Source organism: Bradyrhizobium sp. 604_D8_N2_3 (genome assembly GCF_051810765.1).
Classification (GTDB): Bacteria; Pseudomonadota; Alphaproteobacteria; order Rhizobiales; family Xanthobacteraceae; genus Bradyrhizobium; species Bradyrhizobium barranii.
The window spans coordinates 1-454268 of the sequence record NZ_JBPWPM010000001.1 but is presented as its reverse complement, the minus strand read 5'-3'; the positions used below and the strand labels follow the sequence as shown (position 1 = coordinate 454268).

Genomic DNA, 454268 nt, shown 5'->3' with positions numbered 1-454268 from the left:
CGCGCGGATCGCCGTTGGACAGGCCCAGATCCGCGTCGACCACGCCGACGAGATTGAGCCGTGGAAAGTTGTGGCCCTTGGCGACGAGCTGCGTGCCGATGATGATGTCGACGCGGCCCTCCGCGATCTCGGTAAGCTCGGAGCGCATTGTCTCGATCGAGGTGATGAGATCGCTCGACAGCACCATGGTGCGCGCGTCGGGGAACAGCGCGGCCGCCTCTTCCTGCAAGCGTTCGACGCCCGGTCCGACCGCGACCAGCGATTCCTCCGCCGCGCAATGCGGGCAGGTCTGCGGGCGCGGCATCGAGAAGCCGCAATGGTGGCAGACCAGCCGCTGGCGAAAGCGGTGATCGACCAGCCAGGCATCGCAGATGGTGCAGGCGAAGCGATGGCCGCAGGCACGGCACAAGGTCAGCGGCGCATAGCCGCGGCGATTGAGGAACAGCAGCGCCTGCTCGCGCTTTTCGACCGCTTTTCTGATCTCGGAAGCCAGCCGCGGCGAGATATAGCGGCCGCGCGCGGGCGGCTCGCGGCGCATGTCGATCGCCTCGATATGCGGCATGTGCTGGCCGCCGAAGCGCGAGGGCAGCGCGATGCGCTGATAGCGGCTCTTGCGCGCATTGACCTCGGATTCGACCGACGGCGTGGCGGAGGCCAGCACGATCGGGATCTTGGCGATATGCGCGCGGACCACCGCCATGTCGCGGGCGTGATAATGCACGCCCTCGTCCTGCTTGTAGGCCTGGTCGTGCTCTTCATCGACCACGATGAGGCCGAGATTGGCGTACGGCAGAAACAGCGCCGAGCGCGCGCCGACCACGACCGGCGCACTGCCATCGGAGATCGCGGCCCAGTTGCGTGCGCGGGTGCGCGGCGTCAGCTCGGAGTGCCATTCGATCGGACGCACGCCAAAGCGCTGCGCGAAGCGGTCGAGGAACTGGCCGGTCAGCGCGATCTCCGGCATCAGGATCAGAGTCTGCTTGCCGCGGCGGATGGTCTCTGCAATCGCCTCGAAATAGACCTCGGTTTTGCCGGAGCCGGTGACGCCGTCGAGCAGCGCAACGTGAAAGGTGCCGTTGGCGGCGAGCGCGCGCATTGCATCCACCCCGGCGCGCTGGAGCGGTGAAAAATCCGGCTGGCCAAAATCCGGATCGGGTGCCGGCGGCGGCGGAGGCGGCGGCATCGGCTCGACCGTGAGCGTGCCTTCGTCGACGAGGCCGTCGATCACGCCGGCCGAGACCCCTGCTTCCTTGGCGGCCTCGGACTTGCCGTGCAGCAGGCGATCCGACAGCAGCTCGATCACGCGCTGCCGCGCCGGCGTCAGCCGTCGCGGCGGATCGCCGACCAGGCGCACACCGGCGCGCACCCGCTCCGGGCCGAGATTCTCGCCCATGCGCAGGCACATCCGCAGCACCATGCCGCGCGGGCTCAGCGTGTAATTGGCGACCCAGTCGACGACCGAGCGCAGCTCAGGCTTCAGCGGAGGAAGATCGAGCTTTTCGCTGACCTCCTTGAGCCGGTTGTGCAGGCGCGGGTCGGGATTGGCGTTCTCCGCCCAGACCACGGCCAGCACCTCGCGCGGGCCGAGCGGCACGCCGACGAGATCGCCCGCCTTCAGCTCCATCCCCCGCGGCACCTTGTAGGAATAGGTCTGGTCGAGCGCGACCGGCACCAGCACGTCGACCATGCGGGTCGCGTTGGCGGGGGTGGTCGTGCTGCGCGACGAATGATCCATCAAAGATCTTTGGAGGGAGAATCGGAACCTTGGGCCTTGAGGCTAGCGCCCAGGGGCGGCCTTAGCGAACAGTAAACGGGTGTGATGCGATATACTGAGTGGAATCATTACGTCCAGAGCGCATGAGCAAAGCGGCCGCCCCCCCAATCGAGCTCGCCAGCGCCGATCCCTCGATCGCGCAGGAGATGACGCGCTGGCTGTCGCATCTTGGCGCCGAGCGGCGGCTGTCGCCGAAGACGCTGGAGGCCTATGGCCGCGACCTGCGGCAATGCCTGGATTTCCTTTGCACCCATTGGGGCGAGCGCGTGACGCTGGCGCGCTTTGCCGCGCTGGAAGCCACCGACATCCGCGCCTTCATGGCGATGCGCCGCGCCGACGACATTGCCGGCCGCTCGCTGATGCGCGCGCTGGCGGGCTTGCGCTCGTTCGGCCGTTTCCTCGAACGCGAAGGCAAGGGCAAGGTCGGCGCACTCTCGGCTATCCGCGCGCCCAAGGTGGCCAAGACTTTGCCGAAGCCGCTGCCGATGGCATCCGCAAAACGTCTCGCCGATGCCGACGAGCGCGCCGGCGAGGAACGCGAGACGTGGGTTCTGGCCCGCGACGCCGCGGTGATGGCGCTCTTGTATGGCTCGGGCCTGCGCATCTCCGAAGCGCTGGGGTTGAAGCGCCGCGAGGTGCCGCGTCCCGGCGAAGGCGACGTGCTGATCGTGACAGGCAAAGGCAACAAGACCCGCATGGTGCCGGTGCTGCAGAACGTGCTCGCGCTCGTGCAGGAATACGTTGCGATGTGCCCCTATCCGCTGCCGGCGGAAGGCCCGATCTTCCTCGGCGCGCGCGGCGGGCCCTTGAGCCCGCGCATCATCCAGCTCGCGATGGAGCGGCTGCGCGGCGCGCTCGGCCTGCCCGACAGCGCGACGCCTCACGCGCTCCGGCATTCCTTCGCGACGCATCTGCTGTCGCGTGGCGGCGACCTGCGCGCGATCCAGGAGCTGTTGGGTCACTCCTCGCTCTCGACCACGCAGATCTACACCGGCATCGATTCGGAGCGGCTGCTCGAAGTCTATGCGAGCGCCCATCCGCGGCGATGAACCTGACATGAAGCTGTCATAGCGCGCGTGCCTCTTGCGCGGCGCCCGCGGTTCGGTCAATCGTGGGGAACCGCGACTGGAGGGAATCATGAGCGCACACGAAAGCATGGAGCATGCCGAACACGCCGAGCACGCGTCCGGATCGAACAAGAAGATCGCTCTTCTGATCGCCGTGCTGGCGCTGTTCCTGGCGATCTCCGAGACGCTCGGCAAGGGCGCCCAGACTGAATCGATCAGCAAGAACGTCGAGTCCGCCAATCTCTGGGCGTTCTTCCAGGCCAAGACCATCCGCCGCACCGTGGTGCTGACCGCATCCGAGCAGGGCAAGCTCACGCTCGCCGCCGCCGACGAGGCTCAGAAGCCGGCGGTGCAGAAGCAGGTCGACGACTGGACCAAGACCGCGCAGCGCTATCGCTCAGAGCCCGAGACCGGCGAAGGCACCGAGCAGCTCGCCGAGAAGGCCAAGCATGCCGAGCACGAGCGCGACGAGGCGACCGCGAAATATCATCACTTCGAGCTGGCCTCCGCCGCCTTCCAGATCGGCATCGTTCTGGCCTCGGCCACCATCATCACCGGCATGATCGCGCTCGCTTATGTCGCCGGCGTCCTGACCCTGGCCGGCCTCCTCATGACCGCGCTCGGCCTGTGGTGGCCGCATCTGGTGCATTTGCATTAGCGGCGTTGAGGCGCGCGCAGCCGTCACATCTTGGGTGTCATGCCCCGCGAAAGCGGGGCATCCAGTACGCCGCAGCTTCTCGGTTCTAGCCTTACCGTCGCTGGAATACTGGATTGCCCGCCTTCGCGGGCTATGACACCGAGTATGTGACGATGACAGTGTGTATGTCGCGAGCAGCTAGCGCGCCTGGTGCACGCTCTTGCGAAAGCGCTGGATCAGGCGGAGCGTACGGGCGGACCAGCCTTCGCCGTTGCCGGCGATCAGCTCGCGGATGCGCTGCTTGATCGGGTCGACCAGCTCGGCGGCCTTGGCGCGCAGCTTCATCACGAGATCGTAGAGCCGCTCGAACCAGTGCATCTCCATCAGCTTGTCGCGCGTCACGTCGAACACGAAGGCGGTGACGCCGACGCCGAGCAGCTTTGCGAACAGAAACGTGGATACGCCGCTCAGCCAGTATTCATGCGTGAGCAGATACAGGCCCATCAGCTTGAGCGGAAACAGCGGGATGATCGGCACCGCGAACACGATCAGTGTCATGGCCGGCGGCAGCGCATCGACGCGCTCCGTCAGCCATTGCTTGAAGCGTGCGAGCGGGATGGCTGCGACAACCCGCGCGACGATCGGCTCGAGATGGTCCCACAGCCAGGCTTCGATCAGGAAGATGATCGCCAGCAGGACCCAGACCGGTTGAAGTAGGCGGCGCAGCATGTGTTTCCCGCCCGATTCGACGCTAGGCGCGTCGCCTACATATGGATGGCCCGCTTGCCCACCGCAAGCGCGGCTTCCTTGATGGCCTCTGAACGGGTCGGATGCGCGTGGCAGGTGCGCGCAAGATCTTCCGCGCTGCCGCCAAACTCCATGAGAACGCAGGCCTCATGGATCATTTCGCCGGCTTCACGGCCGATAATGTGCACGCCGAGCACGCGATCGGTCTTCGCATCTGCGAGAATCTTCACGAAGCCGTCGGTGGTCTGGTTGACCTTGGAGCGGCCGTTGGCGGTAAAGGGAAACTTCCCAACGGTATACGCTTGACCCGCCTGCTTCAGCTCCTCCTCGGTCTTGCCGACGGAGGACACTTCTGGCGTGGTATACACGACGCCTGGGATAACGTCGTAGTTCACGTGGCCGGCCTGCCCTGCGATGATCTCCGCAACGGCTACGCCTTCATCCTCGGCCTTGTGCGCGAGCATCGGGCCCGCGACGACGTCGCCGATGGCATAGACGCCCTTCACGCTGGTCGCGAAATGCGGATCGATCTGCACGCGGCCGCGATTGTCCAGCGCCACGCCGGCTTCCTTCAGGCCGAGCCCATCCGTGTACGGCACGCGACCGATGCAGACGAGAACGACGTCGGCTTCCAGCGTCTCGGCAGCGCCGCCGGCCGCAGGCTCGATGGTCGCCTTCAGCGACTTGCCGGAGGTGTCGACGGCGGTGACCTTGGCGCCGAGCTTGAATGCAAAGCCCTGCTTCTCCAGGATGCGCTGGAATTGCTTGGCGATCTCGCCATCCATGCCGGGCAGGATGCGATCGAGGAATTCGACGACGACGACTTCAGCGCCGAGCCGCTTCCACACCGAGCCGAGTTCGAGGCCGATCACGCCGGCGCCGACGATCAAGAGCTTGCCGGGGACCTTGTCCAGCGACAGCGCGCCGGTGGACGACACGATGCGCTTCTCGTCGATCTCGATGCCCTTGAGGCGCGCGATGTCGGAGCCGGTCGCGATGACGATGTTCTTGGTCTCGACCACTTGCGACTTGCCGTCGGCGGACACTTCCACCTTGCCGGTGCCCAGGATCTTGCCGGTGCCCTTGAGCACGTCGATCTTGTTCTTCTTCATCAGGAACTCGACACCCTTGACGTTGCCGTCGATGCCCTGCTGCTTGAAGTTCATCATCGCCGGAAGCTCGAGCTTCGGCGCGGAAACGGAAACGCCCATCTTGGCGAAGGAGTGCGCGGCTTCCTCGAACATTTCGGACGCGTGCAGCAGCGCCTTCGACGGCATGCAGCCGACGTTCAGGCAGGTGCCGCCGAGCGTGGCGTCCTTTTCGACCACGGCGACTTTCATGCCGAGCTGGGCCGCGCGCACCGCGCAGACATAACCGCCAGGTCCGGTGCCGATGACGACGAGATCGTAGGTAGCCATGAGAGAAAGTCCCGTAAGTTTAGCGTGATGAGGATGTGTCAGCGTCCGCCGGACACATCGAGAATGGCCGAGGTGACGTAGGAGGCTTCGTCCGACATCAGCCAGACGATGGCGTTGGCGATTTCGTCGGCGGTACCGACGCGCTTCATCGGCACCATATGGGCCAGACGATGGGCGCGATCGGGCTCGCCGCCGGCGGCGTGGATTTCGGTGTCGATCAGGCCGGGGCGGATGCCCGCGACACGAATGCCTTCGCCTGCGACCTCATAGCCGAGACCGACGGTGAAGGAATCGATCGCGCCCTTGGACGCGGCATAGTCGACATAGGTATTCGGCGCACCAAGTCTGGCAGCGACCGATGACAGATTGACGATGACGCCGCCCTGGCCGCCGTGCTTGGTCGACATCCGCTTCACCGCTTCGCGCGCGCAGAGGATGGAGCCGGTGACGTTGACGGCCATCACGCGCCGGATGCGCTCCGCCGACATCTCGTCGACGCGCACGCCGCTCTGGCCGACGATGCCGCCATTGTTGACGAGTGCACCGAGCGTGCCGAACTTGTCGGCAGCCTTGAACAGCTCGATGATGTCGCTTTCCTCGGCGACATCGCATTTCACCGCGATGGCCTTGCCGTTGCTGGCCGCGATCTGGGCGACCACCTCGTCAGCAGCCGTTTTGTTGCTGGCGTAGCCGACGACGACACGGAAGCCGCGCGCGGCCGCCGCAATCGCGGTCGCCCGCCCGATGCCGCGGCTGCCGCCGGTGATGACAACGACTTTATCCGTCACGCGCGCCTCCATGGTTCGACCCGCGCCGTCGCACGATTAAGGCGACGGCGCTCGCAGAGCTTCAGGGATCAGAGATCGAGCACCAGGCGCGCCGGATCTTCCAGGCTCTCCTTGACGCGGACCAGGAAGGTGACGGCTTCCTTACCGTCGATGACGCGGTGATCGTAGGACAGTGCCAGGTACATCATCGGGCGGACCTCGATCTTGCCGGCGACGACCATCGGCCGCTCCTGGATCTTGTGCATGCCGAGGATGCCGGACTGCGGCGCGTTCAGGATCGGGGTCGACATCAACGAGCCGTAGATGCCGCCATTGGTGATGGTGAAGGTGCCGCCCTGCATCTCGTCGATCTTGAGCTGGCCGTCACGGGCGCGGCGACCGAAATCGGCGATGCCCTTCTCGATGTCGGCGATCGACTTGTTGTCGCAGTCGCGCACGACCGGCACGACCAGACCCTTGTCGGTGCCGACGGCGACGCCGATGTGGTAGTAGTTCTTGTAGATCAGATCGGTGCCGTCGATCTCGGCGTTGACCGCCGGGATGTCCTTCAGCGCCTGCACGACGGCCTTGGTGAAGAAGCCCATGAAGCCGAGCTTCGAGCCGTGCTTCTTCTCGAACGCATCCTTGTAGTGGGCGCGTAGCGCCATCACGTTGGTCATGTCGACCTCGTTGAAGGTCGTCAGCATGGCCGCGGTGTTCTGCACGTCCTTGAGGCGGCGCGCGATGGTCTGGCGCAGACGGGTCATCTTGACGCGCTCTTCGCGGGCGGCGTCATCGGCGGGCGACGGCGCGCGGACCTGGACGGCGGCGGCGGGCTGGTTGACCGGGGTCGGCGCGGAGGCCGCACGCTCGATCGCGGCGAGCATGTCGCCCTTGGTGACGCGGCCGTCCTTGCCGGAGCCCGGAACGGTCGAAGCGTCGATGCCGGTCTCGGCCGAGAGCTTTCGCACGGACGGGGCGAGCGGGGCGTCGGCCGGCGGCGCTTTCGCGGCCGGAGCCGGCGCAGGAGCAGCAGCCACGGCGGCCGGAGCAGCAGCGGCGGCGGGCTTCGCGGGAGCAGCGGCGGGCTTCGCAGCGCCGGCACCGTCGGTGATCTGGCCGAGCAGCGCACCGACCGCAACGGTTGCGCCATCGGCAGCGACGATCTCGCTCAGCGTGCCGGCGGAGGGCGCCGGGACTTCGATGGTGACCTTGTCGGTCTCGAGCTCCACCAAGGGCTCGTCGACGGCGACGGGATCGCCGGCCTTCTTGAACCAGCGGCCGATGGTGGCCTCGGTGACGGATTCGCCGAGCGTCGGCACACGAATTTCAGTCATGGTCTTTTCCTTAAGGGATCGCCGGTGCGGTCAAAAATTCGGTCGTCATCGGCCCGCGAAAGGCAAGCCATCCAGCAAGCCGGACGTTCGTATTCTGCACGGACGCCGCGGCGTACTGGTGCCCCGCTCCAGTGCGCGATTGCGCACGAGGCGGGGCATGACGCAGTTCAGAAAGATCAGCTCAGTGCTTCGTCCAGGAACGCCTTCAACTGCGCCTGATGCTTGGACATCAGACCAGTGGCGGTCGCGGCGGAAGCGGCGCGGCCGACATAACGCGGACGCCGGCTCACACCGTGCACCTGGTTCAGCACCCATTCCAGATAGGGCTCGATGAAGTGCCAGGCGCCCATGTTGCGGGGCTCTTCCTGGCACCACACCACTTCAGCCTTCTTGAAGCGCGACAGCTCGGCCACCAGCGCCTTCAGCGGCACCGGATAAAGCTGCTCGACGCGCATCAGGTAGATGTCGTCGATGCCGCGCTTCTCGCGCTCCTCGTAGAGGTCGTAATAGACCTTGCCGGAGCAGAGCACGATGCGGCGGACCTTCTCGTCGGGGACGAGCTTGATCGCCTCGTTCGGCAGCATCTGGGCGTCATCATAGAGGATGCGGTGGAAGGTCGTTCCCTTCGCGAGCTCCTCGAGGCGCGACACCGCCCGCTTGTGGCGCAGCAGCGACTTCGGCGTCATCAGGATCAGCGGCTTGCGGATCTCGCGATGAAGCTGGCGACGCAGCACGTGGAAGTAGTTCGCCGGCGTGGTCGGGTAGACCACCTGCATGTTGTCTTCGGCGCACATCTGCAGATAACGCTCCAGACGCGCCGAGGAGTGCTCCGGTCCCTGGCCCTCATAGCCGTGCGGCAAGAGGCAGACGAGGCCGGACATGCGCAGCCATTTGCGTTCGCCCGAGGAGATGAACTGGTCGAACACGACCTGCGCACCGTTGGCGAAGTCGCCGAACTGGGCTTCCCACAGGGTCAGCGTGTTCGGCTCGGCGAGCGAGTAGCCGTATTCGAAGCCGAGCACGGCTTCTTCCGACAGCAGCGAGTTGATGACCTCGTAATGGCCCTGCTCGTGGCCGAGATGGTTGAACGGCGTGTAGCGGCTCTCGTCTTCCTGGTCGATCAGGACCGAATGGCGCTGCGAGAAGGTGCCACGCTCGGAATCCTGGCCCGACAGGCGGACATGGTGGTTCTCGTTGAGCAGCGTGCAGAACGCCAGTGCTTCACCGGTCGCCCAATCGATGCCGGCGCCGGTGTCGATTGCCTTGGCGCGATTGTCGAGGAAGCGCTGGATGGTGCGGTGGACGCGGAAGCCATCCGGCACCTTGGTGATCTTGCGGCCGATTTCCTTCAGCTCGGCGGTGTCGACGCCGGTGACGCCGCGGCGCGCATCCTCTTCCTGGTCGGCGATCTTGAAGCCGGACCACTTGCCATCGAGCCAGTCGGCCTTGTTCGGCTTGTAGGAGGTGCCGGCCTCGAACTCGGCGTCGAGCCGCGCGCGCCAATCGGCCTTGGCCTTGTCGACCTCGCCCTCGGTCATCACGCCTTCGCTGATCAGGCGGCGGGCGTAGAGCTCGAGCGTCGACGGATGGGCCGCGATCCTCTTGTACATCACCGGTTGGGTGAAAGCCGGCTCGTCGCCTTCGTTATGGCCATGCCTGCGGTAGCAGAACATGTCGATGACGACGGGCTTGTGGAATTTCTGCCGGAATTCGGTCGCGACCTTGGCCGCGAAAACCACTGCTTCCGGATCGTCGCCGTTCACGTGGAAGATCGGCGCGTCGATCATCTTCGCCACATCCGACGGATAGGGCGACGAGCGCGAGTAGCGCGGATAGGTGGTGAAGCCGATCTGGTTGTTGACGATGAAGTGCACGGAGCCGCCGGTGCGGTAGCCCTTCAGGTCAGACAGGCCGAAGCATTCCGCGACCACGCCCTGGCCGGCGAACGCCGCGTCGCCATGCATCAGGAGCGGCATCACCGAGATGCGCTGGTCCGGCGGATCGCCGTGCTGGTCCTGCTTGGCGCGGACCTTGCCGAGCACCACGGGATCGACGATCTCGAGATGCGAGGGGTTGGCGGTCAGCGACAGATGGATGCGGTTGCCGTCGAACTCGCGGTCCGAGGAGGCGCCGAGGTGATATTTGACGTCGCCGGAGCCTTCGACAGCATCAGGGTTGGCCGAGCCGCCCTTGAATTCATGGAACAGGGCGCGGTGCGCCTTGCCCATCACCTGGGTCAGCACGTTGAGGCGGCCGCGATGCGGCATGCCGAGCACGACTTCCTTCACGCCGAGATTGCCGCCGCGCTTGATGATCTGCTCGAGCGCGGGAATCAGCGATTCACCGCCGTCGAGGCCGAAGCGCTTGGTGCCGGTGAACTTGGTGTCGCAGAACTTCTCGAAGCCTTCGGCTTCGACCAGCTTCGTCAGGATGGCGCGCCGGCCTTCGCGGGTGAACGAGATTTCCTTGTCCGGCCCCTCGATGCGCTCCTGGATCCACGCCTTCTGCGCGGCGTTGCTGATGTGCATGAACTCGACGCCGAGCGTCTGGCAGTAGGTGCGCTCGCAGATCGCGGTGATCTCGCGCAGCGTGGCGTATTCGAGACCGAGCACGTGATCGAGGAAGATCTTGCGGTCGAAATCGGCTTCGCTGAAGCCGTAGGTGCGCGGATCGAGCTCTTCGCGGTTGCGCGGGGCTTCGATGCCGAGCGGATCGAGCTTGGCGTGGAAGTGGCCGCGCATGCGGTAGGAGCGGATCAGCATCAGCGCGCGGACCGAGTCGCGCGTGGCCTGGAGCAGGTCGGCGGACGAGAAATCAGCGCCCTTGTTGCCCGCCTGGGCCTGCGCCTTGGCGGCGATCTTGGCACCGACCGCCTTCTCGACCTGGGCCCAGTTGCCGTCGAGGGCGGAGGTGAGGTCGTCCTGCGGGGTCAGCGGCCAGTTGGCGCGCTCCCAGGACGGGCCTTCGGCATTCTTGCTGATATCGCCGGGCTGGTCGTTGAGGCTCTTGAAGAACTCCTGCCACTCGGCGTCGACCGAGGACGGGTCCTTCTCGTAGCGGGCGTAGATTTCGTCGATGTAGGTGGCGTTGGTGCCCTGCAAAAAGGAAGAGAGGGCAAAGGCTGCGTTCGCGTCCTGGCGAGACATGCTTAAGTTCCTGGCGATTTCGGTTCGCGCATAACAAACGGCGCTGGCGCTGAGCTCCCCGGCAGAGGCCCAGCGCGACAGGCACCATTTATCCTATTTGCTACGAAACTTCGCCCGGAAAAGTACGAAGAAGTGAATTAGCCTTTCAACTTTTCGGCAAGCGTGTGGCCGAGGCGGGCGGGAGACGGAGACACTGTAATCCCAGCCGATTTCATCGCATCGGTCTTGGAACCGGCGTCGCCCTTGCCGCCGGAGATGATCGCGCCGGCATGGCCCATGCGGCGGCCGGGAGGCGCGGTGACACCGGCAATGAAACCGACCATCGGCTTCTTGCGGCCGCGCTTGGCCTCGTCCTTGAGGAACTGGGCGGCGTCTTCCTCGGCGGAACCGCCGATCTCGCCGATCATGATGATCGATTCGGTCTTGGGGTCGGCGAGCAGCATTTCCAGCACGTCGATGAACTCGGTGCCCTTGACCGGGTCGCCGCCGATGCCGACCGCGGTGGTCTGGCCGAGGCCTTCCTGCGAGGTCTGGAACACGGCTTCATAGGTCAGCGTGCCGGAGCGGGAGACGATGCCGACGCTGCCGGTCTTGAAGATGTTGGCGGGCATAATGCCGATCTTGCACTCGCCGGCGGTCATGACGCCCGGGCAGTTCGGCCCGATCAGGCGCGACTTGGAACCGGCCAGCGAGCGCTTCACGCGCACCATGTCGATAACAGGAATGCCTTCGGTGATGCAGACGATCAGCGGGATCTCCGCGTCGATGGCTTCGCAGATCGCATCGGCCGCGCCCGGCGGCGGCACGTAGATCACCGACGCATCGGCACCGGTCTTCTCACGCGCCTCGCGCACCGTGTCGAACACCGGCAGGCCCAGATGCGTGGCGCCGCCTTTGCCCGGCGAGGTGCCGCCGACCATCTTGGTGCCGTAGGCGAGCGCGGCCTCCGAGTGGAAGGTGCCGTTCTTGCCGGTGAAGCCCTGGCAGATGACCTTGGTGTTCTTGTCGATCAGGATGGACATGAGGTCTGCTTTCGCGAACTAACGAGTGAGAGGTCAGTGGATGCGGCGGTAGATGCCGGTGAGCACGTCGGCCCAGCCTTCCGCGTCCGGCGAGAACTGGATCTTCAACGAGTAGGAATTGTCGTCGATGATTTCGTAGACGTGGCGCGCATTGCCGCGGAGCGAGCCGCGCACCAGCGTCAGGGTCTTGCCGACCCAGCCGCCGGAGGCGGGCGAGGGCGGCGTATAGCCGAGCGAGTCGTACCAGAACAATTTGTAGGTCCGGTCCTCACGATCGTAGGTGAAGAGGCCGTGGGTGGCGAAGACCTGCTTGCCGTCGCGGATCTGGACAGCATCTTGGATCAGGTAGAATCCGTTCAGGTCCATGCGCGCGACGACATGCGAAGTTGCCGGCCCACCCTCCGTCCAGCGTGACGGGAAGACCACCTCTTCGCCATTCCATTCGCCGGCGAACGCGGCGAGGCGCGTGTGCTCTGCAAGCGGAGATGATGCGGCGAGATGGTCCTGGGTCATGGCCTCAGCCTCCCTTGACGGCCTTCACGATCTTCTGCGCGGCGTCGTCGAGATTGTCGGCCGGCACCACGTTCAGGCCGGATTCACGGATGATCTTCTTGCCGAGCTCGACATTGGTGCCTTCGAGGCGAACCACCAGCGGCACGCTGAGGCCGACCTCGCGCACGGCGGCCGTGACGCCCTCGGCGATCACGTCGCACTTCATGATCCCACCGAAGATGTTGACCAGGATGCCCTTCACGTTGGGATCGGCGGTGATGATCTTGAAGGCGGCCGCAACCTTCTCCTTGCTGGCGCTGCCGCCGACGTCGAGGAAGTTCGCCGGCGCCATGCCGTAGAGCTTGATGATGTCCATCGTCGCCATGGCGAGGCCGGCGCCGTTGACCATGCAGCCGATGTTACCGTCGAGGGTGACGTAGTTGAGATCGTATTTCGACGCCTCGATTTCCTTGGCGTCTTCCTCGGTCTCGTCGCGTAGCGCGAGCACCTCGGGATGACGGAACAGCGCGTTGTCGTCGAACGACACCTTGGCGTCGAGCACGCGGAGCTGGCCCTGCTTGGTCACGACCAGCGGGTTGATCTCCAGCATCGACATGTCCTTGGCGACGAAGGCGGTGTAGAGCTGCGCGGTGAGCTTTTCGGCCTGCTTGGCGAGATCGCCGGACAGCTTCAGCGCGTTCGCAACGGTGCGGCCGTGATGGCCCATGATGCCGGTCGCGGGATCGATCGAGAAGGTGACGATCTTCTCGGGCGTGTTGTGCGCGACGTCCTCGATGTTGACGCCGCCTTCGGTCGACACCACGAAGGAGACGCGGGAGGTCTCGCGGTCGACCAGGAGCGAGAGATAGAATTCCTTGTCGATGTCGGAGCCGTCCTCGATATAGAGGCGGTTGACCTGCTTGCCGGCGGGGCCGGTCTGGATCGTCACGAGGGTCGCGCCCAGCATCTGCTTGGCGAATTCGGTGACCTCAGCGGCCGACTTGGCGATGCGGACGCCGCCCTTGTCGCCGGCCGAGGCTTCCTTGAACTTGCCCTTGCCGCGGCCACCAGCGTGGATCTGGCTCTTCACCACCCAGACCGGGCCCGGGAGGGCCTTGGCGGCAGCTTCCGCGTCCGCGGGCTTCAGGACGGGGACGCCCTTTGAGATCGCGACGCCGAACTCGTTCAGCAGCGCCTTAGCCTGATATTCATGGATATTCATATGGTCGCTCCCTGAACCCGCGGGCGGTGACCTCTAGGGCCCACCTCAGTCTTGTGGCTGGCATACCATATACCACAGGAACTGCAACCCGGATTCTTTGACATCGAGATCTCTGGACTGCCGAACCGGGCGCCGCCCGACGCGGGGCCCGGAAATGAAACCGCCGAAGACCGGTTTTTCGATCTTCGGCGGGGATTGCTCTCGCTTAGCGGCCGAGAAGATCGGGTGCGATCTTCTTGCAGGCATCGACCAGGCCCTGTACGGCGCCGACCGACTTGTCGAACGCCTCGCGGTCCTTGCCGGTGAGCTCGATCTCGACGACGCGCTCGACACCCTTGGCGCCGATCACGACGGGCACACCGACATACATGTCCTTCACGCCGTATTCGCCGTTGAGGTAGGCGGCGCTGGCCAGCACGCGCTTCTTGTCCCGCAGATAGCTCTCGGCCATCGCGATCGCGGAAGCAGCAGGCGCGTAGAAGGCCGAGCCGGTCTTGAGCAGATTGACGATCTCGGCGCCGCCGTTGCGGGTGCGGTCGACGATCTCGTCGAGGCGCGCCTGCGAGGTCCAGCCCATCTTGACGAGGTCGGGCAGCGGAATGCCGGCGACGGTGGAGTACTTCACCAGCGGCACCATGGTGTCGCCGTGTCCGCCGAGCACGAAGGCGGTGACGTCCTCGACCGAGACGTTGAACTCGTCGGCCAGGAAGTAGCGGAAGCGCGAGGAATCCAGCACGCCGGCCATGCCGACGACCTTCTTGTGCGGCAGGCCCGAAGCCTTCTGCAGCGCCCACACCATCGCGTCGAGCGGGTTGGTGATGCAGATGACGAAGGCGTCGGGGGCGTATTTCTTGATGCCGGCGCCGACCTGCTCCATGACCTTCAGGTTGATGGAGAGGAGATCGTCGCGGCTCATGCCGGGCTTGCGCGGCACGCCGGCGGTGACGATGCAGACTTTGGCGTTGTCGAGGGCTTCGTACGAATTGGCGCCGGTGTAGTGCGCGTCAAAACCGTCGACCGGCGAGGACTGGGCGATGTCGAGCGCCTTGCCCTGCGGCACGCCCTCGGCGATGTCGAACATCACCACGTCGCCCAGTTCTTTCAGGCCGATGAGATGAGCCAGCGTTCCGCCGATCTGACCGGAGCCAATCAAAGCAATCTTGTCGCGCGCCATGTGAACCTGTCCTTTAGACACGTTAAGGAGGGGAAAACTGAGACGGGTGGTTATCCCTTTCGCTCCCCCCGTTCAAGTCGGTGGATGCCCAATTGTCGGGCTTGGCGAACATTGAAGCGCATCCCTGTCATTCCGGGGCGCGACGAAAGTCGCGAGCTACGATGCGCAATTGCGCATCTGAGAATCCATAACCACCAGCGGGAGTATGGATTCCGGGCTCGTCGCTTTGCGACGCCCCGGAATGACAGCGCTGGCAAATAGGACTTAAGTCTCCACCAGACCCTTGGTGGAGCCGCTGGCGGTGGAATCCTTGCGGCCGTGAGGCAGCGCCAGATAGGATTCCGAGCTCATCTCGATCAGGCGCGAGGCCGTCCGCTTGAACTCCATGGCCTCGTTGCCCTCGTGGGCGAGGTAGAGCGAGATCGGATTGGCATCGGCCGAGGCCATCAGCTTCACGGCATTGTCATAGAGCGTATCGATCAGCGTGATGAAACGCTTGGCGGCGTTGCGCTGGGAAAAATCCATCACTGGAATATGGTCGACCAGGATGGTGTGATAGTCGTGCGCGAGGCGGAGGTAGTCGGACGCGCCGAGCGGTTTTTCGCAGAGATCCGCAAATCCGAACCGCGCCACGCCATGGGCCGAGCACGGCACGTGCAGGATGCGGCCCTTGAACGAAATATCGCGCGACTTGCATTTGGCGCCGCCGGTCATCTTCGACCAGGCGCGGTCGAGGGCTGCGTCCGCGTCGCCGTCGGCCGGCGTCAGCCACATCGGCACGCCCTGAAGCTTTTCCAGGCGGAAATCCGTGCGCGCATCGAGCCGCAACACGTCCATGTGGTCGGTGATCTGCTTGATGAAGGGCAGGAACAGCGAACGGTTCAGGCCGCCCTTGTAGAGATCGTCGGGTGCGACGTTGGAGGTCGCGACCACCACGGTGCCGAGCTCGAACAGCTTTGCGAACAGGCGGCCGAGGATCATCGCGTCCGCGATGTCGGTGACGTGGAATTCGTCGAAGCAAAGCAGCCAGCTTTCCTCAAAGATCGCGTTCGCGGTCAGCGTGATGACGTCGCCATCGGCGATCTCGCCGCGCGAGATGCCCTGGCGATAATCGTAGATGCGCTCATGCGCTTCCGCCATGAACTCGTGGAAATGCGCGCGGCGCTTGTGCTCGACGGTACTGTGCTGGAAGAACAGGTCCATCAGCATGGTCTTGCCGCGGCCGACTTCGCCATGGACGTAGAGCCCGCGCGGCGCCTCGTCCTTGTCGCCGCTGAACAAACGGCTGAGCAGGCCCTGCTTGCGCTGCGGCTTGTAGTTCGCGAGCCGTTGGTCGAGCGCCGCATAGGCTTCGGCGATGTCGGCCTGCGCAGCATCGGGCTCGATCGCGCCGGACGCGATCTGGGCCTGGTATGCCTCGCGGAATGAGGAACTGGGGGTGGAGAGCATGGCTCTTTACCGCCAGAGATGCGCGGAAATTGCAAGCCGTGAATTGGTGGGCGGGGTATGCGTTCCGCGTCCCGGACGCGCTACGGGAAGCAGTGACGGTGCGCAGAGCGGGGACCCACTATTTCGTACATCCATCGTGGAGCGATGGGCCCCGGCCCAGCAGCGCACCGCCGTAGCGTGTCGAAGACGCGCGTAAACGCGCTGATGGCGCTGCGCCGCGTCCGGGGCACGAGAGCGGTGCTACTCACACAGCTCGTAGGCGTCCTCGACCACATAGGGGCCGCCGCCGGTCGATGCGCGGGACGAGAACAAGACAAACCGTTCGGCCATGAACGCCTTGCTCGGGAAGTAACCGCGCAGCGAGAGATAGTCGGCGACGTCGCGGTCGGACGCGTCGTGCAGCCGGGCCAGCGTGACATGCGGGGTGAACTTGCGCCCCTCAGGGTCGAGGCCGATCCGCTGCATCATGCGTTCGAGCTCGGCCTGCAATTCCATCAGCGGCTTGCTCGGCGCGATGGTCGCGACCACCGCGCGCGGCTTGCGGCCGCCGAAGCTCATGAGCCCCTGCACCTTCACCTCGAAGGGCTTGCGATCAACGCGAAACAGCATCGATGCGATCTCGTTGGCGGACATGCCGTCGATATCGCCGATGAAGCGCAGGGTAACGTGATAATTTTCGGGATCGATCCAGCGGGCGCCGGGAAGGCCGCCCCGCAAATTGGAAAGCGTCTGGCCGATCTCGGCCGGAATTTCCAGACCTGTGAACAAACGCGGCATCGTTTCGCACTCCCGATGCTTGGGCATGATCCCTGGGAAGGATCATATCCAAATTGTAGAGCCGGCGACGAATCACCGGTACCCTGATTCCTATCGCAGTTGTGTGACTCTGCGAAGCATCGCGCGCCTCACCCCGGTAAAACCCTGGGAATTACGGTTAGCGCTGCCCGCTTTTCAGCGGCGCTGCTCGCTTATGTTGCGCAAAAATGCCTCCACGGTGGGCATGATGTTGTTAACGATAATGTCGACGCCGGCCGCGGTCGGATGAATGCCGTCGGCCTGGTTGAGCTTGGCGTCGGCCGCGACACCGTCGAGGAAGAACGGATAGAGCGGCACGTCGAATTTTTTCGCAAGATCCGGATAAATCGAATTGAAGCGCGCGGCGTATTCCGCGCCGTAATTCGGCGGCGCCAGCATGCCGCACAGCATCACCGCGATCTTGCGTGCCTTCAATCGCTGGACGATGTCGGTCAGCGCAGTACGCGTCAAATCGGGGTCGATGCCGCGCAGCGCGTCGTTGGCGCCGAGCTCGATGATCACGCCGTCGGTTCCGTCCGGGACCGACCAGTCGAGCCGGTCACGGCCGCCGGACGAGGTATCTCCGGACACGCCCGCATTGGTCATCTCGACCGCTATGCCTTTGGCCTGCAAGGCTTTTTGAAGTTTTGTGGGGAATGCGTCCTGGGCCGGGAGGCCGAGGCCAGCGCTCAGGGAATCGCCGAGAACGACCAGCTTGACCGGCTTTGCCGCTTCGGCCCATGCCGGATCCGCCACCGTCATCAAAGCGATCATCAACACGGCTATGTGCATGAAGAATCCGTAACGCCTCTCGACCGCGTATGCGGAGTTGCCATATGACCGGACCATGGACAGTCGCATCGAAACCTCTTCGCTCGCCGGCACCGCGCCGGACACCATCGCCATCTCCAACGTCAATCTTTCATTGGGTACGGGCGCGGCACGCGTTCACATCCTCAAGGATATCAGCCTGCGGGTCGCCTCGGGCGAGACGATCGGCCTGATCGGCCCGTCAGGCTCGGGCAAATCCACGCTGCTGATGGTGATGGCGGGGCTGGAGCGTCCTGATAGCGGAGAGGTGGTGGTGTCAGGCACGCCTTTCAATGCCCTCGACGAGGACGCGCTGGCCCGCTTCCGCGGCCGCCAGGTCGGCATCGTCTTCCAGTCCTTCCATCTGATCCCGACCATGACGGCGCTCGAGAACGTCGCCGTGCCGCTCGAACTCGCCGGCAACCCTGACGCTGCAAGACGCGCGGCGCAGGAGCTGCAATCGGTCGGGCTTGGCGATCGCCTGCATCACTATCCGACGCAGCTGTCCGGCGGCGAGCAGCAGCGCGTCGCGCTCGCCCGCGCGCTGGCGCCCGATCCCGCCATCCTCGTCGCGGACGAGCCGACCGGCAATCTCGACGAGGCCACCGGAAAACAAATCGTCGATCTTCTGTTCACCAAACATGCCGAGCGCGGCATGACGCTGGTGCTGGTCACGCACGATTCCTCGCTCGCGCAGCGCTGCGATCGCGTGATCCGCCTGCGCTCCGGCCGCATCGACACCCAGTCTGCACCGGCATGAGCATCGCGGCCGAACCGTTCGCGAAGCCCAACGGCGTCGCGCTGTCGCTGCGCTACGCGCTGCGTGAATTGCGCGGAGGCCTGCGCGGCTTCTATGTCTTCATCGCCTGCATCGCGCTCGGCGTGATGGCCATCGCCGGCGTCGGCTCGGTCTCGGCGAGCCTGAGCGACGGTCTCGCGCGCGAGGGCCGTACGTTGCTCGGCGGCGACGTCTCCTTCGTGCTGTTCCAGCGCGAGGCGAAGCCCGAGGAGGTCTCCTTCCTGCGCTCGCGCGGCACCGTCTCCACCGCCGCGACCTTGCGCGGCATGGCGCGCGCCGCCGACGGCCAGCTCGCGCTGGTCGAGATGAAGGCGGTCGACGACACCTATCCGATGCTGGGTCAGCTGACGCTGGCGCCGCCGCTGCCGATGTCCGACCTGCTCGCGGAGCGCGACGGCGCGTTCGGTGCCGCCGCCGATCCGACGCTGCTGGCGCGGCTGTCGCTGAAGACCGGCGACCGCGTCACCATCGGAAGCGCAACGTTCCAGATCCGCAGCACCGTCGAAGCCGAGCCCGACAAGCTCGCCGGCGGCATCGGTTTCGGGCCGCGCTTCCTGATCAGCGAGGCGGGTCTGCGCGCCACCGGCCTGATCCAGCCCGGCAGCCTGGTGCGCTGGGTGTACCGGGTGAAGCTGCCTGATACCGGCAACAGCGAGCGCGCCACCGACGCCTTCATCGCGGACGCGCGCAACGCCGCGCCGCAGGCCGGCTGGGAGATCCGCAGCCGCTCCAATGCCTCGCCGCAGCTCGAGCGCAACATCAACCGCTTCACGCAATTCTTGACGCTGGTCGGCCTCGCCGCGCTCCTGGTCGGCGGCGTCGGCGTCGCCAATGCCGTCAAGAGCCATATCGACCGCCGGCTCGAGGTCATCGCGGCCTTCAAGGCGGTCGGCGCCACCGGCCGCGACGTGTTCGGCATCTATCTGGCGCAGGTCCTCCTGCTGGCGGGAATTGGCTCGGTGATCGGCCTTGCGCTCGGCGCCGCCATGCCGTTCGCCATCGTCGGCCTGTTCGGAAAACTGCTGCCGCTGCCGGTGGTGCCGGCCGTGCATGCCGACGAGCTCGCGCTGTCCTTCGTCTATGGCCTGCTCACGGCGCTCGCCTTCGGCCTGTGGCCGCTCGGGCGCGTGCACGACGTGCCAGTCGCCGCGCTGTTCCGCGACACCATCAGCTCCGAATGGCACCGGCCGCGCTGGAGCTATGTCGTGTTCATGGCCGTCGTGATCGCGCTGCTGATCGCGGTCGTGATTGGATTGTCCTTCGACAAGCGCATCGCCGCGGTGTTCGTGGCCTCCTCCGTCGTCGTATTCGCCCTGCTCCGCGGCATCGCCGCCCTGCTGATGACGATCGCGCGCCGGCTGCCGCGCACGCGCCTGCCGATGCTGCGGCTGGCGATCGCCAACATCCACCGGCCCGGCGCGCTGACGCCCTCCGTCGTGCTGTCGCTCGGGCTCGGGCTCGCCGTGCTCGTCACCATCACCCAGATCGACGGCAATCTGCGCCGGCAGTTCCTTGCGGCCCTCCCCGAGCACGCGCCGTCGTTCTTCTTCATCGACATCCCGAGCACGCAGGCCGAGCAGTTCGACGGCTATCTGCGCCGGATCGCGCCGGGCGCAAAGGTCGAGGACGTGCCGATGCTGCGCGGCCGCATCGTCGCCGCGCGCGGCGTGCGTGCCGAGGACCTCAAGCCCACCACCGATTCCGAATGGGTGCTGCAAAGCGACCGCGGCCTGACCTATACCGCCGAATTGCCGAAGGGTTCCAAGGTGGTCGAGGGCGAATGGTGGAGCGCCGACTATTCCGGCCCGCTGCTGGTCTCGATGGAGAAGAAGATCGCCGACGGGCTCGGTCTCAAGCTCGGCGACGAGATCGTGGTCAACGTGCTCGGCCGCGACATCCCGGCCAAAATCGGCAATCTGCGCACCATCGACTGGCAGGGCATGGGCATCAATTTCGTGCTGGTGTTCTCGCCCAATGCCTTCAAGGGCGCGCCCCACACCCATATCGCGACGCTGACTGAGGCCGGCGGCACTGCGGCCGGCGACGGCAAGATCATCAGGCAAGTCGCCGACACCTATCCGATGGTGACGAGCGTGCGCGTGCGCGAGGTGATGGAGACGGTCGGCTCGGTCGTGACCAATCTGGCGCTGGCGATCCGCGGCGCCAGCGCGGTGACCCTGATCTCGGCGATCCTGGTGCTGGGCGGCGCGCTCGCCGCCGGCCACCGCCACCGGGTCTACGATGCGGTGATCCTCAAGACCCTCGGCGCGACCCGGCTGCGGCTGCTCGGCGCCTACGCCCTCGAATACCTGCTGATCGGACTTGCCACCGCGGTGTTCGGCGTGATCGCCGGCAGCGTCGCGGCCTGGATGATCGTGACGCGGCTGATGACGCTGAGTTTCGTCTGGCAGGCCGGCAGCGCGGCCGGCGTGGTCGCGGCGGCCCTGGTCGTCACGGTCGGACTTGGGCTCGCTGGGACGCTGCTGGCATTGAACAAAAAGCCCGCCACGGTGTTGCGGAATTTGTGACAAATGGTAGCGGGCGACCCCGCGATGTCGGAATCGCACGATTCCAGCGATTAACCACGTCTGCTCGCCAGGATTGCGGGCGAGGGCGACATTCAGCCGCGCGTGGACGGTTGCAGCGAATGTGTTAGTTTCCCACATATCCAATGGGTTCGGACCCCCGATTATGAGCCAGAATTTAGTCGGCACAGATCGGTATCCGAGATAGAATTTGACGAACCGGCGGCATGGCGACCCTCATGCCGGACCGGGCTAACCAACGGGAATTCGACCATGTCGGACCTAGACCGTAACTACGCTTCTCCTTTCGGCAGGGCCGCCGGGCGTGTTGACGCCGCGACGGTCGATGCCGGCCTGCGCGCCTATATGCTGCGCATCTACAATTACATGAGCATCGGCCTCGCCATCACCGGCCTGGCCGCGCTCGGCGTCTATATGGCCGCCGTGACCGACGTTCCGACCCCGGAGGCCGTCCGCGTCGGCAAGCTGTTCCTGACGCCGTTCGGCTACGCGATGTTCGTCAGCCCCCTGAAGTGGCTGTTCATGCTCGCGCCACTCGCGATGGTGTTCGTGATCTCGGCGGGCATCAACCGTCTCGCCCCCTCGACCGCGCAGATCCTGTTCTGGGTGTTCGCGGCGCTGATGGGCATCTCGCTGTCCTCGATCTTCCTGGTGTTCACGCACACCTCGATCGTGCGGGTGTTCTTCATCACCGCGGCCACGTTTGGCGCACTGAGCCTCTACGGCTACACCACCAAGCGTGATCTGACCGGGATGGGCTCGTTCCTGTTCATGGGCCTGATCGGCATCATCATCGCGAGCCTGGTCAACCTGTTCCTGGCGAGCACGATGCTGCAGTTCATCGTCTCGGTGGTGGGCGTGCTGGTGTTCGCGGGCCTCACCGCCTGGGATACCCAGCGGCTGAAGAACGACTACATCTACGGCTACGCCTCGGCCGGCGGTGACATCGCAGAGCGTGCGGCCATCACCGGCGCACTGTCGCTGTACCTGAACTTCATCAACCTGTTCACGCTGCTCCTGCAGCTCCTTGGCCAGCGCGACTAAGCGCTTCGACGAGAGAACGGATACGAACCCCGGCCGAGAGGCCGGGGTTTTTGTTTGGGCCGGGATGCGCGACGCCCCCCCGCTTGTCATCGCCCGCCTTGTGCGCAATTGCGCACTGGGGCGGGCGATCCAGTACGCCGCAGCGGCTCGGTTCTAGCCGCGCTGTCTCGGAGTACTGGATGCCCCCCTGCGCGGGGCATGACAGCGGAGAAGATTGGAGGGCTGCTGCGCTGGCAATGACGGAGCATGGGGAAGCGGCGTTGCCCCTTCCAGTGACCGCGGGAAGGCTCTAATCTCGCCGCCATGTCCGCACCTGAGATCAGGCCCGCCATTGAGGCCGACCTTCCCGCCATCACCGCCATCTACAAGCAGGCCGTCCGCGAGGGCACCGCGACATTCGAGCTGGCGCCGCCGGATCTGGCCGAGATGACGCGCCGCTACCGCGCGCTGATCGACGGCGGCTATCCCTATTTCGTCGCCATCCTCGATCGTAGCGTCGCCGGCTATGCCTATGCCGGCGCCTACCGACCGCGGCCGGCCTACCGCTTCACGGTCGAGAACTCGATCTATCTCGATCCCGCGTTCCACCGCCGCGGCATCGGCTCATTGCTGCTGGACCGGCTGATCGCTGAATGCGAGGCGCGCGGCTTCCGCCAGATGATCGCGGTGATCGGCGATTCCGCCAATGCCGGCTCGATCGGCGTGCACACGCGCGGCGGTTTCAAGATGATCGGCACGCATCCCAATGTTGGCCTGAAATTCGGCCGCTGGCTCGACACGGTGATGATGCAGCGGGATCTGGGCGAGGGCGCGAGTACGGTGCCGAAATAACCTCGGTCTCGTAGGGTGGGCAAAGCGACTTGTCCGCCGTAGCTCGGAGAGCGAAGGCGGAAGCGTGCCCAGCATGCCCGGTGATTGAGGAAAGATGGTGGGCACGGCGCGGTGCGCCTTTGCCCACACTACGGCACCGTCCGTAAGGCTAAACCACCGCCAATTTTCGATCGATCACCAGCAGCACGCGCTCGAGCTCGTGGCCGCGGCGCAGGATCAGGCCGGTCGCCGAGATCACGCTGTACATGCCCTGCTTGCGCGCCAGCCGCGGGTCCTTCTCGATGCGATAGATCGGCACCTCCGAGGCGCGGCGGAAGACCGAGAACACCGCGCGGTCCTTCAGGAAGTCGATGGCATAGTCGCGCCACTCGCCGTCGGCGACCATGCGGCCGTACAGGTTGAGGATGCGGTTCAGTTCCAGCCGGTTGAATGTCACCCGGTTGGGTTGGGCATTCGCAGCGGTGGGGCGCGCCACGGCGCGCTGCTCGCTCGGATCGGCATCCTCCGGCGTCAGACTCATCGAGCGCCTCCTCATCTCGCGGCATGATCGCATCCGCGAAGGACCGTCCCCGGAACCGCGGATCATGACAATTGCATGATCGCGCCAACTGTTCCCCGCCGCAAGGGGCTCTTCACTCAACTGATTGAATCGGGTGCGAATCGGAGCACACGCAGGAGTGGAATTCTGTCGCGGCAAACCGTCACGGGATCGTTAGAAGGAATCTTGATATCGCCGCTTTTCCGCCAAGCGCCTGCCGCCCTGCATTGCGAAAAGACCTGTGTGCGTTGACCCGGTCCTTTCGGTTCCGGATTCCTCAGCCCCCAGCCCCCCGGGGCCGTCAGGATCGGGTCTGTACGCGCGACAAGGAGGGCCAACGCAAGTTGGTCCTTTTTGGTTTGTGCCGAGATGTTTCCGGCACGACCAACTTCTCTCTGATTAACGCGAAGACAACTCTCACCCCTCATCGTGGGGAGCCGCGAAGCGGTGACTCGCAGGATGAAGGCCGCGCTGCATCAGCCGCGCCTGCATGGTTCTCGCGGCGATGCGTAGCATCGTCCGCCTCGCGCGCGAGGGCGCGCTCCTCACCATGAGGCGTGAGAGCGAGTGCGACGTTGGCGAGAGAGATCGGATCTAGTGCAGCGACGTGTACGCCGCGCCAAGCATCGCACCCGGCTTCTCACGGCTGCCGTCCTGGACATAGACCACAGCGCCGTCGACGCCGTCGCGCGTGAGATTTTCCAACGGCACCGTCCAGCTTTCCGGACGCCCGTTCCAGTCGCCGACCTTGAGCAGGTTGCGCACGACGTTGTGATAGGTGATCTGCTGTCCGCGATTTTCGCCGCGGCTGATTGCGATCGGCACCGATTTCGTGATCGAGCAGATCCAGACCTCACCGTGCGAGACCGCCGACTCCTTGCTCGCCGCCACCGACACGTTGATCTGCTTGCCTGCAAGCGACATCGTCACCGGCACGCTCATTACGCCTGTGCCGTTGTCGGTCTTGCCGATCGCGCTCTCGATGCCGGCGCGATCGCTGCCGATGACATGCGTCGAACCGTTGACCACGACTTGCGGCGTATAGACCTCGCGGTCGCCGCGCATGCGCGAATAGGCGCGCTGCCGCGCCGAGAAGCGCGAATCCGCAAGCGTGTCCTTCCAGCCGAGATAATCCCAATAGTCGATCGGCATGCTCAGCGCGATGATCGACGGGTCGTTGGAGAGATCGCCGATGACCTGGTCGGCGGGCGGGCAGGAGGAGCAGCCCTGCGATGTGAAGAGCTCGACTACGGCGCGAGGATCAGCCTCGGCGGGACGGATGACGGCGACGATGGCGCAGATACCAAGTGCTCCCGACCAGAGTGCACCGGACCAGCGCGAAACCAGATTAGAAGCCATCATTGCAGTCATGTTGAACGTCACACCTCGCACGCGTGGGGGAAGATCCTATCGCCTGATGGTCACCGTAGTCTTACGGGCATCGTACACTCAACCGTCCGGGGCGAGGTTTTCCGCCGGGCGGGACCATCGGACGCGTGTTCTAACGCACGAAGGCGGCCTTGTGATAGGCCGCCCTCGTTTAACCTTCTACTCACGTCGCGGTGAGCCACCGTTCACAAATTCGCGCTTAGGCCGCGAGCTTGCGCAGCACGTAGTGCAGAATGCCGCCGTTCCGGTAGTAATCGAGCTCATCCAGCGTATCGATGCGGCAAAGCAGCGAAACCCGCTGCAACGAACCGTCGCCGGAGACGATCTCCGCGGTCAGCTTCTGACGCGGCTTCAGGTCGCCGACCAGGCCGCGCAGCGTGACCTTCTCGTCGCCCTTCAGGCCGAGCGACGACCAGGAGGTGCCTTCCTCGAAGGTCAGCGGCAGCACGCCCATGCCGACCAGGTTGGAGCGGTGGATACGCTCGAAGCTCTGGCAGATCACGGCGCGGACGCCGAGCAGGCGCGTGCCCTTCGCAGCCCAGTCGCGCGAGGAACCGTTGCCGTATTCGGCACCGGCGAACACCACCAGCGGCACCTGCTCCTGCTGGTACTTCATCGCGGCGTCGTAGATCGACATCTGCTCGCCGTCGGGCCAGTGCTTGGTGAGACCGCCTTCCGGGATATTTCCGTCAGCGCCCTTCAGCATGAAGTTCTTGATGCGGATGTTGGCGAAGGTGCCGCGCATCATCACTTCATGGTTGCCGCGACGCGTGCCGTACTGGTTGAAGTCGGCCGGACGCACCTGGTGTTCGCTGAGATATTTGCCGGCGGGCGAGGTGAGCTTGATCGAACCGGCCGGCGAGATGTGGTCGGTGGTGATCTTGTCGCCGAACATGGCGAGGATGCGCGCCTCGATGATGTCGGTGACCGGCTCCGGCTCCTTCTTCATGCCGTCGAAATAGGGCGGGTTCTGCACATAGGTCGAGCTCATGTTCCAGCGGTAGGTCTCGCTCTCGACCGTCTTGATCTTGCGCCAGTTGGTGTCGCCCTTGAACACGTCGGCATACTTCTTCTTGAAGATCGACGCGGTCACGAACTTCTTCATGAAGGCGTTGATCTCCTTCGTCGTCGGCCAGATGTCCTTGAGGTACACCGGCTTGCCGTCCTTGCCTTCACCGAGCGGCTCGACGGCGAGGTTCTTGGTGACGCTGCCCGCAAGCGCGTGGGCGACGACCAGCGGCGGCGAAGCGAGATAGTTCGCCTGCACGTCCGGCGAGACGCGGCCTTCGAAGTTGCGGTTGCCGGAGAGCACGGCGGCCGCGACGATGCCGTTGTCGTTGATCGACTTCGAGATCTCCTCGGGCAGCGGACCGGAATTGCCGATGCAGGTGGTGCAGCCGAAGCCGACCAGGTTGAAGCCGACCTTGTCGAGATCGGCCTGCAGACCGGAATCGGCGAGATAGGCCGCGACCACCTGGCTGCCCGGGGCGAGCGACGTCTTCACCCACGGTTTTGCCTTGAGGCCCTTGGCGGCAGCGTTGCGCGCAAGCAGGCCGGCGCCGATCAAGACGCTCGGATTCGAGGTGTTGGTGCAGGAGGTGATGGCGGCGATCACGACGTCGCCATGACCGATCTCGAAGTTCTTGCCGTCGACGGCAAAGCGCTTCCCGGGCTCGTCGGTCTTCTTGTACTCGGTGCCGAGCGCGAGCGAAAAGCCTTCGGCGACCGACGGCAGCGCGATGCGGCCTTCGGGACGCTTCGGACCGGCCATCGAGGGAACGACGTCGCCGAGGTCGAGGGTCAGCGTTTCCGTGAACACCGGATCGGCCGACTTGGCGGTGCGGAACAGGCCCTGCGCCTTGGCATAGGCCTGCACCAGCGCGACGCGCGCCGGAGCGCGGCCGGAGGTCTTGAGGTAATCGAGCGCAGCAGCGTCGACCGGGAAGAAGCCGCAGGTCGCGCCATATTCCGGCGCCATGTTGGCGATGGTCGCCTTGTCGGCGACGGACAGGTGATCAAGGCCGGGACCGAAGAACTCGACGAACTTGCCGACCACGCCGAGCTTGCGCAGCATCTGCGTCACGGTCAGCACGAGGTCGGTGGCGGTGACGCCTTCCTTCATCGCGCCCTTCAGCTTGAAGCCGACGACGGTGGGCAGCAGCATCGACAGCGGCTGGCCGAGCATGCAGGCTTCCGCCTCGATGCCGCCGACGCCCCAGCCGAGCACGGCGAGACCGTTGACCATGGTGGTGTGGGAGTCGGTGCCGACCAGCGAGTCGGGATAGGCGACCTCGAAGGTGCCGGTCTTCTTGCCGACCGTCATCTTCTCCTTCTTGGTCCAGACCGTCTGGGAGAGATATTCGAGATTGACCTGATGGCAGATGCCGGTGCCGGGCGGCACGACCGAGAAGTTCGAGAACGCCTTCTGGCCCCACTTCAGGAACTCGTAGCGCTCCTGGTTCTGCTTGTATTCCTCGGTGACGTTCTTGCCGAAGGCCTTGTTGTCGCCGAAGAAATTCACGATCACGGAGTGGTCGATGACGAGGTCGACCGGCACCAGCGGGTTGATCTTCTCGGCATCGCCGCCGAGCTTCTGCATCGCGTTGCGCATCGCGGCGAGATCGACCACGGCCGGCACGCCGGTGAAATCCTGCATCAGCACGCGGGCCGGGCGGAATGCGATCTCATGCTCCAGCGACTTCTTGCGCAGCCACTTCGACACCGCCACGATGTCTTCCTTCTTGACCGTGCGGCCGTCCTCGTTGCGCAGGAGGTTCTCGAGCAGAACCTTCATCGAATAGGGGAGTTTCGAAATTCCCTTCAGACCATTCTTCTCGGCCGTGGGCAGGCTGTAATAGACATAGGTCTTGGCGCCGACCTTGAGGGTCTTTTTGCATTTGAAGCTGTCGAGCGAGGTCATGTAGGAAATCCCAATTGTTAGTTATACCCGGCAAGGGGTATTTTAACACCGTCAGCGAGTCCGGCTGGGTCGCTTGCAGGGGCAGGTTAAGTTGCTGCATCAAGTAGTTCCGGGCTTATAGAAGCTTTCTAACCGCGCCGCCACAGCCACAAACGTGCCGCAGCAATCCGCGAGCCAAAAATTCCCATGCGCTACCCCAAGATTTCCTGAGGCCAGGCTTTGAGCGGATTGAACCAAGGCAAGATGCAGCTGTCCGGACGCGGGGTCGTCTGCGTGCGCGGCGGCCGCGAGGTGTTCTCCGGGCTCGATTTCGAGGCGGTCTCGGGCGAGGCCGTGGCGGTCGTGGGCCGCAACGGCTCGGGCAAGACCTCGCTGCTGCGGCTGATCGCGGGTCTGCTGATTCCGGCCGGCGGGACAATCGCGCTCGCCGGCGGCGATGCCGAGCTGACGCTGCCGGAGCAGTGCCACTATCTCGGCCATCGCGACGCCCTGAAGCCAGCACTGAGCGTGGCGGAAAACCTGTCATTCTGGGCTGATTTTCTGGGCGGCGAGCGCAGTGATGCGGCCAAGAGCCTCGCCATCGTCGGGCTCGATCACGCCACTCATTTGCCGGCCGCCTTCCTGTCCGCCGGCCAGCGCCGCCGTCTGTCGCTGGCCCGGCTGCTGACGGTGCGCCGCCCGGTCTGGCTGCTGGACGAGCCGACTACGGCGCTGGACGTGGCCGGCCAGGAGATGTTCGAGGGCCTGATGCGGGAGCATCTGGCCCGGGGCGGCATGATCATCGCTGCGACCCATGCGCCGCTCGGCATCGATTCGCGGGAGCTGAGGATTGGGGGTTCAGCATGATTCCGATGGACCCTCAGTTTTCCAAGCGGCCGGGCCCGGCTCTCTCCGTTCCCTCCCCCCTTACGGGGGAGGGTCGGGGAGAGGGGTGCGGCACGGTAGGGCGATTCGGTTCTAGCGCTGGGGAGGCGAGCGCTCTGTCGCTCGCCGTCAGCCCTTCAAAAGCATCTCTCTCGGGGCTACCCCTCTCCCCCGCCCTCCCCCGCAAGGGGGGAGGGAGCGCAGTTTGCCTGGGGCACGAATCAGGCTCCCATGGCGGCCTCGACGTCGGATACACCCCATGACCGCCCTGTCCGCCCTCATCCGCCGGGACATCCGGATCGCGCTCCGCGTCGGCGGTGGGGCATTGATCGGCGTGCTGTTCTTCCTGACCGTCGTCGTCCTGATGCCGTTCGCGGTGGGGCCGGATCTGGCGCTGCTGTCGCGGCTCGGGCCGGCGATCCTGTGGCTCGGCGCGCTGCTGGCAAGCCTGCTCACCCTGGACCGGCTGTTCATGGCCGACCACGAGGACGGCTCGCTCGACCTGATCACGATGAGCCGAACGCCGCTGGAACTCGCCTGCGCCGCCAAGGCGCTGGCGCATTGGCTGGCCGCCGGCCTGCCACTGATTGTCGCAACCCCGGTGCTCGGCCTGCTGCTCAACCTCGACATGGTCGCGACCGGGGCGGTGGCGCTGACGCTCCTGGCCGGTACGCCGGCGCTGACCTTCACCGGCATGATCGGCGCGGCGCTCGCGGTGACGCTGCACCGGGGTGGACTGTTGATGGCCGTGCTGGTGCTGCCGCTGTCGATCCCGGTGCTGATTTTCGGGGTCGCGGCCTCGCAGGCCGTGATCGTCGGTCCCATGACGTTCGGCGCGCCGTTCTCGATCCTGTGCGCGCTGTCGCTGGTCAGCCTCGTCATCGGCCCTTTCGCGGCGGCGGCGAGCCTGCGCCATGGTCTCGATTGAAATGGGCCGGATGCCCTTGACCCCGATCAACTTTCGCTGCGCGCTTTTATGCTGATTGCGTGAGTGCTGACCTGTGATTATCAGAATACCATGACGCTGATCGATCTCGCCAATCCGACACGGTTCCTCGCGCTGACGGCGCGGCTGCTGCCGTGGCTTGTGGCCGCGACCGTCATCCTGCTCACCATCGGCCTCTACCAGTCCGCTCTCGCGCCCGACGACTACCAGCAGGGCGCGACGGTGAAGATCATGTTCATCCACGTGCCCAACGCCTGGCTGTCGATGTTCGTCTGGGGCGTGATGAGCATCGCCTCATTGGGCACGCTGGTGTGGCGGCATCCGCTCGCCGACGTCGCCGCCAAAGCCGCCGCGCCGATCGGCGCCGCCTTCACCTTCCTCGCGCTGCTCACGGGATCGCTGTGGGGCCGGCCGATGTGGGGCACCTATTGGGAATGGGACGCGCGGCTGACCTCGGTGCTGATCCTCTTCCTGATGTATCTCGGCCTGATGGCGCTGTGGCGCGCGGTCGAGGATCCCTCGCGCGCGGCGCGCGCCGCCGCGGTGCTGACGCTGGTCGGCGCGATCAACCTGCCGATCATCAAGTTCTCGGTCGACTGGTGGAACACGCTGCACCAGCCGGCGTCGGTGATGCGCATGGGCGGCTCGACGCTCGACAAATCGTTCCTGATTCCGCTGCTGCTGATGGCCATCGCGTTCACGCTGCTGTTCGTCACGTTGCATATCGCGGCGATGCGCAACGAGATTTTGCGCCGCCGTGTCCGCTCCTTGCAGATGATGCAGGCGAGCCAGAAGGCCGCATGACGATGTCACTTGGTCCCTACGCGTCCTTCATCGTGACGTCCTATGCCGCGGCCGCGCTCGTCGTCGTGATCCTGATCGGCTGGATCGTGCTCGACTATCGCAGCCAGACCGAGCGCCTGCGCGAGCTCGACCGCAGCGGCGTCACGCGCCGCTCCGGACGCAGCGCAACGGACACGCCGTGAGCGATCAATCATGAGCGATCAACCGACTTCCGCTCCGCCGCAGCGCCGCACCTTCCTGATGGTGCTGCCGCTGATCGCCTTCATCGCCCTGGCGCTGCTGTTCTGGTTCCGGCTCGGCAGCGGCGATCCCTCGCGGATTCCGTCCGCGCTGATCGGCCGGCCGGCGCCGCAGACCGCGCTGCCGCCGCTCGAGGGATTGCAGGCCGACAGCGCGCAGGTACCGGGCCTCGATCCCGCCGCGTTCAAAGGCAAGGTCAGCCTGGTCAATGTCTGGGCGTCCTGGTGCGTACCCTGTCATGACGAAGCACCGCTCCTGACCGAACTGGCAAAAGACAAGCGCTTCCAGCTCGTCGGCATCAACTACAAGGACGCGGCCGACAACGCGCGCCGTTTCCTCGGCCGCTACGGCAACCCGTTCGGCCGCGTCGGTGTGGACGCCAACGGCCGCGCCTCGATCGAATGGGGCGTCTATGGCGTGCCGGAGACGTTCGTCGTCGGGCGCGAAGGCACCATCGTCTACAAGCTGGTCGGACCGATCACGCCGGACAATCTGCGCACGGTGTTGTTGCCGCAGATGGAGAAGGCGTTGAAGGCAGGGAGCTGAGCTCCGCTCTCGCGCGAGCGCAGGGGCCAGCACCACGCACCGCTGTCATGCCCCGGCTTGACCGGGGTATCCAGTACGCCGCGGCCTCACCGTATCTCACGACTGTCTCTGGAATACTGGATCGCCCGGTCAAGCCGGGCGATGACAGTTGAGTGTATGGCCGCATTTCAGCTCGCAATGACGAGCTGAGAGACCGTCAGCCCTTCCGCACATCCCCCGCGTCGGCCTCGCTCGCCTCCAGCGACGCCGGCTCGATCCCGTAGCGCTTGGTCAGCGGCATCTGGGCGATGGCGAAGACCATCGTGATCGGCGTGACGCCGAACACCTTGAAGTTCACCCAGAAATCCGTGCTCTGGGTGCGCCAAACGATCTCGTTCAGGATGGCCATGCCGGCGAAGAACAGCGCCCAGCGCAGCGTGAGGATGCGCCAGCCCTGCGGGGTCAGGTTGAACATCTGGTCGAACATGACGGCGATGAAGGAGCGGCCGAACAACAGGCCGCCGCCGAGGATCGCCGCGAACAGGCCGTAGATGATGGTCGGCTTGACCTTGATGAAGGTCTCGTCGTGCAGCACCAGCGTCAGCGTGCCGAACACCAGCACGATCACGCCTGTCACGATCGCCATGATCGGGATATGGCGCGTCACCACATAGGACGCGATCATCGCCGCCACGATCGCGACCATGAAGGCGCCGGTCGCGGCGAACAGATTGAACTTCGCATTCACGAAGAAGAACACGAGCAGCGGACCGAGCTCGGTCGCGAGCTTGAACAGCGGATGCGGCTGGGTCTTGTCCATTCTCAGCTTTCGATTCCGGCGATCGCACGGGCGAAATCGCGCGCGGTGAACGGCGCGAGATCGTCGACGCCTTCGCCGACGCCGATGAAATGCACCGGCAGTTTGAATTTCTCCGCGAGCGCCACCAGAATGCCGCCGCGCGCGGTGCCGTCGAGCTTCGTCATCACGAGGCCGGTGACCCCCGCCGTGCGATGGAAGGCCTCGACCTGCGACAGCGCGTTCTGGCCGACCGTAGCATCAAGCACCAGCAAGACGGCATGCGGCGCAGTGTCGTCCACCTTGCGGATCACGCGCACGACCTTTTCGAGCTCGTTCATCAGCTCGGCCTTGTTCTGCAGGCGGCCGGCGGTGTCGATCAGGAGCACGTCGATGGCCTGCTCCTTCGCTGCCGTCAGCGCGTTGAAGGCGAGGCTTGCCGAATCCGAGCCCTGGGTGCCAGCGATGACCGGCGTCCTGGTGCGCTCGCCCCAGACCTTGAGCTGCTCGATCGCGGCCGCGCGAAACGTGTCGCCGGCGGCCAGCATCACCTTGCGGCCCTCGGATGCGAATTTTTGCGAGAGCTTGCCGATGGTCGTGGTCTTGCCGGAACCGTTGACGCCGACCACGAGGATGACGAACGGCTTCTTGGCCGTATCGATCTCGAGCGGCTTTGCCACCGGCGCCAGCACCTTCTCGACCTCGGTGGCGACGACGTCCTTGACCTCGTCCGCCGAGATCGCCTTGTCGTAGCGGCCCGTGCCGACGGCGTCCGCGATCCGCACCGCGACCGACGTGCCGAGGTCGGCGCGCAGCAGCACGTCCTCGATGTCGTCGAGCATGGCGCGGTCGAGCTTGCGCTTGGTGACGAGGTCGGCGACCGCGGTCCCGAGCGAGGACGAGGTGCGCTTCAGCCCGTTGGACAGGCGGCGCCACCAGCTCAGCTTGGGGGGATCTGACGTGGTATCGTTCATGGTGGCGGTGTGTTAGCCGTTCCGGCTCCCAAACGAAAGTGTTGACCGAAAGTCTTGCAATTGCTCGATGTTCCCGAATTGACCGCCGACGAGATCCTGGCGCGCGTGCTCCATCGCGACGGGCTGATGCTGGTCATCGACAAGCCCGCCGGCCTGCCGGTGCACCGCGGCCCCAAGGGCGGGGCCAATCTGGAAACGTCGTTCGATGCGCTTCGTTTCGGCCTGCCGCGGCCGCCGGTGCTGGCCCACCGGCTGGACAAGGACACCTCCGGTTGCCTCGTGCTCGGCCGCCATCGCAAGGCGACGGCCTCACTCGGCCTCCTCTTCAAGCACGGCAAGATCGGCAAGACCTACTGGACCGTGGTCGAGGGCGGCCCTGCCGAGGACGAAGGCACCATCGACATGCCGCTCGGCCGGCTCAATGCCGAGCGCGGCTGGTGGCAGAAGCCGGACCCGGAAGGGCAGAAAGCCGTCACAAATTGGAAGGTGATGGGCCGGGGCGACGGGCTGACCTGGCTCGCCATGGAACCGGTGACCGGCCGAACCCATCAATTGCGGGTGCATTCGGCGTCGACCGGCTGGCCGATCTTCGGTGATAACATTTACGGCAACGGCCCGCGCTTCGGCGAGCCGCGGCTGCACCTGCATTCCCGCGAGATCGTGGTACCGATCTCCCGGAACAAGGAGCCGATCCGCGTGGTCGCGCCGGCCCCGCCCCACATGCACGACAAGCTCCGCGCCTGCGGGTGGAATGGGGAATAGTTTTAGCCCCTCATGGTGAGGAGGCGCATCAGCGCCGTCTCGAACCATGAAGGCCCGACTGTCGCCCGCGGCCATCCTTCGAGACGCCCGCTTCGCGGGCTCCTCAGGATGAGGAGCAGTGGCCGGTCGGGGAGCAAAGCAGTGCTCGCCTTCCGCCCCGTGGTTTACGAAACGTTCAGTGCTCGTCTCTATTGATAGCGATTGCTTAGAACAAGCTTCCGTCATTCGCTCAGGACGAGCAACGCGTCATGTCCACGGCCGAGTTTTCGATCATCGATGAAGTCGAATCAGCGATTCGGCTCGGCTCGGCGGAAAAGGGCCTGGAAACGGCCCGCCGCGTCACCGACCTGTTCCTCTCCTCCGCCGGAAGTTTTGGCAACGAGCAGATCGCGCTGTTCGACGACGTGCTCGAGCGCCTGATCGGCACCATCGAGCTGCGCGCCATCGCCGACATGGGCGCACGCGTTGCGCTGGCCGAGATCAGCGCGCAGCTTGCGCCGATCGCGCAGGCGCCGCCCTCCGTGATCCGCCGCCTCGCCAATAATGACGAAATTCGCATCGCCGGCCCCGTGCTCCAGGAATCCGCGCGCCTCGACGATGGCGAGCTGGTGAAGATCGCCTCCAGCAAGGGCGAATCGCATCTGCTCGCGGTCGCCGGTCGCTGGTGGCTCAAGGAGATCGTCACCGACGCGCTGCTGGCGCGGCGCTATCCCAGCGTCAGCCGGCGGCTTGCCGCCAATCCCGGCGCGCGCGTTTCCGGAAACGGATTTGCCGTCATCGTCGGGCAGGCGGAGGCCGATCCCGAGCTCGCCGTGAGCGTCGGCGTCCGCGTCGACCTGCCGTCCGATTTGCGCCGCCGGTTGCTGCGTTCTGCGACGGATGCCGTGCGCACCCGGCTGCTGTCGCGCGCACCGCCGCATCTGTTCGAGGAGATCCAGGGCGCGATCGCCGCCGTGACCGTCGGTGTCGAGCGCGAGATGTCGGCCGTCCGCGATTTCGAAGGCGCCAAGCGGGCCATCGCAAATCTCAAGGCGACGGGCCAGCTGACCGAGGCGACGCTGCTCGGCTTCGCCACGCAGCGGCGCTACGAGGAAACCGTGGCTGCATTAGCGGCCCTGTCCGGATCGACCGTCGAAGTGATTCGCCCGCTGATGCAGAGCCTGCGCGAGGACGGCTTGCTGGTGCCGTGCAAGGCGGCCCAGCTCAGCTGGGAAACCACAGCCGCCGTGCTCGAGAGTCGCTTTGCCACCGGCGCGATGAAACCCGCCGATATCGCGAGGGCGAAAAGCAATTACGCGCGAATGACGTCGGAGAACGCGCGGCGGACGCTGCGATTCTGGCAGGTGCGGGCGTTGTAGGCCTGCTGCTCATCACACACTCCGCTGTCATTGCCCGCGAAAGCGGGCAATCCAGTATTCCAGAGACGGCAGCGATAGAACCGAGGAGCCGCGGCGTACTGGGTCGCCCGGTCAAGCCGGGCGACGACACTGATTACGTGGTTAGCCGCTCGCCATCGCTGCCGGCGATCATCAGCGGCACCACACGGCCAATACGTTCACCCGCGATCGCCACCGGCAGATAATGCTCCGTGCGGCCCTGGCTGTCGCTCTCGATCAGCACATCGCGCGTCGTACCCACTTCCTCTTGCAGCCGCCGTCGTAATGCCACTTCGCCCGCCGCACGCAGCCGCTTCGCACGCTCCTTGATCGCACCGCCCGCGACCTGCGGCATCCGCGCGGCCGGCGTGCCGGGGCGTGGCGAATACGGGAAGACGTGCAGGAACGTCAGACCGCACTCCTCCACGAGATCCAGCGAGCGCGAAAACATCTCCTCGGTCTCGGTCGGAAAGCCCGCGATGATGTCGGCTCCGAACGCGATGTCCGGGCGCAGGCGGCGGACCTGGTCGCAGAACGCGATCGCGTCGTTGCGCGAATGCCGCCGTTTCATGCGCTTCAAAATCATGTCGTCGCCGGATTGCAGCGACAGGTGCAGATGCGGCATCAGGCGCGCATCGTCGCCGATGGCATCCAGCAGATCGGCATCGGCCTCGATCGAATCGATCGAGGAGATGCGCAGGCGCTTGAGCTCCGGCACGTGCCGCAAGATCTGCTTCGTCAGCATGCCGAGTCTTGGTGCACCCGGCAGGTCGGCGCCATAGCTGGTGAGGTCCACACCGGTCAGCACGATCTCGGCATGGCCGCGCGCAACAAGCGCCCGCACCTGATCGACCACCGCGCCCATCGGCACCGAGCGTGAATTGCCGCGGCCATAGGGGATGATGCAGAACGTGCAGCGATGGTCGCAGCCGTTCTGCACCTGCACGAACACGCGCGGCAGGCCGCTCGCAAAGCCGTCGATCAGATGCGGCGCCATCTCCTTCACCGCCATGATGTCGCTGACGGCGATCTTTTCGCTCGCACCGAGATCGAACGCGGCACGCGCATCGCGCCAGGCTTCGCTGCGCATCTTGTCGTCATTGCCGAGGACGCGATCGACCTCGGCCATGTCTGCGAACATCCGGCTCTGCGTCTGCGCCGCACAGCCGGTGACGACGATGCGCGCGCCCGGTCGTTCGCGCTTCAATTTACGGATCGACTGGCGCGCCTGCGCCACCGCCTCGTTGGTGACGGCGCAGCTGTTGATGACGATGGTATCGGAAAGGCCAGCGCCTTCAGCCTCGCGGCGGATCAATTCGGCCTCGAAGGCATTGAGGCGGCAGCCGAAGGTGACGACGTCGACGGCCATCAGCCGACCGGCGCGAACAGCGCCGGATCGAAGGAGCCCTCATATTCGAAGGTCGCGGGGCCCGTCATCAGCACGTGGTCATCGCTTTCACGCCATTCGATCCCGAGCTTGCCGCCGGGCAGCGCGATCTCGACATTGCGCTCGGTGCGCTTCAGCCGCGCGGCCGCGACCGCGGTCGCGCAGGCCGCCGAACCACAAGCTCTGGTCAGGCCCGCGCCACGCTCCCAGGTGCGGATCGTGACGTGGTCGCGATCGACGATGTGGGCGAGCGTGATGTTGGCGCGTTCGGGGAAGATCGGGTGATTTTCCAGCAGCGGACCGAAACGCTCGAGATCATAGGCGTTGACGTCCTCGACCCAGAAGATCGCATGCGGATTGCCCATGCTCACCACTGAAGGCGAATGCAGGATCGGATTGTCGATCGGCCCGATCTGCAATTCGATGTAGCGGGTGTCGCGAAACTCTTCCGCCAGCGGAATCTCCTGCCAGCCGAACTTCGGCGCGCCCATATCGACGGTGTAGAGATCGGGCGCCGGGCCCTGCCAGCAATTGAGCAGGCCCGCGGCGGTCTCGAACGTTGCCGTGGTCTGCCCGGTCTTCTCGAAGATGCGCCGCACCACGCAGCGCATGCCGTTGCCGCAGGCGCCGGCCTCGGAGCCGTCATTGTTGTAGATGCTGATGAAGGCCTCGGTCCCGTCGAACCGCGGCTTCCGGAGCACCATGAGCTGGTCGTAGGGCACGCCGCCCGGCGCGGACGCGACCGCGCGGGCGTCGTCCGGCGTCACCGGCGCGGCGGAATCACGCATGTCGACAACGACGATCTCGTTGCCGATGCCGTTCATCTTGGCAAATGCGTGGTTGGCCAGAGCGCTCATGAAATGTCCCGAATTTCGCCTGCCTTATATGGCGATCCTTGGCGGCTTGGCCAGTGATTTGCCGCCATAGCCATGACGCATCTGTCATGGGACGAATTCGGCACTCGCGTGTTAGAACGGCAGGGTTCGCGCAATCCGGGACGCGCGGCCGGCTCAAGGCCTTGGGGATGTAAGGCCTTGGCGCATAAGCCCTTGGGGAGAATAGAATGAATCGTTTTTGTCGCCTCGCACTGCTCGCGCTGATCCCGGCAGCGACCATGTCGTTTGGCGTGCCCGGCGCTCTGGCGCAGACCCCGAGCCCGGCGCCCGCCGCGTCGGCCAGCCCTTCGCCGGCTCCGTCGGCCTCGCCCTCCCCGGCCGCAAGTGCGGCACCTGCGCCCGCGGCGGCGCCCTCTCCGGCGCCATCGCCTGCGGCCAGCGCTTCGCCCTCACCCGCTCCGGCGGCCCCGCCGCCCGCTGCGGCCGCGACGCCCGCCCCGGTGCAGACCGCCGATCCCTTTGGCCTGGAGACCACGCTCGAGCCGAAGAAGGTCGTGATGGTCAAGGGCACTGCCAATTGGGATTCGGCCTTCGACACGCTGATCGACGCTTTCAAGGCGCTGAACACGCTGCTGGACAAGCAGGGCATCAAGCCCGCCGGCAATTCGATGATCGTCTACACCTCGACCGACGACACCGGCTTCACCTTCCTGGCCGAGATCCCGGTCGAGCAGGACCCGAAGAACCTGCCCAAGGACATGAGCATCGGCAAATCGCCCGAAGGCAAGGCGCTGAAATTCGTTCATCGCGGCTCCTACGACAACATGGACAACACCTATGAGGCGATCACCAATCACCTCGACGACAAGAAGCTGGAAGCCAAGGACACCTTTATCGAGGAGTACCTCACCGATCCCCTGAAGACGGCGGAGGACAAGCTCGTGATCAACGTGTTCGTGCCATTGAAGTGAGAGAGATGAAGAAGCCTGCCGTCCTTTTTACGTCCCTTGCCGCCGCTTTCGCCGCCACGCTGCTGGCGACGCCCGCACGCGCGGACGATTTTCCCTCCGCGATCTCGGTGAGCGGCGAAGCCACGATCTCCGCGGCGCCCGATCTCGCGCAGATCGACGCCGGCGTCGCCAACGACGCCAAGTCGGCGAAGGAAGCCTCCGACGCCAACAACGCCGCGATGGGCAAGGTACTGCTGGCGCTGAAGGGCGCTGGCATCGCCGAGAAGGACTATCAGACCTCGCGCCTGTCCTTGCAGCCGCAATACGGCCAGAACAAATCCACCGGCGCTTCGCCCGTGGTCGGGTTCCGCGCCTCTAACCGCGTTACCGTGAAGATCCGCGACGTGACCAAGGTCGCTGGCATCATCGACACGCTGGTCGGCGCCGGCGCCAACGACATCGGCAACATCTCCTTCGAGGTGACGCAGGCCTCAAAGCTGCTCGACGACGCCCGCGAACAGGCGGTCGTGGACGCCCGCCGCAAGGCCGAGATCTATGCCAAGGCCACCGGCGTCACGCTCGGCTCGCCGCTCAGCGTATCCGAGGGCGGCGCTCCGGTGCCGCTGTTCAAGGCAAGAATGGCGACCGCGCCGATGGCGGCGCCCGCGGCAGTCGCCCCGGGCGAGGAAACGCTGTCGGTGACGGTGAATGTCAGCTGGGCGATTATTCGCCCTGAAGGCAAATAAGTCTCTTGTCCCGGACGCGCTGCAGCGTGAAACGCCGCTGCGCAGGGCCGGGACCCAGAAAGCCAACGGCACGTGCTGCTGCATGGGCCCCGGCTCTGCAGCGCACCGTCGAAGAGACGCTGCGCTGCGTCCGGGGCAAGTTGTGTACGTGGATGGATTTAGATCTCCACCACCTGTCCCGGCTGCATCGCCACGAACCGTTCCTGCGGAAGCTTCGCGGCATCCAACGCTTCGACCAGCGCCTTGGCCGGCGCGTCGATCGCTTCATCGGTCAGCTGGAACGTGCCGTGATGATGCCCGAGCGCGGCTTGCGCGCCGCAATCGGCCAGCGCTTTCACGGCGTCTTCCGGATTCATGTGCTGGTCGCGCATGAACCAGCGCGGTTCGTAGGCGCCGATCGGGAGGATCGCCAGACGCAGCGGCCCGTGCTTCTCTGCGACGCGGCGAAAGTGCCCGCCGTCGCCATAGCCGGAATCGCAGACCACGTAGATTTTCCCCGCCGGTGTCTCCAGCACGAAACTCGCCCACAGTGCCTTGTTGCGATCGAACATGCCGCGCGCCGACCAGTGCCGGGTCGGCACCAGCGTCACGGCGATGCCGCCGCCGAGCTCGACGCGATCGTGCCAGTCGAAGGCCTCCACCTTGATGGAGGAGTCGGCGCTGCGCATCGTTACGTCGTTGCCGAGTGGCGTCACCACGCGCGGCGCAAAGTTCTTGGCAAGCCGCGACAGCGTCGCGATGTCCAGATGATCGTAATGACCGTGCGAGACCAGCACGACGTCGATCTTCGGCAGCTTCTCGAACGCGATACCGGGGTCGTTGTGCCGCTTCGGTCCGGCAAAGCTGACGGGCGAGACCCGCGAGGACCAGACGGGATCGACGAGGATGTTGAGGCCGCCGGCCTGGACCAGCCAGCTGACGTGGCCGACGAAGGAGAGCCGCACCTTGTCGCCCTCGACGCGCTGCGGCGGCGTGTCGGCATGGGGGTTGGGCACCCAGTCGGGCCAGTCCGCGCGCTGCCCCCGGCCACCTAATTGCCACCGCAGCACCTCGCCGAGCGATCTCGGCGGCGCCCCGTCGGGATCGAAGAAGGTCAGGCCGTCAAAATGGTCGGAGACCGGGCCGTCATAGGTTTTCATGCGGGACATCCAGAGGGGCGGAACACCAACCAGCGCGGCGCCACCGGCGAGCGATCCAAAGAGGCGGCGGCGGGTGATCGGCACAAGCGGGCTTCAGGGATGGTAACGGAGGTAAGTCATCGTCTTCTATATGGGCGGAGCCCAGGCAAAAGGAACCGGCCGCGAAAAGTTCCGTATTCTCAGGGCCTTGCCCTGGCAAAGGCACCCCGGCACCCTAACTTTCCTTGACTTTTGGGCGGGAGCGGCGTTTAACCCCGCCACTTTCTCGGAAAGGCTTTCTTTTCGACCCGCCTACTGGCCCTGGAGGCCAGAGGCCAACGCCCGACAGCGCTGTGCGCCCTCGGGCGCAAAGGTGTTTGGAAGATCGCTTGCTTTGGAAGTGGTCATCGCCCGACTTGATCGGGCGATCCAGTATCCCAGAGGCAGCTCGGCTGAACCGAGGTGCCGCGGCGTACTGGATGCCCCGGTTAAGCCGGGGCATGACGATGGTGAACGCGGCAACCCTGCGCGAGCAGGACAAGGGACAACGGCATTGTTCGACAATCTGTCGGAACGGCTTGGTGGCATTCTCGATCGTCTGACGGGGCGCGGTGCGCTGACCGAAAAGGACGTCGACGCCGCGATGCGCGAGGTGCGCCGCGCGCTGCTGGAGGCTGACGTCGCGCTCGAAGTGGTGCGCAGCTTCACCGAGCGCGTCCGCGAGCAGGCGATCGGCGCCACCGTCGTCAAATCGGTCACGCCCGGCCAGATGGTGGTCAAGATCGTCCATGACGAGCTGATCAACACGCTCGGTGCCGAAAGCCAGACCATCGACGTCAATTCCGTGCCGCCGGTGCCGATCATGATGGTCGGTCTGCAAGGCTCCGGTAAAACGACCACCACCGCAAAGCTCGCCCGCCGCATGGTCCAGCGCGACAAGCGCAAGGTGCTGATGGCTTCGCTCGACATCTATCGCCCGGCGGCGATGGAGCAGCTGGCCGTGCTCGGCCGCGATCTCGACATTCCGACCCTGCCGATCGTCGCCGGCCAGCAGCCGGCTCAGATTGCGAAGCGCGCGCTGGAAGCCGGCAAGCTCGGCGGCTACGACGTCGTGCTGCTCGACACCGCCGGCCGCACCACGCTCGACGAAGACATGATGGCGGAAGCGGCTGCGATCAAAGCCGCTGCCAATCCGCATGAAGTGCTGCTGGTCGCCGACAGCCTCACCGGCCAGGACGCCGTGAATCTCGCGCGCGCCTTCGATCAGCGCGTCGGCCTCACCGGCATCGTGCTGACACGCGTCGACGGCGACGGCCGCGGCGGCGCCGCGCTGTCGATGCGCGCCGTCACCGGCAAGCCGATCAAGCTGATCGGCACCGGTGAAAAGACCGACGCGCTGGAAGATTTCCATCCCGATCGTATCGCCGGCCGCATCCTCGGCATGGGCGACGTGGTGTCGCTGGTCGAACGTGCCGCCGCCAACATCGACGCCGAAAAGGCCGCGCGCACCGCCGAGCGCATGCGCAAGGGTCAGTTCGACCTCAACGACATGCGCGAGCAGCTGTTGCAGATGGCGAACATGGGCGGCATCAGCGGGCTGATGGGCATGATGCCCGGCATCGCCAAGATGAAGAACCAGATCGCGGCCGCCGGCATCGACGACAAGATCCTGAAGCGCCAGGTCGCGGTGATCGATTCCATGACGCGCGACGAGCGCCGTCATCCCGACCTGCTCAAGGCCAGCCGCAAGAAGCGCATCGCCGCAGGAAGCGGCCAGAGCGTCGAGCAGGTCAACAAGCTGCTCAAGATGCACCGGAACATGGCCGACGTGATGAAGGCCATGGGCTCGGGCAAGCGTGGCCCGCTCGCCGGCATTGCGCAGGCGATGGGCTTTGGCGGCGGCATGAAGCCGCCCTCGCCCGAAGAGATGAAGGCGTTGCAGGAGAAGATGCAAGGCGGCGGACAAGGTCTGCCCAGCCTGCCGAAGGATTTGCCCGCTGGTCTGCGCACCGGCCTGCCCAACGTTCCCGGACTGACCGGGCTGAGCGGCAAGCCGACGCTGCCGGGCCTCGGCGGATTTCCGGGCAAGAAGAAATGAGGAATTCGTCGCGAGGGATCCTAAGCATCTCGCGCGACGCGGAATACCAATCAACCGAACAAACTGTACTTTGAAGGAGAACCAGATGTCCGTCGTTATCCGCCTCGCTCGCGCAGGCACCAAGAAGCGCCCCGTCTATCACGTCGTCGTCGCCGATTCGCGCTTTCCCCGCGATGGCCGCTTCATCGAGCGTCTCGGTTATTTCAACCCGCTGCTGCCGAAGGACAACGAGGCCCGCCTCAAGCTCGACATGGACAAGGTGAAGGCCTGGGTCGCCAAGGGTGCGCAGCCGTCGGACCGCGTGGCGCGTTTCCTCGACGCCGCCGGCGTCAAGAAGCGCGAAGCGCGCAACAACCCTGAGAAGGCCGTGCCGCGCAAGGAGCGCAAGGCGCAGGCCGAAGCCGCCGCGAAGGGTTAAGGTCAGATCATGTCGGCGCTGGTCTGCGTCGCGCGGATCGGCGCCGCGCATGGTGTGCGCGGTGCGGTCAAGCTGTGGACCTTCACCGAAGATCCCTTTGCGGTCAGGCGCTACGGGCCGCTTCTGTCCAAGGATGGCAAGCGCCAGTTCGAGGTCGCGCAGGCGCGCGAAGCCAAGGATCATCTGGTCGCGACGTTCAAGGGCGTCACGACCCGCGATGAGGCCGAGCGCCTCAACGGCATCGAGCTCTACGTCGCGCGCGAAAAGCTGCCCGCGACCGACGAGGACGAATATTACCACACCGACCTGATCGGGCTCGCCGCCGTCACCACCGACGGCGACGCGCTCGGCCGCGTGCTCGCGATCCACAATTTCGGCGCCGGCGACATCATCGAGATCGCTCCGCCCAAAGGATCTGCAAAGGGCACGACGATGCTGCTGCCGTTCACAAACGCGGTGGTGCCGGAAGTCGATCTCACAGGCGGCCGCGTCGTGATCGCGCTGCCGCAGGAGATCGAGGGTGATGATGACAGCGAGGCTCCGTCATCATGACGGTGCGGTAACGGCTCGCTAACAAATCTCGCGAAATCTTCACTTGCATCGGGCATCCGGCTCGTTCACGCTTTGGTTGCATCGCCCTCCCGCGCCTCTCCCCAACACCGGAGCTCCAAATGCTGCGCCGCTGTCTTATGGCAACGATCGGCCTGCTCGCATCCGCGGGCCTTGTCAGTGCGCAGACGCCACCGAGCCCCCCGCCGGCTGCAGCCGAGCAAGCCACCTCGCTCGCCCCGATGGAGGAGCCGCAGGTCGGTGACCACTGGACCTACGAGATGCGCGACGAGATCACGGGCGACCTCAAATCGACCATGACGCACACCATCACCGACGTGTCGGCCACCGAGATCAGCGTCCGGTTCGAGATCCTCGGCAAGCCCGGTTTCGGCTACCAGACCTATGACCGGTCGTGGGACATCATCAACAATGGTGCATGGCGGTTCACGCCGAATGACGGCACGGGCATCCGCATGCCGCTCGCGATCGGCAAGACCTGGACGTTCAAGTCCAGCGACTCGAACAGCACGGCGGGTGTCAACCTGAAGCGCACGGGTACCTCGAAGGTCACTGCCAGGGAGACCATCACCACCCGCGCCGGCACATTCGAGGCCTACAAGATCGAAACCTCGATCGAGATGCGAAACGCCAACGATCCCACCAAGAAATCCCAGGCCGAGCAGCAGGCCTGGTACGTGCCCGAGATCAACCATTGGGTGAAGCGCACTTATGTCAGCAGAGCGGACGGCAGGGTTCGCGAGCGGGGCGCGCTCGAAATGATCGAATACGGCCGCCGCTAGCGGCCGGCGCGAAAGCGACCGTCGATGACCGAAGCCTTCCGGGGAGCATGAAGATGTCTCGTTACGCGGCCACGATGATGGCTTGTCTGCTTGCCGGCACCACCCTGGCATCGGCGGCGAGCGATCCGCCCGCCGCCGCAAAGCCGGTCATCGCGATGGAGGCACCCCTGCAAGGCGACTTCTGGACCTACGAGGTGCGGGACGAAATCAGCGGCAAGGTCAGCGCGGTCCGCAGGAACATCGTCACCGAGGTCACGCCTGCCGAGATCAGCGTTCGGGTCACGACCGACGGCAAGGAGGCCGAGGGCCTGAACATCTACGATCGGTCGTGGAATCTGAAGAACGCGGGTGAGTGGAAATATCAGCCCGGCGACGGCAGCGGCATCCATGCGCCACTGAAAATCGGCGATAGCTGGAGCTTCTCCGCCGATGACGTCAACAGCAGCAAGGGCTTCATCTGGAAACGCTCGGGCCATTCGAAGGTCGTCGGCCAGGAGACCATCACCACCAAGGCCGGCACGTTCGAGACGTACAAGATCGAAACGACGCTCCTGAGGCGTCCAACCAACGATCCGAGCCGCAAGCACGAGATCTCGGCCATGACCTGGTACGCGCCGGCCATCGACCACTGGGCGAAACGGACCTACGTGGCGCGCGGCAACGGCCATCTGCTGACCAATAACGTCATCGAGCTCGTCGAGTACGGCCGCAAGCAATAACCAACTCGGCCGGCCGGGCCTCGACCTGTCGGCCGCAATGCCCTAACCAGCGGCCATGACGACCTCCTCACCCTGGCGCGCGACGGTGCTGACACTGTTTCCGGAGATGTTTCCGGGGCCGCTCGGCGTGAGCCTGGCCGGCCGGGCGCTGGCTGGCGGGCTCTGGGAGCTCGAGGCGCGGGACATCCGGGCCTCAGCCACCGACCGGCATCGGAGCGTCGACGACACCCCCGCGGGCGGCGGACCGGGCATGGTGCTGCGGGCCGATGTTCTGGCGGCGGCGATCGATGCCGCCGGGATCAGCGCGGACCGGCCGAAACTGCTGATGAGCCCGAGGGGTCGGCCATTGACCCAGGCCCGGGTGGTGGAGCTGGCCGAGGGTCCGGGTCCCCTGATCGTTTGCGGACGGTTCGAGGGCGTGGACCAGCGGGTGATCGACGGACGGGGCCTGGAGGAGGTCTCGATCGGCGACTACGTGCTGTCCGGGGGCGAAATCGCCGCGCTGGCCCTGATCGACGCCTGCGTCCGGCTGCTGCCCGGCGTGATGGGCAAGGAGGCCTCGGGAACCGAGGAAAGCTTTTCGGAGGGCCTGCTCGAATACCCCCAATACACCCGCCCGCAGCTGTTCGAGGGGGCTCCGATCCCGGAGACCCTGACCTCCGGCGACCACGCCAAGGTTGCAGCCTGGCGGCGGGCACAATCCGAGGCCCTGACGGCGGCCCGGCGGCCTGATTTGTGGGCCAAAATCCCGGCCAAAGCCCCGAATCGAGCCAGACGCCAAAAAACGCCAAAAAACAAGACAGACGGGTGACAAACGCTCCGGCTTGCCTTATAGGAGCGGCCACATCCGCAATAGCTGGATCAACGAATTTCGCGCAGCCCCCGTCCTGCGGCTGGGCGCGCCGATGGAGATTTACCCATGAACCTGATCCAACAGCTCGAAAAAGAGCAATTCGACAAGCTCTCCGCCAGCAAGGAGATTCCGGAATTCGGTCCCGGTGACACCGTGATCGTCAACGTGAAGGTCGTCGAAGGCGACCGCACCCGCGTGCAGGCCTATGAAGGCGTCTGCATCGGCCGTTCCGGCGGCGGCCTCAACGAGAGCTTCACCGTCCGCAAGATCTCCTATGGCGAGGGTGTCGAGCGCGTGTTCCCGCTACTCTCCCCGATGATCGACTCGATCAAGGTGGTGCGCCGCGGCAAGGTGCGTCGTGCCAAGCTCTATTACCTCCGCAACCTTCGCGGCAAGTCGGCCCGCATCGTCGAGAAGACTGAGCACGCCAAGGCCGTCAACGAGTAAGCTCCGTTTACAGACGAGTTCTAGAGAGCGCGGGGCAAAACCCCGCGCTTTTTTGTTGCGTCAGCCGTGCGCGTCAAAGCACTCGCGCTTCCAAATCGGCCTGCTATATATTCTTGGAATGTTTCCAGATCAGACCAGCCTCGCCCCCGTCACGCGCATCGTCATCGACGATCGCTCGCGGCTGCCTGGCCGGTTCTTCGGACGCTTCGCGACCTCGGCAACGTCAGAGCTTACGCGCGCAGCCTAAAAGCTGCGCTGACGATTTTGTTGCCCGCGCGTGACCGCGCATATCCGCACCACAACATTCCTGGAGCTGAAGCTCATGTCCAAGCCGACCACATTGTACGACAAGATCTGGAACGACCATCTGGTGCACGAAGCCGACGACGGCACCTGCCTGCTCTATATCGACCGCCATCTGGTGCACGAAGTGACCTCGCCGCAGGCGTTCGAGGGTCTGCGCGCCACCGGCCGCAAGGTGCACTCGCCGGAAAAGACGCTCGCCGTCGTCGACCACAACGTGCCGACCACCGATCGCACCAAGCCGAATCCCGATCCGGAGAGCATCGAGCAGATCAAGGCGCTGGCCGAGAACGCCAAGCAATTCGGCATCGAATATTACGACGAGTTCGACAAGCGCCAGGGCGTCGTCCACGTCATCGGCCCCGAGCAGGGCTTTACCCTGCCCGGCACCACCATCGTCTGCGGTGACAGCCACACCTCGACGCATGGCGCGTTCGGCGCGCTCGCACACGGCATCGGCACCTCCGAGGTCGAGCACGTGCTGGCGACGCAGACGCTGATCCAGAAGAAGGCGAAGAACATGCGCGTGACCGTCGACGGCAAATTGCCTGAAGGCGTGACGGGCAAGGACATCATCCTCGCCATCATCGGCGAGATCGGCACTGCCGGCGGCACCGGCTACGTGCTGGAATACGCCGGCGATGCGATCCGCGCGTTGTCGATGGAAGGCCGCATGACGGTCTGCAACATGTCGATCGAAGGCGGCGCCCGCGCCGGCCTGGTTGCGCCCGACCAGAAGGCGTTCGACTTCCTGCGCGGCCGCCCGAAGGCGCCGAAGGGCGCGGACTGGGACGCGGCGATGCGCTACTGGGAGAAGCTGCGCTCCGACGACGGCGCGCATTTCGACCACGAGCTGCGCCTCGACGCTGCCAAGCTGCCGCCGATCGTGACCTGGGGCACCTCGCCTGAGGACGTCATCTCGGTGACCGGCATCGTGCCCGATCCGGATCAGATCGCGGACGAGGCCAAGCGTCTCTCCAAGCACCGCGCGCTGAAATACATGGGCCTGACGGCGGGCACGAAGATCACCGACATCAAGCTCGACCGCATCTTCATCGGCTCCTGCACCAACGGCCGGATCGAAGATCTGCGCGCGGCGGCGAAGATTGCCGAAGGCAAGACCGTTTCAGCGCATGTCAACGCCATGGTCGTGCCGGGCTCGGGCCTCGTGAAGGAGCAGGCCGAGGCTGAGGGTCTGGACAAGATCTTCATCAAGGCCGGCTTCGAATGGCGCGAGCCCGGTTGCTCGATGTGCCTCGCGATGAACCCGGACAAGCTGGCCCCGGAAGAGCGCTGCGCCTCGACCTCGAACCGCAACTTCGAGGGACGCCAGGGCTTCAAGGGCCGCACGCATCTGGTGTCGCCGGCGATGGCTGCGGCGGCTGCGATCGCGGGTCACTTCGTCGACGTCAGGGAGTGGCGGTAAGCCGCTCCCTGCAATTTGAGCTAAAGCGGCAAACGGCCGTTAATCGGCATCGCCGACACTGCGTCCTCGCGACGGTTTCGCGAGGACACAGCTCATGGCCAACAAGCCTGAATATGTCGATCTGATCGGCGAGGCGACGCGCCAGCACCGGCGGCGCGCAACGCCCTTGCCCATCGTCGCCAAGCCCGAGGTCGAGGAGACCTCGAAGCTCAGCCGCTGGCCGCCGGCGATGATCAAGCAGTGGAAGCTCGAGAACCTGACACGGTGGAAGCCGGCGTCGTGGAAGCTGAAGGATTGGCTCTAGGCCACACGAACAAAGGGCGCCGTCGCGGCGCCCTTTTCATTTCGATCGCGATTACCAATAGCGGTACGGATAGTGCCAGCGATGCCACCGGCAGACGCGGCGCGGACCGTAATAGGTCCAGATCACCCGGCAGCGGCGCGGATAGTTGTAGTAGGGATAGTAGCCGCCGTAATAATAGCGCCGGTGGAAGTGGCGATAGCCGTAATGCGGGCGATAGACCCCGTAGCGATGAAAACCGCCATAGTGGCGAAATCCGCCGTAGCGATAGCCGCTACCGTGAAAGGCGGGTGCGGCGCGGAAGCCGCCGATATGGCCGCCACGAAAGCCACCGCCGCGGAAACCGCCGATATGTCCTCCGCCGCCGTGGAAACCACCGCCACGAAAACCGCCACCACCATGGAAGCCGCCACCATGTCCACCACCGCCGCCACCGTGGCGAACCTGCGTGATCATGTCGTCGCTTGCAGCCTTCGCCGCCGGCAATGGCGTCGGATTGATCGGAGTCATCGCTTCGGCACGTTGTGCAGTTCCGGCCGACAGCATCAGCGTGGCAACGGCCGCGAGCCCGAGCAAGCGTATCGGGCTTGTCCGAGCATCCAAGATCCGCAGCATGGAATTCTCCCTGAATCTGAACGGCAGCATTGCGGCGCAGCCGTCGCTCGCATCGCTGTTCAATTGCAGTCGCTCCCAAGATTAAATTAGGGACAGCGACGTGAACCCCTCGTGAATGAACAACCTGCCGAGGCGCCGTGCCACGACAAAAGGAATTCGAAAGATGACCGTCTACGCGATCGCGCAATTGAAGATGACGGACCGCGCGGCCTATGACCGCTATCAGGCGCGGTTCTTCGACGTGTTCAGAAAGTACAATGGACGGCTGCTCGCCGCCGACGAGCAGCCGCGCGTGCTCGAGGGCCCGTGGCCGTTCGACAAGCTCGTCATGATGTCGTTTCCCGACGAGGCCGCGTTCCTCGCCTTCTCGAATTCGCCGGACTACGAAGACATCTCGCGCGATCGCAAGGCGGGCGCGCAGGCAACCGTGCTGCTGGTCAGGGGATTTGCGCCGGCGGGCTAACGCGGCGCGTCACCACCACGGCCCGTAGCCGAACACGAAGGGTGCCGGCACGCCGTAGGGATAGGGACGATAGTAGATGGGCCGCGCGTAATAATGCGGATCATGGGGCGCTGAGCGCCGCGCAACGTCATGGTGTCTTGCGTGCCGTCTCGCATCGAAAATCGCTGTCCCGGCCGAGGCATCCGACTTCGTCACACTCTGCGCGGTTGAAGCGCGAGGCAAACCCGCTGCGAGCCCGGCGACAACGGCCAATGCAATCCATCTCGTCATGACGAACTCCGCCCTCAAGATGCGGGCATCACGCGGCCGTTGAGGCGCGTCAGCCCCGCCGCCAGTAGCAGCTCATATGCGGCACGATCACCGTGCCGCTCGGCCGATATTCCTGCACATAGGTGGCGTTGCACTCGCGCACCGCATCGGGACCCGGATAGTAGCGCGGATAGACGCCGTCCGGAGCGTAGTAGGGCGTGACGCGCAGCCGGGCGGGCGGGCGCCTGCGCGGCGGCGGAACGTCGTCTGGCGAGGCCGCCTGGGCCAGCCTGACACCGGCGCCGGCCGTCTGAGCTTCCGCACCGACGCAAAATTGCGAAAACAACCCCATGCAAAGTAGAACCAGTATTGCTGTTCCCGCCCGCATCGCACCACCACCCACCTGAGCTATCCCCTTGAGGCGCCGTACGCTCCCCGTTTTCGTGCGCGGCGTCAACTCTTCGTAGCCCTCTATAAAGCCGGATGCATCGCCACGGAACCCGCGCTAAGAAAAGCCCATGTGGACGGAATTGAAAGCACCCTCGCTGGCTGAGATGGAAGCGACGGCGCACGACATCTTCGAGCGCCTGCCGGCGGAATTTCGCGGCCTCTGTGAGGGCGTGATCCTCCGTGTCGACGACTTCCCGACCGAGGAAGTGATGGACGAGATGGAATGCGATAGCGAGTTCGACCTGCTCGGCCTGTTCCAGGGCGTCGGCCTGCCCCAGCAGAGCCTGGGCGATGTGGCGCGGCTGCCCAACATGGTCTGGCTCTACCGCCGGCCGATCCTGGATTACTGGGCCGAGCACGACGAGAGGCTCGGCCACATCGTCCGCCACGTCCTGATCCACGAGATCGGCCACCATTTCGGCCTCTCGGACGACGATATGGCGGCGATTGAGGCTCAGGCGGAGTAGGACGTCATCGGTTGCGTATGGTTGGCGCAGCGAGAAGCATCGTCAGTCGATAGTCGGACCAGCCCGCGAGAGACAGCGACACCTGCTGATAGTGCAGCAGTCCCATGGTCGGATGATCGAACGCACGCTCGCCGCCTTCGCGTGCCAGAACCCCCTGCGTCTCCCAGCAGCGTTCGAAATCGGGGCTTCCAACTCTCAGTTCCTCGACGAGCCGGCGAATGTCCGGATCGTCGGAATAGGCTGTAACAGCGGCGCGGAATTCTGCGACGACGCGTTGCGCGCGTGAGGTCCAGTCGAGGATCAGTGTTCGCGCCTCGGGCCTGAGGAAGATGTAGCGCAGAAGATTTTTTTCGCCGTCAGCATCGAGCCATCCGGCAAACAACCGGGACGCTTTCGCATTCCAACGACGCGCACCCCATGTGCGATCGAGAATGTAGGCCGGCCCTTCGATCGCATCGACGCAGGCCAGCACCTCCTCAGGCGGATCATCCCTGTGGCCGGGACGCTCGGGATCGCGCTTGCCCCCAACTTCGAACAGATAGCTGCGCTCCGCTCGTGACAGGCGCAATCCGCGTGCGAGGCGCGCAAGTGTCGAAGCCGAGACGGAGACATCGCGACCCTGCTCGATCCACGTGTACCAGGTGACGCTCAATCCGCAGAGCTGAGCGACCTCCTCGCGCCGGAGGCCGGGCGTGCGCCGCCGTGCTCCGGCGGCGAGGCCGAATTCTGCCGGAGACTGGCGCTCCCGGAGCGCGCGCAGGAACGCGCTGAGCGAGAGAGCTGGAGCGATCGGGTCTGGTCCCTTCATGGTGGTTTTTATACCAGCATAAATAACATTCTTAAACGGGTATAATCGGCATGCTAACTCTTTGCCGCTGCGGCGTCGCTGCGGAAAGGACGAACGGGTATGGGCAGGCAATTCGCAAGGATCGAACCTGAGCACAGGGCTTTCATCGAACGGCAGAAGATCTTCTTCGTCGCGAGCGCCCCGCCGAAGGGACGCATCAACGTGTCTCCCAAGGGCCTGTCGGCATTCCGGGTGCTGGGAGAGAGCGACGTCGCCTACCTCGATTGCACCGGCAGCGGCAGCGAGACCCGTGCGCATCTGACCGCCTCCGACGACAAGCGGCTGACCATCATGTTTTGCGCCTTCGACGGCGCCCCGATGATCCTGCGGCTCTATGGCCAGGCTCGATCGCTCATGCGCGGCACGCCGGAATATTCCGATCTCGTTCCTGACTTCGAGGACATGGCAGGCGCCCGCCAAATCGTGCGCCTCTCGGTCGACCTCGTGCAGACGTCATGCGGTATGGGCGTGCCGCTGTTCGACTACAGACAAGAACGCGGCAGCCTCGTGCGCTACTGGACGGCGCAGGGTGTCAACAATTTGCGAAAATACTGGGGTCTGAAGAACATGAAGAGCATCGACGGCCTGCCGACCGGCTTTGCCCCTGACAGCATGGCTCCGCCAGGCTGAAGACGAACCTCGATTTACGCCCCTAGGCCTGCCGAATCCGGCCTAGGATTTGTGTGCCAACCGGGCTAAATAGCCCTCCCCTGACTTCAAACCGGGAAGCCTGAAATGGACAAGTTCACCACGCTGGAAGGCGTCGCGGCGCCGCTGAAGATCATCAATGTCGACACCGACATGATCATTCCGAAGCAGTACCTCAAGACCATCAAGCGCACCGGCCTTGGCAAGGGGCTCTTCTCCGAGCAGCGCTACAAGGACGATGGCAGCGAGAATCCGGATTTCGTGCTCAACCAGCCTGCCTATCGCAATTCGAAGGTGCTGGTCGCCGGCGACAATTTCGGCTGCGGCTCGAGCCGCGAGCACGCGCCCTGGGCGCTGCTCGACTTCGGCATCCGCTGCGTGATCTCGACCTCGTTCGGCGACATCTTCTACAACAACTGCTTCAAGAACGGCATTCTGCCGATCCGCGTCTCGCAGGAAGATCTCGACAAGCTGTTCGACGACGCCGAGCGCGGCGCCAATGCGACGCTGACGATCGACCTGCCGAACCAGGAGATCCGCGGCCCCGACGGCGGCAAGGTCAAGTTCGAGATCGACCCGTTCCGCAAGCACTGCCTGATCAACGGCCTCGACGACATCGGCCTGACGATGGAGAAGAAGGCCTCGATCGACACCTACGAGGAAAAGCTCAAGCGCGAACGCGCCTGGGCCTGAGATCGAGCTCCAGTTCGAGCCCCGGTGCGACGAGCGCCGGGGCTTTTTCTTTGCCCTGATTAACCCCTAGATTGACGCGCATGCTGCCCGACATCGTCACCTTCTGGCACGGCCCGATGGACGCACTGCGCCAGACCTGTCTGCGCTCGCAGCTCGCGGCCGGCCACAAGGTCACGGTCTACAGTTTCGACACCATTCCCGGCCTGCCCGCGGGCATCGGGAATGCGGATGCCGAGGCGATCCTGCCGCACGCGTTCTCCGAACGATTGCGACCGCCGCAGCCGGACGGAAGCTGGCGCGACTGGACCACGCTGCAGTTCAGCGACTTCTTCCGCATGAAGCTGATGGCGAAGAACCTCGGCCTCTGGCTCGATGCCGACGTGCTGCTGCTGAAACCCGTCGAGATCGATCCAGCAAAGCCCTACTTCGCCTGGGAGCGGCCGCGCCAGCTCGGCAATTCCGTGATCTATCTGCCGGCGAAGCACGGCATCGTTGCCGCCTTCGAGGAGCTGATGGAGCAGGAGGAGCTGACGCCGAACTGGCTGTCGGTGCGCCATCGCATCACCTTCATGATGCGTCGCCTGCGCGGGGGCTCGAACCGTCTCTCGGATATTCGCGTCGCGATCTTCGGACCGGCGGCGCTCACTGCGCTCGCGCGCCGCACCGGTGAATTACAAAACGCACTGCCGAAGCAATCGTTCTACGCCGTGCATGCCGAGCCAAAACTGTTCTTCGATCCCTCGAGCTATCTCGGCCTCGTCACTAACCCCGAAATCATCGGCCTGCACATCTCGCCCAAGGGCCGTGGCGGCGAAAAGCCGATCCCGGGCAGCCTGTATGCATGGGCGACGGAGCGGTTTAGCTGAGCTCTCTCCGCTGCGCGGCACGCTCGTGCCCCGACGCAGCGCAGCACGTCAGTGATGCGCTGCTGAGCCGGGGCCCAGCATGTGGCAAGATGGGTCCCGGCTCTGCGGAGCGGCACTTCGCGCCGCACCGCGTCCGGGACACGCGACCTGCCTTCTTGACCCATTCTCAATTTGATCCAGCGCAACGCGCTCCTGCACCATTGTGCCTAGTCTGGCTCCAATTCCACGACCCGAACGGAGCCTCGCATGAGCACCGCAAGTAGGCCTTATCCCATCGTACAGGATCTCATCGAATCCTTCGCGAACTGGCTGAAGCATCGCCGCGAGATGAACGAGATGCGGCAGCTCGATCGCGCCGATTTCGACCGGATCGCGCAAGATCTCAGGATCGCGCCTGACGATCTGGAGGAGCTGGTCCGTCACGGCAAGCACGCTGCCGACGAGCTGCTGAAGATGCTCGAGCAGCTCGGCATCAGCGCAGACAGGCTCGGTCGTGCGCAGCCGCTGCTGCTCCGCGACATGGAGCGCGTCTGCTCGCTCTGCAATCACAAGGGACAATGCGACCGCGATCTCGCCGATGGCACCGCCGCGGAGAACTACCACGGCTATTGTGCCAATGCGTCGACGCTGGAGTCGCTCGATCGGGCCGACGTCGCCCCGCGCTGACGCGTCGTCTGGATCGAAAGATCAGATCGTGCCGTTTCGCGCGCAAGCGTCGCGCTGGGCAAATCCCTTCACGAGCTTTCTGCATGCTCGATAGCGCTCTTCCATACTCGCTCCGCCGGCATGACCCGGAGGGCCAGGTTCGGCCGCGCTCTCTTTCTTGACTGCATGAGCTCGCGACGTCTTATCGCGTTTGGTCGGAGGTTCGGCATCCTCGGGCACCGGCACAAGCTGCCAGACTGGACGAAGCTCGATAGTCGCGGTCTCCGACGGATTCTCCTTATTGATGGAAGTCAGGGCAAGGACGTTCTTGTCCAGCTTGACCGTGACAGGCGTTCCATTGATGGAGAATTTATCGTTCGAAATGAACTCGGCGAACGATTTGTATCCCGCCACATCCTTCGCCCATGATTGTTTCGTGGGCGGCCCCCAGAGGTAGTATCCTTTGGCCAAGCCCGTCGCGGAGACCTCCGTGATGATCAGCATGGCGTAGCGTCCCTTGCCATTGGTCCACCCGCGCTTGTTGGACCACACGCCGACAAACCTGGAATTGGCGTTGAGTGGATCGTTCTGATCGGACGAGATGGCGAAGCTCGGCAATTCGAGGTGCTGAGCTGCCGCGATGACAGAGATTTTTTTGTTGTCGTCGGGCGTAAATGGATTTCGCACGACGCGCTTGGCATCAGGCTCCTGGCGCCCGCCCGCATCCGATTTCGGGGCAGCAGCCGGAGATGATAGCGCCGCAACTTCGCTGGCCTTGAGATCCTTGATTCGTTGGCGGGCTTCGACGGCGTGGTCGCTGCGGGGGTATCTGGCGAGAAATTCCTCAAAGAGAGCTGCCACCGACGACGTCCGGACAGCCTGCCAGAACTTCTCGTCTTCCGCGGGAGCTGCGGGCGCCGGAGTTGATGCAGCTGGCGCCTGAGCGGCGACGGCGGGGGCCTTGAGGTAAATCTCTTCCTTCGACAACGAGCCATACACGAAAGGCTGCTGTTCGCGCCTGGTTGCCGCCATCACGTCGTCACGAACCCGGCGAAACAGAAACGATATCTCCAGGCCGGGCGTTTCGATGTGGCGAAGCAGCGACGTCGTGAAGGGGCTATTCCGGCCTTCGCCGTCGCTTGCCGTGGTGCCGTCCCGGGCGGCATACGCGATCAGGACATTGTCGGACGGCTCCGTCGGCGCGAGCCCGCGAGCCACGGCCCGGGTGCTCAACGAGCGCTTCATCTTCGCAGCAAAAGGGTTGTTGCGGCACGCGTCAAGTATCACGAGGCCCAACTTCCGTGCCTTCGAAACCTGAAGGCTCACCGAACGCAGGCTGATCGCCTCGCTTTCGGCGTCGGTATCGCTGCGCAGCTCGGCGCTGATCGGGATCAGCCAATTCTCGCCGCCGACTTCCATGCCGTGCCCGGCGTAGAACACGACGGCGATGTCGGACATTTCGGCGGATCGGCCGAACTCAACGACGGCCTTCCTCATCTCTTGCGCGGTGGCGTTCTTGACTTGAGTGACCTTGAAATCCAGCCGCTCCAGCGCGCGGCCGATGTCGGCCGCGTCGCGAGTCGGGTTCGGCAACTCGGGCACCTTCTCGTAGGCGCCATTGCCGATGACAAGCGCAACCCGCGCCTGCGCAAGGGCGGGCTGAGCGGACAAAAGCGACATGACGAGAAAGACAGCTGCCCCAAAAAAACGCATCAATAGATTGCCCGAACCCACCAATGGCTTCGAGGGTAGCACCCCTGTTCACCACCGCAACGGGAAAAGCCGAGATCGTGGACTTCGGCGAAACGGCCGTCGTCGGGACGAGCCGACGACAAGCAGCTGACGATGCCGGTGCAGCTCGGCATCGGCGCGGAAGCGCCCGGGCCAGGGCAAACTCACGCGCCGCCGCAACAATCACTGGTCGATCACCACGTGTGGCACCTCGCCCAGTAGCAAAGGGCGTCAATAGTATGATGTATGCAAGGCCCTGTTTGCGCGGCGAGGATGCCGGCAAGGTCTCCGCAATTGTCCGTGCTTGATCTCGACGAATGGCTCTGTTTGGATGGTTGCCCTTCGGCAATTCGAATTCCGGACAATCATGGCAAACGAAATAGATGGTTACCGTCGTTCGTTGGGTGCTCGTTCACCGGAAAGCGCCGTGACCGTCCACCGCACGGGCATCGGGAATCGACTATTGGCGGCGTTGCCGCCGGCGGATCTCGGTTTGCTCACGCCCTACTTCCAGAAGGTCTCGTTCGAACCCGATGCCATCCTGGTGCGGTCGGGCGATGAGCTCGACCCGGTTTATTTTCCCCATAGCGGCGCCATCGCCTTCATGATCGATATGCCGGACGGGCAAACGGTCGCAACCACCTTGATGGGACGGGAAGGCGCTTTGGCCTCGTTCTCCGTGCTCGGCCCGTCGCTGTCATCCGTGACCGCGATTGCTCGGATCGCCGGCACAGCATCGCTGATTTCCGCCGCCAAGTTTCGCGCGGCCTTTGCGCAAAGCGCCGCCATCAGGAACGTCGTGCAAGTCCACGCCCGCGCGGTGTTGTTGCAGCTCCAGCACGTCGCCGCCTGCAACGCGCTGCACCGGGTCGATGGCCGCATGGCGCGGTGGCTCCTGCAGCTGCACGACCGCGTTCCCGATGACCGGCTTCCGGTGACGCACGAGGCGCTTGCGCAATTGCTTGGGGTGCGACGGACGACAGTGACCCTGACGATGAGCAAGCTACGCGATGCCGGCGCCGTCCCGTCCGACCGGCGCGGGTTTGTCGAGATCCATCGGGCGCGGCTCGAGAAGGTCGCATGCGATTGCTATGCGCTCATGCAGCGCAAGATCGATCAGATGTATTGCCAGGAATTGGCGGCGCCGCAGCCTGTCGATGCGCCGTCCCGCGAAAGCGCCATCGTCGCGGGTGACGAATCCAGAGCCGCTTCGCGGGCGGGAAAATAGGCGATTGGGACTGACCGCCGCGATGACCGCATGGGTCACAAGCGGCAGTCCTCTTGACGTCGAGAAGATGTCCGTCTGGCGGGGAAAAGCGGATATCGCTTCTTCGAGTTGACGCCTCAGCCCTTGCTCATCGCTGCGATCGCGTCCGCGATCTCGATCGTGCGCCGCGCCATGTCGGCGTGCAGGCGCTCCACCATTGCGCCATCGAGCCGGATCGCGCCGCGCGAGACGTTCTCAGGCAGCTCGAACGCCGCGATGATCTTTCGCGCGCGCGCGACTTCCTCTTCGGGCGGCGTGAAGATCGCGTTGCAGGCCTCGATCTGCGACGGATGGATCAGCGTCTTGCCGTCGAAGCCGAGGTCGCGGCCCTGTGCGCATTCGGTGGCAAAACCGTCTGAATTCGCGATGTCGCTGTAGGGGCCGTCAAGGATCTCGAGGCCATGGGCGCGCGTCGCCAGAATGCAATGGGTGATCATCGGGATCATCGCCGCGCGGCCCGGCAGCATCTTGATGCGCGTCTCGCGCGATATGTCGTTCGGGCCGAACACGAAACCGGAGAGGCGCGTCTTGGGATCGCGGCCCGCGGCGGCCAGCTCCTCGGCATGAAGCACGGCGCGCGCGGTCTCGATCATCGCCCAGACTTTCACCGTCGGCGCGGCGCCGAGCTCGGCAAGGCGAGCGCCGATCGCCTGGAGATCCTCGATGCTTGAAACTTTTGGAACCAGAATGCCGTCAGGCGAGGCCTTGGCGGCCATTGCGACGTCATCGGCCCACCAGGGCGTGTCGAGGCCGTTGGTCCGGATCAAAATCTCGCGCTTGCCGAACCCCTTGTCCGCGATCGCAGCGGCGATGCCGTCACGCGCCACCCCCTTGAGGTCGGGGGCGACGGAATCTTCCAGATCGAGGATCAAGCCGTCAGCGGCGAGATTTCGCGCCTTTTCCAGCGCGCGGGGGTTGGAGCCGGGCATGAACAGATGGCTGCGGCGCGGGCGGGTCATGCGAGCATTCCTTCCAGTTTCCTCAGGTCTATTCTGAAGCATGATCCCGGAAAAGTGTGCGGCGGTTTTCCGAAAGGATCATGCTCAAACAACAAGCCAAGCCGATAGCATCTGGCCTGCCTATTCGAAAGGCTTGTTCGCCCCTCTGGTCTATGGTTAGGCATAGGCCATGATCACATTCCCGAAGCATTTGCTGGAAGGCTACAAGGCCTTCGCCACCCAGCGGCTGCCGACCGAGCAGAGCCGCTATCGCGAGCTGTCGGTGAAGGGGCAGTTCCCGGAAGTGATGGTGATCGGCTGCTGCGACAGCCGCGTCTCGCCCGAGGTGATCTTCGACGTCGGCCCGGGTGAACTGTTCGTCGTCCGCAACATCGCCAACCTGGTGCCGGTGTATCAGCCCGACGGCAATGCGCACGGCGTCTCCGCGGCGCTGGAATATGCCGTGACGGTGCTGGAGGTGAAGCACATCGTCGTGCTCGGGCACGCGCAATGCGGCGGCATCCGCGCCTTCGTCGACAAGATCGAGCCGCTCACGCCGGGCGACTTCATCGGCAAATGGATGCAGATGTTCATCAAGCCGGGCGAAGTGGTCGAGCAGCGCGACCACGAAACCATGGCACAGTTCGTCGAGCGCATCGAGAAGGCCGCGGTGTTCCGCAGCCTGGAAAACCTGATGACGTTTCCGTTCGTGCAGAAGGCGGTGGACTCAGGCCAGATGCAGACCCATGGCGCCTATTTCGGCGTGGCAGAGGGGTCGCTGTTCGTGCTGGACAAGGTCGCGAAGGAATTCAAGAGCGTGCGCAACGCGGCTTGAATTCGTAGGGTGGGCAAAGGCGCAACGCGCCGTGCCCACCACTTCTATCGCAATCGGGGAGAGATGGTGGGCACGGCGCTTCGCGCCTTTGCCCACCCTACGGTAGCGTGCGTTACGCCGCCTTCTTCTTCGCGCTGATCAGCTTGCGGTTGATCAGGACTTCCGCGATCTGGATGGCGTTGAGCGCCGCGCCCTTGCGAAGATTGTCGGACACGCACCACAGCACGAGGCCGTTCTCCACCGTCGCGTCCTCGCGGATGCGGCTGATATAGGTGGCGTCCTCGCCGGCGGCTTCATACGGCGTGGCGTAGCCACCGGGCTCCTGCTTGTCGATGACGAGGCAGCCCGGCGCCTTGCGGAGGATGTCGCGTGCCTCGTCCGCCGTGATCGGATTCTCGAACTCGATGTTGACGGCCTCGGAGTGGCCGACGAACACCGGCACGCGCACGCAGGTCGCGGAGAGCTTGATCTTGGGATCAAGGATCTTCTTGGTCTCCGCCATCATCTTCCACTCTTCCTTGGTGTAGCCGTCCTCCATGAAGACGTCGATCTGGGGGATGACGTTGAAGGCGATGCGCTTGGGGAATTTCTTCGCGATCAGCTCGCTGTTGGTGTAGACGGCCTTGGTCTGCGAGAACAATTCGTCCATCGCATCCTTGCCGGCGCCCGAGACCGATTGATAGGTCGAGACCACGACGCGCTTGATCGTCGCCTTGTCGTGCAGCGGCTTCAGCGCGACCACGAGCTGCGCGGTCGAGCAGTTCGGGTTGGCGATGATGTTCTTCTTCTTGAAGCCGGCCGTCGCGTCCGCGTTCACTTCCGGCACGATCAGCGGCACGTCCGGATCCATGCGCCAGGCGGACGAGTTGTCGATCACGACCGTGCCGGCGGCGCCGATCTTCGGCGACCATTCCTTCGACACCGAGCCGCCCGCCGACATCAGGCAGATATCGACATCGGAGAAGTCGTAGTGCTCGAGCGCTTTGACCTTCAGGGTGCGGTCGCCATAGGAGACCTCGACGCCGACGCTGCGGCGTGATGCCAGGGCCACGACCTCGTCCGCGGGGAATTTGCGCTCATCGAGGATGTTGAGCATTTCCCGTCCGACATTGCCGGTCGCGCCGACGACTGCGACTTTGTAACCCATCGTTCACTCTCCGATGAAAAAGCCCGTTCCTGAAGCTGACGCTTAAACAGGAAGAGCAGCGCTTCTATGCGAGAACCGGCCTCAAGACAACGTTGGACCATGCCTGAAGGCCGTGGATGCAGTCGCCAGAGGCCAGCACGGCCGCAACCCCTACCCAGATCCATCTGGCGCTCGCAGCCCTCGCCGACGAAATCGTCGGCACGCTGGCGCGCCTGTTCGCCTATGTGGGGGCGCTGGTCCTGTTTGCCATCCTCGCCCTCGCCGCGCTCGACCAGCTGCCCAGCCTGCGTGACGATGAGCCCGCCGAGAAGCTGGGGTGGAGCGTGGCCGACCGCTCGCAACCGGCCTTCGCCCTCAGTCGGCTCGATTCATCAGAAAAAACAGCCTCTTACGTCATTCTCAGGCATCCCGAAGGCGGTCGCCGGGACGTGATGCGCTGGACCGGCGAGGCGGACAAGCCCGTGGCGGAGCTCGAGATCTACCGCGAAGGCGGCGAATTCGACGTGACCCGCCCGGCGACAGCGGACCTGGCGGTCCAAATGGGCCTGGGTGACGCAACGCCGCTCGAGCAGGCCGGCCTGATCGACACGAAATTCGGTCCCGTCGCCCTGTTCCGGCCCACCGGCACGGCGGAGGCCGCGCGGGCGTGCCTCGGCTACCTCAAGCGCAGCGAAGAGCCGGCGCTCCAGATCTCCGGCTTCTCCTGCCAGGGCGACACCCTGCCCGCCCGGCGCGCGGCGATCGCCTGCACGCTGAACCGGCTGACGCTCCTGACCTCGGGCAACGAGCCGAAGCTGGCGGAATTGTTCGCCCATGCGGAGCTGAAGCGCCGCTCCTGCGCTCCCCAGGGTTCGTCGGACTGGCTGCTGGGCGCGGCGAACGCGCAATTGCGCGGCGCGCTCTAACCGGCATCAAGCTCAAGTGGCTGGTATTGATGCAACTTTTGCCAGCGCGCACGATTATTCCGAGCTGGTGTGACCCAATAGACCTAGTTGCGGCCACCCTTGCCGGGCTAGTATGGGGATGAAATCGATTGGCGGCTTGCCGCCTGAAGGGGACGTGATGAGCTCGAATTTCTCCGCCGCGAACAAACTGGCGATGTGGCTTGCGGCCGGCGCCGTGGTTGCCATGTCCTCAGCCCTCGCGACACCCGCCTCGGCAGACACCAAGAAACAACGTTACGACAACAGCCGGCCCTATTACGGTCCGAGCGGCCCCAACGCGGTCTATCAGCAGGGTCGCACCCGCCTCTATGTGAGCAAGCGCTCCTGGCTCGACGGCGGCACCGAGGTCAATCCGGGCGACCGCAAGTTCTCCGACTACGCTTTCCCGCCGGCGATCGGCTATCCGACCTTCGCCCGCGAGAACAACAACCGCCCGATCGATCGCCAGCCGCTGAGCACGCCGGCCGACGTCGGCGGCTATCCGCGGAATTTCCCGCTGTACTGAGCGGAATGATCGACCGAATCAAAATGGCCGGGCTCGCGCCCGGCCATTTTTGTTTGTGAGAGATGCGTCCGCTTCAGGCGTTGGCTGCCGGGTCGTAGCGCCTGCAAAATTCTTCAATCGCCTCGGAGCGGAAATCGCCCAGGCGCTCGAAGATCAGTTCGTCCGGCCAATCCCACCAGGCTATGCGGCGCAGGCTTTCGGCGACCGAATCGTCAAATCGCTTGCGGATGGGGCGCGCGGGAACGCCACCGACGATCGTGTAGGGCTCGACATCGCGGCTGACGACCGCGCCCGCGGCAATCACCGCGCCGTCGCCGACCGTGACGCCCGGTAGCAGGATGGCGGCGTGCCCGATCCAGACATCATTGCCGACGATGACGCGGTCACTGCGGCGATCCGCGAAGAAGTCGCGGTCACGACTCGCAGTCGCGTCGTAATATTCAGGGCAATAGGTGAAGCGATGCTGGGACGGCCGGCCCATCGGATGATTGGGCGCGCCGATCCGCACCGAGTTAGCGATGGCGGTGAATTTTCCGATCACCGCGTCGGCGACCTCGCAGTTCTCGCCGAGATAGGAGTAGTCGCCGAGCGCGGCATATTCGATGCGGGTGTTGGCGAGGATTTCGCAGCGCCGCCCGATCTGGGCTTCGCGCTGGCGGACCGTTTCATGGATGATGGTTTCCGCGATCTTGGGGCGGGGCGAGGCATCCATGAGGTGGCTTCCCTGAGGTCGTCGGCAGAGCCGTAGGGTGGGCAAAGGCGCGAAGCGCCGTGCCCACCATCTCGCGGCAATCGCGATCGAAATGGTGGGCGCGCTATCGCTTAGCCCACCCTACGATTGCAGTGTTTGTGGCTACGCGTGCAGCTTCTGCAATTCCTTCAGGATCGCTTCGCCCATCTGCGTGGTCGAGGCGGCCGTGGTGCCTTCCGACTTGATGTCGGCGGTGCGCAGGCCACTCGCCAGCACCGCGGCGATCGCGGCATCGACCTTGTCGGCGAGATCGCCCATGTCGAAGGAATAGCGCAACGCCATGCCGAAGGACGAGATCATCGCGATGGGATTCGCGAGGCCTTGGCCTGCGATGTCAGGCGCCGAACCGTGCACGGGCTCGTACAGCGCCTTGCGCTTCTTGCTCTTCACATCAACCTCGCCGAGCGAGGCCGAGGGCAGCATGCCGAGCGAACCGGTCAGCATCGCCGCGATGTCGGACAGCATGTCGCCGAACAGGTTGTCGGTGACGATGACGTCGAACTGCTTCGGCGCCTTCACCAGCATCATGCCGCCGGAATCGGCGAGCTGGTGCTCGAGCGTGACGTCGGGATATTCGCGCTTGTGGACCGCCGTCATGACCTCATTCCAGAGCACGCCCGACTTCATGACGTTGCGCTTCTCCATCGACGTCACCTTGTTCTTGCGCTTCCTCGCAAGCTCGAAGGCGACGCGGCCGATGCGCTCGATCTCATAGGTGTCGTAGACCTGGGTATCGACGGCACGCTTCTGGCCGTTGCCGAGATCGGTGATGGTCTTGGGCTCGCCGAAATAGACGCCGCCGGTGAGCTCGCGCACGATGACGATGTCGAGACCCTCGACCGCCTCACGCTTCAGACTGGAGGCATCGGCCAGCGCCGGATAACAGACGGCGGGACGGAGGTTGGCGAACAGGGCGAGATCCTTGCGCAGGCGGAGCAGGCCGGCTTCGGGGCGCACCTCGTAAGGAACGGCATCCCACTTCGGGCCGCCGACCGCGCCGAAGATGATGGCGTCGGCGGCCAGCGCCTTGGCCATGTCGCCCTCGGAGATCGACACCTTGTGGGCGTCATAGGCGGAGCCGCCGACCAGGCCGGTATCGGTCTCGAATTTGGCGATCCCTGCCGAATTGAGCCAGTCGATCAGCCGCTTCACCTCGCCCATCACCTCGGGGCCGATACCGTCGCCGGGGAGCAGCAGCAATTTGTGGGTCGCCATGGTCGTTTCCTCTGAGATCGAATTCGGCCGGAGTGCTAGAGCGGCGTTGCGCGCTTGGCAAGACACCATTGCCGCCTCGCGGCTGTGCAAGACCCGCAGGGCCTGCCACACTGCGCACGCCGGAGTATCCCTTGCGCGCCCCTGATCGTCCCCCGCCCGACGCACACCCCGCGCGGCTGATCCTGACCCTGTCGCTGGCGGCGACGGTCGGGCTCGGCATCGGCCGCTTTGCCTATGCGCTGGTGCTGCCCGATATGCGGGAGGACCTCGGCTGGTCCTACTCGGCCGCCGGTTTCATGAACACCATCAATGCCGTCGGCTACCTCGTGGGCGCGCTTGTCGCGTCCCGGCTGATCCAGCGCGTCGGCTGGTCGGCGGCGATCCGCGGCGGAACCCTCGCCTGCGTCGCCGCGCTCGCCACCTGCGCACTGACCGGCAATTTCGTTGCGCTGAGCCTCGCACGTCTCGTGCTGGGCTTAGGGGCCGCGGCCGGCTTCGTCGCCGGCGGCGCGCTGGCCGCTGCTATCGCGCAGTCGCGCCCGGAACGGGCCAATTTCCTGCTGAGCCTGTTCTACGCCGGGCCCGGCATCGGGATTCTCGCCTCGGGGCTGATCGCCCCGTTCACGCTGCAATATTTCGGGCCGGGCTCGTGGTGGCTGGTGTGGTGGGCGCTGACGCTGCTGTCCGTCGTGATGACCGTGCCGCTGTTCCTGATCCGCATCGAGAGCGGGGTGCGTTTCTCGGAAGGCAGCCACGCCACCTTCGCGATTCTGCCCGTGCTGATCTATCTCGCCGGCTACTTCCTGTTTGGCGCCGGCTACATCGCCTACATGACCTTCATGATCGCCTATGTGCGCGACGGCGGCGGCGGGGCCGCGGCGCAGGCCGCGTTCTGGAGCCTGATCGGCCTCAGCGCCTTCGTCACACCCTGGGTCTGGCGCGGCGTGCTGGCGCTCGACCGCGGCGGACTTGCCACCGCCATCATCCTCGGCACCAACGCGCTCGGCGCGGCGTTGCCTATGCTGGGGCATTCGCCGGCGTGGCTCGCGGTCTCGGCGGTCGTGTTCGGCGTTGCCTTCTTCGCCGTGGTCGGCTCGACCACGGCCTTCGTGCGCTTCAACTATCCGCCCGAGATGTGGCCGACCGCGATCGCGGCCATGACGATCTCGTTCGGCGTCGGCCAGACGCTCGGCCCGATCGTGGTCGGTGCGATCACCGATGCACTGGGCAGCTTGAGTTACGCGCTGAATGTGTCGGCGGCGCTGCTGGCGTTGGGGGCGGTGGCCGCGTTGTGTCAACGCAAGGTGGGGCCGGCCAAGCAATCGGTGCCGTAGGGTGGGTTAGCCGAAGGCGTAACCCACCACTTCTGCCACTGCGGAAACGAAAGAGGTGGATTACGCCGTGCGACCGCGCTTCGCGCAGCCGCAGGGCTAATCCACCCTACAGCAGCGTGCCTAACTCCCGCTGAACGAATTGTACCCCTGGTCTTCCCAATAGCCGCCCTTGTAGTCGTTGGTGACTTCCATCGAGACCACGTATTTCGGGTTCTTGAATCCGAGTTTCGTCGGCACGCGGATCTTCATCGGGAAGCCGTAGGCGCGCGGTAATATCTCGTTGGCGTATTTGAACGTCATCTGGGTTTGCGGATGCAGCGCGCTGCGCATGTCCAGGGGCGAGTTGTAGCCGTCCTTGTCGGCGCACTGGAACCAGACATACTTTGCGCGCGTGTCGGCGCCGATCAGCTTGAGGAAATCGCGCAAGGGCGTGCCGGTCCAGCTTCCGATCGCGCTCCAGCCCTCGACGCAGATGTGTCGGGTGATCTGCGTGACCTGCGGCAGCTTGTAGAGCTCGTCCAGCGTCCAGGACTTCTTGTTGTCGACGAGACCGCGCACCTCGAGCTTCCAGTCGGCGCCGTCGACATCGGGCGCGTCGTCGAGATCGTAATAGGCGTTGAACGGAAACGGTTTCGTGATCGCGCTTTCCGGGAAGGTCGGCGCCAGCGCGTCGGGATTGAACATCCAGGCCTGCACGGCGTCGTTGAACTTCGAGACCTTCGCGAGCAGGGTATCGGCCGACGAGGAATCGACGACGTCGCAGCCGGTGAGCAGCGTCAGCGCGCCGAGGCTGGAGCCGCCGGCGATGAAGCGGCGGCGGGTGAAGTCCGGCATGGACTTGATGGAGTCCTTGATCAGCAGCCGCTTGTCGACGCCGGGGATGAGGAATGAGCGCTTGGCCATAACGGGTCTCCTAATCAGCGGCCAATGATCATCGCACGCAGGCTCTTGGGCACCAGCAGCGCGAGCAAGACGTGAATGACGAGGAAGGCGCAGATCGCGGCCATGCAGAAGAAATGGACGTAGCGCGCGGTCGGATAGTCGCCGAACAGCATCACGAGATAATAGAGCTGCACCGGCTTCCACATCGACAGGCCCGACAGCACGATCAGCACGCCGACCACGATGATGCCGGCATAGAGCAGGCGCTGCACGTAATTGTAGACGGTGAGATCGTCGTGGCCGAGCTTGAAGGTCAGGGCAGCCCTGACGTCGTGGAGCACACCGGACGGCGTGATCGGCAGCAATTTTTTGCGGAAGCGGCCGGTGGCGAAGCCGGTGACGAGATAGGCGAGGCCGTTGACCATCAGCAGCCACATCGCCGCAAAGTGCCAGAGCAGGCCACCGCCGAGCCAGCCGCCAAGCGTATACTCGCGCGGAAAACTGAAGCCGAACAGCGGCGAGGCGTTGTAGATCTGCCAGCCCGACAGGATCATCAGGATCATGGCGACCGCGTTGGTCCAGTGCATGACACGGACCCAGGCCGGCTGGATCACTTTGGCGGGGGTGGCGCTGACCTGCTCGTCGCTGACTGTGAGGCTCGACATGATGGTTCCGTCCTGAAGGTCGTCTGACACCGAATATACGCCGATACTTCCGCTTTCGTTACGCCCCCGCACGACGGCGAATCGAGTCTGCGGGCGACCTTGGTCACAATAAAGCGAGCCGGGTGCCCCCGGCTCGCCGTTTCGTCGCATCCTGCTTGCGGGATGAAACAGGGACGCGCGGTGTTACGTCGCCGGCATCAGCACGGTATCGACCACATGGATCACGCCGTTCAACTGGTTGACGTTGGAGATCGTCACCATCGAGGTGCCGCCCTTGGCATCGACGATCCAGACCTTGCCGTCCTGCTTCTTCACGGTCAGTTCCTCGCCTTCGGCGGTCTTCATCTTCTTGCCGTCGGTGAGGTCGGAGGCCTCGAGCTTGCCGGGCACGACATGGTAGGTGAGGATCTTGGTCAAGGTCGCCTTGTTCTCGGGCTTGACCAGATTGTCGACGGTTCCGGCCGGCAGCTTGCCGAAGGCGGCATTGGTGGGCGCGAACACCGTGAACGGGCCCTTGCTTTCCAGCGTCGGCACCAGGCCGGCCGCCTTCACCGCCGCGACCAGCGTGGTGTGATCCTTGGAGTTGACGGCGTTCTGGACGATGTTCTTGGACGGGAACATCGCGGCGCCACCGACCATGACGGTCTTCTCCTCGGCGCGGACAGGCGCGACGACGGTCGCGGTGATGGCCAGGGCGCTGAAAGCGGCGGCAGCGAGATAGGCAATACGCTTCGACATGGAGAGTCTCCCGATTGGATTGTGACCGGCAATGGCCGGCGTTTGCGTTGGGGCAACAACGGCGCCTGCGACCTTTTGGCGTGAAGCAGCAGTGCCGTCGTTGGACCGAACTACGGGAGGGTTCGCGATGGGGTTTCGGGAAATAATTTATCGTGATGCGTGAAACTATGTAGCGGCGCATCCGTGTATGAGCGCGGGCTCAGCACCCGGTGCCGTAGGGTGGGCAAAGCGAAGCGTGCCCACCAACTTCATTCGCGATCGAGGGTAGATGGTGGGCACGGCGCGTCGCGCCTTTGCCCACCCTACGGCAGTGTGCTCGTCTCAATCCCTGTTGTTCGGCGTCTGAATGAATCCGCGATTATGCGTCGGGCTGATCAGCAGCTCGTTGATGCAGACGCGCGGCGGCATCGATGCGATGAACGCGATGGTGCGGCCCAGATCTTCCGATTGCAGCATCTTGGCCTGCTCCTCCTCGCTCGGCACCACCGGGCGCAGTTTCAGGATGGGAGTAGCCACCTCGCCCGGCATCAGGCAGCAGGCGCGCAGGCCGTTGACGCATTCGTCCATGTTGAAGGAATGAGTCAGCGCCAGCACCGCATGCTTGGTGGTGGTGTAGGCCGGGCCCGGCATCTTCGAGACGTGGCGGCCGGCCCAGGACGAGACGTTGATGATCGAGCCATCCTGCTGCTTGCGCATCGTGGGCAACACTGCGCGCATGCAATACAGCACGCCGTTGAGGTTGACCTGGACGAGCTCGTCCCAGCCCTCCAGTTCCATGTCCTTCCAGCTCCGCTTGGGGACATTGATACCGGCATTGTTCACGAGCAGGTCGATGCGGCCGTGTTTCGCGACGATTTGATCGGCCGCCTTCTGGGCTTCGGCGGCGTTGGACACATCGAGCGCAATGGCCTCGGCCGCCCCGCCTGCCTTGGCAATCCTGGCAACCACGGTATCCAGGGCGTCCTTGCGGCGGCCCGAGACCACGACTATCCAGCCGTCGGCCGCGAGCGCCTCGGCGCCGGCCTCCCCGATGCCGCTGCCACCGCCCGTCACCCAGGCCACGCGTTTCCCGTTTTTGGTCATGCAAACTGTCTCCGTTGCTTCATTGGGGCGGTTTTTGCTAATCCAGCCCTCGGTTTTGACCGGCCTTGTTTGCCTTGCGGTCGAGGAAATCTTGCATGAACCAAGCTGCCAACGCCAACCTGTTTTCCCGCCTGTTCGACGGTCTGGACGATCCCAAACGCCTCGCGGTCGAGACGCAGGACGGCGCCCATATCAGCTATGGCGACCTGATCGCGCGGGCCGGGCAGATGGCGAACGTGCTGGTCGCGCGCGGCGTGAAGCCCGGCGACCGCGTCGCGGTGCAGGTGGAGAAATCGGTCGCCAATATCGTGCTGTATCTCGCCACCGTGCGGGCCGGCGCGGTCTATTTGCCGCTGAACACGGCCTATACGCTGAACGAGCTCGATTACTTCATCGGCGATGCCGAGCCGTCGCTGGTGGTCTGCGATCCCTCCAAGGCCGAGGGCCTCGCCCCGATCGCCGCCAAGGTGAAGGCCAAGGTCGAGACGCTCGGGCCCGACGGCAAGGGCTCGCTGACGGAAGCCGCCGACAAGGCCAGCAGCGAATTCGCGACCGTCTCACGGGCAAACGACGATCTCGCCGCGATCCTCTACACGTCAGGCACCACCGGCCGCTCCAAGGGCGCGATGCTGACGCACGACAATCTCGCGTCGAACTCGCTGAGCCTGGTCGGCTATTGGCGCTTCACCGACAAGGACGTGCTGATCCACGCGCTGCCGATCTACCATACGCACGGCCTGTTCGTGGCGACCAACGTCACGCTGTTTTCGCGGGCGTCGATGATCTTCCTGCCGAAGCTCGACCCCGATCTCATAATCAAGCTGATGGCGCGCGCCACGGTGCTGATGGGCGTGCCGACCTTCTACACGCGGCTGCTCCAGAACTCCGCGCTGTCGCGCGAGACCACAAAGCACATGCGGCTGTTCATCTCGGGCTCCGCACCGCTGCTCGCCGAAACCCATCGCGAATGGTCGGCGCGCACGGGCCATGCGGTGCTCGAGCGCTACGGCATGACCGAGACCAACATGAACACGTCGAACCCGTATGACGGCGAGCGCGTGCCCGGCGCGGTCGGCTTTCCCCTCCCCGGCGTCTCCGTGCGCGTGACCGAGCCCGAGACCGGCAAGGAGCTGCCGCGCGACGAGATCGGCATGATCGAGGTGAAGGGCCCGAACGTCTTCAAGGGCTATTGGCGCATGCCGGAGAAGACCAAGTCCGAATTCCGGCCCGACGGCTTCTTCATCACTGGCGACCTCGGCAAGATCGACGACAAGGGCTACGTCCACATTCTCGGCCGCGGCAAGGATCTCGTGATCTCCGGCGGCTTCAACGTCTACCCCAAGGAAATCGAGAGTGAGCTCGACGCCATGCCCGGCGTGGTCGAATCCGCCGTGATCGGCGTGCCGCATGCCGATTTCGGCGAAGGCGTCACGGCGGTTCTGGTCTGCAACAAGGGCGCCGACGTCACCGAGGCCGCGGTGCTGAAGGCGCTCGACGGAAGGCTGGCAAAGTTCAAGATGCCCAAGCGCGTGTTCGTCGTCGACGAATTGCCGCGGAATACGATGGGCAAGGTGCAGAAGAACGTGCTGCGGGATACGTACAAGGATATTTACGCGAAGAAATGAGTGGGGGAGCTCTGCTCTCTCGCCGTCATTGCGAGGAGCCTCTACCCGGTACGCTGTCATGCCCCGCGAAGGCGGGGCATCCAGTACGCCGCGGCCTCTCGGATCAATCACCGGCGCTGGTGGAATACTGGATCGCCCGCCTTCGCGGGCGATGACAGCGGAGGATGTGGCGCGGAGTTCAGCCGAAGCCGTTCACTGTCCGCCCACCAAGCTCATCACAAACCGGCTTCCGACGATGAACAGATAGCAGCCGAACGCCACCTCCAGCGTTCGCTTCGACATCGCATGCGCGGCTCTCACGCCGAGCGGCGCTGTCACGAGGCTCATCGGCATCACCAGCACGGCGCCGATCAGCGAGACGTAGCCAAGCGCGAACGGGACTTGCAGCGCTGCGACGGCCGGATAGGTCGCCGCCGCCGGCCAGCCGGCATAAATGTAGCCGAGCGCGCCGGGGATCGAGATCAGGACCGCGAGTGCCGACGAGGTCGCCACTGCCTGGTGGATGGGCCGGCCGTAGAACGTCATCAGCAGGTTCGAGAACAAGCCGCCGCCGATGCCCATCAGCGTCGAGAGGATACCGACGCAGAAGCCGTAGACGCGCATCAGCGGGCCTTTGGGCAGATCATCGCCGAACTTCCAGCCCTCGCGCGCGAAGATGAGACGCGCCGACGCGGAATAGGCGACGCAGACGAACACGATCTTGAACAGCTTCTCCGGCGCGTAACGCGCGATGACGCTGCCGGCGACGACGCCGATCACGATCGGCAGCCACCACACGCGCAGGATCGTCATATCGACGGCGCCGCGCTTGTAGTGCGCCTGGAACGAACGGATCGAGGTCGGAATGATCACCGCGAGCGAGGTGCCGATGCAGAGCGGCATGCGCACTTCGAGCGGCACGCCGGCGATCCGGAAGCATTCGTAAAACACCGGCACTAGAATCGCGCCCCCGCCAATGCCGAACACGCCGGCCAGGAATCCCGAGAGCGCGCCGGTTGCGATCAGCAACAGCGCGAGCTCGACGATCTCCTTGATATCAAGACCTGCAATCACCCCTGACCTGCCCCGGCGACTGGTCGCAACTTCTCCGAAACATGCCTTCGGAAAGCTGCGTGCGGAGCTTTAGGCGATCTGATTCTCGCGGTCGACACGCCACATCTTGCGGCTGGGGTGGAATGCAAGGTGCGCATATCCGGACAGGGGCCAAAACGGGCCGGGGCGGGAGCTGTTTGGTGCCGTCCGAAAGGCGTTAGCGGCTCAAAAGACCGGCCCCGGGCGGGTTTGGACGGCATGGTCCGTTTAGAGGCGTTCCAATAGCAATTTCAACGCGCATCGGTCCCTTCAGAACAAATGAATCTATATTCTGTTTTTCGTTGGCGGACAGAAGTGCTGGTATACCAAGCCACTGATTGGCCTTGCATCATCAACGCTCTAGAGCTGAACCGCGGTTCGATTTATGGCGATTTGGTGATTGCGCAGGCGAAATCGACTCCGTAAATAGAGCCGACCTTTCGCGATCCCCGCGTGCCCCCTGCTGGGCCGCAATAAACATCAAAAGCCCATGACCGCACGGATCGAACGACCGCTTTCCCCCCACATGCAAGTCTACCGCTGGACGCTGACGATGGCGCTGTCCATCGTCCATCGCGCCACCGGTATCGCGCTCTACGTCGGAACCCTGCTGCTGGCCTGGTGGCTGATCGCGGCGGCTTCCGGCCCCGCCGCCTATTCCCACGTCCAGGCCTTCACCGGCAGCATCATCGGCCGGCTGATCGTGTTCGGCTACACTTGGGCGCTGATGCACCATATGCTGAGCGGTATCCGGCACTTCGTGTGGGACCTCGGCTACGGCTTCAAGCCCAATGAGCGCGAGGCCCTGACCTGGGGCGCGCTGATCGGCGGCATCGTGCTCACGGTCCTGATCTGGATCATCGCCTATGCGATCGGAGGCGGACGATGAGCGCGACCGATACGCCCAAGCGCAGCATGCGCACCCCGCTCGGCCGCGTCCGCAATCTCGGTGCGGCGCATTCGGGTACGTCCGATTTCTGGCGCCAGCGCATCACCGCCGTCGCCATGACGCTGCTGATGATTCCGGTGCTCGTGATCATCATGATGCTGCTCGGCCGCAACCAGGCCGGTGCCGCACAGATCCTCGGCTCGCTGCCGATCGCGGTGATCCTGCTGCTCTTCATCGCCGCCAGCGCCTGGCACATGAAGATCGGCATGCAGGTGGTGATCGAGGACTACATCCATAACGAGAAGCTGAAGCTCATCTCGATCATGCTCAACAATTTCTTCTCGATCGCTGTGGCGCTCGCCTCGACCTACGCGATCCTCAAGCTTTCATCCGGAGTGTAACCCATGGCCACAGCGACGAATGGCAAGGGCAACGGCGCTCCCGCCACCAACGGCAAAGCCTATCCGATCGAAGACCACACCTATGACGTCGTCGTGGTCGGCGCCGGCGGCGCGGGCCTGCGCGCCGTGGTCGGCTGCAGCGAAGCCGGTCTGCGCACCGCCTGCATCACCAAGGTGTTTCCGACCCGCTCGCATACGGTCGCGGCCCAGGGCGGCATCTCGGCTTCCCTCGGCAACATGCACAAGGACGACTGGCGCTGGCACATGTACGACACCGTGAAGGGGTCGGACTGGCTCGGTGACCAGGACGCGATCGAATACATGGTGCGCAACGCGCCCGAGGCGGTCTACGAGCTCGAACATTGGGGCGTGCCGTTCTCGCGCACCGAGGACGGCAAGATCTACCAGCGCCCGTTCGGCGGCATGACCATGGACTACGGCAAGGGCCAGGCGCAGCGCACCTGCGCCGCCGCCGACCGCACCGGCCACGCCATGCTGCACACGATGTACGGCCAGTCGCTGCGTCACGCGGCCGAGTTCTTCATCGAGTTCTTCGCCATCGATTTGATCATGGACGACCAGGGCACCTGCCGCGGCGTCATCGCGCTCAAGCTGGACGACGGCACGCTGCACCGCTTCCGCGCCCAGACCGTGATCCTGGCAACGGGCGGCTACGGCCGCGCCTACGCCTCCTGCACCTCGGCACACACCTGCACCGGCGACGGCGGCGGCATGGTGCTGCGCGCCGGCCTGCCGATGCAGGACATGGAGTTCGTGCAGTTCCACCCGACCGGCATTTACGGCTCGGGCTGTCTCGTCACCGAAGGCGCGCGCGGCGAAGGCGGCTATCTCGTCAATTCCGAGGGCGAGCGCTTCATGGAGCGCTATGCGCCGTCCGCGAAGGACCTCGCCTCGCGCGACGTCGTCTCGCGCGCGATGACCATCGAGATCCGCGAAGGCCGCGGCGTCGGCAAGAAGAAGGACCACATCTTCCTGCATCTCGACCATCTCGATCCCGCGGTGCTGGCCGAGCGCCTGCCGGGCATCTCCGAATCCGCAAAAATCTTCGCCAATGTCGACGTGACGCGCGAGCCGATCCCGATCGTGCCGACCGTGCACTACAACATGGGCGGCATCCCCACGAACTATCATGGCGAAGTGCTGACCAAGCGGGACGGCGACGACAACGCCGTCATCCCAGGCCTGATGGCGATCGGCGAAGCGGCTTGCGTCTCCGTGCACGGCGCCAACCGCCTTGGCTCCAACTCGCTGATCGACCTCGTGGTGTTCGGCCGCGCCGCCGCTTTGCGTCTTGCCGAAAAGCTCACGCCCAACGCCAAGCAGCCGGAGCTGCCGGCGAACTCGTCCGAGCTCGCGCTCGGCCGCCTCGACCATTACCGCTACGCCTCCGGCGGCACGCCGACCGCGAAGCTGCGCGAAGGCATGCAGCACGTGATGCAGAACAATTGCGCGGTGTTCCGCACCGGCGACATCCTGAGCGAAGGCCAGAACCTGATCGAGAAGGTCCACAGCGGCATCACCGACATCGCCGTGTCCGACCGCTCGCTGGTGTGGAATTCCGACCTGATCGAGACGCTCGAGTTCGACAATCTGATCTCGCAGGCAGTGGTGACGATGGACTCCGCCGCCAACCGCACCGAGAGCCGTGGCGCCCACGCCCGCGAGGACTTCTCCGCGCGCGACGACAAGAACTGGATGAAGCACACGCTGGCCTGGCTGGACGATGCCGGCAAGGTCAAGATCGAGTACCGCCCCGTTCACGACTACACCATGACCAACGACGTGCAGTACATCCCGCCCAAGGCGCGCGTGTACTGAGCGAACAGCGAAGGCCTTAATCGAAATGGTTGAATTCGCACTTCCGAAGAACTCCAAGATCACCGGCGGCAAGACCTGGCCGAAGCCGGCGGGCGCGACAGACGTTCGCGAATTCCGCGTTTATCGCTGGAATCCGGACGACGGCAAGAATCCGAGCGTCGACACTTATTACGTCGACACCCATGATTGCGGTCCGATGGTGTTGGACGGCCTGATCTGGATCAAGAACAACATCGACCCGTCGCTGACCTTCCGCCGCTCCTGCCGTGAAGGCGTCTGCGGCTCCTGCGCGATGAACATCGACGGCCAGAACACGCTCGCCTGTACGCGCTCGATGCATGACGTCAAGGACGGCGCGGTCAAGATCAACCCGCTGCCGCACCAGCCGGTCGTGAAGGACCTCGTTCCTGACCTCACCAATTTCTACGCGCAGTACGCCTCGGTCGAACCGTGGCTGAAGACGACCTCGCCGACGCCGCAGAAGGAATGGCGCCAGAGCCATGAGGACCGCGAGAAGCTCGACGGCCTCTACGAGTGCATCCTCTGCGCCTGCTGCTCGACCTCGTGCCCGAGCTATTGGTGGAACAGCGATCGCTATCTCGGCCCGGCCGCCCTGCTCCAGGCCAACCGCTGGGTCTCCGACTCCCGCGACGAGGCGACCGGCGAGCGGCTCGACAATCTCGAGGACCCGTTCCGCCTCTACCGCTGCCATACCATCATGAACTGCGCCAAGGCCTGCCCGAAGGGCCTGAATCCGGCGGAAGCCATCGCCGAGCTCAAGCTCAAGATGGTCGAGCGCCAGATCTAGGCCTCATTCATGCTACGGCTCCCCGGCCGCGACGGCCGGGGCATTCTACGCCATAGCCCGCACCACGCGCGAACGTCCGGATTACAACCTCCGGTTCCATCGACAGGCCACTTCCTTCCCAGCGGGAATTTCAAGTAAGCTCTCCGGTCAGGGACCGGAGCGACTGTGCAGGGTGCGCAACGCAACTCGCTGAGACTGTTGCAGTGGATGATGGCGGCATCCCTGGCGCTGCCGATTGCACTGTTCGTCTTCACCTCCACGATCTCCTACACATCGACGAAGGACATCGCCGACCGCGAGATCGAGCGCACGCTCGATGTCGCCCATGAGCACGCGCTCAAGGTGTTCGAGACCATCGACCGCAGCTTGGCCGAACTCAACGAAGTCGTGCGCGGCCTTCCCGACGAGGTCATCCGCTCGCGCGAACCGGCGCTGCATCGCCGCCTGAAACGGCTGACCGATGCGCTGCCGCAGCTCAAATCGGCCTGGATCTTCGACTCGAACGGGAAATCGCTGGTCAACAGCCTCGCCTCGCCACCGCAGGATCTGAGTTTTGCGGACCGCGATTACTTCTACGCCCATGTCGACCAGAACATTGGCACGTTCGTCGGCGCAGCCCTGACGCCGCGTCCGCCCTATCAGGGGGCACGCTTCTTCGGCATGAGCCGGCGCCGCGAAACCGACGATGGCAGCTTCATCGGCGTCATCCAGGCCTCCGTCCTGCCGGAATATTTCGAGAGCTTTTATGCCAGGATCGGCTCCGATCCCGGCAGCTTCTTCGCCATGGGACGCACGGACGGCGTGGTGCTCACTCATTTTCCCCGGCTCGACCGCGACTTCCGGCTCGATCCGACCGGACCGGTCGGGCAGCAGATCGCCGCTCACCCCGAGCACGGCCTCATCACCATCGCCTGGCCCTCGGACGGAATCGAGCGGCGCGTCGGCTACAGGCGCGTCGCCGAATATCCGATCTATGTCAGCGCCGGGCTCGAGACCTCGGCGATCCGCGCGCGCTGGCTCGCCACCATGGGCCAGCATCTGGTGTTCGGCATTCCCGCCACGGCGCTGCTGTTTCTGCTGCTTGCGCTCGCGTTCCGGCGCACCCAGCATCTCCACGCCGAGGCCACGGCGCGACGCGAGGCCGAGGAGGCGCTCAAGCACAGCCAGCGGCTGGAAGCGCTCGGCCAGCTCACCGGTGGTGTCGCGCACGACTTCAACAATCTCCTCACCGTGATTCGTGCCTCGGTCGACTTGTTGAACCGGCCGCAGCTGAGCGAGGAGCGGCGGCAGCGCTACATCAATGCCATTGCGGACGCGGTCGCGCGCGCCGCCAAGCTGACCTCGCAGCTGCTGGCGTTCGCGCGGCGCCAGACCCTGAAACCGGAAGTGTTCGACGTCGGGGAGCGGATGCAGTCGCTGCACGACATGCTCGCCACGCTGCTCGGGCCGGCGATCGAGATCGGAATCCGGCTGCCGACCGAGTCCTGCCTCGTCAAGGCCGATGCCGGCCAGTTCGAGACGGCTCTGATCAACATGGCGACCAATGCGCGCGACGCCATGCAGGGCAAAGGCAGGATCACCTTCGCCGTGCAGGCGGCGGCGACCGTACCCGATACATTGGTGCACGTCTCGGGCAGCCATGATCTTGCAGGCAACGATGGCTTCGTCAGTGTCGCCGTCAGCGACACCGGCATCGGCATTCCCGCCGCACGATTGGGCCGCATCTTCGAGCCGTTCTTCACCACCAAGCAGGTCGGCCAGGGCACCGGTCTCGGCCTGTCGCAGGTGTTCGGCTTCGCCCGCCAATCCGGCGGCGAGGTGACCGTCGAGAGCGAGGTCGGCCAGGGCAGCACCTTCTCACTCTATCTGCCGCGCGTGCCGGCGGACCTGCTGCCGCAGCGGCAGGCGCCCAACACCGCGCCGGCGGTGGCCGGCAGCGGCATGTCGGTGCTGTTGGTCGAGGACAATATCGAGCTCGCCAATTTCGCTGCCGACGGTCTCACCGAGCTCGGTTACAGCATCACTTTGGTGGACAACGCCACCGACGCACTTGCCGAGCTCACCGTGGACACAGATCGCTTCGACGTCGTGTTCTCCGACGTGGTGATGCCCGGGATGACCGGGCTCGATCTGGCGCAAGCGATCCGCGAGCGCGGCATCCGCGTGCCGATCGTGCTGACCACGGGCTACAGTCAGGCCCTGTCACAAGATGGCGCCGCCGGCTTCGATCTCGTGCAAAAGCCCTATTCGATCGAGGAATTGTCGCGGGTTCTCCATCGGGCCGCGAGGCTCCGGCCGGTCCGCGACGGCGCCGCCGAGTGAGGGCGGCACGGAACCAACGGGAACCGATTGATTTGGTTCGCGTTATCCGCTCATGCACAAGCCGGCCGCAAAGCGCGAACAGGGCAGGAAGCCCCCCATTGTCGAGATCAAGGGCGAGAACGGCGACGAGGTCACGCCGCCGCCGCCGGAGGTTATTGAGCCCGATCCCGCACTCTCGCCCGAGGAGGCCGAGCAGGTTCGCAAGGACTATCTGCTGACGCGCTTCTGGATCAGCGCACGCGGCTTCTGGGGCCGCAACGGCGACCGGCTGGCGTGGCTCTATTCGATCGGCCTCGTCGTGCTGATCGTCCTCACCGTCGGCTTTCAATACGGCATCAATGTCTGGAATCGCGCGATCTTCGACGCCATCGAGAAGCGCGAGGCGACCACCGTCTTCCATCTCACCGCGGTGTTCTTCCCGCTCGCGATCGGCAGCATCGTGCTCGGCGTCGCGCAGGTGTTCGCGCGCATGGGCATTCAGCGCCGCTGGCGCGCCTGGCTCACGGCAAGCGTGCTGACGCGTTGGCTGGCCAACGGGCGCTATTATCAGCTCAACCTGGTCGGCGGCGACCACAAGAATCCAGAATACCGGATCGCCGAGGATCTGCGCGTGGCGACCGATTCCCCGGTCGATTTCCTCGCCGGCGTCACGTCGGCGCTGTTGTCGGCTGCGACCTTCATCATCGTGCTCTGGACCATCGGCGGCGCGCTCACGGTCACGCTCGGCGGCTCCGCCATCACCATCCCCGGCTTCCTCGTCATCGCCGCGATCCTTTACGCCGCGATCGCCTCCGGTTCGATCCTGGTGATCGGCCGGCGCTTCGTGCAGGTCTCCGAGGACAAGAACCAGGCCGAGGCGGATTTCCGCTACACGCTGACGCGCGTGCGCGAGAACGGCGAGAGCATCGCGCTGCTCGGCGGCGAGGAGGAGGAGCGCGGCGGCATCGACCGCAATTTCACCAACGTGCTGCGGCAGTGGGCGCGTTTGGCCGGCCAGCACATGCGCACAACGCTGGTCTCGCAAGGCTCGAGCCTTGTCGCTCCCGTGGTCCCTCTCCTGCTCTGCGCGCCAAAATTCCTCGACGGCAGCATGACGCTCGGACAGGTGATGCAGGCGGCCTCCGCCTTCACCATCGTGCAGAGCGCGTTCGGCTGGCTGGTCGACAATTATCCCAGGCTCGCCGACTGGAACGCCTGCGCCCGGCGCATCGCCTCGCTGATGATGTCGCTCGACGGCCTCGAGCGCGCCGAGCAGGGCGACGGCCTCGGCCGCATCAAGCGCGGCGAGACCAGCAACGACGCCATGCTGGAGATGAAGGATCTCTCCGTCACGCTCGACGACGGCACGGCCGTGGTCGGCGAGACCGAGGTGGTGATCGAGCCGGGCGAGCGGCTGCTGGTCGCGGGCGAATCCGGCACCGGCAAGAGCACGCTGGTGCGCGCCATCGCGGGGCTCTGGCCATGGGGCGGCGGCAGCGTCAATTTCCATCCCGACCGGCGCCTGTTCATGCTGCCGCAGCGGCCTTACGTGCCGTCCGGCAGCCTGCGCCGCGCCGTCGCCTATCCCGGCGCCGAGGACGACTGGACCGTGGAGGAGATCGGCGAAGCCCTGCACAAGGTCGGCCTCGACCACCTCAAGGAGAAGATCGAGGAAGAGGGACCGTGGGATCAGACGTTGTCAGGCGGCGAGAAGCAGCGCCTCGCCTTCGCGCGGCTGCTGCTGCACAATCCCGACATCGTCGTGCTCGATGAAGCGACCTCCGCGCTCGACGAGAAGAGCCAGGACAAGATGATGCAGATGGTCACCGACGAGCTGCCGAAGGCGACCATCGTCAGCGTCGCCCATCGCGTCGAACTGGAAGCCTTCCACAGCCGCAAGATCGTGCTGGAACGCCGCAAGGGCGGCGCCAAGCTCGTCAGCGATATCGACCTGATCCCGCGCAAGGGCAAGCGCAAGCTGCTCGGGCGATTCCTGAGGCAGCGCAAGGCCGCGCCAAAAAAGGCGGCGTGAGGTCCGTAGCCCGGATGGAGCGAAGCGCAATCCGGGACGGTCCATCAGAGCGGCGAGAACCCCGGATTTCGCTGCGCTCCATCCGGGCTACATTCTTTTCCCGCAACATTGGAGTCCTCATCAAAACCGGCTATGCATGCGCCGCCTGCAACGAGGACCACCTGCTTGACGCCCGACAACGCCCCTTCGTCCGCGCCGTTTGGCGCGTTTGCGCCGAACGCGGCACAGGCTGCGATCATCCGCCTTGCGCAACAGTCGGGGCTGAAGCGCGGTGCGTTCCGCCCGTGGATGTCGCGGCTGGTCAACCTGATACGCGGCGGGCCGATCGATGTGCAGTACCAGGGCGCCTCGTTCCGCTTCTATCACCAGGGCAGCGCGACCGAGCGCGGCGCGCTGTTCAATCCCGACTACAATCTCGACGAGCTCGACTTCCTGCGCCGACACACCCCGGCAGGCGGCGTGTTCGTCGACGTCGGCGCCAATGTCGGCACCTTTGCCCTGGTGATGGCGCAGCAGGTCGGCACCAATGGCAAGGTGGTCGCGATCGAACCGCATCCGATGACGTTTGGACGGCTCTCGTTCAACCACGCCGCGTCGAAGACGACGCAGGTGCGCCTGGTGCAGGCTGCCGCCGGTGACAGCGACGGCGAGCTCATGATCGAGAGCGGCGGCGGCAATCTCGGCGCCACGCACGTCGTCACCGGCACGGCCAGCGCGGAGGCCATCAAGGTGCCGTCGCTGCGGCTGACACGCATTCTGGACGAGGCCGGCGTCGGCCAAGTCGATTCGCTCAAGATCGACGTCGAGGGGTTCGAGGACCGCGTGCTGATCGGCTTCTTCCGCGACGCGCCGCAATCGCTGTGGCCGCGCGCGGTGGTGATCGAGCATCTGTCACAAAACGAATGGCAGCAGGATTGTATCGCTGACATGGTCGCGCGCGGCTTTGCGATCGCGCGCAAGACACGGAGCAATACGTTCCTGTCGCGCTAGCCGTGAGCAAGGGAGATTTGCGATGATCGACCATCTGGGTTTTTCGGTCTCCGACTATGAGCGCGCGAAAGCGTTCTACGCCAAGGCGCTGGCACCACTCGATTACAGCCTGATCATGGAGGTAACGGCGGAGCAGACTGGCCACGCTGCGGCGGCAGGCTTCGGCGCCAACGGCAAGCCGGACCTCTGGTTCGGTGCGGAAGGCGCGATGAACAAGCCGGTGCATATCGCGATTCTCGCCAAGGATCGCGCCACGGTCGACGCCTTCTACAAGGCGGCGATTGCCGCCGGCGGCCGCGACAACGGCGCACCCGGCATCCGCCCGCATTATCATGCGAACTATTACGGCGCGTTCGTGCTCGACCCTGACGGACACAACATCGAGGCCGTCTGCCACGCGCCGGAATAGCGCGCGTTCAGGCACGACACGACAAGGAACATCGGCGCGGCATCATCGTTGTCATTCTCCAGACAACTGACCTCGATGATGTGATGCCGATCGAACCGCCCGAGATTCCACCGTCGACGCCCGGCACGCCCACCGAGCCGCCGCCTGGAATTCCGCCGGGCAATCCGCAGCCTGAAATCGCGCCGCCCGTGCGCGAGCCCGGCGAATCACCGCGGCCCGACGAATTGCCGGGCCACGTGCCGGAAGAGATTCCATCGCGCGGACAGAACGGACCGCTCACGCCGAATCCCGCGACGGATGCAAGTTCGCTGCGCGATCACATGTGAGGCGAAGCATCACATGTGAGGCAATTGCAACCTGCGTCTGAATGCGCAATGAACGTCACCATAGTGAGGTGATTTGCGTGCAGAAATAAATCGGCCCGCGACCTCTTCGCCCGCCACATTCCGGCCTAACGCGTAGCTGTTCATCCCGACACTTCGTCAAAGAACCTTCCGGGGAAGTTCACCATCATGACCAACCTTCGTTTCGTGCTGCTTGCAACGACGGCTCTGACCGCGATGCAATTCGCAAGCTCCGCATCGCATGCGCAAAGCGCGCCGCCGCTCGTGGTCGCGCAAGCGCAGACACAACCACCAGAGACCGACAAATCGAAGCAGCCTCCGAAGGAAGCGCCGAAGGGACCGCCGCCTGGCGCACGTCCTGCCGCACCACCTCCTCCTGCCGCGGCACCGCCTGCAGCTCCTGCGCGCCCCACGGCGCCGCCGCCCGCAGCTGCACCTCCGCATCCTCCCGCTCCGCCGCCGCCGGCTGCCGCGCCATCGCGCCCGACCCCACCACCGCCTCCTCCGCCTGCGGCACGTCCGACACCTCCGCCTCCGCCGCCACCCCCACCGCCGGCAGCTCCCAAGCAGCCGTCGCCGCCTCCGGCTGCGGCACCCCAGCAGCATGCGCCTGCGCCAACTCCGCCGCCCCCGGCCGCGCAGCAGCACACGCCGACGCCGCCTCCCGCCGCAGCTCCGCCTGCCGCGCGTCCCGCTCCGACTCCGCCGGCAGCAGCAACGCCGCCCGCAGCAGCACCCGCACGTCCGGCGCCGGCACCTGCGGCTACGCCGTCGCCTTCACCGGCCGCGCCTGCGGCCCGCCCTGGCGCGGCTGCACCGACCGCCACGCCTGCTCCGACGGCAACACCTGCTCCGACGGCAACGCCGGCACCGGGCGCCACGCCCGGCGCACCGCCGACTGGACGCCCGGGCACCCCGCCGCCCGGCGGACGTCCCGGCACGCCTCCGGCTGCAGGATCACCGACACCGGCCCCCGGTGCCGCGCCCGCTCCAACGGCCACGCCGGCCCCCGGTGGCGCTCCGACGCCGCTGCCGGGCCGTCCCGGTGCAGGACCGACGCCCGCCCCCGGCACAGCTCCAGCGGCGACGCCGACCCCTGGTCAACAGGGCGGAACGCCTCCCGCGGGCGCGCCCGCAGCCGGAACTCCGGCTGCGCCGCCCCAGGCCGGCGGCCTCCCGCCGCGGCCCGCGGCGCCCGCCGGTGCCGCTGCGCCGAGCACAGTCCCAGGCTCGGCGGCCGCAACGCCGCCGCCCAACCGGGCGCAATTCGCTCCGCCGACGGTTACGCCTGCCTTCCAGGCCAGGCCGACAGTCGTCGCACCGCTGCCACCTCCGCCGCGCCCGCCGCAGCGTGACCTGACACCGCTCGCGATCGGTGCGGGCGTGGTGGCCGGCGCCGTGATCGGAGCCACCATTGCCGACCTGCACAACCAGCGACGCGAGGCCATCGAAGGCGGCCGCACCGTCTACACCGAACCGGATCGCATCATCATCCGCGATCCGGGCGGACAGGCCTACGTCCGCGGCAACGACCTCTATCGCTTCCGCTATGGCGCCCGCGACATCCGCACCGACACCGTCGGCGGCGAGACCCGCACGGTCGTGATCCGTCCTGATGGCAGCGAGGTCATCACCGTGGTCGGTCCCGACGGTTCGTTGCTGCGGCGAATCCGCAGGGACCCCGGCGGGCGCGAGATCATCATCATCGACAACAGCTACCGCGATCCGCGGTCGGTCGGCGGCTTCTATGTCGATGCGCCGCCGCCGGTCGTGAACATTCCCTACGATCGCTACATCGTCGACGCCGAGGAAGCATCGCCGGACGTGATCTACCAGACCATGGAGGCACCGCCGGTACAGCGGATCGATCGGCGTTACACGCTCGACGAGATCCGCTACAGCCCCAATGTTCGCATGCAGATGCCGAGCATCGACGTCAACACGATCACCTTCGAGACGGGCTCGTGGACCATCCCGCCGGACCAGGCGGCCCGGCTGCAGGGGATCGCCGACGGTCTCAACCGTGCGATCCAGCGCAACCCGCGTGCGGTGTTCCTGATCGAGGGACACACCGACGCGGTCGGCAACGAGGTCGACAATCTGTCATTGTCGGATCGCCGTGCGCAGTCCGCGGCCGAATTGCTGACCCAGCAGTTCGGGGTGCCCGCCGAGAACCTGACCTCGCAGGGCTATGGCGAGCAGTATCTGAAGGAGCAGACGCAAGGACCGAGCCTGATCAACCGGCGCGTCACCGTCCGCAACATCACGCCGCTGCTCAACGGTGGCCAGGCCTCGCTGCCGCCGCCCCCGCCCGGCACCGCGCCGCCGCGCTGAGGCGAAGCACAAATGCAAAATGGCCGGGAGCAATCCCGGCCATTTTTGTTTGGATCAGGCGCCCGCTGCCTGAAGCGGCACGCAGGCAGCGCAGATGGCTGCGGCATGCCTGTGATCGGTACCGCAGCAGCCGCCGAGCAGTTGCATGCGCGGGAATGCCCGCCTGAGCGCCACATAACGGCGGCCGAGATCGGCGGGATCGCCGCTGTCGAGCACCTCGGACTCATCGAGCTCGGCATGGCTCTTGGCCGACGCATTGGCCCTGACGCCATGAATGCGTTCGACCCATGGCTCGCCGGCTTGGAGGGCACTCTCGAAGTGGGTCGGATGAGCGCAGTTGATCAGGAAATATTCGCAGGCGCTTTCCGTTGCACGATCGACGACTTCGATCGCCTCCCGCAGGGTCTCTCCCCTGACCAGGCAACCGTCAGTTTCGACCGTGAAGGAGATGGCAACCGGGATCGCGTGCATCTTTGCAGCACGCACCACGCCGATGGCTTCATTGACGCTGTTCAGCGTGAACGCGGTCACCATGTCGGCGCCGGCCTCGGCGAAGGAGGCGATCTGGGACGAATGATAGTCCATCGCCTCCGTCGCATCCATGTTGCCGGCCTTGTAGCCGTCGCCCCGCGGACCGATCGCACCGTTGATCACACAGGGCAGGCCGGAGGTCTCCCATGTGCCGCGCAATTCCTCGAGAAAAAGAATTGCCCGCACGTTGATCGCCGTGAGCGCGTCCATATCGTAGCCGAGCTTGACACCCCAATCAGGATTGGCGCGCCAGGTCGGACTGTCGAGCACGAAGCCGAGCCCATGCTGACGCGCGATCGCAAGATAGGCCTCGTAATACTGCCTCAGATGCGAGCGGCCGGCCTCGCTCTCGAGCAACACGAAGGCAGCAAAGTGAGGAAGCTCCAGACCTTTGTGAAAGATCAGGGTCGTCTCCATGCCGCCGTCGGTCAGGAAGATACCGCCGCGGCGCTGAGGCAGATTGTCTCTGTACTTCGCCATTGGTCGCTCCGTCGCTGCGAGGCCCCACTCATTCGGTCGTTTCAACCTCCTTCCGGTCTCATGCGAGATGGTGCCGCATAATGTCGCGCGGTACGCGACTGCTCCTACTGCCCTGCGGCGAGCCCAAGCGCATCGACCATCACGCGAAACACCTCGGTGTTGTCCATCGAGCCGTGCACGCGCTCGCTGCCCGGCCCGGTCGCCGTCAGGATGACGTCCTCGCCCGAATGCACGCTGGCGCCGATCATCGCCGACAGATTGCCCGGGCGCAGCACCGCGCCGGGGACGTCCTTGTATTTGTCGTTGGCCTTGAAGGTCCCGTCGTCACCGGCCTTGACGGTCGGCTCGTTGGGATTGTCGAGCTTCGGGCGGAACGTCTCGTAGTGATCCGGCAGGCTGGCCGAGAAGATGGCGAGCCGGCGGCTCACATCGACGCGTGACGGATAGCCCTCGGCATCCGGCGCCGGATAATTGGGAAATCCAGCCTGCTCGTAGACGCCGACACGCTCGCGCAGCGGCACGTTGGGCGTGGTGCCCATGTCGTCATTCACTGTGCCGACAAGGCTGTTGGGATGATTGTGGTCCGCCAGCACCAGGATGAGGGTGTCGTCGCCGCGCGCCCGTGCCCATTCGCGCGTCTGGCGCACTGCGTTGTCGAGCATGATCGTATCGTAGACGGCGCGCTCCATGTCGAGGACATGCGCATATTTGTCGATCAGTCCGGATTCGACCATCAGGAAGAAGCCGGTCTCGTTCTTCGAGAGCATGTTCAGCGCCGCCCGCACCTGCTCGGTCAAATCAGGTTGCTCGGGAAATTTCTTCACGCCGCCGCCCTTGAGGAATTTGCGGTCGAGCACGCCATCCATGTTGCCGGTCGCGAACAGGCCGAGCAGCTTGCTTGTCTCCGGCTTTGCGGCAGAAGCGCCGAGCTCGCTCGCGGTCGTCGCGACCTGATAGCCTGCTTCGCGAAATTTCGCGATGTAGTCGGCTTCGTCCTTGCGTTTGGAGCCGGCCGCGGATTTCGGCAGAAAATTCGCGCTGCCGCCGCCCATCAGCACATCCGGCTTCGCCGCGAAGAACTGCTCGACGATCTCGTCATAGGCGGCGCGCCGGCGGGTGTGCGCGACCATCGCGGCCGGTGTTGCGTCTTCGATCTCGGTGTTGGTGACGACACCGATCGCCATGCCGTGCCTCCGCCTGGCAAGACTCGTGATGGTTTCGACGCGGGGATCGTCGAACGGACTTGCGGTGCGGTCCGCATAGACGCCCAGGGCGTTGACGGCGCTCTTGTGGCCGGTCGCATAGGCGCTGGCCGAGTTCGCGGAGTCCGTGATGATCGAGTCCGAGCCCGCGGTCGCCACCAGCGCCATATGGGGCATGTCGTCGATTGCGAGCTTGCCGCGGCTCTTGCCTTCCGCAATCCCCTTGGACAGGATTCGCGCTGCGACCCGATGCGCTGGCGACATGCCGTCGCCGATAAACAGGATGACGTTCTTCGCCTTGCGCGGACCGGTGTCGTAAACCGTCCATGCGATGCTGCGCTGCTGCGTGCCATCGCTGACATCCACCGTGACGGTGCCGGGCTTGGCCAGCGTGACGTCGCGCAAAATCAGCGCCGACTGGTCCTTGCCGTCCTCGCGATCGATGAAGGTCCCGCTACGTCCGAACGCGGCAGCATAGTCCGCGCCGTTCACGGTCACCTTCAGCCTGGCCGGATCGACCGGCCCGGGAAACTCGACCTTGAAGTCGAACCGGGCGCCAGCCAGGATCTCGGCACGATCGATCGGATAGATCGTCTGCGCCGACAGCGACGTTGTCCAACAGAGGACGATGAGTGAGGCGAGTGCCGATCCCTTGACCATGCTCGATGCTCCGCAATCCCGTTCACAACAGGAGCGGAACCCTAGCGGTCGCGCATGACATCGTCATTAAGCGCGTAGCCCGGATGGAGCGAAGCGCAATCCGGGAATCTAGCGGCTGGACGAGAGGCCCCGGATTTCGCTTCGCTCCATCCGGGCTACAAGATCAACCCTTGTCGCTCTCGAGCTTGAAGATCTGCGAGCCTTCGCTGCCCGACAGCAGGCCGGTATCCGTGTAGAGCTTCAGCTTGGTGCGCGTGTCAGCGATGTCGAGGTTGCGCATGGTGAGCTGGCCGATGCGATCGGCCGGCGTGAATGCGGCGTCTTCGACCTTCTCCATGCTGAGCCGTTCCGGCGCATAAGTGAGGTTCGGGCTCTCGGTGTTGAGGATCGAATAGTCGTTGCCGCGGCGCAGCTCCAGCGTCACCTCGCCGGTGACGGCGCGTGCGACCCAGCGCTGCGCGGTCTCGCGCAGCATCAGGGCCTGCGAATCGAACCAGCGACCCTGATACAGCAGGCGTCCCAAGCGCATGCCGCTGATGCGGTACTGCTCGATGGTGTCCTCGTTGTGGATGCCGGTGACGAGGCGCTCATAGGCGATGTGCAGCAGCGCCATGCCGGGCGCCTCGTAGATGCCGCGGCTCTTCGCCTCGATGATGCGGTTCTCGATCTGGTCGCTCATGCCGAGTCCGTGGCGGCCGCCGATCGCATTGGCTTCGAGGAACAACGCGACGGGGTCGCTGAAGGTCTGGCCGTTCAGCGCCGTGGGCTGGCCTTCCTCGAAACGCACCACGACCTTCTCGGCCTTGACGTTGCAGTCGTCACGCCAGAACGGCACGCCCATGATGGGGTTGACGATCTTGATGCCGCTGTCGAGGCTTTCGAGATCCTTCGCTTCGTGCGTGGCGCCGAGCAGGTTGCTGTCGGTCGAGTACGCCTTCTCCGCGCTCATCTTGTAGGCAAAGCCCTGCGCGGTCATGAACGCCGACATTTCGGCGCGGCCGCCGAGCTCGTCGATGAACTGCTGGTCGAGCCAGGGCTTGTAGATGCGCAAGGATGGATTGGTCAGCAGGCCGTAGCGATAGAAACGCTCGATGTCGTTGCCCTTGAAGGTCGAGCCGTCGCCCCAGATGTTGACGCCGTCTTCCTTCATCGCCGCGACCAGCATCGTGCCGGTGACGGCGCGCCCGAGCGGCGTAGTGTTGAAATAGGTGATGCCGCCGGTCGAGATGTGGAAGGCGCCCGACTGGATCGCGGCGATGCCCTCGTGGACGAGCTGCGTGCGGCAATCGACGAGCACCGCCTTCTCGGCGCCGAACGCCTCGGCCTTGCGCGGGATCTCGTTGTAGTCGGCTTCATCGGGCTGGCCGAGATTGGCCGTGTAGGCGTAGCAGCGCGCGCCCTTCTGCTTCATCCAGAGCAGCGCCGCGCTGGTATCGAGACCGCCCGAAAAAGCGATGCCGACTTTCTCACCCTTGGGCAGGCTTTTCAGGATCGTGGTCATGGGGCTTCCAATCGGGTCTCAAGGGGCGGATGGCGTTCGTGGGTTGACCGCGCGAATATCAAATTTCGCGCGCCTCGGCACGCATTTAATGGCTCAAATCGACGGCTCGGGGCCTGTCTTGCGGCCGAACAGGCGCTGGCGGAGCCGGTAGGCGGGCATGTTCAGCCGGGTCAGGGCGGCATCGACCGCCTCGTCCGAGAACCGGGTCCGCGGCCAGCGGTAAATCAGCGCGTAGGCGAACCAGATCACGACGAAGGTGACGAGGCCGGCGATCGAGACGTCCGTGAAGAAGTGGCCGCCGAAGGCCATCCGCAGCCCGCTGGTGACCATGCCGAACATAACCGCACCGGCATAGGCGAGCGGCCGCCATGCCGGCGGCGCCAGCGCAGCCGGCGCCAGCGTCCAGAACGCGGTCGCGCCCTCGCCCGAGAAGAACGAGCAGTTGCGCGCGCAATCGCCGCGCGGATCCCACCACGGCACGAATTGCTGGTCGCCGGCAAACTCAGTCACCACCACCGGACGCGGCCGTCCCCAATAGGTCTTGAAGGTGAGATTGGTGAGGATGCCTGCCGACATGATGATGGTGACCAGCAGGAATACGATCGCGCGCCCCGATACCATCAGCGGCCGGTCGGGTCGGATCATCTTGACCACAAGCGCGACCAGCGGCGGCAGCACGAATGCCCAGGCGACCCACATGGCGGCGTCGCGCGCGACGCCCGCCCACTCATTCAGCTTGAGCGGAAACGTCTTCGTCTCGGGGTCGAAGAACAGCGCGGCGAGCTTGAGATCGAGCTCGGGATAGAGGCCGAAAACGACGCCGATCACAAGCCACAGCGCCAGGGCGATGAAGAGTCCAGTCCGGTTCATGGCGCGCGGTTTAGCGGAGTGGGGAGGAGATGAAAACCCCGGAAGCGGCGCGACTCATCGCGCATCCGGCCGCGAATTCGACGGCAGCGGCGGAGGCGGCTTGTGCGGGGGCGGCGGATTGCGCCAGGCGCCGGCATTGCGGCCGGCAATCAGCCAGTAGACCACGCCGGAGACGATGCCCGCGCCTGTCATGATCTCCAGATGCCGCCGCACGATGCCTTCGAACTGGAGTGTATCGGAGTGGAAGGGGATGAGGCCGAGATAGCAGGCTAGGCCAACTACGCCGCCACCCACGGCATAAGCGAGCGCGCTGCGGATATAGAGCGCTTCGGTGATCGCGACGATCACCGCCGCCGGAACCAGCGCAAAGCCCGAGACGAAGATGAAGCCGAAGCCGAGCAGAATGTCGATCGCGCCCTGGTCGACCGGACCGGCGCCGAGATCGGCAAACTCCGGAAACAACAGCGCGACGACGACGATCATGCCGCCGACGAAGCAGGCGGCGAGGAAGCCGATGAAGATGACGATGAGGCGGCCGATCAGGGACATGACAGAAATGCCAATTCCGCCGTCATTGCGAGGAGCCACCCGGTCCCGCCTTCGGCGGGCCGGATGACAGGCTCCACGACGAAGCAATCCAGACTGTCTCAACGGAAAGATTCTGGATTGCTTCGCTGCGCTCGCAATGACGAGGATGCGAGAGCGAAGGCATGAACTATCAATCCGTCATCGCCATGGCGCGGAGCGCCTGACGTTCGCGGGCCGAGAGCTTCTCGGTCTCCGACTTGAGCTGGCCGCAGGCGGCGAGGATGTCGCGGCCGCGCGGGGTGCGCACCGGCGAAGAATAGCCGGCATTAAAAATGTATTCGGAGAATTTCTCGATCTGGTCCCAGTCCGAGCATTCATAGGCCGTGCCGGGCCAGGGATTGAAAGGGATCAGGTTGATCTTGGCGTGAATGCCCTTGAGCAGCTTCACCAGCAGCTTCGCATCGTCGAGCGAATCGTTGACGCCCTTGAGCATCACATATTCGAAGGTGATGCGGCGTGCGTTCGAGGCGCCGGGATAGTCGCGGCAGGCCTGCAGTAGCTCCTTGATCGGATATTTGCGGTTGAGCGGCACCAGCTCGTTGCGCAGCTCGTCGCGCACCGCATGCAGCGAGATCGCGAGCATGACGCCGATCTCGTCGCCCGCGCGCACGATGTTCGGCACCACGCCCGAGGTCGACAGCGTGATGCGGCGACGGGAGATGCCGATGCCTTCATTGTCGCCGACGATCAGCAACGCATCGCGCACCGCGTCGAAATTGTAGAGCGGCTCGCCCATGCCCATCATCACGATGTTGGTGACGCGGCGCGTGCCGTCTTCGCGATCGGCCCAGTCATTGAGGCGGTCGCGTGCGACCATCACCTGTCCGACGATCTCGCCGGCGGTGAGATTGCGCACCAGCCGCTGCGTGCCGGTGTGACAGAAGGAGCAGTTCAGCGTGCAGCCGACCTGGGAGGAGACGCAAAGCGTGCCGCGATCGGTCTCGGGAATGTAGACGCACTCGACTTCATGCGCGCGCTCGACGTTGTCGCCGCTCGGCAGCCGCAGCAGCCATTTGCGGGTGCCGTCGTTCGAGATCTGCTCGGCCACGACTTCGGGACGGTCGACGGTGAAGTGCTGCGCGAGCTCGCCGCGAATGCCCTTCGAGATCGACGTCATATCGTCGAAGCTTTGGGCGCCGCGGAAATAGAGCCAGTGCCACAGCTGCTGGACGCGCATCTTGCGCTGCGCGGGCGCGACGCCGATCTCGCCGAGGCGGTCGGCAAGCTCGCTGCGCGACAGGCCGATCAGCGAGGGCCTGGCCGGCGGCACATAGGTTTCGAGCGGAGTCTTCTCCACCAGTATTGCGTTGTGCGGCTCGGTCGTCGGTTGCATTGGTTGCCTGATATCTCTCGTCATGCCCGGGCTTGTCCCGGGCATCCACGTTCTATTCCGCCCGTTGCTAGCGCGTGGATGGCCGGGACATCTGGTGCGAAGACGCGCTTCGCGCTTTAGCCCGGCCATGTCGGCTGCACCTTTGGGATACCCCAATATAGCAACCGGAACCGCCGATTGCGACCGTGATACCGACCGCAGCCTTAACGCGGCTGGTTTACCGCCTGCAATCCTGGGAAATCCGGTCCAGCGCCTGGGCGAGGCCCTTCAACGAGAAGGTATCGGTTGTCTCCGTTCCCTTGGCCGAGACGCCCTTGACCACAAGATCGGCGGATTTGCGCATGGCCTCGACCATCCGCTCTTCCTCGGCCGCGTTCTTGATCCAGAGGCCGTCGCCCTGCGTGTACATCGCGAAAGCGGCGCCGCCGACCTCGACCGAGGATTCCGAGCCCGGCTTCAGCGCATAGCCGATCATGACCGAGACTTCGTTGTTCACCTTTTCCGCCGGCCGGGTCGAAACGAAGGCATAGGCGGGATCGCGCGGGCGGTTCGGCGGGTTGGTCTTCGACGACGACGGCTTGGCCAGCGCGAAGCAGACCTTCTTGCCGTTCGGTGTGGCCGAATAGGCGCCCCAGGTGCCGAACTGGCCGATCAGGGTCGGCTCCGCGCCGCCCGCAACTGCGGTGGCTGGAGCCACCGGCTTGCTCTCGGGCTTTGCTACTGTCTTTGCAGCCGGATTGGCCGCCGGTGCAGCCGCCTTTGGCGCGGCTTTGGGCGCCGGTTGCGCCGTCTGCGCCCGCGCGGAATCGGTGATTCCCACGGCCATAACGCCCGTCATCAAGGCTAAAATCAGCACCCGCCACATGCTGGAGTGGTTCCCTCAATATTGTGACTGGAAGATGGCCCGGCCGCGCTTTGTCCCCCGGCAGGGATAACCGGGAAAGTCCAATTTGGGAAGGCAGTTAGCGGCTTAGCCTTTGGATCGCGCAGCCCGCTGCTCGGCCCATTGCGCGTCGGTCCAGCGCAACAAATCCTCGGCGCCCGAGCTGCGCAAATGCGCGCCACCGTCGATCACGACCATCTCGCCATTGATGTAACCGGCACGGTCCGAGACCAGGAAGCTGGCGAGGTCGGCGAGCTCACTGTGCTCGCCGGTACGCCCCATCGGGTTCCGGGCGGTCCAGCCTTCGTCGCGGCCCTCAGGACGGAGCTGCCCCGAGGCGCCAGCGGTCGGGAACGGGCCCGGGGCGATCGCGACGGTACGGATGCCCTTCGGGCCCCACTCGACCGCGAGACTCCTGGTCATCGCCAGCACCGCCGACTTCGCCATCGCCGAGGGAACCGTGAAGGCGCGGCCGGTGATGGTCGAGGTCGAGAGGATCGAGAGCACGACACCGCCATGCTTGCCGTCGATCCAGCGCTTGCCGGCGGCGAGCGTGCAATACATCGCGCCATGCAGCGTCGGCGCGAGGATCGCGTCCGCGGCGCGAAACGACAGATGCTCGCTCTGCGCGATGAAGGTTGCGGCAGCGTTGTTGACGAGAATATCGAGTGGCGCCTCGCGCCAGATCGCGTCCATCATGCTCTCGACGGCGCCACCGTCACGGACATCGCAGGCGATCGTGGTGACCTTGCCGCCGGTCTGCGCGCGCATCTCGCTCGCCGTCGCTTCCAGCCGGTCGAGCTTGCGGCCGCAGATCACGAGCTCGGCGCCAAGCGCGAGAAAGCGACGTCCCATCGCGGCGCCAAGGCCGGAGCCGCCGCCGGTGACGAGGATGCGCTTATCCCTGAGCAGACCCGTTTCAAACATCGTTTGAATCCTTCTTTTTCTTCTTACTTCGTCATTGCGAGCGCAGCGAAGCAATCCAGACTATTTCCGCAGGACGGATTCTGGATTGCGTCGCTGCGCTCGCAATGACGCGAGGATAGGCCTTCACGCTGCGCTAGACAAAGAAACCGGATTGTCGGACCGCACTAAATCCGGCAGAAACGGACCAACTATAATTCCGCCTCGAAACGCCCAGTATTCTCAAGAAGGTGCCGCCATGAAAGCCATCCTCTGCTCGCAATATTGCCAGCCCGATGATCTCGTGCTTGCCGACGTGCCGGATCCGGTGGCAGGTCCCGGCGAAGCGGTGATCGCGATCAAGGCGGCGGCGCTGAACTTCTTCGACATCCTGATGATTCAGGGCAAGTACCAGATCAAGCCGCCGTTCCCGTTCTCGCCCGCCGCCGAAGTCGCCGGCGTGATCGAGAGCATCGGTCCCGGCGTGACTGATCTGAAGGTCGGCGATCGCGTCGTTGCGTCCTGCGGCCACAACGGCGCGCGCGAAAAGATCGCGCTGCCGGCGGCATCGATCGTGAAGATTCCCGACAATCTCGACTATGACCGCGCGGCCGGCATCATCATCATCTACGGCACCGCGCTGCATGCGCTGGAAGACCGCGCGAGCCCGAAGCCGGGCGAGACGCTCGCGGTGCTGGGAGCAGCCGGCGGCACCGGCTTGGCTGCCTGCGAGCTCGGCAAGCTGATGGGCCTGAAGGTGATCGCCTGTGCCTCGTCGGACGAGAAGCTCGAATTCGCGAAAGCGCATGGCGCCGAGCTGACGCTCAACTACGGCAAGGAAGATTTGAAAGAGGGCCTGCGCAAGCTCACCGGCGGCAAGGGCGTCGACATCATCTTCGATCCGGTTGGTGGCGCCTATGCCGAGCAGGCACTGCGCTCGATCGCCTGGGAAGGCCGCTTCCTGGTGATCGGTTTTGCCGCCGGCGACATTCCGAAGATGCCGCTGAACCTCGCGCTACTGAAGGGCTGCGACATCCGCGGCGTGTTCTGGGGTGCATGGACCCGGCTCAACCCGGCCAAGAACCGCGCCAATCTCGAGAAGCTCGTGAAGTGGACCGCGGAAGGAAAGATTTCCTCGCATGTCGACCGCACCTTCCCGCTGGCACAAACCGCCGACGCACTGAAGGTTCTGGCGGGACGCCAGGCCATGGGCAAGGTGATCCTGCATCCGTGATGGTGTGAGCCGCAGCGCTTGCCTGCCAAACGCACTCGCCACATATGCGACCGTCGTCGCCCGCCTTCTGCGCAATTGCGTACTGAGGCGGGCGGTCCAGATTTCAGAGACGCCAGAGATTTCAGCCGAGACGCCGCGGCCCACTGGATGCCCCGGGGTCAAAGTCAGCGGAGTCTAGGAAAACCTTCCTCAACCATCACCGCCAAAATCGTGGTGCATTCCTCCGCTCCGCCTCAATCAAACCCAAATATTTCCTAATTCGCGCAAACCGTCGTCGTTTTTTGGGCTGATTCCAACTGCGTTTTACCGGTTCCATTTGCGGGACACTTTGGACAAAAGCAAGAAGACTTAAGCCGAATTGCCCCTGCGTTGCGTTGGTAATGGGGAGCATGACCATGGAGACGACGGCACATCGCCCGTCGAAGGAGTCGAAGGCGTTCGACTCCGATCGAGCCACATCACATCCGCCGACCGCGTCCTTTATCCGTGCGCGCGCCGCGCGGGCCGATCTTTCGCAGGACGATCCAATTCCACTCTTCCTGTCCGATCCGCTCGGTGCGCCGGACCCAGGCGAATATGCGCCCATTGAGGTGCGCTCCAGAATTGTCCCGCGCGTTCTCGCGGCCGTTCTGACGGCATCCACCCTGGCAATTCTGGTCACACTGTATCAGTCCGACTTTCGCGGCCTCTTCCCCGCCAATGCCGTTAGCTGGATGGGCATCGCGCCGGAGCAAGCCATGGCGTCGGCCAACACGCCGGCCAGGACGCAGAGCTCGCTGAAGGATTCGGACCGCGCGACCAACACGACGCTGGCGAGCGCCGACACGCAGGTTCCCCCTGCACCGTCAACGCCGAGCCGCGAAGCGATCGCGACCGCCTATCAGACGGCGCTGCAAGCCCAGGCACCCATACCTGCGCCCGCACCCGTCGCGGCGCCGCCGGCGCCCACTCCGCCCGCCAAGACGCTAGCCAAGACGCTCGATGCCGACACGCTGGCCGGGCTGATGACACGCGCGAAGAGCCTGTTGAGGATCGGCGATATTGTTGCAGCCCGCCTGCTGCTCGAGCGCGCGGCCAATGCACAGGATGCAACGGCCGCGTTTCTGCTGGCGCAGACCTATGACCCGGCCGTGCTGGGCACCAGCGACGCGCGGAGCATCGCCGGCGACGCGACCGTCGCGCGTGACTGGTACCAGAAGGCCGCGGCACTCGGATCGGCGGAGGCGCGGCAGCGCCTCGCTCAGCTTCAGAACTAGAACTTTTCAGAGGGTATTATGCGTAACGCTTTGGGAATGGCGGTTGCCGCCATCATGACGATTTGCGCCTTCGCGGCACGCGCCGAGCAGACCGAGTACGATCCGGCCAAGGTCTCGGACGGCCTGAAGGCCATCTTCCAGTTCGGCTCGACCTCGACCAAGCAGTCGCTGAACGCCAATACGGTCACGCTGATCACCGGCACGATCGGCGGCACCTACGTGCAGTTCGGCGCCGACCTCGCCTCCGTGCTCGACGACGGCAACAAGATCCGCGTGCTACCGATCGTCGGCCGCGGCTCGGTGCAGAGCGTCGCCGACATTCTGTTCCTGCAAGGCGTCGATCTCGGCATCGTGCGGGCGGACACGCTCGACTATCTCGAGCGCAAGGGCTTTGCCAAGGACATCAAGAAGCAGTTCACCTATGTGACCAAGCTCTACAATGAAGAGATGCAGGTGATCGCGCCGAAATCGGTCGCGACGCTGAAGGATCTCGAGGGCAAGAAGGTCAGCGTCGATCTGCCCAATGGCGGGACCTTCGTCACCGCGCTGACGGTGTTCGAACGGCTCGGGATCAAGGCGAACTTCGTCTATGTCGAGCAGCGCATCGCGATGGAGAAGCTGAAAGCCGGCGAGATCGACGCCGTCATCGTGGTCGGCGGCAAGCCGTACAAGTCAGTGTCGACCTTCAGCAATGACGGCCGCTTCCACCTCGCGGGGGTCGACTATGCAAAGCCGCTCCAGAGCGACTATCTGCCGGCGACGCTGACCGCCAAAGACTATCCGAACCTGATCAAGGAAGGCGAGAACGTGGACACCATCGCGGTGCCGGCGGTGCTCGCGGCCTACAACTGGGCGCCCAACACCGACCGTTACCGTAAGCTTGCGCTGTTCGTGGATGCGTTCTTCACGAAATTCCCGACCCTGCAGAACCCGCCTTTCCATCCCAAGTGGAAGGAAGTCTCGCTCCCGGCACCTCTGACGGGCTGGAACAGATTGCCGGTGGCGCAGCAATGGCTCGACAAGCACGGCGTCGAACCGGTGACCCGGGAGCGCTTCGAGGCGTTCCTCAAGCAGAACCCCGCGGCCCAGAAGGTGTCCGACGCAGACAGGGAAGCGCTGTTCAAGCAATTCCAGGCGTGGGACGCGGGGAACGCGCGGGCGGAGAAGAAGTAACGAGCGGCATTGCGGCCGATGGTGTCGCAAGCGGCACCCACACACTCGCTGTCATCGCCCGGCTTGACCGGGCGATCCAGTACTCCGTGACGTCAGTGATTGAATCGAGAGGCCGCGGCCTACCGGATTCCCCGCCTGCCACCTACGCTAAAGCTTCGGCTGCCCTGGACCGCAACCCCGGCGAAGCCTTGGCGTGGCCGGGTCGCGGGGAATGACAGCGGTGGGCGTGGCTACGGCGTGTAGCCAACAACGCCTACTGCGCCGCCTCCGCACCATCCACCCCACGCTTCAGCACGGCGCGGGCGGCTTCGCGGTGCTCCGTCGTGATGTGGCTGGCGACCATGCGGATGGCGGTGGCGAGCACGGCGGCGTCATCGGTGAAGCCGAGGATCGGCATCACGTCGGGGACGAAATCGAACGGCAGGATGAAATAGGCGATCGCTCCGAGCAGCGACGCCTGGACATGGCGCGGCGTCTGCCGGTCGAACGCACAGTAATAGGCCGCGAGCAGGTCTTCCGCGAACGGCAATTGCGCGGCGACACGCTTCAGCTTGCGCCAGAAACCGCGGCGCACGCTCTCATGATCCTCCGCGAGCCGATCGGCCGGCTCGAAGCCGACGCTGTGTTCGGCAGCCATGTTCGACAAACTCCCCATTCAGCCAGGGGCGGCAGATGGCCGCATCTCCTGCTGATCACAACATGGGGATGCAGCCGATCCTCGCAAGGTGTCAGGTAGCTGTCAGCTTGGCGATCGTGTTCATCGTCCTGGCCAGCTCGATGTCGAGCTTGGTGACGCCGCCGGCGTCATGGGTCGACAGCACCACCTCCACCGTCTTGTAGACGTTGCGCCATTCGGGGTGGTGATCCATTTTCTCGGCAACCAGCGCCGCGCGGGTCATGAACCCGAACGCCTCGTTGAAATCCTTGAAGACAAAGGTCTTCCCGATGGCGTCGCGGCCCTGAACCTCGGTCCAGCCCGGTATGGCGCCCAGTGCCTGCTTGCGTGCTTCCGGCGTCAGCCGCTCTGCCATGATCGCCTCCATTTTCAGGGGAACTTTACCCTAACACCGTGCGTATGGCCCTGGTTCGGACCGGATTTCGTCCATCCGCTAACCATGACGGAGATGTAACCCCGCGGGACAAGAAATTTGCTATGATTGCAGGTGTAAATCGCCGGCCAAGATGAAACTGAGCCTCAAGCGCCTGTTTGGGAGATCGATGACCGGGGGATTGGACCTGGCCGAAGCGCCCACCCCGCCTTCGCCGCGATCAGCGGCGCGGAAGACGGCGCTTGTGTCTCTGGCGCTGGTGCTTGCGATCATCGGCGCGCTCGTCGGCGGATACTATTTCGCGATGCGGCCGGTGACGTTGAAGATCGCGGTCGGTCCGGCCAATAGCGACGACCTCAAGGTGGTGCAGGCGCTGACGCAGGCTTTCGCGCAGCACAAGAGCTTTGTGCGGCTACGCCCGATCCAGACCGACGGTGCCACCGCCAGCGCCGATGCGCTCGCGGAAAACAAGGTCGATCTCGCCATCGTGCGCGGCGACGTCGACGTGCCGAAGAACGCGCAAGCCGTCGCGACCCTGCGCAAGAACGTCGTGGTGCTGTGGACCGTGCCCGGCAAGGGCAAGAAGAAGGGCGCGAAGATCACCAAGATCGCGCAGCTCGCCGGCCATCGCGTCGGGGTGATCGGCAGAACCCAGGCCAACGTCAATTTGCTCAAGGTGATCCTCCAGCAATACGGCGTCGATCCCGCCAAGGTCGAGGTCATACAGTTCCCGGCCAATGAAGCCGCCGAGGCGATCAAGGCCCAGAAGGCCGATGCCTATCTCGCAGCCGGCCCCGTCAACAGCAAGATCACGTCGGATGCGATCGCGGCTTCCGCCAAGGACAGCGGCACGCCGACCTTCCTCGCGATCGATTCCGCGGACGCGATCGCGCAAAACCATCCCGTCTACGAAGCATCGGAGATTCCCGCCGGCACCTATGGCGGCTCGCCCGATCGCCCCGATGACGAGGTCAAGACCATCAGCTTCTCGCACCACATCGTGGCGCGCAAAGGGGTGTCCGATACCACCATCGCGGCATTCACGCGCCAGCTCTTCGCCGTGCGCCAGCAACTGGTGGCGGAATTCCCGATGGCGGCGAAGATCGAGACGCCCGACACCGACAAGGATGCGGTGATCCCCGTGCATCCGGGCGCCGCCGCCTTCGTCGACGGCGAGGAAAAGACCTTCCTCGACAAATACAGCGATTACATCTGGTGGACCCTGATGGCGCTCTCGGCGATGGGCTCGATCGGCGCCTGGTTCGCGGGCTACCTGAAGAAGGACGAGCGCGACAACAACAGCCATTTGCGCGACCGCCTGTTCGACCTGATCGCGGCGGCGCGCAAGAGCGAGACGACCGACGAGCTCGACCAGATGCAAACCGAGGCTGACGAAATCCTGCGCGACACGCTGCGCTGCTTCGATCACGGCGCGATCGAAGAGGGCGGGCTCACCGCCATCAACATCGTGCTCGACCAGTTCCACGCCGCCGTCGCCGACCGCAAGGCCGTGCTGTTTGCCATGCCGCAAAGCCTGCAGCGCGCAGGCGCGCAATTCAGGGCCGCCGGCAACGCGTAAACGCTTGCCGCGTTATTGCTGCGTCATACTGTCTCAGTATAGCTTTCGCTGTCATTCCGGAGCGCGCGCAGCGCGAGTCCGGAATCTCGAGATTCCGGGTCCGGTCGTTCGGACCGTCCCGGAATGACGACGCGAGATGCGCACGAGACAAAAAGCGAAGCCGCCATGAACATCAAATTCTCCCGCCGCCGCTTCCTCACCACCAGCGCCGGCGCACTCGGCGCGATCGCGATGCCCCATCTCTCGCGCGCGGCCGACCGGCCGGCGGTTACGCATGGCGTGCAGTCCGGCGACGTCACGGTCGACGGTGGCGTGGTCTGGGCGCGCACTGACCGGCCATCGCAGATGCTGGTCGAGGTGGCCACGACCGAGTCCTTCAAGGATGTCCGCGCACTGCCGCCGATCGCGGCACTGCCGGAGAGCGACTTCACCGCGAAGATGCTGATCGAGAACCTGCCGGGCGGACAGGACATCTTCTATCGCGTCCGCTTTCGCGATCTCTCGCATACCGCGATCGAGGGCGAGCCGGTGGTCGGCCGCTTCCGCACCGCTCCGGCCGACCGTCGCGACGTCAGCTTCGTCTGGGGCGGCGACGTCGCAGGGCAAGGCTGGGGCATCAATCCCGATGATGGCGGCATGTTCACTTTCTCCGCGATGCGCAAGCATCGCCCGGATTTCTTCCTGCATTCCGGCGACACGATCTATGCCGACGGTCCGATCGAATCCGAGGTGAAGCTCACCGACGGCAAGACCTGGAAGAACGTCACCATCCCCGAAAAGGCCAAGGTCGCGGAGACGCTGGACGAGTACCGCGCCGCACACAAATACAATCTCACCGACGACAACGTCCGCGCCTTCAATGCCGAAGTGCCGATCTTCGTGCAGTGGGACGACCATGAAGTGACCAACAACTGGTCGCTGTCGAAGGAGTTGCCGGCGTCCTACAAGGTGCGCGACATCTCCCTGCTGGCAGCCCGCGCCGGCCGCGCCTTTCACGAGATGTATCCGATGCGGGAGAGCATCGTTGAGCCGGGCCGCGTCTATCGCCAGATCTCCTACGGCCCGCATCTCGACGTGTTCGTGCTCGACGAGCGCAGCTATCGCGGCCCGAACGGCGCCAATCTCGAAACCGCTTACGGGCCCGCGAGCTATTTTCTCGGCCCGGACCAGGTCGCCTGGCTCAAGCGCGGCCTTCTGAATTCGCGTGCGACCTGGAAAGTGATCGCCTCCGACATGCCTATCAGTCTCGTCGTGTCGGACACGCCGAAGGGCGGATCGGAAGCCATTGCGCAGGGCGACGGCCCGGTGCGCGGCCGCGAGTTCGAGATCGCCGACATCCTGCGCTTCATCAAGATGGCGCCGATCAACAACACGGTGTGGCTGACCGCGGACGTGCACTACGCCGCCGCGCATTATTACGATCCGAACAAGGCGCAATTCCAGGAGTTCGAGCCGTTCTGGGAATTCGTCTCGGGCCCGCTGCATGCGGGCACCTTCGGTCCGAACGCGCTCGACAACACCTTTGGGCCAGAGGTGCGCTTCGTCAAAGCGCCGGGCAAGGACAACCAGAACCTGCCGCCGTCCGCAGGCATGCAGTTCTTCGGTCACGTCAAGATCGACGGCGCATCCGGCCAGATGACGGTGACCTTGCGCGACCGCGCCGACGTCGCGCTGTGGTCGACCACGCTCGATCCGAAATTGGCCTGAAGCCGGGAGAACGCCGACGGGCGATCAGGAGCCGCCCGAGCGCAGCGCGGCCTCCAGCGCTTCGCTCGAACACGGCTTTTGCAGCCGCGGCCGCGTCTTGAATTCGGGAGCGATCCGATCCTCGGCGCCGTAGCCCGTCACGAAGACGAAGGGAATTTGCGCAGCCGCCAGCCGGTCGGCGACGGCAAAGCTTTTCTCGCGGCCGAGCTCGACGTCGAGCAGCGCGAAATCCGGCGCGCGCGCTGCGATCGCCGCCAGCGCCTGCGCCACCGACCCCACGGTGCGCACGCTCCTCACGCCAAATCCGAGCAGGCGATCCTCGAAATCGATCGCAATGATCGGATCGTCCTCAACGATCAGAACATCGGCGGGCATGCCGGTCGAGCCGTCCGGGGGAGCAGGTATCATGATGGTGGATATCGAGGGCTGCATGTTCTTACCGATCGAGGACAGCCTCATCCCGACGCCTGCGCCCAGCGATCGGAGGGTTCCCGGAACGAAACTCACCACAGAACAGTTTTCACGTCTGTCCACTTGTGCACATAGCCCATGATCGGACCTCGCTAGTGTTGAAAGGAGAGCAGGGGATTTACGATGGACGCGCGTATCAGCAAGACAACCGAAGTCGGCAGCCGGCCGGCCAACAATCTGCTGCGGCGCTTGAGTCCGGCTGACTACGCGCTGCTGGCACCGCACGTCACCCTGGACACCGCCGGGGCCAACGAGCTGCTCTACAGTCCCGGCGACGATGTCCAGGTCGTGCACTTCCCCTGTGGGCCGTCGCTCGCGACATTTCTCGTTCCCAATGAGGACGGCCGCGACGTCGAGACCATCCTGGTCGGCCGCGAAGGCGCAGTGGGCGGCATCGTCAGCGAGGGATTTTTGCCGGCCTATACCCGCATCTGCGTGAAATTCGGCGGACCATTCGCGCGCATTCACGTCGCCAAGCTGGACGCTGCCAAGATGCGCTCGGCCTCGCTGCGCAACATCTTCGCCCGCTATGCCGACTGCATGCTGGCGCAGATGTTCCAGTCCACCGCCTGTAACGCCATCCACTCCATCGAGCAGCGTACGGCCAAGTGGATCATTGCGGCGATGGAGCGGACCGGCGACGAGAGCAGCGTGCCGCTGACGCATGAGCAACTCGCGACGCTGCTCGGGGTCGGCCGCAGCTATGCGAGCCGCGTGCTCCAGTCGTTCAAGGCCGAGGGCGTGCTCGATACAAGACGCGGCGCGATCCTGGTCCGCAATCTCGACGGCTTGCGCCTGCGCGCCTGCCTGTGCAACGACGCGGTGAAGATGCACTTCGAGGAAGTGCTGCGCGGGGTCTATCCGACCGAGGAGACCAGCCCCGGCTCGGCGCAGGGCTGATCGAGGCCCCGTCCCCGAGCAAAGGCCGGTTTGGTGCTGAATTTACCCTAACCCCCGGAGATTCCCTGACAAAATTCAGTCAACCAACTAGCAAAGAACACATTGTTTTTTGGCGGTTTTTGCATATATTGCGCCGCAACGCGTAGGGTGCCTGGTCGAGATGACCGGGCGGCCCTTTTTGGGCGGAAAGCGCCCGTTTCCAGTCTTCCAGCGTTGTTTCGAGAAGAGGTCCCGGTCCGACCGGCGAGATCGCGCTTAACCCATTGTCCGACCGCAAAGAAGCTCACTCATGAACCTTCGTAACGTCGCCATCATCGCCCACGTCGACCACGGCAAGACGACCCTGGTCGACAAACTCCTCCAGCAATCCGGTACGTTCCGCGAGAACCAGAAGGTGACGGATCGCGCCATGGACTCCAACGATCTGGAGCGTGAGCGCGGCATCACCATCCTGGCCAAGGCGGCCTCGGTGCAGTGGAAGGACACCCGCGTCAACATCGTCGACACCCCCGGCCACGCCGATTTCGGTGGTGAGGTCGAGCGCATCCTAAACATGGTGGACGGCGCCCTGGTGCTGGTCGACGCCGCCGAAGGCCCGCTGCCGCAGACCAAATTCGTGGTCTCCAAGGCGCTCAAGGTCGGCCTGAAGCCGATCGTCGTCATCAACAAGGTCGACCGCCCCGACGCGCGCCCGACCGAAGTCATCAACGAGGTGTTCGACCTATTCGCGGCGCTCGACGCCAGCGAGGAGCAGCTCGACTTCCCGATCCTGTACGGGTCGGCCAAGCAGGGCTGGATGGCTGAAAGCCCCGAGGGTCCGCAGGACAAGGGTATGGAGCCGCTGTTCGACCTGATCCTGCGCCACGTCGCGCCGCCGACGGTCGAGGAAGGTCCGTTCAGGATGATCGGCACCATCCTGGAAGCCAACCCCTATCTCGGCCGCATCATCACCGGCCGCATCTCGTCCGGCGTGCTCAAGCCGAACCAGCAGGTCAAGGTGCTGCATGCCGACGGCAAGCTGGTCGAGTCCGGGCGCATCACCAAGATCCTGGCATTCCGCGGTCTCGAGCGCACGCCGCTCGATGAAGCCGAAGCCGGCGACATCGTCGCCATTGCCGGCCTGACCAAGGGCACCGTCGCCGACACCTTCTGCGATCCGACCGTCGAGGTGCCGCTGCCGGCGCAGCCGATCGATCCGCCGACCGTGTCGATGTCGTTCATCGTCAACAACTCCCCGCTCGCCGGCACTGAAGGCGACAAGGTGACGAGCCGCATGATCCGCGACCGTCTGCTGCGTGAAGCCGAAGGCAACGTCGCGCTGCGCGTCGTCGAAGCCTCCGACAAGGACGCGATGGAAGTCTCGGGCCGCGGCGAATTGCAGCTCGCGATCCTGATCGAGACCATGCGCCGCGAAGGTTTTGAGCTCTCGGTGTCGCGCCCGCGCGTCGTGTACCAGAAGGACGAAGCGACCGGCGCCACCATGGAGCCGATCGAGGAAGTCGTGATCGACGTCGACGAGGAGCATTCCGGCGTCGTCGTGCAGAAGATGAGCGAGCGCAAGTCCGAGTTGGTCGAGATGAAGCCGTCCGGCGGCAACCGCCTGCGCCTGGTGTTCTACGCGCCGACCCGCGGCCTGATCGGTTATCAGGGCGAACTGCTCACCGACACCCGCGGCACGGCGATCATGAACCGCCTGTTCCACGGCTACGCCCCGTACAAGGGCGAGATCCAGGGCCGCCGCAACGGCGTCTTGATCTCCAACGACCAGGGCGAAGCGGTGGCCTACGCCATGTTCAAGCTGGAAGACCGCGGCCCGATGATGATCGAGCCGGGCTGGAAGGTCTACAAGGGCATGATCGTCGGCGAGCACACCCGCGACAACGATCTCGAGATCAACGTGCTCAAGGGCAAGCAGCTCACCAACATCCGCACCACGTCCAAGGACGAAGCGGTGCGCCTGACCCCGCCGATCCGCATGACGCTGGAAAAGGCGCTCGCCTATATCGAGGACGACGAGCTCGTCGAGGTCACGCCGAAGTCGATCCGCCTGCGCAAGAAGCACCTCGACCCGAACGAGCGCAAGCGCGCGGAAAAGTCCAAGGAAGCGGTGGCGTAAGCCGCTCCATACCGTAGTGCCGTAGGGTGGGCCAAGCGTAGCGGGCCCACCACTTGAAATCCCGGTCGACAATGGTGGGCACGGCGCAAGAGCGCCTTTGCCCACCCTACGAAGATGGATCACTCGCCCCAGTGCACAACGTGCGCACAAGGCGGGTGATGACACCTCACTTTGTGGTGGCTTCAGCGCTCTTCGCGAACGTGCTAGAGCCCGCTGATGACCTCCCTGCCCTCCTCCGTCAACGTCGCGATCATCGGCGCCGGCGCAGCCGGCCTCGGCGCGGCGCATGCGCTGCATGGCTCCGGCCTCTCCATGATCGTGCTGGAGGCGCGCGACCGGATTGGCGGACGTGCCTGGACCGTGCAGGCCTCGCCTGAGGTGACCTTCGACGTCGGCTGCGGCTGGCTGCACTCGGCCGACAAGAATTCCTTCGTCGACATCGCCAAGCAGCTCGGCTTCGAGGTCAACAAGGACCTGCCGCCCTGGCGCGAGCGCGCCTTCGGCAACGCGTTTCCGCAGACCGAGCGCGACGATTTCATGCGCGCGATGGACGCATTCTACGAGCGGCTGTGGCAGGCCGCGCAAAAGGGCAAGGACGAGCCCGCAAGCCTGAGCCTCGATCCGGGCAATCGCTGGAATCCCATGATCGACGCCGTCTCGACCTACATCAACGGCTGCGAACTGAAGGACATGTCGACACTGGATTGGGACGCCTACGAGGACAGCGATCTCAACTGGCGCGTCCGCCGTGGCTATGGCGCACTGATCGCGGCCTATGGCGCCCCCTGCCCGGTGGCCCTGGGCTGCAATGTCACGCTGATCGATCATTCCGGCCAGCGCCTCCGCATCGAGACATCGCAGGGTACGCTGACCGCCGACAAGGTGATCGTCACCGTTCCGACCAATCTGATCGCCGATGAGGCGATCCGCTTCTCACCGCCGCTGCCCGCCAAGGTCGATGCGGCAGCCGGCCTGCCGCTCGGCGTCGACGACAAGGTGACGCTGGCGCTCGACGATGCAGAAGCCTTTCCGAAAGAGGGCAATCTGCGCGGCGCCACCATGCGCACCGAGATGGGCACCTATCACATCCGCCCGTTCGGACAGCCCTGCATCGAAGGCTTTTTCGGCGGCAGCTTTGCCCGCGGGCTGGAAGACGCCGGCGACGGCGCCATTGCCGCGCACAGCATCGACGAGATCGCAGGCTTCCTCGGCAACGACATCAGGCGAAAGCTCAAGCCGCTCTACGAGTCGCGCTGGGCCCACGACCCCTTCGCGAGAGGATCGTATTCACACGCACTGCCAGGGCACGCTGGAGACCGCGCGGTGCTGGCCGCGCCGGTGGATGGGCGGCTGTTCTTCGCGGGAGAAGCGACGTCGCCAAGCTTCTTCACGACGGCGCATGGCGCCAGGGACAGCGGGGAGCGCGCGGCGAAGGAAGTGCTGGCGGCTTCAGGCAAGCCGTAAGCGCCGGCTACGTCACTCAATCACCCGCGCCCGCAAATCCGCATCGGGAACGAAGCAGGCGTCGTACTTGCCGAAGATGCGGTAGCGATTGCGCGCGATGAGGCTGTACACGGGGTCTCGCAGCAGTTTTGGCACGGCGAACAACGCGCGCACCCAACGCCATCCCGGCAGATGCGACAGCACGATCAGCGCGGCGTCGGACTTCATAAAGACCTCTCCGTCATGAACCACGGCATTGGTGTCGGGATCGTCAGGATCGATGCCAAACGTACGGGCAAGCCGCGCCCCATAATCCGACTGGATCGGCGTGAAGCGAAACCGCTTCGACGTGTCGCGCTTGGCGACGAAGCGGACCCAGCGCGAGCAGAAGATGCAGACGCCGTCGAACAGAATTACGTCATCATCGGGCCATTTGCTCATCAGTCTCTCTATCTTACGCGTTTTCTGGGCGCGAACCGGGATCCACTTCGCGTGAAAACGCTATCGATTATCCAGCATCATAAGCGCGGCCAGCATCAGCACGATCGCGGGGCCTGTCTTCACCAGCGCGCCGAGCGGCTCGATCCAGAGGTCGGGCGTGAGGATTGCCGCGCCGAACATATAGCCGAGCGAGGCGACGATGCCTGCGAGCAGGCCGATCGCCGCGGTGCGGCGGAAGGCGATCAGCGCGCCGATGCTCATGTCCATCAGGCTGGTGCCGATGGTGATGGGATCGACCAGCGCGGGCGAAAAATTGTGCGCGGTCAGGATGCCGGCGGCGGCGCGGTAGGAGACGAACAGCGCGATGAAGCCGGAGACAAGCCAGAACGCAACGAGGCTGGCGAAGATCAGCGCCTTGATCAGGAACAGCCGCGCGAACCATTTGTCCTGGATGGTGGCGGGATGGCGCCCGATCGCATCAGTCAACGTCTTCGGCGCGATGCCCGTGGCGGCGATCCAGGCGGAGGGATCGCCAGTCACGCCGCGGCGCAGCTCGGCGATGGCGGTGGAGCGCATCGGCGGCACCCAGCCGAGATAATTGGCTAGATCGCCGATCTTCGCGCCGAGATCGAGCATGAAGGATGGCATCACGAGGCGCGGCCAGCCGGCTGTGCCGAAGGCGTGGCGGAACTGTTTGATGACGCCCACCATGGTGACCGGCTCGGCCTGCATCAGGTCCCACGTCACGGCTTTGACTGAGGCGTCGTCGATATCGCGCGCGGCGAGCCAGGCGATGGTGGCCGAAATGTCCTCGACTGCGACGGACTGGAATGGCGTCGACATCTCCTTCTGCGGCAGGTCGAGCGGGAAGGCGGCGAGCGCACGCAGCATGGCGCTGCCGCCATAGGCTGACGGTGCGACGACGAAGCCGGGCCGCAGGACAGCGTGGGGAATGCCGGAGGTTGCAATCAGGCGTTCGGCCTCGCGCTTGGTCGTCGCGAAGGCGGTGCGATCCGCCTCCGCGGTCCCGGGGATCGAGATGTGCACCAGCCGGATCGCGCGGCCGCTGTCGGCGATCGCCTCAAGCAGGCGCGCGACGAAATCGCGATGCACCGCGCCGGTGTCGCTGCCGGGACCATCCTGGAGCACGCCAAGACAGTTCACGACGACGTCGACGGCATGCTCGCGGAAGAGGCGCATCAGCGCGGCTGCGTCGAGCGACAAGATCGGCTGCTCGATGTCCCGTGCGCTCATCTTCTGCGCGGGCGACAGGCTGCGTGCGACGCCGACCACGCGAAATCCCCGCACGCGCAGATCGTCGGTGACGAAGCGCCCGATCAGGCCGGAGGCGCCGAGCACCAAAACGGTTGGCTGGGTCATCGCATCTCTCAAAACGGTTTCGCGATCATCAGCCACAGGATCAACATCGTCGCGCCGAAGCCGGGGAAACCGAACGCGAACCAGCGGCGGTAGAGCACGAAGTAGCGTTCAGGCAGAGCGCCGCGCTGCTCGGCCGCCTTGCGCGCGAGATCGCGCATCTCGATCTGCATGAAGACGACGGGGACCCAGAACAGGCCCGCAAAGACGTAGAGCCCAAGCGAGGCCAGCAGCCAGCGTTCCGTGATCGGCATGGCCGAAAGCATCATCAGCAGGCCGCCCGTCACCGGCTGGAGGATCACGGCCGACAGCGTGAAGATCGCGTCCGCAATCACCACCACCGAAGCGGTACGCGCGATGAATTCGGCGTCGCTCGTGCGGTGCGCCATCAGCATGAAGAAGGCGATGCCGGTGCCAGTGCCGAGAATGACGATGGCGCCCAGCACATGGAGGTATTTGACCAGGAGATACAGCGTCATGGCTTCTTGGCCGCCGCAGGTTTGGACTGGTTCAGCGCAAGCCCGAGCTCGCGGCTGGCGGCTTTGACGCCGGCTTCGCTCTCGATCATCCAATGCCCCTCGCTGCCGACGGCCGGCAATGTGCGGAAGTCCACCTTGCCGCCTCCACCGCGAAACGCATCGGCCAATTGGCGCGAGAACGCCGGCGCAAAATAGCTGTCATTGGTCGCCACGAGCCATGTGACCGGAATGCGCGCCGCCTTGCCGAACTCGGCCACCGCGGCGAGAAGCGTCTGCGGCGCGCAGATCCGGTTCGGTTCGTCGTTGGCGTGGCCACCGCGCCCCGGCGCAAGCGCGATGATCGCGGAGATCGCGTTCGGATCGGCGTTCGCGAGCGCCAACGCCCCCCAACCGCCGGCGGAATGGCCGAGCACGACGGCCGAGTCTTGACGAACGAAATCCTGCTTTCGCAAAAAATCCAGCGCGAGCGAAATTTCGGTGGCCGTCGCGCGACCCGAGCGCGCGTAATCCGCCTCGTCGCAGCCGCCCTGGTCCTCGACATAGCGGCCGCCGGTCGCACCATGGCCGAGCCGCTCCGGCACCAGCACGGCGAAGCCGTGCGCGACGAGAAACGCGACCAGCGCGCGGTATTCAGGCTGCGGCATTTGCGCCCGACGCAGCACATTCTGCGTCGAGGCATGCGCGATCACCGCAAGCCGGAACGGACCGGCGCCAACGGGACGAAACAGCAGCGCATGCGCGGCAACGTCGGTATCCGGCGATGGCACGCGCCATTGTTGCCGGCGAAGCGGCTCGCCCTCCTCACCCGATGACCCAAACGTGACCTGCGCGCACAGAGGGGACGCCATCAACAAGGCCAGCACAGGCAGGAGGGCGAAGATGTTGAAGAGGCGCATGAATCGCCGCAGGCGAACACGGACAGCGACGGATCTGCAGGAACGAATCATTTTCGGCGGACTTTTTGCGTTGCCATCGCGGTTCATTGGTTGCCGCAGGGCAGTTTTGCACCGGCAATGGCAGGCCGGTGCCGTTCGAAATGGCGTCTTGTCTTCTTTCGGTACAACATGGTTAAAATACTGATGCACAAAATCCACACGTTAACCGATAATTAACGATAGGTCTTGCCGCCGGCGCGGCGACTTGGTTTGATCGTATCCATGAGCACAACCCTGATCGAGGTCCGGCCGGCCAAAGCTGCAGATGCAACTGCGGTGGCGTCCACCCATGACGAAGCCTGGCGCTCCGCCTATCAGGGCATCATTCCCGGCGGCGAACTGGAAAAGCTGATCAACCGCCGCGGTCCGCAGTGGTGGGACAGTGCGATTCGCAAAGGCAGCCGCGTCAGCGTGCTCGTGTTCGGCGACAAGATCGCCGGCTATGCCAATTACGGCCGCAACCGCGCCCGCAGCCTGCACTTCGACGGCGAGATCTACGAGCTCTATCTGCGTCCGGAATTCCAGGGTCTCGGCTTCGGCCGCCGCCTGTTCACCGCAGCCCGCCGCGACCTGATGCAGAGCGGCCTGAAGAGCATGGTGGTGTGGGCGCTCTCGGACAACGATCCAGCGACCGAGTTCTACCGCGCCTTGGGCGGCCGCATGGTGGCGCGCTCCTCCGAGCGTTTCGGGCCGAAGTCGCTCGACAAGGTTGCCTTCGCTTGGACCAATTGAGCTGCTGAAAGTCTAGCCGGCAGCGCTTCCCATCCGTCGATACCGTTGCCTTTTGAGCCGGTAGTCGCTGGATTCATTATTTCACAAAAACACGATGGATTGGCGCGCCAAGCCCGCGTATGACAGCGCCAAAATCGCTGCCGGGCGCGATTTAACCTCGGCAACAACGGAGCCTTGAATGCGTATCGATGCGGTCTCGATCGGAAAAAACGTACCCCACGACGTCAACGTCATCATCGAAGTCCCCGTGGGCGGCGAACCGATCAAATACGAGATGGACAAGGAAGCCGGCACGCTCGTTGTCGACCGCTTCCTCTACACGCCGATGCGTTACCCCGGTAACTACGGCTTCATCCCGCACACGCTGTCCGATGATGGCGATCCCTGCGACGTGCTGATCATCAACACCCGCGCCATCATCCCCGGCGCCGTCATGAGCGTGCGCCCGGTCGGCGTGCTGTTCATGGAAGACGAAGCCGGCGGCGACGAGAAGATTCTCGCGGTGCCGTCGTCGAAGCTGACGCAGCGCTACGACAAGGTGAAGTCGTACTCCGACCTGCCCGACATCACGCTGCAGCAGATCCAGCACTTCTTCGAGCACTACAAGGATCTCGAGAAGGGCAAGTGGGTGAAGATTCTGCGCTGGGGCGGCCCGGAAGACGCGCAGAAGCTGATCCTCGAAGGCATCGAGCGCGAGAAGAAAAAGAAGGCGTGAGCTCTGCTCCCTCGCCCCGCTTGCGGGGCCGCGACGAGCTTCGCTCGCGCTGAGAGGGTCGGGGTGAGGGGGGAGTCTCCGCAAGGACGGTGAGACTTAGATTCGCGGACAGTCCCCCTCACCCGGAATTCAGGCTACGCTTGAATTCCGACCTCTCCCCGCAAGCGGGGAGAGGTGAAGAAAACCTAACCCGCCGGCTTCGGCAGCCCTGCGATCGCGCACGCCGCGCGCAGCGTATTCACCAGCAGGCAGGCGACCGTCATCTGGCCAACGCCACCCGGCACCGGCGTGATCGCGCCGGCAACGGCGAGTGCTTCCTGATACGCGACATCGCCGACGAGACGGGTCTTGCCGTCGTCCTTGGGGATACGGTTGATGCCGATATCGATCACGGTCGCGCCCGGCTTCAACCAGTCGCCGCGCACCATCTCCGGCTTGCCGACCGCGGCATAAACAAGGTCGGCGCGCTTCACGAGCCCGGGCAGATCGCGCGAGCGCGAATGCGCGATGGTCACCGTGGCATTCTCGTTGAGCAGCAATTGCACCAGCGGACGGCCGACCAGATTGGAGCGGCCGATCACGATGGCATTCATGCCTTCAAGCGAGGCGTGGACGCTCTTGGTCAGGATGATCGAGCCGAGCGGCGTGCAAGGCGACAGCGCTTCAAAGCCGCCGGCGAGCCGGCCGGCATTGTTCGGATGCAGGCCGTCGACATCCTTGGCGGGATCGATGGCGTTGATGACGGCCTCGGTGTTCAGGCCCTTCGGCAGCGGCAGTTGCACCAGAATGCCGTGCACGGCGGGATCGCGGTTGAGTTTTGCGACGACGGCCAGCAGATCGGCCTGCGACACGTCGGCCGGCAGCTTGTGCTCGAACGAGGCCATGCCGGCCGCCTGCGTCTGGGTGTGCTTGGAGCGGACATAGACCTCGCTGGCGGGGTCGTTGCCGACCAGAACCACCGCGAGGCCCGGCACCAGATTGTGTTCGCGCTTGACGCGGGCAACCTCGTCAGCGACGCGCGCGCGGAGTTCCGCAGCGATGACTTTTCCATCGATGATCTTGGCCGTCATGTCAGTTCCCTTGGTCTGTCGGTTTGGCGTCTGCCGATCTGGCTTGGGCGAGCTTGCGCAGGGCTTCGCCGAGTCGCGCCGGATCGCCGTCGACCGCGATCTGCTTCAGCCGCGAGGTGGCACCGGATAGCAGCTTTACACTGGCCTTGGGGACGCCGAGCGATTTCGCCAATAGCACCAGAACGGCCTTGTTGGCCTCGCCGCCATCGGCGATCGCGCGCACCCGCACCTTGAGCACGCTGCGGCCGTCGGCCAATTGCTCGATCCCGTCGATGTCGTCGCGGCCGCCGCGCGGCGTCACCCGCAGCGCGATGCTGATTCCTGCGACCGAATAGCGCCAGGGTTCCTTGAAGGCCTCTTTCGCAACCAAGGCGCTCCCGCCTGCTTAGATCACGTTCGGGTAGATGTAATACAGGATCACCCGCTCGATGAACATGATGAGCAGGATCAGGATGATCGGCGAGATATCGAGGCCGCCGAGGCTGGGCAGGAAATTGCGAATCGGCGCCAGCACCGGCTCGGTGATCCGGTACAGGAACTCCGCCACCGCCGAAACGAACTGGTTGCGGGTGTTCACGACGTTGAAAGCGATCAGCCAGGACAGGATCGCGGAGGCGATCAGCAGCCAGACGTAGAGGTCGAGCACGATGATGACGATGTCGAGAACGGCACGCATTGAAGACTCTGGCTTTCGGTCGGGATTGACGCTTTTTGCTAGATATCGGTTCCCCCCGGCCCAAACAAGGGAAGTCAGTGCCGGGGATGGTTAAAACCGGGTCACACCCGTCCTTGACTTGACCTTGGCGGGGACTTAAATGGCGCCCGGTTGTCGGCCGCATTCACCAGAGCGGCCGCCAAACGGGGCCATAGCTCAGCTGGGAGAGCGCGTCGTTCGCAATGACGAGGTCGGCGGTTCGATCCCGCCTGGCTCCACCAGCCTTCGCTCGCTTCGCGAGCTACGGCTAGGCAAGCCAGCCGAGCTCCCTCGTAGCGAAGCGAGCGAAGGCTGTCCCGCCATAGCCCGAAGGGCGACGGCGGACCCCATCCACCATCACTGACATTCGCGAGCTACCGCTAGGCAAGCCAGCCAAGCTCCCTCGTAGCGAAGTGAGCGAAGGCTGTCCCGCCATAGCCCGAAGGGCGACGGCGGACCTTTTCCCCGAGTTCAGCCAGCCCCCCTACTTCCCCGTGAACCTCGGCGGCCGCTTCTCCATGAAGCTCGCGACCCCCTCCCGGAAATCGCTGCCGTTCAACGCGACCATCATCTCGCGGTTGGCCTCGATCGTGGCCTCCGCCAGGGTCTGGAACGGCACCTCGTAGAGCTGGCGCTTGATCACGGCCATCGCGCTCGGGGAAACCATGTCGGCGAGGTCGCGCGCATAGGCGTAGGTCTCCTCGCGCAGCTTCTCCGGCGAGCAGAGCCGGTTCACCAGGCCGATCCGCAGCGCCTCCTCGCTCGACACGCGGCGGGCCGAGAGCAGCAGATCCATCGCATTGGCGTGGCCGACGATGCGCGGCAGCATCCAGGACATGCCATGCTCGGCGATCAGTCCGCGCCGCGCGAAGGCTGTCGTGAAGACGGTATTGTCGGCGGCAAAGCGCAGGTCGCAATAAAGCGCGTGCACGAGGCCGATGCCGGCGGTCGCGCCGTTGAGCATGGCGATGACGGGTTTTCCGATCGATGGATAGAAGCCGTAACGCGTCTGCCAGTCCGGCCGGCGATTCATGTCGAAGGGCGGCAGGTTCGAGGCACGCCTGACGTCGTTGGGGTCGAGCCCCTTCAGCGCATCCATGTCGGCGCCGGCGCAGAAGGCGCGGCCCGCGCCGGTGAGCACGATGACGCGGACATCGTCATCGGCGCTCGATGCTTCCATCGCATGGCGCACGTCGCGCTCCATCGTCGGCGTCCACGCATTCATGCGATCAGGGCGATTGAGCGTGATGGTCGCGACCTTGTCGCTCACCTCATACAAAATGTGTTCATAGGCCATGACGCTCTCCCTGTGTCTGCCGGCACGCGTTCGCGCGCGCTCGTTAGGAACGAGCCTAGCATATCCAGGGATCAGGCAAGGCCTTGCGCGAAGGCCTTGCGCAGAGGCGCGATCACTCGGCGGCTTGCGCCAGCACCTGCCGGCGCGCCAGCCAGCCATCGATGAAATGATCGAGCCAGGCCCGCTCCGCAACGTCGTACACGGCACGGTCCGCGAAATGATGATGCCGCTCGCGCGCGCCGGGCGCGCTGAGGCCGTCATAGCCGCGCGTGGTCCAGCAATGCATCATCGCGCAGGTCACGTCAGGATGAAACTGCACCCCGAAAGCATTGCCGGTGCGGAACGCCTGGATCGGAAAATCATCGCCTTCCGCAAGCAGCTCAGCGCCGACGGGCAGTTCAAATCCTTCGCGATGCCAGTGATAGACCTGCGCCGGCCAATTCGGGCAGAGCGCGTGGCCCGCCGCGGTCGGGCGGATCGGATAGTAGCCGATCTGGGTCAGCGCCTGCGCATGCGGTGCGACGCGGGCCCCCAACTGCATCGCCAGCATCTGCGCGCCGAGGCAGATACCAAGGAACGGCCGCTGTTCGCGGAGCGGAATTTCGATCCAGTCGATCTCGCGGCGGATGTAGTCGTCGGGATCGTTGGCGCTCATCGGACCGCCGAAAAAAACAGCGCCGGCATGCTGGTCGAGCGTGTCGGGCAGGGGATCGCCGAAGCGCGGCCGGCGAATGTCGAGGCGATGGCCGAGCGCGCGCAGCCCATTGCCGACGCGGCCGGGCGTCGAGGATTCCTGATGCAGGATGATCAGAACCGGCAACCGGGCTTCGGAGGCGGCGGCGCTCGGCGTCCTTCTTGGGAAGGGCACCAATTCTGCGCCACCAAACCTGTCCGTCCGGAACGACATGGCCTCTGCGAGTGCTATCGGTTCAGACCGCCAGCATAACTAAGCGGTAGTTAACATCGTGTGAGTTCGCGCACACGCGTCCCGATATTGAAGCAAGCTCCGGGCCACTACGGAGCTCTGAGCTTTCTTTAAAGCGTTTTCGAGCGAAGTGGGTACCGGTTCGCGTAAAGAAAACGCGTCAAAACAAGGAATCAGTGCCTCTGCCTCTGGAACCGGCTGGTGGCGGACAGGATGAAGCCGCGCGGGAAGAAACGCAGCGCGAACGGCACGATCTTGATGCCGAGACCAGGCAACACTGCCCGTTTGTTGGCCATCAGGCCGCGATAAGCTTGTTGCGCAACTTCGGCGGCAGACACGTTGAGAAGAGCCGTATCATGACCGGACCCGACGCCGGCGCGCGCCTGGAATTCGGTGGGCACCGGACCCGGGCAAAGTACGGTGACGCGAACGCCGCGCGGCGCGAGCTCCGCCCGCAAGGCCTCGGTGAGGGAAATCACATAGGCCTTGGACGCGTAGTACACGGCCATGCCGGGGCCGGGCAGAAAGCCCGCGACCGATCCGACATTGAGAAGACCGCCCTTGTTCCTGATCAGCTGATCGGCAAAGCGCAGCGACAGATCCGTCAGAGCCCGGACGTTGACATCGACGATGCCGACCTGTTCGACGCGGTCGCGCTCGATCGCATCGCCGAACACGCCGAAGCCGGCATTGTTGACGAGATGGTCGAGCTCGACGTCTTCGGCGGCAAGCGCGGCGGCGATCTTCTCGCCCGCATCCGCCTCCTGCAGGTCGCAGGCGATCACGATCGGCTTCTTGCCACCCTTGGCGGCGAGCTCGTTCGCAAGCGCCTCCAGCCGGTCTGCGCGTCGCGCCGTCAGCGCGAGGCGATGCCCGTTGGCGGCGAACACACGCGCCAGCTCCGTGCCGATGCCCGCCGACGCACCGGTGATCAACGTTACCCGCTCAGTCACGATCGAAGTCTCTTGAATTGAAGTTTTTTGGCCCCGCAATGGCGGAACGAGAGCATAGGCCGAGCGCGACAGGCAAGCGTCACCGGCAGCATGGCTGCTTGAGCGGGCAACAGGGAAGCAGGAAAACCACGGATTTTACGGGGAAATCCGGGGCCGGGCTGGCCGACGGGGGTATATTAAAGTTTCGTCATGTGGTCAGCACAACCGCCGATAATACCGCGTCGAGACGGCTCAACCCCCGACGGCGCCGTCCTTGACCTGACCACCGGCGCGATTTGCGACCGCATGCTTGAGGTCGATCCGGTCGCGCTGGGCGATCCCGAGCAGGTCGGACGCGCGCCAGACGACGTTATCCTCGAACTCGGACACCTGGCCATCGGCATAGACCAGCTCCCACATCATCTGGACGATGCGCTTGCGGCCCTCTTCGTCGAGCGAGCGCATGATGACGCTGGTGAAGTGATAGAGGTCGACGGCCTCGCCCTCGACCTGGGTAGCGTCCGCAATCAGGCGATCGGCGGTACCGCGATCCAGCCCGAAATGGCTTTCGATCAGGCTGTGCAGCTTGCGCTGCTCGGTCGCCGTCGGCTGACCGTCCAGCGAGACCACGTGAACCAGCAGCGCGGTGGCCGCAAGCCGGTAATCGCCATCGCCGAAAGCACGATCCGCGGCATGAGGAGCCACAATGTCAGCGATGAATTGGCGCAGGCCGTCGAGCATAGGATCCTACCGAAAACGATGAAGCCGCGGGGGTGCGGCCGCCACCAGCGTTATATGAGTGGGAAACTCAACCGCCGCAACGTGCGTCAGCTCCGCGCGGGCATTACCTTTCGGCAATCTGTCACGGTATCTCGTACACCACCATCTTGTCGGCGATGCCGCGCAGGGCCGCCTGCTTCTGGATCGGCTTGATCGCGCGCTGCTCGAGCACCTCGGCGACTGCGGGCGCATCGAGCACGGGGCCCGTGATGTGGATCTCCTGCGCCGTCGACAGGCTCTGGACGCGAGCGGCGATGTTGACGGTCTGGCCGAAATAATCCTGGCGTTCGTTGAGCATCACCGCAAGGCACGGGCCTTCATGGATGCCGATCTTGACGATGAGATCGTCGGTGCCGCGCTGCCTGTTGAGCTCGTCCATCGCGGACCGCATGCGCAGGCCCGCGACGATGGCGTGCTCGGGGCGGACGAAGGTCGCCATCACGGCGTCGCCGATCGTCTTCACCACCGCGCCCTTCTCGGAGGAGATGATCTCGAGCAGCGCATGGAAATGCGCGCGCACGAGATCGAAGGCGGCGAGATCGCCGACGCGCTCGTAGAGCGCGGTCGAGCCCTTCAAATCGGTGAACAGGAATGTCAGCGACGTGATCTGGAGCCGCTGGTCGAGGCTGAGATTGTCCGCCTTGAAGACATCGCGAAACGTCTGGTTCGACAGCATGCGCTTGGCGGTGAGGAACGGCTTGCGCTTGCCGATGAGATGATGGAGCGCCTCGGCCGCGATGAACACCGACGGCAACACGCGCACGCCGGCCTGGTTCTCCAGCGACAGCCGCAGCGGCCCCGGCCGCATGGTCGTCGTCCCTGTCGGAGCCTGCACCTTGTTGTACATGATCGCGAACTGCTGGCGCTCCTTGGTCGGCTCGCCCTGGACGTCGATGAAATGGGCTGCGTGCGTCACCGGCTCGAAGATGATGATGAAGTCGCCCGGCAGTTGCAGCGACATGGTCGCTTTCTCGCCCGCCGGAAGCTCGAGTGTATCGAGCGTCACCTCGTTGGCGAGCGTCGCGAAGGATTCCTTGTTGAAGTCGACGCCGGAACTCCAGAATACCTGCTTGAAATATTCCCACACCGGAAGCGTATCGGGATCGTGCGCTGCGATGCGCCGCACGCGCGGATTGACGGTGAAGGAGACCTCGACCTGATCGTCGACCGACGCCTTGTAGCCGCAGGCGCAGAGCGCGCAGTGATAATCGTCCGGCTTGAGCGCCTTCAGCGTCGAATGGGCACCCAGCACGCCGCCGCAGCCCGGACAGAGCACATTCCAGCCGAGATCGAACAGTCCGAGCCGCGCCGCATGCAGGAAGGTGGAGATCGTGTGCTCTTCGTCGAGGCCATGCTGCCTGGAGAAATCGAGGACATTGACGCGGTTGAGCTCGTGATCCTCGCCGTTCTCGATGAGGTGTGCAATCGCGTCGACCACCTTGGCGTCGGCGGTCTGCTTCAGAACGGAAAACTGGGCCTGGATGTCGCTCATGGCGGAGGCTCTATCTGGGGTGGATCGCGCCATCGGGCAGACGAATGTCTGTCACCGACGCGTGATGCGGAACAAGGGTGAGTGGTCCGGCTGGGTCGTCACGACGCCGAGCGGGATCACCGGAACCCTGTCGGCAAGCTCGATACGGAAGGCGCCGATCAACCGGGCCAGCGCCAGCACGGATTCGGCTTGCGCGAACGGCGCGCCGATGCAGACGCGCGGACCCGCGCCGAACGGCAGGTAAGCGAAACGGTCGGGCGCCTCGTTCGACATGAAGCGTTTGGGAATGAAGGCGTTCGGCTGATCCCACAGCTTCTCATGCCGGTGCAGCAGCCAGGGCGCGATCATGATGATGTCGCCCTTGCCGATCTCGACGCCGGCCGCATTGTCCTTCTCGCGCGCGGCGCGCGCGACCAGGAAGGCCGGCGGATAGAGCCGCATGGTCTCCTCGATCACCGCACGGGTGAACTTCTGGCGATCGATGTCGGCCATGCTGTCGAGGTGCTCGCCGTGGGTCTCGGAGGCAACTTCCTCCTGCGTCTCCGGATCGAGCGCGAGCAGATAGAGCGCCCAGAACAGCGCCGTCGCCGTGGTCTCGTGACCCGCCAGGATCATGGTCGCGACCTCGTCGACGAGTTGCGCGTCCGAAAAGCCCTTGCCGGTTTCGGGATCGCGCGCCGCGTCCATGAGATCGAACAGGTCGCGCGGCGGCGCGCCGTCCTTCTTGCCCATCGTGCGGCGCTCGGCGATCAGCATCGCGACGAATTCGGTCCAACGCTTGCGGAAGCGCGCGCGGGCAAAATCCATCGGGGTCGGCCAGGACACCGGCAGCAGCATGTCGAGGAAATAGGGCCGTCCGAGCCGCGCGCCGTATTCCATGACGAAGTTGCGCAAGGTCGGGCCGTGACGGTCCATGCCGAACGAGAACATCGTGCGTCCGGCGATCTCCAGCGTCATACGCTGCATCGTCTCGCGCAGATCGACCGGCTCGCTTGTTCGCGCATCGAGCTTTGTGATGGTCTCGTCGAGCACCGCGGTCATATGCGGGACGAGATTTGCGGTCGCACGCGGCGTGAAGGCCGGCGCGAGCGTACGGCGCTGATGCGCCCAGGCGTGGCCTTCCGCGATCAGAACTCCTTCGCCGAGCACCGGACGCAGCATGCGGATCCCCGCCGGCGTGCGCGTGTAGTTTTCATAATTGCTGAGCAGGACATGCCGAATTGCATTCGGCTGATTCAGAATGAAGCTGTTGTGGAGGAAAAAGCGGCCCTTGATGACCTCTTCTTCGTAGGCACGCTGGCCCCAGGTCGCGATCATGTTCTGCTTGAGGACCGCGACCCGGCCGAGAAACGACATGTCGTCGGGCGCACGCGGCGGGGTCGGAGGGATGATGGGCCGACGCACACTGGCGATGTTCATGGCTCTCTCCCGCAGATATGACCCAAGCCAATAGCTAGTAAGTCAGCTCGGCAATCGCAATCCTGTTCTCGGAGGCGGGCCAGGCACGCGCCACAATTCGTTCTTCGCCGAACTGGGCCACGACGTTACGCCCGGCCTCCGCGGCCGGGAGCCGCAAGGTTGCTGCCGAATCCGTGGGCACACCCGGCTTGACGTCGGCCGGCTCCTTGCCGTCGAGCAGCACCACGTCCCGCGGCAGGCCGAAATAGCCGCGCGGGCGTGACATGATCACGACGGCGCCGGCATCCTTGTCCGCCGGCCCGAGCGGGCGCGCGGCACGCAGATGCACGACATCGGACGAGCGCGGGAAGGGCGTGCGGTAGATATGCGTCGTCGGCGCGTCCGGCGATGTCAGGACGAATTCGAGGAACCAGGAAGGCTCGACCTGCGCCGGACCCCAGCGGCCGTCGGCGCCGGTCTTCGCGCTGTGCACCGCGCTGCCTTTGCGCTCCCCGGTATCAGGATCAACGCGGAAGACATCGACGGTTGCACCTGCCACCGGGCGATTGGTCGACACGCCGCCTGGCGTACCGGTCACAAGGCCGCTCAAACTGACGCTCTGCTCCGGCACAATCGCGATGCGCGCGGGCTCGCGGCCGGCAATGAATTTGTAGATCTCGCGGAAGGCGCGCGGGTGAAACGCCACTTCGCGATGGTCGAGCGCGCCGAGCACGAGATTGGTGGCGCCCTTCAACTCCGGCCCTTCGACGGTAACACCGGTCGGCGTGCCGGGCTTGCCGATGAAGCGGCCATCCGCCTGGGCGTATTTGTCCATGCCGTCGCTGCGCAGCGTAAGGAAGGCAACACCCGGCGTCACCTCGCTCTCGCCCTCGTTGAGACCGCGCAGAAATGTGCGGCCGTTGAACTCGTTGTTCGGCTGGTCATCGGTCGCGAACACGCCGTGATTGGGTGTGCCGCACAGCACGGCATGGCTGACATCGCCGGCACCGCCGTTCCTGATGACGTTGCGAATCGCATAGCCACCGCGCGAGCTGCCGACCAGCGCCACGCGGGCCGCGCCGGCGCGGCGCTTCAATTCCGCGATGGCCGCCGCGAGTTCGCGGCGCTGGTCCTCGGTCGAGGAGCGCCCCGCTTGCTCGACCTTGTCGTCGCTCCGCGCATTGGGATCAGTGAAGTTGATCGCCATCATGCGATCGCGCGCGACGCCGTTGGATTCCATTCGCCACAAGGTCGTCATCCAGAGCGCGTCGTACTCGCCATTGCCGTGGACGAACAGGACCGGCGGCACCTCGGCAGTCTGAGCCGCGGGCACGGTCTGGGCCAGCGCGCCTGTCCGCAAGCTCGCAACCGCGAAAGGCAAGCTGCCTACTCCCAGCAGGATCGACCGTCGCGACAGCTTCATATGTTTCTCCGGAAAAACCATGTCTTTGTGCCGCTTATAGCGGCCTAACCACTGGACAGCGAAGGACTTTCGCAGGCATCACTGGACTTGCCGGAATCACCCAAAGACCATTCCAAGACCACTTCTGCCAGCCCATATGGAAGGGGATATGACCGAGCAGCCGAACCGTCAGAAATTCGCCGGCGACGGCATCGCCGCACCCCTGCGGTACACCGTGTTCCGGCGCATCTGGCTCGCCAGCCTGCTCTCCAATCTTGGCCTCTTGATCCAGGGCGTGGGCGCGGCCTGGGCGATGACGCAGATGGCGGCCTCGGCCGACAAGGTGGCGCTGGTGCAGACCGCGCTGATGCTGCCGATCATGCTGATCTCGATGCCGGCCGGCGCCATCGCCGACATGTATGACCGGCGCATCGTGACCTTGATTTCGCTCGCGATCGCGCTGATCGGCGCGACTGCGCTGACGGTGCTGGCCTGGCTCAAGCTGATCACCCCGGAAACGCTGCTCGTGTTCTGCTTCGTGGTGGGCAGCGGCAATGCGCTGTTCGGGCCGGCGTGGCAATCCTCGGTCAGCGAGCAGGTGCCGCCCGAATCACTGCCGTCAGCCGTCGCACTGAACGGCATCAGCTACAATATTGCACGCAGCTTCGGTCCCGCGGTCGGCGGCGTCATCGTCGCCTCGCTCGGCGCGGTGGCCGCGTTTGCCTGCAACGCGATCCTCTATCTGCCGCTGCTGGTGGTGCTGCTGCTCTGGCGGCGCAACACCGAGCCCTCGCGCCTGCCGCGGGAGAAGCTCAACCGCGCGATGGTCTCGGGCTTCCGCTACATCACCAATTCGCCGCCGATCAAGATCGTGCTGTTGCGCACGCTGGTGATGGGCCTGATCGGCGGCGCCATCATGGCCCTGATGCCGCTGATCGCGCGCGATTTGCTGCATGGCGGCGCGCAGACCTACGGCATCATGCTGGGTGCCTTCGGCATGGGCGCCGTCGTCGGTGCGCTCAACATCCATGAATTGCGCAAGCGCATGAGCGGTGAAGCGGCGATCCGCGCCTGCACCATCTCGATGGCATTTGCGATGGCCGCGCTCGCCGTGAGCACGGAGCCGGTGTTGACGGCGGCGGCGCTTGTGCTCGCCGGTGCGGTCTGGATGGCGGCGGTCGCGCTGTTCAACATCGGCGTGCAGCTCTCGGCGCCGCGCTGGGTCGCGGGCCGTTCGCTCGCGGCGTTCCAGGCCTCGATATCCGGCGGCATTGCGATCGGCGCCTGGGGCTGGGGCCATCTCACCGATTATGCCGGCGTCGAGGTCGCGCTGCTGACGGCCGCCAGCCTGATGCTGATCTCGCCGGTGCTGGGCATTTGGCTGGCGATGCCGCGCGTCGGCGCCCGCAACGAGGACGCGGACGTGCTCGCCGATCCGGAAGTCAAACTGTCGCTCACGGCGCGCAGCGGGCCGCTGGTGGTCGAGATCGAATATAGGGTGAGCCAAGAGAATGCACGCGCCTTCCACAATGTGATGCAGGACGTGCAGCTCTCCCGGCAGCGCAACGGCGCCTATGGCTGGTCGATCGCGCGCGACATCGCCGACCCCGAATTGTGGACCGAGCGCTACCACTGTCCGACCTGGCTCGATTACTTGCGCCAGCGCAACCGCTCGACGCAGTCCGAACGCGCGTTGCATCAACAGGCGATCGATTTCCACATCGGCCCCGATCCGGTGCGGATCCGCCGCATGCTGGAGCGTCCGTTCGGCTCGGTGCGCTGGAAGGAAGAGACGCCGGATCGTGCCGGCGCCGAGGTGCTGCCGGTGGTCGCGAGCGCGGCGGGAAGCAGCACGTAGGTTTTGGCCTGTAGCCCGGATGGCGCGAAGCGCAATCCGGGACGATCTCACCGCGCGGGCAGACCCCGGATTTCGCTCAGCCGGGCTGCGACGGCACGTCTTACTGCCCGTGATCCGTCAACACCTTGTCGCAGGCTTTGCTGAGGCGGGTACGGTTCTGCTTGAGGCAAGCGAGCACGGCGCCATCGCCATTGTTCATCACGGCACGGCAGAAGCGCGTCACATCGCGCGCGCAGGCATCGTGGCCGGGCTGCTGTTGCGCTGAGGCGCTCGATGCGCACAGAATCAAAGAAACAATGAAAAGAAATCTGGTCATCGCGTAATGCCTCTTACCCCAAGGATGTGCGGGCGAAGCTAGTGCGACGATCCTGGAGCCGCAACGGCTTTATTGCCGAGCGGGACTGGCGCGCGTGGCCCCGGCTTGACGCCGGGAGCACATCGCGAGGGGAGCCAACAACGATCGCCGTTGCGCGTTGTCCTACTGCTTGTCCTGGGCGTCAGCGACCTTGCGTGAGGCGCCCTTTGCGAGGTCCTTGTCCATCACCGCGCGGCAGCCGGCGCTCAGATCAGAGCGATGCTTCATCATGCACGCCGTGATCTTCGGGACGTTGGGGATTTCCGAGGAGCACAGGCGGAAGGCATCGCCGGTGCACTGCTGCTGCGCCTCGGCCGAGAAGGCGAAGCTCGCGGTCGTCGCGACGATCGAGACGATCGCGGCAAAGCCCAGAGCCAGGCTGGTGTCGCGGATCCTACTCGTCAGCAATTTCGCAGAGAAAGACTTGGCCGAAGAAGATTTGGTCATTTGAAGCTCCCATTGGCGCCGCTGGAAGCGGGGCCCGTTGTTGGTGGGAACTACGATGCTCCGGCAAAACAGTTTCCACTGTGATGACGGTCACGGGTGGCCATCCATCTGTGACCTCCGTCACATGGCGCACCTCGCTGAAAATCCGGCGCAAACGCCGTCGTGTTGGTGTCACGTTAACTGTTCCTTCGCATTAATGGCTCGTCGCGCGGGAGATTCCGCAGGGTTGGTTGCGTAATTGGAAAGAATAGCGATGCGTAATGCGTTGGGCCTGATGCTGGCCAGTGTAGTTGCGGCGGTCGTGATCGCCGTCGGCGGTTGGTTTTATTATTCCGCGCGCGCCGATCAGGGCGCCCCCAAAACAACGGCCGCCCGTGCCGCCGATCAATTGCCGGCACAGGCGAAGCTCGCCGCCAAGGATGACGTCGAGACCACCGCGGCGATCGCGGCCAGGCCGACGGCAGTTGCTCAGGCAGCGGCGCCTGCGCCCGCTCCGGCCATGCCGGTGCAGCAGCGGTCGACCTGTGCCAATCCGAACGCGCTGGGCGTTGCCCGCGTGGTCGAGATCGACACCACCGGCGGACCCGGCTTCGGCTTCGAGCATTTCAAGCAGTTCGACTTCCTCACCGACAAGGAGGTCGTGCTGACCTTCGACGACGGTCCGTGGCCGGTCAACACGCCCGCGGTGCTGAAGGCGCTCGGGGATGAATGCACCAAGGGTCTTTTCTTCTCGGTCGGCAAGCACGCGACCTATCATCCCGAAATCCTGCGCCAGGTGCTGGCCCAGGGCCACACGGTCGGCACGCACACGTGGTCGCATGTCAACCTGAACAGCAAGAAGATGACGGAGCAACAGGTCAAGGACGAGGTCGAGAAGGGCTTCAGCGCGGTGAGGTTCGCGCTCGGCACCAATCCGGCACCGTTCTTCCGCTTCCCTCAGCTTCAGCACAATCCGGCGATGGTGAGCTATTTCGGCACCCGCAATGTCGCGATGTTCTCGACCGACATCGACTCCTTCGACTTCAGGAAAGGTGCCACGCCGGAGAAGATCGTCGACAACGTGATGACCAAGCTCGACAAGCTCGGCAAGGGCATCATCCTGATGCACGACTTCCAGAAGCACACCGGCGAAGCGATGCCGGCGCTGCTCGCGCGGCTGAAGGCTGGCGGATACAAGGTCGTGCAGATGAAGGCCAAGGCGACGCTCCAGACGCTGCCGGAATATGACGAGGCGCTGCTGAAGGACCTGAAGGTACCGACCTCGAGCGCGCGTCCGATAACGAGCGTGGTGCAGACGGTGTCGCAGTAAGCCCGAACCGCTTCCTCAATACGCGCATGGCCGGGCTCTTGCCCGGCCATTTGCTTTTGCAGCGGGTCGCGGCCTTACCAGTAGATGCCGTGGCGGTGCAGCTCGCTGATGATGCGGCCTTCGGTCCACGTGCGCTTGTGCTTCGGCTTGCCCGCCTTTGCGGTCTTCGTGGCAGTCGCCGCCGGCGCTGAGGTCGTCGTTGTCGCGGTCACGGCAGGAGCCGTCGCCGCGGCGGGAGCAGGGGCCGAGACTGCCGGCGGACGATCGACGTATTTCGGAGCTTCCGTGGCTGGCGCGACTTCGCTGATTTGTGTCATCGGGGCGATGGTCGTGGTGGCCTGCGGAGCGGCCGTCGCCGTGGCCAGCGACAGGCTGCGGTCGGCGGCATGGGCAGATGCAGAAGCCAGGACCATGGCGGCAACCAGAATGATCTTGCGCATGTGAAATCTCCCCGTGTTTGCGTGACCGGGAAATTAGGGGAGATCTGATCTGCGTTATGTGACTGTCATCACGTAGACTGCGCTCGGTCTTGAACCCGCGATCAGCATCCGCGGCGATCAACCCGCAACGTCATGTCGCGTTTGACGATTGTTTCCAAATATTTCTGATTGTGGCAGACGCTCGACACGTATCAAAAGGCGTGCCGAGTCCGCCCGTTGTGACCTTCATCAAGCGAGTGAAGCGTAAGCTGCTGCCGCCGCGAGAGGTTATTCAGGGGTACGAGAACCCGGAACTGGTTGAAACGATTTTCCTGAAGACAATCAACTACAACCCGGACAGCGACTGGCCGCTGGTCGCGGGCATAAACACGGTTCTGGATTTCGGCGGAGGCGCCGGCCTGCATTACAAGGTGGCGCGCCGGCAATGCCCGGACATTCGATGGGCGGTGGTTGAGACGCCAGCAATGGTGCAGCGCGCCAAGGAGCTTGGCACCGATAGGCTGATGTTTTTCGAGCGCATCGACCAGGCCGCCGACTGGCTCGGCACTGTCGATCTCATCCACTCGAATGGGACCATACAGTACGTCCCGGATGCATTGGAAACCGTCAGAACGCTGTGCTCGGTTCGGCCGGCAATGTTGGCATGGTACCGCGTTCCGATCAGCGAAGAGACCCGGCGAGAGGTTCAGACCTCGTACCTGAGCGACAACGGTCCAGGATCGTCGCTCGCCTCCAAGGAGAAGCTCGTCAGATACGAGCGCAACTGGATCTCCGAGCAAGCATTCATCCAGGCTCATGAGGGATTTCGCATCACTGAGCGGAGCCCGGATCCCACCGAGCGCGGCACGCAACAATTCAGGTTCGCGCGGGTCTAGCTTGCGACAATACGGGGGCGATGTGTTTGACAAGTTTGCAGACTGGTTACGTCAGACGGCCTTTTTCTCGACGGCTATCGACATCGCGCGCCAGACGTTACCGGAGCCCGCGCTGATCTGGTTGCGCACGCAGATGGTGCGCAATCTCCGTGGAACGCCTGGCGAGGTGTTCGGCGAGATCTATCGTCGCAACGTCTGGGGCTAAAAGGAAACCGCTTCCGGCGGCGGATCCACGCTGCACAATACCCAGAGGGTGCGAGAAAGCCTTCCTGGTCTGGTTGGCGACCTCGGGATCCGTACCCTGCTCGATTTGCCTTGTGGTGATTTTCATTGGTTGTCGAAGATCGAACTTCCAATTTCTCGCTACATTGGAGGAGACATCGTTCCGGAACTGATTGCGCGAACGGCTGACCAATACAGTCGCCCAGATCGCACGTTCCTCCGGATCGATCTCTGCAACGATCCGCTCCCGGAAGCTGACCTGCTGCTCTGCCGCGATTGCTTCATTCATCTGTCCGAAGAGATGATTTTTCAAGCAATCGACAACATTCGTCGATCCAACATCAAGTATCTCCTGACGACCACTTACCCGGCGGGCCGAAATCGTGCGATCCGCACGGGTGACTTCTTCTCCATCGATCTGAGCGCTCCGCCCTACAACTTCCCGCCGCCGATCAAGGTGCTGGACGACTACGCCCCACCGTTCGACCGGCGGCAACTGGCGCTGTGGGAAATCGAAAGCCTGCGCAAAGTCTGAGGCGATGGCACGCCGTCTCGCGGCGAGGCTGCTTCGGAGGATGAAACAACGGCGCGGAAAACAACGGAAAATCAGAGTGATAAATGGTGCCGCAAGAGGGATTCGAACCCCCGACCCCGTCATTACGAATGACGTGCTCTACCAACTGAGCTATTGCGGCGAACCCTACCGGGACCCGCGCAATGCAGGTCCCGATACGCGCGCTCCTGATATCGGGCATGGCCCGAATTGGCAAGGTGGAGCGGGCTTCGAAATGTGCCTCACGCGCCCCAGCGGGACCAGAATCCGCGCCAGCCGCCGGCCTGGGCCTTTGCATGGGTTCTGGGCGTGCCGATTTGTTCCGCAAATTCATCGCTCGGACCCTCGTCATCAATCCCGGGATCATCGGGGGCGCGGACTATCGGGATGACGGCCTGGATCGGGGCCGGCGCAGGCTTGCCGAGGTCGGCGCGGGTCCGGAACACCGGCGTTGCCGCCTCCGGCGATGATTCGGCCGCCTCAGGGGCGGGATTGACCGGCTCGGCAGCCGGCGTGACCGCAGGCTCTTCTTTGGCAGCCTCCCCGGTCGTTTCCTTGGCCTCAGGGGGCGAATTGTCCTGTGCGGCGGGGACCGGATCCGGTGCAGCCGCGGGCGGTTCCACCGGGGCTTCGCTCGGGGCTGCCGTCACCCGCTTCGGCGGCGGGGCGGCCAGCATGGCTTCCTCGAAGGCCGAGGATTCGATGGTGGCGCCCTTGTCGGAGGGCAGGCTCGCGACCGGCGTTTGCCACTGGAAGGCATCGAGACGGCCGGTGACCGGCGAGACCGGACGCCAGCGGTCGCTGACATAGCCGTCCGCGGTCCAGGCCGGATCGTGACGGGCGCGCACCGCGCGCAAGGTCCAGGCGCGGGCACGGCCGCCGTCGCCGTGCTCGGTGCGCTCGAGCTCGGCCATCAGCAGCGCGACGCGCTGGGTCGGATCATTGACGTAGGGTGCCAGCACCGCGCGCGCACGCGCGAACTCGGAGGCGTCGATCGCGGCGCGCGCGATCGCGAGCTGGCCCTCGACATGGCCCGCCTTGTCGGCGGGCGTCTTGGCCGCCAGCGTCTCGACCCGCTGCAAGCGCTGCCGCGCAGAATCGCCGAGCTTCACATGCGCGTAGGCGTCAGCGAGATCCGGATGCGGATTGGCGAGCCACGCGGCCTCGACCAGCTTCATGGAGCGGCGCACCTGATGCGCTTCGCTCTCGAACTTCGCCGCAAGTACCGCGGCCGGCACCAGCGTCGGCGCGAGCTTGATGGCCTCCATCACGCTCTCGCGCGCCACGTCGCGGTCCATGGTTTCCAATTCCAGCGCGCGGGCCGTGAGCAGCACGCCGCGCTGGCGACGATAGGCCGCCTTGTCGATCAGGCCCGCGGACAGATTCGAATCGAGGATCGCGAGTGCGCCGCTCCAATCGCCGCGCGCGCAGCGGAAGCCGAGCACCGCGTGCGAGGCCCAGGTCGAGGACGGCGACAGCTTGATCGCCTCCTCCGCGATCATCACGGCGCCGACCGCATCGTCGGCACGCTGCGCCTCGATGAACAGGCCGCGCAGGCCGAGCAGCCGGGTATCCTCGCGCTCAGCCATGACGCGGAAGACGCGCTGGGCCTCGTCGCGATTGCCTTCGAGCTGGGCCGACTGCGCGTGCAGCAGCAGTGCGAGCGGATCGTTCGCGGCCAGCCGCCGCGCGGTATCGGCGTGGCGGCGGGCGAGGGCGGTATCGCCATGACCGATCGCGAGCAGGCCGTGGGTGATGGCATGGCGGCCGCGCGCATGGCGTTTCTCGTGACGGCGGCGGCGCAGGCGTCCCGGCGCGCGCCAGATCATCGTCACGATGCTCCAGACCAGCACGACCGCCGCCGCAAAGACGCCGAGCAGAAACACGAACCTCGGAAGCGTCGTTGACGCGCGGAAACCGCCCGCGGTCAGGACGAGATCACCGGGCTGATCGGCAACCCAGGCCGCGCCGGCCGCCGCCAGCGCGATCAGGACGAGGAAGAGGACGATGCGAAGCATGGCGATCCCTATTACGCGCTGATTATTGCGCGAACCTTTACTGAGCAGGCTTGACCAGATCGGGCTTGGCGAGATCCGCCATGGCATCGTCGGCGAATTTGCGGGAGGCGCCGAGCGCGGCGTCGCGCGCATCGGCCTTGTCGAGCCAGGCCTGTGCCGGTGCACGATCGGCCTCGGGCAGCGTCTTCAGCTCGCGCCGCGCTTCCGCGAAATCGTTGCGAAGCGCCGCCGCCGTCACCCGTGCGACGATGGCGCCGCGATCATTGCCGACGCCGTCGGTGCGCTCGATACGAACGAGTTTCGAGGCCCCCGCCTGGAGGCGCTCGACGATGCCGGCACCGGCGGCCGGGGCTTCCGCCGGCGGCGAGAGCTTGGGCACGATGTTGAGCAATTCGCGGCTCAGCGCGACCGGCGTCGGAATGCCTGACGACGCAAAGGTGTCGAGCGGCTTCAGCATATCGGGCTTGGCCGCGAGCGACCGCGCCGTGGCCAATTGCGATTCGTAGGGATCGCCATGCCGAACCGCGACGTCGAGCAGAGCCGCCGCCACGACATGGCGCAGGGGCTTGTCATTCGTCGCCTTGTTGTCGGCAATCTTCTCGCCCTGCTGTGCGAGCTCGGCGCGCTCCGTCTTGCTGGCGCGCTCCAGCTGCGCAATGCGGTCGCTGAGCGCGGCAAGATCGGGCGCTGCAGCGCGCGGTGCCGATTTCACGTCGTTGGCGGTCTTGTCGGACTGTGCGCGCAGATTGGCGATGTCACTGCGCAAGGCATTTGCGGATTTCTCCAGTGCATCGATCCGCGCCACCGTGGCCGGATCGGCGGCGGGCTTGCCCGCCTTGGCTTCGACCGCGGCGACACGTCCGCTGAGCGCGTCGACCGTCGCGCTCGTGACTTGCGGCGCGGCCGGCGGCGCCTCCACGGCGGGCCAGCCCAGCATCCAGCCGACGGCAATCACGATTGCGGCTGCGACCGCGCCGGAGAACGGCGCAATGACCCAGGGCGAAACCGGCGCCGACGCGGGAGCGGAAGCAACCGCGGCCTCCGCATGCGCGGGCTCCGGGTCGGGCCTGGCCTCTTCGGATTTGGACTCTTCGACCGTGGCCTGCTCTGGCGTGGCCTGCTCCGGCGTTGGCTGAACCTCCGGTTCGGCGGCCGCCGTTGGCTGCGGCTGGGTCGAGATTTCGGTTGCCTCAAGGTCGATGGTGGGCGGGGTGCGCTTGGCACGGCCTGACTCGGGAGCCAATCCTGCGTCTTCAGGCTTGTCGTCGGCCATCGTGACGGTTCCTCACACTCAAATGCCCTGAACGGACCCGATCGCGTCGGATTCGGCCCGACCTCTTACGCCAAACGGGTCCGCAAAGCACGCTCCAAGGTATCAAATAGGGCATTTTCGTCCGGCGTCGCAGCCCCCAGAACCTGCGACGCGCCGGCATCGCGCAGCACGCTGGCGACCGTCTCGGACAGGCAGCATTGCGGGATCGCCAGCGCCGAGATTTCGACGCCTTCGTCCCGTGCCGCATCCAGGAAGGCCCGCGCGCTGCGGCGGGAGTAGTGCAGCACCGCCTCGATCCCATGTGCGGCAAAGCCATCGCAGACATCGCGCGGCAGGATCTTGACCGGAGTCATGCGATAGGTGGTCTGCGTCACCACGCTGAAGCCCTCCGCGCCAAGCTCGCCGCCGAGATCGCGCGACAGATCCGCGCCCGCGAGATAGAGCAGCGTGCTTTTCTTCTTCAGCAGCTTCTCGCGCGCGCTCTGCATCACCTTGTCGCGCAAGGCCGCGGCATCGCCGCCGGCGACGATCACCTCGGCGAAGCCGGCGTCGCGCGCCGCAGCAGCCGTGTGCTCGCCGACCGCAAACAGCGGCAGCTCCAAAAGGCCAAGGTTCTTTAAGCCAAGATCCTGCAATTGCGGCGCGACGGCGCGGATCGCGTTGGCCGACGTGACGATGATGGCGCCGTAGTCGGCCTCACTCTCGTCATGGAAGGCGACCGGCTCGAACTTGAGCATCGGGGCGAGCAGCACCACATGACCCCGCGCCCTCAAATTTTCCGCCGTTGCCTCATTGTCGGGATGCGGCCGTGTGACAAGAATGGACATCGCTTGTGTTCCCGAACCGCGTGGCGGTGACGCATTCACGAAGGCGGCTGCGCGTGACGATTGCGCAAGTGGACCCCGGAATGCTACCGGACGTACCAGAACTCTGCTTTACGGATGAGCGCAAGGGCGCAAATTGGATAACAATTCGCCAATGCTGGTACTGGGCATCGAAACCACCTGCGACGAGACCGCCGCGGCCGTGATCGAGCGCGCGCCCGACGGCAGCGGCAAGATCCTGTCCAACATCGTGCGGTCCCAGATCGAGGAGCATGCCCGCTTCGGCGGCGTGGTGCCGGAGATTGCCGCACGCGCGCATGTCGACGTCCTCGACGGCATCATCGACCGGGCCATGCACGAGGCCGGCATCGACTATGCGCAGCTCAACGGTGTCGCCGCCGCGGCGGGGCCGGGGCTGATCGGCGGCGTCATCGTCGGCCTCACCACCGCCAAGGCGATCGCGATGGTGCACGACACGCCGCTGGTCGCGGTCAACCACCTCGAGGCGCATGCACTGACGCCGCGCCTCACCGACGGAATTGAATTTCCCTACTGCCTGTTCCTCGCCTCGGGCGGGCATACCCAGATCGTCGCCGTCACCGGGGTCGGCCAATATGTACGGCTCGGCACCACCGTCGACGACGCGATGGGCGAAGCTTTCGACAAGGTCGCGAAGATGCTGGGCCTGCCCTATCCGGGCGGGCCACAGGTCGAACGCGCGGCGGCAACCGGCGATACCACGCGCTTCGCCTTCCCGCGCCCGATGCAGGGACGGCCCGATGCCAATTTCTCGCTGTCGGGATTGAAGACGGCGGTGCGCAACGAGGCGAGCCGGTTAACCGAGATCGCGCCGCAGGATATCAGCGATCTCTGCGCGAGTTTTCAAGCCGCAGTGCTCGACTCGACCGCCGACCGGCTGAGCGTCGGCCTGAGGCTTTTCCGCGAGCAGTTCGGCGCTCCGCATGCCCTCGTCGCCGCCGGCGGCGTCGCGGCCAATCAGGCGATCCGCGGCGCCCTGCATGACGTCGCGCGGCAGGCCGGGACGCAACTGATCATGCCGCCGCCCGCGCTCTGCACCGATAACGGCGCGATGATCGCCTGGGCCGGCGCCGAGCGCCTGGCGCTCGGCATGATCGACACGATGGAAGCCCAACCCCGCGCACGCTGGCTGCTCGATGCCAACGCCACGGCGCCGGCCGGTTACGGCAACACGCGGGCGGGATTCTAGCTATGACGGCGTTCCGGTCCGTCGCGGTGATTGGTGCGGGCGCATGGGGCACGGCACTGGCGACGGTCGCGGCGCGCGCCGGGCGGAACGTGACGCTCTGGGCGCGCAACAGCGAACATGCCGCGCGAATCGCCTCGACCCGCGACAATCCGCGGCTGCCCGGCGTGCGGCTGGCGCCGGAGATCGTCGTGACGCACGAGCTTGCGGAGGCCGCGCGCGCGGACATGGTGCTGATCGCGACGCCCGCACAGCATTTGCGCGGCGCAGTCAACATGCTCGCCTCGCATCTGACAAAGCCGGTGCCGATCGTCGCCTGCGCCAAAGGCATCGAGCACGGCACCCATAAATTCATGACCGACGTCATCGCGGAAGCCGCACCTCACGCGCCGCCGGCGATCCTGTCGGGCCCGAGCTTTGCCGACGACGTCGCGCGCGGCTTGCCGACCGCGGTGACGCTGGCGGCGAAGGATGAAGCGCTGGCGAGCGCGCTGGTGCAGGCGCTGGGCTCGGCGACCTTCCGGCCCTATCACACGACAGATGTCCGCGGCGTCGAGATCGGCGGTGCGGCCAAGAACGTGTTGGCGATCGCGGTTGGCATCGCGGTCGGGCGCAAGCTCGGCGCCTCCGCCCAGGCTGCGCTGACGACCCGCGGCTTTGCCGAACTCACGCGCCTCGGCCGTGCCCTCGGCGCGCGCGGCGAGACGCTCACGGGCCTGTCCGGCCTCGGCGATCTGATCCTGACCTGCTCGAGCCCGCAATCGCGCAATCTCGCGCACGGCCTTGCGCTGGGCCGCGGCGAGCAGCCTCCCGCGGGCAAGCTTGCCGAGGGCGAGTTCACCGCACCTGTGTTGATCGAACTCGCAGCTTCGCACAACATCGAGATGCCGGTATCAGAAGCGGTCGCTTCGATCCTGAGCGGCCGGAGCACGATCGACGCCGCGATCTCGGGGCTGTTGACGCGCCCCTTCAAGGCAGAGGAATGACGTCTTTCTCGTCATGCCCGCGCTTGTCGCGGGCATCCACGTCTTGATATTGAATTGGTGGCAGAGACGTGGATGGCCGGGACAAGCCCGGCCATGACGAACGGATAGGACGCGCGATGAACTACTGGCTGGTGAAATCCGAACCGTCGGTATGGTCCTGGGACCAGCAGGTGGCGAAAGGCGCCAAGGGCGAGGCCTGGACCGGCGTGCGCAATTACACCGCGCGCATAAACCTCGTGAACATGAAGAAGGGCGACAAGGCGTTCTTCTATCATTCCAACGAGGGCAAGGAGATCGTCGGCATCGCCGAGATCATCAAGGAGGCCTACCCCGACCCGACCGACAAGACCGAGAAATTCGTTTGCGTCGATATCAAAGCCGACAAGCCCTTGAAGACGCCGGTGACGATGGCCGCGATCAAGGCGGACAAGAAGCTCGCTGATATGGCGCTGGTGAAATATTCGCGCCTGTCGGTGCAGCCGGTGACGGCGGAAGAGTGGAAGCTCGTCTGCAAGATGGGCGGGATGTAATCGACTTCAACGGTAGGGTGGGCAAAGCGTAGCGTGCCCACCAATCGAAACCGGAGCTTGCCGTGAGATGGTGGGCACGGCGCGCAAGAGCGCACTGCGCTTCGCTCCGTCGGGGCTACGATATCCGGGCTTGCGTCGCCGGTAGCGTAAACACCTCGCATGGCGAAGCGATGCCGCGCAGCGGATGCGATCCGAGCGCGACGAGAGGCGTGTCCGTCTCCGCGGCAAGCGCCCCCGATACCAGGACGGTCCGTTCCAAGGGCTTGCACAATCCCTCGAGCCGGCTGGCGAGATTGACGGCGGGACCGATCGCCGTGAAATCGAGCCTGTTGGCGGCGCCGATATTGCCCCAGAGTATTTCGCCGAGATGAAGGGCCGCTCCGAACGCAAGCGGCGGCAGTCCTTGAGCGCCGCGCTCCCCGTTGAGATACGCCATGCCGGCTTCGGCTGCGCCTGCGGCACGCAGGGCGGCGTCGCAGGCGCGGCGCGGTGAGGCCTCGACCACCGGGAATATTGCGAGCACGCCGTCGCCGATGAATTTCAGCACCTCGCCGCCGAAGGCATGAACGGCACCGGCGATGCGATCGAACCAGGCGTCGAGCGCTGCGATGACGTCGGCCGGCGGTGTGGTTTCCGACAAGGTCGTGAAGTTGCGCAGATCCGCATAGAGCAGCGCGGCTTGAATGGTCTCGCCGAGATCGCGCCGCAGCGGCGCCGCCAGCACCCGCTCCGCGCTGCGCTTGCCGAGATAGGCATCGAGCGTCGCGCGCAACGTGGCGCGCGCGGCGAGTACGGCAAGCGGCGTCGCGGCGAAACGCGCAGCCTGGCGCAATTGCTCGATCTCGTCTGCGGTGAACGGACGCGGCCCGATCCAGCCGAGCTGCGGCCCATCCTGTCGCCCGACCACCTCTTCGTGCACCTCGCCGCCCGCGATGTCGCGCAGCCAGCGGCGGCCGGCATCATCGGGCGGGTCGGGCGCCAGCCCACTTGGTGCGAAGCCGAGCGCCTCGATGACCCGGCCGTTCTCCGCGCGCCACAGCCAGGTCCGCTTCGCGATCAGCGGATGCGGCACCTCCAACGTCAGGCTGCCTGCCGCAAGCGGCACACCGTCGGCGACCAGATGAGCGCCGAGTTCCGCGAGCAGACGGTCGGCCCCGGGGCAGTCCGAGGCGGCATCGACGAGCCAGGCGAGGGTCCGGGAGAGTTGCATGGCCCGATGATGGCGAAGGTGGCCCGTCTTTGTCACGGGCAATCCTTGACGCACCGCTCCACCGCCGCCATGTGGCCAGTGTCAGCCCAGGGATGATCGCCGATGACCGAGCCGTTCGTAGTGCGACGCGAAACCCAGATCGCAGCCCCCCGCGCCACCGTCTTCGCCTATTTGACCGACCCCGAGAAAATCCTGAGCTGGATGGGCTCCGACGCGACCACGGAGCCGCACCCTGGCGGGCTCTATCTCCTCAAGGGCATCGGCCCGCGTGGCGGCGTCGGCCGCGGCACCTTCCGCGAGGTCGTGCCGGTGCATCGTCTGGCCTACACGTTCGGCTGGGAGGGCGGTCAGGAAGTGCCGCCCGGCTCGAGCCTGATCGAGATCGACCTGATCGAGCGCGACGGCGGCACGCTGCTGCGCATGACCCATAGCGGGCTCCCGACCGAGGAACAGGCCGCCGCGCACGCGAAAGGATGGGCGCATTATCTGGGCCGGCTCACGAGCGCAGCCGCGGGCCGCGATCCCGGTCCGGACAAGGGTATCTCAGACAAGATGTAGCTCTCGTAGGGTGGGCAAAGCGAAGCGTGCCCACGCGGCCTATCAACAATGTCGTGAGAATGGTGGGCACGGCGCTTCGCGCCTTTGCCCACCCTACGGCACTCCCGCTTAAACCGCCGCGGTCGCCACCACCTGCTGCAAAAGTTGCTCGCGCCTGGCCTGTGAACGCTGGCCCTTCATGGTCGCGGCGAAGCGTTCGAGGATGCCGTCCTCGAAGGCGGTGACGATGGTGTCGTGGACGTAGCTCTTGCGGCAGATGGCCGGCGTGTTGGAGAGCTTGTCGGCAGCGGCGCGGATCGCGTCCAGCACCTGCTTCTTGCGGCCGCGCTGGCTGGTCGCCGGCGTGATCCGCGACAGCGATTCCACCACGACTGCGGACGCCATCAGCGTGCGAAAATCCTTCAGCGAAATCTTGATGCCGGCGATCTCGCGCAGAAACGCGTTCACCTGCGTGGTGCTGACCGCGCGCACGATGCCGTAGGCGTCGCGATACTGGAACATGCGCTTGCCGGGAACGCCGTTCAGAATGCCGATGGCGCGCACCAGCTTCGCAGCGTCGCACTCTTTCCGCACCGCCTTGCCGCCCTTGGCCTTGAACGTCAGCACGAAGGAGTCGTCCTCGAGCGTAACGTTCGACTTCAGCATCGTGGTGGCACCGCGGGTGCCGTTGAGGCGGGCATAGGATTCGTTGCCGGGACGGATCGCGGTGCGCGCGATCAGCTCAATCACGGCCGAGAGTGCGAATTCACGCGTCGGCTCGTCGCCCGACAGGAACGCGGAGACCTTGCGCCGGATCTTTGGCAGCGCGCCAACAAGCTTTTCCAGCCGGTGCGCCTTGCGGTGCTCGCGGACCTTTTCCCAATCGGCGTGGTAGCGGTATTGCAGCCGGCCCGCGGCATCGCGTCCCACCGCCTGGAGATGCGAGCTCGGATCGGCGGAGTAGCGCACCTGGCGATAGGCCGGCGGCACCGCCATGGCGTGCAGCCGGCGGATAGTGCGGGCGTCGCGGATATGCGCGCCGTTGGGACGGACGAAGGAATAGCCCTTGCCGCGCTTGATGCGCCGGATGGTCAGCTCGTTCTGGTCGCCGAGCCGCAGGCCCAGCTCCTTGGCGATCGCCTCAACCGAGGTCGCAGGCGCGGTGTCGAAGACCTTTTTCGGGCTGAGACGGGCGGAACCGGCCGGTTTCGGCCATTGTCCGAGGGCTTTCGCCAGCGCGACAGCAGCAGGATCGGCCGAAGCGAGCCGCATCGTCCCGAGATTCTGCTGATCCATCATAGTCTTAAGCCTTAGCCCTGTCTGTTATCGGTCAATGCCGCTGTTCTGATTTTTGTTCCAAGGGTCTCTTGGACGGTCTCGTTGGACCCGGGTTGGCCATTTAGGGTGTTCCGAACCGCATTGCGAGTCCCGAATCAGTGACAGACGGTTTCTAAATACCTCCTGCGGCGCATGGGCGCCCTGCACGGGCCTCTTCCGGCGATTTGGTAAAGACCTGGAAAGCCGCGCCGGCCTGTTTCAGATCTGCGACAGTCGCGCCAGGCGGCGTTGATCTTCCGCATGGCTGGCCGCTCGCCGAAGGTCCAGCTTGTGCTCCTTGTCGGGTCCGGTTAGGCGGACGCATAATCGGTTCAACGATGACGTCGGCTCGCCAGTCGCCTGGGCTCGGCTTGCCGTATCTGGAGGGAAGCATGTCCGAGAAGACCTACGACGTCCCCGCGGAATGGGCCAAGCGCGCCTGGATCGACCAAGCCAAGTACAAGGACATGTACGCCCGCTCGATCGCGGACCCGAACGCCTTCTGGGCCGAGCAGGCCAAGCGTATCGACTGGATGCACGCGCCGACGAAGATCGAGAACGTCTCCTTTGCCCCCGGCAACATCTCGATCAAATGGTTCGAGGACGGCATCCTCAACGTCGCCCATAATTGCATCGACCGGCACCTGCACAAGCGCGCCAACCAGACCGCGATCATCTGGGAGGGCGACGATCCCTCGCAATCCCGGCACATCACCTACAAGGAGCTGCACGACGAGGTCTGCCGGATGGCCAACATCCTGCGCACCCGCAACGTCAAGAAGGGCGACCGCATCACCATCTACCTGCCGATGATTCCCGAAGCGGCCTACGCGATGCTGGCCTGCGCGCGGATCGGCGCAATCCACTCCGTGGTGTTCGCGGGCTTCTCGCCCGACAGCCTCGCCCAGCGCATCAACGACTGCCAGTCCAAGGTGATCATCACTGCCGACGAAGGTCTGCGCGGCGGCAAGAAGGTGCCGCTGAAGGCCAATGTCGATGCAGCGCTCGCCAAGGCCGATGGCGTCGACTGGGTCGTCGTTGTCAAGCGCACCGGCGGCACGGTCGAGATGAATCCGTCGCGCGATCTCTGGTATCACGACGCCGCCAAGATGGTGACGACGGAATGCCGGGCCGAGCACATGCACGCCGAGGATCCGCTGTTCATCCTCTATACGTCGGGCTCGACCGGCCAGCCCAAGGGCGTGCTGCACACCTCGGGCGGCTATCTCGTATTCGCCGCGATGACGCATCAATACGTCTTCGACTATCACGACGGCGACATCTACTGGTGCACCGCCGACGTCGGCTGGGTCACCGGACACAGCTATATCCTCTATGGGCCGCTGGCGAACGGTGCGACCACGCTGATGTTCGAAGGCGTGCCGAATTATCCGGACAATTCCCGTTTCTGGAACGTGATCGACAAGCACAAGGTCAACATCTTCTACACCGCACCGACCGCGATCCGCGCGCTGATGCAGAGCGGCGACGAGCCCGTGAAGAAGACGTCGCGCGCAAGCCTCCGGCTGCTTGGCTCGGTCGGCGAGCCGATCAATCCCGAAGCCTGGGAGTGGTATCACCGCGTCGTCGGCGACGACCGCTGCCCGATCGTCGACACCTGGTGGCAGACCGAGACCGGCGGCATCTTGATCACGCCGCTGCCGGGCGCGACCAAGCTGAAGCCGGGCTCGGCGACGCAGCCGTTCTTCGGCGTCGTGCCTGAGATCGTCGATGCCGACGGCAAGGTGCTGGACGGCGAGACATCAGGCAATCTCTGCCTGACGCGATCATGGCCGGGCCAGATGCGCACGGTCTATGGCGATCACGCCCGCTTCGAGCAGACCTATTTCTCGACCTACAAGGGCAAGTATTTCACCGGCGACGGCTGCCGGCGCGACGCCGACGGCTATTACTGGATCACCGGCCGCGTCGACGACGTCATCAACGTCTCCGGCCACCGCATGGGCACCGCGGAAGTCGAGAGCGCGCTGGTCGCGCATGAGAAGGTGTCGGAAGCCGCCGTGGTCGGTTACCCGCACGACATCAAGGGCCAGGGCATCTACGCCTATGTCACCCTGATGGCCGGCGTCGAGCCGACCGACGAATTGCGCAAGGAGCTCGTCACCTGGGTGCGCAAGGAGATCGGCCCGATCGCCGCGCCCGACCAGATCCAGTTCTCGCCCGGCCTGCCCAAGACCCGCTCCGGCAAGATCATGCGCCGCATCCTGCGCAAGATCGCCGAGGACGAGCCGGGCAGCCTCGGCGATACCTCGACGCTCGCCGATCCGGCCGTCGTCGACGATCTCGTCAAGAACCGGCAGAACAAGAAGTCGGCGTAAGCCACGCTCTCGTGCCCCGGAGTCAGCGCAGCGCTTCTTCAACGGTGCGCTGCAGAGCCGGGGGCCGATCCAACGGCAGAGCGCGTGGCCTCCTGGGTCCCGGCTCTGCGCAGCAGCGCCAAGGCGCTGTGGCGCGTCCGGGACACAGAGCCCCCCTCGAAACAACAGCCATTCACACCCTCACGCACTTGTCAGGGCGCGCGGCGCCGCGCCCGCGTCTTTCCAGCCAAGTGTTGTTTTCTTGTCATTTACTTTATTTCGAACATTTTCTTTGTTCCGCGTGCTGGCGGGCCCTTGGCGGCCGCGCGTGGAAACCATCCGGTTAACAGGCGCGATTAAGAATATCCGGGTAAGCGGGCAATTGCCGGTGCTGCGTAGTTTTGGACGATCCGTTCGGGGCAGAGGAAAAATTGATGTCGGTAAGGATTGCTGTGGCGCTCGCCGCCACCATCGGGGCAGGGGTCTTGATGTCGACGGCCGCAGAGGCGCGGCCGGAAATGGTTGGGACGCACGTCGCCAACTATTCACCCGGTACCATCGTGGTCAAAACCAACGAGCGGCGGCTCTATCTCATCCTCGATGACGGCCACGCCGTGCGCTACCCGGTCGGCGTCGGCAAGTCCGGCAAGCAGTGGGCCGGCACCACCCGCATCGACGGCAAGTATCGCAATCCGGCCTGGTCGCCGCCCGCCGAAGTGAAGCGCGACAAGCCGCAGCTTCCCGACGTGATCCCGGGCGGCTCACCGCATAACCCGATGGGCGTCGCCGCGATGACGCTGGCCGGCGGCGAGTATGCCATCCACGGCACCAATGTGCCGGGCTCGGTCGGCGGCTTCGTCTCCTATGGCTGCATCCGCATGCTCAACGACGACATCACCGATCTCTACAGCCGCGTCTCGGTTGGCACGACGGTGGTCGTGACGCGCTGATCTCCAAACTCGTAACAGAATTGAAAGAGCCGCGTCCATCGACGCGGCCTTTTGTTACCAGAAGCGCCAGCCGCGCGCGCACCAGCCGTCGCGATGGCCGCCATTGTAGCTCCGCGCGTAACCGCCCGCGAGCAACGCGGCAGATACGTCCGCAGTTCGCCTTGTCGCGACATTGGCGAGAACACGGCCGTATTTGTCGGGGCCGAGATTGGTGATCGTCACGCCGCCCTGGCCGAGCAAATCGCGCAGGGCGCCGGTCGCCGCTTGAGCCTTGTCCAATTCATCCTGGCAGGATGCCTTCATCTCCGGCGCATCGATACCGCGCAGGCGAACGCGCGCAACGAGAACGCGTCCGTCGCGCTGGTGCACGCGAGCGAGAAAGGTATCGCCGTCGATCGTGCGAATGACGTCGACCGGCTGACGGATGTCCGGATTGGCCTGCTGCAAAATGATCTGGGCATCTCGCGATTGACCGTCGATCGCATGCGGGAAGGGCCAGTTCATCCCGTGCCGGAACGTAAGCACGACGGCCACCACGATTCCGACCACGAACATCCACGGCAACAGCCCCGAGAAGTGACGGCCGAACGGCGAACCACTGTATGAGGGCCGGTATGGATGGCTAGGATCGAAGCGCGGCATCCGCGCACGCTAGGGCTGAGTCGGGCGATCCGGCAAGATAGCCTCAAAAGACAGCCTCAAAAGTCCGAGGCGATACCTTTGCGCTCCCAATCGCCGTAGCGGGTGGGCTCAGGTCCCTTCGGTCCCTGCAATTCCTTCGGCGCCGCCGCGGCGTGGGCAGCAGCAGCCTGCCGGCGCGCTTCCGCCTCGGCCAGCGCGCGCTGGGCGGCCGGCGGGAGCGGCTTGCGATCGGAAACGGGGGGCTGGTCACTCATCTCGGCGGTTCCTAGCGCAGGATCACGGGGTGTGCGACGTCCAATAACGCATTGCTGAGATGGTCATGGTGGGCTGTAAACGCGAGAGGCCATTCTTACATTTGGCATATTCGCATGCCAAAGATAGGTCTCTCGAGGCATGCGCCCATTGCGGCGGAACTGCCGCTCGCCAAGAACCTTAAGCCGCATGCCATCTCAACGTTTCGCTCCTCCGTCCGAAGTGCCCGGTCTCGCGGCGCGGCGGATCGCCGCTGACATCGTCGACGGCGTGCTGCACAAGCACCGCACGCTTGACGATCAGCTCGACGGCAGCGGTGCCCATCCCGGATTGAAGACGCTCGCCGACCGCGACCGCGCGCTGATGCGCCGCCTGGTCGCGACCGTACTGCGTCGGCTCGGCACGCTCGGCCATGTGCTGTCCCGCTTGCTCGACAAGGGCATTCCGTCCGAAGCGCCGCGCGCGCAGAGCGCGCTCCTGATCGGCGCCGCCCAGATCCTCTGGATGGACGTGCCCGATCACGCCGCGGTCGATCTTTCCGTCCGCCTCGTCCAGTCCGACCGGCGTGCCGCGCGTTATGCCGGCCTCGTCAATGCCGTGCTGCGCCGCTGCGCGCGCGAGGGCAAGGCGCTGGTGGATGAAGTTGCCACGCAATCGCTGGACCTGCCGCCCTGGCTGCTCGCGCGCTGGAGCGCGCATTACGGCGAGGCGACCGCAAGAGACATGGCGTTGGCGCTCGGCCACGAGCCCTCGCTCGACCTCACCGTGAAATCAGACGCCGCGCAATGGGCGAGCCGGCTGCACGGTGAAGTGCTGCCGACCGGATCGGTGCGCACGGTGCTGCACGGCGCCGTGACCATGCTGCCCGGCTTCACCGAGGGGCAATGGTGGGTGCAGGATGCCGCCGCCGCGTTGCCGGCTCGGCTATTTGGCGACATCAAAGGCAAGTCCATTGCCGATCTCTGCGCCGCCCCGGGCGGCAAGACCGCGCAACTGGCACAGGCCGGCGCGCATGTCACGGCGATCGACCGCTCACCCGCCCGGGTGGCGCGTCTGCGCGAGAATCTGACGCGGCTGTCGCTCCAGGCCGAGACTGTCGTCGCCGACGCCGTGGAATGGGCCGGCCCTGCCGAGGGTTTTGACGGCATCCTGATCGATGCGCCCTGCACATCGACCGGCACGATCCGCCGCCATCCCGACGTCGCCTGGCTCCGGCAGGAATCCGACGTCGCCGCCCTGACCGCGCTCCAGCAGCGGCTGCTGAAGAAATCCGTCTCGCTGCTCAAGCCGGGCGGGACGCTGGTCTACTGCACCTGTTCGCTGGAACCCGAAGAGGGCGAGCAGGCGATCGCGGCGCTGCTGGCCACGGAGGGCGGCCTGCGCCGCGTGCCGATCGAAGCTTCCGAGGTCTCGGGGCTCAGCGAGATCATCACCACGGAAGGCGACCTGCGCACGCTGCCCAGCCACCTGCCGAACGCCGATCCCAAGCTCGGCGGGCTCGACGGTTTCTACGCAGCCCGGCTCGTTAAATCCTGATTTTGCACCGGTTTTTGCGCCAGCGCTGATTCGCGACGCTTCAAGGTGGTGTCAGACGTCCGATTTTGGGATTAAGAAGGATTCGTCGTTCATCCTCTCCCCCTTCAAGGCAAGGCGTGTCGGTCGCTCAACGCAGACGTATCTCGACGCTGGTGATGAACCGCTTCGCGCGGAACATGCTCGCGCGCGCGAGCGGCGGTTCCGTTGCGCTATCGCGGGTCTGGCCCGGCCGTACCGACCGGCTGATCATCGCGCCGCATGACCTGCGCACCGCGGATGCGACCCGCGCCGCTGAGATCTATGCCGGCCGCTTCGTCTTCGCCGGCAAGATCGTCAATTGCCACGGCCGCTCGATCTTCGATCTCGAACCGCCGTCGGAAGACTGGGAGGTCGCGCTGCTCGGCTTCGGCTGGCTGCGCCATCTGCGCGCCGCCGACACCGCGCTGACGCGCGCCAATGCGCGCGCGCTGGTCGAGGACTGGATCGCCAACCCCGCCAACAAGCGCCGCGCCGTCGCGCGGCGTGCCGACGTGCTGGCGCGGCGTGTGATCTCGCTGCTGTCGCAGGCGCCGCTGGTGCTCAACGACACCGACAACAAATTCTACCGCCGCTATCTGCGGGCGCTGGCGCGGGAGATCCGCCTCCTGCGCTACACCATGGTCAACATGCCCGACGGGGTGCCGAAGCTCCAGGTGCTGATCGCACTGTGCTACGCGGCGCTGTGCCTTGCCAACCAGGCGGGACAGATCCGCAGTGCCTCGAAAAAGCTCTCGGACGAGTTGCAGCGGCAGATCCTGCCCGACGGCGGCCACATCTCCCGCAATCCGGGCGCGCTGATCGAGCTCCTGATCGACCTGTTGCCGCTGCGGCAGACCTTTGCCGCGCGCAACATCGCGCCGCCGCCGGCGCTGCTCAACGCGATCGACCGCATGATGCCGATGCTGCGCTTCTTCCGGCACGGCGACGGCAATTTCGCGCTGTTCAACGGCATGAGCGCGACGCCCTCGGACCTGCTCGCCACGCTGCTCGCCTATGACGACACCCACGGCGCGCCGATGGCGAACATGCCGCATACCGGCTTCCAGCGCCTCGACGCCGGCCAGACCACGCTGATCATCGACACCGGTCCGCCGCCGCCGGCCGGCGTCAGCCACGACGCCCATGCCGGCTGCCTGTCGTTCGAATTGTCTTCCGGCATCAGCCGCATCGTCACCAATTGCGGCATGCCGACCACGGGCCGCGACAATTGGCGGCCGTTCGCACGCGGCACCGCGGCGCATTCGACGCTGACCTATCACGAGACGTCCTCATGCCAGTTCGTCGAGATGTCGGCGATGAAGCGCCTCCTGCACGGTTCACCCGTCACCAGCGGCCCCGTCGAGGTCGAGAGCTATCGCGAGACCGTTCAGAACGGCACGCTGCTCACGACCTCGCATGACGGCTATCTCGCGAAGTTCGGCGCGATCCATCGCCGTGTGCTGATGATCGCCAATGACGGCGCACGCATCGACGGCGAGGACACGCTGTCGCCGCCGCAGGGCGGACGCTTCAAGGGCGCGGATGCCGATTTCGCGCTGCGCTTCCATCTGCATCCGGCGGTGAAGGCGAGCCGGCTGTCGGATGCCCGTGGCGTCATGCTGGTGCTGCCGAACCGCGACGTCTGGACCTTCGAGGCGCTCGACGACAAGGTCGACCTCGAGGACAGCGTGTTCCTGGCCGGCAATGACGGCCCGCGCCGCACCGCGCAGATCGTGATCCGGCAGGATGCGCGGCAGGCGCCGTCGATCCGCTGGAGCTTCGTCCGCTCCACTGCATCGCCTGCGGTCACCAATGCCCGCCGCAACGCCCGGCGCGAGCCGGAACTTCCGCTGTAAACGCGCACGATTCGGCCCCATCTCATCGTTGTGAAAACGGCCGAAAGCTGCTATCGAGCCCTCGCTCGCGCGACTGGCGACCTTGGATGGAGCACCATCGGGAAGCGCGAGATATAGAAGCCGCGCGCCTGGGCATAGACACTCCTTAAGACAGAGGATCTTGCTCATGACTGACCATCCCCGCCGCGTCACCCGTGCTCTTCTCTCCGTCTCCGACAAGACCGGCCTGATCGAGTTCGCAAAGGCGCTTGCCGCGCACGATGTCGAGCTGGTCTCGACCGGCGGCACCGCCAAGGCGATCGCCGCGGCCGGCCTCAAGGTGAAGGACGTTTCCGACCTCACCGGCTTCCCCGAGATGATGGACGGCCGCGTCAAGACGCTGCATCCGAAGGTGCATGGCGGCCTGCTCGCGATCCGCGACAACAAGGAACATGCGGAGGCGATGAAGGCGCACGGCATCGCGCCGATCGATCTCCTGGTCGTCAACCTGTATCCGTTCGAAGCGACCGTCGACAAAGGCGCGGGCTTCGAGGATTGCATCGAGAACATCGACATCGGCGGCCCCGCGATGATCCGCGCCGCGGCGAAGAACCATGACGACGTCGCCGTCGTGGTCGAGGCCGAGGACTACAAGGCCGTGCTCGACGAGCTCGCCGCCAACAACGGATCGACGACGTTGAAACTGCGCCGGCGGCTTGCCGCAAAGGCCTATGCGCGCACCGGAGCTTATGACGCCGCGATCTCGAACTGGTTCAACCGCCAGCTCGAGATCGACGCGCCCGATTTCCGCGCCTTCGGCGGCAGACTGATCCAGTCGCTGCGCTATGGCGAGAACCCGCACCAGACCGCGGCGTTCTATGCGACGCCCGACAAGCGGCCGGGCGTCTCGACCGCGCGCCAGCTCCAGGGCAAGGAGCTCTCCTACAACAACATCAACGACACCGATGCGGCCTACGAGTGCATCGGCGAGTTCGACGCCAAGCGCACCGCGGCCTGCGTCATCGTCAAGCACGCCAATCCGTGCGGCGTGGCCGAAGGCTCCGATCTCGTCAGCGCCTATCGCAAGGCGCTCGCATGCGATTCCACTTCGGCGTTCGGCGGCATCATCGCGATGAACCGCGCGCTCGACGCCGAGACCGCGCGCGAGATCACAAAGATCTTCACCGAGGTGATCATCGCGCCCGACGCCAGCGAGGAGGCGATCGCGATCATCGGCGCGCGCAAGAATCTGCGCCTGCTGCTCGCCGGCAGCCTGCCCGATCCGCGCGCGCCTGGCCTCACCGCCAAGACGGTGGCCGGCGGCCTCCTCGTGCAAAGCCGCGACAACGCGGTGGTCGACGACATGACCTTCAAGGTCGTGACCAAACGTGCGCCCACCGACGCCGAGATGCGCGATCTGAAATTCGCGTTCCGGGTCGCAAAGCACGTCAAGTCCAACACCATCATCTACGCCAAGGATCTCGCCACCGTCGGCATCGGCGCGGGCCAGATGAGCCGGGTGGATTCGGCGCGGATCGCGGCGCGCAAGGCGCAGGACGCGGCGAATGAGCTCAAGCTCGCAGAGCCGCTCACCAAGGGCTCGGTGGTGGCGTCGGATGCGTTCTTCCCGTTCGCCGACGGCATGCTCGCCTGCATCGAGGCCGGCGCCACCGCCGTGGTGCAGCCCGGCGGCTCCATGCGCGACGACGAGGTGATCAAGGCCGCCGACGAGCACGGCATCGCCATGGTGTTCACGGGCACGCGGCACTTCCGGCACTAACGCGATTTGCGTAGCCCGGATGGAGCGTAGCGAAATCCGGGTCTCACGTCTCAGCAACAGCGGCCCCGGATTGCGCTTCGCTCCATCCGGGCTACGCCACTAATCTCGCACCCGCATCAACAACCCCAGCCCCGCGACGAAAAACACCACCAGCACGGCCATGCCGGCCTTCTGGCTCGCCGTCACCGCGGTGATCATGCCGATCAGCAGCGGGCCGATGAAGGACGTTACCTTCCCCGTCAGCGCGAACAGGCCGAAATACTGCGCGATGCGATCCTTCGGCGCGAGACGGATCAGCAGCGTGCGCGAGGCGGCTTGAAGCGGGCCGCCGGCAGCGCCGATGAGACAACCCAAAACGAGATAAGCGCGCTCGGCCGCGCTCGAGAACAGGGGCGCGCCCGGAAGAGGCGGCGCAACCTTGACGAACAGGACGCTGTCCTTGTCGACCAGAAGAATCGCCGCCACCGCCAGCAACAGAACAAGCAGGCTGCCTGCGATGACGCGCTTCGGCCCGAGACCATCGTCGAGCTTGCCACCAAGCCATGCGCCAAGGGCGCCGGCAATCGCGAGCATGATGCCGAAGGTGCCGATCTGGATCGTGTGCCAGCCGAAGGTGCCGGCGGCATAGATGCCGCCGAACGCGAACAGCGACACCAGGCCGTCGGTGTAGATCATGTTGGCGAGCAGGAATGCCGCGAGCGATTTCCGCTGCGGCAGGCCCTTAATCGATTGCTTGAGATCCGACAATCCCTCGCGCAGCGCCTCGCGCACCGGATGCTTCGCCGGATAATCCGGCGTGAACAGGAACAATGGCGTCACGAAGATGATGAACCACAGCCCGGTCAGCGGTCCCACGATGCGGTCGCCCTGATGGCTGACCGGATCGAGCCCGAACAGCGGCTTGAAGCCGAGCAACGTGCGGCCGGTCTCGGGATTGGCGGCGAGGAAGCCGAGCACGATGACGAGGCTGACGATGCCGCCGATGTAACCCGTGGCCCAGCCGGTGCCGGAGAGCCGGCCGATCCGCTCAGGCGGCACCAGGGTCGGCATCATCGCGTTGTTGAAGACGGTGGCGAATTCCGCGCCGACGCTAGCGAGCGCGACCGCGGTGAGCAGCGGCGCAATGATGGTGGGATCGCCGGGCTTGCCGATCCACAGCGTGCAGGCCGCCAGCACCAGCAGTGTACCGAATCCCGCGATCCACGGCTTCCTGCGGCCCGAGGCATCGGCAATGGCGCCGAGCACCGGCGACATCAGCGCGATCGCGAGGCCTGCGGCCGCCATCGCAAAGCCCCACAACGACTGGCCGGTGGCGGCATCTGGCGCAATGCTGGTGGCGAAATAGGGTGCGAAAACAAAGGTCGTGATCAGCGTGAAATAAGGCTGCGCGGCCCAATCGAAGAAGATCCAGCTGATAACAGCGGCGCGCGGCGGATAGGTCCGCTGCGCGCCGGCCAAGCGCGCATCCGAGGCGATCGTCGTCATATTCCAGTCCCCATCACGAACAGTTTTGCCTCTGTTGGGGCAAAGCGTATAGCATTGAAGCGACGCGTGGGAACTGGCCTGAGGCCGCGACGGAAGCTTGATGATGTCGTCATATCCGACACGGCGGACATTTTTCGCCTTCATTGCCACTCTGGCGTTTGGTTTTTCGTCTGCCACCGCACAGGATGCGCGGCGAGCCTATGTCCCACCCGCGCTCGACACGGTGCACGCCGTTCCGTCCGAGCACGGCATGGTGGTGGCGCAGGAAAAGATATCGGCGCAAGTCGGCGCCGACATCCTGCGCCGCGGCGGCAACGCGGTCGATGCCGCGGTCGCCACCGGCTTTGCGATGGCCGTAACGTATCCGCGCGCCGGCAATATCGGCGGCGGCGGATTCATGGTGATCCATTCGGCCGAGCGCAACGAGGACATCACGATCGACTATCGCGAGACCGCGCCGGCTGCGACCACCCCGCAGATATTCCTCGGCGCTGACGGCAAGCCCGATGCCGCGAAGTCGCGGGATTCCGCGCTCGGCGTCGGCGTGCCCGGCACCGTCGCAGGTCTTGTGCTGGCCTTGGAAAAATACGGCTCGGGCCGGTTCACGCTGGCACAGCTGCTCGAGCCCGCGATTGGGCTCGCCCGCGACGGTTTTGTCGTCACCGACGACCTTGCCGACACGCTGCCGGGTTGGCACCGGCGGCTGGCGCGCTGGCCGTCGTCGGCCAGGATCTTCTCGCGCCCCGACGGCACACCGCTCGGCGAAGGCGACAGGCTGGTGCAGAGCGATCTCGCCGAAACGCTGTCGGCCGTCGCCGCACAGGGGCCGCGCGGCTTCTATGAGGGACCGGTCGCGGACAAGCTCGCCAAGGCCGTGACTGACGCCGGCGGCATCATGACGCCGGCCGATCTGAAATCCTATCAGGCGATGATCCGTGCCCCGGCGCACGGCACCTATCGCGGCTACGACATTGTCTCGATGCCGCTGCCTTCCTCCGGCGGCGTGGTGCTGGTGGAGACGCTCAACATCCTCGAGGGCTTTCAGCTGGCCGATCTGAAACAGGGGTCGCCGGCCTCGCTGCATCTGCTGATCGAAGCCATGAAGCGCGCCTATGCGGATCGTGCGCGCTATCTCGGCGATCCCGCCTTCGTCAATGCGCCGATCGACACGCTCACTGCAAAGGACTACGCCGCCAAGCTGCGCGCCGGCATCTCCACGGAGCGCGCCACGCCGTCGAAGCAGCTCGTCTCCGCCCCTCCCGCGCCGCGCGAGGGCACCAACACCACGCACTTTTCCGTCGTCGACGCCGGCGGCAATGCCGTCAGCAACACCACCACGCTGAATTTCAGCTATGGCGTCGGCCTGGTTGCCGACGGAACCGGCGTGCTGCTCAACAACGAGCTCGACGATTTCACCGCCGCGGTCGGCGCTTCCAACGCCTACGGCCTCGTCGGTTTCGAGCCCAATCTGCCCGGACCCGGCAAGCGGCCGTTGTCCTCGATGTCCCCGACCATCGTGCTCAAGGACGGCAAGCCGGTGCTGGTGACGGGCTCGCCCGGCGGCAGCCGCATCATCTCGACCGTGCTCCAGGTCATCGTCAACGTGCTCGACTACAAGATGGATGTGGCCGCCGCCGTCGCTGCGCCGCGGCTGCATCACCAATGGCTGCCGGACGAGGTGCGTATCGAGAGCGGCTTTCCCGGCGATGTGCTGTTCGAGCTGAAGGCGATGGATCACCTCATCGTCGAGCCGATGGGACAGACCTCGGCCAATTCGATTCTGGTGACGCCGAACGGTCCACTCGGCGCGCCGGATCCGCGTACCCGCGGCGCGGAAGCCGCGGGACAGTAGTCTCGCCGTTGCATGGCACGGCAGCGCGCGCCTGCTTGCGCGGGCTGCCCTGCGTGCTACCACCGCGCAGCTTTAAGGAACCGCCGGGGAAACGCACATGAGCACAGCCGATCCGACCCAGCGCATTGAGCGCGCGGAGATCGAAGACACCAGCCTTCTCGCCTTCTATCGCGACATGAACGCGCCGGAGCGGCGGACGTTCTGGGCCTGCGCCGCGGGCTGGGCGCTCGACGGCATGGACTTCATGATCTATCCGCTGGTGATCGGCACCATCATCGCGCTGTGGAAGGTCGATGCGGCCTCGGCCGGACTCGCCGGCACCGTGACACTGCTGGCCTCCGCAATCGGCGGCTGGCTCGGCGGCTATCTCTCCGATCATATCGGACGTGTCAGGACGCTCCAGATCACCATCATCTGGTTCTCGTTCTTCTCGCTGGTCTGCGCGGTCGTGCAGAATTTCGACCAGCTCCTGATCGCACGCGCCGTGCTCGGCCTCGGCTTCGGCGGCGAGTGGGCGGCGGGCGCCGTGCTGATGGGCGAGGCGATCCGGCCGCAATATCGCGGACGCGCAGTCGGTTCGGTGCAGTCGGGCTGGGCGGTCGGCTGGGGTCTCGCCGTGCTGTCGCAGGCAATCCTGTTCTCGGCTTTGCCGCCGGAGACGGCGTGGCGCTGGATGTTCGTGATCGGCGCACTGCCGGCGCTGCTGGTGTTCTACATCCGCCGCTCCGTCACCGAGCCGGAGATCGCGGCCGAGGCCCGCGCAAAACAGGCCGCGAGCGGCGATCGTCCGGCGCTCTGGGAAATCTTCTCCGGCCCGATCCTGAAGACCACGATCCTGGCCTCGCTGATGGCGACGGGCTGCCAGGGCGGCTACTACGCCGTCACCTTCTGGGTGCCGCAGTTCCTGACCAAGGAGCGGCATCTGTCGATCGTCGGTTCGACCGGCTATCTCTCGACGCTGATCATCGGCTCTTTCATCGGCTATCTCGTCGGGGCCTGGCTCGCGGATCGCATCGGCAGGCGCAATCTGTTCCTGATCTTCTCGATCGGCGCCATGGCCGTGGTGCTGCTCTACACGCAGCTGCCGCTCACCAACGAGATCCTGTGGGTGCTCGGCTTCCCGCTGGGCTTCTTCGCCTCGGGCTATTTCTCAGGGATCGGCGCGTTCCTGACCGAGCTCTATCCGACGCGGCTGCGCGGCTCCGGCCAGGGCTTCTGCTACAATTTCGGCCGCGGCATCGGCGCGCTGTTTCCGTTCCTGGTCGGCGCGCTCTCGGCGACGACGTCGCTCGCAAATGCGATCGCGATGTTCGCGGTGGTGGCTTACGTGCTGTTCTTCATTGCCGCCTTCGCGCTGCCGGAGACGCGCGGGCGCGTGCTGCACGCGGACTAGTCCGGCGTTATCACCCCGGGGCGGTGAGGAACCTTACCGTCCCACCTGGTACGGCCCGCCCTTTTCCAGCGCTCTGGCGTAGGCCGACCGCGCGTGGATGCGCTCCAGGAATGCCATCGCCTTTGGATGGCCGAGCTCGAGCCCGCCACGCGCTTGCGCGGCTTCGAGCGGGAAGCTCATCTGGATATCGGCGGCGGTGAACTCGCTGCCGGCGAACCACTCGCTCTTGCCGAGCTCGCCTTCCCAATAATCCATGTGCTGCTTGAGCTGCGGATTGACCAGCGCGGTGAGCGCCTGGTTCGAGACCTTGCGCACCAGTGGGCGAAGCAGCGCGGGTGCGCGCTTCGGCATCAGCGTGAACAGCAGCTTGAGCAGCAGCGGCTGCATCGCCGAGCCCTCCGCATAGTGCAGCCAATAAGTGAAGCGCAGCCGCTCCGGCGTGTTCGGCGGCGGAATCAGCCGGCCGTTGCCGTAGGTCGCAATGAGATATTCGATGATCGCGCCTGACTCGGCGATGGTGTTGCCGTTGTCGGTGATGACGGGCGACTTGCCGAGCGGATGGATGGCGCGCAGCTCCTTCGGCGCGCGCATATCCGGCTGGCGCTGATAGCGCACGATCTCGTAGGGCACGCCCAACTCCTCGAGCAGCCACAGCACCCGCTGCGAGCGGGAATTGTTGAGGTGGTGAACGGTCAGCATCGTTGAGGTCCCCAGGCTAGGCGTGGTCGGTCGGCCGCGCCGTTCGTGCCAGCCCGGGAACACAATGTCGAGCCATCCAGACGGATAATTTCACCCGGGTATATTGACGTCAGCAATTTACCCGGATATTAAAAGGCCAACGTCATCAATATGGCAATGATTTCAATGCAACGGACTTTCACTGCGTTCCAGGGCCATCGCCGCCTGGCGTCCGGGCCAGCGGGAGAGATCGCGCTGGTCGTCAAGCGGATCACGCCACCGCCGGACGAGCCCATCATCATCTTCGAGGACAGCACGGGCCGACCGATCGACTTCGATCTGCGCGGCGGGGATCGCGAGGTGCTGGCGCGGGTGGCAAAGCTTGTCCCGCCACCGGTCGAGGAGTCCGCGCCACCGAGCGAGCCGCGCGGGCGCGGCCGGCCGAAGCTCGGCGTGGTCGCGCGCGAGGTGACGCTGCTGCCGCGGCACTGGGAGTGGCTCGGAGCCCAGCCGGGCGGCGCCTCGGTCGCGCTGCGAAAGCTCGTCGACGAGGCAAGACGCGTAAGCGGCGACAAGGACCGCGAGCGGCAGGCGCGCGATGCGGCCTATCACTTCATGTTGACCATGGCGGGTAATCTGCCGCAGTTCGAAGAAGCGTCGCGCGCCCTGTTCGCGGACGACCGGCGGCGCTTCACCGGACTGATCGCCGACTGGCCGGTCGACGTCCGCGACCACATCGTCAAGCTCGCCTACAGCGACCGCGCTTAGGCGCAGCACTTTCTCTCACCCCATCGACGGCCGAGCCGCGCGCGCATCGCGCGGCAACGGCTTCGCACGCCCCGATGAAAGGCCTATCCATGTCCGCGCCAAAGCCGCTCTGGACGACATTCCTCCGCTTCCTCGCGCCGCTGGTGCTGAGCAACGCGCTGCAATCGCTGTTCGGGACCGTCAGCAACGTCTATCTCGGCCAGATGATCGGCGTCGACGCGCTCGCAGCGGTGTCGGCGTTCTTCCCGGTGATGTTCTTCCTGTTCGCCTTCGTCATGGGCCTGAGCACCGGCGCCACTGTGCTGATCGGCCAGGCCTTTGGCGCTGGCGAGCATGGCAGGATCAGGATCGTCGTCGGCACGACGCTCGCGATCGGCCTGCTGCTCTCGCTTTCGGTTGCATTGGTCGGCGGCTTCTTCAGCCGGCAATTAATGACGATGCTCGCGACGCCTCCGGACATCCTCGACCAGGCGAGTGCCTATGCGCGCATCATGCTGCTCACCATGCCGCTCGGCTTCGTCTTCCTGCTGATGACGGCGATGATCCGCGGCGTCGGTGATGCCGTGACGCCGCTGCTGGCGTTGGCCTTGTCGACCACCATCGGACTGATCCTGACGCCGATGCTGATCCGCGGCGCGTTCGGGATACCTGCCGCCGGAATCACCAGTCCGGCCTGGGCGGCAGCGATTTCCAACGCACTGACACTCATCGCACTGGCCGTCTATCTGCTGCGGACGAAGCATGCACTGGCACCGGATGCCGCGCTGCTGCGTCATCTGCGGCTCAATCGTGCCGTGCTCGGAAAGATCCTCGGCATCGGACTGCCGAGCGCGGTCGGCATGGTGGTGATGGCAGTCGCCGAGCTGGTGCTGCTCGGGCTCGTCAATGGCTTTGGATCGGATGCCACCGCCGCGTATGGCGCAGTCAACCAGGTGATGGGCTACACGCAGTTCACGGCAATGTCGATTTCGATCGCGGTCTCGATCCTCGGCGCGCAGGCCATCGGCGGCGGCAACAGGGCGCTGCTCGATGGCATCGTGCGCACCAGCCTCCTGTTCAACATTGTCCTGACCGGCGGGCTGGTGGGGCTGATCTATCTGGCGCCGCGGGCCGTGCTCGGCCTCTTCATCACCGACAGTGCCGTACTCGACCTCGCCGGGGGACTGCTTCACATCGCACTGTGGAGCTCGGTGCCGTTCGGCTTGGCCACCGTGTTTTCCGGAGCCATGCGCGCGGCCGGCGTCGCCTTGACGCCAATGCTGCTCTCGATCTTCGCCATTGTCGCAATCGAGCTGCCGGCCGCTGTGATCCTGAGCCGCACGATCGGCCTGAAAGGTGTGTGGGCCGCCTATCCGATCGTGTTCTGCGCCATGTTCGTTTTGCAGATGGGCTATTACCTCACGGTGTGGCGCAGGCGCGCGATCCAGCGTCTGATCTGACCGGATCATCAAGATATTATGGCCATCATTAAACGGTGGACCCGTGGCGCGCCCTGCGCCACAATGGATGAAAAGCCAGATCAAAAGCCAGGTCAGGGAGAACGATTTTGACCCGCACAGCCCCGCAATTCCTGTTCGATTTCGGCAGCCCGAACGCCTATCTCAGTCATCTCGCGATCCCGGCGATCGAGCAGCGCATCGGCGTCAAATTCGAGTACGTGCCGATCCTGCTCGGCGGCATCTTCAAGTCGACCAACAACAAGTCGCCGGCCGAGACGCTCGCCGGCATCAAGAACAAGCGCGAATTCCAGGCGGTCGAGACCGAGCGCTTCGTCAAGCGCTTCAAGGTCCAGCCCTATGTCATGAATCCGTTCTTCCCGGTCAACACGCTGAACCTGATGCGCACGGCGATCGCGGCACAGGCGGAGGGCGTGTTCGAAAAGTATGTCGAGGCCGCCTTCCACCACATGTGGCGCGAGCCGAAGAAGATGGACGACCCGGAAGTCGCGGCGAAGGCGCTGGCGTCCTCCGGCCTCGATGCCCAAAAACTGTTCGCGCGTGCCCAGGAGCCAGAGGTCAAGGGCAAGCTGATCAAGAACACCGAGGACGCCGTTGCCCGCGGTGCGTTCGGCTCGCCGACCTTCTTCGTCGGTAACGAGATGTTCTTCGGCAAGGAGCAGCTGCGCGAGGTCGAGGAGATGGTGTCGGGAAAGTGAAGCGCGCGAATGGCGCCTAGCGAATAGCGAGTGGAAATCGCGCCTGCTATTCGCTACTTCCTGTTCGCCATCCGCCAAAAATAAAGCCAAGTATAAAGCCAGGAATAAAACGGAGTTCTCCCATGCGTATCCTCGTGGTCGGCGCCGGCGCCATCGGCGGCTATTTTGGTGGCAGGCTGTTACAGGCCGGCCGCGACGTCACCTTCCTGGTCCGGCCGCGGCGCGCCAGCGAGCTCGCGAGCGCCGGCCTCGTCATCAAGAGCCCGAACGGCGACGTGACGCTGAAGAATCCGCCGACCGTTCAGGCCGACGCGCTCAAGGAAAAGTTCGACGTCGTGCTCTTGAGCTGCAAGGCGTTCGACCTCGACGACGCCATCAACTCGTTCGCGGCCGCGGTCGGGCCTGATACGGCGATCATCCCCATGCTCAACGGCATGAAGCATCTCGACACGCTCGACGAAAAATTCGGCAAGGAGCGCGTGCTCGGCGGCCTCTGCGCCATCGCGGCGACCCTGAACGAGAAGCGCGAAGTGGTGCAGCTCCAGCCGATGCAGTCGCTCAGTTACGGCGAGCGCGACGGCAAGCTCTCGGACCGGGTCAAGGCGATCGACGAGGCCTTCAAGAGCGGCATCAATGGCGCCGCCGCCAGCCAGAACATCATGCAGGACATGTGGGAGAAGTGGGTGTTCCTGTCTTCGCTCGCCGCAAGCACCAGCCTGATGCGCACCTCCGTCGGCAACATCCTCGCGGCCCCCGGCGGCAGGGACTTTTTGCTCGGCATGCTGGACGAGACCAGCGCGATCGCCACCGCGTCGGGCTACACGCCGGGCGGCCCGTTCTTCGAGCGCGTGAAGGGCAACCTCACCACCGAGGGATCGCCGATGACGGCATCCATGTTCCGCGACATCAAGGCGGGCCTGCCGGTCGAGGCCGATCACGTCGTCGGCGATCTCATCGCGCGCGCCGACGCCGCCAAGGTGCCGGTGCCGAAGCTGCGCATCGCGTATACGCATCTGAAGGCGTATGAGAGGCAGCGGGCGGGGTAGCTCCAAGCTCCGCTGTCGTCCCGGGGCGCGCAGAGCGCGAGCCCCGGGACGACAGCGGCGCTTGCCGCAACGACTCCGCGTTACTTGAAATACGCGAGATAGTGCGAGACGGCGGTGATTTCCTCATCGCTCATGTGATAGGCGACATCGGCCATCGCAGCACCACCGCCGCCGACGCGCTGGCTGCTCTTGTAGTCGTGCAGCGCCTTGACGAGGTATTCCTCGCGCTGGCCGGCGAGCCGCGCAACCGCCTTGGTGCCGGCGAAGCTATCCGTATGGCACGAGGCGCAGCGGCGGCCGACGGCGACTTGCGCGCCTTTTTTCGACAGGTCCGGATCCCCGTCTTCCGCGGCCTTCGGCGGCGTCATCTGCGCGAAATAGGCGCCGAAATTGCGGATGTCCTCGTTGGTGATCTCCTCGGCGATCGGCTGCATCTGGTCGTTCTTGCGCGAGCCGGCGCGGAAGAACACGAGCTGCCACTGGATGAATTGATCGGGCTGGCCGGCCAGCGAGGGGATGTTCTCCGTCTGCGAAATGCCGTTCTCGCCGTGACAGCCGGAGCAGACGGCGGCCTTCTCCTGGATCGCGGCATTATCGGCCGCCTCGGCTCGGACGAATGCAAGTGCTGCTAGCGAAAGCGTCACAGACAGAATTCCAAACCGAACGGCTCGCATGGTTGATTTCTCCGACTGTCATTGCCGGGCTTGACCCGCCTGCTTGGCGTAGGCCCGGCAATCCATCCTGTTTGCAAAGAGGTTTCTCGTTTGATGGATGCCCGGATCAAGTCCGGGCATGACGAACGCGTTCCGCTGCAAGCCTGTCACAAACAAACGAGGCTGCGACCGTCATCCGGTCGCAGCCTCGTGTCGTCCTACGCTACTTCTTGCTGTAGCTGATGCGATAGATCGCGCCGGCCCAGTCGTCGGCGACGAGGATCGAGCCATCCTTGGCGAGGATGATGTCGTTGGGACGGCCGAGATAGCCCTGGTCGCCCTCGATCCAGCCGGAGGCGAACACCTCCTTCTTGGCGTTCTTGCCGTCGGGGCCGACGATCACGCGCGTGATATTGCCGCCCTGGTACTTGTGACGATTCCAGGAGCCATGCTCGGCGATCAGGATGTTATTCTTGTACTCGGCGGGGAATTGATCGCCGGTATAGAACTTCATACCGAGCGGAGCGACATGCGCGCCGAGGTTCAGCACGGGCGGCGTGAACTCGGAGCACTTGTGACCCATCGCGAACTTCGTATCCAGCAGGTCGCCCTGGTGGCAGTAGGGATAGCCGAAATGCTCGCCGATCTTCGAGATCATGTTCAGCTTGTCTGAGGGCAGATCGTCGCTGATCCAGTCGCGCGCGTTCTCGGTGAACCAGTATTTGCCGGTGCGCGGATCGACGTCCCCGCCGACCGAGTTGCGAACGCCGAGCGCGTAGATCTCGGCGTTGCCGGTCTTGGGATCGACGCGGCGGATCTGCGAGACACTAGTCGGGGGCACGCCGACGTTGAAGGGCGGTCCGAACGGCAGGTAGAACCAGCCTTCCTTGTCGACCGCGATGTACTTCCAGCCATGCGCGGCATAGGAGGGCATGTCGTCATAGACGACCTTGCCGTCGCCGAGCTTGTCGAGATTGGCTTCGGCGTTGTCGTAACGGATCAGCTTGTCGACCGCGATGACGTAGAGCGCGCCATCCCTAAAGGCGAGACCGGTGGGCATGTTCAGCCCCTTCAGGATGGTCTTGACCTCTTTCTTTCCGTTGTTGTCCTTGATGGCATAGACGTTGCCGAGGCCGAACGAGCCAACGAACAGCGTGCCCTTGTCACCCCAGGCCATCTGCCGCGCGGCGAGAACGCCGGGCGCATAGACTTCGATCTTGAAGCCGGCCGGCAGCTTGATCTTCTTCATCATCGCGGCGAGCTCGGCCTCCGACGCGCCGGTCGGCGGGCCTGATGGCGGCGCGAGGCCCTTCTGCGCCTCGGTCTCGTCGCCGAGGAACCAGTCGTCCGGCGGATGGGTCCAGAACTCCTTGGTGCCGGATTCGTATTTCTTCAGCTGGCGGTTCTTGTCCTGCTGTTGCGCGCTGACTGCGCTTGTCCCCGCGAGAAGGGCAACCGCTGCAAGCGCCAGGACGGATTGAAAGACGGATTGATGGAATTTCATCACGTCACTCCCCTAAGGCAGCCGTCAGGGCTGCACGTTATTTTGTTTTGCTAGTCGAGAGGCGAAGTTCGGAGTCTGTCAGGACGACAGACGCAAAAAGGTTAGCACATCTGCGGACGGTGAGAAGCGCGTCGGGAGCACTGCAGTCAGACTCAATAGAAATTGAGACTGAACGCCACGAAGATTTGCACGGCGACGATCACGGTCTCGCTGCAACGCGGAATCAAAAAATGGTGCGTGACTGATTTGCAGGCAGCAGGAAGAGCGGTCGCACAAAATTGCGAAAACAACCCCATGCACAGTAGAACGGCTCACCCCGGTCTGCTCCCGGTGACGCCGGGCAGACATTTGATGCGTCGAGCAAAACGGCAAAGACGGCGATTACGAGGCGACGGGATAGGGTCCGTCGTCGAATACCGTGTCGTGATAGCCTTTCGACCCGATCTCGCGTGCCAGCGTGCTGCGAAAATCCGTCCCATCGCGCAGGCTGTTCAGGACATGCGCGAAGTCGAATTCGGGCCGCCAGCCCAGCTCGTGCCGCGCACGGTCGTTGACATAGACGCGGTCGATCTCGGGGAATAGCCGCCATCCGCGCGCCGCATAGAGCTGCGCGCAATCCGGGTAGAGCTCGCGCACGACACCGGCCGCGTCGCGCGCGAGCGCCGCGAGATGACGGGGCTCGAACGGGCTCGTCGCGGAGATGATGTAACGGGCAAAACCGATCTTCGGCGCGCGCTCGACGCCGAGGAGATGGGCGCTCACCGCGTCCGCTATATCCAGCCGTCTATAGAGCAGCTCGTTGGCCTGTGCGTTGTCCAGCGGGTAAGCCGAGCGCATCGCGGGATCGTCATCGTCCTCAGGGAAGAAGCGCGAGGTCCTCAAGATCACGACGGGCAGGCCGCGCTCGCGAAAGAACAGCTCGCACAGAGTCTCGGCCATCAGCTTGGTCGTGCCGTAGATGTTCTTCGGCACCGGCGCCAGATCCTCGGTGACCCACACCGCAGCCTGTCCGGCTCCGGGTCGAAGCTGCGAGCCGAATGCGCTGGTGGTGCTGGTGAAGACGAAGCTGCGCACGCCAGCGGCTAGGGCCGCCTCGAGCAGATTGAGCGTGCCGGTGACGTTGGTGTCGACAAAATCCTGCTTGCCGTGGGTCGCCACATGCGGCTTGTGCAGCGTCGCGGTGTGGATCACGGCGGTGACGCCCTCCATCTGGCGCCGCACGAAATCGGGATCGACGATCGAGCCGACGGCATCGGTGAAGGGCGATGGCTTCAGATCGATTCCACGCGCGGGGAAACTGCGTCCCCGGAGCATACGGAGAACGGCCTCCCCAAGGTGGCCCGCGCTGCCCGTGACCAGAATTGTCATTTGAGACCCAATACAGCCGCCAGCGGCGTGGAAAACCACGGCCCGACCCGGTTTGGCTGGATGCGTTGGGAAAAATTGGAGCGGGCGAAGGGGCTCGAACCCTCGACCCCGACCTTGGCAAGGTCGTGCTCTACCACTGAGCTACACCCGCATCCTGTGTCGGTCGCATGACGCGCCGGCAACGGCTGTCGTATGCCAAAAGCGGACGGCGAATGCAACAGCTACCGGCAGCATAGATTCGCAATTGAAGGGCCATATGGACCCCGAACGCGGCCAAATCGCCCGAAAACGTCCCGGAACCGGCGAATCGGCCCTGATGGATTGAAATTCGGCCCATTCGGCCCAATCTAGGAGCCGACAACGAAGCATATGATTTGGCGACGTGCTAAAGAGCCGCCATTCCAGACATCAGACGAGGGGATCCCGTGACGATCATCGACCAGGGTAACGGAGCGGCGGGCGCGGCCGCGGCCGATTTGATCAAGGACACCACCACCCAGACCTTCGTGAAGGACGTCATCGAGGAATCGAAGCGCCAGCCGGTGCTGATCGACTTCTGGGCGGAGTGGTGCGGCCCCTGCAAGCAGCTCACGCCCGTATTGGAAAAGGCGGTCAAGGCGGCCAAGGGCAAGGTCAAGCTGGTCAAGATGAACATCGACCAGCATCCGGCGATCCCGGGCCAGATGGGCATCCAGTCGATCCCGGCCGTGATCGCCTTCGTCAACGGCCAGCCGGCCGACGGCTTCATGGGCGCAGTGCCGGAGAGCCAGGTCAACGCCTTCATCGAAAAGGTGACCAAGGGCGTGACGGCGCCGGGCGAGCCCAATATCGCCGAGATCCTGCAAGAGGCCGAGGCGGTGCTCGCCGAGGGGGACGCCGCCGCCGCGGCGCAGATCTATGCCGAGGTGCTGCAGCACGATTCGACCAACATCGCGGCCCTTGCCGGACTCGCGAAATGCTACGCCGTCTCCGGCGCGATGGAGCAGGCCAAGCAGACGCTGGCGATGGTGCCGGAATCCAAGCGCAACGACCCCGCCGTGAAGGCCGTGCAGACCGCGATCGATCTCGCCGAGCAGGCGGAGCAGCTGGGGCCGGTGGCCGAGCTGGAACAGAAAGTCGCCGCAAACCCGCTCGATCATCAGGCACGCTTCGACCTTGCGACCGCGCTGAATGCGCAAGGCAACCGGGCGGCGGCCACCGAGCAGTTGCTGGCGATCATCAAGCGCGACCGCAAGTGGAACGACGACGGCGCCCGCAAGCAGCTCGTGCAATTCTTCGAGGCGTGGGGTGGCACGGATGATGCTACCGTCGAGGGACGAAAGCGCTTGTCGACGATCCTGTTTTCGTAAGGGTTATTGTTGGAGCATGATCTTGTCGGAAAGCCGCTTCACACTTTGCGCTAACGCGGCCCTCCGGGTCCGGATCATGCTCTAGCGGTCTAGCGGGGTCCAGATGCCGATCAACATCGAATATCGCGGCCCCGCCGACCTGCCGGAGATCATTCCGGTATTTCCGCTGCCGGGCGCGCTCTTGCTCCCGCGCGGCCAGATGCCGCTCAACATCTTCGAGCCGCGTTACCTTTCGATGGTCGACGATTCCTTGCGCGACGGCCATCGCCTGATCGGCATGATCCAGCCCGACATCGCGCACTCGCCGAAGAATTCCGACAGGCCGGCGCTGTTCCGCGTCGGCTGCGTCGGCCGCATCACCCAGCTCGCCGAATCCGGCGACGGCCGCTACCTCCTCGAGCTCACCGGCGTCTCGCGCTTCAAGGTGGTCAAGGAGCTCGAAGTGCTGACCGCCTACCGCCAGTGCAAGGTGGACTTCTTCACCTTCGTCGACGACTTCACCGCGCGCATGGGCGAGGACGAGGTCGATCGCGAGGCGCTGCTGACCGTGCTGGCGGATTTCCTGAAGGCCAACAATCTCAAGGTCGACTGGGAAGGCGTCGAGAGCGCGCCTAACGAAGCGCTCGTCAACGCGCTGGCGATGATGTCGCCCTATGGCCCCGCGGAAAAGCAGGCCATGCTGGAGGCGCCGGATTTGAAGACCCGCGCCGAAATCCTGATCGCGGTGACCGAGATGGATCTCGCCAAGAAGCGCACCAGCGGCGATCCGCCATTGCAGTGAGGGGCGCGCTGCCGCGTCACGCTCCGTCATGCCCGGGCATAGCCGTCCGAAGGACGGCGTCGCTTCGCTCGCCGATGACCCGGGCATCCACGTCTGAGAGGCACAAAAGAACGTGGATGGCCGGGACAAGCCCGGCCATGACAAGGAGAGAGCGCCGCCTCAAAAACCCTATTGATGATGGCGGATGCGCTTGCGTCCGGTGAACATCGCGCGGATCAGGTTCTCGCGCTGGAGAAGCCCCATCAGCACGACGCCCAGCACGTGTACCACGGCCAGCACGATGACGGCGTCGGATGCAATCGCGTGGGTATCCTCGACCCACCACAGGCCGAAGAAGGTGACGGTCACCGACATCGCCCCCGTGATGGCCGAGATGGCGATCGCCAGCAGCAGCGCTACCAGCATCAAGGTGCCGGCTGGATTGAGGCCGATATAGCGGCCGGTCATGCCGCGGCGTAGATTCCAGAGATAGTGTGGCGCGACCCGAAGCCGGACGCCGACCATGCGGAAGCGCGAATAGCGGCTTCCCCAAAAACCCCAGACCAGGCGGAAGGCGAGAAGCCCGAGCACCGTATAGCCGACGATGCGGTGAAGGGTATCGTAGACGGAGGGCGTGAACCACGCGGCCAAGATGCTGACCGCGAGGGCCCAGTGCCAGAGGCGTAGCGGGAGGTCCCAGACTGCGACCGTCCGCGAAGCCGTTCGATCCGCGGGGGTCCCGTCGGACGCCCCGCGCGTTTCTGGCACCGCTTCGTCGATCAAGCCGTGACTATCCTCAAGCCTTGCTCAAGCCCTTGCTTGAAACCTTACTTGGCAACCGTCTTCTTCAGGCTAAGATCTTCCGGGCTGTAGAACAGCTCGTAGAGCTTGCCTTCCTTGACGCCGTAGACCTCATAGCACGAGCCTTCGATCTTGGAGCGCCGCACTTCGTAACCCAGCGCCTTGGCCTTGGCTTCGGCTTCGGCGGCCGGCTTCCACGACGCCTTGTCGAGCTTGGTGCAATCCTTGAACCCGTCGGCCATGGCCGCCGAGCTCATACCCATGCCGACCGTCAGTGCAATTGCAACAACACGAATGACCTTCACGAACGTCTCCTCCTCTGTCGTGTGCGCGCGTGGCGCGAAGCGGGAGCGAGGGAAGCAAAGGCGATGATGAAGTCAATCCGGTTTGGACGCGGATGGCTTTAGAGTTATTCTAACGATCCGGAAAAGATCAGTTGGCTCCGTAGGCAGCAGGCATTTGAGCGGCCGCTGCGGCCTTACGCCTCACGGTTTGACGGCCGGCATTCTGGGCGCGGCACCTCAATAGCCGGCAACCGCCATCGCAACGACGGCACTGAGCGCCATCCAGCCGAAATGCCGGCCGCGCGTGGCCCACGCGTTGGCGACAGCCGAGAAACCGAACACACAGACCATGGTGATGACGATCCAGCGGCGCGCCAGCTCCGAGTCCATCCAGGGCGCCGCGATCAGGAGCACACCACCACCGATCCAGGCGACGGTCGAGGCCTGCCAGACCAGGCGAATTAGGGTGCGGAGCCGTTCCGGCTCGATGCGGGCGCGGGCAAAGACCTTGGTCTCGCCGAGAACACCATGGATGAGGGCCACGGCAATGGCCACGACGCCGGAGCACTGGAGCAAGAGATCACGCATCGGCACAGCTCCCTGAAGCTTCGTCCATACAGTTGTGTATAGTGAGATAGGCGCTGGCCCGCCGCCTGTCAATACACTAGTGTATGGCCAATTTCCGGAACCGGTCATGACCGAACAACTCTCCGCCGACGACTGGATCAAACAGGGCCTGAAGGCGCTGGCCAAGAACGGCTTCACGGCCCTGAAAGCCGATCGGCTCGCAAAGGCGATGGGCGTCTCGCGCGGCAGCTTCTATTGGCATTTCGCCGATCTCGGCGCGTTCCACGCCGAAGTCCTGAAGCGCTGGCGCGAGATCGCGGCCGAACAGATCATCGCCGACGTCGAGGCCGCCGGCGACGAGCCGCTGAAGGCGCTGCTGCGGAGATCCTTTGGCGCGCGGCTCGACCTGGAGCGCGCCGTGCGCAGCTGGGCGGCGTTCGATACGGCCGCGCAAGGCGCGGTCCGCGCGATCGACCGCCGCAGGATCGACTATATCGAGACGCTGCTTGCGATGCGGGGCCTTGAGCCGGCGAAGGCGCAGGCCCGCGCGCAGATCCTGTACTGGACATTCCTGGGCTTTGCCTTGTCGGGCACGCCGGTACCGGCGGCACGGCTCCAGGGCCTGCTCGACGAGATCATGCGGATGGTCTCTGCCTAGATTCTTGTTTTGACGCGTTTTCTTTATGCGAGCCGGTACCCACTTCGCTCGAAAACGCTCTGGTGGCGCAATGGGCGGCCGCGATTTTCTGTGCTAGAGGCAAGCGATCTTCGGAGACCCCAATGAACGCGCCCACCGAACGCCCCGAAACCAGCGTCGATCCCAAATTGCTGGAGATCCTGGTCTGCCCGCTGACCAAGGGTCCGCTGGAGTTCGATTCCGCAAAGCAGGAGCTGATCTCGCGCAGCGCCAAGCTGGCCTACCCGATCCGCGACGGCATCCCGATCATGCTGCCGGAAGAGGCGCGCAAGATCGATTGATCAGGCGGCCCTCATGGTGAGGAGGCGCGATAGCGCCGTCTCGAACCATGAAAGCCCGGCTCTCTCACCTCGGCCTTCATCCTTCGAGACGCGCGCAAGCGCGCTCCTCAGGATGAGGAGTTAGAGCTTGCGCGATTGCTACAACGCCTCACCTTTCAGCAACCGCGGGATCTCACCGGTCAAACCAGCGGCCTGGCGGATGAAGAGGTTCTTCAGCGGCGGGGCGCGGTCGACGAGGCCGAGGCCGATGTCGCGCACCGTGCGCAGCAGCGTCGACTGGTTGGAGAACAGGAAGTTCAGCGAGTTGGTGGCAACGCCCATCGCCATGGTGTCGAAGCGGCGCCAGCGCTGATAACGTTCGAGCACGTCGACGCCGCCGAGATCCATGCCGAGCCGCGCGGCATCGACCACGACTTCGGCCAGTGCTGCGACATCCTTCAGCCCCATGTTGAGGCCCTGGCCCGCGATCGGATGGATGACATGCGCGGAATCGCCGACCAGCGCGAGACGCTCGGCGATGAAGGAGCGCGCCACGAAATAGGACAGCGGGAACGCACGCGGCTTGTCGAGCGCCTTGACCTCGCCGAGATGCAGGCCGAACCGGCGCTCGAGCTCGCCGTGGAACTCCTCGTCGCTCAACGCGATGATGCGCGCGGCCTCGCTGCGGCGCTCGGTCCACACCAGCGAGGATCGTTTTCCGGAGAGCGGCAGAATCGCGAAGGGACCCGCGGGCAGGAAGTGCTCCTCGGCGCGGCCGTCGTGATCGCGCTCATGGCCGACGGTGACGACGATGCCGGATTGATCGTACTCCCAGCCATGGGTGACGATACCGGCGCGCTCGCGCAGTTTCGACCGCGCGCCATCGGCGGCGACCAGCAGGCTTGCCGCAATCACGCTGCCGTCGCCAAGCGTCACGTCGACGCCTTCCGGGCGCGCGTCATAAGACGCGACCGTCGTGGCGCGGAGATCGATGCCCTCGGCTTCGGCCCGCACCACCAGCGCGTCGATCAAACGGCGGTTCTCGACCATATGCGCAAACGGTTCGCCCGGCGCGACATCGCCGGCAAAGTTCAGAAAAACCGGACGGGTGGCGTCTTCCAGCTTTGAATCGGTGACGACCATGTCGAGGATCGGCTGCGCCTCGCCCCTGACGGCGTCCCAGGCGCCGATGGCCTCGAACAGGCGGCGGCAGGCGGCCACGATCGCGGTCGCGCGCGGGTCGCGGCTCGGACGGGTCGCGAGCGCGGGGTCGGCGACGATGACGGGAATCTCGGGCCCGAGCCCCTGGCGCAGCGCCAGGGCCAGCGCGAGGCCGGCAAACGCGCCGCCACCAATGACAATGCTACCCTGTACCGGCATACCAAATTCCTGGTTCACACTTCGGCTTTTCCAGGCCTTGCTAGCAGACTTGAGGTGGGCGAAACAGTGCGGTGAAACAAGGGCGGAACTGCCTCATTCCGTCATTCCGGGGCGCGCAAAAGCGCGAACCCGGAATCCAGAGGTTATCGGCTCGGGATTCCGGGGTCATCGCTGTCGCGATGCCCGGGAATGACGAGATGCTTCGAAAGCACCATCATGTCCAAAGGCCTGATCGACCTGATCTCGATTCTCGACCTCGAACAGCTCGAGGTGAATCTGTTCCGCGGCAACAGCCCGAAGACGGGCTGGCAGCGGGTGTTCGGCGGCCAGGTGATCGGGCAGGCGATGGTTGCGGCCTGCCGCACGGTCGAGGGCCGGCTGCCGCATTCGCTGCATTGCTATTTCATCCTGCCGGGCGATCCGCAGATCCCGATCATCTACCAGGTCGAGCGCCTGCGCGACGGCAAGAGCTATTCGACCCGCCGCGTCACCGCGATCCAGCACGGCAACGCGATCTTCTCGATCATGGTGTCGTTCCACACCGACGAGGAGAGCGCGTTCGATCATCAGGACAAGATGCCCGACGTGCCGCCGCCGGAAAAGCTGACGGCGGAGGAGGTGGCGAAGCAGCCGATGTTCAAGGAGATGCCGGAGTTCATCCGCCGCTACTACGAGTCCGATCGTCCGATCGAGCTGCGCCCGGTCGAGCTCGGCCGTTATTTCGGCCAGAAGATCGAGGACGGCCGCATTCACGTCTGGATCAGGACCGCGGCAAAGCTGCCGGACGATCCGGCGCTGCACATGTGCGCGCTGGCCTATGCCTCGGATTTTTCGCTGCTCGACGCGATCATGGCGCGCTACGGCCGCACGCTGTTCGACAAGCGCATGATGCCCGCGAGCCTCGACCACGCGATGTGGTTTCATCGCCCGTTTCGCGCCGACGAATGGCTGCTCTACGCGCAGGATTCGCCGAACGCACGCGGCGGCCGCGGCTTGACCCGCGGCTCGATCTTCAAGCCCGACGGCACGCTGGTCGCCTCCGTCGCGCAGGAAGGTTCTGTGCGCGAGCGGAAGTCCTAGCGCCCAGGCGCGAGTTCGTCGCGCCTGGGATTTGCGATCAAGCTCCGAGCGACCCGCGCGGAGCGAGCTCGGTCTGCGACGCGAACCAGTTCATGATCCAGCGATACACCCACGGGATCGGGATGATGAGGCTGGACAGGATCGCGGCGACGATGCCGCGCCAGAGAATGCCGAGACCGCTGCCCTTGAACACGATCTCACGGCGCGTGCCTTCGATGCTGCGGCAGAACCAGCGCATCTGCGCCGCGGCGACCCAGGCCCAGCCGATGATCGTGATGATCGAGATCGCGAACAACAGATTCCAGCCGATATAGGCCCAAGCTGAGCCGGAGAAGCTGAGCCCGAGCGGCTGCTCGTTGGAGGCGAGGTTCGCGACCATCCATTTGATCAGCAGCCAGTAGAGCACGATCTGCGCGATGAACAGCAGATTGCTGAGCAGCGCACTGCCGATGACGCCGATCGCGATCGCCAGGACGATGAAGCCGAAGAACCAGGGCACCAGCGTCATCGCATTGCCGGTGAAGCTGAGATTGGGCCGGCCGGGCACCTTCACGCAGGACACGATCCATTTCGTGTACCAGACGAACACCCACGGCACCGGAATGATGAGGCACATGCCGATCAGCATCACGATGCTGCGCCAGGTGAACTCGAGGATGCCGAAATCGACCGACAGCGCTCCTCCGCTGCCACCGCCACCACCAGCGTAGCCGGCGCCAGCGTAACCACCGGAGCCCATCATCGGCGGACCGCCGGCCGGCATCATCGGGGGCGCACCGCCACCGCCGATCAGGCCGGGAATTTCGGCGGCCTTCTGCCAGCCGGCCATGCCCTCGGACCACACCAGCGTATCCGGGCGCACAACTCCCTGCGCGACCAGGTCGCGGAATTGCCCTTCCGGATAGGGTCCCTGTTGCTTGCCCTCGGATGCGTAGAACCAACTCGCCATGAAGCGTCCCCCTCAAACATACTTTTGTACCGGCCGGGACGCTTCGGTTCACCGCATCCATGCCAAAAACGCATTGTGAAGGATGAACGGATGCCCTGTACAGAGGCGGCGGTTCACATGGCCAAACGTTTTTCCGCTTCAGTCTGCAAGTTTTTTATGCCATTTGCCCGGAAAGATGCCAGATTGACGCTGCGCCGGGGACATACGGCGTGGCGCATCCCCGGGGAATAGGCCTGACCATGAAACTCGTCGTCGCGATCATCAAACCCTTCAAGCTCGATGAAGTCCGCCAGGCGCTGACCGCGATCGGCGTCCACGGCATGACCGTGACCGAGGTGAAAGGCTACGGCCGCCAGAAGGGTCATACCGAGATCTATCGCGGCGCGGAATATGTCGTGAACTTCCTGCCGAAGCTGCGGATCGAGATCGCGGTCGCCTCCGACGTCGCCGACAAGGCGGTCGCCGTGATCACCGCGACGGCGCGCACCGGGCAGATCGGCGACGGCAAGATCTTCGTCACGCCGATCGACCACGCGCTGCGCATCCGCACCGGCGAAACCGACAGCGACGCGCTTTAAGGCTTTTTGTTTTGACGCGTTTTCTTCACGCGAACCGGTATCCACTTCGCTCGAAAACGCTTTGATCCTTCTTCGATCGCACCGGGCAACGACGCCACAGCGTGCGACGCCAATTGATGCCGGGGGGAATGACATGGCGGGATTGTTGCGCCGCGCAGCTGCTATGGCTGCGCCGCTCGGATTTGTGACGTTCGTTGCGGCGCCCGCATACGCCGCGGGCTCTGAGATCAACACCGCCGACACCGCCTGGATGATCGTCGCCACCGCGCTGGTGCTGATGATGACGATCCCCGGCTTGGCGCTGTTCTATTCCGGCATGGTGCGCAAGAAGAACGTGCTCGCCACCATGGCGCAGAGCCTCGCCGCGGTGACGATGATCTCGATCCTCTGGGTGGCGTTCGGCTATTCGCTCTGCTTCGTCGGCGACGGGCCTTGGATCGGAACGCTCGACCGCTGGTTCCTCGCGGGCATGACGATGGACAGCGTCAACCCGGCGGCGAAGACGATCCCGGAAGCGCTGTTCATGCTGTACCAGATGACCTTTGCCATCATCACGGTGGCGCTGGTCGCGGGCTCGGTCGCCGACCGGATGCGATTCTCCGCCTATCTGGTGTTCTCGGTCGCCTGGTTCATTTTCGTCTACATTCCGCTGGCGCATTGGGTGTGGGGCGGCGGCTTCCTCGCCAGCATGGGCGTGCTGGATTTCGCCGGCGGCCTCGTCGTGCATCTGTCGGCCGGCACCGCCGGCCTCGTCGCCGCCAAGGTGATGGGCCGCCGCCACGGCTACGGCACCGAAAATCTGTCGCCGTTCGATCTGTCGCTCGCGGTGATGGGCACCGGCCTGTTGTGGGTCGGCTGGTTCGGCTTCAACGGCGGCTCGGCGGGCGCAGCCAATTCGCGCGCGGTGCTGGCGATCATCGCGACGCATCTTGCGGCCTGCTCCGGCGCGCTGACCTGGGGCGCGATCGAATGGTCGACCCGGCGCAAGCCGTCGGTGCTCGGCATGATCTCCGGCGCGGTCGCCGGGCTCGGCACGATCACGCCGGCTTCGGGCTTCGTCGCGCCCTGGCATGGCATCGTCATCGGTATTGTCGCCGGCGCCGTCTGCTACTGGGCCTGCACCTGGCTCAAGCACCGCTTCAACTATGACGATTCCCTCGACGTGTTCGGCGTCCACGGCATCGGCGGCCTGACCGGCACGCTGCTGGCCGGCGTGTTCGCGACTTCCGCGATCGGCGGCACCGCCGGCCTGATCGAGGGCCATCCGCAGCAATTGCTGATCCAGCTCTACGGGGTCGCCGTCACCTTCGTCTGGGCGGCCGGCGTGAGTTTCGTCCTGCTCAAGCTGGTCTCCCTGTTCGTGCCCTTGCGCGTATCCCGTGAGCACGAGCTGGAGGGACTGGATATTTCGCAGCACGGAGAAGCGCTTCAGTAATCGGGGGCTTGCGCGACACATAAGCACATGCTTATGTATTGGCATGATCGAAGCCGACATCTTCAAGGCACTGGCCGACCCGACGCGCCGAAAGGTCTTTGAGAAGCTCGCCGGCGGAAGCCTGAATGCCAGCGCTTTGCGCGACGGTTTGGAGATCAGCCAGCCGGCGATGTCGCAGCATCTTTCGGTGCTGCGCGCGGCAGGCCTCGTACGCGAACAGCGGCAGGGCCGCTTCGTGAACTACGAAGTCGACCCGGACGGAATCGTGGCCATCGGCACATGGCTTGCGCGCTACCGTGCCTACTGGCCGAAGCGCATGGAAGCACTCGCCGATCTCCTCAAGGACATGGATCAATGAGCGACGCAGCGAAACCTGATCCCTCCGACGCAAAACTGGTGCTCGAATATGAATTCGACGCGCCGCCAGCAAAGGTCTGGCGCGCCGTCACCATTCCGGCCTTGCGCGAGCGCTGGTTGCCGGATTGCGACCTTGCAGGCGCCGAGCCTGAATCAACGATCGCAGGCGAAGAGGTGCGCTACCGGCTTCGCGATTCAGAGCCGCCGTTTCGCGAGAGCCACGTCATCTTCCGGATCGAGCCGAACGAGGACGGCGGCACGCGCTTCCGCATCATCCAGCAAGCCTGCGAAGAGCGAACAAAGCTGCCGCAGCCGGCCAACAGCAATTGCTGCCTGATGCGCGCGGCGGCTTAAACACCAACAAGACTTCGTCACCTGCAAACATGGAGGTCGCCAATGCGCGACATGCTTCAGCTCGTCCCTATGGTTGTCGAGCAATCCGCCCGCGGCGAGCGATCCTTCGACATCTATTCGCGGCTCCTGCGCGAGCGCATCATCTTCCTCAACGGCGAGGTCAATGATGCGATGTCCGGACTGGTGTGCGCGCAATTGTTGTTCCTGGAGGCGGAGAATCCGAACAGGCCGATCAATCTCTACATCAACTCCTATGGCGGCGTGGTCACCTCTGGTCTCGCCATGTACGACACCATGCAGTTCATCAAGGCGCCGGTTCATACGCTGTGCATGGGCACCGCGCGCTCGATGGGCTCGTTCCTGCTGATGGCCGGCGAGCCAGGTCACCGCGCCGCGCTGCCCAATGCGAGCCTTCACGTGCATCAGCCGCTCGGCGGCTTCCAGGGCCAGGCGTCCGACATCCTGATCCATGCCAACGAAATGCAGGAGACCAAGCGGCGCATCACCCGGCTCTACGCGCAGCATTGCGGGCGCACCGAGGCGGAGGTGGAACGGACCCTGGACCGCGACCACTTCATGACCGCGCAGCAGGGGGTCGAGTGGGGATTGATCGACCGGGTCTTTGCGGAGCGCGAGGCCGCCTGACGATTCAGGCCGGTTGCGCGCATCCCGTGAGCACGCCGAGGGCCGGTTCGATATTTCGCAGGGCGGCGGGGCCCTTTGTCGGGCCCCTTCTGTAATAAAATACCTTCTTGCTGCCCGACACGTGAGCAGCAATTGTGTCGACAGCCTGTCGTGCCCGCTTTTTGATCAGGCGTGACCACGTTTTGAGCGCGACGTATTAGCGCACTGCACCGCAGCACGCGTCAAACGCGAAAACACCCGTTTTCATAGTCCGTTAGGCAACGCGCCCGATCTGGCACGGCATTTGATTCTAAGGGTGCTGGCTGTGCCCGCGTAGTGAACTTCTCCCTCGTGGCGAACCAGTCGAGAAACGCCCGGCCACGTCCGGACCGGGCCAAGCGGGGATAGGACCCATGAAAATTGTTATGGCGATTATCAAGCCATTCAAGCTGGAAGAAGTCCGTGACGCCCTGACCGCCATCGGCGTTCACGGTCTCACGGTGACGGAAGTCAAGGGATATGGCCGCCAGAAAGGCCATACGGAAATCTATCGCGGTGCCGAATACGCCGTGAGCTTCCTGCCCAAGATCAAGATCGAGGTCGCTGTCGCCTCCGACCAGGTCGACAAGACCATCGACGCCATCACGTCCGCCGCGAAAACCGGGCAGATCGGCGACGGCAAGATCTTCGTCATCAACCTCGACCATGCGGTTCGCATCCGCACCGGCGAGGCCGATGCCGCGGCCCTTTGATTTCGCGCTCAACCTTTACCAATCAGGAGTGAATAAAATGACGTTTAAGCGTCCCTATGGCGCGGGATTGGCGGCTCTCGCAGTCGGCATGTTCGCTGCGACCGCGGCCTATGCCGAGCCAACGGTCAACAAGGGAGACAACGCCTGGATGCTGACATCGACAGTGCTCGTGCTGTTGATGACGATCCCCGGCCTCGCGCTGTTCTACGGCGGTCTTGTCCGTTCCAAGAACATGCTCTCCGTGCTGATGCAGGTGTTCTACACCGTCTGCGTCGTCACGGTAATCTGGGCCGTGTACGGCTACAGCCTCACCTTCACCGGCGGCTCCGACTTCATCGGCGGCTTCTCCAAGGCCTTCATGATGGGCGTCACCACCGACTCGAAGGCCGCGACCTTCTCGGTCGACGCCAACATCTCGGAGCTCATCTATATGTGCTTCCAGATGACCTTCGCGGCGATCACGCCGGCCCTCATCGTCGGCGCCTTCGCCGAGCGCATGAAGTTCGCGGCAATCGCGCTCTTCATCCCGCTCTGGGTCACGCTGATCTACTTCCCGATCGCGCACATGGTCTGGTACTGGCCCGGCCCGGACATGATCCAGGACGCTGCCAAGGCACTCGCTGCTGCCACTGATGCGGCTGCGAAGACCGCGGCGCAGGCCAAGCTCGACGAGATCAACGCCGACGCCGGCTGGATCTTCAAGAAGGGCGCGATCGACTTCGCTGGCGGCACCGTGGTGCACATCAACGCCGGCATCGCAGGTCTCGTCGGCGCTCTGCTGATCGGCAAGCGCGTCGGCTACGGCAAGGAGCTGATGGCTCCGCACTCGCTGACCATGTCGATGATCGGCGCCTCGCTGCTCTGGGTCGGCTGGTTCGGCTTCAACGCCGGCTCCAACCTCGAAGCCAACGGCGGCGCAGCCCTCGCCATGACCAACTCCTTCGTCGCCACCGCGGCCGCCGCGCTGTCGTGGATGTTCGCGGAGTGGATCGTGAAGGGTCACCCGTCGGTGCTCGGCGTCATCTCCGGCGCTGTCGCGGGCCTCGTGGCCGTCACGCCTGCCGCCGGCTTCGCCGGCGTGATGGGTGCGATCGTCCTCGGCCTCGTGGTCGGCGTGGTCTGCCTGTTCTTCTGCACCGTCGTGAAGAACGCGCTCGGCTACGACGACAGCCTCGATGTGTTCGGCGTGCACTGCGTCGGCGGCATCGTCGGCGCCCTCGGCACCGGCATCCTCGTCAATCCGGCGCTGGGTGGTGCGGGCATCATCGACTACACCGCGATCCCGCCGAAGGTTGCCGATTACGACTTCGCGGCGCAGATGGTCTCCCAGCTCTGGGGCGTCTGCACCACGCTGGTGTGGTCGGGCATCGGTTCGGCGATCCTCTACAAGGTCGTCGATGTGATCGTTGGCCTCCGCGCCAATGTCGAGACCGAGCGTGAAGGCCTCGATATCACCGAGCACACCGAGCGCGCCTACAACATGTAACTCTCCTCCCGGGCGCGGCCTCCGCGGGGGCCGTGCCCACAACTACGGTTTGGGGCACATACCCGGCAATGTCCCGACCGTTGAGGGGCTCCAGCGCAAGCTGGAGCCCCTTTCTTTTTGCCTTCTTTTGTCCTGCGCGACAAAGAAAGCGATTGCCATTTCAGATTGCCGGCGCAGAAATATCGACCACAACGAAAAACAAACCGGGAGGTCGTCATGCGTTTGGAAGGCGGATGCTATTGCGGCGAAGTGCGCTACGTGGCCGAAGGTGATCCGATGATGCAGGCCCAGTGTCATTGCCGCGAGTGCCAGTACATCTCGGGCGGCGCGCCCAACACCTTCATCGCGATGCCGGCGGCCGGCTTCAGCTACATCACCGGGCAGCCCAAGCAATTCACGCGCAAGGACCTCGAACGCGCCGTCACGCGCGAATTCTGCGCCGAATGCGGCACCCATCTGGTGACCAAGGTTCCGGGCCTGCCGGCGGCGATCCTGAAGGTCGGCACCTTAGACGAGCCCGCGCAGTTCCATCCGCAGATGGCGATCTACACCTGCGACATGCAGGAGTTCCACGCGATCCCGGTGGGCATGAAGACATTCGAGAAGCTGCCGGGGCACTAGGCGCGCCCATATCCGGAAACTCGCCATGCCCGGGCTTGCCCCGCCTGCGCGGCCGAAGCCCGCTTCGGCGAGGCGAAGGCCCGGGCATGAACGTTCTTGGGTACGGTAGAATGGGCCGGGGGATGGCCGGGACAGGCCCGGCCATGACGGGACCCGGGCCCGCCATGCGTCCGCTCTATCCGGCCTCATTATTCCCGCTCCGGACGGACCGGACCTCAAATCCAGGTCACGGAAATGACTCTTGATGGCGCGGAAAGCCGATGGTTAATCGCGTCTTAACCTCGCCCTATCTATGGTGAAGTGAACCGCTTCCCGCCGGCGCCTTGGTGCGACCGGCTGTTCCAAGAGTGCTGGCGTCCAGAATGGCTATAACCGCTTCATCCCGTGCGCCGCAGGACAGTGGAAGCTCCGATAGCGAACGCTCGCCCTTCGTCCGGCTGAACGAGCTGCTGGCACCCCATCAGCCGGGTAAGCCATTGATTACGCTTGCAGTCGGCGAGCCCCAGCATCCCGTGCCTGACTTCGTCGGCCCGGTGCTGGCCAAGCACATCGCCGATTTCGGCCGTTACCCCGCGAACAAGGGCACCGACCCGTTCCGCACGGCAGCGGGCGCCTGGCTGTCGTCGCGCTTCAAGCTGCCGCGGCCGCTCGACCCCGAGAACGAGATTCTCGTCCTCAATGGCAGCCGCGAGGGGCTGTTCCTCGCCGCGATCGCGGCCGCGCGCTATGTCGGCCCGCGCCCCGGCAAGCCCGCCATCCTGATGCCGAACCCGTTCTATCCGGTCTATGGCGCCGGCGCCCGCGCCGCGGCCTGCGAGCCGGTCTACCTGCCGACCACCGTCGAAAACGGCTTTCTGCCCGATCTCGATGCCATCGACGAAGCGACGCTGGCGCGCACGGTGGCGTTCTATCTGGCCTCGCCCGCCAATCCGCAGGGCTCGGTCGCCAAACCCGACTATTTCAGGCGGTTGAAGCAGCTCGCCGACCGCTACGGCTTCGTGATCCTCAGCGACGAGTGCTATTCCGAGATCTACACCCGCGAGGCCCCGGGCAGCGCGCTCGAATGCGCCGGCCCTGATTTCACCCGCGTGGTTGCGTTCCAGTCGCTGTCGAAGCGCTCCAACCTGCCGGGCCTGCGCGTCGGTTTCGCCGCCGGCGACAAGCGATTCATCGGCATGTTCCTCGAGCTGCGCAACATCGCGGCGCCGCAGGTGCCGGTGCCGCTCCAGCATGTCGCGACCGTTGCCTATGGCGACGAGGCGCATGTCGAGGAGAACCGCAGGCTCTACCGGATCAAGTTCGATCTCGCCGACCAGATCATCGGCGATCGTTACGGCTATCGCCGACCTGACGCAGGCTTCTGCGTCTGGCTCAACACGTCCGCGCTCGGCGACGACGTGTCGATCACGCTCAGGCTCTTCAAGGAAGCAGGCGTACGCGTGGTGCCCGGCAGCTATCTGGCGCGGCTCCAGCCCGACGGCTTCAATCCGGGCGCAGGTTTCATTCGCCTTGCGCTGGTGCAGGATGGCGAGACCACGGCGCAGGCGCTGCACCGCCTGGTCGAGACTCTGGGTTAGGCGGGGCCCATGAGCATGTCGGCAATCGAACGTGTCATTCCACTGGTCGGCCATCTGCCACCGTCGATCCGCGAGGGGCTGGCGCGGCGTATGCGCGAGCTCACCGGTTTCGGCCTGATTGCATTGTCCGGCGTCGCCTCGGCCGCGCTGATGACCTGGTCGGTGCAGGATCCAAGCCTCAGCCACGCGACCTCACGGCCGATCCGCAACATTCTCGGCTATGCCGGCGCGATCGGCGCCGACCTTGCGATGCAGATCCTCGGGCTCGGCGCGATTATGCTGGTCCTGACGGTCGCGGTCTGGGGCTGGCGCATGATGACCCATCGCCCGTTCGACCGCGAGGCGCTGCGGCTCGGTTCCTGGACTCTCTGCACCGTGATCGCTGCGGGCTTTGCCAGCTGCTGGCCGCATGGCGGCGCCTGGCCGCTGCCGACCGGCCTCGGCGGCGTGGTCGGCGATGCGCTGGTGCGCGCGCCCGCGGTGATTTTCGGACCGGCGGGCACGATCTATCGCATGGTGCTGGGCACGATCCTGTTCGCCGCGATCGGCGCGACCTTCCTGATCGCCTGCGGCCTCGGCGCGCGCGCGCATGACGACGAGTTCGCGGAGATCGAGGACGACGACAAGCCGCTCGACGAAGACGAGGAGAGCGATCGCGGCTCGGTGTCGCTGGGGTGGCTGTTCCACGCATTGATGAGCACGAAGGCGCGGCTGATCTGGCTGCTCGGCACCGCTTACCGCTCGCTGGTCTCGAGCGGACCGAAGACCAAAGCCGTTGCGTTCAGCCGCCAGGAGCCGAATCTCGGCGGCGGCCGCGCCGCGCCGTCGATCTCGCCGCAGTCCGAAGACGAAATTGACGAGGACGAGCACGAAGAAGAGGAAGACGAGGAGGAGGAAGAGGAGGAGCCGGCCGCGCGCGCGCCGCGCAAGAAGGCTGCACCAAAGGCCGCCTCCAAGAAATCCTCCGACAAGTTCGAGCTTCCGTCCGTGTCCGTGCTGGCCGCGCCCAAGGCGGGCGATCGCCAGCCGCTCAGCAAGGCTGAGCTGGAAGCCAATTCGCGTTCGCTCGAAGGCGTGCTGCAGGATTTCGGCGTGCGCGGCGAGATCGTGAAAGCCAATCCGGGTCCCGTGGTCACACTGTACGAGCTGGAGCCGGCGCCCGGCATCAAGTCATCGCGCGTGATCGGTCTCGCCGACGATATCGCCCGTTCGATGAGCGCGCTGTCGGCACGCGTCGCCGTCGTGCCCGGCCGTAACGCCATCGGCATCGAGCTACCGAATGCGCATCGCGAAAAGGTCTATCTGCGCGAGCTGCTGGTCGCCAAGGAGACTGTCGATTCGGTTGCGAAGCTGCCGCTCTGCCTCGGCAAGACCATCGGCGGCGACCCCGTGATCATCGACCTCGCGCGCACGCCGCACATGCTGATCGCCGGCACCACCGGCTCCGGCAAGTCGGTCGCCATCAACACCATGATCCTCAGCCTGGTCTACCGGCTGCGCCCGGACCAGTGCCGCCTGATCATGGTCGATCCGAAAATGCTCGAACTCTCCGTCTATGACGGCATTCCCCATCTGCTCACGCCTGTTGTGACCGACCCGAAGAAGGCGGTGGTCGCGCTGAAATGGGCCGTGCGCGAGATGGAAGAGCGCTACAAGAACATGGCCAAGCTCGGTGTGCGCAACATCGACGGCTACAATACGCGCCTGCTCGAATTGAAGGCCAAGGGCGAGGAACCGACGCGCACGGTGCACACCGGCTTCGACAAGGAAACCGGCAAGGCGATCTACGAGGAAGAGAAGCTCTCGCTCGACCCGCTGCCCTACATCGTCATCATCGTCGACGAAATGGCCGACCTGATGATGGTCGCCGGCAAGGACATCGAAGGGGCGGTGCAGCGCCTCGCGCAGATGGCGCGCGCCGCCGGCCTGCACGTGATCCTCGCGACGCAGCGTCCGTCGGTCGACGTCATCACCGGCACCATCAAAGCGAACTTCCCGACCCGCATCGCCTTCCAGGTGACGTCCAAGATCGACAGCCGCACCATTTTGGGCGAGATGGGCGCCGAGCAGCTGCTCGGGCAGGGCGACATGCTCTACATGGCGGGCGGCGGCCGCATCAGCCGCGTGCACGGACCTTTCGCGTCGGACGAGGAAGTCGAGAAGGTGGTGCGTCACCTCAAGACGCAGGGCCAGCCCGAATACCTCGAGGCCGTCACGGCCGAAGAGCCGACCGAGGACGAGGACGGTGGCGCCGTGTTCGACGCCAGCGGCATGGGAGCGGATGGCGGCGGCGATCTCTTCCAACAGGCCGTGGCCATCGTCAAACGCGACCGCAAGGCCTCGACCAGCTACATCCAGCGCCGGCTCCAGATCGGCTATAACCGCGCCGCTTCGCTGATGGAGCGCATGGAACTCGAGGGCATCGTCGGACCCGCCAACCACGCCGGAAAGCGCGAGATTCTGGTCGAGGAAGAAGATAGCCATATGTGAGGCGAGCCGCCTCTGAACATAATTTCACGCAAAATCGATATCTGCAGTAGCGAAATCACGCTAAAAGGGCGCCCAGCCACACAGGACGACGCGTTGATCAGACATCCGGACATTCGATTCGCTGCCACCATCGCTGCGCGAAGCGCGCGCATGGCCGGTGTGCTTCTCGTCACCGCCGCGATGGTGACCGCGGCGTCGTTCGCGCAGACCGTGCCTGTGCCGAAGCCCGCGCCGAAGGGCCGCGATGGCGGTTCGGCCGGTGGGCCCGCCGTCACCGGCGCGACCCAGACGCCGCCGAACCCGGTCATCCCGGATCCGCGCCGCAACGTGCCGACCAGCATCTTCCAGACGTTTGACGCCAACCAGAAGGCGCAGGCGGCCAAGGTCAGCGCCTATCTGTCCTCGTTGTCGACGCTGGTTGGAAATTTCGTCCAGGTCGGCCCCGACGGCAGCAAGACGCAGGGCGACTTCTACATCCAGAAGCCCGGCAAGGTGCGCTTCGAATATGACGCGCCGAGCCCGATCGACATCGTCGCCGACGGATCCTCGCTGGTGGTGCGCGACCGCAAGCTCGCGACCCAGGACGTCTATCCGCTGTCGCAGACGCCGCTGCGCTTCCTGCTGTCCGATCGCATCGACCTGATGAAGGACACCAACGTCGTCAACGTCTCGGCCGACGACGTCTTCGTCAGCGTCACGATCGAGGAGAAGCAGGCGCTGGTCGGCACCAGCCGCCTCCTGCTGATGTTCGGCGCCAAGGACGGCCAGTTGAAGCAGTGGACCGTCACCGACCCGCAGGGCTACGACACCACGATCGCGGTCTACAATCTCGATGCGGGCAAGAAGCTTGATCCTGCCATGTTCAAGATCGATTTCACCAATTACGGCCCATCGCCGGGTTGAAAGCTCTACTGCCGTAGGGTGGGCAAAGGCGCATTAGCGCCGTGCCCACCATCTCTCCTTGCGGCAGGCATTGGTGGGCACGCTTCGCTTTGCCCACCCTACGAGGGCTCGCAACGAACCTTGCACCCACCCCCGAAAAGACGTGGGCACGGCGCTTTGCGCCTTTGCCCACCCTACGAGAGCTTGCTAAGACGCAGGCCTCATGCGTCTTTCCCTGACAACCTGGAACATCAACTCGGTGCGGCTGCGCATCGACTTGGTCGCGAAGTTTCTCAAGAGCGCGCGGCCGGACGTGCTGTGCCTCCAGGAGACCAAGTGCATCGACGATGCCTTTCCCCTGAAGCGTTTCAAGCGGCTCGGCTATGAGCATGTCGCGCTGAACGGGCAGAAGGGTTATCACGGCGTCGCCATCGTCTCGAAGATCCCGTTCGAATCGAAAGACATCCGCACCTTCTGCGACAAGGTGGATTCGCGCCACATCTCGGTCTCGTTCGGCGAGAAGGCCAGCATCGCAAAGCCGCTGGTGCTGCATAATTTCTACGTGCCCGCCGGCGGCGACATTCCCGATCCCGCGCTGAACGAGAAATTCGACCACAAGCTTCGCTTCCTCGACGAGATGAAGGCCTGCGAGCCGCTGCATCCGCGCGGGGAGGATCGCCACATCCTGGTCGGCGATCTCAACGTCGCGCCGCACGAGAACGACGTCTGGTCGCACAAGCAGCTTCTGAAAGTGGTTTCGCATACACCTGTGGAGACAGAGAAGTTGCAAGCCGCGCTGGCAGCCGGTGAGTGGGTCGACGTCGCGCGCGAGCGTTTTCCGATGTCGGAGAAGGTCTATACGTGGTGGAGCTATCGTTCCGCGGACTGGACCGTCGGTGATCGCGGCCGCAGGCTCGACCACATCTGGGTCTCGCGCGCATTGAAGGACGCGGTCAGCGATTTCAAGATCCTGCGCGACGCGCGGAGCTGGGAGCGCCCGTCGGACCACGTGCCGGTGACGGTGACGCTGGAGGTGTAGCGGCGCCGTCCGGGCTACGACGACGTCAGCTTCGCGCCCGCCATCAGGATATCGCTCGCGATCTGGCTGGAGCGCACCGCGAATTCGTCACGCAGGCGCACCGCAGCCGCGGGGTCACTCTCGAGCACACGTTGAAACAGGCTGCGCGCGACGCGGATGACGGAGGCGTGCTCCAGCGCGACCGCGCTCGATGGCCGCTTCATCGGCACCACCAGCGCGAGCTCGCCGATCAGCGCACCGGGACCTGCGATCATCTCCGCGCCGGCGCCGTCGTCGACCCGAAAGGCGCCGCGTTGAACCACGTATCCGGCATCGGCGTCGTCGCCGAGATTGAAGAGGACGTCGCCGCGAACGAAATTACGCTGCTCGGAGCCGATCGCCAGCATGCGCAACGACGCGTCTCCCAACAAGCGCAGTGTCGGGACACGCTCGAGAAGCGCTACGTCGTCGTCGATTGACATTCAGGTCCGGGGCTCAAAGGGCATGCGATCTAAAACGATTCGCACGCCCCTAAAGCGTATCACGGCACCAGCTTGTAGCCACCGGCTTCCGTGACCAGGATCTCCGGATTGGCGGCGTCCTTCTCGATCTTCTGGCGGAGGCGGTAGATGTGCGTTTCCAGCGTGTGGGTGGTGACGCCGGAATTATAGCCCCAGACCTCCTGGAGCAGGGTCTCGCGCGAGACCGGCATCTGGCCGGCCCGGTAGAGGAAGCGGAGGATGGCGGTTTCCTTCTCGGTGAGCCGGACCTTGCGGGCATTGGCCGCGGTCAGCATCTTCGAGCCCGGGCGGAAGGAGTAGGGGCCGACCGAGAACACCGCGTCCTCGCTCGCCTCGTGCTGGCGGAGCTGGGCGCGGATGCGGGCCAGCAGCACGGCGAAACGGAAGGGTTTTGCGACGTAGTCGTTGGCGCCGGATTCCAGCCCCAAAATCGTGTCGGAATCGGTGTCATGCCCGGTGAGCATGATGATCGGGGCCTTGAAGCCGCCCTTGCGCAAGGAACGAACCACCTCGCGGCCATCGGTGTCGGGCAGGCCGACATCCATCAGGACGAGATCGGGGGCATTGGCCTTCGCGGCGCTCGCGCCCTTGGCCCCGGTATCGACGGCGGAGGCCTCAAATTCTTCGTGCAGCGATAATTGCTCCACCAACGTATCGCGCAGATCGGTATCGTCATCCACGATGAGGATCTTGCGGGCATTGGCCATAGGGGGTCATCCTTTTGGAGTCCGGCTCGGCGCGCATGCATGCTGCACCCAGCCGCGAGGGAAAGTTAGGGGGGTCGCCGTTATTATTGTTGTTCGTGTTGAAGTAGTGGGCTGTTACCGATTCACAAGCCAGAAGCACTCTAACTCAAAATCTCAGGCCGTTTTGATGAATGTCCTGTAATGAATTCGACATCGCACGTTCACATGAAAAGCAAAGCGGATTCAGCTAGTTACCCAAAGAATCGAAGCTCCGGACCGCTTCAAGCGATCCGCGTTAAACCTGCTGCCGGGAATCCGCGCCGTGGCTGGCTGACGGCCGGCGCGCTGACGATCCCGGTGGCGCTGGGGCGGGGCGGAATCCTGGCAAACAAGCGCGAGGGCGATGGCGGCACCCCGCGGGGCAGCTTCCGTCCCAGGCAATTGTGGTGGCGGGGCGACCGTCACAGCCGTCCGCGGACCTTTCTTCCGGCCCGGACCATCGGCGACACGGACGCCTGGTGCGAGGACGCCGGAGATCGCCACTACAATCAGGCGATCCGGCTCGGACCGGAGCAGGGCGGTGACCGTCTCAAGCGGACCGACCATCTCTATGACTTCATCATCGAAATCGACCACAACACCAGACCGCGCGTCGCCGGCCGCGGCAGTGCGGTGTTTTTGCATCTGGCGCGCGACAATTTCGGGCCGACCGCAGGCTGCGTCTCGATGACCAAAGCGGCGATGCTGCAATTGCTGCGGCGCCTGGGACCAAGAACCAGAATCATCATCGGGTGAGGGCACATGCTCGACAAGGATCAGATCGCCGCCGCATCGCAGGTCCTGGTCAAACATTGGCGCGACGGCACCAAGTTTGACGCGCTGGAGCCGCGGTTGCGGCCGCAGAGCCGCGCTGATGGCTATGCCATCCAGGCCGCCCTCGAAAACCAATCACTTGGAACACTGTTCGGTTGGAAGATCGCGGCGACAAGCGAGGCCGGACAAAAGCACATCAACGTCGCGGGACCGCTGGCCGGCCGCATCATGAGCGACACCGTGATCGCCGACGGCGGCACGGCGTCGATGAAGGGCAACGAGACGCGCGTCGGCGAGCCGGAGTTCGCCTTCCGCATGGGCCGCGATCTGCCGCCGCGCGCGACGCCGTACAGTGTCGACGACGTGCTCGCCGCCGTCGACACCTTGCATCCCGCGATCGAGATTCCCGACTCGCGCTTTGGCGATTTCGCCGGCGCCGGCGAGGCACAGCTCATCGCCGACAATGCCTGCGCGCATCTGTTCGTGCTGGGCGCCGCGACGACTGCGAACTGGCGCGCCATGGATCTCGTCGAGGAGCGGCCGCAGATCACGCTGCGCGGCCAGCGCTATCTCGGCCACGGCAAGAACGTGCTCGGCGATCCCCGTGTTGCCTTGGCCTGGCTTGCCAACGAGCTGCGCGGGCTCGGCATCACCTTGCGGGCAGGGGAGGTGGTGACGACAGGCACGTGCCATCCGCCGCTGCCGATCCAGGCCGGCGATCATTTCGCGGTGGATTTTGGTGTGCTGGGGCAGGTGTCGGTGGGGTTTGCGTAACCACCGCACACACCGCCGTCGTCCCTGCGGACGCAGGGACCCATAACCCCAGGGAGAAGTTTGGCGAAGACTGGCAGTTACCTCACTTTCGCCGGTACGAAGACCACCCACCAATCAGAGATCACGCGGTATGGGTCCCTGCGCCCCGTGCGCAATTGCGCACTAGGCAGGGACGACAGCAACTACCGGTGCCCGAAGATCGCGCTCCCAACGCGCACATGGGTGGCGCCGAGCATGATCGCGGTGGCGAAGTCCGCGCTCATGCCCATCGAGAGATTCTTCAAGCCATTGCGCGCCGCGATCTTGGCGGTCAGCGCGAAATGCGCCGCCGGCGGCTCGTCGACCGGCGGGATGCACATCAGGCCGGAGATCGTCAGCCCATAGCTGTCGCGGCAGCTCGCGATGAAGGCATCGGCCTCGCCGGGAGCGATGCCGGCCTTCTGCGGCTCCTCGCCGATGTTGATCTGGACGAACAGCTCCGGGTGCCTGTTCTGGGATTCGATTTCCTTGGCTAACGCCTGGCAAATGCTCGGGCGGTCAACCGAATGGATGGCATCGAACAGCGCCACCGCCTCCTTCGCCTTGTTGGACTGCAGCGGCCCGATCAGATGCAGCGCGATGCCGGAATAAGCGGACGTTAACGCCGGCCACTTGCCTTTGGCCTCCTGCACCCGATTTTCGCCGAATACGCGCTGTCCGCCGTCGATGACCGGGATAATTGCATCCGCGGCGAACGTCTTGGACACCGCGATCAGCGTCACGGAGGCGCGACTGCGCCGCGCTTCCTTGCAGGCGCGGGCAATTTCGGCTTCGACCGCGGCGAGCGCGTTTGGTGAATGGCCGGTTACCGGCGCGGCGTTGGTTTCGGTCATGACGTCGGTTCGGACTGGATTGTTGCGGAGCTAGTTCTAATTTTACCGAGTTCAAGAAAGAGTTTTTGAACCCTTCGCTTTACCTTGGCCGATGGGGTGGGCAGCGAAGATGGCAAACGTCAGTTTCAACCGCAAACGAGTGAAACTCAAGCAGGTTCTCGGAATCCGGGCACGGCTTGCGTTGCTCGCGGTGATTCTGGTGACGCCTTTGATGTTCGAGCGCATCCGTTCGCTCGAGGACACGCGCGCGCGGCAGATCGCGCAGGCCGCGACCGAATTCACCACCGTTGCAAGACACAGCGCCGATGCGCAGCGCGAAGTGATCTCGTCGGTCGAAACCATCCTGAAATCTGAAGCCTTCATCCGCGCCTCCGCCGGCGGCATCAGCAAGAGCTGCGACGTGCTGCGCGCGAGCCTGCCGTCGAACCTTCCCTGGATCCGCACGCTGTTGATCGCCGGCCAGGACGGACGCATCCAGTGCGCCACCAACAACATGTATGTCGGCCTCGACCTCAGCGACCGGCCATACTTCCAGCAGGCGCAGGAAACCGGCCGCTTCGTGCTGAGCGACTTCATCCTGTCGCGGCCTGTGCCGTCGCCGACCGTCATGGCGGTTTATCCGGTGTCGGCCTTCAGCGGCGTGGCGGATGCCGTCGTGCTCGCCACCGTCAACCTCGACTGGATGTCGAAGGTCATGAGCAATCTCGGCGGCCGCGCCGGCATCACCGCCGTGCTGGTCGACAGCGCCGGCACCGTGCTCGCCGCGCCGGCTGATCAGCACAGCGCAATCGGCCGTCCGCTCGACAACATGCCGCTGATGTCGGCGATCGCCGACAGGGCGCTGCGTTCGGACCAGGACGAGGGCTCACTCTCTTTCCTCGCCGCTGACGGCTCCCGCCGCGCGGTGAGCTATATCCGCATCGCCGGCACCAACGCCCGCCTGATTGCCAGCATCGACGAGGACAAGGTGTCCGCGGCGGTCAGCCGCGACATCCGCACCGCCTATCTCCAGCTCGCGTTCGTCGTCCTGTTCGTCCTACTCGGCGCGCTGATCGCCGCCGAGAAGCTCGTGATCAAGCCGATCGAGATGCTGGCCGACATGGCCAAGCGCCTCGGCGAAGGCGACCTCTCGGCCCGCGCCGCGCGCAACCGTCTGCCGGCCGAGTTCGTGCCGCTGGCCCGCGCCTTCAACGCGATGGCCGCGCAGCTCAGCCAGCGCGAGCGCGAGCTGATCGCGAGCAACGACCGCCTGACCGTGATGGCCTCGATCGACATGCTGTCGGGGCTGGCCAATCGCCGCGGCTTCCAGAGCCGGCTCGACTTCGAATGGATGCGCGCGCAGCAGTATGACAGCGAGCTTGCGCTCCTGATGATCGACGTCGACCACTTCAAGCTGTTCAACGACACCTACGGCCATCTCGAAGGCGATTCCTGCCTGACCCGGCTCGGCGAATCCTTGTCCGGCATCGCCGCCGACACGATGGGCTTTGCGGCCCGCTATGGCGGCGAGGAGTTCTGCCTGCTGCTGCCGAACACCGATGTGAACCGCGCCGTCGAGATCGGCGAGCAGGTGCGCGCGGCCGTGCTGAAGCTGTGCCTGCCGCACATCACCTCCGCCCACATGATCGTCACCGTCTCGATCGGCGTTGCCGCAACGAAGCCGAACGAGACGCTGCGCCCCGGCGATCTCATCGAAGCCGCCGACGCCGCGCTCTACGCCGCAAAACACCGCGGCCGCAACAATGTCATGGAGCACGGCATCCAGGTGATCGAGAACAGCGCGGCCGCCATGATGCTGGCGGCGAGCGCCTAGCCCGCAGCCGCGGCGCGATCGAGCTCGACCTCCGTCACTACGCGATTGCGGCCGCCGCCCTTGGCGAGATAGAGCGCGCGGTCGCAACGCTCGATCAGATCGGTGATCGCCTCGCCCGCACGATACTGCGCTACGCCGATCGACACGCTGATGCCGGGCAGGGTCTCGCCGGTCGAGCGGCGCGTGATCGTGCATTCGGCGATCGCGCGCCTGATACGCTCGGCGATCTCGGCGCAAGTGGCGAGATCGGCATCCGGCAGCACGGCAATCAGCTCCTCGCCGCCATAGCGGGCCGACAGATCCTGCTCGCGAACTTTTTCGCGCAGCACTTTCGCAATCAGGCGCAGCACCTGGTCGCCGACGCCATGGCCGAAATTGTCGTTGAAGGTCTTGAAGTGGTCGATGTCGAGCATCAGCACGCCGAGCGGCTCGCCCCAATCCGCGGTCGTCTGTGCCTTGCGCAGGAATTCATCGAGCGCCCGCCGGTTTGCCAGCCCCGTCAGCGTATCGGTCCGGGCGCGCTCTTCGGACTTGGAGAGCGAGTCGCGGATCACGTCGAGCTCGCGGGTCTTTTCCGCAAAGCCGGCCTCGAGCCGGGTCGCCCTCGTGGCGGCCCGGGCCAACTCATTCATGAGCTGGGCGACCAGCGCCTTCGGATCGACGCCGGCCCTGCCCTGATCAGCGACTTCGCTGATCGCCTGCATCTGGGAACGATTGTCGGCCATGGCCGTCGCCAGAAACTCCTTCGCCGCCCCCATGAGGGCATGCAGCCGATCGGACGTCTCGGAGGCGACGGCGCCCGCCCGGGGCGCGACATAGGTCTCGAACAGATCCTGGTTGGTCCTGGCGTCGAAGGGACGGTTGTGGTCGATCAGGAGATCGATGGCATTGCGCAGGTCGTCATGGCTGCCTGCGAAATAGTGGAACCAGACGGCAAAATTGGTCGGCGTCGGCGGAATCCGCTGCTCGGCCATGCTCCGCACCGCCCGTCCGGCGACGGACGCGGCATAGTCGTAATCGAGATCGTCGAAGCCTGATTCCATCGCCTGGCGGGGTGCTGTCGGCGGCCAACCTCGCACCGACCCCTTAATCCGATCCCAATGGGCCGTCCGTACTTTAGCGGAGCAGCCTTGCGGGGGGCCGCCGCCAGCGGCAACCCATTGACCCCCTAAGGACTTCTATGGCCTAGTCCGCCGTCTTTAGACGGCCGAATCCACGAAAACCCAACGATTCCATGACCTCCGAACGCTACAACGCCCGCGACGCCGAACCGCGCTGGCAAGCCGCCTGGGACCAGCAGGCGATCTTCGTCTCCAAGAACGACGATTCGCGGCCCAAATACTACGTGCTGGAGATGTTCCCCTACCCGTCCGGGCGCATCCATATCGGCCATGTCCGCAATTACACGCTCGGCGACGTGCTGGCCCGCTTCATGCGCGCCAAGGGGTTCAACGTGCTGCACCCGATGGGCTGGGACGCCTTCGGCCTTCCGGCCGAGAACGCCGCCATCGAGCGCAAGGTCGCGCCGAAGGCCTGGACCTACGACAACATCGCCGCGATGAAGAAGCAGCTCCGCTCGATCGGGCTGTCGCTGGACTGGTCGCGCGAATTCGCGACCTGCGACCCCAGCTACTACAAGCATCAGCAGAAGATGTTTTTGGACATGCTCGCCGCCGGCCTGGCCGAGCGTGAGAAGCGCAAGCTCAACTGGGATCCGGTCGACATGACCGTGCTCGCCAACGAGCAGGTGATCGACGGCCGCGGCTGGCGCTCGGGTGCCGTTGTCGAACAACGGGAAATGAGCCAGTGGGTCTTCAAGATCACGAAGTACTCGCAGGAACTGCTGTCCGCGCTGGATGGGCTCGACCGCTGGCCCGACAAGGTGCGGCTGATGCAGCGCAACTGGATCGGCCGCTCCGAGGGCCTGCTGGTCCGCTTCGCGCTGGATCAGGCGACGACGCCCGCCGGCGAGAGCGAGCTGAAGATCTTTACGACGCGCCCGGACACCCTGTTCGGCGCCAAATTCATGGCGATCTCGTCGGATCATCCGCTGGCTCAAGCAGCAGCCGCGAAGAACCCGAAGCTTGCCCAGTTCATCGCCGACATCAAGAAGATCGGCACCGCGCAAGAGATCATCGACACCGCGGAAAAGCAGGGTTTTGACACCGGCATCCGCGCGGTGCACCCGTTCGACCCGAGCTGGAAGCTGCCGGTCTATGTCGCGAACTTCGTGCTGATGGAATACGGCACCGGCGCGATCTTCGGCTGCCCCGCGCACGACCAGCGCGACCTCGACTTCGTCAACAAGTACAATCTCGGCAACATTCCGGTGGTGTGCCCCGAGGGTCAGGACCCGAAGACGTTCGTCATCACCGACACCGCCTATGACGGTGACGGCCGCATGATCAATTCGCGCTTCCTCGACGGCATGACCATCGAGCAGGCCAAGGACGAGGTCGCAAAGCGGCTGGAAGGCGAACTGCGCGGCAATGCGCCGGTCGGCGAGCGTCAGGTCAATTTCCGCCTGCGCGACTGGGGCATTTCGCGCCAGCGCTATTGGGGCTGCCCGATTCCGGTCATCCACTGTCCGAAGTGCGATGTGGTGCCGGTGCCGGACGCCGACCTGCCGGTGACGCTGCCTGATGACGCGACCTTCGACAGACCGGGCAACGCGCTCGATCATCACCCGACCTGGAAGCACGTCACCTGCCCCAAATGCGGCGGCAAGGCCCAGCGTGAAACCGACACCATGGACACCTTCGTGGATTCGTCCTGGTATTTTGCGCGGTTCACCGATCCCTGGAACGAGAACGCGCCGACGACGCCAGCCGTCGCCAACCGGATGCTGCCGGTCGACCAGTATATCGGCGGCGTCGAGCACGCGATCCTGCATCTGCTCTACAGCCGCTTCTTCACCCGCGCGATGAAGGCGACCGGGCACATTGCGCTGGACGAGCCGTTCGCCGGCATGTTCACCCAGGGCATGGTGGTGCACGAGACCTACCAGAAGGCCGACGGCACCTATGTGCAGCCGGCCGAGGTGAAGATCGAGGTCGGCGGCAACGGCCGGCGCGCGACGCTGCTGACGTCAGGCGAAGACATCCAGATCGGTCCGATCGAGAAGATGTCGAAGTCGAAGAAGAACACGGTCGACCCCGACGACATCATCGAGACCTACGGCGCCGATGTCGCCCGCTGGTTCATGCTGTCGGACTCCCCGCCCGACCGCGACGTGATCTGGAGCGACGAGCGCGTCCAGGGTGCCTCGCGCTTCGTGCAGCGGCTGTGGCGGCTGGTGAACGATGCAGTGGAGCTCGGCCAGGCCGCGCCGGCAGATCGTCCGGGCTCGTTCGGCCCGGATGCGACCGCCTTGCGCAAGGCCGCCCATGGCGCGCTGGACAAGGTCACCACCGGCATCGAGCGGCTGCACTTCAATGTCTGCCTTGCCCATATCCGCGAATTCGCCAATGCGTTTTCGGAGGTGCTCCAGCGCCCCGGCCAGCCCACAGCTGACCTCGCCTGGGCGGTCCGGGAGGCCAGCCAGATCCTGGTCCAGCTGTTCTCCCCGATGATGCCGCATCTGGCCGAGGAGTGTTGGCAGGTTCTGGGCAATAGCGGGCTGGTTTCCGAGGCCGATTGGCCCCAAATCGAACGCGATTTGCTGGTTGAAGACGCCGTGACCCTGGTGGTCCAGGTCAATGGCAAGAAGCGGGGTGAGGTCACAGTTGCAACAGCGGCCCAGAATCCGGAAATCGAGGCTGCCGTTTTGGCACTCGATGCGGTAAAACTGGCCCTGGACGGCAAGCCCGTCCGCAAGGTGATCATCGTCCCCAAGAGGATCGTGAATGTTGTCGGCTAGGATCCGCATCGCAGCCCGCTTGCTGGCGGTCGCCGCATTGGCGGCCCTGACGGCTGGCTGCTTCCAGCCGATGTACGCCGAGCGTGGCGACGGGACACCCGGCCTGCGCGAAAAGCTGATGGGGGTCGACCTTCCGCCGATCAACAAGGCCAATGCCTCCCGCGAGGCCCGTGTCGGCGTCGAGGTCCGCAACGCCTTGGCCTTCAAGCTCTACGGCACGGCCACCGGCATGCCGCCGACCCATCGCCTGGAAATTCGCTTCGCGAGCAGCAAAACGTCGCTGATCGTCGATCCCAATACCGGCCTGCCGAACAGTGAAAACTACGGCATCGACGCCCAGTACAATTTGATCGAGGTCGTCAGCGGCAAGTCGGTCATGACCGGCACGACGTTCGCGCGCGTGTCCTATGACATGCCCGGCTCCTACCAGCGCTTTGCCCGCAACCGGGCCCTTCGCGATGCCGAGGATCGTGCCGCCAACGAGATCGCCGAGAACATCAACACGCGCCTCGCCTCGTTCTTCATCGCCGGCACTTAAGTCATCCCCGTCATTCCGGAGCGCCCGCAGGGCGGATCCGGAATCCAGAGATTATTGATCGAGATTCTCAGGCGCGCAATTGCGCGCCGTAGTTCGCGCTTCGTGCGCCCTGGAATGACAGTCAGGTCCGATGGTCGCGCTGCGCGGAAAAGAGATCGACGCCTTCCTCGCCCGTCCCGACGGGGGCCGACCGATCATCCTGCTCTACGGTCCCGATGCCGGCCTCGTGCGCGAGCGCGCCGATGCACTGATAGCCTCGGCCGTCGACGACCCCAACGATCCCTTCTCCCTCGTCAAGCTCGACGGCGACGAACTCTCCGCCGAGCCGTCGCGGCTCGTCGATGAGGCCATGACGGTGCCGTTGTTCGGCGGCCGCCGCGCCATCCGCGTCCGCGCCGGCTCGCGCAGCTTTGCCAGCGGCATCGATACGCTGGCGGAGATGGGCGTGAAGGATTGCCGCATCGTGATCGAGGCCGGCGAGCTGCGCCCGGAATCGCCGCTGCGCAAAGCCTGCGAGCGCGCCAAGACGGCCGTGGCGATCGGCTGCTATCCCGACACCGAGCGCGACCTTGCCAAGCTGATGGACGACGAGCTCCGCATCGCCAATCTGCGCATCGCGCAGGATGCCCGCGCGGCGCTGATGTCATTCCTCGGCGGCGACCGCCAGGCCTCGCGCAATGAGCTGCGCAAGCTGACGCTCTATGCGCATGGCAAAGGCGAGATCACGCTGGATGATGTGATGTCCGTCGTTGCCGATGCGTCCGAGCTGAAACTCGATCCCATCGTCGACGGCGCCTTCGCCGGCCGGCCCGACATCGTCGAGACCGAATTTGCAAAGGCCATGATCGCCGGCACCTATCCCGGCGTGATCATCTCCGCCGCGCAGCGCCAGGCCGCGTGGCTGCACAAATCTGCGCTCGCGATCGCCGACGGCCAGCCTGCCTCCGCGGTGCTCGAGGGCGGCTATCCGCGCCTGCATTTTTCGCGAAAGCCGGCGGTGGAAACGGCGCTGCGCAATTTCAGCGTGGCGCGGCTCGCCGCAATCATCGAGCAGCTCGCGACCGCCGCGCTCGACACCCGCAAGCAATCGACGCTAGCCGCCGCCATCGCCCAGCGCACGTTGATGGCCATCGCCGTGAATGCGAAGCGGCGCAGCTGAGGCACCGCTCTCTCCACGTCATTGCGAGGAGCGCAAGCGACGAAGCAATCCAGAGTCCCTCCGCGGAAAGAATCTGGATTGCTTCGCTTCGCTCGCAATGACGATGTGGAAACAGATGCGCCCGCAAAGACGGAACGAAGCGCCTACTCCTCATCCTGAGGAGCGCGCCTTGCGCGCGTCTCGAAGGATGAAGGCCCGGGCCCTCGCCCTTCGAGACGCGGCTTTGCGGCTCCTCAGGGTGAGGGAGACAGACTGTGAATGACGTCTACAGCGCGCCCTTCGCCAGCCGCCTCATCACCTCGTCGAGCTGATCGAGGTTGCGGTAGTTGATCTGGACGGAGCCGCCGGGGTCGCGGTGATTGACCGTGACCTTGAGGCCGAGCGCATCGCTGACGCGCCTTTCGAGATCGACCGTATCAGGGTCCTTTTCCTTACCGCCGGTGCTGCGCGCCTTCTGCGGCTTGCGCTCCGGCACACCCTCTTCATGCGCGAGCGCCTCGGCCTGGCGGACGTTAAGGCCTTCCGCGACGATGCGCCTGGCTGATGCGAGCGGATCGGGCACGCCGATCAGCGCGCGGGCGTGGCCGGCGGTCAGCTCGCCGCTCGTGATCAAGGCCTGCACTTCGGCCGGCAGTTTCGTCAGCCGCATCATGTTGGCGATGTGGCTGCGGCTCTTGCCAACGACCTTTGCGATGTCGTCCTGGCTGCGTTTGAACTCGTTGGCGAGCGCGTGATAGCCGAGCGCCTCTTCCATCGGGTTGAGGTCTTCGCGCTGCACGTTCTCGACGATCGCGAACTCCAGCGCATCGCTGTCGCTGATGTCGACCGGCACGATCGGCACCTCGTGCAGGCCGGCCATCTGCGACGCGCGCCAGCGCCGTTCGCCGGCGATGATCTCGAAGCGATCCTGCGCGCCCTTCACCGGACGCACGACGATCGGCTGGATCACGCCGTGCTGTCTGATCGAATCAGAGAGCTCCTTGAGCTCTGTTTCCGAAAAGGCGCGGCGCGGGTTGCGCGGATTGGGCTTGATGAATTCGATCGGCACCTTGCGCTGCGCGCGCGGACGATCGACATGCTGAGCCTCGCCGCCGACATCACCGATCAGACTCGCAAGACCCCGGCCCAGTCGCGAACGCGCTTCGTCGGCCATCGCCAGCTCCCTTGGATTCACGGTGCAACACTCCAGAACTGAATTATCGTAGGGTGGGCAAAGCGAAGCGTGCCCACCAGTTGTGTGCAGAAGATGGTGGGCACGGCGAAGACGCCTTTGCCCACCCTACGGCAGCGTCAATGCGTGGTGCGCAGCTCGCGCTCGCGCTGGATCACTTCCGTGGCGAGCCGCAGATACGCTTCGCTGCCGACGCATTTGAGATCGTAGACCAGGACCGGCTTTCCGTAGGACGGCGCCTCCGAGATGCGCACATTGCGCGGGATCATGGTCTTGTAGACCTTCTCGCCCATGAACTGACGGACGTCGGCGACGACTTGGTTCGAGAGGTTGTTGCGCGAGTCGAACATGGTCAGCACGATGCCGTGGATCGACAGGTTCGGATTGAGCGTCGAGCGCACCTGCTCCACCGTCTGCAGCAATTGCGACAGACCCTCGAGCGCGAAGAACTCGCACTGGAGCGGCACCAGGATCGCATCGGAGGCCGCCATCGCATTCACCGTGAGCAGGTTGAGCGAGGGCGGGCAGTCGATCAGCACATAGGTGTAATCGGCGTCCGGCGAGACGTTGTTGTTGAGCGCGCCGATGGCGTCGCGCAGCTTGAACGCGCGGCCGGGCGTGGTGCCGAGCTCGAGCTCGAGGCCGGAGAGATCCATGGTCGAGGGTGCGATGTGCAGCCGCGGCACCGCGGTCGAGACCACCGCCTCGCGCAAGCTCGATTCGCCGATCAACACGTCATAGGTCGAGCAGGAGCGGTTGCGGCGATCGATGCCGAGGCCGGTCGAGGCGTTGCCCTGCGGATCGAGATCGACGATCAGGACGCGCTCGCCGATCGCAGCGAGTGCCGTGCCAAGATTGATCGCCGTGGTTGTTTTTCCCACGCCGCCCTTCTGATTCGCCAGCGCCAGGATGCGCGGGTGGCCCTGCGGGACTTCGCCGGTCTGTTGCTGCTGCGGTTCGTCAATCACGCTCATCGCAAATTCCCCACTCGACCCCTGAACGCCTCAGCCGCGCTGCTCGACGGACGTCAGCTCGACGATCCAACCGTCGCCGGTACGGCTTTGGTGAAGCTGCGGTTGAATATTCCAATATTTAGCGGCTTCGGTCAATTCAGCCTCTACATCTTGCCCCTTCGGAAACAGCGCTTTTGCACCCTGGCGCATCAGCGGCTCCGCAAAGCCGATGAGTTGATGTAGCGGAGCCAGCGCACGCGCGGTGACGCAATCCACGGGGCCGGTGATTCTATCCACATTATCCCCGATCTCCGCGAGATGTACGAGCCCCGGAGATGCGGTGACGCGAACTGCTTCGCGCAGAAAGGCCGCCTTCTTGGCGATTCGCTCGACGAGGTGGACGCTGGCGCCAGGCGTCCCGGCCATGGCACAGGCGAGGACGATTCCGGGGAAGCCGCCGCCGCTACCGAGGTCGGCCCAGCGTTTGGCCAAAGGGGCGAGATCGACGAGCTGGAGCGAGTCGGCGATGTGCCGGGTCCAGAGCTGCGGCAGGGTCGAGGGCGCGACCAGATTGGTCTTGGCCTGCCACTCCCGGAGCAGCGCGATGTAGCGATCGAGTCGTTCCTCGGTTTCACGTGAAACGGGGGCGAGCCTGAGGGCCGCGAGCTTGTCCGCGGCGATGATCGCGTCCAGCGACCGATCGTTGGCGCTGGCCTTGTCGATCTTCGGCTTGATCGGCGTCGACTCGGATCGGCGACTCGCGCCCTCGCCCGCCGATGGTTTCCCTGATGACGATCTGCCGCCCGGCCCGCGCTGTTTCACGTGAAACGCCTATGCGATCGCCTTTGAGGTCTTCCGTGCCTCGCGCCGGAGGTAGGCCGCGAGGATACCGAGAGCCGCCGGCGTCATGCCGTCGATCCGGCCAGCCTGGCCAACGGTGAACGGCCGCGCCTTCTCAAGCTTGGCCCGCACTTCATTGGAAAGACCAGGGACCTGCTGGTAATCGACGTCCGACAGCACCATCCCCTCGTCTCGCCTGAAAGCTTCGACGTCGGCGCTCTGGCGCTCGAGATAGACGTCGTACTTCGCGTCGATCTCCAGATGGGTGGCGATGACCGGGTCGATCGCCGACAGCTCCGGCCAGATGGTCCGGACCTGGCTCCAGCCGATGTCGGGATAGGCCATCAACTCGAACGCCGAACGGCGCTGGCCGTCCCGGTTCAGGGACAGGCCGTGCTTGATCGCCTCGTTCGGCGTGATGGTCAGGGACTTCGACAGCGCCCTGGCCGCATTCAGAGCGTCCATCTTGGCGCGGTGATGCTGCGTCCGGGCGCTCCCGACGCATCCGAGCTCAATCCCCTTCTCGGTGAGACGCTGATCGGCGTTGTCGGCGCGCAGGGTCAGCCGGTACTCGGCCCTGGAGGTGAACATCCGATAGGGTTCGCTGATCCCGCGGGTGACGAGGTCATCGATCATCACACCGAGATAGCCATCGGCACGGTCGAACACTGTCAGGGCGGCGCCGCTCGCGGCCAAAGCTGCGTTCAGGCCGGCCACGATGCCCTGCCCGGCAGCTTCCTCATATCCGGTGGTGCCGTTGATCTGACCCGCCAGGAAGAGGCCACGCAGACGCTTGGTCTGGAGGGTCGGATCGAGCTCGCGGGGATCGATGTGGTCGTATTCGATGGCGTAGCCCGGGCGAACCATCTTCACCTGCTCCAGGCCAGGAATGCTGGCGAGGATCGCGAGCTGGACCTCCTCCGGCAGCGAGGTCGAGATGCCGTTGGGATAGACAGTGCTATCGTCGAGCCCTTCCGGCTCCAGGAAGATCTGATGCCCGTCGCGGTCGCCAAAGCGGACGATCTTGTCCTCGATCGAGGGACAGTAGCGCGGTCCGGAACTCTTAATCTGGCCGGAGTACATCGGAGAGCGATGGACGTTCGCGCGAATCACCTCATGGGTCGCGGAGGTCGTTCGGGTGATCCCGCACTGGATCTGCGGGGTCGTGATCCGCTCGGTCATCACCGAGAACGGCTCCGGCGGCTCATCTCCGGGCTGCATCTCGACCGCTGACCAGTCGATCGTGGTGCCGTCCAGACGCGGCGGAGTTCCGGTCTTAAGCCGTCCAAGGGTGAAGCCTGCCCGCTCAAAGGAGGCGGAGAGACCCATCGCCGGGGCCTCTCCGACCCGCCCAGCCGGCCAGTTCTTCTCGCCGAGATGGATCAGACCGCGGAGGAAGGTGCCGGTGGTGACGACGACGGCCCCTGCCCGAAGCTCGCGGCCGTCTGCCAGGCGTAGGCCGGTCACCCGGCCCTCGGCCACGATCAGCTCGTCTGCCTCGCCCTCGATGACGGAAAGACCTTCGGTGTCCCGGATCGCAGCCTGCATGGCTGCGGCATAGAGCTTCCGGTCGGCCTGAGCCCGGGGGCCTCGGACAGCCGGTCCCTTGCGGCGATTGAGGACGCGGAACTGGATGCCGCCGGCATCGCCGACCCGGCCCATCAGACCATCCAGCGCGTCGACCTCGCGGACCAGATGGCCCTTGCCGAGGCCGCCGATGGCGGGGTTGCAGGACATCGCGCCGACCGTGGAGAAACGGTGCGTCACCAGAGCGGTCGTCGCACCCATCCGGGCGGAAGCAGCCGCGGCTTCACAGCCGGCATGGCCGCCGCCAATCACGATGACGTCGAAACTCTCTCGCTCTGTTCGCATGGGCGGACTTCTATCTCAGAGGTGGAGAAGCCGGAAGTAGAAACTGGGTGAGGCGGTTGTTTCACGTGAAACGGTGCGGCCAAGTAGGCGATGCGCATTTTCGCGAAAACAACCCCATGCACAGTAGAAGGGACATTGAGAGGACTGCTGTTTCACGTGAAACAGGATGGGTCTGACCGGGAGAGAACTCCTGGCGAGATCTCGCACGGTTCTGGACGGGGGTAGAGAGGGCACAAGCGATGGGTCTGCTCCGTCATTGCGAGCGGAGCGAAGCAATCCAGAATCCCTCCTTGGAGGCAGTCTGGATTGCTTCGTCGCAAGGGCTCCCCGCAATGACGGGCTTCGGGGACGACCGGCGGCCAAGACCCTCACTGCCCGTCAGGCGATCAGACCGTGCGTACGAACACTGCGACCAGGGCGGTCCAATCGTCCCGCGGTTTCACGTGAAACAGGCCGGAGCCTGCAAGGCACGTGGTCCACGTGAAACGGACCGGAACCGACCCCGCCGCTGTTTCACGTGAAACGCAAGGAGCGTGACAAGCTTGTAGCCTGGATGGAGCGCAGCGAAATCCGGGAAAGGTGTTCCGGCTGCGGAGCCGTCCCCGGATTGCGCTTCGCTTCATCCGGGCTACGAAACGAGCCCCCGTTTCACGGGAAACGCAAGGACTGGAACAAGCTCTAGTTCTACAATGAAGAACTAGTCCTATTTTCCGATGCAGAATTTCTGGAAGATGGCCCCGAGGACGTCCTCGACGTCGACCCGGCCCAACAGCCGACCCAAGGCATAGGCCGCAGCGCGCAGCTCTTCGGCGGCAAGCTCTTCGCCGTCTTCTACAAGCTCCAGGCTCCGGCGCAAGCTGTCTGAGGCCCGGCGCAACAGATCTCGCTGGCGGGCCCGGGTCACCAATGCGCCCTCGGTGGTCCCGAAAAACTCGGCGGCGAATTTCACGAGAGCGTCGATCAGGTCGGGAACGCCGTCCCCCCGGCTCGCCGAGATCCCGAACTCGCCGCGCGGCCCGACCTCCCCCGCCTCGCCCAGATCGATCTTGTTGCGGACGATCCAGACCGCGCCGCTCGATTGATCACGCCCGGGGCCGGACTTCACCAGCGATTGCATCGCGCCCGGATCGACGGCGTGGCCACCCTCGACTAGCCACAGCACGAGGTCGGCGTCTTCGGCTCGGGCTCGCGCTCGGCGCACGCCTTCCTGCTCCACGGGATCGTCGGTCTCCCGGATGCCAGCCGTGTCGATCACCGTGACCGGGTAGCCGTCGAGATCGAGCTGCACCTCGATCACGTCGCGCGTGGTGCCGGCGTAGGGCGAGACGATCGCGACCTCGCGGCGCGCGAGCTGATTGATCAGCGTCGACTTGCCGACATTCGGCTCGCCGGCGATCGCGACCACCAGGCCGTCGCGCAGGCGTTCAGAATGTCCCTGTGCCGCAAGGACTTCTGTGATTTCGTCATACAGCGCTTTGATCGCTTTCACCGCTGGCGCCCTCAACTCGGCTGGCACATCGCCCTCGTCGGAAAAATCGATGCCGGCCTCGATCAGCGCCGACGCCTCGATGATGCGCTCGCGCCAGTCGCGCGCGCGATCGCCGAGCAGGCCCTGCAACTGGCGCAGCGCCTGGCGGCGCTGACGATCGGTATCGGCATGGATGAGATCGTCGAGACCCTCGGCCTCCGTGAGATCGAGCTTGCCGTTCTCGAAGGCGCGCCGCGTGAATTCGCCGGGCTCGGCCGCGCGCGTATTCGGAATAAGGGAAACCGCGGAGAGGAGCGCCGCGAGCACCGCGCGGCCGCCATGGACGTGAAATTCGGCGACGTCCTCGCCGGTCGCGCTGGCCGGCCCCGGAAACCAGAGCACGACCGCGTCGTCGATCGCCTGGCCCGCGCCATCGCGGAGCAGCCGGCGGCTGGCCTGTCTCGGCGCCGGCTGCTTCCCCGCCAGCGTCGTGAGTGCGAGGCCGGCCTGCGGGCCCGAGACGCGCACCACGGCGATCGCGCTGGGCGCACGGCCGGACGACAGCGCAAAGATGGTCTGGTCTCGCGGATGCATGGCCTATTTGTCCGGCTGGCGGGGAAAAGGCAAACGGCCCGTTCTCGCGATGCCGACGCCCCCCCTTTTGCTGCGCTCTGGCCCGCAGCAACGGCTCTATTGCGATGCAACATAAAGCGCAGCATTTTGCTGCAGAGGCAGCCTCGCCCAAGCACCAAATGGTCAGGCAGCGTCAAGTATTATGTAAATATATCAATAACTTACGGAAGATCCGATTTTCCTTTCGTCCCATCGCCATGCTGCATTTCTTCCGCAGCAAAGCCGCACAAACGAAAAAGGGCGCCCGGAGGCGCCCTCTGATCTCATGCTGCATCGCACTCAGGTGTTCATCGAGTCGAAGAACTCTGAATTGCTCTTGGTCGAGCGCAGCTTGTCGAGCAGGAAGTCGATCCCATCCATGGTGCCCATCGGGTTCAGGATGCGGCGGAGCACGTACATTTTCTTGAGCACCTGCGGATCGGTGATGAGCTCCTCCTTGCGGGTGCCGGAGCGCGAGATGTCGATCGCCGGGAAGGTGCGCTTGTCCGAGACCTTGCGGTCCAGGATCAGTTCGGAGTTACCGGTGCCCTTGAACTCTTCGAAGATGACTTCGTCCATGCGGCTGCCAGTATCGACCAGCGCGGTTGCAATGATCGTCAGCGAACCACCCTCCTCGATATTGCGGGCGGCACCAAAGAAGCGCTTCGGGCGCTGGAGCGCGTTGGCGTCGACACCACCGGTCAAGACCTTGCCGGATGACGGCACCACGGTGTTGTAGGCGCGGCCCAGGCGCGTGATCGAATCGAGCAGGATGACGACGTCGCGGCCATGCTCGACCAGACGTTTTGCTTTTTCGATCACCATCTCGGCGACCTGGACGTGACGAACCGCCGGCTCGTCGAAGGTCGACGAAACGACCTCGCCCTTCACCGAGCGCTGCATGTCCGTGACTTCTTCCGGACGTTCGTCGATCAGCAGCACGATCAGATAGCATTCGGGGTGATTGTGCGCGATCGAATGCGCGATGTTCTGCATCAGCACGGTTTTACCCGTGCGCGGCGGCGCGACGATCAGCGCGCGCTGGCCCTTGCCGATCGGCGCGACGATGTCGATCACCCTTGCAGAAAGGTCTTTCCGCGTCGGATCGTCGATTTCCATGCGGAAGCGCTGATTCGGAAACAGCGGCGTGAGGTTGTCGAAATTGACCTTGTGCTTGGCCTTTTCCGGGTCCTCGAAATTGAGTGTGTTGACCTTCAGCAGCGCGAAATAGCGCTCGCCCTCTTTCGGGCTGCGAATGTGGCCTTCGATGGTGTCGCCGGTGCGCAGACCGAAGCGGCGGATCTGCGAGGGCGAAACGTAGATGTCGTCCGGTCCCGGCAGATAATTGGCGTCCGGCGAGCGGAGGAATCCGAAGCCGTCGGAGAGCACCTCGACGACGCCCTCGCCAACGATGTCGGTTTCAGCAATCGCGAGCTGCTTGAGGATGGCGAACAGCAGCTCCTGCTTGCGCATGGTGCTGGCATTCTCGACCCCATTCTCTTCCGCGAACGAGACAAGCTCGGCCGGCGTCTTCGACTTGAGGTCCTGGAGTTTAATTTCCCGCATTGGGGTGGTCCTGTGGGGTAACCTTGGGAGGGGGTGCGAGGAGGCTCTGAAATGCGGACGCGAGAAGGTAAGGTCCGCAGGTCTGGCAAGGAGAGCGCCGGTGAGGCTTCAAACCTGATGCGGTGTCCGGCCTCTGGAAAGCTCAGACAAAACCACATCCGCCTGCGTTGGGTGGGATGTCGCCAATATAGAAAATCGCTTTCCACTCCGCAAGCCGAAGCGCTGAGCGATTCATCGCAAGCCTTGCCTAGAACGGCTTCACGATCACCATGATGACGATCAAAATCATCAGAGCAGTCGGCACCTCATTGATAATTCGATAGAATTTCTGGCTACGCGGACGCCGGTCGGCGGCGAAATCCTTGCACCAGCGTGAAAAAAAGCCGTGGACCCCAGACATCGCCAGGACCAGTGCCAGTTTTACGTGCAGCCAGCCGAAAGAGAACCAGTGGCCGGACCAGGCGAGATAGAGCCCGGCAAGCCATGTGACGATCATGGCGGGGTTGATGATCGCCTTGAGCAGCCGGCGTTCCATCACTTTGAACGTTTCCGACTGCTTCGAGCCGATCTCGGCCTCGGAGTGATAAACGAACAGCCGCGGCAGATACAGCATGCCCGCCATCCAGGAGATGACGGCGATCACGTGCAGCGCCTTGATCCAGAGATAGACGTCTTCGAACATTTTCTGCGCCCGGCTTTCTGTCCAGCGCAGGGAACGCTGGGGATAGTAAGAACTCGTTAAGGTCTCACCCTACACACTTATCCGTCCGTAGCGCCTTCCTCTAATCTAGAATCTTAGATTCTTAAGGTTTGAGTCTATGTGACCGTGAATAGGACTCACACAATTCCGTCCGCACGTTCACGTGCGCTTGTTCACATCCATCAACATATCCCTGATGCTTCCTGCGGCCTTCGATAAGTCGGCCAGCTTCAAAGGCTTGCGCGTTTCTGTCGGCAGCTTATCAAGGGGGTTGTCCGCGCAATCCCGTTTTCCTCTCAACAGGTCGCCGGACTTGTTCCGATGGGCAGTGGTGTGAAGAAAATTGGCACTTGTCCCGCCCCTGGTGTCGCGCAACCCTTTCCGAGGGGTTAAGGTCCACAGAAATCCACAAACCACACCGCCTCCATACAAAGGGCTTTTGTGCCGACCTCGAACAATTATTTCCATCTCCACCTGGTCTCCGACTCCACCGGAGAGACGCTGATCACCGTCGCGCGCGCCGTCGCGGCGCAGTACGCCAACGTCACCCCGGTCGAGCATGTCTATCCCCTGGTGCGCAGCCAGAAGCAGCTCGATCGCGTGCTCGACGAGATCGAGGAGGCGCCGGGGATCGTGCTGTTCACGCTGCTGGAGAAGGATCTGGTCTCTCGGCTCGAGGACAAGTGCAAGCAGATCAACGTTCCGAGCCTGTCGATCATCGGGCCGGTGATGCAGTTGTTCGAAGCCTATCTCGGCGCCGCGACCACGGGCCGCGTCGGCGCCCAGCACGTCCTCAATGCGGAATATTTCAAGCGCATCGACGCGCTGAACTACACGATGATCCACGACGACGGCCAGCATGTCGAAGGCCTCGACGATGCCGACGTGGTGCTCGTCGGCGTCTCACGCACCTCCAAGACACCGACGTCGATCTATCTAGCCAATCGCGGCATCCGCACCGCCAACGTGCCATTGGTTCCGGGCATTCCGGTGCCGGCACAATTGGAGACCCTGACGCGGCCGCTGGTGGTGAGCCTGCATGCGACGCCGGAACGCCTGATCCAGGTGCGCCAGAACCGCCTGCTCTCGATGGGTGCCGATACCAGCGGCGACACCTATACCGACAGGCAGGCGGTCGCCGACGAGGTCGCGTTCGCGCGCAAGCTGAGCGCCAAGCACGACTGGCCGCTGCTCGACGTCACGCGGCGATCGATCGAGGAAACCGCCGCGGCGATCATGAAGCTCTACAGTGACCGCCAGCGCAACCGGCCTACGGGATAGTTTCGGCGATGTCTCTCTGGCGCGGCGAAACTCCGTTGATACTGGCCTCGCAGAGCAGCGCGCGAAAGATGCTGCTGGCTAGTGCCGGACTGGAGTTCAAGGCGATTGCGGCCGATATCGACGAGCGCGGCATTCAGGCCGCCTCGAAACTTTCAGGCCCGCATGACATCGCCCTGCTGCTGGCGCGTGAGAAGGCCAAGGCGGTCTCGGCCGGTCATCCGGGGAGCTATGTGATCGGTGCCGACCAGACCCTGGCTCTCGGCGAGCGTCTCTTCAACAAGCCTGCAGGCCGCGCAGAGGCGATGGCGCAATTGCTCGACCTCGCCGGCAAAAGCCACGCGCTGAATTCCGCGGTGGCCGTGGCGCGAGATGGCAAGATCGTTTTCGAGGATGTTTCGGTGGCCCGCATGACCATGCGGCCGATGACCGAGACGGAGCTTTCCGCCTATCTCGACGCCGCCGGCGATGCGGTGACGACCAGTGTCGGCGCCTATCAGCTCGAAGGTCTCGGCAGCCATCTGTTCGAGCGCATCGAGGGTGACCATTTCACCATTCTCGGGCTGCCGCTGCTGCCGTTGCTTGCGTTCCTGCGGCGCGAACGGCTAGTTGCAGTGTGAACGACAGGAACGGCTGCCTGCTGATGCGGATCCTTGGACTGACCGGCTCGATCGGGATGGGAAAATCCACCACCGCGAAATTGTTCGCGGAGGCCGGCGTTCCCGTCTATGACGCCGATGCCGCTGTCCATCAGCTCTACGAGGGCGAGGCCGCGCCCGCGATCGAGGCCGCCTTTCCCGGCACCACCTCGAACGGCAAGGTTGATCGCCCAAAACTGTCCGCGCGCGTCGTGCATGATCCGGCCGCGATCAAGCAGCTCGAACAGATCGTTCATCCGATGCTCGGCGCCTCCCGGCAAAAATTCTTCGCCGATGCGGAAGCAGCCAAGGCGCCCGTCGTGGTCCTGGATATCCCGCTGCTGTTCGAAACCGGCGGCGAGAAGCGGGTCGACGCCGTCGTCGTGGTGTCGACCTCGCCGGAACTCCAGCGCAAGCGTGTGCTGGAGCGCGGCACGATGGACGAGGCCAAGCTCGACGCGATCATCGCCAAGCAGACGCCGGATGCCGAGAAGCGCAAGCGGGCCGATTTCGTAGTGGATACGTCACACGGACTTGAACCCGTGCGCGCCCAAATCACGCACATTCTGGCCGAGGTCGTTAAGATGCCGCAGCGGCGAGCCTGATTCGCTGCCTCACACGGCCTCTTGATCATGCGTGAAATCGTTCTCGACACCGAAACCACTGGCCTCGATCCGCTCCGCGGCGATCGGTTGGTCGAAATCGGCTGCGTCGAGATTTTCAACCGTATGCCGACGGGCCAGACGTATCACGTCTATATCAATCCCGAACGGGACATGCCGGCGGAAGCCTTTGCGGTACACGGGCTGTCGGCCGAGTTCCTGTCGACCAAGCCGCTGTTCCACGAGGTCGTCGACCCGTTTCTGGAGTTCATCGGCGATGCGCCGCTGGTGATCCACAACGCTTCGTTCGACATCGGCTTCATCAACGCCGAGCTCGACAAGGTCAAGCGCGTCGCGATCCCGCGCGAGCGGCTGGTCGATACGCTGCTGTTGGCGCGGCGCAAGCATCCGGGCGTGTCGAACCGGCTCGACGATCTCTGCTCGCGCTATTCGATCGACAATTCACACCGCACCAAGCACGGCGCGCTGCTCGACGCCGAACTCTTGGCCGAAGTTTATGTCGATCTGGTCGGGGCGCGGCAATCGCAATTGCTCCTCGCTTCGGAAGGCGAGGACATTCGCGCCAATGCGGCTGGCGATGTGCCGCGGCGGCAGCGGACCGTGCCGCTCGCGCCGCGGATTTCCGATGCCGAGCGCGAGGCCCATCGGGCCTTTATCGCAACGCTCGGCGACAAGGCGATCTGGAACGAGTTCCTGCCCGCTCCAGCCGCCCCTCCGGCTGTTTAGGCCTGACCGCTCGTCTGCTGAGCGGCCATTTGCCGCTCCATGTTCTGACGATAGAGACCGACGAAGTCGACCGGATCCAGCATCAGGGGCGGGAACCCGCCGTCGCGCACGGCGGTCGCGATGATCTCGCGGGCGAACGGGAACAGCAGACGCGGGCACTCGATCATGACCAGCGGATGCAAATTCTCCTTCGGCACGTTGGTGATGCGGAACACGCCGGCATAGGCGAGCTCGAACGAGAACATGATCTTACCGGCGGTCTCGGCCTTGCCCTCGACCGACAGCGTCACCTCGAACTCGGTTTCGCTGAGATTGATGGCGCTGACATTGATCTGGATGTTGATCTGGGGCGGCTGGCCCTGCTGCTGGAGCGAGGTCGGCGCGTTCGGATTCTCGAACGAAAGGTCCTTGATATACTGCGCCAGAACGTTGAGCTGGGCAGCCTGGGCCGCCTCGGGAGGGGTGCCGTTGCCGTTGGTCATGAGAGTCTCTCCTTACCCGATTTGGGCTGAATTTCGCGGCGGTTGGCTAACATAGGGCCGCCTCACTCCACAAGGACGAACGACCCCGGATCGGGTATCCGCGCCGCCCCCGCAATTGTGACGTTCACCCGGCCCTCCTGACGAAATCGCGCGTTAAACGATTGAAGATGCGCGATTTCCGGGCAGGATCGGGTTTCCCCTTAAGCATAAAACGCGCTACACTCGGCGCTGTGCCAAAAGGCGCCATTGGCCGGGCAAGATTTCGTGCCTACATCCCGAGGACCAGACGCGCGGACCTAAAATGGTGATGTAGACTTGCCGTTCCCGTATGGAACGGTCTACTGGCCGGATTGATTTTCCCGGCGACGACCCGAGACGGCCCCTTTCAGCGAAGACCAGAAAGCGAATACGACGTGGACATCTACACCATCATCTTCCTGGCGCTGGCGGTCTTCATCTTTCTGAGGCTGCGCAGCGTGCTGGGACAGCGGACGGGTAACGAGCGGCCGCCGTTCGACCGCACCGCCGCCCGCAATGCGCTGGGGGGTGCCCAGGACAAGAACGTCGTGACCATGCCGGGCAAGGTGATCGACCAGGCCCCGCTGGCGCCGACCGCCGAGCCGGCTCCGCCCTCCGACCGCTGGAAGGGCCTGACCGAGCCGGGCACCGCGCTCGCCCAGGGTCTCGATGCCATCGTCGACAAGGATTCCACCTTCGACCCGCGCCATTTCATCTCGGGCGCCCGCGGCGCTTATGAGATGATCGTGCTGGCCTTTGCCAATGGCGACCGCCGCGCGTTGCGCGACCTGCTGTCGTCGGAGGTCTATGATAGCTTCGACGCCGCCATCAAGGAACGCGAGAAGTATGAGCAGAAGACCGAGACGCGTTTCGTCTCGATCGACAAGGCCGAGCTCGTCGGCGCCGAGCTGCGCGACCGCACGGCTCAGCTCACCATACGATTCGTCTCGCAGATGATCTCGGCCACCCGCGACAAGAGCGGCAATATCGTCGACGGTAGTGCGGACACGGTCGCCGACATCACCGACATCTGGACCTTCGCCCGCGATATCACCTCTCGCGATCCAAACTGGAAGCTGGTTGGCACCGGAAGCGCGAATTAAGAATTTCCTGAAGAACAGCGCGACGGCGCTTTGCGCAGGTGCCGTCGTGCTGTCGTCGTTTTCGCTCGGCGCCGAGGCGGCGCGGCGTCACTATCGCAGCCATCACCATCATCTCCCGGCACTTGCCGCCGCCCCGCCGCGCGCCTTGCCCTATCCGCAGCTCCCTTTGCCGTTCGAAATCCCCGGTGCGCAATATCTGCCGCTGACCTGGACGGACGTGAAAGGCTGGAGCGACGACGACCATCTCGCCGCCTACAAGACGTTCCGCGCGAGCTGCCGGACGATCAACGCGCAGACCGGTGCGGCCGAACCGAAGGCGCTTGGCGGCTCGCTGAGCGAGCCCTGCAGGGCCGCCAAGTCGCTCGAGCTCACCGACGACGGCAAAGCCAGGACCTTCTTCGAGGAGAATTTTGCACCGCTGCGGATCTCGCGCCTCGGCGAGCCCGACGGTTTCGTCACCGGCTATTACGAACCGGTGCTGGAGGGATCGCGGACGCAGACCGACGTCTTCAACGTGCCGGTCTATCGTCGCCCGTCGAACCTGTTCGTGCGCGGCTACAAGCAGGACTCGGTCAGCTTGCCCAACAAGGGCCCGGTCTACCGCAAGATCGGCCGCCGCAAGCTGGTGCCCTATTACGATCGCGGCGAGATCGAGGACGGCAAGATCGCCGGCCGCGGGCTGGAGATCGCCTGGCTGAAGGACCCGACCGATCTGCTGTTCGCCCAGATCCAGGGCTCGGCGCGGATCAAGTTCGACGACGGCGGCACGGTCCGGCTGAATTACGACGCCTATAACGGCTATCCCTACACGGCCGTCGGCCGTGTCCTGATCGAGCGCGGCATCATTCCGAAGGAGGAGATGTCGATGCAGAAGATCAGGGAGTGGATGGCGCAGAACCCCGATGGCGCCAAGGATCTGCGCCGCCAGAACCGATCCTACATCTTCTTCCGCGAGGTCAATCTGTCCGACAAGGAAGAAGCGGTGGGTGCGCAGGGCATTCCGCTGACCGCCGGCCGTTCGATCGCGGTCGACAAGGCACTGCACGTCTACGGCACGCCGTTCTTCATCGAGGGCGAGCTGCCGATCGATTCCGAACGCTCCAAGACGCCGTTCCACCGGCTGATGATCGCGCAGGACACCGGCTCGGCCATCATCGGCCCCGCGCGCGCCGATCTCTATTTCGGCGCCGGCGCGGATGCCGGCCGTGTCTCGGGACGGCTGCGCCATCCCATGCACTTCGTCATGTTGGTACCGAAGGGCCTCGATCCCGCAGTACGCGCCGCGAAGTTGCCGGTGCCGGACCCGCGTCCCTCGGAGAAGATCGCAAGGCTGTTTCCGCAGACCGATCCTGCCAAGGATTCGCCCAAGGATCAGACCAAGCCCGCGGCTCCGGCCGCAGCCGTGGCGCAAGGTAAGGGTGAGACCGTCGCCGTTGCCAATCCGGTCCCGTTGCCGGTGCCGCGTCCCGTGATAGAGCCCGTTCAGGAGCCGCGGCGGCCAGTCAAGAATCGTCCCCATCGGCAGCAATGAAGCGATCGTCCCGTCCGCCCGTGCTGGAGCCTCGTACCTCGCCGCGCCGCCGTGCGCTGAGCGAGGAGGAGCGCGCGCTGTGGGATGCGGTCGCAAAACAGGTCAAGCCGCTGCGGAAGCATCGCGTGGCAAAGACACACGCCCCGCCGCGCACTGAGCCTTCACCGGCAGCGCCGGCTACGCGATCTGCGCCATCGCCACGGCCGATCGCTGCCGCGCCGGCGGTGCGCATGGCAAAGCCGGCCATGCCGCCGCTGGCACCGCTGGGCAAGCGCGAGCGCACAAAATTGTCGCGCGGCCGCAGCGAGATCGAGGCGCGGCTCGATCTGCACGGCATGACCCAGATACGCGCCCACCGGGCCTTGACCGGCTTCCTGCACCGCGCCCATGATGACGGCCTGACCTTCGTGCTCGTCATCACTGGCAAGGGACGGAGCGGCGGCGAAAGCGGCGTGCTCCGCCGCCAGGTGCCGGAATGGCTGAGCCTGCCGGAATTCCGCGCCTTCGTCGTCGGCTTCGAGGAGGCGCATATCGGCCATGGCGGCGAGGGCGCGCTCTATGTGCGGATACGCCGGGCGAGGTATTAGAACGGCCGGACGATTCCGACGCGCGGGATCAGCGTGAGGATCAGGCCGAAGATATTTGTCTTCCGATCCTCCGACGCGATCAGCGGTGCATTGTACTTGGCCGGCAGCATCTTCACCGCGTGCAGGATCAGGAACAGGCAGACCGCCCAGTTCGAGATCCAGCGCGAATAGTCGAACACCATCGCGAACATCACGAGATAGGCGAGACTGATGCCGATCAGCGCCGCGATGACGAGGCGCCGGTGCAGGTCGTTCGCGAGCGCGCCGATCACGCCGGCAAAATAGCGCCAGAGTGGCGTGTGCAGCCAGATCAGCAGGGCAAACACCGGCACGCCGAGGATGTTGTGCGGCAGGCGGCCCCAGGTATCCGAAACCTCCTTCGCCAGCGGCTGGTACCAGATGTAGGCGAATTGCAGCAGGTCGGTCCGCGCCGGATCAGCCATCCGGGTCTTCAGGTAGGCAACGAAATCCGCTTCCGGGATCGGCATCGTTCCCAGGAATTGCGCCGCGAAGAACAGCGCGCTCACGCCAAGCAATGCCACCAAACCAAACGCGACATTCGTCTTGGTGACGCTGTAGGCGAGGTAGTGCCTGATCACGACGATGGCGATGATCGTCGGCACATACATCAGCAGATGAATGTGGTGGATCAGCACGAGGACGATCGAGAACAGCGCGGCCATTGCGACGAACAGCAGCGAGCCCGCCGGCATCAGCAGCAGGATGATCGCCAGCGCGCAGCCATAGATGTCGAAATGGCCGAGCGTGTGCATGAAGTTCTTGAGAAAGAACGGCGAGCCCGCGATGAAGACGAACAGCGGCAGCGTTCTCGCGGTGAAGCCGAACGTTTTCTGGAATAGCCTTGCGTACAGCCCCAGCGTCACCAGCCACGTCGCTCCGCCGAGCGCGAACACCAGCCAAACCGGCACCTTGTCCGTGAACAGCGCGACGATGGCCCCGATCAGCGCGCGCTTGATGAAGCCGAAATGATAGTCGACGAGGAGGTGGATGTAGGGGACGTAAGGCGGCAGCTGGATCTTGTGGACGAACACGCCGACGATGACCGCGGCGTTGATCGCGAGCAGGAGACGCCAGGGATTTTTCTGAATCTGGGCGATCACGCCGCACCCGAACTGACGCGATCTACCTCCGCCGTCGTCCCCGACAAGCGAGCACAGCGAGCGCAGATCCGGGACCCATAACCACAGGAAGTCGTTCGAGCCGGGATCGTGGTCGCCATCTGTTTCAACAAGAGCCGCTGGTGGTTATGGGTCCCTGCTTTCGCAGGGACGACAGCGGCATCCATAGCGTGGCCGCAGCCGAATTACAAAATGAACCGGCTCAGATCGGCGTTCTTGGCGAGGTCGCCGACGTGCTTCTGCACGAAATCCGCATCGACCTTGACGGTCTCGCCGCTGCGGTCGGGGGCGGTGAAGGAGATTTCGTCCAGCACCCGTTCCATCACCGTCTGGAGCCGCCGCGCGCCGATGTTCTCGACGGTGGAATTGACGGCGACCGCGACGTCGGCCAGGGCGTCGATGGCGTCGGCGGTGATGTCGAGCGTCACGCCCTCGGTCTGCAGCAACGCGATATATTGCTTGATCAGCGAGGCCTCGGGCTCGGTCAGGATGCGCCGCATGTCGTCGCGGGTCAGTGCCTGCAGTTCGACGCGGATCGGCAGGCGGCCCTGCAATTCCGGCAACAGGTCGGACGGTTTCGCGACGTGGAAGGCGCCGGACGCGATGAACAGGATGTGATCGGTCTTCACCGCGCCGTGCTTGGTCGAGACCGTGGTGCCTTCGATCAGCGGCAACAGGTCACGCTGCACGCCCTCGCGCGAGACGTCGCCGCCGACCCGGCCGTCGCGTGCGCAGATCTTGTCGATCTCGTCCAGGAACACGATGCCGTTGTTCTCGACCGCGCTGATCGCCTCCAGCGTGAGCTGGTCGGTATCCAGCAGCTTGTCGGATTCCTCATTGACGAGGATCTCGTGCGAGTTCTCCACCGTCAGTCGCCGCGTCTTGCTGCGCCCGCCCAGCTTGCCGAAGATGTCGCCGAGCGACACCGCGCCCATCTGCGCGCCGGGCATGCCCGGGATCTCGAACATCGGCATGCCGCCGCCCGAGGACTGCGTCTCGATCTCGATTTCCTTGTCGTTGAGCTCGCCAGCGCGCAGCTTCTTGCGGAACGATTCGCGCGTTGCCTGGCTGGAATTGGCGCCGACCAGCGCGTCGAGCACGCGCTCCTCGGCGGCGAGCTGCGCGCGTGCCTGCACGTCCTTGCGCTTGCGCTCACGCACCTGGGCGATCGCGACCTCGACGAGATCGCGCACGATCTGCTCGACGTCGCGGCCGACATAGCCGACCTCGGTGAATTTCGTCGCTTCCACCTTCAGGAACGGCGCGTTCGCGAGCTTGGCGAGCCGTCGCGCGATCTCCGTCTTGCCGACGCCGGTGGGGCCGATCATCAAGATGTTCTTCGGGAGTACCTCTTCGCGCAAGGAGCCGGAGAGCTGCTGCCGGCGCCAGCGGTTGCGCAGCGCGATCGAGACCGCGCGCTTGGCATCGGCCTGGCCGACGATGAAACGGTCGAGTTCGGAGACGATTTCGCGGGGAGAGAAGTCTGTCATGGGACCTTAGCTAGGATCAGATGCGGGTCGGGACAAGCCGCATTTTACGTCAGATGATGGGCGGGCCCGATTGCCACTGTTTCACGGCGTCGATCGGATGGATCAGCATCAGGATATTGAGCGTCAGATTGTCGCGAATGTGAAGCGCGAGCATGATCTCGAAGGCGAGCCCGAGCAGGACGGTCACCGAGACTGGCAGCACGCGCGCGGCGAGGAACCCCATCATCATGGCCAGATTGTCAGAAATCGAATTGACGATGCTGTCGCCGAAATAATCCAGCGAGATCGTGCCGGCACGGTAGCGTTCGATGATGAAGGGCGAGTTCTCGACGATCTCCCAGGCGCCTTCGATCAGCATGGCGACGATCAGCCGTGCCGGCCAGGACAGTTGTAGGAAGGGCAGGCGCGCGAACAGCAGCCAGGTCAAGCCGTAGAACAGGAAGCCATGCAGGATGTGAGAGAAGGTGTACCAGTCGGCGATGTGCTGCGAATTCTCGGAGCTGTTCACCACGCCATGCCAGAGCTTTACATAGCCGCAGGTGCAGATCGGCACCCGCCCCATCGCGAACAAGATCGAGGCCTGCAGCGCCAGCAGCAGCAGTGCGATGCCGACCCAGGCCAATGGCGGTACGGCGACCTTGCTCTCGTGCGTGCTCGTCAGCGTCACGGCTCGCGCACCATCAGCAGCGCCGTCCCGTCCGGCGTCTCGACCATGCGGTCGCGGACGAAGCCGGCCTTCTCATAAGCGCGCACGGCGCGTGCGTTGAGCGGATCGGGATCGGTGACAATGCGTGGCAGGCCCTGCCGCAACTGGCCGTCGACGAACTGGCGGATGAACGCGGAGCCGTGGCCGCGCGCGATCATGTCGCTTTCGCCGATGAACTGGTCGATCCCACGGGTGCCCTCCGGTTGCGGCCCGAAGCCGGTATTCCAGGCTGTCAGGCGATAGCATTGAAGATAGCCGAACGGGTGGGTGCCAGCCAACACGATGAACTGGTCCATCGCCGGCTCATCGAGATCGCCGCTCACCAGCAAGAACTGCTCGTCCGGATCGCCCCACCACTCCCGCACATGCACCTCGCCCAGCCACCGCCGGATCAGCGGCAAATCGGCCGGGCTCATCGGGCGGAAGGTGTAGGCGGGCGCCATGTCCTGTTCGGTCTGGCCTAGCCGGTCGCCAGGCTTTCGATGGTCAGATTGCGGTTGGTGTAGACGCAGATGTCGGCGGCGATATCGAGGGAGCGGCGGACGATGGTCTCGGCATCCTTGTCGGTGTCGATCAAGGCCCGCGCAGCGGCCAGGGCGTAATTGCCGCCAGAGCCGATCGCCATGACCCCGGCCTCGGGCTCCAGCACGTCGCCGGTGCCCGTCAGGACCAGGGAGACGTCCTTGTCGGCCACGATCATCATAGCCTCCAGGCGGCGCAGATAGCGGTCTGTCCGCCAGTCCTTGGCGAGCTCCACCGCAGCCCGGGTCAGCTGCCCCGGATACTGCTCGAGCTTGGATTCGAGCCGCTCGAAGAGCGTGAAGGCGTCAGCCGTGGCGCCGGCAAAGCCGCCGATGACGTCGCCCTTGCCGAGTTTTCGCACCTTCTTGGCGTTGGACTTGATCACGGTCTGGCCGATCGAGACCTGGCCGTCGCCGCCGATCACCACCTTGCCGCCCTTGCGGACCGTCAAAATCGTGGTGCCGTGCCAGCCCGGTGCGCTGTTCTGGGAATCCTGCATCAAATACCTCGTTGTCGGACCTGATTTAGGCGGTCGGGACCGACCGTACAACGGGCCGCTCCGGGCCCATTTCGCTCACCATAGGCAGAAGTAGAGGCCCGGCCAGCCGTTCCCGCAGTAGCGAAGGCGTCATTTGACTGTTAAAAGACCGCCGTTTTCGGTCCAAAACCAGAATGGAAACCGCTTTTCAATGCGCACCGCGACGATCAAGCGCAAGACCAAGGAAACCGACATCGAGGTCACCGTGAACCTCGATGGCACCGGCGTGTCCAATATCGCGACCGGCATCGGCTTTTTCGACCATATGCTCGATCTCCTCGCCCGCCATTCCCGCATCGACCTCACGGTCAAGGCGGTTGGCGATTTGCACATTGATCATCACCATACCACCGAGGACACCGGCATCGCGCTGGGCCAGGCGGTCAAGCAGGCGCTCGGCAACATGGCGGGCATCACCCGCTATGCCGGCGTGCACATGCCCATGGACGAGACGCTGTCGCGCGTGGTCATCGACATCTCGGGCCGTCCGTTCCTGGTGTTCAAGGCCGACTTCCCCCGCGACAAGATCGGCGAGTTCGATACCGAGCTGGTGCGCGAGTGGTTCCAGGCCTTCGCCATGAACGCCGGCGTGACTCTCCACGTCGAGACCCTATATGGCGATAACAGCCACCATATCGCCGAGTCCTGCTTCAAGGGCCTGGCGCGGGCGCTGCGCACTGCCGTCGCGATCGATCCGAAGGCCGTGGGCGAAATCCCGTCCACCAAGGGTTCGCTCGGCGGCTGACGTCTTTCGGCCCGCGGCACGCGCCGCTTGCGGTATCACTGAATTCCTAGGAACGGGGCATCACCATGCCTGTCTACACAGTTCATGCTCCCTCCCCTGCCGGAGCCGATCTGCGCGCGACCGACAAGTTCGTCTTCGTGCGCGACGGTTTTCATTTCTGGGCGATGGTTTTGGGTCCGTTCTGGCTGCTCTGGAACAGGCTCTGGCTGGCGCTGATCGGCTGGGTGATTTTCCTGGCTGCATTCGATGCAGGGCTGCATAGCCTCGGCGTTGGCCGCAGCTCGATCTTCCTGGCCAATATGATCATCGCGGTGCTGATGGGTTTCGAGGCCTCGAGCCTGCGCCGCTGGACACTGTCGCGCGGCAAGTGGCGCCAGCTTGACGTCGTCATCTCCGACGACGAGGACACCGCCGAGCGGCGTTTCTTCGAGCGCTGGAGCCTGAAGCAGCGCGGCATCGTCAACGATCAATGGGCCGTCGATCGCGGCGGCCCGCCGCCAACCCGCAACGTGCCGGGTCAGCAATTCTCAAATCCGCCACCGCTGCCGTCGGGCGGCATCATTGGATTGTTTCCGGAACCGGGAGGGTCAAGATGAGCGTCGCGATCATCGATTACGGTTCAGGCAATCTGCATTCCGCCGCCAAGGCGTTCGAGCGCGCCGCGCGCAGCCTGGAGATTCCGCAAAAGGTCTTCGTCACCAGCGATCCGGATCAGGCCTACGGCGCCGACCGTCTGGTGCTGCCGGGCGTCGGCGCCTTCGCCGATTGCCGGCGCGGGCTCGATGCCGTCAACGGCATGGTCGAGGCGATCACCGAAGCGGTCCGCGTCAAGGCGCGGCCCTTCTTTGGTATTTGCGTCGGCATGCAGCTGATGGCGAGCCGCGGCAAGGAACACGTCATCACCGAGGGCCTGAACTGGGTCGGCGGCGACGTCGAGAAGATCATGCCGCGCGACGAGAGCCTGAAGATCCCGCACATGGGCTGGAACACGCTCGACCTGCTGCAGGAGCATCCGGTGCTGGACAGGCTGCCGCTCGGCCCCAAGGGCCAGCACGCCTATTTCGTGCACTCCTACCACCTCAACGCCGCCAACGAGGCGGACGTGCTCGCGCGCGCCGATTACGGTGGACCGGTCACCGCGATCGTCGCGAAGGACACCGCCATCGGCACCCAATTCCACCCCGAGAAGAGCCAGCGTTTCGGCCTGGCCCTGATCTCGAACTTTTTGCGATGGAAACCGTGATTCTCTTTCCCGCGATCGACCTCAAGAACGGCCAGTGCGTGCGCCTCGAGCAAGGCGACATGGCGCGCGCGACCGTGTTCAACCTCAATCCCGCGGCCCAGGCGCAGAGCTTTGTCGAACAGGGCTTCGAGTATCTCCACGTCGTCGATCTCGACGGCGCCTTTGCCGGCAAGCCGGTGAATGCGCAGGCGGTAGAGGCGATGCTCAAGACGATCAAGATCCCGGTGCAGCTCGGCGGCGGCATTCGCGATCTCGCGACCGTCGAAGCCTGGCTCGACAAGGGCATCACCCGCGTCATCATCGGCACCGCCGCGGTGCGCGACCCTGAACTGGTGAAGGCGGCTGCAAGGAAATTCCCCGGCCGCGTTGCGGTCGGGCTCGATGCCCGTGACGGCAAGGTCGCCGTCGAAGGCTGGGCCGAGACCTCGCAGGTGACGGTGCTGGAAATCGCGCAGCGTTTCGAGGATGCCGGCGTCGCCGCCATCATCTTCACCGACATCGCGCGCGATGGCCTGCTCAAGGGCCTCAACCACGATGCGACCATTGCGCTGGCAGATGCGATCTCGATTCCCGTGATCGCCTCCGGCGGCCTCGCCTCGATCGAGGACGTCAAGGCGATGCTGACGCCGCGCGCCAGGAAGCTCGCCGGCGCGATCGCCGGCCGTGCGCTTTACGACGGCCGGCTCGATCCCGCCGCCGCCCTCACCTTGATCCGCAACGCGCGCACCGCCTAGGAGCCGACACATGTTCAAGGTGCGCGTGATCCCCTGCCTCGACGTCAAGGACGGCCGGGTCGTCAAGGGCGTCAACTTCGTCGACCTGCGCGATGCCGGCGATCCCGTCGAAGCCGCGATCGCCTATGACGCCGCCGGTGCCGACGAGCTCACCTTCCTCGACATCACCGCGACCCACGAGAACCGCGGCATCATGCTGGACGTGGTCCGGCGTACGGCGGAGGCCTGCTTCATGCCCGTGACCGTCGGTGGCGGCGTGCGCAAGGTTGACGACATCAAGACGCTTCTGCGCGCCGGCGCCGACAAGGTCTCGATCAACAGCGCCGCGGTGTCGCGGCGCGAGTTCGTCAAGGAAGCTGCCGAGAAATTCGGCGAACAATGCGTGGTGGTCGCGATCGACGCCAAGCGGGTCAAGCGTCCGGGCGGCGACCGCTGGGAGATCTTCACCCATGGTGGCCGCAACTCGACCGGCATCGATGCCATCGAATATGCCCAGGAAGTGGTCTCGCTCGGTGCTGGTGAAATCCTGCTCACCTCCATGGACCGCGACGGCACCCGGCAGGGCTTCGACATCCCGCTGACCCGGGCGATCGCCGACAGCGTTCCCGTTCCCGTGATAGCCTCGGGCGGCGTCGGCAATCTCGATCATCTCGTCGACGGTATCCGCAACGGCCACGCCACAGCTGTGCTGGCCGCCTCGATCTTCCATTTCGGGGAATTCACCATTCGCGAAGCCAAGGAGCACATGGCCCGGCGCGGACTGGCCATGCGCCTCGATGCCTGACGACTCCCGATCATAAAAATGCTACATAGGCCTACGGGGAATGGCCTCCGTGGCCTTGTGTGTTGTTCGAGTAATTCCGATGTCGCGTTTCACGATCCACGATCTGGCCGACACCATCGACGCCCGCGCGGCGGCCGGCGGCGAGGCGTCCTATACCCGTAAGCTCCTGGACAAGGGCGCCGAGCATTGCGCCAAGAAGTTCGGCGAGGAGGCAGTCGAAACCGTAATCGCAGCAGTCGAAAACGATCGCGCGCATCTGATCGCTGAAAGTGCCGACCTGCTCTATCACTTCCTTGTGCTGCTCAAGGCCCGCGGCGTAAAGCTGGAGGAGGTCGAGGCCGCGCTGGACAAGCGGACGAATATGTCCGGATTGGAAGAAAAGGCGTCCCGCAAGGGTTAGTAGATCCCAACGGAAAGGTCGCGTCATGGATATCCGCGCACCCGAGCAGCAGTATAATCCGTACCGCGTCTATACGCGCGAGCAGTGGTCGCGACTGCGCGACGACACGCCGATGACGCTGGAGCCCGGCGAGTTCGACCGGCTGCGCTCGCTGCACGATCGCCTGGACTTGCAGGAGGTCGAGGACATCTACCTGCCGCTGTCGCGCCTCTTGTCGATCTATGTCGATGCGATGCAGCGCCTGTACTACGCAGAGCGCCAGTTTCTCAACATCCGCGACCGCAAGATGCCCTACATCATCGGCGTCGCTGGTTCGGTCGCGGTCGGAAAATCCACCACGGCCCGCGTGCTTCAGGCACTGCTGGCGCGCTGGTCGCCGCGTCCGAAGGTCGAACTGATCACCACCGACGGATTTCTGTATCCCAACGCCGTGCTGGAGCGGCAGGGCATCATGCAGAAGAAGGGTTTTCCGGAGAGCTACGACCTGCCGCTGCTGCTCAGCTTCCTCTCCGACATCAAGGCAGGCCGCCGCCACGTGCGCGCGCCGGTCTATTCGCATCTGACCTACGACATCGTGCCGAACCAGTGGGCCGAGATCGACCAGCCGGACATCCTGATCGTCGAGGGCGTCAACGTGCTGCAAACCGGCAAGCTGCCGCGCGACGGCAAGGCGGTGCCCGTCGTCTCCGACTTCTTCGACTTTTCGGTCTATATCGACGCCGACGAGGCGGCGCTGCGGCAATGGTACATCAAGCGCTTCCTGGCGCTGCGTGACACCGCGTTCACCAATCCGAAATCCTACTTCAATCGCTACGCGCTGTTGTCGGACGAGGAAGCCACCGCCACCGCGATCGCGATCTGGGAACGCACCAACCTCGCCAATCTCGAGGATAACATCCTGCCGACCCGCCCCCGCGCGACGCTGATCCTGAAGAAGGGCGCCGACCACACCGTGGCAAGCGTGGCGCTGCGACGGCTATAGGCCGCGGTATCGTAGGGTGGGCAAAGGCGCGAAGCGCCGTGCCCACCGTCTATCTGCATTGTCGAATGTGAATAGTGGGCACGCGGAGCCTGTCATTGGGCGCGCATTCGCGCGACCCGTTGGCTTTGCCCACCCTACGGCATCGGTGATTGGCGCACGCCTGCAGCCACATCGTCATTGCTTCGTCGCAAGGGCTCCTCGCAATGACGGAGGAGAGACCTTCCTACACCGCCAGATGCCGCGCCGCCGCCAGCCCGGCCAGCGCCTCGTCCAGCTTGTCGCGGTCGAGCGGCTTGATCAGAAATCCGTTCATGCCCGCCTCGAAACAGGCATAGCGATCCTCCACCAGCGTATTGGCGGTGAGCGCGAGGATCGGCGTGTGGTGGCCGCCTTTGGCCGCCTCATGCGTGCGGATGCGTTTCGTCGCCTCGATGCCGTCGAGCTGCGGCATCTGGATGTCCATCAGCACGAGATCGTAGGGCGTGCCGGCGGATGACGCGGCGAGCCAGGATTCCAGCGCCGCCTCGCCATGAACCGCGATGACGACGCGGTGGCCGAGCTTGGTCAGCAGCGAGCGCATCAGCAGCGCGTTGATCTCGTTGTCCTCGGCGACGAGGATCGACAGACCCTTTGCCGTTACGACGCCGGCGGGGGAGGCGGCCGGCGGCTCCGGCGCCAGTTCGGGCGAGGCGACCTCCGGCGTCAGCGCGAGACGTGCCGCGAGCGAAGCTGCGCGCAGCGGCTTGATCAGAAAGCCGGTGAAGGAAGCTGAAAATTTCTCGTGACGCGAGCTCGACGTCAGCAGCACCAGCCGCTGCGTCGCATGCTTGCGCGCGACCTCGCCGAGATGGTCGGCGATGGCGGCGCCGATCGCACGATCGACCAGCACCGCATGCCATGAGCGCTCCGGCAGCAGCGCCTCTGCGACGGCTCCATCCGAGACGAGGCAGATCTGTCCGCCCCAGCGCTCCAGCCGCCGCGCGATCAGCGAGGCCTCGATGCCGTCGGCGATCAGGAGGATCGACTTGCCGGTGAGATCAGGGCTCGGGAACGCCGTCTGCCCCGCGCCGGATTGCGATGGCGCAAGCGGGATCGCGACGTCGAAGGTCGAGCCCTTGCCCGGCTCGCTCTCCAGGGTGATGCGGCCGCCCATGCGCTTGACGATGCGTTCGCTGATGGCAAGGCCGAGCCCGGTGCCGCCATAGGTGCGGGCGACGCGCTCGTCGGCCTGCTCGAACTCGCGGAAGATGCGCGTTCGCGCCTCGGGCGCGATGCCGATGCCGGTGTCGCGCACCAGAAAGCTGATCTCGTTCGGCCAGATGCCGGGTTCGACGATCAGCGCGACGCCGCCGGTCGCGGTGAACTTGATGGCGTTGCCGGCGAGGTTGAGCAGCACCTGGCGCAACCGCGCGGCATCGCCGACGACCTCGAGCGGCAGGCGCTCGTCGACATAGGCGGCGATCTCGAGCGTCTTTGCCTGCGCGCGCGGCGCGAGCAGCTCGGTGATCTCCTCGATCATGGTCGAGAGCGCGAACGGGCGTTGGTCGAGATCGAGCTTGCCGGCCTCGATCTTGGAATAGTCGAGCAGCTCCTCGATCAGCGCCATCAGCGCTTCGCCGGAGGTTTTCACCGCCCTGGCATAGGTCGTCTGCTCCGGCGTCAGCGTGGTGTCGAGCAACAGGCCGCCCATGCCGATCATGCCGTTGAGCGGCGTGCGGATCTCATGCGAGGCCATCGCCAGGAAGCGCGACTTGGCGCGGTTGGCGGCATCGGCCTGGTCGCGCGCGTCCGACAGCGCGCGCTCGGTCTCGGTGCGGTCGGTGACGTCGCGTCCGACGCTCTGCAATTCGGCGGGCTGGCCGGCATCGAGACGGACATAGCCCTCGCGCCAGGCGATCCAGCGCGCGCCGTGCGGGGTGGTGATCCTCTGGTCGTGAATGCGCGTGCCGTTGCTTTCGCGGGCGCTGTCGCCCTGCTCGAGGACGTCGAAATCGAAACGCGTGCCGACCAGCGCGTTGCGCCCCTGTCCTGCGAGTGCGCAATAGGCGTCGTTGGCGAAGGAGATGCGGCCCTGGTGGTCGCGCAGCACGATCAGATCGCCCTGCTGTTCGAACAGGCTGCGCGCGCGCTCCTCCGCTTCCTTCAGTTCCCAATTGCGGTCGATCAGCGTCTCGTTGTGGGCGGCGAGCTTACGCATCCGCTTGTTGACGAAGCGCAGCCGCATGCTGAGCGTGGCGAGGCCGAGGCAGGCGAGCGCGAACAGGAAGCTCGCGCCGACCGCAAACGTATTGGGATCGTAGCCGGAGTTCTCGGAGCGGCTGCCGGAGACGAAGCCATAGGCGCCGCCGAACGTCGCCGAGAAAATCATGAAGGAGCGGATCGCGAACGCGATGCGGGGATGCTGTCGCCTGAAGCGGCGCATGCGCACCTTGATCCGGAACGTCCGATCCATCGCCATCGACCCCGACTCTTGCTCCGAAACCCCGCGTCGCCAATTGCGACGATGTCTCGCCGACCTTGCGAACAGCTTGAGGCTTTGGTTCGGCCTCCAAACAGGGTTGACGAGGTGTTAACGCTTCAGAGCGAGGCGGCCTGGAGCGGGAGCGGGCGGTGGCCGCCATTGGCACCGACGATCAGCGCCGCGGCCTCGCGCTGCGAAAAGGTCTTCGAGCGCACATAGATGCGGTAATCGGCCGGCCCGTCGGTGGACAGGTAAATCACCGGACCGCCGTCGACCGGCTCCGCGGCAATCGTGATGAGGCGCGTCGCCGGATTGGCCTGACAGGAATCCGTTTCGGAGCCGAGACCGTCGTCCACGACCGCGAAGTCCGCCGCGTCCGGATCGTCGGTGATCTGAACCCGCACCGTGGCCCGCGACAGATCGTCGGTGAAGGCGACATGGACGCCGGCCGTCCAGAACAGGGATGTCAGCTCGACTGAAGTCTCGCCCAGCGCGATGCAGGGATGCGAGACCGATCCGATCTCGCCGCGGGCGAACACCGCGGCCGCCAGCAGGGGAACAACCGAGGCCAGGATCTTGAAACGCAACATGACACTCTACTCGCCCGGGCCCTGTGTGGAACTCATAGGGGAACGCTTGGGCCTTATGGTTTGCAGAGCGTAAAGGAAACTCGTTACCGCCGGGTTGATGCGCGGAAGGATCAGGCCATCTGCCGCACATCCTCCGCGAGTGCGCGGTAGGACAGCGCCTCGGCGAGATGCAGCCGGCCGATCTTGTCGGCGCCGTCGAGATCGGCGAGCGTGCGCGCCACCCGCAGGACGCGGTGATAGCCGCGAGCCGACAGCCGCATGGTCTCGGCGGCGTCGCGCAGTAATTTGGCGCCTTGCGCATCCGGCTTGGCGACGTCCTCCAACACCGAGGCCGGCGCCTCGGCATTGGTGCGAACATGCGGCAGGCCCGCATCCGCGTAACGCGCGAGCTGGATGTCGCGCGCGGCTGCCACGCGCGCGGCGACTTCCGCCGAGCCCTCCGCCGCCGGCGGCAGGATCAGATCGGCTGCGGTCACCGCGGGAACCTCGATGCGCAAATCGATGCGGTCCATCAGCGGACCGGAGATGCGCGCCTGGTAGTCGCCGGTGCAGCGATCGATGCGGCCGCGCTTGCAGGCATAGCCGGGCTCGAACGCATGGCCGCAGCGGCACGGATTCATCGCCGCGACCAGCATGAAGCGCGCAGGATAAGTCACGCGATGATTGGCGCGGGAGACGGAGACCTCGCCGTTCTCCAGCGGCTGGCGCAGCGAATCCAGCACCCGAGGATCGAACTCGGGCAGCTCGTCGAGGAACAGCACGCCCTGATGCGCAAGCGAGATCTCGCCGGGTTTTGCGCGGATGCCGCCGCCGGTGAGTGCGGCCATGCTGGCGGAATGATGCGGCGAACGGAACGGCCGCCGCGCGGTCAACGCGCCGCCCTCGATCTCGCCGGCGACGGAGGCGATCATGGAGACTTCGAGCAATTCGCCCGGCGACAGCGGTGGCAGGATCGAGGGCAGGCGCGCCGCCAGCATCGACTTGCCGGCGCCGGGCGCGCCGATCATGAGCAGGTGATTACGTCAATGACAATTTATGGATCAGGCGGTGGGCCTTGCGGTTTCAGCTCATCGGTTTTGCTGTCAGGCTCCAAATGGTCGTCGTCGACTGTGTCATCTCGCTCCGTCCAAGCCTCTAACTGTTCGGACGTCATGGGAACCTGTACGCAGCCGCAGGAAATGGCTTGGCCGCCACAGGCCGGGCATTCTTCCATGTCGCATCCGCTCACGTGAAGTTGCCCTTGGAGAGCACCGCAGTCATGGCATGTGCGAGGCAGCTTAATTTTCTTCTTTTTCTGGTCGTAGACGGGTTCCTCGTCCCCATACCTGATGCGCTCTCGGGGTGTCGTTACAAGCGAGACTGTCTGATACTGCGCGTCCTCCAGCATCTGCGGCCAATGCGCTGCCATCGAATGCGCGTTGTATACCGCACGGCCCTGTAGTCACAGCCCTCCGCCCGCATGTTCGCTCGCGAGCACACGAGGTAGACGTAGTCACCTTTGGCCACCCTCGTGACCGCATGGCCGCACGTGGCGCAGAAGATGATGCCCGATACGATGGATTTCGACAGTTGTCTGGCGTTCCGGCCTCGGGCTGCCTTGGTGATCAGCTTGCGGTTCACCCGCCAATAGATGTCTGCGTCAACAGCAGCAGGGAACAGGTTCTCCACGGGTGCCATAGGCTCATCTCGGCGTGCCCTCGTGGTTTCATCATGGGTCGTGGTGTGCGGTGTGAACCCGCTGAACCATGCCCGAACCAGCCTGCCCTCTCGTACAATTAGGGGTAGCAGAGCCCGATCTTTCTTGCAAGAACAATACGAGAACAGCCCGAGGGCCCGGAAAACCCTAACCGGTCGTAAACATCACGCAGACACTACGCCTCGAATGCGAGCGGCTCTCATCAGCACATCCCAACGAATGTTCGCTACTCCTAGAGCTGCGGGATGGGCCGTGATCTAACGGGTGAACAATTCAAATGCTTGCAAATCGCCGCAGAAGCGAACGACGGGTGTGCACTCGGCTCGCCAAGATTCACTTTGGCGCGGGCTCGCTGCCGAGGGATTGCACGATCACGGATATCTCGGATGGGGGCGTGAAAGTGGTGGCGGAGTTTCTGGAAGTGCCGCCGCAATTCACCATCATCTTCGCGCCCGATTATTCCCGCCAATGCCGCCTGCGCTGGCGCATCGGCTGCGAATTCGGCGCCGAGTTCACCGATTGAGCCGGACGGGCCAGGTTCCTTAACTGGACTTTAGGGTTAATCGGTAAGCATCGCTGATCAGTCGCCGAGTGATCAGAGTATGCCCAAGCGTTCGTCCCTTGCCTCTCCGCCGGCGAGATTCCTGCTTTCCGCGCTCGTGATGCTTGCCCTCGGCGGCTGCCAGACCACGAGTCTGGAGGACATCACCGGCGCGCTCGGTGGCAAGTCGGAAACCGCTGGCAGGGCCGACCCGAAGCCGGACATGGACGCGCTTCGCGAGCGCTATCGCGCCAAGCCTTCCGATCCCAACGTCGCGCTCGAATATGGCATGGCGCTGCGCGAGACCGGCCAGCGCGCCCAGGCCGTTGCGGTGATGGAGCAGGCCGTGCTCGCCCATCCCAGCAACAAGGCGCTGCTCGCCGGCTACGGCCGCGCGCTCGCCGACAGCGGCAATTTCCAGCAGGCTTTCGATGTGCTCAGCCGCGCGCATACGCCTGAGGATCCCGACTGGCGCATCCTGTCGGCGCAAGGCGCGGCGCTCGATCAGCTCGGCCGCAACGAAGAGGCGCAGCAATATTATTCGGCAGCGCTGAAGATCGTGCCCGAGGAGCCGCAGGTTCTGTCCAATCTCGGCCTGTCCTACATGCTCCAGAACAATCTGCCGCGGGCCGAGGAAACGCTGCGCCGCGCCTATGAGCACAATCGCGCCGATTCCCGCGTGCGCGCCAATCTGGCGCTCGTCGTGGGACTGCAGGGAAAGCAGGCCGAGGCCGAGACCATCGTGAAGGCCGACCTGCCGCCGGATCAGGCCGCGGCAAAGGTCACGGCGCTACGGCAGTTGCTGGCGAAGAAGCAGCAGCGGGCGGACAAGTAGCCCGCCCTCGTTTCTCGTTCGCGTTGGTGCTTACGACACCTTGCGATGCGGGGCTGACCCGCGACCCGCCCTGCCCTTGAGCCTCTTCAGGAGCGGCCCGAGCAGCGAGCGCTTCGGCTTCTTCACCTCGCCACGCCCGGCGAGGCGGTTCGCCATGTTCTGGAACAGAAGGGTGGTGCGGTGGTTCTTGGAGACTTCCGCGATCATCTGGCCGTTATTGGCCGCGGTCGAGAACAGTTTCGAGTCGAACGGGATCGCCGCGATCGGCTGGCTCTCCATGGTCTTGGCGAACGCCTTGACGTCGATCTCCGCGCGCTTGTGCATGCCGACCTGGTTGATGCAGTACAGCGGCGGACGGTCGTTGGGCCGTGCCGCCTTGAGCACGCTCAGCATGTTCCTGGTGTTGCGCAAATTGGCCAGATCGGGTTCGGCCACGATCACGATATCGTCGGCATTGACGAGCGCGCGGCGCGTCCAGCCCGACCATTGGTGGGGAACGTCGAGCACGATGCAGGGTGTGGTCATGCGCAGCGTGTCGAAGATCGCATCAAAAGCTTCGGCGCCGAAATCGTAGACGCGGTCGAGCGTTGCGGGCGCCGCGAGGAGACTGAGGCGCTCGGTGCATTTGGCGAGCAGGCGCTCCATCAGCGCCGTGTCCGGCCGGTCCTGCGAGAGCACCGCGTTGGCGATGCCCTGCGCCGGGTCCTGGTTGTAGTCGAGGCCGGCGGTGCCGAAGGCGAGGTCGAGATCGATCACGACGGAATCAAGTGCGAGGTCGCGCGCGATGGTCCAGGCCACGTTGTGCGCGACCGTGGACGCACCGACGCCGCCCTTGGCGCCGACCACCGCGATGACGCGGCCGGTGATGATGGCTTCCGACGCCGAGAACAGGCTGCAGATGGAGCGGACGACGTCGAGGGTTTCGACCGGTCCCACCACGTAGTCGTTGACGCCGCGGCGGACCAGCTCGCGATAGGGCGCGGTGTCGTTGGGGTTGCCGATCACGACCACGCGTGTGCCGGGATCGCAGACGCCGGCGAGATCGTCGAGGCCCTCGAGGATATCGCGTGTGCCGTCGGATTCGATCACGATGACGTTCGGCGTCGGCATCGTGTCATAGACTTCGATGGCCGCGGCAAGGCCGCCGCCCTTGGCGGTGAGATGCGCCTTGGCGAGACGGCGATCCTGCCCGGCCGCGGTGATCGCGGCGAGCGTCTGCTCGGTCTCGCAAAAGGCCTGCACCGAGATGCGAGGAACCGGCGCAATGTGGTCCTCGGGGTGCCGCGGGTCGTCCGCTTCCTCGTCGTCGTGAAAACTTGTCATTTGCCGGTGTCGCTGAGTTTGGCCTTTTCGGCCTCGGGATACATGGTCGTGGTCGCCATGCCTTTGCGGTAGCGCTCGAAGGCGATCTCGCGCCGTGCGGTGTAGGCAGGCGTCTCCGCCCTCGGCTGCTCGAGGTCGGCGGGGTTGTCGATCATGGCCGCGAGGTTGCGCTGGCTGGCGCAGCCCAGATTGAAGTACGGCCGGTTCTCGTTGTAGCCGGGGTCGAGGATGTTCGGACCGACGTCTTCCGGCCACAGCCCGCAGGGGCCGGCGACCGCGGCGATCTTCGAATAGCTCAGGCGGATGGTCGGCAGCAGTCCGGGATCCTCGGGGCGATAGGGATGCTGGACGATGGCGCGCGACGGCACGCCGCCGGATGCGAGCACCGACCGGATTTCGTGATAGGTCGCCGCCGCGGCGCGTGAATTCGCAGCGTCGCTCGGCACGTCGACGACGACGGAACCGGTGCCTTCGCGCACCCAGTCCCTGGCAATGCCCGCGACGTCCGCGTGCTGCGCGGTGGAGAGGCCGCCGCGCGCCTTGCCGACGAAGATCACGATCGACTTCTTGGCTTCCTGCACCGCGATCGGGTGGCGCTGGCGATAGTCGGTCGGCACCGTCTGGGTGACGATGTCACCGGTGGTGTTGCAGGCGCCGAGCATGACGGAAAGCCCCGTCAGCGCCAGCGCGATCCGCAGGTTGCGACGTCGATCGGCGATCGTCTTCGTCATCGCTTTGTCCCCTCTTGCCCCATTTCTTGCCCCGGTCCCCAAACCGTCCGTCTCAGTCGATGATGAAGCCGAAATCGCCGCGGGTGCCTTCGATCGGATCGACGCTGCGCGCGATGCCATAGAGCCGGTTCATGCGGCCGAGCAGCGCCGTCTGCGCGTCCGAGGCCGGCGCAAAGCCGTCGTCGGGCCGCGACAATTCCTTCTGGGCGACCGCCCGCACCACATAGGGCGTCACGATCACCATCAGCTCGGTCTCGTTGTTGACGAAGTCCTGGCTGCGGAAGAGCGCGCCGATGATCGGCACCTGGTCGACGCCGGGCAGGCCGTTGATCGCCTGCTTGGTCTTCTGCTGGATCAGGCCGGCCATCGCCATCGAGCCACCGGAAGGAATCTCCAGCGTGGTCTCGGCGCGGCGGGTCTGGACCGAGGGGATGGTGATCGAGTTGCTCGAGGTCGAGGACACCGCCTGCGTCAGCGTGATCGCGTTCGTGTTCGACAGCTCCGAGACCTCGGTCATCACGCGCAGGCTGATACGGCCTTCGCTGAGCACGAGCGGGGTGAAGTTCAGGGAGATGCCGAACTTCTTGTAGGTGACCTGGGTGGTACAGACGTGGGTGACCGGATCGCAGGAATAGCCTGCAGGGATCGGGAATTCACCGCCGGCGATGAAGGTGGCGGATTCGCCCGAGATCGCGGTCAGGCTCGGTTCGGCGAGCGTGCGCATGACGCCGGCGCTTTCCATCGCGCGCATCGTGGCGCTGACGGTGGCGACACCCTTGGCGAGGCCGGCCACGCCGAGCCCGTTGCTGCCGACGATCGGTCCGCCAGAGACCGAGAACGGGTTGGAATTGTTGAAGTTCACGACCGCCGTGCCGGCATTCAGGCTGGCGCTGAGGTCGACGCCCAGCTGCTTGACGATGTCGCGGCGGACTTCGCCGACGACGACCTTGAGCATCACCTGGTCGCGGCCGCGCACGACGATGTTGTTGACGACCTTGTCAGCGCCGCCAACGAGTTTTGCGGCGACGTCGCCGGCCTGCTGGGCCTCGATCGGGCTCGACACCGAGCCGGTCAGCATCACGCTGTCGCCTACGCCTTCGATCTGCACGCCCGGCAGCGACTGGCGCAGCGCCGTGCGCATGCCGTTGAGATCGCGCTTTACCGCGATGTCGTAAGAGGCAACCTGCTGGCCGTCGGCGGTGAAGAACACGACGTTGGTCTGGCCGACCTGGCCGCCGATGATATAGGCGCGCTGCGACGAGCGGATCACTGCATTGGCGATCTTGGGATCGGCCACCAGCACGTCCTTGACCTCGCGCGGCAGATCGATGACGACGGACTTGCCGACGCCGAGCGACAGCGAGCGCGTGCGTGTAGGCGCGATGGTCGAAACCGGCGACACGCCGAGATCCGGCGCCTGCATCGGCGCCTGGTCGCCGACCGGCGCATCCGCCGCGCTGACGAAGTCGGGGGCTGCGATCAGCCCCAGCATCAGCACCGCCCCCGTCCAGAACGAGCGTGCGCGCTTCCCCCGAATGCGCAGGCCCGTCCGATCATCCCCGTAGTTCATGGTGTCCCCATCATCACTTCTGTGACGTCAGTTGCCGTGCCTGCACCCCGTAGCGGATCACGTTCACGCCGCCGGGCCGCTTGGCCGTCAGGTCTTCGATCGAAATCTCCGACGCGTTGGCATCGGCGATGCTTCGCAACGCGAGCGTCAGCGTGCCGCCCTGGCGCGAGGCCGACAGCGTCGCGACCTGGTCCGGCTTGAGCTCGAGCGTGACGGTCTTGCCGAGTACGGCGTTCTGGCCGTCTTTTTCTTTCGGCGCCTGGTCGATCGCGAGCACGCGGATGTTGCTCAGGATGACCTCCGACAGGATCAGGTCGTTGCCGCCGGTCGCGCCGTTGGCGCCATCGGGGTTCTTCAGGCGCCGCGTTAGAACGATGTCGACGCGGTCGTTCGGCAGGATGAAGCCGCCGGCGCCGGTCTCGGCTGAAATCTCGGTAGAGACGGCCCGCATGCCGGAGGGCAGGATCGCGGCCATGAAGCCCGAGCCCTCGGCCCGCACCAGCTTCTGCTCGCGGATCGGCTCGCCCTGCATCAACGGCACGCGCGCGATCGAGCCTGCGATCTGGGTCTGGGCGTCGGGCCTGCTGTCGCGGCGGATGAAGGCGCTGCTCGCGGTCGCCGCCGGCCAGGACTGCCATTGCAGATCCTCGGGCTTCACGGCCTGGCCGAGCTGGATGTCGTTCTTCGCGATCAGCACCTCGACCGTCGGCAGCTTCTCGGCGACGGGAAGGGCGGGTGCTGGCTTGTTGTCAAAGCCGCTCGCCAGATACGCAGCGACGCCGCCGGCGCCCAGCGCGATGACGAGAACGACAATGCGTGCGGTGTTCATGCGCTTCTACTCTTACGCGGGGCACTCGAACCGCACGTGGCGGGTTCCCCTGCGTCGATGAGTAGGGAGTAAAGGTATAAGGGGTGTTGCGAGGCCGAGTGTGATGGCCCGTGACGATGCGCGTTCTGGGCAGATGGTGAACGTCGCGTTATCCGCTCGGCCAATGGCCCCGTAGATTCACGCAGGGCGGGACGTTCGTTCGAACGATGCGCGCGGCGTCATGGTGAATGGGTGGTTTAGCCATGGGCGCTTCGCGCAGCGTGCGCGGTCGTCGCTCCTCTGGGTGAGGAGCGTACTTCCTCGTGTTTCAATTGATGTCCGTAGCCCGGATGGAGCGAAGCGCAATCCGGGCTCGTGCAGCGCGTTGTGAGATCCCGGATTTCGCTGCGCTCCATCCGGGCTACGAGTGAGCGCCCTACTTCGCCCGCTTCTGCTCGATCGTGTCCCAGACCTTCGCCGCGACGTCCGGGCCGCCGAGCCGCGCGATGGCGCGGATGCCCGTCGGCGATGTCACGTTGATCTCGGTGAGGTTGCCGTTGATGACGTCGATGCCGACGAACAGCAGGCCGCGCTCGCGCAGCGCCGGGCCGACGGTGGCGCAGATCTCGCGCTCGCGTGGCGTGAGCTCGGTCTCCTGCGCGGCGCCGCCACGCACCATGTTGGAGCGGAGGTCGTCGGCGGCCGGCACGCGGTTGACCGCGCCGGCGAACTCGCCGTTGACCAGGATGATGCGCTTGTCGCCGTGCTTCACCTCGGGGATGAACTGCTGGATCACCCACGGCTCCTTGAAGGTCACCGAGAACATGTCGAACAGCGAGCCGAAATTCATGTCCTGCGGCATCACGCGGAACACCGCCGCGCCGCCATGGCCGTGCAGCGGCTTCATGACGACGGCGCCGTGCTTATCCCGGAACGCGTTGATCTCGTCGAGGTCGCGCGAGATCAGCGTCGGCGGCATCAGCTGCGGAAAGTTCATCACGAACAGTTTTTCCGGCGCGTTGCGCACTGAGGCGGGGTTGTTGACGACCAGCGTCTTCGGATGGATGCGCTCCAGGAAATGCGTCGAGGTGATGTAGGCGAGATCGAACGGCGGATCCTGGCGCAGCAGCACGACGTCGAAGCCGTTGAGCGCTTCGCGCCTGGGCTCGCCCAGCGTGAAGTGATTGCCGGGCTCGTCGCGCACGGTCAGGAGCTGGATGGGCGCGACGATCTCCTCGCCGACCATCGAGAGCTTGTCGGGCGTGTAATAGGACAGGCCGTGGCCGCGCTTCTGCGCCTCCAGGAGCAGTGCAAAGGTGGAATCGCCCTTGATGTTGATACGGGCGATGGGGTCCATCTGGACGGCGACGTTCAGTTTCATGGTCTGCCTTTCAGGTCGAGGCGTCGAATGCCGCCAACACATGGCGCGGAAGTGAGCGCGGCGCAATCAGCATGGCGTCGAATCGCAGTTCGAATTCGGCATGCTCGGGATGCGCCACGAGCCAGCCTTGCGCGGCGTCGATGATGCGCTGCTGTTGGCGCGGGGTCACGGCGAAGGCGGCGTCATCTAGCGTCGCGCGGGCCTTGACCTCGACGAAGGCGATCAGGTTGCGGCGGCGCGCCACGATGTCGATCTCGCCATGTGGGGTGCGGTAGCGCCTGGCGAGGATGCGGTAGCCCTTGGCCATGAGATAGGCGGCGGCGCGGCTCTCCGCGGAGATGCCGGTGCGGAACGCGGCGACGCGCTCGGGCGAGGCGACCTTCGGTTCCGCGCCCTTAGTCTTCGCCATCGCCGTCCCTCAGGTCCTTTGCGAGCTCGAGCGCGCGGGCATAGACCTCGCGGCGCGGTCGGCCCGAGAGCGCGACCGCATGCGCGACGGCATCCTTGACGCTGTGCGCGGCGAGCTGCTCGCGCAGCAGGCCGTCGAGCGCATCCGAGGTCAGCAGCTCCGCGTCCGCCGCAGGCGGCGCGATCACCAGCACGAATTCGCCGCGCGTCTCCAGCGTGTCCGCTCCGCGTGCCAGCTCCTGCAGCGGGGCGCGCGAAATTTCCTCGTGCAGTTTCGTCAATTCGCGGCAGATCGCGGCTTCGCGCGTCCCCATGATCTCGGCAAGCTCGGCGAGCGTGTCCTGGACGCGGTTGCCGGAGTCGAACATCACGAGCGTCGCATCGATGCGGGCGAGCTCTGCAAGGCGCGACTTTCGCGCGGCGGATTTCGCCGGCAGAAAGCCCTCGAAGAAGAAGCGGTCGGTCGGCAATGCGGCGACCGACAGCGCGGCCAGCACCGAGGACGGGCCGGGCAGCGCGTAGACCGCATGGCCGGCTGCGCAGACCTCGCGCACCAGCTTGAAACCGGGGTCGGAGATCAGCGGCGTGCCGGCATCCGACACCAGCGCGATCGAGCCGCCCTGCCCCAGCGCCTCCAGGATCCTCGGACGCGCCGCTTCCGCGTTGTGCTCGTGATATTGCTTGAGCTGCGCCGTGATCGCGTAGCGCTCGGTCAGGCGCCGCGTGATGCGGGTGTCCTCGCAGGCGATGACGTCGACGCCGGCGAGCGTCTGAAGCGCGCGCAGCGTGATGTCGCCGAGATTGCCGATGGGGGTGGCGACCAGATGGAGGCCCGGCGCCGCCTTCGGCGCCGTCAGCCGATGGGCGTCGATGGAGAAACCGCGCGAGGCGGGATCCGTCGCTTCAGGTGTATTTATCGGGCTCGGCTTTACGCGCATAATGAATCGAACTTAGGCATGATCCCGGGGGCTGGGAACCGGTCCTCGGAAAAAGATCGCGCCAGGTCAGGGGTGAGGAAGGACTGGAATGTGATCCATCCGGCATCACATTGCAGAGGGAATGAAGCGTCGGCGCCACATTCGCGGCGGAAACGCCGCCTTGATGCGGGTGACGGATGGTGGACAGCTAGCCAGGGCTTGAGGTGTGGCCGCGTTAAGTGGTCATTATCCTTTTGTTTTAGTTAACTATTTGCCGACAATATGCCTGAATCCGCGGCTTGTGTCGTGGAAAGAATGTTGTGACCGGCCGGCCGACGGTCGGTCAGAAGAGAAGTTGTGATGCTGGGCCCGCGCGATCCTAAATCTCCCGTTCAGGGCTCCCGATTATCGGGGGCGACCCGGCGGAGCGCACTCGGCCTGTTACTCGGCGCCCCCTTGCTGTCGGCCTGCGCCGGCGTGCAGCAGAGTCTCAGCCAGTTCTCCAACCCGTTCAGCAGCTCCTCCCCGGCCCCGGCTCAGCCGGCCGGACCGCCGCAACAGGCCACCACCGCCGGCAGCGGCGGGGTGAAGGTTGCCGTGATCCTGCCGCTCTCGGCCGCCGGCAATGCCGGCCTTGCCGCGCAGTCGATGCGCAACGCCGCCGAGATGGCGCTGGCCGAGTTCCAGAATCCCAACATCCAGCTCCTGATCAAGGACGACAACGGCAGCCCGCAAGGCGCCCAGGCGGGCGCGCAGCAGGCGGTCGACGAGGGCGCCGAGATCATCCTGGGCCCGCTGTTCGCGCAGTCGGTGCCGGCGGTGGCGCAGGTCGCGCGTACGCGCGGCATCTCGGTGATCGCGTTCTCGACCGATTCCAGCATCGCCGGCCGCGGCGTCTTTCTGCTGAGCTTCCTGCCGGAGTCCGACGTCAACCGCATAGTCGAATATTCCGCCAGCATCGGAAAACGTTCCGTCGCCGTGCTCGTGCCCGACAATGCCTATGGCAATGTCGTCGAGGCCGCGGTGAAGGCGGCGGTGCCGCGGCGCGGCGGCCGCATTGTCGCCTTCGAGAAATACGGCGCCGATCGCGCGACGCCGGCACGCACCGTGGCGCAGCAGCTCGGCAGCGCGGATGCGCTGTTCATCGCCGATGACGGCGATGCCGTCGTCGCGGTGGCCGATGCGATGACGGCCGCAGGCGCGAATTTGCGCAACATCCAGCTGCTCGGCACCGGCCTGTGGGACAATCCGCGCGTCTATGCCAATGCAAACTTGCAAGGCGGTCTCTACGCCGCGCCGGACCCGGCCGGCTTCCGCGCCTTCTCCGGCCGCTATCGCACCAAATACGGTGCCGAGCCGATCCGCACCGCGACGCTCGCCTATGACGCGGTCGCCCTCGTCGCCGCGCTCGCGCGCACGCAGGGCCCGACGCGCTTCTCGCCGGATGTGCTCACCAACCCTTCCGGCTTCGCCGGCATCGACGGCCTGTTCCGCTTCCGCGCCGATGGCACGAATGAGCGTGGGTTAGCGGTGATGAAGGTGACGACAGGTGGTGGCGTGGCGGTCGCGGGCTCGCCGAAGAGTTTTGGGGCTTGATGGCTTCGTAGTCCGGATGGAGCGCAGCGCAATCCGGGTTCTATCCGAGTGGCGAAAGCGTCCCGGATTACGCTGCGCTCCATCCGGGCTACGGCAGCTCGCTATGCCGCCAGATCCGCGACCACTGCATCAAGCACCGGAAATCCGCTGCTCGTGACCCGCAAGCGCCCCGTCGCATCCACGATGATCGCGCCCTCCTCGCGCAACAGCGCGATGCGCTTGGGATCAAGCGGGCGGCCCGACAGCGCGCTGTAGCGCTCGGGGTCGATGCCCTCGGCGAGGCGGAGCCCCATCAGCAGAAATTCGTCGGCGCGCTCCTCGCTGTTGAGGAGATCGTCGGTGACGTTGCCGTGGCCGTTGGTTTCGACCCGCATCAGCCAGGCTTCGGGGCGCTTCTCGGTGGCGGTGGCGTGCCTGATCCCGTCGATGTCGAGGCGGCCATGGGCACCGGGGCCGATGCCGGCATATTCATCGCCGCGCCAATACACCAGATTGTGCCGGCACTCGGCGCCGCGCCGCGCGTGATTTGAAATCTCGTAAGCGGGCAGGCCGAGCTTGTCGCAGGTCTCCTGCGTGACGTCATAGAGCGCGCGCGCGACGGCTTCGTCCGGCGTCTTCAATTTGCCGGCCTGGTGCAGGCCGAAGAACGGCGTGCCTTCCTCGATCGTCAATTGATAGAGCGACAGATGCTCCGCGGCTTCATCGATCGCGAGACGCAGCTCGTCGGCCCACATCGCCGGTGTCTGGTCGGGGCGTGCGTAGATCAGGTCGAAGGAGTAGCGGTCGAACGAGCGGCGCGCGATGGCGACAGCGTCGAGCGCTTCGCGGGCGCTGTGCATCCGGCCCAGCGCTTTCAGCGAGGCATCGTCGAGTGCCTGCACGCCGAGCGAGACGCGGTTGACGCCGGCGGCGCGATAGCCGGCAAAACGCGTGGCTTCGACGCTGGTCGGGTTTGCCTCGAGCGTGACCTCGACATCGCTGGCGACGTGCCAGTGCTTGCCGATGGCATCGAGCACCGCGCCGACGGTCGCGGGCTGCATCAGTGAAGGCGTGCCGCCGCCGAGGAAGATCGAGGTGACTTCACGCCCGGGCGCACGCTGTGCGGTCGTTTCGATTTCGCGCGCGAAAGCTGAAGCGAAGCGCGTCTCGTCGATCGCGGCGTGGCGGACGTGGCTGTTGAAGTCGCAATAGGGGCACTTCGACAGGCAGAACGGCCAGTGTACATAGACGCCGAAAGCTTGCTTAGCGCGGCTCAAGGCAGATCTCCGCCAGTTTCACGAAGGCGCGGGCGCGATGCGACAGGCCGAGGCCAAGCGGCGGCAGGCCGTGCTTCTCGATACTGGTCATCTCGCCGAACGTGCGATCGTGGCCATTGGGCAGGAACATCGGATCATAGCCGAAGCCGGCGGTGCCGCGCGGCGGCCAGGCCAAGGTGCCGTCGACGCGCGCCTCGACCTCTTCGAGATGATCGTCGGGCCAGGCGACGCAGAGCGCGGATACGAAATGCGCGGTGCGCTTGTCGGGCGTGGTGGCGCCGCGCTCCTGCAACAGGCGCTCGATCTGCGCCATCGCGGCGGTAAAATCCTTTGCTGGACCGGCCCAGCGCGCGCTGTAGATGCCGGGCGCGCCATCGAGCGCGTCGACCACTATGCCGGAATCGTCGGCGAAGGAGGGAAGCTTGGTCGCCTGCGCCGCCGCGATCGCCTTGATCGCGGCATTGCTGCGGAAATCGTTGCCGGTCTCGTCGGGCTCGGGCAGGCCGAGCTCACCGGCCGACACCGCCTCGATGCCGTGAGGCGCGAGCAGCTCCTTCATCTCGGCGAGCTTGCCGGGATTGTGGGTCGCGATGACGAGCTTTTCGGTGATTCGGCGGTGCATGGGCCTATTGACTACGCGACGGCCAGTTTCTGCAAGTCCACGAGACGGGCAATGCCCTTCTGGGCCAGCGCCATCAGCGCGAGGAATTCGTCTTGTGTGAACGGTTCGCGTTCCGCGGTGCCCTGCACCTCGATGATGCGGCCATCGCCGGTCAGGACGAAATTGGCGTCGGTCTGGGCTTCCGAATCCTCGGCATAGTCGAGGTCGAGCACGGGCGTGCCGTTGTAGATGCCGCAGGAGATCGCGGCGACGTTGTCGCGCAGCACCTTGGCCTTGATCATGTTGCGCGCCTTCATCCAGTTGATGCAATCGGCGAGCGCGACCCAGGCACCGGTGATCGAGGCCGTGCGCGTGCCGCCGTCGGCCTGGAGCACGTCGCAATCGACCGTGATCTGGCGCTCACCGAGCGCTTCGAGATCGACGATGGTACGAAGCGAGCGGCCGATCAGGCGCTGAATCTCGACGGTACGGCCGCTTTGTTTACCCGCGGAGGCCTCGCGGCGGGTGCGTTCGGAGGTCGCGCGTGGTAGCATGCCGTATTCGGCGGTGACCCAGCCGCGGCCTTGGCCCTTCAGCCACGGCGGCAGGCGGTCTTCCAGCGTGGCGGTGACCAGCACATGGGTGTCGCCGAATTTCACCAGGCAGGAGCCTTCCGCATATTTGACCACGCCGCGCTCCAGCGTCACGGGGCGCAATTCGTCGGGCGCACGGCGGCTTGGCCGCATGGGAAATCCTCCAAAACTCTCGGAAAAGGGCTATTCGCGGTGCTTGTAGGTGGGGTGAGGGTGGGCGGCAAGGCTTTTTCACCCCCAGTTTTCCACCCCGCAAACGCCACGCTTGTCAGAACCCTCCGGGATGGACAAATTATAAGCGTCTGAGAGGAGTTACCGTCCGTGGCCCATCACGATCCGATCCATCTGATCGCGCCGCGCGCAGGCCTCGCCCAGCTCAACGAGCGTTCCCGCGACATCTTTCGTCAAATTGTCGAAAGCTATCTCGCGACCGGCGAGCCGGTCGGGTCGCGCAATATTTCGCGGCTGATCGCGATGCCGCTGTCGCCGGCCTCGGTCCGCAACGTCATGGCCGACCTGGAACAGCTCGGCCTGATCTATGCGCCCCACACCTCCGCCGGCCGATTGCCGACGGAACTGGGCTTACGCTTCTTCGTCGACGCCCTGATGCAGGTCGGCGACCTCAATGACGCCGAGCGGCAGTCGATCCAGAGCCAGTTGACGTCGGTGGGTCACGCCCAATCGGTCGAGGCGGCGCTGTCGGAGGCGCTGACGCGGCTGTCCGGTCTCACCCGCGCCGCAGCGGTCGTGTTGACCCCGAAATCCAATGCGCGGCTGAAACACATCGAATTCGTCCGGCTGGAACCCGAAAAGGCGCTGGTGATCCTGGTCGGCGAGGACGGTCAGGTCGAAAACCGCGTGTTGTCGCTGCCGCCGGGAGTTCCCTCCTCGGCGCTCACGGAAGCCGGTAATTTCCTCAATGCGCGGATTCGCGGCCGCACGCTGGCCGAGGCGCGGCTCGAGCTCGAAACCGCGCTCGGCGAAGCCCGCGCCGAACTCGACCAACTGACGCAGAAGGTGATTTCGGCCGGTATTGCGAGCTGGTCCGGCGGCGAGAACGAGGACCGCCAGCTGATCGTTCGCGGCCACGCCAACCTGCTCGAGGATCTGCACGCGCTGGAGGATCTGGAGCGCGTTCGCCTGCTGTTCGACGATCTCGAGACCAAGCGCGGCGTGATCGACCTTCTGGGACGCGCCGAGACCGCCGAGGGCGTGCGGATCTTCATCGGCTCGGAGAACAAACTGTTTTCCTTGTCAGGCTCCTCCACCATCATCTCACCCTATCGGGATGCCGCCGGCCACATCGTCGGCGTTTTGGGCGTGATCGGGCCGACGCGGCTGAATTATGCCCGCGTAATCCCGACCGTGGACTACGCCGCGCGCATCGTCAGCCGCCTCCTGGGGGGCTGACCGGCGTTTCCTCCGATCACGGGCGCTTGATTTTCGTGAGCTTAGGCACGATATCCGGGCCAACAATCCCTTGAGACGAGTTCGAGAAGAGAGCCGATGACCGATCGAGACCGGCAGCCCGACGACACTACCCCACCGACCGACGAGCCCGTGGTGTCAAAACCCTACATCATGCCCGACGATCCGGAGCCCGGCTCGGTCGAGCTGTTGCAGAAGGAAGCCGCCGAGGCGCGTGACCGCATGCTGCGGACGCTGGCCGAGATGGAAAATCTGCGCAAGCGCACCACCAAGGAGGTCGCCGACGCCCGCCTCTACGGCATCACCGGCTTTGCCCGCGACGTGCTCGACATCGCCGACAATCTCCAGCGTGCGCTCGATGCCGTTCCGGCCGAGGCCCGTGCCGCGGCCGATCCCGGCCTGACCTCGCTGATCGAGGGCGTCGAGCTCACCGAGCGCTCGCTGCTCAATGCGCTGGAAAAGCACGGCGTCAAGAAGTTCGATCCGCAGGGCCAGAAGTTCGACCCGAACTTCCAGCAGGCGATGTACGAGGTGCCGGATGCGTCGGTGCCTGCGGGCACCGTCGTGCAGGTCATGCAGGCCGGCTACACCATCGGCGAGCGCGTGCTGCGCCCGGCGCTGGTCGGTGTCGCCAAGGGCGGCACGAAGGCTGCACCGGCTGCGAACAGCAACGAAGTGAACTGAGCGGCGCACTGGTTGATCCTCATGGTGAGGAGGCGCGTCAGCGCCGTCTCGAACCATGCAGGCCCGGCTGTTGCAGCTCGGCCTTCATCCTTCGAGACGCGTGCTAAGGAGCACGCTCCTCAGGATGAGGGTTTGGCAGCTTTTCGCGCCGCTTACGCGCTCACCGCGATATCCGCGGACTGAATCCGCTTCACGCCGGCCTTGGCCATGTCGGCCCAGGCTTTTGCGAGCGAACCCTGCGTGTCGATGCCGCGGCAGGCGTCCTCCACCACATAGACCTCGAAGCCCGCCTTGCGCGCATCGAGTGCGGTCCAGGCGACGCAGAAGTCTGTCGCGAGGCCGGCGACGAAGACGCGCTTGATCTTGCGGCCCTTCAGGTAACCGGCGAGGCCCGTCGAGGTCTTGCCGTCGGCTTCGAGGAAGGCCGAATAGCTGTCGACGTCCTTGTGAAAACCCTTGCGGATGATGAGCTCGGCATGCGGAATCGCAAGATCCTTCGACAGCGCGGCGCCGTCGGTGCCCTGCACGCAATGGTCGGGCCACAGCACCTGCTTGCCGTAGGGGAGATCGACGGTCTCGAACGGCTTCTTGCCGGAGTGCACCGACGCAAATGAAATGTGGCCTGGCGTGTGCCAGTCCTGGGTCATCACCACGTTCGCAAAGGCTTTCGCCATCTTGTTGATGACGGGAACGACCTGCTCGCCTTCCTTCACGGCGAGGCTGCCGCCGGGCAGGAAGCAGTTTTGCACGTCGATCACGAGCAGCGCGGAGGCATCGTCCGGCTTGATCGATGCGGCCGCAAGGAGCGCGGTTGGAGCAAGGGCTACGAGAGCGCTTGTCCCAAGCGCCGCGAGGATTTGTCGTCGATCAAGCATCGTTCGCCTCCCTCCAGGATGATCCAATGGAAGGAAGCCTAGTTCCGTTCGTATACGAACAGAAGCCCGAAAATGCAGCCGGCTCTGTCCAGCGCTTGGGCTAACCCTTGGACTAACCCTTGAGACTAACCCTTGAGACTAACCCTTGAGACTAACCCTTGGGCTGGATGCCGTCGCGCACAGCGCGGAAGCGGGTGAAGGCGGCCGACCACTGGTCGCGCGGGGCGCTGGCGATGATGCGCAGCGAGGCGCCGCCGCTCGAGAAGCGGATCCACTGCACCACGGTCACGGGCGTCTTGTCCTTGCCGCTGACGCCGTCGATCCGGGTCTCGAAACCCTGCTGGCCGTTGATGCGGATCGGCTCCGACATGGTGACGCGGGATTCGCGCACGCCGGGGATCTGGAGCGCGGCCTCCTGGGCAAAGCGGGCGCGGTCGTCGGCCTGCTGCGGGGTGGCGCCGATCAGGCCGAGGATCATGAACGGCTTGGATTCATAGCCCGAACTCTCATTGCCGTCGGCCAGGATGATGCTGGAGCCCGGCGCCAGGGTGCGGATGTCCTTGAAATCGGCGAGATCGGTGATCTTGAACGGCATCAGCCCGATCTGCTCTTCGGCCGAGACCTGCTTGCGGGTGACGGCGCTCGCAAACATCTGCCGCACCGCCTCGTCGGTGTAGATCTTGGTTGCGTTCTCCGGGATCTGCACCGCGACATAGCCGGAGAAACCGGCGCCCGGCACGATCATCGAGTAGCGCTTCACCGGCGTCTCGCCGGCCTTGCCGCTTTCCATGGTGAAATAGGCAAGACCCGCGGGGGTCTCGATCTTGTCCTGCTTGACGCCGGCGGTGCCGCCGGGATTGGAATTGAAGGCGCTCACGACCTCCCCATAGGCCGCCGGCGGCAGCTCGGTGATCAGCACCTTGACGCTGCCGTCCTCGCTCTCGAAGCCCGGAAACGTCTTGGCCGTGCTCAGGCCGACCAGCGGCACCATGCCGAGGCGCAGGCCGGGCGGGAAAACGGCATCGGCCGCAAAGGCCGGAAGCGCTGTGGCGACGAGGACGGCGAGCGCGGCGAGGGGGCGAATGAGCTTCATGGGCACTCTGATTGGTTCACATTGAGGCCGTTCGATGGTCGGCCATTGGGCCGCTTTGTCGCGCAAAGCCGCCTTGATGGCGGCGGTCCGGCCGCCCGCCTTTTAACGGGTTTGGCCCGCCGGTAACAGGGCGGGCAGATCACGGTGGCGGGGGCCGGCTGACGCCTGAACCTGTTAATAATTCATCACCCGCAAGGGCGGTTGAGCCCGGATATGATCTTCCAAAACCCAATGTTTTCATGGCCGAAACTTGCGTTCGGTCCTTGCGGGCCCCTCCCCCCCTCCTATATGAGCGTCAACCATCGCAATATCGCGGATGTTTGATCTTAGGGGGTTTGGAGCGGGTGCCTCTTGGGCCCAGCCAACCTGCCGCAAAAACAAGGATATCAGGACCATGGGAAAGGTCATTGGGATCGACCTCGGCACCACGAATTCGTGCGTCGCCGTGATGGATGGCAAGAACGCCAAAGTCATCGAGAATTCCGAAGGCATGCGCACGACGCCTTCGATCGTCGCCGTGACGGACGACGGTGAGCGCCTCGTCGGCCAGCCTGCCAAGCGCCAGGCCGTTACCAATCCCGAGCGTACGTTCTTCGCAGTGAAGCGCCTCATCGGCCGCCGCTACGACGACCCGATGGTCGAGAAGGACAAGAAGCTCGTTCCGTACAAGATCGTGAAGGCTTCCAACGGCGACGCCTGGGTCGAGGCCGACGGCCAGACCTACTCGCCCTCGCAGGTGTCTGCGTTCATCCTGCAGAAGATGAAGGAGACCGCGGAAGCCCATCTCGGCCAGAAGGTCGACCAGGCCGTCATCACCGTTCCCGCTTACTTCAACGACGCCCAGCGCCAGGCGACCAAGGACGCCGGCAAGATCGCGGGCCTTGAAGTGCTGCGCATCATCAACGAGCCGACCGCGGCCGCGCTCGCCTATGGTCTGGACAAGACCAAGACCGGCACGATCGCCGTGTACGATCTCGGCGGCGGCACGTTCGATATCTCCATTCTCGAAATCGGCGACGGCGTGTTCGAGGTGAAGTCGACCAACGGCGACACCTTCCTCGGCGGCGAAGACTTCGACATGCGCCTCGTGGGTTATCTGGCCGACGAGTTCCAGAAGGAGCAGGGCATCAACCTGCGCAACGACAAGCTCGCGTTGCAGCGCCTGAAGGAAGCCGCTGAAAAGGCCAAGATCGAGCTGTCGTCGACGACGCAGACCGAGATCAACCTGCCCTTCATCACCGCGGACCAGACCGGCCCCAAGCATCTGACGATGAAGCTCACCCGCGCCAAGTTCGAGGCGCTGGTCGACGACCTCGTCCAGAAGACGGTCGAGCCCTGCCGCAAGGCGCTGAAGGATGCCGGCGTCACCGCCGGTGAGATCGGCGAAGTCGTTCTGGTCGGCGGCATGTCGCGCATGCCGAAGGTCCAGGAAGTCGTGAAGCAGCTGTTCGGCAAGGAGCCGCACAAGGGCGTCAACCCGGACGAAGTCGTGGCGATCGGTGCCGCGATCCAGGCCGGCGTGCTCCAGGGCGACGTCAAGGACGTGCTGCTGCTCGACGTGACCCCGCTGTCGCTGGGCATCGAGACGCTGGGCGGCGTGTTCACCCGCATCATCGACCGCAACACCACGATCCCGACCAAGAAGAGCCAGGTGTTCTCGACTGCCGAGGACAACCAGAACGCGGTCACCATCCGCGTCTTCCAGGGCGAGCGTGAAATGGCGGCCGACAACAAGATGCTCGGCCAGTTCGACCTGATGGGCATTCCGCCGGCTCCGCGCGGCATGCCGCAGATCGAGGTGACCTTCGACATCGACGCCAACGGCATCGTCAACGTCTCGGCCAAGGACAAGGCCACGGCCAAGGAGCAGCAGATCCGCATCCAGGCCTCCGGCGGCCTGTCGGAAGCCGACATCGAGAAGATGGTCAAGGACGCCGAGGCCAACGCCGAGGCGGACAAGAAGCGCCGCGAGGCCGTCACCGCCAAGAACGAGGCGGATGGCCTGGTGCACTCGACCGAAAAGGCTCTCGCCGAGCACGGTTCGAAGGTCGCCGAGCCCGAGCGCCGCGCCATCGAGGATGCCGTCAGCGACCTCAAGGAAGCGCTGAAGGGCGACGATGCCGAGGCGATCAAGGCCAAGACCCAGACGCTGGCCCAGGCTTCGATGAAGCTCGGCGAGGCCATGTACAAGCAGCAGGCCGAGGCCGACGCCAAGAAGGATGCGGCCAAGGACGACGTCGTCGACGCGGAATTCACCGAAGTCGACGACGACAAGAACAACAAGAAGTCCGCCTGATCCCCAAGAGGGTGATGATGCGGACGGCTTGGACCCCACACGCGCTACCGGCCTCCCCCCTCACGGGGGAGGCCGTCGTGTCGGGCTCGGCGGGGTGTGTCCCCGTTACGATCGATCAATTCCCAGCCGTTATGATGAACGTCGCCGTGCCGCCCTCTGCCGCGAAGCAAAGGGCTGCCTATATCGTCTCCTGGCGACGTTGTTCCGCTCCGACTTGAATCGCGATTGGATAGACCGAGTTCAACATGTCCACGTCCACCAAGCGCTGCTATTACGAAACGCTCGAAGTCGAACGCACTGCCGACGATTCCGTCCTGAAATCGTCCTTCCGCAAGCTTGCGATGAAATTCCACCCGGACCGCAACCCCGGGGACGACACCAGCGAAGTCAAGTTCAAGGAAATCAACGAGGCCTACGAGGTCCTCAAGGACAAGGACAAGCGCGCGGCCTATGATCGCTTCGGCCATGCGGCCTTCGAGCAGGGCGGCGGCGGCGCCGGTTTCGGTGCGGGCTTCGCCTCCTCCTTCTCCGACATCTTCGAAGACCTGTTCGGCATGGCCGGGCAGCGCGGCCGCGGCGGCCGCGAGCGTGGCGCCGACCTGCGCTACAACATGGAAATCACGCTCGAGGAAGCCTTTGGCGGCAAGACCGCGCAGATCGAGATTCCGGTCTCGGTCACCTGCGAGGCCTGCTCGGGCATCGGCGCCAAGGCCGGCACCAAGCCGAAGACCTGCTCGAGCTGCGGCGGCGCCGGCCGTGTGCGGCAGTCGCAGGGCTTCTTCACGCTGGAGCGCACCTGTCCGAGCTGCCAGGGCCGCGGCCAGATGATCGAGGATGCCTGCCCGTCCTGTTCCGGCCAGGGCCGGGTCACCCGCGAGCGGACGCTGTCGGTCAACATTCCCCCGGGGGTCGAGGACGGCACCCGGATCAGGCTCGCCGGCGAAGGCGAGGCCGGGGTTCGCGGCGGCCCGCCCGGCGACCTCTACATCTTCCTGTCGCTGGCCCAGCACCAGCTCTTCCAGCGCGACGGCGCCGATTTGCACTGCCGGGTGCCGATCTCGATGGTGACGGCCGCCCTCGGCGGCGAATTCGAGGTGCCGACCATCGACAGCGGCAAAACCAAGGTGAAGGTGCCGGCCGGAACCCAGTCGGGCCGCCGATTCCGCATTGCATCAAAAGGCATGCCGGTGCTGCGCTCGCGCCAGATGGGCGACATGTACGTTCAGGTTGCCGTCGAGACCCCGCAGAATCTCACCAAGAAGCAGCAGGAATTGCTGGCGGAATTCGAAAAGCTCTCCTCTGGCAATACCCAGCCTGAATCCGTCGGCTTCTTCGCCAAGGTCAAGGATCTATTCAGTAATCGGGCGACCTGACTCGTCTTGACCGTATCGCCTTCGGCCTATACCTGTTTATGACCATTTTCTGACACGCCGCGGTCCCGCGGTCCCGTCCGGTCCCGACATGCCATTGCCATCGTCCGCGCGTGCGTTGAAGAAGCCCCGTCTCGACGACGAGGTGCGCTTTCTAAGGTCGTGGATCGAAAAGCCGCTGCACATGGGTGCAGTGATGCCTTCGGGCAAGCTGCTCGCCCGGACCATGGCGCATTACGTCGACGTCAACTCAGACGCACCCGTGGTCGAGCTCGGGCCCGGCACCGGCGCCATCACCTCGGCCCTGGTCGAGCGCGGCGTCGACCAGAAGCGCCTCGTCCTCGTCGAATACAATCCCGGCTTCTGCGCCTTGCTGCGCGACCGCTATCCGCAAGCCAAGGTGGTGCAGGGCGATGCCTATCGCCTGCGCGACACGCTCTGGAACGTGCTCAGCGCGCCGGCCTCCGCCGTCGTCTCCGGCCTGCCGCTCGTGACAAAACCGATGCTGACGCGGCTCCGGCTGGTCCGCGACGCCTTCGCGGCGCTGACCCCGGGCGCGCCCTTCGTGCAGTTCACCTATGCGGTGGTGCCGCCGATCCCGAAATCGCTGCCCGGCGTGTCCACAGAGGCCTCGGAACGGATCTGGATGAACCTTCCGCCGGCCCGCGTCTGGGTGTATCGCAAGGACTAATTCCGTCGGCATTCCCTTTTGCGCGGCGGACTCGTTTCGCCGAACGCATGGAAGTGGATGTCCGCACCCAAAATCCTGGTCATTCCCGGCTCGCTGCGCACCGGCTCGCACAATGCGAAGCTGGCGGCGGTCGCCGCCTATGAATTCGCCCAGGCCGGCGTCGACGTCACCCGTATCTCGCTCGCCGATTTTCCGCTGCCGATCTACGACGGCGATCTCCAGGCCAAGTCCGGCGTGCCCAAGCACGCGATCAATCTCAAGCGCATGATCGGCGCGCATCATGGCGTGCTGATCGTTTCGCCCGAATACAACGCCTCGGTGCCGCCGCTGCTGAAGAACGCGATCGACTGGGTCAGCCGCGTACATGAGCTGCACGAGACGCGCGGCGACGTGTTTCGCAACCGCGCCTTCGCGCTCGCCGGCGCCTCGCAGAGCCGGCTCGGTGCGGCCCGTGCGCTCCAGGCGTTGCGGCTGATCCTGACCTCCTGCCACGCCAACGTGATTGCCAGCCAGCTCACGCTCGCCTTTGCCGACCAGGCCTATGACGATATGGACAGGCTCAAGAACGAGGGCGACATCGCCGCGTTGAAGGAGCTGGCGCGGCAATTGATCGACATTTCCCAACGCATGATGTGAGGTGACATGACGCCAGCCGAGATCGCCCCGAAGGACCGCCTGATCGTTGCGCTCGACCTTCCCAGCGTTGACGCCGCGGAGGCGATGATCGCAAGGCTCGGCGACAGCGTCACCTTCTACAAGATCGGCTATCAGCTCGCTTATGCCGGCGGCCTGCCGCTGATCGGCAAGCTCGCCGACAAGGGCAAGAAGGTGTTCGCCGACCTCAAGATGCACGACATCGGCAACACCGTCACGCGTGGTGTGGAGAGCGTGGCCAAGCTGGGTGCTACCTTCGTCACCGTGCACGCCTATCCGCAGACCATGAAGGGCGCGGTCGAAGGCCGCGGTAGCGCGAGCCTGAAGATTCTCGCCGTCACGGTGCTGACGTCCTACAACGACGACGATCTGCATGCGGCCGGCTATCGGCTCAGCGTCTCCGAGCTGGTCGAAGCGCGCGCGCAGCAGGCGCAGGTGCTCGGCGTCGACGGGCTGGTGTCCTCGCCCGAGGAGGTCGGCGCCTTGCGCAAGATCGTCGGCCACCAGATGAGCCTCGTCACCCCCGGCATCCGGCCGGCGGGTTCTGCGAGCGGCGACCAGAAACGCATCATGACGCCCGGCCGCGCAATTGCCGCGGGCGCCGATTATCTCGTCGTCGGACGGCCGGTGGTGGAAGCCGCCGACCCCAAGGCGATCGCTGAAGCCATCCAGGCCGAGATCGCGCAGGCGCTCGGCGCATGATTCGGAAAAACCGCGCAGCGGTTTTCCGGTCGGATCATGCTTAGATAGAGACCGACAAACAGGGAGAAGAACAATGGCAAAGGGCTACTGGATCGGGCGCGTGGATGTGAGCAGCGACGAGGGCTACAAGCCCTATGCCGTCGCCAACGGTCCGATCTTCAAGAAATGGGGTGGCCGCTTCGTCGTTCGGGCCGGCAAGTTCACCACCGTCGAAGGCGCCAGCCGCTCGCGCAACGTCGTGATTGAATTTCCCGACTACGAGACCGCGATCGCCTGCTACAACTCGCCGGAATACCAGGCCAACATCAAGGTGCGCCAGCCGCACTCCATCGCCGACCTCATCATCATCGAGGGCTATGACGGCCCGCAGCCCTGAAGACGGATCGTCGCGAGAACCTATCCTGGATTGACGCGAGCATCATCCGGCTCTCGCGGACAGCACGCGCGTGCGATCATCGCACGCGATCAGGAGAGCGTCGCGGACATCTCCGCTCGCACTCACGTCGACATCATCTTGCATCACCTTGACGGACTCATTCGCTTGAACGCCTGAGGGTCGTTCGCGCCTGAGACGAAGACCGTGGCCGTCATTGGGTCCACCAGCTTGCCGTATTCTTTTGTCCCCAAATGGGGATTGCTGGATCGCTCTCGTTTCATCCAAGGTTGCTTGATCGGAGCCCACATCGATCGGTGATGGGCATCAAGCCAACCCGAAATCTGCGACGTCCGTGACGGGCCGCAAGGCGACCCGCATCGCGCATTTCCATGCAAAGGGAGTGAAGATCATGGCACTGATCATCGGAACAGCAGGCGACGATGTGTTGCCTGGCACGAATGTAGACGATCAGATCTTTGGCCTTCAAGGCAACGACACCATTACTGGCCTGGACGGCAATGATGACGTAAGCGGCGGCGCGGGCAATGATTCCATCGATGGTGGTGCCGGCAACGACATCCTTGATGGAAATGCCGGTATCGATACGATCACCGGTGGCGCCGGCGACGACACGATCAACGGCGGCGCGGGCGACGACACGCTGAACGGAAATGCCGGCGCCGACATCATCCACGGCGACCAGGGCAACGACACCATCGATGGCGGAACCGGCGCTGATCAGCTCTTTGGTGACGCCGGCGACGACGGCATCCACGGCGGCGACGGCAATGATGACATTCATGGCGGCGCGGGTGCCGACACCCTGTGGGGCGACGCCGGCGACGATACGTTGAGCGGCGACGCCGGCAATGACGTCTTGAATGGCGGCGACGGTAACGACCTACTCAACGGTGGATTCGGAGATGACACTCTGAATGGCGATGCCGGCAACGACACGCTGAACGGCGGACTTGGCAATGACCTGCTGAACGGCGGTACCGGTGACGACATCCTGAACGGCGGTTTGGGCGCCGATACGCTCAACGGTGGCGATGGCAACGACACCATGCACGGCGACGCGGGCGACGACATCATGGACGGCGGCGCCGGTAACGATACGATGTTCGGCGATGCCGGAGACGACGAGATGGCCGGCGGCGCGGGCAACGATGCCATGAGCGGCGGCGCCGGTGATGACGAAATGAGCGGCGGAACCGGCAACGACACGCTCGACGGCGACGCCGGAGATGACACGCTCGATGGCGGCGACGGCACCGATGTCCTGAACGGCGGGGCTGGGGCTGACATCCTGTCGGGCGGCGCCGGCAATGACACCCTGAACGGCGGTAACGGCGATGACGAGTTGTCCGGCGGCAATGGCGCCGACGTCCTCAACGGTGGACTCGGCGATGATGTGCTGACGGGCGGTGCTGGTACCGATACGCACAATTTCGGCGACAACACAGCTACGAACTTCGGCAACGATGAAGTCACCGATCTCAGCTTTGCCGATGGCGATGCCGTTGTTGTCGACGCTCCGCCAGGCTTTGACCCGGCTACAGTGGTAGTGGACGACGACGGCACCAACACCGTGCTGGATTTCGGCTTCGGCGCCATCCAGCTCGATGGCATCACGGGCGGCGCGACACCGTTCGAGTCGATCGCCGAAATCAACACTGCCGCCGGTTATACGGCCGTTGACGTTGTCTAGCGCCGACTAGTAGCGGGGCGGCTGTCAGGCCGCCCCGCCCTCATTTCAGTCAGTGATAGTGCCGGCAAGTTATGTATTCGCGTAACCGTGGTGTGATCCCAGCATCTGGTCAGAGATTGCTGGTGGCCTTGATTCCGGGACGATTCGCATTGGTGTGGATCGTTTGTTTCAGCGTGTCCGTAAACCTGCTGCTGCTGGTCGTACCTTTCTATTCAATCGAAGTGTTCGACCGCGTGCTCAGCAGCGGAAGCGTCGAGACGCTTGTCGGCCTCACCGTCATCGCCGTCGGCGCTCTCGCCTTCAGCGCCGCCTTCGACACGTTTCGTAACCGCCTGTTGAGCCGGTTCGCGGTCGGGTTCGAGCACTGCCTCGCTCCGATCATCCTTGAAGGCAGCATCACCGGCGCGGCGCCGGGCGACGGCCGGCAGCACGATCTGGTCAAGCTTCGCGAGTTGAGAACTTTCCTGTCGAGCGGAACGGTCACATCGCTGATAGATGCTCCGTTCCTCCCGGTGTTTATTCTCATCCTGTTCTTCCTGCACCCCTGGTATGGCGTCATAGCCCTGATCGGGGTGGGGGTCCTGCTGGCGATGGGTGTTGCAAGCCACTGGATCGCGCGCGGGGAAATTGCGCAGGCTTCGCAAGCGGCGTTGAAGACGCAGGCGTTGCTCGATGGAATCGTCCGGCACTCCAGCGTGGTGCGGGCGATGGGCTGGACCCGGGGCGCCATCCGCGCGTTCATGAGCCTCAATGACGAAGCCCTGTCTCCGGTGGTGCGGGCCAGCGAACGCATCTACACGATTAGCGCCGCCGCGCGAATGGTCAGGACCATCCTGCAGATTGCCGCGATCGGCTGCGGTGCCTGGCTCGTGCTCCAGAACGAGGTGCTGTCCGGCAGTCTGATCGCGAGCTCGATCCTGATAGCGCGCACGTTGCAGCCCATGGAAGGGTTGGTCTCGGCCTGGCGCGCGTTGGCATCTGCGCAGGACGCGTGGACGCAAGTCTGCAACGCCGCGATGCCGGTGCTTGCGCGTCCGCGGAAGACGTTGCTTCCGCCGCCAGCCGGCATGCTCAAGGTAGAGCGGGTGACATTCCGGATTGGCGGGACGCAGCGTCCCATTCTCGCGGGCATATCCTTTCAATGCCGGCCGTCCGAGCTTGTCGTCGTGATCGGGCCGACCGGCGCCGGAAAATCCACATTGCTGCGCTTGATGGCAGGCCTCGATCGGCCGACCAGCGGTACGATCCGGTTGGACCACGCAGCACTCCATACCTGGGATCCCGACCAGCTTGGGCAATTCGTCGGCTATCTCCCCCAGGACGTGCAGCTCCTGGAAGGAACGGTGGCCGAAGCCATTGCCGGGTTTGATGAATACGCACGGGACGAGGCCATCGTCGCCGCGGCCATGCTCGCGCAGGCGCATGAGATGATCCTGTCCCTTCCGGCCGGCTACCAGACCGAGATCGGCCGCGACGGCTGCAGGCTATCCGGTGGCCAGCGTCAGCGCATTGGTCTTGCCCGCGCCTTCTTCGGCGATCGCAAATTGATCCTGCTGGATGAGCCCAATGCCAATCTCGACCCGGACGGCGAAGAAGCGTTGTGCTCCGCCATTCAATCGGCCAAAGCGCGCGGCGCGGCGTCGGTGATCGTCACCCACCGGCCGCGGCTGTTGACCATCGCCGATGCCGTGCTGCTGTTGAGGGACGGCAACCAGGTCGCCTTCGGACCGCCATATGACGTACTTCGCGCCCAGCGGCCGGCACCGGTACCGGGTTCGGCAGGGCTCCCGCGCAATGTCGAACCTCAGAGGTTGCCAGGCAGGAGGGTCATTCCATGACGCAGACCGGTCATGCCTCCGCGATGTCCGCGCCTGTTGCAGGTCCGTCGAAGACCTGGCCGACGGAGCAACCGCGATCCGACATGCGACGGATCATCGCATGGGGCTGTGTATTGCTCGTCCTGCAATTTTGCGGCTTCGGCTTGTGGGCAACCACGGTTCCGCTCCGCGGCGCCGTCGTGGCACCAGGATTCATCAAGGTCCATTCGAAGCGCAAGGCGGTGCAACATCTGGAAGGCGGAATCATCAAATCGATCTATGTCCGGGAGAACGATCACGTCGAAGCCGGTCAACTCATTGCACGGCTCGACACCGCGCAGATCGAAGGGAGCCTTGGTTCCCTCGAAACCAAGTTCTTTGCTGATCTGGCGATGGAGGCCCGGCTGGCGGCGGAGCAAGACGGTGCGAAGTCAATCCGGTTTCCGGACGAATTGCGGGAAAGTGCAACGCGTCTCTCCGCACGTATCGCCATTCAAACCCAGGAGGCCGAATTTGCCGCGCGACTGGCCGCGATTGAGAATGAGCGCAAGGTGATCGATCAGCAGATGCTGCAAAACGCGGACACCATCCGCGGCCTGCAGAGCAACACCCAAGGACTTGAACAGCAACTCAAGCTGTTGCGGGAAGAGATCGCCGACACGAGTTATCTCCTCGCAAAGGGCCTCGCCCGGAAACCACGTTTGCTGGCCTTGCAACGGGCCGAAGCCGAGGCCACCGGACAGGTCGATCGCAATGCCGCGTCAATCTCGGAGATGCAGGGCAAGATCGCGGAGTTGCAGGACAGACGCAGGCAACTGGGGTTCAACCAAAATCAGGATATCGCCAAGCAGCGGCATGCGACGAGCGAGGAGATCGGCGACCTCAGACATCGAATTGCCGCGTTGCGTGCCCAGCTTGTCCGGTCTGAATTGCGTGCCCCGGAAAGTGGAAGGATCGTCGGCCTCAACAGCAGGGACCTCAATGCCGTGCTTGGACCTCGGGAAACCCTTTTGGAAATCGTTCCGATGCAAGATCGGCTTGTCATCGAGGCGACATTGAAGCCTGCCGATCGGGAAGAGGTCTATGTCGGACAGATGGCGCGTGTGCGAGTTCACGCGCTGAACATTCGCCGCCGGCCGATGCTCGAGGGAAGGGTCGTCGGCGTTGCGGCAGACGCACTGACCGACACCCATTCCGGCGACAGCTCCTATTTGGCCGAGGTTGAGCTGGACCCCAACGCGCCGACGGCCTCCTACATCTCCACATTGATGCCTGGAATGCCTGTCGAGATATTTGTCGAGACGGGGGAACGAACCTTTGCGGAATATCTTTTGCAGCCGATGACGTTACGGATCAACCGTGCGTTCAGGGAGAATTAAGCGCTGGTAAGGGGTGGGCCGGCCTATGAGGGAGGCGACCGTGCATGAGTGCAGTAAGGCACTACCTTCCGCACAGGATGATTTTCGTTCCGATTGCGTCGAGCGCGCCTCGAAGCAAGGCAATGACGGATGCGGTCCGTCTGGGTCTTGTCCGGAGCCACGCCCGCAACAGGCCGCAATGGAATATTTCGCAAAGGCCATGGCGGAATTGCTCGGCTGCCGGAGCTGCTACGTAGCCATGCTATCCGCCTCCGGGCTGGAAGAAGCCAGGATCGGAGATGCTCCTGCCGATCCGTCATGCGCGGCGATGGTTGAGCGATTTGCGCGCAAGGGTACAGCCGAGGACGTCGCCTCGCTCGAGCCGATCAATTCCCGGACCTCCTTCGTCCGCAAGTTGATCGGCGCGGAACCCCCGGTAAAGAGTCATTCAGTCATTGGCAGGTTTGCTTCCGATGAGCGAACCACGGTCGTGTTCGTGGCCGGATGGCGACCGGCCGCGCTTGCGGCATCGGAGATTCCGGGCTTGGCGCATACCGTGCGCCCGTTATGGAAGGCTGCTCATTCACTTGCCCGGCAAGCGCCGGGGCAGGTCGATGCGCAACTCTGGCTCGAAGAGCTGACCTTTCCCGCCATCGTCGTGGACCAGGGCCTGCACATTTACGCAGTCAATCGTGGTGGACGCGTGCTGCTTGCCAAGCGCGAGTTGCTCAGGATGGAAGGAGGCAGGCTTGCTGGCTCATGCGCTTCCGTGACCGAGAGCTTGCGGGGGGCAATCGGGAAAGTGCTCATCGAGAGCGGGACTCATGGATGGTTCAACACTACGGTACCGCTTTCGACGGATCGTCAGCAGTTCGCCTTCGCCAAGATCGGCGCTGTTCCAACGCATGACAAGCTGGGACAGGCCCTCATCGTCGTGCCGCAATTCGATGACGTGCAGGGCGCGCACTGCATCGCATCTGCCTTTGGCTTGAACTGGGCTGAGGAAAGAATCGTCGCCCGGATTCTTCAATTCCAGTGCCCTCGCGATATTGGAGCCGAGCTTGGGCTGACCGAGGCAACGGTGCGAACCTACACCAAGAGGATCATGCTCAAACTGGGGATCAACCGACAGTCGGAGTTCTTTCTTCTGTATCATCTCACCCAATCGCCTTTTGGCGCTGGCAGGCGCGAGAACTGGGTGAGCCGGTCGGCCTCCGATTGTCGATTGGACGAAGAGGGTCCGATGAGATTGCGGACGGCCGGCAAGCATTCGCCTGAATGAGTACGGGGTTCTCCGCGATGTCGAGGCGCATGGGCAGCGCAGGTTTCCTCTACCGGATGTTCGCTGCCCTGGCATTGGCCGGGGCCGGCTTCCCTGCCCATGCCCAGAGCATTCAATTGGCGCTGCCGATTGCCTGCGAGCCTGGCCGCACCTGCTACATCCAGAATTACACGGATCTCGATCCGTCGCGGTCGGCGCGAGATTACAAATGCGGCACGCTGACTTATGACGACCACAACGGCACCGATTTTCGTTTGCCCTCACTGCCGGTGCAAAGGGCCGGCGTGGACGTGCGCGCGGCGGCAGGCGGCCGTATTCTTCGTACACGCAATGACGCGCCGGACGGCGCTTTCACAAAATCGGGACGCGAAGCGGTGCGCGAGGCCGAATGTGGCAATGGCGTCGTCATCGAACATCCGGAGCAGTGGGAAACCCAGTACTGCCACCTCGCCGCCGGCAGTGTGTCGGTCAAGCCTGGAGACAAGGTCGACCTAGGACAGCCGCTCGGCCGTGTCGGTCTCTCCGGCCTCACGGAGTATCCTCACCTGCATTTCACCGTGAGGCACAATGGCGCGGTGGTCGATCCCTTTGCGTACGGCGTTCGCCCCGAGTCTTGCGAGGGCGGTCAATCGCTCTGGCTTGCTGCCCTCCGCCCGAAACTCGAGTACCAGGAACGAGCCATCCTCAATGCGGGCTTTACGACGGGGCCGGTCACGATGGAACTCATCGAGGACGGCAGTGCCGAGAGCCAAAAGCCGTCCGCCGGTTCGATGGCGATCGTCGCGTTCGTGCGGGCTATCGGGCTGAAGGCGGGCGACGCGCAATGGCTGCTCATCAAGGATCCCCTCGACAACGTCATCGCGGAAAATCGGTCTGCACCACTTCAGGCCAACAAGGCGCAATTCATGCTCTTTGCGGGGAAGAAGCGACCTCCCGGGGGGTGGGAACGCGGCTCCTACAAGGCCACTTATGTTGTAGAGCGCGATGGCCAGGTCGTGCTCAGGAAAGACCTGGAGCTCATGCTCTAGCGTTGCATCTGTGCTTGGGGAGACCCGCGCCACGGGCCTTTTGAAGGCCTGATCGGTTGCCGGAACGGCCCGCTCCCGCTATAGGGCGTGGAGAGGGTGAACTATGTCCGATATGCGTTTGATTGTTGCCGGGGCAGGCGGCCGGATGGGCCGGGCGCTGGCACGAGCCATTGCCGACACTGAAGGCGCGGTGCTGGCGGGAGCCCTGGAGGCGCCCGGCTCGGAGCTGCTCGGCAAGGATGCCGGCGTACTCGCGGGCCTGCCTGCCAACGGCGTCAAACTCTCGGCCGACCTCTGGGCGATGTCGAAAGATGCCGACGGCATCCTGGATTTCACCGTGCCGGCCGCGACCATCGCCAATGTCGCGATCGCTGCCGAGCGCGGCATCGTGCACGTCATCGGCACCACCGGACTGTCGGCCTCCGACAACGCCGTGATCAAGAGCGTCACCAACCGTGCGGTCGTGGTGCAGTCGGGCAATATGAGCCTGGGCGTCAATCTGCTCGCCGCGGTGGTCAAGCGCGTCGCCAAGGCACTCGACGAGAGCTTCGACATCGAGGTCGTGGAAACCCACCACCGCATGAAGATCGATGCGCCCTCGGGCACTGCGCTGATGCTGGGCCAGGCCGCCGCCGCCGGCCGCGGCATCTCGCTCGATGAGCATTCGGATCGCGGCCGCGACGGCATCACCGGCGCGCGCAAGCCGGGCGACATCGGCTTTGCCTCCTTGCGCGGCGGCACCGTTGCCGGCGAGCACAGCGTGACCTTTCTTGGTCCGTTCGAACGCCTGACGCTGTCGCATCTCGCCGAAGACCGCATGCTGTTCGCACACGGCGCGCTCAAGGCGGCGCTGTGGGCGCATGGCAAGAAGCCGGGGCACTACTCCATGGCCGACGTGCTCGGTCTCGCAGACATCTGAGCGAGCCGGAGCATGAACCGGACCCGAAGGGCCGCGTTAGCGCAAGACGTGAAGCGGCTTTCCGCCAAGATCATTCCTCAACAATAACCTGAATGGAAAGCAGTCAATGAGCGAACGTCTCCTCGTGCTCGTGCGCCACGGTCAGAGCGAGTGGAATCTGAAGAACCTGTTCACGGGCTGGAAGGATCCTGATCTCACCGAGCTCGGCGTGAAGGAAGCCACGGAAGCCGGCCGCAAGCTGAAGGCGCAGGGCCTCGTGTTCGACGTCGCCTACACCTCGGTCTTGACGCGCGCGCAGCACACGCTCGATCTCATTCTCGGCGAGCTCGACCAGAAGGGCCTGCCGACCTCCAAAGACCTCGCGCTGAACGAGCGCGACTATGGCGATCTCTCCGGCCTCAACAAGGACGACGCCCGCAAGAAATGGGGCGAGGACCAGGTGCTGATCTGGCGCCGCTCATACGATGTGCCGCCGCCCGGCGGCGAAAGCCTGAAGGATACGCTGGCGCGCGCGCTGCCCTACTACGTGCAGGAGATCCTGCCCGGCGTGCTCAACGGCAAGCGCACGCTGGTCGCCGCCCACGGCAACTCGCTGCGCGCGCTGATCATGGTGCTGGAAAAGCTCTCGCCCGAAGGCATTTTGAAGCGCGAGCTCGCGACCGGTGTGCCGATCATCTACCGGCTCAACGCGGATTCGACGGTGGCCTCGAAGCTGGATCTGGCGGGCTGAGCTTCGCCACAAGCGCGGAGTCGTAGGGTGGGCAAAGCGTAGCGTGCCCACCATGTGTCAGCGATCGCGGAAGAATGGTGGGCACGGCGCTATGCGCCTTTGCCCATACGGAAGCGGGGCCTACTGCATCCCCAGCTGCCCGGCCTCCCAGCCCAGCATCGCCTGCTTGCGGGTGATGCCCCAGTGATAGCCGGTGAGCGTGCCGCTCTTGCCGAGCGCGCGGTGGCAGGGCACAACGAACGAGACCGGGTTCTTGCCGACCGCAGCGCCGACGGCGCGTGAGGCCTTCGGGCTGTTGATGTTGCAGGCGATGTCGGAATAGGACACCGCGCGACCCATCGGGATCTTCAGCAGCGTCTCCCACACCCGTACCTCGAAATCGGTGCCGATCATCACCACGCGCAACGGCTGGTCCGGCCGCCACAGCCTGGTGTCGAAGATGCGCTGTGCGAGCGGTGCGGTGCCTTCGTGATCCTCGACGTAAGTTGCGTTGCGCCATCGCCGCGTCATGTCGGCGAGCGCGACCTTCTCCTCACCGGGATCGGCGAACGCAAGGCCTGACAGGCCGCGGTCGGTGGCGATCACGATCGCCGTGCCGAACGGCGAGGGATGGAAGCCGTAGCGCAGCGTCAGGCCCGCGCCGCCGTTCTTCCATTCGCCGGGCGACATCGCTTCATGGGTGACGAAGAGATCGTGCAGCCGGCCCGGTCCTGAAAGACCTGAATCGAGCGCGGCATCGAGGATGCTCGCGGAGTCCCGCAACAGTCCCTTGGCGTGATCGAGCGTCAGCGCCTGCATGAACGCCTTCGGCGTGATCGAGGCCCAGCGGCGGAACAGATGGTGCAGCTCATCCGGCGTGACGCCCGCCGCATCGGCCATCGCTTCGATGGCCGGCTGGGTGCGCCAGTTCTCCGAGATGAACGCGATCGCCCGGCGCACGGAGTCGTAATCGCGCAACGCGGCGTTCTGGGAGCCCGGCTTGGCCAGGCGCTGGTCATTTATGGCGAGTGTCATCATGACTGGAAATGTAGGCGTGGCGCCGGGCCGAAACCACCCGATTTCCGATTCGGAGTCAGGAGACCGGGTTGTAGGTCGGGCCGCGCTTGGCGGCGTTCAGGGCCTCAACCAAGCCTTTGTAAAAACTTGCCTTTTCGTCCGGGCCGAGGAAGCGGGCGATCTGGATCTGATGGCCGCGCGAGATCAAATAGAGATGCTCGATGCCAAAATCCTCGTCGACCTCCATATCGAGGCGGACCCAGAGCGGATTGAACGTCCATTCGGCGACCTGGCCGCGATGACTGACGCGCCGCACCCGCAGTTCGGACGCCGTGACCGAAATCTCCTCGCGCGCCCGCGCGCTGCGGAAATTGGCCTTGAAGGCCCACCAGATCACCAGCACGTCGAGGCCGAAGAAGCCGAACACCGGCCACGCACCCATCATCAGGAAGGCGAGGCCGGTGGCAAAGCTCACCACGCTCAGGAACAGCATCACGGCGAGGAAGCCGGTGCGGTTCAGCGAGCGGTGCGGCGTCAGGAGCGCGGAGAAGATCTGAGGGTCCGTCTCGCTTTCAGATCGCCCGCGCTCAATTTCGTTGCCTGTGCTCATCGTCCCTCAGTATATCCGGATCATGGCGAAAATCACCCGCAAGCCGGCCCCGCGCAAAGCGTCCGTGCCGAAGAAAAAGGCAAAGGCGATAGTTGCGAAGCCGAGGGCTCCCGCCAGGAAATCGCTCAAGGCCGCAAGACCCAATTCTACCAAACCTTGGACGCCGGCCGAGATCCACGAGGTCTTCAGCCGTTTCCGCAAGGCCAATTCGGAGCCGAAAGGCGAGCTCGAGCACGTCAATCCCTTCACGCTGCTGGTCGCCGTGGTGCTGTCGGCGCAGGCCACCGATGCCGGGGTCAACAAGGCGACGCGCGCCTTGTTCGAGATCGCCGACACGCCGCAGAAGATGCTCGACGTCGGCGAGGAACGCTTGCGCGAATACATCAAGACCATCGGCCTCTATCGCACCAAGGCCAGGAACGTGATTGCGCTATCGGCAAAGGTGCTCAGCGAATTCGGCGGCGAGGTGCCGCGCACGCGCGCCGGGATCGAATCCCTGCCAGGCGCCGGGCGCAAGACCGCCAACGTGGTGCTCAACATGGCCTTCGGCGAGCACACCATGGCGGTGGACACGCATGTGTTTCGCGTCGGCAACCGCACCGGGATGGCGCCCGGCAAGACGCCGCTCGAAGTCGAGCTTGGTCTCGAAAAGGTGATCCCGGCCGAGTTCATGTTGCACGCCCATCATTGGCTGATCCTGCATGGCCGCTATACTTGCCTCGCCCGCAAGCCGCGCTGTGAGGTGTGTCTGATCAACGATCTCTGCCGATGGCCGGAGAAGACGGTCTGAGGTGGCGCCGTCGTTTCGGGGGGGCGATGTGAAGCAAGCCGGTTTTGGGGGCATGTCGTGAGTCAGCAAGAACAAATCTCATCGCCATTGCCATCGCCATCGCCACCGCCACCGCCGGCCGCGGCACCGGCTCCGCCGCCGAAGCCGACGCAGCGGCCGGCGAGCTCGCTCTGGGGCCGGCTCGCGATCCCCCTGTTCGCCGTGATCGTCGCGCTCGCCTTCGTGGCACTGGCGACGCTGCGCTTCGACGAATGGGTCGGCAACGCCGTGGTCCAGACCACCAACGACGCCTATGTGCGCGCCGATCTGACGCGGCTTGCAAGCCGCGTCTCCGGCGAAGTGCTGACCGTCGGGGTCTCCGACTTCCAGCGCGTCAAGGCCGGCGATCTCCTGATCCAGATCGATCCCGCCGACTACCAGGCCCAGGTCGCGCAGTCCGAGGCCGCTGTCGCCGCCGCGCAGGCCGTGCTCGACAATCTGAGCAACCAGGTCGAGCTGCAATATGCGACCATCGCGCAGGCGCAGGCCGCGCAGCTGTCAGCGGAAGCGTTGGAGGTCGAGGCCCGGCAGGAGCAGGATCGCCAGAAATCCCTGACGCAGACGGAAGCCGGCACGCGGCAGCGGCTGGAACAGGCCGTCGCGGGCTACGCGAAGGCGCAGGCCGACGTGCGTGCCAGTCGCGCCGTCATCGCCGCGCAGCAGCATCAACTCGAAGTTCTGCAGGGCACCAAGAAGCAGCGCGCCGCCGATGTCGCGGCGGCCAAGGCGACGCTGGCGAGCGCGAAGCTGAAGCTCGGCTATACCAGGATCACCGCGCCGTTCGACGGCGTCGTCGGCGAGCGCCAGGTGCAGCCCGGCGACTACGTCAACATCGGCACCAACCTCATCAATGTGGTGCCGCTGCCGAAGGTCTACGTGATCGCGAATTACAAGGAGACCCAGCTCACGCATGTCGCGCCGGGCCAGCCGGTCGAGATCACCGTCGATGGCTTCCCGCGCGAGAAGCTGCGCGGCAAGGTCGAGCGCATTGCCCCCGCGACCGGCGCGCAGGTGGCCCTGCTGCCGCCGGACAATGCGACCGGCAATTTCACCAAAGTCGTGCAGCGCATTCCCGTGCGCATCCAGTTCGACGACAACCAGCCGCTGCTGGCGCGGCTGGTGCCGGGCATGTCGGTCGTCACCAGCATCGACACGAAGGCCGCGAATGGCGGAAAATGACGATGCCGGCCGCGGGCCTCTCTCGCGCGGCGGCATCGCGCCACAGCCGTTGTTTGCCGTGGCGGCGGTGCTGCTCGGCTCGTTCCTCGCCAATTTCGACAGCCGGCTGACCACGGTCGGTCTGCCGGACCTGCGCGGTGCGTTCTCGCTCTCGTTTGACGAGGGCGCCTGGCTTTCGACCGCCGGCATCGGCTCGCAGATCCTGATTGCGCCGGCGGTGGCGTGGCTCGCGACGGTGTTCGGCCTGCGCCGCGTGCTCGGCATCCCGAGCCTCGTCTACGCCGCGGTGTCGCTGATCATTCCCTTCGTGCACGATTATCCGACGCTGCTCGCGCTCAGCGTCGTTCATGGCCTGCTGCTCGGCACCTTCGTGCCTGCGACGCTCATGATCGTGTTACGAAACCTGCCGATCCGATGGTGGGTGCCGGCGATCTCGCTCTATTCGATCCGGGTCGGCTTTGCGCTGGATACGTCGAGCTCCCTGGTCGGCTTCTATGTCGACCATCTCGGCTGGCAATGGATGTACTGGCAGAGCGTCGTGATCGCGCCCTTGATGGGCCTGATGGTTTATCTGGGCACGCCGAGCGAGCCGGTGAACCGCACGCTGCTGCGCGAGGCCGATTGGGGCGGCATGCTGCTGCTCGGCGCCGCGGTCTCGATGATCTATGCCGGCCTCGACCAGGGCAATCGCCTGGACTGGCTCGGCTCGGGGACGGTGATGGCGCTGCTCGTCAGCGGTGTGGTGCTGTTCGCAGGCTTCCTCGTCAACGAGTCGCTGGTGCGACAGCCCTGGGCGCATGTCAACGTGCTGTTCTCGCGCAATGTCGGGTTGGGGCTGATCTTGATCCTGCTCTACACGCTGACCAGCCTCTCCAACTCGTCGCTGGTGCCGAACTTCCTCGGCAATGTCGTTCTGCTCAGGCCGGAGCAGAGCGGGATGTTGCTGCTCACCTATGGCGCGCTGCCGATGTTCGTGCTGGTGCCGATCTCGATCTGGCTGCTGCGGCATTTCGATACGCGGCTTGTCGTGGTGCTGGGCTTTGCCTGCTTTGCCGCGGCCAATCTCTGGGGCACGCAGCTCAGCCATGTCTGGGCGCGCGAGGATTTTGTCGGCATCGTGCTGCTCCAGGCGATCGGGCAGTCGCTGCTCCTGCTGCCGATCATCATCACGCTGCTGTCGAACGCCGATCCGAGCCGCGCCACCTCCTTTGCCGCCTACATCCAGATCATGCGGCTCGGCGGCGCGGAGATCGGCATCGCGCTGATGGGAACGTGGCTGCGCGTGCGCGAGCAGGTCCATTCCTTCTATCTCGGCCAGGACCTTGTGGTCGGCAATGCCGACGTGGTGGGTAGGCTCAAGCAGCTCGCCGATTACTTCGCGGCCCATGGCACCGGAATGGCGCAGGCGCGCGCGGTCGGCACGCTCGCGGGCCTGGTGCAGCGCGAGGCCAATGTGCTCGCCTATATCGACGGCTTCTGGCTGTGCTTCTGGCTAGCGATGGTCGCGCTCGGCGTCGTCGCGCTGATCACCCGGGCGCCACCGGGCCCGTTCACGCCGGCGCCGTTCGGTTTCGCCAAGATGCTGCTGCGCAAATGCGGGGTGCAAGTGAACTGAGAGGCCTCACCGCATCTGCCGCGCCGGCTCGATCAGCTCGGGCCGCGGCCCCGACAGGCGCTTGTGCATGTGGACCATGAACGCCATGCCGAAGATCGGCGTCGCCAGATTGACGATCGGGATCGAGACGAAGGCCGCAATGAAAAGGCCGGCGGTGAAGATGGTCGCGGCGTTGTCGCGCCGCATCGCCCTGGCCTCCTCCGGCGAACGGAAGCGCATCGCGGCGAGCTCGAAATATTCGCGCCCGAGCAGCCAGGCGGCGGCGACGAAGAAGATCAGGAATCCGGCACCAGCGAACAGGACCAGCGGCAACGCCACCAGATAGACCACGATCGTCAGCAGCGCGGTCTTGACGCCCTCGTAGATCGCCTGGCTGAACGGCAGCGCAGCGCCCGGCCGCTCGGCGGGATAGTGCTCGCGCTCGACGATGTCGGCGACGTCGTCGACGAACAGGCTCGCCACCAGCGAGGTGATCGCAGGCATCAGGAACACACCGCCGAACACGACGCCGAGGCCCGCCGTGATCGAGACGATCCAGGCGAGGACCTCGAGCGAGGAATGCCAGCTCGGCCCGAGCAGGCCTTCCAGCCAGACCTCACCATAGGTCGCAAACCAGCTCAGCAGCCGCTGCAAGCCGATCGCCAGCACGATGATCAGGACCAGTGCAAGCCCGATCGATCGCCACAGGATCGAGCGCATCGGCGGCGAGATCAATTGCGACAGCGCCTTTACGGCGGCATCCAGCATCGGAGTACCTCTCAGCAAAACCACCCGCGAGAGGTAGACATGCGCGGAAGGTTCGACAAGAGGTCGAGCTTTCCGGGACAGATTGCCGCGCCTGGAGCTTGGGTTCTGAGTGAATCAGAACGGAAGCTCAAGGCGCTTGTTTTGACGCGTTTTCTTCGCGCGAACCGGCAGCCACTTCGCTTGAAGACGCTCTAGCTCACCCTGATGACGAGGGCATAGTTCTGCGGCGCGACGGCGATGGAATGAGCGATGACCGATATCACCGCTTCGCCGGCCGGCAGATTTTCGAAGATGACCTGCTCCACATTGTTCCGGCGGTCGAAGTCCTTCGAGCCGGCCGGCATGTTGCCATGGCGTTCCTGCTTGTTGGCCACCACGACGAGATCGAGGTCGCTTTGCAGGCCTTCGCCGGGCGGATCGGTCCAGACCAGCGTGACCTTCAGGCGGCTGCTTCCCGCCGGTATCGTGACCGTGCGGTCTTCGCGGTCGCCGGCGTCCAGCTTCTTCTTCTCGTCGAAGAACTGCAGCTCTTCGCTCGTGGCATGGGGGCCGACCACCGCTTGAACGTCGACCCGGCCGAAGCCCTGGCTGTTGCTCGCGACGGACCCCGCCTCCGACGGATGGTATTGTCCGGCGAGACTGCGCGCTCCGTTGATGATGAGCGCCTTGAGCAGTGCGGCGCTCGGCGACTTCAGTCCCTGGCTTTTCCTCAGGAACGCCCGGATCACCGCGACGGACCCGGCCACCAGCGGCGTCGCCATGCTGGTGCCGCCTTCGAACATGTAGAGCGGATCTTGCGAGAGCTTCCATCCCTTCGATTTCGTGGCGCGGGATCGGGTTGACAGAATGAAGGATCCCGGCGCCACGACGTCGGGCTTGATGCGTTCGTCGTTGGTGGGTCCGCGGCTGCTGAACGCCACCATCCCTTCGGGATTGTTGGCCACACGATCGGAGCTGATCGGCGTGGCCGGAAAATCGTCTGGCCATGCCCTGCCGTAGGTCATGGCCTCGCTGGGACGATTGTTCTCGCAGGCGCCGATGGTGAGGCAGTTCTTGGCCGTACCCGGCGGCGTCACGGAGTTGGGGTCGACCTGGCCATTGCCATCCTTGTCGCTACCCTCATTTCCGGCGGCGAAGCAGATCAGCATGTCGCGGTGCGCGTAGACGAACGTGTCGAGCTCGTTGGCCTGGGAGTCATACACGCCGAAATTTCCGACGCTGCCCCAGGAGTTGGAATGGATTCGCGCCTTGTCCGTCTTGTAGGGCGGGCCGAACAGCGCATCGAGGCTGTCGGGCAGGCCGCCGAGATTGCCGTCGCTGTCGAGCACGGATTGCAGAACCAGCTTGGCACCGGGAGCCGTGCCGCGGATCGGGCCGTCGCTTTTCGATACGCCGTCGCCGAGAGCGGAACCCGCGACATGGGTGCCGTGACCATCAGGATCGTCTTTGCGCCCGGGCCGGCCGAGCGCGTAGAGCTTCTTGACGCGCCCCTTGAAAGCCGGGTGCGTGTTCGTGGTCGATCCCTTGTCGAAACCGGTATCGGCGATCGCGATGATCTCGCCCGCGCCTTCGCCGCCATTGCTCGGCGTCGCCGCGGGAACGCGAAGAATGCCCCGCGCGATGTTGTTGAGCAGCTTGCGGGGAAAGACCTTCTCGACGCTGCGCACCTCGTCGAGCGCCGCGACGTCGGCAAGACGGCGCATCTTCAGCGTCACACGCACCTTGGCCGTGCCCGGGACGACGTCGTCGAGCTGCACATGCGCCGCTTCCGCAATCTTCTTTGCGGCGGCCTTCACGCCGACATTGCGGTGGAGCATGACGTCGACGGTCACGCTGGTGCGGTCGAGCGCCGCCGGCTTTGCCGCAAGCGCGCGCGCCGCGGCGACGCCTCCGGGTTGGGTGTCCAGGTTGCGCAGCGCCGGCGCGATCTTCACGATGCCCGGGTAGAGGTCTGCCCATGTCACGAACGGAAGTTTCCGCACCTTGTCGAGCCCGGCCGCCGGAAAGTGACAGATGACGGCGCTGCCCGGGACGGCTTCCAGGATCTCGGCGCCGGCCTTGGCGAGCTGCCCTCTGCGCTCGGCGTTGAGCGGCTGGTTGGTCTGCACGATGATGTAGTCGGATTCCTTCGCATTCGCATGATCCAGCGACAGCGCGGCGCGTTCCGCGTGCGGAGCCGAAGGATCGATCGTGATGCCGTTGATCGTGATCTGCGCCATGGCCGTTCCACTTTCCCTGATTGATCGCCCGTCCTTTGTCGTCTGTGCTGGCCGGATCGCTCGCTACGGCTCCGCCGCGATGCTGGCCCAGCAGGTGATGGCGCTACAGACCGTGCTCCAGCGGCCGAACCCCTTGTAGATCTGGGCCGCGATCTGCTCCTGCTGCTGCAGGGTGCCTTCGGCCTTGATCTGCGGATCGGAGACGTTGCGGATCGCGAGCCAGCGCGGTGCCTTCTCGCCCATCTCCTGCGCGACTAGGCCAAGGATGGCATCGCCCATCTCGGAGACGTCGCCGAGCCCCTGGAGATGGAAGTGGTCGTCCGAGGTGTCGAAGCCGAAGAAGTCGGTGGTGACCACGGAGGAGGACAGGCCGCTCGGCTTCACGACGAAGATCTTCGGCGCCCTTGTATTGTCCTTCGGCAATTGCCCGGCATTGGCCTTGAACAGCGTCTTGGCCTGCGCGAACTTCTTCGTCACGGCGGATCGGCTGGAAAAATGCTCCTGCGCGAATGGCTGCTTCTTGAACTTCGATAGGCAGTCGAAGCGAACGATCGGACTGACGACGACGTCGCCGACCTCGAATTCCTTGCCGATGCCGCCCGCCGTACCGGTGGTGATCACGAGACTCGGCTGCACCTCGGTGATGATCTGGCGCCAGACGTCGATGTTCGGCAGCTGCGGGCCGTCCTGCGACATGTGCGAATCGGATTTGAAGATGACGACCTTCTTCTTGCCGATCGTGGTGGTCCAGTAGGTGCCGAGCCGTTTCAGCTCCTTGGCCGGACAGCCGTTGCGCATCTTCTTGGAGATGGCCGCGTAATTATGCGTATAGGGTACGTAATCGTTGCGGGAGTCCTTGCCCGGCGTCAGCACGCGGCTGAGGGCGTGGCCCTCGTCGACGGTCCAGGTCACGACCAGCACGTCGGCGCGCGGTAGCGGTCCCTTGCCGTTGCCCTTCGGCTTCGGCCCGGTTTGCGGCGCCAGCCCCTTCGGCCAGGCAATGTCGGTGAAGCGCGACAGCCCGGTCGAGGTCGAGAAGGCCATGAACTCGCGGCCCTCGCTCGACTCGGAATCGAAATCGATGATCTCGCGCCGAAAGTCTTCGGTCGTGACCTTCGCGGATTTCTTCACCGCGCCCTTGGCCACGCGTTTCACCGCGAAGGTGTCGGGCGGGGGCGGCGTCGTGATCGGATCGAAACCGAGATTTCTCTCAACCCATTTGCGGTCAGCACGCATCGCATTGTCTCCGCCAAATTGATTTCCAGACGTCTGATTTCGACAAACGTCTTCCGTTGGTCGGCCAGACAAGCCAACGGTTGCAATTTTAAATCGAAATCCTTGTCGTCGAATGGTCGTGAATATTGACCGATTCCGTGCCGATCTGAGCCAGTCGGATGTTGCCCCTGCCAAACAAGAGGTTTTCTGAAAAAATATCGTTCAAATGCCTGAACCAATTTGGGTTTGAGATTACACCTATAGTTGAGGTGCGACAATCTGCCTTCCAATCACAAACGGAGGAAGTCATGGCAAGCTCGACCACGCGCGTGACGCTGGCGAACAGCGCACGGAAATTGCCGAAGGGGGCCAAGCTCGTCGGCGCGGCCGATCCCAAGCAGGAAATCGAGATCAGCGTTCGCCTGCGCGCGAAGCGTGCCGACGATGAGCAGGTGATGACGCTCGGCGCGCAACCGCCGCGCGAGCGGCAGTATCTCTCGCGTGCCGAGTTCGGCGCAGAGATGGGCGCGGATACCGCCGACGTCGCCAAGATCGACGATTTCGCGCATCACCACGATCTCAACGTCAAGAGCGTGCATCTGGCGTCCCGCACCGTGAAGCTGACCGGGACGGTGAAGGCCATGAGCGCAGCCTTCGGCGTCAAGCTCAACAAGGTCAGATACGAGGGCGCGACCCATCGCATGCGTAAAGGCAGCGTGCAGATCCCGGCCGAGCTCGCAGGTATCGTGGTCGGCGTGCACGGCCTGGACAACCGGCCGGTGGCGCAACCCCACTTCCGCCGCAAGCTGCCGCAGAAGGGCGCAGCCGCACGCGCCGCGCAGGGCGGCAGCTTCTCGGTCGATCAGATCGCCCAGCTCTACAATTTCCCCGGCGGCGAGACCGGCGCCGGCCAGTGCATCGCCATCATCGAGCTCAACGACATCGACCAGAAGGGCCATCCCACGGGCGCCGGCTACAAAACGTCAGACCTGCGCACCTTCTTCAAGAAGGCGGGCATCCCGATGCCGAAGATCGCACCCGCGAGCGTCGACGGCGGCGCCAACAAGCCCGGCCATTCGGACGCCGACGGCGAGGTCGTGCTCGACATCGAGGTGGCCGGTGCGATCGCGCCCGGCGCCAGGATCGTGGTCTATTTCGCGCCCAACACCACCAACGGCTTCATCGATGCGGTCAAGGCCGCCGTCCACGACACCGCGCGAAAACCTTCGGTGATCTCGATCAGCTGGGGCGGGCCGGAAGACCAGGAAGGCTCGCAGCAATTCGTCGACGGCCTGAACGAGGCGATCCGCGACGCCGCCGCGATGGGCGTCACCGTCTGCGTTGCCTCCGGCGACAATGGTTCGGCTGACATGGGCGCGGACTGGGACGGCAAGCCACATGCAGATTTCCCGGCCTCGAGCCCGTTTGCACTCGCCTGCGGCGGCACCAATCTGAAGGCGCCGAACGGCGATATCAACGAAGTGGTCTGGAACGGCGGGCCGCAGGGCGGCGCAGGCGGCGGCGGTGTCAGCGTCGTGTTCCCGCGGCCGCAATACCAGGCCCAGGCCCATGTGCCGAAATCACCGACGCATCACAACGGCCGCGGGGTGCCCGATGTTGCCGGCGATGCCGATCCCGCGACCGGCTACCAGATCTTCCTCAACGGCGTCGGCACCACCATCGGCGGCACAAGTGCCGTGGCGCCGCTGATGGCGGGGTTGATCGCCCGCATCAACGAGGCGACGACGAAGAAATTCGGCAAGACCGTCGGCTTCATCAACCCGCTGATCTACGCCGCGCACACGCAAGGCGTGTTCCGCGACATCACGGTCGGCAACAATGACATCACCGGCGATTTGCACGGCATGTACAAGGCCGGCCCCGGCTGGGACGCCTGCTCAGGCCTCGGCGTCCCCAACGGCGAAGCGCTGCAGAATTTACTCTCGGCGTGAGGTTTGTCGTCGCCTCTCCCCGCGTGCGGGGAGAGGCCGGATCGATGCGATCCGGGTGAGGGGGAGTCTCCGCGAGTCCAACTGGTACCGCCCCCGCGGAGGCTCCCCCCCACCCCGACCCTCTCCCCGCAAGCGGGGCGAGGGAGAAGAACTACTCGTGCCGGTGCCCGTGCTTGCGCGCCTTCGCCTGCTTCCCTTCACCCGTCGGGATCATCACCACGCGGCCGTAGCGGACGCCGCGCTCGGCGATGATGTGGTCGGCGAAATGCTTGACCTCGGAGGCGTCGCCGCGCAGCGCCGTCATCTCCATGCAATTGTTATCGTCGAGATGGACATGCAGGGTGGCCAGCGCGAGGTCGTGGTGGCCGTGGAATTCCTGCACCAGGCGTTTCGAGAGATCGCGCGCGGCGTGGTCGTAGACGTAGACGAGGCCGGCGACGCAGGGGCCGGTCTGCGCGGTGTCCTCGGCGCTCTGTTGCAGGCCGGCACGCGCGAGATCGCGGATGATCTCGGAGCGGTTCTGGTAGCCGCGCGCTTCCGCTGCCGCGTCGATCTCCGCCAACAAATCGTCCTCGATCGTGATCGTAATCCGCTGCATCAGGTCCTCTCCGCGCGTACCGCTCTTGTTACCTCGCCCCGCTTGCGGGGAGAGGTCGGAGTTCAAGCGTAGCTTGAATTCCGGGTGAGGGGGACTCTCCACGAGTCCAATTGTCACCGTGGTCGCGGAAGCGGCCCCTCACCCCGTAAGAACGGGGCGAGGGAGCGCACCGTCATCCTCACAGCCGGGTCCCGCGCAGCCGCAGCGCATTCCCGACCACGCTCACCGAGGACAGCGCCATCGCCGCCGCGGCGATGATCGGGGACAGCAGGATGCCGAACGCGGGATAGAGGATGCCGGCCGCGATCGGAATGCCGGCGGCGTTGTAGATGAAGGCGAAGAACAGGTTTTGCCGGATGTTGCTCATGGTTGCCTGCGACAGTCTTCGCGCACGCACGATGCCGGTGAGATCACCGCCCAGCAGGGTGACGCCGGCGCTCTCCATCGCCACGTCCGTGCCGGTGCCCATGGCGATGCCGACCTCGGCGGCGGCCAGTGCGGGCGCGTCGTTGACGCCGTCGCCCGCCATCGCGACGCTGCGCCCGGCCTTTTGCAGCTTCGTCACCACCGCGCTCTTCTGGTCGGGCAGAACCTCGGCCTCGACCTCGGCGATACCGAGCCGGCGCGCCACCGCTTCCGCCGTCGTGCGATTGTCGCCGGTCAGCATGATGACCTTGATGCCTTCATCGGCCAGCGCTTTCAGCGCTTCCGGGGTCGAGGCCTTGACCGGATCGGCGATCGCGAACAGGCCGGCCAGCTTGCCGTCGACGGCCATGTTGATCACGGTGGCGCCGTCCTGGCGCATGCGTTCGGCCTCGGCATCGAGCGCCCTGGTGTCGATGCCGATCGACACCAGATATCTTGCGTTGCCGAGCACGATGCTCCTGCCGTCGATTATTCCGGTCGCGCCCTTGCCCGTCGGCGAGTCGAACTGTTCGACCTGAGCGAGGGTGAGTTGCTTCTCTTTCGCGGCGCGCATGATGGCGTCGGCCAAAGGATGCTCGCTGGCGCGCTCGACGCTGGCCGCAATGCGGAGGATGTCGTCCTCCGCAAAGCCGGCAGCCGGGACGATCGCGACCACCTTGGGCTTGCCCTCGGTCAGCGTGCCGGTCTTGTCGACCACCAGCGTGTCGATCTTCTCCATCCGCTCCAGCGCCTCGGCGTTCTTGATCAGCACGCCCGCCTGCGCGCCGCGGCCGACGCCGACCATGATCGACATCGGGGTCGCCAGGCCGAGCGCACAGGGGCAGGCGATGATCAGCACGCTGACGGCGGCAACGAGGCCGAACGCCAGCCGCGGCTCCGGTCCGAACCAGGCCCAGGCGGCAAAGGCGGCGATGGCGACGGCGATCACGGTCGGCACGAACCAGCCAGCGACCTGGTCGGCCAGCCGCTGGATCGGCGCGCGCGAGCGCTGCGCGTCGGCGACCATCTGCACGATCTGCGACAGCAGCGTCTCGCGCCCGACCTTGTCGGCGCGCATGATGAAGCCGCCCGATTGGTTGAGCGTCCCGGCGATCACTTTTGCACCTGGCTCCTTGGTGACCGGCATGGATTCGCCGGTGACGAGGGATTCGTCGAGCGCGGAGCGTCCCTCGAGGATAATTCCGTCGACCGGCACCTTCTCGCCTGGGCGGACGCGCAAATGGTCGCCGGCGTGGAGCGCATCGATCTCGACCTCGTGCTCGCCGCCATCGGCATCGACGCGGCGCGCGGTTTTTGGCGCAAGCTGCAACAGCGCCTTGATCGCACCCGACGTCGCGTCACGGGCGCGCAGCTCCAGCACCTGGCCGAGCAGCACCAGCACGGTGATCACAGCGGCGGGCTCGAAATAGACGGCAACGGCACCATCATGACTGCGGAAGGCCGCCGGGAAGATCTGCGGCACGACAGTCGCGACGATGCTGTAGAGATAGGCGACGCCCGTGCCCATCGCGATCAGCGTGAACATGTTGAGGTTGCGGGTGACCAGAGACTGCCAGCCGCGGACGAAGAACGGCCAGCCGGCCCACAGCACGGCGGGCGTGGTGACGACGAGCTGGATCCAGTTCGACAGCGCCGGATCGATCCAGTCGTGTGGTCCGGCGAGATGGCCGCCCATCTCCAGCACCACCGCCGGCAGCGCCAGCGCGCCACCGATCCAGAACCGCCGCGTCATGTCGGCAAGCTCGGGATTGGGTCCCGTCTCCAGGCTCGCGACCTCCGGCTCCAGCGCCATGCCGCAGATCGGGCAGCTGCCGGGTCCGATCTGGCGGATCTCCGGATGCATCGGGCAGGTGTAGATCGTGCCCGCGGGCATCTCGGGTTCGGGCGCCTTCTCTCTGACGAGATACTTTGCGGGATCGGCGGCGAATTTGGTGCGGCAGCCGGCCGAGCAGAAATGGAAGGTCTCGCCGTGATGTGTGTGGTGATGCTTCGAGGTGGCGGGATCGACCGTCATGCCGCAGACGGGGTCGAGGACTGTGGTCGCGGCGGCGCCATGGTCATGCGCGTGGTGCTGGGCATGATCGCCGTGCCCGCCGCAGCAGGAGGACGCCGCGGGCTTGTCGGCTGGCGGAGCACCCGTGGGGGCGGCCTCGGGAGCAGCCTTGGCGGAACAGCCGCATCCGGACGATGTTTCCGACGTGTGATGGTGCCCGTTTTCGGCGTCGTTCATTGCCATGCTCCGGCCTTGCAACATATACCCTAGGGGGGTATATAGAGCGCATGCGCAAGGACATCAAGGCATCCGTCGGAAAACGTCTTGGCCGGATCGAGGGTCAGGTTCGCGGCCTCTCGAAGATGGTCGAGGAGGACCGCTATTGCATCGACATCGTGACGCAGATTTCGGCCGTGCGTGCCGCGCTGCGCCGGGTCGAGGAAGAGGTTCTGAAGGATCACGTCGCCCATTGCGTCGAGCACGCGATCGCGAGCGGCGACAAGGCCGATCAGCGCGAGAAGATCGCGGAGCTGATGGCGGTGATCGGGCGGGCGGAACGGTAGGCTCTCACCATCGTCATTGCGAGGAGCGCAGCGACGAAGCAATCCAGATTGCCTCCGCCGAGGGACTCTGGATTGCTTCGCTACGCTCGCAATGACGGTGGAAAGAGCGGTGCAACGTCTCTCCTGGCCTTTGCCGGAACGACGGCAGGCGCGATGCTTACGCCGCCATCTCCTGCGCGCGTCCCCGCGCGCGGTACATCGCCAGTTCGTTCAGCAGCACAAAATGCTCGGAGCAGATGGCGCCCATCTCCGCGGGCTGCGCGCTCACTTCTTCAGCCGGAACTTCAGTCGGCGCTTCTTCGTCAACCGTCTCAGGAACGAGCGGCGGCGCACTGAGCGTTTCTGGAAACACACTGAATGTGCCCGCTACCTCCTCGAGCGGCTTCTGCTTGTCGGCCCAGTGCAGCGCGGTGTAGTCGAAGCCGTGCACGATGGTGGGTTTGACGACTTCGAAATAGGGCGAGATGTCGAAGTCGCGGGGCATGTAGAGCGAGGAATCGCGGATGTGCAGGATCTCGCGGCGGGCGGCGCGGCTGCCGGCCTTGGTGATCTTCGGCAGGATCGGATAGCGCACGGCATCGAAGGCCTGCGCGATCAGCGCCGAGCAGATGATTTTTGTCGGATCGCCCGAGCCGATCGAGATCATGCGCCGCCGCCAGCGTTGCGGGATCGGCAGCGGGAACAGGAAGCGCATCAGGTCGACGATGTTCTTGGTGTCGTAGCCGAAGCCGATGCGGTTGATCGCATAGCGGCAGACCGTGGTGCGGTCCTCATAGGACAGCCCGACCGGGCGGCAGACACGGGTGTGATACGGGAAATATTTCGACAGCGGCGCCGAGGTGACGCCCTCGCCGATATTGGCCTCGATCAGCACATGCGGCTCGCCATTGGGCTCCGTGGCGCCCTCGACCGGACCAACATAGAGCGCGGCATGGGACCAGGTCGATTGCGTCAGATATTTGATGATGCCGGAGATGCGGTTGTTGCCCTCGACTAGCAGCACGTCGCCGGGCTCGATGACGCCGCGCAGGTGCTCCGGGTCGCTCGGCGTGAACGGCTCGTAGCCCGGCACCTCCTTCGAGAGGTACGCGGCAATCAGCTTGCCGACTGAGTCCAGAACCGTCCCCATTTCAAACTCCCCCCACGGCCTTTTCCGGCCGTCTTTTTCCCTTCTCTATCATGGTCGAAACGTGTTGCAATTCGGTTCATCACTCTGTGAGATCAAGCACGATTGATTCACCATGATGGTTGCCGTGCGACACCAGATGCAGCAAGGTTCGCGGGCTGTTCCCGTTCGCCGCAAGTTCCCGGAAACCATGACATGACAATCACGCGCCGCAGCTTCCTATCGGCGTCGGCGGCTCTTGCCGCGATGCCGGTCCTGCGCGCGACTGCCGCACCCCTGCCGCGCGAGGCCGACATCGTCGTGATCGGTGCGGGAGCGGCCGGAATTGCCGCGGCGCGGCGCATCATGGCGGCCAACCGCAAGGTCGTGGTCGTGGAAGCGGCATCCCAGATCGGCGGCCGCTGCGTCACGGACAGCACGACCTTCGACGTGCCGTTCGATCGCGGCGCGCGCTGGATGCACAATCCCGAGACCAATCCGATGATCCGGCTGGCGCGCAGTGCCGGGCTCGACGTCCTGCCGGCACCGACTGGCCAGAAGATGCGTATCGGCCGCCGCAATGCGCGCGCGGGCGAGACCGAACAGTTCCTGGCGGCGCTGGTGCGCGCCAACCGCGCCATCGACGAGGCCGGACGCGGCAAGCTCGATACGGCCTGCGCCTCGGTGCTGCCGAAGGATCTCGGTGACTGGGCCGGTGCGGCCGAATTCGTGCTCGGTGCGAGCTTTGCGGGCAAAGACCTCAAGGAGCTGTCGGCGATCGACAAGGCGCGTGCGCAGGACCGCAACACCGCGATCGCCTGCCGCCAGGGCCTGGGGACCCTGATCACCAGGCTCGGCGAACAGGCGCCGGTGGCGCTGGCGACGCCGGTGAGCAGGATTGTCTGGAGCAATCGCGATGTCAGCGTGGAGACGCCATCCGGCAGGATCGCCGCACGCGCCGCCATCGTCACGGTCTCGACCAACGTGCTGACGTCGGGCGCGATCAAGTTCGGGCCTGATATTCCCAAGCGCACGCTCGATGCGGCGTCGAAGCTCACGCTCGGCAGCTACGATCGCATTGTGCTGCAACTGCCGGGTAATCCGCTGGGGCTCTCGCGCGACGACATCCTCATCGAGCAGAGCAATTCGACGCGCACGGCGCTGATGCTCGCCAATATCGGCGGCTCTTCACTGTGTTCGATCGATGTCGGCGGCTCGTTCGGCCGCGATCTCTCCGAGCAGGGCGAGAAGGCGATGGTCGCCTTCGCCAGGGAATGGATCACGAAGCTGTTCGGCAGCGAGGCGGCGGCCGCCGTGCAGAAGACCACCGCGACGCGCTGGAACGCCTCGCCCTTCGTGATGGGCGCGATGTCGGCGGCCTCGCCCGGCGGGCAGCTCTCGCGAAAAATCCTGACCGAGCCGATCGGCAACATGTTTCTCGCCGGCGAAGCCACGCACGAGACGCTGTGGGGCACCGTCGACGGCGCCTGGGAAAGCGGTGAGCGCGCAGCCGATGTGGCCTTGCGCAAGATCGGCGCGCTCAAGGACGAGTCGGCCGACGTGCCGACGCAGTCGACGAAGAAGCGCCGCGCGCCTCGACAGTAGGACAATTAAGTCGCCAAACACTCCGCTGTCGTCCCTGCGAACGCAGGGGACCCATAACCACAGGGAGTGGTTTGGCGAAAGCTAGCAGTTAGGGGTCCTTGGTCGGTACTGCCACCTGCGCTTATCGACAAATCACACGGTATGGGTCCCTGCTTTCGCAGGGACGACCGCGGAGATTGTTACCGCAAAATCCCGTCCAGCACCGGCAGCCCCGCGATCACCGCCATCGCGATCAGACCGTAGCAAATCGCGCGAAACACTTTTTCGCTGGCGCGGCCGAACAGCGACGCACCGAACGCGACGCCGATCGCATAGACCGGGCCGACGATCAGCGACAGCACCAGCGATTCGCGTGAGATCAGGCCGGTCGTCGCGTAGCTGACCATCGAGAAGAAATCCGACGCGCCGAAGAACAGCACGATATTGGCGCGCGCGACGATCGGCGCGATGGGGCGGCCGAGCCAGTAGCCGACGATCGGCGGGCCGCCGGTCTGCGCCAGACCGCTACAGAAGCCCGAGAGGCCGCCGATGCCGACCGAGAGCCAGGCGTGGTCCTTGCCGCGATAGCGCCAGCCGGACAGCAGCAGCAGCAACAGCGCAGCGACGAAGCAGGAGATGATCCAGCGCGTGGTGACGGGCTCGAGCACGCTGAGGAAATAGGTGCCCACCGGCACGCCGACCAGCGCGCCCAGCACGATTACCGCGGTGGCCTTGCGGTCCGCCTTCCGCCACGCGTCGGGCAGCAGCGGCAGGGCCGCGACGAAATCGATCACCAGGAGCAGCGCGGCAACGAGACGCGGCGCCGCGATGCTGCTCGCCAGCGGCATGAAGATCAGCGCCGAGCCGAAGCCGGAGAAGCCGCGCGCGGTGCCCGAAACGAAAGCGACGGCGCAGAGCGCCATCGCAACGGTGAGGCTGACGTCCTTCGGAAGAACATCCGCAAGGGTCATCCGCGCAAGACGCCGCCGGTCTTCTTCGTGACTTCCGCCACGATCTTCCCGGCGACGGCCTCGATCTCCTGATCGGTCAGCGTCTTCTCGCGCGGCTGGATCGTCACGGCGATCGCGATCGACTTCTTGCCGTCATCGATGCCCTTGCCCTCGTAGACGTCGAAGACATTCACGCCGGTGATCAGCTTCTTGTCGACGCCTTGCGCGGCGCGAACGATGTCGCCGGCCTTGATGGTGCGGTCGACGATGAAGGCGAAATCGCGCGACACCGGCTGGAAGGCCGACAGCTCGATCACGGGCTTGGCGCGGGTCGGCTTCTTCTTCGCCTCGGGGATGCGGTCGAGGATCACCTCGAACACCATCAGCGGGCCGTCGGCGCCGAGCGCCTCGAGCGCGCTCGGATGCATCTCGCCGAAATAGCCGAGCACGTTCTGCGGGCCGATCTGGATCGTGCCGGAACGCCCCGGATGCAACCAGGCTGGTCCGCCCGCGACGATCTGCAGCGCCTGCATCGGTGCACCGGCAACGGCAAGCACCGCGAGCGCGTCGGCCTTGGCGTCGAACAATTCGGCCTGCGCCGAACCCGACCAGTGCCGTCCCAGACCTTCGGACGAAGCAAAGCCGCGCCGAACGCCGCTGGCCGCCATGAACTGATCCTGCGGGCGGTCGCCCTTGAACAGCTGGCCGACCTCGAACAGCGCGACATCGCCGAAGCCGCGATCGGCGTTGGCCTGCGCCGCCGCGATCAGGCCCGCCAACAGGGTCGGCCGCATGTCGGAGAGATCCGAGGCGATCGGGTTGGCCACTTCGAGCTCGCGCTGGCCGCCGCCGAACAGGGTTGCCGCAGACTTCGTGATGAAGGACCAGGTCACCGCTTCGATGATGCCGCGGCTCGCGAGTGCGCGCCTGGCGCGACGGGTGCGGAGCTGCAGCGGCGTCAGCACCGGCTTGCGCGCGTCCTCGCCGCGCTCGAACGGCGTCATCGGCACCTTGTCGACGCCGTAGATGCGCACGATCTCTTCGACGATGTCGGCCTTGCCATGCACATCGGTGCGCCACGAGGGCACCGCGATCTTCACCACCGGACCCGGGCCGGCCATCATGAAGCCGAGATGGGTCAGGATGCGCTTCATCTCCGGCTGCGGCACCTCGATGCCGGAGAGCCGCTTGACCTCGGTAACAGGAAAATCGATCACCCGGTCGTCGCCGAAGGCCTTTCCGACCACGACGTTCTCGGACGGCGCGCCGCCGCATATTTCCATCACGAGCTTGGTGGCGAGCTCCAGTCCCGGCACCATGAAGGCCGGATCGACGCCGCGCTCGAAGCGGTAGCGCGCGTCCGAATTGATGCCGAGCTTGCGCCCGGTCTGGGCGATGTTGATCTCGTTCCACAGCGCCGATTCGATCAGCACGTCGGTGGTGTTCTCGTCGCAGCCCGAGGCTTCGCCGCCCATGATGCCGGCGAGCGATTCGACGCCGTGCTCGTCCGCGATCACGCAGATGGCGGGATCGAGATTGTAGGTGCGGCCGTCGAGCGCCAGCAGCGTCTCGCCGTCGCGGGCGCGGCGCACCACGAGATTGCCCTTCACCTTCTTGGCGTCGAACACGTGCAGCGGGCGCGCGCGGTCGTAGGTCATGAAGTTGGTGATGTCGACCAGCGCATTGATCGGACGCAGCCCGATCGCGGTCAGCCGCTTCTGCAGCCATTCCGGCGACGGCCCGTTCTTCACCCCGCGCACCAGGCGCAACGCGAAGCCCGGACACAGCGTGGCGTCCTCGACCGCGACCTTCACGGGGCACGGGAATTCACCCTTGATCGGCTTGATCGTGGGGTCCTTGAACTTGCCCATGTCGGCCGCGGCAAGATCGCGGGCGATGCCGTGCACGCCGGTGCAGTCCTGTCGGTTCGGCGTCAGATTGATCTCGACCACGGGATCGCCGAGGCCCGCCCATGCGGCGTATGCCGCGCCGATCGGCGCATCCGCCGGCAGCTCCATGATGCCGTCATGGTCGTTGGAGATCTGGAGTTCGGCCGCCGAGCACAGCATGCCGCGGCTCTCGACGCCGCGGATGGTGCCGACACCGAGCGTGATGTCCTTGCCGGGAATGTAGGTGCCCGGAGGCGAGAACACGCTGACCAGGCCCGTGCGCGCATTCGGCGCGCCGCACACGACCTGCACCGGTGCGCCACCATCGCCGGTGTCGACCATGCAGACGCGCAGGCGATCTGCATTCGGATGCTGCTCGGCCGAGATCACCTTCGCGATGGTGAACGGCTTCAGCGCCTTCGCCTTGTCCTCGATGTTCTCGACCTCGAGCCCGATCATAGTGAGCTTGTCGGCGAGCTTTTCCAGGGGCTCGTCGGTGTCGAGATGATCCTTCAGCCAGGAGAGGGTGAATTTCACGAGCTCAGTCCTCCCGCAAGCGTCGGCAGTTCGAGCGGCTTGAAGCCGTAATGGGACAGCCAGCGGACGTCGCTGTCGAACAGCTGGCGCAAATCGGCGATGCCGTATTTCAGCATGGCGATGCGGTCGATACCCATGCCCCAGGCAAAGCCCTGGTACTCGTCGGGATCGATGCCGCAGGCGCGTAGCACGTTCGGATGCACCATGCCGCAGCCGAGAATCTCGAGCCAGTCCTCGCCCTCGCCGAAGCGGATCTCGCCCTTGTCGCGGCGGCACTGGATGTCGACTTCCAGCGACGGCTCGGTGAACGGGAAGAACGACGGCCGGAAGCGCATGTTGATGTGATCGACCTCGAAGAACGCCTTGCAGAACTCGTGCAGGATCCATTTGAGGTGGCCGAGATGCGAGTGCTTGTCGATGACGAGGCCTTCGACCTGGTGGAATTGCGGCGTGTGGGTCGCGTCCGAATCGATGCGGTAGGTGCGGCCCGGGCAGATCACGCGGATCGGCGGCTTCTGGCTCAGCATGGTGCGCACCTGCACCGGCGAGGTGTGGGTTCGCAGCAGCATGCGCGAGCCGTCCTCCTTCGGATGGAAGAAGAAGGTGTCGTGCATCTCGCGGGCGGGATGGCCTTCCGGGAAATTCAGCTTGGTGAAGTTGTAGTCGTCGGTCTCGATGTCGGGGCCTTCCGCGACCGAGAATCCCATGTCGGCGAAGATCGTCGTCAACTCGTCCCAGACCTGGCTCAGCGGATGGATGCGGCCGGCTTCAGTCGGCGCATCGCGCAGCGGCAGGGTGACGTCGATGGTCTCGGATGCGAGCCGCGCATCGAGCGCCGCCGACTTCAGCACGTCGCGCCGCGCGGCGAGGGCCTGGGTGACCTCGTCCTTGGCCTGGTTGATCGCGGCGCCTTGCGTCTTGCGCTCGTCCGGCGACATCTTGCCGAGCGTCGCAAGCAAGGCGGAGATCGAGCCCTTCTTGCCGAGGGACGCGACGCGGACGGCTTCGAGGGCGGCTTCGTCCCCGGCAGCACTGATCTGCGCGAGGATGGATTGGACGAGACTGGCGAGGTCGGACACGGTCGGATCCTTTCAAAACGCTGCCGGTTGTGGCCGCAGCCGGGCCGGAACGTCAAGCCGTATAGCCGTCGTAAATGCAGGGCATTTGAACCCTATAGGCATGGCTGGCACCAACCTGAAGTCGAGGGAGAAGACGATGCGTTTACGATCCTGGGTGGTCGGCTTGAGCTTGGTTCTTTTGGGGAGCGCGGCTCACGCCGCGGAGGAATGCCCGGCCAAATCGACGTCGATGGATGACATCATCGCGGTCCTGAACGCGGCGCCGAGCTGCGACCGTGCCATGACGCTGTTCGATGCTTGCGCATACGGCGCCAGCGGCGACGTGCAATTCGGCGAAGCGGTCGAGAAGAAGTGCGAGGCCGATTTTGTCGGCCGGCTGAGAACGCCGCAGAAGCTCAGCTATCAGCGCGAGTTGCGGGTCTGCGACCGGAAGTACCGGAACAAGTCCGGCACCATGTATATCTCGGCCACGGCCTTCTGCCGGGCGGAGGTCGCCCAGCGTTACTCGCGACGTGCGCTGAAGGCCGGCGGAGCCGGCCATTAGTGCTGGGCTTGCTCTGAAGCAGCCGCTTAGGCGGCCAGCGCAGCCTTGGCCTTCTCGGCGATCGCCTGGAACGACGCAGGCTCGTGGATCGCGAGATCCGACAGCACCTTGCGGTCCACGGTGATGCCCGACTTGGCGAGACCGTCGATAAATCGGCTGTAGGTCAGGCCGAACGGACGCACAGCGGCGTTGAGACGCTGGATCCAGAGCGCGCGGAAAGTCCGCTTCTTGCGCTTGCGATCACGGAACGCGTACTGCTGGGCCTTTTCTACGGCCGGCTTGGCGGCGCGGATGGTGTTCTTGCGGCGGCCATAGAAACCCTTGGCGGCCTTGTAGACTTTCTTGTGCTTGGCGTGGGCGGTCACACCGCGTTTGACGCGAGACATGACAAAATCCTTCAGAGATGACTTGGTTTTCGGATCGCCGCGCGAGCGCGGCGGAGGTGGCAATGATCTTCGACGATCTTGGACGCGATCAGGCGTTCGGCAAGAAGTACTTCTTGACGTTGTCGCCGTCGGTCTTGAACAGCACGCGAGTGCCGCGCAGCTGACGGATCTGCTTCTTCGTCCGCTTGATCATGCCGTGACGCTTGCCGCGCTGGGCGTGCATCACTTTGCCGGTGGCAGTCACCTTGAAGCGCTTTTTAGCGCCCGATTTGGTCTTCAGCTTGGGCATTTGGCTCTCCTAATGGCCACAGAAACCCGCCCGCGAAGGCGGCTGGCCGTCAAAAATGCTCGTTAGAGCGTTGATTGTGCTCAGGTTTTACGAACAAGCGCGAAACCCGCACGGACACCGCCACGGCAGCCCTTAATCAGCCGGGCGATGAAGGCTGGGCTTATGACAGAGGACAAGCCAAATGGCAACGCTGAACCGCCGAAACCTGCCCGGCGACTATTCGAAGTTACCACCCATATGTCCAAGCCATGTCGCCTGGAGCAAGACCAAAATGGCCCATTTTCCCCGATCGCTTTCGTCCTTGACGGACCTCGCCCGCCCGCGCCGCCTGGCGCTGCTTGCCGTGCTGGCCACGGCCGTGCTGCCCTCGACCGCCGACGCCCGTATCGGCAGCTATGACGGCATCTGGAATGTCACTTTCGCCACCACGCGGGGCAATTGCAGTTCCGGTTACAGCGTCCCCTTCACCGTCACCGGCGGCCGGGTGTCATCCGCCGGCGGCGGCCGGGTCTCCGGCACGGTTCGTCGCGGCGGCGCCGTCGCGGTCCAGGTCTCGGTCGGCGCGTCCCACGCCAGTGGAGGCGGCCGGCTCGGCGGGGTGGCCGGTGCAGGCTCCTGGAACGGCATCATTTCCGGCGACCGGTGCAGCGGCATCTGGCATGCGACCCGGTCCTGATACACAAACGGCCCGCCGGAAATCCGGACGGGCCGTTGAACTCTCAGTCCTGAAAAACGGACGTCAGCGCGGCGCCAGCACCATGACGACCTGACGGCCCTCGAACCTGGCATCCTGCTCGACCTTGGCGAGCTCGGCGACGTCGTTCTTGATCTTGTCCAGAAGCTTGGTGCCGATCTCCTGGTGCGCCATTTCGCGGCCGCGATAGCGCAGCGTGATCTTGACCTTGTCGCCTTCTTCGAAGAACCGCTGCATCGCGCGCATCTTCACGTCGTAATCGTGGTCGTCGATCATCGGGCGGAGCTTGATCTCCTTGATCTCGACGATCTTCTGCCGCTTGCGGGCTTCGGCGGCCTTTTTCTGGGCGGAATACTTGTACTTCCCGTAGTCCATGATCTTGCAGACGGGAGGGCTGACATTCGGCGAAATCTCGACCAGATCCATGCCAGCTTCCTGGGCCATACGGATGGCCATGACGGTTTCGACCGTGCCCTTGTTGTCACCGGTCTGATCGATCAGCTGGATTTGCGCATTGCGAATATCATCATTGATGCGCGGCCCGTCTTTGCTGGCAACGGGCGGGGCTTTATTGGGACGGCGAATGGGTGGTTCTCCAAAATTGTGAAAGAGGCGGCTAGTCTGAAGGAAGATGCGTTTGCCGGCAAGCAAGTCGCGTGCGGGAGGCGAAAAAGCCTCAAATGCGAGGCATTTTGGTCACGCCCATGGGCACGCTGCAGGACATAGACACCTTGCTTCTGTTCCGCAAGCGTCCCAAAGGGCAATAGCGATGCTGGGCTGGGCCTCGGAACGCATCCAGACAGCTCAAACCGAACAACCAGAGTAAACGTTCCATGAGCAATGCAATTCCCGAAGCCGTGCTCGGCTTCATCGATGTGGGCGAGGGACCGTCCGCACGCAGGATCGCGGTGCGCAGCCGCGCCGGTCGCGGACCCGGACTGGTCTGGCTCGGCGGGTTCAAGTCGGACATGCAGGGCAGCAAGGCCGTGGCGCTGGATGCCTGGGCCGCGGACCACGGCCGCGCCGCGGTCCGGTTCGACTACTCCGGCCATGGCGAATCCGGCGGCGAGTTCGCCGATGGAACCATCGGAAGCTGGCTCGAGGACAGCGTGGCGGTGTTCGAGCGGTTCTGCGACGGCCCGCAGGTTCTGATCGGTTCCTCCATGGGCGGCTGGATGGCGCTGCTGCTCGCGCGCGAGATCAGGAAGCGGGCCAGTAAAGCGTCGCTTGCGGGCCTGGTGCTGATCGCGCCGGCGCCCGACTTCACCGAGGAGCTGATGTGGAAGAATTTTTCGCCTGCGGTGAAGAAAGAAATCGAGACCAAGGGCTTCTGGCTGCGGCCGTCGGACTATGGCGATGGCTCGCCCTATCCGATCACGCGGAATCTGATCGAGGAGGGCCGCAATCATTTGCTGCTCGGCAGCGCCATCGATCTCGGCTGTCCCGTCCGCATCCTCCAGGGCGCGCAGGATCCGGATGTGCCCTGGCAGCACGCATTCGCGCTGACGCATCGCCTGCCGGCCGACGACGTCGTGCTTACCATGATCCAGGACGGCGATCACCGCCTCTCCCGTCCGCAAGATATCGCCCGCATTCTTGCCGCGGTGGCCGAGATCGGGTGAGACTGCCGCCCAACATTCGGTGTCATCGCCCGACTTGATCGGGCGATCCAGTATTCCAGAGGCCATCGTGCTTTAGCCGAGAAGCCGCGGCGTACTGGATGCCCCGGTCAAGCCGGGGCATGACGAAGAGCGAGAATGGGAGAAATGCCAATGACCGCCACTGCCATGCTGCGCACCTTTTGCGACGCCGTCGAACAGCGTAACGGAAAAGCCTTCGCGGATCTCTTCACCGAGGACGGCGTCTATCACGACGTCTTCTACGGCGCCTTCGAAGGCCGCGAAAAGATCGCAGCGATGGTCGACGACTGGTTCTATCGCACGGCGACCGATTTCCGCTGGGACATGCATGATCCCGTCACCGACGGCACCACGCTCTATGCGCGCTACACCTTCAGCTATCGCTCGACCTTGGCCGAAGCGAACGGCGCGCGGGCGATGTTCGAGGGCGTCGCGATCATGACGCTGCGCGACGGCAGGATCGTGAGCTATCACGAGGTCGCCAACACCGCGCCGGCGTTCGTCGATCTGAAGTTTGCGCCGGAACGGATTGCGAAGATCGTCGGCAAGCAGGGTGCTGAGCTGAAAGCGCGGCCGGAGATGAAGCGGCATCTGGCGTAGCCGCGCGGCCCCTCTCCTCTTGTCATTCCGGGGCGTGCCACTTGGCGCGCGCCCCGGAATGACAGTAACGACTACCGCTTCGACGGATTCGCCATCGGCTTGCGCTGCGCCAGTGCTGCGACCGTGGCGGTGCCGATCGGGCCTTGCTCGTCGTAGAGCCAGCATTCGCCGATCGCGACACCATCGGTCGCCTGGTGATTGACCACGTCGAAGCCGATCCAGTTCGTCACTGGCAGCCGATGCAGATAGATCGTGACGTCGCTGTTGATGTAGCCGAGCCCCTTGTCGCCGGCGTTGGCAAAGGGGCTGGCGAAATCGGCGCCGACAGCGACATGGACGAACGGCGTCATCGGCACGCCGGCCACGAGCTCGCGCACCTCGCTCATCCAGAGCCGGCGCGGACCGAGCGAGCCCATATGGCCGACGATCGGCCGCGTCGTCCATTTGCCGTTCATGCCGAGCCTGGGATCGGTGGGCTTGGGAATGTCGTCCGGCTTCGGCACGTCCCAGTTCGGCGGCGACCAGACGTTGCCGTCCGGATTCTGCGTTTTGCGCAGCAGCTGGCACGAGGCACGCGCCATGCTGACGCCGCCGGAGACAAATTCGGCCTCGACCACGCGAATGCGTAGTCCGTCGCGCACCAGCCGCGTCGTCACCTCGATCGGCTTGTCGATGGTCGGCAGCCGAAACATGTCGACCGTGAGCCGCGCCGGGACGAATTCCGGGCCGGAATGGCGCTCCTCGATGGCGAAGCCGAGCAGGCCGACGATGACGCGTCCGTGCAGCGATTTCGGATCCCAGGGACCGTTGGCCACTTCCGTCGGATGGAATGTATCGCCGTCGCGGGTGAAGAAAGGCATGTTTGTCATGACGCGCGACTTTGAGGAAACGCGTGAGGAAATCAAGGTCCCCCAATCCTCAGGGTGAGGAGGCGCGAAGCGCTCTCATCACAACAACGGTGTCATCGCCCGGCTTGACCGGGCGATCCAGTACTCCGAGACGATTGTGGTTCAATCGAGAGGCCGCGGCGTACTGGATGCCCCGGTCAAGCCGGGGCATGACACCGAGAATTAGGAAGCGGCCTGCCACTCTTCACGCACGCTGTCGTCGTGCTCGTTGCTCGCCGTGGCAAACCTCATCGCCTCAAACTCTCCGCGCGACACCAGCTGCTCCAGCGCCCACACCGCAGCGCCACGCACCAAAGCGCTCTCATCGCCGAGCAATCGCCGCGCCTCCTCCGCCAGCATCGCCTCACCGGAGTTACCAATCGCGATCAGCACGTTCCGCAAAAACCGGTCGCGGCCGATGCGCTTCACCGGCGACTTCGTGAACAGCGCGCGAAACGATGCATCGTCGAGCCGTGCGAGTTCGGCGAGCGACGGCGCGCGCAATTCGTCGCGCGCGGCGAGCTTTGCCTCGCGTCCCTCCTGCGCGAACTTGTTCCAGGGACACGCTGCAAGGCAATCGTCGCAGCCATAGATGCGGTTGCCGATGGCCTTGCGAAACTCGCGCGGGATCGGTCCCTTGTTCTCGATGGTCAGATACGAGATGCAGCGCCGCGCATCGAGCTTGTAGGGCGCCGGAAACGCCGACGTCGGGCAGATGTCGAGGCACGCCTGGCATGAGCCGCAATGATCGATCTCGGCGTCGTCGCGCGGCAGCTCGAGCGTCGTGTAGATCGCGCCGAGGAATAGCCAGGAGCCGAACTCGCGCGAGACGAGATTGGTGTGCTTGCCCTGCCAGCCCAGATGCGCGGCTTGCGCCAACGGCTTCTCCATCACCGCCGCGGTGTCGACGAACACCTTTACGTCCGATGGCGCGGTCGCGACCAGCCAGCGCGCCAGCGCCTTCAGGCGCTTCTTGATGAGATCGTGGTAGTCGTCGCCCTGCGCATAGACCGAGATCGCCGCGCGCGTGCGCTGCTGCAGGATCGCGAGCGGATCCTGGTCGGGCCCGTAATTGACGCCGAGCATGATGACGCTGCGCACGTCCTGCCATAGCCCGCGTGGATCGACGCGGCGCTCGGGGTGTGCTGCAAGCCAGTCCATGTCGCCATGGCCGCCCGAGGCGATGAATTCGAGAAAATGCTTTCCGGCGTTTTCGATCGTGCCGGATGCGGTGATGCCGATGCAGTCGAAGCCGAGCGCGCGTGCCTCGTTTGCAAGCGCCGCCTTCAATTCGGTCGGATCCGAGTTCAGAAGTCGAGGTCCACGTAGGTCCGCGATGCCGGCACGCCCGCCAGCCATTCGCTCAGCAGCGGACGGAACGACGGGCGGGATTTCACCCGCGCGTACCACGCCTTTGCTGCGTCGTCCTCGCTCCATGGCACGTCGCCCAGATAGTCGATCGCCGAGAGATGCGCCGCGGCGGCGAGGTCCGCGTAGGTGAGCCGGTCGCCGGCGAGGAAGTTCCGCGTCTGCGCCAGCCAGCCGATATAGGCCAGATGATAGCGCACGTTGGCCTTGGCGGCTCGCATCACGTCGGCCGAGGGTGCGCCGCCGCCGTTCTCCTCGCTCATGAAGCGCTTGTAGATGCGCTCGGTGACCAGAGGATGCGAGACCTCCTCGAAGAATTTTTCGTTGAACCAGGCCATCAGCCGGCGCACCTCGACGCGCTCGGCGACCGTTTCCGGCATCAGGCGCTTCGGTCCCATGTCGGCGCCGTAGGCCTCATCGACATATTCGGCGATGATCGCGGCGCCCGGTATGGGCGATTGTTCCTTGTCCACCAGGACGGGCGTGGTGCCGGCCGCATTGAGCAGCAGAAATGCCTCGCGCCGCTCCCAGCTGCGTTCTTCGACCAGCCGCAATTCGAGCCCGTATTCTCCCGCGATCAGGCGGATGAAACGCGAATGCGGGCAGAACGGATGATGAAACAGCGTAAACATGAAGCCTTTGACTATTTGATGGTGATTAAGAATCCATCAATGTTTGTGCGGCGCCACACTAGTCCTTCAAAACCGCGAGGCAAGGGCGTGACGTCGCATTTTGCGATTGCGAGAGCAGGACGAATAGGCGAGAAGAGCCCCGCTTTTCCAGCGGAAATGGACCGTAAATATGTCAGACGCAATACGGGCAGTGATCCTCGGCATCATCGAGGGTGTGACCGAGTTCCTTCCCGTGTCCTCGACCGGCCACCTTCTGCTCGCGGAGCGCTTCTTCCATCTCGGCGAAGGCGCCTTCTGGGATTCGTTTACCGTTCTGATCCAGCTTGGTGCGATCCTCGCGATCGTCGTGCTGTACTTCAAGAAATTGTGGGACGTCGCGATCGGTATGTTCACCGGCGACGCCTATGCGCGCCGCTTCGTGATCGGCGTGCTGGTGGCGTTCCTGCCCGCGGTCATCGTCGGTCTCGTCGCCGGCAAATACATCAAGAGCCTGCTGTTCAATCCGTGGGTCGTGTGCTTCTCGCTGATCGTCGGCGGCGCCATCCTGCTGTGGGTCGATCGGCTCGATCTCAAGGCGCGCGAGCATGACGCCACCCGCTTTCCGCTGCTGATGTATCTCTATATCGGCATCGCGCAGTGCATCGCGATGATCCCGGGCGTGTCGCGCTCCGGCGCCAGCATCGTCGCCGCGATGTTTCTGGGCGCCGACAAGCGCGCGGCGGCGGAGTTCTCGTTCTTCCTCGCCATCCCCACCATGATCGGCGCGTTCGCCTACGATTTCTACAAGAACCGCTCCGAGATGACGATGGACCACATGGGCATCGTCGCGATCGGTTTCGTGGTGTCGTTCATCACCGCGATCATCGTCGTGAAGACTTTCTTGAGCTACGTCACCCGCCACGGCTTCGCGGTGTTTGCCTGGTGGCGCGTGATCGTCGGCACGCTCGGCCTGATCGCGCTGGCGCTCGGCCGTTAACCTCTCGAAAACTCACTGACGCGCCTCAACGCAATATAAGCTTTTGATCGGTAGGCAGTTTCCAGAGCAGGGCGGCGCGCCCGGCACAGGAGCTGAACTATGACCCTCGTCAGCGGCTGGGGGCGTTTCCCGGTCGTCGATAGCGAGCTGCTGCGGCCGCGGTCGTTCGAGGCCGTGGGCGAAGCCGTGGTGACGGGCTCCGTGGCCAGGGGCAACGGCCGCGCCTATGGCGATGCCGCGATCGGCGCCGCAAGGACCATCGCGATGACGGGGTTCGACCGGGTCCGGTCGTTCGATCCCGTGACCGGACGCATCCGGCTCGAAGCCGGCGTGCTGCTGTCGGACCTGATCGACACTTTTGGCCCGCGCGGCTTCCTGCCCTTCGTCGTGCCGGGTACGCGCTTCGTCTCGGTTGGCGGCGCCATTGCCGCCGATGTCCACGGCAAGAACCATCATTGTGAGGGTGGTTTCGGCCGCTATGTCGACAGCATCCTGCTGCGCACCGGGCAGGGCGAGACCATCGAGGCCTCGCGCGAACAGAATTCCGATGCCTTCTTCGCGACCGTCGGCGGAATGGGCCTCACCGGGGTGATCCTCGAGGCGACGATGCGGCTACGACCGGTCGAAACGGGGTGGATCCGCGAGCGGGTGATCTCCGCATCCGATCTCGATGCCGCGATGCGCGCGCTCGATGCGGGCGATTCCGCGACCTATTCGGTGGCCTGGATCGATTGTGCCGCACGCGGCAGCGATCTCGGCCGCTCGCTGATCTATCTCGGCGAGCACGCAAGGACGGGCGAGATTGCCGACGGCGCCGGTGCATTTCCCGCCGGCAAAAATCCCGGCCTCGCGGTGCCCGTCGACCTGCCGTCGATGACGCTGAACCGCTACAGCATCCGCGCCTTCAACGAGCTCTACTACCGCATGGGCGCGCGGCGCGCCGGCGCCAGCCATGTGGTCTCGCTCTATCCGTATTTCTTCCCGCTCGACAGCATCAGTGACTGGAACCGCATCTACGGCCGGCGCGGTTTTCTCCAGCATCAATGCGTGATCCCGGAGCTGGGCGCCCGCGCCGTGCTCGGCGAGATCCTCGATCGCGTCGCCCGGCGCGGCGATGCCTCCTTCCTCGCGGTGCTCAAGAAACTCGGCCAGGGCGACGGCATCCTGTCGTTCCCACTGCCCGGCTACACGCTGGCGCTGGATTTCCCGGTGAAGGGCGACATCCTGAATTTCCTCGACGAGATCGACCGCCTGGTCGTCGCCGCCGGCGGCCGGCTTTATCTGGCCAAGGATGCACGCCAGTCGCGCGCCACGTTCGAAGCTGGCTATCCGGCCTTGCGGCGCTTCAACGCAATCCGCAAATCGCTCGATCCCGCCGGGACCATCCGCTCAAAACTTTCACAACGCCTGTTCGATGAGGTTTAAGCCGTGACGTCACGCAAGTCCGCAATTGTGCTCGGTGGCTCCTCCGATATCGGCCGCGCCGCCGCGCGCGCCTTTGCCAAGGCCGGATACGATGTCGCCCTCGCGGGCCGTGACGTCGCCGCACTCGAGCCTGACGCCGCCGATCTGCGCGCGCGCTACAATGTCGAGGTTGGCCTCCACACATTCGATGTGCTCGATACCGCTTCGTTCGAGGGTTTTGTGAGCGGCCTTCCTGCGTTGCCTGATGTCGTTGTCTCGATCGTCGGCCTACTGGGCGTGCAGCAAAATGCCGAGAGCGATCTCGCGCACGCCACCACGATCATGCGCTCGAACTACGAGGGCCCGTCGCTGATCCTCGGCCTGTTCGCAGAGAAATTTTTGGCGCGCGGCAGTGGTACGCTCGTCGGCGTCTCGTCCGTCGCCGGCGATCGCGGCCGTGCCTCCAATTATGTCTACGGATCGGCCAAGGCAGGCTTCTCCGCCTTCCTGTCGGGCCTGCGCGCCCGCGCCAGCCGCGACGGCGTCCATGTCGTCACCGTAAAACCCGGCTTCGTCCGCACGAAAATGACGGAAGGCATGAAGCTGATCGGCCCGCTCACCGTCGAGGCGCCGGTCGTCGGCGATGCGATCCTCAACGCCGTCGAGAAGAAGACCGACGTCGTCTATGTCAGCGGCAAATGGCGTCTCGTGATGCTGATCATCAAGACGCTGCCGGAAGCGGTGTTCAAGAAGCTGAAGTTTTGAGGCGGTTGCGACCCACACCACAGTCTCGTCACGCCCGGCCTTGTGCCGGGCATCCACGTTCTTGGTGGCCGCGGTGAGAAAGACGTGGATGGCCGGGTCAAGCCCGGCCATGACGCTGCGGAAACCTCAAACGCTCATTCGCTGGAACTGCCCGGCCGCGCGAAAACGCCAGAGATATTGCGGGGCGATGGCCTCCAGCGAATCCGCGGCAATGCCGAGGCCTTCCAGCGTCAGCCCCGCCGCCTTGGCCGCCTCCGACACGACATTGTCGTGCTCGAGCAGCGTAACCTGGTCCGGCGTAAGCTTCAGCGCACCCGGCGCGAATTGCAGGAAGTTGGCCTGGAAGCGAGCAAGGCCGAACGACAGCGGGACCAGCGCCCGCTTGCGGTCGGTGATGGCCAAAATGGCCTCGATGATCTCGCGCATGGTCAGCACTTCCGGCCCGCCGAGCTCGTAGGTCGCGCCCGCCTTGGCCTTGCCGTCGACGGCATCCGCGATCGCGGTGGCGACGTCGCCGACATAGACCGGCTGCATCCTGGTCTCGGCGCCGATCAGCGGCAGCACCGGCGACATCCGCGCCAGCGCGGCAAAACGGTTGGTGAACTGGTCCTCGGGGCCGAACATCACGGAGGGACGGAAGATGGTGGCCGAGGGCACCGCGGCCAGCACAGCCGCTTCGCCGGCCGCCTTGGCCTTGGCATAGCGCGAGGGCGATTCCGCATCGGCGCCGATCGCGGAGACATGCACCAGGCGTGCCCCGGCGGCGGCCGCCGCCTTGGCGACGGTCTCGGCGCCCCTGGCCTGGACGGCGTCGAAGCTCTGCGCGCCGCCCTCGGTGAGGATGCCGACCAGATTGATCACGACATGCGAATCACGCAGCGCCGCCTCGACCGAGGCCGGATAGCGCAGATTCGCCTGCACGGTGTGGACCTGCCCGACCTTGCCGGACGGCTGGAGGTACCCGGCCAGTTCCGGCCGCCGCACCGCGACGCGGACCCGGTAGTCCCGCCGGCACAGCGCGCGGACGACATTCCGGCCCAAAAACCCCGATCCGCCGAAAACCGTGACGAGAGTTTCCAGATTCGATGCCATGGGATCCATTCCTGGGGTCCATTCCTGCGGAAAGAGTGCGTGTTATCAGGCTTGTATCGGGCCGGTTTGCGATGCGCAATCCGCATCCCCGCGCAGGTGCCAAGCAGCATTTGACAACCGCGTCACCGAACCGTAGTAACCGCCTCCGTGCCCCAAACGGCATGCCCAGGTGGTGGAATTGGTAGACGCGCTGGCTTCAGGTGCCAGTGGCTTAACGGCCGTGAAGGTTCGAGTCCTTTCCTGGGCACCATACAATTCTGGAAAATGAGCAATTCCAGTTAGTTGAGCCCCATCTGCGTGCTTGGACGGCTCCCTTGGCCACGGGTGGTTTGGCTCCTTGGCTTGCAAGAATGCGCTCGCCGTGTCGGCACCGGCGCTTCCTATTTCGCAGAGCGTTTGCGCTGGATGCGACCGCCCGGTTTGCTGGCCCACAAATACAAACCGCTCACCAGCACCATGATCGTCACGATGTCGAAAAACGCCCAGACGAGCTTGGGCGCCAGGCCGGGAAACGTCGTCGGAAAATGCAACGGCTCGGCGATCAGCAGCGCCTTCGTGACACCCGTCGGCTCGAATACATCAGACACGCCACCGGTATGGGCGTCGATGAGCACCGCGTAGAAGAGCTCCTGTGTCATCATTTGTCCGTCCTTCATCAGAACCACGTAGTGGTTGGACGGACTGATCTCAGCGTTCGGGAACAACAACGACATCACTCGCGCTGCTGGCACCTTGCCGCGGGCAGCAGCGATCGCAGCTTCGATTGACCCAGGCCGATCGACTTCTTCCATACGCCCTGCCTGTGTCATGACGACCCGCCGCCGAATCTCGTCGGACATGGCTGTCCTTACCGAAGTGGAAACGGGGCCATGCAGGGTGTTGATTGCTCCGGTCGTGGCAACGAGGAGCAGCCATGCCATCGTAATGATGCCCGTCAGATTGTGCAGGTCGAGCCACAATAGTTTTCGGCTCTTGTTCGTGCGAACCGTGCCAAATCCAAATCGGCGGACGAATGGCGGATAGAGTATCAAGCCCGAGACGACAGAGGCGATGACGACGAGTGCCGTGCCGGCAAGGAACAAGCCGCCGGGCAGCCCCAGATACAAATCCGCGTGCAGCGTGTGCAGGAATTGCATCACGGGACTACGCCGTTGCGGCATCGTTGTGAGCTGACCGGTGCGAAGGTTGATCGCCTCGCGGTGTATCCGAGTGGGTCCGGCATCCGGGGTTGGCGCCGAGCGCGTCTCCACGATCGGCCACCGCTTTGCAAATTCGAGTGAGATCATCGTATCGCCGGGGTGTCGCGCCAGCGCTGCCGAGACGATGGAATCAAGCGTTGGCGCGCCCTTGCTTTCCGGGACTTCGGCCAACATTCCCGATGAACCAAACGCCTCGTCGATCTCCTTTTGGAATATCAGCGGCAAGCCCGTCAGGGAGAGGATCAGCAGGAACAGCGTCGAGATGATGCTCGTCCAGCGGTGGATGCCGGCCCACGTCCGCAGCGATCGCATGTTGGGTCGCTTCCGCGCGGCGGTACGCGACGCATTTACCAGTAGCGATGTCATGTCGGGTCTTGAGTCCCCAGCAATTGCGCGTCTGTGACAATTGACCGCGGTGGTTTCGCGCGGTCTGCCTCATGGCTCGTCGCGATCACATCCGGCGCGTTGCGGTCTTACGAATTTTTTCGAATCGTGCGTTCGGGCGGCAGCAAAAGGCTTTCGCGCTTACCAACAATCGATGCGATGTGAAATCGAAACGTAGAGCGGCGCGCCAGGATCACCTGGAAGCTTAGACGCCTTCTAGTTGGCATGGATTTTCCCGAATGCTTAGTCGCTCTCGTCCCAAGCGATTCGTGTCTGGGACGGGGCATCAAGAAGAAAAGACTCCGGGGACTGCATGCTTAACGACGTGACCTTCTCGCGCGCATTCGGGCTTGCGTGCGTGTCAGTGTTTTTGACCACGACCTCATCCGTCGCACAGCAATCGGGCCGCCAACAATCGGCGACGTCCGGACAGTCACTCCCTCCCGTGACCGTCGTCGCGCCTGAGCAGCGAGCCTCTCCCGCGCGGCGACAGCGGTCATCCAATACATCGCGCGCTGCGACGACGCGGCGGGCAGAGCGACGTGAGAACGCGCCAGTGATGAGCGCGCCTGCCACGCTTGGAGCAAAACAGGCAGCGTTGCCGGTGCCGTATGTTGGAGGGCAAGTCGCAAGGGGCGGACAGGTCGGCCTCCTCGGCAACAGGGATTATATGGAAACGCCATATAGCCTCACGAGCTACACTGAAAAGACCATCCGCGATCAGCAGGCGACCAGTGTCGCCGAGGTCCTGACCAATTCCGATTCGTCGGTACGGGCGGCGATCGGTAGCAGCAATCGCTATGACGCGCTGACCATTCGCGGCTTCCGGGTCGAGAACAGCGAGATCGCGCTGAATGGGCTGTACGGCCTCGTGCCGGCTTACCGGATCAACCCTGCGCCGATCGAGCGCATCGAGCTGCTCAAGGGACCCGGGGCGTTCCTCAATGGCATGGCTCCGTCCGGCAGCATCGGCGGCAGCGTCAATGTCGTGACCAAACGGGCAAACGAGGACCTGACGCGTCTGACTGCCGGCTACATCTCGAATGCGCGGTTTGGCACGGAGATCGACGTGGCGCGCCGTTACGGCGAGCAGCGGGAATGGGGCGTTCGTTTCAACGGCGGGATCGATGGCGGCAATACGACGATCGACCGTCAGTCGGTACGCGACGGAGTCGGTTCGCTTGGCGTTGACTATCGGGGCGAGCGCTTCAGGTGGTCCGCCGATGTCATCTATCAGGACGACTGGATGAAAGCGGCAGCTCGCGGCTACACGCCCGTCACTGGCATCGCGGTGCCGAACGCTCCGGACCCCCGCATCAACCTCGCCCAGCCGTTCGACTATGCCCGCGCGAAGAGCCTCACCGGGCTTACGCGCGCCGAATATGATGTGTCGAATAATGTCACCGTGTTCGGCGCAATCGGCGCCAACCAATTCACCTTCGACAAGCAGGAAGCCCCCGGCGCCACCATTCTAAACACGGCAGGCGATGCCCTCTCGACCTCTCGCTTCCAGACCGGCAAAAACGACGGCGTATCGGGCGAAGCCGGCGTGCGGGCGCGTTTCGACACAGGTCCGGTCGGTCATGAGGTCGTTGTCAGCGGCAGTGCCTTGAACCGCACTGACTGGCTCGGTCAGACCAATTACGGAAACTATCTTACCAACATCTACACGCCGAACCTGCTGGCGAGTCCGGGCACCCCGCTGTCTTCATTCCCTGAGGGGAAGTCGGCCTTCCTTGGTCTGAGAAGTGTCGGCGTCGCCGATACGCTCTCGATGATGAACGGGATGCTTCAGGTGATCGTCGGAGCGCGACAGCAGCAGGTTATCGCGAACAGCTATGCCCCCGTGAGCGGCCTGGAAGCGACCCACTACGATCAGAGCGCCACGTCGCCTTCCGTGGCGCTGGTGGTTCGGCCGATCAAGGAGCTGTCCTTCTACGCCAACTACATCGAAGGCCTCACGCCTGGACCAACGCCGCCGTCCGGCGCCGCCAACACCAATGCGGTGTTCGCGCCCTTCAAGACAAAGCAGTATGAAGTCGGAACCAAGCTTGATCTCGGAGGCTTCGGCGCGAGCCTCGCGGCATTCCAGATCAGCCTGCCGAGCGGCGCGACCGATCCGGTTACCAGGATCTTCAGTCTCGATGGTGAGCAAAGGAACCGGGGCATCGAGTTCAATACGTTCGGTGAAGTCGGGCCCGGGATCCGCGTCCTGGGAGGGGTGACTTACCTCGACGCGCGGCTGACAAAGACTGAAGGGCACCTCCATGATGGCAACCGTGCCATCGGCGCTCCGGAATGGCAGAGCAATCTCGGTGTCGAGTGGGACACTCCGTTCCTGCCCGGGCTGACTACGACGGCGCGTACCATCTACACCAGCCAGGCCTATGTCAGTGCTGACAACATCCAAAGTGTTCCGGCCTGGATGACGTTCGACATTGGTGCACGTTACGCAACCCAACTGGCGGGACGACCCACCACGTTCCGTGCTTCTCTCACCAACCTCTTCGACAAACGCTATTGGATCGGCAATCCGACCGGTTATGTGATCAGCGGCATGCCGCGTACGTTGTGGTTATCAATGACGGTTGACTTCTGACGCTGCCAGAGAGGCGCATCGTCCTGCGCCAAGCGCGTCACCGAACCATGGTAACCGCCTCCGTGCCCCAAACGGCGCGCAGGTGGGTGGAATTGGTAGACGCTCTGGCTTCAGGTGCCTTCGCGGCCGTGAAGGTTCGAGTCCTTTCCGGGGCGCCAGCTTTTTCTGGATACCCAGCATTTCCAGATAGATAAATCGCATCCTTGTGTTGCGTGATCTCAAACGCGCAACGAAGGGGCGCGGCCCCGCCGACCCGACGCGGATTTCCGCGATCGCTCACGATGTCGACGTATCATTCGTATCGATCGCGAGTCCGTCACTCGCGACGCGTGTGACGTCACCCGTCCGGCAATCATCTGCTCGATGTTTCGGCGTTTCCAATTCGCACGACAATCTGCGGAGCCGAACGGCTGATAACAATGATGTTGACGGCGATTGACCGCTTGTTGCGGTAACACGAGCAGCAAAGCTGCGTGCACGGCTGCTCCTGCAGATTATGCAACGCAGGTCTGTGATTGATGTCCGGCGCAAAACTCGGATAGCCTTCGGGAAGGCCTGACCCCGACAGGGAGTGTGCTTCGTTGAAGAATGATCAAGCGCCAAAGCTTCTTCGACGTGACTTGCTTCGGCTGACGATTGTCGGTGCCGGTGCGTTGGGTGCCGGCCAATTGTTGCCGGCAGCGGCTTCCGCAAAGCCCGTTGATCTCGATCAGAAGCGGAAGGCTCGCTATCGACCTGACTCCCGGGAAGTCAGGAATTTCTACCGCGTCAACAGCTATCCCGCTCGATAGGAGACTTCCGTGCTGATCAGGAAGTCCGAACGTCGTCCGGAGCGTGCCAGGCTTTTCGATGCGGCGGCCGACGAAGCATCGGCGAAACTGGACCGGCGGACGTTCCTGAAGCGCTCGGGAGTCACGGCTGGCGCGTTGGCCGCGGTGGGTGAGATCGCGCTGCACAGCGTGCGCAAGGCCGAAGCCGGTCCGCCGCCACCCGTCGGCGCAACGGTCACGACCCGCAAGAACGTCTGCACGCACTGCTCGGTCGGTTGCTCGGTGATCGCCAAGGTCGCCAACGGCGTATGGATCGGGCAGGAGCCCGACTACGACAGTCCGATTAATCGCGGCTCGCATTGCTGCAAGGGTGCGGCAGTTCGCGACGACGTGTTGAACGAACGACGCCTGCGTTACCCCGTAAAGCTCGTCAACGGACAGTGGACGCGCATCTCCTGGGAGACGGCGATCGACGAGATCGGCGACAAGCTGCTGGATATCCGCCAGAAGGCGGGGCCCGACTCGGTCTATTGGCTTGGCTCCGCCAAGTTCACCAACGAGGCCGCTTATCTCAATCGCAAGCTTGCGGCGTTTTGGGGCACCAATAATTCCGATCATCAGGCGCGGATCTGCCACTCCACGACGGTCACCGGTGTAGCCAATACCTGGGGCTACGGCGCGATGACCAACAGCTACAACGACATCCGCAACGCCAAGACCATCCTGCTGATGGGTGGCAATCCGGCCGAGGCCCATCCGGTTTCGCTGCAGCACATTCTTGAAGGCAAGGAGCTCAACCGCGCCAACATGATCGTGGTCGATCCCCGGATGACGCGGACCGCTGCGCACGCGACCGAATATGTCCGGGTTCGCCCCGGCACGCATATCGCCACGATCTACGGCATGCTGTGGCACATTTTCGAGAATGGCTGGGAGGACAAGGAATTCCTCGCTCAGCGCGTCTATGGCCTGGATGAGGTCCGGAAGCAGGTTGCGAAGTGGCCGCCCAAGGAGGTCGAGCGCGTGACCGGCCTGCCGGAGGCGCAGGTCAAGCACGTCGCCGAACTGTTCGCCAAACAGAAGCCGTCCACCCTGATCTGGGCGATGGGGCAGACCCAGTTCACCACCGGCACCGCCAATGTCCGCGCCAGCTGCCTGTTGCTGCTCGCCACCGGCAACATGGGGCTGCCCGGCGCAGGCGCCAACATTTTCCGCGGCCACACCAACGTGCAGGGTGCAACCGATCTCGGTCTCGATGTCACCTCGCTGCCGCTGTACTACGGTCTTGCCGAGGAGGCCTGGCGGCATTGGTGCCGGGTATGGGAGGTCGACTACGACTGGATGAAGTCGCGCTTCCCCGACAAGAAGCTGATGGAAACGCCTGGCATTCCCAGCACGCGCTGGTTCGACGCAACCCTGCTCCCGAAGAATCAGATCAGCCAGCCCAATCCGGTGCAGGCCATGTTCATCATGGGCCATGGCGTCAACACCATCACGCGGATGCCGGAAGCGGTGAAGGGCATCGAGAAGCTGGAGTTGCTGGTGGTCTGCGATCCCTATCCGACCGCATGGTCGGTGCTGTCGGAGCGCAAGAACGGCACTTACCTCCTGCCGGCCTGTACGAGCTTCGAGATGGAAGGTTCGCGCACCAACTCCAACCGCTCCCTGCAATGGGGCGAAAAGATCGTCGATCCGGTCTTCGAATCGAAGAACGACTACGACACCATGTACCTGTTCGCCCGCAAATTCGGATTTGCCGACCTGATGTTCAAGAACATCAAGGTCGAGAACGGCGCGGTCTCGGCGGAGGACATCCTGCGCGAGATCAACCGCGGCGGCTGGTCGACGGGCTATTGCGGCCAGTCGCCGGAGCGGCTCAAGGCCCACATGAGAAACCAGCATAAGTTCGACCTGGTGACGCTGCGGGCGCCGAAGGATGATCCGGAGGTTGGTGGAGATTATTACGGCCTGCCATGGCCGTGCTGGGGCACGCCCGAGTACAGGCATCCGGGCACGCCGATCCTCTACAATACCAACCTTCCGGTGAAGGAGGGCGGCGGTACCTTCCGCGCGCGGTTCGGAGTCGAGCGCGTCGTGAAGCGCAAGGTGATGGAGAACGGGCAGGAGGTGGAGCGGGAAGATCACGATAATCTTCTTGCCGAAGGCTCGTACTCCGTTGGTTCGGAGATCAAGGACGGTTATCCCGAGTTCACCCTTGGCGTGCTGAACAAACTCGGCTGGGACAAGGACCTCACGACGCAAGAACGCGAGGTGATCGAGCGCATCAATCCGGCCGATCCCGACAAGGTGTCATGGTCGACCGATCTTTCCGGCGGCATCCAGCGGGTCGCGATCGAACACGGGTGTTCGCCTTACGGAAACGCCAAGGCACGCATGATTGCGTGGAATCTTCCCGATCCGGTTCCGGTGCATCGCGAGCCGATCTACACGCCGCGTCCCGACCTCGTCGCCGACTATCCGACCTTGCCGGACGCGAAGCAATTCCGCGTGCCCAATATCGGCTTCTCCGTGCAGAAGGCGGCCGTCGATCGCGCGATCTCGAAGCAGTTCCCGCTGATCCTGAGCTCGGGCCGTCTGGTTGAATACGAAGGCGGTGGCGAGGAAACGCGGTCCAACAGATGGCTCGCCGAACTGAAGCAGCACATGTACGTCGAGATCAACCCGGCGGACGCAGCCGAGCGCGGCATCGTCGATGGCGGCTGGGTTTGGGTGACCGGTGCAGAGAACAGCTCGCGGGCCCGGATGAAGGCGCAGGTGACTGAACGCGTCGGCAAGGGCGTTGCCTGGATGCCGTTCCATTTCGCCGGCTGGTACGAGGGAACCGACCTTCGGGCGAAATATCCAACGGGGGCCGATCCCATCGTGCTCGGCGAGAGCAACAACACGCTGACGACCTATGGCTATGATCCTGCCACCGGCATGCAGGAGCCGAAAGCCACGCTGTGTCAGATCAGGGCCGCATGAGAGGTTAGACCAATGGCACGCATGAAATTCCTGTGCGATGCGGACCGTTGCATCGACTGCAATGCCTGTGTGACCGCCTGCAAGAACGAGAACGAAGTGCCTTGGGGCATCAATCGGCGGCGCGTCGTCACGATCAATGACGGCAAGCCCGGCGAGCGGTCGGTGTCGATGGCCTGCATGCACTGTACCGATGCGCCTTGCGCGTCGGTGTGTCCGGTCAAGTGCATCTATCCGACCGAAGACGGTATCGTCCTGCACGACAAGGATCTGTGCATCGGCTGCGGCTATTGCTTCTACGCCTGCCCGTTCGGAGCGCCGCAATATCCCCAGGTCGGGAATTTCGGCTCGCGCGGCAAGATGGACAAGTGCACCTATTGCGCGGGCGGCGGCGGTCCGGAGGCACCGGGCAGCGCTGAAGAATATGCGAAATACGGCTCGAACCGGTTCGGCGAAGGCAAGCTGCCGTTGTGCGCCGAGATGTGCTCGACCAAATCACTGCTCGCAGGCGATGGCGACATCATCGCCCAGATCTACGAGGAGCGCGTCGAGAAGCGCGGCTATGGTTCCGGAGCCTGGGGCTGGACAACCGCCTATCACGAGGACGTCAAGTCGTAAGGGGACCTGCGTTTACCGCGACGATTAGGGACGAAGATTGGGTATCCGTCATGACGGCTTTCGCACGCATTCGCTTCGTAGCGCTGTTGTTGATGCTGTTCGGTCTCACGACAGCCCCGGTGCTCGCCCAGAAGCTCGGTCCCGACGGGGCGCCCAATCCGACCGCCAGTGTGGCCAATCAGAAGACGCTTCTCGAGCAGGCGCCGCGCATCCAGGGCCGGATCGACATTCCAGATGTCAAAGCCAGCGTGCTGATGCAGCCGGCGGGACGGACCTGGGATTATTTCCACGAGGTCCTGCTGCACTGGGGTGGGGCGGTGGTGATCGTCGGCATGCTTGCCGTGCTCGCGCTTGCCTATCTGATCATGGGCCGGCTTCGCATCGAAGCGGGGCGCTCCGGCCAGAAGATTGTCCGCTTCAAGGCTTTCGAGCGGTTCGCGCATTGGCTGACAGCGGTTTCGTTCGTGCTGCTCGGATTGACCGGCCTGAACATCACCTTCGGCAAGGTCCTGCTGCGGCCGCTGGTCGGCCCGGATCTGTTCTCCGACATCTCCCAGGTCGCCAAGTACGTGCACAATTTCACGAGCTTCGCCTTCGTGGCGGGCCTCGTTCTGATCACGGTGCTTTTCTTCAGGGACAATCTGTTCAAGCGAGTCGATATTGACTGGGTCAAGCAGGGTGGCGGCTTCATCAAGTCGAAGCATGCGCCTGCAGGCCGCTTCAATCTCGGTGAGAAAATGGTCTATTGGCTGTCGGTCGCGGCCGGCCTCCTGGTCTCCGCATCGGGATTCGTGCTGCTGTTTCCCTTCTACGGCACTAACATTGCCGACATGCAGATCGCCCAGGTCGCCCACGCCGTCATCGCGATCCTTTTCATCGCGCTGATCCTGGGACACATCTATATCGGCACGCTCGGCATGGAAGGCGCATTCGAAGCCATGGGTACCGGCGAGGTCGATATCAATTGGGCGAGAGAGCATCACGACCGCTGGCTCGCCGAAAAGCTCGAAGCGGAAGGCCGGCAACCCTCGGCCACGCCGGCTGAATAGCGCGATGGCGCTCGGACCAACCTGAACCGGGCAATTCAGTTGGAGCGGCCGTCCGGGTCTCGCTTCCCGTCCCGGTCACGCAGGTAATCGTCGGTGGTGCGGACGGTCGGGCTCTGCGCGCCATAAGATTCAAAACCTTGTTCGGCGACGAAGCCGACGCGGCAGTCGCCGCACATCTTGACGGCGTCGAGCCGCTGCGCCGAGCCCGAATACATCCAGTGCTGGCCTTCGAGCTTCGCGACCACACGCTCGATGCTGCTCTTGACGCCGAACGGCTTGCCGCAGCGGATACAGCAAAACGGCTCCTCTTCCTTGAGAACCCGGGTTGGCGCGCGGCTGGCGCGGAAGTCGATCTGCGGAACCAGGGTGATGACGTTTTCCGGGCACGTCGTCCGGCACAGGCCGCACTGGACGCAGGAGTCTTCGACAAAACGCAATGCCGGGCGCTCGGGGTCGTCGCGCAGGGCACTCGTCGGACAGACCGACACGCAGGACAGGCAAAGCGTGCAGCCGGCAGCATCGATCTCGACGGCCCCGAACGGCGCGCCTTCGGGCAACGGAACGACATCGACGGGTGCAGGCGCCGCGCGGTGCAGTTCGGCCAGCGCAAAACGCAGCACGTCGCGCTTGCCGCCCACGGCGCGGAAGCTCGCAGGGCGCGGAGTGGGGGCGTCGGCCGGCGCGGTACGGAGCGCTTCGATCAGACCGTCCGGATCGTCGGTCGCGATGACGGAAAGCCGGGCCGGGCCGAAGCCGAGTCCGGCAAGGATCGGATCGGCGAGCGCGATCGTCCGCGTCAATCCGGAGACGTCGTGGCGCGGCTTGGCCCGTAGCAGGAAATGCACCGCCGACACGCCATAGGCAAAAGCCGCGATGATGCTCTCCAACCCGATTTGCGTGACCTCGTTGACCGCGAACGGCAGCACGTTCGCGGGCAAGCCGTCGCCGAACCGCGACAGCGCGTCGATCAGCGGCGCGCCGTTGCTTTCGTCATGGACGAGGACAACGGCCCGCTCGCCGCCCGCCTGACGGTATGCGAGCAGCATGGCACGCAGCTTTCTGACCAGCGCGTCTTCCGCCGGCAGCGCATAGGACGCGGCGCCGGTGGGACAGGCCGTCGCGCATTGGCCGCAGCCCGCGCAGATGTTGGCGTCGATCGCCACATGGTTGCCGGCAGGTATGATCGCGCCGGCCGGACAGGAATCGAGACAGCGGGTGCAGCCGGTCCGCTTCGAGCGCGAATGTGCGCAAAGCCCGGCGTCGAAGGTGATGTAGCGCGGCTTCTCGAAGGTCCCGACGAGGTCGCGCGCTTTCAGCACGGCCTGGAGGATTGCTGCGGGACTGCCGGGATCCGCGCGCAGATAGCCGTCGCGCAAGTCGGCAGGAACCAGCGCAGGCCCGCCGGTCAAGTCGAGGACGATGTCGCAGCTCGAACGGGCGTTGTTGCGTGACGAGCCGAACGTCAGGGCGCGACGTGAGGACGGTGCGGCTTCGGCGAAATCGTCGACCACCACATCGAACGCGCCCAGATGTCCTTTGACACTCGTTATCCGGCCTTTGGCAATCGGATAGTCGGCGCTACGTGGCGGTGCGATCGCGGCTGGTGGCGCAATCAGCACGGTGACGTCGAGATGTTCCTTCAGCAAGTCGCCAGCCTCGATCGCGGCCTCGTCGCGGCCGTAGATCAGGATGACCCCGCTGCTTTCCAACTGGACCATCGGCGCGGGTGCGGCGACTTCGGCCGCGGCGGCCAGCAGCGCGGCCATCTTCGGTCCCGCGCGGTCGGCATCGCCGGACCATCCGGCGGTCTCGCGGATGTTGGCAAACTGTATCGAATTCGCACGATTATTTTCGGAAGCAACCTGCGAAAACAACGCCGCCTGCTGCGTGCAGGCCACCGTGAGCGGACCATCTTCGGCGGCGACAGCCTTGAATCGGCCGAGTTCGGCGCCGCAGAGCTGCGTCGCTGCCGTCACTTCACCGCGGCAGCCGCGGCGAATTGCGTCTGCATCGAGCGGCATCGTCCCTTCGCACGAGCAGATCAGGTGGCGCCTGCCGGTATCAGATATGACGGTCACAATATCTCGCGGCTCCCAAAATAGAGCGGCCACCTACTGGCCCGTTCACCCCCGAAGTATATACTCCGCGTATCGGAAAAGACGACGCCCGTATCATGAGCGCACGATTATCGCTCTCGCCGGGCGCGAGCGCAGCTTCGCAGGATTGGCTTCGGAAGCGGGAACCACATCTCGATCTCGAGAGGGCACATTGATATCGACAAGTCTTGCACGCATTGCTGTCGGTGTCGCAATCGAGCGGCGCAAGGCGAAGAGTGCGTGGGCCGATTTTCTGTGGCGGCCCGTCTCGGTATTCGCGGGAGAGCCGACTGCGAAGCCGTGGACTCCGATTGGTGGCGAAGGCGAGGTCACGTTGTTCTACGCCGGTGATGCCGTGATCGAGCTGCACCGGACCGAAACCACCAACTATCGCGAAAATCTCACGTCAGGCTCGCCCACGCTGTGGGTCAATTTGCGTCCGACCGGCTCCGAGCCGCCCTACGAGCTGCTCGCGGTCACGGCCGATCCGGCGGAGGGCGAGGCGTTTACCGATGCAGGCAGCAATCTGGTCGAAGCCGTGCCGATGCCACCAGGCATCTCCGAGATCGTCGGCCGGTTCATCGCCGAGCATCATGTCGAACGACCATTCGTCAAACGGCAGCGCAATCGTTAGCAGCGGCATGAGAGAGATCGATGTCAGAGACTAACGTCTTCGTTCGCTGGGCGCGGCTCAAGCAAGCCTCGAAAAGCCAAAACGCTGAACTTGCCCCGGCCGACAAAGAGCAGGCTGCCGAGCCGTCCGTAGCGAATGACGAGACAGACCGGCCTTTCGATCTCGCCAGTTTGCCGTCGATCGAATCGATCACCGCTCACACCGACATTGCGGCGTTCCTGCAGACGGGCGTTCCGGCCGAACTGACGCGCCTGGCATTGCGCCGTGCCTGGGCGGCCGACCCTGCGATCCGCGACTTCATCGGGATTGCGGAGAACCAGTGGGATTTCAACGATCCCAACGCAATTCCAGGATTTGGCCCGCTCGATCCGGCGGACAACGTCGCCGATCTCGTTGCGCAGATGTCGAAGGGGCTGGAGCAGGTGGGTGACGCGCTTGCGGACGTGCCGCCGCCAACCGAGCTCATTCCGCAAGGGCGGCCCGATGCCGAACAGCCCATTCTCGAACCGACGATAGTGGCAGCTCAATCGCTGCCCGATGATGCCACGGCACGACCGGACCAGGACCGGAATGAGAGCATGCAGTCCGTCAGTCCTGCTGCCGGAGAGCCGCCCTCCCAGCGAGCACGACGTCATGGCAGCGCATTGCCCCGCTAGCAACCGGCAGGATCATATGTCTTGCGCGATCGAACAATGATGGATCCAACTTCAACAATCGCTTCAGTGCGTATCGTCGATGAATTCGACCTCGCCCGGGCGCAGGAATATGCCCTGTTGGCGACGTTGCTGACGCGCAGCCCGGACGCGCAGCTGCTGCGCCGGATCTCTGCATTGCACAGCGATGCGAGTGCGATGGGCAAGGCGCACATGGCGCTGGCGGATGCAGCGCGCCGGACCAATGAGCAGGCCGCATCGAGCGAGTTCTTCGCCCTCTTTGCAGGGTTGGGCAAGGGGGCGCTGCTGCCTTATGCGTCACACTACCTGTCCGATACCCTGTATGGCCGTCCACTCGCGCGGTTGCGGGAAACTCTCGAGGGTCTCGGCCTCGAAGCGGCTCCGGAACGTACGGAGCCCGAAGATCACGCGGGATTTCTCTGTGAGATCATGGCAGGCTTCGCCGGCGGGAGCATTCCAGCGCCAGCGGATGCCGAGCGCATTTTCTTTGATCAGCATGTTTCACGCTGGATGAGGCGCTTTTTCGTTGATCTCGAGCGGGCCAGTTCGGCGGACTTCTATGCGGCGGTCGGCGCGCTCGGACGGACGTTCATCGATATCGAGGCGGAGGCCTTCGCACTTCCAGGTTGAACACAGCGTTTTGTACGGCCGCTGCACAAATCCGTTTGGAAGCGTGCTAGGTTGCAGGGGTAGGGATCAACAGAATGCGCGTTTTCATAATTGCCTGTCTGTTCGCCGCCGTCGTCGCACTTGGTGCCGCCGGCATCCTTGATCATTTCGTGCAGGAGTCCGCCACAACGGCGTTCGCTGAGTCGAGCGCCCGCGTTTAGCGGTCATTATTGTTTGTTAAGCTTTCTGTTCTCCACATAGACGTGGGAGACGCCATATGCGCCGGTCGCTGATCGCTTGTTTCGTCGTTGCAGCTCTGATCGCCGCTTCTGCCCTGATCTTCAGGACGCAACCTCGCTCGATAGAGCTATCCGCAGCGGCCATGCCGCCCTTGGTCGAGCTGCACGCCATGGCGGGCGTCCATCAGCTCCCGGATCAGGAGATCGATGATCAGTCGCTCATTTTCCCGGCCAGCGTAAAGCAATAACCTGGCTCCAGACGATCTTGCTCCCGGCCCGCTTAGATCGGCATCTCGAAAGAGAAGGTCGTTTCGCGTCCGGTCGATATCGCACTCAATTTGCCGCCATGGGCCTGGGCGATTTGCGAAGCGATGTAAAGACCAAGTCCCAGACCCTGCTGACTGGGCCGGTCGCCTCGCGTGTATGGCTTGAAGAGGTTTGCCAGCGCCTTTTCGGAGATTGGCGGGCCTTCGTTGGACACCGTCAGATCGAACGTTCCGTCCAAGGTTCTGGCTACGACGTGGATCGGCCTACTCTGGTCACCGTACGTAATTGCATTCCCGAGCAGGTTCGAGAAAAGTTGGCCCATCTTGCTCCGATCGCAGCTGATGGGCTCTTCGATTTGGACCGATGAACTGATCGTCACGGTCGGCCAAGCCGTCCTGAACTCCGCGATGATTTGCTCCAGCACCGGCGCCAAAGGCAGCGTCGCATCTCGCTTGATCGTAAGGCCTCCGCCAAGTCGGCCTCGCGCGAAGTCCATGACGTTTTCGACGATGCCGGCCATGCGATAGACGGCTTTTTGAACGCCGAGCGCGATTTCGGGCGCCCGCCCGGTGTCGAGGTTCTTCAGCAGCACGCGCATGCCTGCATCGACGGCTGCGAGGGGATTACGAAGATCGTGCCCCAATACGCCGATGAACTGCTCGCGAAGCTCTGCCGTTTTTCGCTCGTCGATGAGATCGGCCTGACTCCGCTCCAGACGTTGATTGAGTTCGAGCTGTGCAGCGATCAGTTCGGCCAACAGCTGAAACGTGTCGAGGATTTCAGGCGTACGAAGTTGTCGAGGCGTGGGGTCGATGGCGCACAATGTTCCCCAGACGGCTCCGTCGATCAGGACGATGGGAGCTGAGATGTAGCTGCGAAATCCATACATGGCCGGTGTCGGATGATTGCAGAAGTCGCTGTCCGTCTGCACATCGTTGATGACGACCGTGTTGCCGTGCTGCCGGATCTCGTTGCAGATGGTCGTCTCGACACGCAGTTCTCCGCCCGGCTCAAGGCCAAAGGCGATGCTGTCCCGAACGGCGCAGCAAATCCATTGATCTGAAGTTACGCGCGCTATGGCGACGAAGCCCATGCCCGTTATGCGTGCGGCCAAATCCAGAACTTTGGGAACTGCCCCAATCTGCTGGACGGCATCCACGTCCGCCTTGATGTCAATTGCCATGGTGAACCCTAACGCCCTGCTCTAACAAACGCGATCCTTTGCAAGACGTTCTGTGGAACAAAGAAGCCGTTCAAACCTTATGCTCGGTTATGCCGGAGCATAAGTGTCCAATCTCAGCCAGCATAGGGACGTGATCCTCATCGTGGAAGATGACTTCCTCATCCGCGTGAACGCGGCTGACATGGTGCGGGATATGGGCTTCGATGTCTTCGAGGCGGCCGACGCGGACGAGGCTGTCAATCTGCTGGAGACGGAACCGGCGATCACCGTCGTCTTTACCGACATCCAGATGCCGGGCTCGATGGATGGCCTTCGGCTGGCGGCGGTGATCAGAGACCGATGGCCGCCCGTGCGGCTCCTCATTACGTCCGGCCAACTCAGCCCGGCAGCGGATGACATCCCACTCGGGGCGAGGTTCATCCCCAAGCCGTATCTTCCTGCGCAGCTTCACGACCAGCTTGAAAGGCTGGCCGGCGGGCGGGCATAGCGGGCTTTTTCAAGTCGAGCCCTCAGACCACCCGTCTCCCGGTCCGCTCTGCCACAGCCTTCTGCACAAAGTACATCGCGACCAGCGAGACGATTGCCGACGCGACCACGACGTAGCCGATCCGGTCGAAATGGAGCAGCGAACCATCCGGTTGTTGCGCGATGATGGCGGCGGCGAGGACCGAACCGAGCCCACCGGAGAGTTGCTGAAGCGACGCGCTGACCGCACTGAACGAGCCGCGCTGGCTGGGGTCGGGGATCGCCGACATCAGCGCCTGCGACGGGATCATGCGCGAGAAGATGCCGACGAACATCAGCACGTTGACGAGGATCGCGGTCGCGAGCGAGACGTGGCCGAGATGGGTGTAGATCAGCACCATGATGACAGACACCACGCTGCCGAAGACGAAGGTCGGGTACTTGCCGAACGCGTCGCTCGCCCTGCCGACCAGCGGTCCCGTGACGATGCTGAACAGGCCGGAGACGAGATAGATCGTCGGCAGATGCAGGATGTCGATGCCGAGATTATGCACGGTGAAGGCGCTGGAGAACGGCATCAGCATGTACCCGCCCGTCGCCAGCAACGTCGTGACGGCGAAGGCCAGCGTATAGCGCGGCTGTCCGATGGTCGCGATCAGATGGCGGAACGGGTTTCTGTCCTGCTTCAGTTTCAGATGCGCGTCGACCGGCTCCATCGCGAAGGCGATGACGGCGATCGCGACGATCGACAAGCCGACGATCGCAACGAAGCAGACATGCCAGTTCCAGTGATTGGCGAGAAACAGCCCCGCGGGAATGCCGAGCACCTGGCTCGCGGCGAACGCCGTCTGGACGAAGCCCATCACGCGGCCGCGCAGGTGCAGCGCGAACAAATCGGTGATGATGGCCAGCACGACCGAGCCGATCACGCCGCCGAACAATCCGGTCACGATCCTGCCGAGCAGCAGCACGTGGTAGGTCTGCGCGGCGGCACAGAGCAGGGTCCCGAGCGTGAAGCCGACATAGAAGAACAGCAGCAGGCGCTTGCGGTCGAAGCGATCGGCAAAGCCCGCGGCCAGGATCCCCGACAGTCCCGCGCTGAACGCGTAGGCCGACACCGCGACGCCGAATTGCCCGGCCGTGATGTCGAGCGCCGGCATCAGGATGGCGCCGAGCGGCGACATGATGATGAAATCGAGAATGATCGTGAACTGCGTGAACGCGAGCAGTGCGATCAGGAGCGCCTGGTAGCGCGTAAAGCCGCGCTGGCGTTCCTGTTGGTCGTCGATAGGCGCAGCGAGCGTCTGTTCGGTCATGACACCTGATTTCATTGTGGGCGGCGGGCGAGCGCGCGAAAACTCGCAGATGGGGTCGGCCGGGAGGATTTTCACGGGGCGCGCGGCAAAAGCCCCGCCGGAACATGAAGCTGGCGCCGGGTTGTGGGATCCATGCAACAGCAGGGTGCATGGCCTGGACCCGGCATCCCCCAGGGGCGCCGGCCCTTCTCCCCCCGGTTAAGTCGCCCTTAGCGAATGCCCCCTAGGCTCTCGGCCGTCCATTTCCCTGCTCCCCGGCCTCAGGGCCGGTCATGTTGCGGCAAGTCAGAGCGTTTTCGGATGGAGCAGCCTGCCTGGCACTACGATTCGGGCGTCCCCACACCGTCGGCGGTTCCCGCCGCGGCGCGGACGCTTGTCATCGATCTCGAAGGCGCCCTGCTCCGTTCCGAGCTGCTGCTGGAAGCGCTGTTCTCCAGCCCCGGCCGGATGCTGGCCCGCTTCGGCGCGGGTGGACGCCCGGGCATGGCGGCGCTCACGGATATCCTGGCGCAGGCCGAGCTCGACTACGCCCATCTGCCCTATGATGCCGACGTGCTGAACCAGGCCCTGGCGGCGCGGGCGCGGGGCGACAAGATTTATCTGGTGGCCGGCCGGTTTGCGCATCACGCGGCGGGCATTGCCGCGCATCTCGGGTTCGATGGCGTCGTTGCGCCGGCCGATCTCGCGGCGCCTGACCGGCTGCCGTTCGACCGCGCCTCCATGGAGCGCATCGAGACGCGCGGCAGCAGCCGTGCCAGCCTCAAAACCTGGGCGCAGGCGCTGCGCGTCTATCAATACGCCAAGAACACGCTGGTGTTCGTGCCGGCGATCACGGCGCATCAGATGAATCTTGCGACGCTCGGCTACGCGTTGCTGGCGTTCCTCGCGTTCTCGGCCTGCGCGTCGGGTGCCTACCTGATGAACGATCTGCTCGATCTCTCAGCCGACCGGCAGCATCCGACCAAGCGCCATCGCGCGCTGGCGGCAGGTCGACTGCCGATGTCCTCGGCGCTGCTTGCGATTCCCGCGCTGTGGCTGCTCGCGGTTGCCGCCAGCCTCTGCATCTCGCCTCTGTTCCTCGGCGTGCTCGGTGGCTATCTCGCCACGACGATCGCCTATTCGCTCGTGCTCAAGCGCAAGATGCTGGTCGACGTCGTGACACTCGCCGGCCTCTACACGCTACGCATCATCGCCGGCGCGGTCGGCGTCGGCGTGGTGCTGTCGGAATGGCTCTTGATCTTCTCGCTGTTCGTGTTCACCTCGCTGGCGCTGATCAAGCGCTTCAGCGAGCTCAGCATGCGCGAGAGCGCCGGCCTCGCCGATCCCTCCAACCGCGATTACAGGATCACCGACCTGCACATCATCGGCGCGATGGCGGCGGCGAGCGCCATGAACGCGGTGACCGTGTTCTCGCTCTACGTCTCCTCCTCCGCGGTGACGCCGCTCTACAGCCGTCCCTGGATGTTATGGCTGCTCAATCCGCTGCTGCTCTACTGGTTCGGCCGCGCCCTGATGATGGCGCATCGCCGCGAGATGCCCGACGACCCGATTCTCTACACTTTTCGCGATGGTGCCAGCCGCACGACGGTGGCGGCGATGATCTGCATCATGCTGGCGGCGATCTGACCGCGCCCCGGCGGGCACAGCTGCCGCTTGCGCGGCCCGCCGCCAGTGGCTAGATCGCGGGCAACCCGATTAGCTTATGATGCCGACCGACCAATTCGATTGAGGTTTTGAAACGCCATGACCGTACGCCTGCATCGCGGCGACCTGCCCGACCTGTCCCGCTACACCGGAGCGGTGGCGATCGACACCGAGACCATGGGGCTGAACCCGCACCGCGACCGGCTCTGCGTGGTGCAGCTCTCGCCCGGCGACGGCAGCGCCGACGTGGTGCAGATCCCCAAGGGCCACACCGACGCGCCGAACCTGAAGGCCCTGCTGGCCAATCCTGCGATCACGAAGATCTTCCACTTCGCGCGGTTCGACGTCGCGGTGCTGTACCAGACGTTTGGCGTCATGACCGGCCCGATTTATTGCACCAAGATTGCCTCCCGCCTGACCCGCACCTACACCGACCGGCATGGCCTCAAGGACCTCGTGCGCGAGGTGCTCAATGTCGACCTCTCCAAGCAGCAGCAATCCAGCGACTGGGGTTCCGACAGCCTGACCGAGCCGCAGCTCGCCTACGCCGCCTCCGACGTGCTGCACCTTCATGCCCTGCGCGAGCGGCTCGACGCCATGCTGGTGCGGGAAGGCCGCACCGCGCTGGCAAAAGCCTGTTTCGACTTCCTGCCGACCCGCGCTCTGCTCGATCTCCAGGGCTGGGCGGAAGAGGACATTTTCGCGCATTCCTGAGGCCTCGGGCCGCTGTTAGCTTAGGGCTGCCGCCCCGTTTCGGACACTTTCGTGCGGCCTGTCGCAGGCTGCATATTCAGGCGGCGCCGGATACAATGGCGTGCGCCCGTCAACCGGACGAGACGAGCGACACCTCGGGAGCTCAGGTGAATTCGGCCCAGAATCCAACCTACGACGCCGCGCTTGCGGCGAAGTTTGCCAGCGCGGCGCGCCACAGCCGCCTGGTGCGGATTCTGCGCATCGCGGTGCCGGTGACGGTGGCTGCGTCCATGGCCGCGATCGTCGCCGTCTCGACTTTCCTCAATCCCTTCCAGATCCCCGTGAAGCTCGACTCCGGAAATCTCGTGGTGACGGGCACCAAGATCACGATGGAAACGCCGCATATGTCCGGCTTCACCCCGGACCAGCGGCCCTACGAGCTCTGGGCCAAGACCGCGACGCAGGACATCACCGACCCCGATCATGTCGATCTCAATGATTTGCGCGCAAAGGTGCTGATGGAAGACAAATCCACTTTGCTGCTCGATGCGCGCACCGGCCGCTTCGACAACAAGCAGCAGCAGCTCGACCTGCACAAGGATATCTTCCTGCGCACCTCGTCCGGCTATGAGGCGCGGCTGAACTCGGCCTTCGTCGACATGGGCAAGGGAACGGTCTCCTCGGATGAGCATGTCGACGTCAAGCTGACCAACGGAACGCTGACCGCCGACCGGCTGCGGATCACGGAAGGCGGCGACGTCATCCGCTTCGAGGGCAATGTGGTGATGCATCTGGACAAGCTGGACGATCCCGCTGCCGCCCAGCCTGCGCCGGCCGAGCAGCCCGCGCCGCCGGTGAAGACACGCACGCCTCAGAACAAGTCGGCCAATTCAAAGTGATTTTCATGATGAGATTCTTTTCGCGCAACGAAGACAAGCGGTGCGCCATTCTCGGTGTGGCCGCGCTCACCGTCGCGCTGGTCGCAACCGGTGCGGCCGTCGCGCAGAGCACGATGCAAGGCGTGCCCAACGCAATGCAGGGCTTTTCGCAAAACCGCGACCAGCCGATCCAGATCGAAGCCGCCTCGCTCGAGATGCGCGACAAGAAGAAGGAGGCGACCTTCTCCGGCAATGTGAAGGTCATCCAGGGCGACACCACCATGACCTCGAAGACGCTCGTGGTGTTTTACGACTCCGGCGGCGGCGACAAGCCGGCCGCGCCGCAGCCCGCGGCGAAGGGGACCAAGGGTGCGCCGATGCAGTCGGCGCAGCCGGGGCCGGGCGGCAGTTCCTCGATCAAGCGGCTGGAAGCGCGCGGCAACGTCGTCGTCACCCAGAAGGACCAGGTGGTAACAGGCGAGACCGCCGTGTTCGACACCAAAACCAACCTCATCACCATGCTCGGCGGCGTCGTTCTCACGCAGTGCAGGAACGTGCTGCGCGGCGACCGTCTGGCGGTCGACATGACCACGGGCGTCTCGCGGGTGGAATCCGACAGCGGCAGGGTGCAGGCATTGCTGCCGCAGGGCGGCAGCAATGATTGCGGATCGGGGAGCCCGGGCAAGCCCGCTCCGGCGCCGCCTCTGCAATTGCCCGGCGCAGGCAAACAAAAGTAAATTCCTGAAGTAACTTCAATCGCTTGGGCCAGATTCTCCCGATCCGAGGTTGAAGCTTGCCCGGCGAGGCTGTATCTAGCGCGAAGGGCTTTCCAAGCGGGGTTCGCCGCTTTTCGGGCGTGTTTCACTGGGCATGAGACATCCCTTCACTCATGCTGTGCCGGCGAATCGCAAGGCCGGTGCGGCAGATCGCGGGATCACGCGCGGATCATCGCGCAGGATTGTCGTGAAAGGCTAGAAGGCGGGATGGTCGATCTCTTCAGCATGTTCCGTCGGCGCCCCGCCAAGCGCGGCCGGCCAGGATTTGCGCGCCAGGACATCACTGCCCTCGGTGACAGCGTCGGCGGTCTCGTGCCCAGCCCGGTGCGGGATGCATCGCCGATCGCGCGCGACCAGATGCGCGCGCCCGACCATTTCCAGGCCGACTACCAAGCCGACTACCAGACCGAACCGCCGCGTGCCCAGGCGGTGCATCCCGTGAGGGCCGCCAGCAGGCCCAACGGCGCCGGCGGACCGCAGCTTCTGAAGCGGCCGGGTTTCCTGGCTGTGCATAGCGTGGAAAAGAGTTTCGGCAGCCGCCAGGTGGTGCGCGGCGTCAGCATCTATGTGCGCCGCGGCGAAGCGGTCGGCCTGCTCGGCCCGAACGGCGCCGGCAAGACCACCGTGTTCTACATGATCACCGGCCTGATCAAGCCCGATCGCGGCGCGATCGAGCTCGACGGCCACGACGTCACTAAGCTGCCGATGTATCAGCGCGCGCGGCTCGGCATCGGCTATCTGCCGCAGGAAGCCTCGATCTTTCGCGGCCTCACCGTCGAGCAGAATATCCGCGCCGTGCTCGAAGTGGTCGAGCCCTCGCGCAAGAAGCGCGAGCAGCAGCTCGACTCGCTGCTCGACGAATTCAACATCACGCGCTTGCGGAAATCGCCGTCGATCGCGCTGTCAGGCGGCGAGCGCCGCCGCGTCGAGATTGCGCGCGCGCTGGCGACGCGTCCGAACTACATGCTGCTCGACGAGCCCTTCGCTGGCATCGATCCGATCGCGGTCGGCGACATTCAGGACCTCGTCCGCCATCTCACCAACCGCGGCATCGGCGTGCTGATCACCGACCACAATGTGCGCGAGACGCTCGGCCTGACCGATCGTGCCTATATCGTCTATGCCGGTGAAATCTTGACCGAGGGTAGCCCGGATGAGATCGTCGCCGATCCCGACGTTCGCCGGCTTTACCTTGGCGAGGAATTCCGCCTCTAGCCCTTTTTTCCCGTTCGTCAAGCCGTGTACATCGCGCCAAGACTAGGATAAGCAAAAATCGGACCAACTTTTGGGATCGGTTCTTGCTTCATGGCGCTCACGCAGAGATTAGAGTTCCGGCAATCGCAGTCGCTGGTCATGACGCCGCAGCTGATGCAGGCGATCAAGCTGCTGCAATTGTCCAACCTCGATCTCACGACCTTCGTGGAAGAGGAACTCGAGCGGAACCCCCTGCTGGAGCGGGCCAACGACGAGCCGCCCGCGGGTGAAGCCCCGGCCGAGACCGGCCAGTTCAGCGACTCCGACGGTGGCCACAACGACGAGCCGGGTGGCGGTCCGGGCGAGGCGTTCGAGCCGGGCCAGGAAGAATGGATGAGCAAGGATCTCGGCACCCGCGCCGAGATCGAGCAGACCCTGGATACGGGCCTGGACAACGTCTTCTCCGAGGAACCGGCCGAGGCCGCCGCGCGCAACGCCCAGGATGCGGCGCCGACCACCTATACCGAATGGGGCGGCGGGGCCTCCGGCGACGAGGACTACAATCTCGAAGCCTTCGTCGCCGCGGAGATCACGCTCGGCGACCATCTTGCCGAGCAGCTCTCGGTCGCCTTCACCGGCCCGGCGCAGCGCATGATCGGCCAGTACCTGATCGACCTCGTCGACGAGGCCGGCTATCTGCCGCCGGATCTCGGCCAGGCCGCCGAGCGCCTTGGCGCATCGCAAGCCGACGTCGAGGACGTCCTTGCCGTGCTGCAAAAATTCGATCCGCCCGGCGTCTGCGCGCGCAATTTGAGCGAATGCCTGGCGATCCAGCTCCGCGAGCTCGACCGCTACGACCCGGCGATGCAGGCCCTCGTCGAGCACCTCGATCTGCTCGCGAAGCGCGACATCGCTTCGCTGCGCAAGCTCTGCGGCGTCGACGACGAGGACATCGCCGACATGATCGGCGAGATCCGCCGCCTCAATCCCAAGCCCGGCATGAAGTTCGGCTCGGCGCGGCTCCAGACCATGGTGCCCGACGTCTATGTCCGCCCGGGCCCGGATGGCGGCTGGCATGTCGAGCTCAACAGCGACACCTTGCCGCGCGTGCTGGTCAACCAGACCTACTATTCGCAACTCTCGAAGAAGGTCGGCAAGGACGGCGACAAGTCCTATTTCACCGACGCGCTCCAGAACGCGACCTGGCTGGTGCGCGCGCTCGATCAGCGCGCCCGCACCATCCTGAAAGTTGCGACGGAGATCGTGCGCCAGCAGGACGGCTTCTTCACCCATGGCGTGGCGCACCTGCGGCCGCTGAATCTGAAGGCCGTTGCCGACGCCATCCAGATGCATGAATCGACCGTGTCGCGCGTCACCGCCAACAAGTACATGGCGACAAATCGCGGCACATTCGAATTGAAATATTTCTTCACGGCCTCGATCGCCTCCGCCGACGGCGGCGAGGCGCATTCCGCCGAGGCCGTGCGCCACCACATCAAGCAGCTGATCGATTCGGAAGCTCCGTCGGCGATCCTGTCGGACGACACCATCGTGGAACGCTTACGCGCCTCGGGAATTGATATTGCCCGCCGCACGGTCGCGAAGTACCGCGAAGCCATGCGCATTCCCTCTTCGGTGCAACGCCGCCGTGACAAGCAGAGCGCTCTTGGTAACGTCCTCTCCACCGCAATGCCCGATCGCTCCCGCAACACCGAGCCGGCCTGATTGCGCTGGCGCGAAATCGCGCTACTCTCGATCCCCCATCGAGACCGATCCAAGCTGGGCACTTAAAACCAAGCGAGGCATCACATGACCCTCAGAATCTCGGGAAAGAGCGTCAGCGTCGGCGACGCCCTGCGCGGCCGCGTGACCGATCGGACCGACGAGGTCCTGCGTAAATATTTCGACGGGAACTATTCCGGCCACATCACCCTGAGCAAGGATGGCTTCGGCTTCCGCACCGACTGTGCCCTGCATCTTGATACGGGAATTACGCTGGAGGCCGATTCGAACGCGCCGGATGCCTATGCCAGCGCCGACCAGGCGCTCCTGATGATCGAGAAGCGGCTCAAGCGCTACAAGAGCCGGCTCAAGGACCGCTCGGCCCGCAAGGCCCATGTCGCCTCCGCGGCGCTGGCCGCCATGGACGCCACGAGCTACGTGCTGGAGGCGCCGGGCGAGGGTGAGGACGAGGACGAGGTCACCGGCTACAGTCCCGTCATCATCGCCGAGGCCACCACCTCGCTGAAACAGCTATCGGTGAGCGAGGCGGTGATGGAGCTCGACCTCAGCGGAGCGCCCTGCCTGGTATTCCAGCACGGCTCCAGCGGCCGGGTGAACATCATTTACCGCCGGGCCGACGGCAATGTCGGCTGGATCGACCCGCCGGGGCCCAAACCGGACGGTTAAGGGCTGGAACCGGCCCCCGTACCAACCGCAGCCCTTAACAATGAGCGGGGCAAAGCCGCACGCAGCAGTTGGCACCGGGATTGCGTTGGAGTAGAAGCGCCCCACATCAGGATCGGGGCTAAGTCCCCCTCCTGCTTCACCTTCTTGATGCCGGCCAGGCATGGTTTGACCAAGCTGGCCAATTCGGAACCTGACGGTTTAATTCACCTCGGAAACCTTCCATGCCGATTACCGATCTGGTCGCACCCGAGGCGATTCTCCCGGCATTGAAGGTCAACAGCAAGAAGCAGGCGCTTCAGGAGCTCGCGGCCAAGGCCGCCGAGTTGACCGGGCAGAACGAACGCTCCGTGTTCGAGGTGCTGCTGCAGCGTGAGAAGCTCGGCACCACCGCGGTCGGCTACGGCGTCGCCATTCCGCACGGCAAGCTGCCCAAGCTGGAAAAGATCTTCGGCCTATTCGCGCGCCTCGATCGTCCGATCGATTTCGAGGCGATGGATGGCCAGCCGGTCGATCTCGTCTTCCTGCTGCTCGCCCCCGAAGGCGCCGGCGCCGATCACCTCAAGGCGCTCGCCCGCATCGCCCGCCTTCTGCGCGACCAGGACATCGCCAAGAAGCTCCGCGCCTCGCGCGACGCCCAGGCGATCTATTCGGTGCTGGCGCTGCCGCCGGCGACCGCGGCGTAACGTCGCCTGTCCTCGTCGTCCGCTGAGAAGCGGAATCGATCCACGCAATTGCCAATGCACGCCGGCCATCCTCGTGGCATGCGCGCGCGGGATGTGGTGATCCTGCAAGAACCGACAACGCGAAAACTTTTCCGCTTGAGACGCCCGGCACATTGTACCGCGCCCGAGTCCCTTAAGGTCGCCCCAGGACGCAAGGGGCACGCGGGTGGACGTGATGGGGAAGAAAAAGGTGCCGTTGCGCTTCGGCGCAACCGCGGGACGGCGGCAAGACGATCGGGCGCGATTCGCCCGACTTGCCGAATCGGATCTTACCAACGACCGCGCTCCTGCCGGCGAAGGGGCGAGCACGGTCCAGGCGCTGAGCGCGAGCCGTGGCTGGCGCGTGGCGCTGCTTGGGACAGCGGCCAGCGGCGCGCTGTGGCTGATGGAACCGCGGCCGGCGCAAGCCGGACCAAATGGCTGCACGACGGCCGGGACGACCGCGAGCTGCACCGGCGATCAATCGGCCGGGATCGGTGCCGCTGATTTCAACCAGGCCCTCGTCGACACGCTCAACGCCAATTCGCTGACGACCAATATCGCGCCGGCCGCCGGCACGTCCGGTATAGAATTCGTGCGCTCGAGCGGCGCGGTCACCATCAACAACGACATGGCGCCCCATTCCATCATCGTGACCGGAGCCGCCGATGGCATTCGTGCCTCGTCCGCCGCGACGGGGTCGTGGGAAACCGGGGTGGTGACGATCAACCACACCGGCGACATCAGCTCGGCTGGCGGTTTCGGCATCCACGCATCCACAGTTGGCCTTTTCGGCATCGTCGACATCAACATCACCAGCCGCGGCACAATCACTGCATATCTTGATGGCATTTACGCTAACGCCCATTCCGGCTATGGCGACGCCATCACCATCACGAACAGCGGCGACATCACCTCCAGCAATGGTAGCGGCATTTATGCCAAGACGTACACCTACGGCATCTCTGTCACCAATGTCGGAAATATCAACGCGGCCAGTCTCGGTATTTACGCGTTCGCTGACTTTGGTGCCACGATCGACAGCATCGGAAACATTGCCGCGACCGCCGGCATCCTCGCCTCCGCAGATCTTGGCGATGCAGTGATCCGGCACAGCGGAAACATCTCTGCCCTTTTCGGCATTCAAGGGAACTCGGGGCGAGGATCCGTAAGGATCACGCATGATGGAGGTAACATCACGTCCGACCGCATGGCTATCTATGCGGATGCTCTGAACGACGTCTACATTACCAACCGCGGCAATCTCGTCGGCAACGACTACGGCATCCTCGCGGGCGCCCAGATCGGCACCAACGTGGACAGCATCGGCGACATTACCTCGCGCAACGGCACCGGCATGTATCTCGTGGGGACGAATGCCGTCGTGGTGACGAGCCGGGGAAACATCGGCGCGCGCGATTACGGCATTTACGCGTTTGCGGGTGGGATGCTCGGGTACTACGTCACGGTGGACAGTACCGGCGACATCACCTCGTCCGGCGCTGAAGGAATTCATGCCGTTGGCTATGCCGGCTACACGTCGGTCATCAGCCGGGGAAATGTCAGTGCGTATGGCGACGGCATCCACGCCGAGAGCGTGGGCACCACCACGCTGAACAGCACCGGCAACGTCACCTCGACAACCGGCAACGCGATCTATGCGAGTGCGGGCGGCAATATCGGCGTCACGGTCAATGGCGGTGTCTTATCCGGCGCTGCTGCGGGCGTTAATATGGCCGGCGGCGTAACCAATACCTTGACCATCGGTGCGACAGCGACGGTCGCGGGAGGCCTTTACGCCATCGTTGCCAGCACCGGCAACGACACGGTGAACAATGCCGGCACGGTCACCGGCAATGTCGGTCTCGGCAGCGGCACGAACGCCTTCAACAATCTTTCGGGCAGCGTGCTCAACAGCGGCGCGACGGTCGATCTCGGCGCCGGCAACATGCTGGGCAATAGCGGCATCCTGGCTCCATCAGGTCTCGGCACTGTCGGCACCACGACGCTCACCGGCAATTTCGTTCAGAGCGGGGGCGGCAAATTCATCGTGGACGTTGACCCCCACAGTGCCGACCGGCTCAACGTCAGCGGTACGGCTGGCCTCGCCGGCAAGGTGATGGTGGATCCGCTGGCGCGCGTCGCGGCGACCACGACCTATACGATCGCGACGGCGGGCACGGTGAACGGCACCTTCTCCGGTGTCGACTTCCTCACCGCCACCAGCTTCGCCCGCAACGCGCGGCTGAGCTATGTCGGCAACGACGTGCTGCTGACGCTCGATGCCGGCCTGCTGTCGCCGTCGCTGCCGGGCAACGCCAACGTCAATCAGAGGAACGTCGCGGCGGGCATCGATAGTGCGCTGATCGGCGGCGCTCCCCTGCCGGCCGGCTTCAACCCGCTGTTCGCGCTCTCGGGCAATGCTCTGCTCAATCCGCTGACGCAGGTTTCGGGCGAGACGGCGGCCGGCACGCAGCAGACCACGTTCAACGCGATGAACCAGTTCATGGGCGTGCTGACCGATCCGTTCGCCGCCGGGCGCGGCGATCCGCGTTCGTCGTCCGGTGCGACGGGCTACGCAACTGACGACAGCGATGCGCTCGCCTATGCCGGCGGCCGCAAGCGCACGAGCGCCGAGCGCGACGCCTATGCCGCGATGTCGCGCAAGGCGCCGGCGCAGACCTTCGCGCAGCGTTGGAATGTCTGGGCCGCTGGCTTCGGCGGCTCGCAGACCACGGACGGCGATGCGACGCTCGGTTCGAACAGCACCACCAGCCGCATCGCAGGCACTGCGGCGGGAGCCGACTACTGGTTCTCGCCCAACACCGTCGCGGGCTTTGCCCTTGCCGGCGGCGGCACCAGCTTCTCGGTGGCGAATGGCGGCACTGGCCGCTCCGACCTGTTCCAGGCCGGCGCGTTCGTGCGGCACAATGCCGGGGCGGCCTATGTCACGGGCGCGCTGGCCTATGGCTGGCAGGACGTCACCACCGATCGCACTGTGACCATCGCCGGGGCCGATCACCTCCAGGCCCGCTTCAATGCCAACGCCTGGTCCGGCCGGCTCGAAGGCGGCTATCGCTTCGTGGCGCCCGTGATCGGCGGCGTTGGCCTCACGCCCTATGCCGCAGTCCAGTTCACCACGTTCGACCTGCCGTCCTATACGGAGCAGGCAATCACGGGGACCAGCACCTTTGCCCTGAGCTACGCTGCGAAGAGCGTCACCGACACCCGCAGCGAATTCGGCCTGCGTGCCGACAAATCCTTTGCCGCGGCGGACGGCGTCACCACGCTGCGCGGCCGCCTCGCCTGGGTCCATGACTTCAACCCCGATCGCGCGATCGGAGCGACCTTCCAGACGCTGCCCGGCGCGAGTTTCGTCGTCAACGGCGCAGCGCAAGCCACTGAGGCCGCGCTCGTCACGGCCTCAGTGGAAAGGCAATGGCTGAACGGCTGGTCTACGGCAGCGACGTTTGAAGGTGAGTTCTCGAACCTCACGCGCAGCTACGCCGGCAAGGGCGTCCTGCGCTACGCCTGGTGAGACCGCAGAGGCGGCACTTACTCGTTCGAACCGAAGCCCCGCCGTCTGCGACTTATTTTCGCAGCCGGGCGCTGCGATGTTTCTCCGCCGGATACGACCGTCACCCGCTTGCGCGACCCGGCGCGGGTTCGATGCAGGGTTTTTTGAGCCATGAATTGCGGTTCGATCGGCCGGATTTTCGGTCTGTTTTGCGCGGTCACCATTGCCGTGACGGTTGCCGTTCATGCCGATGATACGTCCAACGACCGCGTCATCGCCGAAAAGACCGAGATCATTGCGGCTGATCCGACAAACGCGGTTGCTTACGAGCTGCGTGGCGAAGCCTGGTACCTCAAGCGGGACAGGGATCGCGCCTTCGAGGATTGCAGCGCCGCGATACGGATCGATCCGAATTTCGGGCGGGCTTATAACTGCCGCGGCCGCGCCTATTCGGCGAAGGGCGAACGGGATCGCGCTTTGGCCGATTACAACGAGGCCATTCGCCTCGATCCCGGCTACGGTCCGTCCTACACCTCCCGTGCCCTCGAATATTTCAACCAGCGCGACTTCGATCTGGCGATCGGCGCGTTTACCGAGGCCATCGAACGCAATCCCAAGCAAGCCTACTTTGCTCTTATCAAGAGAGGGGAAGCGTATGCGGCGAAGCGCGACTCCGATCATGCCGTCGCCGATTACAACGAGGCGATGCGGCGCAATCCCGCCGCCGCATGGCCCTACGAGCTGCGAAGCACCGTCCATTTCAACAAGGGCGAGATCGACGAGGCTCTCGACGACTGCAACACCGCCGTCCGTCTGGAGCCCGGGAGCGCTGGCGGCCATTATTGCCGGGCCATCGTTCTCCTGAAAAAGGACGACACCGACAATGCCATCCGCGAGCTTGATGACGTCACCAGGATCATGCCTTCCTTCGAGAAGGCCTACTTCGTTCGTGCAACCGCCTGGCGCAAGAAGGGTGATGATCGTCGCGCCATTGCCGATTTCGACGAGGGCATCCGGCTGCAGCCGGGAAATTCGATGGCCTACAGCAATCGCGCCAGTGCGTTTCGCGACATGGGCGAGAACGACCGCGCGCTCGCCGACTACAACGAGGCGATCCGGCTCGATCCCGGCAATCAGATCGCGCTCGTCAATCGCGGCATCCTCTACATGAAGCTGTCCGACTCCGCCAAGGCGCGCGCGGATTTCAAAAGCGTGCTCGCGCTGCCGCCGGGCGACCAATGGGCCGTGGACACGGCGCGCGAAGGACTTGGCTTTTTGAAGTGATGCGTCTCGAAAGAGCGTGCATCTCCGCTCTAGTCCCCCGGACGCAGCGCAGCGCTTCCCTCGCGATGCGAAGCATCGTCGAGAGCGGTGCGCTGCAGAGCCTTCGCCGGCGCCGCTCGTGCGCTTCAGCAGACCGTCGGCAACAGGCGCCGGACTTCGTCGAGCAGTTCGGGAATCGCCGTCTTGTCACCCGCGAGGTGCTTAAGCAGCGCACTTTGGAATAGACCGTCGAACAGCGCATAGAGCGCGGCGGACGACGACGCCGGCCGCTTGCCGCCGAGCTCGGCATAGCGGGAGGCGATGCGCCAGATCATCGCTTCCAGGCTCTTGTCGATCTCGAGTACATCCTTGCGAAACGCCGCCTCGAACATCGCCTGCGAGCGCAGGTCGTACCAAAGGCGGTGCATACGGGCTTCGTTCTGCAGCGTTGCTGCGAGCTTGGCGAGGAAACCCTCCGTCAATTCGTCGCGGCTCGTTGCTGTCGCGACGACATCGTCATATCGCGTCACGCACTTCGCCTTGTAGTGGCGGACGCAGCAGCAGATCAGGTCGAGCTTGTCGCTGAAATAATAGTGGAACACGCCGTGCGTGAACGCCGAGTTCTGCGCGATTTCGCGCAGGCTGGTGCGTGCGAAGCCGAGCTCTCCAAGCGTTTCGAGCGCGGCCTCGGCAAGCTCGACGCGCCGCGCGTTGAACTTCTCGTCGCGCAGCACCTCGGCCGCATCAGCCACACGCCGGGCCGCTCCCGTCACCTGCCGCGCCATCTCGTTCCTTCCTCAGTCCCGTTCTTTCAAGGACTTATACCGCGTCGACCGCGGAATGCTCCATCCCTCACAACCACTTCCTTTGACAACTGTCAAATTCGTTCTTGACAAGTGTCAAGATTTTGGCGGAGGTTCGCACCAAGAATTTGGACAGTCGTCAAGACGTCCGACCATGGAGGAACGCTTCGCTGGGTGCCGCCGAAAGGCCTGCGCCCATCGACCTGGTGCGCGCCGATTGGCGCAGCACGAATCGATCACCAGCAACGGAGGAGTGCGTCATGAGTGGGAAGAGCCTTGCAGGCAGGAACGCCCTGGTCACCGGCGGTGCTAGAGGAATCGGCGCGGCCATCGCGCAAGCGTTGGCGCGAGCCGGCGCCTCGATCATGATCGCCGACATCCTGGAAGAGACCGGCCGCGCCAGCGCAGCCGCTATCGCGAAGGAAGACGTCGCCACGGGCTTCGTCCAGCTCGACGTCACCGACGACGCTCAATGGGAGCAGGCGGTTGCCAAGACCGTCGCAACCCTCGGCGGCTACGACATTCTGATCAACAATGCCGGCATCGAGATCACGTCGCTGATCTCCGAGATCAAGGCCGAGGACGCGCGGCGGATGTGCGACGTCAATATCGTTGGCACCGTGCTCGGCATGAAGCACGCCTTCCGTGCCATGCGCCCGGGCGGGCCGGCCGGCAAGGGCGGCGCCGTCGTCAACATCGCCTCGGTTGCGGCAACGATCGCCTTCCCGAGCATCGCGGTCTATTCGGGCACCAAATCCGCGGTTGACCGCATGACGCGGGTCGGAGCGATGGAAGCCGGCAAGCTCGGTTTCGGCGTGCGCGTAAACTGCATCTATCCGGGCCTGATCCCGACCGACATGGGCATGCAGCTCGCCAACGACATCGTCAAGGTCGGGCTCGCGGCCGACGTCAACGCCGCAGTCGGCTCGGTGGTGGAGCAAACCCCGCTCGGCCGTCTCGCCGAGGTCACGGACATCGGCGATGCCGCGGTGTTCCTGTGCTCGAACGAGGCGCGCTTCATCACCGGCATCGGACTGCCGGTCGATGGCGGCATGGGCATGTAACGACAAAGCCGACAACAAGCATTTCGGAGGAACGCAATGAGCGAGAAGAAGCCCGTCATCGTCTATGGCGCTTCCGGCTATACCGGCCGGCTGGTCTGTGAATACTTACGCGAATACAACATCCCCTTCATCGCCGCCGGCCGCAGCAATGAGAAGCTCAACGCCGCGATGAAGTCGAATGTAGCGGGCATCGAGACCGCCGACTACGAGGTGGTCAAGGTGCCGCACACCGTGGCTGCGCTGACTGAATTGTTCAAGGGCGCCTCGGTGGTGCTCAACACCGTGGGTCCCTTCGCCAAGTTCGGCGGCGAAGTGGTGCAGGCTTGCCTCGCTTCCAAGTGTCATTACACCGACACCACCGGTGAGCAGGACTGGCTGATCACGCTCGAGCAGGAGTGGGGCACGAAGTTCGCCAATGCCGGGCTGCTGTTGGCGCCAGGCATCGCGCAGATGTACACCACCGGCGAGATCGCCGCGCAGCTGTGCCTGGAGACGCCCGGCCTCGACACGCTGGACATTGCCGTGTTCTGGGGTGGCAGCCCGACCATCGCATCGACGCAGACCATCCTGGTCAACGCCGCGATGGCCAAGGCCTACTACCTGGAGCAGAACAAGTACGTCGAGCATCAGCCCGATGCCGGCCTCTACAACCTCGCCATCCCTGGTCAGCACGAGCTGGCGCTGGCGTTGCCCTGGGGAGGCACCTCGCACCCGGTGTGGTTCAAGCGCGATCCGCGCGTGGCCAACGTGAAGGTGCTGGGCGGCGTGTTCAATCGCGCGCTGATGCTGGGCGTGCCGCAGATCGTCGCGGCCGCGCTGGAGGCGACCAAGGATATGAATCCCGACGACCGCTACGCCGCATTGGCGCAGACCGCCGCCGGTGTGATGAACACCATGCCGCCGCGCGAGAACCCGCGCGTCAACAAGTCGATGGATTCGGTACATGCCTCCGGCCCGTTGGGGCGCGCGCACTGCGTCATCAACGGCAACAGCAACTACAAGCAGACCGGCATGTTGCAGGCCTATGCTGCGGCCCATCTGTTGCAGCAGCCGCCCAAGCGCGTAGGCTTCGCCTCCGGCTGCCAGGCGTTCGGCCATCACGAGCTGCTCGGGCAATTGCGCAGCTTCGGGCTCGTCAGCAAGCCTGTTCTGACCGTGCACGATTAAGTCAATCGCGGGTGGCGCGGACCTCCGCGTCACCCGCTACCGCTTCGGGTGTTGATCATGCGCTTCATCGATTACCTGGACAAAGGTGCCTCGCTCGGCGCCGACGCGCCGTGCCTCACCATGGATGGACGCGACCTCAGCTATGGCGAGGTGCAGGGGCTGAGCTACCGCGTCGCGCGCGGGCTCGCGCGATCGGGCATTGCTGCCGGCGAGAAGGTCGCAATCCTCTCCGGCAACGATCCGGTCGCGTTTGCCTGCGTGTTCGGCATTTCCCGCGCAGGCGCGGTCTGGTGCCCGATCAATCCGCGCAACGAGGCGGTCGAAAATCGGCTCATCCTCGAGCAATTCGACTGCAGCCTGCTGTTGTTTCATTCAAGCTTCGCGCCGATGGTCGAGGCGGTGCGTGCAGAGCTGCCAAAGCTGCGCGCCGTCGTCTGCCTCGATGCTGAGTTGCCCTTCGCGCCTTCGTTCGACAGCTGGCTCGCCGGCCTCGCCGACGACCATTATCAACGCGAGGCGGTCGACGATCTCGCGATGATCCCGGGCACCGGCGGCACCACAGGCAAGCCGAAGGGGGTCATGCTGTCGGGCCGCAACATCGAGGCGATGACGGCCCTGACGCTGATGGGCTATCCCTTCAAGGGCCGCCCGATCTACCTCGCGCTTGCGCCGCTGACCCACGCGGCCGGCGTGCTGTGTTTCCCGATCATGGCGCTCGGCGGCCGCATCGTGATCATGCATCACCCCGACATCGCAGAATTTCTCGATCTGATCGAGCGCTACCGTATCACGCACACCTTCCTGCCGCCGACCGTGATCTACATGCTGCTCGATCATCCGAAGCTCGACTCCGCGAGGCTCGGGTCTCTGCAATGTTTCTGGTACGGCGCGGCGCCGATCTCGGCCGCGCGGCTTGCGGAAGCGCTCCAGCGTATCGGGCCGATGGCGCAGTTGTTCGGTCAGACCGAAGCGCCGATGATGATCTCGATGATGGCACCTAGCGAGCATTACAATGCCGACGGCACGATCGCGATGGAGCGTCTCGCCTCGGCCGGGCGGATCAGCCCGCTGGTGCAGGCCGGCATCATGGATAGCGACGGCAATTTGCTGCCGACCGGCGCCCGCGGCGAGATCGTGGTCCGCGGTTCGCTGGTGATGGAGGGCTATTACAAAAATCCCGAGGCTACGGCGGAGGCCTCCGCGCATGGCTGGCACCACACCGGCGACATCGGCTACATCGACGACGACGGCTACCTCTATATCGTCGATCGCGCCAAGGACATGATCATCACCGGCGGGTTCAACGTCTACTCGATCGAGGTCGAGAACGCGCTGCGGGCGCATGAGGCGGTGCAGGATTGCGCCGTGATCGGGCTGGCGGACGAGAAATGGGGTGAGCGGATCGTCGCCGTGGTGCAGCCCCGCGCCGGCCAAAGCGTCGATGCGACGGCGCTGGCTGCCTTAGTCAAGGCGCGGATCGGCAGCGTCAAGACACCGAAGCAGATCGAAGTCTGGGACGACCTGCCGCGTTCCAAGGTCGGCAAGGTCTTGAAGCCGGACATCCGCGCGCGGCTGGCGGAGCGTTCAGGCGGCTGAGGCGCATCTTATTGCAGCGCCCATCGCTTCGAAGATATCCGCGAGACGCGCTGACGCGGACATTCGCGCGGGCCTGGAACTCTCATCCGTGTCCGGGCAGGCAAAGGCATGTTTCCGCTTTTCGATGCGCGTTTTGGGTGTCACCATGCTTTTGAACGGACGGGAGGGCCGCCATGCGCTGGTGTGTCTCGGTCGGGGCGGTGCTTGTTGCGGGGGCGATCGTCGGAGGTGACGTTGCCAGCATTGCCGCGCCGAGCCCGAAATCAGGGATAGCCGACGCCAGGCACAGCGCACTGTCCGTCAATGTCGAGCTCGTTATCGCCGTCGACGTCTCCTATTCGATGGATCTGGACGAACTCGCCATTCAGCGCGAGGGCTATGCACAGGCCATCGTCTCGAAAGACTTTCTTCAGGCGCTAAGGGCCCGTCCGGCCAGCAAGGTGGCTCTGACCTATTTCGAGTGGTCGATGTCGGGCGACGACAGGATCATCATTCCGTGGCGCGTGATCGACGGCCCGGAATCGGCGGACGCCGTGGCCGCCGAGATCATGAAAACGCCGATTCGCCGAGGTTCGAGCACCTCGATTTCCGGCGCGATCAATTTCGCAGTGCAGCTGTTCGAAGAAAATCCCTATCGCGGGTCGCGGCGCGTCATCGACATTTCCGGCGATGGGCCGAACAACGACGGAGCCCCCGTCACCGGCGCGCGCGACGCTGCCGTTGAGAAAGGCATCATCATCAACGGCCTGCCGATCATGGTGAAGGAGCCGTCCTATTTGACGACCGATATCGAGAATCTCGATCTGTATTACGAGGACTGCGTGATCGGAGGGCCGGGTGCCTTCATCATGACAATCAAGGATCGCGAAAAATTCCAGGAAGCGATCCGGACCAAGCTTGTTCTCGAAGTTGCGGGCCTCGCGCCGGAGGGGAGGATCGTCCCAACTGCCGAGAATGAGCCCCGGGTGTCCTGTCTGGTCGGCGAAGAAAAATGGCGGGAGCGCGGGCGACGGATCATGCGCTAGTTGCCCGTCAGCAAAGCGAACCGACGTCGGTCGATCGCCTCACGCGCCACCAGCCCTGCCGCCTTGCAAAGATCTGGCGCATAGAGTTGGCAGCGCCGTTCCTGCTTCTCGATAGCCTTGTCGATCAACTCCAGCAGTCGTGCGGGGGCCATTCCCGCGGGAGCGGCAATTCGCCCCGTGACGACGTGCTTTTCTATTGCCTCGTGACGGTCGTGATCGAGATCGGGGTCGCGCCAGCAATTCGCGCATATCATCACGAAGCTCTCGGAATGCGAATAGACGACGGCGTCCTCATCCAGCTCTGCGGTCAAGTCCGCCAGTTGCCGTGCCGAATCCTGTGTGCCGGCGAAGTCGAATAGCTGATAGTTCCGCCGCTCCAGCGTCGCCAAATGTGGAAAAACCGGGACCTGCACCTCACCATACGTGTGATGTGTAATCGGCGCGCCGTCGATCAGGATGACGTCGCCATAGTCCACGCCGAGCTTCTGGTAGAGCACACTGCGGACGATGCCGTGGCACGGGCTCAACCGTTCGATCCAGATGGTTTCCTCCGCGCCCGGATCGTCCTGATCGGCCGTGCGCTCCGCCAGGGGCCGCTCCGCCAGCTTGACCTTGCATTGAGACAATGAGCATTCCGGCAAGCCAAAGCGCCCGATCTCGATCGCAAGCCCCATGCGCCTCCAGACATCCAGTGCCAGAGAGGCATTCTTTGCGCCGGTGGCGCAGATACCAAGATTCCACTCGTAACTCTCGGTGACTTCGTCCGCGAGGCTGGCTGCGATCTGGTTTGCGGTCGCGCCATCTGCGAATCTGCCGCGTGTCTTGTAGAAAAGACCCAGATTGTAATGGTGGGTGCTGTTTTGCGGATTGAGTTCGGTGAGTTTCCGATAGCTGCTCTCGGCAATCGCATCTTGCTGGCGCGACAGCATTCGCGCCGCAGTGGCCAGACCTTCGAGAATCGGTTCCTGTTCGGGTTGCCCCTCGTGGACCTTGGCCAACCCGCTCAGTTTTTCGACGACCAAACGGAACAATGCAATATCGGGCGGCGGTGCATTGAGATCGTCAATGTCGCGCGCTGCTTCAAGGCAGAGCCCTACAGTCGAGAGAATCCAGAAGTCCTGATCGTGAGATTGTGCGACCTCTGACAGAACGTCTATCGCGGCTTCTCTTTGCAAGCATCGATCATGGACGACCCGCAGCAATGCCATGGCGGCTTCGGGCTGCCGGGGCTGCGCTTTTCGCAGCGGCATCAGCTTGTGCAACGCGGCCTGTGTTCTTCCCGCCTGAGCTTCCGCAATGGCATCGCGCGCAATCGCCTCGATCTCTTCGGATGAGAGCACCGCACTTGGACCGTCCGACGTCATTCTCGATTCTCTTCTCAGAGCACCCCGCTTCGGCGTTGAGCCCGATGCTAGGCCGGAACGTCGACGCTTCGCCAGATGGCCCATAAAAAATGCGCGGGCCGCCTTGAGGCATGCCCGCGCATTTGAATTCGCAGATGTCGCGCTAAGCGTGCGTCAGTGCACGCTCACGGCTTGCAGCTCGTTGCTCCAGGCGTTGGCGACCGCGGCTTCGCGGCTGTCGGTCAGCATGATCGGCGTGCCGTCGGCGGCGTGGAGCGCGAAGAGCTTGAGGCCCGGCGCGATTTTCGGCGCCTCGGGAAACAGGCCCGGCACATCCTCGGAGCGGATCTGCTTCACATAGGCGATATGACCTTCGCCGAGGGTTGCCAGCGTCTCGGGCGAGACGTTCTTGGCTTCGTATTCGAACGCAACGTGACCTTCACTCATGGTCTCGACTCCTTCACAGAAACTAAGCGGTCGAGTCCGCTACTCGTTCCATTATTCGTGCTCATTGATAGCGATTGTCTTAACGATCCTCTCCGGTTCAGGCCGGGCAAGATCGACCGACAGCAGCCCGTTCTTCAGATCCGCACCCAGCACCAGCATCCCCTCCGCCAGCACGAAGGTGCGCTGGAAGTGGCGCGCGGCGATGCCGCGATGGATGTATTGCCGGGACTTGTCGTCCTGCTGACGCCCGCGAATCACGAGCTGGTTTTCCTCAATGGTTACATCGAGTTGGTCGCGGGTGAATCCGGCGACCGCCAGCGTGATCCGCAGCCGCTCGGGCTGGCCGTCCGATCGGTCGCACCTCTCGATATTGTAGGGAGGGTAGCCGTCGGCGCCTTTGACGACGCGGTCGAGCACGCGCTCGATCTCGTCGAAGCCCAGAAGGAACGGACTGGAAAGCGTGGGAACACGAGACATAGTTTACAAAGTCCTCTCGAAGCGACTTTGGCATTTCGGGGCCCGGAAGCGGCGCCCCTTGGTCAGCAATATGGTCATAACCCCGTGTCGGTTCAAGGACGTAGCGGGAGCCTGTGGATTGCCCATTTTCGCGCCTGACCCCGCCCGCGGTCGCGCGGAAGCGCCCAATTCGTCACCGGGAACGCAAATGCTCGGACAAGCCCGGGCATGACGAGTCGGCCGCCGATTTATCTCAATGAAATCAAACCCCCGGCTACTGTGCATGGGGTTGTTTTTCGCGTTTTTGATCGGCCGGCCCTCGGAACCGGTCAGGCCTCGATCCGCGTCCGCCCGTCGCCGCTGAAAAGGTGCAGCTTCGGCCGTACCGCGGCGACGCGGATCCTCTCACCGATGGCTGGGGCCTCGGTTCCGGGAATGCGGACGATGACCTCGCCGGGCGGCAGCTCGCCGGGGGTGGCGGCGACGCGCTGCTCGTCCTGGGCCCGCGTGCCGTAGACGAAAGTTTCGGCGCCGACGCGCTCGATCGCTTCCACGGTCAGCGGCAGTGCGACACCGCCGGCCGGGGTCTGGTCGGTGATGACGAAATCTTCCGGGCGGATGCCGAGGATGCCGGCCTCGGTCGCGCTGCCGTCGAGCTGCGATTTGATCTCATCGGCGCGCGTCGACATCAGGTTCATCGGCGGTGCCCCGATGAAGGAGGCGACGAAGGTCGTCGCCGGCTTCTCGTAGATCGCCAGCGGATTGCCGACCTGCTCGACCTGGCCGCCATTCATGACCACGAGAATATCGGCGAGCGTCATCGCCTCGAGCTGGTCGTGGGTGACGTAGATCGAGGTCGTGTTGAGCCGGCGCTGCAATTTGCGGATCTCGACCCGCATCGCGATGCGCAGCTTTGCATCGAGGTTCGACAGCGGCTCGTCGAACAGAAAGACTTTCGGCTGGCGCACGATGGCGCGGCCCATGGCGACGCGCTGGCGCTGGCCGCCGGAGAGCTGGCGCGGCTTGCGCTCCAGCATCGGCGTGAGCTCGAGCACGCGTGCGGCCTCGTCGACGCGGGTCTTGACCTCGGCCTCCTTCATGCCGCGGTTGCGCAGGCCGTAGGCCATGTTGTTGAAGACGCTCATATGCGGATAGAGCGCGTAGTTCTGGAACACCATCGCGATGTCGCGATCGGCGGGCTCGATCTGGTTAACGATTCGGCCGCCGATGTCGATCTCGCCGCCGGTGACGGTCTCGAGACCTGCGACCATGCGCAGCAGCGTGGACTTGCCGCAGCCGGAGGGACCGACCAGCACGCAGAACTGGCCGTCGCCGACATCGACGTTGACGCCCTTGATGGCCTCGAAGCCGCCGGGATAGGTCTTGCGGACGTTGCGCAGGGTGACGTTAGCCATGAAAACTCATTCCCAAAAACCTACTTCTCGGTCTCGACCAGGCCGCGCACGAACAATTTCTGCATGGCGACGACGACGAACACCGGCGGCAGCATGGCGAGCACGGCGGTGGCCATCACGATCGGCCATTCGGTCAGCGCATCGGTAGTGGTGATCATCTTGCGGATGCCGACCTGGATGGTCTGCATGTCGTCGCGCGTTGTGATCAGCAGCGGCCAGAGATATTGATTCCAGCCGAGGATGAAGAGGATCACGAACAGCGCCGCCATGTTGGTGCGCGACAGCGGCAGCAGCGTATCCCAGAAGAAACGCAAGGGGCCGGCACCGTCGATGCGCGAGGCCTCCAGCAACTCGTCCGGCACGGTCATGAAGAACTGGCGGAACAGCAGCGTCGCGGTGGCCGACGCGATCAGCGGCAGCGCGAGGCCAGCATAGCTGTCGAGCATGTGCAGATCGGCGACGATCTTGTAGGTCGGATAGATGCGCACCTCGACCGGCAGCATCAACGTGATGAAGATGATCCAGAAGATCGCCATCCGGAACGGAAAGCGGAAATACACGATCGCATAGGCCGAGATGATCGAGATCGCGATCTTGCCGATCGCGATTGCCAGCGCCATCACCAGCGAGTTCAGCATCATGTTGCCGACGGGCTCGCGGGTCGAGCCGCTCGTGCCGACGAAGATGGTCTTGTAGTAGACCTCGAAGAAATGGCCGCCCGGCAGCAGCGACATCTGCCCGTTCGCGATCAGGGCGTTGTCCTGGGTCGAGGCGACGATCGCGATGTAGACCGGGAATGCGACGATCGCGATCCCGATCCAGAGAATCGCGTGGGCGACGTAGCGCCGAAAGCCCTCTTCTTCGACCATCAGTAGGTCACCTTGCGTTCGACGAAGCGGAACTGGATTCCCGTCAGCACGATGACCATGACCATCAGGATCACCGACTGCGCCGCCGAGCTGCCGAGATTGCCGCCGAGCAGGCCGTCAGAATAGACCTTGTAGACCAGCGTGACCGTCGATGTGCCGGGACCGCCGCGGGTCATGGTGTCGATGATGCCGAAGGTGTCGAAGAAGGCGTAAACGATGTTGACGACCAGCAGGAAGAAGATCGTGGGCGACAGCAGCGGGAAGGTCACTGTCCAGAACCGCCGCATCGGACGGGCGCCGTCGATCGCGGCGGCCTCGAACACGCTTCGGGGGATGGCTTGCAGGCCGGCGAGGAAGAACAGGAAATTATAGGAGATCTGCTTCCACGCCGCGGCGAGGATGATCAGCCCAGCCGCCTGGTTGCCGTCAAGCAGCGGATTCCAGTCGACGCCCAGGTTGCGCAGATAGCGCGACAGCACGCCGAGCGAAGGATGCAGCATGAAGATCCAGAGCACGCCGACGACGGGCGGCGCCACCGCATAGGGCCAGATCAGCAGCGTGCGGTAGAGCATTGAGCCGCGCAGCGGCTTGTCCGCCATCACGGCGAGCAAGAGCGCGAAGGACAGCGACGAGACGGCGATGGCGAACGAAAAGACGAACGTACGGACAACCGCCTCGAAATAGGCCGGGTCCTTGAACAGGTCCTGATAATTCTCGAACCAGACGAAGCTTGTCGACAGACCGAAGGCGTCCTGGAGCAGGAAGGATTGGATCACCGCCTGCGCGGCCGGCCAGTAGAAAAAAATCAGGACGATCGCGAGCTGCGGCGCAACCAGCGCGTAGGGCAATAGTTTTGCTTGGAAAATGGCTTGCTTTTGCATGATGTCAGGTGAGCGGCAGGCCGGCTTGCGGCCTGCCGCTCATCGCCTCACTTGACGGCAGTCTTTTCGAACTGGCGCAGCATCGTGTTGCCGCGCTCGACGGCAGCATCCAGCGCCTGCTTGGCGGTCTTCTTGCCGGCCAGCGCCTGCTCGATCTCTTCCGACCAGACGTCACGGAGCTGAACCATGTTGCCGAGGCGCAGACCGCGCGAATTGTCGGTCGGCTCCTTGTTGGTCAGCTCGATCAGCGGGGTCTCGAGATAGGGCTGATCCTTGTAGAAGCCTTCTTCCTTCGCCTTGGCGTAGGCCGCCTTGGTGATCGGCAGATAGCCCGAGGCCTTGTGGATGTAGACTTGGCGGTCGGTGTCCGAGAGGAAGGTCAGGAACTTCGCGACACCCTTGTATTCGTCGGCCGACTTGCCGCCCATCACCCAGAGCGAAGCGCCGCCGATGATCGAGTTCTGCGGCGCGCCCTTGACGTCCGGATAGTATGGCATCGGCACGGCGGTGAAGTTGAACTTGGCCTGCGCCTTGACGTTGCCGAAGAACGCCGACGAGGTCAGGTAGATCGGGCATTCGCCGGAGGTGAAGCGGCCTTCGCCGGTGTTGGTGCGGCCGGCATAGTCGTAGGTCTTGGTCTTCTGCAGCTCGACCAGGGTTTCGAGATGCTTGACCTGGAGCGGGCCGTTGAACTCCAGCACGGTGTCGAAGCCGTCGAGGCCGTTGGCCTTGCTGGCGAGCGGCACGTTGTGCCAGGCGGAGAGCTGCTCGAGATTGACCCAGGTGACCCAGGAGCCGGAGAAGCCGCAGGTGTCATGACCCGCAGCCTTCAGCTTCTTGGCGGCCTCGAACGTTTCGGGCCAGGTCTTGGGGATCTCGACGTTCGCCTTCTTGAGCTCGTCGAGGTTGACCCACATGACGGTCGACGACGAGTTGAACGGGAAGGACAGCATCTCGCCCTTCGAGGTCGAATAGTAGCCGGTGATGGCGGGCAGGTAGATCTTGGGGTCGAACTTCTCGCCGGCCTCGGCCATCAGCTTGTAGACGGGTTTTACGGCGCCGGTCGCGGCCATCATGGTCGCGGTGCCGACTTCGAACACCTGCATGATGTGCGGGGCGTTGCCGGCGCGGAACGCCGCGATGCCGGCGTTCATCGTATCGGGATAGTTGCCCTTGTAGGTCGGGATCACCTTGTAGTCGGTCTGAGAGGCGTTGAAGTCGGTGGCGAGCTTGACGATGACGTCGTTGTTGGCGCCGGTCATCGCGTGCCACCACTGGATTTCGGTCACTGCCCACGCCGGCGAAGCGCCAAAACCAACGGTGACTGCAAGCGCGGCAGCCGCGCCAAAGTGTCGAAGAGCCATCAAGAAACCTCCCTTGGGCCGTCAAAAAGAAGCGCTTGCGCTAGCAGCGCCATATGACGTTCACATGACTGTGTAAGCGGGAGAAACGAAAGCAGCAAGCGCGGCCAAATGGGAAGCCGTCAAATAGGCGAATGCCGAGCGCGCAGCCTCCTCCGTTCGCGGCGCACATGCGTGCCCGCGCCGCAGTGCGGCATTTGCTCGGGTGAGGCGGCGAGGGCGTTTAGCGCTTGCGCTCGGGGCCGCAGACGGTGCCCTTTTCGACCATCGCGTCGATCTCCGATTTGGAGTAGCCGAACTCGCCCAGCACCTCCTGGGAGTGCTGGCTGAATTTCGGCGGCAGGCGGCGCAGGCTCGGCTTGCTGCGATCGAGCCGGATCGGCGAGGCCACGCCCTTGTACCAGTCCTTCTCGATGACATCGCCGCGGGCGATCGTGTGCGGGTTGGTCAAGGCCTGGTCGATCTTCTGCACGGGACCTGCGGGCAGGCCGGCGGCGAGCAGACGATTGCACAGCGGCTCGGCCTCGTGCTGGCTGAACACGGCGGCAAGCTCGGCCCGCAGCGCCTCGCGATTGGCGATGCGGTCCTTGTTGCGGGCAAAGCGCGGATCGGTGCCGAGCTCGGGCTTGCCGATCTCCTTGGCGAGCTTGCGGAAGGTGCCGTCATTGCCGACGCCGATGAAGATGTTGTCGGTCCTGGTCGGGAAGATCGCGTAGGGCACGAGGTTGGGATGCTCGTTGCCGGTGAGCGACGGCGGCTTGCCGTGCATGAAATAATTCGCGGTGTGCGGATGCATGATGGCGAGGCCGGTCTCGTACAGCGTCGTCTCCAGGAACTGGCCCTGGCCCGAGCGCTGCCGTTCCGACAGCGCCATCAGGATGCCGATCGCCGCATAGAGGCCGGTGGTGATGTCGACCAGCGGCACGCCGATCCGCATCGGTCCGCTCTCCGGCGAGCCGGTCGCCGCGATCATGCCGGTCATGGCCTGGATGATGGCGTCATAGCCGGGATTGCCGCCGCGCGGACCGTCGGCGCCGAAGCCGCAGATCCGGCAATGCACCAGGCGCGGGAATTTCTTGCTGAGCACATCGTTGCCGATGCCCCATTTCTCCAGCGTGCCCGGCTTGAAATTCTCGATCAGGACGTCGGCGGTCTCGAGCATCTTGAGCAGCACGAGGCGGCCGCCTTCGGAGGCGAGGTCGAGGCCGATCGAGCGCTTGTTGCGGTTGATGCCGATGAAATAGGCCGCGTCTTCCTCGTGGAAAGGAGGGCCCCAGTCGCGCACCTCGTCGCCGGCGGGCGGCTCGACCTTGATCACGTCGGCGCCGTGGTCGGCGAGGATCTGGGTGCAGTAGGGACCGCCAAGCACGCGCGTGAGATCGATGACGCGCAGTCCGCTCATTGCGCCCAAAACGGCTTCAGTCATGCCTTCGCTTCCCCTGTGTCGATCATTGATCACAGGCCTAGCGAGGTTTTTTTGCGCCAGCAATGGCTTGCTGCGTAGGGCCGCATGCGCCGCCGCTGCGCTATCCCGCAACGTGGCAAATCAAGCGGAAGCGGCCGGCCCGAGGGGGATCTCGGGCCAGCCAATCCGCCGTTTGATCAGACGACCGTCAGGCGAACGTCGACATTGCCGCGCGTGGCATTGGAGTAGGGGCACACCTGGTGGGCCTTCTCGACCAGCGCCTCGGCTTCCGCGCGGGCAAGGCCCGGCAGCGAGACGGCCAGATCGATGTCGAGACCGAAGCCGCCGGCCGCGCGCGGGCCGATGCCGACGGTGGAGGTGACCGAGGCGTCAGCCGGAACCTTCGGGCCGCCCTGCGAGGCCACGAACTTCATCGCGCCGATGAAGCAGGCGGCATAGCCGGCCGCAAACAGCTGCTCGGGATTGTTGCCGGCGCCGCCTCCGCCGCCGAGTTCCTTCGGCGTGGTGAGCTTGACGTCGAGCGCGCCGTCGAGGGTCGCCGCATGGCCGTCACGGCCGCCGGTGGCTTTGGCGCTGGTCTTATACAGGACGTTTACTGACATTTTCGTCTCCTTAGGTCTTCGGGTTGGGGTGGAACCTACATCGCAAACAATTAGATTGCGCGCAATTGAAATTTGCATGCCTCACATTTAATTGTTCGCAATTGAATGTACGGCCGCCCGGTCCCAGAATGGAGGAAACCGCGTGAGATTCTCGATGCCCCGGAAATTATCGGCGCTGGACCCGCAGCGCCTCGACAATCAGATCTGCTTCGCGGTCTATTCGGCCGCGCATGCCTTCAACCGGGTCTACAAGCCGCTGCTGGACCGGCTCGGCCTGACCTACCCGCAATATCTGGTGATGCTTGTGCTGTGGGAGCGCGACGACGTGCCGGTCAAGGACATCGGCGAAAAGCTGTTCCTGGATTCGGGCACGCTGACGCCGCTGCTCAAGCGCCTCGAGGCCGCCCACCTCGTCAGGCGCACGCGCTCGCGCGAGGACGAACGTCAGGTGCTGATCGCGCTGACCCCGCAGGGCCATGCCTTGAAGGAAAAAGCGCGCGCCGTGCCGCAATCGATCCTGGCGGCGTCGGATTGCTCGGTCTCGGAACTGGTCGCGATGAAGGACGAGATCGTGGCGCTGCGGGATCGGTTGAATGCGGTGATCGGGGAGTAGGGGGGGCGGCGAGCTCAATCCTCTCGTACCTCGCCGCGAGTTTCTCTCCTCAAAGCCGCTTCTTTGCAAATGCGCGGCCCGAAGCCGATTTCAGATATTTCTCGAACGCAACAGCCTTAGCCTCATCGCTGAAAGCGATGCAGGTCTTGATGCGCCATGGGCCATACTTTGATGTATGTGGCACTTCGCCGGCGTTGTGCTTTGCGAGCCGGGCTCGCAGATCATCAGTGATGCCGATGTAGAAATGGCCGGAATCGAGGCTTTCGAGAATGTAGACGTACTTCATCCTATCCCCCGCCTTGCGCAGTGGATGGACAGTATCTCTCAGGATCAGCTTTTGCCGAGGCCCGGCTTCGCCCTTCGGGCTACGCCGCGGCAGCCTTCGCTACGATAGGGCTTGCCGAGCCGAAGCTGGCGAAGCCAGCGAAGGCTGGTGGAGCCAGGCGGGATCGAACCGCCGACCTCTTGCATGCCATGCAAGCGCTCTCCCAGCTGAGCTATGGCCCCTTAGTCTTCCAGTTGGGAGGATCCTGGTGGATCACTCCCGACCGCCGAGCCTGGTGACTCGCGCGGTGCACCCTTTTTCACAGATCAGGGCTGATCTCAAGTCTCTTCATCACCTCCGACATCACCAATGATGTCCGTGACGTCCTCATCGCCCTCTTCGTCGTCGGCGATAAAGGTCGAATCATCGTCGTCATCGTCCTCGATGGTCTCGTCGACCTCGATGTCGTCCTCGGATTCGGGCACCGCGGCCTTGACCTTGCCGGTGTTTTCCTCGGCGTCGGCCTCCTCGAGCGAGACCTCTTCGACTTCTGCCGGCTCCGGCGTGGTGTCGGCAGCCGGCGTGTGGCGAGGTTCGGCGCCGCGAGTCGCGCGGGCCGGCGCCACAGGCGCGATCGGGACGACTTCGCCGGTATAGGGCGAGATCACCGGATTCTTGTTGAGGTCATAGAACTTCTTGCCCGTGGTCGGGCAAATACGTTTGGTTCCGAGTTCGGACTTGGCCACGGCAGGAATCCTGGGAATGTCTGAAAAGCGGTGTTTCACTTGGCTAGTTGGCGGCCCGCTGTCAATAGCGCATTACGGGAGAAAGACATGCCCGTGACGGCGGGCAGACCTTGTGGTACCTGCCCCGCGAGCCCCGCAGGGACGTTTCGGGCCTATCCAAGGACACAAACTTGACTGATTCCGACAAGCCGACGCCGCTTCAGTCGCGCGCAAGCGGTCCCCTGACCGGGAAAGTACGGGTCCCCGGGGACAAGTCGATCTCCCACCGCGCCCTCATCCTGGGCGCGCTCGCGGTCGGCGAGACCCGGATTTCGGGCTTGCTCGAGGGCGAGGACGTCCTCAACACCGCCAAATCCATGCAGGCGCTGGGCGCCAGGGTCGAGCGCACCGGCGATTTCGCCTGGAGGGTGAACGGCGTGGGCGTCGCCGGCTTCGCCGAGCCCAGGGCGCCGCTTGATTTCGGCAACTCCGGCACCGGCTGCCGGCTCGTCATGGGCGCCGTCGCCGGCTGCCCGATTTCGGCGGTTTTCGACGGTGATGCCTCGCTGCGCAGCCGGCCCATGCGCCGGATCCTCGACCCGCTCGAGAAGATGGGCGCCAAAGTGGTGTCCGGCGGCGAGGGCGGCCGTCTGCCGCTGACCGTCCAGGGCGCGCGCGATCCGCTGCCGATCACCTACAAGACCCCGGTCGCCTCGGCCCAGATCAAATCCGCCGTGCTGCTGGCGGGCCTGGCCGCGCCCGGCACCACGACGGTGATCGAGACCGAGGCCAGCCGCGACCATACCGAGCTGATGCTGAAGCACTTTGGCGCCGACATCACCTCCGCGCAGGAGGGTCAGCACGGCCGCCGCATCACGCTCGTTGGCCAGCCCGAGCTGCACGGCGCCACCGTCGTTGTGCCCGCCGATCCCTCTTCGGCGGCCTTCCCGGTCGTCGCGGCGCTGATTGTCGAAGGCTCGGATGTCGTCCTGTCCGACGTGATGACCAATCCGCTGCGCACGGGCCTGTTCACCACGCTGCGTGAAATGGGTGCCTCGATCGAGGAAAGCGAAGTCCGGGGCGATGCCGGCGAGCCCATGGCGCAGCTGCGCGTGCGCGCGTCGAAACTGCGCGGCGTCGAGGTGCCGCCGGAGCGCGCGCCCTCGATGATCGACGAGTATCTCGTGCTGGCGGTGGCGGCTTCCTTCGCCGAGGGCACGACCATCATGCGCGGCCTCCAGGAGCTGCGCGTCAAGGAATCCGATCGGCTTGAGGCCACCGCCGACATGCTCCGCGTCAACGGCGTCAAGGTCGAGGTCTCCGGCGACGACCTGATCGTCGAAGGCCGCGGCCATGTCCCCGGCGGCGGCACAGTCGCCACGCACATGGATCATCGCATCGCGATGTCCGCGCTGGTGATGGGCTGCGCCTCCGACCAGCCCGTGACCGTCGACGACACCGCCTTCATCGCCACCAGTTTCCCGGACTTCATCCCGATGATGCGTTCGCTTGGGGCCGAGTTTTCATGATCATCGCCATCGACGGGCCCGCGGCCTCGGGCAAGGGGACGCTCGGCAAGCGCCTCGCCCACCATTACGGCTATCGTCATCTCGATACCGGCGTCATTTATCGCGCGGTGGCCTACGCCGTGGTGGAATCCGGTCATGATCTCCGGGACGAGGCGGCTGCGGTGCAGGCTGCGCTGGAGCTTGATCCCGAAAAGTTCGGCAATCCCGCCCTGAAGACCCAGGAGGCCGGCGAGGGCGCCTCGATCGTCTCGGCGATCCCCAGGGTTCGCGAGGTCCTGCTCAATTTCCAGCGGCAATTCGCCGCCGATCCGCCCGGCGCCGTGCTCGACGGCCGGGACATTGGAACCGTGATCTGCCCCCATGCCGACGTGAAGATCTTCGTCGTGGCCGACCCCAGGGTCCGCGCCCACCGCAGGACCATGGAGGCCAAGGCGAGGGGCGAGGAGGCGGACGAGGCGGCGGTGCTCGCTGACATCATCCGGCGCGACGAGCGCGACAAGAACCGGCCGATTGCGCCCTTGAAACCGGCCCCGGATGCTTACTTGCTAGATAACTCCCAACTGGATATAGAAGGCGGCGTCCGGGCCGCCATCGACATTATCGAGGCCGTCCGAGCGGGCCGGTCGCGGGGTTAAGCCGCCGCCGTCATTGGAGGAAGCGCCCGCTCCCGCTCTTTGAGGTCGATAACCCCGGTCCCCTGTTTGGGCCCGGCGCGATCCAGGCTCCGGACCAAGATTTCCACGTATCGAACGCGCGGGCCTCAGCCGGCCCGCCTCCGCTGTTCCGCCTCCATGCCGGAGCAACGAGCGGTCGCTCGAAGGTCTTGCGGACCTTCCGACACTGCGTGTGCGATGCGCCCATGAACCCAACGGCCGGCACGACATCCGCAACTGGAGAACAAATGGCTTCGATTTCTGCTGATACCTATAGCCCGTCGCGCGACGATTTCGCCGCGATGCTCGACGAGTCCTTCGCAGGTGGCAACCTGCAGGAGAGCTCCGTCGTCAAGGGCAAGGTGGTTGCAATTGAAAAAGACATGGCCGTCATCGACGTCGGCCTGAAGACCGAGGGCCGCGTTGCCCTGCGCGAATTTTCCGGCCCCGGCCGTGAGAGCGAGATCAAGGTCGGCGACGAGGTCGAAGTGTTCCTCGATCGCATCGAGAACGCCCTCGGCGAAGCCGTGCTGTCGCGCGACAAGGCGCGCCGCGAAGAGAGCTGGGGCAAGCTCGAGAAGGCCTTCCAGAACAACGAGAAGGTCAACGGCGTCATCTTCAACCAGGTCAAGGGCGGCTTCACCGTCGACCTCGACGGTGCCGTGGCCTTCCTGCCGCGCTCGCAGGTCGACATCCGTCCGATCCGCGACGTTGCGCCGCTGATGAACAACTCGCAGCCGTTCCAGATCCTCAAGATGGATCGCCGCCGCGGCAACATCGTCGTCTCCCGCCGCACGGTGCTGGAAGAGACCCGCGCCGAGCAGCGTCAGGAGCTGGTGCAGAACCTCGAAGAGGGGCAGGTCATCGACGGCGTGGTCAAGAACATCACCGATTACGGTGCGTTCGTTGATCTCGGCGGTATCGACGGTCTGCTGCACGTCACCGACATCGCGTGGCGCCGCGTCAACCACCCGACCGAGGTGCTCTCGATCGGCCAGACCGTGAAGGTCAAGATCATCAAGATCAACCACGAGACGCACCGCATCTCGCTGGGCATGAAGCAGCTGCTGGACGATCCGTGGCAGGGCATCGAAGCCAAGTACCCGCTGGGTGCCCGCTTCACCGGCCGCGTCACCAACATCACCGACTACGGTGCGTTCGTCGAGCTCGAGCCGGGCATCGAAGGCCTGATCCACGTCTCCGAGATGTCGTGGACCAAGAAGAACATGCACCCCGGCAAGATCGTTTCGACCTCGCAGGAAGTCGAAGTGCAGGTGCTGGAAGTCGATTCCGTCAAGCGCCGCATCTCGCTCGGCCTCAAGCAGACCATGCGCAACCCGTGGGAGGTCTTCGTCGAAGGTCACCCGACCGGTTCGGTGGTCGAAGGCGAGGTCAAGAACAAGACCGAGTTCGGTCTGTTCCTGGGCCTCGAGGGCGACGTCGACGGCATGGTCCATCTCTCCGACCTCGACTGGAAGCTTCCGGGCGAGCAGGTGATCGACAACTACAAGAAGGGCGACGTGGTGAAAGCCGTGGTGCTCGATGTGGACGTCGAGAAGGAGCGTATCTCGCTCGGCATCAAGCAGCTCGAAGGCGACCCCTTCGCCGAGCCGGGCGATGTCAAGAAGGGCGCGGTCGTGACCTGCGAAGTGCTCGAAGTGAAGGAAAGCGGCATCGAGGTGAAGATCACCGGTACCGACTTCTCGACCTTCATCAAGCGTTCGGAGCTCGCCCGTGACCGCAACGACCAGCGCGCCGAGCGCTTCGCCGTCGGCGAGAAGGTCGATGCCCGCGTGATCCAGTTCGACAAGAAGGCCCGCAAGGTCCAGGTGTCGATCAAGGCGCTCGAAGTCGCCGAAGAGAAGGAAGCCATCGCGCAGTACGGCTCCTCCGATTCGGGGGCGACGCTCGGTGACATTCTCGGCACCGCGCTCAAGAACCGCGACAAGTAAGCGAAACGCCTGTTTCGCAACCATCAAAGCCCCGGCGCGAGCCGGGGCTTTTTTGTTGCGGCGGCATACCATTGTCGTCCCGGACAAGCGCAGCGAAGCGGAGCGCCGATCCGGGGACGCATACCCACGGGGAGTGGTTTGACGAAGACTCGGAGTGGGCGCCTCGCGTCACACTCCTTCTTGTGGTTATGGGTCCCCGCGCCCCGTGCGCAATTGCGCACTAGGCGGGGATGACATCTGAGTGCTTGGCTACCATCCGGGCTACGCCAGCCTTGTTTTCTTCAAATTACGCCGCAATTGATGTATCCAGATAAGCCAATGGTCACGCTGTGACGGCACAACGCGCCCAGCCTTTCATTTGGAGATATTCCGATGTCGCTCGATTCGGACATCATCGTCGATCGTCGCAGGATACGTCGCAAGCTGACGTTCTGGCGCGTGATGGCTGCGCTGATCGCGATCGCGGCGATTGCGGGCTTTGCGCTGATCGCAACACCCGGTGCGCGCGGCACGTTCGCATCCGCCGGCTCGATCGCGCGGGTCCAGATCGATGGCCTGATCCGCAGCGACTCCGATCGCACCCAGGCGCTGGAGCGACTGGAGAACTCGCAGGCCGCCGCCGTCATCATTCACATCAACTCGCCGGGTGGCACCACCGCCGGTTCCGAGCAGCTTTACGATTCGCTTGTGAGGCTAAAGGCGAAGAAGCCGCTCGTCGTCGTGGTCGAAGGCCTCGCCGCGTCCGGCGGTTACATCACCGCGATCGCGAGCGACCACATCATTGCCCAGCAGAGCTCGCTGGTCGGTTCGATCGGCGTGCTGTTCCAGTTTCCCAACGTCACGGAGCTGCTGAAGACCGTCGGTGTGAAGGTCGAGGAGGTCAAATCCTCGCCGCTGAAGGCCGCGCCGAACGGTTTTGAGCCGACCAGCCCCGAGGCACGCGCCGCGCTCGATGCGCTGGTGAAGGATTCCTATGCCTGGTTCAAGGGATTGGTGAAGGAGCGGCGTGGCATGGATGACACGCAGCTCGAAAAAGTCGCCGATGGCCGCGTCTTCACCGGACGCCAGGCGATCGATCTCAAGCTGATCGATCAGCTCGGCGACGAGAAGACCGCCGTGACCTGGCTGGTCGAGCAGAAGGGCGTCAAGAAGGGCCTCACCGTCCGCGATTACAAGCTCCAGCCCCGCTTTGGCGATCTGCCGTTCCTCAAAACGGCTGCTGTCGTTACGCTGGAAGCGCTTGGTTTGGGCTCGATTGCGCATCAGATCGGGCAAACCGGCGTCACGCAGGCCGTCGATCGGCTCGGAATGGATGGAATGCTGGCCCTGTGGCAGCCGGCCGCGTCAAATTGATGGAACCGGGCGAGCTTCAGAGGCTTTTCCCGTCTGGCGGGTAGCGGGGCAGCCCGCTTTTTCGGCATTTGTCACGCATTTTCCCGACGCTCAACCTTCATTTAGCGTCTTGACAGATCACAGTATTTTCACGGAAATGGTCATCCGCACGCTTCCGGGTCCTATCTCTCGATGATCAAATCCGAACTTGTTCAGCGTATCGCCGAGCACAACCCGCATCTGTACCAGCGGGATGTCGAGAACATTGTGAATGCGATTCTCGAAGAGATCGTAGCGGCTCTCGCGCGCGGTGATCGCGTCGAGTTGCGCGGCTTCGGTGCCTTCTCGGTCAAGCATCGCCCTGCGCGCGCAGGGCGCAATCCGCGTACCGGCGCCCATGTGCCCGTCGATCAGAAGAGCGTTCCGTTCTTCAAGACCGGCAAGGAAATGCGCGAACGGCTGAACCGCGACCATCCGGATCCAGGCGCGCCAGACTGAGACCGGCGTCAGGGTTTTCCGCGGTCGCGAGCGATGCGGCCGGAAGCTTGATTCAAGGCGAGCGAAGCGAGATGCGAAAGTTCCTGACCGCGCTGATCGTGATTCCGCTGGGCCTGATCCTGGTGACCTTCGCCGTCGCCAACCGGCATTTCGTCACGGTCTCATTCGATCCCTTCATTACGAACGACCCGTCATTCTCGGTGACGCTGCCGCTGTTCCTTCTCCTCATCCTGGTGGCTGCCCTCGGGGTCCTCGCGGGCGGCTGCGCGGTCTGGTTCGGCCAGCGGCGCTGGCGGCGCGCGGCGCGCCGGAATGATGCGGATGCACGGGCTGCCAGGACCGAATTGGCCGATCTGCGGGCCCAGGCGGCCGCAGCGAAGCCCCAGCCCCAGCGCCTCCCCGTTCCCTCCGGGGTGGGCCTTTACGGGCCCATCGGACGAGACAAGCAGCGCGCGACGTTGTAGAAGCGGCCGCAACCGAAAACCCGGTTTTCCGGCCGCAGACCCGCGGCCTTCACCTGCTTCGAGACCATGTCCCTGCTCGTCAAAATCTGCGGCCTGTCCACGGGCGAGACGCTCGAAACAGCGCTCGACGCCGGCGCCGACATGGTGGGGTTCGTGTTCTTTCCGCCGTCGCCGCGGCACGTCTCTCTCGAGCTTGGCCGCGACCTCGGCCGCCAGGTGAAGCGGCGCGCGCTCAAGGTCGCGCTCACGGTCGATGCCGATGACGCCACGCTCGACAACATCATGGACGCGCTGTCGCCGGATATCCTTCAACTTCACGGCAAGGAGAGCGTCGCACGGCTGCGCGACATCAAGCAGCGGTTCGGCCGCCCGGTGATGAAAGCGGTGCCGGTCGCAACCGCCGCCGATCTCGCCGTGCTGCCTGGCTACGCAGAGGTTGCCGATCGCATCCTGTTCGACGCGCGGGCGCCAAAGGACGCGACACGTCCCGGCGGCCTCGGCGCGGCCTTCGATTGGCGCCTGCTCGAAAACCTGGAACTCAAGCTGCCGTATATGGTCTCGGGCGGACTTGACGCCCACAACGTCGCCGAGGCCCTTCGGGTCACGCGCGCCGGCGGCGTCGACGTTTCCTCCGGTGTCGAGAGCGCCTCCGGCGTCAAGGATCCCGAGATGATCAAGGCCTTCATTCGCGCCGCGCGCGCCACCCAAGATGCAAGTCAAGAGTTGAGCGTTCGATGAACATCGCCAAACCAAACTCCTACCGCAGCGGCCCCGACGACCGCGGGCACTTCGGCATTTTCGGCGGCCGCTTCGTCGCCGAAACCCTGATGCCGCTGATCCTCGATCTGGAGAAGGCCTACACGGCGGCCAAGGCCGATCCGGCCTTCCAGGCCGAGATGAACGGCTATCTCAAGAACTATGTCGGCCGGCCTTCGCCGCTCTATTTCGCCGAGCGCCTCACCGAGCATCTCGGCGGCGCCAAGATTTACCTCAAGCGCGAAGAGCTCAACCACACCGGCTCGCACAAGGTGAACAACGTGCTCGGCCAGATCATGCTGGCACGGCGCATGGGCAAGAAGCGCATCATCGCCGAGACCGGCGCCGGCCAGCACGGCGTTGCTACCGCGACGCTGTGCGCGCGCTTCGGCCTCGAATGCGTGGTCTATATGGGCGCCGTCGACGTCGAACGGCAGCAGCCCAACGTCATCCGCATGGAGATGCTGGGCGCAACCGTGGTCCCGGTGCAGTCGGGCACGCGCACGCTGAAGGACGCCATGAACGAGGCGCTGCGCGACTGGGTCACCAACGTGCACAACACGTTCTATTGCATCGGCACGGTGGCGGGCCCGCATCCCTATCCGACGCTGGTGCGCGACTTCCAGTCGATCATCGGCAACGAGACCAAGACGCAGATGCAGGAGGTCGAGGGACGCCTGCCGGACTCGCTGGTCGCCTGCATCGGCGGCGGCTCGAACGCGATGGGCCTGTTTCATCCGTTCCTCGACGATCCCTCCGTCGAAATCTTTGGCGTCGAAGCCGCCGGCCATGGGCTCACGCAACTGCATGCGGCCTCGATCGCAGGCGGCCGTCCCGGCGTGCTGCACGGCAACCGCACTTATCTCTTGATGGATGCGGACGGCCAGATCCAGGACGCGCATTCGATCTCCGCCGGCCTCGACTATCCCGGCATCGGCCCCGAGCATTCCTGGCTGCACGAGATCGGCCGCGTCAACTATCTCTCCGCGACCGATGACGAGGCGCTCGCAGCATTCCAGTTGCTGTCGCGGCTGGAAGGCATCATCCCCGCGCTCGAGCCCGCGCATGCCATCGCCAAGGTGATGGAGCTCGCGCCGAAGCGGCCGAGAGATCACCTGATGGTCGTCAATCTCTCCGGCCGCGGCGACAAGGACGTCCCGCAGGTCGGCGACATCCTGAGGGGCAAGAGCAAGTGACCACGCGTATCGACACCCGTTTCGCCGAGCTGAAGAAAGCGGGCCGCTCGGCCTTCGTCACCTATGTGATGGCCGGCGATCCCGATCTCTCGACGTCGCTCGATATCGTCAAGGCGCTGCCCAAGGCAGGCGCCGACGTCATCGAACTCGGCATTCCCTTCACCGATCCGATGGCGGATGGTCCCTCGATTCAGGCTGCAGGTCTGCGCGCGCTCAAGAACGGCATGACCTTGAAGAAGACGCTGGAACTGGTGGGCGACTTCCGCAAGGACGACAACGTCACGCCGCTGGTGCTGATGGGCTATTACAATCCGATCTACATTTACGGCGTCGACAAGTTTTTGGCCGATGCCAAGACGGCCGGCGTTGACGGCCTGATCATCGTCGATTTACCGCCGGAGGAAGACGACGAGCTCTGCATTCCCGCGCTGAAGGCGGGCCTGAACTTCATTCGCCTCGCGACCCCGACCACCGACGACAAGCGCCTGCCCGCGGTGCTCGCGAATACATCAGGCTTTGTCTACTACGTCTCTATCGCCGGCATCACCGGAGCCGCGGCGGCGGACGCGAATGCCGTCGGTGAAGCTGTCGCGCGCATCAAGCGGCATACCAAGCTGCCGATCTGCGTTGGTTTTGGCATCCGCACGCCAGAGGCGGCGCGCGCCATTGCCGAGAAGGCCGATGGTTCGGTGGTTGGCACCGCGCTGGTCGACGCGCTCAAGAACAGCCTCGACGCCGAGGGCCGGGCGACCGCCAAAACCGTTAACGCCGTAGCCGAGCTGACGGCGGCCCTGGCCCAGGGTGTCAAGGGCGCGAAAGCTGCGGCCGAATAGGCCATAATTCCGCTTCTGGGGCGGGCGAACACGGCGGCTTGCCGGGCAGAGGCCCGGCCGCCATATATCCTTCAGGCGGTCCCTCCGCGGGGCTCGCACATCGGAGCAAACCATGAACTGGCTTACCAATGTGGTCCGGCCGAAGATCCGCAACATGCTGCGGCGGGAGACGCCGGAGAATCTGTGGATCAAGTGCCCGGATTCCGGACAGCTCGTGTTCTACAAGGACGTCGAGGCCAACCAGTTCGTCATCCCCGGCTCGAACTACCACATGCGCATGGGCGCGGTGGCGCGTCTGAAGTCGATCTTCGACAACGAGACCTGGTACGACGTCGCGTTGCCCGACGTCACGCCCGATCCACTCAAGTTCCGTGACGAGAAAAAGTACGTCGACCGTATCAAGGATGCCCGTGCGCGCACCAATCTGAACGATGCGATCAAGGTCGGCTATGGCAAGCTCGAAGGCGCCGCCGTCGTCGTCGCCGTGCAGGATTTCGATTTCATGGGCGGCTCGCTCGGCATGGCCGCAGGCGAAGCGATCGTGCGCGGGCTGGAGCTCGCCGTCGAGAAGAAGTCGCCGTTCATCGTGTTCGCCGCATCGGGCGGCGCGCGCATGCAGGAAGGCATCCTGTCGCTGATGCAGATGCCGCGCACCACGGTCGCGGTGCAGATGCTGCGCGAAGCAAAACAGCCCTACATCGTCGTGCTGACCAACCCGACCACCGGCGGCGTCACAGCGTCCTACGCGATGCTGGGCGACGTCCAGATCGCCGAGCCCGGTGCGCTGATCGGCTTCGCCGGCGCGCGCGTGATCGAGCAGACCATCCGCGAGAAATTGCCGGAAGGCTTCCAGCGCGCCGAATATCTGAAGGATCACGGCATGGTCGACATGGTCGTGCACCGTCACGAACTGCGCCCGACCCTGGCGCGGCTCTGCCGCCTGCTGACCAGGGCGCCGGCGCAGGAAGGCGCATCGAAATCGGTGCAGCCGGTCGTCAGTCCGGCGCAGATCGTCTCGGCCGCCGAGACGGCGCCGGCCGCGCCGCACGCGTGAACGCGTCCTCTGACAGCGCAAAGCCGCCGCTCGGTGAATTGATCGGGCGGCTGTCGGCCCTGCATCAGAAGCGCATCGATCTCGGGCTGGAGCGGATGCACCGCCTGCTCGAGCGGCTCGACCACCCTGAACGCAAGCTACCGCCGGTGATCCACATCGCCGGCACCAACGGCAAGGGCTCGACGCTCGCTTATCTGCGCGCGACGCTGGAGGCCGCGGGCCTGCGGGTCCATGCCTACACCTCGCCCTATCTCGTCCGCATCAACGAATGTTTTCGTCTGGGCCGTGTCGGCGGCGGGGTGCTGGTCGGCGACGATGAATTGCGCGCGGTTCTGGAAGAGGTCGAGCGGGTCAATGCCGGCGAAGCCGCGACCGTGTTCGAGCTGAAGACCGCGGCTGCCTTCCATCTGTTCGCGCAGAACCCTGCCGATGTCGTGCTGCTTGAGGTCGGCCTCGGCGGTCGGCTCGATTCGACCAATGTGGTCGACACACCGGCAGCCTGCGTGATTACGCCCATCAGCATGGACCACATGGATTTCCTCGGCGATACGCTGACCTCCATCGCCGGCGAGAAGGCGGCGATCATCAAGCGCGGCGTGCCCGTGATTTGCGCCGAGCAGACGGGCGAGGCGATGGCCGTGATCGAGGCGCAGGCGAGGCACATGCGCGCGCCGCTGTTTGCCGCGGGCGAGAGCTGGCACGTCAATGTCGAGCACGGGCGTCTGGTCTATTCCGACGATCGCGGCCTGATGGATCTGGCGGCGCCGCGCCTGTTCGGCCGCCACCAGTTCGACAATGCCGGTCTTGCGATCGCGACGCTGCGCGCGATTCCGGCTTTCAAAGTCAACCAGGCGGCCTTCGAGGCGGGCATCGTCGGCGCCGAATGGCCGGCGCGGATGCAGCGCATCACCTCGGGCGAGCTGCTCGCGCTCGGACCGCAGGGCTCGGAGATCTGGCTCGACGGCGGCCACAATGCCGAAGGCGGGCGCGTCGCGGCGGCCGCGCTCGGCGATCTCGAAGAGCGGGTGTCGCGTCCGCTGGTCGTGATCGCGGGCATGATGGCCAACAAGGACGCGCAAGGTTTTCTCGCCAATTTCGCCGGCCTGACCCGTCACATCATCGCGGTGCCGATCCCCGACACCGAGAATGCGATGGCGGTCGACCGCCTCGCGGATGCCGCGCGCAGCCTCGGCATGCGCGTCGAGACCGCGCCCGGCATCGAAGCCGCGCTACGCGGCTTGGCGAAGCTCGCCTACGAGGTGCCACCGCGCATCCTGATCACCGGCTCGCTTTATCTTGCCGGCCACGTGCTGGGCATCAACGGCACGCCTCCTGCATAGAGGGGCGTAGCCCGGATGGAGCGAAGCGCAATCCGGGATCACGCCGCAAGCGATCAAGGCCCCGGATTACGCTTCGCTCCATCCGGGCTACAGGAATCTCAATGCGTTTCGCCGCGATCGCCGACGTTCACGGGAACCATCTCGCGCTGGAGGCGGTGCTTGCCGACATCCGCGCGCAGGGCATCGCCGACATCGTCAATCTCGGCGACATGCTGAGCGGCCCGCTCGATGCGCGCCGGACCATCGAGATCCTGATGCAGCTCGACGCCGTGCACGTGCTCGGCAATCACGACCGCTACCTGCTCGATCGCCCGCCGGAACAGATGGGATCGTGGGACCGTCCAGCCTACGAAGCGCTCAATGCCGCGCAACTCGACTGGCTGCGCGCGCAGCCGATGACGCGGGTGTTTCGCGAGCAGGTTTTCCTCTGTCATGCGACGCCCGATGACGATGAGGTCTATTGGCTCGATACCGTGCATCCCGACGGCACGGTGGCGCTCTCGCCGCTCGACCGCATCGAGCAGTTCGCGCAGGGCGTCACGCAAACGCTGATCCTTTGCGCGCACACCCATCTTGCCCGCGCGGTGCGGTTGCGCGACGGCCGGTTGATCGTCAATCCCGGCAGCGTCGGCAGCCCCGGCTATCGCGACGTGCATCCATTCCCGCATGTCGTCGAAGCCGGCACGCCGCACGCGCGCTATGCGATCCTTGAGCTCGTTGACGGTGTTTGGCAGGTGACGTTCCGGCACGTCGCATATGACCACGAGGCGATGGCCGTACTCGCGCGCCGCAATGGCCAGCCGGAGCTGGCGAATGCATTGGCGACGGGGTGGGTTGGATAGAGGCGCTTCGTCCCGGTTGCCTCGACTCCTCAATAAGCGCGCTTATGATGAGCGTACATATTAAGGAGGGCAGCGTGCGATGAACGACGACAATGTCTGGCGGGGCGAATACGCGGTCGAGACATCGGCAGCCCCGGAGACGGTCTGGAGCATCTTCCGCGATGTGCCGGGTTGGAAAACCTGGAACGCAGGTATCGAGCAGATCGACATTGACGGGCCATTTGCGGCAGGGACCTGGTTCACGATGAAGCCTCCCGGCGAGGAGGCGCTGCGCTCGCAGTTGATCGAGGTCCGCGAGAACGCGTGCTTCATCGACGAAACGCGAGTCGGCGATCTCGTCATTAAGGTCGCCCATCGCATCGAATCCCTTGGGGCAGGGCGCACACGGATCGTTTACGCCGTCGACGCGCGAGGGCCGCAAGCGTCCGAGATCGGTCCGGCTGTCGCGTCGGACTTTCCCGATGTTCTCGCCAGTCTCGCCAAACCGCCGAAACGAATCGGCATGATTGACGTCGAGCAAAAATAAAACGGCCGGCGTGTTGCCGGCCGTTGAAGAATTCTCAGTTACACGTGCCGCGGATCAAACCGCGGACGTGATCCACTGCTGAAGCTTCGCCTTCGGCGCGGCGCCGACCTGACGGGAGGCCATCTCGCCGCCCTTGAAGATCATCAGCGTCGGGATCGACATCACGCCATACTTGGACGCGGTCTTCGGGCTCTCGTCGACGTTGAGCTTGACGATCTTGACCTTGTCGCCCATCGCGCCGGCGATCTCGTCGAGGGCGGGTGCGATCATGCGGCAGGGGCCGCACCATTCGGCCCAGAAATCGACGACCACAGGGCCGTTCGCCTTGAGCACTTCGGCTTCGAAATCGGTATCGGAAACCTTGCCAACGGCCATTGGAGCACCTCGTACGGTTGAAAGAGAATCGGCGCGACGTGGAATCGCGCCCGGGATCATGGCGTCAACCTATGAACGGCTCCTTGCCGGGTCAAGGACGCTCACGCCGACATGAAGGGATGCCAGCGCCGCGTCCAGCGCGGGGGCTGAAATCTCCATATATTCAAGGGACTCGGTCCAGAGCAGGACGGCCCGGATCGGCTTTTGGGGATAAAGCCGGGCCAGCACCGCCCGGTACAGCGCGAGCTGCCGGACATAGGCGGCGGGCGCCTCCGCGGCGCTTTTGGGCGCCGCCTGGTTGGTCTTGAAATCGACGATCAGAACCTCGTCCGGACGGACGACCAGCCGGTCAATCTGCCCCGACACCAGCGCTGGCGGCCGCCCCGGCCGGTCCACTCGGCCGACGATCGAGACCTCGGCACGGCTGCCGGCGGTAAACACCGGGGCAAAGCGCGGTTCGGCGATCAGGGCGAGAACCTTGTCGGCCAGCGCGGTCCGGTCGGCCTCCGTCCAGTCGGGCGCGTTGCGCGCCATGAAGCCAAGCGCGGCCTCGCGCCGGCGCTCGGGGGCGATGTCGGGGAGGGATTGCAGCAGCCGGTGCACCAGCGTGCCGCGCTGCAGCGCCACCGCGCGCGACTGCACCGATTCGCCTGGCCGCACGCTTCGGCCGTCCTCGGCCGACTGGCCGGAGGGGCGCACTGGATCGTCATCGACGCTCTCGTGCGGTAACGGCGTCCGCAGCCAGTCCGGCAATGCGATCGATTGGTCCACCGACATCGCAGGCGTGCCGAGCGCCCCGACATCCTCCGGCCGGGCGAATCGGGTCACCTTACCGAGCGGCGTCTCGATCGTCTGCTTGTCCAGGCCCGAGCCGGTGAGCCCGGTGTCGATGAGGTCATACCAGCTCAGCTTGCGGACCGTCTTCATGTTACCGGGCATGCAGCCGCCGACGATCAGCCGATCGGCCGCGCGCGTCATCGCGACATAGAGCAGGCGGCGATACTCGTCCTCGGTCTCCTCGATCATGGCCTTGCGTGCGTCGGCGACGGGCTTGGGATCGTCGGCCTTGCGCCCGGCCCAGACCACGACCTCGCCGCCATTGCCGCGCGGCACGTGGATCAGCCGGACCCGCTGCGAATCCGCGGGCGATGATGTCGTGTCGACCATGAACACGACGGAGGCTTCGAGGCCCTTGGCGCCGTGCACCGTCATCACCCGCACCTCGTCGCGCGAGATCTCCATGTCGCGCTTCACCTCGGTGTCGGCCGAGCGCAGCCAGGCCATGAAACCCTGCAGGGAGGCCGGTGCCTTGCGCTCGTAATTCAGCGCCAGCTCCAGGAACTCGTCGAGCGCGTCGTTGGCCTCATGGCCGAGCCGGCGCAGGATCCGCGCACGTCCGCCGTCGCCGCCGAGCAGCCAAGCGTAGAAGGCGAACGGAGTCTCGTCGCGCGACCGCGCCTCGCAGGCTTCAAGCCGCCGCAGTGCCGTGGCGAACGTCTCGCTTGTGGCGGCATGTTCGGCAAGCGCGCGGCGCAGCGACCCCTTGCGGCCCCAGGCGAGCTGAAACAGGTCCTCGTCATCGAGCCCGAACAGAGGGCTCTTCAGCGCAACCGCGAGCGCGAGATCGTCCTGCGGCAGCAGCAGCGCGTCCGCGAGATTCATCAGGTCGATGATCGCGATGTGCTCGGTCAGCTTCAGCCGGTCGGCGCCGGCGACCGGAACATTGGCGTGCTTCAGCGCCTGGATCACGGCGTCGAACGCATTGCCGCGCCGGCGCACCAGGATCAGCATGTCGCCGTAACGTAAGGGGCGGCGCTCGCCTTCGTGTCCCGTCAGCGTGCCGCTCTCGACCAGTTGCTTGATCTCGGTCTGGATGCGGCGGGCGAGCTTCACCTCGGGGCTGGTGGCGGCGACGCCATCGAACGGCGCGCGCCAGCCCTCGATCTCCTGCCTGTCATCGGGCTCGGCGAGATCCCACAGCTCGATCACGCTCGGGCCCGCATCGGCGAGCGCATTGTGCAGGGGATGGCCGATCTCTGCCGAATGGATGCTCTTGTAGATCTGGGGCTCGCGGAAGACGTGGTCGACCGAGTGCAGGATCGCCGCGCCCGAACGGAACGAATAGGTGAAGGCGACCGGATCGAACTTCAGCCCGGCGGCGGTGAACTTGCTGCGCAGCTCGCGCCGGCGCGCGTCGAATTCTCGGGGTTGGGCGCCCTGAAAGGAGAAGATCGACTGCTTCTCGTCGCCGACGGCAAAGACGGTGCGGTTCAACCCTTCGCGCGCGCCTTCGCCCGCGGTGAACTCGGAAATGATGTGCGCGACGATGTCCCACTGCCGCGGGCTCGTGTCCTGGGCTTCGTCGATCAGGACGTGATCGACGCCGCGGTCGAGCTTGTAATGCACCCAGCCTGAAGAGACGCGGTTCAGCATCGCCAGCGTCTTGTCGATGAGGTCGTCGTAGTCGAGCAGCCCGCGCTCCTGCTTCTCACGGCGGTAGTTTGCGGCGGCCGCGGTCGCGATGTGCAGCAGGGCCGCGGTGCGGTCACGCATGGTCACCGCGCGGCGCTTCTCGATCAATCCGCCGAGGCGCTGCCCCTCGTTCTCGAACAGGCGGGCGACGGATGGGTTGTGATCGCCAAACTTCTTCGTCAGCACCGCCTTGCGCGGCAGCTTTTCGTCGGTGAGGAAGACGCCGAGATAGGCATCGACCTGTGCGGCACCGGAGAAGACCTTCGCCTCGCGGAGGCGACTCGCCTGGTCGTTGTCGGACTTGCTGCCGTCTTCCAGCGCGAAGGCAATGTCGTCCCAACGCGACCGCGGCAGGAAGGGACCGTCGAGAATTTCCGTCTCGACGTCCTCGATCCGATCGCTCGCCTCCACGCCCAGCACCGCCGCCATCTGCTCAGCAGCTGCCCCGGCGTTGCCGGCCTCGTCGGTCCAGGCCATGAAATGATCGCGGCTGAGACAGGCTTCGCGCACGACCTCCTTGAAAGTGACGTCGGCCGCACTCGCCATCGCGGTGAGCAGCGCGCGGCCGGTGACGGTCTCCGGATCGCGCGCGGCTTCCAGCAGCACCTTCAGATTGGCGCGCTCCATCATGTCGGTCTGGTCGCGCTCGTCGATCACGGCGAAGCGCGCGGGAACATTGGCCTCGAACGGAAACTGCTGGAGCAGCCGGGTGCACAACGCGTGGATGGTCTGCACCTTCAATCCGCCCGGCGTCTCCAGCGCGCAGGCGAACAGCTTTCGTGCTTCGCGGCGCAGTTTTCGGTCCGGATGGGGAATGCCGACGTCGCGGATCGCTGCATCAAGCTCCGCATCGTCCAGCGTCACCCAATGGCCAAGCGTGGTGAAAACGCGTTCAGCCATGTTGGCGGCCGCCGCCTTGGTGAAGGTGATGCAGAGGATCTTTTCCGGCGGCACACCTGACAACAGCAGCCGGATCACGCGCTGCACCAGCACATGCGTTTTGCCTGAGCCAGCGTTGGCCGACACGAAGGCCGACGCGGTCGGGTCCGACGCGCGCCTCTGTGTGTCGCGCACAGCATTCGGGATGGGGCGTAGCGCTTTTACCATTCTTCGATCCCCAGGCCGCCGGCCGCCGACCATTCCTTGATGCGGGCGAGGTCGTCATAGGTGCCGTAGCGGTTGGTCCACATCGGCAGGTTCAGCGAGGTGTACGCCTGGTTCTCGTCCTCGAAGGCACGGATCAGCGCCTCCAGCTTGGCCCGTGCTTCGGCGGCGGCCGTGTCCGGCGGCTGCGGCTCGTCGCCTTGCCTATATTTGAGCTCGAGGATGCGCTCTTCACCGGGGGGATTGTTGCCGCTCAGGCGCACATAGACGAGCTGGCTGACGGACGAACCCGCGTCGATGTCAGGGAAGCCGCCCTCGCGCAGGATCGCCGCTTCCAGCGTGAGCTGCGGTGACAGGCCCATGCGGACCTGCTTGCCGGTCGGCGGCTGCCCGGTCTTGTAGTCGAGGATAGCATAGCTGCCGCCCTGGCGCCGCTCGATGCGGTCGGCGCGGGCGGAGAGCTGGAAGCTGCGCTCGTGGTCGAGCCGGATCGAAATCTCGCCACGCGTCTCCGCCGTGATGACCTCGATCACGTCGCGACGCGCCGTCTCCCATTCGCCAAACCAGCGCGCGATGCGCTGGAAACGCGGCCACCACAGCGCGCGCGCTTCGGGGCGCTCCATCAGCGGCTCAAAATACTTCTTACCGATCGCGTGCAGCACGCGGGCGGGATCGTCGGGCAGGCGCGCGGCGTAGCTTTCCGTGAACTCGCCGAGCGCATCGTGAATCGCCGAGCCGCGGTCGGCGGCCGACAGAGGCATGTCGACGGGGTCGAGCGCGTCGAGCCGCAAAATGTGCTTTGCGTAGATCGTGTAGGGATCACGCAGCCAGTCCTCGATCGCGGTGACCGACATCTTGAGCGGCCGCGTCGCGCGCGGCGGCCGCGGCTCGGGCTGCTTGACCGGCCTGACCTCGTCGGGCTGGTCCAGCGCGCCCGCAAACTGCACGTATTTTTCGCCCGCGCGGATGGCCGTCTTCCAGAACTCGCCGCCCGCGACCGCCTCTAACCGGTGCAGGAAGCGCGAGGCGACCGCTGGTGCGCCGCCGGCCTTCGCGGAATGGGTCAGGATCACCTCGCCGCCGCCGAGCAGTTGCGCGAAATCGTGTGCGGAGAGGCCGATACGGCGCTCCGGCAGATCGAGGCCAAGCTCGTGCCGCATCGGCCGGCTGAGCCAGGGATCGATGCGCGGCGCCGGCGGCCAGACGCCTTCGATCAAGCCGCCGATGATGATCCGGTCGGCCTGCATCAGGCGCGATTCCAGCGGGCCGTAGATCTGCAGCCGCGCGCCGGGTCTGTCCCGCCGCCGCACGGCCCGGTCGCTGAACGCGGTCTGGAAAACGTCGGCATAGTCAGACAGCGTCACCATCAACCCGCTGGTGGTGCCGCCGCGCAGGAGGTCGTCGAAGGCGGCTGCGAGCGCCAGGCCCTCGCGCTCCTCGAAAGCGAGCGGGATGCCCTGCTCGTCGCGCGACAGTTCGATCATGATCTCGCGATGCCGGTGCGCGAGCTCGGCGAAGTCGTACGGTTTCGATGACGCGAGACTCTCGATCGGCGCCAACGCTTGTCGCAGGGCATCGATCAGCGCCTGGATGCGATCGAGGTCCTCTGCCTTCAGACGCGCACGTGGCTCCGCGTGGTGGAGCGCAGAGACCTCCTTGCGCCACAGCTTTGCCAGCTCCTCGCGGAAACGATTGAATTCGCGCAGCAGGCCTGCGGTGCCCGCAGGCGGCCGCGTGCCGCGCAGGACTGCAAGCTCGAGGCCCTCGATTGCCGCCTTCCATGCGCCAGGCAGCCGGCCAAGCCGGCACAGCGGATGCTTCAGCATCGCCAATAGCGTCGGCGGCTCCAATCCCTTGGTCGCAGCCTCGGCCGCGAGGCGCGCAAAAACGCCGGCGGACGTTTCCATCAGCACGTCGCCGCCGGAATCGTCGAAGGCGAGATCCCATCGCGTCAGCGCGGCCATCACCCGCCGCGCCAGCGCGCGGTCCGGCGTCACCAGCGCCGCTGATTTGTCGAGATGGCGCGCCTCGCGCATCGCAATGGCGATCGCGAGGGCCTCCATTTCGGGATTGGGCGCCTCGACCACCGCGAGGTTTGACATGCCGCCGGCGATCTTCGCTGCGACATCCGGTTGCTTCAGCCGGTCGTGCCAGACTTCCGTCTTGGCAGATGGCCGCATCGATTCGGAGGCGAGCAGATCGCGGCCGCCGTCCGCTGCCGGTTGAAGCAGCTCGACATCGCCGCGCTTGATGCCGAAGCGATCCAGCAGCGCGTGCATAGCATATTGCGGATGGTTCGACGCCGGATGCTCGGCGAACTTGCCGAGCGAATCGCGCACGCCGCCGATGCTGCGCCAGGCGTCGTCGTCGAGGTCGGTGTCGAGGCCGGGCAGCACCACGGCACCATGCGGCAGCGATGCGACCGCATGCAGGAATTTTGCGGTGGCCGGCATCGAGCCGGTCGAGCCCGCCGCGATCACGGGGCCATGGGGATGCGCGGTCAACCGCCTGGCTTCCGCCGCGATCAGGAGGTCGCGCCGCGCCGCGGGCTCGATCCGGTTGATCTCGGCGAGATGGCCGGGCCACGCGATGCGCGCGATCCGCAAAAATTCGAGCGAGTGCTGCCAGTAGCGGTCGAGCATGTCGGGCACGAGGCCGTCGAGCGCGCTCCAGTCGACGCCGCGCGTCACCATGTCGTCGATCAGGCGCGCGAGGTCGCCGGCCAGCGCCAGCGTCGAGGCGGGGCCGCCGACCACCAGCGGGGACAGCACCGGGCCCTTGGCCCAGGCGGCGACGAGCTGCGCCAGCGTCAGCCGCCGTTCCAGCTCGCCAAGCCGCGGCGGAATGTCGAGCGGCGCTGCGCCGGAGAACTGCTCGCCCTCGTCGGCGAAAGCGAGCTCGTCCTCGTCGATGTCGCCGAGCGCGACGATGCGGGGCAGGACCACCGCATCGGCGGCCATCTCGTCGAGAAAGATCTCGCGCACGACGCGCATGGCGCGCCTTGTCGGCAGGTACAGCGTGGCATCCGCAAGCCGCGCCGGTTCCTTGCGCGCCTCGAATCCGTCGACCAGCCGGCCGTCGAGCAGGCTCGAGACGACCGTGCGCAGGAACGGAACTGAGATGGGAACGCTGAAAACGCGCATGGGCTGCCTGATTCGGGAATCAGGCGCCAATATAGGGAGGCGGATTCAAATGGATATGGGTGGAGGGGAGATAGTCCCCGCTGTTCGCCTGACTAGGATCAGGTGTCGTAGGGTGGGCAAAGGCGCACTCGCGCCGTGCCCACCATGTATCCCCGATCTCTAAGCAGAGAGATGGTGGGCACGCTTCGCTTTGCCCACCCTACGGTACTCGCGTCCGGGACACGAGAGCAGCTTACGCCACGCTCTCCAGAAACGCCTCTTCCGCCGCATGCACGGCATCGGGCGTGCCGACATGCATCCAGACGCCGTCGAGGCGGAGGCCGAACAGCCGTTCCTGCTCGTTGGCGCGGTCGAACATCTTGGTCAGCGAGAACTCGCCCGTCGGCGCGTCGGCGAAGATCGAGGGCGACAGGATCGCCGCGCCGGCATAGACGAACGGAACGACCTCTTTTTCCTTGCGCTTGCGCAGGGCGCCGTCGGGCAGCATGCCGTAATCGCCACGGCCGCTATAGCCGATGCTGGTCGCGGTCGGCGCCATCAAGAGCAGGATGTCCATGCGCTCAGGGTCGAAGTTTTCCGCAAGCCGCGCCAGGTTCGAGCGCACGCCGTCGATCCACAGCGTGTCGGAATTGACATGGAAGAACGGCGCGTCGCCGAGCAGCGGCAGCGCCTTGACCACGCCACCGCCGGTGCCGAGCACCTGGTCGCGCTCGTCCGAGATGGTCACGCGCGGATGCTGGCGGGATGCGGTGTGGTTGATGATCTGGTCCGGCAGATAGTGCACATTGACGATCGCCTCGGTCACGCCGGCGTCGCCGAGCTTGTCGAGCACATGGTCCAGCAGCGGCTGGCCGGCCACCGGCACGAGCGGCTTCGGCATCTTCTCCGTCAACGGACGCATGCGCAGCCCGAACCCCGCAGCGAGCACCATGGCTTTGGTCGGTTTGACGGACATCGTGCGCTTTCTCAGACTCGTCTTTCCCGGAATCGAGAACTTTTGAAGTTCGCGTACGCAGCAATCCTAACACGGACCGCAATTGGCCGCACCGCGTCTTAACCGCCTTAACCACCTGCCGTGACGGTTGTACGACGGGTGTGGCCGTCACGCCCCAACGGATGTGGAACGCGCCTTCTTCTTCTTGTCGCCGAGCTTGAGAAAATTGACGCCGATCTGGTCGCCATTGACCCACGCCAGCTCACAGCGCCGGTACGCAAGTCCGGTAGACGACAGCAGGAGAAAAAATTCCTTCAGATGCAGGCCCTCGACCGAGCCGTCGATGGTCAGCTTGGCGCCGCTCTCGGAGACGTCCTCCATGGTGCACTCGCGCCGCCAGGTGCCGTCGATCCCCATCATCTGGGCCGGTATCCCGCGCTCGAAAACAACCCGGCTGTTGCCACGATGGTCCGTCTTGACCGCCATCTGCCCTTGCTCCAGCCCCGTCTTTGTCCGGCTGCCTGCGGGCGATGATACCGATGCGATGGCTAACAGGCGGTAAATCGGGCCGCGAATCAGGCTTGGGGCTGCTCTTGAGGCTGCTCTTCGGACGGCTCTTGGGACGCCCCCCGGGGCGGCGGGACGTTGGCGAGATACCAGTCGCGCAGGCGAGCCAGCGCGGGATGTGCCAGCGAGCGCTGGAGGTAGGTCCAGATCCGCGGCTGGTGGCGAAGATAATGCGGCTTACCGTCGCGGCGGTTGAGGCGGGCGAAGGTGCCGAGCAGGCGCGTGTTCCGCTGCGCCGACATGATGGCGTAGAGTTCGGCGAAGCCGGCCGGATCGAAGCTCGCATCGGCCGTGCGCCGCGCCTTGATGTAGCGCGACAGCAGTGTCAGCTCGAGGGTCTCAGGGACGTCGATACGCGCGTCCTGCAGCAGCGACACTACGTCATAGGAGTGCGGCCCGAGCACGGTGTCTTGGAAGTCGATCACGCCGACGCGCGCCATGCCAGTACGATCGGCGAGCCAGATCAGATTGGGCGAGTGGTAGTCGCGGATGATCCAGGTTCTTGGCGCGGCCAGCGGCTTCTTCAGCAGCTCGCGCCACATCGCGAAGAATTCCGCGCGCTTCTCGTCGCTCAGTGGCGCGTTGCGATCGGGCAGATACCATTCCGGCATCAACCCGATCTCGATCAGCAGCGCCTCGGTGTCGAAGGCAGGAATGGTGTAGGTCTGATCCGCCAGCCGCAGCGTCTCCGGCAATGTCTTGCCGTGCAGCACGGCCAGCACGTCGGTCGCAGCTTCGTAACGTTCGGCGATCGGGCGCGGCGGATCGCCTTCGATCACGCCGTCGCTGCCGAAATCCTCGGAGATCAGGAAGCCGTGGTCGAGATCGTAATGGTGGATCGCGGGCGCTGAGACTCCCGCCACGCGCAGGCCTTCGTCGACGGCAACGAACGGCTTGATGTTCTCGGCAAGATGCACTGCCGCGCTGTAGGATTTTCCGTTGTACATCGCAGCGCCGTCGGGCCGCTGCGGAAAGTTCATGAGGATGACGATCTCGTCGTTACGCTGCAGCCGCGCATAGGAGCGGGTCGAGGCATCGCCGGCCATGTGCTTGCGCGTTGCATCCATGTAGCCGGATGCCTCGAGGAATTCCCGTAGCGCCTTCAGCCGCGCGACTTGCGCGGCGGCCTTGCCGTAACCGGTGATGTCGGCGGCGCGCGCATTCGAGCCCAGCGCCGGCCGGTGCGTCAGCGCGATGTCGATGCGGTCTTGCGGCATCGCCGACGGTGCGCGCTCCGGCCATTCGATCAGGACGAGCGTGGCATCGGGAAGCGGCGACAGGCCGATCTCCTCGAGCTCGCTCTCGTCCTCGACGCGGTAGAGATCGGCATGCATCACCGGAAACGGCGGCAGCTCGTAACCCTGCACCAGCGTGAAGGTTGGGCTCGGAACTTCCAGCGTCTCGTCGCCGGCGAGATAGCGGATCATGGCTCGCGCAGCCGCAGTCTTGCCGGCGCCGAGATCGCCGGTGAGGGTGATGACGTCGCCGGGGCCGACCAGCAGCGCAAGGTCGGCCATCAATTGCGCAGTGGCCGTCTCGTTGACAAGCGCGACGGAGAATGTGGTCGGTTCAGTCATTCGGCGGCGTCGCGATGCGCCGCCTGGTCGGTCGGGAAGTCGCAGATCACGACCGTGCCCCTGCCCACGATCGAATCCACCCGCACCTTGCCGCCATGCAGCTCGACGAAGGAGCGCACCAGCGACAGGCCGAGCCCGGCGCCGCGGTGACGCGACCCCTGCGAGCGGCTTTCGAACCAGTTGAACACCTTGTCCTTCATGTCGGCAGGTATTCCAGGCCCGGAATCTGTCACAGTGAAGACCACGCTGCGTTCGGTGCGGCGTGCGCTGATGCCGACGGTGGAATCCTGTGGAGAAAACCCGACGGCGTTGGCGAGGAGGTTATAGAGCACCTGCACCACGCGCTTCTCGTCGCCGACGAAGCTGCCGATATCGGGCGCGATCTCGACCTTGAGACGGATGCGGTCGGTGGCGAGGCGGTCCTGGATGCCCTCGGCGGCGAGCTCGATGGCCTTGCTGACGTCGACCGGGCCGAGTTCCAGCTTCATGGCGCCGGCGTCGATCGTGGCGAGATCCAGGATGTTGTTGGTCAGCGCCAGCAGGGCGTTGGTCGATTTGGTGACGTAGTCGAGATATTCGGCCTGTTTCGGCGTCAGCGGCCCGGTCGAGGGATCGCTGAGGAAATGCGCGAAGCCGATGATGGTGGTGAGCGGCGAGCGCAGCTCGTAGGAGACGTGGTGGACGAAATCCACCTTCATCTGGTCGGCGGCCTCCAGCGCCTCGTTGCGCTCGCGCAGCGCACGCTCGACATTCTCGGTGTCGGTGATGTCCTGGAACGTCAGCATGGTCGCGCCGTCATGCAGCGGACGGATCATGCCGTCGAGCACGCTGCCGTCCTTGCGCTCCAGCTTCAGCGGCACGTCGGCGCGGCTCTCGATCGAGGTGACGGCCTCGCGGATCTGGCGCCAGACTTGCGGGTCGTCGAACAGCTGATGGCACCAGCCTTCGACCGTCTGGATGTGCGGCTCGTCGCGCATGGCGTCGCTCGACAGCTTCCACATCCGGACGAAGGCCGGGTTGAACAGCTGCGCCCTGCCGTTGCTGCCGAACACCGCGACGCCCTCGGCGAGGCTGTCCAGCGTCTCGCGCTGGACGCGAATCATGCCGTCGAAGCGGCGGGCGAGCTCGAGGCTTTCGGTGACGTCGTCGAACAGATAGGTGACGCCGCCTTCCGGATTCGGGGTGGTGACGACGGAGAGCGCGCGGCCATCGGGCAGGTACCAGGTGTCCTTGGCGGCCTCGACCGCGCGATAGGCCTCGTGCAGCTTGGCCTTCCAGGCGCGGAAGTCCGGCTGCTCCGGCAGCTTGCGCGCTGCGCGGAGCTGGTCGAGCACGCTGGAATCGTCGGGATTGGCGTCGAGGAAGATGCGGTCGAGGTCCCACAGCCGGCGGTAGGAATCGTTGTAGAAGGCGAGCCGGCGCTGGCCGTCGAACACGGCAACGCCCGAGGAGAGCTGGTCGAGCGTGCGCCGATGCGCCTCCGCCATCCGCACCAGCGCCGAGCTCAGCGCATCCGCCTCGCTGGCATCGATGGCGACGCCGACATTGCCGCTGCCGACATTGACCGCGCGGACGTCGTAGATGCGCCGCTCACCGCCGATCACGATCGGCAGCCGCGAGGTGAAACTGGCCGCGTCCTTCAGGCCCCGCTCCATCGCGGTCCGGTCGGCACTGTCGAGCAGCTCGAGCTTGCGCTGCTGGGCGTCGGTGACGCTGCTTGCCTCGGTCGCGCGCACATAGGCCGGATTGGCGTAGCTCAGCGCGCCGTTCTCGGCCTTGGCCCAGATCGGCCAGGGCGCGGCGGCGGCAAAGCCGCGCAGCATCTCGGTCTCGTCGGCGAGGGCCTTGTAACGCAAATTGGTCTCGGCCAGATCGCGCCGGAGTCCGGAGAGTTCGCGAATCCTGACAATGGCCTGGCCGCCGATGGCACGGCCGATGGCCTCCAGCGTGTGGCCGTGCGCGGTGGTCAGCGTCAGCTGGAACCCGTCGCCGCGATCACGCAGCGCATCGACCGCGTGATCCATTTGGAGCGCGGGCTCCGGCGGCAGCCATGTTCCGAACGCGAGGACGCGCTGGGGGGAGGAATCGCGCGGCAGCACCATGGAGATGTCGCCGGAAATCTGCGCGCGATTGTCGCCGGCCGGCCAGGAGATCAGGATCTGCGGCTCGGCGAACAGCAACGCGCCGAAGCGATCGGACTGGAGTTGCAGTTCCCCGATCCGCGCGCGCAGCCGCGCCTCGTTGTTCGCCGTGCGCACGCGCGTGCGCATCAACAGGATCGCGGCCACGACCGAGAAGCCGAGCAGCGCGAGCGCGGTGGCCAGCACCGCGAGTTCCTGCCGGTTGAAGTCCAGCATTATGGAAAGTGTGTCGACGAGGTCGGCAGCCTCAGCCGGCGCAGCCGGCAGCAGCGCCGCGAGAGCGCCTCCCAACAAGCCGTTGCGCGCCAACGATGTGCACGACAGCAGCGTCCGACGCATCGACACGATCACGCCTGACATAGTTGCCCCAGATCGCACGAATTTGCGCGCGGCGACCCCCGTCGCGCGCGAATCAAACGACAATACCCCCACCGTGACTCCAGCGGTAAGAGTCCAGATCGTGAACGCAAAGGCGGTCCCACAAAAATGCCGGGCGCGCGGTTCCAATCCACGTCGTTCTTCGGGATGATTCGGCTGGAGTTGCCGTGTGTTAGCGGCCGGTCGAGCCGAAGCCGCCGGCGCCGCGATTGGTCGCGGACAATGTCGCCACGGGAACCAGCGCTGCCTGCACCACCGGCGCGATCACCATCTGCGCGATGCGCTCGCCGCGCTTGACCACGAAGGGCGCCGCGCCGTGGTTGATCAGGATCACCTTGATCTCGCCGCGATAGTCCGCATCGATCGTGCCGGGCGAGTTCAACACGGTGACGCCGTGCTTGGCCGCAAGGCCCGAGCGCGGCCGCACCTGCGCCTCGTGGCCGGGCGGCAGCGCGATCGCGAGGCCCGTCGGCACCAGCGCATATTGGCCGGGGGCGAGCGTCATCGGCTCGCTGTCGGGAACTGCGGCCATCAGGTCGAGGCCGGCGGCTTCGGAGGTCTGATAGGCCGGCAGCGGAAGGCCTTCGGCGTGGGCCAGTTGCTGCAGTTCGACCGTGACTTTCGTGCTCAAGATGCCGGCTCCCGGGATTTGTCGGTCACGCTCTTGACGACATGCGCGACCAGCTCGATGGCGACCTGTTCCTTGGTCATCACCGGCCAGGAATCAACTGCGATCTCGCCGTCCTCCTCACCATTCTTGCGACTGATCAGATGCACGGTGTTGCGGTCGCCGCCCATCACGCCGGTGGCCGGCGAGACGTCGTTGGCGACGATCCAGTCGCAGCCCTTGCGGGCCAGCTTGGACTTGGCGTTGTCGATGAGGTGCTCGGTCTCGGCGGCAAAGCCGATCACCAGCGGCGGGCGCCGGTCGGTCAGCTTCGAGATCGTGGCGAGGATGTCGGGATTCTCGACCAGCTGAAGCGGCGGCATGCCGGCCGAGGTCTTCTTCAGCTTCTGCTCGCCCTCACTGGCAACCCGCCAGTCCGCGACCGCGGCCGCGAAGATCGCGATGTCGGCGGGAAGCGCCGCCTGCACCTGCTCCAGCATCTGCCGCGCCGATTCCACGCGCTTCACCGTCACGCCCGGGGGATCGCCGAGATCGACCGGGCCGCTGACCAAAATCACCTCGGCACCCGCAGCTTGCGCGGCGGCGGCGATGGCAAAGCCCTGCTTGCCGGAGGAGCGGTTGGCGATGTAGCGCACCGGGTCGATCGGCTCGTGGGTGGGACCTGCGGTGATCAGCACGCGCTTGCCGGCGAGCGGGCGCGGCACCGGCGGCCGCAGCAGGCGCTCGGCGGCGGTGGCGATCTCGATCGCCTCGGACATGCGGCCGATTCCGGCTTCGCCCGCCTCGGCCATCTCGCCTGAATTCGGGCCGATCAGCACCATGCCGTCACGCTGAAGCTGCGTGACGTTGCGGCGGGTCGCGGCATTGTTCCACATCAGCGGATTCATCGCCGGCGCCAGCAGCACCTTGCGGTTGGTTGCGAGCAGGATGGCGCTGGCGAGATCATCGGCGTGGCCATTGGCCATCTTCGCCAGGAGATCGGCGGTCGCGGGCGCGACGACGATCAGGTCGCACTCGCGCGCCAGGCGAATGTGCCCGGCGTCGAACTCGCTCTGCGGGTCGAACAGGTCGGTGTAGACGCGTTCATGCGACAGCGCGCTCACGGCCAGCGGCGTGACGAATTGCTGAGCCGCCTTGGTCAGGACGCAACGGACCTCGATCCGGCGCTCCTTGAGCCGGCGGATCAGGTCGAGCGACTTATAGGCCGCGATGCCACCGCCGATGATCAGGGTGACGCTGGCCTCGGGAAGGGCGCCGGTCCGTTGCGGCGTGGGGGCGGTAGATTGGGCCGGCGGCAGCGCAAACGGCGTCAGCGGCTCCTCGCGGCCCTCGATCAGCTCCCCGAGGATGACCCGGACCTCTTCCTCGACCGACCTGCGGTTCCTGGCCGAGCGCAGGCGCAAATAGGTTTTGACGCCCTCGTCGAGCTTGCGGATGGTCAGGCTTGCCATGACGCCCCTCCAGCACGGAATGATAGCGATGCTATCGTTTTCGTGATTGCAGTGCAATCACAGATTCCGAACGGCGATCAGGATTCCGATGAAGGTGGCGGCGATGATCCAGAGCGCCACGGTGCGCCAGCGATTCTTGCGGCCTTCGCTGCGGCCCATCGCGGCGATGCTCTCCGGCGACAGCCGGATGCCTTCCCGCGTCATGGTCTCGAGCTGCTCGAGCACCGCGACCGAGCGCTGCGCGATGTCGGGCAGGCGCATCAGCACGCGGGCGAGGTCGCTGCCGCCGGAGAGCGCGCCCTGCACGCGGCCGATCGGGCCGAGATTGCGCTCGATCCATTCGCGCACCACGGGGTCGGCGACCTTCCAGATGTCGAGCTTGGGATCGAAGGCGCGCGCCACGCCCTCGACCACCACCATGGTCTTCTGCAGCAGGATCAGCTCGGGCCGCGTCGTCATGTCGAACAGGCCGGTTACCTCGAGCAGCAGCGTCAGCAGCCGCGCCATCGAGATCTCTTCCGCCGTGCGGTTGTGAATGGGCTCACCGATGGCGCGGATCGCTTGCGCGAAATTCTCGACCGAGTGATGCGCCGGCACATAGCCCGCCTCGAAATGCACCTCGGCGACGCGGCGATAATCGCGCGTGATGAAGCCGAGCAGGATCTCGGCGAGGAAGCGCCGCTCCTTCATCCCGAGCCGGCCCATGATGCCGAAATCGACCGCGACCAGACGGCCGGCGTCATCGAGGAACAGATTGCCCGGATGCATGTCGGCGTGGAAGAAGCCGTCGCGGAGCGCGTGGCGCAGAAAACTCTGGATCACCTTGCGGCCGAGATCGGGCAGGTCGACCTGCGCCTCTGCAAGGCGCTTGTGATCGTTCAGCGCGATGCCGTCGATCCACTCCATCGTCAGCACGTTGTGCGTGGTGCGGTCCCAATCGACGGTTGGCACGCGAAAATCAGGATCGTCGCCCGTGTTCTCCGCCATCTCCGACATTGCAGCCGCTTCCAGCCGCAGGTCCATCTCCATCGCGACCGAGCGCGACATGGTGTTGATGACTTCGATCAGGCGCAAACGCCGCGCCTCGCTCGAATAGGTCTCGGCCTTGTGCGCGACGTAGAAGAAATCGGAGAGGTCGCGGCGGAATCGCGAGGCCACGTTCGGCCGCAGCACCTTCACCGCGACAGGCTTGCGGACACCGTCGCGCGACACCTCGCCGCGATGCACCTGCGCGATCGAGGCGGCGGCGACCGGCGGGCCGAGGCTCGTGAACACGTCCTTGAGCGCACGCTCCAGCGAGCTCGCGATCGCGGCTTCCGCTTCGGCTTGCGAAAACGGCGGCAAGCGATCCTGGAGGCTTTCCAGATCACGCGCCATGACGACGCCGACGACGTCGGGACGCGTGGCCAGAAACTGCCCGAGCTTGAGATAGGCTGGGCCCATCCGGGTCAGCGCGCGCGTCAGCCGTGGTCCGTGCTTTGGACCGCGCCGTTCGACGAGGCGCGCAAGCTTCAGCGCGAGTTGCCCTGGCGGCGGCACCAGGGTCGGATCGACGGAACCGAACACGCCCTCGCGCGCAAACACGAACGCGGCGCGGATCAGGCGCGAAATGTGGGTAATGGAAGAAATCACAAACGCCAGCCCGAATGCAGTGCGACGATGCCGCCGGACAATGTCTGCCAGCCGACGCGGGCGAAGCCGGCGTCGCGGATCATGTCGGCGAAGGCGTTGGGTTTCGGAAACTTGCGGATCGATTCGACGAGATACTGGTAGGACTCGGCGTCGCCCGTGACCATGCGGCCGAGCGGCGGGATCACCTTGAACGAGAACAGGTCATAGATCCGGTCGAGCCCGGGCATCTCGACGGTGGAGAATTCCAGGCACAGGAAGCGGCTGCCGGGCTTCAGCACGCGATAGGCCTCGCGCAGCGCCAGGTCGATCCGCGGCACATTGCGAATGCCGAAAGCGATCGTATATGCGTCAAAGCTGCGGTCGGCGAAGGCGAGCGCTTCGGCATTGCCCTCGACGAAATCGACCTGGGTCTCGAGATGCCGCTTCGCGGCGCGCTCGCGGCCCACGGCCAGCATCTCGGCGTTGATGTCGCAGACCGTGGCATGGAAGCCGGGACCTGCCGCCTTGGCAGCGCGGAACGAGATGTCGCCGGTGCCGCCGGCAACATCGAGCAGCGCGAACGGCCGGTCACCCCTCGGCGGGTTGAGCGCGTTGATCATGATGTCCTTCCAGACCCGGTGCAGGCCACCGGACATCAGGTCGTTCATCAAGTCATAGCGCGACGCCACGCTGTGAAACACATCGTTCACCAGCGTCTGCTTGTCCCCCAGGGGAACGTCCCTGAAGCCAAAATGCGTGGTTTCGCCCGGCCGATCCATTACTCTACTCCACTGGGCGGACCATAGCGCGGCCGCCGCAATGGCGCTATCACACCGCCCTCATAAGGTGAATGCCTGACCATGCCTGAATTGCCCGAAGTCGAGACCGTCCGCCGCGGCCTTCAGCCCGTCATGGAGGGTGCGAAAATCCTCGTCGCGGAGGCCCGCAGGCCGGATCTGCGCTTTCCGTTCCAGCCCGATTTCGTGGCCCGGCTCCAGGGGCAGGTCGTCACGGGGCTTGGCCGCCGTGCAAAATATCTCATGGCCGATCTCGCCTCCGGCGACGTGCTGCTGATGCATCTGGGCATGTCGGGCTCGTTCCGCGTCATCAAGCCGGACAACGAGGCCGCGCCGGGCGAGTTTCACTACCCACGGGCTAAGGACTCCACGCACGACCACGTGCTGTTTCGGATGTCCTCCGGCGCCGACATCGTGTTCAACGACCCGCGCCGCTTCGGTTACATGAAAGTCATCGCGCGCAACGCGCTTGAAGACGAGCCACTGCTGCGTGATCTCGGTCCCGAGCCGCTCGGCAACGAATTCGACGCCGCGATGCTGGCGCGGTCGTGCGAGGGCAAGACGACGAGCCTGAAAGCCGCGCTGCTCGACCAGCGCGTGGTCGCCGGGCTCGGCAACATCTATGTCTGCGAAGCGCTGCATCGCTCGCATCTGTCACCGCGCCGCATTGCTGCGACGCTCGCGACCAAGGGTCGCAAGGGTGTTGGCGGCGGCGAGCCGACCGATCACGCGAAGCGGTTGGTGAGTGCCATTCACACCGTGCTGAACGACGCGATCAAGGCCGGCGGCTCCAGCTTGCGCGACCATCGCCAGACCTCGGGCGAACTCGGCTATTTCCAGCACTCCTTCAAGGTCTATGACCGCGAGGGCGAGACCTGCAAGACGCCAGGGTGCGGCGGCACCGTGAAGCGATTCACCCAGAACGGGCGCTCCACCTTCTGGTGTCAGAAATGTCAGAAGTGAAGATCGGGCCTGCCGCCGATAGGCCGTGAGTCTCGGCGAAGGCGACGACCCCACCACGCCGTCATTGCGAGCGCAGCGAAGCAATCCGGCCGGGCTGGTGGCCGGATTGCTTCATCGCTTGGACTCTTCAACCGGATAAGTGAAGAGGCCGCCTGTCGTCCGAGCGATCGCCCCGCTCAGGACGCCAGTGTCGTGGTCTCGTCCGCCGCGTGTTTGGCGGCGACGCGCAGCATCCCGTCCGCGACCGAGATGACCTGGTCGATCAGGACATTGGTCGTGGCTTCGAGCTCGAGACGGGTCTCGATCCAGCGCCAGAGGCCGCGGATCTCGTCCGCCGACTTGCCGTTCGGCGCGAATTCGCTGACGGCGAGGCCGCTCGCGAGCGAGTCCTGGTGGTCGTTGCGCATCACAATCAGCGGGCGCGCGAGCACCTCGGCGAGATCGAGCGCGGCTTCCTCGGCGAGCGTGTTGGCGGCGTTGTCGATGCGCTGGCCGCGGATTGGCGCCTGGTTCAGCACGAAGCCGTAGGGCCGCTTCCAAGCGCGCGCGACGCTCAGCGTCGAGACGGTCGCCTCGATGTCGGCAACGCTCGGGCGAGCCGGAATCAGGCAGAGGTCGGAATGGCGGATCGCGGCGGTGGTCGCGGCGCTGAGGCCGGCCGCGGTGTCGACGATCGCGAGCTGCAAGCCGCTGTCGGCCAGCATCTTCAGGCGCGGCGCGATGTCGGCGGCGTGATAGATCGGCTCGACGACGAGATCGTCAGCGTGGCGGCGACGCAGCCAGTTGGACAGGGTACCCTGCGGGTCGGTTTCGATCAGGCGGACGGTGAAGCCGGCCTGCTTGGCCGCCAGCGCGAGGCCGATGGCAAGCGTGCTCTTGCCACTGCCACCCTTTTGGGTGGCCAGTACGATCGTGTGCATGGAAAGTTGAATCCTTTGGAATGCTTGGGTCTGTGGGGTAACGCCACGCGAACGTGCATCGCTTCTCGATGCTGAGCTCTACTCGCTCAGGACGTGCCCTGCCCGATCCAAAGGGGACCGCGGATGTCCGAATCAACGCTAACGATGATGGCAGAATCGGGAATGCCAGCTAATCCGTACCAATACTGGACCCGTCATCGCGCGTATGATGTGCTTGCCGCCGTGAATAAAAGGGGCAGGCGGCATGGGCGGAAACTGGCGCGACCGGACGGCAACGATCTTTGAATGCGAGAAGATGCCGGCGGTCTCGAGCCGCGGCATGGTGGTCAGCAACCATCCGCTGGCCTCCAGCGCCGGCGCCGAGATGCTGGCCGCGGGCGGCAACGCCATCGACGCCGCGATCGCGACCCTGTTCACGCTGACCGTGGTCGAGCCGATGATGGTCGGCATCATCGGCGGCGGCATGGCGCATATACGTCTGGCTGACGGCAGCCACCGTTTCATCGACGGGCAGAGCACTGTGCCCGCGGCGGTACGTGACACCAGCTATACCTCCGCGCCAGGCGCGGCGCATGACGTGTTCGACACCGTCGGCAACGAGAACCTCAACGGCCCGAAGGCGGTCGCCACGCCGGGCTCGCTGAAAGCCTGGTGCGAGACGCTGCGCCGCTTCGGCACCATGAGCCTCGCGGACGTCATGCAGCCCGCGATCAAGCATGCCGCGCGCGGCTATGCGGCGACGCCGTATTTGCACGAATGCATCAGCGAGAGCGCTGCCGAGATGCGCAAGGACAAGCCAATTGCGGCGATCTATTTGCCTGATGGCGAGCCGCTCAAGGTCGGCGAACGCGTGGTGCAGGCCGAATATGCCGAGACGCTCCGCACCATCGCCGACCACGGCGAGACCGCGCTCTACGAGGGGCCGCTTGGTGACATCCTCGTCGACTACATGGAGAAGGCCGGCGGCTTCATCCGCCGCAACGATCTGACCGGCTACAAGACCGTCGAACGGCAACCGATCCGCGCCGACTATCGCGGCTGGACCATCCTTGGCCCGCCGCCGCCCGCGGCCTCCGGCGTGCACATCGCGCAGATGCTGAACATTCTGGAGGGTTATGACATCGGAGGCCTCGGCTTCGGCACGCCGGAGACGATCCACTATCTCGCCGAAGTCCTGAAGATCGCCTTTGCCGATCGCGCCGCGGCCAGCGGCGATCCGGATTATGTCGGCGTCCCCGTGGAGCGGCTGACGTCGAAGGCCTATGCCGAGGAACGCCGCCGCGCCATCGATCCGGCGCGGGCCCAGGCCTGGGGCGCCGGCGTCTCGCAGCTCGAAGGCGCGCACACCACGCACATGACAGCGGCAGACGCGTTCGGCAACGTCGTCGCGACCACGCAGACCATCAACAATCTCTTTGGCGCCAAGATCATGATTCCGGGCCTGGGCGCCATCGCCAACAACTACATGAACCTGTTCGATCCGCGTCCCGGCCACGCGCTGTCGCTGGCGCCGGGCAAGCGCGTCACCACCTCGATGTCGCCGATGATGGCGCTGCGCGACGGCAAGCTGCGCTATGCGCTCGGCCTGCCCGGGGGAAAACGTATCTTCCCCAGCGCGATGCAGGCGCTGGTCAATCTGATCGACCACGGCATGAGCCTGCAGGAAGCGGTCGAGGCGCCGCGCATCTGGACCGAAGGTAACGCGCTCGAAGTCGAGCAGAAGGTGCCGGAGGCCGTGCGCGCGAAGCTTGCGGGCCTCGGCCACAAGGTGCAGCCCGTTGCGACGGTGGCGGGCGGCATGAATGGCATTGCCTTCCACGACGACGGCACCATGACCGGCGCCGCCTGCTGGCGCGCGGACGGCACGCCGGTCGGGATCTCTGGAGGGCTTGCGCGGAGCGGTGTCAGGTTCAGGTTGAGCTGACCGCGCATTCACAAGGACGGTGCGCTCGTACCTCTTGTGCAACTGACGTCGTCCAATCGCCGGCAGGTGTCGCGACCGCAAATCCAGCGGTTCGCGGTTTTCGAACCTCCGCGGTATTTTTCGGTGCGAGGCAGATGTCGCCTATGCGGCCCGATCCGCGCAGATGACGGCACAAGTTCGGCAATGTAGGGTGCGGAACACTGGCGGCAGGCTCGTCGATCAGCGTCTGAGTAAGGCTGTGCGTATGGGCGGCGATATAAGCGGCGACTTCCTGGCCGGCGGCGGCGAGATGGGCGCTTTGACGCGAGCGTTTGACTGGTCGAGCACATCCGTGGGCTCTCCGGACACTTGGCCCCAAAGTCTTCGAGTTACAGTGCGGCTCGTTCTCACCTCGCGGCACCCGATGTTCATTTGGTGGGGACCAGAACTCATCCAGTTCTACAACGATGCATACCGGGAGACGATGGGGCCGGAAAGGCACCCAAGCGCTTTGGGCGCGCGCGGCCGTGAGTGTTGGGCCGAGATCTGGGACATCATTGGTCCCCAGATCGAGTACGTCATGTCGGGCAAGGGGGCGACCTGGAATGAGGACCAGCTGGTACCGGTGACTCGTCACGGGCGCCGCGAGGACGTTTGGTGGACGTACAGCTTTGGTCCAATTGATCTTGAAGGCAAGGTGGGCGGCGTGCTTGTCGTCTGCAGGGATGTCACGTCCGAGCATATGGCAAGGGAAGCGCTGAACCTCATCAATGAGGAGCTGAAGCACCGCGTCAAGAACACGCTCGCAGTGTTGAGCGCGGTAGCTGCCCAGACATTTCGTGACCCGACGAGCAAAGCCGATCTCGAAAAGTACCAGGCACGGCTCGGCGCGTTTGGACGAGCGCAGGATCTGCTGACCGCATCAAATTGGGCGGCCGCGCCACTCCACGATGTGATCGGCACTGCTCTTGCACCTTATCGGACAGGCGAAGGCCGCTTCATCGTCTCGGGTCCTCCACTCGTCGTGAAATCTCGACAAGCGCTGGCTCTGTCATTGGCGCTCCACGAGCTCGCGACCAACGCTTCGAAGTACGGCGCTCTGACCGTAGCGGGAGGCTGCGTATCGATTACATGGTCAACCGAGGCTCAGGATGGCGAGTCAAAATTTGTCTTTGTCTGGCAGGAGATTGGCGGTCCGTCCGTATCGAAACCCGTCGGCACAGGCTTTGGCTCCAGGCTGATTTCCCGGGTGCTGAAGGACGATTTCAGCGGTTCCGTTGACGTTTCGTATGGCGCAGCCGGGCTTACATGCAGGCTGACCGCGCCCCTCGAAAATCTGGGACCTTCGCCAAAGAGCACGTGAGACCGTGTAGGAGCTGCGTGGCTCAACGGAGAGGGCATTGCGTTCCGCACCGCGTCCGGGACACGAGAGAAGTGTTATTCTCTCTCGCCTACTTCCGCACGCAGATCACGCGGACGACGGCCGCCTTCGCATCCGTCGACGTGCCGTTCGCCGTGACATCGTTCGCCTTCAGGAAATTACGCACCGCTTCTGCAGACACCATCACCGCCTGCGACGCCGGCACCGATGTCGCGGGCCCCGCGACCATCGCCGGCTTCAACAGCGCGACGCCGGCGAACTTGCCGTCGCCGTCGATGGCCGGGCTGCCCGAGAAGCCGACCGCCGGTGGAGGCGACAGCGCGGAATCGCTTGCTGTGACCGGCGCCAGCGCGCCCTTGAGGCTCGATACGCCCGCAGCTCCGCCCTGGCTCTGCGGATCGGCAATGCCGATGACATCGACGCTCGTCTTCGCTGTGCCACCGGTGAGGCTGAGCGGCTTCAGGCCGCGCGCGCCGTAGATGTGCAGGAGCGCGAGATCGTGCTCCTTGTCCTCGGCGAGACGGTCGGCGCTGCCATAGCCGGCAATCGTGATCGCGAGACAGCTATCGGTGACGAGGCGGTCGGTGACAATCGCACCATCGTCGCTGACGACGACGCCGGTGCCGTATTCGACGGTCTTGCGCGGCGGCGGCCCGGCCTGCGGGCCCGTCGGAAACGCATTGAACGCGCTCGACATCGCGATCACGACCGGCTCGACGGTGTTCTCGGTCGCCTGGTCGTAGAGGATCGTCATGGTGCGGACTTCGTCGCCCTTAAAGGTGCCTCGCACGTAGAATTTCTTGAGGCCCTGCAATCCCGACAGCACGAAGAAGTCGGGCTTCACCACGGTGTAGTCGACCTTGCGCCCCGACGGCTCCTTCTCCAGCTCGGCGAGTTTCGCCGTGGTCGGGTTCGCTTCCTTGCGGCGGCTCAGCAGCACCTGCACCGTGCCGGTCGGCGAAGTCCATTTCGAGCCGTTGGCGTCGGTCGCCTGCTGCGGCACCAATTTGCCGGGGATGCCGAGCCGGGCGCCGCTGGTCGGCTCCATCACGATTTTCCAGCCGACGCTCTCCTGCTCGCGCCGCGCGGTCTCGGCGAGCGCAGCGCGCTCCTGCGGATTGAGCACGCCGGTCGGCTTGCCACCCTTGGCCTTCTGATATTCCTTGATCGCCTCGACCATGCGCGCGCTGACGTCGCCGGTGATGGCGCCGTTATATTGGCCGACCCAGGCGAGGTCGGACTGGAGCGACAGCCGTTCCGCCTGCGCCATCGCATCGGCCGTCGCCGACGGCGTCTGCAGTGCGGGAGGCCGGATCGGCACGGTCTGGACCGGCTTCGGCTTGGTGCCGGGGATCTCTGGCGTCGTCATCTGGGCGCTAGCGCCTGTGGCAGCCGCGAACATCAGTGTTGCCGCAAGCATCGATCTCATGACAAATCCAGCCAGCCCATTGAACGTGCTACCATTGAAGCACATCTCGTTGGTCGCGAACAATGTTGGGGTGGTTCAGGCAAAGAGCTGAGCCACACACCCAGGTCCTCATCCTGAGGAGCGGTCGAAGGCCGCGTCTCGAAGGATGGCTGCAGGCGAGATCGAGGCCTTCATGGTTCGAGACGGCGCTTTGCGCCTCCTCACCATGAGGGTTTGAGAGAACGAAGGACGACGATGCTGAGCCCGGACGAACTGGAACGCTATGCCCGCCATATCGTGCTGCGCGATGTCGGCGGGCCGGGTCAGGCCGCGCTGAAGCGGGCCTCCGTGCTGGTGATCGGCGCCGGCGGGCTCGGCGCGCCCGCGCTGATGTATCTGGCGGCCGCCGGCGTCGGCACGCTCGGCGTGGTCGATGACGACGTGGTCTCGCTGTCAAACCTCCAGCGCCAGGTGATCCATACGACGCCCGATATCGGCCGGCACAAGGTCGAGAGCGCGGCCGAGCGGATCTCCGCGCTCAATCCGCATGTCCGCTTCGTCGGCCACGCCACCTGGCTCAATGCCGACAATGCGCTGAGCATGATCGGAGACTACGATCTCGTGCTCGACGGCTCCGACAATTTCTCGACGCGTTATCTGGTCTCGGACGCCTGCTTCTTCGCGAAGCGGCCGCTGATCACGGCGGCGCTCGGTACCTTCGACGGCTCGCTCACCACCATCCGCGCGCATGAGAAGAACGAGCAGGGCGTGTTCAATCCGACCTATCGCTGCCTGTTTCCGGAAGCGCCGCCGCCCGGCACGGTGCCTGCCTGCGCCGAGGCCGGCGTCATGGGCGCGCTTGCTGGCGTGATGGGCTCGATGATGGCGCTGGAGGCGATCCGCGAGATCGTCGGCTTCGGCGACGGCCTCGTCGGCCGCCTCCTGATGATCGACGCGCGCGCGATGCGCTTCGAGACGCTGCGCTACGCGCGCGATCCGGCCAATCCGCTCAACGGCGATGGGCCTGTGATCACCGATCTCAGCGCCCATCGCACCTGATCGCCGCCGCTACCGCGTGGCCGGCTTCTCGCTGTCGAGATGCGCCATCTGCTCGGCCGCGTAGCGCGTGCCGGAAGCGACGTCGGGCGGAAATGCTTTTGCAAGCGCCGCGAGATGAGCCGGCGTCAGCGTTACCTTCGCCGCGCCGAGCGCTTCGGTGAGACGGTTGCGCGTGCGTGCGCCGACCAGCGGCACGATCTCCTTGCCTTGAGCCGCCACCCAGGCGATTGCGACCTGCGCCGGCGTTGCGCCGATCTCTGCGGCGATCGCCCGCAGGGATTCCACCAGCGCGAGATTGGCGTCGAGATTTGCGCCCTGGAAGCGCGGCGTCATCAGCCGGTAATCCCTGCCGGTCTTGCCGGAGTCCTTCGACCAATGGCCGCTGATCAGGCCGCGCGCCAGCACGCCGTAAGCGGTGATGCCGATGCCGAGTTCGCGGCAGGTCTTGAGGATGCCGCGTTCGATGCCGCGCTCAATCAACGAATATTCGATCTGGAGATCGGCAATCGGATGCATGGCGTGCGCGCGGCGGATGGTGTCGGAGCCGACCTCGGACAGGCCGATATGCCTGATGTAGCCGGCCTTCACGAGATCGGCGAGGCCGCCGATGGTCTCTTCGATCGGGACGTTGGGATCGAGACGCGCGGGACGGTAGACGTCGATGTAGTCGGTGCCGAGGCGTTGGAGCGAATAGGCGAGGAAGTTTTTGGTCGCGGCCGGCCTTGTGTCCATGCCGGAGAATTCGCCGGCGGGACCGCGCAGCGCGCCGAACTTCACGCTGATCTGCACTTTTTCGCGCGACACATCCTTCAGGGCCTCGCGCACCAGCATTTCATTGTGGCCCATGGCGTAGAAATCGCCGGTGTCGAGCAGCGTGATGCCGGCATCGAGCGCCGCATGGACCGTGGCGATGCTTTCGCCGCGGTCGGCGGGGCCATAGACCTCCGACATGCCCATGCAGCCGAGACCAAGGGCGGAGACGGTCGGACCGGTTGAACCGAGTTTGCGCTGTTCCATGATGGCTCTCCTCAAAAGGCGGCAGGCTGATCGCGCCGCGTGACGAGGCCAGATATGCGCCTGACCGATTAGGCCGATAAGCTGGACAATCCAGAATAGCTTGTTCATCATAGCGAACAATGACCGAGCCCGATCTGCGTGATCTCGACGTCTTCGTGGCGGTTGCCCGCACCCGCAATTTCCGGCGTGCGGCGGTCGAAATTCGCGTGTCGGTGTCGAGCCTTAGCCAGCGGCTGCGGGATCTGGAGGAGCGCCTTGGCGTCCGCCTGATGAACCGCACCACCCGCAGCGTCGCGCTGACCGAGGCGGGCGAGCTGCTGTTGTCCCGCATCGCTCCGGCGCTGCGCGATGTCGGCGATGCCCTGGATCAGGTCCGCGGCTTGCGCGAGGTGGCCTCGGGCCGCCTGCGCATCAACGCGCCGCCGCCGGCGGTGGACCTCGTGCTGGCGCCGATGGTCGGGCCGTTTCTCGCGACCTACCCGCAGGTCGATCTCGACATCGTTTCCGAAAGCGGCTTCGTCGACATCGTCAGCGCGGGCTACGATGCCGGCGTGCGTTATGGCGAGCACCTCGCGCAGGACATGGTGGCGATCCCGCTGAGCGGTCCGCAGACCTATGTCGTCGTCGCATCGCCTGCGTACATCGCGCGCCGCGGCACGCCGAAGCATCCGAAGGATCTGCTCGACCATGACTGCATCCGCGCCCGCTACTCGAGCGGCGTCATGCATGATCTGGAGTTCGAGAAGGCTGGCCAGATCGTGAAGGTCGATCCGCCCGCAAAGCTGATCTCGACCAACATGGGCCTTGCCATGCGCGCTGCGCTCGACGGCGCCGGTATCTGGGCGACGCTCGATGGCTACGTCCATGACGCGGTGAGGTCCGGCGCGCTGGTCAGCTTGATGGAAGATTGGTGCGAGCCGTTTCCGGGCCCGTTCCTGTACTATCCGAGCCGGCGCCAGACGCCGCCCGCGCTACGCGCGTTCATCGATTTCGTCGCGGATTGGCGCAAGCGCGAAACGCGCGGCAAATAAACCTCAGAGCATGCTCGGCAGTACGCGGTCCGGCGGCTTGTGCGCGTCGAGGAAGGTGCGGATGTTGATGATCACCTTCTCGCCCATCTCGACGCGGCCCTCGATCGTGGCCGAGCCCATATGCGGCAGCAGCGTCACCTTGCCGGCCTTGGCGAGCCGCACCAGCTTTGGATTGACCGCGGGCTCGTGCTCGTAGACGTCGAGGCCCGCGCCGCCGATCTCGCCGCCCTCGATCAGCTTGATCAGCGTGTCCTCGTCGGTCACCTCGCCGCGCGCGGTGTTGACGATGTAGGCGTCCTTGCGGATCAGCTTCAGCCGCCGCGCCGACAGCAGATGATAGGTCGCCGGCGTGTGCGGACAGTTCACCGAGATGATGTCCATCCGCGCCAGCATCTGGTCGAGGCTTTCCCAATAGGTAGCCCCTAACTCTTCGGCGATCTTCGGGGCCACGGGGCGACGGTTGTGATAGTGGATCTGGAGGCCGAAGGCGCGGGCACGGCGCGCGACCGCCTGGCCGATGCGGCCCATGCCGATGATGCCGAGACGCTTGCCGCCGATGCGGTGGCCGAGCATCCAGGTCGGCGACCAGCCGGGCCAGGGCTTTCCTTCGGTCAGGATCGAGGCGCCTTCGATCATCCGGCGCGGCACCGCCAGGATCAGCGCCATGGTCATGTCGGCGGTGTCTTCGGTCAGAACTTTTGGTGTGTTGGTGACGGTGATGCCGCGGGCATGCGCGGCCTCGACGTCGATGTTGTCGACGCCGTTGCCGAAATTGGCGATCAGGCGGAGCTTGCAGTCGGGCTGGTTGACGATGTCGGCGGTGATGTGGTCGGTGACGGTCGGAACCAGCACGTCGGCGGTGCGCGCGGCCTCGGCGATCTGCTCGGCCGACATCGGTGTGTCCTCGAGATTGATCCGCGCGTCGAACAGCTCGCGCATCCGGGTCTCGATCGAGTCCGGCAGCTTGCGCGTCACCACCACGAGGGGCTTTTTCTTCACCGACATGTCATGCCCTCATGAGGCGCCGCAAGCCGCCTCTGTTACCAAAGGCCGGCCGTTGAGGCCTCATTAACCCGGTTGTTCGACACTGCCTTTGCCGTGTCGTCCCCGGCGCTTCCTTCAAGCTCTCCCGACATTTCCGGCTGGAAAATCGGGGCAAACTGGTTGTTCAAGTGTCCGTCCTCTCTAGCAGAAGGCCGGGCCAAGACAAGAACCACGGGTTAAGGCTTCGGGAACACTGGCGAGGGGCTTGCGCGGCAGGTTCGGAATTTAGGGTGAGGGCCCGGCGCGGCGGGGCCCTCGACAGGAGACGGGTTGATGGCGTTGGGGCGTTTTTGTTCGGTGATGGCGCTCGTTTGCACCTGGTTGAGCGCCTCGGTCAGCCCCTCCCATTCGGCGAAGGACAGCACCCCCCAGACCGCGAGCGGCCTGCCGGTGCCGCGTTATGTCAGCCTCAAATCGGACCACGTGAACGTCCGCGCCGGCCCGACCAAGGACAATGACGTCGCCTGGGTCTACACCCGCGCCGGCCTGCCGGTCGAAATCACCGCCGAGTTCGAGAACTGGCGCCGGGTGCGCGATTCCGAAGGCGCCGAGGGCTGGGTCTATCATTCGCTGCTGTCGGGCCGCCGCACCGCGGTCGTCACCATGAAACACAAGGACGAGCTCGCGCCGATCTACGACCGGGCCGATCCTGACAGCGCGGTTGCGGCCAAGCTCCAGGCCGGCGTCGTCACGCAGGTCAAGAAGTGCACTGCAAACTGGTGTCGCGTCACCGGCAACGGCTTTGACGGCTGGATCCAGCAGGAGCGCCTCTGGGGCGTCTATTCGGACGAGCAGGTCAACTGACGCCGTAGGCGTCATCCCGGGGCGATGCGCAAGCATCGAACCCGGGATCTCGAGATTCCGGGCCTGGTCCTTCGGACCATTCAGGAATGACCGTGCAAATAGCAATGGCCGGGACAAGCCCGGCCATGACGATCAACTCAACAATGTTGGATATTCAGCGCTTCTTGCGCAGGCGCACGACCATGTCGATGCGCGCGATCTCGTAACCCTCGGGCACCTCCGGCATCTTGGACAGTGCCAGATGCGGATCCTCGATATCGACCAGCTCGTGGCTGTTCTCGAGGTAATAATGGTGGTGGGTGGTGACGTTGGTGTCGAAATAGGTCTTGGTGCCGTCGACGCTGACCTGGCGCAGCAGGCCGGCATCGGTCAGCTGGTTCAGCGTGTTGTAGACGGTCGCGAGCGACACCGGCACCTTGGCCAGCGTCGCCTCCTCATAGAGCATTTCAGCCGTGAGGTGGCGAGCACCCTTGCCGAACAGGAGCCAGCCGAGCGCCATGCGCTGGCGCGTCGGACGAAGCCCCGCGGACTGGAGCATTTCGTTGACGTCGTGCCACGGGCAGCCGGTCAAGGCCGGCTGGCGGCCGGACAGGAGGGCGGCGGAATGGACGTCGTCGTCGTGATGGGGCGCGGGATTCTCGCTCATTTCCAGATTTCGGGCACGCGTGGACACTGCATCTATATGCAATATATGGACAGATAGATGCAGATGCAAGTTTCTCGCAACTAGAGAGGTTCTAATGAGAAATGGAACCGGGCGAGCAGGTGGTCACTTTACCTTCATGAGATCGCTTTGCCACCCGAAATGCCTGTGTTAGAGAGCCCGCGGTTCCGCTTGGCCGATTATGGCGCAGCCGGGCATTGAGGCCCGGCCCGCAGTCCATCCTGGCTCGTGGCAGTCGCGCCTGATGACGGGAATTGGCGCGGCTTTCCGAACGAAACGGGGCCCATTTTCGCCAGAAACGCCGCTCAATCGGGATTTGAACAGAGGCTTCCGCATGCTGAACAGGCGCAACGGCTACGAATACGAAGATCTGCTGGCATGTGGCCGCGGCGAAATGTTCGGCCCGGGTAATGCCCAGCTGCCGCTGCCGCCGATGCTCATGTTCGACCGCATCGCGGAAATCAACGACAATGGCGGCGAGTTCGGCAAGGGAATGGTGCGGGCCGAGCTCGACGTGAAGCCCGACCTCTGGTTCTTCGGCTGCCACTTCAAGAACGACCCGGTCATGCCCGGCTGCCTCGGCCTCGATGCGCTGTGGCAGATGGTCGGCTTTTATTTGGGCTGGAGCGGCGGTGAAGGGCGTGGCCGCGCGCTTGGCCTGAACGAGCTGAAGTTCAGCGGCCAGGTGCTGCCCGAGGCCCGTAAGGTTGTGTACAACATCGATATCAAGCGCGTGATGCGTTCAAAGCTGGTGCTCGGCATCGCCGACGGATGGCTTTCGGTCGATGACCAGATTATCTATCGCGCGAAGGATCTGAAGGTCGGCCTGTTCAAGCAGGGCGTGAGCCTGGGCTGAGCGCATCACCAAGAAAGACAATGATTTAGGCGAGGCTGTCATGAGGCGGGTTGTGGTCACCGGGATGGGTATCGTCTCGTCCATCGGAAACAACACCCAGGAAGTGCTTGCGAGCCTTCACGAGGCGAAGTCAGGCATTACGCGGGCTGAAAAATATGCCGAACTCGGCTTCCGTTCGCAGGTGCAAGGTGCGCCGACGATCGATCCCGCGACGGTTGTCGACCGGCGTGCGATGCGCTTCCTCGGCCAGGGCGCGGGGTGGAATCACATCGCGATGGAGCAGGCGATCCAGGACTCCGGTCTGTCGCCCGAAGAAATCTCCAACATCCGCACCGGCATCATCATGGGTTCCGGCGGCCCGTCGGCCCGCACTATCGTCGAATCCGCCGACATCACCCGCACCAAGGGGCCGAAGCGCGTCGGACCGTTTGCCGTGCCGAAGGCGATGTCGTCCACGGCCTCCGCGACGCTCGCGACGTGGTTCAAGATCAAGGGCGTGAACTATTCGATCTCCTCGGCCTGCGCGACGTCGAACCATTGCGTCGGCAACGCCTATGAGACGATCCAGATCGGCAAGCAGGACATCATTTTCGCCGGCGGCTGCGAGGAGCTGGACTGGTCCCTCTCGGTGCTGTTCGACGCCATGGGCGCGATGTCGTCGAAGTACAACGATACGCCCGCCACCGCCTCGCGTCCCTATGACGTCAACCGCGACGGCTTCGTGATTGCCGGCGGCGCCGGCGTGCTGGTGCTGGAAGAGCTCGAACATGCCAAGGCGCGCGGCGCGCGCATTTACGGCGAGATCGTCGGCTACGGCGCGACGTCGGACGGTTACGATATGGTCGCGCCCTCCGGTGAAGGCGCCGAGCGCTGCATGCGCATGGCGATGTCGACGGTGAAGACCAAGGTCGACTACATCAATCCGCACGCGACCTCGACGCCAGCAGGCGATCCGCCGGAGATCGACGCGCTCCGCAGGGTGTTCGGTGCCGGCGAGAAGTGCCCGCCGATCTCGGCGACCAAGGCGCTGACCGGCCATTCGCTCGGTGCGACCGGTGTGCAGGAGGCGATCTACTCGCTGCTCATGATGAACAACGGCTTCATCTGCGAGAGCGCTCACATCCAGGAGCTCGATCCCGTGTTCGCCGACATGCCGATCGTGCGCAAGCGCATCGACAACGTCAAGATCGGCACCGTGCTGTCGAACTCCTTCGGCTTCGGCGGCACCAACGCCACGCTGGTGTTCAGCCGGCTGGATGTGTGAGCCCAGCACTCTGTCATGCTCCGCGAAAGCGGGGCATCCAGTACGCCGCGGCATCTCGGCCTATAACTGCTGTCTCTGGAATACTGGATCGCCCGCCTGCGCGGGCGATGACGTCGGAATGATGGGAGCCGCTGGGCAATGGAAGGACTGATGAAAGGCAAGCGCGGTCTGATCATGGGCATCGCCAATGATCATTCGATCGCCTGGGGCATGGCGAAGGCGCTGCATGCCCACGGTGCCGAGCTTGCCTTCACCTTCCAGGGCGAGGCACTGGGCAAGCGCGTCAAGCCGTTGGCGGAGCAGCTCGGCGTGGAATTGGTGCTGCCTTGCGACGTCGAGGACATTGCCAGCGTTGATGCGACCTTCGCCGTGCTGCGCGAGAAATGGGGCAAGCTCGATTTCGTCATCCACGCCATCGGCTTTGCCGACAAGAACGAGCTGAAGGGCCGCTACGCCGACACCAGCCGCGAGAACTTTTCGCGCACCATGGTGATCTCCTGCTTCTCGTTCACGGAGGTGGCAAAGCGTGCCGCCGAGCTGATGACGGAGGGCGGCAGCATGATCACGCTGACCTTCGGCGCCTCGGAGCGCGCGATGCCGAACTACAACGTGATGGGCGTCGCCAAGGCGGCGCTGGAGGCCTCCGTGCGCTACCTCGCCTCCGATTTCGGACCGCGCGGCATCCGCGTCAACGCCATCTCCGCAGGCCCCATCCGTACGCTCGCCGGCTCGGGCATCGGCGAGGCGCGTGCGATGTTCGGCTTCATGCAAAAACATTCGCCGCTCCGCCGCGGCGTCACGCTCGACGAGCTCGGCGGCTCGGCGCTGTATCTGTTGTCGGATCTCTCCGGCGGCGTGACCGGCGAGATCCACTATGTCGATTCCGGCTACAACATCGTCCTGATGCCAAGGCCGGACGATCTGAAGGCGTCAGAGTGATTTCGTAGGGTGGGCAAAGGCGCAGAGCGCCGTGCCCACCATCTCTCCATGACCGCAGAAAGACGTGGTGGGCACGCTCCGCTTTGCCCACCCTACGAGAGTTGGTTTATCCCGCGGCGATCTGCTCTGCACGCTGGAACGCCGGCCGCGCCATGCAGCGCGCGAGATAGGCATCGAACGCCGGGCGGGACGGCACCATCTTGAACAGGCGCACCGCAAAATTCAGGCCGGAGCCGACCGTGATGTCGGCGGCGGAAAATTCCTCGCCGAGGATCCACGGTCCCTTCGCGAGCGCAGCTTCCAGCACGTCGAACACCTGCGTGGCGCTGCCCCAGGCCGCCGTCGAGGTCGGGATCTCGATCTTGGTGAAGATCTGGATGATGGCAGGCTCGATGCAGCCAGGCGAAAAGAACAGCCATTGCAAATAGCGCGCACGACGCGGATCGGTTACCGCGGGCGCGAGCTTCGCTTCGGGGTAGCGGTCGGCGATGTAGGCGCAGATCGCGGCGGCCTCGCCGAGCGCGGCATCGCCGTCGGCGAGCGCCGGCACCTTGCCCATCGGATTGACCTTGAGGAAATCCGGCGCCTTCTGCGCGCCGGTCGAGATGTCGGTCAGCACGCGCTCATAGGGCAGGCCGCTCTCTTCCATCAGCCAGAGCGTCGTGAACGAGCGCGAGCGGGGTGACCAATAGAGCTTGATCATGGCGAGAACTTTCCATTGGCGTAACGGCGGGCGAGGGCAGATTCATTGCGTGTTTGCGCCCGATGCGCAACGCACTATGCCTAGATGGATGCGCCGTTCTGCGAGCGATATCTTGGTCAACGTGACGGCGACGGACGTTGCAGCAGGGCCGGCAGCGTCTTGTCGAGACTCTTCGTCAGCATCGTGCGTACCCCGTCGCGCAGCACCGGGTTGTTGACTGCGTCCGCCGGCTTCTCCGGAAACATCGCGCGATCCAGCTCGCTTGACGGACCGCCGAGCGGATTGTGCAGCAAGCGCTCTACATACGTGTCCTCGGTCATCAAGGCGGGTGCCTCCTTGATCAACGCGAAGGTGGTACCGTCATAGACCCGGATGTACATCATCGCGAAGAGATGGACTGGCCCACCGTAAGGGTATTGTGAGATACCGATGCCGGATTCCCGATGCGTTCCGTGATTCCGGTGGACGACGATGTAGCGCTCACACCGCAGTTTGGGCGCGAGGAAGCGAACGAAGTTTCCGATGTCGGTCGCTGCGCTGTAAAAAAACGGATGCTGCTTTTCGCGACCACCGGACTTGAGCTCTTCGACGGTGTAGGGGATTCTCTTCACGGAACTGCCGGCCGCAGCGGCGCGAACGCGCGAGACGACGAGGTCGTCGAGTGCCCACGCCGCAATCGAGACCCGCGCACGTTTGTCCATGAACGTGAAAGGCCCAAACTTCTCGACCACGAATAGGTCACCGCCGACCGGTATCACGCCGATTTGGCACGGGCCGCTTTCAACCGGTCCGCTTGGCTTGACGCCTGCCGGTTTCCTGATCGCGGGCTTGACCACTTCCGGCTTTGGCGCCGGTTGCACCTGCCCGCCTGTCGGCGACAGCAGCGCGTATGATACCAATGCGCCGGCAAGCAGATTCATCGTCGTACGCCAACGCGCCTTATTGCGCGAAATACGGCGGCAAGATCTTGTCCAGCCGTTTGGTCAGAAAGTCGCGGGTGGTGTCGCGCAGGGCGGTGTTGTTGGCGGAGTCCGCGGCCGTCTCCGGAAACATGGACTTGTCCACCTTCTGCAAAAGCTCGTTCGAAACGAAGTTGTCAGCCATATGCTTCATGACACCTTCGAACGTTACGGCGGGGCCTTTCATGATTTCGAAGGTGCGGCCGTCGACCCACGTCACGCCGATTAGGAGAAGACATATGCATATGAGATGAGACCGACACCCCGGCTGAAGATGCCGACGCCGCTGAGCGACTGATTGGTCCCGTCAAGCTGTCCTTCGCTGCGCATGACGACGAGATAGCGTTCGCAACCAGCAGTGGCGCGACCTGCCGGATCAGGTTCGACAGCTCCTCGCGCTGATTGCGAAACAGGCCGGATTTGGGGTGGTAGCAGGAATCGAGTGCACCCTTGGCATAAGTGATCCGTCGCACCGGCGTGTTGCCTGCTGCGGCCCGCACCCGCGCAAAGACAAGATCGTCAAGGCCCCAGGATACCGGGACTTCGGCATAGTCGTTGCCGAACACGGTCAAACCGATCTTCTGGACGACGAAGATGTCCCCGGTCCCCGCAATCACGCCGGCGCCGCAAGGACCGGCAGTCGCCGACTCCGCAGGCTTCGGCGTCGCCTTCGCCGTCGCTTTCTTGGCTGTCGGCTTTGCCGATGGTGCGGTCTGAGCGGCGGGAGCGGTGGTTGCGGGAGGGGTTTGCGCTGCTGCCGAAGTCAGGAAGGACAGCAGGATGAGCACCGGGGCAGCAAGTCGAAACATGGATTCCAAGGATCAGAGGCGGGAGGTCATCGGACGCGCCACACTAGGGTGGGATCGCGACAACCGCAAGCTGCACCCGGAGGTCGCCGTCTATTCGGTGGGCCGCTGCCGCTTCCACCGATAATACTTCATCACGAACCCATTCGACGGCTCGATCTCTTCCTTCTCGAACACAAAGCCTTCGCGTTCGTACCAGCGCCAGGCTTTTTCGTTCTCGCGCACGCAGCGCAGGTGCATCTCGTCGGGCATTTCCGTGCGGGTGAAGGCGAGCAATTGCCGTCCGAGCGATTGCCCCTGGTAGGCGGGCCCGACGAAAAGCATGTCGAGATAGAGTTTTGGCAGATGCAGCGCCAGCATGGCGGCGATCGTGCCGTTGTCGTCGGCGACGAACAGGCTCCAGCCGTTCTCGATCTCGCGCCTGATGCGTGCGCGCAGATTTGCCAGCAGGAACTCGCTCGCCTCGGCGAGGCCGGTCGAGGCCCAGCTTTCCATCCAGACGCGGCCGATCTCGTCATATTCGTCGGTGCGCGCGGGACGGATGACGGGATCAGACATTGGTGCTCTCAGTTCGATCTGCCGCCTTGCGCCGGGGCTCGCTTGAATGATCCCGGCTATTCAGGAAAATTCCCGCCTACCCACGTTGGCCGCGCGTGGCTTGCCGCGGGCGCGCCTTGCCGGCCGACAGGCACACCACCTCGGAGATCTGCAGCAGCTGCCGCGCCAGCGGGCTGGTCTTGCGCCAGACCATGCCGATGGTGCGCGAGGGCTCGGGATCGCGGAAGCGCGACAGCGAGACCGAGGCCGATCGCGTCTCCACCGACACCGCCATTTCCGGGATCAAGGTGACGCCGATTCCGGCGCTGACCATCTGGACCAGCGTCGACAGCGAATTCGCATCCAGCATCTCGCGCGGCGGCGCCGATTGCATGTTGCAGAACGACAGCGCCTGATCGCGGAAGCAGTGCCCTTCTTCAAGCAGCAGCAGCCGCATCTCGCGCATCATCTCGCGCGATGGCACCGGTGTGCCTTCGTCGGAGCCCGGCCGCACCAGCAGGAATTTTTCGTCGAACAGCGCGACTTCGGTGAGCGAAGGCTCGGACACCGGCAGTGCGACGATGGCCGTGTCGAGCCGGCCTTCGACCAGTTCCTGGATCAGCCGCGGCGTCATCGTCTCGCGCACGCGGATGTCGAGCTCCGGATGCATGCGCGTGAGATTCTTGGTGATCTTCGGCAGCAGATAGGGCGCGATCGTCGGGATCATGCCGATCCGCAGCCGGCCCGCAAACCGGTCCTGCGAGGCGCGCGCGAAATCGCCAAGCTCATCGACCGAGCGCAGGATGTCGCGGACGCGCGGTGCGAGCTCCTCGCCGAACCGGGTCAGCGCCACCTGCCGGGCGCTGCGCTCCAGCAGCAGGCCGCCAAGCGCCTCCTCCAGTTCCTTGATCTGCATCGACAGGGCCGGCTGGGAGATCGAGCTTGCCTCCGCCGCGCGGCCGAAATGGCCGTGACGCGCCAGCGCGTCGAAATATCTGAGCTGGCGCATCGTCACGTTGGCCATCAGAAAATCCTATCGCAGCGATCATTAAAGTCAACTTCCCCTGATCGAATGCGAAGCCTAGAGTAATTCTACCTGGTCAAAGGCGCGAGTTCGACGCCACCAGAGGAGGTATTCATGGATGACACTTCGAAGTGCCCGTTTTCGGGCGGAAAACCCACGCGCGTGAACCGCGACTGGTGGCCGACCCAGCTCAGCATCGAGATGCTGCACAAGAATTCGACCCTGTCCGACCCGATGGGCAAGGAGTTCGACTATGCCAAGGAGTTCAAGTCGCTCGACCTGAATGCCGTCATCAAGGACCTGACGGCTCTGATGACGGACTCGCAGGAATGGTGGCCTGCCGATTTCGGCCACTATGGCGGCCTCATGATCCGCATGGCCTGGCACAGCGCGGGCACCTATCGCACCACGGACGGCCGCGGTGGCGCCGGTGCCGGTCAGCAGCGTTTCGCACCGCTGAACAGCTGGCCTGACAACGCCAATCTCGACAAGGCGCGCCGTCTGCTCTGGCCGATCAAGCAGAAATACGGCCGCAAGATCTCCTGGGCCGATCTGATGGTGCTCGCCGGCAACGTCGCGCTGGAATCGATGGGCTTCAAGACCTTCGGCTTCGCCGGCGGCCGCGCCGACGTGTGGGAGCCGGAAGAGCTCTATTGGGGTCCTGAAGGCACGTGGCTGGGCGACGAGCGCTACAGCGGCGAACGCCAGCTCGCCGAGCCGCTCGGCGCGGTGCAGATGGGCCTGATCTACGTCAATCCGGAAGGCCCGAACGGCAAGCCTGACCCGGTCGCCGCGGCCAAGGACATCCGCGAGACGTTCGCCCGCATGGCGATGAACGACGAGGAAACCGTCGCGCTGATCGCCGGCGGCCACACCTTCGGCAAGACCCACGGCGCGGGCGATCCGTCGCTGGTCGGTCCGGAGCCGGAAGCGGGCGCGCTCGAGGATCAGGGCCTCGGCTGGAAGAGCAAGTACGCTTCCGGCCTGGCGGGCGATTCCATCACCAGCGGTATCGAGGTGACATGGACGACGACGCCGACGAAGTGGAGCAACAACTTCTTCGAGAACCTGCTCAAGTACGAATGGGAGCTGACGAAGAGCCCGGGCGGTGCGAATCAGTGGACGGCTAAGGGTGCCGACGCGATCATTCCTGATGCCTTCGACAAGTCGAAGAAGCACCGGCCGACGATGCTGACGACCGACCTCTCGCTGCGTCTCGATCCGGCCTACGAGAAGATCTCGCGTCGCTTCTTCGAAAACCCGGATCAGTTCGCGGACGCCTTTGCCCGCGCCTGGTTCAAGCTCACCCACCGCGATATGGGTCCGATCCAGCGCTATCTCGGCCCGCTGGTGCCGAAGGAAACGCTGATCTGGCAGGATCCGATTCCGAAGGTGAACCACGAGCTGGTCGGCGACCAGGACATCGCTGCGCTGAAGACCAAGATACTGGCTTCGGGCCTCTCGGTCTCCGAGCTGGTCTCGACCGCCTGGGCGTCGGCTTCGACGTTCCGCGGCTCCGACAAGCGCGGCGGCGCCAACGGCGCGCGCATCCGTCTGGCCCCGCAGAAGGATTGGGAGGTGAACCAGCCGGCTCAACTCTCCAAGGTTCTCGGCAAGCTCGAAGCGATCCAGAAGGACTTCAACGCATCGGCAGGTGCGAAGAAGGTCTCGCTCGCCGACCTCATCGTCCTCGGCGGTTCTGCCGCGGTCGAGAAGGCCGCGAAGGATGCCGGCGTTGACGTGAAGCTTGGCTTCACGCCGGGCCGCATGGATGCTTCGCAGGAGCAGACCGACGCGGAATCCTTCGCCCCGCTGGAGCCGCGGGCCGATGGCTTCCGCAACTACGTCGGCAAGAAGCATCAGTTCCTGCAGCAGGAGGAAGCTCTTGTCGATCGCGCGCAGCTGCTGAAGCTGTCCGGTCCCGAGCTGACCGCGCTCGTCGGCGGTCTGCGTGTGCTCGGCGCCAATGCGGGCGGTTCGAAGCACGGCGTCTTGACCTCGAAGGTCGGAACGCTGAGCAACGACTTCTTCATCAACCTGCTCGACATGAGCGCGCAGTGGACGCCGGCGGCTGACGGCACCTACGAGGCCCGCGACCGCAAGACCAACGCGGTGAAGTGGACCGGCACGCGCGCCGACCTGATCTTCGGTGCGCACTCGCAGCTCCGCGCCTTCGCCGAGGTCTATGCCTCGTCGGACGCCAAGCAGCAGTTCGTGCAGGACTTCGCCAAGGCCTGGACCAAGGTGATGAACCTCGACCGGTACGACCTCGCGGCCTGATCCCCGGGCTTAAGCAAGCGACAAACAAAAAGGGCGGCCGCGAGGCCGCCCTTCGTGTTTCTGATGTGCGGATCGATTACTCGCCGGCGGCTTCGCGCGGGGTCTTCTCGCCGTCGCCGCCCTTGCCTTCGAGGTCTTCGCCGGTGGTCTGGTCGACCACCTTCATCGACAGCCGGGTCTTGCCGCGGTCGTCGAAGCCGAGCAGCTTGACCTTGACCTTGTCGCCTTCCTTGACGACGTCGGAGGTCTTCTGCACGCGCGCCGAAGCGAGCTGGCTGATGTGGACGAGGCCGTCCTTGGAACCGAAGAAGTTCACGAAGGCGCCGAACTCCATCACCTTGACGACGGTGCCGTCATAGATCTGGCCGACTTCCGGATCGGAGGCGATCGACTTGATCCACTTGATCGCGGCCTTCATCGCCTCGCCATCGGAGGAGGCGACCTTCACGGTGCCGTCGTCCTCGATGTTGACTTTGGCGCCGGTCTTCTCGACGATCTCGCGGATCACCTTGCCGCCGGTGCCGATCACTTCGCGGATCTTGTCGGTGGCGATCTTGAAGGTCTCGATGCGCGGCGCGTACTCGCCGAGCTCGGCGCGGGCGTTGGTGAGCGCCTTGGCCATTTCACCGAGGATGTGGATACGGCCATCCTTGGCCTGACCGAGCGCCACCTTCATGATCTCTTCGGTGATGCCCTCGATCTTGATGTCCATCTGGAGCGAGGTGATGCCTTGCTCGGTACCGGCGACCTTGAAGTCCATGTCGCCGAGATGGTCCTCGTCACCGAGGATGTCCGAGAGCACCGCGAAGCGCTTGTCCTCGAGGATCAGGCCCATCGCGATACCCGCGGTCGGCCGCTTCAACGGCACGCCGGCATCCATCAGCGCCAGCGAAGCGCCGCAGACCGAAGCCATCGAGGACGAGCCGTTCGACTCGGTGATCTCCGACACCACGCGCGTGGTGTAGGGGAACTCGTGATGCGGCGGCAGCACCGGGTGGATCGCGCGCCAGGCCAGCTTGCCGTGGCCGATCTCGCGGCGCTTGGTGCCGCCGAGGCGACCGGTCTCACCGACCGAATAGGGAGGGAAGTTGTAGTGCAGCAGGAACGTCTCTTTGTACGTTCCGGACAGCGCGTCGATATACTGCTCGTCCTCGCCGGTGCCGAGCGTGGTCACGACCAGCGCCTGGGTTTCGCCGCGGGTGAACAGCGCCGAGCCGTGGGCGCGGGGCAGCACGCCGACTTCGGCGATGATGTTGCGCACGGTCTTGCTATCGCGGCCGTCGATGCGCTTGCCGGTGTCGAGAATGTTCCAGCGAACGATCTTGGCTTCCAGCTCCTTGAACACGCCGGAGACGCGCAGCTTGTCGTATTTCGGCTCCTGCCCTTCGGGGAAGTAATGGGCGATCACCTTTTCCTTGACCTTGCCGACCGCGGCGTAGCGATCCTGCTTGACCGGAATGGCGTAGGCGGCGCGCAGCTCCTGCTCGACGAGGCCGAGCATTTCCTTCTCGAGCGCCGAATTGTCGATCACCGTGACTTCGCGCGGTTCCTTGGCGGCCTTCTCGGCGAGCTCGATGATGGCGTTAATCACCGGCTGGAAGTGGCGGTGACCGAACATCACGGCGCCGAGCATGATGTCCTCGTTGAGCTCCTTGGCTTCCGATTCCACCATCAGCACGGCGTCGGCCGTGCCGGCGACGACGAGGTCGAGCTGGGTGTCGACCATCTCGTCGAGCGTCGGGTTGAGAATGAACTCGTCATTGGCGAAGCCGACGCGCGCTGCGCCGATCGGGCCCTTGAAGGGCGCGCCGGACAGGGTCAGCGCAGCCGATGAGGCCACCAGCGCCACGATATCGGGATCGTTCTCCATGTCGTGCGACAGCACGGTGACGATCACCTGGGTCTCGTTGCGCCAGCCGTCGACGAACAGCGGACGGATCGGACGGTCGATCAGGCGGGAGACCAGCGTCTCCTTCTCGGTCGGACGACCCTCGCGCTTGAAATAGCCGCCGGGAATGCGGCCGGCTGCGTAGGTCTTCTCCTGGTAGTCGACCGTCAGCGGCAGGAAGTCGACGCCTTCGCGCGGCGCCTTCGCCGCGACGACGGTGGCGAGCACCACGGTCTCGCCATAGGTGGCGACGACGGCACCGTCGGCCTGACGCGCGATCTTGCCGGTTTCAAGCTTGAGAGGGCGTCCACCCCAGTCGATCTCGACTGAATGCTTATTGAACATAGATGTCTTCTTTCATGGGTTCTCGAAAGAAGGACGGCCCGAAAAACAAAAACCATGCGCAAGATTGCGGGACGTTGATCGAAGCGGGCGATCAGCGTCCTGCGATCCTGCCATGGTTTTCGGATTTCGGATGGCGTCCATCCTTTCGGGTCATACGGGCGCCTTGCCCGTTGTGCCCAGCCGCCGGATTGCTGCTGGACTGTCAGTCGGCACGAACGCGAACACCGGATTGCGGTCCTCGCCCATCGTGCCCGGGTGCTAGCCGTCAACGGCTCGCACCCGACGCGCACGCAGCCTCGATCAAAAACCTTTAAACAAACGCTTTCGCTCGAAACCGCGCACGAAAACGCGCGCCAGTGGCGCGCGCAGGAACACTTAACGACGAATGTTGTGCTTCTCGAGCAGCGCCTTGTAACGCGCCTCGTCCCTCTTCTTGAGGTAGTCGAGCAGCGAGCGGCGGGTCGAAACCAGCTTCAAGAGGCCGCGACGCGAATGGTTGTCCTTCACGTGGGTCTTGAAATGGTTGGTGAGGTTGTTGATGCGTTCCGACAGGATCGCGACCTGAACCTCCGGCGAGCCGGTGTCGCCGGCCTTGTTGGCATTCGTCTTGATGACTTCCGCTTTGCGTTCTGCGGCAATCGACATCGTCAATTTCTCTCGTTGCGACCGGTGCTGGCAGTCAGACCGGTCAGGTTGAACACACGCTTGGGGATGATTTCGCCGTTGCCGACTTCAGCAAGCGCCAATAGACGGCCTGCCACCGTGACATAGACTGTGCCGCTACTAGTGGGCGCATCCCGTCCGCGCAATAAAACGGCCTGGCCCCGATGGAGCCTTGCCGCATCAGCCCGAGTGACGGCCAGTGCCGGGATGTCGTCCAGCGCGGTCTCAACGGGCATAAGCGCGTCGGCGAGGCTGCCCTCGCCGGACGCGGCTCTATCGCATAAAGCCTCCAACTGATCCAGCGGAATCATGTCGTTCTCGTCAAATGGGCCGACCAGGGTCCGCCGCAGCGCGCAGATGTGGCCGTAAGTGCCGAGAATCCGGCCCATATCGCGGGCCAGCGCCCGGACATAGGTGCCCTTGCCGCACTCCGCCTCGAACACTGCCCGGTCGCTATCCGGTTGATCCACAAGGGTTAAATGATGAATTTCGACGGGACGGGGGGCCAGTTCCACAACCTCGCCGTCGCGGGCGAGGTCGTAGGCGCGCTCGCCCTGGACCTTGATCGCGGAATAGCGCGGCGGGATCTGCTCGATCACCCCGGTGAAGCGGGGCAGCAGGGCCAGGATGGCCTCCTGGGTCGGGCGCTGGTCGGAGGTCGCGGTGACCCGGCCCTCGATATCATCGGTGTCGCGCTCCTCGCCCCAGCACACGGTGAACTGGTAGCGCTTGCGGCCGTCCATCACGAAGGGAACGGTCTTGGTGGCCTCGCCGAGCGCAATCGGCAGGCCGCCGGAGGCGAGCGGGTCGAGCGTGCCGGCGTGTCCCGCGCGCTTGGCGTTGAACAGGCGCTTGAGCACGGCGACGGCTTGCGTCGAGGTCATGCCGATCGGCTTGTCGAGCACGACCCAGCCATGGACGTCGCGGCGGTCGCGGCGCGGCTGGTTGCCCTTCTGCTTGTTGGCGCGGGGATCGTTGTTGACGCGGCGCGGCTCCTGATGCGGCTGCGAATCGCCGCCGAGATCCGCAAAATTATTTTTCTGCACGTCGCGCTGATCGGTCTCTTCGCCGCCGATCGTGCCGTGAGCCGGGTCCATCGTCATCGCTCTTCTTCCCGATCCGAATCCGGATCCTGTTCCAGGTCCTTCTGCACCGCAGGTGTTCGCAAAAGCTTCTCGATCCGTTCCGCTTCGTCGAATCGTTCGTCGACGCGGAAACGAAGGTCAGGTGCAAATTTCAGGTTAACGCGCCGCGCGACTTCGCCGCGCAGGAATTTCTTGTTGCGCTCGAGCGCAGCGATGATGACCTCGGTGTCGCGGCCACCGAGCGGCATCACGTAAACCGTTGCGAGCTTCAGGTCGGGCGACATCCGAACCTCCGGCACCGTGATGATGTGACCTTCGAGGTCCACATCATGCACATTGCCTTGCGCCAGAATCTCGGCCATCGCGTGGCGAACCTGCTCGCCGACACGCAACTGGCGTTGCGAGCCGCCCGGCGCGGAACTTTTCTTCTGATGGTGGCGGGGCATGGTTGAAAATCACCTCGTCGTGCCCGCGTTTGGGACACGAGCATTGTCATTTGTCCTGTTGAAACGAATGCGGCGCGGATGGCCGGAATAAATCCGGCCATCGCACTCCCGCAATTTCAGCTCAAAAAGATCCGGGCGCTTCGGTAAGATTTGGACTTACAGGGAGCGCTGGATCGTCTCCACGCGATAACACTCGATCACGTCACCGGCACGCATGTCGTGGTAGTTCTCGAAGGCCATGCCGCACTCCTGACCGGACTGGACTTCCTTCACTTCGTCCTTGAAGCGCTTCAGCGTCGACAGCTTGCCTTCGTGCACGACGACGTTGTCGCGGATCAGGCGCACATTGGCGCCGCGTTCCACGGTGCCGTCGGTGACGCGGCAGCCGGCAACCTTGCCGACCTTGGAGATGTTGAAGATCTCCAGGATCGCGGCATTGCCCAGCATGGTTTCACGCAGGGTCGGCGCGAGCAGGCCGCTCATCGCCTTCTTCACGTCGTCCACGAGGTCGTAGATGATGTTGTAGTAGCGGATCTCGATGCCGTTGCGCTTGGCGGCCGCAGCCGCCTCCTTGTTGGCACGAACCGAGAAGCCGATGATCGCGGCGTTGAAGCCTTCCGCGAGCGTCACGTCCGATTCCGAGATGCCGCCGACGCCGGCATGCAGGATGCGGGCTGCGACTTCATCGGTGCCGAGCTTCTCCAGCGAGCCGAGGATCGCTTCCAGCGAGCCTTGCACGTCGGCCTTGATGATCAGCGGGAATTCCTTGCGGCCCGCCGTCTTCAATTGCGACATCATCTGCTCGAGCGAGCCGCGCATGCCGGAGATCGAGGCAGCCGCGTTCTCGCGCTTCTGGTGCGCGCGATAGCTGGTGACCTGGCGGGCGCGGGCTTCGTTCTCGACCACCGCGAGACGATCGCCGGCCTCCGGCGGACCGTTGAAGCCGAGCACCTCGACCGGAACCGAAGGACCGGCCTCATGCACCGTCTCGCCCTGATCCGAGATCAGCGCGCGGACGCGGCCCATCTCGGCGCCGGCGACAATGATGTCACCGACACGAAGCGTGCCGCGCTGGACCAGCACGGTCGCGACCGGGCCACGGCCGCGATCGAGCTTGGCTTCGATCACGGTGCCTTCGGCCGGACGCTCCGAATTGGTCTTCAGGTCGAGGATGTCGGCCTGGAGCGCGATCATCTCGAGCAGCTTGTCGAGATTGGTCTTGTTCTTGGCTGACACTTCGACGTCGACGACTTCGCCGCCGAAGGATTCGACCTGCACCTCGTGCTGGAGCAGCTCGGTGCGCACGCGCTCGGGCTTCGCATCGGGCTTGTCGATCTTGTTGATGGCAACGATGATCGGGACCCGCGCCGCCTTGGCGTGGTTGATGGCTTCGATCGTCTGCGGCATGACGCCGTCATCGGCAGCAACCACCAGCACGACGATGTCGGTCACCTTGGCGCCGCGGGCGCGCATCGCGGTGAACGCGGCGTGGCCGGGCGTGTCGATGAAGGTGATCTTCTTGCCGCTTTCGGGCGACAGCACCTGATAGGCGCCGATATGCTGGGTGATGCCGCCGGCTTCGCCGGAGACGACGTTGGCATGGCGGAGCGCGTCGAGCAGCGAGGTCTTGCCGTGGTCGACGTGACCCATCACGGTCACGACGGGCGAACGCGTCTCGGTGTCGGTGGAATCGTCGGTGGCGTCGAACAGGCCTTCTTCAACGTCGGACGCGGCAACGCGCTTGACGGTGTGACCAAGCTCTTCGGCGATCAGCTGCGCAGTGTCGGCGTCGATCACGTCGGTGATCTTGTGAATCGCGCCCTGCTTCATCAGCATGCGGATGATTTCCACCGCGCGCTCGGCCATGCGGTTGGCGAGCTCCTGGATGGTGATCGCTTCCGGAATGACCACCTCGCGGATGAGCTTTTCCTTCGGCTCGTTCGCGGCATGGCCCTTCAGGCGCTGAGTGCGGCGGCGGAACGAGGCGATCGAGCGCTCGCGCACGTCGTCGGCATTGAATGCGGTCACGACCGTCAGGCGACCGCGCTCCTTCTGCGGGCCGGGTTTGTGGGTGGGCTTGGGGGCTACCACAGGACGCGCGGCGCCGCCGGGACCGCGACGGATCTGGCGCGGACCATCGTCCTCGTCCGGTCCGGCTGCGACCGCGGGAGCGCGACCCAACGGGCCGCCTCCCGGCCTCGCGGTGGTCGTTCCAGGGCGCGCGGTGGTTGTTCCCGGGCGTGCCGTGGTCGTGGTGGTGCCGGGGCGTGCTGCGGGCGCGCCAGGACGTGGCGTGGGAGCGGCCGGGGCGGCAGTTGCAGGGCGCGCGGCTGACGCCGGCTGTTCGCCTTCGCCAAAACGCTTCTTGGCCTCGGTTTCGGCCTTGCGCTTGGCTTCCTCTTCGTGGCGGTGGCGCTCATCCTCGGCCTTGCGGCGGGCCTCGGCGGCTTCGCGCTCGACGCGTTCGGCGGCTTCGCGGACAGCGCGGCGCTGGGCTTCGTCTTCGGCCTGGCGGCGCTCTTCGACTTCGCGCACCTTGGCGTCGGCCAGCGCGCTGGCGCGGGCGGAACGTTCGTCCTCGGTCAGCGTGCGCAGCACCACGCCGGAGCCGGCGTTGCGCGGCGGAGCCGGGCGTGCCGGAGCGGGAGCAGGCGCGGCCGGTGCCGGCTTTGCAACAACCGCGGGAGCTTGCGGTTCGGGGCTGCCGTCGACGCGGCGCTTGCCGCGCTTCTCGACCACGACCTGCTTGCTGCGGCCATGGCTGAAGCTCTGACGCACAGTGCCCGTTTCGACGCGCGGCTTGAGCGATAGCGTCTTGCTCGGAACGCTCAGCTTCTTGTCGTCAGGGGTCTTGGTATCAACCATTCAGCAGTCCTAATCCTGATCTTTGTTAACGTTGTGCGTTGCCGCACCGTCCTATCGGGTCGTCGTTGTCTCTCAGAAATCCTGGCCGGGCTTTTCGGCAGTCTTGTCATCGTCCGCCATCCGGTATCGGACCAGCATCTGGCTACGTGACAGGAATGACTTGCTCGCCGGGCCCGCGAGCAGGGCAGCATGTATCACATTTGACCGGGTAAGTGCCAAATCCAATTCTATCGATTTCAACGCAGTGACGACGGGAATCTGCGGCTTGGCGCCGCGATTCCCGTCATTTTGACGTGCCAGCATGTCCAATTTGCGGATTCCGTCCGCGGCCCCGTCGCTGGCATGGATCAGGACCTCGGCCGTGCCTTCCCGCAGGGCGCTTTCGACCTTGCCGAAGCCGGCCACAATCTGGCCCGCCTTGGCGGCAATCCCAAGGGCTTCCGTCACACTCCGAACCAGGAGCGCCTCGATGTCGGCGGGAAGCGTCTGGGGAGTGCGCAGCTCGCGCTTGAAGGCTTTGCTAAATTGGTGACGCCGCACGGCTTCCGCAACCACCTCGCGCGAGGCGGTGACCCACATGCCGCGTCCGGGCAGCTTGCGCTTGAGATCGGGAACTATGTCGCCTTGCGGCGAAATGACGAAGCGGATCAGCTCGTCGATCGGCCGGACCTCGCGACTGACCGCGCACATCCGCATGGTCGCGGACCTTTCGGTCCGCGGTCCATGGTCGAGATCGTGGTCAGTATCTGCGAGCATCCGGGCGACATTCTCCTTCGTCCTTAAGCCGGCTGATCTTCGGTCGCCTCGGCCTCTTCGGCGGGCTTCGCGAGATCGGCTTCGGTGATCCAGCCGGCTTTGACGCGGGCCTGCATGATCATGGCTTCGGCATCGTCACGGGAGATCTCGATACCGTCGAGCGCACCAGGGAATTTGGTCTGCTCGCCGCCTTCCTTGCGCTCGGTCCAGCCGACCAGATCGTCAGTGGCGCAGCCGGCGAGGTCTTCGACGGTCTTGATGTCGTTCTCGCCGAACTTGACCAGCATCTTGGAGGTGACGCCCGGCACGTCCTTGACGGCGTCCTCGACACCGAGCTCCTTGCGCTTGGCCTCGATCTCGGCCTCCTGCTGCTCGAGATATTCGCGGGCACGGTTCTGGAGCTCTTGCGCGGTCTCCTCGTCGAAGCCTTCGATGCCGGCGAGTTCCTTGAGGTCCACCATCGCGAGTTCCTCGACCGAGGTGAAGCCTTCGGACGCCAGCAGCTGGCCGACCACCTCGTCGACATTGAGCGATTCCATGAAGACGCGGGTGGAGTTCTCGAAGTCGGCCTGGCGGCGCTCCGATTCCTCCTGCTCGGTCAGGATGTCGATGTCCCAGCCGGTGAGCTGCGAGGCCAGACGCACGTTCTGGCCGCGGCGGCCGATCGCCAGCGAGAGCTGGTTGTTGGTGTCGGGCACGACGACCTCGATGCGCTCGCGGTCTTCGTCGATGACGACCTTGGAGACTTCGGCCGGCGCCAGCGCGTTGACCACGAAGGTCGCGATGTCGGGCGACCACGGAATGATGTCGATCTTCTCGCCCTGCAGCTCGTTCACCACCGCCTGCACGCGCGAGCCGCGCATACCGACGCAAGCGCCGACCGGATCGACCGAGGAATCGCGGGAAATCACGCCGATTTTCGCGCGCGAGCCGGGATCGCGGGCCACCGCCTTGATCTCGACGATGCCGTCATAGATCTCAGGCACTTCCTGCGCGAACAGCTTCGCCATGAACTGCGGATGGGTGCGGGAGAGGAAGATCTGCGGGCCGCGGGTCTCGCGGCGGACGTCGAAGATGTAGGCGCGGACGCGGTCGCCGTTGCGGAACACTTCGCGCGGCAGCATCTCGTCGCGGCGGATGATGGCTTCACCGCGGCCGAGGTCGACGATCACGCTGCCATATTCGACGCGCTTGACGACGCCGTTGACGATGTCGCCGATGCGGTCCTTGAATTCCTGATATTGCCGGTCGCGCTCGGCCTCGCGCACCTTCTGCACGATCACCTGCTTGGCCGATTGCGCGGCGATGCGGCCATATTCCAGCGGCGGCAGCGTATCGGCGATGGTGTCACCGACCTGGGCGCCGGGATTGGCGCGCTGCGCATCCACCAGCGAGATCTGGTTGGAATGATTTTCGACCTTCTCGACCACCAGCATGTGGCGCGACAGCCGCAGCTCGCCCTTCTTCGGGTCGATCTCGGCATGAACGTCAGTCTCGCTGCCGTAACGTGCCCGTGCCGCCTTGGCGATGGCGTCTTCCATTGCCGCGATGACGATGCCGCGGTCGATCGATTTCTCGCGCGCGACGGCATCGGCGATCTGGAGCAATTCAAGTCGATTGGCGCTGACTGCCATGGCTAGTCTCCTTCGTCAGGCTCGATCTCGCCCCGCCGCGCGCGTTCGGCGGCCAGGCGGTGCTTCTTCGTATTGGTCGGTGCCGGCTTCTTTTTTTGCGGCTTGGTGTTCTTGGTGATCTTCGCACTGATTTCCGCGTGCGGTGCAGCCGGCGGCTCGATGCCGAGATCGCGGCGCATCTGGCGCTCCTCGGCCTTGCCGCGGCGCATGGATTCCGCGATCAGCTCGTCGGTCAGCACCAAGCGTGCCTCACCGATGTCTTCCATCGTCAGGAGAACGTCGGGATTATCGTTCGCCTTGACGTCGTCGCGATGCAGGTGCACGCGGTCGCCTTCGACGGCACCAAGCATGCCACGGAACCGCTTCCGCCCCTCATGGGCGACCGCCATGTCGATCTTCACCAGATAGCCGGAATAGCGCTCGAAATCCGAGCGGCGCACCAGCGGACGGTCGATCCCCGGCGAGGAGATTTCCAGCCGATAAGCGCGGTCGATGGGGTCCGCGACGTCGAGCACGGGCGACAGCGCCCGCGAGATCGCTTCGCAATCCTCGAGCTGCATCGAGCCGTCCGGCCGCTCGGCCATGATCTGCACGGTGCAGCCGGCCTCGCCGGAGATGCGGATCCGCACCAGGCGGTAGCCCATGCCCTCGAGCACCGGACCTGCGACCGCAGACACACGTGCCGCCACGCCCGGCTCGACCACGAGCCTCGGCTCGGCCAGCAACTCGGCATCCGTGGAACCAGTGTTCGGTTCGGTCATATCAGGGGTCAAGGCGCTCGATGGTTAAGGCTTGGTTAAGGACTTGAACAGGTTAGGATCTGCAGAGCCTGTTTCGGAACTCTTTATCCCGGCAGCTCGCCGGGCCGCATATCTTCAACCAAGCCGCGTTCAGGTAATAAAAAAGAGCGGGTCCTTTCGGGCCCACTCTCACTACGCGGATCGTATGAGAAGATGAATTGGCGCTGATATAGCCCTTTCCGTCCTCCCGGACAAGGCCCATCGCGGGAAAGACGAGGCTTTTTGCGCCCGGCCTGTGGCCCCCCCCCGCGCAACGCTTCCTTCATCTAGCAGGCCTAAATTCCCTGATTGTGGGGCGGCTTGGACCAAGGGCGCACCCGCGGCGTGCCCTGTACGAGTTGCGTTTTCATGACCGCTGCCACGTCGCTCATTCCCGGACTGGACGAGATCGTCAAACGCGGCGACCCCCGGCGTCGCGGTGAGATCGCGCGCGCCATCGCCCAACTGTTCTTCCAGGACGCCGAGAAGCTCCGTCCCGATCTCGTCGATCTCTTCGACAATCTGCTGATCGATCTCGTTCCGCATGCCGAGCTTGCCTCGCGCGTCGACCTCGCCGAGCGCTTCTCGCGCCTGAACAATGCGCCGCCGCATCTGGTGAGCCAGCTCGCGCGCGAAAACGAGATCATGGTGGCGGGCCCTGTGCTGCGCCGCTCGCCGGTGCTCGACGACGCCGCTCTCGTCGAGATCGCGCGGCTGAAGGGTCAGGGCCATCTGCTGGCGATGACCGAGCGCCCCGCACTGTCGGCCGCCATCACCGACGTGCTGGTCGAGCGCGGCGATCGCGACGTGGTGCGTCGCGCCGCGGGCAATGCCGGCGCGGAGTTCTCGCAAGGCAGCTATTCCGAGCTGATCAAGCGTGCGTCGCAGGACGGCGTGCTGACGCTCAAGATCGGCCAGCGCAACGATCTCTCGGGCGAGCACCTGAAACAGCTGCTCGACGGCACGCTCGACGTCATCCGCCGCCGCCTCTCGAGCGTGGTCAATCCCGTGCGCCAGGTCGAGATCAAGCGCGCCATGGCGGCGATCGAGGAGGCCGCGCTGCCGCCGGGGCCGCGCCGCGATTTCTCGGCGGCACAGCGCACGGTGCTGACCTTGCATCGCGAGGGTCATCTCGGCGAGAGCGCGCTGCTCGGCTTCGCCAAGGCGCTCAAATATGAGGAATCGATCGCCTCGCTCGCGGCGATGTCCGGTGTCCGCCTCTCGATCCTCGATCGCCTGGTCGCGGGCGACCGCTACGATCCGATTCTGATTCTGGGGCGCGTGCTCAATCTCGGCTGGCCCACGGTGCGCGCGCTGATCCTGATGTGGTACGGCCCGCATCGCACGCCGGCTGATGCCGATCTCGAGCAGGCGCGCGTGAACTTCACGCGCCTGATGCCGTCAACGGCCGAGCGCGTCGTGAAATTCTGGCGCAACCGCCAGACGATCTAATCAAAGTACGGATCTTCGTCGTCATGGCCGGGCTTGTCCCGGCCATCCACGTTCTTGCTGCCCACAGGAGGAAAGTACGTGGATGCCCGGGACAAGCCCGGGCATGACGATTATCGATGGATCGCGCGAAGAATCTATGCGCGCCTGAACCGCAGATATGTGGTCTTGCGCCCTTCGCGCGTGGCCTTCCGGCCGTAGCGCGTCATGGTGTAGCCGTCCCATGGCCGACGGAAATCGTCGGCGCATTGGGCGAGCCACTGAAAATCCGTCGACCGCGACAGATGCATCAGCGTCCACGCGCAGTAATCGTCGATATCGCAGACGAAACGGAATTCGCCGCCCGCCTTCAGCACGCGTGCCATCGCGGCGATGGTGCGGTCCTGGACGAAGCGCCGCTTCCAGTGCCGCCGCTTCGGCCAGGGATCGGGATGGATCAGGTCGATCCGCGACAGCGATGCCTGCGGCAGCCAGGCCAGGAGCTCGGCGGCATCGCCCGCGAACAGGCGGATGTTGCCGATGTTGGCGGCCTCGATCTGCGCGAGGATCTTTGCCATGCCGTTGACATAGGGCTCGCAGCCGATGAAGCCGGTCGTGGCGAAGTTCTGGGCCTCGGCCGCAAGATGCTCGCCGCCGCCGAAGCCGATCTCGAGCCGGACATCGTCGGCCGCGGGATCGAAGATCTCGTTGGCATTCGCCGGCTTCTCGCCCTCGATGTCGAGTGAAAGATGCGGCAGTAGATGATCGATCAGCTCGGCCTGGTGCTGCCTGAGCTTGTGGCCCTTGCGGCGCCCAAAGAAGGCGCGTTCGCTGTCATCGCGATCGGGATCTGATTTTCGTTCGCTCATCGCAGCGTCTGGTACAGGCGATGGAGCAGCCGCGCGCGGGGTTCGAGCGACGAGAGGTAGATCTGCTCATAATGGGTGTGTGCGCCCTTGCCGTCGACGCCGAGTCCATCGAGCGTTGCGGTGTGGGCGGCGGTGAAATTGCCATCCGAGCCGCCGCCGGTGTGGGTGTCGATCAGCTCGAAGCCGATCTCGGTGGCAAGCGACTTCGCATGCTCGTACAGCGAGGCGCCTGCATTGCTCTTCTCGTAGGGCGGACGGTTGAGTCCGCCCGTGACCTTGACCGTGACGCCATCCGTCTTCGACGTCAGCCCGAGGATCTTGCCGACGAACTCCTCCGCGTCGGCAAAGCTCGGCACGCGCAGGTCGACTTCGGCATAGGCCTCCTCCGGCGTGACGTTGGGACGCGTGCCGCCGCGTGCCACGCCGACATTCACCGTGACGCCGCGTGCCAGATCGTTCATCGCTTCCAGCGCCAGGATGACGTTGGCAAGCTCGCGGATCGCGCTGCGGCCATCCTGGGGCCGCGTGCCGGCATGTGCGGGCACACCCTTGATGAATACTTCGAATCGTCCGACGCCCTTGCGCCCGGTGACGATCTTGCCGCCGTCGCGCGCGGGCTCCGTCACCAGCACGTATTTGGCCTTGCGCCCTTCCGCCTCGATCAGCGCGCGCGAGGTCGGGCTGCCGATCTCCTCGTCGGAGGTGAACAAATGGGTGATGCCGAGCGGCGAGCGATCGCCGGCGGCGCAGAGCGCGCGAAAGGCGTGATGGGCGATATAGGCGCCGCCCTTCATGTCGTAGATGCCGGGACCGAACGCGCTGTCGCCCTCGACCTTGAACGGCAGGCGCTCGATGAATCCCATGGGATGAACGGTATCGAGGTGGCTCAGCACCAAAATGCCCGGCCGGTCCTGGCCCCAGGTCGAGCGTGCAGCGAGATGATCGCCGCAGCCATCGACGCCGGCGACGCGCTCGAGCGTAACCGGCAGATCGCGGTATTGCTCCGCGACCACGGAGATCAGCTTGTTGACCTGTTCAGGTGTGTCCGTCGGCGTCTCGATCTCCACCCAGCGGCGGATGCCATCGAGAATAGTTTGTGAATCGAACCAATTGGACTTGGTCATGAACGCATCTGTGCCTTTGAACCGCATCATCGAAGAGGGCGCGCACCAAAAACGCGCCCGCAAATGACGACATAGGCCAGATTTGACGCAGTCTCAAATCGGATTGAGCCGTCGCGTCAGCGTTTGTCGGGACCTTCGCGGGCGGCGATCTGCTCGACGAGATCGACGATCGAGCGGCGCATCTTCGAATCAGTGATTCGGGTGAACGCCTTGGTCAGAGCGAGACCTTCGGAGGTCGCGAGGAAGTCCGACACATACGACGGCGAGGCGCCTTCGGCGAAGCCGTCCGGGCCAGCTACGCCGCTCGGTCCGCCCTCGAACAGGAACGACACCGGCACCTGCAGAATCTCGGCGATCTGCTGGATGCGGCTTGCGCCGACGCGATTCGTGCCCTTCTCGTACTTCTGGATCTGCTGGAAAGTCAGGCCCAAAGCTTCACCGAGCTTTTCCTGGCTCATGCCCAACATGATGCGGCGCATACGCACGCGGCTGCCGACATATTTGTCAACAGGGTTGGGCGCTTTCGACATTTCCTCAGCCTCCAAACATCACCTTCGGCGCAATCACAAGAATGCCTCCGGTGCCAGCAGCGTCAAAATCAAACCCTGTTATTGGGAAACATTGCGGAGAAATTTAGCAACGCCCACTGTCTTTTGCAGCCGGTGCAGAATGAGGAGGGCGCGTGCAGTCTGTCAACCGTGGGACTACGGTTGTCAAAGGATTCCGGTCGCGGCGGCCGCGAGGCGTGATCAGGGGTGCCGTTTGGCAACACGTCGGCGGACCGCCAGAAACACGGCCAGCGCAACGAGCATGGCTGCGGGCACGTCGCCCACCCGCGCATAGACGGTCGGCGGAATTGCGGCGGGCAGGTTTGCATCCAAAATGCCTTCGACGCCGAGGCCGAGGCTGGCAACGGTTCGTCCCACCGGATCGATCACCGCTGACACGCCGGTATTGGCGGACCGGACCAGCGGCAATCCGAGCTCGATCGCACGCATCCGGGCCTGCTCGAGATGCTGATAGGGACCGGTCGATATGCCGAACCAGCCGTCATTGGTGAGGTTCACGATCCAGCCCGGACGCTCATTGCGGCCGGCGACCTCGCCTGGAAAAATTGCTTCGTAACAGATCAGCGGCAGCGCGGGCGGCGCGCCGGGCACCGATAGCGCATGTCGCACGCTGCCCGGAATGAATCCGCCGCGCACGCGCGTGAGTTGCTCAAAGCCGAGCTTCTCCATCAAGTCCTGGTAGGGCAGGAATTCGCCGAACGGCACGAGGTGCAGCTTGTCATAGACCGAAAGCACGCTGCCGTCGTGATCGATCACGTAGATCGAGTTGTAGGCGCGCGTGATCGGCGTGCCCCGCGGCAGGTCGGGGGCGCGAACCGAGCCCGTGATCAGCACCGTACCCTTCGGCAGCAGCTCGGCGATCTGCGCCATCGCGTCGGCTTCGCGGGTCAGGAAGAACGGAAAGGCGGATTCCGGCCAGATCAGGATGGTGGCATCGCGCACGCCGGTCGATTGCGGCCCCGAGGCGCGGTCCGACAGCGCCAGGTATTTCTTCATCACCTCCGCCTTGGCGGCGTAGTTGAATTTCGCGTCCTGCTGGAGGTCCGGCTGCATCAGGCGCAGCTTCGCGCCCGCGACCATCGTGGTCGGATGCAGCGACAGGCGGATCGCGCCGAAGATGCTCATGACAATCAGAAGGGCAATCGCAGCAGCCGGCGCGCGCCATGCCGGGCGGCGATCGGGCGTACGGTCGATCAGCGCCGCCGGGCTTGCGAAGATCGCAACGCTAAGGAACGTCATGCCCCACAGGCCGATCAGCGACGCTGTCTGCGCCAGCGGCAGCGGCTCTGACAGGGCATAGCCGAACGCGTTCCAGGGGAAACCGGTCAATGCGTGACCACGCAGCCATTCGGCGATGGTGAGACTTGCGGCGAGCGCGAGGATGCGCGTGGCATCCTTGGTCCAGAGCAGGCGGGCCAGCGCGAATCCGATCGCGGTGAAGATGGAGAGATAGGCCGGCAGGCCAAGCACGGCGAACGGCGTCAGCCACGCGAACACGTCGGCGTCGACGAAGAAGGCGTAGCCGATCCAGTAGAGGCCGGGGACGAAATAGCCGAGCCCGAACCAATAGCCCGTCAGTGCCGCGGCAGGGACGCCGCGATATCGTCCGGCGCCCGCGCCGTCGATCAGCCAGACCAGCACCGGGAAGGTGATGAACAGCACCGGAAAGACATTGAATGGCGCCAGCGCCAGCACCGACAGCGCACCGCATCCCATCGCGATGAGCGCACGCTTCCATCCCCAGGTGAGGATGATGGCAAGCGCAATCTGCCGAAACCGCTGGAACGGGCTCACTGCGAACCGGTCCCGTCGCTTGGCGGCGGGACGGGCGTGTCGCTGGAAGGCGGTTGACCGCTCTCCGGCGTGGCTTCGCGGCGGCGGCTCTCGCGCTGGGTACGCGGCGCAGGGCGCTCCTTCCGTGTCGAGATGCGCAGCCGCTTGACGCGGCGCGGATCGGCATCGAGCACCTCGATCTCGTAATGGCCGGGGCCGGAGATCACCTCGCCGCGCACCGGCAGGCGCCCGACGAAGCTGACGAGATAGCCGCCGAGCGTCTCGACTTCCTCACCCGCCTCGCCGGTGACGAAATCCTCTCCGATCACCGTGCGGACGTCGTCGAGGCTGGCGCGGGCGTCTGCAATGAAGGCGTTGTCGGGCAGCCGCACGATCGAGGGCGGCTCGTCGCTGTCATGCTCGTCGTCGATCTCGCCGACGATCTGCTCGACGATGTCCTCGAGCGAAACCAGTCCGTCGCTGCCGCCATATTCGTCGACCACCAGCGCCAGATGAATGCGCGTCGCCTGCATCTGCGCCAGCAGGTCGATCGCCCGCATCGACGGCGGCACGTAGAGCAGCTTGCGGATGATGCGCGCATCCTGCAGCGGTAGCGCCAGGTCGACCGTACGCAGGTCGAGGCCGGCCGGCAGCGGTTTCTTGCGCTTGGTTTTCGTGGCCTCGGACACCCGTGCGCGCGCGGTCATGAAAGCGAGCAGATCGCGGATGTGGACGATGCCGACGGGGTCGTCCAGCGTCTCGTTGTAGACGACGAGACGCGAATGGCCGGCGCTCTCGAAGCGGTCCATCAATTCGCCGAGCGGGATGTCGCGCTTCACCGCGATGATGTCGGCACGATGCACCATGACGTCGGCGATGCGGCGCTCGTGCAGACCGAGGATGTTGCGCAACATGGTGCGCTCGACGGTCGAGAAGCCGGTGTCGTCAGGCGTCGTGGCATCGAGCACGACCTGGAGATCGTCGCGCACCGATCCCGCCTTCCAGCCGAACAGGGTGCGAATGGCACGCAGCAGCCAGCCTTCCGCGGTCGGCCGCATCACCTCGCCTGATGTCACCACGACCGGCAAATTGGCGGTATTGCGCGGATTGTCGTGAATAGGGTCGGAATCGGGCATCTCAATGCGTCCCCGGGCGGTCTGCATAGGGATCGGGTATGCCGAGATGAGACAGGATCTCTCGTTCGAGCGCTTCCATCTCCTCCGCGTCGCCATCGTTCTCGTGATCGTAGCCGACCAGGTGCAGGAAACCATGCACGGCGAGATGGCTCAAATGATGATCGAACGGCTTCTGTTCCTCGTCCGCCTCGCGCCGCATGGTCTCGTAGGCGATCGCGATGTCGCCGAGCATGCGCGGCGCATCGCCTTCCTTCCACTCGCCCTCCGGCTGGAGCGCGGGAAACGACAGCACGTTGGTCGGCTTGTCGATGCCGCGCCAGTTGCTGTTGAGCGTACGGATACCGGCATCATCGGTCAGCATCACGGCCACTTCGGCGTCGGCAACGTCCTCGTCGACACTCTCGGCGGCGGCCGCCACCGCACGCTGGATCACCGCTTCGGAATCGGGTTCGCGCTGCCAGCAATCGGCAACGACGAGGACCTCGGTCATGGGAAGGTTTGGATGTGACATCTTGTCTGTTCGGAACCAAAGGACGCCCTGTCCGCGCCCGTATGGTCCGGTTGTTGTCTCGTCAGGATTTACCGGCGGCCGGCCGCTGCGGCTGCCCCTCATAGGCAGAGACGATTCGTGCCACGAGCTCGTGGCGGATCACGTCCTCGGCTTTGAAATGAACTTGTGCAATACCTTCGACGCCGCCCAGCAGGCGCGTCGCTTCCGCAAGGCCCGAAGTCTGGCCGTTCGGCAGGTCGATCTGCGAGGGATCGCCGGTCACGATCATGCGGCTGTTCTCGCCGAGACGGGTCAAGAACATCTTCATCTGCATAGACGTGGTGTTCTGCGCCTCGTCCAGGATGATCGCGGCGTTGGTCAGCGTGCGGCCGCGCATGAAGGCGAGCGGCGCGATCTCGATCTCGCCGGTCTGGAGCGCCCGCTCGACGATGCGCGCGTCCATGAGATCGTAAAGCGCGTCGTAGATCGGACGGAGATACGGATCGACCTTCTCGCGGAGATCGCCGGGCAAAAAGCCGAGCCGCTCGCCGGCCTCGACCGCCGGACGCGACAGGATGATCTTGTCGACTTCCTTGCGCTCGAACAGCTGCGCGGCATGCGCGACCGCGAGCCAGGTCTTGCCGGTGCCGGCGGGGCCGATGCCGAACACCAGCTCGTGGCGCTTCAGCGCGCGGATGTAGGAATCCTGCGCGGCAGTGCGTGCGCGCACCGGGCGCTTGCGCAAATTGATGCTGTCGAAGGTGGATTTGGCCGATTTGGCGTCGAATTCGAACAGCGAGCCCTGTGCGATCACGGCGCGGATCGCGCCTTCGACTTCGCCCTGGTCGAGATCCTGCCCCTTCACGGCCTGCGCGTAGAGTGTCTCCAGCACGCGGCGCGCGGCGTCGCAGCCGTCGCGCGTGCCGCCGATGGTGATGTGGTTGCCCTTGGAGTCGACCACGACGCCGAGCCGCCGCTCGATCTGGGCGAGATGCTGGCCGTAGGGGCCGACCAACGCGGATGCGGCGCGGTTGTCGTCGAAGTCGATGACGACCTGGGTCTCGGGCGGAACTTGCATGTCGCGGTCAAATTTGCGGCTGGGAGCGAACGAAGACGAATCCGATGCGCTTTTTGGCAAGGGTTCAGGCTCCAATGGCTTGCGATAAAGCGGGCTCGCGCGCGTTACGCGGCGTCACGAGCTCACCGAGGAAACTATAGCGTTCGAGGCTGTCGATCCGGACCGGCAGGATTTGTCCGATGATGTCGGGCGAGGCCATCACATGCGCAGGCTGGAGGAAGGCAGTGCGGCCGACGATCTGGCCCTCCTTGCGGGCCGGACGCTCGAACAGCACATCGACCGTTGAGCCAATCGCGGCCTTGTTGAAGGCCGATTGCTGGCTGTCGATCAGTTCCTGGAGCCGCTCCAATCGCTGGTCCATCTCGGCGGGGGACACCGTCTCCTGCATATCCGCGGCCGGCGTTCCCGGCCGGGCGGAGTATTTGAACGAATATGCGGCAGCGTAGCCGATTTGCGTGACAAGCGCGAGGGTGGCGAGAAAATCTTGCTCGCTTTCACCGGGGAAGCCCACGATAAAATCTGATGAAAAAGCAATGTCTTGGCGCGCGGACCGGAAACGGTCGATGACACGCCGATAATCATCGGCGGTATGTTTCCGGTTCATGGCGGCAAGAATCCGGTCCGAACCCGACTGCACCGGCAGGTGCACGAACGGCATCAGCTCGCCGAGATCGCGATGGGCTGCAATCAAACTGTCATCGACATCGCGGGGATGGCTGGTCGAATAGCGCAGCCGCGCGATGCCGGGAATCTTCGCCAGATGTTCGAGCAATCGGCCGAGCGGCCAGCTTGTCCCGTCCGGTCCCTCGCCATGATAGGCGTTGACGTTCTGCCCGATCAGCGTGAGCTCCCGGACGCCGTTGTCAGTCAGCCGCTTCACGTCATCGACGATCTTCGCCACGGGACGCGAGACTTCGGCGCCGCGCGTATAGGGCACCACGCAGAAGGTGCAGAATTTGTCGCAGCCCTCCTGCACCGTGACGAAAGCGGAAATGCCGCGCGCGCGGATTGCATCGGGTTTTGGCTGGGCCAGGAAGCCGAACTTGTCAGCCGCGGGAAATTCGGTCTCGATCGCGCGGCCTTCGTCGCGCGCTCGCTTCAACAACTCCGGAAGGTGATGATAGCTCTGCGGGCCGACCACGACGTCCACCACCGGCGCGCGGCGCGTGATCTCAGCACCCTCGGCCTGCGCCACGCAGCCCGCCACCGCGATCTGCATCGCCCGGCCCCCGCGCGCGGCCTCGTCCTTGGCAACCCGCAGCCGGCCAAGCTCGGAATAGACCTTTTCGGAGGCCTTCTCGCGGATATGGCAGGTGTTGAGGATGACGAGGTCGGCATCCTCCGCGTTGGCCGTCTCCACGAATCCTTCCGGAGCCAGCGTGTCCACCATGCGCTGGGCATCGTAGACGTTCATCTGGCAGCCATATGATTTGATGTGCAGCTTGCGCGGCGGCGTCATGGAACCCGGAATTGAGGTGGAGGACGCCCCTCAGATATAGGCTGGAGGGGCGAAAATCCAGCGAATGGAGCCCTCAACGGGATTCCGGGCGCTCCCAAAGGGGAGACAGGTCCCAAAACCCCTCGAATCGGGCCCGCCTGGCGTGGATCCAGCACTACACGCGAGGGGCGGCGAGCCATTCCGGAAAAAACTCTTCCTGCGCGTCGACCGAGGCCGGGGTCACATCAGGCCCGGTGTCGAAGATTTCGACGAGGTCGGCCATGCGCGCATGGACACCTTTCTTCATCCGGTATGCCTTCAGCCCGGCTCCCATGTCCCTCGCCATTGCGGACGGATACACATTGAGGCTGGCGCCGTAGCAGAATGGGATAAGCCCTTCACGCTCGAGCTGACGGCGGATCAAGCACAGGGCCTCGAAGAAATCGGGGGCTTCAGCTTCGATCATCTTTCCGCGATAGGTGCAGGTCAGCTTGCAGACGACAGGATCAATTTCGTACTCGGTGATTACTGCCCTTTCGTCGTTACTGCCGCCGATCAGAGCGATGTTGTGTTGCTCGTCCATGGTCCCGACACGCTCTTTACGACCGAAGCTCGGCCATACCGACGTTTCGCTGGACCAACTCCGGCAACTGATGCATGTCGGCAAAGGTCAGGTCGGCCCCGGCCTTGCGCAGGGTCTCGGCATGGCCGTCCCCGCAATGGCTGCCCCCATGGAAGCCGAACACGGTCATGCCGGCCGCTCGCGCCCCGGCGATGCCGGCCAGGCTGTCCTCGATCACGACGCAGCGCTCGGGCGCCACGCCCATTTCCTTGGCCGCGAACAGGAACAGGTCCGGTGCCGGCTTGCCGTTCTTGACCTGCGAGGCCGAGAAGATGTTCGGCGCGAGGCGCTCATAGAGGCCCGTGCTTCCCAGGCTCACCTGCATGCGCTGATGCGAGCCGCTCGAGGCGACGCAGACGGCCTGCGTGACGACATCGAGCACATCGTGGATGCCGCGGATCGCTTCGAGGTCGGCTTCGAACGAGCGGAACAGCTCGTCCTGCAGATCGCTGTGATAGGCCTCGGGCAATTTGCGACCGAGCTCGGTCTCGATCTCCAGATTGGCCTGCCGCGTCGAGCGACCGAGGAAGCGCGCGAATACCTGCTCCGAGGTGATGGAATAGCCGTGCCGCGTGAGTACATCGGCATGGGCGCGACAGGAGATCACCTCGCTGTCCACGAGCACGCCGTCGCAATCGAAGATGATGAGATCTATAGGCACGAGGGCATGATCCGGAAAAGTGTGAAGCGGTTTTCCGACAAGATCATGCCACTTAAGACGTCGGCTTGTCGTCGTCGAGCGGGACGCAATAGAGCTCGAGCCGATGGTCGACCAGCTTGTAGCCGAGCTTGCGGGCGATCTCCGCCTGCAGCTTCTCGATCTCCTCGGAGGTGAACTCGATCACCTTGCCGTCGCGCAGATTGATGAGGTGGTCGTGATGGCTGTCGCGCATCGTCTCGTAGCGCGCGCGGCCCTCGCGGAAATCATGGCGCTCGATGATGCCGGCATCCTCGAACAGCTTGACGGTGCGATACACGGTCGAGATCGAGATCTTGTCGTCGACGGCGACGCAGCGCCGGTACAGTTCCTCGACGTCGGGGTGGTCGACCGATTCCGCCAGCACGCGGGCGATGACACGGCGCTGCTCGGTCATGCGCATGCCGGTGGCGGCGCAGCGAGCCTCGATGCCGGTCGCCTTGGAGGCGGAGGAAGGTTTAAGTCCAGTCATAGTGTGTCTGCCTGACGGGGGCGCTTTCTGCCATCAATGTTACGACAAGTCACGTCGCATCAGAAGTGCGTTCAATTGTTCCCCGTTGGGCTGCTTATAGTAGCGTTCGCGGCGCCCGACCACCATGAATCCGGCCCGATCGTAGAGCCGCCGCGCCGGCTGGTTATTTTCCTCGACTTCGAGAAATATTGTGCGCACGCCGCGCCCTGCGAGGTGGCCGAGATGCGTCATCAGCAGCGTGCCGGACAGCCCGCGGCCGCGGTGAGCCTGGTCGACCGCGATGGAGAGGATTTCCGCTTCGTCCGCGCCGATCCGCGACACCGCGAATCCGATGGTCTTGCGGCCGAGCCGCAACCGGTGCACGAGCGTGTTGCGCTCGCCGATCATGCCTTCGAACTCGCCTTCGCCCCAGCCGCGGGCAAAGGATTGTCCGTGCAGCTGCGCCAGCCGCGCGGCGTCGCGCGTGGAGGCCGGCTCGACGGCGGCCGTGCCGCCGCGCCACCATTCCGAAAGCCATCTCATCATGAGGTTGCGGCTTGTGCTGCGAACGGTGGCTGTGCGGCCGGCTTTGCGTCGGGTGCCTTCAGATAGAACGGCCGCGCCGGCGTGGTTTCGGGATTGGCCGCGGCGCCGAGCCAGGCGACCCAGCCGATGTCGGGCGCGGGCTGGGCGTCGACCGCAACGGGTTGCGGACCGTCCTTCGGCCAGCGATCGGCGAGGATCTTTGCGGCATTGCCGACCAGATGCGGCGCACCGAATTGCGAGGCCGCGATCGCCGCGTCAATTGGCACGACGCTCGGCCGCACCAGCGGGCTACCGTCGCCGGCTACGATCTGGAAGTAGACGTGATCGTGCCGCGCATCGATCGCCGAGATCACCGGCGCCGTTCCGCTCTGGCCGACGACGGTGGCGGCATAGGCCGAAAGCGTCGTCAGCCCGACCGCGGGCCGCTTCGCCGCAAGCGCAAGGCCGCGCGCCGCCGAAATGCCGACCCTCAGGCCCGTGAAGCTTCCGGGACCGACGGTGACGGCGATGCGGTCGAGCGAGGTGAAGGCAAGATCGGCCGATTGCATCACACGCGCGATCATCGGCATCAGCGCTTCGGCGTGGCCGCGCTTCATCAGAAGCGATTCCTCCGCAAGCAGCTGGACGGCGTCGGTGTCGAGAACGGCAGCCGCGCACGCTTCCAGCGCGGTATCGATGGCAAGGATCAGCATCGAATCAGCTTAGTCGGTCGAGCCGCGGTCGAACCAGTCCAAGTTTGATTTCTCGACAGGCGCACGATCGGCCCCGTAATTCTACGTGGACGCGAAGGCGACAAAATTTTCGCTCCCCATTTTCGATGCGGATGCATCAATTTGCAACCTTAGAGATAGCTAAGTGATTGAAATGTTGGCATTTTAAGTAATCATTAGCAAACCAATGACACCGTCAACGGGCGGGAGAGTGAGTCAACGACGACTCAGACGGGGCGCTTTGGCAGATCAAGCCGCGCCTGTTCGGTCATTTGGAAGGGTTCATTTATGTCTTTTTGGCGAAGCGGTTCTTCGGCTAGGGAGGCTTTGGCTCAGGTCATTGCACTCGGCAAGTCGCAGGCGGTCATCGAATTTAATCTCGACGGCACCATTATCACGGCCAACCAGAATTTCCTGGACGCGATGGGCTACCGGCTCGACGAGATCGCCGGCAAGCACCACAGCATGTTCGTGATGCCGGAGGAGCGGGGCAGCGCGGCCTATCGCGAGTTTTGGGCGCAGCTCGGCCGCGGCGCATATCAATCAGCCGAATACAAGCGGCTCGGCAAGGGCGGCCGCGAGATCTGGATCCAGGCGTCCTACAATCCGATCATCGACGAGGCCGGCAAGCCGGTGAAGGTCGTCAAGTTCGCGACCGACATCACCGCGCGCAAGATCCGCAGCCTCGAAGATGCCGGCAAGATTTCCGCGATCGGCCGCGCCCAGGCGGTGATCGAGTTTAATCTCGACGGCACCATCATCACCGCCAACGAGAATTTCCTGAGCACGGTGGGGTATCGGCTCGACGAGATCCAGGGGCAGCATCACAGCATATTCGTGGGGGCAGGTGAGCGCGATAGCGCAGCCTATCGCGAATTCTGGGCCAAGCTCGGCCGCGGCGAATTCCAGTCCGGCGAATACAAGCGCTTCGGCAAGGGCGGCAAGGAGGTCTGGATTCTCGCTTCCTACAATCCGATCCTCGATGAGACCGGCAAGCCGTTCAAGGTGGTGAAGTTCGCGACCGACGTCAGTGCGCAGAAGCTGTCGAATGCGAATTTTGCCGGGCAGATCGAGGCGATCGGCAAGTCGCAGGCCGTGATCGAGTTCAGCATGGACGGTAAGGTTTTGACAGCCAACGAAAACTTCCTCGGCGCGCTCGGCTATACGCTGTCCGAGATCGTCGGCAAGCATCACAGCATGTTCGTGGGCACTGACGAGCGCGACAGCGAAGCCTATCGGGCCTTCTGGGCCAGGCTGAACGCCGGTGAATTCCAGTCCGGCGAATATCAGCGCGTCGGCAAGGGTGGCCGGCAGGTCTGGATCCAGGCCTCCTACAACCCGATCCGCGACCTCAACGGCAATCCGTTCAAGGTCGTGAAATACGCCTCCGACACCACCGCCCAGGTGATCGCGCGCAAGCGCAGCGAGAAGGTGCGCGATATGATGGAATCGGTCGCCGCTGGCGCCGAGGAGCTCAACGCCTCGGTGCGCGAGATTGCCGAGGCAATGACGCGCTCGCGCGAGACCGCATCGACCGCGGTCGATCGGGTCGAGGCGGCGGACCATCAGGCGCAGCGGCTGACGCAGGCGGCGGAGTCGATGAGCATGATCGTGCAGCTGATCGGCAGCATCACCGGTCAGATCAATCTGCTGGCGCTGAACGCCACCATCGAATCCGCGCGCGCCGGCGAGGCCGGTCGCGGCTTTGCCGTGGTGGCATCTGAAGTGAAGAACCTCGCCAATCAGGCCAAGCAGGCCGCCGACCGGATCGAGCAGGAGATCGGCAATCTGAACGGCATCTCGGTCGACGTGGTCGCCGCGCTGGGGGCGATCCGGGGCGCGATCGAGGGCGTCAGCGAATATGTGTCGTCAACGGCCGCCGCCGTCGAGGAGCAGAGCACCGTCACCAGCGAAATGTCGGCGAGCATGCGCAAGGCCGCGGAAGAGGCGGCGAGCATCGGCCAAGCGGCGTAGGAGAGATCTCGTAGGGTGGGCAAAGCGAAGCGTGCCCACCTCTTCTTTTCGCGATGATTGCATGGTGGGCACGGCGCAAGCGCGCCTTTGCCCACCCTACGGCACTTCGCCTACATCGGCCGAACTTCGACCACGTCGGGCACGAAATGCTTCAGCAAATTCTGAATGCCGTGCTGGAGCGTCGCGGTCGACGACGGGCAGCCGGCGCATGAGCCCTTCATGTTGAGATAGACGATCCCGTCCTTGAAGCCGCGGAAGGTGATGTCGCCGCCGTCATTGGCGACCGCGGGCCGCACGCGGGTCTCGATCAGATCCTTGATCATGTCGACCGTCTCGGCATCGGACTCGTCGAAGAACTCATCCTCGTCGTCGAGATCGGCATCGCTTGGAGCCGCGCCATCGGCGAGCAACGGCGCGCCGGACATGTAGTGCTCCATGATGGCGCCGAGGATCGCGGGCTTGAGCTGCTGCCATTCACCGTTCGCCTTGGTCACGGTGATGAAATCCGATCCATAGAACACGCCGGTGACGCCGGGCACGTCGAACAGCTTTTCGGCCAGCGGCGAGCGCGTGGCCGATTCGCGGCTCGAAAATTCCATCGGGCCGCCGTCGACGACGACGCGGCCGGGAATGAACTTCAGCGTGGCGGGATTGGGGGTGGCTTCGGTTTGAATGAACATGGTTTTCTCCAGACGTCGCCGGTTCAAGGCCGGCGCGCAAGCTATCCAGTAGCAGATGGCGACGGGGAACGCACGGTCAAGGGGTGGGTAGGACGTTTCGTTGCGATATCAGCGGGTTAGGACACTTTAATATTCCCGCGCCGTCATGGCCGGGCTTGACCCGGCCATCCACGCCTTGCTTCGTGGCGCCAAGAACGTGGATGCCCGGGCCTTCGCCGCGCCGAAGCGGCTTCGGCCGCGCAGGCGGGACAAGCCCGGGCATGACGGATATCTGGTTGGCCGCAGTCCAGATAGGGACGCCTACGACAGCGAATCCACGCTTCCATCGCTCAGCGCGCCCGAGATGATCGTCACCGGCACCGGGAACGTGCCCAGTTCATGCGCCAGCAGCGAGACCAGCGGTCCCGGACCCTCCGCGCCGGGATTGGCGGCGAGCACCAGCATGGCGATGTCAGGGTCCTCGTCGATCACGGCGAGCAGTTGTTCCATTGCATCGCCTTCGCGGATCACCCGCTCCGGCGTGATCGCGGCGATGCCGTTGGCGCGGCCGGCGGCGCGGTCGAGCGCGGCTTCCGCCGCCTCCTGCGCCTCGGCGCGCATGATCTCGGCCACCCCGAGCCATTCCTGACTCTGCTGCTCGGGCTCGATGATGCGCAGCATGACCACACCGCCGCCGGCGCGGATCGCCCAGCGGCTGGCATAGTAGACCGCGCGATCCCATTCGGCGGTGTCATCGACGATCACGAGGCATTTGGGCTTGTGACCCGGCTCGAAGCAAAGTCGCTTGCTGGTCATGCATGTCCCGGAATGTGCACGGCCGGCATGCTGCCACACTCCCTCACGCTTGGGGAGAGGAGAAGCTGCCGGCGCAGTGGGCGCCGGCCGGGTCTCGCAAATGCGGGAAATCAGCGCCGGCGGATGAAGCCGACGATGTCCTTCGAGAGCTTCATGGTCTCGTCGGCGATCGCGCGGGCCCGGTCGGCGCCATCGTTCAGGATCGCGTCGATATGGCCGGGGTCGGCGACGAGGCGCTTCATCTCGCCGGCGATCGGCGAGAGTTTCGTGACGCACAGATCCACCAGCGCATTCTTGAAGCTGGAGAACTGGCCGCCGCCGAATTCGCGCAGCACGTCAGCCTTGGAGCGGCCGGAGAGCGCGGCGAAGATGCCGACGAGATTGTCGGCCTCGGGGCGCGCTTCCAAGCCCTTTTCCTCTGACGGCAGCGGCTCCGGATCGGTCTTCGCCTTGCGCACCTTCTGCGCGATGGTGTCGGCGTCGTCGGTCAGATTGATGCGCGAATTGTCGGACGCGTCCGACTTCGACATCTTCTTGGTGCCGTCGCGCAGGCTCATCACGCGCGTCGCGGGGCCCGTGATCAGCGGCTCCGGCAGCGGGAAGAACAGGCCGTCATTGGCGCCGAGGTTGCGGATCGAGTCGCCAAAGTCGTTGTTGAACTTCTGCGCGATGTCGCGAGAGAGCTCGAGATGCTGCTTCTGGTCCTCGCCGACCGGAACGTGGGTGGCGCGGTACAGCAGAATGTCGGCGGCCATCAGCACGGGATAGTCGAACAGACCCACGGAAGCGTTCTCGCGGTCCTTGCCGGCCTTCTCCTTGAACTGGGTCATGCGGCCCAGCCAACCCATGCGCGCGACGCAGTTGAAGATCCAGGCGAGCTCGGCGTGGCCGGAGACCTGGCTCTGGTTGAACACGATGTGCTTCTTCGGATCGATGCCGCTCGCGATGAACGCCGCGGTCACCTCGCGGGTGTTGCGCGCGAGCTCGACCGGTCCGCCCCAGACGTCCACGCCTTGCGTGATTGCGTGCATGTCGACGACGCAATAGATGCAGTTGTGGGTTTCCTGCATCTTCACGAAGTTGACGATCGCGCCGAGGTAATTGCCGAGATGCAGATTGCCCGTCGGCTGGACGCCCGAAAAGACCCGTTCAACGAATGCCATGGTAAGTCTTCCTGGAAGGTATTCGGCCGTCGTTTCCAACAGCGGCGCTGCCCCGTCAAGGGTAATTCGATGGCGTCAAGCCTCGGACTCGGTCCGGGCCGGGCGCTTCAGCGCGTTAGCCGCCTCGCGCCACGAGGCCGCGCCGAGGACCTGCAGGAGCACGCCATAGACGGCGATTCCGGCTGCGATCTGCACGCCCAGGACGATGAAGCGGATCAGCCCATGCGCCTCGGCGGGCGTCAGACCGGTCGTGAGCCAAAGCAGGGCGCCCATGGCAGCCGCGGCGAGCATGATCCGCGGCAGCCGGTTGCGGGCGGCCGCATCGACCGAGAAGCCGAACTCGCTGGTGCCTTTCCGCAGCAGCGAGATCGCGCTGCTCCAGGCGCCGGCCGCGATGCTGGCAGCGATTCCGCTCGCGCCAAGGACGTGTCCGAGCACGACAGCGAGGGCGATCGCGACCACAAAGCCCTTGGCGGTCGCCAGCAGCGGCGTCATCGTGTCGCTGCGGGCAAAGTAGGCCGGCGACAGCGCCTTGATCAGCACATGCGCCGGCAGGCCCAGCGCCAGCCACATCAGCGCATGTGCGGTGGCCGTGCTGTCGTCCGCGCCGAATGCGCCATGCTCGAACAACAGTCGCACGATCGGTTCGGCCAGAACGATCAGGCCGAGCGTCGCGGGCAGCGCCAGCCCGGTCGCCAGTTCCAGCGCGCGCGATTCCGCATGCGCCACGGCGTCACGGTCGCCGCTACGCACCGCGCGCGTCAGCTCCGGCACCAGCACCGTGCCCATCGCGACGCCGACGATACCGAGCGGCAGCTCGATCAGGCGGTTGGCGAAATAGAGCCAGGACACGGCGGAGGGCGTTGCAGAGGCGATGATCGCGCCCGCGACCATCAGCCATTGCGGGCCCGAGCTTGCGATCATGCCGGGGATTGCCTTGGCGAAAAAGCCGCGCATCTCCTGGTCGAAGCTGATCCGCAGCGGCGTCGCCAGTCGCGCGCTTCGCTGCGACAGCAGCATCAGCAATTGCAGCAGTCCGGCCACGCCGACGGTCGCCGCCAGCATCCATGCTGCGAAGCCGGCGTCGGCATGCCAGACGAGCAGCATCGCAATGGCCGCAATCAGCGCGATGTTGAACAGCAGCGGCGAGAATGCTGTGAGTGCAAAGCGCCCCTGCGCATTGAGCAGCCCCATCAGCACGGTGACAGGTCCGGCGAAGGCGAGATAGGGCAGCATCAGCCGCGCGTTCGCGACGGCAAGATCGAGCGTGCCGCTGCCGAGAAAACCCGGCGCGATGATCGTGATGATCAATGGCATCAACAGCGCAATCACGATCGAGATCGCGATCAGCGCCGCGCTGACCGTGCCGAGCACGCGTCCGGCGAAGGCGGAAGCGGCCGCTTCGCCGTCGCGGTCACGGACGCGTAGCCAGGCCGGGATCAGGGCAGCGTTCAGCGCCCCCTCGCTGAGCAGTCGCCGAACCACATTGACGAGCTGAAACGCGGCCAGAAACGCATCGGCCACCGCGCCCGTGCCCAACAGTGCAGCAATCATCGAATCGCGTGCAAAACCAAGCAGCCGCGAGGCCAGTGTTCCCGTTGAAACTGTCAGGAAAGAGCGGATCATTGCGCCGACATAATACCGTTGCTTGCCCGCTTGGGGCCGGTCGTGATAGGCCGCGAGCCAGATTTCAGACCGACAGGAAGCGGATTTCCGCGGGTATCGCAATCCGCCAAACAGGATCAAGGTGAATGGCTGACGTGAAATATGACGTTCTCGGCATCGGCAACGCGCTGTTCGACGTGCTGGTCCGGACTGACGAGGCTTTTCTGGCCAAACACGCCATGACCAAGGGCAGCATGTCCCTGATCGACGAGGCGCGGGCCGCCGCCATCTACAAGGACATGGGCCCGGCGACCGAAGTCTCGGGCGGCTCGGCCGCCAACACCATCGTCGGCATCGGCAGCCTCGGGGCACGCGCGGCCTATGTCGGCAAGGTCAAGGACGACCAGATCGGCAAGCTCTATGTCCACGACATCCGCGCCGCCGGCGTCGCCTTCAACACGCCCGCCGCGAAAGACGGCCCTGCGACCGGCTGTTCCTACATCCTGGTCACTGATGACGGCGAGCGCACCATGAACACCTATCTCGGTGCCGCACAGGACCTGTCGCCCGCCGACATCGATCCGGCCGAGATCGCGTCGGCCGGCATCGTCTATCTCGAAGGCTATCTCTGGGATCCGAAGAACGCCAAGGACGCCTTCGTCAAGGCGGCCCAGATCGCGCATGATGCCAAGCGCAAGGTGGCGCTGACGCTGTCGGATTCGTTCTGCGTCGACCGCTATCGCGACGAATTCCTCGGGCTGATGCGCAACGGTACCGTCGACATCGTGTTCGCCAACGAATCCGAGCTGCATTCGCTCTACACGACCTCGGACTTCGACACCGCGCTGAAGCAGCTGCGCAACGACGTCAAGCTCGGCGTGGTCACCCGCAGCGAGAAGGGCTGCGTGGTGGTGACGCCGACCGAGGCCGTCGCCGCGCCGGCCTCGCCGATCGCGAAGCTGGTGGACACCACCGGCGCCGGTGATCTCTTCGCCGCCGGCTTCCTGTACGGTCTCGCGCGTAACCTGGCGCACAAGCAGTGCGGCGAGCTCGGCGCGCTCGCGGCTGCCGAAGTGATCCAGCACATCGGCGCGCGGCCGCAGGTGTCGCTGAAGGAGCTGGCGCAGCAGCGCGGGTTGACCGTTTAAGGAAGTCGCGCCCCAACCGCGCTGTCGTCGCCCGGCTTGACCGGGCGATCCAGTATTCCAGAGGCGGTTGTGATTTAATCGAGACGCCGCGGCGTACTGGATTCCCCGTTTTCGCGGGGAATGACAGTTGCGGCTCGCGGCCTAAGCCGTCTTCGCCGCCTTCAATCCCAGCCGCTGCTCCACCGCATCGCGCATCACGAATTTCTGGATCTTGCCGGTCACGGTCATCGGAAACTCGTCGACGAACTCCACATAGCGCGGGATCTTGTTGTGCGCGATCTGGCCGTCGCAGAACGCGCGAACCTCTTCGGCCGTCAGCGTCTCGCCCGGCCTGACGCGGATCCAGGCGCAGAGCTCCTCGCCATAGCGGGTGTCGGCCACGCCAAAAATCTGCACGTCCTGAATCTTGGGGTGGCGATACAGGAATTCCTCGATCTCGCGCGGATAGAGGTTCTCGCCGCCGCGGATCACCAGATCCTTGATGCGGCCGACGATGTTGCAATAGCCCTCGTCGTCGATGGTGGCGAGATCGCCGGTGTGCATCCAGCCATTGGCATCAAGCACGTCCGCCGTCTTTTCCTTCTCCTCCCAATAGCCCAGCATGATGCTGTAGCCGCGGGTGCAGAGCTCGCCGCGTTCGCCGCGCTTGACGATCCTGCCCTCGAGATCGACGACCTTGACCTCGACATGCGGATGAATCCGCCCGACGGTAGAGACACGCCGTTCGAGCGGGTCGTCCGTCGCGCTCTGGAAGCTGACCGGACTGGTCTCGGTCATGCCGTAGGCGATGGTGACCTCGCGCATGTTCATCTCGGTGTTGACGCGCTTCATCACCTCGATCGGGCAGGGCGCGCCCGCCATGATGCCGGTGCGCAGCGATGTCAGGTCAAACTTTGGGAATTCGGGGTGATCGAGCTCCGCGATGAACATCGTCGGCACGCCGTACAGCGCCGTGCACTTTTCCTGCTCGACCGCGCGCAGCGTCGCGAGCGGATCGAAGCCCTCGCCGGGATATACCATCGTCGTGCCGAGCGTGACGGAGGCGAGGTTGCCCATCACCATGCCGAAGCAGTGATAGAGCGGCACCGGAATGCAGATGCGATCCTGCTCGGTCAGGTGCATCGCACGTCCCGTGAAATAGCCATTGTTGAGGATATTGTGGTGCGTCAGCGTCACGCCCTTGGGCGATCCCGTGGTGCCGCTGGTGAACTGGATGTTGACGGGATCGTCGAATTGCAAGGCAGCGCCGAGTGCAGTGAGCTGCTCGCGATGCTGCGCTCCGCCCATGCGCGCGACCTCTTCGAACGGGATCGTACCTGATGCCGCGGGGCCACCGATCTGGATCACCATCCGCAAGTCCGGCAGTCGCGCTGCGTTGAGTTGTCCGGGCTTGGCGCCGGCCAGTTCCGGCAGCAGCGTGTTGAGCATCTCAATGTAATGACTGGTCTTGAACACGGTCGCCGTGACGATCGCCTTGCAGCCGACCTTGCGCAGCGCGAACTCCAGCTCGCTCAAGCGGTAGGCGGGATTGATCGTCACCAGGATCAGGCCGGCCTTGGCGGCGGCGAACTGGGTCAGCGTCCATTCCGGCCGGTTCAGCGACCAGATGCCGATCCGCTGCCCTCGCTCGAGGCCGAGCGCGAGAAAGCCGGCGGCGAGCGCGTCGACCCGTTCGGCGAATTCGGTCCAGGTCCATCGCACGCCGTGGCTAGGCGAGACCAGCGCCTCGCGATGGCCCCAGCGCCGCACGGCGCGGTCAAGGCTGCGGCCGATGGTTTCGCCGAGCAGCGGCGTGTCCGAGATGCCGCAAACATAGCTGTCGGCTTTATCAGACAATTCGAAATCCTCTCGTCAAAGATAGTCAGTGCGATCTTTTTCGGTCGTCATGCCCGGGCTTGTCCCGCCTGCGCGGCCGAAGCCGCTTCGGCGCAGCGAAGGCCCGGGCATCCACGTTCTTCGTGCAGCAAGGTCAGGCGTGGATGGCCGGGACAAGCCCGGCCATGACGTGTGGGGAGAGCTCGGCTCTCCCTTAGGCCGCCTTCTTCCCGCTGCCCGCATCGAGCCCGGCATACACGCCACGCTCGAATCCCGTGAAGGCCTCGATGCACTTGGCGTCGACGAACGGCAACACCTGCATCAGGATCACGCCGGAAACATCGCGCGCCGGGTCGATCCAGAAATAGGTGTTGGCGAGACCGGCCCAGGCGAGGCTGCCGGCGCTGCGGCCCTCCGGCGTCTTGGCAGTATTGATCAGGAAGGACAGCCCCCACTTCTTCACGATGTCGGGGAAGAGATCGACATCGTTGGTGTACATGGGCGCAACCGTCGTCATCTTGCCAATGGTGAGATCGCCGATGTGGTTCTGGCCCATCAGCGCGACCGTCTCGGGCTTCAGCACCTGGTTGCCGTTGCCGCGGCCCTTGTTGAGGATCATCTGGGTGAACTTGATGTAGTCGCCGGCAGTGCCGTAAAGGCCGCCGCCGCCCATGCAAAATTCCGGATTCTGCTCGATCTCGAACGGGATCGGCGCCAGCGATCCATCCTCGCCGCGAGCATGGGTGGCGACCAGCCGCTGGCGCATGTTGTCGGTGATCTTGAAGCCGGTGTCGCTCATACCGAGCGGAGTGAAGAGATTGTCGCGCAGATAGGCATCGAGCCGCTTGCCGCTCACGGCTTCCACTGCCTTGCCGACGAAGTCGATGTTGATGCCGTATTCCCAGCGCGTACCGGGATCAGACATGATCGGCGTCTTCAGCGCGACGTCCTGGCAGGAGAAGATGTTCGGGGTTCCGGTCTTCTCCAGATAGACCGCGAGATCGCCGTTCCACACATTGTAAGCAAAACCAGCGGTGTGGGTCATGAGCTGGCGCAGCGTGATCGCGCCCTTCGCCGGCCGCAGTTTCGGTTCGCCCTTGGCATCAAAACCTTCGAGCACCTGCGGCTTGGCGAGGTCGGGCAGCACCGAACCGATCGGCGCATCCAGCGACAGCTTGCCCTGCTCGACCAGCTGCATCGCGCCTGCTGAAGTCACCGCCTTGGTCATCGAGGCGATCCAGAACACGCTGTCGTCAGTCATCGCATCGGGCTTGGACAGGTCGCGCTTGCCGAACGCGCTTTGATAGATCACGTCGTTGCCGCTGGCGGCGATCGCGACGACGCCGGGAATCTCCTTGGCGTCGCTCTTCTGGCGCAGGATCTCGTCGATCTGGGCTTTGCTTTGCATACGCGTTTCCTCCGGTTTGATTATTGTTGGAAGCGAATGATTGTCCTCCTGCACGGTCCGCGCGGCAAGCGCGTCCAGATGCCCGCGCCGGTCGCGATGTCGTGACTTGACGGTGCGTGGCGTGCGCAGGACGAGAGAGGGCTGAACTGCAACACTCCGTCACAATCTGCGGTGGATGGCCGCAACTCACCGTGACCGTGGATAGGCTCTGGCGATATGTTTCACGTGTTTGAAGCACTTGAAACATTTTGTGCGTTGCGGCGTTTCCGCACGCGGCCAATCGACGGCCAACGTTAAGACTTGATGCAAATATTGGCGGTCGTTCATGACCGCGAGGGGGACCTCAGATGATTTCGACTTGGAGCGAATGGAAGCGCTATCCCCGTCCCGGACGGGGCGACAATCTCGAGGCGCCGATTTCGCCCGGCATTTACGAGGTCCGGATCGCCGGCACCGGCGCGCTCTATTCGTTCGGCGCTGTCGATAATCTGGCGCAGGCGCTGGCGCTGCTGCCGGTGGGCTCGAAATCCTGGTTCGGGCGCCGTGACACCTCGGACGTTCCCGATCTCGAATACCGTACGTGCGCGACGTCCTCGAAGGCCGACGCCAAGGCGGCCGCCGAGCGCATGATCGGTCGGCGCGAGACGTATATGAGTGGCGCGGCATAACCGCGCCGTTGCCACTTTAACTCCCAGCAGATGTGCGTTGCGGGACGGTGCATTGCGCGCCGTCTGTCCCTATATTCGGGGCCGATCCGATCGCGCCCCGAGGAACAATGCCATGACCCCGACTGCCGCCGCACGCGCCCCGCAAGCCACGTCCAATCTGCGCGACCGGTTGAAGGATCCGTCGTTGCTGAAGGAGGCCTGCTACATCGACGGCGCCTGGGTCGGCTCGCCGGTCTTCGCGGTGAACAATCCTGCGACCGGCATCGAGCTCGCGAAGGTTCCGCAGCTTGGTGCGGACGATACGACCAAGGCGGTCGAAGCCGCCGAGCGCGCCTTTCCGGCCTGGGCCAAGCACACCGCCAAGCAGCGCTCCAACATCCTGCGTAAATGGTTCGAGCTGATCATCGCCAACCGCGAGGATCTCGCGCTGATCCTCACCTCCGAGCAGGGCAAGCCGCTCTCCGAGGCGCTCGGCGAGGTCGATATCGGTGCCGCCTATATCGAATTCTTCGCCGAGGAAGCCCGTCGCGTCTATGGCGAGACCATCCCGACGCAGCGGCCCGATGCGCGCCTGCTCGCGATCAAGCAGCCGATCGGCGTCTGCGGCGCGATCACGCCGTGGAATTTCCCGAACTCGATGATTACCCGCAAGGTTTCGCCGGCGCTGGCGGCCGGCTGCACCGTGGTGCTGAAGCCCGCCAACGAGACGCCGCTCTCGGCGCTGGCGCTGGCCGTGCTCGCCGAGAAGGCCGGCGTGCCCAAGGGCGTGCTCAACATCATCACCGGTGACGCGCCGCCGATCGGCAAGGTGCTGTGCGAGCACCCGGCGGTGCGCTTCGTCGGCTTCACCGGCTCGACCGCGGTCGGCAAGATCCTCTACCAGCAGGCCGCCGTCGGCGTGAAGCGGCTCGGCCTCGAGCTCGGCGGCAATGCGCCGTTCGTGGTGTTCGACGATGCCGATATCGATGCCGCGGTCGAAGGCGCGATCGTCTCGAAATACCGCAATATGGGTCAGACCTGCGTCTGCGCCAACCGCATCTACGCCCAGGACAAGATCTACGACGAGTTCGTGCAGAAGCTCTCGAAGAAGGTCGCGGCGATGAAGATCGGCGATGGCACCGAGAGCGGCGTCACGCAGGGCCCGCTGATCAATTTGAAAGCGGTCGACAAGGTCGAGCGCCACATCGCGGACGCCGTCAAGCGCGGCGCCAAGGTCGTCACCGGCGGCAAGCGCAGCGAGCTCGGCCGCTCCTTCTTCGAGCCGACGGTGCTTGCCGACGTCAAGTCGGACTCGCTGGTGGCGCAGGAAGAAACGTTTGGCCCGCTCGCGCCGGTGATCCGCTTCAAGGACGAAGCCGATGTGATCGCGATGTGCAACGCCTCGCCGTTTGGCTTGGCTTCGTACTTCTACTCCCGCGATCTCGGCCGCGTCTGGCGCGTCGCCGAAGCGCTGGAATCCGGCATGGTCGGCGTCAACACCGGCCTGATCACGACCGAAGTCGCGCCCTTCGGCGGCGTCAAGGAAAGCGGCCTGGGCCGCGAAGGCTCGCGTCACGGCATGGAAGAATATGTCGAGATCAAATACGTGATGATGGCGGGGGTTTAAGACCGTCGCCGATCAGTCCTTGCTTCGACGCAGTTCGCTCGGACTGCGTCCGAGCTCGCGTCGCATCCATTTGGCCAGATGAGACTGATGGGCAAAGCCCGCTTCGAGGGCAACATCGCTTAGCTTGCGATCGCCTTGAAGGAGGAGCTGGCGCGCGTGCTCCACTCTCCTTCTCAGGATGTAGCGATGAATCGTGACATCCATGGCCGCCTTGAACCATGTACGCAGATGTGAGCTGCTGACGCCGGCCTCGCGGCTGAGAATGTCGATTGTGAGCGGCTGGTCGAGATTTGCATCGATATAGGCGAGGACTCTCTGGAGCTGCGCGTTCGAGAGGCGGATGGCCTCTCCCGGCGGATCATTCGCCAGGTTGATCAATTCGACCGCCAGGGCCATTCCCACGTTTTCGGCAAACAACGGGCCGCTCGGCGAGCCCGCTTTCACGTCGCTTTCGAGAGCCTGTCCAAGCAGAACGATGCGGTCATTCCGCAGCATATGATGATGCGTGAGCCGGGCGGCTGCCAATTGTCGACTCCTTGATGCTGCATGGTCCAGCATGCCTGGTGCGAGCCGGATCTGAAGCGACTGGTAGGGCGTCTCAGCCACGAAGCCGCCGATGGCGCCGGACGGAACCACATCGATATCGCCGGCCTGACGTAGAAACTGCTCCCCGGTCTCGAGACAGAATGAGCGCGTCGCCCGGCTGAGGTGGATGATGATGCGGTGATCGCCGATCGGCTCCAGCGCAACGGCGTCAGGCTCGGTTCGCCTGGCCGCAGCGGTGGCGCCGGCCGATGTTGACGCCGAACTCGGTCTCGCACGCATGGGCCAGGCTCCAGATCTTGGCGGAACGTGTTCGATATTTGGCGGATCGTGCGCGATTTTCAACGGCGCGGGCGTCAAAGAACTCATCTGTCGTTTCCCGACAAATGAGGATGCCAAGTGAGTCACTACGTGATTGTGGGAGCCGGCCCGGTCGGGCGCGAAACCGCGCGCCTTCTGGCGGAAGAAGGACACAGTGTCATCCTGACCAGCAGGAATGCCGGATCGCTCAATGCCGGCGATGTGCGTACGGTTTCGTCAGATGCCACCGATGCCGCACAGCTGGCGGTACTCAGCAAGGGCGCGGATGCGATCTTCATGTGCGCGATGGCGGCCTATCATCGTTGGCCGACCGACTTCTTTCCGATCATGGACGGAACGGTCAAGGCGGCCGAGCAGGTTGGTGCCAGGCTGCTCGTGGTCGGGAATGTCTATGGCTATGGCGCGGGATCTGCGAGCCCTCTCACGCCGGACCTGGAGCCGGACCCGACCACCCGAAAGGGCACGACCCGGCACATCATGTGGCAGCGTGCGTTGCGATCGAGCGTTCCCGCCCTTGAAGTGCGGGCGAGCGATTATCTCGGCGAGGGCGCAGTCGCCTATTTTTCCCTGCTGGCGTTGCCGTCGCTGCTTAGGAACGAGCCGGTTGCCTTCCTCGGCGATCCGGATGCCGCGCATGCCTGGTCTTTCACCAAGGACACGGCGACGACGCTGGTTGCAGCGTCGCGCTTCACTGGAGAATGGGGCCGCGCCTTTCACGTGCCGTCGCAGTCGGCGTCGGTGCGCGAACTGGTACGGAGATTCGCAGCCGCGCTGAAGATCGACGCTCCTGGCCTGTCGCGACTCGCCCCGGCTGAGCTGGAAGGCATCGGCTTCAGCGAAGGGATCGAGATGGCCTATTTGTTCGAAAAGCCGCTTTTGCTCGATGCCGGCGATACAGAGAAACTGCTGGGCGTCACCGCGAGCAGTCTGGACACCATGGTTCGCGACACACTTTCGCAAGTAGCAGACATGGTTGCGACAGGGAAGGAAGCAAAATGAGTGAACAGGTGACCAATCTCGTCCAGAACTACATCGCGGTCTGGAACGAGAGAGATGCCGGGAAGCGCCGGTTGCTGATCGACAGAGTCTTCAGCGACGCGTGCGTCTATATCGATCCGAATGACTCGGTGGCTGGAAAGGATGCGATCGAGCGCCTGGTGCAAGCCTTGCAGGCGAGACTTCCGGATCTCCGCTTCACGCTCGCCGGTCACGTGAATGCGCATCACGATCAGATCCTGTTCGGCTGGACGCTGGCTGCGCCCGGAGCCGCAACACCTGCCGCCACAGGCGTCGACATGGCGGTGTTGGACGGTGACCGCATTCGGCAGCTTCATGGATTTGTAAATCCGCGGGACCAATAGCGTGTAGCCCGGATTGCGCTCCGCTCGATCCGGGCTACAGGTCCGTCACCGCCGCAACACCGCAATCGTCCGGTTCGCGAACGTCAGCCGCTCGGCCATGACCGACACGAAATAGGTCAGCAGCTTGTGGCTGAGCGTGGGGTCCTCGTCCCTGATCGCGTCGAACTGGAGCGTGTTGAGCACGTAGAGCACGCTGGCGACCTCGGCCTGGATCGTCGCGCTGCGCGGCGTGTTCGACACCAGTCCCATCTCGCCGATCGTGGTGTAGCGCCCCAGGCTGCGCACGCGCGTGGTGCGGTCGTCGTCGGCGGGGACCATGATGCCGACGCGGCCGTCGAGGATGAAATGCATGGAATCGGCGGGGTCGCCGGCCTGCACGATGATGTCGCCGGCCTCGACCTCGAGGCGCTGGCAGCGGTGGATCAGCGCGTCGGCGTCGGCCTCGCTGTCGAGTATCCCCGTGAACCAGTCGCGCAGGCTGGCTTCTTCCTGCTCCCGCCCCTGATGCTGCGAGATGATCTCGTTCTCGCACCATTCCAGCGCATGATCGAGCTCGCCGATGATGGTGACGCCCTCACCGACGAAGTCGCTGGAGCGCAGCACCTTCTCGGCCGCCGCCGACAGATGCACCAGGATCAGCTCGACGCCGAGGTCATGCGCGCTGCGCTTGATCTGGGCGAAGCTGTAGGCGGCCGAGGAGTCGACGCCGGTGACGAGCTTGAAGTCGAACAGCAGATAACGGCACTCCGGGCGCTCCTGGAGCAGCTGTTTGACGTGCTGGTAGAGCCGGTTGGCGGAGCCGAAGAACAGATAGCTCTGCAGGTTGAGGCCCTGGATGTTGCCGCCATGGGCCAGCAGCACGTCCTGGTCGTCGCGCGAGCGGTCGAGCGAGGAACGATATTCCGAGCCGTCGAAACTGTACTTGATCGACTCCACCCGTGCGGCGCTGAACGCAAACGTCGCGCAGCCGATGATCACGCCGATCAGGATGCCCGGCACGAAGCCCCAGGCGACGATGATCGCGATGATGGCGATCAGCGAGAGATATTCGAGCTTCGAGAGCCGCTTGCGCGACTCGATGATCCATTTGTGGAGCTGGTCGGCGCCGAGATAGAGCAGAAGGCCACCGATGACGAATTTCGGGATGAAGCCGAGCAGATCGGGCGCGACGGCAAGCATCAAAAGGGACAACGCCGCGACCGTAAGGCCGGACAAGCGTCCGCGGCCGCCGCTGGAGAAATGATCGTGCGGCTGATCGAGCTGCAGCCGGCATAGCCACCCAGCATGCCGGTCAGGATATTGGCGGCGCCGGTGACGTTCAGCTCGCGCTCCAGATTGGCCTCGCGATGCACGGCAACCTCGATGCCGGTGGTGTTGAACAGCGTGCTGGAGGCCGTGACGAAGATGACGGCAACCACGTTGCCGAGCAGGTCCGGCACGGCAAACCAGGGATAGCGGGCGAGATCGTCGGTGTGCCAGGGCAGCATGAAGACCGCCTGCGGCGGCGGCTGAAACGTCCAGCCCAGGGCGCGAGCGTGATCGAATGAAACGCCGGTGATCCAGAACGCCAGATGCGCCGTGAGCACGCCACCGACCAGGATGATCGGCAGTCCGAACGGGCTGCGCGAGCGATGCCAGGTCAGGTACAGCACCAGCGCCATCGCGCAGGCGGCGCCCAGCTCCAGCAATGTGGTGCCGTTGGCGAAGTGCGTCAGCGTCGTGAACTGGAGCGGGTGGTTGGTGATCACCCGCACCGCGCCCAGGGCGATGAGAAGCCCGGTGGCGCCGAGGAAGCCGCCGACGACGGGATAGGGCACGTAGCGGATGGCGCGGCCAAGCCGCGTCAGGCCCAATCCGCACAGCACCAATCCCGTCAGCACCGTCGACAGGCCGAGCGTGATCAGAACCGGCGAGAGCAGCGGCGTCGACAGGTTCGCCGTCTCGAGGCGTTCGACCACCGAGGCCGCCAGAATTCCTGTCACCGCCGCGGTCGAGCTGTCGGGGGCACCAATTGCGAAGGGCAGGGAGCTGCCGAGCCCGATGACGACCGCAAGCACCGCGGAACTGACGAACGTCGCCGTGATTCCGTAGGACAGGTAAGGCGAGAGCGGCCCGGCGAAGATCAGCAGCGAATAGGACAGCCCGAAGGTGACGGTCAGGACGCTGGCCGCCGTTCCGCCCAATATATCATTCAACGCACGCTTGAGGGCCGGATTGAATCGCGAAGCCGGGCTGAAAATAATTGCTGGATCGGTCACGCCGTTGCGCTCGCCCCTGAAAAGTCCCGTCCCGAGACGTAGACGAGTACGGGCTTAGCGCAACTGGATTCTTGTAACTGTGAAACATCCGACAGTTTTGCGGCGGTTTGGCGTGTGAACGGCCAATCACACGCGGCGGGCCATCCACGTCATTGCGAGCGCAGCGAAGCAATCCAGTCTGTGTGTTCCTCATCCTGAGGAGCGCGGAACGCGCGTCTCGAAGGATGAAGGCCCCGCTGGTGGCCTCGCCCTTCGAGGCGCGCGCAAAGGGCGCGCTCCTCAGGGTGAGGAGCAGCAGCTCTGGATTGCTTCGCTTCGCTCGCAATGACGGAGCGAGACGAAACAGCCGGGCTTAGATCTTCAGCTCTTTCCCCGTCACGCGCCTGTAAGCTTCGAGATAGCGCTTGCTGGTTGCATCCACGACGCTGGCGGGCAGCGGGGGCGGCGGCGCGTCGCCGTTCCAACGGCCGGCGTGGCGCTCGACGTCGAGATAGTCGCGCAAAGGCTGCTTGTCGAAGCTCGCCTGCGGCTGGCCGGGCTTGTAGGCATCGACCGCCCAGAAGCGTGAGCTGTCTGGCGTCATGACTTCGTCGATCAGGATGATGCGGCCGTCCTTGTCGCGGCCGAACTCGAACTTGGTGTCGGCGATGATGATGCCCTGCTCGCGGGCGAGCTCCTCGCCGAGCGTATACACCGCGCGCGTCATGCTCTCGAGCGTGTAGGCGACCTCGTCGCCGACGACTTCTCGCATCTTGGCGATGGTGATGTTCTCGTCATGGCCAGTCTCGGCCTTGGTCGCCGGGCTGAAGATCGAAGGCTCCAGCTTCTCGCTCTCGACGAGGCCCTCCTTCAGCTTCTCGCCGGCCAGCGTGCCGCTGGCGGCATATTCCTTCCAGGCCGATCCCGAGAGATAGCCGCGGATCACGCATTCGATCGGGAAGACGGTGGTGCGGCGCGACAGCATGGCGCGGCCGAGGATCTCGGCGCGATGCGGCTTCAAGGCCGGCACGGCGGCAATGATCTCGTCGGCGTCGGCGCTGATCATGTGATGCGGCACCACGCCTTCGAGCTCGTTGAACCAGAATGCGCTGATCTGGGTCAGCACCGCGCCCTTCATCGGGATGGTCTCGCCCATCACGACGTCGAAGGCGCTGATGCGGTCGGTGGTGACGAGCAGCAGGCGGTCGTCGTCGACGGCGTAGATATCGCGCACCTTGCCGCGTCCGATCTTGGGTAGGGGCAGGTCACTGGAGAGCATGGCGGTCATCGGCAGGGCCTTCGCAGACAAGTCCTTCGGACAGGGGATTCAGGCCGCACTGGATGGTACGGCCTAAATCGGGATAGCCTATTCCGGCAGCGGAATGAACTCATGTTCCTGCGGAACCCCGGCGAAGCGGCCGGTTTTCCAGTCCTCCTTGGCCTGCTCGATCCGCTCCTTGCTGGAGGAGACGAAATTCCACCAGATGTGGCGCGGGCCTTCCAATGCATCGCCACCGAGAAACATCATGCGCGTTGCCTTCAGCGCCTTCACGGTGATGCGGTCGCCGGGCCGGAAGATCAGGAGCCGCGGCCCCTCGTACCGCTCGTTCGCGATCTCGACCTCGCCGTCGACGACGTAGATGGCGCGCTCCTCGTGGTCGGGGTCGAGCGGCACGCTGGCGCCCGCGACCGCCGTGACCTCGGTGTAGAACCAGGGCGACACCATCGTAACCGGCGAGGTGATGCCGAACGCGGAGCCCGCGATCACCCGCGCGGTGAAATCGCGCTCGGAAATCATCGGCAGATCGCCCGCGCCGTAATGCTGGAACGACGGCGCGATCTCTTCGGATCCGGCCGGTAGCGCGATCCAGCTTTGCAGGCCCAGCATCTGCTGCCCCGAGGCGCGCTGTGCGTCCGGGGTGCGCTCGGAATGGGCGATGCCGCGGCCGGCGGTCATCAGATTCATTGCGCCGGGCGCGATCTCCTGGACGTTGCCCTCGCTGTCGCGATGCATGATCGAGCCGTCGAACAGATAGGTGACGGTGGCAAGCCCGATATGCGGATGCGGCCGCACGTCCATGCCCTTGCCGGAGACGAACTGCACCGGGCCGAAATGATCGAAGAAGATGAACGGCCCGACCATCTGCCGCTTGCCATGCGGCAGCGCGCGCCGCACCACGAATCCGTCGCCGAGGTCGCGGGTGCGTGGCACGATGACGAGATCGAGTGCGTCGCAGGACATGGGATCGCCGAGCACGGGATCGTTCGAGGGTTGCCAGCTCATGGTGGTCTCCTGTTTCTTGCTGGTATGATCGTAACAGAACAATGTCGGGAACGGGAGAAGACCGATGATCCCACCGCTCAAGCCAGGCGCCAGGCTGCTCGAGGTCACAGGCCCCCGAATCGAGACGGAACATTTGATCCTGCGGCCATGGCGCGCCAGCGACATTGCGCCGAATGCCGCGATGTTGTCCGACCCCGGCACCGCCCGCTTCATCGCCGCCGACGGCAAGCCGGTCACGACCGAGATTGCCGGCTGGCGTAACGCGGCCGTGATCTCCGGACACTGGGCGCTCCACGGCTTCGGCATGTTTGCGGTCGAGGAGAAATCGAGCGGCAGCTACATCGGGCGGGTTGGTCCGTGGTGCCCGCCGGGCTGGCCCGGCTTCGAGGTCGGTTGGGGCATCGCCAGGGATTTCCGCGGCAAAGGTTATGCGGTGGAAGCGGCCAGCGCATCGATCGACTGGGTGTTTGACAGCTTTGAGATCGACGAGATCATGCACTGTATCGAGAGCACGAATACGCCGTCGCAGGGCGTGGCGCGCAGCCTGGGCGCCCGGAAGGAGCGCGAAATCGATCTGTTCGGCAAGCCGGCCGACGCCTGGATCACGTCGCGCGCCGCGTGGACCCGGCGAAATTGAATCGGTCTTTGATTTGAACTAGGTTCGCGTCACGCGCGTGCGTGCGCGATCGGGTCGACCGGATGCTGCTTGCCAATCTCGAACTTGCCTTTCGCGCCGGCGCCGTGGCGCTGCTGTTGGTGTTGGCGGCATCGTTGTTCTCGGACTTCCGCAACGTGCTGGCGGCTCGCCTCGGCGCCGCCTTCGCGCTCGGCTCGGCCGCGCACGCGGTGAGCTATTCGGTCGGCGTGACGTCGCTAGTGCCGGCCTGGCATGCGCCGCTGATCGCACTGTCGACCGGCAATATCGTGGTGTTCTGGCTGTTCACGCGCGCGCTGTTCGACGACGATTTTCGCCTGCGCTGGTGGCATGGGCTGGTCTGGGGACTGGTGACGGCCTTCAGCTTCGCCGGGTGCGTCTGGATCGCGCCGGGCGGCCATGTGCGGTTCTCCGTCACCGTGGTGAACCTGATCGTGCTCGGCTTCATCGCGCTCGCGGTAGGGCAGACGATCGCGTCGTGGCCGGCGGATCTGGTCGAGCGCCGGCGGCGTGCCCGCGTCTTCATCGTCTGCGCCGCCGCGCTCTATGGCGGACTGAACGCGCTGCTCCAGATTGCCGTTGCCGGCAGTGACGTCGGCGATGTCGCCAACACCATCAATGCCGGCGTGCTGGCCTGCGTCGTTGCGGCCATCGCCTACGCGATGATGCGCGTCGATGGTGCGGACCTGTTTCCGGCGAACGCGGGCGTCACGCCAGCGGTCATTCTGAGCCATCCCACAGCCACCGATGAAGCCGCCGACCAGAAGCTGATCGACGCCCTGATGCGCCTGATGGCGGATGAGCGGGTCTATCGCCAGGAGAACATCACCATCGGCGTGCTGGCGGGCCGGCTGAAAATTCCCGAATACAGGCTGCGCCGGCTGATCAACCAGCGGCTCGGCTACCGCAATTTCAATGTGTTCCTGAACAACCACCGGATCGAGGAAGCCAAGGCGGCGCTCGCCGATCCCGCCCAGGCCGAGGTCCCCGTCATCACCATCGCGATGGACGCCGGCTTCCAATCGCTCGGTCCCTTCAACCGCGCCTTCAAGGCGGTGACGGGCGTGACGCCGACGGAATACCGGCGGCTCAAGGTGAGTGCGGCGTAAGTTCTAACCCTTTCCAATCACGCCGAAATTCCAGAATCGACCAGCCCGGTTCAGTTTCAGCCAGTCTATTTTCCAAATCCGGCGAGCACTCCTCCGCCCACTCCGGCTTCCTCCCGGCACACGCCCCAGCCGGAGAAAGCCCGTGACCCGCCGCCGCAAGATCATCCTCCTGACCACCGCCGTCGCCTGTATTGGCCTCGCATTCGGCGCCGCTCGCGCGCGCAACGCGCCGCAGGTCGCCACCGGCTTCCTCGCCGACATCCTCTGCGCCGAGACATTTATCTCCGGCCTCGATCCGCAGCGCACCTTCACCGAGACCACCGACGCGATGCCGGGCTCGGGCCTGATCACCTGGGCGATGGACTACCGGATCGACCGGGTGCGCAAGGACGTCACCGTGACGCTGTTCGGCCTCGGCCGTAGCCATGCCGTCTATCGCGAGGGGCTGGGCTGTACGCTCGAGCACGGCGCTGATATCGCCGACGTCGCGCCGCCGGCCGACGACAAGCAGCCCGCATTGCTCCCCGAGATCGCGGGACCCTCGATCGTGCCGCCACAAAGCCCGGAGCTGTCGGCCGCACTCGATCGCGCCTTCACCGAACCCGCGCAACCGCCCGCCCGCCGCACCCGCGCCATCGTCGTCATGAAGTCAGGCCGCGTCATCGCCGAGCGTTATGCGGATGGTGTCGGGCCCGAGACGCCGCTGCTCGGCTTCTCCATGACGAAGTCGGTGATCTCGGCGCTAACAGGCATTCTCGTGCGCCAGGGCAAGCTGAAGCTCGACGGGCCCGCGCCGGTCGCGGCGTGGACAAATCCGGATGATCCGCGCCACGCCATCACCGTCGACCAGCTGCTGCGGCACACCGCGGGCCTCGCGCTCGGCAGCTCGCTGCAGGCTTCGCTCGGCTCCGCCTTCGAGCCGGTCAATCGCATGAAATTCATCGAGGACGACATGGCCGCCTATGCCGCGAGCATGCCGCTTGCCACCGCGCCGGGCGCGGTGTGGAATTATCACGACGGCAACACCATCATGCTCGCGCATCTGATCCGCAATGCTTCCGGCGGCAGCCCCGCGGACGCGCTGCGCTTCGCGCGCCGTGAATTGTTCGCGCCGCTCGGCATGCGCCACGTCACGCTCCAGCTCGACGGCGCCGGCACGATCGAGGGATCGAGCGAGATGCTGGCCTCCGCGCGCGACTGGGCGCGCTTCGGTCAGCTCTATCTCAATGACGGCGTCGCCGGCGGCAAGCGTATCCTCCCCGAGGGCTGGGTGAATTACGCGGCGTCAGCCACGCCGAATGCCTTGGTCGGCATCGGCGCCGGCTTCTGGACCAACCGGGGCGACAGCTTTGGCGCGAATTTCCGCGTGGAGCACGGCTGGCCGCGCGATGCGTTTTTCGCCAAGGGCACGATCGGGCAGTACACGATCATCATTCCCTCGGAGCGTCTGGTGATCGTGCGGCTGGGCCGCTCGTCCAACTGGCCGCCGGAAGCGGATGGCGTGTTCGATCTGGTGCGGGATGTGGTGGCGGTGACGCGCGAGAAGGGGAAAATGGCGGGGGTGGATTGATGACAGCAGCAGAGCGCTGTCTCTTACCCTCCCCTGGAGGGGGAGGGTCGATCGCGCGCAGCGCGAGCGGGGTGGGGTGAACCCTCCGCACGGGCACTGTTGAATGCGGAGGGACCGTCACCCCACCCCGTCTCATATTTCGCTGCGCTCTATATGAGCCGACCCTCCCCCTCCAGGGGAGGGTAAGCAGCTCCTACCTCCCCAGCTCCGTGGCTTTCGCCACGCGGTCGAACCGCTCCAGTGTCATGATCGCGTCCGCAAACTTCTCCGCGCGCGCGTTCAGCACCGGGCGCGCCAGCGTCAGAAACTTCTGCTGCATCGCCTGCGCGTCGGGGAACGAATTCGGCTCGCCCGAGGGATCGGCATAGAGCCGCTCATGCACGCCATCGTCTGTCGTGATGCTGACGCGCGCGCCGAACGGGTGGGTGCGGCCGACCTCGAGCCGATCGTCCTGCACCACGTCGAACTTGTCGGCGAGCGCGTCGATGGCGGCGTCACCAAGGCGGTTGTAATCGTCCCAGCCGAACGAGCCCTGGTCGAGCGCGAGCGCACCGGTGAAGAACATCGAGAACTGGCCGCCGACGATCGAGGTGGGATGCCGCTTGGTCGCGACATCGCCGGTCAAGGTGATGCCGTTCCGATGCAGGCCGATCTCGACGCGCTTGACCTGGTCGGGCGTCAGATTGTGCTCGCGCCGCATCGCGATCAGCGCGTCGATCGCCGCATGGGTGTAGCGGCAGCTCGGATACGGCTTCACGCCGATCTTCATCGTCTCATAGGTCTTGCCGAGCCCGGCGACCGCCTTGTCCGGATGCGCGTTGTCGGTGTAGCCGGCGAGCAGGCCGTGCTTGCCCTCGACCGATTCGCTCGCGCCGACGAAATCGTTGCGCGCCAGCGTCGCGGCGATCACGCCATTCATCGCGGCGGCGCCGACCTGGTAGCGCTTGTTCCAGGCGCCGTTGACCAGGAATTGCAGCGAGCCCGCGGCCTGGCTGCCGGAGACGCCGAAGGCGGCGATGATCTGTTGCTCGGACAGGCCGAACAGTTTGCCCGCGGCGGCCGCCGCGCCATAGGTGCCGGCGGTCGCGGTCGGGTGGAAGCCGCGCGCGTAATGCGAGGTCGGGTCGAGCGCGTTGCCGAGCCGGCAGCAGACCTCATAGCCCGCGACGATCGCGGTCAGCACGTCGCGGCCCGACGCGCCGACCATCTCGCCGACGGCGAAGGCGGCCGGAACCACCGGCGCGCTCGGATGCAGCGAGGAATCCGCGTGCGTATCGTCGAAATCGAGGGAATGGCCGAGCGCGCCGTTGAGCAGTGCCGCGACCGCCGGCGTCCAGGTCTTGCTGTCGCCGAACACGGTGGACTCGCCCTTGGTGTCGAGCGCGAGCGCTTCCAGCATCTTCAGGATCGAGGGGGTGGATTCCGCCTCGCTGCGGGCCCGGATGGCGCTGCCGAGGAAGTCCAGCGTCAGCACCTTGGCGCGATTCAGCACTTCCGCCGGAATATCCTGGTATTTCAGATTGACGACATAAGCGGCGAGCGTTGCGGTTTCGTGAGCCATCGTGTTTCCTCGTTTTGGCGCGCAAGTTAGGCGGGCTGATTTGGCCTTTCAAGCGGCCTTGGGGCCGCGGGCATCAGCCATGCTTTTGGCAGGCTCCAAGAGGATCGGACCGGGACATTCGACGATGGCATTCGCAAGACAAATGTTCGACCGGATCCGATCACGGCGCACGCAGTTGGGGCTGGCGATCCGGGTCACGGTGGCCGCAGTGGCGGCCTATGCGATCGCCACCGCGCTGCATCTGCTATTGCCGCTCTGGGCCGTGCTGACCTCGCTGATCGTGACCCAGATGAGCGTCGGCCGCTCGCTGAAGGCGACGCGCGACTACGTGCTCGGCACGATCGGCGGCGCCATCTATGGCGGCGCCATCGCGATCCTGATCCCTTATTCCACCGAGGCGGGCCTGTTGGGGCTGCTGGTGCTGGCGGTCGCGCCGCTCGCCTTCGTGGCCGCGATCAACCCAAGCCTCAACGCCGCCACGGTGACCGCGATCATCGTGCTGCTGGTTCCGACCATGCATCATTCAGATCCCCTGGCGTCGGCGATCGACCGCGTCAGCGAGGTCGGGGTGGGCGCCATCACTGGCCTGCTGGTCTCATTCCTAGTGCTGCCGTCCCGCGCCGTGCGGCAGATCCGCGCCAGCGCGGCCACGCTGCTCGAACTGATCGCGGATGCCTTCACCGAACTGCTCGCGGGGCTCACGCGCGGCCGCGACAACGACGCGCTGCACCGGATCCAGGACGGCATCGGCACGGCAATGGTGGGCATGAACGCGATCGGCGCCGAAGCCGAGCGTGAACGCTCCGTGCGACTGTCGAGCGGCCCCGACACCGGCCCGCTGCTGCGCACCGTGCTGCGGCTGCGCCATGACGTCGTGATGATCGGCCGTGCCACGGTGGTGCCGCTGCCGGCCGAGGTGCAGATGCGGCTTGCAGCCCCGCTGACGGAAGTCTCGACCGTGATCGCGCGATTCCTTCGCTCCGCCGCCGCGGCGCTGCGCGAGGGCGCCGGCGCGCCGGCGATCCATCCGGTCCACGTCGCGCTCCAGCATTATGCCGAGGCCGTCGCCGCCGTCCGTCATGACGGCCTGATCCGCGGCCAGCCCGGCGACACCGCCGAGCGCTTCTTTGCCATCGGCTTCTCGCTGGAGCAGATGCACCAGAATCTCTGCGATCTCGATCGCGTCGTCGGCGAATGGTCAGAGGCTTCGACCGACAAGTCCGCGCGCGTGGCGGAGTGATTCTTTAGAGGTCGAAGAAAACGAGCGCTGCCGCGTCGCGCTGCTCGATGCCGTCGGTCAGCGCCTTCAGCGCGACATCGAAGCCGGGCTGCTTCTGCTCCAACTCCCATGCGCCGTCATGGTCCCACTGAAAGCACTGGCCATGTCGCTCGCCCGGCTCGACATGGAGCAGCAGGCAGCGACTGAGCTGTGATGGCTCGGCGATGGGCACCAGGTGTTTCAGCGACACGCCATACTCCTTGCGGAAATAGGCGCAGGCCTCTTCGAGCTCGTCCTCGGAATGAGCAATGAAGTCGAGGACGTTGCGCAGCTGCGTGGCCAGCTCGTCCGGTGCGTAGAAGCGTAGCTCGGAGGACGATTCAGGCAGCCGTACCAGCAGCTCGGTCTCGCCGCGGCTCAGCAGGAAATTGCGATAATCGTCGGGCAGTTTGACATCGATGGCCTGCTCTGCCGCGCTGACATCCGCTTCGCTGGCCGGCGTGCCGGGCTTCCAGCGCCAGCCCTTTGCGGTCGTGCCTGCCTTGCGCCGGGCTTCATATTCGGCGTAGCCGGGAAACAGCGTGATGACATCGTAGCCGCCGAACCGTGACCATTGATAGGCATCGTCAAAGGCTTCCTCCCGTCGCTCCGGAAAGAAGCCGCAAAGAATCTCGGCACGCTGGAGAATGCGATCATGGTTCGGAGCGATCTTGCAGAGATGCTCGATCGTCGCGAGCGCCGCGACCGGATTTTCCGCGAGAAGATAGACGTCGCTGAGCAATTCGAGGATGCGACCTTCAAGGTCGCCTTCGTACATGGACCAGGCGTAATGCGACTGTCCCGCAGCCCGCCGTGCGCGGAGCGCGTCACGCGCCTGTTCGGCAAAGCGCAGGGTCTGCGTAAAATCTTCGCCTGCAGCCTTGCCGTGATGAGCGGCGAGCCAGAGATACAACGGCTCATGTTCGGCCGGAGTGCCCTTGAGCGCGTCGAGCTGCGCGGCCTGCTCGGCCATCGGCGCGCTGAGCGCCAGGATCATCAGCTCATCGAGCCCCTTCTGCCAGTCCGGCTTGGCTCGCGGATTGGGACCGAGGTCGCGCAGCGTGTAGTTGGTATGATCCGTCTCGACATAGCCGGCTGCGACCAGCTTGGCGACATGGCGGCGGAAAGCCGCTGCGGCGCCGGCGATATCAGGAAATTCCTCGCGCAGGAATTCGTTCGCGTCGGGCTCGCCCTTCCAGTTCATATGAATGCCGATCACCATGGGATCGCTGCCCGGGACCAGCATCAGCTCGCGATCGTCATCGCCGGGTGCGCGGTGGAAGAACTTTGCCAGATACATGCGACCCTCCGAACGCGCCGCCGGGATCGGGGCGCCACGTCTCAGTCGCAGTTTCAGGGAAACCGGTTCATGCCGGCCGGCAAGAGCGTTTTCGAGCGAAGCGGATAGCGGTTCGCGTGAAGAAAACGCGTCCTAAACAACGGTCAGCGCTTTTTCAGGCCCTTAGCCACCATGCGCCAGAGCAGCAGGTCGATGCGGTCCTGGCCGAAGAACGGCTCGTTCTCGAACACGAAGGTCGGCACGCCCCAATGGCCGGAGGCGGCATGGTCCTTTTCGTTCTCGGCGATCACCCGCTCGTAGCGATCGGGGTCGGCACTGATCGCTTCATCCATCGCGGCGAGATCGAAGCCGGCCGCTTCAGTGGCGCGCGCGAGGTGATCGCCTTCGTTCCAGCCCGCCACCGAGCCGTCCCACAGCACGCGCGCGATCGCATCGGTGAATGCGAGCGAGCGGCCTTCGAGCTGCGCCATCGCACCCAGCCGGGTCAGGCGGTGGATGTAGGGCTGCTCGGCCGCAACATCGAACGTCGTCTTGTCCTGCACGATCGGATCGGGCCTCGGAAAGCGGAACGGGATGCCCTCGTGCTGCGCCACGCGCGTGCTGTCGAGCACCACATAGCGAATGAAGTTCGGACTGGCCTTCTTGAAGAAGCCGGGCACGCGGACGGCGAGCGGATAGACCGGCCGCAAATTCACCGCGAGATCGTACTCTTCGACGAGCTTGAGCGTCTTCGGCAGCGCCAGATAGCTGAAGGGACTGCGGTAGGAGTAGAAGAGATCGACGGACAGGGTCATTGCACCGGCTCCATGATCCCGATCATCCCGCCAGTCTGCGCGTCAGCATGCGGAAGCGCAAGATCAGGAGGCCAGCATAGACGAACGTGCCGGTCGAGAACCCGATCCAGACGCCGACCGCGCCGAGCCCGGCATTGAAGGCCAGCACCCAGGCGATGGGAAAGGCGACGCACCAATAGCCGATCGCCGCGAACAGCAACGTCATCCTGGTATCGTTGATGCCGCGCAGCGCGCCGGCCATGATGGTCTGGAGGCCGTCGGCGATGAAGAAGGTCGCTCCGACCAGCAGCAGGGTCGCCGTCAGCTCGACGGTGGCCGCGCTGGCCTCGCTGCTCCCGAAGAACAGCCGTCCGAGCGCGTAGCGGCCGAGGATGATGGCAACGGTCAGGGCCGAGACCAGCGCTACGCCAAGCACCGCCGCGACGAGGCCCGCTCGCCTCACCGCGGCCGGGTCGTCGCGGCCGAAAGCATGGCCGACGCGGACCGTCGCCGCCATGCCGATGCCAAGCGGGACCATGAACAGCACGGCGGTGACCTGGAGCGCGATCTGGTGCGCGGCAAGCGCCGTGGTCGAGATCAATCCCATCAGCAGCGCGGCGGACGAGAACAGACCATATTCCAGCAGCAGGGAAAACGAGATCGGCGCACCGACCGCGATGAGCTGGCGCATCAGGGGCCAGTCGATCCGCCACAGATGGGCGAGCGGGCGGTAGTCCGCGAATGGCTTTCGCCATGCGGCGATGGCGAGCACGGCGAGGAAGGTGCCGAGATTGACGAGCGTGGTCGCGAGCCCCGCGCCGAACAGGCCGAGCTCCGGCAGGCCGAACAGGCCGTGGATCAGGCAATAGACCAGCGCCGCGTTGGCGGGGATCGCTGCAACGGTGATCCACAGCGGCGGCTGCGGCCGGTTCACCGCGCTCATCATGCTGCGCAACGCGATGAAGCCGAGCGCCGGCGCGATGCCCCAGGCCAGCCCGTTCAGATAGCGCTGCGCGAGCGCGGCCGATTGCGGCGCCTGTCCGAGCGCCAGCAGGATGCGCTCGCCATAGAGCGGCGAGGCCATCATCGGCAGCGAGATCAGGAGTGCGATCCACAGGCCGGCGCGCAGGGAGCGGCGGATGCGCTTGACGTCGCCGGCGCCGAACGCCTGCGCGGCCAGCGGCGACACCGCGGCCATCAATCCGAGCCCGAAGGTGAAACTGACGAAATAGACGGTGTGCGCCAGCGCGGCGGCCGCGACCGCATCCTCGCCGAGCCGCCCGATCAGCGCGAGATCGGTCGTGATCATCGCGATCTGCCCGAGCTGCGTCAGCATCATCGGCACGGCCAGCCGCAGCGTCTCGACGAACTCTTCGGCGAGATGGTTTTGCGGCACGCCGGCTTGCGGCTGCGGACGAGGCTGGACGGTGTCGAGCATGGCGGTTGCAATAGCACAGCCGCACGTCGAAAACATGGCCCAGCTCTCGTGTCCCGGACGCGCGAAGCGCGAGCCGGGACCCGGGAGCCAAGGGCGCGGCTCTCAGGAACCGTAGGGTGGGCAAAGGCGCGCTTGCGCCGTGCCCACCATCAGTCCAACGCGGCAACAGAAGCGGTGGGCACGCTACGCTTTGCCCACCCTACGATACTGTGGCGCGGAGAGAACTTCTCAGCCCTTCCTTTCAGGCACGCGCCTGATCTTGGCGCCGAGCGCGTTCAGGCGTTCGTCGATGCGCTCGTAGCCGCGCTCGATCTGGTCGGCGTTGTTGATCGTGGAGGTGCCCTCGGCGCAGACCGCGGCGAGCAGCATCGCCATGCCGGCGCGGATGTCGGGCGAGATCATCGATGCGCCACGCAGGCGGCTGGGGCCGGCGATGATGGCGCGATGCGGATCACAGAGAACAATTCGCGCGCCCATGGCGATCAGCTTGTCGACGAAGAACATCCGCGATTCGAACATCTTCTCGAACATCAGGATCACGCCGTCGCATTGCGTGGCAGTGACGATCGCGATCGACATCAGATCGGCCGGGAAGGCCGGCCAGGGCTGATCTTCCAGCTTCGGCACGTGGCCGCCGAAATCGTCCTGGATCTTCAGCGTCTGGTTCGAGGGCACGATGAGATCATCACCCTCGATGCGGCAGACGATGCCGAGCCGCTCGAACCCCATGCGGATCGAGCGCAGATGCTCGACGCCGGCGCGCACGATGCGAAGCGGGGAGCGCGTGACGGCCGCAAGCCCGATCAGCGAGCCGACTTCGATATGGTCGGGCTGGATCCGGTAGGTCGTGGCGCCCAGCGTCGCCGGTCCATGCACGATCATGGTGTTGGTGCCGATGCCCTCGATTCGCGCGCCGAGCGCGACCAGGAAATTGGCGAGGTCCTGCACATGCGGCTCGGAGGCCGCGTTGCGCAAATGGGTGACGCCGTCGGCGGCGACCGCCGCGACCAGCGCGTTTTCGGTTGCGGTGACGCTCGGCTCGTCCAGAAACACGTCAGCACCGGCAAGCTTTGCCGCGCGGAATTCGAGCCGGTCGGTGGCGGTGACCTTGGCGCCCAGTTGTTCGAGCGCGAGCACATGGGTGTCCAGGCGGCGGCGGCCGATGACGTCGCCGCCGGGCGGCGGCAGCATCACTTCGCCGCAGCGGGCGAGCAGGGGGCCTGCGAGCAGGATCGAGGCGCGGATACGGACGCAGAGCTCGGGGTCGAGGTCGGCGGCGCGGATGCTCTTGGCGTGGATGTGCAGCGTATTGCGGGCGGTCCATTCCGCCGCCGCGCCGACCGAGCGGATCAGCTCGACCAGCGTCTCGGTGTCGCGGATCCGCGGCACGTTCTCCAGCGTCACCGGATGCTCGGTGAGCAGGGCGGCGGCGATGATCGGCAGCGCCGAATTCTTGTTGCCGGACGGCTCGATCGAGCCCGAGAGCCGGTGACCGCCCTCGACAATGTACTGGATGGGCGCCACGGGGTTCTCGCTGTCCTGTTGGGTGGGGTGTTTCGGGCGGAAACTACAGAGAATTGAGCGCGGGAGCAATTGTGCTCGCTGCGGTTAGAGCCAGCCTGTTAGCCCCGAAGAGGCTGCTAGCCCCTCATGGTGAGGAGCGCGGAACGCGCGTCTCGAACCATGAAGGCCCGGACATCTCGCTTGCGACCATCCTTCGAGACGCCCGCTTCGCGGGCTCCTCTGTCCCGTGCTGAGGAGCGGGCTTCAATGCCCCAGGATGAGCCGGTCTCCCGTCCGCCACCGCGCGAGCCATTCTATCCCGCCCGGCGACCTTGAAGTTACAAGGATGAGGATCGGAGCTTGCGGCAAGCGGCCCTAGAACAGGCCGATGTTGTTCGCCACCACATAAAGGACGACGATCAGCATCAGGACGCCCATGGCGAGGAACGATATCTCGATGGCGATGGCGCCGCTGCCGAGCGCGGCCGCGACGCCCGCCAGAAGCCTCTCCTCGCGAAACACGAGCGCGAGCACGGAGAACAGGATGGCGAGCAGGCCGAGCGAGATCGCGCCGATCGAGGATGCCTCCCTCAGCTGGCTTCCCGTCGACTTCTCGCGTGGCGGCGCCTGATACTCGACGCCCTTGACCCGCGCGATCATGCGATCCTTCAGGCGGTGGCCGGTGTCGACAATCACTTTGTCGGCCGGCGGCGGCGGGTAGATCGCGGGTATGACCCAATGCGGCAACACGGCCGCGATCAGCGCCAGCACACCGACGATGCTACCGATCACGCCGAGACGGCGAGAGGGGAGGACAGGGCTGGCAGTTGCGGAACTGGTCATGGCCGCGACGTTTCCCGGCCAGAACGGGCCGATGGGTTCACGCCATTTCGTCGTGATGGCCGCTGGTCGGGTTCATCGGCGGTGTTTCCACAGCGTCATGGCCGAGCATAGCCGTCCAAAGGACGGCGTCGCTTCCGCTCGCCTGTCCCGGCCATCCACGCCTTTGCCCCGATGCACGAAGAACGTGCCCTGGGACAATCCCGGGCATGACGCCCCTTCGTGAATGTGTCTCCACACAAATAACTTTGACACAGTCGCCCGAAATTTCGCAATAGAATCAAGGGTCACTCGACGTGCCGTAAAATAATTCTCTGACTCAAATAACTCAACAGCCTGACTCTAGGAACGCGCTCCAACGCCTAACTCTGACTCTACCGCGTCGGGCGCCGCTTCTGGTTGTATCGACGCCTTTGCAAGGCGGCGCACTGGAACGTCCCGCACTCGGCGGACGCGGGAGGGTATACTTAGGTGGCCATCGAAGGCGTCATTGGCCAAGAAGTTAACGGTCTATCGAGAGTTTGAAGGCCTGCAGGTGCGGACGCCATCAGGTGTTGACCGATGATTAAACGTCATGAGCTCGCTCGATCTAAGCGAACCACGTCGAGCTTCATCAGAATGGCAATTGCGTCATGATTTATCGCGAGCGAATACGACATCGAACCTCTGTTTGGCGACCACCTGATCAAAGACGCCGTTCAGCCGGTCGTTGGCCGCGTCATAATTGAGCGTGTAGGTCGAGCCGTTGTAACCGGCGGCGCGCAACTCGAAGAGCAATTTGAGCGCGTTACCGTCCCTGCTCGCGACCGCGACATGAAAAGGCAATGGTCTCGGATTTGCGTAGCTCGCGTCGAGTTTGCCGTCCGCGTCAACAGCTCGGATGGTGATCACGTAACCTCCCTGGAGACGTACCCAGCGGCCGAGTAGCCTGTCAAATGCCGGTTCAGCTGACGACTGCCTTGCGGCCGTCGTTGCGGATGGCTGCTGAGAAGGCTGCTGCGCCAATGCCGGATTCACGATCAGGGAGAGGCAGAGCATCACAAATGGAATGGGATTCATATTGGTTCGATCCGCTTGGTTGCTTCTTCGTCGATCCCGCCCCATGAACCTTGCTTCCTGCCATGAAGCGCTCAGGCCGCTTTATTTGTAAAGCCCCGGCAGTGGCTCAGATCAGTCGCGCTCCGCTACTAAATCGGGTGACATATTGTAAGGTAAACTTATTATTGCTGCAGAGCATTTTCTACAGTCATTGCGATCCATGCAGAACTCGATAGACCCTGCTTGCGTGCGGTGGCATTGAGCGCGTCGACGACATCCGGCGCAAGTGGAACGTTGACAATGACGTCCAGCCCGCTTTCCAAGCTGTAGACCAACTGCGTGATTTGCCCAGCGAAGCGCCGAACCTTTGTAGCTTTTTCTGCATCAGTCTGCGAGCTTTCTTGAGCGACGATCAGGCAGTAAGCGCCGACAAGATGACTTACAATCTGACTCTTTGCCATACCGTCCCGACGTAGAGTATCGATAGTCGAGTTGAGCCGGCCGAGACTTCCCATCGCGTCAGCGTCGGGAAGAAGGGCCTTCATTCTTTCAAGCTTTGAGGGATCGCTGCTGGTAAAATTGAAAGGACAGTTGAGTTTTTCGATAGCGGCGGAGGGCTCTGGCGAGAGCATGATTCCCAATAGCATGAGGCTTCGCGGCAGTGACATCTTAGTCATGGGATGCTCCGTCATTTGTGAGCCAGACGGAGAGACTGCTACGCTGATCAAGTTAGAGCAATATGCCTGAACCGCGGGACACTCTAACGAAAATTGTCAGGGAGACTGACGCTTGGTGTAGGTGATCACGTGCCACGTCGTTCCTCGAGGACGACCACGGCGGACCTGTAGCGGGTGATGGCGCGTCGCAGCGTTGCAGCCCACTGAAACCGCCTTCGCGAGATTTTCGGGTCGTTCGATTTTCAGCTTTGCAATAAGGTCGCCAAATGAGCCGAGCGCCAAATCGCTCGGCTTGCGAATCAATGACGGATAACTGTCGACGGAGATGTTGGAAAAGTTATTGACACTCTGTGACATCGCACCAAGCTAGCCGTCGTTCTCGACCCGAATGCCAAAGCGATGTTTTCGATCCGACATTCAGCCCGTTTACCGATTTCGCACTGCCAGAGGCTAGGACGCGCGTCAGAATAATCACGCACCCGGCGATTGAGCAAATGCCCCTAGAATTTGTGAGTCGATCGCGTGACAGACCTTCACCAAATTCTGCAAGCGATTGTAACCATTTTGGCCGTTATCAATCCCGTAGTGTGCGGTTCGCTCTTTCTGAGCCTGACGCCGAATCTGACCGCGCCGGAACGACGACGCGAGGCGGCCAAGGTCGCCCTCAACATTCTGATCATATTGATGGGCTCTGCGTTGGTCGGACTCAAGGTTTTAAGCATCTTCGGGATTTCGCTTGACGTGTTCAGGGTCGTCGGCGGAATGATCATCGCGTATATGGGATTCGATATGCTGCGTGGCAGCCATACGGTTGCTCAGGCGCCGCCCGACAATAGCGACGCGGACGTTCAGGGCTCACTTGTACCACTTTTAATGTTTGCAGCCGGTCCCGGAACTATTACGGCCGTGGTCACGTTGGCAGCTGTTCATACGCCCGATGGTTTGCCGGTGACGGCAATCATCGCCGCTGTCGCTGGAGCAGGCGTAACATTTGTGGCGTTGACCCTCGCTGTTCGGCTTGGGCCTCGTCTAGGCCGAGGCACGCAAGCGACAGTCACACGCTTCATGGGGCTCATCGTAGCGTCCATGGGAATGCAATTCGTGCTGGTCGGCCTAAAGGCGTTTCTTGAGACTTAGGGTCACAATCATCGCGTAGCGAACAATCGGCCAATGAGGTGGCGCTCGAGGGCATCCTTCCCGCGGAAAGCTTTCGCTTGTTCGAGCCGTTTTACACCACAAAGGAAAATGGTCTCGGTCTCGGGATGTCAATCTGTTCGACGATAATTGAGGCGCATGGAACGTCATGCCCAGGACAAGCCCGGGCATGACGATCACCCAAAGCCACGAGCCTCAGATATCGATCGTCGCGCTCAGCGAATGTTCCTGGATGAAGTCGCGGCGCGGCTCGACCACGTCGCCCATCAGCTTGGTGAAGATGTCGTCGGCCTCGTCGACTTCCTTGACCTTCACCTGCAGCAGCGAGCGCGCATCGATGTCCAGCGTCGTTTCCCAGAGCTGCTCCGGGTTCATCTCGCCCAGACCTTTGTAACGCTGCAGCGTGATGCCCTTGCGGCCGGCGTCGGTGACCGCTTCGAACAGGTCGACCGGGCCGTAGACCATGTGCTCGATGTCCTTGCGCCGCAGCTTGCCAGGGCGGGCATAAACGTCCTGGAGCTTCACGGTGTATTCGTCGAGCTTGCGGGCTTCGACCGAGCCCAGGAAGGCGGCGTCGATGACGGCGGCTTCCTTGACGCCGCGCACGGTGCGTTCGAACTGGAAGCCCTGGCCTTCCACGTACTGGCCGACCCAGCCGCGCTCGACCTCCTCGGCCTGGTTGTCCAGCCGTCCCGCGATGTATTGTGCCGCTGCGGCGGCTTTCTCGGGATCGCCGTAGATCGCCTTGTTGAGCACGCCGGTGATGGCGGCCTGCTCGATCACCTTGCGATTGTAGCGGCTGTGCAGATTGCGCAGGACGCTGCGGACGGTGCGGGCGTCGTCGACCAGCGAGCGCAAATCGCGGCCGGTGCGATCACCGCCGACGCCGGGAATGAAGACGCAGTCGTCGAGGCCTGTGTCGATCAGATAATCCTCGAGCGCCCGCTCGTCCTTCAGATACTGCTCGGACTTGCCGCGGCTGACCTTATAGAGCGGCGGCTGGGCGATATAGAGGTAACCGCCGTCGATGATGTCGCGCATCTGACGGTAGAAGAAGGTCAGCAGCAGCGTGCGGATGTGGGCGCCGTCGACGTCGGCGTCCGTCATCACGATGATCTTGTGATAGCGCAGCTTCTCGATCGAGAATTCGTCGCTGATGCCGGTGCCGAGCGCGGTGATCAGCGTGCCGATCTGCTCGCTTCCCAGCATCTTGTCGGGGCGGACGCGCTCGACGTTGAGGATCTTGCCGCGCAGCGGCAGCACCGCCTGGAATTCGCGGTTGCGGCCCTGCTTGGCGCTGCCGCCTGCCGAGTCGCCCTCGACGATGAAGAGTTCGGACTTGGCCGGATCCTTTTCCTGGCAGTCGGCGAGCTTGCCGGGCAGCGAGGAGACCGAGAGCGGGCTCTTGCGCGTCAGCTCACGCGCTTTTCGCGCGGCTTCACGCGCGGCGGCGGCCTGGATCACCTTGCCGACGATCATCTTGGCTTCGCTAGGGTGCTCCTCGAACCAGGCCTGGAGCGCCTCGTTGAGGACGTTCTCGACCACGGGACGCACTTCCGAGGACACCAGCTTGTCCTTGGTCTGCGACGAGAATTTCGGATCGGGCACCTTCACCGAGAGAACGGCGGTGAGACCTTCACGGCAGTCGTCGCCGGTCAGCGCGATCTTTTCCTTCTTCGCATTGGCCTCGGCATAGCCGTTGACCTGGCGTGTCAGCGCGCCGCGGAAACCGGCCAGATGGGTGCCGCCGTCACGCTGCGGGATGTTGTTGGTGAAGCACAGCACGTTCTCATGGTAGCTGTCGTTCCACCACAGTGCCGCCTCGACGCCGATGCCGTTGGCCTCCGCGCGCACCATGATCGGCGCCGGCACGATCGCCTTCTTGTTGCGGTCGAGATATTTGACGAACTCCTCGACGCCGCCGGAATAGTGCATCTCCTCGCGCTTCTCGACCGCATGGCGCATGTCTGAGAGCGCGATGTTGACGCCGGAATTGAGGAAGGCGAGCTCGCGCAGGCGGTGCTCCAGCGTCGCGAAATCATATTCGATGTTCTTGAAGGTTTCCGTCGAGGCCTGGAACGTCACCTCGGTGCCGCGCTTGCCCGGCGCGTCGCCGACCACCACCAGCGGTGCGACCGCATCGCCATGGGCGAACTCGATGTAGTGCTCCTTGTTGTCGCGCCAGATGCGCAAGCCGAGCTTGCTCGACAGCGCGTTGACGACGGAGACGCCGACGCCGTGCAGGCCGCCGGAGACCTTGTAGGAATTCTGGTCGAACTTTCCACCGGCATGGAGCTGGGTCATGATGACCTCGGCCGCGGAGATGCCTTCGCCCTTGTGGATGTCGACGGGAATGCCGCGGCCGTCGTCGCGCACCGTGACGGAATTGTCGGCATTGAGCACGACGTCGACGCGCGTAGCGTGGCCCGCGAGCGCCTCGTCGATCGCGTTGTCGACGACCTCGTAGACCATGTGGTGCAGGCCCGAGCCGTCGTCGGTGTCGCCGATATACATGCCCGGGCGCTTGCGGACGGCGTCGAGACCCTTGAGCACGCGGATCGATTCCGCCCCGTAATCGCTTGGATTTGAGGGCTCGTTTTCGGCAGGCGTCTGCCGAGCAGGTTCTGTCATGAGAGGCCTTCGAGATGTCGCCCGAATCAGCGGCGCAAAAGGCGCTGATTTGCAGGCTATTTGTGCCATGAAAGACCGCTTGCGCCTAGCGCAAAGTATCTTCCGGCAACCCTTTGACGAAATAGGGATTTTTTGCCGGTTTTCAAGGCTCCTGGAGGCCGATTCTGGGGCTTGCGAAAAGGGCGATTCGAGGCCCTGTTTTTAGCTCTTGAAGGCGTGGATTTTGCGGGGCGGAGAAGCGCGTTCCCAGGCGCCGTGGCGCCCCGGAACAGGCCACCAGGTTCAGTAGATCTGATCCGGCCTCTTGTCGTCGTCGCCCAAGCTGAGGGACCAGGCCTCGCCTGAGGCCACGGTGATGGTATCGGTGCGCACCGGATAGCCCGACACGACCAGCTTGTAGGAATATTTGCCGGGCGGCAGATCCAGCGTTTGTGGGTGATTGACGCCGCCCGCGATCTTGATGGTCTGATCGTTGATCGTGAGCGAAGCCGTGTCCGGCGCGAGATAGCCGAATATCAGCCGCGCTTGTCCTGCTATCGGCAGGAAATTGGCCTTCGCCGCGGCCTCCGTATTCCGCTGCACCAGGCTGACAATGGTCTCGTCCTGCGCGCGGCCAAGCTTCAGGGTGGCCGGCCCCTTGGGTGAGGCGAAGGCGAGCTGCACATGATCGGCGGCAACCACAGTGCTTTCAGGCCTTTCCTCCCAGCCACGCTTTGCGAGCTCCCTGCGGTAGAAGGCGAGCACATCGCTGAGCTGGGCCTGCACATGGGCTTCGAGTCCGACCCGCAGCGGGATTTCGATGCCGGTCATATGGGTGGTGTTGGAGCTGGAGAAGTTGTGTTGCTTCGGCACCGGCATCTCGGCGTTTGGATCCGCCGGTGTGAGTGCGGCCGAAGTTTGCGGTGACGGGTGCGGCAGCCATCCGCCGGCGCCTGCGGCGACCAGGCCGCCCGCGAGAAGAGCGAGGCCGCACGCGAACAGCCGCCATCGTGCCGGGACCTTCGTTCTGCGCCTCACCGTCGTCATGCCACTCTCCAGGGATGTCGCGCGTTGTAGTCTTCGCGCGATGCAGCGGCTGCGACACAGTCGCCGCCGCCTCCGGACGACTAGTCGCCCCACCAACTGGACAGGTTCAACCTGGCCGTTACAGGCACAGGCGGCGGGATCAATACATCTGAAGCGGCAGCACGTCGTCGCTTGGCCCCACCAGGAGGCCCCAGGCGTCGCCGGCGGCAACGGTCAGGGTTTCGTTGCGAGCGGGCTGCCCGGGCAGGCGCAGCGCGTACTGATACTTGCCGGGCGGTAGATCCAACATCGGGCCTTTCGGCGATTGCGGGCCGCCGGCGCCGGCAACGCATCCAGCGCGCCAAATGAAGAATCCACTGCCGGCACTCCCTTCTATACGCGATGATATTTCGCGCGGGCTTTCGAAGCGGATCCCGCCGAACGATTTCTTAGCGAAGAAGGATGAGTCGTGGCGTTGGGGCCGACATGAATCGCCACGACTTGTCGCGCTCAGTCCCTCGCTCTTTCGAGCGCGTGTCGAATGACCTTTTGCTCATCCTCCGTCATCTGCGTCGCGCCAAGCTTGAAGGTCAGCTTGTCGATCTTGCCGGTGAAACGGAAGGGCAGCTTATAGCTGTCGTCCACCGTCGTGCGGGTGTCGCTGCCGATGTCAAACGTTTCGTCGATGGCCATAAGAAACGGAATCGTGTGCGGGATCGTCTTTGCGGCCACCAGCTTGCCATCGGCCGTCAGTACACCGGTGCCACCCTTACCCGGGCCGGGTCCGTTGTACTTGAAGTCGAATACAATGGTGTGCTTGCCCGGCTTGAGCGCATCGGTAAACAAGTCGCGACCGCCAATGCCGCCTTCCCAGCGGTACCGTTCTAGATCGAGCAGGTTATAGACGAAGACAGGCTTGCCTTTGAGCAGGTAGAGGGCGTATCCGCCAAAGCGACCGCCTAGAGTTGCGATCATTCCTTCCGCGCCGCCCTTAGGAACGGTAACCTCGGCCGTGATCGTGTAATCCTTATTGAGAAGGCTCGGAGCGTTAGCGTCAGGGATGCCAGCGTTCTCACCAGAATATGTGAAAACGGTTCGTCCGGCGGTCGCGCTTGGGCGCGGTGTCACAATGCGGGGCAGGACCGAGTTGTCCAGCGGAAAGACCTGGTATTTCGCCGCCTCCGACAGGAACAACGCTTGCAACTCCTTGAGCTTGTCGGGATTCCTGGCTGCGAGGTCATTGGCCTGCGAGTAATCCTCGGCGATGTTGTAAAGCTCCCACTTGTATTCATTGATCCCCGGCAGCTTGGCGGTGCCCAGAAGCCAGGGAGGCGCAGGCGGCGTCGTACATGCATACCAACCATCGTGATAGATGCCGCGGTTCGCGAACATCTCGAAATACTGCGTGTCGCGCTTTGACGGCGCGTTGGCGTTAGCCTGGTCGAACGTATAGGCCATGCTGACGCCCTCGATGGGCCTTTGCTTGATGCCATTGACGGTGTCGGGAGCCTGAATGCCTGTGGCTTCCAGAATCGTCGGCACGATGTCGATCATGTGATGGAATTGGCTGCGGATGCCGCCGACGTCCTTGATGTGGCCGGGCCATGAGATGGCCATGCCTTGCCGGGTGCCGCCGAAGTGCGATGCCACCTGCTTGGTCCACTTGAACGGGGTGTCGAAGGCCCACGACCACGCCACCGACATATGCGGGTAGGTCTTGTCGGAGCCCCAATCCTCGTAGTGCAGCATCAGCTCGGTTTCGGGCAGTTTCAGAATGCCGTTGTAGGCGGTCATCTGGTTCGGCGTGCCCTCGAGGGTTCCTTCGGCGCTGGTGCCATTGTCGCCGCTGATGTAGATGATCAGGGTGTTGTCGAGTTTGCCCATGTCCTCGACCGCCTGGATGACGCGGCCGATTTCGTAGTCGGTATACGCCGCATAGCCGGCAAACACCTCGGCTTCGCGCGCGTACAATTTCTTCTGGATGAACGAGAGCGAGTCCCACTTCGGCAGCGTATCCGGCCAGACGGTGAGCTGGGTGTTCGCCGGGATCACCCCGAGTTTCTTCTGGTTGGCGAAGATCTGCTCGCGCAGCTTCTCCCAACCCATGTCGAACTTGCCCTTGAACTTCTCGCTCCATTCCTTCTTCGGCTGATGCGGCGAATGGGTGCCGCCGGGCACGTAGTAGACGAAGAACGGCTTCTCGGGCGCCGCCGCGTTCAGTCCGTTCATGTAGTTGATGGCGTCATCCGCCATGTCGGTGATGAGGTTGTAGCCGGTCTTGCCGACCCATGGAAAAACCTGGCTCGTGTTGCGGAAAAGGTAAGGCGTCCACTGGTCGGTCTCGCCGCCCATGAACCCATAAAAATACTGAAATCCCATGCCGATTGGCCATTGGTCGAACGGCCCGGCTGAGCTGTACAGATAGGTCGGGGTGTTGTGGTTCTTGCCGAACCATGAGGTGGCAAATCCGTTATCCCGCAGAATGGTCCCGATCGTCGCACTTTCCTGGCCAATGACGGAATCGTAGCCCGGATAGCCGGTGGACATTTCACCGATCACGCCAAACCCGACCGAGTGGTGGTTGCGGCCGGTGATCAGCGCTGCCCGCGTCGGCGAGCAGAGCGCTGTCGAGTGAAACTGCGTGTAACGCAGGCCCGCCTTGGCGATGCGATCCATGTTCGGGGTCGGGATCACCCCACCGAAGGTGCCGGTCACGCCATAACCCTGGTCGTCGGTCATGATCAGCAGCACGTTCGGCGCGCCTTTGGGCGGCACAACGGACGGTGGCCAGTATGGCTTGGAGTCCGTGGCATCTTCCTTGATCACGCCTTCGAACTTCGGAGGCTCAGGCGGAAGCTGCTTGCCATCGATGGTTGTCGTGGCGCTCGGCGAACCCGGCGTGCCGGTGGTTTGCTGCGCGAGGCTGGTCGTCTCCAGCGCGCACAGCATAAAAGCGACGGTCAGTGCAGTGCCGCAAAGCAGCAAGTTGCGGTGGTTTAGTAAGCGGCTTTCTGGCTTTGAGCTATCGTCAACGTGACGGGTACGCGTCATTGCAAGCTCCCTCTTGGAGACGTCAGAACCTTGTTGACGCCTATTCGGGAGGCAACGCCGCAACGCTCTGTTGATTTAGATCAACTTTCCGCCCACGGGTCCGAAACGCCGGCTGCGCGTGGGCGCACCTGCTTCGTCGCACCTCAATACATCTGCAGCGGAAGCACGTCGCCGCTTGGCCCCACCAAGAGGCCCCAGGCGTCGCCGGCGGCTACGGTCAGGGTCTCGTTGCGAGTGGGCTGCCCGGGCAGGCGCAGCGCGTACTGGTACTTGCCGGGCGGCAGATCGAGCATCGGGCCTTTCGGCGATTGCGGGCCGCCGGCGCCGGCCGCGATCTTGATGGTCTGCTTGTTGATCGTCAGCGACGCCTCCTTCGGCCCGATATTGCCGAGCATCAGCCTCGCCTGTCCCGCCTTGGGCATGATGTCGGCCTTGGCCGCTGCCTGCGGATTCCGCTGCACCAGGCTGACCGTTGTCTCCTCCCTGGCGCGGCCGAGCTTCAGCATGGCCGGCCCCTCCGGCGAGGTGAACGCCAGCTCCGCCCGCTCGGCGGTAACAGTCGCGCCGTCAGTCTTTTCCTGCCAGCCGCGCTTGGTGAGCTCTGCGCGATAGAAGGCGAGGACATCTGAGAGCTCAGCCGGAATGCTGGCTTCAAGCTCCTTGCGGAACGACTGGTCGCTGCCGGGGAATTTCGTCGAGCTGATCCCGCTCGAGCTGCGCTGCGTCGGCACCGGCAGGGCGGAATCGGGATCGGGCTTCAGCGGCTCGGTCGATTTGGCCTGCATGGCCTTGGATTCTGTCGGTTTGGATTGTGCCGATTTGGTCTCGACCGGCTTCGCCGCGGCCACGACCAGGCCGGAGCCGGTGGCGCTGACATTCACTTTCGGGCCCATCTGCATCACGGTCATCGAGATCGACTTGCCGCCCTTGGAGAACTCCATCACCGCCATGTTGGGCTGGTTGATGACGGAGGGCTGCTCCTTCCAGCCCGCGTTCTTCAGCGATGCGCGGTAGAAGGTGCCGAGCGCCTTCACGCTCGAATTGGAGGAGAATTCGAGCCGACCGTCGCCGCCTTCGAATATCACGCCCTCGGCGGTCTCGGGCAGCGGCACCGGTGTCTTGCTGTCGGCGAGCGCATTGAGCGGCGCATCGGAGAGTCCGGCGGCCTGCACCTTGCGCCGCGCCTCGTCGGCGGCGATCATCTTCTGTGCGGCTGCTGCGGCATCGCTGAAGAACTTGTCGTCGGCCTCCTTCTTCGCCTTGGCGCGGGCGGCAAGCGCGGAGTCCTTCACCTGCACGTTCAGGCTGATCATGGTGAAATCATATTTGCGGCCAAGCCGCAGCACGCCGGTCTCCTCGGCGTTGGAGACTTTGATTGCGACTTCGTCGCCGGGCGCGAGCGGCGCGCTGCCATCTTCCTGCCAGCCGCGCGCGGCGAGCTCGCGGTGATAGAAGGCGAGCACGGCGGGCAGCTCGGCCATCGCGGCGGCCGACATCTCGCGCTTGTTGGAGCTTGCGCTGCCGAGGCCCCTGGCCGTCTTGGTCGGGGTTGGCCGCGGCAGGCCGGCCAGATCGCCATCGGCCTTGAGCTCGCTGGGCAGCGCGAAGGGCGCGACGCGGATATCGATATTGGTGCGGCCGTCGTCGCGGCGTGTCAGCGTCAGCATCACCGGCTTCTGCTGGTAGAAGCCGGTGTCCTTGCTGTCAGGGTGCGCGTAGAAGGCGCGCAGGCCGTTGGGAACGGTTTCATCCAGGCTGGTCGTCCAGCGCGCGGCGGTTTCCGGCGTGAGTTTCTGCCAGCCGATCGCGGCCATCTGGCTGGCGTAGAAATCCGACGTCGCATCGAGCGCGCTGGGCGCGATGCAGCCGAGATAGGGCCGGGTCCCATCGAACATGATGTCGCTCGCGCCGTCCGGAAACGGCACGTTCCCGTAGATCCGGTCGGTCGTGTAGTAGACCACGGATTGATCGGGCCGGCCGAGGGCCTGCGTGAAGTGAACCGAAAGGCCCTGCCGTCCCTTCTTGAAGTTCAGATTGGTGCTCTTCTCCTCCAGCGGCCTCACATAGAGCACCCAGCCGTCGGCGCTGAGGAGTTTCTTCACCGCCGGCGATGTCACGGCTTCCGGCGTCGGCATGCGGTATTCGACGCGGTAGGGATCGGGGCGCGAGGTGTCTTCCACCGCGCCCTCGAGCTGCGGCAGCGCATGGACGTCGACGATGCCTCCGTCGGCGGCGGCCGCGGTCGAGCAGCTCGCCATCAGGACAAGGCCGCAGGCAAGCAGCTGCCATCGTGCCGGGACTGGCGTCCCGCGCGGGATCATCGACATCGTCACGTCTCCAGGATATCGCGCACGGCTCAGGCGTGCGCATTTGCAGGCTGCGACACCGTCGGCGCGGCCTCAGACGAGAAGTCGCGGCAGAAACCCGGGAGGTTCAATACAGCAGGAGCGGCGACCATGCCTCTCCGTCGCGCCCGACCGTAAGCTCCCAGGTATCGCCGGCAGCGAAGTTGAGGATGTTCGTCGTGGCTGGATGGCCCGGCACGCTCACCTCGTAGGAATATCTGCCGGGCTGCAGATCCAGCGAAACCGCGTAGGCGCCGGCGGCGTGCTTGATGGTCCGGTCGTTGATCGTGAGCGAGGCTTCCGTTTCGCTGATATTGGAGAACACCAGCTTCGCCTGGCCGGGCTCGGGCATCACGTTCGCATTGGCCGCGACAGATGCGTTCTTCTGCACGAGATTGACGGCGGTGCTGGCGTCTTTGCGGTCGAGCGCCAGCATGCCAGGTCCGAGCGGGGAGGCGAAGGCGAGCTTGACGTGATCGGCGGAGACCACCGCGCCATCGCGCTGCTCCTGCCAGCCGAGCTTGCTGAGTTCGGTGCGGTAGAAGGCGAGGACGTCGCCGAGCTCGGCGGGCACGGTGGCCTCCAGCCTTGTGCGGAGTGGCGTTTCAATGCCCTTGACGACGGTGGTGTGCGTTCCTCGGTAGCTGTAACGGGTCGGCGCGGGCAGCTTGGCAGCGGGGTCCGGCGTGAGTGCCGACGCGAACAGCGGCGACAGATGCGGCACCCAGGCGCTGGCGCTTGCTGCGAGCATGCAGACCGCAAGCAAGAGGAGGCCGCACGCAAAGGCCAGCCATTGAGCCGGGACTCGCGCCCCGGTCCTTACCGTCCGCATCTCATTCTCCAGGGTTTTCGCGCGTGACGTCATTTGCGCGCTGGCGACGGCCGTGACAGGCATCGCCACGGCCTCAAAAGGCTAGTCGCGATTGCAAACGGCCGGGTTCAACGGCGCGGTCTAGCGCCGGGCGGAGACACGTCCGCTCTCGACGTCAAAGACGTCGCCGCCTGCGCCAATGTCGGCAAAGGCGGCGGGGTCGGCGCCGGTCAGCCACACCTGCGCGCCGAGCTTGCGCAGCTCCTCGAACAGCGCCGCGCGCCGGTTCGGATCGAGATGCGCGACGACCTCGTCGAGCAACAGCAGCGGCACGATGGCGGTCATCTCAGCGACCAGGCTCGCATGCGCCAGCACGAGGCCAATCAGCAGCGCCTTCTGCTCGCCGGTCGAGGCATCGCGCGCCGGCATGCTTTTCGGCGCATAGATCACCTGGAGATCGGTGAGGTGCGGGCCGTCGGTGGTGCGGCCGGCGATGGCGTCGCGCGGGCGGTTGTCGCGCAGGATCTGGCGGTAGCGGTCCTCGACCGACGTCGCGGTCTCCGTGAGCAGCGCATTCTCCATCCAGCCGTCCAGCGCGATTTGCGCGGACGGAAAGGCGGATTCCTGCGCGCGGGCGTTGAGCATGCCGGTGAGGCGCGCTGCGGTCTGGCCGCGCGTTGCGGCGACCGCGACCGCAAGCTCCGCGGTCTCGCGCTCGATCGCATCACACCAATGGTCGTCGTAATTGCGCGTCTCGAGCAGGCGGTTGCGCGAGCGCAGGGAGCGTTCGAGCGCGGAGATGCGGCTGGAATGCTCGCTGTCGATCGCCAGCACCAGGCGGTCGAAGAAGCGCCGCCGCTCGGAGGCCGCGCCCATGAACAGCCCGTCCATCGCCGGCGTCAGCCACACCATGCGGATATGGTCGCCGAAGGCGGTGGCCGAATTGACCGGCTCGCGGTCAATGCGGCAGCGCCGGCTGACTGTGGCGTCCGCGCGCGGCGCGTCGATGCCGGTGCCGAGCGTGGCGAGCCCCAGCGCGCCCTCGACCTGCGCCGACACCGCCCAGGAGCCGTCGCCCTGGTTGTCGGCAACATCTTCCAGCGTGGCGCGCCGCAAGCCGCGGCCCGGCGACAGGAACGAGATCGCCTCGATGCAATTGGTCTTGCCGGCCCCGTTCGGCCCGACCAGCGCCACCATGTCAGCCGCCGTCTCGAGCCCCGCCGCCCGATAATTGCGAAAATGCGTCAGCGTCAGGCGTTGAATGCGGGAGGGGGTCATATCACTCTGTCATTGCCGGGCACCCACGTTCTCAGGCTCCCAAGACGTGGATGGCCGGGACAAGCCCGGCCATGACGTATGTAGGCAATGCGAAGGAGGCCGGTAGGCCTCACACCCGCATCGGCATCAGCACGTAGAGCGCGCTCTTGTCGTCCTTGTCCTGCACCAGGGTCGGCGAGCCGGGGTCGGCGAGCTTCAGCGTGGCGACGTCGCCTTCGATCTGGGCGGCGATGTCGAGGAGGTAGCGCGAGTTGAAGCCGATATCGAGGGCGTCGGAGGCGTATTCGACTTCGAGCTCTTCGGTCGCGCTGCCGGAATCAGGGTTGGTGACCGATAGCACCAGCTTGCCCGGCGACAGCGAGAGCTTCACGGCCCGGCCGCGCTCGCTGGAGATGGTGGAGACGCGGTCGACCGCGTTCTCGAAATCCTTCTTGTCGACGACGAGTTCCTTGTCGTTGCCCTGCGGGATCACGCGGCCATAGTCGGGGAAGGTGCCGTCGATCAGCTTCGAGGTCAGCACCACATTGCCGATCGTGAAGCGGATCTTGGCCTGCGACAGCTCGATCGTGACTTCGGCCTCGTTGTCCTCGATCAGGCGCTGCACCTCGCCGACGGTTTTCCGCGGCACGATCACGCCGGGCATGCCGTCGGCGCCCTTGGGCTGGACCAGGTCGAGCTGGGCGAGCCGGTGGCCGTCGGTGGCAACGCCGCGCAGGGTGGCGGCCGTGGCCGTGCCCGCGGCGTGCAGATAGATGCCGTTGAGATAATAGCGCGTCTCTTCGGTCGAGATCGCGAACTGGGTGCGGTCGATCAGCCGCTTGACGTCCTTGGCGGCGAGCGAGAACGAGTGCGACATGTCGCCGGCGGCGAGATCCGGGAAATCATTCTCCGGCAGGGTCTGCAGCGTGAAGCGCGAGCGGCCGGCGCGGATCGCCAGCACGGCGCGGTCGCCGTCGGCCTCCAGCACGATCTGCGAGCCATCGGGCAGCTTGCGCACGATGTCGTAGAACATGTGCGCCGGCACGGTGGTGGAGCCCGCGGTCGCGGTTTCGGCCGGGAGCGTCTCGGTCACCTCGAGGTCGAGGTCGGTCGCCTTCAGCGACAATTTCGCGTTCTCGGCGCGGACCAGCACGTTGCCGAGGATCGGAATGGTGTTGCGGCGCTCGACCACGCGGTGGACATGACCCAGCGATTTCAGGAGTTGCGCGCGTTCGACCGTAACCTTCATTGCACTACTCGCCCGATCCCCAAGGAAACACAACGTTGGAAAAGCCGGGCGGCGGGACGCGCGCCACGGCATCGAAGACCCCGAAAAGCCGGATCATCCAGCCGATATGACCAAAGCCGTCAGGGTCGCGCAAGGTGGCGCGGAAAGCCATCCGTTTCAAGGGATTGCGGGGTGGTTCCCCACGATTTACAGCCCAAAAGGAGGGCGGCCGTCCCGGCAAACGAACACCGCCGCCCAGGCATGGCCGGGGCGGCGGGAGAATGGCAGGAGCCTTAGGCGTTTATTCCTGAAGCTGGCGCTTCAGCGACTCGACTTCCTCGGACAGCGCCGTGTCCTTGTTGACCAGCGCCTCGATCTTGCGCACGGCGTGCAGCACCGTGGTGTGGTCGCGCCCGCCGAAGCGGCGGCCGATCTCGGGCAGCGAGCGCAGGGTCAGCGTCTTGGCGAGATACATCGCCACCTGGCGCGGACGGACCACGTTGGCGGTGCGGCGCGAGGACAGGAGGTCGGAACGGCTGACATTATACTGCCGCGCCACCACGCGCTGGATGTCCTCGATCTTGATCCGCTTCGGCTCCTGCGGCCGGACCAGATCGCGCACCTCGCGCTCGGCCATCTCCAGCGTCACCGGCTGGTTGTTCAGCTTCGAATGCGCGAGAAGCCGGTTGATCGCGCCTTCGAGGTCGCGGCCGTTATGGGTGATGGTGCGCGCCAGATAGAGCAGCACCTCCTCCGGCACGTCGAAGGTGGCGTGATGGGCGCGGGCCGCCGCGACGCGCGACTTCAAGATGCCATGCCGCAGTTCTTCGCCGAGCGAGCCCATCTCGACCACGAGGCCGCCGGCGAGGCGCGAGCGCACGCGATCGTCGAGGCTTTCGAGGTCGGACGGCGGACGGTCGGCCGCGATCACGACCTGGCGGCCGGCATCGATCAGCGCGTTCAGCGTGTGACAGAACTCGGCCTGGGTCGACTTGCCCTGCAGGAACTGGAGGTCGTCGATTACGAGCACGTCGATGCCGCGCAGCGCTTCCTTGAAGGCGAGCGCCGTCTGCGTCTTCAGCGCGGCGACGAAGCCGTACATGAATTTTTCGGCCGTGAGATACAGCACCTTGCGCTCGTTGCCGGAATTGCCGGCCCAGGTCACGGCCTGGAGCAGATGCGTCTTGCCGAGGCCAACGCCGGCATGGATGTAGAGCGGATTGAACATGACGGGATCGCCGCGACGCCCTTCGGCGACCTGACGAGCCGCCGCATGCGCCAGCGTGTTGGAGCGGCCGACGACGAAGCTTGCAAAGGTCAGGCGCGGATCGAGCGGCGAGCCGCCGAGCGCGTCGTGGTTTGCGGAGACCGGCGCAGTCGCCGTCGAGCGCAGTTCCGGCGCGGGCGCGCGGCGTGTTTCGACCGGCGCAGGCGTCTCCTTCTGCTGCACGACCGGGCGCACCGCGGAGCGAACGGTGAGATCGATGCGATGAACTTCCGGCGCCTCGGCCTGCCAGCACGACAGTACGCGCTCGGCATAATGCGCCTGAATCCAGCTCTTCAGGAAGCGCGTCGGCACCGAGAGCCGCACGCTCTCCTCCTGCACGCCTTCCAGATCCATACGGGCGAACCAGCTCGTATAGACGTCTTCGCCTACGTTCGAGCGCAGCCGGCTCTTCACGCGTGACCAGCGATCCTGTTCCGATGTGTTCAT

At 64.7% G+C, this 454268-nt stretch carries 419 protein-coding genes, 5 tRNA genes, 3 pseudogenes and 1 riboswitch (1 of these 428 running past the window's edge); of the genes and pseudogenes, 206 read left to right on the top strand and 221 right to left on the bottom strand.

The annotated features are described in order from the left end of the window. A protein-coding gene (locus AB7245_RS02135; protein ID WP_063980420.1) for a primosomal protein N' crosses the window boundary here: on the bottom strand, positions 1 to 1735 show its 5' portion. 476 nt of this gene lie to the left of the window's left edge; only the first 1735 of its 2211 coding nucleotides appear in the window; the start codon lies at positions 1733 to 1735; its stop codon lies off the left edge, out of view. Between the two features lie 122 nt (positions 1736 to 1857). Here AB7245_RS02135 and AB7245_RS02130 point away from each other — a divergent pair, with 122 nt between their 5' ends. Together AB7245_RS02130 and AB7245_RS02125 are read left to right on the top strand one after the other, a co-directional pair. Beyond that, the gene (locus AB7245_RS02130; protein ID WP_439033833.1) at positions 1858 to 2823 is read left to right on the top strand and encodes a tyrosine recombinase XerC; all 966 of its coding nucleotides are present in this window, start codon (positions 1858 to 1860) and stop codon (positions 2821 to 2823) included. 88 nt (positions 2824 to 2911) lie between these two features. After that, positions 2912 to 3499 carry a DUF4337 domain-containing protein gene (locus tag AB7245_RS02125; RefSeq protein ID WP_063980418.1) on the top strand — a complete coding sequence of 196 codons (588 nt, stop codon included), beginning with the start codon at positions 2912 to 2914 and terminating at the stop codon, positions 3497 to 3499. 177 nt (positions 3500 to 3676) lie between these two features. Here AB7245_RS02125 and AB7245_RS02120 read toward each other — a convergent pair whose 3' ends face one another. The 12 genes from AB7245_RS02120 to AB7245_RS02065 form a co-directional block, all read right to left on the bottom strand. Next, positions 3677 to 4207 (bottom strand): hypothetical protein, encoded by a 531-nt coding sequence (locus AB7245_RS02120; RefSeq protein WP_063980417.1) that lies wholly within the window; start codon positions 4205 to 4207, stop codon positions 3677 to 3679. A gap of 35 nt (positions 4208 to 4242) precedes the next feature. Next, on the bottom strand, positions 4243 to 5643 hold the full coding sequence (gene lpdA, locus AB7245_RS02115) for a dihydrolipoyl dehydrogenase (RefSeq protein WP_063980416.1): 1401 nt from the start codon (positions 5641 to 5643) through the stop codon (positions 4243 to 4245). A 38-nt stretch (positions 5644 to 5681) separates the two neighbouring features. Next, positions 5682 to 6443 carry an SDR family oxidoreductase gene (locus tag AB7245_RS02110; protein WP_094183824.1) on the bottom strand — a complete coding sequence of 254 codons (762 nt, stop codon included), beginning with the start codon at positions 6441 to 6443 and terminating at the stop codon, positions 5682 to 5684. 56 nt (positions 6444 to 6499) lie between these two features. Further along, positions 6500 to 7747 carry a 2-oxoglutarate dehydrogenase complex dihydrolipoyllysine-residue succinyltransferase gene (gene odhB / locus AB7245_RS02105; RefSeq protein ID WP_028150479.1) on the bottom strand — a complete coding sequence of 416 codons (1248 nt, stop codon included), beginning with the start codon at positions 7745 to 7747 and terminating at the stop codon, positions 6500 to 6502. 176 nt (positions 7748 to 7923) lie between these two features. Further along, positions 7924 to 10893 (bottom strand): 2-oxoglutarate dehydrogenase E1 component, encoded by a 2970-nt coding sequence (locus tag AB7245_RS02100; RefSeq protein ID WP_063980415.1) that lies wholly within the window; start codon positions 10891 to 10893, stop codon positions 7924 to 7926. A gap of 137 nt (positions 10894 to 11030) precedes the next feature. Beyond that, positions 11031 to 11915 carry a succinate--CoA ligase subunit alpha gene (gene sucD / locus AB7245_RS02095; RefSeq protein ID WP_025575976.1) on the bottom strand — a complete coding sequence of 295 codons (885 nt, stop codon included), beginning with the start codon at positions 11913 to 11915 and terminating at the stop codon, positions 11031 to 11033. Between the two features lie 33 nt (positions 11916 to 11948). Then, on the bottom strand, positions 11949 to 12428 hold the full coding sequence (locus AB7245_RS02090) for a DUF1579 family protein (RefSeq protein WP_063980414.1): 480 nt from the start codon (positions 12426 to 12428) through the stop codon (positions 11949 to 11951). 4 nt (positions 12429 to 12432) lie between these two features. Next, entirely contained in the window at positions 12433 to 13629 is a 1197-nt protein-coding gene (gene sucC, locus AB7245_RS02085) for an ADP-forming succinate--CoA ligase subunit beta (RefSeq protein WP_063980413.1), read from the bottom strand. Positions 13630 to 13834: 205 nt separating this feature from the next. After that, positions 13835 to 14803, bottom strand: coding sequence for a malate dehydrogenase (gene mdh, locus AB7245_RS02080; protein WP_063980412.1), 969 nt, complete (start codon positions 14801 to 14803; stop codon positions 13835 to 13837). Between the two features lie 264 nt (positions 14804 to 15067). After that, positions 15068 to 16252, bottom strand: a complete 1185-nt coding sequence (zapE, locus tag AB7245_RS02075; RefSeq protein WP_063980411.1) for a cell division protein ZapE — start codon at positions 16250 to 16252, stop codon at positions 15068 to 15070. A 240-nt stretch (positions 16253 to 16492) separates the two neighbouring features. After that, positions 16493 to 17029: an RNA 2',3'-cyclic phosphodiesterase gene (gene thpR, locus AB7245_RS02070; protein ID WP_063985994.1), complete on the bottom strand. Its 537-nt coding sequence runs from the start codon at positions 17027 to 17029 to the stop codon at positions 16493 to 16495. 174 nt (positions 17030 to 17203) lie between these two features. After that, a complete protein-coding gene (locus AB7245_RS02065) occupies positions 17204 to 17839 on the bottom strand; it encodes an arylesterase (RefSeq protein WP_063985993.1) in 636 nt (211 codons plus the stop codon). 55 nt (positions 17840 to 17894) lie between these two features. Between AB7245_RS02065 and AB7245_RS02060 the strand changes: the two genes are divergently transcribed. From AB7245_RS02060 to AB7245_RS02045, 4 genes are all read left to right on the top strand, one after another. Further along, positions 17895 to 18617, top strand: coding sequence for an ABC transporter ATP-binding protein (locus AB7245_RS02060; protein ID WP_063980410.1), 723 nt, complete (start codon positions 17895 to 17897; stop codon positions 18615 to 18617). Then, on the top strand, positions 18614 to 21184 hold the full coding sequence (locus AB7245_RS02055) for an ABC transporter permease (protein WP_063980409.1): 2571 nt from the start codon (positions 18614 to 18616) through the stop codon (positions 21182 to 21184). The genes AB7245_RS02060 and AB7245_RS02055 overlap by 4 nt, the downstream gene beginning before the upstream one ends. A gap of 270 nt (positions 21185 to 21454) precedes the next feature. Next, positions 21455 to 22246, top strand: coding sequence for a Bax inhibitor-1/YccA family protein (locus AB7245_RS02050; protein ID WP_014490629.1), 792 nt, complete (start codon positions 21455 to 21457; stop codon positions 22244 to 22246). Between the two features lie 303 nt (positions 22247 to 22549). Continuing rightward, complete coding sequence (locus AB7245_RS02045) at positions 22550 to 23077, top strand: GNAT family N-acetyltransferase (protein WP_063980408.1); 528 nt, start codon at positions 22550 to 22552, stop codon at positions 23075 to 23077. A 148-nt stretch (positions 23078 to 23225) separates the two neighbouring features. Here the strand turns inward: AB7245_RS02045 and AB7245_RS02040 are convergent, their stop codons facing one another. From AB7245_RS02040 to acnA, 3 genes are all read right to left on the bottom strand, one after another. Beyond that, a complete protein-coding gene (locus AB7245_RS02040) occupies positions 23226 to 23597 on the bottom strand; it encodes a DUF2794 domain-containing protein (RefSeq protein WP_063980407.1) in 372 nt (123 codons plus the stop codon). A 612-nt stretch (positions 23598 to 24209) separates the two neighbouring features. After that, a complete protein-coding gene (locus AB7245_RS02035) occupies positions 24210 to 24986 on the bottom strand; it encodes a DUF1223 domain-containing protein (RefSeq protein ID WP_063985992.1) in 777 nt (258 codons plus the stop codon). A 217-nt stretch (positions 24987 to 25203) separates the two neighbouring features. Beyond that, positions 25204 to 27924, bottom strand: coding sequence for an aconitate hydratase AcnA (gene acnA, locus AB7245_RS02030; protein WP_063980406.1), 2721 nt, complete (start codon positions 27922 to 27924; stop codon positions 25204 to 25206). A 243-nt stretch (positions 27925 to 28167) separates the two neighbouring features. Between acnA and ccmA the strand changes: the two genes are divergently transcribed. The 5 genes from ccmA (at position 28168) to AB7245_RS02005 (ending at position 31324) form a co-directional block, all read left to right on the top strand. Beyond that, positions 28168 to 28770, top strand: a complete 603-nt coding sequence (ccmA, locus tag AB7245_RS02025) for a heme ABC exporter ATP-binding protein CcmA (protein WP_063985991.1) — start codon at positions 28168 to 28170, stop codon at positions 28768 to 28770. A gap of 277 nt (positions 28771 to 29047) precedes the next feature. Beyond that, the gene (gene ccmB, locus AB7245_RS02020) at positions 29048 to 29716 is read left to right on the top strand and encodes a heme exporter protein CcmB (protein ID WP_028150494.1); all 669 of its coding nucleotides are present in this window, start codon (positions 29048 to 29050) and stop codon (positions 29714 to 29716) included. A 90-nt stretch (positions 29717 to 29806) separates the two neighbouring features. Continuing rightward, on the top strand, positions 29807 to 30538 hold the full coding sequence (locus AB7245_RS02015; RefSeq protein WP_063980405.1) for a heme ABC transporter permease: 732 nt from the start codon (positions 29807 to 29809) through the stop codon (positions 30536 to 30538). Beyond that, entirely contained in the window at positions 30535 to 30720 is a 186-nt protein-coding gene (gene ccmD, locus AB7245_RS02010; protein WP_014490637.1) for a heme exporter protein CcmD, read from the top strand. The genes AB7245_RS02015 and ccmD overlap by 4 nt, the downstream gene beginning before the upstream one ends. A gap of 10 nt (positions 30721 to 30730) precedes the next feature. Further along, the gene (locus tag AB7245_RS02005) at positions 30731 to 31324 is read left to right on the top strand and encodes a DsbE family thiol:disulfide interchange protein (RefSeq protein ID WP_063980404.1); all 594 of its coding nucleotides are present in this window, start codon (positions 30731 to 30733) and stop codon (positions 31322 to 31324) included. A 196-nt stretch (positions 31325 to 31520) separates the two neighbouring features. Here AB7245_RS02005 and AB7245_RS02000 read toward each other — a convergent pair whose 3' ends face one another. Then, positions 31521 to 32123 carry a septation protein A gene (locus AB7245_RS02000; RefSeq protein WP_063980403.1) on the bottom strand — a complete coding sequence of 201 codons (603 nt, stop codon included), beginning with the start codon at positions 32121 to 32123 and terminating at the stop codon, positions 31521 to 31523. Positions 32124 to 32125: 2 nt separating this feature from the next. After that, positions 32126 to 33073: a signal recognition particle-docking protein FtsY gene (gene ftsY / locus AB7245_RS01995; RefSeq protein ID WP_063980402.1), complete on the bottom strand. Its 948-nt coding sequence runs from the start codon at positions 33071 to 33073 to the stop codon at positions 32126 to 32128. Positions 33074 to 33133: 60 nt separating this feature from the next. Here ftsY and AB7245_RS01990 point away from each other — a divergent pair, with 60 nt between their 5' ends. Next, positions 33134 to 33835 (top strand): RluA family pseudouridine synthase, encoded by a 702-nt coding sequence (locus AB7245_RS01990; protein ID WP_063985990.1) that lies wholly within the window; start codon positions 33134 to 33136, stop codon positions 33833 to 33835. Between the two features lie 248 nt (positions 33836 to 34083). Continuing rightward, positions 34084 to 35193: a DUF2336 domain-containing protein gene (locus AB7245_RS01985; RefSeq protein ID WP_071908656.1), complete on the top strand. Its 1110-nt coding sequence runs from the start codon at positions 34084 to 34086 to the stop codon at positions 35191 to 35193. Between the two features lie 133 nt (positions 35194 to 35326). On the opposite strand, the gene mtaB is transcribed toward AB7245_RS01985, so the two are convergent. Further along, entirely contained in the window at positions 35327 to 36580 is a 1254-nt protein-coding gene (mtaB, locus tag AB7245_RS01980) for a tRNA (N(6)-L-threonylcarbamoyladenosine(37)-C(2))-methylthiotransferase MtaB (RefSeq protein WP_063980400.1), read from the bottom strand. Continuing rightward, positions 36580 to 37455 carry a diaminopimelate epimerase gene (gene dapF / locus AB7245_RS01975; RefSeq protein WP_063980399.1) on the bottom strand — a complete coding sequence of 292 codons (876 nt, stop codon included), beginning with the start codon at positions 37453 to 37455 and terminating at the stop codon, positions 36580 to 36582. The genes mtaB and dapF overlap by 1 nt, the downstream gene beginning before the upstream one ends. Positions 37456 to 37661: 206 nt before the next feature. On the opposite strand from dapF, the gene AB7245_RS01970 reads away from it, so the two are divergent. Further along, positions 37662 to 38405 carry a GyrI-like domain-containing protein gene (locus AB7245_RS01970; RefSeq protein WP_071908659.1) on the top strand — a complete coding sequence of 248 codons (744 nt, stop codon included), beginning with the start codon at positions 37662 to 37664 and terminating at the stop codon, positions 38403 to 38405. Between the two features lie 5 nt (positions 38406 to 38410). Next, positions 38411 to 39130: an SIMPL domain-containing protein gene (locus AB7245_RS01965; protein WP_063980398.1), complete on the top strand. Its 720-nt coding sequence runs from the start codon at positions 38411 to 38413 to the stop codon at positions 39128 to 39130. A gap of 158 nt (positions 39131 to 39288) precedes the next feature. Here the strand turns inward: AB7245_RS01965 and AB7245_RS01960 are convergent, their stop codons facing one another. Further along, on the bottom strand, positions 39289 to 40353 hold the full coding sequence (locus tag AB7245_RS01960; protein ID WP_063980397.1) for an MBL fold metallo-hydrolase: 1065 nt from the start codon (positions 40351 to 40353) through the stop codon (positions 39289 to 39291). A 448-nt stretch (positions 40354 to 40801) separates the two neighbouring features. Here AB7245_RS01960 and ffh point away from each other — a divergent pair, with 448 nt between their 5' ends. From ffh to AB7245_RS01915, 9 genes are all read left to right on the top strand, one after another. Next, complete coding sequence (gene ffh / locus AB7245_RS01955) at positions 40802 to 42346, top strand: signal recognition particle protein (protein ID WP_063980396.1); 1545 nt, start codon at positions 40802 to 40804, stop codon at positions 42344 to 42346. A gap of 85 nt (positions 42347 to 42431) precedes the next feature. Next, positions 42432 to 42764 (top strand): 30S ribosomal protein S16, encoded by a 333-nt coding sequence (rpsP, locus tag AB7245_RS01950; protein ID WP_063980395.1) that lies wholly within the window; start codon positions 42432 to 42434, stop codon positions 42762 to 42764. A 9-nt stretch (positions 42765 to 42773) separates the two neighbouring features. After that, positions 42774 to 43316, top strand: coding sequence for a ribosome maturation factor RimM (rimM, locus tag AB7245_RS01945; RefSeq protein WP_063980394.1), 543 nt, complete (start codon positions 42774 to 42776; stop codon positions 43314 to 43316). 119 nt (positions 43317 to 43435) lie between these two features. Further along, positions 43436 to 44116, top strand: a complete 681-nt coding sequence (locus AB7245_RS01940; RefSeq protein ID WP_187387863.1) for a TapB family protein — start codon at positions 43436 to 43438, stop codon at positions 44114 to 44116. Positions 44117 to 44169: 53 nt separating this feature from the next. Next, positions 44170 to 44835: a TapB family protein gene (locus tag AB7245_RS01935; protein ID WP_187387862.1), complete on the top strand. Its 666-nt coding sequence runs from the start codon at positions 44170 to 44172 to the stop codon at positions 44833 to 44835. A 55-nt stretch (positions 44836 to 44890) separates the two neighbouring features. Next, positions 44891 to 45646 (top strand): tRNA (guanosine(37)-N1)-methyltransferase TrmD, encoded by a 756-nt coding sequence (trmD, locus tag AB7245_RS01930; RefSeq protein ID WP_063980391.1) that lies wholly within the window; start codon positions 44891 to 44893, stop codon positions 45644 to 45646. 108 nt (positions 45647 to 45754) lie between these two features. After that, positions 45755 to 46135, top strand: a complete 381-nt coding sequence (gene rplS, locus AB7245_RS01925) for a 50S ribosomal protein L19 (RefSeq protein WP_063980390.1) — start codon at positions 45755 to 45757, stop codon at positions 46133 to 46135. Between the two features lie 322 nt (positions 46136 to 46457). Continuing rightward, positions 46458 to 47864 carry a 3-isopropylmalate dehydratase large subunit gene (gene leuC, locus AB7245_RS01920; RefSeq protein WP_063985988.1) on the top strand — a complete coding sequence of 469 codons (1407 nt, stop codon included), beginning with the start codon at positions 46458 to 46460 and terminating at the stop codon, positions 47862 to 47864. 94 nt (positions 47865 to 47958) lie between these two features. Then, on the top strand, positions 47959 to 48168 hold the full coding sequence (locus AB7245_RS01915; RefSeq protein WP_063980389.1) for a hypothetical protein: 210 nt from the start codon (positions 47959 to 47961) through the stop codon (positions 48166 to 48168). Between the two features lie 51 nt (positions 48169 to 48219). Here AB7245_RS01915 and AB7245_RS01910 read toward each other — a convergent pair whose 3' ends face one another. Then, positions 48220 to 48780: a hypothetical protein gene (locus AB7245_RS01910; protein ID WP_063985987.1), complete on the bottom strand. Its 561-nt coding sequence runs from the start codon at positions 48778 to 48780 to the stop codon at positions 48220 to 48222. A 163-nt stretch (positions 48781 to 48943) separates the two neighbouring features. On the opposite strand from AB7245_RS01910, the gene AB7245_RS01905 reads away from it, so the two are divergent. Then, positions 48944 to 49243 (top strand): DUF1330 domain-containing protein, encoded by a 300-nt coding sequence (locus AB7245_RS01905; protein WP_063985986.1) that lies wholly within the window; start codon positions 48944 to 48946, stop codon positions 49241 to 49243. A 9-nt stretch (positions 49244 to 49252) separates the two neighbouring features. Here AB7245_RS01905 and AB7245_RS01900 read toward each other — a convergent pair whose 3' ends face one another. Further along, a complete protein-coding gene (locus AB7245_RS01900; RefSeq protein ID WP_084794921.1) occupies positions 49253 to 49513 on the bottom strand; it encodes a hypothetical protein in 261 nt (86 codons plus the stop codon). A gap of 49 nt (positions 49514 to 49562) precedes the next feature. After that, entirely contained in the window at positions 49563 to 49844 is a 282-nt protein-coding gene (locus AB7245_RS01895; protein ID WP_063980388.1) for a hypothetical protein, read from the bottom strand. A gap of 166 nt (positions 49845 to 50010) precedes the next feature. On the opposite strand from AB7245_RS01895, the gene AB7245_RS01890 reads away from it, so the two are divergent. Continuing rightward, positions 50011 to 50409, top strand: a complete 399-nt coding sequence (locus AB7245_RS01890; RefSeq protein ID WP_063980387.1) for a metallopeptidase family protein — start codon at positions 50011 to 50013, stop codon at positions 50407 to 50409. Positions 50410 to 50413: 4 nt separating this feature from the next. Here the strand turns inward: AB7245_RS01890 and AB7245_RS01885 are convergent, their stop codons facing one another. Beyond that, entirely contained in the window at positions 50414 to 51217 is an 804-nt protein-coding gene (locus tag AB7245_RS01885; RefSeq protein ID WP_063980386.1) for a helix-turn-helix transcriptional regulator, read from the bottom strand. 99 nt (positions 51218 to 51316) lie between these two features. Between AB7245_RS01885 and AB7245_RS01880 the strand changes: the two genes are divergently transcribed. The 4 genes from AB7245_RS01880 to AB7245_RS01865 all read left to right on the top strand — a co-directional run bounded on the left by AB7245_RS01880 (position 51317) and on the right by AB7245_RS01865 (position 54129). Beyond that, on the top strand, positions 51317 to 51886 hold the full coding sequence (locus tag AB7245_RS01880) for a pyridoxamine 5'-phosphate oxidase family protein (RefSeq protein ID WP_063980385.1): 570 nt from the start codon (positions 51317 to 51319) through the stop codon (positions 51884 to 51886). 105 nt (positions 51887 to 51991) lie between these two features. Then, a complete protein-coding gene (gene leuD, locus AB7245_RS01875) occupies positions 51992 to 52597 on the top strand; it encodes a 3-isopropylmalate dehydratase small subunit (protein WP_014490662.1) in 606 nt (201 codons plus the stop codon). An 80-nt stretch (positions 52598 to 52677) separates the two neighbouring features. Next, positions 52678 to 53463: a hypothetical protein gene (locus tag AB7245_RS01870; protein ID WP_063980384.1), complete on the top strand. Its 786-nt coding sequence runs from the start codon at positions 52678 to 52680 to the stop codon at positions 53461 to 53463. A gap of 246 nt (positions 53464 to 53709) precedes the next feature. Beyond that, on the top strand, positions 53710 to 54129 hold the full coding sequence (locus AB7245_RS01865) for a hypothetical protein (protein WP_063980383.1): 420 nt from the start codon (positions 53710 to 53712) through the stop codon (positions 54127 to 54129). Positions 54130 to 54150: 21 nt separating this feature from the next. On the opposite strand, the gene AB7245_RS01860 is transcribed toward AB7245_RS01865, so the two are convergent. Beyond that, positions 54151 to 55842 (bottom strand): caspase family protein, encoded by a 1692-nt coding sequence (locus tag AB7245_RS01860; protein ID WP_439033832.1) that lies wholly within the window; start codon positions 55840 to 55842, stop codon positions 54151 to 54153. 424 nt (positions 55843 to 56266) lie between these two features. On the opposite strand from AB7245_RS01860, the gene AB7245_RS01855 reads away from it, so the two are divergent. Beyond that, positions 56267 to 57067 (top strand): Crp/Fnr family transcriptional regulator, encoded by an 801-nt coding sequence (locus tag AB7245_RS01855; protein WP_063980381.1) that lies wholly within the window; start codon positions 56267 to 56269, stop codon positions 57065 to 57067. Between the two features lie 116 nt (positions 57068 to 57183). On the opposite strand, the gene AB7245_RS01850 is transcribed toward AB7245_RS01855, so the two are convergent. After that, positions 57184 to 58065 (bottom strand): HpcH/HpaI aldolase/citrate lyase family protein, encoded by an 882-nt coding sequence (locus tag AB7245_RS01850; RefSeq protein ID WP_071908673.1) that lies wholly within the window; start codon positions 58063 to 58065, stop codon positions 57184 to 57186. Between the two features lie 169 nt (positions 58066 to 58234). On the opposite strand from AB7245_RS01850, the gene AB7245_RS01845 reads away from it, so the two are divergent. Beyond that, positions 58235 to 58879: a carbonic anhydrase gene (locus tag AB7245_RS01845; RefSeq protein ID WP_439033831.1), complete on the top strand. Its 645-nt coding sequence runs from the start codon at positions 58235 to 58237 to the stop codon at positions 58877 to 58879. Between the two features lie 112 nt (positions 58880 to 58991). On the opposite strand, the gene AB7245_RS01840 is transcribed toward AB7245_RS01845, so the two are convergent. After that, positions 58992 to 60026: an aspartate-semialdehyde dehydrogenase gene (locus AB7245_RS01840; protein ID WP_063980378.1), complete on the bottom strand. Its 1035-nt coding sequence runs from the start codon at positions 60024 to 60026 to the stop codon at positions 58992 to 58994. A gap of 116 nt (positions 60027 to 60142) precedes the next feature. Between AB7245_RS01840 and AB7245_RS01835 the strand changes: the two genes are divergently transcribed. Beyond that, positions 60143 to 60931, top strand: coding sequence for a hypothetical protein (locus tag AB7245_RS01835; RefSeq protein ID WP_063980377.1), 789 nt, complete (start codon positions 60143 to 60145; stop codon positions 60929 to 60931). A 157-nt stretch (positions 60932 to 61088) separates the two neighbouring features. Beyond that, positions 61089 to 61475: a hypothetical protein gene (locus AB7245_RS01830; protein ID WP_028158592.1), complete on the top strand. Its 387-nt coding sequence runs from the start codon at positions 61089 to 61091 to the stop codon at positions 61473 to 61475. Positions 61476 to 61548: 73 nt separating this feature from the next. Here the strand turns inward: AB7245_RS01830 and AB7245_RS01825 are convergent, their stop codons facing one another. Then, positions 61549 to 62187, bottom strand: coding sequence for a DapH/DapD/GlmU-related protein (locus AB7245_RS01825; protein WP_231143762.1), 639 nt, complete (start codon positions 62185 to 62187; stop codon positions 61549 to 61551). A gap of 141 nt (positions 62188 to 62328) precedes the next feature. Then, the gene (gene leuB, locus AB7245_RS01820; protein ID WP_231143761.1) at positions 62329 to 63441 is read right to left on the bottom strand and encodes a 3-isopropylmalate dehydrogenase; all 1113 of its coding nucleotides are present in this window, start codon (positions 63439 to 63441) and stop codon (positions 62329 to 62331) included. 131 nt (positions 63442 to 63572) lie between these two features. Here leuB and AB7245_RS01815 point away from each other — a divergent pair, with 131 nt between their 5' ends. Further along, positions 63573 to 64775 carry a YbfB/YjiJ family MFS transporter gene (locus tag AB7245_RS01815; RefSeq protein WP_063980375.1) on the top strand — a complete coding sequence of 401 codons (1203 nt, stop codon included), beginning with the start codon at positions 63573 to 63575 and terminating at the stop codon, positions 64773 to 64775. Between the two features lie 120 nt (positions 64776 to 64895). On the opposite strand, the gene AB7245_RS01810 is transcribed toward AB7245_RS01815, so the two are convergent. The 4 genes from AB7245_RS01810 to AB7245_RS01795 form a co-directional block, all read right to left on the bottom strand. Next, a complete protein-coding gene (locus AB7245_RS01810; protein WP_354096416.1) occupies positions 64896 to 65678 on the bottom strand; it encodes a molybdopterin-binding protein in 783 nt (260 codons plus the stop codon). A gap of 14 nt (positions 65679 to 65692) precedes the next feature. Beyond that, complete coding sequence (locus tag AB7245_RS01805) at positions 65693 to 66322, bottom strand: cytochrome b/b6 domain-containing protein (RefSeq protein WP_014490675.1); 630 nt, start codon at positions 66320 to 66322, stop codon at positions 65693 to 65695. A gap of 183 nt (positions 66323 to 66505) precedes the next feature. After that, complete coding sequence (locus AB7245_RS01800; protein ID WP_063980373.1) at positions 66506 to 67060, bottom strand: fasciclin domain-containing protein; 555 nt, start codon at positions 67058 to 67060, stop codon at positions 66506 to 66508. A gap of 321 nt (positions 67061 to 67381) precedes the next feature. Then, positions 67382 to 68143, bottom strand: a complete 762-nt coding sequence (locus AB7245_RS01795) for an SDR family oxidoreductase (RefSeq protein WP_063980372.1) — start codon at positions 68141 to 68143, stop codon at positions 67382 to 67384. A gap of 95 nt (positions 68144 to 68238) precedes the next feature. Between AB7245_RS01795 and AB7245_RS01790 the strand changes: the two genes are divergently transcribed. Next, entirely contained in the window at positions 68239 to 69768 is a 1530-nt protein-coding gene (locus AB7245_RS01790) for a malonate--CoA ligase (RefSeq protein ID WP_063980371.1), read from the top strand. Between the two features lie 192 nt (positions 69769 to 69960). Here AB7245_RS01790 and AB7245_RS01785 read toward each other — a convergent pair whose 3' ends face one another. Further along, positions 69961 to 70821: a sulfite exporter TauE/SafE family protein gene (locus AB7245_RS01785; RefSeq protein ID WP_063980370.1), complete on the bottom strand. Its 861-nt coding sequence runs from the start codon at positions 70819 to 70821 to the stop codon at positions 69961 to 69963. A gap of 508 nt (positions 70822 to 71329) precedes the next feature. On the opposite strand from AB7245_RS01785, the gene sdhC reads away from it, so the two are divergent. The 10 genes from sdhC (at position 71330) to AB7245_RS01735 (ending at position 83186) form a co-directional block, all read left to right on the top strand. Continuing rightward, positions 71330 to 71728, top strand: coding sequence for a succinate dehydrogenase, cytochrome b556 subunit (sdhC, locus tag AB7245_RS01780; RefSeq protein ID WP_028151914.1), 399 nt, complete (start codon positions 71330 to 71332; stop codon positions 71726 to 71728). Then, on the top strand, positions 71725 to 72129 hold the full coding sequence (gene sdhD / locus AB7245_RS01775; RefSeq protein WP_063980369.1) for a succinate dehydrogenase, hydrophobic membrane anchor protein: 405 nt from the start codon (positions 71725 to 71727) through the stop codon (positions 72127 to 72129). Before sdhC ends, sdhD begins: the two co-directional genes overlap by 4 nt. 3 nt (positions 72130 to 72132) lie before the next feature. Next, complete coding sequence (gene sdhA, locus AB7245_RS01770) at positions 72133 to 73968, top strand: succinate dehydrogenase flavoprotein subunit (protein WP_063980368.1); 1836 nt, start codon at positions 72133 to 72135, stop codon at positions 73966 to 73968. 25 nt (positions 73969 to 73993) lie between these two features. After that, complete coding sequence (locus AB7245_RS01765) at positions 73994 to 74776, top strand: succinate dehydrogenase iron-sulfur subunit (protein ID WP_028151918.1); 783 nt, start codon at positions 73994 to 73996, stop codon at positions 74774 to 74776. Between the two features lie 165 nt (positions 74777 to 74941). After that, on the top strand, positions 74942 to 77098 hold the full coding sequence (locus AB7245_RS01760; protein WP_063980367.1) for a hybrid sensor histidine kinase/response regulator: 2157 nt from the start codon (positions 74942 to 74944) through the stop codon (positions 77096 to 77098). 52 nt (positions 77099 to 77150) lie between these two features. Continuing rightward, on the top strand, positions 77151 to 79109 hold the full coding sequence (locus AB7245_RS01755; RefSeq protein ID WP_063980366.1) for an ABC transporter ATP-binding protein/permease: 1959 nt from the start codon (positions 77151 to 77153) through the stop codon (positions 79107 to 79109). Between the two features lie 165 nt (positions 79110 to 79274). After that, positions 79275 to 80099: an FkbM family methyltransferase gene (locus AB7245_RS01750; protein WP_063985985.1), complete on the top strand. Its 825-nt coding sequence runs from the start codon at positions 79275 to 79277 to the stop codon at positions 80097 to 80099. Between the two features lie 22 nt (positions 80100 to 80121). After that, complete coding sequence (locus tag AB7245_RS01745) at positions 80122 to 80508, top strand: VOC family protein (RefSeq protein ID WP_028158603.1); 387 nt, start codon at positions 80122 to 80124, stop codon at positions 80506 to 80508. Positions 80509 to 80591: 83 nt separating this feature from the next. Continuing rightward, on the top strand, positions 80592 to 80834 hold the full coding sequence (locus AB7245_RS01740; RefSeq protein WP_063980365.1) for a hypothetical protein: 243 nt from the start codon (positions 80592 to 80594) through the stop codon (positions 80832 to 80834). A gap of 186 nt (positions 80835 to 81020) precedes the next feature. Further along, on the top strand, positions 81021 to 83186 hold the full coding sequence (locus AB7245_RS01735; RefSeq protein WP_084794918.1) for an OmpA family protein: 2166 nt from the start codon (positions 81021 to 81023) through the stop codon (positions 83184 to 83186). Positions 83187 to 83240: 54 nt separating this feature from the next. Here the strand turns inward: AB7245_RS01735 and AB7245_RS01730 are convergent, their stop codons facing one another. From AB7245_RS01730 to AB7245_RS01695, 8 genes are all read right to left on the bottom strand, one after another. Beyond that, on the bottom strand, positions 83241 to 84197 hold the full coding sequence (locus tag AB7245_RS01730; protein ID WP_063980361.1) for a homocysteine S-methyltransferase family protein: 957 nt from the start codon (positions 84195 to 84197) through the stop codon (positions 83241 to 83243). Between the two features lie 104 nt (positions 84198 to 84301). Beyond that, positions 84302 to 86059 carry an alkaline phosphatase gene (locus AB7245_RS01725; RefSeq protein WP_063980360.1) on the bottom strand — a complete coding sequence of 586 codons (1758 nt, stop codon included), beginning with the start codon at positions 86057 to 86059 and terminating at the stop codon, positions 84302 to 84304. Positions 86060 to 86222: 163 nt separating this feature from the next. Next, on the bottom strand, positions 86223 to 87560 hold the full coding sequence (gene argG / locus AB7245_RS01720) for an argininosuccinate synthase (protein WP_063980359.1): 1338 nt from the start codon (positions 87558 to 87560) through the stop codon (positions 86223 to 86225). A gap of 93 nt (positions 87561 to 87653) precedes the next feature. Then, positions 87654 to 88430: a phosphatase PAP2 family protein gene (locus tag AB7245_RS01715; RefSeq protein WP_063980358.1), complete on the bottom strand. Its 777-nt coding sequence runs from the start codon at positions 88428 to 88430 to the stop codon at positions 87654 to 87656. Positions 88431 to 88484: 54 nt separating this feature from the next. Then, positions 88485 to 88979, bottom strand: coding sequence for a hypothetical protein (locus tag AB7245_RS01710; RefSeq protein WP_063980357.1), 495 nt, complete (start codon positions 88977 to 88979; stop codon positions 88485 to 88487). 169 nt (positions 88980 to 89148) lie between these two features. Then, positions 89149 to 90351: a 23S rRNA (adenine(2503)-C(2))-methyltransferase RlmN gene (gene rlmN / locus AB7245_RS01705; RefSeq protein ID WP_063980356.1), complete on the bottom strand. Its 1203-nt coding sequence runs from the start codon at positions 90349 to 90351 to the stop codon at positions 89149 to 89151. Between the two features lie 217 nt (positions 90352 to 90568). Beyond that, positions 90569 to 91216, bottom strand: a complete 648-nt coding sequence (locus AB7245_RS01700; protein ID WP_063980355.1) for an invasion associated locus B family protein — start codon at positions 91214 to 91216, stop codon at positions 90569 to 90571. 105 nt (positions 91217 to 91321) lie between these two features. Further along, on the bottom strand, positions 91322 to 92161 hold the full coding sequence (locus tag AB7245_RS01695) for an SDR family oxidoreductase (RefSeq protein WP_063980354.1): 840 nt from the start codon (positions 92159 to 92161) through the stop codon (positions 91322 to 91324). A 235-nt stretch (positions 92162 to 92396) separates the two neighbouring features. Between AB7245_RS01695 and AB7245_RS01690 the strand changes: the two genes are divergently transcribed. The 3 genes from AB7245_RS01690 (at position 92397) to AB7245_RS01680 (ending at position 95800) form a co-directional block, all read left to right on the top strand. Continuing rightward, a complete protein-coding gene (locus tag AB7245_RS01690; RefSeq protein WP_014490699.1) occupies positions 92397 to 93371 on the top strand; it encodes an NADPH:quinone oxidoreductase family protein in 975 nt (324 codons plus the stop codon). Between the two features lie 395 nt (positions 93372 to 93766). Beyond that, on the top strand, positions 93767 to 94627 hold the full coding sequence (locus AB7245_RS01685) for a hypothetical protein (RefSeq protein ID WP_439033830.1): 861 nt from the start codon (positions 93767 to 93769) through the stop codon (positions 94625 to 94627). Positions 94628 to 94645: 18 nt separating this feature from the next. Further along, positions 94646 to 95800, top strand: a complete 1155-nt coding sequence (locus AB7245_RS01680; protein ID WP_028152802.1) for a TAXI family TRAP transporter solute-binding subunit — start codon at positions 94646 to 94648, stop codon at positions 95798 to 95800. A gap of 253 nt (positions 95801 to 96053) precedes the next feature. On the opposite strand, the gene AB7245_RS01675 is transcribed toward AB7245_RS01680, so the two are convergent. Together AB7245_RS01675 and AB7245_RS01670 are read right to left on the bottom strand one after the other, a co-directional pair. Then, on the bottom strand, positions 96054 to 96437 hold the full coding sequence (locus AB7245_RS01675) for a YkvA family protein (RefSeq protein ID WP_063980352.1): 384 nt from the start codon (positions 96435 to 96437) through the stop codon (positions 96054 to 96056). Positions 96438 to 96528: 91 nt separating this feature from the next. Further along, the gene (locus tag AB7245_RS01670; RefSeq protein WP_028152804.1) at positions 96529 to 96831 is read right to left on the bottom strand and encodes a 4a-hydroxytetrahydrobiopterin dehydratase; all 303 of its coding nucleotides are present in this window, start codon (positions 96829 to 96831) and stop codon (positions 96529 to 96531) included. Between the two features lie 151 nt (positions 96832 to 96982). On the opposite strand from AB7245_RS01670, the gene AB7245_RS01665 reads away from it, so the two are divergent. Next, entirely contained in the window at positions 96983 to 98428 is a 1446-nt protein-coding gene (locus tag AB7245_RS01665; protein ID WP_084794917.1) for a TAXI family TRAP transporter solute-binding subunit, read from the top strand. Positions 98429 to 98593: 165 nt separating this feature from the next. Then, complete coding sequence (locus AB7245_RS01660) at positions 98594 to 100135, top strand: alkaline phosphatase D family protein (RefSeq protein ID WP_063985982.1); 1542 nt, start codon at positions 98594 to 98596, stop codon at positions 100133 to 100135. Positions 100136 to 100159: 24 nt separating this feature from the next. Here the strand turns inward: AB7245_RS01660 and AB7245_RS01655 are convergent, their stop codons facing one another. Further along, positions 100160 to 100594 (bottom strand): response regulator, encoded by a 435-nt coding sequence (locus AB7245_RS01655; RefSeq protein WP_231143759.1) that lies wholly within the window; start codon positions 100592 to 100594, stop codon positions 100160 to 100162. Positions 100595 to 100729: 135 nt separating this feature from the next. On the opposite strand from AB7245_RS01655, the gene AB7245_RS01650 reads away from it, so the two are divergent. The 3 genes from AB7245_RS01650 (at position 100730) to AB7245_RS01640 (ending at position 105086) form a co-directional block, all read left to right on the top strand. Then, positions 100730 to 101506, top strand: a complete 777-nt coding sequence (locus AB7245_RS01650; RefSeq protein WP_135213906.1) for a Crp/Fnr family transcriptional regulator — start codon at positions 100730 to 100732, stop codon at positions 101504 to 101506. A gap of 289 nt (positions 101507 to 101795) precedes the next feature. Further along, positions 101796 to 103622, top strand: coding sequence for a translational GTPase TypA (gene typA, locus AB7245_RS01645; protein WP_063980349.1), 1827 nt, complete (start codon positions 101796 to 101798; stop codon positions 103620 to 103622). Between the two features lie 216 nt (positions 103623 to 103838). Then, entirely contained in the window at positions 103839 to 105086 is a 1248-nt protein-coding gene (locus AB7245_RS01640; RefSeq protein WP_063980348.1) for a flavin monoamine oxidase family protein, read from the top strand. Between the two features lie 12 nt (positions 105087 to 105098). Here AB7245_RS01640 and AB7245_RS01635 read toward each other — a convergent pair whose 3' ends face one another. From AB7245_RS01635 to AB7245_RS01620, 4 genes are read right to left on the bottom strand one after another with little or no spacing between them, the layout of a single operon-like run. Next, complete coding sequence (locus AB7245_RS01635) at positions 105099 to 105506, bottom strand: thiol-disulfide oxidoreductase DCC family protein (protein ID WP_063980347.1); 408 nt, start codon at positions 105504 to 105506, stop codon at positions 105099 to 105101. A gap of 60 nt (positions 105507 to 105566) precedes the next feature. Beyond that, the gene (locus tag AB7245_RS01630) at positions 105567 to 106886 is read right to left on the bottom strand and encodes an SDR family oxidoreductase (RefSeq protein ID WP_063980346.1); all 1320 of its coding nucleotides are present in this window, start codon (positions 106884 to 106886) and stop codon (positions 105567 to 105569) included. 8 nt (positions 106887 to 106894) lie between these two features. Then, positions 106895 to 107362 carry a DUF2269 family protein gene (locus tag AB7245_RS01625; RefSeq protein WP_063980345.1) on the bottom strand — a complete coding sequence of 156 codons (468 nt, stop codon included), beginning with the start codon at positions 107360 to 107362 and terminating at the stop codon, positions 106895 to 106897. Then, the gene (locus AB7245_RS01620) at positions 107359 to 108258 is read right to left on the bottom strand and encodes an alpha/beta hydrolase family protein (protein WP_231143758.1); all 900 of its coding nucleotides are present in this window, start codon (positions 108256 to 108258) and stop codon (positions 107359 to 107361) included. The genes AB7245_RS01625 and AB7245_RS01620 overlap by 4 nt, the downstream gene beginning before the upstream one ends. A 261-nt stretch (positions 108259 to 108519) precedes the next feature. Here AB7245_RS01620 and AB7245_RS01615 point away from each other — a divergent pair, with 261 nt between their 5' ends. Together AB7245_RS01615 and ppa are read left to right on the top strand one after the other, a co-directional pair. Then, positions 108520 to 109029, top strand: coding sequence for a GNAT family N-acetyltransferase (locus AB7245_RS01615; protein WP_014490714.1), 510 nt, complete (start codon positions 108520 to 108522; stop codon positions 109027 to 109029). Positions 109030 to 109207: 178 nt separating this feature from the next. Then, the gene (gene ppa, locus AB7245_RS01610; RefSeq protein WP_014490715.1) at positions 109208 to 109744 is read left to right on the top strand and encodes an inorganic diphosphatase; all 537 of its coding nucleotides are present in this window, start codon (positions 109208 to 109210) and stop codon (positions 109742 to 109744) included. Between the two features lie 185 nt (positions 109745 to 109929). Here the strand turns inward: ppa and folD are convergent, their stop codons facing one another. The 3 genes from folD to AB7245_RS01595 are packed head-to-tail and all read right to left on the bottom strand — an operon-like array spanning position 109930 to position 111490. Beyond that, positions 109930 to 110814 carry a bifunctional methylenetetrahydrofolate dehydrogenase/methenyltetrahydrofolate cyclohydrolase FolD gene (gene folD / locus AB7245_RS01605; RefSeq protein ID WP_231143756.1) on the bottom strand — a complete coding sequence of 295 codons (885 nt, stop codon included), beginning with the start codon at positions 110812 to 110814 and terminating at the stop codon, positions 109930 to 109932. A 1-nt stretch (position 110815) separates the two neighbouring features. Then, positions 110816 to 111184, bottom strand: coding sequence for a DUF167 domain-containing protein (locus AB7245_RS01600; RefSeq protein ID WP_063980343.1), 369 nt, complete (start codon positions 111182 to 111184; stop codon positions 110816 to 110818). Between the two features lie 15 nt (positions 111185 to 111199). Then, positions 111200 to 111490 (bottom strand): YggT family protein, encoded by a 291-nt coding sequence (locus AB7245_RS01595; RefSeq protein ID WP_007598721.1) that lies wholly within the window; start codon positions 111488 to 111490, stop codon positions 111200 to 111202. 184 nt (positions 111491 to 111674) lie between these two features. Between AB7245_RS01595 and AB7245_RS01590 the strand changes: the two genes are divergently transcribed. Then, a tRNA-Ala gene (locus AB7245_RS01590) sits at positions 111675 to 111750 on the top strand. A 242-nt stretch (positions 111751 to 111992) separates the two neighbouring features. Here AB7245_RS01590 and AB7245_RS01585 read toward each other — a convergent pair. From AB7245_RS01585 to AB7245_RS01555, 7 genes are all read right to left on the bottom strand, one after another. Continuing rightward, the gene (locus AB7245_RS01585) at positions 111993 to 112805 is read right to left on the bottom strand and encodes an enoyl-CoA hydratase (protein ID WP_063980342.1); all 813 of its coding nucleotides are present in this window, start codon (positions 112803 to 112805) and stop codon (positions 111993 to 111995) included. A 112-nt stretch (positions 112806 to 112917) separates the two neighbouring features. Continuing rightward, positions 112918 to 113712: a glutamine amidotransferase gene (locus AB7245_RS01580; RefSeq protein WP_063980341.1), complete on the bottom strand. Its 795-nt coding sequence runs from the start codon at positions 113710 to 113712 to the stop codon at positions 112918 to 112920. Positions 113713 to 113903: 191 nt separating this feature from the next. Then, positions 113904 to 114683, bottom strand: coding sequence for an SDR family NAD(P)-dependent oxidoreductase (locus AB7245_RS01575; protein ID WP_063980340.1), 780 nt, complete (start codon positions 114681 to 114683; stop codon positions 113904 to 113906). A 231-nt stretch (positions 114684 to 114914) separates the two neighbouring features. After that, entirely contained in the window at positions 114915 to 115403 is a 489-nt protein-coding gene (locus AB7245_RS01570; protein WP_063980339.1) for a TerB family tellurite resistance protein, read from the bottom strand. A gap of 121 nt (positions 115404 to 115524) precedes the next feature. Continuing rightward, positions 115525 to 116934, bottom strand: a complete 1410-nt coding sequence (locus AB7245_RS01565) for an adenylate/guanylate cyclase domain-containing protein (RefSeq protein ID WP_063980338.1) — start codon at positions 116932 to 116934, stop codon at positions 115525 to 115527. A 51-nt stretch (positions 116935 to 116985) separates the two neighbouring features. Further along, positions 116986 to 118353 carry a cytochrome P450 gene (locus AB7245_RS01560; protein WP_063980337.1) on the bottom strand — a complete coding sequence of 456 codons (1368 nt, stop codon included), beginning with the start codon at positions 118351 to 118353 and terminating at the stop codon, positions 116986 to 116988. A 34-nt stretch (positions 118354 to 118387) separates the two neighbouring features. Next, on the bottom strand, positions 118388 to 119755 hold the full coding sequence (locus AB7245_RS01555) for a hydrolase (protein ID WP_439033829.1): 1368 nt from the start codon (positions 119753 to 119755) through the stop codon (positions 118388 to 118390). Between the two features lie 148 nt (positions 119756 to 119903). Between AB7245_RS01555 and AB7245_RS01550 the strand changes: the two genes are divergently transcribed. Then, positions 119904 to 121592: an MFS transporter gene (locus AB7245_RS01550; protein ID WP_063980335.1), complete on the top strand. Its 1689-nt coding sequence runs from the start codon at positions 119904 to 119906 to the stop codon at positions 121590 to 121592. Positions 121593 to 121692: 100 nt separating this feature from the next. On the opposite strand, the gene AB7245_RS01545 is transcribed toward AB7245_RS01550, so the two are convergent. Beyond that, complete coding sequence (locus AB7245_RS01545) at positions 121693 to 121908, bottom strand: hypothetical protein (protein ID WP_063980334.1); 216 nt, start codon at positions 121906 to 121908, stop codon at positions 121693 to 121695. Between the two features lie 162 nt (positions 121909 to 122070). After that, positions 122071 to 122394, bottom strand: coding sequence for a hypothetical protein (locus AB7245_RS01540; protein ID WP_063980333.1), 324 nt, complete (start codon positions 122392 to 122394; stop codon positions 122071 to 122073). 253 nt (positions 122395 to 122647) lie between these two features. On the opposite strand from AB7245_RS01540, the gene AB7245_RS01535 reads away from it, so the two are divergent. Further along, positions 122648 to 123703, top strand: coding sequence for a polysaccharide deacetylase family protein (locus AB7245_RS01535; RefSeq protein ID WP_063980332.1), 1056 nt, complete (start codon positions 122648 to 122650; stop codon positions 123701 to 123703). A gap of 74 nt (positions 123704 to 123777) precedes the next feature. On the opposite strand, the gene AB7245_RS01530 is transcribed toward AB7245_RS01535, so the two are convergent. After that, the gene (locus AB7245_RS01530) at positions 123778 to 124143 is read right to left on the bottom strand and encodes a hypothetical protein (RefSeq protein WP_063980331.1); all 366 of its coding nucleotides are present in this window, start codon (positions 124141 to 124143) and stop codon (positions 123778 to 123780) included. A 218-nt stretch (positions 124144 to 124361) separates the two neighbouring features. On the opposite strand from AB7245_RS01530, the gene AB7245_RS01525 reads away from it, so the two are divergent. From AB7245_RS01525 to AB7245_RS01515, 3 genes are all read left to right on the top strand, one after another. Further along, complete coding sequence (locus AB7245_RS01525) at positions 124362 to 125018, top strand: hypothetical protein (protein WP_187387859.1); 657 nt, start codon at positions 124362 to 124364, stop codon at positions 125016 to 125018. A gap of 22 nt (positions 125019 to 125040) precedes the next feature. Beyond that, positions 125041 to 125223 carry a hypothetical protein gene (locus tag AB7245_RS01520; RefSeq protein WP_187387858.1) on the top strand — a complete coding sequence of 61 codons (183 nt, stop codon included), beginning with the start codon at positions 125041 to 125043 and terminating at the stop codon, positions 125221 to 125223. A gap of 129 nt (positions 125224 to 125352) precedes the next feature. Next, positions 125353 to 125775 (top strand): class I SAM-dependent methyltransferase, encoded by a 423-nt coding sequence (locus AB7245_RS01515; protein WP_063980328.1) that lies wholly within the window; start codon positions 125353 to 125355, stop codon positions 125773 to 125775. Positions 125776 to 125859: 84 nt separating this feature from the next. Here AB7245_RS01515 and AB7245_RS01510 read toward each other — a convergent pair. The 4 genes from AB7245_RS01510 to AB7245_RS01495 all read right to left on the bottom strand — a co-directional run bounded on the left by AB7245_RS01510 (position 125860) and on the right by AB7245_RS01495 (position 129911). Next, positions 125860 to 125935: transfer RNA gene (locus AB7245_RS01510), tRNA-Thr, on the bottom strand. A gap of 100 nt (positions 125936 to 126035) precedes the next feature. Then, a complete protein-coding gene (locus AB7245_RS01505; protein ID WP_063980327.1) occupies positions 126036 to 127811 on the bottom strand; it encodes a heme biosynthesis HemY N-terminal domain-containing protein in 1776 nt (591 codons plus the stop codon). Positions 127812 to 127848: 37 nt separating this feature from the next. Then, complete coding sequence (locus tag AB7245_RS01500) at positions 127849 to 129084, bottom strand: hypothetical protein (protein WP_063980326.1); 1236 nt, start codon at positions 129082 to 129084, stop codon at positions 127849 to 127851. A gap of 65 nt (positions 129085 to 129149) precedes the next feature. Then, the gene (locus AB7245_RS01495; protein ID WP_063980325.1) at positions 129150 to 129911 is read right to left on the bottom strand and encodes a uroporphyrinogen-III synthase; all 762 of its coding nucleotides are present in this window, start codon (positions 129909 to 129911) and stop codon (positions 129150 to 129152) included. Between the two features lie 151 nt (positions 129912 to 130062). On the opposite strand from AB7245_RS01495, the gene tsaD reads away from it, so the two are divergent. The 3 genes from tsaD to AB7245_RS01480 all read left to right on the top strand — a co-directional run bounded on the left by tsaD (position 130063) and on the right by AB7245_RS01480 (position 132649). Next, positions 130063 to 131136 (top strand): tRNA (adenosine(37)-N6)-threonylcarbamoyltransferase complex transferase subunit TsaD, encoded by a 1074-nt coding sequence (gene tsaD / locus AB7245_RS01490; protein WP_063980324.1) that lies wholly within the window; start codon positions 130063 to 130065, stop codon positions 131134 to 131136. Between the two features lie 2 nt (positions 131137 to 131138). Further along, entirely contained in the window at positions 131139 to 132119 is a 981-nt protein-coding gene (locus tag AB7245_RS01485; protein WP_063980323.1) for an NAD(P)H-dependent glycerol-3-phosphate dehydrogenase, read from the top strand. 116 nt (positions 132120 to 132235) lie between these two features. Further along, positions 132236 to 132649 (top strand): EVE domain-containing protein, encoded by a 414-nt coding sequence (locus AB7245_RS01480; protein ID WP_063985980.1) that lies wholly within the window; start codon positions 132236 to 132238, stop codon positions 132647 to 132649. A 115-nt stretch (positions 132650 to 132764) separates the two neighbouring features. On the opposite strand, the gene AB7245_RS01475 is transcribed toward AB7245_RS01480, so the two are convergent. After that, positions 132765 to 133859 (bottom strand): adenylate/guanylate cyclase domain-containing protein, encoded by a 1095-nt coding sequence (locus AB7245_RS01475; RefSeq protein ID WP_063980322.1) that lies wholly within the window; start codon positions 133857 to 133859, stop codon positions 132765 to 132767. A 102-nt stretch (positions 133860 to 133961) separates the two neighbouring features. Here AB7245_RS01475 and AB7245_RS01470 point away from each other — a divergent pair, with 102 nt between their 5' ends. Next, positions 133962 to 134417: an SRPBCC family protein gene (locus AB7245_RS01470; RefSeq protein ID WP_063980321.1), complete on the top strand. Its 456-nt coding sequence runs from the start codon at positions 133962 to 133964 to the stop codon at positions 134415 to 134417. A 108-nt stretch (positions 134418 to 134525) separates the two neighbouring features. On the opposite strand, the gene AB7245_RS01465 is transcribed toward AB7245_RS01470, so the two are convergent. Further along, entirely contained in the window at positions 134526 to 135695 is a 1170-nt protein-coding gene (locus AB7245_RS01465) for a DNA topoisomerase IB (protein ID WP_063980320.1), read from the bottom strand. Between the two features lie 410 nt (positions 135696 to 136105). On the opposite strand from AB7245_RS01465, the gene acs reads away from it, so the two are divergent. Together acs and AB7245_RS01455 are read left to right on the top strand one after the other, a co-directional pair. Then, a complete protein-coding gene (gene acs / locus AB7245_RS01460) occupies positions 136106 to 138052 on the top strand; it encodes an acetate--CoA ligase (RefSeq protein WP_063980319.1) in 1947 nt (648 codons plus the stop codon). Between the two features lie 413 nt (positions 138053 to 138465). After that, positions 138466 to 138981, top strand: a complete 516-nt coding sequence (locus AB7245_RS01455; protein ID WP_063985979.1) for a L,D-transpeptidase — start codon at positions 138466 to 138468, stop codon at positions 138979 to 138981. Positions 138982 to 139035: 54 nt separating this feature from the next. Here the strand turns inward: AB7245_RS01455 and AB7245_RS01450 are convergent, their stop codons facing one another. Then, positions 139036 to 139623 (bottom strand): thermonuclease family protein, encoded by a 588-nt coding sequence (locus AB7245_RS01450; protein ID WP_084794916.1) that lies wholly within the window; start codon positions 139621 to 139623, stop codon positions 139036 to 139038. 56 nt (positions 139624 to 139679) lie between these two features. Beyond that, a complete protein-coding gene (locus AB7245_RS01445) occupies positions 139680 to 139877 on the bottom strand; it encodes a DUF1674 domain-containing protein (RefSeq protein WP_063980317.1) in 198 nt (65 codons plus the stop codon). Positions 139878 to 140064: 187 nt separating this feature from the next. Here AB7245_RS01445 and AB7245_RS01440 point away from each other — a divergent pair, with 187 nt between their 5' ends. The 3 genes from AB7245_RS01440 (at position 140065) to purH (ending at position 145044) form a co-directional block, all read left to right on the top strand. Next, positions 140065 to 141411 carry an RsmB/NOP family class I SAM-dependent RNA methyltransferase gene (locus AB7245_RS01440; RefSeq protein WP_063980316.1) on the top strand — a complete coding sequence of 449 codons (1347 nt, stop codon included), beginning with the start codon at positions 140065 to 140067 and terminating at the stop codon, positions 141409 to 141411. A gap of 155 nt (positions 141412 to 141566) precedes the next feature. Beyond that, entirely contained in the window at positions 141567 to 143285 is a 1719-nt protein-coding gene (locus tag AB7245_RS01435; protein WP_231145448.1) for a heparinase II/III family protein, read from the top strand. 59 nt (positions 143286 to 143344) lie between these two features. Then, positions 143345 to 143426, top strand: a riboswitch (ZMP/ZTP riboswitch). Between the two features lie 25 nt (positions 143427 to 143451). Continuing rightward, a complete protein-coding gene (purH, locus tag AB7245_RS01430; RefSeq protein WP_283017910.1) occupies positions 143452 to 145044 on the top strand; it encodes a bifunctional phosphoribosylaminoimidazolecarboxamide formyltransferase/IMP cyclohydrolase in 1593 nt (530 codons plus the stop codon). 99 nt (positions 145045 to 145143) lie between these two features. Here purH and AB7245_RS01425 read toward each other — a convergent pair whose 3' ends face one another. After that, a complete protein-coding gene (locus AB7245_RS01425) occupies positions 145144 to 146529 on the bottom strand; it encodes an MFS transporter (RefSeq protein WP_063980313.1) in 1386 nt (461 codons plus the stop codon). A 100-nt stretch (positions 146530 to 146629) separates the two neighbouring features. Between AB7245_RS01425 and ggt (AB7245_RS01420) the strand changes: the two genes are divergently transcribed. After that, positions 146630 to 148381 (top strand): gamma-glutamyltransferase, encoded by a 1752-nt coding sequence (gene ggt, locus AB7245_RS01420; protein WP_231143752.1) that lies wholly within the window; start codon positions 146630 to 146632, stop codon positions 148379 to 148381. Positions 148382 to 148478: 97 nt separating this feature from the next. After that, positions 148479 to 149774 carry an MFS transporter gene (locus AB7245_RS01415; protein ID WP_063980311.1) on the top strand — a complete coding sequence of 432 codons (1296 nt, stop codon included), beginning with the start codon at positions 148479 to 148481 and terminating at the stop codon, positions 149772 to 149774. Between the two features lie 33 nt (positions 149775 to 149807). Here AB7245_RS01415 and AB7245_RS01410 read toward each other — a convergent pair whose 3' ends face one another. Further along, positions 149808 to 150473: a glutathione S-transferase family protein gene (locus tag AB7245_RS01410; protein WP_063980310.1), complete on the bottom strand. Its 666-nt coding sequence runs from the start codon at positions 150471 to 150473 to the stop codon at positions 149808 to 149810. Between the two features lie 165 nt (positions 150474 to 150638). Here AB7245_RS01410 and AB7245_RS01405 point away from each other — a divergent pair, with 165 nt between their 5' ends. The 4 genes from AB7245_RS01405 to panE all read left to right on the top strand — a co-directional run bounded on the left by AB7245_RS01405 (position 150639) and on the right by panE (position 154421). Next, positions 150639 to 151220 carry a DUF2239 family protein gene (locus AB7245_RS01405; protein WP_063980309.1) on the top strand — a complete coding sequence of 194 codons (582 nt, stop codon included), beginning with the start codon at positions 150639 to 150641 and terminating at the stop codon, positions 151218 to 151220. An 89-nt stretch (positions 151221 to 151309) separates the two neighbouring features. Beyond that, positions 151310 to 152659 (top strand): MATE family efflux transporter, encoded by a 1350-nt coding sequence (locus tag AB7245_RS01400; RefSeq protein ID WP_439033828.1) that lies wholly within the window; start codon positions 151310 to 151312, stop codon positions 152657 to 152659. 107 nt (positions 152660 to 152766) lie between these two features. Continuing rightward, positions 152767 to 153375, top strand: coding sequence for a 2-hydroxychromene-2-carboxylate isomerase (locus AB7245_RS01395; RefSeq protein ID WP_063980307.1), 609 nt, complete (start codon positions 152767 to 152769; stop codon positions 153373 to 153375). A gap of 122 nt (positions 153376 to 153497) precedes the next feature. Further along, the gene (panE, locus tag AB7245_RS01390) at positions 153498 to 154421 is read left to right on the top strand and encodes a 2-dehydropantoate 2-reductase (RefSeq protein ID WP_063980306.1); all 924 of its coding nucleotides are present in this window, start codon (positions 153498 to 153500) and stop codon (positions 154419 to 154421) included. Positions 154422 to 154501: 80 nt separating this feature from the next. On the opposite strand, the gene AB7245_RS01385 is transcribed toward panE, so the two are convergent. From AB7245_RS01385 to AB7245_RS01370, 4 genes are all read right to left on the bottom strand, one after another. Next, the gene (locus AB7245_RS01385; RefSeq protein ID WP_063980305.1) at positions 154502 to 155095 is read right to left on the bottom strand and encodes a c-type cytochrome; all 594 of its coding nucleotides are present in this window, start codon (positions 155093 to 155095) and stop codon (positions 154502 to 154504) included. A 202-nt stretch (positions 155096 to 155297) separates the two neighbouring features. Next, positions 155298 to 156578, bottom strand: coding sequence for a PQQ-dependent sugar dehydrogenase (locus tag AB7245_RS01380; protein WP_166104978.1), 1281 nt, complete (start codon positions 156576 to 156578; stop codon positions 155298 to 155300). A 381-nt stretch (positions 156579 to 156959) separates the two neighbouring features. Further along, positions 156960 to 157946 carry an NAD-dependent epimerase/dehydratase family protein gene (locus AB7245_RS01375; RefSeq protein ID WP_063980303.1) on the bottom strand — a complete coding sequence of 329 codons (987 nt, stop codon included), beginning with the start codon at positions 157944 to 157946 and terminating at the stop codon, positions 156960 to 156962. Positions 157947 to 158022: 76 nt separating this feature from the next. Further along, positions 158023 to 158097 (bottom strand) — tRNA-Gly (locus tag AB7245_RS01370). 274 nt (positions 158098 to 158371) lie between these two features. On the opposite strand from AB7245_RS01370, the gene trxA (AB7245_RS01365) reads away from it, so the two are divergent. Next, positions 158372 to 159295 (top strand): thioredoxin, encoded by a 924-nt coding sequence (gene trxA / locus AB7245_RS01365; protein ID WP_063980302.1) that lies wholly within the window; start codon positions 158372 to 158374, stop codon positions 159293 to 159295. 103 nt (positions 159296 to 159398) lie between these two features. Then, on the top strand, positions 159399 to 160076 hold the full coding sequence (locus tag AB7245_RS01360) for an LON peptidase substrate-binding domain-containing protein (RefSeq protein ID WP_063980301.1): 678 nt from the start codon (positions 159399 to 159401) through the stop codon (positions 160074 to 160076). Between the two features lie 168 nt (positions 160077 to 160244). Here AB7245_RS01360 and AB7245_RS01355 read toward each other — a convergent pair whose 3' ends face one another. From AB7245_RS01355 to AB7245_RS01345, 3 genes are all read right to left on the bottom strand, one after another. After that, positions 160245 to 160838 (bottom strand): cytochrome b/b6 domain-containing protein, encoded by a 594-nt coding sequence (locus tag AB7245_RS01355; protein WP_084794915.1) that lies wholly within the window; start codon positions 160836 to 160838, stop codon positions 160245 to 160247. 44 nt (positions 160839 to 160882) lie between these two features. Further along, a complete protein-coding gene (locus AB7245_RS01350) occupies positions 160883 to 161161 on the bottom strand; it encodes a PepSY domain-containing protein (protein WP_028150199.1) in 279 nt (92 codons plus the stop codon). Positions 161162 to 161377: 216 nt separating this feature from the next. Next, complete coding sequence (locus AB7245_RS01345; protein ID WP_063980300.1) at positions 161378 to 161728, bottom strand: hypothetical protein; 351 nt, start codon at positions 161726 to 161728, stop codon at positions 161378 to 161380. 106 nt (positions 161729 to 161834) lie between these two features. Here AB7245_RS01345 and AB7245_RS01340 point away from each other — a divergent pair, with 106 nt between their 5' ends. Together AB7245_RS01340 and AB7245_RS01335 are read left to right on the top strand one after the other, a co-directional pair. Next, on the top strand, positions 161835 to 162365 hold the full coding sequence (locus tag AB7245_RS01340) for a TetR/AcrR family transcriptional regulator (RefSeq protein ID WP_063980299.1): 531 nt from the start codon (positions 161835 to 161837) through the stop codon (positions 162363 to 162365). 122 nt (positions 162366 to 162487) lie between these two features. Beyond that, the gene (locus tag AB7245_RS01335) at positions 162488 to 162685 is read left to right on the top strand and encodes a Trm112 family protein (RefSeq protein WP_011083431.1); all 198 of its coding nucleotides are present in this window, start codon (positions 162488 to 162490) and stop codon (positions 162683 to 162685) included. A 138-nt stretch (positions 162686 to 162823) separates the two neighbouring features. On the opposite strand, the gene AB7245_RS01330 is transcribed toward AB7245_RS01335, so the two are convergent. Next, on the bottom strand, positions 162824 to 164044 hold the full coding sequence (locus tag AB7245_RS01330; protein WP_063980298.1) for a ubiquinone biosynthesis hydroxylase: 1221 nt from the start codon (positions 164042 to 164044) through the stop codon (positions 162824 to 162826). A gap of 216 nt (positions 164045 to 164260) precedes the next feature. Between AB7245_RS01330 and tesB the strand changes: the two genes are divergently transcribed. Continuing rightward, entirely contained in the window at positions 164261 to 165124 is an 864-nt protein-coding gene (gene tesB, locus AB7245_RS01325; RefSeq protein WP_063985977.1) for an acyl-CoA thioesterase II, read from the top strand. Between the two features lie 37 nt (positions 165125 to 165161). On the opposite strand, the gene AB7245_RS01320 is transcribed toward tesB, so the two are convergent. Beyond that, positions 165162 to 166073: a DUF4339 domain-containing protein gene (locus AB7245_RS01320; RefSeq protein WP_063980297.1), complete on the bottom strand. Its 912-nt coding sequence runs from the start codon at positions 166071 to 166073 to the stop codon at positions 165162 to 165164. A gap of 239 nt (positions 166074 to 166312) precedes the next feature. Between AB7245_RS01320 and AB7245_RS01315 the strand changes: the two genes are divergently transcribed. The 12 genes from AB7245_RS01315 to xth all read left to right on the top strand — a co-directional run bounded on the left by AB7245_RS01315 (position 166313) and on the right by xth (position 178268). Next, positions 166313 to 166651 (top strand): P-II family nitrogen regulator, encoded by a 339-nt coding sequence (locus AB7245_RS01315; RefSeq protein ID WP_008142802.1) that lies wholly within the window; start codon positions 166313 to 166315, stop codon positions 166649 to 166651. A gap of 133 nt (positions 166652 to 166784) precedes the next feature. Beyond that, positions 166785 to 168086 (top strand): ammonium transporter, encoded by a 1302-nt coding sequence (locus AB7245_RS01310; protein ID WP_063980296.1) that lies wholly within the window; start codon positions 166785 to 166787, stop codon positions 168084 to 168086. 43 nt (positions 168087 to 168129) lie between these two features. Next, a complete protein-coding gene (locus AB7245_RS01305; protein ID WP_014490770.1) occupies positions 168130 to 168444 on the top strand; it encodes an ArsR/SmtB family transcription factor in 315 nt (104 codons plus the stop codon). Then, complete coding sequence (locus AB7245_RS01300; protein ID WP_063980295.1) at positions 168441 to 168797, top strand: SRPBCC family protein; 357 nt, start codon at positions 168441 to 168443, stop codon at positions 168795 to 168797. Before AB7245_RS01305 ends, AB7245_RS01300 begins: the two co-directional genes overlap by 4 nt. A gap of 42 nt (positions 168798 to 168839) precedes the next feature. Continuing rightward, positions 168840 to 169442: an ATP-dependent Clp protease proteolytic subunit gene (locus tag AB7245_RS01295; protein ID WP_038932646.1), complete on the top strand. Its 603-nt coding sequence runs from the start codon at positions 168840 to 168842 to the stop codon at positions 169440 to 169442. 392 nt (positions 169443 to 169834) lie between these two features. Beyond that, complete coding sequence (locus AB7245_RS01290; RefSeq protein ID WP_008142813.1) at positions 169835 to 170173, top strand: P-II family nitrogen regulator; 339 nt, start codon at positions 169835 to 169837, stop codon at positions 170171 to 170173. A 37-nt stretch (positions 170174 to 170210) separates the two neighbouring features. After that, positions 170211 to 171659 (top strand): ammonium transporter, encoded by a 1449-nt coding sequence (locus AB7245_RS01285; protein ID WP_063980294.1) that lies wholly within the window; start codon positions 170211 to 170213, stop codon positions 171657 to 171659. 216 nt (positions 171660 to 171875) lie between these two features. Next, positions 171876 to 172280, top strand: a complete 405-nt coding sequence (locus AB7245_RS01280; protein WP_063980293.1) for a GFA family protein — start codon at positions 171876 to 171878, stop codon at positions 172278 to 172280. 362 nt (positions 172281 to 172642) lie between these two features. Next, positions 172643 to 173857: an aminotransferase class I/II-fold pyridoxal phosphate-dependent enzyme gene (locus tag AB7245_RS01275; protein WP_063980292.1), complete on the top strand. Its 1215-nt coding sequence runs from the start codon at positions 172643 to 172645 to the stop codon at positions 173855 to 173857. Between the two features lie 9 nt (positions 173858 to 173866). Continuing rightward, positions 173867 to 176347, top strand: a complete 2481-nt coding sequence (locus AB7245_RS01270; RefSeq protein WP_063980291.1) for a DNA translocase FtsK — start codon at positions 173867 to 173869, stop codon at positions 176345 to 176347. 150 nt (positions 176348 to 176497) lie between these two features. After that, a complete protein-coding gene (locus AB7245_RS01265) occupies positions 176498 to 177250 on the top strand; it encodes an outer membrane lipoprotein carrier protein LolA (protein ID WP_063980290.1) in 753 nt (250 codons plus the stop codon). Between the two features lie 202 nt (positions 177251 to 177452). Further along, positions 177453 to 178268, top strand: coding sequence for an exodeoxyribonuclease III (gene xth / locus AB7245_RS01260; protein WP_014490778.1), 816 nt, complete (start codon positions 177453 to 177455; stop codon positions 178266 to 178268). A 14-nt stretch (positions 178269 to 178282) separates the two neighbouring features. Here the strand turns inward: xth and AB7245_RS01255 are convergent, their stop codons facing one another. Both AB7245_RS01255 and AB7245_RS01250 read right to left on the bottom strand, forming a co-directional pair. Then, entirely contained in the window at positions 178283 to 178729 is a 447-nt protein-coding gene (locus AB7245_RS01255; protein ID WP_063980289.1) for a cyclic nucleotide-binding domain-containing protein, read from the bottom strand. Between the two features lie 59 nt (positions 178730 to 178788). After that, positions 178789 to 179475, bottom strand: a complete 687-nt coding sequence (locus AB7245_RS01250) for a response regulator transcription factor (RefSeq protein WP_007598630.1) — start codon at positions 179473 to 179475, stop codon at positions 178789 to 178791. 204 nt (positions 179476 to 179679) lie between these two features. Between AB7245_RS01250 and AB7245_RS01245 the strand changes: the two genes are divergently transcribed. Continuing rightward, a complete protein-coding gene (locus tag AB7245_RS01245; RefSeq protein WP_063985976.1) occupies positions 179680 to 180249 on the top strand; it encodes a L,D-transpeptidase family protein in 570 nt (189 codons plus the stop codon). 6 nt (positions 180250 to 180255) lie between these two features. Further along, positions 180256 to 181041, top strand: a complete 786-nt coding sequence (locus AB7245_RS01240) for a 2-keto-4-pentenoate hydratase (protein ID WP_439033827.1) — start codon at positions 180256 to 180258, stop codon at positions 181039 to 181041. Positions 181042 to 181223: 182 nt separating this feature from the next. Here the strand turns inward: AB7245_RS01240 and AB7245_RS01235 are convergent, their stop codons facing one another. Beyond that, a complete protein-coding gene (locus AB7245_RS01235) occupies positions 181224 to 181913 on the bottom strand; it encodes a YggS family pyridoxal phosphate-dependent enzyme (RefSeq protein ID WP_063980287.1) in 690 nt (229 codons plus the stop codon). A 109-nt stretch (positions 181914 to 182022) separates the two neighbouring features. On the opposite strand from AB7245_RS01235, the gene AB7245_RS01230 reads away from it, so the two are divergent. Continuing rightward, complete coding sequence (locus AB7245_RS01230; RefSeq protein ID WP_063980286.1) at positions 182023 to 183726, top strand: diguanylate cyclase domain-containing protein; 1704 nt, start codon at positions 182023 to 182025, stop codon at positions 183724 to 183726. Here the strand turns inward: AB7245_RS01230 and AB7245_RS01225 are convergent. After that, on the bottom strand, positions 183723 to 184769 hold the full coding sequence (locus AB7245_RS01225) for a GGDEF domain-containing protein (protein ID WP_187387855.1): 1047 nt from the start codon (positions 184767 to 184769) through the stop codon (positions 183723 to 183725). The genes AB7245_RS01230 and AB7245_RS01225 overlap by 4 nt on opposite strands. Before the next feature lie 191 nt (positions 184770 to 184960). Here AB7245_RS01225 and leuS point away from each other — a divergent pair, with 191 nt between their 5' ends. The 3 genes from leuS (at position 184961) to holA (ending at position 189282) form a co-directional block, all read left to right on the top strand. After that, the gene (gene leuS / locus AB7245_RS01220) at positions 184961 to 187585 is read left to right on the top strand and encodes a leucine--tRNA ligase (protein WP_063980285.1); all 2625 of its coding nucleotides are present in this window, start codon (positions 184961 to 184963) and stop codon (positions 187583 to 187585) included. Further along, positions 187572 to 188123, top strand: coding sequence for an LPS assembly lipoprotein LptE (gene lptE, locus AB7245_RS01215; protein WP_028150179.1), 552 nt, complete (start codon positions 187572 to 187574; stop codon positions 188121 to 188123). The genes leuS and lptE overlap by 14 nt, the downstream gene beginning before the upstream one ends. A gap of 130 nt (positions 188124 to 188253) precedes the next feature. Beyond that, complete coding sequence (gene holA, locus AB7245_RS01210) at positions 188254 to 189282, top strand: DNA polymerase III subunit delta (protein WP_063980284.1); 1029 nt, start codon at positions 188254 to 188256, stop codon at positions 189280 to 189282. Between the two features lie 265 nt (positions 189283 to 189547). Here holA and AB7245_RS01205 read toward each other — a convergent pair whose 3' ends face one another. The 7 genes from AB7245_RS01205 to hemJ form a co-directional block, all read right to left on the bottom strand. Continuing rightward, positions 189548 to 190435: a ParB/RepB/Spo0J family partition protein gene (locus AB7245_RS01205; RefSeq protein ID WP_063980283.1), complete on the bottom strand. Its 888-nt coding sequence runs from the start codon at positions 190433 to 190435 to the stop codon at positions 189548 to 189550. Positions 190436 to 190572: 137 nt separating this feature from the next. After that, complete coding sequence (locus tag AB7245_RS01200; protein WP_063980282.1) at positions 190573 to 191427, bottom strand: ParA family protein; 855 nt, start codon at positions 191425 to 191427, stop codon at positions 190573 to 190575. Between the two features lie 30 nt (positions 191428 to 191457). Continuing rightward, positions 191458 to 192228, bottom strand: a complete 771-nt coding sequence (gene rsmG / locus AB7245_RS01195; RefSeq protein ID WP_063980281.1) for a 16S rRNA (guanine(527)-N(7))-methyltransferase RsmG — start codon at positions 192226 to 192228, stop codon at positions 191458 to 191460. A 9-nt stretch (positions 192229 to 192237) separates the two neighbouring features. Further along, the gene (mnmG, locus tag AB7245_RS01190; RefSeq protein WP_063980280.1) at positions 192238 to 194118 is read right to left on the bottom strand and encodes a tRNA uridine-5-carboxymethylaminomethyl(34) synthesis enzyme MnmG; all 1881 of its coding nucleotides are present in this window, start codon (positions 194116 to 194118) and stop codon (positions 192238 to 192240) included. 703 nt (positions 194119 to 194821) lie between these two features. Continuing rightward, positions 194822 to 196180, bottom strand: coding sequence for a tRNA uridine-5-carboxymethylaminomethyl(34) synthesis GTPase MnmE (gene mnmE, locus AB7245_RS01185; RefSeq protein ID WP_063980279.1), 1359 nt, complete (start codon positions 196178 to 196180; stop codon positions 194822 to 194824). 318 nt (positions 196181 to 196498) lie between these two features. Beyond that, the gene (rho, locus tag AB7245_RS01180) at positions 196499 to 197764 is read right to left on the bottom strand and encodes a transcription termination factor Rho (protein ID WP_045004625.1); all 1266 of its coding nucleotides are present in this window, start codon (positions 197762 to 197764) and stop codon (positions 196499 to 196501) included. 247 nt (positions 197765 to 198011) lie between these two features. Further along, positions 198012 to 198446 (bottom strand): protoporphyrinogen oxidase HemJ, encoded by a 435-nt coding sequence (gene hemJ, locus AB7245_RS01175; protein ID WP_028150172.1) that lies wholly within the window; start codon positions 198444 to 198446, stop codon positions 198012 to 198014. 459 nt (positions 198447 to 198905) lie between these two features. On the opposite strand from hemJ, the gene AB7245_RS01170 reads away from it, so the two are divergent. Genes AB7245_RS01170 through dnaQ form a run of 4 tightly spaced genes read left to right on the top strand, consistent with a single transcriptional unit; the run spans position 198906 to position 201729 of the window. Then, positions 198906 to 199745, top strand: coding sequence for a pyruvate, water dikinase regulatory protein (locus AB7245_RS01170; protein WP_028150170.1), 840 nt, complete (start codon positions 198906 to 198908; stop codon positions 199743 to 199745). Positions 199746 to 199753: 8 nt separating this feature from the next. Beyond that, positions 199754 to 200362, top strand: coding sequence for a Maf family protein (locus AB7245_RS01165; protein WP_063980276.1), 609 nt, complete (start codon positions 199754 to 199756; stop codon positions 200360 to 200362). 23 nt (positions 200363 to 200385) lie between these two features. Beyond that, the gene (coaE, locus tag AB7245_RS01160) at positions 200386 to 200985 is read left to right on the top strand and encodes a dephospho-CoA kinase (protein WP_063985974.1); all 600 of its coding nucleotides are present in this window, start codon (positions 200386 to 200388) and stop codon (positions 200983 to 200985) included. Between the two features lie 27 nt (positions 200986 to 201012). Continuing rightward, complete coding sequence (gene dnaQ / locus AB7245_RS01155; protein WP_063985973.1) at positions 201013 to 201729, top strand: DNA polymerase III subunit epsilon; 717 nt, start codon at positions 201013 to 201015, stop codon at positions 201727 to 201729. Here dnaQ and secB read toward each other — a convergent pair. After that, entirely contained in the window at positions 201726 to 202211 is a 486-nt protein-coding gene (secB, locus tag AB7245_RS01150; protein WP_028150166.1) for a protein-export chaperone SecB, read from the bottom strand. The two genes, dnaQ and secB, sit on opposite strands and share 4 nt — an antisense overlap. Before the next feature lie 413 nt (positions 202212 to 202624). On the opposite strand from secB, the gene AB7245_RS01145 reads away from it, so the two are divergent. The 3 genes from AB7245_RS01145 to AB7245_RS01135 are packed head-to-tail and all read left to right on the top strand — an operon-like array spanning position 202625 to position 205450. Continuing rightward, the gene (locus tag AB7245_RS01145; RefSeq protein WP_063980275.1) at positions 202625 to 203332 is read left to right on the top strand and encodes a Tim44/TimA family putative adaptor protein; all 708 of its coding nucleotides are present in this window, start codon (positions 202625 to 202627) and stop codon (positions 203330 to 203332) included. Beyond that, on the top strand, positions 203310 to 204863 hold the full coding sequence (gene mltA / locus AB7245_RS01140; protein ID WP_063980274.1) for a murein transglycosylase A: 1554 nt from the start codon (positions 203310 to 203312) through the stop codon (positions 204861 to 204863). The genes AB7245_RS01145 and mltA overlap by 23 nt, the downstream gene beginning before the upstream one ends. Then, a complete protein-coding gene (locus AB7245_RS01135; RefSeq protein WP_063980273.1) occupies positions 204860 to 205450 on the top strand; it encodes a Smr/MutS family protein in 591 nt (196 codons plus the stop codon). Before mltA ends, AB7245_RS01135 begins: the two co-directional genes overlap by 4 nt. Here the strand turns inward: AB7245_RS01135 and AB7245_RS01130 are convergent. The 5 genes from AB7245_RS01130 to hslV all read right to left on the bottom strand — a co-directional run bounded on the left by AB7245_RS01130 (position 205447) and on the right by hslV (position 209806). Further along, positions 205447 to 206571, bottom strand: coding sequence for a hypothetical protein (locus AB7245_RS01130; protein ID WP_063980272.1), 1125 nt, complete (start codon positions 206569 to 206571; stop codon positions 205447 to 205449). The two genes, AB7245_RS01135 and AB7245_RS01130, sit on opposite strands and share 4 nt — an antisense overlap. Positions 206572 to 206774: 203 nt before the next feature. After that, complete coding sequence (gene hslU / locus AB7245_RS01125; protein ID WP_063980271.1) at positions 206775 to 208079, bottom strand: ATP-dependent protease ATPase subunit HslU; 1305 nt, start codon at positions 208077 to 208079, stop codon at positions 206775 to 206777. Positions 208080 to 208128: 49 nt separating this feature from the next. Then, positions 208129 to 208746 (bottom strand): DUF2585 domain-containing protein, encoded by a 618-nt coding sequence (locus tag AB7245_RS01120; protein ID WP_063980270.1) that lies wholly within the window; start codon positions 208744 to 208746, stop codon positions 208129 to 208131. Continuing rightward, positions 208743 to 209228 (bottom strand): GNAT family N-acetyltransferase, encoded by a 486-nt coding sequence (locus tag AB7245_RS01115; protein ID WP_063980269.1) that lies wholly within the window; start codon positions 209226 to 209228, stop codon positions 208743 to 208745. Before AB7245_RS01115 ends, AB7245_RS01120 begins: the two co-directional genes overlap by 4 nt. Before the next feature lie 17 nt (positions 209229 to 209245). Next, positions 209246 to 209806 (bottom strand): ATP-dependent protease subunit HslV, encoded by a 561-nt coding sequence (hslV, locus tag AB7245_RS01110; protein ID WP_028150159.1) that lies wholly within the window; start codon positions 209804 to 209806, stop codon positions 209246 to 209248. A gap of 190 nt (positions 209807 to 209996) precedes the next feature. Between hslV and hisB the strand changes: the two genes are divergently transcribed. The 7 genes from hisB (at position 209997) to coaA (ending at position 214733) form a co-directional block, all read left to right on the top strand. Beyond that, complete coding sequence (gene hisB / locus AB7245_RS01105) at positions 209997 to 210590, top strand: imidazoleglycerol-phosphate dehydratase HisB (protein WP_028150158.1); 594 nt, start codon at positions 209997 to 209999, stop codon at positions 210588 to 210590. Positions 210591 to 210655: 65 nt separating this feature from the next. Then, entirely contained in the window at positions 210656 to 211186 is a 531-nt protein-coding gene (locus tag AB7245_RS01100) for a DUF2628 domain-containing protein (RefSeq protein WP_063980268.1), read from the top strand. Then, positions 211183 to 211833: an imidazole glycerol phosphate synthase subunit HisH gene (gene hisH, locus AB7245_RS01095; protein ID WP_063980267.1), complete on the top strand. Its 651-nt coding sequence runs from the start codon at positions 211183 to 211185 to the stop codon at positions 211831 to 211833. Before AB7245_RS01100 ends, hisH begins: the two co-directional genes overlap by 4 nt. Next, entirely contained in the window at positions 211830 to 212567 is a 738-nt protein-coding gene (hisA, locus tag AB7245_RS01090; RefSeq protein WP_063985972.1) for a 1-(5-phosphoribosyl)-5-[(5-phosphoribosylamino)methylideneamino]imidazole-4-carboxamide isomerase, read from the top strand. The genes hisH and hisA overlap by 4 nt, the downstream gene beginning before the upstream one ends. Before the next feature lie 10 nt (positions 212568 to 212577). After that, positions 212578 to 213351 (top strand): imidazole glycerol phosphate synthase subunit HisF, encoded by a 774-nt coding sequence (hisF, locus tag AB7245_RS01085; protein ID WP_063980266.1) that lies wholly within the window; start codon positions 212578 to 212580, stop codon positions 213349 to 213351. A 79-nt stretch (positions 213352 to 213430) separates the two neighbouring features. Next, positions 213431 to 213751, top strand: coding sequence for a phosphoribosyl-ATP diphosphatase (locus AB7245_RS01080; protein ID WP_028150153.1), 321 nt, complete (start codon positions 213431 to 213433; stop codon positions 213749 to 213751). 25 nt (positions 213752 to 213776) lie between these two features. After that, entirely contained in the window at positions 213777 to 214733 is a 957-nt protein-coding gene (gene coaA / locus AB7245_RS01075) for a type I pantothenate kinase (RefSeq protein ID WP_028150152.1), read from the top strand. 223 nt (positions 214734 to 214956) lie between these two features. On the opposite strand, the gene AB7245_RS01070 is transcribed toward coaA, so the two are convergent. From AB7245_RS01070 to AB7245_RS01055, 4 genes and pseudogenes are all read right to left on the bottom strand, one after another. After that, positions 214957 to 217191 (bottom strand): ATP-binding protein, encoded by a 2235-nt coding sequence (locus AB7245_RS01070; RefSeq protein WP_084794914.1) that lies wholly within the window; start codon positions 217189 to 217191, stop codon positions 214957 to 214959. 119 nt (positions 217192 to 217310) lie between these two features. Next, a complete protein-coding gene (locus tag AB7245_RS01065; RefSeq protein ID WP_063980265.1) occupies positions 217311 to 217784 on the bottom strand; it encodes a hypothetical protein in 474 nt (157 codons plus the stop codon). 110 nt (positions 217785 to 217894) lie between these two features. Further along, positions 217895 to 218803, bottom strand: a pseudogene (locus AB7245_RS01060) (YifB family Mg chelatase-like AAA ATPase); the annotation flags it as partial. Between the two features lie 328 nt (positions 218804 to 219131). Further along, the gene (locus AB7245_RS01055) at positions 219132 to 219461 is read right to left on the bottom strand and encodes a zinc ribbon domain-containing protein (RefSeq protein ID WP_354132194.1); all 330 of its coding nucleotides are present in this window, start codon (positions 219459 to 219461) and stop codon (positions 219132 to 219134) included. A 296-nt stretch (positions 219462 to 219757) separates the two neighbouring features. Between AB7245_RS01055 and AB7245_RS01050 the strand changes: the two genes are divergently transcribed. Next, complete coding sequence (locus AB7245_RS01050) at positions 219758 to 220003, top strand: PilZ domain-containing protein (protein ID WP_027534981.1); 246 nt, start codon at positions 219758 to 219760, stop codon at positions 220001 to 220003. A gap of 79 nt (positions 220004 to 220082) precedes the next feature. After that, positions 220083 to 220856 (top strand): tetratricopeptide repeat protein, encoded by a 774-nt coding sequence (locus AB7245_RS01045; protein ID WP_063980259.1) that lies wholly within the window; start codon positions 220083 to 220085, stop codon positions 220854 to 220856. 30 nt (positions 220857 to 220886) lie between these two features. Here the strand turns inward: AB7245_RS01045 and AB7245_RS01040 are convergent, their stop codons facing one another. The 7 genes from AB7245_RS01040 to rsmI all read right to left on the bottom strand — a co-directional run bounded on the left by AB7245_RS01040 (position 220887) and on the right by rsmI (position 228015). Next, positions 220887 to 222179 (bottom strand): AAA family ATPase, encoded by a 1293-nt coding sequence (locus AB7245_RS01040; protein ID WP_063980258.1) that lies wholly within the window; start codon positions 222177 to 222179, stop codon positions 220887 to 220889. Continuing rightward, on the bottom strand, positions 222176 to 222910 hold the full coding sequence (locus AB7245_RS01035) for a CpaD family pilus assembly protein (protein WP_063980257.1): 735 nt from the start codon (positions 222908 to 222910) through the stop codon (positions 222176 to 222178). The genes AB7245_RS01040 and AB7245_RS01035 overlap by 4 nt, the downstream gene beginning before the upstream one ends. Positions 222911 to 222962: 52 nt before the next feature. Continuing rightward, positions 222963 to 224480, bottom strand: coding sequence for a type II and III secretion system protein family protein (locus AB7245_RS01030; RefSeq protein ID WP_063980256.1), 1518 nt, complete (start codon positions 224478 to 224480; stop codon positions 222963 to 222965). Between the two features lie 13 nt (positions 224481 to 224493). Beyond that, positions 224494 to 225309, bottom strand: coding sequence for a Flp pilus assembly protein CpaB (gene cpaB, locus AB7245_RS01025; RefSeq protein WP_063980255.1), 816 nt, complete (start codon positions 225307 to 225309; stop codon positions 224494 to 224496). A 415-nt stretch (positions 225310 to 225724) separates the two neighbouring features. Beyond that, the gene (gene gshB / locus AB7245_RS01020; protein ID WP_063980254.1) at positions 225725 to 226669 is read right to left on the bottom strand and encodes a glutathione synthase; all 945 of its coding nucleotides are present in this window, start codon (positions 226667 to 226669) and stop codon (positions 225725 to 225727) included. 10 nt (positions 226670 to 226679) lie between these two features. Continuing rightward, the gene (locus AB7245_RS01015) at positions 226680 to 227078 is read right to left on the bottom strand and encodes a YraN family protein (RefSeq protein WP_063980253.1); all 399 of its coding nucleotides are present in this window, start codon (positions 227076 to 227078) and stop codon (positions 226680 to 226682) included. Further along, positions 227065 to 228015 (bottom strand): 16S rRNA (cytidine(1402)-2'-O)-methyltransferase, encoded by a 951-nt coding sequence (rsmI, locus tag AB7245_RS01010; RefSeq protein WP_063980252.1) that lies wholly within the window; start codon positions 228013 to 228015, stop codon positions 227065 to 227067. Before rsmI ends, AB7245_RS01015 begins: the two co-directional genes overlap by 14 nt. Positions 228016 to 228354: 339 nt before the next feature. Here rsmI and AB7245_RS01005 point away from each other — a divergent pair, with 339 nt between their 5' ends. Then, positions 228355 to 229590, top strand: coding sequence for a penicillin-binding protein activator (locus AB7245_RS01005; RefSeq protein ID WP_063980251.1), 1236 nt, complete (start codon positions 228355 to 228357; stop codon positions 229588 to 229590). 101 nt (positions 229591 to 229691) lie between these two features. Here the strand turns inward: AB7245_RS01005 and hemW are convergent, their stop codons facing one another. The 3 genes from hemW to rph are packed head-to-tail and all read right to left on the bottom strand — an operon-like array spanning position 229692 to position 232193. Next, a complete protein-coding gene (gene hemW / locus AB7245_RS01000) occupies positions 229692 to 230846 on the bottom strand; it encodes a radical SAM family heme chaperone HemW (RefSeq protein ID WP_063980250.1) in 1155 nt (384 codons plus the stop codon). Then, entirely contained in the window at positions 230833 to 231468 is a 636-nt protein-coding gene (gene rdgB, locus AB7245_RS00995) for an RdgB/HAM1 family non-canonical purine NTP pyrophosphatase (protein WP_063980249.1), read from the bottom strand. The genes hemW and rdgB overlap by 14 nt, the downstream gene beginning before the upstream one ends. An 11-nt stretch (positions 231469 to 231479) precedes the next feature. Next, positions 231480 to 232193, bottom strand: a complete 714-nt coding sequence (gene rph, locus AB7245_RS00990) for a ribonuclease PH (protein WP_014490830.1) — start codon at positions 232191 to 232193, stop codon at positions 231480 to 231482. A 168-nt stretch (positions 232194 to 232361) separates the two neighbouring features. Here rph and hrcA point away from each other — a divergent pair, with 168 nt between their 5' ends. Both hrcA and grpE read left to right on the top strand, forming a co-directional pair. Beyond that, positions 232362 to 233450, top strand: coding sequence for a heat-inducible transcriptional repressor HrcA (hrcA, locus tag AB7245_RS00985; RefSeq protein WP_063980248.1), 1089 nt, complete (start codon positions 232362 to 232364; stop codon positions 233448 to 233450). Positions 233451 to 233546: 96 nt separating this feature from the next. After that, the gene (grpE, locus tag AB7245_RS00980; protein ID WP_063980247.1) at positions 233547 to 234152 is read left to right on the top strand and encodes a nucleotide exchange factor GrpE; all 606 of its coding nucleotides are present in this window, start codon (positions 233547 to 233549) and stop codon (positions 234150 to 234152) included. Between the two features lie 152 nt (positions 234153 to 234304). Here grpE and pncA read toward each other — a convergent pair whose 3' ends face one another. Next, entirely contained in the window at positions 234305 to 235027 is a 723-nt protein-coding gene (gene pncA, locus AB7245_RS00975; RefSeq protein ID WP_028155509.1) for a bifunctional nicotinamidase/pyrazinamidase, read from the bottom strand. A 151-nt stretch (positions 235028 to 235178) separates the two neighbouring features. After that, a complete protein-coding gene (locus AB7245_RS00970) occupies positions 235179 to 236120 on the bottom strand; it encodes a hypothetical protein (protein WP_063980246.1) in 942 nt (313 codons plus the stop codon). A gap of 394 nt (positions 236121 to 236514) precedes the next feature. Here AB7245_RS00970 and dnaK point away from each other — a divergent pair, with 394 nt between their 5' ends. From dnaK to AB7245_RS00905, 13 genes are all read left to right on the top strand, one after another. After that, positions 236515 to 238416, top strand: coding sequence for a molecular chaperone DnaK (gene dnaK, locus AB7245_RS00965; protein WP_028148797.1), 1902 nt, complete (start codon positions 236515 to 236517; stop codon positions 238414 to 238416). A gap of 245 nt (positions 238417 to 238661) precedes the next feature. Continuing rightward, positions 238662 to 239789 carry a molecular chaperone DnaJ gene (dnaJ, locus tag AB7245_RS00960; RefSeq protein WP_063980245.1) on the top strand — a complete coding sequence of 376 codons (1128 nt, stop codon included), beginning with the start codon at positions 238662 to 238664 and terminating at the stop codon, positions 239787 to 239789. An 88-nt stretch (positions 239790 to 239877) separates the two neighbouring features. Further along, positions 239878 to 240477 carry a class I SAM-dependent methyltransferase gene (locus AB7245_RS00955; RefSeq protein ID WP_028148799.1) on the top strand — a complete coding sequence of 200 codons (600 nt, stop codon included), beginning with the start codon at positions 239878 to 239880 and terminating at the stop codon, positions 240475 to 240477. 57 nt (positions 240478 to 240534) lie between these two features. After that, positions 240535 to 241113, top strand: a complete 579-nt coding sequence (locus AB7245_RS00950) for an NADPH-dependent FMN reductase (protein WP_063985970.1) — start codon at positions 240535 to 240537, stop codon at positions 241111 to 241113. A gap of 6 nt (positions 241114 to 241119) precedes the next feature. Continuing rightward, positions 241120 to 241833 (top strand): orotidine-5'-phosphate decarboxylase, encoded by a 714-nt coding sequence (gene pyrF, locus AB7245_RS00945; protein ID WP_063980244.1) that lies wholly within the window; start codon positions 241120 to 241122, stop codon positions 241831 to 241833. A 73-nt stretch (positions 241834 to 241906) separates the two neighbouring features. Next, a complete protein-coding gene (locus tag AB7245_RS00940; protein WP_063980243.1) occupies positions 241907 to 242209 on the top strand; it encodes a DUF1330 domain-containing protein in 303 nt (100 codons plus the stop codon). Positions 242210 to 242618: 409 nt separating this feature from the next. After that, complete coding sequence (locus AB7245_RS00935; protein ID WP_231143746.1) at positions 242619 to 243920, top strand: calcium-binding protein; 1302 nt, start codon at positions 242619 to 242621, stop codon at positions 243918 to 243920. A gap of 122 nt (positions 243921 to 244042) precedes the next feature. Continuing rightward, entirely contained in the window at positions 244043 to 245758 is a 1716-nt protein-coding gene (locus AB7245_RS00930) for a type I secretion system permease/ATPase (RefSeq protein ID WP_231145447.1), read from the top strand. Continuing rightward, on the top strand, positions 245755 to 247116 hold the full coding sequence (locus tag AB7245_RS00925) for an HlyD family type I secretion periplasmic adaptor subunit (protein WP_063980241.1): 1362 nt from the start codon (positions 245755 to 245757) through the stop codon (positions 247114 to 247116). Before AB7245_RS00930 ends, AB7245_RS00925 begins: the two co-directional genes overlap by 4 nt. Before the next feature lie 178 nt (positions 247117 to 247294). Continuing rightward, positions 247295 to 248377: a helix-turn-helix transcriptional regulator gene (locus AB7245_RS00920; RefSeq protein ID WP_283017902.1), complete on the top strand. Its 1083-nt coding sequence runs from the start codon at positions 247295 to 247297 to the stop codon at positions 248375 to 248377. Between the two features lie 29 nt (positions 248378 to 248406). Next, positions 248407 to 249405, top strand: a complete 999-nt coding sequence (locus AB7245_RS00915) for a M23 family metallopeptidase (protein ID WP_084794912.1) — start codon at positions 248407 to 248409, stop codon at positions 249403 to 249405. A gap of 103 nt (positions 249406 to 249508) precedes the next feature. Then, positions 249509 to 250324 (top strand): 4-hydroxy-tetrahydrodipicolinate reductase, encoded by an 816-nt coding sequence (gene dapB, locus AB7245_RS00910; protein WP_028148808.1) that lies wholly within the window; start codon positions 249509 to 249511, stop codon positions 250322 to 250324. 106 nt (positions 250325 to 250430) lie between these two features. Beyond that, the gene (locus AB7245_RS00905) at positions 250431 to 251054 is read left to right on the top strand and encodes a 2,3-bisphosphoglycerate-dependent phosphoglycerate mutase (RefSeq protein ID WP_014490847.1); all 624 of its coding nucleotides are present in this window, start codon (positions 250431 to 250433) and stop codon (positions 251052 to 251054) included. A gap of 120 nt (positions 251055 to 251174) precedes the next feature. On the opposite strand, the gene AB7245_RS00900 is transcribed toward AB7245_RS00905, so the two are convergent. Together AB7245_RS00900 and AB7245_RS00895 are read right to left on the bottom strand one after the other, a co-directional pair. Continuing rightward, positions 251175 to 252071: a methylated-DNA--[protein]-cysteine S-methyltransferase gene (locus AB7245_RS00900; protein ID WP_063980239.1), complete on the bottom strand. Its 897-nt coding sequence runs from the start codon at positions 252069 to 252071 to the stop codon at positions 251175 to 251177. Positions 252072 to 252126: 55 nt separating this feature from the next. After that, on the bottom strand, positions 252127 to 252660 hold the full coding sequence (locus AB7245_RS00895; protein WP_063980238.1) for a DUF2244 domain-containing protein: 534 nt from the start codon (positions 252658 to 252660) through the stop codon (positions 252127 to 252129). Positions 252661 to 252682: 22 nt separating this feature from the next. On the opposite strand from AB7245_RS00895, the gene nth reads away from it, so the two are divergent. Genes nth through AB7245_RS00880 form a run of 3 tightly spaced genes read left to right on the top strand, consistent with a single transcriptional unit; the run spans position 252683 to position 256283 of the window. Continuing rightward, the gene (gene nth, locus AB7245_RS00890) at positions 252683 to 253450 is read left to right on the top strand and encodes an endonuclease III (RefSeq protein ID WP_063980237.1); all 768 of its coding nucleotides are present in this window, start codon (positions 252683 to 252685) and stop codon (positions 253448 to 253450) included. Positions 253451 to 253507: 57 nt separating this feature from the next. Then, the gene (locus AB7245_RS00885) at positions 253508 to 254668 is read left to right on the top strand and encodes an HlyD family secretion protein (RefSeq protein WP_063980236.1); all 1161 of its coding nucleotides are present in this window, start codon (positions 253508 to 253510) and stop codon (positions 254666 to 254668) included. Then, positions 254655 to 256283, top strand: coding sequence for an MFS transporter (locus AB7245_RS00880; RefSeq protein ID WP_063980235.1), 1629 nt, complete (start codon positions 254655 to 254657; stop codon positions 256281 to 256283). Before AB7245_RS00885 ends, AB7245_RS00880 begins: the two co-directional genes overlap by 14 nt. A 6-nt stretch (positions 256284 to 256289) precedes the next feature. Here AB7245_RS00880 and AB7245_RS00875 read toward each other — a convergent pair whose 3' ends face one another. The 3 genes from AB7245_RS00875 to AB7245_RS00865 form a co-directional block, all read right to left on the bottom strand. Continuing rightward, complete coding sequence (locus AB7245_RS00875) at positions 256290 to 257030, bottom strand: sulfate transporter family protein (protein WP_063980234.1); 741 nt, start codon at positions 257028 to 257030, stop codon at positions 256290 to 256292. Between the two features lie 191 nt (positions 257031 to 257221). Further along, positions 257222 to 259249, bottom strand: coding sequence for a S8 family serine peptidase (locus AB7245_RS00870; RefSeq protein ID WP_231143743.1), 2028 nt, complete (start codon positions 259247 to 259249; stop codon positions 257222 to 257224). Between the two features lie 63 nt (positions 259250 to 259312). Further along, a complete protein-coding gene (locus AB7245_RS00865; protein WP_063980232.1) occupies positions 259313 to 260485 on the bottom strand; it encodes a phosphorylase family protein in 1173 nt (390 codons plus the stop codon). Positions 260486 to 260772: 287 nt separating this feature from the next. On the opposite strand from AB7245_RS00865, the gene AB7245_RS00860 reads away from it, so the two are divergent. After that, the gene (locus tag AB7245_RS00860; RefSeq protein ID WP_063980231.1) at positions 260773 to 262416 is read left to right on the top strand and encodes a S53 family peptidase; all 1644 of its coding nucleotides are present in this window, start codon (positions 260773 to 260775) and stop codon (positions 262414 to 262416) included. A 151-nt stretch (positions 262417 to 262567) separates the two neighbouring features. Here the strand turns inward: AB7245_RS00860 and nikR are convergent, their stop codons facing one another. Further along, complete coding sequence (gene nikR, locus AB7245_RS00855) at positions 262568 to 263014, bottom strand: nickel-responsive transcriptional regulator NikR (RefSeq protein WP_063980230.1); 447 nt, start codon at positions 263012 to 263014, stop codon at positions 262568 to 262570. A 178-nt stretch (positions 263015 to 263192) separates the two neighbouring features. Continuing rightward, positions 263193 to 265670 carry a heavy metal translocating P-type ATPase gene (locus AB7245_RS00850; RefSeq protein ID WP_439033826.1) on the bottom strand — a complete coding sequence of 826 codons (2478 nt, stop codon included), beginning with the start codon at positions 265668 to 265670 and terminating at the stop codon, positions 263193 to 263195. Between the two features lie 50 nt (positions 265671 to 265720). Between AB7245_RS00850 and AB7245_RS00845 the strand changes: the two genes are divergently transcribed. Then, complete coding sequence (locus AB7245_RS00845; protein ID WP_007598521.1) at positions 265721 to 265996, top strand: metal-sensitive transcriptional regulator; 276 nt, start codon at positions 265721 to 265723, stop codon at positions 265994 to 265996. Between the two features lie 157 nt (positions 265997 to 266153). Here the strand turns inward: AB7245_RS00845 and AB7245_RS00840 are convergent, their stop codons facing one another. After that, the gene (locus AB7245_RS00840; RefSeq protein ID WP_063980228.1) at positions 266154 to 267125 is read right to left on the bottom strand and encodes a YiiX/YebB-like N1pC/P60 family cysteine hydrolase; all 972 of its coding nucleotides are present in this window, start codon (positions 267123 to 267125) and stop codon (positions 266154 to 266156) included. A gap of 192 nt (positions 267126 to 267317) precedes the next feature. Between AB7245_RS00840 and AB7245_RS00835 the strand changes: the two genes are divergently transcribed. Then, positions 267318 to 268706 carry a flavin monoamine oxidase family protein gene (locus AB7245_RS00835; protein ID WP_439033825.1) on the top strand — a complete coding sequence of 463 codons (1389 nt, stop codon included), beginning with the start codon at positions 267318 to 267320 and terminating at the stop codon, positions 268704 to 268706. A gap of 179 nt (positions 268707 to 268885) precedes the next feature. Here AB7245_RS00835 and AB7245_RS00830 read toward each other — a convergent pair whose 3' ends face one another. Genes AB7245_RS00830 through pheS form a run of 3 tightly spaced genes read right to left on the bottom strand, consistent with a single transcriptional unit; the run spans position 268886 to position 273140 of the window. Further along, complete coding sequence (locus AB7245_RS00830) at positions 268886 to 269656, bottom strand: sulfite exporter TauE/SafE family protein (RefSeq protein ID WP_231143742.1); 771 nt, start codon at positions 269654 to 269656, stop codon at positions 268886 to 268888. Next, on the bottom strand, positions 269653 to 272061 hold the full coding sequence (pheT, locus tag AB7245_RS00825; protein ID WP_063980226.1) for a phenylalanine--tRNA ligase subunit beta: 2409 nt from the start codon (positions 272059 to 272061) through the stop codon (positions 269653 to 269655). The genes AB7245_RS00830 and pheT overlap by 4 nt, the downstream gene beginning before the upstream one ends. Then, complete coding sequence (gene pheS / locus AB7245_RS00820; protein ID WP_063980225.1) at positions 272058 to 273140, bottom strand: phenylalanine--tRNA ligase subunit alpha; 1083 nt, start codon at positions 273138 to 273140, stop codon at positions 272058 to 272060. Before pheS ends, pheT begins: the two co-directional genes overlap by 4 nt. A gap of 136 nt (positions 273141 to 273276) precedes the next feature. Here pheS and AB7245_RS00815 point away from each other — a divergent pair, with 136 nt between their 5' ends. Then, positions 273277 to 273684: a hypothetical protein gene (locus tag AB7245_RS00815; protein WP_063985967.1), complete on the top strand. Its 408-nt coding sequence runs from the start codon at positions 273277 to 273279 to the stop codon at positions 273682 to 273684. Positions 273685 to 273710: 26 nt separating this feature from the next. On the opposite strand, the gene rplT is transcribed toward AB7245_RS00815, so the two are convergent. Both rplT and rpmI read right to left on the bottom strand, forming a co-directional pair. Then, on the bottom strand, positions 273711 to 274070 hold the full coding sequence (gene rplT / locus AB7245_RS00810; protein ID WP_014490867.1) for a 50S ribosomal protein L20: 360 nt from the start codon (positions 274068 to 274070) through the stop codon (positions 273711 to 273713). 88 nt (positions 274071 to 274158) lie between these two features. Beyond that, the gene (gene rpmI, locus AB7245_RS00805; RefSeq protein WP_008539890.1) at positions 274159 to 274359 is read right to left on the bottom strand and encodes a 50S ribosomal protein L35; all 201 of its coding nucleotides are present in this window, start codon (positions 274357 to 274359) and stop codon (positions 274159 to 274161) included. A gap of 271 nt (positions 274360 to 274630) precedes the next feature. Between rpmI and AB7245_RS00800 the strand changes: the two genes are divergently transcribed. Continuing rightward, complete coding sequence (locus tag AB7245_RS00800) at positions 274631 to 275035, top strand: hypothetical protein (protein ID WP_063980224.1); 405 nt, start codon at positions 274631 to 274633, stop codon at positions 275033 to 275035. A gap of 63 nt (positions 275036 to 275098) precedes the next feature. On the opposite strand, the gene infC is transcribed toward AB7245_RS00800, so the two are convergent. After that, complete coding sequence (infC, locus tag AB7245_RS00795) at positions 275099 to 275638, bottom strand: translation initiation factor IF-3 (RefSeq protein ID WP_071917037.1); 540 nt, start codon at positions 275636 to 275638, stop codon at positions 275099 to 275101. Between the two features lie 248 nt (positions 275639 to 275886). Between infC and AB7245_RS00790 the strand changes: the two genes are divergently transcribed. Then, positions 275887 to 276675, top strand: a complete 789-nt coding sequence (locus AB7245_RS00790) for an alpha/beta hydrolase (protein ID WP_063980222.1) — start codon at positions 275887 to 275889, stop codon at positions 276673 to 276675. Between the two features lie 150 nt (positions 276676 to 276825). Next, the gene (locus AB7245_RS00785) at positions 276826 to 277293 is read left to right on the top strand and encodes a nuclear transport factor 2 family protein (RefSeq protein ID WP_014490871.1); all 468 of its coding nucleotides are present in this window, start codon (positions 276826 to 276828) and stop codon (positions 277291 to 277293) included. 71 nt (positions 277294 to 277364) lie between these two features. Here the strand turns inward: AB7245_RS00785 and AB7245_RS00780 are convergent, their stop codons facing one another. From AB7245_RS00780 to AB7245_RS00770, 3 genes are all read right to left on the bottom strand, one after another. Continuing rightward, positions 277365 to 278162, bottom strand: coding sequence for an acyl-CoA thioesterase domain-containing protein (locus AB7245_RS00780; protein WP_028169709.1), 798 nt, complete (start codon positions 278160 to 278162; stop codon positions 277365 to 277367). 201 nt (positions 278163 to 278363) lie between these two features. Continuing rightward, entirely contained in the window at positions 278364 to 279539 is a 1176-nt protein-coding gene (gene queG / locus AB7245_RS00775) for a tRNA epoxyqueuosine(34) reductase QueG (RefSeq protein WP_063980221.1), read from the bottom strand. Further along, positions 279488 to 280180, bottom strand: coding sequence for a glutathione S-transferase family protein (locus tag AB7245_RS00770; protein WP_063980220.1), 693 nt, complete (start codon positions 280178 to 280180; stop codon positions 279488 to 279490). Before AB7245_RS00770 ends, queG begins: the two co-directional genes overlap by 52 nt. Positions 280181 to 280349: 169 nt before the next feature. On the opposite strand from AB7245_RS00770, the gene AB7245_RS00765 reads away from it, so the two are divergent. The 3 genes from AB7245_RS00765 (at position 280350) to AB7245_RS00755 (ending at position 283325) form a co-directional block, all read left to right on the top strand. Continuing rightward, positions 280350 to 281156: an undecaprenyl-diphosphate phosphatase gene (locus tag AB7245_RS00765; protein ID WP_063980219.1), complete on the top strand. Its 807-nt coding sequence runs from the start codon at positions 280350 to 280352 to the stop codon at positions 281154 to 281156. Positions 281157 to 281255: 99 nt separating this feature from the next. Further along, positions 281256 to 282581: an FAD-binding oxidoreductase gene (locus tag AB7245_RS00760; protein ID WP_063980218.1), complete on the top strand. Its 1326-nt coding sequence runs from the start codon at positions 281256 to 281258 to the stop codon at positions 282579 to 282581. Between the two features lie 3 nt (positions 282582 to 282584). Further along, entirely contained in the window at positions 282585 to 283325 is a 741-nt protein-coding gene (locus tag AB7245_RS00755; protein ID WP_063980217.1) for an SDR family oxidoreductase, read from the top strand. 126 nt (positions 283326 to 283451) lie between these two features. Here AB7245_RS00755 and AB7245_RS00750 read toward each other — a convergent pair whose 3' ends face one another. Beyond that, positions 283452 to 284417 (bottom strand): complex I NDUFA9 subunit family protein, encoded by a 966-nt coding sequence (locus AB7245_RS00750; RefSeq protein WP_063985966.1) that lies wholly within the window; start codon positions 284415 to 284417, stop codon positions 283452 to 283454. A gap of 163 nt (positions 284418 to 284580) precedes the next feature. Between AB7245_RS00750 and AB7245_RS00745 the strand changes: the two genes are divergently transcribed. Beyond that, a tRNA-Leu gene (locus tag AB7245_RS00745) sits at positions 284581 to 284667 on the top strand. 130 nt (positions 284668 to 284797) lie between these two features. Here the strand turns inward: AB7245_RS00745 and AB7245_RS00740 are convergent. Further along, the gene (locus AB7245_RS00740; protein ID WP_439033824.1) at positions 284798 to 285982 is read right to left on the bottom strand and encodes a PepSY-associated TM helix domain-containing protein; all 1185 of its coding nucleotides are present in this window, start codon (positions 285980 to 285982) and stop codon (positions 284798 to 284800) included. 577 nt (positions 285983 to 286559) lie between these two features. On the opposite strand from AB7245_RS00740, the gene AB7245_RS00735 reads away from it, so the two are divergent. From AB7245_RS00735 to AB7245_RS00720, 4 genes are all read left to right on the top strand, one after another. Beyond that, entirely contained in the window at positions 286560 to 288599 is a 2040-nt protein-coding gene (locus tag AB7245_RS00735; protein ID WP_199877119.1) for a TonB-dependent receptor, read from the top strand. A gap of 800 nt (positions 288600 to 289399) precedes the next feature. Next, on the top strand, positions 289400 to 292354 hold the full coding sequence (locus AB7245_RS00730; protein WP_439033823.1) for a formate dehydrogenase subunit alpha: 2955 nt from the start codon (positions 289400 to 289402) through the stop codon (positions 292352 to 292354). A gap of 12 nt (positions 292355 to 292366) precedes the next feature. Next, positions 292367 to 292969, top strand: a complete 603-nt coding sequence (gene fdh3B, locus AB7245_RS00725) for a formate dehydrogenase FDH3 subunit beta (RefSeq protein WP_063980201.1) — start codon at positions 292367 to 292369, stop codon at positions 292967 to 292969. A 50-nt stretch (positions 292970 to 293019) separates the two neighbouring features. Continuing rightward, on the top strand, positions 293020 to 294018 hold the full coding sequence (locus AB7245_RS00720) for a formate dehydrogenase subunit gamma (protein ID WP_063980200.1): 999 nt from the start codon (positions 293020 to 293022) through the stop codon (positions 294016 to 294018). Between the two features lie 35 nt (positions 294019 to 294053). Here AB7245_RS00720 and AB7245_RS00715 read toward each other — a convergent pair whose 3' ends face one another. Then, positions 294054 to 296039, bottom strand: coding sequence for a 4Fe-4S binding protein (locus AB7245_RS00715; RefSeq protein ID WP_439033822.1), 1986 nt, complete (start codon positions 296037 to 296039; stop codon positions 294054 to 294056). A gap of 247 nt (positions 296040 to 296286) precedes the next feature. Here AB7245_RS00715 and AB7245_RS00710 point away from each other — a divergent pair, with 247 nt between their 5' ends. The 5 genes from AB7245_RS00710 to AB7245_RS00690 all read left to right on the top strand — a co-directional run bounded on the left by AB7245_RS00710 (position 296287) and on the right by AB7245_RS00690 (position 298518). Then, complete coding sequence (locus tag AB7245_RS00710) at positions 296287 to 296748, top strand: DUF3305 domain-containing protein (RefSeq protein ID WP_063980198.1); 462 nt, start codon at positions 296287 to 296289, stop codon at positions 296746 to 296748. Between the two features lie 20 nt (positions 296749 to 296768). Then, a complete protein-coding gene (locus AB7245_RS00705) occupies positions 296769 to 297404 on the top strand; it encodes a DUF3306 domain-containing protein (protein WP_063980197.1) in 636 nt (211 codons plus the stop codon). Between the two features lie 36 nt (positions 297405 to 297440). Further along, a complete protein-coding gene (locus AB7245_RS00700; RefSeq protein ID WP_245328513.1) occupies positions 297441 to 298052 on the top strand; it encodes a TorD/DmsD family molecular chaperone in 612 nt (203 codons plus the stop codon). A 74-nt stretch (positions 298053 to 298126) separates the two neighbouring features. Beyond that, on the top strand, positions 298127 to 298252 hold the full coding sequence (locus AB7245_RS00695; RefSeq protein ID WP_256376444.1) for a hypothetical protein: 126 nt from the start codon (positions 298127 to 298129) through the stop codon (positions 298250 to 298252). A 56-nt stretch (positions 298253 to 298308) separates the two neighbouring features. Next, a complete protein-coding gene (locus AB7245_RS00690; RefSeq protein ID WP_063980195.1) occupies positions 298309 to 298518 on the top strand; it encodes a hypothetical protein in 210 nt (69 codons plus the stop codon). 32 nt (positions 298519 to 298550) lie between these two features. Here AB7245_RS00690 and AB7245_RS00685 read toward each other — a convergent pair whose 3' ends face one another. After that, entirely contained in the window at positions 298551 to 299720 is a 1170-nt protein-coding gene (locus AB7245_RS00685) for a GAF domain-containing sensor histidine kinase (protein ID WP_063980194.1), read from the bottom strand. Between the two features lie 103 nt (positions 299721 to 299823). Here AB7245_RS00685 and AB7245_RS00680 point away from each other — a divergent pair, with 103 nt between their 5' ends. Then, complete coding sequence (locus tag AB7245_RS00680; RefSeq protein ID WP_063980193.1) at positions 299824 to 300207, top strand: response regulator; 384 nt, start codon at positions 299824 to 299826, stop codon at positions 300205 to 300207. Positions 300208 to 300229: 22 nt separating this feature from the next. On the opposite strand, the gene AB7245_RS00675 is transcribed toward AB7245_RS00680, so the two are convergent. Further along, complete coding sequence (locus tag AB7245_RS00675) at positions 300230 to 301501, bottom strand: MFS transporter (protein WP_283017896.1); 1272 nt, start codon at positions 301499 to 301501, stop codon at positions 300230 to 300232. 300 nt (positions 301502 to 301801) lie between these two features. Here AB7245_RS00675 and AB7245_RS00670 point away from each other — a divergent pair, with 300 nt between their 5' ends. From AB7245_RS00670 to AB7245_RS00625, 10 genes are all read left to right on the top strand, one after another. After that, the gene (locus tag AB7245_RS00670) at positions 301802 to 303127 is read left to right on the top strand and encodes a UbiA family prenyltransferase (protein WP_084794909.1); all 1326 of its coding nucleotides are present in this window, start codon (positions 301802 to 301804) and stop codon (positions 303125 to 303127) included. A 117-nt stretch (positions 303128 to 303244) separates the two neighbouring features. Further along, a complete protein-coding gene (locus tag AB7245_RS00665) occupies positions 303245 to 303859 on the top strand; it encodes a ribonuclease D (RefSeq protein ID WP_018323452.1) in 615 nt (204 codons plus the stop codon). Positions 303860 to 304005: 146 nt separating this feature from the next. After that, a complete protein-coding gene (lptC, locus tag AB7245_RS00660; protein ID WP_063985962.1) occupies positions 304006 to 304737 on the top strand; it encodes an LPS export ABC transporter periplasmic protein LptC in 732 nt (243 codons plus the stop codon). Positions 304738 to 304742: 5 nt separating this feature from the next. Then, positions 304743 to 305453, top strand: coding sequence for an LptA/OstA family protein (locus AB7245_RS00655; protein ID WP_063980192.1), 711 nt, complete (start codon positions 304743 to 304745; stop codon positions 305451 to 305453). Between the two features lie 246 nt (positions 305454 to 305699). Beyond that, positions 305700 to 306707, top strand: a complete 1008-nt coding sequence (lptB, locus tag AB7245_RS00650; protein WP_063980191.1) for an LPS export ABC transporter ATP-binding protein — start codon at positions 305700 to 305702, stop codon at positions 306705 to 306707. 90 nt (positions 306708 to 306797) lie between these two features. Further along, on the top strand, positions 306798 to 308411 hold the full coding sequence (rpoN, locus tag AB7245_RS00645) for an RNA polymerase factor sigma-54 (RefSeq protein WP_063980190.1): 1614 nt from the start codon (positions 306798 to 306800) through the stop codon (positions 308409 to 308411). 84 nt (positions 308412 to 308495) lie between these two features. Next, the gene (gene hpf / locus AB7245_RS00640) at positions 308496 to 309095 is read left to right on the top strand and encodes a ribosome hibernation-promoting factor, HPF/YfiA family (protein ID WP_063980189.1); all 600 of its coding nucleotides are present in this window, start codon (positions 308496 to 308498) and stop codon (positions 309093 to 309095) included. A gap of 221 nt (positions 309096 to 309316) precedes the next feature. Further along, entirely contained in the window at positions 309317 to 309778 is a 462-nt protein-coding gene (gene ptsN / locus AB7245_RS00635) for a PTS IIA-like nitrogen regulatory protein PtsN (protein ID WP_008141251.1), read from the top strand. A 214-nt stretch (positions 309779 to 309992) separates the two neighbouring features. Further along, positions 309993 to 313334: an autotransporter outer membrane beta-barrel domain-containing protein gene (locus AB7245_RS00630; protein ID WP_439033821.1), complete on the top strand. Its 3342-nt coding sequence runs from the start codon at positions 309993 to 309995 to the stop codon at positions 313332 to 313334. A 150-nt stretch (positions 313335 to 313484) separates the two neighbouring features. Next, a complete protein-coding gene (locus AB7245_RS00625) occupies positions 313485 to 314597 on the top strand; it encodes a tetratricopeptide repeat protein (protein WP_063980187.1) in 1113 nt (370 codons plus the stop codon). 125 nt (positions 314598 to 314722) lie between these two features. Here the strand turns inward: AB7245_RS00625 and AB7245_RS00620 are convergent, their stop codons facing one another. Then, positions 314723 to 315361, bottom strand: coding sequence for a TetR/AcrR family transcriptional regulator (locus AB7245_RS00620; protein ID WP_063980186.1), 639 nt, complete (start codon positions 315359 to 315361; stop codon positions 314723 to 314725). A gap of 278 nt (positions 315362 to 315639) precedes the next feature. On the opposite strand from AB7245_RS00620, the gene AB7245_RS00615 reads away from it, so the two are divergent. From AB7245_RS00615 to AB7245_RS00600, 4 genes are all read left to right on the top strand, one after another. Next, positions 315640 to 316443: an SDR family NAD(P)-dependent oxidoreductase gene (locus tag AB7245_RS00615; protein WP_354131698.1), complete on the top strand. Its 804-nt coding sequence runs from the start codon at positions 315640 to 315642 to the stop codon at positions 316441 to 316443. Positions 316444 to 316479: 36 nt separating this feature from the next. After that, positions 316480 to 317610 (top strand): DUF5938 domain-containing protein, encoded by a 1131-nt coding sequence (locus AB7245_RS00610; RefSeq protein WP_063980184.1) that lies wholly within the window; start codon positions 316480 to 316482, stop codon positions 317608 to 317610. Between the two features lie 57 nt (positions 317611 to 317667). Beyond that, on the top strand, positions 317668 to 319206 hold the full coding sequence (locus tag AB7245_RS00605) for an AMP-binding protein (RefSeq protein WP_439033820.1): 1539 nt from the start codon (positions 317668 to 317670) through the stop codon (positions 319204 to 319206). Between the two features lie 173 nt (positions 319207 to 319379). Further along, the gene (locus AB7245_RS00600) at positions 319380 to 320231 is read left to right on the top strand and encodes a DUF1194 domain-containing protein (RefSeq protein ID WP_063980183.1); all 852 of its coding nucleotides are present in this window, start codon (positions 319380 to 319382) and stop codon (positions 320229 to 320231) included. Here AB7245_RS00600 and AB7245_RS00595 read toward each other — a convergent pair. The 9 genes from AB7245_RS00595 to AB7245_RS00555 form a co-directional block, all read right to left on the bottom strand. After that, the gene (locus tag AB7245_RS00595) at positions 320228 to 321595 is read right to left on the bottom strand and encodes a prenyltransferase (protein ID WP_063980182.1); all 1368 of its coding nucleotides are present in this window, start codon (positions 321593 to 321595) and stop codon (positions 320228 to 320230) included. The two genes, AB7245_RS00600 and AB7245_RS00595, sit on opposite strands and share 4 nt — an antisense overlap. A gap of 153 nt (positions 321596 to 321748) precedes the next feature. After that, positions 321749 to 322021, bottom strand: coding sequence for a DUF1150 family protein (locus AB7245_RS00590; RefSeq protein ID WP_011083553.1), 273 nt, complete (start codon positions 322019 to 322021; stop codon positions 321749 to 321751). Positions 322022 to 322072: 51 nt separating this feature from the next. Then, complete coding sequence (locus tag AB7245_RS00585) at positions 322073 to 322498, bottom strand: Hsp20 family protein (protein WP_018645065.1); 426 nt, start codon at positions 322496 to 322498, stop codon at positions 322073 to 322075. A 308-nt stretch (positions 322499 to 322806) separates the two neighbouring features. Further along, the gene (locus AB7245_RS00580; RefSeq protein ID WP_063980181.1) at positions 322807 to 323892 is read right to left on the bottom strand and encodes a sn-glycerol-3-phosphate import ATP-binding protein UgpC; all 1086 of its coding nucleotides are present in this window, start codon (positions 323890 to 323892) and stop codon (positions 322807 to 322809) included. A 20-nt stretch (positions 323893 to 323912) separates the two neighbouring features. Continuing rightward, positions 323913 to 324761, bottom strand: coding sequence for a sn-glycerol-3-phosphate ABC transporter permease UgpE (gene ugpE / locus AB7245_RS00575; RefSeq protein WP_063980180.1), 849 nt, complete (start codon positions 324759 to 324761; stop codon positions 323913 to 323915). After that, positions 324761 to 325642: a sn-glycerol-3-phosphate ABC transporter permease UgpA gene (gene ugpA / locus AB7245_RS00570; protein WP_063980179.1), complete on the bottom strand. Its 882-nt coding sequence runs from the start codon at positions 325640 to 325642 to the stop codon at positions 324761 to 324763. The genes ugpE and ugpA overlap by 1 nt, the downstream gene beginning before the upstream one ends. Before the next feature lie 47 nt (positions 325643 to 325689). After that, the gene (gene ugpB, locus AB7245_RS00565; protein WP_063980178.1) at positions 325690 to 327006 is read right to left on the bottom strand and encodes a sn-glycerol-3-phosphate ABC transporter substrate-binding protein UgpB; all 1317 of its coding nucleotides are present in this window, start codon (positions 327004 to 327006) and stop codon (positions 325690 to 325692) included. Between the two features lie 220 nt (positions 327007 to 327226). Beyond that, the gene (locus AB7245_RS00560; protein WP_063980177.1) at positions 327227 to 328429 is read right to left on the bottom strand and encodes a CaiB/BaiF CoA transferase family protein; all 1203 of its coding nucleotides are present in this window, start codon (positions 328427 to 328429) and stop codon (positions 327227 to 327229) included. 176 nt (positions 328430 to 328605) lie between these two features. Then, on the bottom strand, positions 328606 to 329031 hold the full coding sequence (locus tag AB7245_RS00555) for an organic hydroperoxide resistance protein (protein WP_045004850.1): 426 nt from the start codon (positions 329029 to 329031) through the stop codon (positions 328606 to 328608). A gap of 154 nt (positions 329032 to 329185) precedes the next feature. On the opposite strand from AB7245_RS00555, the gene AB7245_RS00550 reads away from it, so the two are divergent. Further along, positions 329186 to 329644, top strand: coding sequence for a MarR family winged helix-turn-helix transcriptional regulator (locus AB7245_RS00550; RefSeq protein WP_028149792.1), 459 nt, complete (start codon positions 329186 to 329188; stop codon positions 329642 to 329644). A 49-nt stretch (positions 329645 to 329693) separates the two neighbouring features. Here the strand turns inward: AB7245_RS00550 and AB7245_RS00545 are convergent, their stop codons facing one another. The 3 genes from AB7245_RS00545 to AB7245_RS00535 form a co-directional block, all read right to left on the bottom strand. Beyond that, positions 329694 to 329930: a GIY-YIG nuclease family protein gene (locus AB7245_RS00545; protein WP_063980176.1), complete on the bottom strand. Its 237-nt coding sequence runs from the start codon at positions 329928 to 329930 to the stop codon at positions 329694 to 329696. Between the two features lie 145 nt (positions 329931 to 330075). Continuing rightward, a tRNA-Ala gene (locus tag AB7245_RS00540) sits at positions 330076 to 330151 on the bottom strand. 96 nt (positions 330152 to 330247) lie between these two features. Continuing rightward, positions 330248 to 330655: a TIGR02300 family protein gene (locus AB7245_RS00535; protein WP_063980175.1), complete on the bottom strand. Its 408-nt coding sequence runs from the start codon at positions 330653 to 330655 to the stop codon at positions 330248 to 330250. A 170-nt stretch (positions 330656 to 330825) separates the two neighbouring features. Between AB7245_RS00535 and aroA the strand changes: the two genes are divergently transcribed. From aroA to AB7245_RS00470, 13 genes are all read left to right on the top strand, one after another. Continuing rightward, a complete protein-coding gene (gene aroA, locus AB7245_RS00530; protein ID WP_063980174.1) occupies positions 330826 to 332163 on the top strand; it encodes a 3-phosphoshikimate 1-carboxyvinyltransferase in 1338 nt (445 codons plus the stop codon). Continuing rightward, the gene (gene cmk, locus AB7245_RS00525; RefSeq protein ID WP_063980173.1) at positions 332160 to 332798 is read left to right on the top strand and encodes a (d)CMP kinase; all 639 of its coding nucleotides are present in this window, start codon (positions 332160 to 332162) and stop codon (positions 332796 to 332798) included. The genes aroA and cmk overlap by 4 nt, the downstream gene beginning before the upstream one ends. A gap of 266 nt (positions 332799 to 333064) precedes the next feature. Further along, entirely contained in the window at positions 333065 to 334768 is a 1704-nt protein-coding gene (gene rpsA, locus AB7245_RS00520; RefSeq protein ID WP_063980172.1) for a 30S ribosomal protein S1, read from the top strand. Between the two features lie 372 nt (positions 334769 to 335140). Next, complete coding sequence (sppA, locus tag AB7245_RS00515) at positions 335141 to 336121, top strand: signal peptide peptidase SppA (RefSeq protein ID WP_063980171.1); 981 nt, start codon at positions 335141 to 335143, stop codon at positions 336119 to 336121. A 171-nt stretch (positions 336122 to 336292) separates the two neighbouring features. Continuing rightward, a complete protein-coding gene (locus AB7245_RS00510; protein ID WP_007598410.1) occupies positions 336293 to 336598 on the top strand; it encodes an integration host factor subunit beta in 306 nt (101 codons plus the stop codon). Between the two features lie 71 nt (positions 336599 to 336669). After that, positions 336670 to 337062 carry a lipopolysaccharide assembly protein LapA domain-containing protein gene (locus AB7245_RS00505; protein WP_063985960.1) on the top strand — a complete coding sequence of 131 codons (393 nt, stop codon included), beginning with the start codon at positions 336670 to 336672 and terminating at the stop codon, positions 337060 to 337062. 66 nt (positions 337063 to 337128) lie between these two features. After that, a complete protein-coding gene (locus tag AB7245_RS00500) occupies positions 337129 to 337800 on the top strand; it encodes a phosphoribosylanthranilate isomerase (RefSeq protein ID WP_028149799.1) in 672 nt (223 codons plus the stop codon). Next, on the top strand, positions 337797 to 339014 hold the full coding sequence (trpB, locus tag AB7245_RS00495) for a tryptophan synthase subunit beta (protein ID WP_063980170.1): 1218 nt from the start codon (positions 337797 to 337799) through the stop codon (positions 339012 to 339014). The genes AB7245_RS00500 and trpB overlap by 4 nt, the downstream gene beginning before the upstream one ends. Continuing rightward, the gene (gene trpA, locus AB7245_RS00490; RefSeq protein ID WP_063980169.1) at positions 339011 to 339847 is read left to right on the top strand and encodes a tryptophan synthase subunit alpha; all 837 of its coding nucleotides are present in this window, start codon (positions 339011 to 339013) and stop codon (positions 339845 to 339847) included. The genes trpB and trpA overlap by 4 nt, the downstream gene beginning before the upstream one ends. A 112-nt stretch (positions 339848 to 339959) precedes the next feature. Next, positions 339960 to 340901 carry an acetyl-CoA carboxylase, carboxyltransferase subunit beta gene (gene accD / locus AB7245_RS00485; protein WP_063980168.1) on the top strand — a complete coding sequence of 314 codons (942 nt, stop codon included), beginning with the start codon at positions 339960 to 339962 and terminating at the stop codon, positions 340899 to 340901. Further along, entirely contained in the window at positions 340898 to 342241 is a 1344-nt protein-coding gene (locus AB7245_RS00480) for a bifunctional folylpolyglutamate synthase/dihydrofolate synthase (protein ID WP_063980167.1), read from the top strand. Before accD ends, AB7245_RS00480 begins: the two co-directional genes overlap by 4 nt. 101 nt (positions 342242 to 342342) lie before the next feature. Beyond that, complete coding sequence (locus AB7245_RS00475; protein ID WP_063980166.1) at positions 342343 to 343083, top strand: metallophosphoesterase family protein; 741 nt, start codon at positions 342343 to 342345, stop codon at positions 343081 to 343083. Between the two features lie 79 nt (positions 343084 to 343162). Next, positions 343163 to 343609, top strand: a complete 447-nt coding sequence (locus tag AB7245_RS00470; protein ID WP_439033819.1) for an SRPBCC family protein — start codon at positions 343163 to 343165, stop codon at positions 343607 to 343609. Between the two features lie 54 nt (positions 343610 to 343663). On the opposite strand, the gene trxA (AB7245_RS00465) is transcribed toward AB7245_RS00470, so the two are convergent. The 11 genes from trxA (AB7245_RS00465) to ubiE form a co-directional block, all read right to left on the bottom strand. After that, entirely contained in the window at positions 343664 to 343984 is a 321-nt protein-coding gene (trxA, locus tag AB7245_RS00465; RefSeq protein ID WP_007598398.1) for a thioredoxin, read from the bottom strand. Between the two features lie 69 nt (positions 343985 to 344053). Next, positions 344054 to 347563, bottom strand: a complete 3510-nt coding sequence (gene addA, locus AB7245_RS00460; RefSeq protein ID WP_439033818.1) for a double-strand break repair helicase AddA — start codon at positions 347561 to 347563, stop codon at positions 344054 to 344056. Then, positions 347557 to 350703 (bottom strand): double-strand break repair protein AddB, encoded by a 3147-nt coding sequence (gene addB / locus AB7245_RS00455; protein WP_063980163.1) that lies wholly within the window; start codon positions 350701 to 350703, stop codon positions 347557 to 347559. The genes addA and addB overlap by 7 nt, the downstream gene beginning before the upstream one ends. Positions 350704 to 350935: 232 nt before the next feature. Next, entirely contained in the window at positions 350936 to 351658 is a 723-nt protein-coding gene (locus tag AB7245_RS00450) for a nucleotidyltransferase family protein (RefSeq protein ID WP_063980162.1), read from the bottom strand. 147 nt (positions 351659 to 351805) lie between these two features. Beyond that, entirely contained in the window at positions 351806 to 352123 is a 318-nt protein-coding gene (locus AB7245_RS00445; protein ID WP_014490931.1) for a PilZ domain-containing protein, read from the bottom strand. A gap of 89 nt (positions 352124 to 352212) precedes the next feature. Then, complete coding sequence (tsaE, locus tag AB7245_RS00440) at positions 352213 to 353781, bottom strand: tRNA (adenosine(37)-N6)-threonylcarbamoyltransferase complex ATPase subunit type 1 TsaE (RefSeq protein ID WP_063980161.1); 1569 nt, start codon at positions 353779 to 353781, stop codon at positions 352213 to 352215. Then, positions 353778 to 356282: a sensor histidine kinase gene (locus tag AB7245_RS00435; RefSeq protein WP_063980160.1), complete on the bottom strand. Its 2505-nt coding sequence runs from the start codon at positions 356280 to 356282 to the stop codon at positions 353778 to 353780. The genes tsaE and AB7245_RS00435 overlap by 4 nt, the downstream gene beginning before the upstream one ends. Positions 356283 to 356472: 190 nt before the next feature. Continuing rightward, positions 356473 to 356931 carry a dUTP diphosphatase gene (dut, locus tag AB7245_RS00430; protein WP_063980159.1) on the bottom strand — a complete coding sequence of 153 codons (459 nt, stop codon included), beginning with the start codon at positions 356929 to 356931 and terminating at the stop codon, positions 356473 to 356475. Continuing rightward, positions 356928 to 358379, bottom strand: coding sequence for a bifunctional phosphopantothenoylcysteine decarboxylase/phosphopantothenate--cysteine ligase CoaBC (gene coaBC, locus AB7245_RS00425; RefSeq protein ID WP_063980158.1), 1452 nt, complete (start codon positions 358377 to 358379; stop codon positions 356928 to 356930). Before coaBC ends, dut begins: the two co-directional genes overlap by 4 nt. A 57-nt stretch (positions 358380 to 358436) precedes the next feature. After that, positions 358437 to 360011: a 2-polyprenylphenol 6-hydroxylase gene (gene ubiB / locus AB7245_RS00420; RefSeq protein WP_063980157.1), complete on the bottom strand. Its 1575-nt coding sequence runs from the start codon at positions 360009 to 360011 to the stop codon at positions 358437 to 358439. Next, on the bottom strand, positions 360008 to 360769 hold the full coding sequence (gene ubiE, locus AB7245_RS00415) for a bifunctional demethylmenaquinone methyltransferase/2-methoxy-6-polyprenyl-1,4-benzoquinol methylase UbiE (RefSeq protein WP_014490941.1): 762 nt from the start codon (positions 360767 to 360769) through the stop codon (positions 360008 to 360010). The genes ubiB and ubiE overlap by 4 nt, the downstream gene beginning before the upstream one ends. 81 nt (positions 360770 to 360850) lie before the next feature. On the opposite strand from ubiE, the gene mutM reads away from it, so the two are divergent. Next, on the top strand, positions 360851 to 361750 hold the full coding sequence (gene mutM / locus AB7245_RS00410) for a bifunctional DNA-formamidopyrimidine glycosylase/DNA-(apurinic or apyrimidinic site) lyase (protein WP_063980156.1): 900 nt from the start codon (positions 360851 to 360853) through the stop codon (positions 361748 to 361750). 176 nt (positions 361751 to 361926) lie between these two features. On the opposite strand, the gene AB7245_RS00405 is transcribed toward mutM, so the two are convergent. After that, positions 361927 to 362670: a ParA family protein gene (locus tag AB7245_RS00405; protein WP_063980155.1), complete on the bottom strand. Its 744-nt coding sequence runs from the start codon at positions 362668 to 362670 to the stop codon at positions 361927 to 361929. A gap of 244 nt (positions 362671 to 362914) precedes the next feature. Between AB7245_RS00405 and ggt (AB7245_RS00400) the strand changes: the two genes are divergently transcribed. Together ggt (AB7245_RS00400) and AB7245_RS00395 are read left to right on the top strand one after the other, a co-directional pair. Beyond that, positions 362915 to 364594, top strand: a complete 1680-nt coding sequence (gene ggt, locus AB7245_RS00400; protein WP_063980154.1) for a gamma-glutamyltransferase — start codon at positions 362915 to 362917, stop codon at positions 364592 to 364594. Positions 364595 to 364838: 244 nt separating this feature from the next. Beyond that, complete coding sequence (locus tag AB7245_RS00395) at positions 364839 to 365936, top strand: sensor histidine kinase (protein ID WP_063980153.1); 1098 nt, start codon at positions 364839 to 364841, stop codon at positions 365934 to 365936. Positions 365937 to 366024: 88 nt separating this feature from the next. Here AB7245_RS00395 and AB7245_RS00390 read toward each other — a convergent pair whose 3' ends face one another. Then, positions 366025 to 367383, bottom strand: a complete 1359-nt coding sequence (locus AB7245_RS00390) for a serine protease (protein ID WP_439033817.1) — start codon at positions 367381 to 367383, stop codon at positions 366025 to 366027. 234 nt (positions 367384 to 367617) lie between these two features. Here AB7245_RS00390 and AB7245_RS00385 point away from each other — a divergent pair, with 234 nt between their 5' ends. After that, entirely contained in the window at positions 367618 to 368421 is an 804-nt protein-coding gene (locus AB7245_RS00385; RefSeq protein WP_039155124.1) for a HesA/MoeB/ThiF family protein, read from the top strand. Positions 368422 to 368430: 9 nt separating this feature from the next. Here the strand turns inward: AB7245_RS00385 and AB7245_RS00380 are convergent, their stop codons facing one another. After that, positions 368431 to 369438 carry an aldo/keto reductase gene (locus AB7245_RS00380; RefSeq protein ID WP_063980152.1) on the bottom strand — a complete coding sequence of 336 codons (1008 nt, stop codon included), beginning with the start codon at positions 369436 to 369438 and terminating at the stop codon, positions 368431 to 368433. A gap of 119 nt (positions 369439 to 369557) precedes the next feature. Here AB7245_RS00380 and AB7245_RS00375 point away from each other — a divergent pair, with 119 nt between their 5' ends. Beyond that, positions 369558 to 370469 carry a LysR family transcriptional regulator gene (locus AB7245_RS00375; RefSeq protein WP_063980151.1) on the top strand — a complete coding sequence of 304 codons (912 nt, stop codon included), beginning with the start codon at positions 369558 to 369560 and terminating at the stop codon, positions 370467 to 370469. Between the two features lie 3 nt (positions 370470 to 370472). Here the strand turns inward: AB7245_RS00375 and AB7245_RS00370 are convergent, their stop codons facing one another. Beyond that, entirely contained in the window at positions 370473 to 371474 is a 1002-nt protein-coding gene (locus tag AB7245_RS00370; RefSeq protein WP_028149823.1) for a 2-hydroxyacid dehydrogenase, read from the bottom strand. A 312-nt stretch (positions 371475 to 371786) separates the two neighbouring features. On the opposite strand from AB7245_RS00370, the gene AB7245_RS00365 reads away from it, so the two are divergent. Next, a complete protein-coding gene (locus tag AB7245_RS00365; protein WP_039155120.1) occupies positions 371787 to 372317 on the top strand; it encodes an SH3 domain-containing protein in 531 nt (176 codons plus the stop codon). 154 nt (positions 372318 to 372471) lie between these two features. Here AB7245_RS00365 and irrA read toward each other — a convergent pair whose 3' ends face one another. Then, a complete protein-coding gene (gene irrA, locus AB7245_RS00360; protein WP_063980150.1) occupies positions 372472 to 372963 on the bottom strand; it encodes an iron response transcriptional regulator IrrA in 492 nt (163 codons plus the stop codon). Positions 372964 to 373315: 352 nt separating this feature from the next. Here irrA and fabA point away from each other — a divergent pair, with 352 nt between their 5' ends. From fabA to fabI, 3 genes are all read left to right on the top strand, one after another. Further along, positions 373316 to 373837: a bifunctional 3-hydroxydecanoyl-ACP dehydratase/trans-2-decenoyl-ACP isomerase gene (fabA, locus tag AB7245_RS00355; RefSeq protein ID WP_063980149.1), complete on the top strand. Its 522-nt coding sequence runs from the start codon at positions 373316 to 373318 to the stop codon at positions 373835 to 373837. A 40-nt stretch (positions 373838 to 373877) separates the two neighbouring features. Then, entirely contained in the window at positions 373878 to 375101 is a 1224-nt protein-coding gene (gene fabB, locus AB7245_RS00350; RefSeq protein ID WP_063980148.1) for a beta-ketoacyl-ACP synthase I, read from the top strand. 138 nt (positions 375102 to 375239) lie between these two features. Continuing rightward, entirely contained in the window at positions 375240 to 376040 is an 801-nt protein-coding gene (gene fabI, locus AB7245_RS00345; protein ID WP_231143732.1) for an enoyl-ACP reductase FabI, read from the top strand. Positions 376041 to 376146: 106 nt separating this feature from the next. Here fabI and AB7245_RS00340 read toward each other — a convergent pair whose 3' ends face one another. From AB7245_RS00340 to AB7245_RS00315, 6 genes are all read right to left on the bottom strand, one after another. Further along, positions 376147 to 376743 carry a glutathione S-transferase family protein gene (locus AB7245_RS00340; protein WP_063980146.1) on the bottom strand — a complete coding sequence of 199 codons (597 nt, stop codon included), beginning with the start codon at positions 376741 to 376743 and terminating at the stop codon, positions 376147 to 376149. Between the two features lie 116 nt (positions 376744 to 376859). Continuing rightward, on the bottom strand, positions 376860 to 377663 hold the full coding sequence (locus tag AB7245_RS00335) for a hypothetical protein (protein ID WP_063980145.1): 804 nt from the start codon (positions 377661 to 377663) through the stop codon (positions 376860 to 376862). A gap of 19 nt (positions 377664 to 377682) precedes the next feature. Continuing rightward, entirely contained in the window at positions 377683 to 377856 is a 174-nt protein-coding gene (locus tag AB7245_RS00330; RefSeq protein ID WP_439033816.1) for a hypothetical protein, read from the bottom strand. Then, complete coding sequence (locus AB7245_RS00325; RefSeq protein WP_439033815.1) at positions 377840 to 378511, bottom strand: hypothetical protein; 672 nt, start codon at positions 378509 to 378511, stop codon at positions 377840 to 377842. The genes AB7245_RS00330 and AB7245_RS00325 overlap by 17 nt, the downstream gene beginning before the upstream one ends. A 90-nt stretch (positions 378512 to 378601) precedes the next feature. After that, positions 378602 to 379066 carry a GNAT family N-acetyltransferase gene (locus AB7245_RS00320; protein ID WP_063980144.1) on the bottom strand — a complete coding sequence of 155 codons (465 nt, stop codon included), beginning with the start codon at positions 379064 to 379066 and terminating at the stop codon, positions 378602 to 378604. A 76-nt stretch (positions 379067 to 379142) separates the two neighbouring features. Beyond that, the gene (locus AB7245_RS00315) at positions 379143 to 380069 is read right to left on the bottom strand and encodes a hydrogen peroxide-inducible genes activator (protein ID WP_028150571.1); all 927 of its coding nucleotides are present in this window, start codon (positions 380067 to 380069) and stop codon (positions 379143 to 379145) included. A gap of 114 nt (positions 380070 to 380183) precedes the next feature. On the opposite strand from AB7245_RS00315, the gene katG reads away from it, so the two are divergent. Beyond that, positions 380184 to 382349, top strand: a complete 2166-nt coding sequence (gene katG / locus AB7245_RS00310) for a catalase/peroxidase HPI (RefSeq protein WP_439033814.1) — start codon at positions 380184 to 380186, stop codon at positions 382347 to 382349. Between the two features lie 76 nt (positions 382350 to 382425). Here the strand turns inward: katG and pnp are convergent, their stop codons facing one another. The 8 genes from pnp to rimP all read right to left on the bottom strand — a co-directional run bounded on the left by pnp (position 382426) and on the right by rimP (position 392792). After that, complete coding sequence (gene pnp / locus AB7245_RS00305; RefSeq protein WP_231143729.1) at positions 382426 to 384582, bottom strand: polyribonucleotide nucleotidyltransferase; 2157 nt, start codon at positions 384580 to 384582, stop codon at positions 382426 to 382428. Positions 384583 to 384957: 375 nt separating this feature from the next. Beyond that, positions 384958 to 385227, bottom strand: a complete 270-nt coding sequence (gene rpsO / locus AB7245_RS00300) for a 30S ribosomal protein S15 (protein ID WP_008131787.1) — start codon at positions 385225 to 385227, stop codon at positions 384958 to 384960. A 2-nt stretch (positions 385228 to 385229) separates the two neighbouring features. After that, on the bottom strand, positions 385230 to 386348 hold the full coding sequence (gene truB / locus AB7245_RS00295; RefSeq protein WP_063980141.1) for a tRNA pseudouridine(55) synthase TruB: 1119 nt from the start codon (positions 386346 to 386348) through the stop codon (positions 385230 to 385232). Continuing rightward, the gene (rbfA, locus tag AB7245_RS00290; protein ID WP_063980140.1) at positions 386345 to 386776 is read right to left on the bottom strand and encodes a 30S ribosome-binding factor RbfA; all 432 of its coding nucleotides are present in this window, start codon (positions 386774 to 386776) and stop codon (positions 386345 to 386347) included. Before rbfA ends, truB begins: the two co-directional genes overlap by 4 nt. 156 nt (positions 386777 to 386932) lie before the next feature. Continuing rightward, entirely contained in the window at positions 386933 to 389641 is a 2709-nt protein-coding gene (infB, locus tag AB7245_RS00285) for a translation initiation factor IF-2 (RefSeq protein ID WP_063980139.1), read from the bottom strand. A gap of 72 nt (positions 389642 to 389713) precedes the next feature. Next, entirely contained in the window at positions 389714 to 390397 is a 684-nt protein-coding gene (locus tag AB7245_RS00280; protein WP_063980138.1) for an RNA-binding protein, read from the bottom strand. A 23-nt stretch (positions 390398 to 390420) separates the two neighbouring features. Next, complete coding sequence (nusA, locus tag AB7245_RS00275) at positions 390421 to 392031, bottom strand: transcription termination factor NusA (protein ID WP_028150578.1); 1611 nt, start codon at positions 392029 to 392031, stop codon at positions 390421 to 390423. 2 nt (positions 392032 to 392033) lie between these two features. After that, entirely contained in the window at positions 392034 to 392792 is a 759-nt protein-coding gene (gene rimP, locus AB7245_RS00270; protein WP_063980137.1) for a ribosome maturation factor RimP, read from the bottom strand. A gap of 387 nt (positions 392793 to 393179) precedes the next feature. Between rimP and AB7245_RS00265 the strand changes: the two genes are divergently transcribed. Further along, positions 393180 to 394262 carry a DUF2336 domain-containing protein gene (locus tag AB7245_RS00265; RefSeq protein WP_063980136.1) on the top strand — a complete coding sequence of 361 codons (1083 nt, stop codon included), beginning with the start codon at positions 393180 to 393182 and terminating at the stop codon, positions 394260 to 394262. A 134-nt stretch (positions 394263 to 394396) separates the two neighbouring features. Here AB7245_RS00265 and trmB read toward each other — a convergent pair whose 3' ends face one another. From trmB to tsaB, 13 genes are all read right to left on the bottom strand, one after another. Continuing rightward, complete coding sequence (gene trmB, locus AB7245_RS00260; RefSeq protein WP_063980135.1) at positions 394397 to 395107, bottom strand: tRNA (guanosine(46)-N7)-methyltransferase TrmB; 711 nt, start codon at positions 395105 to 395107, stop codon at positions 394397 to 394399. Further along, the gene (locus AB7245_RS00255; RefSeq protein ID WP_063980134.1) at positions 395104 to 396261 is read right to left on the bottom strand and encodes a M20 family metallopeptidase; all 1158 of its coding nucleotides are present in this window, start codon (positions 396259 to 396261) and stop codon (positions 395104 to 395106) included. Before AB7245_RS00255 ends, trmB begins: the two co-directional genes overlap by 4 nt. Before the next feature lie 86 nt (positions 396262 to 396347). After that, complete coding sequence (locus tag AB7245_RS00250; RefSeq protein ID WP_008131807.1) at positions 396348 to 396761, bottom strand: helix-turn-helix domain-containing protein; 414 nt, start codon at positions 396759 to 396761, stop codon at positions 396348 to 396350. Positions 396762 to 396980: 219 nt separating this feature from the next. Continuing rightward, positions 396981 to 398594: an apolipoprotein N-acyltransferase gene (gene lnt / locus AB7245_RS00245; protein WP_063980133.1), complete on the bottom strand. Its 1614-nt coding sequence runs from the start codon at positions 398592 to 398594 to the stop codon at positions 396981 to 396983. Next, a complete protein-coding gene (locus AB7245_RS00240; protein ID WP_063980132.1) occupies positions 398591 to 399709 on the bottom strand; it encodes a hemolysin family protein in 1119 nt (372 codons plus the stop codon). The genes lnt and AB7245_RS00240 overlap by 4 nt, the downstream gene beginning before the upstream one ends. 1 nt (position 399710) lies before the next feature. Then, on the bottom strand, positions 399711 to 400199 hold the full coding sequence (gene ybeY, locus AB7245_RS00235; RefSeq protein ID WP_223153827.1) for an rRNA maturation RNase YbeY: 489 nt from the start codon (positions 400197 to 400199) through the stop codon (positions 399711 to 399713). Positions 400200 to 400281: 82 nt separating this feature from the next. After that, positions 400282 to 401277 (bottom strand): PhoH family protein, encoded by a 996-nt coding sequence (locus AB7245_RS00230; protein WP_063980131.1) that lies wholly within the window; start codon positions 401275 to 401277, stop codon positions 400282 to 400284. 64 nt (positions 401278 to 401341) lie between these two features. Next, positions 401342 to 402736, bottom strand: a complete 1395-nt coding sequence (miaB, locus tag AB7245_RS00225) for a tRNA (N6-isopentenyl adenosine(37)-C2)-methylthiotransferase MiaB (RefSeq protein WP_063980130.1) — start codon at positions 402734 to 402736, stop codon at positions 401342 to 401344. Positions 402737 to 402890: 154 nt separating this feature from the next. Then, positions 402891 to 403298 (bottom strand): hypothetical protein, encoded by a 408-nt coding sequence (locus AB7245_RS00220; RefSeq protein WP_063980129.1) that lies wholly within the window; start codon positions 403296 to 403298, stop codon positions 402891 to 402893. A 16-nt stretch (positions 403299 to 403314) separates the two neighbouring features. Further along, positions 403315 to 403998, bottom strand: coding sequence for an HAD family hydrolase (locus AB7245_RS00215; RefSeq protein ID WP_063980128.1), 684 nt, complete (start codon positions 403996 to 403998; stop codon positions 403315 to 403317). A 52-nt stretch (positions 403999 to 404050) separates the two neighbouring features. Then, complete coding sequence (locus AB7245_RS00210; protein ID WP_028150589.1) at positions 404051 to 404506, bottom strand: Fur family transcriptional regulator; 456 nt, start codon at positions 404504 to 404506, stop codon at positions 404051 to 404053. Between the two features lie 39 nt (positions 404507 to 404545). Beyond that, entirely contained in the window at positions 404546 to 405031 is a 486-nt protein-coding gene (gene rimI / locus AB7245_RS00205) for a ribosomal protein S18-alanine N-acetyltransferase (RefSeq protein ID WP_063980127.1), read from the bottom strand. Next, the gene (gene tsaB, locus AB7245_RS00200) at positions 405028 to 405723 is read right to left on the bottom strand and encodes a tRNA (adenosine(37)-N6)-threonylcarbamoyltransferase complex dimerization subunit type 1 TsaB (protein WP_063980126.1); all 696 of its coding nucleotides are present in this window, start codon (positions 405721 to 405723) and stop codon (positions 405028 to 405030) included. Before tsaB ends, rimI begins: the two co-directional genes overlap by 4 nt. A gap of 306 nt (positions 405724 to 406029) precedes the next feature. On the opposite strand from tsaB, the gene AB7245_RS00195 reads away from it, so the two are divergent. Beyond that, positions 406030 to 407715 carry a methyl-accepting chemotaxis protein gene (locus tag AB7245_RS00195; protein WP_063980125.1) on the top strand — a complete coding sequence of 562 codons (1686 nt, stop codon included), beginning with the start codon at positions 406030 to 406032 and terminating at the stop codon, positions 407713 to 407715. A gap of 110 nt (positions 407716 to 407825) precedes the next feature. On the opposite strand, the gene AB7245_RS00190 is transcribed toward AB7245_RS00195, so the two are convergent. The 4 genes from AB7245_RS00190 to murJ form a co-directional block, all read right to left on the bottom strand. Continuing rightward, positions 407826 to 408395: a NifU family protein gene (locus AB7245_RS00190; RefSeq protein ID WP_063985958.1), complete on the bottom strand. Its 570-nt coding sequence runs from the start codon at positions 408393 to 408395 to the stop codon at positions 407826 to 407828. A 300-nt stretch (positions 408396 to 408695) separates the two neighbouring features. Further along, on the bottom strand, positions 408696 to 409190 hold the full coding sequence (locus AB7245_RS00185; protein ID WP_063980124.1) for a universal stress protein: 495 nt from the start codon (positions 409188 to 409190) through the stop codon (positions 408696 to 408698). 110 nt (positions 409191 to 409300) lie between these two features. Next, positions 409301 to 410353, bottom strand: a complete 1053-nt coding sequence (gene trpS / locus AB7245_RS00180; RefSeq protein ID WP_063980123.1) for a tryptophan--tRNA ligase — start codon at positions 410351 to 410353, stop codon at positions 409301 to 409303. A 75-nt stretch (positions 410354 to 410428) separates the two neighbouring features. Next, positions 410429 to 411979 carry a murein biosynthesis integral membrane protein MurJ gene (gene murJ / locus AB7245_RS00175; RefSeq protein ID WP_063980122.1) on the bottom strand — a complete coding sequence of 517 codons (1551 nt, stop codon included), beginning with the start codon at positions 411977 to 411979 and terminating at the stop codon, positions 410429 to 410431. A gap of 125 nt (positions 411980 to 412104) precedes the next feature. Here murJ and AB7245_RS00170 point away from each other — a divergent pair, with 125 nt between their 5' ends. Continuing rightward, a complete protein-coding gene (locus AB7245_RS00170) occupies positions 412105 to 413106 on the top strand; it encodes an adenosine kinase (RefSeq protein WP_063980121.1) in 1002 nt (333 codons plus the stop codon). 141 nt (positions 413107 to 413247) lie between these two features. Here the strand turns inward: AB7245_RS00170 and AB7245_RS00165 are convergent, their stop codons facing one another. Then, entirely contained in the window at positions 413248 to 414942 is a 1695-nt protein-coding gene (locus tag AB7245_RS00165) for an AMP-binding protein (protein WP_063980120.1), read from the bottom strand. 193 nt (positions 414943 to 415135) lie between these two features. Further along, positions 415136 to 416329 (bottom strand): serine hydrolase domain-containing protein, encoded by a 1194-nt coding sequence (locus AB7245_RS00160; protein ID WP_231143725.1) that lies wholly within the window; start codon positions 416327 to 416329, stop codon positions 415136 to 415138. Between the two features lie 347 nt (positions 416330 to 416676). Between AB7245_RS00160 and AB7245_RS00155 the strand changes: the two genes are divergently transcribed. Further along, positions 416677 to 416997, top strand: coding sequence for a hypothetical protein (locus AB7245_RS00155; RefSeq protein WP_028150598.1), 321 nt, complete (start codon positions 416677 to 416679; stop codon positions 416995 to 416997). 112 nt (positions 416998 to 417109) lie between these two features. Continuing rightward, positions 417110 to 418603, top strand: coding sequence for an NAD-dependent succinate-semialdehyde dehydrogenase (locus tag AB7245_RS00150; protein WP_063980118.1), 1494 nt, complete (start codon positions 417110 to 417112; stop codon positions 418601 to 418603). Between the two features lie 12 nt (positions 418604 to 418615). Here the strand turns inward: AB7245_RS00150 and AB7245_RS00145 are convergent, their stop codons facing one another. Then, positions 418616 to 419515 carry a helix-turn-helix transcriptional regulator gene (locus AB7245_RS00145; protein WP_187387847.1) on the bottom strand — a complete coding sequence of 300 codons (900 nt, stop codon included), beginning with the start codon at positions 419513 to 419515 and terminating at the stop codon, positions 418616 to 418618. A gap of 30 nt (positions 419516 to 419545) precedes the next feature. Here AB7245_RS00145 and AB7245_RS00140 point away from each other — a divergent pair, with 30 nt between their 5' ends. Continuing rightward, positions 419546 to 420466, top strand: coding sequence for an NAD(P)H-binding protein (locus AB7245_RS00140; protein ID WP_063980116.1), 921 nt, complete (start codon positions 419546 to 419548; stop codon positions 420464 to 420466). Then, the gene (locus AB7245_RS00135; RefSeq protein ID WP_063980115.1) at positions 420463 to 420828 is read left to right on the top strand and encodes a nuclear transport factor 2 family protein; all 366 of its coding nucleotides are present in this window, start codon (positions 420463 to 420465) and stop codon (positions 420826 to 420828) included. Before AB7245_RS00140 ends, AB7245_RS00135 begins: the two co-directional genes overlap by 4 nt. A 45-nt stretch (positions 420829 to 420873) precedes the next feature. Here the strand turns inward: AB7245_RS00135 and AB7245_RS00130 are convergent. The 3 genes and pseudogenes from AB7245_RS00130 to AB7245_RS00120 form a co-directional block, all read right to left on the bottom strand. Beyond that, positions 420874 to 423086 (bottom strand): annotated as a pseudogene (locus AB7245_RS00130) (SulP family inorganic anion transporter). Positions 423087 to 423438: 352 nt separating this feature from the next. Further along, positions 423439 to 424353 carry a phosphoribosylaminoimidazolesuccinocarboxamide synthase gene (locus tag AB7245_RS00125; RefSeq protein WP_063985957.1) on the bottom strand — a complete coding sequence of 305 codons (915 nt, stop codon included), beginning with the start codon at positions 424351 to 424353 and terminating at the stop codon, positions 423439 to 423441. 78 nt (positions 424354 to 424431) lie between these two features. After that, positions 424432 to 425349 carry a pirin family protein gene (locus tag AB7245_RS00120; RefSeq protein ID WP_063985956.1) on the bottom strand — a complete coding sequence of 306 codons (918 nt, stop codon included), beginning with the start codon at positions 425347 to 425349 and terminating at the stop codon, positions 424432 to 424434. Positions 425350 to 425413: 64 nt separating this feature from the next. Between AB7245_RS00120 and AB7245_RS00115 the strand changes: the two genes are divergently transcribed. From AB7245_RS00115 to AB7245_RS00105, 3 genes are all read left to right on the top strand, one after another. Then, positions 425414 to 425986 (top strand): GNAT family N-acetyltransferase, encoded by a 573-nt coding sequence (locus AB7245_RS00115; protein WP_063980113.1) that lies wholly within the window; start codon positions 425414 to 425416, stop codon positions 425984 to 425986. Positions 425987 to 426048: 62 nt separating this feature from the next. Further along, positions 426049 to 427113 carry a helix-turn-helix domain-containing protein gene (locus tag AB7245_RS00110; RefSeq protein WP_063985955.1) on the top strand — a complete coding sequence of 355 codons (1065 nt, stop codon included), beginning with the start codon at positions 426049 to 426051 and terminating at the stop codon, positions 427111 to 427113. Positions 427114 to 427255: 142 nt separating this feature from the next. Next, on the top strand, positions 427256 to 428683 hold the full coding sequence (locus AB7245_RS00105; RefSeq protein ID WP_063980112.1) for a serine hydrolase domain-containing protein: 1428 nt from the start codon (positions 427256 to 427258) through the stop codon (positions 428681 to 428683). 193 nt (positions 428684 to 428876) lie between these two features. On the opposite strand, the gene AB7245_RS00100 is transcribed toward AB7245_RS00105, so the two are convergent. After that, the gene (locus AB7245_RS00100; protein ID WP_063980111.1) at positions 428877 to 430244 is read right to left on the bottom strand and encodes an MmgE/PrpD family protein; all 1368 of its coding nucleotides are present in this window, start codon (positions 430242 to 430244) and stop codon (positions 428877 to 428879) included. Positions 430245 to 430368: 124 nt separating this feature from the next. On the opposite strand from AB7245_RS00100, the gene AB7245_RS00095 reads away from it, so the two are divergent. Continuing rightward, positions 430369 to 431484, top strand: a complete 1116-nt coding sequence (locus tag AB7245_RS00095; protein ID WP_063980110.1) for an FUSC family protein — start codon at positions 430369 to 430371, stop codon at positions 431482 to 431484. 4 nt (positions 431485 to 431488) lie between these two features. On the opposite strand, the gene AB7245_RS00090 is transcribed toward AB7245_RS00095, so the two are convergent. The 8 genes from AB7245_RS00090 to AB7245_RS00055 all read right to left on the bottom strand — a co-directional run bounded on the left by AB7245_RS00090 (position 431489) and on the right by AB7245_RS00055 (position 439428). Then, complete coding sequence (locus tag AB7245_RS00090; protein WP_439033813.1) at positions 431489 to 432802, bottom strand: SMI1/KNR4 family protein; 1314 nt, start codon at positions 432800 to 432802, stop codon at positions 431489 to 431491. 143 nt (positions 432803 to 432945) lie between these two features. Further along, positions 432946 to 433596, bottom strand: a complete 651-nt coding sequence (locus AB7245_RS00085; RefSeq protein WP_063980108.1) for a 2-hydroxychromene-2-carboxylate isomerase — start codon at positions 433594 to 433596, stop codon at positions 432946 to 432948. Between the two features lie 22 nt (positions 433597 to 433618). Then, the gene (locus tag AB7245_RS00080; protein WP_063980107.1) at positions 433619 to 435013 is read right to left on the bottom strand and encodes an MATE family efflux transporter; all 1395 of its coding nucleotides are present in this window, start codon (positions 435011 to 435013) and stop codon (positions 433619 to 433621) included. A gap of 228 nt (positions 435014 to 435241) precedes the next feature. Then, positions 435242 to 436537, bottom strand: coding sequence for a UDP-N-acetylglucosamine 1-carboxyvinyltransferase (gene murA, locus AB7245_RS00075; RefSeq protein WP_014491005.1), 1296 nt, complete (start codon positions 436535 to 436537; stop codon positions 435242 to 435244). Between the two features lie 354 nt (positions 436538 to 436891). Next, complete coding sequence (locus AB7245_RS00070; RefSeq protein WP_063980106.1) at positions 436892 to 437359, bottom strand: hypothetical protein; 468 nt, start codon at positions 437357 to 437359, stop codon at positions 436892 to 436894. Between the two features lie 627 nt (positions 437360 to 437986). Beyond that, a complete protein-coding gene (locus AB7245_RS00065; RefSeq protein ID WP_199877118.1) occupies positions 437987 to 438415 on the bottom strand; it encodes a hypothetical protein in 429 nt (142 codons plus the stop codon). Between the two features lie 161 nt (positions 438416 to 438576). Further along, positions 438577 to 439071 carry a hypothetical protein gene (locus AB7245_RS00060; RefSeq protein WP_439033812.1) on the bottom strand — a complete coding sequence of 165 codons (495 nt, stop codon included), beginning with the start codon at positions 439069 to 439071 and terminating at the stop codon, positions 438577 to 438579. Between the two features lie 96 nt (positions 439072 to 439167). Then, entirely contained in the window at positions 439168 to 439428 is a 261-nt protein-coding gene (locus AB7245_RS00055; protein WP_439033811.1) for a hypothetical protein, read from the bottom strand. 165 nt (positions 439429 to 439593) lie between these two features. Between AB7245_RS00055 and AB7245_RS00050 the strand changes: the two genes are divergently transcribed. Next, entirely contained in the window at positions 439594 to 440208 is a 615-nt protein-coding gene (locus tag AB7245_RS00050) for a MarC family protein (RefSeq protein ID WP_063980104.1), read from the top strand. 213 nt (positions 440209 to 440421) lie between these two features. Here the strand turns inward: AB7245_RS00050 and gyrB are convergent, their stop codons facing one another. The 9 genes and pseudogenes from gyrB to dnaA all read right to left on the bottom strand — a co-directional run. Continuing rightward, positions 440422 to 442857 (bottom strand): DNA topoisomerase (ATP-hydrolyzing) subunit B, encoded by a 2436-nt coding sequence (gyrB, locus tag AB7245_RS00045; RefSeq protein ID WP_063980103.1) that lies wholly within the window; start codon positions 442855 to 442857, stop codon positions 440422 to 440424. Positions 442858 to 443139: 282 nt separating this feature from the next. Further along, positions 443140 to 443883: a hypothetical protein gene (locus AB7245_RS00040; RefSeq protein ID WP_063980102.1), complete on the bottom strand. Its 744-nt coding sequence runs from the start codon at positions 443881 to 443883 to the stop codon at positions 443140 to 443142. Positions 443884 to 444022: 139 nt separating this feature from the next. Continuing rightward, positions 444023 to 444208 (bottom strand): annotated as a pseudogene (locus AB7245_RS00035) (hypothetical protein); the annotation flags it as partial. A 164-nt stretch (positions 444209 to 444372) separates the two neighbouring features. Then, positions 444373 to 446811 carry an arylsulfatase gene (locus tag AB7245_RS00030; RefSeq protein WP_439035689.1) on the bottom strand — a complete coding sequence of 813 codons (2439 nt, stop codon included), beginning with the start codon at positions 446809 to 446811 and terminating at the stop codon, positions 444373 to 444375. A gap of 245 nt (positions 446812 to 447056) precedes the next feature. Further along, entirely contained in the window at positions 447057 to 449240 is a 2184-nt protein-coding gene (locus AB7245_RS00025; RefSeq protein WP_063980100.1) for a hypothetical protein, read from the bottom strand. A 106-nt stretch (positions 449241 to 449346) separates the two neighbouring features. Then, positions 449347 to 450090, bottom strand: coding sequence for a hypothetical protein (locus tag AB7245_RS00020; RefSeq protein WP_063985953.1), 744 nt, complete (start codon positions 450088 to 450090; stop codon positions 449347 to 449349). Positions 450091 to 450210: 120 nt separating this feature from the next. Then, positions 450211 to 451347: a DNA replication/repair protein RecF gene (gene recF, locus AB7245_RS00015; RefSeq protein ID WP_063980099.1), complete on the bottom strand. Its 1137-nt coding sequence runs from the start codon at positions 451345 to 451347 to the stop codon at positions 450211 to 450213. 109 nt (positions 451348 to 451456) lie between these two features. Further along, positions 451457 to 452575, bottom strand: a complete 1119-nt coding sequence (gene dnaN / locus AB7245_RS00010; protein WP_014491013.1) for a DNA polymerase III subunit beta — start codon at positions 452573 to 452575, stop codon at positions 451457 to 451459. 280 nt (positions 452576 to 452855) lie between these two features. Next, on the bottom strand, positions 452856 to 454268 hold a 1413-nt coding region (gene dnaA / locus AB7245_RS00005), incomplete at its 5' end, for a chromosomal replication initiator protein DnaA (RefSeq protein ID WP_063980098.1).

Excerpts from the sequence above, each read along its gene's own strand:
- AB7245_RS02130 (WP_439033833.1), top strand. The coding sequence starts at position 1,858 with ATGAGCAAAGCGGCCGCCCCCCCAATCGAGCTCGCCAGCGCCGATCCC.
- AB7245_RS02125 (WP_063980418.1), top strand. The coding sequence starts at position 2,912 with ATGAGCGCACACGAAAGCATGGAGCATGCCGAACACGCCGAGCACGCG.
- AB7245_RS02120 (WP_063980417.1), bottom strand. The coding sequence starts at position 4,207 with ATGCTGCGCCGCCTACTTCAACCGGTCTGGGTCCTGCTGGCGATCATC.
- lpdA (WP_063980416.1), bottom strand. The coding sequence starts at position 5,643 with ATGGCTACCTACGATCTCGTCGTCATCGGCACCGGACCTGGCGGTTAT.
- AB7245_RS02110 (WP_094183824.1), bottom strand. The coding sequence starts at position 6,443 with ATGGAGGCGCGCGTGACGGATAAAGTCGTTGTCATCACCGGCGGCAGC.
- odhB (WP_028150479.1), bottom strand. The coding sequence starts at position 7,747 with ATGACTGAAATTCGTGTGCCGACGCTCGGCGAATCCGTCACCGAGGCC.
- AB7245_RS02100 (WP_063980415.1), bottom strand. The coding sequence starts at position 10,893 with ATGTCTCGCCAGGACGCGAACGCAGCCTTTGCCCTCTCTTCCTTTTTG.
- sucD (WP_025575976.1), bottom strand. The coding sequence starts at position 11,915 with ATGTCCATCCTGATCGACAAGAACACCAAGGTCATCTGCCAGGGCTTC.
- AB7245_RS02090 (WP_063980414.1), bottom strand. The coding sequence starts at position 12,428 with ATGACCCAGGACCATCTCGCCGCATCATCTCCGCTTGCAGAGCACACG.
- sucC (WP_063980413.1), bottom strand. The coding sequence starts at position 13,629 with ATGAATATCCATGAATATCAGGCTAAGGCGCTGCTGAACGAGTTCGGC.
- mdh (WP_063980412.1), bottom strand. The coding sequence starts at position 14,803 with ATGGCGCGCGACAAGATTGCTTTGATTGGCTCCGGTCAGATCGGCGGA.
- zapE (WP_063980411.1), bottom strand. The coding sequence starts at position 16,252 with ATGCTCTCCACCCCCAGTTCCTCATTCCGCGAGGCATACCAGGCCCAG.
- thpR (WP_063985994.1), bottom strand. The coding sequence starts at position 17,029 with ATGCCGCGTTTGTTCACAGGTCTGGAAATTCCGGCCGAGATCGGCCAG.
- AB7245_RS02065 (WP_063985993.1), bottom strand. The coding sequence starts at position 17,839 with ATGCACATAGCCGTGTTGATGATCGCTTTGATGACGGTGGCGGATCCG.
- AB7245_RS02060 (WP_063980410.1), top strand. The coding sequence starts at position 17,895 with ATGGACAGTCGCATCGAAACCTCTTCGCTCGCCGGCACCGCGCCGGAC.
- AB7245_RS02055 (WP_063980409.1), top strand. The coding sequence starts at position 18,614 with ATGAGCATCGCGGCCGAACCGTTCGCGAAGCCCAACGGCGTCGCGCTG.
- AB7245_RS02050 (WP_014490629.1), top strand. The coding sequence starts at position 21,455 with ATGTCGGACCTAGACCGTAACTACGCTTCTCCTTTCGGCAGGGCCGCC.
- AB7245_RS02045 (WP_063980408.1), top strand. The coding sequence starts at position 22,550 with ATGTCCGCACCTGAGATCAGGCCCGCCATTGAGGCCGACCTTCCCGCC.
- AB7245_RS02040 (WP_063980407.1), bottom strand. The coding sequence starts at position 23,597 with ATGAGTCTGACGCCGGAGGATGCCGATCCGAGCGAGCAGCGCGCCGTG.
- AB7245_RS02035 (WP_063985992.1), bottom strand. The coding sequence starts at position 24,986 with ATGACTGCAATGATGGCTTCTAATCTGGTTTCGCGCTGGTCCGGTGCA.
- acnA (WP_063980406.1), bottom strand. The coding sequence starts at position 27,924 with ATGACCTCGCTCGACAGCTTCAAATGCAAAAAGACCCTCAAGGTCGGC.
- ccmA (WP_063985991.1), top strand. The coding sequence starts at position 28,168 with ATGCAGCTGTCCGGACGCGGGGTCGTCTGCGTGCGCGGCGGCCGCGAG.
- ccmB (WP_028150494.1), top strand. The coding sequence starts at position 29,048 with ATGACCGCCCTGTCCGCCCTCATCCGCCGGGACATCCGGATCGCGCTC.
- AB7245_RS02015 (WP_063980405.1), top strand. The coding sequence starts at position 29,807 with ATGACGCTGATCGATCTCGCCAATCCGACACGGTTCCTCGCGCTGACG.
- ccmD (WP_014490637.1), top strand. The coding sequence starts at position 30,535 with ATGACGATGTCACTTGGTCCCTACGCGTCCTTCATCGTGACGTCCTAT.
- AB7245_RS02005 (WP_063980404.1), top strand. The coding sequence starts at position 30,731 with ATGAGCGATCAACCGACTTCCGCTCCGCCGCAGCGCCGCACCTTCCTG.
- AB7245_RS02000 (WP_063980403.1), bottom strand. The coding sequence starts at position 32,123 with ATGGACAAGACCCAGCCGCATCCGCTGTTCAAGCTCGCGACCGAGCTC.
- ftsY (WP_063980402.1), bottom strand. The coding sequence starts at position 33,073 with ATGAACGATACCACGTCAGATCCCCCCAAGCTGAGCTGGTGGCGCCGC.
- AB7245_RS01985 (WP_071908656.1), top strand. The coding sequence starts at position 34,084 with ATGTCCACGGCCGAGTTTTCGATCATCGATGAAGTCGAATCAGCGATT.
- mtaB (WP_063980400.1), bottom strand. The coding sequence starts at position 36,580 with ATGGCCGTCGACGTCGTCACCTTCGGCTGCCGCCTCAATGCCTTCGAG.
- dapF (WP_063980399.1), bottom strand. The coding sequence starts at position 37,455 with ATGAGCGCTCTGGCCAACCACGCATTTGCCAAGATGAACGGCATCGGC.
- AB7245_RS01970 (WP_071908659.1), top strand. The coding sequence starts at position 37,662 with ATGAATCGTTTTTGTCGCCTCGCACTGCTCGCGCTGATCCCGGCAGCG.
- AB7245_RS01965 (WP_063980398.1), top strand. The coding sequence starts at position 38,411 with ATGAAGAAGCCTGCCGTCCTTTTTACGTCCCTTGCCGCCGCTTTCGCC.
- rpsP (WP_063980395.1), top strand. The coding sequence starts at position 42,432 with ATGTCCGTCGTTATCCGCCTCGCTCGCGCAGGCACCAAGAAGCGCCCC.
- rimM (WP_063980394.1), top strand. The coding sequence starts at position 42,774 with ATGTCGGCGCTGGTCTGCGTCGCGCGGATCGGCGCCGCGCATGGTGTG.
- AB7245_RS01940 (WP_187387863.1), top strand. The coding sequence starts at position 43,436 with ATGCTGCGCCGCTGTCTTATGGCAACGATCGGCCTGCTCGCATCCGCG.
- AB7245_RS01935 (WP_187387862.1), top strand. The coding sequence starts at position 44,170 with ATGTCTCGTTACGCGGCCACGATGATGGCTTGTCTGCTTGCCGGCACC.
- trmD (WP_063980391.1), top strand. The coding sequence starts at position 44,891 with ATGACGACCTCCTCACCCTGGCGCGCGACGGTGCTGACACTGTTTCCG.
- rplS (WP_063980390.1), top strand. The coding sequence starts at position 45,755 with ATGAACCTGATCCAACAGCTCGAAAAAGAGCAATTCGACAAGCTCTCC.
- leuC (WP_063985988.1), top strand. The coding sequence starts at position 46,458 with ATGTCCAAGCCGACCACATTGTACGACAAGATCTGGAACGACCATCTG.
- AB7245_RS01915 (WP_063980389.1), top strand. The coding sequence starts at position 47,959 with ATGGCCAACAAGCCTGAATATGTCGATCTGATCGGCGAGGCGACGCGC.
- AB7245_RS01910 (WP_063985987.1), bottom strand. The coding sequence starts at position 48,780 with ATGCTGCGGATCTTGGATGCTCGGACAAGCCCGATACGCTTGCTCGGG.
- AB7245_RS01905 (WP_063985986.1), top strand. The coding sequence starts at position 48,944 with ATGACCGTCTACGCGATCGCGCAATTGAAGATGACGGACCGCGCGGCC.
- AB7245_RS01900 (WP_084794921.1), bottom strand. The coding sequence starts at position 49,513 with ATGACGAGATGGATTGCATTGGCCGTTGTCGCCGGGCTCGCAGCGGGT.
- AB7245_RS01895 (WP_063980388.1), bottom strand. The coding sequence starts at position 49,844 with ATGGGGTTGTTTTCGCAATTTTGCGTCGGTGCGGAAGCTCAGACGGCC.
- AB7245_RS01890 (WP_063980387.1), top strand. The coding sequence starts at position 50,011 with ATGTGGACGGAATTGAAAGCACCCTCGCTGGCTGAGATGGAAGCGACG.
- AB7245_RS01885 (WP_063980386.1), bottom strand. The coding sequence starts at position 51,217 with ATGAAGGGACCAGACCCGATCGCTCCAGCTCTCTCGCTCAGCGCGTTC.
- AB7245_RS01880 (WP_063980385.1), top strand. The coding sequence starts at position 51,317 with ATGGGCAGGCAATTCGCAAGGATCGAACCTGAGCACAGGGCTTTCATC.
- leuD (WP_014490662.1), top strand. The coding sequence starts at position 51,992 with ATGGACAAGTTCACCACGCTGGAAGGCGTCGCGGCGCCGCTGAAGATC.
- AB7245_RS01870 (WP_063980384.1), top strand. The coding sequence starts at position 52,678 with ATGCTGCCCGACATCGTCACCTTCTGGCACGGCCCGATGGACGCACTG.
- AB7245_RS01865 (WP_063980383.1), top strand. The coding sequence starts at position 53,710 with ATGAGCACCGCAAGTAGGCCTTATCCCATCGTACAGGATCTCATCGAA.
- AB7245_RS01850 (WP_071908673.1), bottom strand. The coding sequence starts at position 58,065 with ATGACCCGCCCGCGCCGCAGCCATCTGTTCATGCCCGGCTCCAACCCC.
- AB7245_RS01845 (WP_439033831.1), top strand. The coding sequence starts at position 58,235 with ATGATCACATTCCCGAAGCATTTGCTGGAAGGCTACAAGGCCTTCGCC.
- AB7245_RS01840 (WP_063980378.1), bottom strand. The coding sequence starts at position 60,026 with ATGGGTTACAAAGTCGCAGTCGTCGGCGCGACCGGCAATGTCGGACGG.
- AB7245_RS01835 (WP_063980377.1), top strand. The coding sequence starts at position 60,143 with ATGCAGTCGCCAGAGGCCAGCACGGCCGCAACCCCTACCCAGATCCAT.
- AB7245_RS01830 (WP_028158592.1), top strand. The coding sequence starts at position 61,089 with ATGAGCTCGAATTTCTCCGCCGCGAACAAACTGGCGATGTGGCTTGCG.
- AB7245_RS01825 (WP_231143762.1), bottom strand. The coding sequence starts at position 62,187 with ATGGATGCCTCGCCCCGCCCCAAGATCGCGGAAACCATCATCCATGAA.
- leuB (WP_231143761.1), bottom strand. The coding sequence starts at position 63,441 with ATGGCGACCCACAAATTGCTGCTGCTCCCCGGCGACGGTATCGGCCCC.
- AB7245_RS01810 (WP_354096416.1), bottom strand. The coding sequence starts at position 65,678 with ATGGCCAAGCGCTCATTCCTCATCCCCGGCGTCGACAAGCGGCTGCTG.
- AB7245_RS01805 (WP_014490675.1), bottom strand. The coding sequence starts at position 66,322 with ATGTCGAGCCTCACAGTCAGCGACGAGCAGGTCAGCGCCACCCCCGCC.
- AB7245_RS01800 (WP_063980373.1), bottom strand. The coding sequence starts at position 67,060 with ATGTCGAAGCGTATTGCCTATCTCGCTGCCGCCGCTTTCAGCGCCCTG.
- AB7245_RS01795 (WP_063980372.1), bottom strand. The coding sequence starts at position 68,143 with ATGACCAAAAACGGGAAACGCGTGGCCTGGGTGACGGGCGGTGGCAGC.
- AB7245_RS01790 (WP_063980371.1), top strand. The coding sequence starts at position 68,239 with ATGAACCAAGCTGCCAACGCCAACCTGTTTTCCCGCCTGTTCGACGGT.
- sdhC (WP_028151914.1), top strand. The coding sequence starts at position 71,330 with ATGACCGCACGGATCGAACGACCGCTTTCCCCCCACATGCAAGTCTAC.
- sdhD (WP_063980369.1), top strand. The coding sequence starts at position 71,725 with ATGAGCGCGACCGATACGCCCAAGCGCAGCATGCGCACCCCGCTCGGC.
- sdhA (WP_063980368.1), top strand. The coding sequence starts at position 72,133 with ATGGCCACAGCGACGAATGGCAAGGGCAACGGCGCTCCCGCCACCAAC.
- AB7245_RS01765 (WP_028151918.1), top strand. The coding sequence starts at position 73,994 with ATGGTTGAATTCGCACTTCCGAAGAACTCCAAGATCACCGGCGGCAAG.
- AB7245_RS01755 (WP_063980366.1), top strand. The coding sequence starts at position 77,151 with ATGCACAAGCCGGCCGCAAAGCGCGAACAGGGCAGGAAGCCCCCCATT.
- AB7245_RS01745 (WP_028158603.1), top strand. The coding sequence starts at position 80,122 with ATGATCGACCATCTGGGTTTTTCGGTCTCCGACTATGAGCGCGCGAAA.
- AB7245_RS01740 (WP_063980365.1), top strand. The coding sequence starts at position 80,592 with ATGCCGATCGAACCGCCCGAGATTCCACCGTCGACGCCCGGCACGCCC.
- AB7245_RS01735 (WP_084794918.1), top strand. The coding sequence starts at position 81,021 with ATGACCAACCTTCGTTTCGTGCTGCTTGCAACGACGGCTCTGACCGCG.
- AB7245_RS01730 (WP_063980361.1), bottom strand. The coding sequence starts at position 84,197 with ATGGCGAAGTACAGAGACAATCTGCCTCAGCGCCGCGGCGGTATCTTC.
- AB7245_RS01725 (WP_063980360.1), bottom strand. The coding sequence starts at position 86,059 with ATGGTCAAGGGATCGGCACTCGCCTCACTCATCGTCCTCTGTTGGACA.
- argG (WP_063980359.1), bottom strand. The coding sequence starts at position 87,560 with ATGACCACGATCCTGAAAAGCCTGCCCAAGGGTGAGAAAGTCGGCATC.
- AB7245_RS01715 (WP_063980358.1), bottom strand. The coding sequence starts at position 88,430 with ATGAACCGGACTGGACTCTTCATCGCCCTGGCGCTGTGGCTTGTGATC.
- AB7245_RS01710 (WP_063980357.1), bottom strand. The coding sequence starts at position 88,979 with ATGTCCCTGATCGGCCGCCTCATCGTCATCTTCATCGGCTTCCTCGCC.
- rlmN (WP_063980356.1), bottom strand. The coding sequence starts at position 90,351 with ATGCAACCGACGACCGAGCCGCACAACGCAATACTGGTGGAGAAGACT.
- AB7245_RS01700 (WP_063980355.1), bottom strand. The coding sequence starts at position 91,216 with ATGTGGCGGGTGCTGATTTTAGCCTTGATGACGGGCGTTATGGCCGTG.
- AB7245_RS01695 (WP_063980354.1), bottom strand. The coding sequence starts at position 92,161 with ATGTTTGAAACGGGTCTGCTCAGGGATAAGCGCATCCTCGTCACCGGC.
- AB7245_RS01690 (WP_014490699.1), top strand. The coding sequence starts at position 92,397 with ATGAAAGCCATCCTCTGCTCGCAATATTGCCAGCCCGATGATCTCGTG.
- AB7245_RS01685 (WP_439033830.1), top strand. The coding sequence starts at position 93,767 with ATGGAGACGACGGCACATCGCCCGTCGAAGGAGTCGAAGGCGTTCGAC.
- AB7245_RS01680 (WP_028152802.1), top strand. The coding sequence starts at position 94,646 with ATGCGTAACGCTTTGGGAATGGCGGTTGCCGCCATCATGACGATTTGC.
- AB7245_RS01675 (WP_063980352.1), bottom strand. The coding sequence starts at position 96,437 with ATGGCTGCCGAACACAGCGTCGGCTTCGAGCCGGCCGATCGGCTCGCG.
- AB7245_RS01670 (WP_028152804.1), bottom strand. The coding sequence starts at position 96,831 with ATGGCAGAGCGGCTGACGCCGGAAGCACGCAAGCAGGCACTGGGCGCC.
- AB7245_RS01665 (WP_084794917.1), top strand. The coding sequence starts at position 96,983 with ATGAAACTGAGCCTCAAGCGCCTGTTTGGGAGATCGATGACCGGGGGA.
- AB7245_RS01660 (WP_063985982.1), top strand. The coding sequence starts at position 98,594 with ATGAACATCAAATTCTCCCGCCGCCGCTTCCTCACCACCAGCGCCGGC.
- AB7245_RS01655 (WP_231143759.1), bottom strand. The coding sequence starts at position 100,594 with ATGAGGCTGTCCTCGATCGGTAAGAACATGCAGCCCTCGATATCCACC.
- AB7245_RS01650 (WP_135213906.1), top strand. The coding sequence starts at position 100,730 with ATGGACGCGCGTATCAGCAAGACAACCGAAGTCGGCAGCCGGCCGGCC.
- typA (WP_063980349.1), top strand. The coding sequence starts at position 101,796 with ATGAACCTTCGTAACGTCGCCATCATCGCCCACGTCGACCACGGCAAG.
- AB7245_RS01640 (WP_063980348.1), top strand. The coding sequence starts at position 103,839 with ATGACCTCCCTGCCCTCCTCCGTCAACGTCGCGATCATCGGCGCCGGC.
- AB7245_RS01635 (WP_063980347.1), bottom strand. The coding sequence starts at position 105,506 with ATGAGCAAATGGCCCGATGATGACGTAATTCTGTTCGACGGCGTCTGC.
- AB7245_RS01630 (WP_063980346.1), bottom strand. The coding sequence starts at position 106,886 with ATGACCCAGCCAACCGTTTTGGTGCTCGGCGCCTCCGGCCTGATCGGG.
- AB7245_RS01625 (WP_063980345.1), bottom strand. The coding sequence starts at position 107,362 with ATGACGCTGTATCTCCTGGTCAAATACCTCCATGTGCTGGGCGCCATC.
- AB7245_RS01620 (WP_231143758.1), bottom strand. The coding sequence starts at position 108,258 with ATGCGCCTCTTCAACATCTTCGCCCTCCTGCCTGTGCTGGCCTTGTTG.
- AB7245_RS01615 (WP_014490714.1), top strand. The coding sequence starts at position 108,520 with ATGAGCACAACCCTGATCGAGGTCCGGCCGGCCAAAGCTGCAGATGCA.
- ppa (WP_014490715.1), top strand. The coding sequence starts at position 109,208 with ATGCGTATCGATGCGGTCTCGATCGGAAAAAACGTACCCCACGACGTC.
- folD (WP_231143756.1), bottom strand. The coding sequence starts at position 110,814 with ATGACGGCCAAGATCATCGATGGAAAAGTCATCGCTGCGGAACTCCGC.
- AB7245_RS01595 (WP_007598721.1), bottom strand. The coding sequence starts at position 111,490 with ATGCGTGCCGTTCTCGACATCGTCATCATCGTGCTCGACCTCTACGTC.
- AB7245_RS01585 (WP_063980342.1), bottom strand. The coding sequence starts at position 112,805 with ATGGCCTATGAACACATTTTGTATGAGGTGAGCGACAAGGTCGCGACC.
- AB7245_RS01580 (WP_063980341.1), bottom strand. The coding sequence starts at position 113,712 with ATGTCGTTCCGGACGGACAGGTTTGGTGGCGCAGAATTGGTGCCCTTC.
- AB7245_RS01570 (WP_063980339.1), bottom strand. The coding sequence starts at position 115,403 with ATGCTCGACGGCCTGCGCCAATTCATCGCTGACATTGTGGCTCCTCAT.
- AB7245_RS01565 (WP_063980338.1), bottom strand. The coding sequence starts at position 116,934 with ATGAGCGACATCCAGGCCCAGTTTTCCGTTCTGAAGCAGACCGCCGAC.
- AB7245_RS01560 (WP_063980337.1), bottom strand. The coding sequence starts at position 118,353 with ATGAACATCGCCAGTGTGCGTCGGCCCATCATCCCTCCGACCCCGCCG.
- AB7245_RS01555 (WP_439033829.1), bottom strand. The coding sequence starts at position 119,755 with ATGAAGCTGTCGCGACGGTCGATCCTGCTGGGAGTAGGCAGCTTGCCT.
- AB7245_RS01550 (WP_063980335.1), top strand. The coding sequence starts at position 119,904 with ATGACCGAGCAGCCGAACCGTCAGAAATTCGCCGGCGACGGCATCGCC.
- AB7245_RS01545 (WP_063980334.1), bottom strand. The coding sequence starts at position 121,908 with ATGACCAGATTTCTTTTCATTGTTTCTTTGATTCTGTGCGCATCGAGC.
- AB7245_RS01540 (WP_063980333.1), bottom strand. The coding sequence starts at position 122,394 with ATGACCAAATCTTCTTCGGCCAAGTCTTTCTCTGCGAAATTGCTGACG.
- AB7245_RS01535 (WP_063980332.1), top strand. The coding sequence starts at position 122,648 with ATGCGTAATGCGTTGGGCCTGATGCTGGCCAGTGTAGTTGCGGCGGTC.
- AB7245_RS01530 (WP_063980331.1), bottom strand. The coding sequence starts at position 124,143 with ATGCGCAAGATCATTCTGGTTGCCGCCATGGTCCTGGCTTCTGCATCT.
- AB7245_RS01505 (WP_063980327.1), bottom strand. The coding sequence starts at position 127,811 with ATGCTTCGCATCGTCCTCTTCCTCGTCCTGATCGCGCTGGCGGCGGCC.
- AB7245_RS01500 (WP_063980326.1), bottom strand. The coding sequence starts at position 129,084 with ATGGCCGACGACAAGCCTGAAGACGCAGGATTGGCTCCCGAGTCAGGC.
- AB7245_RS01495 (WP_063980325.1), bottom strand. The coding sequence starts at position 129,911 with ATGTCCATTCTTGTCACACGGCCGCATCCCGACAATGAGGCAACGGCG.
- tsaD (WP_063980324.1), top strand. The coding sequence starts at position 130,063 with ATGCTGGTACTGGGCATCGAAACCACCTGCGACGAGACCGCCGCGGCC.
- AB7245_RS01485 (WP_063980323.1), top strand. The coding sequence starts at position 131,139 with ATGACGGCGTTCCGGTCCGTCGCGGTGATTGGTGCGGGCGCATGGGGC.
- AB7245_RS01480 (WP_063985980.1), top strand. The coding sequence starts at position 132,236 with ATGAACTACTGGCTGGTGAAATCCGAACCGTCGGTATGGTCCTGGGAC.
- AB7245_RS01475 (WP_063980322.1), bottom strand. The coding sequence starts at position 133,859 with ATGCAACTCTCCCGGACCCTCGCCTGGCTCGTCGATGCCGCCTCGGAC.
- AB7245_RS01470 (WP_063980321.1), top strand. The coding sequence starts at position 133,962 with ATGACCGAGCCGTTCGTAGTGCGACGCGAAACCCAGATCGCAGCCCCC.
- AB7245_RS01465 (WP_063980320.1), bottom strand. The coding sequence starts at position 135,695 with ATGATGGATCAGCAGAATCTCGGGACGATGCGGCTCGCTTCGGCCGAT.
- acs (WP_063980319.1), top strand. The coding sequence starts at position 136,106 with ATGTCCGAGAAGACCTACGACGTCCCCGCGGAATGGGCCAAGCGCGCC.
- AB7245_RS01455 (WP_063985979.1), top strand. The coding sequence starts at position 138,466 with ATGTCGGTAAGGATTGCTGTGGCGCTCGCCGCCACCATCGGGGCAGGG.
- AB7245_RS01450 (WP_084794916.1), bottom strand. The coding sequence starts at position 139,623 with ATGCCGCGCTTCGATCCTAGCCATCCATACCGGCCCTCATACAGTGGT.
- AB7245_RS01445 (WP_063980317.1), bottom strand. The coding sequence starts at position 139,877 with ATGAGTGACCAGCCCCCCGTTTCCGATCGCAAGCCGCTCCCGCCGGCC.
- AB7245_RS01440 (WP_063980316.1), top strand. The coding sequence starts at position 140,065 with ATGCCATCTCAACGTTTCGCTCCTCCGTCCGAAGTGCCCGGTCTCGCG.
- AB7245_RS01435 (WP_231145448.1), top strand. The coding sequence starts at position 141,567 with ATGAACCGCTTCGCGCGGAACATGCTCGCGCGCGCGAGCGGCGGTTCC.
- purH (WP_283017910.1), top strand. The coding sequence starts at position 143,452 with ATGACTGACCATCCCCGCCGCGTCACCCGTGCTCTTCTCTCCGTCTCC.
- AB7245_RS01425 (WP_063980313.1), bottom strand. The coding sequence starts at position 146,529 with ATGACGACGATCGCCTCGGATGCGCGCTTGGCCGGCGCGCAGCGGACC.
- ggt (WP_231143752.1), top strand. The coding sequence starts at position 146,630 with ATGATGTCGTCATATCCGACACGGCGGACATTTTTCGCCTTCATTGCC.
- AB7245_RS01415 (WP_063980311.1), top strand. The coding sequence starts at position 148,479 with ATGAGCACAGCCGATCCGACCCAGCGCATTGAGCGCGCGGAGATCGAA.
- AB7245_RS01410 (WP_063980310.1), bottom strand. The coding sequence starts at position 150,473 with ATGCTGACCGTTCACCACCTCAACAATTCCCGCTCGCAGCGGGTGCTG.
- AB7245_RS01405 (WP_063980309.1), top strand. The coding sequence starts at position 150,639 with ATGCAACGGACTTTCACTGCGTTCCAGGGCCATCGCCGCCTGGCGTCC.
- AB7245_RS01400 (WP_439033828.1), top strand. The coding sequence starts at position 151,310 with ATGTCCGCGCCAAAGCCGCTCTGGACGACATTCCTCCGCTTCCTCGCG.
- panE (WP_063980306.1), top strand. The coding sequence starts at position 153,498 with ATGCGTATCCTCGTGGTCGGCGCCGGCGCCATCGGCGGCTATTTTGGT.
- AB7245_RS01385 (WP_063980305.1), bottom strand. The coding sequence starts at position 155,095 with ATGCGAGCCGTTCGGTTTGGAATTCTGTCTGTGACGCTTTCGCTAGCA.
- AB7245_RS01380 (WP_166104978.1), bottom strand. The coding sequence starts at position 156,578 with ATGAAATTCCATCAATCCGTCTTTCAATCCGTCCTGGCGCTTGCAGCG.
- AB7245_RS01375 (WP_063980303.1), bottom strand. The coding sequence starts at position 157,946 with ATGACAATTCTGGTCACGGGCAGCGCGGGCCACCTTGGGGAGGCCGTT.
- AB7245_RS01360 (WP_063980301.1), top strand. The coding sequence starts at position 159,399 with ATGCCGATCAACATCGAATATCGCGGCCCCGCCGACCTGCCGGAGATC.
- AB7245_RS01345 (WP_063980300.1), bottom strand. The coding sequence starts at position 161,728 with ATGCGTGATCTCTTGCTCCAGTGCTCCGGCGTCGTGGCCATTGCCGTG.
- AB7245_RS01340 (WP_063980299.1), top strand. The coding sequence starts at position 161,835 with ATGACCGAACAACTCTCCGCCGACGACTGGATCAAACAGGGCCTGAAG.
- AB7245_RS01335 (WP_011083431.1), top strand. The coding sequence starts at position 162,488 with ATGAACGCGCCCACCGAACGCCCCGAAACCAGCGTCGATCCCAAATTG.
- AB7245_RS01330 (WP_063980298.1), bottom strand. The coding sequence starts at position 164,044 with ATGCCGGTACAGGGTAGCATTGTCATTGGTGGCGGCGCGTTTGCCGGC.
- tesB (WP_063985977.1), top strand. The coding sequence starts at position 164,261 with ATGTCCAAAGGCCTGATCGACCTGATCTCGATTCTCGACCTCGAACAG.
- AB7245_RS01320 (WP_063980297.1), bottom strand. The coding sequence starts at position 166,073 with ATGGCGAGTTGGTTCTACGCATCCGAGGGCAAGCAACAGGGACCCTAT.
- AB7245_RS01315 (WP_008142802.1), top strand. The coding sequence starts at position 166,313 with ATGAAACTCGTCGTCGCGATCATCAAACCCTTCAAGCTCGATGAAGTC.
- AB7245_RS01310 (WP_063980296.1), top strand. The coding sequence starts at position 166,785 with ATGGCGGGATTGTTGCGCCGCGCAGCTGCTATGGCTGCGCCGCTCGGA.
- AB7245_RS01305 (WP_014490770.1), top strand. The coding sequence starts at position 168,130 with ATGATCGAAGCCGACATCTTCAAGGCACTGGCCGACCCGACGCGCCGA.
- AB7245_RS01300 (WP_063980295.1), top strand. The coding sequence starts at position 168,441 with ATGAGCGACGCAGCGAAACCTGATCCCTCCGACGCAAAACTGGTGCTC.
- AB7245_RS01295 (WP_038932646.1), top strand. The coding sequence starts at position 168,840 with ATGCGCGACATGCTTCAGCTCGTCCCTATGGTTGTCGAGCAATCCGCC.
- AB7245_RS01290 (WP_008142813.1), top strand. The coding sequence starts at position 169,835 with ATGAAAATTGTTATGGCGATTATCAAGCCATTCAAGCTGGAAGAAGTC.
- AB7245_RS01285 (WP_063980294.1), top strand. The coding sequence starts at position 170,211 with ATGACGTTTAAGCGTCCCTATGGCGCGGGATTGGCGGCTCTCGCAGTC.
- AB7245_RS01280 (WP_063980293.1), top strand. The coding sequence starts at position 171,876 with ATGCGTTTGGAAGGCGGATGCTATTGCGGCGAAGTGCGCTACGTGGCC.
- AB7245_RS01275 (WP_063980292.1), top strand. The coding sequence starts at position 172,643 with ATGGCTATAACCGCTTCATCCCGTGCGCCGCAGGACAGTGGAAGCTCC.
- AB7245_RS01270 (WP_063980291.1), top strand. The coding sequence starts at position 173,867 with ATGAGCATGTCGGCAATCGAACGTGTCATTCCACTGGTCGGCCATCTG.
- AB7245_RS01265 (WP_063980290.1), top strand. The coding sequence starts at position 176,498 with ATGGCCGGTGTGCTTCTCGTCACCGCCGCGATGGTGACCGCGGCGTCG.
- xth (WP_014490778.1), top strand. The coding sequence starts at position 177,453 with ATGCGTCTTTCCCTGACAACCTGGAACATCAACTCGGTGCGGCTGCGC.
- AB7245_RS01255 (WP_063980289.1), bottom strand. The coding sequence starts at position 178,729 with ATGTCAATCGACGACGACGTAGCGCTTCTCGAGCGTGTCCCGACACTG.
- AB7245_RS01250 (WP_007598630.1), bottom strand. The coding sequence starts at position 179,475 with ATGGCCAATGCCCGCAAGATCCTCATCGTGGATGACGATACCGATCTG.
- AB7245_RS01245 (WP_063985976.1), top strand. The coding sequence starts at position 179,680 with ATGAAAAGCAAAGCGGATTCAGCTAGTTACCCAAAGAATCGAAGCTCC.
- AB7245_RS01240 (WP_439033827.1), top strand. The coding sequence starts at position 180,256 with ATGCTCGACAAGGATCAGATCGCCGCCGCATCGCAGGTCCTGGTCAAA.
- AB7245_RS01235 (WP_063980287.1), bottom strand. The coding sequence starts at position 181,913 with ATGACCGAAACCAACGCCGCGCCGGTAACCGGCCATTCACCAAACGCG.
- AB7245_RS01230 (WP_063980286.1), top strand. The coding sequence starts at position 182,023 with ATGGCAAACGTCAGTTTCAACCGCAAACGAGTGAAACTCAAGCAGGTT.
- AB7245_RS01225 (WP_187387855.1), bottom strand. The coding sequence starts at position 184,769 with ATGGAATCAGGCTTCGACGATCTCGATTACGACTATGCCGCGTCCGTC.
- leuS (WP_063980285.1), top strand. The coding sequence starts at position 184,961 with ATGACCTCCGAACGCTACAACGCCCGCGACGCCGAACCGCGCTGGCAA.
- lptE (WP_028150179.1), top strand. The coding sequence starts at position 187,572 with ATGTTGTCGGCTAGGATCCGCATCGCAGCCCGCTTGCTGGCGGTCGCC.
- holA (WP_063980284.1), top strand. The coding sequence starts at position 188,254 with ATGGTCGCGCTGCGCGGAAAAGAGATCGACGCCTTCCTCGCCCGTCCC.
- AB7245_RS01205 (WP_063980283.1), bottom strand. The coding sequence starts at position 190,435 with ATGGCCGACGAAGCGCGTTCGCGACTGGGCCGGGGTCTTGCGAGTCTG.
- AB7245_RS01200 (WP_063980282.1), bottom strand. The coding sequence starts at position 191,427 with ATGAGCGTGATTGACGAACCGCAGCAGCAACAGACCGGCGAAGTCCCG.
- mnmG (WP_063980280.1), bottom strand. The coding sequence starts at position 194,118 with ATGCGAACAGAGCGAGAGAGTTTCGACGTCATCGTGATTGGCGGCGGC.
- mnmE (WP_063980279.1), bottom strand. The coding sequence starts at position 196,180 with ATGCATCCGCGAGACCAGACCATCTTTGCGCTGTCGTCCGGCCGTGCG.
- rho (WP_045004625.1), bottom strand. The coding sequence starts at position 197,764 with ATGCGGGAAATTAAACTCCAGGACCTCAAGTCGAAGACGCCGGCCGAG.
- hemJ (WP_028150172.1), bottom strand. The coding sequence starts at position 198,446 with ATGTTCGAAGACGTCTATCTCTGGATCAAGGCGCTGCACGTGATCGCC.
- AB7245_RS01165 (WP_063980276.1), top strand. The coding sequence starts at position 199,754 with ATGTCTCTCTGGCGCGGCGAAACTCCGTTGATACTGGCCTCGCAGAGC.
- coaE (WP_063985974.1), top strand. The coding sequence starts at position 200,386 with ATGCGGATCCTTGGACTGACCGGCTCGATCGGGATGGGAAAATCCACC.
- dnaQ (WP_063985973.1), top strand. The coding sequence starts at position 201,013 with ATGCGTGAAATCGTTCTCGACACCGAAACCACTGGCCTCGATCCGCTC.
- secB (WP_028150166.1), bottom strand. The coding sequence starts at position 202,211 with ATGACCAACGGCAACGGCACCCCTCCCGAGGCGGCCCAGGCTGCCCAG.
- AB7245_RS01135 (WP_063980273.1), top strand. The coding sequence starts at position 204,860 with ATGAAGCGATCGTCCCGTCCGCCCGTGCTGGAGCCTCGTACCTCGCCG.
- hslU (WP_063980271.1), bottom strand. The coding sequence starts at position 208,079 with ATGACAGACTTCTCTCCCCGCGAAATCGTCTCCGAACTCGACCGTTTC.
- AB7245_RS01115 (WP_063980269.1), bottom strand. The coding sequence starts at position 209,228 with ATGGCGCCCGCCTACACCTTCCGCCCGATGAGCCCGGCCGATTTGCCG.
- hslV (WP_028150159.1), bottom strand. The coding sequence starts at position 209,806 with ATGCAGGATTCCCAGAACAGCGCACCGGGCTGGCACGGCACCACGATT.
- hisB (WP_028150158.1), top strand. The coding sequence starts at position 209,997 with ATGCGCACCGCGACGATCAAGCGCAAGACCAAGGAAACCGACATCGAG.
- AB7245_RS01100 (WP_063980268.1), top strand. The coding sequence starts at position 210,656 with ATGCCTGTCTACACAGTTCATGCTCCCTCCCCTGCCGGAGCCGATCTG.
- hisH (WP_063980267.1), top strand. The coding sequence starts at position 211,183 with ATGAGCGTCGCGATCATCGATTACGGTTCAGGCAATCTGCATTCCGCC.
- hisF (WP_063980266.1), top strand. The coding sequence starts at position 212,578 with ATGTTCAAGGTGCGCGTGATCCCCTGCCTCGACGTCAAGGACGGCCGG.
- AB7245_RS01080 (WP_028150153.1), top strand. The coding sequence starts at position 213,431 with ATGTCGCGTTTCACGATCCACGATCTGGCCGACACCATCGACGCCCGC.
- coaA (WP_028150152.1), top strand. The coding sequence starts at position 213,777 with ATGGATATCCGCGCACCCGAGCAGCAGTATAATCCGTACCGCGTCTAT.
- AB7245_RS01070 (WP_084794914.1), bottom strand. The coding sequence starts at position 217,191 with ATGGCGATGGATCGGACGTTCCGGATCAAGGTGCGCATGCGCCGCTTC.
- AB7245_RS01065 (WP_063980265.1), bottom strand. The coding sequence starts at position 217,784 with ATGTTGCGTTTCAAGATCCTGGCCTCGGTTGTTCCCCTGCTGGCGGCC.
- AB7245_RS01055 (WP_354132194.1), bottom strand. The coding sequence starts at position 219,461 with ATGGCACCCGTGGAGAACCTGTTCCCTGCTGCTGTTGACGCAGACATC.
- AB7245_RS01050 (WP_027534981.1), top strand. The coding sequence starts at position 219,758 with ATGCTTGCAAATCGCCGCAGAAGCGAACGACGGGTGTGCACTCGGCTC.
- AB7245_RS01045 (WP_063980259.1), top strand. The coding sequence starts at position 220,083 with ATGCCCAAGCGTTCGTCCCTTGCCTCTCCGCCGGCGAGATTCCTGCTT.
- AB7245_RS01040 (WP_063980258.1), bottom strand. The coding sequence starts at position 222,179 with ATGACAAGTTTTCACGACGACGAGGAAGCGGACGACCCGCGGCACCCC.
- AB7245_RS01035 (WP_063980257.1), bottom strand. The coding sequence starts at position 222,910 with ATGACGAAGACGATCGCCGATCGACGTCGCAACCTGCGGATCGCGCTG.
- AB7245_RS01030 (WP_063980256.1), bottom strand. The coding sequence starts at position 224,480 with ATGAACTACGGGGATGATCGGACGGGCCTGCGCATTCGGGGGAAGCGC.
- cpaB (WP_063980255.1), bottom strand. The coding sequence starts at position 225,309 with ATGAACACCGCACGCATTGTCGTTCTCGTCATCGCGCTGGGCGCCGGC.
- gshB (WP_063980254.1), bottom strand. The coding sequence starts at position 226,669 with ATGAAACTGAACGTCGCCGTCCAGATGGACCCCATCGCCCGTATCAAC.
- AB7245_RS01015 (WP_063980253.1), bottom strand. The coding sequence starts at position 227,078 with ATGGCGAAGACTAAGGGCGCGGAACCGAAGGTCGCCTCGCCCGAGCGC.
- rsmI (WP_063980252.1), bottom strand. The coding sequence starts at position 228,015 with ATGCGCGTAAAGCCGAGCCCGATAAATACACCTGAAGCGACGGATCCC.
- AB7245_RS01005 (WP_063980251.1), top strand. The coding sequence starts at position 228,355 with ATGCTGGGCCCGCGCGATCCTAAATCTCCCGTTCAGGGCTCCCGATTA.
- rdgB (WP_063980249.1), bottom strand. The coding sequence starts at position 231,468 with ATGCACCGCCGAATCACCGAAAAGCTCGTCATCGCGACCCACAATCCC.
- rph (WP_014490830.1), bottom strand. The coding sequence starts at position 232,193 with ATGCGGCCAAGCCGCCGTGCGCCCGACGAATTGCGCCCCGTGACGCTG.
- grpE (WP_063980247.1), top strand. The coding sequence starts at position 233,547 with ATGACCGATCGAGACCGGCAGCCCGACGACACTACCCCACCGACCGAC.
- pncA (WP_028155509.1), bottom strand. The coding sequence starts at position 235,027 with ATGCTTGATCGACGACAAATCCTCGCGGCGCTTGGGACAAGCGCTCTC.
- AB7245_RS00970 (WP_063980246.1), bottom strand. The coding sequence starts at position 236,120 with ATGAAGCTCATTCGCCCCCTCGCCGCGCTCGCCGTCCTCGTCGCCACA.
- dnaK (WP_028148797.1), top strand. The coding sequence starts at position 236,515 with ATGGGAAAGGTCATTGGGATCGACCTCGGCACCACGAATTCGTGCGTC.
- dnaJ (WP_063980245.1), top strand. The coding sequence starts at position 238,662 with ATGTCCACGTCCACCAAGCGCTGCTATTACGAAACGCTCGAAGTCGAA.
- AB7245_RS00955 (WP_028148799.1), top strand. The coding sequence starts at position 239,878 with ATGCCATTGCCATCGTCCGCGCGTGCGTTGAAGAAGCCCCGTCTCGAC.
- AB7245_RS00950 (WP_063985970.1), top strand. The coding sequence starts at position 240,535 with ATGTCCGCACCCAAAATCCTGGTCATTCCCGGCTCGCTGCGCACCGGC.
- pyrF (WP_063980244.1), top strand. The coding sequence starts at position 241,120 with ATGACGCCAGCCGAGATCGCCCCGAAGGACCGCCTGATCGTTGCGCTC.
- AB7245_RS00940 (WP_063980243.1), top strand. The coding sequence starts at position 241,907 with ATGGCAAAGGGCTACTGGATCGGGCGCGTGGATGTGAGCAGCGACGAG.
- AB7245_RS00935 (WP_231143746.1), top strand. The coding sequence starts at position 242,619 with ATGGCACTGATCATCGGAACAGCAGGCGACGATGTGTTGCCTGGCACG.
- AB7245_RS00925 (WP_063980241.1), top strand. The coding sequence starts at position 245,755 with ATGACGCAGACCGGTCATGCCTCCGCGATGTCCGCGCCTGTTGCAGGT.
- AB7245_RS00920 (WP_283017902.1), top strand. The coding sequence starts at position 247,295 with ATGGAATATTTCGCAAAGGCCATGGCGGAATTGCTCGGCTGCCGGAGC.
- AB7245_RS00915 (WP_084794912.1), top strand. The coding sequence starts at position 248,407 with ATGGGCAGCGCAGGTTTCCTCTACCGGATGTTCGCTGCCCTGGCATTG.
- dapB (WP_028148808.1), top strand. The coding sequence starts at position 249,509 with ATGTCCGATATGCGTTTGATTGTTGCCGGGGCAGGCGGCCGGATGGGC.
- AB7245_RS00905 (WP_014490847.1), top strand. The coding sequence starts at position 250,431 with ATGAGCGAACGTCTCCTCGTGCTCGTGCGCCACGGTCAGAGCGAGTGG.
- AB7245_RS00900 (WP_063980239.1), bottom strand. The coding sequence starts at position 252,071 with ATGATGACACTCGCCATAAATGACCAGCGCCTGGCCAAGCCGGGCTCC.
- AB7245_RS00895 (WP_063980238.1), bottom strand. The coding sequence starts at position 252,660 with ATGAGCACAGGCAACGAAATTGAGCGCGGGCGATCTGAAAGCGAGACG.
- nth (WP_063980237.1), top strand. The coding sequence starts at position 252,683 with ATGGCGAAAATCACCCGCAAGCCGGCCCCGCGCAAAGCGTCCGTGCCG.
- AB7245_RS00880 (WP_063980235.1), top strand. The coding sequence starts at position 254,655 with ATGGCGGAAAATGACGATGCCGGCCGCGGGCCTCTCTCGCGCGGCGGC.
- AB7245_RS00875 (WP_063980234.1), bottom strand. The coding sequence starts at position 257,030 with ATGCTGGATGCCGCCGTAAAGGCGCTGTCGCAATTGATCTCGCCGCCG.
- AB7245_RS00870 (WP_231143743.1), bottom strand. The coding sequence starts at position 259,249 with ATGGCGCAGATCACGATCAACGGCATCACGATCGATCCTTCGGCTCCG.
- AB7245_RS00865 (WP_063980232.1), bottom strand. The coding sequence starts at position 260,485 with ATGCGTGCTGACCGCAAATGGGTTGAGAGAAATCTCGGTTTCGATCCG.
- AB7245_RS00860 (WP_063980231.1), top strand. The coding sequence starts at position 260,773 with ATGGCAAGCTCGACCACGCGCGTGACGCTGGCGAACAGCGCACGGAAA.
- nikR (WP_063980230.1), bottom strand. The coding sequence starts at position 263,014 with ATGCAGCGGATTACGATCACGATCGAGGACGATTTGTTGGCGGAGATC.
- AB7245_RS00850 (WP_439033826.1), bottom strand. The coding sequence starts at position 265,670 with ATGAACGACGCCGAAAACGGGCACCATCACACGTCGGAAACATCGTCC.
- AB7245_RS00845 (WP_007598521.1), top strand. The coding sequence starts at position 265,721 with ATGCGCAAGGACATCAAGGCATCCGTCGGAAAACGTCTTGGCCGGATC.
- AB7245_RS00840 (WP_063980228.1), bottom strand. The coding sequence starts at position 267,125 with ATGGGGACGGTTCTGGACTCAGTCGGCAAGCTGATTGCCGCGTACCTC.
- AB7245_RS00835 (WP_439033825.1), top strand. The coding sequence starts at position 267,318 with ATGACAATCACGCGCCGCAGCTTCCTATCGGCGTCGGCGGCTCTTGCC.
- AB7245_RS00830 (WP_231143742.1), bottom strand. The coding sequence starts at position 269,656 with ATGACCCTTGCGGATGTTCTTCCGAAGGACGTCAGCCTCACCGTTGCG.
- AB7245_RS00815 (WP_063985967.1), top strand. The coding sequence starts at position 273,277 with ATGCGTTTACGATCCTGGGTGGTCGGCTTGAGCTTGGTTCTTTTGGGG.
- rplT (WP_014490867.1), bottom strand. The coding sequence starts at position 274,070 with ATGTCTCGCGTCAAACGCGGTGTGACCGCCCACGCCAAGCACAAGAAA.
- rpmI (WP_008539890.1), bottom strand. The coding sequence starts at position 274,359 with ATGCCCAAGCTGAAGACCAAATCGGGCGCTAAAAAGCGCTTCAAGGTG.
- AB7245_RS00800 (WP_063980224.1), top strand. The coding sequence starts at position 274,631 with ATGGCCCATTTTCCCCGATCGCTTTCGTCCTTGACGGACCTCGCCCGC.
- AB7245_RS00790 (WP_063980222.1), top strand. The coding sequence starts at position 275,887 with ATGAGCAATGCAATTCCCGAAGCCGTGCTCGGCTTCATCGATGTGGGC.
- AB7245_RS00785 (WP_014490871.1), top strand. The coding sequence starts at position 276,826 with ATGACCGCCACTGCCATGCTGCGCACCTTTTGCGACGCCGTCGAACAG.
- AB7245_RS00780 (WP_028169709.1), bottom strand. The coding sequence starts at position 278,162 with ATGACAAACATGCCTTTCTTCACCCGCGACGGCGATACATTCCATCCG.
- queG (WP_063980221.1), bottom strand. The coding sequence starts at position 279,539 with ATGGCTGGCGGGCGTGCCGGCATCGCGGACCTACGTGGACCTCGACTT.
- AB7245_RS00770 (WP_063980220.1), bottom strand. The coding sequence starts at position 280,180 with ATGTTTACGCTGTTTCATCATCCGTTCTGCCCGCATTCGCGTTTCATC.
- AB7245_RS00765 (WP_063980219.1), top strand. The coding sequence starts at position 280,350 with ATGTCAGACGCAATACGGGCAGTGATCCTCGGCATCATCGAGGGTGTG.
- AB7245_RS00760 (WP_063980218.1), top strand. The coding sequence starts at position 281,256 with ATGACCCTCGTCAGCGGCTGGGGGCGTTTCCCGGTCGTCGATAGCGAG.
- AB7245_RS00750 (WP_063985966.1), bottom strand. The coding sequence starts at position 284,417 with ATGGCATCGAATCTGGAAACTCTCGTCACGGTTTTCGGCGGATCGGGG.
- AB7245_RS00740 (WP_439033824.1), bottom strand. The coding sequence starts at position 285,982 with ATGACATCGCTACTGGTAAATGCGTCGCGTACCGCCGCGCGGAAGCGA.
- AB7245_RS00735 (WP_199877119.1), top strand. The coding sequence starts at position 286,560 with ATGAGCGCGCCTGCCACGCTTGGAGCAAAACAGGCAGCGTTGCCGGTG.
- fdh3B (WP_063980201.1), top strand. The coding sequence starts at position 292,367 with ATGGCACGCATGAAATTCCTGTGCGATGCGGACCGTTGCATCGACTGC.
- AB7245_RS00720 (WP_063980200.1), top strand. The coding sequence starts at position 293,020 with ATGACGGCTTTCGCACGCATTCGCTTCGTAGCGCTGTTGTTGATGCTG.
- AB7245_RS00715 (WP_439033822.1), bottom strand. The coding sequence starts at position 296,039 with ATGCCGCTCGATGCAGACGCAATTCGCCGCGGCTGCCGCGGTGAAGTG.
- AB7245_RS00705 (WP_063980197.1), top strand. The coding sequence starts at position 296,769 with ATGTCAGAGACTAACGTCTTCGTTCGCTGGGCGCGGCTCAAGCAAGCC.
- AB7245_RS00700 (WP_245328513.1), top strand. The coding sequence starts at position 297,441 with ATGATGGATCCAACTTCAACAATCGCTTCAGTGCGTATCGTCGATGAA.
- AB7245_RS00695 (WP_256376444.1), top strand. The coding sequence starts at position 298,127 with ATGCGCGTTTTCATAATTGCCTGTCTGTTCGCCGCCGTCGTCGCACTT.
- AB7245_RS00690 (WP_063980195.1), top strand. The coding sequence starts at position 298,309 with ATGCGCCGGTCGCTGATCGCTTGTTTCGTCGTTGCAGCTCTGATCGCC.
- AB7245_RS00685 (WP_063980194.1), bottom strand. The coding sequence starts at position 299,720 with ATGGCAATTGACATCAAGGCGGACGTGGATGCCGTCCAGCAGATTGGG.
- AB7245_RS00675 (WP_283017896.1), bottom strand. The coding sequence starts at position 301,501 with ATGACCGAACAGACGCTCGCTGCGCCTATCGACGACCAACAGGAACGC.
- AB7245_RS00670 (WP_084794909.1), top strand. The coding sequence starts at position 301,802 with ATGGAGCAGCCTGCCTGGCACTACGATTCGGGCGTCCCCACACCGTCG.
- AB7245_RS00665 (WP_018323452.1), top strand. The coding sequence starts at position 303,245 with ATGACCGTACGCCTGCATCGCGGCGACCTGCCCGACCTGTCCCGCTAC.
- AB7245_RS00655 (WP_063980192.1), top strand. The coding sequence starts at position 304,743 with ATGATGAGATTCTTTTCGCGCAACGAAGACAAGCGGTGCGCCATTCTC.
- lptB (WP_063980191.1), top strand. The coding sequence starts at position 305,700 with ATGGTCGATCTCTTCAGCATGTTCCGTCGGCGCCCCGCCAAGCGCGGC.
- rpoN (WP_063980190.1), top strand. The coding sequence starts at position 306,798 with ATGGCGCTCACGCAGAGATTAGAGTTCCGGCAATCGCAGTCGCTGGTC.
- hpf (WP_063980189.1), top strand. The coding sequence starts at position 308,496 with ATGACCCTCAGAATCTCGGGAAAGAGCGTCAGCGTCGGCGACGCCCTG.
- ptsN (WP_008141251.1), top strand. The coding sequence starts at position 309,317 with ATGCCGATTACCGATCTGGTCGCACCCGAGGCGATTCTCCCGGCATTG.
- AB7245_RS00630 (WP_439033821.1), top strand. The coding sequence starts at position 309,993 with ATGGGGAAGAAAAAGGTGCCGTTGCGCTTCGGCGCAACCGCGGGACGG.
- AB7245_RS00625 (WP_063980187.1), top strand. The coding sequence starts at position 313,485 with ATGAATTGCGGTTCGATCGGCCGGATTTTCGGTCTGTTTTGCGCGGTC.
- AB7245_RS00620 (WP_063980186.1), bottom strand. The coding sequence starts at position 315,361 with ATGGCGCGGCAGGTGACGGGAGCGGCCCGGCGTGTGGCTGATGCGGCC.
- AB7245_RS00615 (WP_354131698.1), top strand. The coding sequence starts at position 315,640 with ATGAGTGGGAAGAGCCTTGCAGGCAGGAACGCCCTGGTCACCGGCGGT.
- AB7245_RS00610 (WP_063980184.1), top strand. The coding sequence starts at position 316,480 with ATGAGCGAGAAGAAGCCCGTCATCGTCTATGGCGCTTCCGGCTATACC.
- AB7245_RS00605 (WP_439033820.1), top strand. The coding sequence starts at position 317,668 with ATGCGCTTCATCGATTACCTGGACAAAGGTGCCTCGCTCGGCGCCGAC.
- AB7245_RS00600 (WP_063980183.1), top strand. The coding sequence starts at position 319,380 with ATGCGCTGGTGTGTCTCGGTCGGGGCGGTGCTTGTTGCGGGGGCGATC.
- AB7245_RS00595 (WP_063980182.1), bottom strand. The coding sequence starts at position 321,595 with ATGACGTCGGACGGTCCAAGTGCGGTGCTCTCATCCGAAGAGATCGAG.
- AB7245_RS00590 (WP_011083553.1), bottom strand. The coding sequence starts at position 322,021 with ATGAGTGAAGGTCACGTTGCGTTCGAATACGAAGCCAAGAACGTCTCG.
- AB7245_RS00585 (WP_018645065.1), bottom strand. The coding sequence starts at position 322,498 with ATGTCTCGTGTTCCCACGCTTTCCAGTCCGTTCCTTCTGGGCTTCGAC.
- AB7245_RS00580 (WP_063980181.1), bottom strand. The coding sequence starts at position 323,892 with ATGGCTAACGTCACCCTGCGCAACGTCCGCAAGACCTATCCCGGCGGC.
- ugpE (WP_063980180.1), bottom strand. The coding sequence starts at position 324,761 with ATGGTCGAAGAAGAGGGCTTTCGGCGCTACGTCGCCCACGCGATTCTC.
- ugpA (WP_063980179.1), bottom strand. The coding sequence starts at position 325,642 with ATGCAAAAGCAAGCCATTTTCCAAGCAAAACTATTGCCCTACGCGCTG.
- ugpB (WP_063980178.1), bottom strand. The coding sequence starts at position 327,006 with ATGGCTCTTCGACACTTTGGCGCGGCTGCCGCGCTTGCAGTCACCGTT.
- AB7245_RS00560 (WP_063980177.1), bottom strand. The coding sequence starts at position 328,429 with ATGACTGAAGCCGTTTTGGGCGCAATGAGCGGACTGCGCGTCATCGAT.
- AB7245_RS00555 (WP_045004850.1), bottom strand. The coding sequence starts at position 329,031 with ATGTCAGTAAACGTCCTGTATAAGACCAGCGCCAAAGCCACCGGCGGC.
- AB7245_RS00550 (WP_028149792.1), top strand. The coding sequence starts at position 329,186 with ATGCCCCGGAAATTATCGGCGCTGGACCCGCAGCGCCTCGACAATCAG.
- AB7245_RS00545 (WP_063980176.1), bottom strand. The coding sequence starts at position 329,930 with ATGAAGTACGTCTACATTCTCGAAAGCCTCGATTCCGGCCATTTCTAC.
- cmk (WP_063980173.1), top strand. The coding sequence starts at position 332,160 with ATGATCATCGCCATCGACGGGCCCGCGGCCTCGGGCAAGGGGACGCTC.
- rpsA (WP_063980172.1), top strand. The coding sequence starts at position 333,065 with ATGGCTTCGATTTCTGCTGATACCTATAGCCCGTCGCGCGACGATTTC.
- sppA (WP_063980171.1), top strand. The coding sequence starts at position 335,141 with ATGTCGCTCGATTCGGACATCATCGTCGATCGTCGCAGGATACGTCGC.
- AB7245_RS00510 (WP_007598410.1), top strand. The coding sequence starts at position 336,293 with ATGATCAAATCCGAACTTGTTCAGCGTATCGCCGAGCACAACCCGCAT.
- AB7245_RS00505 (WP_063985960.1), top strand. The coding sequence starts at position 336,670 with ATGCGAAAGTTCCTGACCGCGCTGATCGTGATTCCGCTGGGCCTGATC.
- AB7245_RS00500 (WP_028149799.1), top strand. The coding sequence starts at position 337,129 with ATGTCCCTGCTCGTCAAAATCTGCGGCCTGTCCACGGGCGAGACGCTC.
- trpB (WP_063980170.1), top strand. The coding sequence starts at position 337,797 with ATGAACATCGCCAAACCAAACTCCTACCGCAGCGGCCCCGACGACCGC.
- accD (WP_063980168.1), top strand. The coding sequence starts at position 339,960 with ATGAACTGGCTTACCAATGTGGTCCGGCCGAAGATCCGCAACATGCTG.
- AB7245_RS00475 (WP_063980166.1), top strand. The coding sequence starts at position 342,343 with ATGCGTTTCGCCGCGATCGCCGACGTTCACGGGAACCATCTCGCGCTG.
- AB7245_RS00470 (WP_439033819.1), top strand. The coding sequence starts at position 343,163 with ATGAACGACGACAATGTCTGGCGGGGCGAATACGCGGTCGAGACATCG.
- trxA (WP_007598398.1), bottom strand. The coding sequence starts at position 343,984 with ATGGCCGTTGGCAAGGTTTCCGATACCGATTTCGAAGCCGAAGTGCTC.
- addA (WP_439033818.1), bottom strand. The coding sequence starts at position 347,563 with ATGGTAAAAGCGCTACGCCCCATCCCGAATGCTGTGCGCGACACACAG.
- addB (WP_063980163.1), bottom strand. The coding sequence starts at position 350,703 with ATGCGCGTTTTCAGCGTTCCCATCTCAGTTCCGTTCCTGCGCACGGTC.
- AB7245_RS00450 (WP_063980162.1), bottom strand. The coding sequence starts at position 351,658 with ATGTCCGTCAAACCGACCAAAGCCATGGTGCTCGCTGCGGGGTTCGGG.
- AB7245_RS00445 (WP_014490931.1), bottom strand. The coding sequence starts at position 352,123 with ATGGCGGTCAAGACGGACCATCGTGGCAACAGCCGGGTTGTTTTCGAG.
- tsaE (WP_063980161.1), bottom strand. The coding sequence starts at position 353,781 with ATGACTGAACCGACCACATTCTCCGTCGCGCTTGTCAACGAGACGGCC.
- AB7245_RS00435 (WP_063980160.1), bottom strand. The coding sequence starts at position 356,282 with ATGTCAGGCGTGATCGTGTCGATGCGTCGGACGCTGCTGTCGTGCACA.
- coaBC (WP_063980158.1), bottom strand. The coding sequence starts at position 358,379 with ATGGCAAGCCTGACCATCCGCAAGCTCGACGAGGGCGTCAAAACCTAT.
- ubiE (WP_014490941.1), bottom strand. The coding sequence starts at position 360,769 with ATGGATCGGCCGGGCGAAACCACGCATTTTGGCTTCAGGGACGTTCCC.
- mutM (WP_063980156.1), top strand. The coding sequence starts at position 360,851 with ATGCCTGAATTGCCCGAAGTCGAGACCGTCCGCCGCGGCCTTCAGCCC.
- AB7245_RS00405 (WP_063980155.1), bottom strand. The coding sequence starts at position 362,670 with ATGCACACGATCGTACTGGCCACCCAAAAGGGTGGCAGTGGCAAGAGC.
- ggt (WP_063980154.1), top strand. The coding sequence starts at position 362,915 with ATGGGCGGAAACTGGCGCGACCGGACGGCAACGATCTTTGAATGCGAG.
- AB7245_RS00395 (WP_063980153.1), top strand. The coding sequence starts at position 364,839 with ATGGGCGGCGATATAAGCGGCGACTTCCTGGCCGGCGGCGGCGAGATG.
- AB7245_RS00390 (WP_439033817.1), bottom strand. The coding sequence starts at position 367,383 with ATGAGATCGATGCTTGCGGCAACACTGATGTTCGCGGCTGCCACAGGC.
- AB7245_RS00385 (WP_039155124.1), top strand. The coding sequence starts at position 367,618 with ATGCTGAGCCCGGACGAACTGGAACGCTATGCCCGCCATATCGTGCTG.
- AB7245_RS00380 (WP_063980152.1), bottom strand. The coding sequence starts at position 369,438 with ATGGAACAGCGCAAACTCGGTTCAACCGGTCCGACCGTCTCCGCCCTT.
- AB7245_RS00375 (WP_063980151.1), top strand. The coding sequence starts at position 369,558 with ATGACCGAGCCCGATCTGCGTGATCTCGACGTCTTCGTGGCGGTTGCC.
- AB7245_RS00370 (WP_028149823.1), bottom strand. The coding sequence starts at position 371,474 with ATGTCGGTGAAGAAAAAGCCCCTCGTGGTGGTGACGCGCAAGCTGCCG.
- AB7245_RS00365 (WP_039155120.1), top strand. The coding sequence starts at position 371,787 with ATGGCGTTGGGGCGTTTTTGTTCGGTGATGGCGCTCGTTTGCACCTGG.
- irrA (WP_063980150.1), bottom strand. The coding sequence starts at position 372,963 with ATGAGCGAGAATCCCGCGCCCCATCACGACGACGACGTCCATTCCGCC.
- fabA (WP_063980149.1), top strand. The coding sequence starts at position 373,316 with ATGCTGAACAGGCGCAACGGCTACGAATACGAAGATCTGCTGGCATGT.
- fabB (WP_063980148.1), top strand. The coding sequence starts at position 373,878 with ATGAGGCGGGTTGTGGTCACCGGGATGGGTATCGTCTCGTCCATCGGA.
- fabI (WP_231143732.1), top strand. The coding sequence starts at position 375,240 with ATGGAAGGACTGATGAAAGGCAAGCGCGGTCTGATCATGGGCATCGCC.
- AB7245_RS00340 (WP_063980146.1), bottom strand. The coding sequence starts at position 376,743 with ATGATCAAGCTCTATTGGTCACCCCGCTCGCGCTCGTTCACGACGCTC.
- AB7245_RS00335 (WP_063980145.1), bottom strand. The coding sequence starts at position 377,663 with ATGAATCTGCTTGCCGGCGCATTGGTATCATACGCGCTGCTGTCGCCG.
- AB7245_RS00330 (WP_439033816.1), bottom strand. The coding sequence starts at position 377,856 with ATGAAGCATATGGCTGACAACTTCGTTTCGAACGAGCTTTTGCAGAAG.
- AB7245_RS00325 (WP_439033815.1), bottom strand. The coding sequence starts at position 378,511 with ATGTTTCGACTTGCTGCCCCGGTGCTCATCCTGCTGTCCTTCCTGACT.
- AB7245_RS00320 (WP_063980144.1), bottom strand. The coding sequence starts at position 379,066 with ATGTCTGATCCCGTCATCCGTCCCGCGCGCACCGACGAATATGACGAG.
- AB7245_RS00315 (WP_028150571.1), bottom strand. The coding sequence starts at position 380,069 with ATGGCCAACGTGACGATGCGCCAGCTCAGATATTTCGACGCGCTGGCG.
- katG (WP_439033814.1), top strand. The coding sequence starts at position 380,184 with ATGGATGACACTTCGAAGTGCCCGTTTTCGGGCGGAAAACCCACGCGC.
- pnp (WP_231143729.1), bottom strand. The coding sequence starts at position 384,582 with ATGTTCAATAAGCATTCAGTCGAGATCGACTGGGGTGGACGCCCTCTC.
- rpsO (WP_008131787.1), bottom strand. The coding sequence starts at position 385,227 with ATGTCGATTGCCGCAGAACGCAAAGCGGAAGTCATCAAGACGAATGCC.
- truB (WP_063980141.1), bottom strand. The coding sequence starts at position 386,348 with ATGACGATGGACCCGGCTCACGGCACGATCGGCGGCGAAGAGACCGAT.
- rbfA (WP_063980140.1), bottom strand. The coding sequence starts at position 386,776 with ATGCCCCGCCACCATCAGAAGAAAAGTTCCGCGCCGGGCGGCTCGCAA.
- infB (WP_063980139.1), bottom strand. The coding sequence starts at position 389,641 with ATGGTTGATACCAAGACCCCTGACGACAAGAAGCTGAGCGTTCCGAGC.
- AB7245_RS00280 (WP_063980138.1), bottom strand. The coding sequence starts at position 390,397 with ATGCTCGCAGATACTGACCACGATCTCGACCATGGACCGCGGACCGAA.
- nusA (WP_028150578.1), bottom strand. The coding sequence starts at position 392,031 with ATGGCAGTCAGCGCCAATCGACTTGAATTGCTCCAGATCGCCGATGCC.
- rimP (WP_063980137.1), bottom strand. The coding sequence starts at position 392,792 with ATGACCGAACCGAACACTGGTTCCACGGATGCCGAGTTGCTGGCCGAG.
- AB7245_RS00265 (WP_063980136.1), top strand. The coding sequence starts at position 393,180 with ATGACCGCTGCCACGTCGCTCATTCCCGGACTGGACGAGATCGTCAAA.
- trmB (WP_063980135.1), bottom strand. The coding sequence starts at position 395,107 with ATGAGCGAACGAAAATCAGATCCCGATCGCGATGACAGCGAACGCGCC.
- AB7245_RS00255 (WP_063980134.1), bottom strand. The coding sequence starts at position 396,261 with ATGATGCGGTTCAAAGGCACAGATGCGTTCATGACCAAGTCCAATTGG.
- AB7245_RS00250 (WP_008131807.1), bottom strand. The coding sequence starts at position 396,761 with ATGTCGAAAGCGCCCAACCCTGTTGACAAATATGTCGGCAGCCGCGTG.
- AB7245_RS00240 (WP_063980132.1), bottom strand. The coding sequence starts at position 399,709 with ATGCCCGATTCCGACCCTATTCACGACAATCCGCGCAATACCGCCAAT.
- ybeY (WP_223153827.1), bottom strand. The coding sequence starts at position 400,199 with ATGACCGAGGTCCTCGTCGTTGCCGATTGCTGGCAGCGCGAACCCGAT.
- AB7245_RS00230 (WP_063980131.1), bottom strand. The coding sequence starts at position 401,277 with ATGCAAGTTCCGCCCGAGACCCAGGTCGTCATCGACTTCGACGACAAC.
- miaB (WP_063980130.1), bottom strand. The coding sequence starts at position 402,736 with ATGACGCCGCCGCGCAAGCTGCACATCAAATCATATGGCTGCCAGATG.
- AB7245_RS00220 (WP_063980129.1), bottom strand. The coding sequence starts at position 403,298 with ATGGACGAGCAACACAACATCGCTCTGATCGGCGGCAGTAACGACGAA.
- AB7245_RS00210 (WP_028150589.1), bottom strand. The coding sequence starts at position 404,506 with ATGACTGGACTTAAACCTTCCTCCGCCTCCAAGGCGACCGGCATCGAG.
- rimI (WP_063980127.1), bottom strand. The coding sequence starts at position 405,031 with ATGATGAGATGGCTTTCGGAATGGTGGCGCGGCGGCACGGCCGCCGTC.
- tsaB (WP_063980126.1), bottom strand. The coding sequence starts at position 405,723 with ATGCTGATCCTTGCCATCGATACCGCGCTGGAAGCGTGCGCGGCTGCC.
- AB7245_RS00195 (WP_063980125.1), top strand. The coding sequence starts at position 406,030 with ATGTCTTTTTGGCGAAGCGGTTCTTCGGCTAGGGAGGCTTTGGCTCAG.
- AB7245_RS00190 (WP_063985958.1), bottom strand. The coding sequence starts at position 408,395 with ATGTTCATTCAAACCGAAGCCACCCCCAATCCCGCCACGCTGAAGTTC.
- AB7245_RS00185 (WP_063980124.1), bottom strand. The coding sequence starts at position 409,190 with ATGACCAGCAAGCGACTTTGCTTCGAGCCGGGTCACAAGCCCAAATGC.
- trpS (WP_063980123.1), bottom strand. The coding sequence starts at position 410,353 with ATGGCATTCGTTGAACGGGTCTTTTCGGGCGTCCAGCCGACGGGCAAT.
- murJ (WP_063980122.1), bottom strand. The coding sequence starts at position 411,979 with ATGATCCGCTCTTTCCTGACAGTTTCAACGGGAACACTGGCCTCGCGG.
- AB7245_RS00170 (WP_063980121.1), top strand. The coding sequence starts at position 412,105 with ATGGCTGACGTGAAATATGACGTTCTCGGCATCGGCAACGCGCTGTTC.
- AB7245_RS00160 (WP_231143725.1), bottom strand. The coding sequence starts at position 416,329 with ATGCAAAGCAAAGCCCAGATCGACGAGATCCTGCGCCAGAAGAGCGAC.
- AB7245_RS00155 (WP_028150598.1), top strand. The coding sequence starts at position 416,677 with ATGATTTCGACTTGGAGCGAATGGAAGCGCTATCCCCGTCCCGGACGG.
- AB7245_RS00150 (WP_063980118.1), top strand. The coding sequence starts at position 417,110 with ATGACCCCGACTGCCGCCGCACGCGCCCCGCAAGCCACGTCCAATCTG.
- AB7245_RS00145 (WP_187387847.1), bottom strand. The coding sequence starts at position 419,515 with ATGAGTTCTTTGACGCCCGCGCCGTTGAAAATCGCGCACGATCCGCCA.
- AB7245_RS00135 (WP_063980115.1), top strand. The coding sequence starts at position 420,463 with ATGAGTGAACAGGTGACCAATCTCGTCCAGAACTACATCGCGGTCTGG.
- AB7245_RS00125 (WP_063985957.1), bottom strand. The coding sequence starts at position 424,353 with ATGACCGCCATGCTCTCCAGTGACCTGCCCCTACCCAAGATCGGACGC.
- AB7245_RS00120 (WP_063985956.1), bottom strand. The coding sequence starts at position 425,349 with ATGAGCTGGCAACCCTCGAACGATCCCGTGCTCGGCGATCCCATGTCC.
- AB7245_RS00115 (WP_063980113.1), top strand. The coding sequence starts at position 425,414 with ATGATCCCACCGCTCAAGCCAGGCGCCAGGCTGCTCGAGGTCACAGGC.
- AB7245_RS00110 (WP_063985955.1), top strand. The coding sequence starts at position 426,049 with ATGCTGCTTGCCAATCTCGAACTTGCCTTTCGCGCCGGCGCCGTGGCG.
- AB7245_RS00100 (WP_063980111.1), bottom strand. The coding sequence starts at position 430,244 with ATGGCTCACGAAACCGCAACGCTCGCCGCTTATGTCGTCAATCTGAAA.
- AB7245_RS00095 (WP_063980110.1), top strand. The coding sequence starts at position 430,369 with ATGGCATTCGCAAGACAAATGTTCGACCGGATCCGATCACGGCGCACG.
- AB7245_RS00090 (WP_439033813.1), bottom strand. The coding sequence starts at position 432,802 with ATGTATCTGGCAAAGTTCTTCCACCGCGCACCCGGCGATGACGATCGC.
- AB7245_RS00085 (WP_063980108.1), bottom strand. The coding sequence starts at position 433,596 with ATGACCCTGTCCGTCGATCTCTTCTACTCCTACCGCAGTCCCTTCAGC.
- AB7245_RS00080 (WP_063980107.1), bottom strand. The coding sequence starts at position 435,013 with ATGCTCGACACCGTCCAGCCTCGTCCGCAGCCGCAAGCCGGCGTGCCG.
- AB7245_RS00070 (WP_063980106.1), bottom strand. The coding sequence starts at position 437,359 with ATGACCAGTTCCGCAACTGCCAGCCCTGTCCTCCCCTCTCGCCGTCTC.
- AB7245_RS00065 (WP_199877118.1), bottom strand. The coding sequence starts at position 438,415 with ATGAATCCCATTCCATTTGTGATGCTCTGCCTCTCCCTGATCGTGAAT.
- AB7245_RS00060 (WP_439033812.1), bottom strand. The coding sequence starts at position 439,071 with ATGACTAAGATGTCACTGCCGCGAAGCCTCATGCTATTGGGAATCATG.
- AB7245_RS00055 (WP_439033811.1), bottom strand. The coding sequence starts at position 439,428 with ATGTCACAGAGTGTCAATAACTTTTCCAACATCTCCGTCGACAGTTAT.
- gyrB (WP_063980103.1), bottom strand. The coding sequence starts at position 442,857 with ATGACAGAACCTGCTCGGCAGACGCCTGCCGAAAACGAGCCCTCAAAT.
- AB7245_RS00040 (WP_063980102.1), bottom strand. The coding sequence starts at position 443,883 with ATGACGACGGTGAGGCGCAGAACGAAGGTCCCGGCACGATGGCGGCTG.
- AB7245_RS00030 (WP_439035689.1), bottom strand. The coding sequence starts at position 446,811 with ATGCTGTGCGCGCTGGAGACGACCAGCCTCGCGCAGCAAACCACCGGC.
- AB7245_RS00025 (WP_063980100.1), bottom strand. The coding sequence starts at position 449,240 with ATGTCGATGATCCCGCGCGGGACGCCAGTCCCGGCACGATGGCAGCTG.
- AB7245_RS00020 (WP_063985953.1), bottom strand. The coding sequence starts at position 450,090 with ATGCGGACGGTAAGGACCGGGGCGCGAGTCCCGGCTCAATGGCTGGCC.
- recF (WP_063980099.1), bottom strand. The coding sequence starts at position 451,347 with ATGACCCCCTCCCGCATTCAACGCCTGACGCTGACGCATTTTCGCAAT.
- dnaN (WP_014491013.1), bottom strand. The coding sequence starts at position 452,575 with ATGAAGGTTACGGTCGAACGCGCGCAACTCCTGAAATCGCTGGGTCAT.